The sequence below is a fragment of the Pantoea sp. X-Soil-ISGK-285 genome (assembly GCF_059730815.1).
The window spans coordinates 3,431,344-3,890,362 of the sequence record NZ_AP035938.1; the positions used below are offsets into that span (position 1 = coordinate 3,431,344).

Consider the following 459,019-nt stretch of genomic DNA (forward strand, 5'->3'; position numbering starts at 1 on the left):
GTTTTTACCGAGATATCCGTGCTTTTAATTGCGTCATCATCTACCAGTGCCGCTTTGGCTTTGGCGGTGATGCCGCTGTCATCCATATAACCATCGACTTTTTTCATAGAACTATCGATTTTTGAACCCGCGCTGTCGGCTGTCTGTGACGCTTTCTGCGACATTGATTCGTCAGCCAGTGCGCTGCCGCTGATCAGTGCTGAGCCAATCATGGCGGCCATCAGGGTTTTAGCAATCTTAGTCTTGTTCATCGATATCTTCCTTCTATCAGTTAACTCACCCAAAAACTGTGGGCGCAACAGAGGCACAGGTGCCGCTGCGTTACAGGACGTAAGGACAAGAGAAGTCTCTTCCGCCGTCCGATAGAGTAATCATAGACGGCATTTTGCAATTTGCCTGGCTAACTGGTTGATCACACGTCAAAACAGAAGAAAAACGGGGTTTTTAGGAGGAGTCTGGAAGGAGGAAAACAGGGCCACTCCCAGCTGGAATGGCCCGGAAACAGGCGATTAGTGCTCGCGCGTTTTGCGGAAACGGACGTCGGGGTAACGTTCCTGCGTAATATTAAGATTAACCATGGTTGGCGCGATATAAGTCAAATTATTGCCGCCATCGAGTGCCAGGTTAACTTCGTTTTTACGCTGGAAGTCCTCAAACTTTTTCGCGTCGCTGCATTCAACCCAGCGCGCCGTAGAGACGTTGATCGCTTCGTAGATCGCTTCGACGTTATATTCGCTTTTCAGACGGGCGACCACCACATCGAACTGCAGCACCCCGACCGCACCCACGATCAGATCGTTGTTATGCACGGGACGGAACACCTGTACCGCACCCTCTTCCGACAGCTGAACCAGCCCTTTCAGCAGCTGTTTCTGCTTCAGCGGATCGCGCAGACGAATACGGCGGAACAGCTCTGGCGCGAAGTTCGGAATACCGGTGAACTTCATGTTTTCACCCTGAGTAAAGGTGTCGCCAATCTGAATAGTGCCGTGGTTATGCAGGCCGATGATATCGCCGGGATACGCTTCTTCAACGTGCGAACGGTCGCCCGCCATAAAGGTCAGGGCGTCGGAGATCACCACATCTTTGCCAGTGCGCACCTGACGCAGCTTCATCCCTTTTTCATATTTACCGGACACCACACGCATAAAGGCCACGCGGTCGCGGTGTTTCGGGTCCATGTTGGCCTGGATCTTAAACACGAAGCCGGTGAACTTCTCTTCTTTCGCTTCTACCGTGCGGGTGTCGGTATCACGCGGCATCGGACGCGGTGCCCATGCCACCAGGCCATCCAGCATATGGTCAACGCCAAAGTTACCCAGCGCGGTGCCGAAGAAGACCGGCGACAGCTTGCCGCTCAGGAAGGCTTCCTGCTCAAACTCGTGCGATGCACCCTGTACCAGCTCCAGCTCTTCACGCAGCTGTGCCGCCAGATCGTCACCGACTGCGGTGTCGAGGTCCGGGTTGTTCAGCCCCTTCACGATGCGGACATCCTGAATGGTGTGGCCTTTACCGGTCTGGTAGAGATAGGTCTCATCTTTGTAGAGATGATAAACCCCTTTGAACAGTTTGCCGCAGCCGATAGGCCAGGTGATCGGTGCGCAGGCAATTTTCAGCTCGCTTTCCACCTCATCCAGCACTTCCATCGGGTCGCGGATGTCACGGTCAAGTTTGTTCATAAAGGTCAGGATCGGCGTATCGCGCAGACGGGTAACTTCCATCAGCTTACGGGTACGATCCTCGACGCCTTTAGCGGCATCAATCACCATCAGACAGCAGTCAACCGCGGTCAGCGTACGGTAGGTATCTTCCGAGAAATCTTCGTGACCCGGGGTATCCAGCAGGTTCACCAGGCTATCGCGATAGGGAAACTGCATCACCGAGGTGGTAATGGAGATACCACGCTGTTTCTCCATCTCCATCCAGTCCGACTTAGCGTGCTGGTTAGAGCCACGGCCTTTTACCGTACCGGCGGTCTGGATAGCCTGTCCGAACAGCAACACTTTTTCGGTAATGGTGGTTTTACCGGCATCCGGGTGCGAAATGATCGCGAAGGTGCGGCGGCGTGCCACCTCTTCTAAAAAGGGATTAGACATGGAATTCTTCTCAATAGGCAGCGCAACTTACTGGCGCTGCTGATAAATCACGGTGGCCGGCAGAACCTTACCGGCGGGTAAACGGTGCCAAAAACGATCTTTCATCGTTGGCGGGTCAGCGCGAAGTTACATTGGCGTGAATTCCGGTTACCTGGTCAGCTTTAAGGCGGCATAGCATACAATATTTTGCGCGCGCGGCCTACAGGGAGAGGGGCAGGATTTCAGGGGCGGGGAATCGGGGAACGCTGGATGCCACAACAAAGCGGGACGGGTCTGCGCCCGTCCCGCCGCCATTATCCCAGCACCTTTCTGACGCAGGCTTTGAAGATCTGCACACCAATCTCCAGCGAGTCGAGATCAAAATGCATGTCAGGATGATGCAATCCTGGCGTCAGGTTGGTGCCCAGCCCCCAGAAGCCCGCTTTTACACCCGGACGCTTCACCGGATAGTAGAAAAAGTCCTCGCTGCCTGGCGTGGTCCGGGTTGACAGCGTGCCCTCTTCGCCCAGCACCTCGACGATCGCGGCGCGGATCACCGCCGTCGCCTCATCATCAATCTCGGCGGCGGGCATCTCTTTTAATACGCGGACCTCGGCGCTGGCACCCAGTGCCGCCACGCTGTGAGTAATGGCGCGCGTGACCTGCTCTTTCAGCAGCGTCATCGGCCCGTTCTCCTGCGAACGCAGATCCCAGACTACGCGGGCTTCATCCGGCACTGAGTTGGTGACACCGGCGTCGCACAGGAAGCGGGTCGCTTTGACGCTCCAGGTCAGGCCGGGCGAGAGATGGATGGCGTTGACCGCCTGAACCGCCTGTACGGCAGCATCCAGCGCATTCACCCCAAGGTGCGGACGCGCCGCATGGGCGGGCTGGCCTTTGATGGTCGCTTCCAGCGTGCTGCAGGCTGAGTAGAGCACCGCAGGCACCGCCTGGCCGACCACGCACTCCTCCAGCGGACGCAGATGGAACCCCAGAATCATCTCCACATCATCCAGTGCGCCACCTTCGATCATTGAGAGCGCACCGGCGCCCAGCTCCTCGGCGGGCTGGAACAGGATCTTCAGCCGGCCACGTTTCACCGCGCCCTCCTGCAGCAGAGCCGTCGCCGCCGTCAGCACGACCGAAGAGTGACCGTCGTGACCGCAGGTGTGGCGCGCACACGGCACGCCATCAATGATGTGCCCCAGCGCATCCATGTCCGCGCGCAGTGCCAGCACCGGACCCGGCACACCGCTGTCGATCTCGGCCACAATGCCCGTGGTGTTATTGATATTGCGCGTCACCTTCAGGCCCGCTTTCTCCAGCTGATCGGCGATGTAGGCCGAGGTTTTCACCTCCTGAAAACCCAGCTCCGGAATTTCGTGTAAATAGTGGTAATGCTCTAATACCTCAGACACAGCGTTACTCCTGAATAAACAGACGCATAACAGACATTGCGATCAGCGCGTTGATGATGCTCACCAGCATCAGCAGCGGCCAGTATTTTTTTGGCACATCGGCCACGCCCAGCAGCCGTCCCATATATTGCAGCTGCGATCCCATCAGGAAAATCGCCGGGGCCAGAATCGTGATATCCGCGCCGGTCAGCAGCCCTTTGGTCAGCAGACTCACCGCTACGCCGGTACCCGCCGACGATGAGAGCCAGGCGGTGAGCAGCACCGTAATTGCCTCGCCCGGCAGGCCGAACAGCCCCATCACTGGCGCAAAAACGTGCCCGAGAAACTGCATGATGCCGAGCAGATTGAGCACTTCTGCCAGCACATAGGCCATCACCACATTTGGCATCAGGTTGTGAATGGCAATGTGAAAGCCTTTACGCGCGCCGGTCACAAACACATCAAAGGGATTACTGCTGGTCGTGATTTTATTTTCCATCGGCGAAATCCTTCTTATAAACACTGTTTAACACAGCGCGCGTTATCGCCGCACCGACAAATTTCAGCACGAACATTAATAACAGCGGAATAATAATCGGCAGCGTCATTGAGGCGAATAGCGCGGAGCCGATGGCGAAGTAATTATTGATTAAGCCGGCACCGGAATATTGCCAGGCACTCATCACCACCACCTCTTTTTTACCGATCTGTTTCTGGTCGGCCATCTCTTTGGTTAATGCCGCGCCCGCGTCGGTACTTTGCAGGTCGGTGATTAACGCCAGACCGCAATGGCCCGGCAGCCCCATCAGCGGCTTAAGCAGCGGCGTCAGCAACCGATGCGCCGCGCGAATCGCGCCGTAGTGGGTGAAGATTTCCAGCACGCCCAGCGCCAGCATCACCGTGGGCGTCAGCGACAGCGCAAACAGGAAACCCGCTTTGGCACTGAGTCCGCCTGCGCCAAGAAAGGTGTTGCTGGCGGGATCTTTCATGGTGCCAAAGCTGCCGCCCAGCGTGGTGAAGTCAAAGGCGCCCAGCCATGAAAGACCCTCGACGTTATAAAACAGCCCTGAGAAAAACAGGATGGCAAAAATTAACGCGACATAACTGCCTTTGGTCGCCGTCATTTTTACCGGACTAATAACACTTTCATCTGACATTATTTTCTCCTGATAACCTGGCTTGCCGCCTCTTCCCTGCCGTGGCAAGTTTCAATATATGGAACTGAGTTCTAAGCATGATTTATGCCAGAGCCGATTGGCGCGCGATGATTAATGGCCCTGCTGTCACCTCTGGGCGTTTAATCCACGCCATGCCTGTTATGGCTCTGCGAAATATCTTTTTCTGACGGCAACGTGATATTTCCGGCGCGTCATCAGATGACCGCTATTTCTCCAGCTTCAGCGGCGATTGCACCAGCAGGATAGCGACCGGGCGCACTATCATGGTGCTGAAATTCTGATTTTGTTGCCCGATAAGGAGTGATGCAGAATGAGAATCGCTCGTATTCAATTTGTGAAATAATTCTATTTAAATCAATCAGATAAATTAGCTGTTTTTGCGGAAAAGCCTTCGCTTTACTAACATATTTGATGCATAATTCACCGACTATACCTGTTTATTTAACATCTTCTTAAAAGGACTCGGCCATGCTGACTGCTGAAATGACTGGGCGTTTAAACGACCAGCTGAACCTGGAATTTTTCTCTGCCAATCTTTATCTGCAAATGAGCGCCTGGTGCAGCGACAAAGGCTTTGAGGGTGCCGCTTCCTTCCTGAAGATGCATTCACGCGAAGAGATGCAGCATATGCAGCGTCTGTTTGATTACCTGAGCGATACCGGCGGCATGCCGGTGCTGGGTACCATCGCTGCGCCGCCAGTCTCTTTCACCTCGCTGAATGAAATTCTGCAGCAGGCGCTGGAGCATGAGCAGCTCATCACCAGCAAAATCAATGAACTGGCCCATGCCGCCATGACCACACAGGATTACTCTACCTTCAACTTCCTGCAGTGGTATGTTGCCGAGCAGCATGAAGAAGAGAAGCTGTTCAAAACCGTGCTGGATAAACTGGCGCTGGTCAGCAACAGCGGCAACGGTCTGTTCCTGGTCGATAAAGATCTGGGCCGGATGAGCACCGAGAACCACGCAGAATAATGTTTATCGGCCCCTTTTCGGGGCCGATCTTATTGCCGTCTTGCTGACACCACTGCACCGCTATTCCAGCCGGTAACTCGCGGCTTTCACGCCATTCACCCACAGTTCACGGCTTTCACCCGCAGGCAGTAGCAGCGCGATCTCCCGCCAGGCTGGCTGGTAATCTCCACGTTTTTCCACCGTCAGATTGATACGCGTAGCGCTGCTGCAGAGCGTCCAGCGAAGCCATAGCGCATTACCCTGCTGCCAGCCGTGGCTCTCGCCATCGTCATCAAACATTTCGCCTTGTGTCTGCACGCCTTCGGGGGCAGGCCATAGCTGCCATTGCCGCACCGTGTCGCGCCGCGCATCGGTGGTGCTTTCGCACTCGCCCAGCGGGATCACCGCACCGGCCCGCACAAGCAGCGGCAGCCGATCCAGCGGCGCATCCAGCGTGATAGTCTCACCGCCCGCAAATGCCTTGCCGCTGTGCCAGTCATACCAGCCGCCGCCGTAGCGGGGCAGATAGACTTCACGACTGCGCGCCCCCTGCTCTACTACGCTGGCGACCAGCAGATCGCGCCCCAGCATAAAGTCATCACACTCCTGATAGGTCAGCGGATCCTGCTCATGATCGAGAAAGGTCGGTCGCAGCATCGGCTCATCTTCCACGCTGGCCTGCCACGCCAGGTTATAGAGGTAGGGCATCAGGCGATAGCGCAGCCGGATCGCCTCGCGGATCATCGGTGTGACCTCCGGGTACATCCAGGGCTCGTTTACCGTGTGATCGTCATTCCAGGAGTGAATAGTAAAGCGCGGGTGCATCACGCCGTTCTGAACCCAGCGCACAAACAGCTCGGCATCCGGCTTATCGCCCGAGAAGCCGCCGACATCGTGCCCGACGTTAAACAGCCCGGAGAGGCTCATCCCCAGTCCCATGCGGATGTTGTAGCGCAGGGTTTGCCAGCTGGTGCGGTTATCGCCGCTCCAGGTCTGTACATAGCGCTGCATCCCGGCGCAGCCGGAACGTGAGATCAGATAAGGGCGTTTGTCCGGTGCAAACTGCTGCTGGGCTTCCATTGAGGCGCGCATCATCAGCAACGGCATTACCGGCCGGATATACTTGATGGCGATCGGCTGACCAAAACCGTGACAGCGCGCTTCGCCATCCCACACCTCATATTCGTTGTTGTCATTCCAGGTGGAATCGATGCCCTTTTCCAGCAGCTGCCGGGTGACATTCTCCTGCCACCAGCGCACCGCTTGGGGATGAGTGAAGTCGAGGTGCGAGCCTTCATCGTCCCAGAACACCGACCGCTCTGGACGATCCTGCTCAGAGTCACGAATAAACAGCCCCTGCGCGGCCACTTCCTGATAGCGCGGATGATCCTGCAGCAGGCAGGGCTTGATGTTGGCTGCCAGCTTCATTCCGGCAGTATGAAACGCGTCGCTCAGCGCATTGGGATTCGGGACTTTGTCGTAGTTCCAGTTGAAGACGTAGCGCTTGTTGTTAATCGAGGTGTAACCCGAAGAGAGCTGGAACGAGTCGCAGGGAATTTCATGCTCGCGACACAGACGGATAAAGGATTGCAGCTGCTGTTGTGCGTCGGGCGCGTCGGTGTAGTGCATGGTGGACCCGCTGTAGCCCAGGCTCCACTTCGGCTGAAACAGGGTGCGACCGGTCAGACGCACAAAGGCTTTGGTGACGTCGAGCAGCGTCGGGCCCAGCATCATGTAGTAATCGAGATCGCCCGCCTCGGCGCGGTAGCGACGATAAGGGAGATGGTAGTTATCCAGCTCATTCCCCAGATCGAGCCAGCTGCTGCTCAGGTTGTCATAGAACAGGCCAAAACTGACGCCATCGCGCTGCGTCAGGGTAAACGGAATATGTTTATAGAGCGGATCGGTGCTGGCGGCGTTGTAGCCCATGGCGTCCAGATTTCGCATCTCAAAACGGCGGTTAACGCGGTTCAGGTCGCCACTCTTCTCGCCCAGGCCATAAACCCGATCCTGCGGCTGGCGACGCTGATAGTGCTCGACTCCATCACCGTGCGCATTGAGCAGATAGGCACCGGTGTGACGGTCGGCGACCAGCGGCTGCCAGCTCTCACCATCAAACTGCTCCCAGCTCAGGCAGAGCGGCTGATGCACCGTGACACGCAGCCGTTGCGTGCTGATGCGCAACTGCTGCGCATCGTGTTCAACCTTAAATGCCGGCAGCGTAAAGCCATCCAGCGCCTCACGATCCCGCCCCTGCCAGGGCACGTCGCTGACAGGGGCAATGCTCCAGGTGCGGTTCAGCGCCAGCTCACCGTCGCGCTTCAGCAGCACGCGCATCAGCTTATCCTCCAGCACGTAAAGCCGCAGGAAGTGACGATCTTCGACCTTGAGTTCAACAAAGTGATCGGCCTGCTGATGCAGCGTCCAGTTCTTCAGGGTTTTCATCGCGATATCCTTATGGGTTAGCAGGGCGCTGGCGGCGTTCGGCGACCAGCATCACCAGGAAAACGGCACCAATCAGGTCAAAGAAGCCCATCGCCACAAACAGCGGATTGAAGCCGATGGTATCGGCGGTGACACCGATAATCAGCGAGAAGATAAAGCTGGCGATCCAGGCGCAGGAGCCGCGCATGCCGTTGACCGTGGCCATCTGGCGGCGATCAAAACGCTCCACCACCAGCGCGCTCAGCATGCAGGAGATCACCTGATGGCCGAAGCCACCGACGGAGATCAGGGCGATCGCCAGCCAGGGATCTTTTACCAGCGTCATCAGCGCCAGTGAGACCATCAGCAGTGCGCCGGTCACCGAACTGGCAACAATCGAATTGACGCGGGTGAGACCAAACCAGCGCACATAGATTTTGGTCAGATAGCCGCTGGCAACGCTGCCGAGGTCGGCGGCCAGAAACGGCAGCCAGGCAAACATCACGATCTGCTTGAGATCCATGCCGCGCTCATTGGCCAGATAGAGCGGCACCCAGAAGCTCAGTACCGCCCAGGCCGGTTCGGCCAGAAAAGCCGGGATGGCGATGCCGTAGAATTTCTTCTCTTTACCAATCACTTTCAGCGCGGTGAAGAACGGCAGTTTTTCCCCGATCGCTTCGTTGTCCTGATTAATAAAGGCCCGCTCTTCATCAGAGAGACGAGGATGGCTCTCGGGCGAGTGATATCCCCACCACCAGAGTGCAACCCACAGCAGGCCCAGCCCGCCTGTCAGCAGAAAGGCGCCCTGCCAGCCAAACGTTATGTGCGCGACATAAATAATCGGCGGTGCCAGCATGGCACCAATCGAAAAGCCGACGCCCGCCCAGCCCGCCGCGACCGGACGCTCCTTTTTCGGAAACCAGTCACCGATCGCTTTGGCGTTCGCGGGCGTTGCCGCCGCCTCAGAGGCGCCCATGACAAAGCGCAGCAATGCCAGATGCAGCCAGCTTCCCGCGCCGGCGTGCAGCAGACAGGTCACCGACCAGATCAGCGCACAGATCAGGAAGCCCATCTTCAGTCCGATCACATCGATCAGCCAGCCGCAGATTGGCTGAAACAGGGTATAGGCCAGCTGAAACGCCGCCACCACCCAGGAGTACTGTTCGGTCGTCATGTGCAGACTGTTTTTAAGTTCCGGTGCCAGAATGCCGAGCGAGTTGCGGGTGATGTAGTTGACGGTTACACCCAGCAGGAACATTCCCAGCATCCACCAGCGTAAATTTTTAATCACGCGCACCGTGCGGGATGCACTGATGGGTTTGGTTGTTGATTCGAGGCTCATTGTGCCACTCCTGATTGCCATTGATGACGCACACCGCCTGCTGGCGTACCGCGTGTCCTGTAACGAACTTAGAAAAGTGCGAAACGTGGGTACAGACACTTTTTTGCAACGCTTTTCATGGCAGGCTGAATCCCGGCAGAAAATGGCACTGAAATGCTTATCTGACGCGATTCAGCAGGTTATGAAAAATTTTTCATCAGCAGATTTGAAGGCGATCACAGAATGAAACAAAGGCTGAAAGTAAGCGAGATTGCGGCACTCAGCGGCGTCTCCATCAGTACGGTGTCGCGGGTGCTGGCGGGTAAAGCGAATACCCGGCCCGCCACCCGAGACAAAGTGCTGGCCGTGGCGCAGCAACAGGGCGTGCTTAACAATCTGCACAGTGGTCGCCTGCTGCTGAATAACCTGATGGTTTTTGCCCCGCCGCGCGCCTTTGATGTACGCAGTGACATCTTCTACTACAAAGTGATTCAGGGGATCAGCCAGGCGGTGGAGCCGCATGAGGTGCGGCTGCGCTACTGCCCGCTGGAGGAGGTGGAAAGTGATGCGGCGCTGTTTATCGATAAGATGCAGCAGACCGAAGCGGCACTGCTGATCGGCATTGATGATGAGCATATTCATCAGCTGGCGGCGGAGATGAACAAACCCTGCGTGCTGATTAACGCCCGCGATCGCCGAATGCGCCTGCCTTCGGTCTCGCCCCATCATCAGCTGATCGGTGAATTCTCAGCGCGCTATCTGTTTGAGCAGGGACACCGGCAGATCCTGTCGCTGCATTGCTTACGCCGCTACACCATGGAGCAGCGATTGCAGGGGGTGCGCGACGCCTGGCATGCCATGAACCTGCGGTTTGACAGCCGCCAGCATCTGCTGACCCTGAACAGCTTCAGCAGCAATGAAGCGGCGGAACGGCTGAGTGAATATCTGCGCCACTGCCCTGATGCGCTGCGCCCGACCGCGATTCTCGCCAGCGGTGATTACATTGCGGCGGGCGCCGTCACTGCGCTGGAGCAGGCCGGTCTGCGGGTGCCGCAGGATATTTCGGTGATGAGTATGGATGGCTTTAACCTGGCCGCTATCCACGATATTCCGCTGACCTCGGTGCAGGTGCCGCGTGATGAGCTGGGCGCAGCGGCAGTGAGAATGTTGCAGGAGATGCGACTGAATCCCGGCACGCCCACCGGCAGCCTGCTGCTGAATGGCAGGCTGGTGGTGCGCGAGTCGGTGCGGCGCATTCGCGATAATCTCAGCCATGCGCCGGTCCAGCAGCATGGCCTCTATGATTAACACGGTATGGATTAACACGGTATGGATTAACCCGGCGCGGGTTAACCCAGCGTTTTCAGCCGCAGTTCCGACGGCTGAGGCCGTCCGAACAGGAAGCCCTGGAACAGGGTACAGCCCTCATCGCGCAGCTTAGCGAACTGCTCATCGCTCTCCACCCCTTCGGCGGTAATCTGGATATCCAGACTGCGACTCATGCCGGTGATGGCGCGGATAATCGCCAGCGCCTCGCGGCTGTCACCCATATCATTGATAAAGGATTTGTCGATTTTGATTTTGTCGAACGGGAAAGATCGCAGATAGCTCAGCGACGAATAGCCGGTGCCGAAATCATCCAGCGCAATCTGCACGCCCAGCGCCTTGAGATTTTGCAGGGTACGGATATTACCCAGCGAATCATCCAGCAGCACTGATTCGGTGATCTCAACCTCCAGCCGCGCCGGATCGAGACCCGACTCTTTCAGCGCGCCTTCGACCACCGGCACCAGCGAGCTGTTTTTAAACTGCAGCGGTGAGAGGTTGACCGAGACCGACTGCTCCCCTTCCCAGCTCGCCGCTTCGCGACAGGCTTCGTAGAGTGCAAACGCCCCCAGCATATGAATCAGGCCGGTCTCTTCAGCGATCGGGATGAAGTCGTTGGGCATGATCAGCCCGCGAACCGGATGATGCCAGCGCATCAGCGCCTCATAGCCAATGATGGTACGGTTATCACCGTTGGTGATGGGCTGATAGTAGAGCCGCAGATGCCCGCCGCTAATCGCATCGCGCAGATCGTTTTCTATCAGGCGTCGACTGCGCGCCACATCGTCCATCTCCAGCGTGAAATGCTCATAGCGGTTGCGGCCGTTGCGTTTGGCTTCATACAGCGCCATGTCCGCACAGCGCAGCAGCTGCTCCGGCGTATTGGTGATGGTGGTGCTGAGCGCAATCCCCACGCTGAGCCCGACCGACAGATTATGGCCTTCAACGTTGACGGGCGGGCGAATCGCCTCAATCAGGCGCTGCGCCACAATGCTCGCCTCTTCATTACTGGCCACCGAAGGCAGCACGATGGCGAACTCATCGCCTCCGATACGCGCCAGAGTATCCTGGTCACGCAGCGCGTTACGCAGACGCTTAGCCACACTGCGCAGCAACTCGTCGCCAATCTGGTGGCCCAGCGCATCGTTCACATTTTTAAAGTTATCGAGATCAAGGCAGAGCGCGGCGGTCTGGCGCTGTATCTGACCGGCAGTGCGCAAGGCTTCACTCAGACGCTGGCGGAACAGAATGCGGTTCGGCAGGCTGGTGAGATTGTCGTGGTGCGCCATATGGTGAATACGGGCATCAGCAGCGCGCTGGTCAGTGACATCTTCCACCAGCAGCATCAGGTAGTTACGTCGCGCATCCTGACCGTTAATCGCGGTGGCGCGGGTATGCAGAATGCGTTCGCCGCTGGCGGTCATCAGCAACTGCTCACGTTCATGCATGCCCTCACTGCGCAGCGCAACATCCGCCAGATTATTAAAGTAATCGCTGAGTTCGGGCGACATACATTCATGCGGGCGCTTGTTGACGATCAGCGATTTCGACAGGCCAAACAGCTGCTGAGTGCGGTCGTTAACCAGCAGGATCTCGCGGGTGATCGCATCTTCCACAATCACGCAGGAGGGAATGTTGGCGATGATGTTATCCAGGAATTTAGAGAGCGCGGTTTTCTGGGTGCTCTGGGCTTCAGCCAGATCCCGGGCGCGCAGCACCTGCTGCTCCTGCTCACGGCGTTCCGTGCGGTCGCGGGTGATCTTAGCGAAGCCGACCAGCTTGCCGTCATCATCGTGGATTGCGTCGATGACCACATGCGCCCAGAAGGCGCTGCCATCTTTGCGGTAGCGCCAGCCCTCATCTTCAAAACGGCCGGTCTTAAGCGCGATACCGAGATTCGCTTCCGGGATGCGGTTCAGCCGCTCCTGGGAACTGTAAAACAGCGAGAAGTGCTGACCCACCACTTCATCCGCTTTGTACCCTTTGGCACGCTGCGCACCGGCATTCCAGTTCACCACCACGCCATCGACATCGAGCATATAGATGGCGTAATCGGTGACCCCTTCTACCAGCAGACGGAAACGCTGCTCCTGCTCCCGTTGCTGGCTGCGGACGCGCTGCTGTTCGGTGCAGTCGCGGGTGATTTTAGCGTAGCCCAGCAGCTTGCCCTGATCGTCGCGGATCGTGTCGATCACCACATGCGCCCAGAAGGCGCTGCCATCTTTGCGGTAGCGCCAGCCCTCATCTTCAAAGCGGCCGGTGCGATAAGCAGTTTGCAGGTTCTGCTCCGGGACACGGTTCAGGCGATCCTGGGCGCTGTAGAAGCGGGAAAAATGCTGGCCGACAATCTCTTCCGCCACATAGCCTTTGGCGCGCTGTGCCCCGGCATTCCAGTTCACCACGTTGCCGTCATGATCGAGCATATAGATAGCGTAATCGGTAACGCCCTCCACCAGCAGGCGGAAGCGCATCTCCTGCTCCCGCTCTTTGCGCTGCTGCTCCTGCTGCTGAGTGCAGTCGCGGGTAATACAGGCGTATCCCACCAGCAGACCGGCGTCATTGCGTATCGGGTCGATCGTCTCGTGTGCCCAGAAAGCACTGCCATCTTTGCGATAGCGCCAGCCTTCGCTTTCATGGTGTCCGGCAGTCGCAGCCATATCCAGCCCACGCTGCGGCAGGCCCCGGCGGCGATCTTCTTCGCTATACAAAAGAGCGAAGCTGCAGCCAATCATCTCGTCTGGCGTATAGCCTATCGTGCGCTGAGCACCCTGATTCCAGCTGCCGATGATACCGTCAGGTTTTAGCATAGTGATGGCGTAATCATTCACGCTTTGTACCAGCATGCGATAGATGACCTCAGAGTTATTATCCATTGTGATTAGCCTGCTGCTCTGTAGCCGGATGACGGCTTAGGAATGTTCTTAATAGCGTGCGCAGACTACAGCCGAAAAGAGCTGAGATGACAAGCGCATTAAGAAGATTAATCAGTGTTTATAAGGGGTTTATCGGCAGCGGCGAGTAAATGTTCAATGACTCCGCGGTGGCGGCGCGTCAGGCGACCCGCTCCCAGCGCGAGGAGAGCGAATAACGGTGCTGCCAGCAGAGCATTGCCGGACTTTGGCTCATCAGCTGCTGGCACTCTTGCGGCGCGACAAAAGCCGGGATCACTTTCTGGGCCGCCGTCTGTCTGATCAGCGCCAGCTGATCGTCGAGCGGCGGATGCACATTCCACGGCAGCCAGCGTGCCATGCCGGATTGCAGCATCTCAAAGGCACGGGTGCCGCGGGAAACGTGACTGCTGAAGATCAGACGAAAGTCGGGCTGATGGCTGAGCTGCGCCGCCAGCCCGCTGTCAGCCACCGCATCCGCCGCGACAATCACTGTATTCGGTCGCCAGCGGTCGGGTGTTGCGACGCGCAATAACCGGGCCAGCGCCAGCATCGCCGCGGCGGGCAGGCTGTTGAGCGCCAGCAACTGCGCCACCTCTTCGCGCACCTGGGGACACATCACCACCGGCAGCCCGCGAGCGCTGAGCTGCAGCGCCATCTCAGGGCCGCGCCCGTGCAGCGGCGCGGTGACCACGGCGCCCCCTTGTGCCGCCAGGGCCAGCGCGTCGATCTGCTGCGCCAGTCGCTGATTGCGGTCGCCATAGGAACCATCGGTAATCAACAGCCGTGCGCGTGGCGGGCAATCAAACGGCAACAGCAGCGATTCGCGACTCCAGTCGCCCATATAGGTGATGCCACCCGCAATCGGCAGATGAAACCAGATCGATCCTGGCGAATGCCCGCTGCGACCGGTAAAGAGATTCAGCGGCCCCAGCGCGCACTGGCCGCGCAATGGCAGGATGCGTCGCGCCTGAGCCGGCACGCCAGCCTCGCCCAGCTGCTGCCAGGTGATCTCACTGGCATAGACCGGCGGTGAACCGATGTCGGCCCAGCTATCCAGCGCCGCCGCGTGATCCACATGGGAATGGGTCAGGCAGAGCGCATCGACCTGGCCGATGGCGTCCATTGCGGGCCGGACGCCCGGCTCCGGCCCGGCACCTAAATCCCATAACAGACGGTATCCCTCTATCTCCAGCAGGAAAGCGGCAGGCAGTTTTCCGCCGACGCCGCTGATCACCGTCAGGCTTGCCATGGCAGGACTCCCTGCGGCAGACGGCGCGTCAGTCGTGAGGCCAGTAGCATTAAGCCCAGCACGATCCCAATCATCAGGCATCCGACCGCCGCCGCCAGCGGCGCCGATCCGCCTTCGTCCAGGAAAATAATGGTCGGGCCAAGCGTCTGGGTTTGCGCGGTAACCAGCAGCACTGAAACCTGTATTTCATTCAGCGCGGTGAGGAACACCAGCAACGCACCGGCCAGCACAGAAGGTGCCGCCAGCGGCAGCAGGATGTCAGTCATCCGCCGCATCAGACCCGCGCCGCATAAGCGCGCCGCCTCATCCAGTGACGGTTCGATTTGCGCGAACCCGGCCAGCGTCGGCCTTAACACCAGCGCCAGGAAGTTGGCCAGATAGGCCGCGAGAATAATCCACACCGTTCCGTAAAGAGAAAATTCCAGCAGCGGCAGTGGCCGCAGGAAAAACAGCATCGCCGCCACGCCGGTGACAATGCCGGGCAGCGCATAGGTCAGCTCGCTGGCGAATCCCAGCCCCCGCACCAGCCGGGTACGATGCCAGCTGAGAAAGAAAGCCAGGAACAGTGCCATGACGCTGAGCAGCAGCGCCGTCAGGCCGGTGAGCCACAGGCTGGTAAAGAACGCCTGCCGTATCGCCGGATAGCCCCACAGCGCCTGCTGAAAATTCTCCAGCGTCAGGGTTTGCCAGTTCAGAGCCTGACCGAAACCGCGGGTTAAGGCGGTGGTCAGCAGGGCGCTGAGCGGCAGTAGCAAGGTGATCACCATCCACAGCCAGGCGATGATTTCGCCCGGCAGTCGCGCGCGCCGCAGCGGCTGGTGCCAGGGTCGTGGCGATCCGCTGACCCGGACATCGCGTCGTCCGCCCAGCCAGCCGCTAATCAGCATCCCGGCGAGGGTGATCAGCGCAATCAGCATCGAGTAGACGGCGGTATTGGGCAGCGCACCGGGGCCGAGGGTATTGAGCTGCTGATAAACCAGCGTAATCAGCGTCGGCACCCGCGCCGGAATACCCAGCATCGCCTGGATACCGAAATTCCCGACCGCAGCGACAAACGCCAGCGCCGCCCCGGCGAAGATCGCGGGGCGCGCCAGCGGCAGGATCACCGTGAACAGAATCTGCCGGGGTGATGCGCCGCTGATACGGGCCGCCTCCACCAGTTCGGCGGGGAGTCGACGCAGGCCAGCCCGCACCGTGAGGAACACCAGCGGCGCATTGTGCAGGCCCAGCAGCAGCACCATGCCGGTCGCGGTATAGAGCGGTTGCTGACCGGGTGCCAGCCATGTCCCGCCCAGCGCATTCACCGCTGTGGCCAGCAGACTGCCCGGTGCCAGCGCCTGTATCCAGGCCAGCGCAGTCACCTGCGGCGGGATCATCAGCGGCAGGATAAAGGCAAATACCCAGGCCGCTTTGGCACGCAAATCGGTGAGCGCCACCAGCCAGGCGGCCACCGTTCCCAGCAGCAGCGACAGCAGCGTCGCGCTGATGCCGATCGCCAGGGTATTCAGCGTGGCACTGAGCACCCGCCGGCTGGTCAGCAATCTCAGCAGGCGATCGCTATCCAGTATGCCATCCGGTGCCAGCGCGGTTCCCATCAGCCGGGCAAAGGGTGCCACCGACAGCAGGCCAATCACCAGAACCAGTACGCCCAGCACCAGCGGTTCCGCCCGCCATCTGCGATGCCTGGCGGCCTGGCCTCTTCGCCATTCGTTGCCCAGCACGCTCACGATCAGCCGCCAAACAGTTCAGTAAAGGTTTCGCGGACCTGAGCATCCTCGGCCACCGCCAGGGCCACGTCCGGCGTCAGCAGCGTGATTTGCTCAATCGGCGCAAAGCCACCGGGTGCCGCCACGCGGGCATCGACCGGCCGGTTGCCCTGCTTCGCCACCAGCTGCTGTCCTGCTTCCGAAAGCATGAAATCAACAAAGGCTTTGGCGGCCGGCAGATTATGCGCCGACTTCATGATCGCCACCGGCTCGGTCACATAGGAGACGCCCTCCTGCGGATAGACCAGATCGATGGGCGATCCCTGCTTTTTGGCGCGGATAATATCGGCATCCGTGATCACGCCATACTTATCCATGCCGCTGGCAACCGCTTTCAGCGCCGGTCCATTGCCGCCCTGTGGCGCAATGCCGATGGCGGCCAGTTGCTGATAGAACGCCCAGCCAATCGACGGGGTATGGATATCGGTATGCAGCTTATAGAGCGCCGCACCGGAATAGAGGGGACTGGGGACCGCAATCTGGCCTCTGTTTTCTTCTACTGCCAGCGCTTTCCAGCTACTGACTGGCTTCGCACGCTGGGTGTTATAGGCGATCACCGTGGCGATAATTTTGGTGCCGAAAAAGGTTTTATCCACATCGTAATAGGCAGGCTTCAGGTGGCTGACCGGGGCGGCCGGATATGAATAGAGCTGCCCCTCTTTCTTGAGCGCGCCCAGATTGATCGCGTCGGCCACCAGCAGCACATCGGGTTTGACCTGGCCGCTCATCATCTCCGTGCGCAGCACGTTCATCAGTTGAGTGGTGCCGTTGCGGGTCCACTCCACCTCCACCGCCGGATACGCAGCCTTAAACGCATCGATGGTCTGTTGCGCAATTTCAGGTGCCTGCGACGTGTAAACCACCAGCTTGCCGCCGGGCGCGTCGGCCGCCTGCAACAGGGTTGAGGCCGCGAGGCCCGACAGCAACAACAGCGCGTGAAGCGGAGTACGAAAAGCCGTTTTCATGGTTTCTGAAACCCTTTATGCAGGAAGAATCCAGCCGTCATCGACGGCGACGCCGACGGTGTCATCCACCGCCAGTAATGCAGCATCATTAAGCGTCAGCGACAGGCTGACATCCGGTTGATTAAGCGGTCGAAGGTTGATCTGATGGTAGCCACCGCGAAAGATGATGCGCTCAACGCGGGCGGCAAACTGCCGCTCTCGCTCAGCGGCGAGGTGAAAACTGACGCTGTGGAAGCTGGCTTTGCCGTGCGGCAGCGGGCGCTGGTGAGGCGAGCAGCGCAGCAAAACCCGCAGCCCGCAGAGCGTGGCGGTTGCCTGACCCGGATCGAGCGGCTCAATGTCGCTGACCGGCAGCACCCGCCCCTCATCAATAAAGGTCGCCACCATCTCATTAGCCGGTTCGCGCCACAGGGTCTGCGGGCTGGCGAACTGCATCACTCTGCCGTGTTCGAGCACCACGATGCGGTCGGCCAGTGCCATCGCTTCGCGTTGATCGTGGGTGATATAGAGTAAGGTGGCGCCACTGTGGCGATGGAAGCGGCGGAACTCCTCTTCCATGGTGGCGCGCAGATGGACATCGAGGTTAGCCAGCGGCTCATCCAGCAGCACCAGCGTCGGCCGTGCCACCAGGCAGCGTGCCAGCGCCACGCGCTGGCGCTGACCGCCGGAGAGATCGGCGGGTCGGCGGTCGGCGAAGCGATCCAGCCCGACCAGCGTCAGGGCCTGGGTGGTGCGCAGTTCGCGTTCTGCGCGCGCCACACCGTTCACCTTCAGGCTGTAGCCGACGTTCTCCGCGACCGTCATATGCGGCCACAAAGCGTAGTTCTGGAACACCACGCCGAGCTCGCGGGCTTCCGGCGGCAGGTGCAGCCCGTCTGCGGCAACCTGGCGTTCACCGATGCGGATTTCACCGCTGTCGAGCGTTTCAAAGCCGGCCAGCAGGCGCAGCAGGGTGGTTTTGCCGCAGCCAGAAGGCCCAAGAACGGCGACAAACTCGCCCTGGTTAATCTGTAACGAAATCGCGTCCAGTACCGGCTGCGCGCCGAACGCTTTGCTCAGTCCGGTTAACGATATTGCCGCCATCTTACTCTGCCTTTGCCGTTAACATGCTGGGCAAAACGCTACGACAGTTTGATGACAGCCCGGTGACAGCCAGGCTTACGGGACGCGAAAGCCGGGCTGGCGGAGCGGCATCGGGGCGTGCTCGCCCCGTGGCTTACTGCTGGGCGGTGAGCGCCGCAATCGGCTGCCAGATCTCGGTTAATGCGCCCTCTTTGCCGGTAAAGGGATCCTGCGTCGGCAACGGCACTTTTTTTACCTGCTCCTGGGCCATTTTCAGCTTCGCGGGCTCATCGCGCAGCGTCTCCGGCGACATCCCGTGCGGATAGGCGCCTATCACCATAAAATCTTCGCTGGCGCTGACCTGCCGATGGCCGACACCCGCCGGAATCAGGACTGCATCGCCTGCGCGCAGGGTCACCATCCGGCCACTGTCGCCGCCAAACAGCACTTCCGCCCAGCCTTCAGCGACGCCCAGCAGTTCATGGGTATTAGGATGATAATGGGTATACGGGAAGATCGGATAGCGCCAGGCGGGTGGCCAGCCGTTCTCCTCAAAGGTTTTCTCAAACCACGCGGCGATCTCCTCCTCTTCCGGCACCACGCGCGGCCAGATAATCAGAGGTAACGGGTTATTGGGTACACCGCCCGACGGGCTGGCGAGCATCAGATGCTGAGGATTGTCAGAGGCCCCGGCCGAGAAGGTGCCAGCGGCAAAGGACATCATTAATAGCAGACTGGAGGATGAGGCACGCATACAGGTTCTCCGATGTTTTTCTAAGTGTGGCAAACCCGCGGCACAATGCAATGTGCGCCAGACGACACAATTGAGATAATTGACTGATATTGCTGACTAAAGCCAAATGTGTCGTTAACTATAGGGTCGGAGTGTGCCTGCGCGACGGCGGAAAGCGGTTCTTACTGCGGCAAAGTGTTGCAAAATGTCAGGCGGAAAGTCACACAGGCGCAGCAGCCCGACGCCCCGGTCACTGTCGTATAAACTGTTATATAAAAAAAGCACAGATCTGTTTCTGATATGCTTGACTGTTATCTGTTGTAATAGCTAACAGATGACAGTGAGGTAACAAATGGACGCTATTAAACAAATCCTGATTGACGAGATCGCCCTGCTTAACCGCGAAGAACGTCGCGACAATTTGCCGCGTTTCAGCCTCTCGTTTCTGAAGAACCACCCTGGTCTCTGGGCAGTAATGTACCTCTGCTACGGCCTGTGCGTGGCGCTGATTTTCACCACCGAGATGCTCGGCTGGCCCGCCTTCTGGTTTGCCACCGTGTTTGTGCTGGTGATGAGTGTGCTGATGCTGCTGGATATCAACCCGAAATATCGCTTTGAAGATATCGATGCCCTCGATCTGCGCGTTTGCTACAACGGCGAGTGGTATTACATTCAGCCGGTGCGCGAACAGGCAATCTCACGCATTCTGTCACTGCCTGAGACACCAGAACGCGTGAAGAGCGGCATCCAGCGTCTGCTGACACAAAAAGGGGAAGTGGACTTCTATGATGTCTACTACCTGACCTGGGGCCATCAGGAAGCGGCGCGGGTTTAATCCGCCTGCCCTTCCGCCATCAGCTGACCCAGCTTCACGATTGCCGCCTCGGCCCGACTATCCCACGGCCAGGCGGTATTTAACCTGAAGCAGTGCCTGAACTGCTCACCTGCCGAAAATAGCTGCCCCGGTGCAATACTGATCCCCTGAGCCAGCGCCCGCTGATAGAGCCGGGTCGTATTGATGCTTTCCGGCAGCGTCACCCAGAGAAAATAGCCGCCACGCGCTTCGCTGACCGTGGCCTGCGGCGGCAGCACCTTCATTAACGCCTGGCGCACCATCTGCTGTCGCTTCGCCAGAATCTGCCGCAGCCGCTTCAGATGGGTGTCGTAACGCCGCGTGGCAAGAAAATCGGCCAGCGCCAGCTGCATCGGCGCACTGGTAGAGAGCGTGCTCATCAGTTGCAGCCGCTGAATACGCTGCGCATGCTGCCCCGCCGCGACCCAGCCGACCCGGAATCCTGCCACCAGCGACTTTGAAAATGAGCCGCAGTGCAGCACGTTCCCCTGGCGATCCCAGGCTTTCGCCGGCAGCGGCGGCGCATCACCCGCCCAGAGTTCGGCATAGACATCATCTTCAATCATCGGCACCTGATAACGCGCCAGCAGTGCGACCAGCTGCTGTTTGCGTTCCGGCGTTAAGGTTACGCTCAGCGGATTCTGCAGGGTGGTCATCAGCCAGCAGGCTTTCACCGGCCAGCGCTGCAGTGCCTCCTCCAGCTGGACGAGGTCGATGCCATTTCTGGCGTCGACCGGAATCGCCAGCGCCTTGAGCTTAAGCCGCTCTATCGCCTGCAGCGCGCCATAAAAACTCGGCTGTTCAATCACCACATAATCGCCCGGCTCGGTAAGAGATTGCAGACTGAGGTTCAGCGCCTCCAGCGCCCCGCTGGTGATGACAATTTCATCCGGCGACAGGGTGATGCCCTGACGCGCATAGCGCTGCGCCAGCAGCTGTCGCAGTGTGGCGTTGCCAGGCGGCAGATTGTGCAGCGCATCGGTTGGGGTCAGATGATGAGAGACGTTAGCCAGCGAGCGCATCAGCTGGCGCTGCGGAAAGAGTGCGGGATCGGGAAAGGCGGAGCCAAACGGCACGATGGCCGGATCGCGCGTGGCCTGCAGCACATCAAACACAAAGTCGTTGATATCGACCTGTTCACTGATCGCCACGCTCAGCGGTGCGGGTGCTAAGGCACGCGGTGCAACGTAGTAACCCGACTGTGGACGGGAGACGATCCAGCCCTGACTCTCCAGCAACTCATAGGCATGCAGCACCGTCATCAGGCTGACGCCCTGCTGCGCGACCTGCTGACGCAATGACGGCAGACGGGTGCCCGGCAGCCAGATGCCGGCCTCAATCTGCTGCTGAATCTCATCCATCAATCGCTGGTATTTCGCCACGGGTGACCTCTCCTTGTTTGACCGTGAATAGTCTGACCGCGAGACTTTACCACGCACGGCGACCAATGACAGGCGGCGCGAATCGCTTTATCCGATTGCGCTGATTCTTCACGGCTTCAGGCAGGTCAGATCACAGCGACCTGCGGCGTCAGCGGCTGCCCGGCTTCGGCTTCGGCTTCGGCTTCGGCTTCGGCTTCGGCTTCGGCTTCGGCATTAAGACTCACTTCCGCAATTGCCTCTTCAATTTCTGCCACCACATAATCAGCCAGCTCCGGCACCCGCTCCGGGGGAACCGGCTTGCCCAGCAGATAGCCCTGCAGCGTATTACAGCCCAGGCTGGTCAGGAAGGCCTGCTGCTCAGCGGTTTCAACGCCTTCGGCCACCACTTTCAATTGCAGCGACTGCGCCAGCGCCACTATCGCCGACACGATGGTGGCATCTTCTGTGTGATGCTGCAGCTCGTTCACAAAGGCCCGGTCAATCTTGAGTTCACTGGCCGGTAGCCGTTTCAGATAGAGCAGGCTGGAGTAGCCAGTGCCAAAGTCATCAATTGAAGCTTTCACCCCGAGCTGGGTCAGCTCAGTCAGAATACGCACGCTCTCATCGGGATCGCGCATCGCGGTGGTTTCCGTCACCTCCAGCGTCAGCAGTTCGGCCGGAATCTGATGTTTTTCCAGCGCATCCACCACCGTCTTCACCAGATTCGATTGCTCAAACTGCAACGCCGACAGGTTCACCGCCACCGACCAGTGCGGATGGCCCTGCAGATGCCACTGGCGCAGCTGGCGACAGGCTTCATGAATTACCCAGTTGCCGATATTGACAATCATTCCGGTCTTTTCTGCCATTGGCAGAAATTTATCGGGCGACAGCAGGCCGCGCTGCGGATGCTGCCAGCGCAGCAGCGCCTCAAAACCGAGAATCGGACCGCTCGGCGCGCAATATTTTGGCTGATAGAACAGGCGCAGTTCATCATGATCCAGCGCCTGCCAGAGATCGTTATTCAGCTGAAGCTGGCTCTGGGCCTGAATGTTCATAGAAGGCTGAAAGAAGGTGTAGCCGTTGCGGCCATTATTTTTGGTGTGGTACATCGCCGCATCGGCGTTGAACATCAGTTCGCGCTCATCCACGCCATCGCCGGGATAGACCGCGATGCCAAGACTCAGCGATACCACCAGCTCATAGCGTGAGATATCAAACGGACGATCCACCGCTTTGACCAGCTTATCGGCGATGGCCGCCGCATCATTGGGATCGTCGATCTCCACCAGCAGCACAAACTCATCACCGCCGAGCCGCGCCAGCGTAAAGTAGCCGGTCATCTGCTCGCTCATGCGCTCGGTCACGCCGACCAGCAGACTGTCGCCAATGTGGTGCCCGAACGCGTCGTTGACCGCCTTAAACCCATCGAGGTCCATAAACATCAGGGCAAACTGCCTCTGCTCACGGTTCGCTTTGTTGATCGCCTGCTCCAGTCGATCCTCCAGCAGGATGCGGTTGGGCAGCCGCGTCAGGTTGTCGTGCAGCGCCAGCTGTGCCAGCTCGCGATTGGCTTCAGCCAGCGAACTGGCGAGAATCGAGGTACGCGCCTGCATCCGCGCATCCAGCATCGACACCAGCAAGGTAATGCCCAGAATCGAAATAGTGACCACCGTGACCAGAATCGCCAGCCAGTTGCTGTTGACGCCCTGCCCGGCCGGATGACTGTGGACGGGAAACTCTGCCGCCATCATGCCGGTGTAGTGCATGCCGGCAATAGCACAGCCCATCACCACCGATGCGCCAATGCGCAGCAGGGTGACCCGACTGGTCTGTCCTTCCCGCAGGTTAAACGCCAGCCACAGCGCGGTGCCAGAGGCGGCCAGGGCGATCGCCACCGACAGCGCCACCCAGCCCCATTTCCAGACGATACCGGGGGAGAACATCAGCGCCGCCATGCCGGTGTAGTGCATCGCGACTACGCCGCTGCCGAGGATCAGCGCGCCGCCCGCCAGGCGCGGCAAAGGCAGATCGCCATTGCAGACCAGCCACAGCGCAAATATCGACGCACAAACCGCGATGGCCGCAGAAAAGGCGGTGAGCCCGGCGTTGTAGCTCATGACCATCTCCATGTTCATCGACAGCATGCCGATAAAGTGCATCGCCCAGATGCCGATGCCCATGGAAAAACCGCCGCCGAACAGCCAGACCAGCGCAACTTTGCCGGTTGAATGCACCACCCGTCCCGCCATATCTAAGGCGGTGAACGAAGCCAGCATCGCGACAAGAACGGAGACGATGACGATAAAAGAGTCGTATGAGGTCGCTAACATAGTGCATTCCCGCGAAAGCAGAGCTTGTGGTTGGGCAGAGGGTTTTAAAATTATTCTCTTAGTTATCGGCACAGCCCGGCGGTTAATGAGCCGCGAACCCTGCATCCTTCCACTCATTCTGAGTGATGAAATCTATCGTTGCTGTCAGCGCTATCAGCCGGACAGTGACGCCACCGGCTGTCGCAGTGAGGGAAAACTCAGCGCCTCAACCCGGTCCGCTGGCGTCGGCTTGCCCAGCAGATAGCCCTGCAACGCATCAAAGCCTAAGCTGGTGAGCAAATGCTGCTGCTCTTCAGTCTCCACCCCTTCCGCCACCATGCGCAGATTGAGGCTCTGCGCCAGGGTCAGCATGGCGCTGACTACGGTCGCATCTTCACTGCCGGGCCGCAGACAGTTGATAAAGCTGCGATCAATTTTGAGTTCACTGGCATCCAGATCTTTGAGATGCAGCAGGTTGGCATAACCGATGCCGAAGTTATCAATCGCGACGCTGACACCCGCCTGCTGCAATTCACGAATGCGCTGCTGGCTGAAAGCGGGATCGCGCATGGCAATCGCTTCAGTGATCTCCAGCATCAGCGCGCTGTCTGGCAACTGGTTACGCGCCAGGGTCTGCGTCAGGATAGTCAGCAAATCACGCTGGTGAAACTGCAACGCGGAGAGATTCACCGATACTGTCCAGTCACTGTGGCCCTGGCTGTGCCATATCCTGAGCTGACGGCAGGCCTCCCCGATCACCCAGTTACCCAGCGCAATAATCTGACCAGTTTTTTCGGCGCGCGGCAGAAACAGCTCAGGCGTCAGTAAACCGCGCTGCGGATGCTGCCAGCGCAACAACGCTTCGAATCCCATTAACCTGGTGCCGCCTGAACAGAATTTCGGCTGATAGAATAGCCGCATCTGCTCGCGCTCTATCGCCTCCCACAGATCGTTCGCCAGCTCCAGCTGATGCTGCGTCGCGGCGCTCATGGCTGGTTCAAACAGGCACCAGCCGTTTCGTCCGCTGTGTTTGGTGTGATACATCGCCGCATCAGCATTAAACAATAGCTCCTGCCGGTTGCGACCGTGCAGCGGAAAGATCGCAATGCCCGCGCTGAGTGAAACGTGCAGCACATAGCGGTCAAGTTCAAACGGCGAACTGATAACTTTAACCAGTTTTTGCGCCAGCTGGCGGGCTGCGCTGATATCGCACTCAGCCATCAGCACAAATTCATCGCCTCCCAGACGCACCAGCAGCATCGTGTTGCTGAGCTGGCTACAAAGCCGTTCCGCCACTGCCACCAGCAACCGGTCACCGACGTGATGTCCCCATGTGTCATTGACCGCTTTAAAGCCATCGAGATCCATATAGATCACGGCAAAGCGATGCTCATTAAGCATCGCCTGTTTAATGGCGAGATCGAGCTGCTGCTCCAGCATTACACGATTGGGCAGCGTGGTCAGGTTGTCATGCATCGCCAGCTGACGCAATTCCTGGTTAGCGCGATTGAGGCGGGTCGCCAGACGCGCGGCGCGCAGCTGCGCATCCAGCATCGAACTCAGCAGAGTGATACCCAGAATAGTCAGGGTAATCAGCGTCACCCACACCGCCAGGCCCGCATTACTGACGCCGTGCGGCTGCATCATACTGCTGTGGCTGAACTCTGCTGCCGCCATACCCACATAGTGCATACCGGCGATGGCGATGCCCATGACCAGAGAGGCCAGCCCGCGCATCAGCATCAGATGATGATCGCCCTGGCGCAGATGAAAGGCCAGCCACAGCGCCAGGCCAGAGGCCGCAAACGCAATCAGCACAGAGAGCGCCACCAGCAGCGCATTCCACTCCGGTTGCGGTTCAATCAGCAGGGCATACATACCAAGATAGTGCATGACCACCACACCCGCGCCCAGGATCAGCGTGCCGCGCAGCAGCCGCTGGCGGGTGAGATGCAGGCCACCCACCGTCTGGCCAAAAGCCAGCACAGACGCCAGGATCGCCACCAGCAGCGAGAGGATCGTCAGTCGCGTGTCATAGCGCATCATCATCGGCATCATCATCGCCAGCATCCCGATAAAGTGCATTGCCCAGACGCCAATCCCCATTGCGATGCCGCCCACCAACAGCCAGAACCGGGCGCTCCAGCCACGGGATACCGCTACCCGTCCGGCAGTATCCAGGGCTGTAAAAGAGGCAATGAACACCACGATCAGCGAAACGCAGATCAGGACGCTATCCCAGGTGACAGGCAACATGTGCAACTCCTCACCACCCGCGGAGAAACGGGTGCTGTGTACAGTCTGATAAGTGATCTGAAAACACCCGATGGGTGAAAGTGATTAAATTTCGGTATTTTATGGTCCTGAAGGCCGGGCAAAACGCGCCCGCCGACGCTGGCCATTTATAACCTGCATCTTATTAACCGCCCGCAGAGCAAGCCGGTAAACCGTTATTATGTCTGATTGGTACAGGAACATATCACCGAAGCAGAAAGCATGCCAGATACCGAAAAAACAAAGAATTTTGTTTTATCGCCTCGTCTTCGCGCCTTGCTGTTACTGGGTTATCGGCCGGAGTGACGTTTTGATTAATCAAAAATAAATAGCAAGGCTTCGCGTAACGCTTTAACTGATCTATAGTAAGTAAAACTGATATAAATCAGCATTCTTAAGTCTAAGATTTTTCTTAAGATAGCGGCACTGCCTCCCTTGTTATTTTATTTCCTTTATTTTGGGTTGAATCGTTAATAAACACCGGGTGAAAAAGCACTGACTCTGGATAATCCGTAAGGAAATATTATGAAACTCAAGCTTTTTCTGTTTGCCGCTGCAGGATTAACTGTCGCTATTCCGTCATTAACCCAGGCGGCGACGACCTCGGGAACCATTAATGCCACGTTAACCCTGACCACCGGTTGTCTGGTGAACGGCCAGTCGGCTACGGCGGGCGTTAACTTCGGTACCCTGAACTTTGGTAGCAGCGCAGCCACTTTCGATACCCTGAACGCCACACTGGTCGGTGCGGCTGGTAACGGTATTTTTGTGCGCTGCACCACTGGTCAGGATTACAACGTGGTGGTCACCAGCAGCAATACTGCACCGGCGACCATCTACGGCACCGCCTCTGCATCGCCGCGTTATCTGGTGCTGGGATCGGATAATGCGCAGGGCATCGCCTATACCCTCTACAGTGATGCCTCCTTTACCACGGCGATCGCCAACAATACGCCTATCGCCGCCAGCGGTACCACCGATCCGACGCTGGGGACCAACTACGCCATCTATGGCCGGGTGGTCGGCGGCGGCTTCAATCCCCTGATCCCTGCCGGAACCTATACCGACACGATTAACGTTGCCGTGAACTATTAACTGCTGTCGCAGGTAAATACGGGTGGTTCTCTGGCGATCCTGCCTGACGATCGCATGCGGTCTGCCCCTGCTGACAGGGAGTATCAGCGCCTGGAGTCTGCCAACCAGCACCTTCCAGGTTACCGCGTCGATTGTGGCAGGCTGCGTGATATCCGGTACCAATACCGGCGTCTTTGGCACGCTTAATTTCGGTACGCAGTCTGGCGTGGCGGCGAATACCGTCAACGCCAGCTATCTGCAGAGCACCTCGATTAATCTCGCCTGTACGCCGGGCACCACGCTGAGCATGAGCATTAATCAGGGCAACAATTTCACCACGACCCGTAACCTGAAGCTGCCCAATTTCAGCAACACCGTTCCCTACACGCTCTTTAGCAACGCCAGCCGCACCACGGTGATCCCGGTGAACCAGGCGGTGCCGCTGAGTTATAGCAATGCCAATAATATTACGCTGCCGATCTACGGTCAGCTACAACTGCCCGGCACTGCGCGCGCCGGCGTTTATACCGACACGCTGACCGTCACCCTGAGCTGGTGAGGTGATAGAAAACAAGGATATGATCATGAAGCCACTGCGCGCCCTGTTGCTGCTGCTAAGTTCCACCCTGCTCTCCCCGGCCTTCGCCGCGAATTCGGTCATGATCTGGCCCATCGATCCCGCCATTAATCCTGAAGAGAAAGCCAGCGAACTCTGGCTGGAGAATCGCGGTAACAGCACCACCATGATGCAGATCCGCGTCTTCAGCTGGCAGCAGAACAATGGCCAGGAGCAGTATCAGACTCAGCAGCAGGTAGTCGCCAGCCCGCCAATGGTGCGGATGGAGCCAGGCCAGAAACAGCTGGTCAGGCTGATTAAACAGACGCCGCCTGCGGCCGGTAAAGAGCTGGCCTATCGGGTGGTGCTGGATGAGATCCCGACCCCGCGTAATCCCGGCGAGAATCAGGCCGGGCTGACCTTCCAGATGCGCTATTCGGTGCCGCTGTTTGTTTATGGTACCGGGCTGAACACAGACAGCGCTCGCCCGGCTCTGCGCTGGCAACAGGTCAGCGAGGGCGGCAGGCGCTGGCTCCAGTTAACCAACAGCGGCAGCGGTCACGCCCGGTTGAGCAATGTGGCGATTGGCGGTCGCAAACTGGGCGAAGGCTTATACGGCTATGTGCTGGCTGACAGCTATCACCGCTGGCCGCTCACCTCGCCGGTGAGCGGCGAACTCACCGCAGAGGTTAACAAGAGCCAGTGGCGCAGCGCTGCCCAGAAGTAAGCGCTGAATGAGACCGTTTTCCCTGCATCCCTGCGCGCTGGCCGTGGCCAGCGTTATTTACGCTTTTACGCCGGATCCTGTGCTGGCGGAGACTTACTCATCCCTGCCTCCGCCGCCCAGCCTGCAGACCAGCAGCAACGGTCAGCAATATATGCTGGAGCTGGTGATTAACCAGCAGGAGAACGGCAATATTGTGCCGGCAGAGCAGCGCGACGGTCATTTCTGGATTCGCAGTGGCGATCTGCAGCGTGCCGGCCTGCCAGCGGATAAGCTGGGCCAGCAGACGCAGGTCGATGTCAGCAGCCTGCAACCCATCAAAGTGGAGTATGACGCTGCGCGACAGCGTCTGCTGCTGACCGTACCGCCTGAGTGGCTGCCCGGTCAGGTGATTGGCGAGGCGAAGAACGGACCGCGCTATCCGGGCCGTACCAGCAGCGGCGCGCTGATTAATTATGATCTTTACGCCAGCCGCACGGATAACAGTGGCTCCCGCCTGTCCGCCTGGAACGAACTAAGGCTGTTTGGTGATGCCGGTCATTTCTCCACTAACGGCGTCTGGCAACAGCAGCTGGAAGGCAGTACGACTTATCAGGATGATGGCTATATCCGCTACGACACCTGGTGGAGCAATGAAGATGAGAATGCGGCGGTAAGCTGGCGAGTCGGCGATCTGGTCACCGACTCGCTGGCCTGGAGCAGCAGCGTGCGGCTCGGTGGCATCCGCGTCGGTCGCGACTTCAGCGTCCGTCCCGATCTGGTGACCTATCCGCTGCCCGCCTTTTCCGGTCAGGCCGCCGTGCCTTCCACCGTCGATCTCTTTATCAACGGCTATCGCTCCAGCCAGGCGAACGTGCAGCCTGGCCCCTGGTCGATGACCAATGTGCCATTCGTTAACGGCGCGGGTGATGCCGTGATCACCACCACCGATGCGGTTGGCCGCCGTGTCACCACCACCATGCCGTTTTACGTCTCCAGTAACCTGCTGAAATCGGGGCTGTCGGATTACGCCTTCTCTGCCGGGGCAATCCGCGAAAACTATGGCATAAAGAACTTCGATTATGGTGAGGCAGCGGCCAGCGGCTCTTATCGTTACGGTATGACCGACTGGCTGACGCTGGAGAGCCACGCCGAAGGCAGCGAAACGCTGGCGATGGGCGGGCTGGGTGGTCAGCTGCGCGTCGGCAGCTGGGGCGTGGTCAACGGCGCGGTGGCGCAAAGTCAGCTCGATGGCGAGAGCGGCAGGCAATATAGCTGGGGATATCAGTACAACAACCGCTGGTTCAACATCGGCACTCAACAGACCCAGCGCAGCAGCGACTTCGGCAATCTGGCGCTGGTCGGCAGCCGTGCCGGTAGCCAGGCGGATAGCCGCTACGCACTCTCACGCCGCAGTGCTCAGTACAGCGCCAGCGTCTCGCTGAACCGCTTTGGCAGCGTCGGCGCCGCTTTCATCGACATCACCGACGGTCAGGGCGATCGCACCCGGCTGTGGAACCTCTCATGGAGTAAAAATCTGTGGGGTAACAGCAGTCTGTATGTCTCGGCCAGCCGCGATCAGCAGGAGAAAAGCTGGACCGGTGCAATCTCGCTGGTGATCCCGTTTGGTGAACAGGGCAGCGTTGCCCTCAGCAACGAACGCGACCAGCGTGGCCGCGACAGTCAGCGCGTTTATGCCTCACGCGCCATGCCCAGCGACGGCGGGTTCGCCTGGGATGCCTCTTGGGCGAATCAGAGCGGAGACAGCGGCGATTATCGTCAGGGCAGTCTGCGCTATCGCAACAACCAGATTGATACCTCAGCGGGCTTCTATGGCGATGATGACAACCTCACCCAGTGGGCCGATCTCTCGGGTGCGCTGGTGTTAATGGACAACAGCGTCTTTGCCGCTAACGAGATCAACGACGCCTTTGTGCTGGTGAAGACCAACTATCCCGACGTTAACGTGCGCTACGAGAATCAGTCGATGGGACGCACCAATCAACAGGGCTATCTGCTGGTGCCTGCCATCAGCAGCTACTACCCGGCCAAATATGATATCGACACCCTCGACCTGCCGGCAGATATGACCACGCCACGGGTTGAGCAGCGCTTTGCGGTGAAACGCCAGAGCGGCTATCTGCTCAACTTCCCGGTGGAGAAACTGCGCTCAGCCAGCGTAATCCTGGTCGATGCGCAGGGCCAGCCGCTGCCGGTATCAAGCCTGGTGCAGCGTCCCGATCATCCCACCGAGTATGTCGGCTGGGATGGCATCGTCTGGATGGAAGATCTCACCGCCAGTAACCCGATGCAGGTGGTGACGCCCGATGGCCGCCAGTGCGAAACCGAACTGCGCATCGCCAGCGGTCAGCCGCAGGCGCTGAAAACTTACGGCCCCCTGACCTGTGCGCTGCCCGCCCCTGCAGCAGGCAGCGCCCCCTCTCCCGCTGAATCTTTTACGTCCGGAAACCGACCATGATGAAATCTGTGATACTGGCTGGCCTGCTGCTGTTACTGCCGTCGCTGGGCTACGCCGCCTGCGCCCTGCCCGCATCGACTGCCAGTTTCGGTTCAGTCACAACCTTTGTGGCTAACACCACCGTCAGTTCCACCACCACGAATGCCAACGTCAACTGTGGCGCGGGCGCCGGGCTGTCGCTGCTGGGCAATAACCAGATCACCTTTCAGCTGACGGGCGCGACCAATAGCAACGGCACGCGCGGTACGCTGAAACGCAGCGGTGATACCGGCAGCGATAATGTGCCGGTGCGGCTCTGCACCGACACGGCCTGCGCTACCGAACTGACGATTGGCGGCACGCCATTTGTCTATGGTTCGCAGACCCTGATCAACCTGGCGGGTTTGCTGGGCAGCCTTAACTTCGCCATCCCGGTTTATCTGCGCACCGTTCCCGGTCAGGTGGTCGCCGCCGGGACCTATCAGCTGACGCTGAATATGGCCGTGACTTATCGCATCTGCACCAGCGTTGCGATTGGCAATATCTGTTTAAGCGAGCAGAACGGCAGCGGTGTCATCCCGATTAATATCACCGCCATTCTTACCAATGACTGCACCACCATCACCGCGCCGAATATAAGCTTTGGCAGCGCGCCGCTGGTCGGCAGCTTCTCCGCCGTGTCACAGACCATCAATGTGTTGTGCAGCAAAGGCAGCACCTATACCGTCGGGCTGAGCAATGGCAGTTATCCGGTGGGCAGCGTCAGGAATATGACGAGCGGCGCGAATCGGCTGAGCTATGAAATTTATAAAAGTACCACCAGCAATCGCTGGGGATCGGCAGGCACTGAACGCTGGAGCAGTACCACCTCGACGGCGGTATCCACGGATGGACTGACGCGCGGTTTTAACTACACCGCGCGCATCCTGACCACGCAGAACACGCCGCCAGCCGGAAACTACAGCGACAGCGTGGTGGTCGATTTGTCGTTTTAGAGTGAAGCACTGACCGGCGTGCCGCTGTGACGGGCCTGATACTGCTTCACCATCCGGCCAATCAGCAACGTGCCGATTAACCCACAGACTGCGGCAAAGGTCAGCCAGACGCCCGGCATCGCTTTGTCACCGGTGGCATGGATCAGGTAGCTGGAGATGGCAGGCGTAAAGCCGCCAAACAGCGCCGTCGCCAGGCTGTAAGCCATGGAGAAACCGGCGGCGCGCACCTCCGCAGGCATGATCTCCGCCAGATAGACCACCATCGCACCGTTATAGCTGGCATAGAGAAACGACAGCCAGAGTTCCGCTTCCAGCAGGTGGGCGAAGCTGGCCGATCCCACCAGCCAGTGCAGCACCGGCCAGGTGGTGACAATCATCAGCAGGGTAAAAATGATCAGCAGCGGACGGCGTCCGACGCGGTCCGACAACGCCCCCATCAGCGGCAGCCAGATGAGGTTTGAGACACCGACGCAGAGCGTCACCAGGAACGCCTGCTTGTCACTCATCATCAACACCGTTTTACCAAAGGTCGGGGTAAAGGCGGTGATCATGTAGAACATCACCGTGGTGGTGACCACCATCAGCATCCCCGCCAGCACCAGCGCCCAGTTGCTGGCGACAGACCGCATGATTTCCGTCATGCTCGGATGATGTTTACGTTTGCTGAACGCCTCGGTCTCTTCCAGCATCCGGCGGATATAGAACAGGAACGGCACAATCAGACAGCCGATCACAAACGGGATACGCCAGCCCCACTCCGTCACCGCCTCTTTCGCCAGCAGATGATTCAGCATCAGACCCAGCAGAGCAGCAAAGATCACCGCAATCTGCTGGCTGCCCGACTGCCAGCTGACGAAAAAGCCTTTGCGTCCTTTGGGCGCGACTTCGGCCAGATAGACCGACACGCCACCCAGCTCCACGCCCGCCGAGAAGCCCTGCAACAGCCGTCCCAGCAGGATCAGAATCGGCGCTGCCACGCCCAGGGTGGCGTAGCCCGGCACCAGCGCGATGGTCAGGGTGCCCATCGCCATTAAGCCCAGCGTCAGCAGCAGCCCTTTACGACGACCATGATGGTCGATGTAGGCACCGAGGATGATCGCCCCCAGCGGGCGCATCAGGAAGCCGGCACCAAAGGTCATCAGGGTCAGCATCAGGGAGGCAAACGGGTCATCGCCGGGAAAGAAGGTTTTTGAAATGGCAGTAGCGTAGTAGCCAAACACCATAAAATCGTACATCTCCAGGAAGTTACCACTGGTGACGGTGAAGATGGTTCGGGCGGCACTTTTCGGCGGCTTTTGTAAAGACGGGGTGTGACTCATAACGGCTTCCTGTTGTTTTTTAGCCGTTTTAGCCTGCCTGATGCGGGATTAATGTGACCTGGCTCACCATTGCACTTTACAAACCCATGTACATAAGTAACAACTAATTAACAAGTCAGTTCGAGGAGCATAAGTGATTACCCTGGCCCTGATTTGCCTGATTTTATAGGGCTGGAGAGCAGCCATAAAAAAAGGCGACCTGAACAGTCGCCTTTTTTTTGAACCGGATAACCCGCTATTTCTTCACGGTTTCCATGCCCATCAGACCAATTTTCAGATAGCCCGCCGTGCGCAGCTTATCCATCACGCTCATCAGCGTTTCATAATCGACTGACTTGTCCGCCTGGAAGAAAATGGTGGTCTCTTTATTGCCCTGGGTCTGGTTAGTCAGCACGTTAACCAGCGACTCCGGCGTGACCTGATCGTTACCGACGTAAAGCTGCTTATCCGCTTTAATCGACAGGTAAACCGGCTTTTCCGGACGCGGCTGCGGCGCGCTGGTTGAGGCGGGCAGATTGACGCGTACGTCGACCGTGGCCAGCGGCGCGGCCACCATAAAGATGATCAGCAGAACCAGCATGACGTCGATAAACGGCGTCACGTTGATCTCATGCATTTCACCATCCGTTTCCAGATCGTCGTTTAATCGCATTGCCATAAGAACTTACCCTAAGCGCAGTTTCTGAGCCGTCGCAGGACGCGGAACATCAGTTGCGACGGTGCCCAGATCGATATCACGGCTCTGCAGCAGCATCACCTGAGCGGCGACATCACCCAGTGAGGCTTTGTAGTTGGCGATCATGCGGGCAAAGACGTTGTAGATCACCACCGCCGGAATCGCAGCGATCAGGCCAATCGCGGTTGCCAGCAGCGCTTCGGCGATACCCGGTGCAACAACCGCCAGGTTCGTCGTCTGGGTTTTAGCGATGCCGATAAAGCTGTTCATGATGCCCCATACGGTGCCGAACAGGCCGATAAACGGCGCAACCGAACCGATGGTCGCCAGGAAGCCATTGCCCCGGCCTGCATGGCGGCTGAACGCAGCGACGCGGCGCTCAAGGCGGAAACTGGTGCGATCTTTAATCCCGTTGGTATCTTCCACGCCAGCCGACAGTTCAAGCTCATTCTGCGCATCATTCAGCAGCACCACACTGTGGCTGTGACCGGTAAACGACTGGGCAATGCGGGCGGCGTCATTCAGATTGCGGGCTTCGCCCAGCGCCAGATGCTCGCGCTTCAGGCGGCGCTTAGCGGCGCTGAGTTCGGCGTATTTGCCGAAGAAGATCGCCCAGGTCACCACTGAGGCCAATAACAGGCCAATCATGACCACCTTTACCACGATATCGGCATGTTGATACATGCCCCAAACGGAGAGGTCCGTTTGCATCAAATCACTGGCTACCACGCTGCTTCTCCAACTTCTGATTCAGGGATGCGAGACAAGCGCGAATAATAGCAAAACGACGGCGAATTGATAGTAGTTCTCATTAGTATTTACAAAGCTGATCGCCGCCATTTACCCGCAATTGACCAGGTTTAAACACTTTTGACAAGGATGTTTCGAAAATGTGAAGTTGCATGAAAATTTATTAAAACAACGTTTCAAAATGTGATGGCATTCATTCAATCAGCATTGCCGCATTTTACTGGCGCGCGTTTTCACTATGCTGGCTCCACACGGTTCTCTCCGGTTAGCCCCCGACGCCGGACGCCGTCCTACCTCAGCGGGAGACAAAATAATGAGAATGACGAAAACATGCCTGGCCAGTGCCCTGGCGGCGATGATGATGAGCGCCACCGCCACGGCACAGGTGATCAAAGTGGCTGAAGTCCAGCCTGCCGGTTATCCGACCGTCGTCGCCCTGCAGCACATGGGCGACAAACTCAAACAGGCCACCGATGGACGGCTGGAGATGAAGCTCTTCGCCGGTGGCGTGCTGGGGGACGAAGATCAGACGCTGCAACAGGTGCAGCTGGGCGCAATCGACATGATCCGTGTGTCGCTGGCGCCAGTCACCTCGATCGCCCCGGAAACCAGCGTGCTGACCCTGCCCTACATTTTCCGCGACATTGACCACATGCACAAAGTGCTGGATGGCGAGATAGGCCGCGAGATTGCCGACAAATTCGATAAAGATCCCAACGCCCGCATGGTGTTCCTGGGCTGGACCGATGCCGGTGAGCGCAACATGATCACCAAGAAGCCGCTGGCAAAACCGGAAGATCTGAAAGGCATGAAGATCCGGGTGCAGAACAGCGCCATCTCGCTGGCGACGCTGAAAGCGATGGGCGCGAATCCGGTGGCGATGGGCGTCAGTGAAGTGTTCAGTGCGATGCAGACCGGCGTGGTCGATGGCACCGAGAACAATCCACCGACCTTTGTCGCCCATAACTATATGCCGGTGGCGAAGTACTACACCCTCAGCGGCCACTTTATCCAGCCAGAGATGATCCTGTTTTCAAAACGCGCCTGGGATCGCCTGAAACCTGAGGATCAGGCGCTGCTGAAGAAGCTCGGCAAAGAGGCGCAGGATGAGGAGCGCCAGCTCTGGGCGACCTATACCGAAGAGTCGATCGCCAAAATGAAGGCGGGTGGCGTCACCTTCCAGCAGACCGACCGCGACTACTTCGTCAAAGCGACCCAGCCGGTGCGCGATCAGTTTGGCGGAAAATATCAGGATCTGATGACCCGGATCGCTGAGGTGAAATAACCCTTCTGCGCCACACTGCCGTGTGGCGTGCTTAATCAGGTATCAATTATGGCTGCTTATACACGTCTGATGGATGGGCTCTATCTGCTCTGCATGCTGGTGGCCGCCGTGGCACTGATGATTATGGTGACGGTGATCCCGATCGGGATCTTCGCCCGCTACGTGATGAACGGTGCGCTCTCCTGGCCGGAACCGGTGGCCATTATCTGCATGATCATTTTTACGTTTATTGGCGCACCGGTCGGACTGCGGGCCGGAACGCATATCTGCGTTTCCATGGTCACCGATCGCCTGTCACCCGCCCGACAGCGCCTGATGCTGCGCGTCAGCGATCTGCTGATGATTATCACCTGTCTGGTGATCTTTCAGGCCAGTTACAGCCTGTGCGAAGCGATGTGGGTGCAGACGCTCGCTTCATTACCGGCAGTGACTTACGGCGAGATGTATCTGCCGATTCCGATTGGCGCGATCTTCACCCTGCTGTTTGTTGTTGAGCGATTGCTGACAGGCGATCAGAGCCAGCGGCCGATTGTCACGCTGGGCGGCACCCACTAACGCGGAGCAGAAAAATGGATGCATTGATCTTGATAGGCAGTTTGCTGGTGTTGCTGATGGTGGGTTTTCCGGTCGCCTTTGCGGTGGGGCTGAGCGCCTTTATTGGCGCCTGGTGGATCGATCTGCCGCTGGAAGCGGTGGTGATTCAGGTGACCAACGGCATTAACAAATTTTCGCTGCTGACTATCCCGTTCTTTATTCTCGCGGGTGCGATTATGGCGGAGGGTGGGATTGCCCGGCGGCTGGTCAACTTCGCCTATATCTTTGTCGGCTTTATCCGCGGTGGCCTGTCGCTGGTGAACATTGTCGCTTCCACCTTCTTTGGCGCGATTTCCGGCTCATCGGTGGCGGATACCGCCTCGATAGGCTCGGTGATGATTCCGCAGATGGAGGAGAAAGGCTATCCGCGTGATTTCGCCGCCGCCGTCACCGCCAGCGGCTCAGTGCAGGCGGTGCTGACGCCACCCAGCCACAACTCGGTGATTTACTCGCTGGCGACCGGCGGCATGGTGACCATCTCCTCGCTGTTTGTTGCCGGTATCTTTCCTGGCCTGCTGCTGGGTGGCTGCCTGATGATAATGTGCCTGGGTTTTGCCCATAAACGCGGCTATCCCAAAGGAGAACGTATTCCGTTTCGTCAGGCGCTGAAAATCTTCTTCGACGCGTTCTGGGGCCTGTTTACCGTGGTGATCATTATGGGTGGCATTCTCTCCGGCATCTTTACCGCCTCGGAGTCCGCCGCGATCGCCTGTATCTGGGCCTTTTTCGTCACCATGTTTATCTACCGTGACTTTAAATGGAACCAGCTGCATATCCTGCTGTTCCGCACCATTAAAACCGTCACCATCGTGATGGTGCTGATCGCCTTCGCGGCCGGATTCGGCGCGGTGATGACCTTTATGCAACTGCCGACGATTATCACCGAGGCGTTCACCAGCCTCTCTGATAACAAATATGTGATCCTGATGTGTATCAACATCCTGCTACTGGTGGTGGGAACGCTGATGGATATGGCACCGCTGATCCTGATCATGACGCCGGTGCTGTTGCCGGTCGCCACCGCGCTTGGCGTCGATCCGGTTCACTTTGGCATGATCATGCTGACCAACCTCGGGATCGGCCTGATCACCCCGCCGGTCGGTACGGTACTGTTTGTCGCCAGTGCGGTCAGTAAGCAGAAAATCGAGCAGGTGGTCAGAGCCATGCTGCCGTTTTACGGCATGCTGTTTATCGTGCTGATGCTGATTACCTATATTCCCGCCATCTCCCTCTGGTTACCGCGCCTGATGGGCGTGATGTAGCGTCGGCAAAATCGGGTCCGGTGGCGGACCCGATTTTCATCCTGCGAAGCACTCTGATAATCACCATTGAGTCTCAACCCTGCTGGTCGTTTCGTGGTAACGTGAGGGCTTAGTCAGAAGCGGCAAAGGCGACTCATGACCACCAGAAAAATTGATACCACGCTCGTCAGTGCAGGACGCAGCAAGCGTTATACCCAGGGCTCGGTGAACAGTGTGATTCAACGGGCCTCCTCGCTGGTTTTTGATACGGTCGCGGAGAAGAAACGCGCCACCGCCGGTCGGGCAAAAGGCGAACTCTTTTATGGCCGTCGTGGCACCCTGACGCACTTTGCACTGCAGGATGCGATGACGGAGCTGGAAGGCGGCGCAGGCTGTGTGCTCTACCCCTGCGGCGCGGCTGCCGTGGCGAACGCGATTCTGGCGTTTGTCGAGGCGGGCGACCACGTGCTGATGAGTGGCGCAGTCTATGAACCGACCCAGGATTTCTGTACTAAAATCCTGACTAAGCTGCAGGTTTCAACGGGCTGGTTCGATCACTGCATCGGCAGTGAAATCGGTGAGCTGGTGCAGCCCAATACCCGGGTCGTTTTCCTGGAATCACCGGCCTCTATCACGATGGAAGTTCAGGATATTCCGGCGATTGTGGCGGCGGTTCGCGCCAAAGCGCCCGAGGCGATCATCATGATCGACAACACCTGGGCGGCCGGTATTTTATTTGATGCGCTGGCGCACGGCATCGATATTTCGATTCAGGCGGGCACCAAATATCTGATTGGTCACAGCGATGCGATGATCGGCACGGCGGTCGCCAATGCGCGCTGTATCGATCAGCTGCGCGAGAACTCCTATCTGATGGGTCAGATGGTCGATGCCGACACCGCCTACATGGCGAGCCGGGGGCTGCGCACGCTGGGCACCCGTCTGCGTCAGCATGAAGAGAGCGCGATTCAGGTGGCAGAGTGGCTGGCAGCGCGTCCCGAAGTGGCGCGGGTTAATCACCCGGCGCTGGCGCAGAGCAAAGGTCATCAGTTCTGGCAGCGTGATTTTAACGGCAGCAGCGGCCTGTTCTCTTTTATCCTGCAGGAAAAACTCAGCGCGCCCCAGCTGACGGAATATCTCGATCACTTCCATCATTTCAGCATGGCGTACTCCTGGGGCGGCTATGAATCGCTGATCCTGGCGAATCAGCCGGAAGAGCTGGCCGCGATTCGTCCGGCGGGTGGAGTCGACTTCACCGGTACGCTGGTGCGACTGCATATTGGTCTGGAGCACGTTGACGATCTGCTGGCTGACCTGGACGCCGGTTTTGCGCGCCTGACGCGTTAATAAACTCAGGCAAAAAATAAACAGACGCTAAACAGAAGATGAACCGGGTAGCGGCCACCCGCAGAGTTTGCCGGGCTGCTGCTCATTTATTGTTAAAATTTATCCCAGACCGTTCAGGTCATCAGTGAGGTCGCTGCATTTATTGCGCAGCGCCGCGACCGATTGCCTGAATGCAGACGGATAGTTCCTTGTGACGTGATGGAATAGCAAATGGGTGTTTTACACGAGATTGTCCACGCGCTCTGGCATCAGGATTTTGCCGCGCTGGCAAATCCGGATGTGGTGTGGGTGGTGTACGGCGTGATGTTCCTGACGCTGTTTCTGGAAAATGGGCTGTTACCCGCCTCTTTCCTGCCGGGCGACAGCCTGCTGCTGCTGGCGGGTGCGATGGTGGCAAAAGGGGTGATGGATTTTGTGCCGACGATGGTGATCCTCACCACCGCCGCCAGCCTGGGCTGCTGGCTGAGCTATCTGCAGGGTCGCTGGCTGGGGAATACCCGGCTGGTGAAGAGCTGGCTGATGCATCTGCCCGCGCAGTATCACCAGCGCGCGTGGAATATGTTTAACCGTCACGGCCTGATGGCGCTGCTGGTCGGCCGTTTTCTGGCCTTCATCCGGACGATCCTGCCGACCATGGCGGGCATTGCGGGCTTACAGAACGGTCGCTTTCAACTGTTCAACTGGCTCAGCGGCGTGCTGTGGGTCGGCATCGTCGTGACGTTTGGCTATGGCATCAGCCAGGTGCCGTTCATCAAGCGTCATGAAGATCAGGTGATGGCGATCCTGATGATACTGCCGATGGTGTTGCTGTTTCTCGGGCTGTTCGGCAGCATTCTGGTTATCTGGAAAAAGCGTCGGCAGAAACAGGCCTGACGTCAGCGCGTAGCATCAGGATCCGCCGCCACTCAGGCGGACGGATCCGCTACTGTCTGCCGCACACGATTCACCTCTTCCCCCGGCGTCACGCCAAAATAGCGCTTAAATTCCCGCGAAAACTGTGAGGGACTTTCATAGCCAACCCGCACCGCCGCCGCACTCGCTTTCAGTCCATCGTGCAGCATCAGCAATCGCGCCTGATGCAGGCGATATCGCTTGAGATACTGCAGGGGCGAGGTCTGCGTAACCGCTTTAAAGTTATGATGAAAGGCTGAAACGCTCATGTTTACTTCCGCCGCCAGCGCATCGACGCTGAGGTTTTCCGCATAGTGATTCTCAATCCGTCGCAGGGCACGCGCGATCAGGCTGAATTGCGTCTGTCGGCTCACCAGTGAGAGCAGCGCACCACCAATCGGGCCAGTCAGCACGTAGTAGATAATCTCCCGCACGATGTGCGGCCCCAGCACCCGCGCATCGCGTGGCTGGGTCATCACATCAAGCAGCCGCTCAGCGGCACACAGCATCGGTTCCGTCAGCCACGCCGAGTGGATCCCTGAGGTCTGCGGCTGCGGCTGGAACTGATCGTCATCGCCGATTTCAATCAGCAGATCCTGCAGGCTGGCGGTATCGACATTAAGACACAGCCCGGCAATCGGCACCTCTGGCGAGGCCCAGGTTTCGCACTCCACCGGCAGCGGCACCGTGAGCATCAGGTACTTGCTGGCGTCATACTGAAACACCGTGCTGCCGAGATAGCCGGTTTTGCTGCCCTGAAACAGGATCACAATGCCGGGCTGATACATCATCGGCGTACGGGGACGATATTGATTAGCGTAAATCAGCGACACATTTTCGACCGGACAAAGACGGTCGTGACCATGGGTCATTAATGTGACGACCTGCTGCGCCAGCCGGTGACACAGGGCATCGTGCGCCATAGCGACTCCTTTTACGGGCAAAAAACCAGTGTGCCGTGCGAATGCCTGAATCACCAGCAGCCTGGAGAATCAGGCAAGAAATTTACCGGATCGGGCATGGCGGCAGAACCACTGTTGTTGCCTCAGCTAAGCAGGCTGAGAATTGTTGGCTAGACTTAAGCACAGTGAAATCTCACGGATTAACCGCAACGGAAAGGAGCAACTATGGCAGACCAACCCATTATCAAACTGCGCGATGGCAATATGATGCCGCAACTCGGACTCGGTGTGTGGCAGGCCAGCATTGAAGATGCACGTCATGCGGTGCTGAAAGCGCTGGAGGTCGGCTATCGCTCAATCGATACCGCCGCCGCCTATAAGAATGAAGAGGCGATTGGCCAGGCACTGCAGGAAACTGACGTGCCGCGAGAAGAGATTTTCGTGACCACCAAACTCTGGAACGACGATCAGCAGAACGTTCAGCAGGCGATGGAAACCAGCCTGGAGAAACTGAAACTGGAGCAGGTTGATCTCTATCTGATGCACTGGCCGTGCCCGGAAAAAGACAATTATGTCGATGCCTGGAAGAAGATGATTGAATTGCAGCAGCAGGGGCTGACTAAAAGTATCGGCGTCTGTAACTTCCATGAGGCGCATCTGAAGCGACTGCTGGATGAAACCGGTGTCACGCCGGTGGTGAACCAGATTGAGCTGCACCCGATGCTACAGCAGCGCACGCTGCATGCGTGGAACGCACTGCATCAGATCCAGACAGAATCCTGGAGTCCGCTGGCGCAGGGCGGCAAAGGGGTCTTCGATCAGGAGATAATCAAGTCGCTGGCGAAGAAATATGGCAAGACGCCGGCACAGATCGTAATCCGCTGGCATCTGGATAGCGGCCTGGTGGTGATTCCGAAGTCGGTGACACCAGCCCGCATTGAAGAGAACTTTAAGGTGTTCGACTTCCGTCTGGACAAGCATGAAGTGAGCGATATTGCCAAGCTGGACAGCGGCAATCGTCTGGGGCCGGATCCGGAAACCTTTAACTAAGGCTGGGCGTCACCAGGTGAGCTCACCTTATCTGCCCTGCGGCTGGGGCAGCTAACGATTAACGCGGTCAGGCGGGCTCTCCCTGCCTGACCGCGCTGTTATGCGCTGGGCTGCACCACCAGCTGACCGGCAGTACCGCGGTCGGCCAGTTCCAGCGTCTGACTGTAGTAGACGAACGGGAAGTGATCTGACGAACTTTGCGGGAAGGTGACCATCAGTTCCACGCTGCCATCGACCCACACCGTATCTTTCCAGCCACGATCTTCGCCCATCGGCTGTGCACCATTCACACTTTTAATCAGGAACATCACGCCCTGGATATGCAGCGACTGTGGCCGGTCAGCATGCAGGATCCAGCGCTCAAAGGTGCCCTGCTGTGCCGTGGTGTCAATGCGGCTCATATCCCAGATCGCGCCGTTAATGCCCGGCATGCTGTCACCGATGCGGAATTCACGGGTGCGAACCGCCACGCCATCCAGAATCTGATCGGCCAGCAGCCGCATCGGCAGATTATCCGTCACCAGCGGCAGCAAGCCGGTTGGCCGCAGCGTCAGGATCAGGGTTGACGTCAGAATGGAGGATGGCTCAAAGAAACCGCGCAGCCGATCCATAATGCCCGCCGCCGTACCTGCGGTAATCGACACTTCATCGCCCTGCGACATATCCACCAGCACTTCGCGGCGTTCGCCCGGCGCCAGTGACAGGCGCTGCACCGCCACCGGCGCAGGCAGATAGCCCTGATCGCTGGCGATGACCATAAACGGGCGATTGTCGCTGAGCACCATCTCATAGCGGCGCGCATTCGAGGCGTTCAGCAGACGCAGACGCACCCAGCCGCGTGATACCTCCACAAACGGATTGCGTACGCCATTCACCAGCAGCGTGTCGCCCAGGAAACCACCATCCTGCGGCGGGTCATAGACCGGCGTGGCAAAGTTATCGAGCCGCTTGTCCTGAATGATAATCGGGAAGTCATCGACGCCGTAATGCTTCGGCAACGGCAGCTGCCTGCCAATATCATCTTCCACCAGCCACATCCCCGCCAGTCCGTTATAGATGTGCGGAGCCATGCGGTTCGGCGTGTTGGCGTGATACCAGCAGGTTGAGGCCGCCTGACGAATCGGCAGCACCGGCGACCAGTCGACACCGGCTGACATCATACGCGGCGCGCCACCCATCAGCGCGCCCGGCAACTGCAGGCCGCTGATAGTCATGGAGACCGGCTCGTTCAGACGGTTGCTGTAGATCAGCTTAACGTCGTCGCCGCTGTAAACCCGGACGGTCGGGCCAAGATAGAGGCCATTAATGCCCCACACCGGCACTTTGTTGTTGTCGCCATTAAAAGACCAGTGGCTGCGCTGCATTGTCAGGAACAGCGGCTGGCCGCGACGGGATTCCAGCAACGGCGGAACCGGAAGTGGCGTATCGCCATTAGCTGAAGAAGCGGCACGCGCCGCATGAGGTAGTACACTGGCGCTAAGCGCCGCTCCGGCAGAAAGCTGGATGAACTGACGTCTGCTGAAAGACATAAAACTTCTGACCCTTTACGCGTGGCGCTAGGCGCCGACCCTGTTTTTATTGATCTGTTTTTGCTGTGCTGCGTTCACGGCGGGCGGACGTGCCCCGCCGTGCGGCATCCCTGCAGGATAGTTCGGCGAATGGTTCGCCGGTCAGATATTTCCGTTTTTTTCGCGTTCTGCGACTTCGGCGTTCAGCTCTTCCAGCTTTGCCGCCATCAGTTCGCGACAGTGGGTCGCCAGCTTACGCACCGACGACGACTCGAAAGCCTTTACATCAATCGGTGGCAGCATCTCAACGATTACCAGCCCGTTTTTCCAGCGATTGAGGTTGATCTTGCCATGCGTGTTAGAGACCACAATCGGAATGATCGGCACACCCGCCGCCACAGCGGCGTGAAAGGCACCGGTTTTAAACGGCAGCAGGCCACGACCACGGCTGCGCGTTCCTTCCGGGAACATCCAGATGGAGATGCGCTTACTGTTAAACTCATCTACCAGCTGACCGATCGTGCCGCGTGCTTTTGCACGGTCATCGCGATCGATCAACAGGTTACCGGTCAGCCAGTAGAGCAGGCCAAAAAATGGCACCCACAACAGGCTCTTCTTGCCCACCGTCACCGTACAGGGCTGCACCATTTTAGCCGCGGTGACCATGTCGTAGTTGTTCTGATGGTTCGCGATGTAGATCGCATTACCATAATTCTCAGCACCTTCCGGTCTGCGCAGTTCTACTTTAAGGCCAAACACCGTCGACAGTTTGCCGAACAGATGGCCAAATGTGGCGACATGACGCGGATTGCGCGGTGAAAACAGACACCAGATACAGCCAGATATACAGACTAAGATCGAATAGATGACGACAATAATGGCACGCAGAATCAGTAACATAGTTCCCTCATTGAGCCACGGCTGACGCGGTGTCAGCCGGGTAGTTTACGCTTCGCTATCCGGGCTCGCCGGACGCGCAGGCGCATCCAGTTCAACACGATCAATTTTTTGCAGGCCGCGCGGTAACAGCGTGCCGCGACGTCCGCGATCGGCGCGGAATTTTTGTAGCTCTTCACTGCGCAGCAGCATTTTACGCTTGCCTACGTGCAGCGTGATAGCGCTGCCCGGCGGTAAAATCATCAGCCAGGCCAGTTTGTCCTGACCGGCGGCCGCTTCCGCGGATGGAATCGAGATGATTTTATTGCCCTTGCCTTTCGACATCTGCGGCAGCTCCCCGACCGGGAACATCAGCATCCGTCCCGCCTGGGTGATCGCCAGCAGCATGTCATCTTCATGATGGACGGCCATCGGCGTCATCACACGGGCGTTTTCCGGCAGCGTCAGCAGCGCTTTACCGGCGCGGTTGCGCGACACCAGATCGCTGAAGGTACAGATAAAGCCGTAACCCGCATCAGAGGCCATCAGCAGGCGCTGATCATCCGGCTCCATCAGCACCTGTTCAACTACCGCACCCGGCGGTGGCGTCAGCTTGCCGGTCAGCGGCTCGCCCTGCCCGCGCGCTGAAGGCAGCGACGTCGGATCCAGAGTGTAGCTGCGGCCGGTGGAGTCGATAAAGGCCACCGGCTGATTGCTCTTGCCGCGTGCCGCAGCCAGATAGCTGTCGCCGGCTTTGTAGCTGAGTCCGGCTGGATCGATATCGTGGCCTTTGGCGCTACGCACCCAGCCCATCTGCGACAGCACAATGGTCACCGGTTCAGACGGCACCAGCTCGGTTTCGCTCAGGGCTTTGGCTTCTTCACGCTCACGCAGCGGCGAGCGACGATCGTCGCCGTAGCTGGCGCTGTCAGCCTGTAACTCTTTTTTCAGCAGGGTATTCATCTTGCGTTCAGAGGCCAGCGTGGCCTGCAGCTGATCGCGCTCTTTTTCCAGCTCCGCCTGCTCGCCACGGATCTTCATCTCTTCCAGTTTTGCCAGGTGGCGCAACTTCAGTTCGAGGATCGATTCGGCCTGGGTTTCGCTGATGCCAAAGCGTGACATCAGGACCGGCTTAGGCTCATCCTCAGTACGGATGATCTCGATCACTTCATCGATGTTCAGGAACGCAACCAGCAAACCTTCCAGGATATGCAGGCGGCGCAGCACGCGATCCAGGCGGTGATTCAGACGACGTTTGACCGTATCTCGGCGGAACACTAGCCATTCGGTCAGGATCTCATGCAGGTTTTTCACCGCCGGGCGGTTATCCAGCCCGATCATGTTGAGGTTAACGCGGTAGCTCTTTTCCAGATCGGTGGTGGCGAACAGATGGTTCATCACCTGATCGAGATCGACGCGGTTGGAGCGCGGAACGATCACCAGGCGGGTCGGGTTCTCGTGATCCGATTCATCACGCAGATCCTCCACCATCGGCAGCTTTTTATTGCGCATCTGGTTCGCAATCTGCTCCAGCACGCGCGCGCCCGACACCTGATGCGGCAGCGCGGTAATCACCGCCTCGCCCTCTTCCTTCTTCCAGACTGCACGCTGGCGAATCGAGCCGCGACCGGTCTGATAGATTTTGCGGATCTCGTCACGCGGCGTGATGATCTCCGCCTCTGTAGGATAATCAGGCCCCTGGACAATATCCAGCAGCTGTTCCAGCGTGGTTTTCGGCGAGTCGATCAGTGCGATGGCGGCCTGAGCCACTTCGCGCAGGTTGTGCGGCGGAATATCGGTCGCCATACCCACGGCAATCCCGGTGGTGCCGTTCAGCAGAATATTGGGCAGGCGCGCCGGTAACATCTTCGGCTCCTGCAGCGTGCCATCAAAGTTCGGCTGATAATCGACCGTCCCCTGACCCAGCTCACCCAGCAGCAGCTCGGCATATTTTGACAGGCGGGATTCTGTGTAACGCATCGCCGCGAACGACTTGGGATCATCCGGTGCCCCCCAGTTACCCTGGCCATCGACCAGCGGATAACGGTAGGAGAACGGCTGCGCCATCAGCACCATCGCTTCATAACAGGCGCTGTCGCCGTGCGGATGGTATTTACCCAGCACGTCACCTACGGTACGCGCCGATTTTTTGAATTTTGCGCTGGCGCTAAGTCCCAGTTCGGACATGGCGTAGACGATACGTCGCTGAACCGGCTTTAATCCGTCGCCAATGTAAGGCAGGGCGCGGTCCATGATGACGTACATCGAATAGTTTAAGTACGCATTCTCGGTGAATGTGTGCAGGGCAAGACGCTCTGCACCATCCTGAGTCAGTTCACTCATTAATTTCTCATCCTCACATCGTGGCCCACAACGGCGGGACACCCGGCGGTGGTTTGGCGAGGATAGTACCTTATTCGCTGGTGTTAGTCACAGGGGAAGCGCGGGAGAGCAGGCGTCCCGCCGCGCGATTTTTAAGTGCCGGAGGCACGCCGGATTCAGACCGGCAAGTGTCTGACCTGTCTGTGGAAGTGGCTCAGGGCTTTGCACCCATCCACTGGCGGGCAATGTCACGATATTCGCCAGTGGCGGTGCTGAGATGCAGCCACTGATCGACATAGAGCTTCCAGCTGATATCGTCACGCGGAATCATGTAAGCCTTCTCGCCATACTGCAGCGGTTTGTCGGGATTGATCGCGCAGAGCGTCGGGTAATGCTGCTGCTGAAAACGCGCTTCAGAGGCATCGGTGATCATCACATCCGCCTTGTTGTCCACCAGTTGCCGGAAGATGGTGACGTTATCGTGGAACAGCGTCAGTGAGGCCTTTGGCAGGTGGCTATGCACAAAGGCTTCGTTGGTGCCGCCTGCCGGTTCAATCAGCCGCACGTCAGGCCGGTTGAGCTGTTCGATGGTCTGGAAGCGATCTTTATCGCTGCAGCGCACCAGCGGGATTTTGCCATCCACATCCAGAGGCCGGGCGAACCAGGCGGTCTGCTGGCGTTTCAGCGTGACGGAGACGCCGCCGACGGCGATATCACACAGCTTTGCCAGAAAATCGGGCATCAGGTTTTTCCAGCTGGTTGGCACCCACTCCACTTTCGCGCCGAGCGAGGTAGCCAGCGCGTTCGCCATGCTGATATCCAGCCCTTCATACTGACCATCGGGTCGCAGGTAGCTGTAAGGCTTGTAATCCCCGGTGGTGCAGACCTTAAGCGTTTTAGAACTGAGGATGGTATCGAGATGAGATTGTGCCTGGACAGCACCGGTGGCCAGCAGCAAAGAGAGGACAATTTTTTTCATTTTGCGTTTTTCTATAATTGTTTTCACGGTGAGTTTGCCTGCCGATGGTGCCATAAACCGGCGCATTGTTGCTTCTACAGCAAAAGTGTTGTGATCAACCTCCCATTTTTCTGCGACAGCAGCGCGCGTAAGCTAAGCGCCATATTCAGGAAATGAGGCAAACAATTCATGAGCAAGATTTTAATTATCGATGGCGGCAAAACCTTTGCCCACTCTAAAGGCGAACTGAACCACACGCTGACCGACGTTGCGGCCAGCCAGTTGCGTGACATGGGGCATGAGGTGTCTGTGACCCTGGCTGACAGCGACTACGTGGTCGCCGATGAAGTGCAGAAATATGTCGATAGCGATGTGGTGATTTATCAGATGCCAGGCTGGTGGATGGGCGAGCCGTGGACCGTGAAGCGTTACATCGATGAAGTCTTTACCGAAGGCCACGGCTCGCTCTACGCCAGCGATGGCCGTACCCGTTCTGATGCGGCAAAGAAATATGGTTCCGGCGGTCTGCTGCAGGGCAAAAAATATATGCTGTCGCTGACATGGAATGCGCCACTGCAGGCCTTTACCGATCCGGAGCAGTTCTTTGAAGGCGTCGGCGTCGACGGTCTTTATCTGCACTTCCACAAAGCCAACCAGTTCCTGGGTATGGAAGCGCTGCCGACCTTTATCTGCAACGATGTGATTAAAGCGCCGGACGTGCCACGCGATATTGCCGCTTATCGGACCCATCTTAGTCGCGTTTTTGCGTAAGATGGCTGGGGGACACCCCCTATTTTCCCATGAAAGAGGAATTCGCGAATGTTAACAGTCGTTGCTGAAATTTGTGTCAAACCCGGTCGCCGTCAGGCCGTGCTGGATGCGGTGAAAAAACTGATCCCGCTGGTTTTAGAAGAAGAAGGCTGCCATCAGTATGACGCGCTGCTGGACCATCAGGCGCAGGTGCCGTGGAAACAGAACTCGCCGGACTCCATTTTTATGCTGGAACAGTGGGAAACGCTGCGTCATCTGGAGCAGCATCAGCAGATGCCGCACATGGATGCGCATCGCGCCATCATTAAAGATGATGTGGTGGATGTGAAGATTCTGGTGCTGGAACCCAGCGCCTGATTCGTGCTGAAGGCTTAACCCCTTTTCGGTAAACGGGGTCAGGCTGCTGACAACCTCAAACCTGAGTGCCTCTGGCAGCAATGAATTAGCTCAACGCGAAGGGAACACGGTCAGAAGAGGAAAGCGTCCCGCGCCAGGGATGGCGCGGGTAGAGCGACCAGGGACTGGCTTGAGCGCCTTTCCGATCTGACCGTGTTCCCTGTGCAAGCACAATCTCACAGCGAATCCGGCCAGACTTGCCAGCATCTCCAAACCCCTGCCCTATGACAGGGGTTTTTTATTATGGCAGGAGAGATCATAGTAGCTGACGCCGATCAATCTCGGTGCGGAGAAAATCCAGGAAGCAGCCGATACGCGAAGAGAGCGTGGTGTTGCGGTAATAGACCGCATGCACCGGCAACCGCAGCTCGCGGGTTTCAGCGGGGAGAACCGGCACCAGCCGTCCTGCCGCGCAATCTTCCCGGCTGACAAAGTCGGAGAGGCGTGCGATCCCCTGTCCTGCCAGCGCCAGCTGCCGGATGGTTTCGCCGCTGGAGGCAGAGATTGTGGGCTTAATGCGCATGAAATCGCCATCAGGCTGCCAGATCGGCCAGACGTTGTGCGCCTCAAGATGGCTGAAGCCGATGATTTGATGCTGCGCGAGATCGGCCACGCTCTGCGGGGTGCCCGCTTTCGCCAGATAGGCCGGACTGGCCATCAGCCGGATCGCACTGCTGCCAAGCATCCGGGCACGCAGCGTAGAGTCGCGCAGTTCGCCGATGCGAATGGCAATGTCCGTTTGCTGCTCCAGCAGATCGATCAGGATATCGTCGGTATTCAGTTCAAGCTGGATCAGAGGATAGCGGGCGCGGAAATCGTCCACCAGCGGCACAATCACATGCAGCATAAAAGGGGTGGCGGCGTTTACCCGCAGCCGCCCTGACGGCATCTCGCGCCGCAGGGCTATCTGCTCTTCGGCCTGCTCAACCGAGGCCAGGATCTGTCGCGCATGCTCCAGAAAAACCTGTCCCTCTTCGGTCAGCGCCAGCCGTCGGGTGGTGCGATGCAGCAGGGTGGTCTGCAGCTTGCTCTCCAGCCGGGACAACGCCCGGCTGATGCCCGAACTGGTCTGCGCCAGCTGGGATGCCGCCGCGGTAATGGAACCGCTATCCACCACCGCCACCCAGGCTCGTAACTCTTCCAGGGTAATTTTCACAAGGATTACTGTCTCTGCTCTGAATCTGCCGGGTTCTCCGGGGATGTGCTGGCTGAAGCACAAAGAGAACAGGACGCTTTCGCGTCCTGTTTTTTTACACTTCGATATCGGCCTTGTCGCCTTTTTCCTGCAACCAGTTACGCCGGTCTTCGGAACGTTTCTTCGCCAGCAGCATATCCATCATGCGCAGCGTCTGATCGATATCCTCTTCACTGATGGTCAGCTGTACCAGACGGCGGGTATTCGGATCCAGCGTCGTTTCGCGCAGCTGCAAGGGGTTCATCTCACCCAGCCCTTTAAAGCGCTGAACGTTAGGTTTGCCCTTTTTGCGTTTCAACTGCTCCAGCACGCCCTCTTTCTCATCTTCATCCAGCGCGTAGTAGACCTCTTTTCCGAGATCGATACGGTAGAGCGGCGGCATGGCAACGTAGACGTGTCCGTTTCTGACCAGTGAACGGAAATGTTTCACGAACAGGGCACACAGCAGCGTGGCGATGTGCAGACCATCCGAGTCCGCATCCGCCAGAATGCAGATCTTGCCGTAGCGCAGCTGTGAAAGATCTTCGCTGTCGGGATCGATGCCGATCGCCACGGAAATATCATGCACTTCCTGCGACGCCAGCACCTCATCGGAAGAGACTTCCCAGGTGTTCAGGATCTTGCCCTTAAGCGGCATGATCGCCTGATATTCACGATCGCGCGCCTGCTTGGCCGAGCCGCCTGCCGAGTCCCCTTCGACCAGGAACAGTTCTGTTTTATTCAGATCCTGCGCGGTGCAGTCCGCCAGTTTGCCCGGCAGCGCCGGACCGCTGGTGAGCTTTTTACGCACCACTTTTTTGGCTGCCCGCATACGTCGCTGGGCGCTGGAGATCGCCAGCTCAGCCAGCTGCTCTGCGATCTGGATATTCTGGTTCAGCCACAGGCTGAAGGCATCTTTTACCACGCCAGAGACAAAGGCTGCGCACTGACGTGAAGAGAGGCGCTCTTTGGTCTGCCCGGCGAACTGCGGATCCTGCATCTTCACCGACAGCACATAGGCGCAGCGATCCCAGATATCTTCAGCGGAGAGCTTCACGCCACGCGGCAGAATGTTGCGATATTCGCAGAACTCGCGCATCGCATCCAGCAGCCCCTGACGCAGACCGTTGACGTGAGTCCCGCCCTGCATGGTCGGGATCAGGTTAACGTAGCTTTCAGTTAACAGCTCGCCGCCTTCCGGCAGCCACAACAGCGCCCAGTCAACCGCTTCCACATCGCCAGCAAAGCTGCCGACAAACGGTTTTTCCGGCAGCGTCGGTAAGCCATTCACCGCTTCGCACAGGTAGTCCGTCAGGCCATCTTCGTAGCACCAGGTTTGTTCGGTATTGTTCAGCTTGTCTTTAAAGACAATCTCAACGCCAGGGCAGAGCACCGCTTTGGCTTTCAGCAGATGTGATAAGCGTGACACCGAAAAACGTGGGCTGTCGAAGAAGCTTTCATCGGGCCAGAAATGGACGCGCGTGCCGGTGTTGCGTTTAGCCACCGTGCCGGTAACCGTGAGATCCTGGACTTTGTCGCCATTCTCAAACGCCATGTCATAGATTTCGCCATTACGGCGCACCGTGACTTCGACGCGTTTTGACAGGGCGTTAACCACCGAGATACCAACGCCGTGCAGGCCGCCCGAGAACTGATAGTTTTTATTGGAGAACTTGCCGCCCGCGTGCAGACGACACAGGATCAGCTCGACGGCAGGCACGCCCTCTTCCGGGTGAATATCCACCGGCATGCCGCGACCATCATCAATAACTTCCAGCGACTGGTCAGCGTGCAGAATCACTTCAACCCGCTTCGCGTGGCCGCCCAGCGCCTCATCGACGCTGTTATCAATCACTTCCTGACCCAAATGGTTGGGTCGCGTCGTATCGGTGTACATCCCCGGGCGACGGCGAACAGGCTCAAGGCCAGTCAGGACCTCAATGGCATCCGCGTTATAGTTAGATTGACTCATCGTAAATGTCTGATTAGAAGGGTGAAATGGGGTGCGATTTCCGCATTACTCAGGGATGATTCAGACCGAGAAAGTCCAGAATCTGCGGGAAATGGCGCTCGAATCCAGTAAATGCATGATTTCCGCCCTCTTCTACCGTGTGACGGCACGCGCTGTAATAGTCGAGCGCCTGACGGTAATCGAGAACTTCATCGCCGGTCTGTTGCAGCAGCCAGAGTAAATCGGGCGCTTCCAGCGGTTCAATCTGCATTACTTTCAGATCGTAAATGTGGCGTGACTCTAACACATATTGCTGGCCGGTGTAGGGATTCTGATTTTCGCCCAGGAAATCCGCCAGCAGCTCAAAAGGCCGCACCGCGGGATTGACGACCACAGCAGGCAGCATAAAGCATTGCGACAGCCAGGTGGCGTAATAACCGCCCAGCGACGAGCCCACCAGCCCCAGCGTTTCGCCACTGCGGCTCAGTACCAGATCTTCCAGCATTGCGGCGGCATCGGCCGGAAACGTCGGCAGCTGGGGCACGATCATGTCGATCTCCGGATGCTGCGCCTCTAACCATTGCCGGAACTGCGTCGCCTTAGCCGACTGCGGCGAGCTGTTAAAACCGTGCAGATAGAGTAATACCGCCACGCGTCAGTATCCTTCTGAGTCTAAATCGGGACGAAAAGCGTCGGTGTCGAGCCGGTTAACCTCGGTCTCAAGGCCGCCATCCGGATACAGCGTGAACCAGCGCCAGCCTGGTGCCACGGTGTCGATCGTAAAGCTGGTGCAGTGCGGTTTGAACTGAACGCAGGTTGAAGGGGTGGCCAGCACACGACGACCGTGCCACTCAAGATCCAGCTCCTGGTGAATATGACCACAGACCAGCGTCCGGGCTAACGGGTAATGCTGTAACACCGCATCAAGCTGATGTGAGTTGCGCAGGCTGTGCTGATCGAGCCAGGTACAGCCAGAGGCCAGCGGATGGTGGTGCAGCAGGACCAGTGTATGACGTTGCGGATAGCGGGCCAGCGCGTTATCGAGCCACTCCAGCTGATAATCGCTCAGCATCCCGTGCGGCACACCCGAGACCTGGCTGTCCAGCAACACAATCTGCCACTGCTCACCCACCAGCACCTGCTTGTGGGCATTGATATGAGCGGCTGCCAGCGTGTCGAACATCGCGGGCTGAAAATCATGATTACCGGGCAGCCAGACGCAGGGCCGCGGCAAACGTGAGATGCCCTCAGCAAAATGCTGATAGGCTTCGATAGAGTGATCCTGGGCGAGATCGCCGGTGGCGATAATCAGGTCGTAGTCGCGATGTTGCGCAATAATCGCATCCAGCACCGCTTTATAGCTCGACCAGGTGTTCACCCCAAGCAGCGATTCATGTTTTCCCGCGAACAGGTGGGTATCCGTGATTTGCAAAATCCTGATTTCGGAACCGTTCGCTGCAGGAAGAGTTAGCAGGCTATCCAAAGCGTTTCCTTCGTCTCCACGCCATTTACTGCATTATACGCATCAGCAGACCGGAACTGCCATCGCACCATGTGCCAGGCAGTAGCGCAGCCAGTCTGCGAGAAACTGGTTTATCTGATGTTTTTCATCGCGCTGATGCAATTTTTTATTGGGATAATCATAGCGCGCTTTGAAACGATAGATCTGTTGAGTTGAACACACTTCGGCGACCATCGCATCGTGATAGAGCCTTACCGACATCGAGGGCAGACTCCAGTAACTCACGGCAGGCGCGACCTGGCGGATCTCCACCAGCGTGGTGTAGCGTGTGGACTCCTGGATCGTCAGCTGATAACGGGCGCCACTCACCTGATAGATCACCGATTCTCCCGCCTCATCGTTACGCGGCAGCAGGCGGCGTAACTGGGCGAAATTGGTTTCGCAGAGCCGCATCATTTCGGGAAAGTCAGGGGTATAGCGCTGTTTCATTTTTGTATCCACTCTTCGCGTAGTTTCTCATGGTGCAACGCCAGCCATTGCAGGGCGATGACAGACGCCGCATTGTCAATTATCCCCTCTTCCACCCAGCGGTAAGCCTGTTCGCGGCTCACCACATGGACAAGAATATCCTCATTCTCTTCCTCCAGACCATGGCATCCCTCTGCCTGGCTGGCATCCACTTCCCCAATCAGCACCGACAGACGTTCGCTGGTGCCGCCAGGGCTGGCCAGATAGTTAAGCATGGGCTTAATCCGGCCGACCTCTAATCCTGCTTCTTCAACGGCTTCACGGCGCACGACCTGCTCAACAGATTCACCGGGCTCAATAATGCCGGCGACCATCTCCAGCAGCCAGGGCGAAACACTGCTGTCATAAGCCGGGATGCGGATCTGTTCAATCAGCACCACTTCATCGCGTAAGGGATCATAAGGTAGCAGCACGGCGGCATGTCCGCGCTCAAAAACTTCGCGCTGTACTTCCCCACTCATTTCGCCGTTAAACTGGCGGTGGCGGAAGCGATAACGTACGACGGAAAAAAAACCATCATAGACGGTTTCGCGTGCAATAATTTCTACATCGTTTTTTGTGAAAGTCACAGGGGATTTTTTTTCTTCCGGCATCATCGGGTTCCTTATGCAGATTGAGGTGGAGCGAAAAAAGCCTGTAACCGTGCTCCATGTAAGTGGTTCTTTCTGAATTATTTACGTAAATTAGGGGGAGAAGGCACGTTCAGCCAACTTATCTCACAGTTGCCCTCTGCTAGAATCGGCGATAATTTTTTGGCTTACCCGGCAGCGCACCCACTGCAATTTGCTGCAACAAAAGGAATGCAAATGAAAAAACTGCTCCCATTTTTTATTGGGCTGAGCCTGGGCGGTTTCAGCTTCGCCAGCCAGGCCGAAGACCTGCTTCAGGTTTATCAACAAGCACGTCTGAGCAACCCGGATCTGCGCAGCGCCGCTGCCGATCGCGATTCTGCCTTTGAGAAAATCAACGAAGCGCGTAGCCCATTATTACCCCAGCTCGGCCTGGGTGCAGACTACACCTATAACAACGGCTATCGCGACAGTAGCGGTCTCCATTCCAACACGACCAGCGGCTCGCTGCAATTAACCCAGACTATTTTCGACATGTCGAAATGGCGCGCACTGACCCTGCAGGAAAAAGCTGCCGGTATTCAGGATGTGACCTATCAGGTGGCGCAGCAGGATCTGATTCTGAACACCGCGACCGCCTACTTCAACGTGCTGAAAGCGATTGATACCCTTTCTTACACCGAAGCGCAGAAACAGTCGATCTATCGCGAGCTGGATCAAACCACCCAGCGCTTTAACGTTGGCCTGGTTGCCATTACTGACGTACAGAACGCCCGTGCGCAATATGACAGCGTGCTGGCTAACGAAGTGACCGCGCGTAATAACCTCGATAACAACGTGGAAACGCTGCGTCAGATCACCGGCATGGACTACATGTCGCTGGCGTCGCTGAGCATTGATCGCTTCAGAACCGATAAGCCCGAACCGGTCAGCGCGCTGCTTAAGCAGGCGGAAAGCCGTAACCTGTCGCTGCTCTCTGCGCGTCTGAACCAGGATTTAGCCCGTGAGCAGATCCGCTCAGCTGAAGCTGGCCACATGCCGACGCTGGGTCTGACGGCCTCTACCGGCATGTCGAACAGCAAATATGGCGGCAGCCGTGCGAACCAGAGCCAGGGGTCTACTGACTCCATTACCGGTTCTAACCAGGTGGGTCTGAGCTTCTCACTGCCACTCTATAGCGGCGGCAGCGTCACCTCTCAGGTGAAACAGGCGCAGTACAGCTTCGTCAGCGCCAGTGAATCGCTGGAAAGCGCGCACCGCTCTGCGGTTCAGACAGTCCGCTCATCGTTTAACAACGTGAATGCTTCTATCAGCAGCATCAACGCTTATAAACAGGCCGTGGTCTCTGCGCAAAGCTCTCTGGATGCGTCAGAAGCGGGCTATCAGGTTGGTACGCGTACTATCGTTGATGTGCTGGATGCAACCACCGTGCTCTACAACGCTAAGCAGCAGCTCTCTGATGCGCGCTATAGCTATCTGATTAACCAGCTGAATATCAGCTATGCGCTGGGTACGCTCAATGAGCAGAGCCTGCAGAAACTGAACAGCCAGCTGGGTAAAGAGATCCCGACGTCACCGGAAACGGTAGCACCGGAAAATGCACAGCAGACCGCGCGCGTGGATAGCGGTCCGGCGGCAACCGGCTCTTCTGAGGCAGCGCGTCCTGCGGCTCGCCACAGCAGCGGTAATCCTTTCGGTAATTAATGAGCGGACGGGCTGCTTTGCGGCCCGTCTCTCTGTTGAACGTATAACTAAGTAAAGATCCCTGTTGCATCAGGCCTCCAGCTTCAATTTTACCCCCCCATCCCCTATTCTATGCGCTACCTTTGGGCACAGGATAATCATAATGAAACGCACAAAATCTATTCGCTATGCCGCTTTTCGCAAAAGCTGGCAGGCACGCCATTTAACGCCCGTTGCTATCGCCGTTTCGGCGGTATTTATGCTGGCTGGTTGTGAACAGAACGACGAAACAGTTTCGATGTACCAGAATGCCGATGACTGTTCAAAAGCCAATCCGGGCCAGAGTGCGCAATGTACTACCGCATTCAATGAAGCGAAAAAAGAGGCGGAACGCACCGCGCCAAAATATGCCACGCGTGAAGATTGTGTCGCTGAATTTGGTGAAAACCAGTGTCAGCAGACACCGGCTCAGGCGGGCGTGGGCACCACTAATGCCGAATCGCAGCAGAGTGGCGGCAGCTTCTGGATGCCACTGATGGCAGGTTACATGATGGGTCGCATGATGGGTGGTGGTTCGGGCTTTGCACAGCAACCGCTCTTCTCACCGAAAAATGCCCGCAGCCCGGCCAATGGTCAGTTTGTTGATGCATCAGGCCGTAATTATGGTGCAGCAACATCCGGCAAAAGCATGACCGTGCCGAAAACGGCGCTGGCACCAAAACCGGCTACCACCTCCACCATTACCCGTGGTGGCTTTGGTGAAACCGTCGCGAAGCAGAACAGCATGCAGCGTAGCAGCGCCAGCGGCACTTCCAGCCGCTCAATGGGAGGCTAACGCCCCGATGGAACGCATTGCCATTTCAGAGCGCCCAGGCTGGCGCGAAAAAGCCACCGAGTTCGGTTTTCGTTTTCACACCATGCATGGTGAACCCTACTGGTGTGAAGATGCTTATTATCAGTTCACGCTGGCGCAAATCGAGCATCTGGAAGATGTGACCGCTGAATTACATCAAATGTGCCTGCAGGTGGTGGAAAAAGTGGTTAACAGCGAAGCGCTGCTGGCTAAATTCCGCATTCCTAAACACACCTGGGACTTTGTGCGCGATTCATGGCATCAGCGTCAGCCTTCGCTTTACTCTCGTCTGGATCTCGCCTGGGATGGTAAAGGCGATGTAAAGCTGCTGGAGAACAATGCCGATACGCCGACCTCGCTGTATGAAGCGGCATTTTTCCAGTGGCTGTGGCTGGAGGACCAGCTTAACGCCGGTCAGCTCCCCGCAGGCAGCGATCAGTTTAATAGCCTGCAGGAAAAGCTGATTGAACGCTTCGCCGCGTTACATCAGCAGCACGGCTTCAACTGGCTGCACTTCGCCTGCTGCCGTGACACCGACGAAGATCGCGGCACCGTGCAATATCTTCAGGATTGCGCCACCGAAGCGGGACTGCCGAGTGAGTTTCTCTACATGGATGAAATTGGTCTGGGCGAAAAAGGGGAATTTACCGACGCCCAGGATCAGGTGATTAGCAACCTGTTCAAGCTCTATCCGTGGGAATTCATGCTGCGTGAGATGTTCTCCACCAAGCTGGGCGATGCTGGCGTGCGCTGGCTGGAACCGGCCTGGAAAAGCATTATCTCGAATAAAGCCTTGCTGCCGCTGCTGTGGGAGATGTTTCCGAATCACCCTAACCTGCTGCCCGCCTGGTTCGCGGAAGATGACGTGCCGCACATGGACAAATATGTGGTGAAGCCGCTATTTTCACGTGAAGGTGCCAACATTCGCATCGTGGAAAATGGTCAGGAGATCGCCCGCGTCGATGGGCCGTATGGCGAAGAGGGAATGATCGTCCAGCAGTTCCATCCGCTGCCTAAGTTTGGCGACAGCTATACGCTGATCGGCAGCTGGCTGATTGACGATCAACCGGCCGGTATCGGCCTGCGGGAAGATCGCGACCTGATCACGCAGGATCTTTCCCGTTTCTATCCGCACGCTTTTATCGGTTAATGCACCGCGATAATAACAGGCCAGCTTCTGGCCTGTTTTCTTCTGGCTTCCCTAACCTACCTGAACCGACAACATGCTGATCGCCCCCATCTCCATGCCATCAACCGGAATGCTGATGGCGTCATCCGGCTGACGTGCGCCAAGTACATAGAGCAGCGGCAGATAGTGCTCAGGTGTCGGATTAGAAAGCGCCGCACCAGGATGATCCATAAAGTTAACCAGCGGATGAGAAGCAGCATCGCTCTGCACCGCCAGGTTATCGCGGACGAACTGTTCAAAACTGCTGGCCCATGGATAAACTTCGCTGTTGCCATCCCAGCGCACTTTACGCAGGTTATGTACCACGTTGCCGCTGGCGACAATCATCACACCCTGATCGCGCAGTGCAGCCAGTTTCTGACCCATCTCAAAGTGCCATGCCGCAGGTTTGGTGCCATCAATGCTTAGCTGGACCACCGGAATATCGGCCTCCGGATACATCTTGATCAGCACACCCCAGGAACCATGATCCAGTCCCCACTCGTGATCCAGCGTCACCGCAACGGGCGCTAACTGCTCCACCAGCTGCTGCGCCAGTTCAGGCGATCCTGGTGCCGGATAGCGCGTATCAAACAGCGCCTGCGGAAAGCCCCCAAAATCATGAATGGTCTCAGGCTGTGCCATTGCCGTCACGGCGGTGCCGCGCGTATACCAGTGCGCCGAAACCGCAATAATCGCGCGTGGACGTGGCAGAGTATCGCCCAGGTGACGCCACGCGGCGGTATAGCGATTCTCTTCAAGGGCATTCATCGGGCTGCCGTGACCCAAAAACAGCGCTGGCATTCGTAACTGGCTCATTCGTGATCCCCGGGATCGAGTATTTGATAGCCATTACGATACGCGCATCCGCTGCTTTATCACGCGGATAACCATGATGGTGATCATCAGGAAATTTGAATGAAATTTAACGTGGCAGGTTTAACAGCGCCTTCGACATGAAGGAAAGAGGAGTAGTCAGCGGTCAGGCCGCGCCATTCCGGGCGTCAGGAAGAAAAACAGGCCCAAGAGGGGCCTGTTTATCGCGGCAGCCAGATTAGCTGGCGTGGCGTGTTTCGTGCGTGCGACGCCAGGCGATCAGATCTTCGATGGTCACCACCGGCATGTTGTGCTGACGGGCGAACGCAATCGCTTCTGGCGCATGGGCCATGGTGCCATCGTCGTTGGTCAGTTCGCACAGCACACCTGCGGGCTTAAAGCCGGCCAGGGTGACTAAATCAATAGTCGCTTCGGTATGCCCGCCACGGGTTAATACGCCGCCTTCGCTGGCACGCAGCGGGAAGACATGACCAGGGCGATGCAGATCGGTGGGTTTGGCATTGTCGGCAATGGCGGCGCGGATGGTGGTAATACGATCCTGCGCGGAGACGCCCGTGGTGACGCCTTCTGCGGCCTCAATGGTCACGGTGAAGCCAGTGCCGAAAGAGCTGGTGTTGTTTTCCACCATCATTGGCAGATCGAGCTGCTGGCGACGCGCTTCGGTCAGGCAAAGGCAGACGATGCCGCTGCCGTGACGGATAGTCAGTGCCATCTGTTCAACGGTCATGGTTTCTGCGGCGAAGATCATGTCGCCTTCGTTTTCGCGATTTTCATCGTCGAGTACCATCACACCGCGTCCCTCACGCAGGGCGGCGATAGCACGTTCTACACGCTGTTCAGGCGTGCCAAATTCAGAAAGTAGCGTCTGATTCATGGTAATAAAAACCTTAAAATGTATGGGTTACCAGAATCAGGGCGTGCTTAGGAGTGACGTCAAAAAGACGTGGCAATAACGTGAAGCAGACACAATTGTCCGACAGATGTCGTTACCCTCTCCCATCCGGACTGTAACCGTCGGCCCCGGAATTACACCGGATCTGCTGACCTTTACCTCTCTTTTCATCAAGATAAAGCGCTCGCGGGCTTTCAGCCGAAGCTGATTTACCGCCGGTGGGGAATTGCGCCCCGCCCTGAGAATAAGCACTTTAACTATAACGCCGATCGTTTGAGGCGGCAATCATCAATAGCGCAATTGCTTTTGCATTTCCTGCGTTACCGATTTGAGGTTTATCCTTTTCATTTCTGGCATTACACTTAACACTTATTACGTTGGTAAACACGCTGACACAGCTCCCCGTAACCAGGAAATCATCATGATCGACACGAAAAAAATTGAACAACTTGCCCGTCAGGTTCACGAAGCGATGCCTAAAGGTGTTCGTGAGTTTGGTGATGATGTCGAAAAGAAAATTCGTCAGGTTCTTCAGGCGCAGCTGACCCGGATGGATCTGGTCAACCGTGAGGAGTTTGATGTGCAGACGCAGGTATTACTGCGTACACGTGAGAAGCTGGCGGCGCTGGAGCAGCGTCTGGCGCAGCTGGAAAGTCAGGGGTCATCAGCCGGTACGCCGCCGACGGCAACCGCACCGGTAACGCCTGCTGCCGCGACCACACCATCAGCCGCCGTAGCGACCTCACCTGCAGCCTCGCCGTCACCGGTTGCGGACGTGGTGAAGCCTGTTGCGGACAACAAGCCAGAATAAGCCCTTAAGCGGGAGCCCGGCTCCCGCTTACGCTGCGCTTTAGCTGCCGCGGATGGTTTTGATAATGTTGGTAGTGGAGATACCATCTTCGAAGTTCAGCACCTGAACGTCGCCGCCATTTGCCCACACTTCTTTGCTGCCCGCGATATCTTCCGGCTTGTAATCTCCCCCTTTGACCAGCAAGTCAGGGAGAATGCCCGCAATCAGCCGCTGCGGCGTATCCTCTTCAAATACCACCACCCAGTCGACCGCTTCCAGCGCGCCCAGCACGATCATCCGGTTTTCCTGCGGATTCACCGGACGGCTTTCGCCTTTCAGACGTTTAGTTGACGCATCACTGTTCACCGCGACAATCAGTCGATCGCCGAGCTTGCGGGCATTTGCCAGGTAGGAGACATGACCGGCATGCAGAATGTCGAACACGCCGTTGGTCATTACCACTTTTTCGCCACGGCGGCGGGCCATCTCCACGGCGGCTTTTAACTGCGCTTCGGTCATGATGCCGAAACCCTGTTCCGGGCGGGCATGAATCGCATTTTCCAGCTCAACGGTGCTGACGGTGGACGTACCCAGTTTACCCACCACCACACCCGCAGCCGCGTTGGCCAGGAAACAAGCTTCTTCCAGCGAATCACCGGCCGCTAATGCCGCCGCCAGCACGCCAATCACCGTATCGCCCGCACCGGTCACGTCATAGACTTCCTGTGCCTGGGTGGGCAGATGCAGAGGCGCTTTGCCCGGCTGCAGCAGCGTCATGCCATTTTCTGAACGGGTCACCAGCAGCGCGGAGAGGTCAAAATCGGCGATCAGCTGGGTGCCGCGCGCCACAATTTCCTCTTCGTTTTTACATTTGCCGACCACGGCTTCAAACTCAGAGAGGTTCGGCGTCAGCAGCGTCGCGCCACGGTAGCGCGCAAAATCGGTGCCTTTCGGATCAATTAATACCGGTACGCCCGCTTCGCGCGCCAGAGTAATCATGGTCTGCACGCTGGAGAGCGCGCCTTTGGCGTAATCGGACAGCACCAGCGCACCCGCGGCAGCCAGTGAATCACGCATTTTCTGGTGAATCGGCTCCGGATCGACCTGATCAAAGCCCTCTTCAAAATCGAGGCGGATCAGCTGCTGATTACGGGAAAGCACGCGCAGTTTGGTAATGGTCGGATGGCTTTTGACCGCCACGAAGTCACAATGCACGTTGACGTCTTTCAGCGTGTTACTCAACACACGCGCCGCATCATCTTCGCCAGTCAGGCCAATCAGTCGCGACGCGGCACCGAGTGCTGCAATGTTCATCGCCACGTTTGCCGCGCCGCCAGGGCGCTCTTCAACCGTGTCCACTTTCACCACCGGAACCGGCGCTTCAGGGGAGATACGGCTGGTTGGGCCATACCAGTAACGATCCAACATTACATCGCCAACAACCAGCACTGAGGCTTGGCCGAACGCGGGCAGAGTCACTTTCATTCCAGACACTCCAGACTGCATTAAAAATAGTGCGCGGATGATAGCACAGTTGCGATTTGTGCTATCAGCATCACGCCAGGATAGACGCAGGCGTTATCAGCCAGCGCTGCCAGCTGCTCAGAACCGTCTGCCACTCCGCTGCATAGGCCTCTGGCTCAACGTGGCCGGGCTGTTCCTGCAGGGCGCGATGGTGCAATGCGTCGCGCAGCGTCACATAAGCCTGCGTCAGCGCCTGTGCTTCATCGGCGGGCATTTTATGGTACTTCGCCATCAGCTCGAAAATGCGCACATTGTCAGACCAGCGCGTCAGTTCAGGCTGCTCAGCGGCGTAGCGTAAGACAAGATATTGGGCGATGAATTCAATATCGGTGATGCCGCCCGCGTCGGCTTTAATATCCCAGCGACCTTTATGTTTGTTGCTGAGGTGAGCGCGCATCTTTTCACGCATCTCACGCACTTCCGTTTGCAGCGCTTCCGCGGCACGTGGCAGTGACAGAATCGCCTGACGAATTACGCTGAAACGTTCACCCAGTGCCGCCTCGCCAAAGACGACGCGTGCCCGGACCAGCGCCTGATGCTCCCAGGTCCAGGCTTCACTGCGCTGATACTCTTCAAAGGCCTCAAAGGTACTCACCAGCATGCCCGCCGCGCCCGAAGGACGCAGGCGCGCATCCACTTCGTAGAGAATGCCGGAGGAGGTGCGGGTGCTGAAAAGATGCATGATGCGCTGGGCGAGGCGCAGATAGAACTGACGGCCATCGATGCTGCGCTCCCCTTCTGTCACCGCGTCTGCCGGGCAGTCATGCAGGAACACCAAATCGAGGTCAGAACTGTAACCCAGCTCCCAGCCCCCCAGTTTGCCGTAGCCCAGTACGGCAAAACCGCGTTCATGTTCATTACTCAGATGCGAAGGACGGCCGTAACGCTGCACCATCATATTCCACGCCTGGCGCACCACAGATTCGATAATCGCTTCTGCCAGCCAGGTGAGATGATCGCTGACTTTCATCACCGGCAGCGTTCCGGCGATGTCGGCGGCAGCAATACGCAGATGCTGTGCCTGCTTAAACTGCCGCACCGCTTCCAGCTGCTGCTCTTCGTCCTCGGTAGGGATGCGCAGCAGATATTGTCGCAGCTCATCGCGATAGGCATCGGTGGCGGTTGGCTGATAGAGCGTGGCGGGATCGAGCAGTTCATCCAGCAATAAGGGATGACGCGCCAGCTGGCTGGCTACCATCGGTGAGGCGGCGCACAGGCGAATTAAGTGGCGCAGCGCACCGTGATATTCGGTCAGCAGCTCCAGATAGGTGCTGCGGGTCAATACGCCGATCAGCAGCGGCGTCAGGCGGCCGAGCGTCACCGCCGCATCTTCACGCGGGCAGACTTCGCTCAGCAGACGCGGCATCAGCTGGTCCAGCGCCTGACGGCCACGCGGGCCGATGGTGCGCCGGCTGATATCCTGACGAAACGCCTCCAGCGTCTGGTGCAGCGTAAGCCGCTGCTCGTCACTGAGCTGCGGCACCAGCGGCACCAGTTCGCTATCCTCCAGCTGGTCCTGCCACAGCACCTGAAACTCTGCCAGCTCACGCTGATCGCCAATCTCAGGGGTATCTTCGCCAATCAGCTCGTCGAAGATGGCGCGCACCGCCGCCATCTGGCCGTCGAGCCGGGTCATCAGAGCAGGCCAGTCGGCACAATCCATCGCCCACGCCAGCCGGGCGCGATGCAGTTCATCCTCTGGCAGGGTCTGGGTCTGCTCGTCGCCCAGGCTTTGCAGCAGATTCTCCAGCCGCCGCAGGAACAGGTAGGCAACACGCAACGCATCGACCTGTTCCGCGGGCAGCAGGGCCAGGGTCTTGATCGCCTCCAGCGTCGGCAGCAGTGAACGCAGCTGCAACGAGCGCTCACGCCCGCCGCGAATCAGCTGGAATACCTGCACGATAAATTCGGTTTCACGGATGCCGCCCGCGCCCAGTTTGATATTGTTCTTCAGCCCACGTCGCCGCACTTCGCGGCTGATCATCCCTTTCATGTTACGCAGCGACTGGATCACGCTGAAGTCGATGTAGCGGCGGTAAACGAATGGCCGCAGCATCTGCTGCAGCTCCAGGCTCCAGCGATCGTGGTCATCACCCATCAGCCGCGCCTTGACCATGGCGTAACGCTCCCAGTCGCGTCCCTGCTCCTGGTAATAATCTTCCAGCGCGGCAAAGCTCATCACCAGCGGGCCGCTGTCGCCAAACGGGCGCAGCCGCATATCCACCCGATAGACAAAGCCATCCATGGTGGGTTGGTCCAGCACTTTGATCAGCCGCTGTCCCATGCGGGTAAAGAACTGAGCGTTGTCGAGTTCACGCCGTCCGCCACGCGTTGTGCCGTTTTCCGGCCAGGCAAAGATCAGGTCAATATCAGAAGAAAAATTGAGTTCGCCGCCGCCCAGCTTGCCCATGCCAAGAATCAGCATCGGCTGCGCGTCGCCGTCCGCATTACAGGGCGTACCAAAATCACGACAGCAATCCTGATAAACCCAGTCACGCGCCCGGCTGATCAGCACTTCGGCTAATGCGCTGAGCTGTTGCAGGCTCTGTTCGGTTGTGGCGTGCTGCAGAGACTGCATCCAGGCGACGCGTACCAGCATACGGCGACGAAACAGCCGCAGTTCGCGCATCAGGCTCGCTTCACTGTCGATGCCGCTAAGCGCCTGATTGAGCCACGCAGAGTAGTGTTGCCACTCATCAGGCTGCGGCGGCTGGTCCAGCATCGCCTGCCACCAGTCGGGATGTTGTTGCAGGTTTTCCAGCACAAAATCGCTGAAAGCCAGTCCGGCAGCCTGCTCCGGGCTTAACGAAGCCAGCGGAACCCCAATCTGTCGGGCGGCCTCTTCGGCCTGGTCGCGTAGCAACGCGGGAAGTGCTGACAACATATACTCCCTCCTTGATGGCGTGACGGAATACCCGTTAGCGGCCAGCGCCGCTGGTGAGCCAGAACGGAGGCTGTTTCAGCGCCTGCATCGCCAGCCAGGCTAACCCGGACGTCTGTTTTTCATGAATTGCCGACAGCAGCTGTTGCCACGGGTCGAGCCAGCTGACGACCGCCTCAGACGGATAGAATCCCGCCAGCAGGTGGACGGTAAGCAATTGACGCGCCAGACGGGTAGCTTTGTCCTGATACTCGTTGGGTTGTTTTACCGTGATGAACGTTTCTCTCAGATCGGCGTTGACGCGGCTCAGCATAATGTCGCTGAAGCGTTTATAGGACCCCTGCAGCTTGGCTTCCCCTTTGGCATCGATCCACTGACGCCACTGGGATTCAGCCAGCCAGTGTGTCAGCGCCAGCTGCGTCTCAACCGAGAGGGAAGATAAGCAGAAAGTGGCAGCATCCTGCTCTTCATTCACCAGCGTCTCTTCCAGCGTGGTCAGCTGCTGACGCAGCGCACTGCTGGCTTTACGCGGTACCAGCGCACCAAACAGGCTGAACGCCTGACGCAGCAGATCCAGCGCTTCGCGCACCGCATCCTGGGCCGCCGCATTGCCGCGCAGCCAGACTTCCTCATGATATTGCCAGTGATGAAGTCCTGCCGACATCGCGGCCACCATGCCCTGCTCTACGGTGGCTTTGGCGCCCGCTTTCAGCAGCGGGAAAGGCTGTATCTGGCGCGGCGGATTACCCTGCGCCAGCTGATAGCCGCGGGCGGCTTTGCTCAGGCTGCCCATACGCAGACCGCCCAGCGCCACCAGTTGCTGTGCGAAGGCCAGCAGATCCTGGCGTTCGCCACGTTTCAGCTCCAGCTCGATCTCGCACAGCGGTTCGCTGAGATCACCTGCCGTGACCTCGCCCTGATCAAACGCCACTTCAATTTCACTGTTGCCTGTGGTGATCAGCCAGATTTCGCGCTGGAAATGGGTGGTGAACAGGGGCTGCAAGCGCGGCTGCAGCGCTGCGACATCGGTGCCCTGCGGCCAGATCTCTGCCGGCAGGCGTGCAATGTCCAGAACCGGTTCGCTGAGCTCAACGTTGTATTCCGGACGCTGATGCAGTCCGCCGAGCGTCTGCCCCGCCGCTTTCAGCGTCATTTCATAACGCTGGTCTACGCCGCGGATACGCAATCCCATATCCCAGCGCCGTAGCTGGTTGTCGTCGGTTTCAAAGTAGATGTTGGTCAGCTCGCGAGCAGCCTGATGCTGATGCGGCAGAGTGGAGAGCAGTTCAGCCAGTTTACCGGCCGCCTGTGGAGTTGCAATGAACTTTAGTTCGATTTCGATGGTCATAATTTTTTATTCACTACGCCGCTGGCACTTAAGAGGGTGTTTCCTGCATATTTCAGGCGATTATCAGCAGGTTACTCAAGCTGTCGCCTGGAGGGCAAGGGGTTATCAGGCGAAGATTAATGCACAGAAGCCGCGCTGTCTCTGCTTTCTTTGCTCTTTCGCAGACCTTTTCGCACTCTCATGAGACCAGGATAGTTCTCATTCAGATTTATGCGAGGCCTCTCCAGACTGTGCCGGTAAATTTTTAGTCAGACTAAGCCAAACGAAATCGAATGAAAAAAATTACTCTCGCTGGACTCACTTTGCTGGCCCTTAGCACCCTTGCACCTGCCCATGCCGAAGAAAAACGCTATGTTTCTGATGAACTTTCAACCTGGGTTCGCAGCGGACCGGGCGATCAGTTTCGCCTGCTCGGTAAGCTGAACGCCGGGGAAGAGGTGCAGCTGTTACAGACCAACAATGACACGCATTATGGCCAGATCCGTGATTCGGAAGGCCGTACCACCTGGATTCCCCTGTCGCAGCTCAGTGCTAATCCGAGCCTGCGCACCCGGGTGCCTCAGCTTGAGCAGCAGGTGAAAGATCTGACCGCCAAACTGGATAACATCGACAACAGCTGGAACCAGCGCACGGCTGAGATGCAGAACAAAGTCGCCAGCAGCGACGGCGTTATCAACGGGCTGAAAGGCGAGAATCAGAAGCTGAAAAATGAGCTGATCGTCGCGCAGAAGAAAGTCAGCGCCGCTAACGTTCAGCTGGATGATAAGCAGCGCACCATCATCATGCAGTGGTTTATGTATGGCGGCGGCGTGCTGGGCGTCGGCCTGCTGCTGGGCCTGTTACTGCCGCACATGCTGCCGCGCCGTAAGAAAAGCGATCGCTGGATGAACTGACACCATTTAGCCGGATTTGAGCAGGGGATCGCAGGATCCCCCTTTTGGCATGTCTGCAATCCGGGGAATCTGTGCAACAATAAAATGATATGCACCGCTGATTTCAGGCGCGGGACGCGCCCGGCGTGCAGGTCATTTCTTTTTCTCTGGAGTTTTGCGTGAAGACGTTTCTTGTTGGCGGTGCGGTGCGTGATGCGCTGCTGAATCTGCCGGTTACAGACAAAGATTGGGTGGTGACAGGTTCCACGCCCAAAGCCATGCTTGAGCAGGGCTATCACCAGGTCGGTCGCGATTTTCCCGTTTTCCTGCATCCCGTCAGTCGCGAAGAGTATGCGCTGGCACGTACCGAGCGGAAAAACGGGAAAGGCTACACCGGTTTTGTCACCTGGTCCGCGCCCGACGTGACGCTGGAGCAGGACTTACAGCGCCGCGATCTGACCATCAATGCGATTGCGCAGGATGAAAACGGTGAGCTGGTCGATCCTTATAATGGCCAGCGTGATATTGCCCTGCGCCTGCTGCGTCACGTCTCCGACGCCTTCAGTGAAGATCCGCTGCGGGTACTGCGCGTTGCGCGCTTTGCGGCGCGTTTTGCCCATCTCAACTTTCGTATTGCCCCCGAAACCCAGCTGCTGATGCAGCAGATGGCCGAAAGCGGCGAGCTGTCGAATCTCACTGCTGAGCGGGTGTGGAAAGAGACGGAAAAGGCGCTGAGTTCCCGTAATCCGCAGGTCTATTTTCAGGTCCTGCGCGACTGCGGTGCATTGCAGGTGCTGTTTCCTGAGCTGGATAATCTGTTTGGTATTCCTGCGCCGATTAAGTGGCACCCGGAGATCGACACCGGCGTCCATACGCTGATGACACTGGCGATGGCCGCCGCCCTCTCCAGTGAGATCGAGGTGCGCTTCGCCACGCTGTTCCATGACGTCGGCAAGGCGCTGACGCCGCCTGAGCTGTGGCCCAGCCACCACGGTCATGGCCTGGCGGGCGTTCCGCTGGTCGAGGCGCTGTGCCAGCGACTGCGGGTGCCAAACGCGATTCGCGATCTGGCGCTGATTGTGACCGAATTTCACGACGTGGTGCACACCATTGAACGGCAATCTGCCGCGTCGCTGGTAGCACTGTTTGACCGGATCGATGCCTGGCGTAAGCCACAGCGCGTTGAGCAGATGGCGCTGACCAGTGAAGCGGATGCGCGCGGGCGAGCCGGACTGGAGAGCATGCCTTATCCGCAGGGTGACTATCTGCGTCGTGCTTTTGCGCTGGCGCAGGCGGTGCCGACCAAAGCGGTGGTCGAAGCGGGATTTAAAGGTGCAGAAGTGCGGGAAGAGTTGACGCGACGACGGATTGACGCCGTCGCGCAGGGTCTGGCGATTACGCAGCCTGACTAGCAGGCTGCGTGGGCTTTACATGAAGACCATGTAAACCGCGGCTGCCACAATAAAGCGGTAGATCGCGAACGAGACAAATGAGATGCGTTTGATCAGCTGAAGGAAGGCTTTAATCGCAATCAGCGCCACGATAAACGCCGTGACAAAGCCCACCGCGAACATCGGGAAATCCGCCATCGTCAGGAAGCCGATGCTCTTGTACAAATCCAGTACGGTTGCACCCATCATCATTGGCACTGCCAGGATGAAGGAGAACTCCGACGCAGCATAGCGGCTCACGCCCATCAGCATGCCACCGGAGATGGTTGCACCGGAACGTGAGAAGCCCGGCCACAGCGCTAAGCACTGGAAACAGCCAATCATCAACGCCTGACGATAGGTAATATCATCGACGCCCACCGCTTTCGGCTGTTTCGGCTTAAGGTACTCAGCTGCCAGCAGCAGCACACCACCTACCACCAGGGCGTACATCACGTTGATTGGATTAAACAGCGTTTTGATCTGATCGTGCAGCACCAGACCCACGACCACCGCCGGTACCATACCCAGCAGGATATGGATCAGCGACAGACGGCCAGTGCCGACGCCTTCATGTTTGACTTCGCCAAAGTGGATGCCAATCAGGCCAAACAGACGGCGCCAGAACATCACTACCACAGCCAGAATCGATCCTAACTGGATCACAACTTCAAAGGTCTCGGCTTTTTCACCCTCAAAGCCCAGCAGGTGACCCACTATAATCATGTGCCCGGTGGAAGAGACCGGTAAAAATTCGGTCAGCCCTTCCACAACGCCCAGGATTGCAGCTACCCAAAGCTGATGAATATCTGCCATCAAATGTTTCCTCTATCCGTTTCAAAACCATTAAAAAGGCGGTAGCGCGTGGCTATCGCCTGAAATCATGCCGCTATCAGCCTGAATTAAACCTTAAGGTCTACACCATTTCGCCTGCTGTAACGAAACGGTACACGCTATGACAGACAGTAATTTGGTTTGGTTTCATTGTGATGGCAATCACATCGTATTTATTTAGGAATAGTCCCGCGCTCAATTCGCACGCCAACCTGTGCTGCCTGGGCTACAGCCCCCGGTTTGCTTACCTTTATGCGGACGCCAGGCGAATTGAAACGGTTCATCAACAGATCCGCGATTTCTTCAGCAACCCGTTCAACCAGCGCAAAACGACTGCCGGTAAGATGCGTCAGAATCGCCGAGGAGACATCCGCATAGCTGAGACAATCTTTCACATCGTCGCTGCTGGCCGCCAGACGGTTATCCCAGGCCATTTCGACATCGAGCACCAGCTTCTGCTGTATGCCCTGTTCCCAGTCGTAAACGCCAATAGTGGTGAAGACCGTGAGTTGTTCTATAAATACGATATCCATGATGAGAGTCTCTGTTTTTGGCTAAGCCGGATACCACTTCCGGCTGATTATGCGTATTATCCACGGTTAAAGAGATCAAAACGACCCTAAAGGGAACGGTACGGTGTTATGAGTGCTTTCGCGCTTGGTATGATTATTTTCGCGTATCTTTGCGGTTCGATTTCCAGTGCGATTCTGGTTTGCAAACTCGCTGGCCTGCCCGATCCGCGCACACACGGTTCCGGCAATCCGGGTGCCACCAACGTCCTGCGTCTGGGCGGTAAAACCGCAGCAGCCAGCGTATTAGTGTTTGATGTGCTGAAAGGGATGGTGCCGGTCTGGCTGGCCTATCTGATGCACGTGACTCCGCTCTATCTGGGCCTGACCGCCATCGCCGCCTGTCTGGGTCATATCTATCCGGTATTCTTTCACTTTCGCGGTGGCAAGGGTGTGGCGACGGCATTTGGCGCGATTGCGCCGATTGGCTGGGACTTAACCGGGCTGGTCACCGGCACCTGGCTGTTAACGGTCTTACTCAGCGGCTATTCCTCGCTGGGTGCCATCGTCAGCGCGCTGATCGCGCCTTTTTATGTCTGGTGGTTCAAACCGCAGTTCACCTTCCCGGTTTCTATGCTCTCCTGTCTGATCCTGCTGCGTCATCACGATAATATTCAGCGGCTGTGGCGGGGTCAGGAAGGCAAGATCTGGAAGCGCAAAAAGAAATCTCAGCCATAAAAAAAGCCGGCAAGCCGGCTTTTTTCACATCAGATGGCGGGCAGTTCCGCCAGCGGCCAGCGCGGTCGCACGCTGACGCTTAACTCTCCCCGCGTTCCGCCTTTTAACCGCACCATGCCCGCATACGCGATCATCGCACCGTTATCGGTACAGAACTCCGGGCGGGCGTAGAACACTTCACCGCCGCGCTTTTGCATCATGATCGCCATCTGCTCGCGCAGTGTGCGGTTAGCGCTGACGCCACCGGCAATCACCAGCCGCTTAAAGCCGGTCTGATCCAGCGCACGCTTACATTTGATCGACAGCGTATCTACCACCGCATCTTCAAAGGCGCGGGCGATGTCAGCACGGGTCTGAGCATCATCATCATTGGCGCGGATGGTATTGGCGGCAAAGGTTTTCAGGCCAGAGAAGCTGAAATCCAGGCCCGGACGATCGGTCATCGGACGCGGGAAGGTAAAACGTCCCGCCGTACCCTGCTGCGCCATCTTCGACAGCATTGGTCCGCCCGGATAATCCAGCCCAAGCAGCTTGGCCGTTTTGTCGAACGCTTCACCCGCCGCATCATCGATCGATTCACCCAGCAGCGCATATTCACCAATGCCGGTGACGCTAATCAGCTGCGTATGTCCGCCCGACACCAGGAGTGCAACAAACGGAAATTCCGGCGGATTCTCTTCCAGCATCGGCGCCAGCAGGTGGCCTTCCATATGGTGGACCGGCACGGCGGGGACTTTCCAGGCAAACGCCAGGGCGCGGCCAATGGTGGCACCAACCAGCAGCGCACCGACCAGTCCAGGGCCTGCTGTGTAAGCCACCGCGTCGATCTGCTGCGGCTCCAGACCGGCCTCTTTCAGCGCAGCCTGAATCAACGGCACGGTTTTCCGCACGTGATCACGTGAGGCCAGTTCCGGCACCACACCGCCATAATCGGCGTGCAGTTTTACCTGGCTGTAGAGTTGGTTAGCCAGTAATCCGGCCTCGTCATCATAGATTGCGATGCCGGTTTCATCGCACGACGTTTCAATACCCAGAATTCGCATTGCATCACCTCATTCTTGCGGCGCGCAGTTTATCACAGCAATTGGATGTGCAGCGCGGGCATCCACCGTAAAAAGTCATTTTCTGTCGGCTAAAGAGTGCGCTATACTCCCGCCCCTGGAAAAACCGGCAGCCGCACAGGCAAACGCTCCTGTTGGTTTCAAATTATCCATGGTGCTTTACAAACCAACTTGAGTTGGAGTAAAATGCTGCACCATTTTGAAATGTGCTGGCGCCGCAGTCAGCAGCAAAAACCGAATTTTATCGAGGTGAGAGTTACATGCCGGTAATTAAAGTACGTGAAAACGAGCCATTTGACGTAGCACTGCGTCGCTTCAAGCGTTCATGCGAGAAAGCAGGCGTTCTGGCTGAAGTTCGTCGTCGTGAGTTCTATGAAAAACCGACTACCGAACGTAAGCGCGCTAAAGCGTCAGCAGTTAAGCGTCACGCCAAGAAACTGGCTCGCGAAAACGCACGCCGCACTCGTCTGTACTAAGTCGTTCCGGAGGTCCGCCTCCACCGCGTGATTCACGCAGACAGAGTCAAGTAAAAGGCCGTGCTTTCCGAAAGGAAGCGCGGCTTGTTGCCGTTTATGAGCTGAAAATCTGGGGCGTATGGCTGGACGAATTCCACGCGTATTTATCAACGATTTACTTGCCCGCACGGATATCGTGGATCTTATCGATGCCCGCGTTAAGCTGAAAAAGCAGGGTAAGAATTTCCATGCGTGCTGTCCTTTCCATAATGAAAAAACGCCCTCTTTCACCGTAAACGGCGAAAAGCAGTTCTATCACTGTTTCGGCTGTGGTGCACACGGCAACGCTATCGACTTTTTAATGAACTTTGATCGTCTGGAGTTTGTGGAAAGTATTGAAGAGTTAGCCACTTCCCACGGTTTAGACGTGCCTTACGAAGCAGGCAGCGGGCCCAGCCAGATGGAACGCCATCAGCGCCAGAGCCTGTATCAGCTGATGGAGAACCTGAACGGTTTTTATCAGCAGGGTCTGCAGCAATCCAGTGCGCAGCCAGCACGCGACTATCTTGATCGTCGTGGTCTGAGCGCCGAAATCATCAATCACTTCGCCATAGGTTACGCGCCAGCCGGCTGGGATAACGTTCTCAAGCGTTTTGGTAAGCAATCGGAAGATCGCGAGTCATTGATGGAAGCGGGCATGCTGGTCAGCAATGACAAAGGCCGAACTTATGACCGGTTTCGCGACCGCGTCATGTTTCCGATTCGCGATAAGCGTGGACGCGTCATAGGTTTTGGCGGACGCGTGCTGGGTAACGATACGCCGAAGTATCTGAACTCGCCGGAAACACCTATTTTCCATAAAGGCCGCCAGCTCTATGGCCTTTATGAAGCCGTTAAGAACCATCCTGAACCCGCCCGCCTGTTAGTGGTTGAGGGATACATGGACGTGGTTGCGCTGGCGCAGTACGGGATAGATTATGCCGTCGCGTCATTAGGCACCTCCACCACTGCTGAACACATTCAGTTGCTGTTTCGCAGTACCGACACCGTGATCTGCTGTTACGACGGCGACAGGGCTGGTCGTGAAGCGGCATGGCGTGCACTTGAAACCGCATTGCCTTACATGAATGATGGTCGTCAGCTACGCTTTATGTTTTTACCCGATGGTGAAGACCCGGATACGCTGGTACGCAAAGAGGGTAAAGACGCCTTCGAAGCGAGGATGGAGCAGGCAATGCCGCTCTCTTCGTTTTTATTTGATAGCCTGCTGCCGCAGGTGGATCTGAGCTCACGCGACGGAAAAGCGCGCCTGAGCACGCTGGCTTTACCGCTGATTACGCAGATCCCTGGTGAGACCTTACGTATTTATATGCGTCAGGAACTGGGGAATAAACTGGGTATTCTTGACGACAATCAGCTTGAAAAGCTGATGCCAAAGCTGGCCGCAAGCGGAACGACGCCGGTAGCACCACCGCTGAAGCGTACCACTATGCGCGTGCTGATCGCGTTGCTGATTCAGAGTCCGCAGCTGGCCACCCTGGTGCCTTCGCTTGATGGGCTGTCTGAGTCAAAAATGCCGGGTTTACCGCTATTTATTGAATTAGTGGGCCGTTGTAATGAGAATCCTGGATTGACCACCGGTCAGCTACTAGAGTTATATCGCGGAACAAATTTTAGTCAGACGCTTGAAACACTGGCGATCTGGAACCACATGATAGTAGATGAGGAAGCCGAAGCGGTGTTTCAGGATTCGCTGGCCAGCATCTACGACTCTGCTCTTGAAGAGCGCCTGGAGTTTTTGATTGCGCGTGAACGCACCCAGGGACTGAGCGCCGATGAGCGCCGGGAACTCTGGACTCTCAGTCAGGCGTTTGCCAGAAAGTAACTGTTTTCAGCACGCTGCCCGTTCTGACAGATGAAAGGGCAGATTGCCTGTTTTAGTGCAGCGGACACCCGTTTCGCTACCGTGAACAGTCCGGGACCGAAATAGTCCGCAGTACCAGGTTTAAAGGCCTCTGGCGTAGAGCCGGGTCCTTAGCACACATTTTAAAGGCCGCAGGCGTCGAAGCCAGTCTGGTCACCGCCAGCGCACAGCTTCCGGAGCGTACTGAAGTACGTGAGGAAAGCGAGCACTGCCGGGGAGCAGAATGGCGAGTAAGCCAGGCCCTTAGCACAGAGTTTATACAAGCGGCTTAAGTGCCGATTACTGATGGGCAAAGCCCACGCCGCGACGAAGGCAGCGGCAAGAATTAAATGCCTTTACTGCTATTGTTGGCTCGCTGCCGACCGACACCAATCTAATTTAACAGAAGTGTGGATACCGTCTTATGGAGCAAAACCCGCAGTCACAGCTCAAGCTTCTTGTCACCCGTGGTAAGGAGCAAGGCTATCTGACCTATGCTGAGGTCAATGACCATCTGCCGGAAGATATCGTCGACTCAGATCAGATCGAAGACATCATCCAGATGATTAACGACATGGGTATTCAGGTGGTTGAAGAAGCCCCGGATGCCGACGATCTGATGCTGAACGAAAACAGCTCCGATACTGACGAAGATGCCGCGGAAGCTGCCGCTCAGGTGTTATCCAGCGTTGAATCTGAAATCGGGCGTACCACTGACCCGGTCCGCATGTATATGCGTGAAATGGGTACCGTTGAACTGCTGACGCGCGAAGGCGAAATTGACATCGCTAAGCGTATTGAAGACGGTATTAACCAGGTTCAGTGTTCTGTAGCCGAATACCCTGAAGCGATTACGTATCTTCTGGATCAGTACGACAAAGTTGAAGCAGGCGAATCACGCCTCTCCGATCTGATCACCGGTTTCGTCGATCCTAACGCAGAAGAAGATATCGCCCCAACGGCAACGCACGTGGGCTCTGAACTTTCTGATGCCGATCGTAAGGACGATGAAGAAGAAGATGAGGAGGATGATGACAGCTCCGACGACGATAACTCAATCGATCCGGAACTGGCGCGCGAGAAGTTTTCTGACCTGCGTAAGCAGTATGAAACTACCCGCGCAGTGATTAAAAGCAAAGGTCGCAGTCATGCTGCCGCCGTTGCTGAAATCCAGAACCTCTCTGATGTCTTCAAGCAGTTCCGCCTGGTACCGAAGCAGTTCGATTACCTGGTAGGCAGCATGCGCACCATGATGGAACGCGTCCGTACGCAGGAACGTCTGATCATGAAGCTCTGTATTGAGCTGTGCAAAATGCCGAAGAAAAATTTCATCACGCTGTTTACCGGCAACGAAACCAATGAAACCTGGTTCAAAGCCGCACTGGCCATGAACAAGCCGTGGTCTGAAAAGCTGCTGGAAGTGCAGGATGACGTGACACGTTCCCTGCAAAAACTTGCGCAGGTCGAAGAAGAGACCGGTCTGACCATTGAACAGGTCAAAGACATTAACCGTCGCATGTCGATCGGTGAAGCCAAAGCACGTCGCGCCAAGAAAGAGATGGTGGAAGCTAACCTGCGTCTGGTTATTTCGATTGCCAAGAAATATACCAACCGCGGTCTGCAGTTCCTTGACCTGATTCAGGAAGGTAATATCGGCCTGATGAAAGCGGTAGATAAGTTTGAATATCGCCGTGGTTACAAGTTCTCAACCTATGCGACCTGGTGGATCCGTCAGGCTATCACCCGCTCTATCGCCGACCAGGCGCGTACCATCCGTATTCCGGTGCATATGATTGAGACCATCAACAAGCTCAACCGTATTTCACGCCAGATGCTGCAGGAGATGGGCCGCGAACCCACGCCGGAAGAGCTGGCTGAACGTATGCTGATGCCAGAAGATAAAATCCGCAAGGTGCTGAAAATCGCTAAAGAGCCGATCTCCATGGAGACGCCGATTGGTGATGATGAAGATTCACATCTGGGCGATTTTATCGAAGACACCACGCTGGAGCTGCCGCTGGATTCTGCTACCTCAGAGAGCCTGCGTTCTGCGACCCATGACGTGCTGGCTGGCCTGACCGCGCGCGAAGCGAAAGTGCTGCGCATGCGTTTCGGTATCGATATGAACACTGACCATACGCTGGAAGAAGTGGGCAAACAGTTCGACGTTACGCGTGAGCGTATTCGTCAGATTGAAGCCAAAGCTCTGCGTAAACTGCGCCATCCGAGCCGTTCGGAAGTGCTGCGCAGCTTCCTCGACGATTAAGTCAGACAAAAACCCCGGTTCGCCGGGGTTTTTTATGCCTGCCTGTTACTGCCTCTCCCCTGCCCTGCGCAGATTCATTCGCTCCCCGCATGCAGTTCCACATAGAGCTGACGATACGCCTCTACCATCTCGTCCAGAGATGCGCGATTAAGGCCGCTGGGATTCGGCAACACCCACACCTGCGTTTTCCCCATACATATCGGCTGTTTGCCCCATTCGACTTTGTTCTGCTTAAAAGCACGACGAAACGCATCCTTACCAAGGATAGCCAGCGCAGCCGGCTGGTAATCCAGTACCTTTTCCATCAGCCGTTTACCGCCATCGCGCAGCTCATCAGGCGCTAATTCACTCGCCTGCACCGTGGGCCGCTCAACCAGCATGGTGATGCCGCAGCCGGTCTCCGTTAAGCGCTGCTCCTCTTCCGGCTTCAGTTGCTGCTGGGTGAATCCCGCCAGATGGATGACTTTCCAGAACCGGTTGCCGGGATGCGCGAAGTGGAACCCCTGATGGGCGGTTGACTGACCCGGGTTAATGCCACAGAACAGCACATCAAGACCGGAACTGATGATGTCGCGGATAGCGTGTTCACTCATGCCGCCACCTCCAGCGTACGCTGCTTCAGCGCATCGCGGCTGCGTTGCAGCATCTGGCTGGCCTGCTCAGCATCCGGACAGGCTCGCGCCAGCGCCAGCGCACCAACCATCTCTGCCAGCATGCTGGAGGCCAGCGCTTCCGCATCGGGCAGCCTCAGCTCACGCAATATCTGCGCCAGACCGGCATGCATCGCATTAAAGCCCTGTGCGAAGATCTGCCGTGTCGGCTGTGGAAGATGAGCCACTTCACTCACCAGAGCGGCTAATGGACAGCCCTGTGCCGGCGCATTGCGATGCGCCTCGGAAAGATAGCTATCAATAAAATCTGCCAGCTGCTGCGCTGGCTGGGTCACGGACTCCGCGGGCTTTAAGGTATCGGCTTCAGCAAACATATGCTTCAGCACCTCCTGAACCAGCTCCTCGCGTGAGGTAAAATGCGCATAAAAACCGCCGTGTGTCAGACCGACCCGCTTCATTAGCGCCGCTACACCAATTCCTTCGGTGCCGGTTTCACGCATCACGCGCGCCGCCTCATCAAGGATACGCCGCCGCGTATGCGCTTTGCTGCTCTGCTTCTCCATCTCATCTCCTGCGGTGTCTGCTACGTAGCGTCTGGCTATTATAGTAATTATTACGGTCATCATATTCCAGCTTGACGACAGATATGATGATCGTCATATTGATGGCTATTATGACGATCATCATACGAGGAAAAAGAGATGTCACAATCAGGCACAGCTTTAATCACCGGCGCATCCAGCGGTATCGGTGCGACCTATGCAAAACGACTGGCAGCACGCGGTTATGATTTGATTCTGGTCGCGCGCGATCAGGGCCGGCTCACCACCCTGGCTGACGCACTGGCAAAGCAGCACGATATTCGGGTGACGGTTATGGCGGCTGACTTAACGCACGAGCAGGATCTGCAACGCGTGGAGTCGGAACTCGCGAACAACGCACAGATTACGCTGCTGCTGAACAACGCGGGCATGAACGTTGAGGGTGAGTTTCTGGAGGCGGACATCACACGCATTAACAGCATGCTGGCGTTAAATATTCTGGCACCCACCCGTCTGGCACAGGCGGCTGGCCGGGCTTTTAAAGCGCGCGGAAATGGCATCATTATCAATATCGCGTCTGTGCTGTCGCTGGTGCACGAGATGTTCAACGGCGCTTATAACGCCACTAAGTCTTACGTACTGACTCTGACGCGTGCGATGCAGCGTGAACTTGCAGAGAGCGGTGTGCAGGTACAGGCGGTGTTGCCCGGAGCGACCCGTACGGAAATTTTCGACCGCGCAGGCCAGTCTATTAATGACATCCCGGCTGAAATGCTGATGGACGTTGATGAGATGGTGGACGCCGCGCTTGCCGGACTCGACAGCAAGGAGACGGTAACCATTCCGTCGCTTGAGGATCTGCAGATGTGGCACGACTACGATCAGGCACGTGGCACAATGGTTCCCCACCTTTCACGGAATCAATCAGCATCCCGTTATCGTCAGCGCTGAGTCAGCTATCAGCCATAACGACTGAAGTCCGGTTTCACTAAAGGCGCGGAGAAGCATAATCCGTGCCTGTTTGCGACTTCGGGATCGCGGTTCGCCAGATTTGCTATAGAAATCAGCAGGTAAATCACTGCTGATTATTTCAGCAACCGGTGGCTGAGTGCTGGATTGCCCTGGAGAGATACTTTATAATCCCCGCTCCGCTGGCCCCTTAGCTCAGTGGTTAGAGCAGGCGACTCATAATCGCTTGGTCGCTGGTTCAAGCCCAGCAGGGGCCACCAAATTTAGTCATAAAATACATATATTTAAGCCGCTCATTGAAGCGGTTTTTTTGTATCTGAATTTCTGAGTGGCGGTAAAGTGGCGGTGCATTTTCCTCAACAGCCTTATCATGCCGCTGCTGATTGCTTTAAGCAGGTGGAACAAAACTACTAAACAAAGCAAAAAACCTCAGAAGTATGTAAAGTAACTCGCTTATCAATAGGGAGAAGCTCTGATAGTTTTTTCCAGCCAAATAAAATTACCGTCTGTATCGTAAATCTGCCACAATCCCGGTGTTTGAAATGGTGAATAGTCGATACTCATACCTGTTCACCATCAACGATAGGCTTTATGCCATTTGTATAAATTGTTGGCAGCTTTCAAAGAATTAATCGTATGTTCATAATGGCTGATAAGTGTAGTAGCGATCCGATTCTTCACTTGCTACCAATCTTGTAACAGGGAGCACGTCACTGTAATTCAAGATAATGAATAATATTATCAGGCTAATATAGGTAGGATTCATAAACTGTATAAAATAGAGGGAAAAGTAAATGCATCACATTCTTGAAATACTCTCAAATTTGCTTACCAATTGGCCTGTAACAGCAGGGAGGCGAGAGAAAAAGCCAAGAAAAGACAGAAAGAAGATATCAACTCTTTACTACAAACCTATATGCAAGATCACGACTGATCAAAAAAGTAACGATATACCGCAGAAAGATGAGGCCAACTAAGAAAAACATTTATATTTACAAAATCAGTCTTATTACTTGTAAAAGATTTCAGTGGATATGATTAAGATCATAATAACAGCATCTGCTGCTGACCTCTGCCTGGAAATGACGAGACGTCTTTAGCATTACCAGGCAATGTGATAATTTTGACATCGCCTTATAGAATTTAAAAGTGTAGATATAAAAGGTTTAAAAATGAAAGTTCTGTGGAATACTCCTTCTCATTCAAGTACCTAATGAACACCGGACGAAGATATCAAGCCATTAATGAGTAGTAAGCTCCCAGCAATCCTGCATAAACTTACTGCCATAGCGCGCTATTAATAGCGCTCATATTGATAGCAACCTCTATATAGTCAGGAGTTTTAACTACTTTCCATTTTCCTCTTTAAATTTTTCACCTAACCTTTTTTATTTTTTATAAAAAATGAACACTCTTTTTACTGCATCATATTTTAGTAAAGCCACTCCCTCGCCTTAGCGGAATCAATCAGCATCTGAACAGTCAAAGGCTCAGGTTGATGATGATCGGTGCGCAGATATTTTGGCAAAATAGCGTTCGGCAAAAAAGGGATGCCTGTAGCCGGGAAATAGAGACGAAAATCAAACCGCTTCATATCAATACTAAATAGTTCAGCATACTCTTCAAAAAACTCAAAGGCCTCTTCAGGCAAAACGCAATTTTTACCTGTACTCAGGGATGCATCATCTCGCATTTCCCAAAAGTATTTCTTTATCAGACGATGAACATCTTCAACTTTACTCATAACCAGCCTTATCCTTTTTCACCTGTAATCAGCATATATCGATGAACAACATTGCGGGTAATAATCGAAAGATCATATGCAGTTAACACAGCGCCAATCCAGGGCACCCAACGTCCAACATATGCCCCGACACTTGTTGTATATGCCCATTCACCGCGCAGCATTTTTTTCCATGTAATAGTACGACGTTTTTTCTGAAAACGCTGGCGAATAAGCATTCGGCTTGCGAGAGAAAGCGGTCTGGTTCCACGTGTATTTTTTTGGGGATCCATCTTACTGTAGTCTCAGCTTTCCCGATCAAGCTTCTTCAGAGGATAATTTTATGTTTAACGCCTGTACGGCCTATACATACTTTCTCCATTACGTAAGCGATGCTTTTAACCGAAGCAGTAATAATCTACGTAGCCCATGCATAATTCGTTAATAAAAATCTAACTAATGATATGCATCACTCTGACTTTGTTAGTCAGCTTTATAGTTTTATTGCTTTTTTTACAACCATAAAGAAGGCCATAATCTGTGTCACGGCCTTGTTGTTTGATAGGTTAATTACGGATAAAAACACATACCGATCATGCTTCTCCTTTTAGCTTATCCATCAGGTAAGCAACAAAGTAGGCAAGCATGAAGAACCCGAAGAAACCAACAATTTTCCAAAGCCAACCTTCAAGTAAGAACAAAGAGAAAAATGCAGCAAATGAGAAAATCCCTGTTGAGATGGCTTCAAAAATATTTGCAGTTTGTATACCAATGAACTTACCGAATTTTAGAAGAAATGATTTTGCAGAGCTCATTTTGCATCCTTTCACATATTAATCACTGTCTCTTGATATGAATCAAATAGAATTTGAGTGGCCACTTTAAGAGGAAATCGACCATAGCCAGATTCATTCGAAAAACATTTGAAGAGTCCATCAGAAATCTACTTTGCATCCGCCTTGATGAGACTTAAACCCCTTCAGTCTAACCTTGCACTATGAGAACCTTCAACAATAGCGAAGAAGCAATTCTGACTAACCGCTTAACATCCTCAACTGTAACGTCACGAGTGAATATTTTTTTAGCGATAAATTGGGTCAGTATAAATTGTGAACCCAATCCTTCCCCCAGTCTGCCAGCACCCTATCCCGGTTTACAATCGAGAGCTTGTTTACCTTCAGTATCGAACTTTGGGTAAAAACCGTTAATCACAACAGTAATCAGTTGCCGGATGGGTTCATGTCTGTCTGCAGTGACTTTCATTGATGGGTAATAAAAAATCCGCTGCAATGTTAGTTCCACTCAGCCAGACGTGCGAGCTCGTCATCAGCTGCAATGCTGATATCAACCGCATCCAGCAGCGGTGTGGTGGTCCGGTTTGCTTCATCGGTTACGACGGCCATTCTTTTGAGAGCATGAAGCACTGCATTTTCACCTTCCGGTACCTGGGTTACAGGTTCACCTCTCCTTTCCCTGCTTAACCTCACACTCTTTTACCCACTATTTTCCCTGTAAAAGACGCCACTCATCCTCACTCTGATAACCCGACTGATACCCCGGAGTCACTTTTTAACCCTGCAGAGGGTGTATCAGATTATTTTCATAAACCCGCTATATTTACGGATATGAACAAATGCAGTCCAGACGGGCCAATTGAAATCTGCACAACGTGTGCGCTGAGGTCAGATTCACAATGCTGCAGATTAATTTATTGAACAGAAGAGTATGAATAGATTAGAGGTTTATCATGAAAAGTTCATCAAGTGCTGAACTCTGCTGCCGGGTAATTCATGGAAGAACCATCATGCCGCTGAAGAACGTTGCGTTGTATCAGGTCGAATTTGAAAATGGCAGATTTGCGGTGTTACGCATTAATAACCTTCTGACGCTTCAGGAAGGCGATATTATTTCAAGAGTTAATGAAGTGTGGTCTGCAGGACCAGATATTATTCAACTTTCATCATTCGAATTTCTCGACCAGGGCGAATCACAGCGTTATTTCACCGAGTACGAAAGATAATGCAGAATTATCAGCACATTGAAAAACATGTTACGGATAAATTGCCTCAATGAGGGATAAGGTTAAACAGTATGACTTGCTGCTGCCTGTTGATCGCAACATAAAAAGACGACGGAATTTATATAACATACAATGACTTACAGTGAGGGCATAAGACTGCCTGTCCTTTATTCTTTTTAGCTACAGACTGTCTGGAAAACTTTTTACACACCGGACACTGTGTATTGGTTTCGCTGCTGTGTAGCGCGTCGAAGAGAAAGCTCAACCAGGTCATGTCGTTATCCTCTGAAATGTTGCCATCAGCGTAACACAGTGCAGGTAAATTAATTTTTTTATCTGTCGGCTCTGATGTTAAACAGGGCTAAGGTGAGGAGAAGGCAGCTGTTTATTTTTTTAACTTTATTTTATTGCCATAAGAGAACGCCAGCCGGTTAATCAGGATAGCTACGAATAACGGAAACAGGACTATAATCAATATCATCTACACCTGTTTATCACCTCCAGCCCTTCTTTTGGCTCCTTTTTTGTCATCCTTTCTTTTTTTCCGGATCCAGCTGCTGCGCAAGCGCAAGGAAATGAGTGTGAAAATAAAACTGACGACGTGGTTCAGCCGGGAAAGTGAATTACCCGATGAGCATTTTCCTTTGTTCCCGACTGAAGGTATTTATCAGGCCCACCGGCCAGATATTTTTTCGGCTGAACAAATGGATAACTACGGCGAAAAATTAGCGAAAACGCATAATCTGTCGGGTGGAAAATGGTCCTACCGACTGTTGCAGCAGCTGGCAGATAATGAACTGTCATTGACGCGCAGCGCAGAGATCCTGAGTGAAGGCGATAAGCGCAGCCAGACACCGGCGGCCGTCTGGATACTGGATAATTTTTACATCATTGAAGAGCAGATCCGCCTGGTCCGGCACCTGTTACCGGCAAAATTTGGTAAAGGACTGCCCATGCTGGAGGAGTCGGCTCATTACCTGCGCATCCAGGCTATCGCCGAGGAGATGATTAAGCACAGTGATGGCAGACTGGAAACCAGCGTCCTGCATCCTTTTATCGCTGCCTACCAGCGCGTTACGCCCCTGCTGCTCGGCGAACTGTGGGCCATGCCTGCCATGTTACGGTTTGCGCTTATCAACAATCTGGCCCGGATTGCGGCTGACGTCGCCAGGGTACATCAGGAACGTAATAAAGCGGAGCAGTGGATCAGCGATATCCTCTCCACTGCCGCCGAAGATGCGTCAAAAGTTATTCTGGTCATCGCTGATATGGCCCGCCAGAACCCGCAGGTTTCCGGCGCTTTCGTCGCTGAACTTGAACGGCGCTTAAGTGGCCAGAACAATACTCTGGCGTTAACCTGGGTCGAACAACAGCTGGAAAATACCGGCCGGAAAACCTCGGAAGTCATTGAGCAGTTCAACCGGCAGCTGGCCCTGAGTCAGCTCTCTGTCAGCAACAGTATTACTGGCCTGCGGCAACTCGGCGAAATTGACTGGCAGGCCTTTGTCGAATCCGTCAGCCTGGTTGAGAAAGTCCTGCAGCAGGATCCCACCGGGACATACCCGCTGATGCATTTTGACAGTCGCGATGACTACCGCCACGTGATTGAACGTCTGGCACGGCACAGTCGCTTTGATGAACGTGAAGTCGCCCAGGCTGTGCTGACGCTGGCCAGCCAGCCTGATCTTCCCCTGCGTCAGCAGCATGTCGGCTATTACCTGCTGGATAAAGGATTTCAGCAACTGGAACAGCAGCTTGACGTTAAAGTAAAGTGGCTGAACAGGAGCCGGCAGCATCTGAGCCAGACTCCTTTACTCTCCTGGTTAGGCAGCCTTTTACTGCTGACAACCGCGTTTACCGCCGAGATGCTCTACAGCACCCATCAGGCGGGCATGGCGTCATTACTCTGGTTGCTGGTGCTGCCCGCCATCATTGTCAGCAGCCAGCTAGCCTTGCAGTTGCTGAGCGAGTTAACCACCCGCAGCCGCCATCCCCTTCCCCTGCCCCGACTCGATTATTCTCTGGCGGTACCGGAGCATGACCGCACACTGGTAGTTATCCCCTGTTTACTCAGCAGCAATGAGGGAACAGACGCCCTGTTGCGCTCTCTGGAAATCTGCTATCTCGGTAACGCCTTAGCGAATATCAGTTTTGCGTTACTGACCGACTTTACCGATAGCGCCGAACAGGATCATCATCATGACGCCGCGCTTATCCGTTACGCCGTGCTGAAAACGGAAGCGCTGAATCGGCGCTACAGCGGGGGTAAATCGGACATTGCGCTCTTCTCCCTGTTACACCGTGACCGCACCCATAATATTTCTCAGGGCGTCTGGATGGGGTATGAACGCAAGCGCGGTAAGATCCATGCCCTGAATCGCTGGCTTCAGGGTGAAGAAAACGCCTTCAGCGTCACGGTAGGTGCCACGCAGACGCAGCTGCACAGCGTTAAATATGTGATTACTCTCGACAGCGACACAATACTGCCGCGTGAGACTGCGCATAAGCTGATTGGCGTCATGGCCCACCCACTCAATGCACCGGTGTTCGACGATGTCAAAAATCGAGTAGTTGAAGGCTATGCCATCCTGCAGCCTCGTCTGGCTGAAGAGATACCGGTTAACGGTCAGAGCCGCTATGCCCGGCTGTGCAGCAGCATTCCGGGGAATGATGCTTACTCCTCACTCTCATCCGATATTTATCAGGATCTGTTTGGTGAAGGCTCATTTGTCGGCAAGGGTATTTACGATGTCGCTGCCTTTAGCCGGGCGATACGCAATACCTGTCCGGAAAATCTGGTGCTGAGCCATGACCTGCTTGAGGGGTGCTATGCCCGCTCCGGTGTGGTCAGTAACGTCGTCCTGTATGAACAATATCCGGATAGTTATCTGAGCGATGTTGCCCGACGATTTCGCTGGGTGCGGGGCGACTGGCAGCTCCTTAACTGGCTACGGTTGCAGGTGCGGCAGGAAGATTGCAGTCGTCAAAAGAACCCGCTCAGTGCGCTTTCCCGCTGGAAATTAACAGACAACCTGCGCCGCAGCCTGGTGGCGCCTGCCCTGCTGATGCTGGTGTTTATGCTGTGCACGATAGTACCGAACCCGGCATTCTGGGTCGGATGCATCATGCTCTTTCTGCTGCTTCCGGGACTGCCAGCGTTGGTAATCGACGGGGTGACGAAAAGTAAAAAGCGTGCCTGGCGGCAGCATTTATCCATGCTGGTCACCGATGCCTTTAACCGCCTCTCCCGCGCTGGCCTGGCGCTGGCCATCCTGCCTCACGAGAGTTACTGGTCGCTGAAGGCGATTATCGTAACCTTATGGCGCCTGACTATCAGCCACCGCTTTCTGAACGAGTGGAAAAGCGCTTCATCACAGAAACCTGTCGAGCCTGATGTGCGCCATTTCTACCGCCGCATGTGGATTAATCCGGTAGCAGGCGCGGCTCTGGTATTCCTGACCAGCCTGAGCATGCCGTTGATGACGCATGTCGCACTGGCGCTCGCTTTATTGTGGGCGGTCGCCCCCGCGTTACTGAGCCGCATGAGCCAGCCTGAACGCGCTCAGCCAGGCAGCCTTTCAGCGGAACAGCGCATCTTTTTGCGTCGCACCGCGCGTAGAACCTGGGCCTGGTTTAACGAATTTGCCAGCAGTGATAACAACCATTTGCCGCCGGATAATCTGCAGGAGATTCCGGAGTCGCGGGTGGCCCACCGGACCTCACCGACCAACATTGGCCTGTCGCTGCTGGCAAACCTGACGGCCTGGGATTTTGGTTATATCAGCCAGAATCGGGTCATCAGCCGGACGCTCGACACCCTCGATACCCTTGATCGAATGGAGCATTTCAGAGGACATCTTTATAACTGGTATGACACCCAGACGTTAAAACCGCTGAACCCACGCTACGTCTCAACGGTAGACAGCGGTAATATGGCGGCTCACCTTGTGACCCTTCAGGCTGGCCTGGCGCAGTGGAAATACCAGCCGGTGATGTCTCTCCCCTGTATCCTGGAAGGTCTCTCCGATACCATCTCACTGCTTAAAGACCAACTGAGCGACACCCGCAGCGACATAGTGGAAAAAATCGATGCGCAGCTAAGCCTGATGCAGCGCGCTTCACCCGCCGATTTTCACGCCGGGATGCAGGCTCTGCTGGCATTAAGCGTGGTAGCAGAACAGGCTTATCTTCCGACAACGCGGTTAAACTGGCCGGCGCTTTTCCACCAGCAGCTGGTCGATTTCACTCAGGAGTGGGCCCTCCTTTTCAGCTGGGTTACCCCGGATGCGCCACTGCCTGCCGACATTCCGTCATTGCTGTGGCTCGCTGAGTTGAACCTGAACCGCCCCGGGCTCCCGGAAAAACAGGCAGAGACTGCGATATGGGCCGCCCGCGAACGGATGGCTGCCCTGCTGGAGCTGGACAGCCGCCTCAGCGATCACGCCAGTATGGACTTCCGCTTTCTCTATTATCCGGCCACATCTTTACTCAGCGTGGGCTATAACATGGACAGCGGTCTGCTGGACGCCAGCAAATATGACCTTTTCCCTTCAGAAGTCCGCCTGACGCACTACTTTGCTATCTCCACCAGCCAGCTTCCGGCCAAGAGCTGGTTTGTACTGGGTCGCTTATTTACTCAGCTGAATAACCAGCCCGCCGTGATGTCATGGAGCGGCTCAATGTTTGAATACCTGATGCCGCACCTGGTCATGCCGGTTTACCCCGACACGCTACTGGAAAAGATGGCGTTATCGGCGGTCAGGCAACAGATTGCCTCGGGTAACAGCACCGATACGCCCTGGGGCGTTTCGGAATCGGGTTACGCTGCGTTTGACGTCAATCATAACTACCAGTATCGGGCATTTGGTACGCCGGAACTGGGTCTGAAACGCGGCCTGAATGACAATCATGTTGTTGCGCCCTATGCGACGCTGCTGGCGCTGATGGTGCTGCCGCAGGAGGCGACAGCTAATCTGATAAGACTTAAAAAAATGGGTGCCAGCGGTGACTACGGTTATTACGAAGCGCTGGATTTCACCGCGGACCGACTGGCTCCCGGTCAGCCATTTTCGATCGTCAAATCGTATATGGCCCATCACCAGGCGATGGGATTGCTAGCGCTCTCTCACCAGCTGCTGGATGCGCCCATGGTCGCGCGCTTTATGTCCAGCGCACTGTTTCAGTCGTCGCGTTTGCTGCTGCAGGAAAAAGTGCCTGATGATATTGAGCTCTATACCCCACGCCGCAGTTTTGTCGAAAACAGTGACCCTAAACAGCAGCGCAGCATTCCCGACCAGCGTGAATTCAGTGGTTCAGATCCGCGCCAGCCACAACTTCAGCTGCTTTCCAATGCAGATTATCATCTGATGGTGACGCACGCGGGGACAGGCTACAGCCAGTGGAAGGGGCTGGCACTCACCCGCTGGCGTGCAGATAGCACCAGCAACAACTACGGAACGTTCTGCTACGTTACCGATCAGCAATCCGCCGAAGTGATTGCTCATAGCTATCAGCCGACCTGCTGCGAGCGTCCGCATTATAAAACCCGTTTCAATGATGCCGGGATTGAGTTTGACGCTTCAGGCACCACCTTCAGCATTCACACGCATATCGTGGTCTCCCCGGAAGATGATGTGGAGATCAGACGCATCACGGTCACTAACCGTTCCCGTCAGACCCGCCCGTTCGATATCACCAGCTACACCGAAGTGGTACTGGCGCCAGCAGCCAGCGATATGGCCCACCCTGCGTTCAGTAATCTGTTCGTCCAGACTGAGATCGTTGACAGGCTGGAAGCGATTCTGGCTCACCGTCGGCCACGTGAAGAGAAAGAAGTGACGGCATGGATGTTTCACGCGATGGCGATACATGGCAATACCGGCCGCCAGACCTCTTTTGAAACCGACCGGGCTCGTTTTCTCGGGCGCGGCAGGACGCCAGCCGATGCTCAGGCGCTGATGCCGGGCAGTGAATTAACGGGTCAGCAGGGAGCGGTGTTAGATCCCGTGTTATCAATTCGCCAGTCAGTGACGTTAAAAGCGGGAGAGACCGTCACCATCGATATGCTTTACGGTGTGACACTTCAGCGTGACACCACTATTGCGCTGATTGAGAAGTACCGTAACCACATCAGCGCCGATCGGGTGTTTGAACTGGCGTGGTCCCACAGTCAGGTCGCCTTGCGTCAGTTGAATATCCGCACCGAAGATACCAGCCTGTTTAATCAACTGGCCAGTGCCGTACTGTTTTCCAGTGCCGAAATGCGTGGCGAATCAGACGCGCTGATGCAGAACCGGCTGGGCCAGGAGTCATTGTGGCGTCATGCGATTTCGGGTGATCTGCCGATTCTTTTGGTTCGGATAGAAAACGATAATCAGCTCGACCTGGTCACCACGCTCATTCAGGCGCATCAGTACTGGCGACAAAAAGGGCTGACGGTCGATCTGCTCATCCTGAACAGCGACCAGGGCGGCTACCAGCAGAACCTGTTCAATCAGCTCACGACCCTGATCCCCGCCGGAGATGAACGGCAGCAGGCGGACAAACCTGGCGGCATATTTATCCGCAAAAGCGAAAGTTTTTCCGCTGACGATCTGCAACTGTTGCTGAGCGTTGCGGCGGTCGTGCTGGAAGGCCGGAACGGCAGCCTCGCCGATCAGCTCAGCACGCTGTTAAAACCGGTGCGCACCCCGCCTGCTTTTGCGTTTCCATCGGTCAGTAAGACGCCGCCGCCTGCAGCCGTCACCTTTTCGCCGGAGCGGTTGCAGTTTTTTAATGGCACCGGTGGCTTCAACGAGGACGGTAGCGAATATCACATCATTCTTTCCGGCCAGCAGCAGACGCCTGCGCCGTGGTGCAATGTGCTGGCCAACAGCCAGTTGGGCACCGTCATTTCCGAGAGTGGCCAGGGCTATAGCTGGTATGAAAACGCGCATGAATATCGTCTGACGCCCTGGCACAATGACCCCGTCAGTGACAGCTCTGGCGAAGCGCTTTATCTGCGTGATGAAGAGACGGGTGATGTCTGGTCGCCGACGCCGCTTCCGGTTCGCGGCAAGGGCGATTATCTGACCCGTCATGGCTTCGGTTACAGCACGTTTGAACACACGGAGTATGGCATCAGCAGCACGCTAACGGTGTTCGTGGCAGAGGAGGCGCCGGTCAGACTTTCCCTGCTGACGCTGAGTAACCTCTCTGGCAAAACGCGTAATCTGTCGATTACCGGATACGTCGAATGGGTTCTGGGTGAGCTGGCGAGCCGCTCCGCAAGGCATGTGGTGACCTCCCCTGCCGCTATCGCCACAGGCAGCGCGGTTCTCGCCAGAAACTTTTATAACAGCACGGGCTCTGCGCGGACCGCTTTTTTTGCCGTCACAGGTACCCGGATTGCGTACAGCGGCAACCGGCTTGAGTGTCTGGGTCGTAACGGCACCACACGGCAGCCCGCGATGATGAATGTTCGTGGTCTTTCGGGTAACACCGGGGCAGGAATGGATCCCTGCGCCGCGCTGCAGACGCTGACGACACTGATTGACGGCGACAGCCGCAGCTTTGTTTTTGCCCTTGGCGTCGGGGAAGATGAGAGTGCAGTGACCGCACTAATGCAACAGTTCCTCTCCACCGGGGAAGCTCAGAACGAGCTGACCAGGGTTAAACAGCACTGGCAGCAGTTGCTGACTAAAGTGCAAATCCAGACACCGGCAGCGGAGGTCGATTTACTGGCAAACGGCTGGCTGCTGTACCAGACGCTGGCCAGCCGTTTGCTGGCGCGCAGCGGATATTACCAATCCGGTGGTGCCTTTGGTTTCCGCGATCAGTTACAGGATACGCTGGCGCTGACCCACGCTGCCCCTCAGCGCCTGCGCGATCAGCTGTTGTTGTGTGCATCCCGCCAGTTTATCGAGGGAGATGTACAGCACTGGTGGCATCCGCCTGCTGGCCGTGGCGTCAGAACCCGCTGCTCCGACGACTACCTGTGGTTGCCCTATGCGCTGTGCCGCTATGTGCAGGCAACCGATGATATGGCGCTGCTGTCACAGCCCGTCAGCTACCTTGAAGGTCGCCTGCTGGCAGAGGACGAAGAGTCTGTCTATGAGCTTCCGGGCGTCAGTAAGGTTAATGAACCGCTATGGCAACACTGCGTTCGCGCGATTAACCACGCTCTTAATTACGGTCAGCACGGCCTCCCGCTGATGGGCTCCAGAGACTGGAACGATGGTATGAGTACCGTCGGGATTGCCGGCAAGGGTGAAAGCGTCTGGCTCGGCTTCTTCCTCTATACGGTTCTGGACCGCTTTGCCGCGCTGGCTGTGCGGTTCGGCGATACCGATACCGCCCGCCACTGTCAGGAGCACGCGCAGACGCTCAAGACCGCGCTTAACCATGCGGCCTGGGATGGCGAATGGTATCTGCGCGGCTTTTTTGACAGTGGCCAGACGCTCGGTTCACATGCTGACAGTGAGTGCCGGATAGACGCCATTGCCCAGAGCTGGTCGGTACTCTCTGGCGCAGGCGAGGACGCCAGATGCTGGTCAGCAATGGCGGCGCTTTATCAGCATCTGGTTGATAAGGATAACCGGCTGATTAAATTGCTCACTCCGCCTTTCGATGGCGCAGGGCCAAATCCGGGCTACATTCGCGGTTATTTACCGGGCGTCAGGGAAAATGGCGGTCAGTACACCCATGGGGCTCTGTGGGCGATTATGGCCTTTGCGGCGATGGGTGAAACAGAGCGCGCCTGGTCCCTGCTCTCTATGATTAATCCGGTTAATCATAGTGGCAATCAACAGGATATGGCGATCTACAAAGCAGAGCCTTATGTGATGGCTGCGGATGTGTATGCGGCCGAAGGCCACAGCGGGCGAGGCGGCTGGACCTGGTATACCGGCTCATCAGGCTGGGCCTATCAGCTTATCAGTGAGAGTCTGCTTGGGATAAGCCGGCGCGGCAACGCGCTGTCTGTCCGGCCACAGCTTCCCGCTGACTGGTCAGACATAAAAATTGTCTACCGTGAGGGGGAAGGGAACTACAACATCCGGGTCACTCGCGGTGACAGCACTTATCAGCTGTGGCTGGATGGCAAACGGTGTGACGGTGACGAAATAGCGCTGGAAAGCCATCGCCAGGAACATCAGGTTGAAGTCAGGCTGGGCTCTGCATCAGGTTAAGTTAAACCTGACACCCCGCCTGCATCAGGTTAAAGAGGAGATTCAGTGACCTTTGCGAGCGGGCCGTTGAGCTGCCACCCGCGTCAACACTGGGAGCTGAACGGCAGCGTTCTGGTGAGTGGCGAGGGTTAATCGCCTGCCCACAATTATCTGTCGCCCTGCCCTGTTTTCCCTCGCGAAGCCCATGCTATCTTGTGGTTTTGATTTTTTCAGTGGGCAAAATTGATGACAAAGTTGCGGGTAGGGATCGTGTTTGGCGGGAAATCGGCTGAGCATGAGGTGTCGTTACAGTCGGCCAAAAATATCCTTGAGGCGATCGACAAAACCAGGTTTGACGTGGTGTTGCTGGGCATTGATAAGCAGGGACACTGGCGTCTTAACGATGCTTCAAACTTCTTACTTAACGCTGAAAATCCGGCGCTGATCGCGCTGAATCACGCCGCTGAAGATGTGGCGCTGGTGCCCGGCACAACTCAGCAGCAGATCATCACCCGTCATAACGCCCATCCGCTGTCGCAGATCGACGTTATCTTCCCTATCGTGCACGGTACGCTGGGTGAAGATGGCTCCCTGCAGGGCCTGCTGCGTATGGCCTCGTTACCCTTCGTCGGTTCCGACGTGCTGGGCTCTGCGGTCAGCATGGATAAAGATTTTACCAAACGCCTGCTGCGCGACGCCGGCCTCAACGTCGCGCCGTGGGTGAGCGTCACCCAGGCCCAGCGTGCACAGCTGGACGCCAGCGCAGTGATTGCCCGCTTTGGTCTGCCGCTGTTTATCAAACCCGCCAACCAGGGTTCATCCGTGGGCGTCAGCAAAGTGGATAGCATTGAAGAATTTGATGCCGCGCTGGCGCTGGCCTTCTCCTTTGACCGCAAGGTGCTGATTGAGCAGGGTATCAAAGGCCGCGAGATCGAGTGTGCGGTGCTGGGTAACGATGCCCCTGAAGCCAGCCCCTGCGGTGAAGTGGTGGTGCATGACGCCTTCTACTCGTATGACACCAAATATATCTCCGAGAGCGGTGCGCAGACGGTGGTCCCGGCAGCCATTTCATCGGAAACCAGCGATGCGATTCGTGAGGTCGCCATCAAGGCCTTTACCGCGCTGGAGTGCTTTGGCATGGCGCGCGTCGATGTGTTTTTAACTGACGACGGCGAAATTATCGTCAACGAAGTGAATACCCTGCCGGGCTTCACCAATATCAGCATGTATCCGAAACTGTGGCAGGCAGCCGGACTCAGCTATCAGGACCTGATCAGTCGTCTGATCGACCTGGCGATTGAACGCCACCAGCAGGCCAGTACCCTGAAAAGCAGCGTCAGCTGACACAACCCGGCGGCGTGGCCTTATGCCACGTCGCTGGTGATGGCACGGTAGTTAACCGGTGAGGTCTGATTGCGGCCATTGCGTTTCGACAGATAGAGGTTTTTATCGGCTGCGGAAATCAGCCGGTTGATGACGCGGTGCCACTCCGTCGCCTCACCGGCACTGCCATGCGCCAGCCCCAGACTGACAGTGACAGTGGCCGTACTGCCCTGCAGCCAGAACTTCTCTTTCGCCATCTTCTGCCGGATGCTCTCAGCAAGAAAGTAGAGCTTTTCCGGATTCTGGTCGAACAGCACCACCGCAAACTCTTCGCCGCCAAAACGGCAGATGCGCCCCTCTTTACCCACAACGCGCTGCATACGGCGGGCGATCTCTTCCAGCACGCTGTCACCCGCATCATGACCAAAATTGTCGTTAATCGCTTTGAAGTAGTCGACATCCAGCAGGATCACGCCCGCCCGGCGGTCCGGGAAGATCGGCTCAGCACGCAGACTTTCATAGAGGCCGGAACGCGACAGTAGCCGGGTCAGGAAGTCATAGTTGGCGCGCAGCGCCAGACGCTGGTTGAGCTGGCGAATCGCATCCATGCTCACCGCCACAATCAGCGGGCTGATCGCAATGGTCGCCACGCCCAGCCGTGCCGAGGTCAGATGGGTGATCGGCAGCATATTGTCATCGCCCTGGATATTCATCACGCCGTGCGAAACCAGAATGATTTCGCTAATGCCGGTGAGCAAAATCACCAGACTGGTGAGCGGCATCGGCAGCACGATGGCGCACCAGACCAGCGCCGGAACCGGGAACGTCAGGCTGCCTGCGCCGCCCATCATCGCGCCAATCATCAGCGAAAAAATCACGGCGACAACCGGTGCCAGCTTGCGCATCTGCATAAACTGCCGGGGCGACAGCGACGCCCAGTCGCGCGTCAGCAAAAAGGGCAGCAGCATCAGCCCGGTTGAGAACTGTTCGCTGAACCATTCGCCCCAGGCCGTCACCAGCCCGCTGTTAAAATCGGCCTGCTGCGCCAGCGCCCCCCAGCTGGCGCAGGCCAGTCCGGCCAGCAGACAGGCCGGAAAAATGCGCAGCACGCTGGTTATACGCTCGCTGCCGGAGTCGTGCTGAAGATGTTTTACCAGCAGCGTCACCGCCACCAGCACAAACAGAAGATTCGCCATGTTGAGGGTAAAAGCAGAGAGCGCCCAGCCTGAAAAAACGATGTCGTTAAACACCATCGCAGCAAAGGTAGCCAGGTAATAGCGGGTCTGATGCAGAAAAGGATTCCGGACGATCACGCCAGTGACGATCGCGTTGACCGGCCAGAACAGCGACAGCTCCTGTGGAAAGCGCAGGTGTCCGCCGATAAAGCAAAACAGCAACGTGATTAAAAACAGTGAAAATGCGTTCTTCTTAACGTTGTGCTCTTCAAACAGCTGTATGCGCATACATCCGGACCTTGTCACAGAGAGGCTGGCTGTCCACGCCAGCCTGGACAGGCGCGTGGTGTCAGAATGATTAAATCCTGAATATCCTCAATGTCATCCGGCGATAAAACCTCGTTTCATAGGCTAACTCAGAAAAGTTACCGTTTTGAGGCTAAACCCATCAGATGACAGCAAAAACTGGGGCTCTATTATGCATCGCAAATAAAAAAATCGGATATCCGAGATATCCGATTTTTGCTTTTCAGACGACTTTACCGTTGCGCTAAAGGCTATTTTACGGCAACCGGCCACTGACTCAGGCGAATGCCGCGTTTGTCGGCGTTATCGCCAAAATCTTTCAGTACCGCTTTGACGTCGGGATCGATATATTCCGCATTGTCGTTATCGACGATGACTACGCTGTTCTCCGGGATCTCATCCAGCAATCCCTGCAGCTTTGGATTGTGCATAAAGGTCAGGTTCTGCTGAAAGCGCAGCACGTAGTGGTCGTCATAGCGGGTGAGCTGCAGCGCGTTGCGATGGCTTTTATAGATGCTATAGAGGATCTGCGTGGCGATGCCGATACCAATCCCGACCAGCATGCCCAGCGTAATAATACCGACGATGGTGGCCAGAAACGGCACGTACTGCTGCGCGCCCATCCGGAACTGCTCAATAAACAGTTTGGGTGTCGCCAGCTTGTAGCCGGTATAGAGCAGCACGGCAGCGAGGCTGGCCAGCGGAATGGCGTTCAGCATCTCACTGAACCACATACCGCAAATCAGCAGCAGCACACCGTGAATGAAGATCGACAGTTTGGTCTGCGCGCCCGCACTGACGTTAACCGAACTGCGCACGATCACCGCCGTTATCGGCATCGCGCCAAGAAAACCGGCCGCCAGGTTACCGATGCCCTGCGCGAACATCTCTTTGTTAGGCGATGGCGCGGGCGTCTGAGGACGCAGTTTTTTCAGCGCCTCCTGACTCAGCAGCGTTTCCAGACTGGCGACCAGGGCTAAGGTTACCGCAACGACCCAGACCTGCGGATTCTGCCAGGCCATCCAGTCGGGCGTTTCCAGCTCTGCTACCAGCGCGGAAATGCTGTCAAAAGCGGGCAACGAAATGCGCGCCAGACCGCTGGTCATCTCCGGGAACAGCCGTCCACCCACGACGGTAGCAAGGCAGCCTATCAGCACGGCAATCAGCGGCCCAGGGATCCAGGCCAGCGCTTTGATCCGCTTCACCGGTGCGGTGGTCCAGAGACATAAAATGGCCAGGCCGACACCCGCTACTGCTACCGCAGGCAGCGAGAAGGTCATCTCACCGGTCACCAGTGAAACCAGCTCCGCATCGCCCGCGGCTCCCAGCGCCACCGGGATCTGCTGCATGATCAGCAGCAAACCGATCGCCGCCAGCATCCCTTTGATGACGCTGCCCGGCACCAGCGAAATAAACCGTCCGGCACGCAGCAGGCCAAACAGACATTGCAGTGCTCCGGCGATAATCAGCGCGGTGAGAAAGGCGGAAAAGCTGCCCAGAGACGCCATTGAGGCGACGACGATAGTGACCAGGCCTGCCGCCGGGCCGCTGACGGCAAACCGGGACGGACTCAGTGATGTGACCACCAGGCCGCCAATCACACCGGTCAGCAGACCGGCAAACGGCGGTAATCCGCTGGCCTGTGCGATGCCAAGACAGAGCGGTAAGGCGACCAGAAACACCACCAGACCCGCAGGAATGTCGCGACGCAGGGTATCGAGGTTCATAATGAAGGTTCCTCTGCAGATTGATGAATCAGCTCTTTAAGATGGCCGGAGCGCAGGTCATACACACAACCAAACACCTCCAGTTCCTGGCCCGATTGCCAGATTTGCCGGACCGGTTCAGATTTCACCAGTCTGGCGAATTGCGCCTTAACGTTGGCCTCAACCAGCCGATCGAGCTGTTCACCCGGCTCCGCGTCTGAAGGGGGGCTTTCCGCCAGGCCATGCTGAATATCATGACGCAACGTCTGAATGCGTCTCGCCAGCGCGCTCTCCTGCCCGTCCAGCACGCTGCCCGGCAGATTCTGCGCGGCTTCCACCCCACCGCAGCCATAGTGGCCGCTTAATACAATGCGTTTTACACCGAGAAAGAAGAGCGCGTATTGCAGCACGCTCAGTAAATTGTCATCGTCCTCAATCACCATGTTGGCGATATTACGATGCACAAAGAGTTCGCCAGGATGGGAGCCAGTTAAGACTTCTGCCGGAACGCGACTATCAGAACAACCTATCCAGAGTGAGTGCGGCTTTTGCTGATGAAGGAATTTTTTAAAGTAGTCTGGATTACGCTGGCGGCGCTGTAATGCCCAACTGCGATTTTTCGCTAATAAGGGTTTAAGTGTCGTCACAATCATCTTCTCTCTACTACCGGGATGTCGCATCCTGGCTAACCACAAAGTGTATCGGCTCACAAATAAAGCGTGAGCCGCCAGGTAAATAAGAACTAAGTCACAGAAAAAGGTTATAGCCGCTAACCATTGCCAATGCACGAGCAATATTTCACAGCACTTTAACATCATGCTATTTGTCAATCCGGCGTCAGTAAGAGTCAGGATTAAGTAAATTTAATTAAGCAGAAGAGAAGTGAAATAATTAGCGGTAATCATTTTAAAATCAGTAATATCAATAAATTAAAATATAAAAGATAATAAACTAAAGTTACTGCTGACAAAAAAATACAATCATTAACCAAGGGGATATTCACTGCCATACCAACCGGCCTGCTTTTTACCAGGAATACTCTTAATTAAAAAATTAACCATTAGCACGATCAACCGGCTTAATTGCTGATAGCCAGTCAGATATGCCTGATTTTAGATAAGAATGAAGCAAGAGATAATTAATTTAATTTGCAGCAAAATAGTGACGGGAGAAAGTAAATCAGGACCATGTTTTAACAGAGCCTGACACGGTCAGGCTCTTTTTCTTGACGAATTATTTACCGTTCCAGCTTTGCAGGCGCGATTCCCGCACAGACAGCTGCTGTTCGGGCGTCAGTTTATTGTAGTTTTCCGCCATTCCGCTCTCCCAGTCGCCGTAGAGCGGATTCGGCAGCACGATGAACTGCGTTCCAAACTGCTGATGGTTAAGATTCACAAAATCACGACGCGTCTGATTACCCTGATGCCAGGTCGCGCCACCAAAATCGTTGAGGTTATCGCCAACGTAGAGCACCACGTTATAGCCGGCATTTTTAATGGCATCGAAACGTGCCTGCTTATTGGAGCTGTCAGTATTCAGACGTACCGTTTTATCGCTGACGTTGGGGAAACCGAGCTGCTGCATGTTAGCGACCGTGGCCGCGTAATCTTTCTGATCGCGGTTCGACACATAGAACAGCGTGCCGCCATTCTGTGTGACATGACGCGCAAACTCTATCGCGCCCGGCACCGCTTTCGCCTGCCGCGCCTGTGTCCAGGCTGACCAGGTTTTGCTGCTGAACGGCTGGCCGTTCATCGCCTGCCACGCGCTGTAGGCACTGTTATCCAGCATCGTCTCATCCAGATCGACAATCACCGCTTTGGGTTTGCCAGTCAGCGAGGGGGCCTGATCAAACGCCATACGCGCGGTATTAAATGCCTGCCAGGTCAGCGCCTGATATTCACCAGACTGCTGGAACCAGTTTACCGCCAGCACCGATTGCTGGCCGAGTTGCTGTTGCGCGGTCTGATGTGTCGACGAGGCGCAGCCGGTAAGCAGCAGCGCGACCAGTCCGGATGCAGCCAGTTTTGCGGAGGTTTTCATCATTTCATCCTTAAGGTGAGAAAGGTCTGAGGAGAAGCTTCAAAAATGTAGCAGTTAACGTAAGCTGTGGGCAGCCCAACGCACGCTGTTATAACAGGAGATTCCTATGGCCGTGATCCCGCGCTCGCCATTGCTCGATTCGCTGGAGTGGCTCGAATATGCGTTTCAGCCAGCCGGAGAGCCACCACCCGCTGATGCCGCCTATGGACATCAGCGCCACAGCGCGACCGTGGTCACCGATATTGAGAACATCCCACCCAAAAGCTGCGAGTCTGACGGCGTGATCGGCAGCGGGACGCGCCCGGTGGCGGTCTACACTGCCGACTGCCTGCCAGTGCTGTTCGCCGATCGCCAGCAGCGGATCGTGGCCGCGGTTCATGCCGGACTCAAAGGTACGCTGGCGGGTGTGCTGACCCGCGCGGTTGAAAAACTGTGCGAACAGGGTTGTGAGCCGCAGAACCTGATGGTGGCGATCGGTCCGGCGATGGGCCCCTGCTGTTATGAACTGGCCGAACCGCAGCTGGCGGAGATTGCGCAGAACCCGGCATTGGCCAGCGGGCTGCGCTGGCACCAGAACCAGCCGGTTAATCCTCTGGCGCAACGTCCACAGGCCGCTGCCCGCCAGCAGGGTGTCTGGTTCGATCTGCCTGCGCTGGCAACGCATTTGCTGATAAACGCGGGTGTGCCGGCTGCGCAGATCGATAACGTCAATGTCTGCACCTACTGCATGGCCGAAAGCGGTTCAAGCTACCGCTTCAATACCCACCACAGCAGCGGCTATCACTCCCGCTATTCGTGGATCCGTCGACGTTAATGGGTTTTCTGGCACCGCGCTGACAGCAGTTAGCGTGATCTTAACAGCGACGGGCGCTGACGCCTGTCGCAAAGCTACGCGGGCCACGGATGACGGTCTTAACCTCTTTGCGCAAGGCACGGGCTAGCTCCGCCCACTCTTTGTTACTCACCTCACTCCCCTGCCGTTGTTTATGATTTCACTCACACCCTGACATTCTTTCACTTTTTTTTAACGCAGAAGTGGCTAGAGTGAACTCATCCGACCACTTTACCGTGAGTGACTATCATGTCCGTCAATCCTGACTATCCTGCGCTGTTTACGCCGCTGGACCTTGGCTTTACCCGACTGAAAAACCGCTTTCTGATGGGGTCGATGCACACCGGACTGGAAGAACACCCGGATGGTGCAGCCCGGCTGGCGGCTTTTTACGGCGAGCGGGCGCGTGAAGGCGTCGCGCTGATCGTCACCGGCGGCATCGCCCCCAATGCCCAGGGTGTCACCACCGCGCATGGCGCGATGCTCACCGACGAGACGCAATGTGACTGGCACCGGCAGATCACGGAGGCGGTACATCAGCATCAGGGCAAAATCGCCCTGCAGATCCTGCATACCGGTCGTTACAGCTATCAGCCCGATCTGGTTGCGCCCTCGGCACGCCAGGCGCCGATTAACCCGTTTACGCCACAGGCGATGAGCGAGGCGGCGATTGAACAGACCATTGATGACTTTGCCCGCTGCGCCCGACTGGCACAGCAGGCGGGCTACGATGGCGTGGAGATCATGGGTTCCGAAGGCTACCTGATTAATCAGTTTCTGGTAAAGCACACCAATCAGCGCACCGACCGCTGGGGTGGCGACTTCCGGCAGCGGATGCAGTTCGCGCTGGCGATTACCCGCGCCGTTCGCGCCGCGACCGGTGACGCCTTTATCATCATCTTCCGGTTGTCGATGCTCGACCTGATCGAAGAGGGCAGCACGCTGGAGGAGACGCTGTTGCTGGCGGGCGAACTGGAGCAGTGCGGCGTCACGCTGTTTAATACCGGTATTGGCTGGCACGAGGCGCGCATCCCGACCATCGCCACCTGCGTGCCGCGTGCGGCCTTTGCGTGGGTGACGCAGCGCCTGCGTGAACAGGTGAAGGTACCGGTCATCGCTACTAATCGCATCAACCATCCCGCCGTCGCCGAGCAGCTGTTGCAGTCCGGCTGCGCCGATATGGTGTCGATGGCCCGCCCTTTTCTCGCCGATCCCGCCTTTGTCACTAAAGCCCAGCGCGGTGAACCGGACAGCATCAACACCTGCATTGCCTGTAATCAGGCCTGCCTCGATCAGGTGTTCGCCGGTAAAATTACCTCCTGCCTGGTCAATCCGCGCGCCTGCCATGAGTCGCTGATGCCGGTCATCGCCAGCACCGGCCCGCGCAGGCTGGCCGTAGTGGGTGCCGGTCCGGCCGGCATGGCGTTTGCGCTGCAGGCGGCGCAGCGCGGCCATCAGGTAACCCTCTATGAGGCCGCGGCGGAGATAGGCGGCCAGTTCAATATTGCCCGGCTGATCCCTGGCAAATCGGAGTTCAGCGAAACGCTGCGCTATTTCCGGCATGAGCTGGCAGCCGCAGGCGTGACGGTTCAGACAGGCAGTCGGGTGACGGCGGATCAGTTGAGTGACGCCGATGAAGTGGTGCTGGCGACCGGCATTCAGCCGCGTACGCCCGATATTCCGGGCATCGACCACCCCAGCGTGCTGAGCTATCTGGAGGTGCTGCGCGATAAGCGCCCGGTAGGTAAACGGGTAGCGATTATCGGCGCCGGCGGTATTGGCTTTGATGTGGCGGAGTATCTGTCACAGCCATCCCATGACGAAGATCTGGCGGCGTTTTATGCCGAATGGGGCATCGACCACAGCCTGACGCAGCGTGGCGGTGTGATGAAACCCGAGCCGCCTGCCGCGCTACGGCAAATCTGGCTGCTGCAACGCCGATCGGGAAAACCGGGTGCCGGGCTGGCAAAAACCACCGGCTGGATCCATCGCGCCAGTCTGCAGGCGCAGGGCGTTGAGATGTGGGGCAGCGTTGAGTATCTGGCGATTGATGACAGCGGCCTGCATCTGCGGCGCAACGGCGAAACGCTGTTGCTGGAGGTCGATAACGTGATTATCTGTGCCGGACAGGAGCCGCAGCGCGAACTGGAAGACGCGCTGCGTGCAAAAGGACAGAGGGTGACAGTCATCGGCGGTGCGGATGTGGCGCAGGAGCTGGATGCGCGCCGTGCGATTGCGCAGGCGACGCAGCTGGCATTAACCGTCTGACTAGCGCATTTTCACCGCGCGCAGCACCACGAACTTCTGGTTAGAGGCGATCAGCGTACAGTTACCAAACAGCTTCTTCAGCTTGTGGTGATAATCGAGGTGGCGGTTGCCGACAATACGCAACTCGCCGCCATACTGAAGGCAGCGTTTGGCATCACGGAACATCTGCCATGCCAGGTGATCGGTCACCGCGTGCTGCTGATGGAACGGCGGGTTGCACAGCACCGCGTGCAGCCGATCTGACGGATAGCCGCTCAGCACGTTGTTCACCAGGAACTGACAGCGTGACAAATCCTCAGGACGGTTCACTTCCACGTTAAGCTTGCTGGAAGCGACCGCCATGTAAGACTCATCAAGGAAATGCACCTCGGCCTGCGGGTTCTGCTCCAGCGCCACCAGTCCCACCACGCCGTTACCACAGCCGAGATCGACAATCTCGCCCTCAATGTTTTCCGGCAGATGCTGCACAAAGAGCCGTGCGCCGATATCCAGCGAAGCGCGCGAGAAGACGTTGGCGTAGTTGTGAATCTGATAAGGGGTACCATCCAGCGGCCAGACCAGCGTCGGCGTGGCCTCGCGCAGTGCAGGCTTGCTGAACTGGCTGTAGATCAGACGCGCTTTTTTCCACGCCAGTGAGGTTTTGGTTTCACCAATGATCTGTTCGAACAGCTGCAGGGTAGAGTTATGGATCTCTTTGGCGCGCGCCGCCGCCAGAATCACCGTATCAGGCGTGACAACTTCGCGAATGGCGCGCAGCTGGTGCTCCAGCAGCGCCAGGGTTTTAGGCACCTTGATCAGCACAGCCGCAGGTGAAGCAGGCAGGTCAGCCAGGCTATCAACAAAGTGAACGTCGCTGTCATCCAGCCCATTAAAGGTCAGATTCTGACGGGCGGCCTGCTGGCTCAGCCATGAGTCGCTGACGTGCCAGACGGTACGCGAATTCAGGGCGCAGGTTAAGGCCCCGAAACTGTCGTTGAAGACCAGCACCGGCCCCTCTGGCAGCGCCTGCTGTAACAGATATTCATCAGCCGCATCCCAGGCTTGTAATGGACTTTCGTCACGCATCTGCGGGAAGCGATGCAGGATCAGTGTGCGATCGTTCAGTTCAAGTTGGCTCATGAATTCTCCGGCGTGGTACACTTTGGTTGATTTTCGCCCCAAAATCGGGGGCGCAGTATACTGTCTTTCGCCTGGAATCCCTAATGTCCTCACTGATCTACCTTCAGGGTTATCCTGCCCCCCTTCTTGAGCAGGTTCAGTCGTTGATCGCCCATCAGCGCTTAGGTGCGTTCCTGCAGGAACGTTATCCCGACACCCATGACGTGATGAGTGATAAAGCGCTGTATGACTACACGCAGGCGCTGAAAAATCGCTATATGCGCAATGCGCCGCCGATCAGCAAAGTGATGTGGGATAACAAGATTAAGGTGATGAAGCATGCACTCGGGCTGCACACTGCCATCTCGCGGATTCAGGGCGGTAAGCTTAAGGCGAAAGCGGAAATCCGTATCTCGACCTTTTTCCGCCTCGCGCCAGAGCCGTTTCTGCGGATGATCGTGGTGCATGAGCTGGCACACCTTAAAGAGAAAGATCACGATAAGGCGTTCTACCAGCTCTGCTGCCATATGGAGCCGGATTATCACCAGCTCGAATTTGATGCGCGACTGTGGATGACGGACCAGGCGATGCGCGGCAACGCGGCTTAAAGAAACTCCTGCGCTTTCTGAATCAGGCTGGTTTTGGTCAGCGCCCCCAGAAAGCGCCGTTCCTGCGGATTGTTGAGCACCGGCAACCGCTCCAGCGTCACCGCCGCAAAGGCTTCCCATCCCTCACGCATACTCTGATTCTGATACACCACCGGGAAATCCTGATCCATCACGCACTGCACCGGTGAGTCGAGGGTGATCTCCTGGGCCAGCACCCGGCGCGAAATTTCATGAATCGAGACCACACCGAGGAAAGCGCCCGCGGCGTTGATCACATAAACATAGCGTTCACGCTTCAGGGAGCTGACCGCCAGCGCCTGCCCCACCGACTCCTCCGGCTGCAACGCCGCACCCGCAATAATCAGCTCGGCAATGCGCATATTATCGAAATCATATTTCGCTTCTGAACGGCTGAAGTGATGACTCACGACCGGATAAGTACTGGCGGATTGCAGGCGATAGACCACCATCGACGCCAGCACCGTGGCGATCATCAGCGGAAACAGCAGGCTGCTGTTGAGTGTCATCTCCAGCACCATCAGCATCGCCATCAACGGCGCCTGACTGACCGCCGCCAGCACCGCCGCCATACCAATCGCGGCATAGAGCAGCACATTGCCGAGCGGCAGATGCAGCGCCGCCCCCACCGTCGCGATGATCACCCCCAGCAGCGCGCCAATCAGCAGCGAAGGGGTAAAGAGTCCGCCGACGGCGTTCGACCCTACCGACAGGCTGGTAGCGAGGGTTTTCAGCACCAGCAACAGCAGCAGACCCGGCAGCAGGTAGTGCCCTGCCATTACTTTGACGATCACCTCGTAGCCGTTGCCGAGGATATCAGTGGAGATCAGCGCCAGTAAGCCGACCGCAAAGCCGCCCGCTCCGAGGCGCAGCGGCAGGGAGGCGACCCGGCTGAACAGCACTTTGCTGCGGGCGATGCATTTAATCACGATCCAGCCCGCCAGACCGGCGCACAGACCAATCACCACCGTCATCAGCAGGCTGCTGAGATCCATGGCGAAGTTCGCGTCTGCCAGCGGATAGAGCGCGCTGCGAAAACCCAGCGTCCACATGGTCATCACCGCCGTGGCGGCAGCGATGATCAGGGGGATCAGCCGCTGCAACGCAGAAATGCCGAAGGCGATTTCCGCCACAAAAATCGCCGACGCCAGCGGCGCATGGTAAACCGACGCGAGGCCCGCCGCCGCCGCCATCGCCACCACGTCACTGTTTTTCAGGTTAAGTGAGGCCGGTAACAGGCGACCAATCGCACTGCCGCATAGTGCCGAGAGCTGCACCATCGGCCCCTCTTTACCTATCGACGCGCCGCTGCCGATACTGGCAATCGACGATAAGGCACGGAACAGTGATGTCCGGGTCGGCACCGCATCGAGCCGGGCGTTGATCACTTCAAGGTAATCCGTTTTCACCGTCTGCTGCTGCTCAATGGCAACGGCATAACGCAGAAAATAGCCCGCCAGAACGCCGCACGCCCCCACCAGCAGCGGCCAGAAGATCCACGGCCAGAGATGCAGGGATTCGGTTATTTCGCCACTGCGGGCAAACAGCAGATGGTTGATCAGTTCAATCACGCCGCGGAAAGCCAGCGTCACCAGCGACGCCGCACACCCGACCGGAATGGCGATCAGAAGTGTGGTCCAGTTTAATGCGTGCTTACTTGCTTTCACCTGCGCTCCCTGGTTGGTACATAAACATCATCGCTTCCGCATATTATTGGAATGCGGATCGCAGGATCAATCCCTGCCCGCCCGGCACCATTGCACAGCGTGGGTGAGATGTTACTCTGCCGCTTTACAGCTGCCGGAGAGATGACGTGATTCGTTTTGCCATTGTGGGAACAAACTGGATTACACGCCAGTTTATTGATGCCGCTCATGAAACCGGAGCGATGAAGCTCTGTGCGGTCTATTCACGCAGTCAGCAGCAGGCTGAGGCCTTTATCGCCGATTATCCCTGCAAACAGACCTTTACCTCACTGGAAGCGCTGGCCGCCAGTCCGGAGATCGATGCGGTCTATCTGGCCAGCCCCAACGCACTGCACTGTCAGCAGGCGCTGCTGTTTATGTCGCACGGCAAGCATGTGATTTGCGAAAAACCGCTGGCCTCTAATCTGGCAGAAGTGGAACAAATGATCGCCTGCGCCCGTGAGCATCAGGTGGTGCTGTTTGAGGCGTTTAAAACTGCCAGCCTGCCTAATTTCCTGCGGCTGCAGCAGGCACTGCCTGACGTGGGTAAACTGCGAAAAGCGCTGCTGAATTACTGCCAGTACTCCTCACGTTACCCACGCTATCTCAACGGTGAGAACCCCAATACCTTTGATCCGCGCTGGTCGAATGGCTCAATTATGGATATCGGTTATTACTGTCTGGCCTCGGCGGTGACGCTGTGGGGCGAGCCAGATCGCGTGCAGGCCAGGGCGACTTTGCTTGCGAGCGGCGTGGACGCGCACGGCGTGGTGGTGCTGAGTTACGGTGATTTCGATGTGACGATTCTGCATTCGAAGGTGAGTGATTCCAGCCTCCCCAGCGAGATTCAGGGTGAAGCGGGCGCGCTGGTGATAGAGAAGTTATCGGAGTGCCAGCAGCTGACTTTTGTGCCGCGGGGCGCGGAAAAGCAGACGCTGAGCCAGCCGCAGCATATCAACACCATGCTGTATGAAGCCGCCGCTTTTGCCCGGCTGGTTGAGCAGCGCCAGGTGGACCACCCTTCGCTTGAGGTTTCGCGGATTACTGCATCGCTGCTGACTGAGATACGCCGCCAGACCGGCGTGATCTTCCCGGCCGACCAGGCTGCTATGTAAATATTTCTAAATATGTCTGAGAGGTGTTGCTTCCTGTGCGGCTAAACCGTAACTTACCCTCCTGCAAAGGGGAGTAACTTGTAAGCTGATTGATCGTCATTACGATGCGAAAGCATCCGGTCATCAGGCAACCCGGAATCAATTTCTGTGTTGTAAGTGAGACCTTGCCGGAAGGCGAGGTTTGCTTACACAAAAATAAGCGGCTGACGTCTTCTGACTTCAGCCGTTTTTTTTTATTTTTCGGACAGGATACGAATATGCAAACTGTGGGTACGCCTTTACTGTGGGGCAGCTTTGCGGTTGTGGTGCTTATCATGCTGGCTATCGACCTGCTGTTGCAGGGACGCCGTGGCGCGCAGACCATGTCTTTCAAACAGGCGGCCGTCTGGTCGCTGATCTGGGTTTCAGTCTCACTGCTGTTCAGCGCCGCCTTCTGGTGGTATCTGGAGGGCAGCGCGGGACGTGAAGTCGCTAACACGCAGACGCTCGCCTTCCTGACCGGTTACGTGCTGGAAAAAGCGCTGGCGGTGGATAACGTCTTCGTCTGGCTGATGCTGTTCAGTTACTTCTCTATTCCGGCCAATCTGCAGCGCCGGGTGCTGATCTATGGGGTATTAGGCGCTATCGTGCTGCGTACCATCATGATCTTCGCCGGTAGCTGGCTGGTCACGCAGTTCAGCTGGATCCTCTATGTGTTCGGTGCCTTCCTGCTGTTCACCGGTGTGAAAATGGCGCTGGCGAAAGAGGATGACAGCGCGGTGGGCGAAAAACCTGTGGTGCGCTGGCTGCGTAAGCATCTGCGCATGACTGACGATCTCGACGGCGAGAAGTTCTTCACCCGCAAAAACGGCGTGCTGTTTGCGACGCCACTGCTGCTGGTGCTGATCATGGTAGAAATCAGCGACGTGATCTTTGCGGTCGACAGTATCCCGGCGATCTTCGCCGTGACCACTGACCCGTTTATCGTACTGACCTCAAACCTGTTCGCTATCCTGGGTTTGCGTGCCATGTACTTCCTGCTGGCAAACGTGGCGGAACGGTTCTCGATGCTGAAGTATGGCCTGGCGATTGTGCTGGTGTTCATCGGCTTTAAGATGCTGATTGTCGACATCTACCATATCCCGGTCGGTATCTCGCTGGGTGTGGTCGGTGCCATTCTGGCATCAACCCTGCTGATTAATGCCTGGGTTAACCGCAAAAGAGACCAGAAAAAGCTCGCACCATAATTACCTGCAGGGGCAGCCGATGCCCCTGTTTTATTTTGTGGCAGCCTGTCACGCCATTTCATCCCTCTGTCACACTTCCACTATCCAGCATAATAAAAATCTGACCTGCTCCACAGTGACAGAACTTTCTCTTTTCTCGTCCGATCTTTTCCTTATACTCCGCCGGGCAAACCGTTTTAGCCGATGCAAAACATCGCGTCTGAAACTACATCCGCGACAAAATATAGAAAATATTATGCAGAAAACTCTCTCCGCACGTCTGGGCACGCTGCTCGCCGGAAGCCTGGTGAAGCAAATCATGATTGGGCTGATCGCCGGTGTGGCGCTCGCCTGGATTTCACACGATGCCGCTATCGCGGTCGGTCTGCTGGGTGAACTGTTTGTCAGTGCGCTGAAAGCAGTCGCGCCATTGCTGGTACTGATGCTGGTGATCGCCTCGATTGCCAACCACCAGCAGGGCCAGAAGAGCAATATCCGGCCGATTATTATGCTTTATCTGCTGAGCACCTTTTTCGCGGCGGTGGTCGCGGTGGTCTTCAGCCATCTGATCCCGCAGACGCTGACGCTGGCGGTGGGCACCACGGAAATCACACCACCATCCGGCATTACCGAAGTGCTACGCGGACTGCTGATGAGCATGGTGTCGAATCCAATCACGGCCCTGATGAACGCCAACTACATCGGCATTCTGGTGTGGGCAATTGGTCTCGGGCTGGCGTTCCGTCATAGCAGTGACACTACCCGCGCCTTTCTCAATGATGCCTCTCATGCGGTGACCTGGCTGGTACGCTGCGTGATTCGCTGCGCGCCGATTGGTATTTTCGGTCTGGTGGCCTCGATCCTCGCGTCTACCGGCTTTGGCGCGCTGTGGCAATATGCGCATCTGCTGGCGCTACTGATCGGCTGTATGCTGCTGATGGCGCTGGTGGTGAACCCGCTGCTGGTGTTCTATAAAATCCGTCGCAACCCCTATCCACTGGTCTTCACCTGCCTGCGCGAAAGCGGCGTGACCGCCTTCTTTACCCGCAGTTCTGCCGCCAACATTCCGGTGAATATGGCGCTGGCGAAACGTCTGGATCTGGATGAGGATACCTATTCGGTGTCGATTCCGCTGGGCGCAACCATCAGTATGGCGGGGGCATCGATTACCATTACCGTGCTGACGCTGGCGGCGGTGCATACGCTGGGGATCAGCATTGATGTGCCGACGGCGATTCTGCTGAGTCTGGTGGCATCACTCTGTGCCTGTGGTGCATCTGGCGTGGCGGGCGGTTCGCTGCTGCTGATCCCGGTGGCCTGTAACATGTTCGGCATTCCGAATGATCTGGCAATGCAGGTGGTGGCGGTCGGCTTTATTATCGGCGTCCTGCAGGATTCGGCGGAAACCGCGCTGAACTCCTCAACCGATATTCTGTTTACCGCCGCTGTCTGTCAGGCAGAAGCGGAGCGCGAAACCAGCCGGGCTTAACCTTTCAGATAGCTCAAAAGCTCAAAGAGTGGGTGGCAGAGTCCGAAGAGCAAAGCGTCCCGCGCCAGGGAAGGCGCGGGCCGAGCGAGCAGGGATGCTTTAAGCGACTTTGCGATCGACTCTGCCACCCACGAAGGGCACAGGATTAACCGACGGTAATGACAACATCAGGATCGCCATTGTTTGCCTGACAAACTATAGCGTCACACCGCTTTTGAAAATCGCCAGCTCGCGGAAATCGTTCTTCTCGTTGTTGGTCGGCTGACCGCTGGCAATCGCCACAATGCTGTCGACAAAGTCTTCCAGCATCGCATCCATACTCATTCCCTCGATCAACCGTCCGGCATTAAAGTCGATCCAGTGCGGTTTCTTCTCCGCCAGCGGCGTGTTGGTGGCCAGCTTCACCGTCGGCACAAAACCGCCATAAGGCGTGCCGCGTCCGGTACTGAACAGCACCATGTGACAACCGGCACCTGCCAGCGCACTGGTGGCGACCGCATCATTGCCCGGCGCACTCAGCAGATTCAGCCCAGGCGTTTTTAACCGTTCGCCATACTTCAGCACATCGACCACCTGGCTCTGCCCCGCTTTCTGAGTACAGCCCAGCGACTTCTCCTCCAGCGTGGTGATACCGCCCGCTTTGTTGCCTGGTGACGGGTTTTCGTAGATCGGCTGCTGGTGATCGATAAAATACTGTTTGAAATCGTTGATCATAGCTACCGTTTTGCTGAAGGTCTCCTCGTCGCGACAGCGACTCATCAGAATCCGCTCTGCGCCAAACATTTCCGGCACTTCGGTCAGTACGGTCGTGCCGCCATTGGCGATCATCTGGTCCGAGAAACGTCCCAGCAACGGATTGGCGGTGATGCCAGACAAACCATCTGAACCGCCGCACTCCAGACCAAACTTCAGCTCGCTGAGTTTGCCCGGCTCGCGCTGGTCGTGACGCATTTTTTCATACAATGCGTGCAGCCGCTCCAGCCCGGCTTCCACCTCATCGTCATGCTGCTGGCACACCATAAACTCGACCCGGTCGCTTTCAAACGCGCCGAGGGTATCACGGAAGGCATCAACCTGATTGTTTTCGCAGCCGAGACCAATCACCAGCACCGCGCCAGCATTAGGATGGCGCACCATGTTCTGCAGCATGGTGCGGGTGTTTTCGTGATCCTGCCCCAGCTGCGAACAACCGAAGGTATGGCTGAACAGGAATGCACCATCGATATCTTCTGCCTCCTGCGTCTCTTTCAGGAAACGCTGCAGGATCTGACGCGCAATGCCGTTGACGCAGCCAACGGTCGGCAGGATCCACAGCTCATTGCGGATGCCGACCTCGCCGTTAGCACGACGGTAGATCTGCACCTCACGGTCACCCGGCTGCGGCGGTAGCGTCACAAACTCGGGCTGATACGCATATTGATCCAGATCGCTGAGATTGGTGCGGGCGTTCTGCGAATGGATTAACTCACCGGCGGCCACAGGCTGCGTGGCATGGGCAATCGGCAGCCCATATTTGATCACCAGCTCATCCTGCGCGATAGGCTGCAGGGCAAATTTATGCCCGCGTCCGACCGCCTGTTGCACCGCCACACTCAGTGGTGGCAGCTCTATCGTGGCACCCGCGTCTAAATCACGCAACGCCACGGCGACATTGTCGCGGGGATCAATTTTGATTGCGTCTTGCATAGCGTTATCTCAGTTGGTTCAGCGCCTCACGCATTCCGTGGGCGATGATATTTTGCAGGTGTTGGGTGACAGCCGCAGCCAGTCCGGGCTGACGGGTTAAATCTTCACCCCAGTGTTGCGCGTCGCTGAGTACGCCGTTCACCAGCTGTTGCGGTGACAGCTGATCCGCATCAAGTGCTTTCCAGGCGTCGGCGTAGCGCTGTAACCACTGCGGCTCGTCCTGCAATGGCCAGCTTTTGCCGGCTGACTCGCCGCGATAAAAAGCGATCAGCGCGGCCAGCGCAAAGGTGATGTGTGCCGGCCACTCGCCGGTTTGCAGATGCGCAGCAAGGAGTGGCGTCAGCAGACGGGTGCGGAACTTGGTCATGCCATTAAGGGCAATCGACAGCAGCGCGTGGCGAATAAACGGATTGCGGAAACGACGCTGTACCGCATCGGCAAACGCGTGCAGTTCATCGGCAGGCAGGTCCAGCGTCGGGATCACTTCGTGACGCAGCAGGTTATCCACAAATCCGGCGATAGCCGGATCGGCCATCGCCTCTCCCACGCTCTCAATACCGGCCAGAAACGCGACCGGCACCATTGCAGTGTGCGCGCCATTGAGAATGGCCACTTTCTGCGCTTTATAGGGCGCAATGTCATCCACATGCCGAACCTGCGGCGACAGCGCCGCCAGCTTCAGTTCATTAAACAGCGCCGACGGCCCCTGAATCACAAACTGATAGTAGACTTCGCCCGCCACCAGATAGCGATCTTCATAACCCAGCTCGCGTTGTAGCTGCTCGCTTTCCGCCGGGAAGCCGGTGACGATGCGGTCGACCAGGGTGTTATAGAACGCGCAGTGCTGATGAACCCAGGTTTTAAATTCGGAGGGCAGATGCCACTGATCGGCGTAGCGCAGCACCAGATCGCGCAGCGTGTCGCCGTTATGGTCAATCAGCTCGCACGGCACCACCAGCCAGCCCCGGTCGCTGGCGCCATTGAAGTGGGAATAGCGCGCCCACAGCAGCTGCGTCAGTTTGCCAGGGAAACTGCTGGCAGGCTGATCGGTAAGCTGATCCGTGCCGTCAAAGGCGATGCCCGCTTCGGTGGTATTGGAGAAGACTATGCGCAGATCAGGATTACGGGCCAGCGCCATAAACTCGCCGAACTGCTGCCAGGGCTGGATTTCACGGTTGAGACTGCGGATCAGCCGGGTTTCGCTGACCTGCTCGCCCTGATCGTTCAGCCCGCGGATCAGTGTGGTATAGAGACCATCCTGCTGATTCAGGCTGTCGCTGACTTCACGGTTGCGCGGCCGCACCACCACGATCCCGGCATCGGTGCCCTGATGTTCATTCAGCCAGTCGATCTGCCAGTCAATAAAGGCGCGCAGGAAGTTGCCTTCGCCGAACTGGATCACCCGGTCGCGATAGACGGCGCCCGGAAAGTCGTGACGGTTTAGCCTTTTCATTATCAGGCTCCCAGCTCGATGCCGAAGTAATCGCGGGCATTGTTGAAGCAGATGTTCTGTACCATCTGGCCTAACAGTGCTTCATCGGCTGGCGCTTCACCCTGCTCCACCCAGCGGCCTATCATCTGGCACAGCAGCCGGCGGAAATATTCGTGGCGGGTGTAGGAGAGGAAGCTGCGGCTATCGGTCAGCATGCCGACGAAACGGCTCAGCAGACCAATCTGCGCCAGCTGCGTCATCTGACGCTGCATACCATCCAGCTGATCGTTGAACCACCAGGCTGAACCAAACTGCATCTTGCCCGCCTGACCTTCGCCCTGGAAGTTGCCCGCCATGGTAGCCAGCACTTCGTTGTCGCGCGGGTTCAGGCAGTAGAGAATGGTTTTAGGCAGCGCATTATTAAGATTCTGCGCGCCCAGCAGGCGTGCCAGCGGTTCGGCCAGCGGCTGGTCGTTGATCGAATCGAAGCCGACATCAGGCCCCAGCAGCTGGTACTGGCGCGGATTGGTGTTGCGCAGTGCGCCAATGTGATACTGCTGCACCCAGCCACGGCGGGCATATTCGCTGCCCAGCCAGACCAGCACCGCCGTTTTAAACTGTGCCGTTTCCTGCGGGTTGGGCGCGGCACCGCTGCGGCGACGCGCCAGAATTGCATCCAGCGTGGCGTCATCCGCCTCAGCGTAGCAGACCACATCCAGCGCGTGATCGGAGACTTTACAGCCGTGCGCCGCGAAGTGATCCAGCCGCTGATGCAGTGCGCTGCGCAGATTGTCAAAACGCTGCACGCTGATATCCGTCAGCTGCTCCAGCGTCTCGATCCACGGCAGGAAGGTTTCCGCTTCGATATTAAACGCTTTGTCCGGACGCCAGCTCGGCAGCACTTTAACGCTGAAACTGGCATCGTCTGCCAGCGCGCGGTGATGGCGCAGGTCATCCAGCGGATCGTCAGTGGTGCCCACCATCTTCACCTTCATCTGCTGCATGATGCCGCGCGTGGTAAAGCTATCCTGCGCCAGCAGTTCATTGCAGCGATGCCAGATGCTGTCAGCCGTTTTCTCAGAAAGCAGTGTATCGGTAATACCGAAAGGCCGGCGTAACTCCAGGTGGGTCCAGTGATAGAGCGGGTTGCCGATAGTGTGCGGCACGGTACGCGCCCAGGCGTCAAATTTTTCACGATCGCTGGCGTTACCGGTACAGAACGCCTCAGCCACACCATTGGCGCGCATGGTCCGCCACTTATAGTGATCGCCCTTCAGCCAGATGTCATAAAGGTTGGCGAAGCGATAATTTTCGGCAATCTGCTGCGGCGGCAAGTGGCAGTGATAGTCGAAAATCGGCTGATCCTTTGCATAGTCGTGATAGAGACGACGGGCGAATTCGGTATCCAGCAAAAAATCTTCGGTCATGAAACGTGACATACATGCTTCCTCATCGACTGAACCACGGATGGCCCAAAGTTATCATACCAATTTTAGTCCGTTACGGATTTATTTGCGATCCTGCTCACATAAACGGCGGTAGCTGGCTGCCGTTATGGACGTTTTTGTCGCCCGTATCGCGCTAAATGGCTGTCATTACGCAGGTTTCCAGTATCCCACAGTGCAGAAAGGGTTTTTGTGATGGCTCTCAACTTTTAAAGTTGTATAACAAGTTAGGCTCTCGCCCCATCGTGAGGTCGTTAGCGACTCACAAATGGCAAGGTCATAACAGGGTTGCTCATACAGAACCTGCGGGCGTGAGCAGAGCTGCATCACGTGCTGTCCCGCTCCAGATAACAACAGCGGCAAGACCGCATACAGAACTGGAAGAGGTAGAGGATGCGTAAGATCAAAGGGTTACGCTGGTACATGATTGGACTGGTGACGCTCGGTACGGTGTTGGGGTATCTGACCCGTAACACCATTGCCGTGGCGGCCCCGACATTAATGTCAGAGCTGCATATCACCACGCAGCAGTATTCCTACATAATTGCGGCCTATTCAGCCTGCTACACGCTGATGCAACCGGTGGCAGGTTATGTACTGGATCTGCTCGGCACCAAAGTCGGCTACGCGGTGTTTGCTATTATGTGGGCGATTTTCTGTGCCGCTACGGCGATGGCGGGCAGCTGGGGCGGACTGGCGCTGGCACGTGGCGCAGTCGGTGCGGCTGAAGCGGCGATGATCCCGGCCGGACTGAAAGCGAGCAGCGAATGGTTCCCGGCTAAAGAGCGTTCGGTCGCCGTGGGCTACTTTAACGTGGGTTCGTCTATCGGTGCGATGCTGGCTCCGCCGCTGGTGGTCTGGGCGATCGTGGCGCACAGCTGGCAGATGGCATTTATCATGACCGGCGTGCTGAGCATGGCCTGGGCACTCAGCTGGCTGGTGTTTTATAAGCACCCGAAACAGCAGAAGAAGCTGAGCGATGAAGAGCGCGACTATATTATCTCCGGCCAGGAAGCGCAGCATCAGACCGGCAACACCCGCAAAATGTCAGCACTGGAGATTATCCGTAACCGCCAGTTCTGGGGTATTGCCCTGCCGCGCTTTCTGGCAGAACCGGCCTGGGGAACGTTCAACGCCTGGATTCCGCTGTTTATGTTTAAGGTTTACGGCTTCAATCTGAAAGAGATTGCGATGTTCGCCTGGATGCCGATGCTGTTCGCGGACTTCGGTTGCATACTCGGTGGCTATCTGCCCCCGCTGTTTCAGCGCTGGTTCGGCGTTAACCTGATCGTCTCCCGTAAGATGGTCGTGACGATGGGAGCGGTATTAATGATTGCGCCGGGCACCATCGGCCTGTTCACCAGCCCCTACGTCGCCATTGGTCTGCTGTGCATCGGCGGGTTTGCGCATCAGGCCCTCTCTGGCGCGCTGATCACCCTCTCCTCAGACGTTTTCGGCCGCAATGAAGTTGCCACGGCTAACGGCCTGACCGGCATGGCAGCCTGGACCGCCAGCACCATGTTTGCGCTGGTGGTCGGTGCACTGGCCGATACGCTGGGCTTCAGCCCGCTGTTTGCCGCGCTGGCGGTGTTTGATCTGCTGGGCGCCGTCGTTATCTGGACGGTTCTGAAAAATAAACCCATTTCAGAGCTGAATGCCGAAGCCGTTATTCCGCAGGCCAGCGCCGTTCGCAGTTAATCTGCCGGGCTGGCGCAAGCCAGCCCATTTCCTCGCACCTCCTGAAGTGGTATAACAACTTATCTGTCTGCTACCAGGATTGTGCTATGGACTTCACTGAATCCCGTCGACTTTATCAACAGCTGGCCAGCGAGCTGAAAAGCCGCATTGAAACCGGGATCTATCCGGTGGGTGACAAACTGCCTGCTGAGCGCCTGATTGCCGAAGAGATGGAAGTGAGCCGCACCGTCGTACGTGAAGCGATCATCATGCTGGAAGTTGAAGGCTATGTTGAGGTCCGCAAAGGCTCGGGCATCCACGTCATTGCCAGCCAGCAGCAGAACCGCATCGCCTCCACCAGCAGTCAGCTGGAGTTCGCCACGTTTGGCCCCTTCGAACTGCTCCAGGCTCGTCAGCTGATTGAGAGTAATGTGGCCGAGTTCGCTGCAACGCAGGTAACGCGCCAGGACATTATCGACCTGATGGCGATTCAGGAAAAAGCCCGACAGGAGGATCACTTCCGCGACTCCGAGTGGGATATGCAGTTTCATGTACGTATCGCGCAATCCACCCAGAACAGTGCCTTAGCCGCCATCGTTGAAAAAATGTGGCTGCATCGCCTGCACAATCCCTACTGGCTCAAACTTCACGAACACATCGACCAGCGCAGCATTCTCAGCTGGTGCGACGACCACGATCAGATTCTTAAAGCGCTGATGCGCAAAGATCCCGCCGCCAGCAAACTGGCGATGTGGCAACATCTGGAAAATACTAAACAGATGCTGTTTAACGCGACGGCGGATGATTTTGAATTTAACGTGGATCGATACATGTTTGGTGAGAATCCGGTCATCCTGCCTGATGGGTCCAATAACGCCCGCTAAAAGTGCCTGAAAATGCCCTGAGACGGTCAGTTAATCTGCAATAGTGTCAGGTCATGTAAAGCTCCTTTTTACACGCCGTTTCACAAGGTAAAACTCCTGTTCGCCAGAGAGTTTTCCTGTCTCAGACAGGCGATTTTTGTTACAGTTATCGCCCTTTTATTACCCTTTGCGACTGGGGGTTATAAAGTCGCTGATTTAACAATCAATTCTGGAAGGATCCGGAAAATCCCGCCCAGGCTGCGCTCCTAAAATTTATAACGAAATGCCGGTCTGCGTTTAAGTCCCTGTGGGACATGTTTAACAATGATGTTCAGGAATGAATTGATGGATATTTTGCAATCGTTGCTGCATGCCCTCTGGCAGCAGGACTACGAAACCCTCTCCGATCCCACGCTGGTATGGGCCATTTACGGCGTGCTGTTTATGATTTTGTTTTTAGAAAATGGCCTTCTTCCCGCTGCATTTCTGCCGGGTGACAGTCTGCTGATTCTGGTCGGCGTACTGATTGCCAAAGGCACCATGAGCTTCCCCCTGACGATTCTGGTGTTAACGACCGGTGCCAGTCTTGGCTGCTGGGTGAGCTACTTACAGGGCCGCTGGCTGGGTAACACGCCCACGGTACAGAAATGGCTCTCCCATCTTCCTGCCCAGTATCATCTGCGCGCGCACAGCATGTTCCATCGTCACGGCTTATCTGCCCTGCTGATTGGTCGCTTTATCGCGTTTGTGCGTACTCTGCTGCCTACCATCGCCGGATTGTCAGGCCTCAGCAATGCCCGCTTTCAGTTCTTCAACTGGGTAAGTGCGTTTCTGTGGGTGGTGATTCTGACCGTTATCGGCTTCGCGCTGGGTAAAACCCCGATTTTCCGTCGTTATGAAGATGAGATGATGTTCTTCCTGATGATGCTGCCGCTGGCGCTGCTGGTGTTTGGTCTGGTGGGATCGCTGGTGGTGATATGGCGTAAGCGTCAGGCGAATCAGAACGGGAAAGCCGAGTAATGAAACTGCTGCAGGCTATTCCTAAACGGTGGTTACCGTGGTTGATCGCTGGCGCCTTTGCACTGGTCGCGCTTTGTGTGGTCCCCGGTCTGATGAAGCACGAGACGGTGGTGCAGATTCGGGTTTCCCATGCTGGCGCTACCCTGCCCGATGGTTTTTATCTCTACCAGCAATTAAGTGCGCAGGGTATTCGTATCAAAAGCATTACGCCTGCGGGTGATGCACTGATCATCCATTTTGATAGCGAAGAGCAGAGCCTGGCGGCCCAGAAGGTGTTACGCCGTCTGCTGCCACAGGGCTTTATTGTGGCGCAGCACGATCACTCTCAGCACCTCTCACTGGCGTAATCTCCCGACTCCCCTCTCCTTTTCAGACCGTCGCGCCATCCTGCGGCGGTCTGAAAGGCGCTCTATCTCCCGGTCTTCTTTGAACTTTTTACTATGGGTGTCTATGCTTAAGCGAGAGTCGATTCTTAGCACCCGCAGCCATATGATTACGCGGGTGATGGCGGATCAGGTCGCAATGGAAGGGTCCAGGACCAATGAAATATCAAGTATTACTGGGAGTCGCGCTGTTTTCGCTGTCGGGTTCGCTGCTGGCGGCAGAATCGCTGTGTGAGCAGAAAGAGCAGGATATTCAGCGTGAAATCGGGATGGCGCAGAAGCATAACAACCAGCGCCGGGTTAACGGTCTGGAGCGCGCGCTGACCGAAGTCCGGGCCGATTGCAGCGACAAAAAGCTCGAGGCCGCCCATCTGGAAAGAATTAACGCTCAGAAGCAGAAAGTTGCTGAGCGTGAGCACGCACTCAGGGAAGAGCGTGAAGAGGGCCATGACAAGGAGAAGATTGCTAAGCGACAACAAAAACTGGATGAAGCGCGCCGGGAGCTGAAAAAGTTACAGGCGGAGCCCTATTAATCGGAACTAAACAACTGATGTTAAAGGAGTATTTTATGTCTAAAGACACATCATCGGAACATTTGCGTGCTGAACTGAAAAACCTGGCCGATACCCTGGAAGAGGTGCTGAGCAGCAGCACTGAAAAATCCAAAGGCGAACTGGATAAACTTCGCAATAAAGCGCGTGTGGCGCTGGATAGCTCACGTGAACGTCTGGGCGAATCAAGCGAGCGCATTGCTGCGACCACCCGCGAAGCGGCGCAAAAAGCCGAAGGCTACGTGCGTGAAAATCCATGGCATGGTGTGGGTATCGGTGCAGCGATTGGCGTCGCACTGGGCATGCTCATTTCGCGTCGATAATTATGGCTGACTCACAGCATAACCACGGCCCGGCTAAAGGGGTCATTAACATCGGCCAGCGCATTGTTACCACGCTGGTTGGCATGGTCGAGACACGCGTTCGTCTGGCAGTGGTGGAACTGGAGCACGAGAAAGCTAACCTGATTCAGCTGCTGTTGATGGTTGGCCTGACAATGCTGTTCACTGCATTTGGTCTGATGAGCCTGATGGTTCTGATTATCTGGGCAGTGGATGCGCAGTACCGTCTGATGGCCATTGGCATCACGACCGGCACGCTGCTATTGCTGGCGGTTATTCTGGGGCTCTGGACGCTTCACAAATCACGTCAGTCCACGCTGTTGCGCCACACGCGCAAGGAGCTGGAAACAGACCGGGATTTACTTGAGGACCAGCGCTGATGAGCCGCCGCGAGCGTGAAGAACGCATCCATGAACTGCTTAAGCATGTGCAGCAGCAGCGGCTGGATTTAAGCGCTGCGCGGCGTGACTGGCTGGAAGGCACCGCCCATTACGATCGCGGCTGGTTCACCTTCCTCAGCTTACGCCGCTACCTGGCCATTGGCAGCAGTGCGCTGGCTATCTACTCCGTTCGCAGTCCCAACATGCTGTTACGCTGGGTAAAACGGGGATTCGGCGCCTGGAGTACCTGGCGCATGATCAAGTCCGCTCTGCCACCGCGTTAATTTTGCTAAAAGCCGGTCCTGAAAAGGCCGGCTTTTCTTCATCAGAATTTCTGAAAAACACTGACAGTATATCTCGCTTACAACCTTTCCACTCCGCGACTATCATCTCCAGCTATCAACCCAATGAACGCAATACTGCTTTCAGCGGGCATAAACCTTGCGGGCAGCTTGCCCTGCATCCCTGATAGCGCTGGAGTAAATGATGAAAAAATTCGAAGACGTTGGTTTGTTACTGGCTCGCATCCTGATGCCAATCCTGTTCATTACGGCTGGCTGGGGCAAAATCACCGGTTATGCAGGTACTCAGCAATATATGGAAGCAATGGGCGTCCCGGGCTTTATGCTGCCGCTGGTTATCCTGCTGGAGTTTGGCGGCGGTCTGGCTATCCTGTTTGGTTTCCTGACCCGTTTCACTGCCCTGTTTACTGCAGGCTTCACCATCCTGACCGCGTTTCTGTTCCACAGTAACTTTGCCGAAGGCGTGAACCAGCTGATGTTCATGAAGAACCTCTCTATCGCCGGTGGTTTCCTGGTGTTAGGTCTGGTGGGTCCTGGTGCATACAGCATTGATCGCCTGATCAGCAAAAGAAAAACACAGCCAGCGATTGCGCGCTAATCTCACATAAAGCGTAATGCCACATATACTTAGCAGGGCGGGGACATTTCCCCGCCCTGTTTGCATTGGAGCCATTATGGGACAGTTAATTGACGGTGTCTGGCATGACACCTGGTACGACACCAAATCTACCGGCGGACGCTTCAAGCGTTCAGAGTCGGCTTTCCGCAACTGGGTTACCGCGGATGGCAGTGCTGGCCCGGTGGGTAAAGCGGGATTTGTCGCCGAACGCGACCGCTATCATCTTTATGTCTCGCTGGCCTGCCCCTGGGCGCACCGCACGCTGCTGATGCGTCAGCTGAAGGGCCTTGATAGCATGATCGATGTCTCCGTAGTGCATCCGCTGATGCTGGAGAATGGCTGGACGTTCGATGATAGTTTTCAGGATGCGACCGGCGATAAGCTCTACCAGAATGAGTTCCTCTATCAGCTCTATCTGCACGCCGATCCGCAATACAGTGGCCGCGTAACCGTGCCGGTATTGTGGGACAAGCAGCAGAACACCATCGTCAGCAATGAGTCTGCCGATATCATCCGCATGTTCAACAGTGCGTTTGATGCTGTCGGTGCCCGTGCCGGGGATTATTATCCTGTTGCACTGCACGAAAAGATTGATGAACTGAATAGCTGGATCTACGACACCGTGAACAACGGCGTTTACAAAGCAGGCTTTGCCACTTCTCAGTCCGCTTACGACGAGGCCGTCACTGCGCTGTTCCATTCGCTGTCGCGGCTGGAGCAGATTTTAGGCCAGCATCGCTATCTCACCGGCGATCAATTGACCGAAGCGGATCTGCGGTTATGGACCACGCTGGTGCGATTTGATCCGGTCTATGTGACCCACTTTAAATGCGATCGCCATCGCATTAGTGACTACAGAAACCTGAGTGGTTTCCTGCGTGATATCTATCAGATGCCTGGTATCGCAGAGACGGTTAATCTGCCGCATATTCGTCATCACTACTATTGCAGCCATAAGACCATCAACCCGAACGGCGTCATTTCACTGGGCCCGGCGTTTGACTGGGACGAGCCGCACGGCCGCGGTTAAGCTGCCTGCATATAGCGCAGGGAGCAGATACAATCTGACCGCAATGACAATCTAAACGCGAAGGGAACAGGGTCAGAAGAGGAAAGCGTCCCGCGCCAGGGATGGCGCGGGCCGAGCATGTCAGGGATGACGGATTTTGCGACTTTCCGATCTGACCCTGTTTCCTTTGCAGGCGCGATCTCACCGCTGACCTTCAAACCACCGCGCGTCACAAAGCAAAAACCCCGCCGAAGCGGGGTTTTTGATAAAAAGCCGAAGCTGACCGTTCAGGCAGATTGCTTAAACCACACGTCGCGTATCTGGTTTTGGGGGGAAGAGTCGCTTGATTAGTGCTGGAGATTGGGTCACTGAAGATTGTCAGCGAAAATCTACCTTACTTAGCGTTAGCGAATGTGATTTGCTGTCATGAGATATATAGAAGTAAGGCGTAACATTACCTTCCTTTTCCCATTTTTCAGACCATCCATTATGCTCCACCGCCCTGTAACCTAAGGACGCCAGATAATTTTTAACCTCAACTAAAGGAGCATCCGTGCTGTAAACAATACTACTTTCCTGCGGTTGACTACCATCCTGCGCGGTAAACGTAAAATGATATGATTCAGATGCACGTGGGGCCCTCCTGATATCCCTGTCAGTGTATAGATAATATGCCCATAGATTTGACTGAGTGTAACCTTCATCCCGTTCAGCAACCTTCTGCATACTAAAATCAATCAGCAGGAAAATAATGATAATGACAGCGCCGATTGCAGCGATCCTTTTTAACATTTTCACTCTCTGTTTACTGAAATGCGTTAATGATTCCGGCTTTATCATTAGACCGTCGCACTATGTCATCATTCGGAGTAAATTTATATGGCATAACCTGTTTCATAAATCGCGGAAGCTGACCTTTATAAGGGCGTGGGCAGGTGAATTTTTCTATAGGATCAGGAAATAACAAGGGTAAAAAACCCGTGTTCTTATAACGACTAATCGGTCCATAATGGTCCCATCGGCGTAGGGCTGATTCTTTGCTGGCAATCTTAAGTTCTCCCCAATATACGCGGGGATAATTAACTTTATAGAAACCAAATAAGTCCGATACAAGATCCTCGCCACTGAAACCGCTATCAGTATACCAACTGAACCAGGGCATTGACTGCCAATTTTCAAAAGCGACAGCAGTACTCATCATCATCACCAATGCAATACTCTGCCTTTCTGTGAGAGTTCTCCCTTTTTTTATCTCCCAGACATTAAAGCGACCAGTAGCAAACCGGCTGATCCCCATAGTTTGTTCATAACGCACCCGGTAATAAGAATCGCTGCCAGCTTCACCAGTGGAGAACTGTGCCATAAGTTTACGAACATCATCTCCGCGAGCGTGACCCATATCAAGCCAGCCAAGCACTCCTGAATAAAGAAGCCCATGCCTAATCCCGTTTTCTGAACCAAATCGGGATGAATCCAGGATTTCTCCACGATTGCTCAAATTGGGTACCTCACAAATCCACGAGTCATAATTCCCTCTATTTAATTTCCATTTACCCTGTGAGGAATATTACAAAATTTAACCACAATAACAATAAGCACAAACCACAGGAAAAGCTCTATTTAGTGAATACCAGGTGTACGGTAACCTGCGAAAAATGATGCACCGGTATTAGCTGTACCTGTACTCAGTATCGAATATTTTGCTATATAGGCAATGCTTCGACTTTGTGATGTATATGAAGCTGTAATTGCTGTTGATGTAAATGCAAAAAGTTTTTCATTCTCTGTAGTCGTCTGCCCAGGGACGCTGAGTATGATGCACCAAACTTCGACATTGACCGCTGCCTGCTTATACCCTGCAAAGCAAAACCCCGCCGAAGCGGTAATGCCAGTCAGTTAAGCGACAGGTGATAACGCAGTCTGGTGCCGCTCAGGGGCTGGCGGTCCTCGCGCCGCTGCGCGGTTCCTTCACTTCATTCGCCTGCCTGACGGACCTCCGGGGATGGCACATCCTGTGCCGCCCCGCCTTTCGCCCGCGTCCTGCGGGCTCTCCTGGCAGACTCATTCTGTTCAGCGCTGCGGATTGCCTGCTCCTGATCGCCACCTGCCTGCTCTGAAGCTTCTGGTGCGTACTGTTAAAAAGGGCACGATAGTGAAGGCCTGAGCGCCTCTGCTGCTGAAAGGGCTATCTGCAGCGCTGAGGCGTGACGGTGGGCCAGAAGTCCACGCCGGGAAGCGTGGACAGGTCGGGGCCGGCCAGGGAGGGCCGATCCCCGAACGGTTCGGCGGCACGACGTCAAAGCCGAAGGCACCGCGTGAGCGGCGCGAGGACGGCCCGGCAGCAGCAGCGGTGCGCTGGCCCGCACTGCGGCTCGCTCGCCCACAAAAAAAGCTGCCACGTTTGACCGTGACAACCTCTACAAATCTAATCTTAACTGATCAGCATTACGCCGGAGCGGGGTTTTGGTAAAAAGCCGAAGCTGACCGTTAAGCCGCGTTCTTTTCATAGAAAGCGTCGTGGGCAGGCATTCATCCTGTCACCGCGCGTCACAAAGCAAAAACCCCGCCGAAGCGGGGTTTTTGATAAAAAGTCGAAGCTGACCGTTAAGCCGGGTTCTGTCGTGGACAGTCATTCATCTAGGCCAGCAATCGCTCACTGGCTCAAGCAGCCTACCCGGGTTCAGTACGGGCCGTACCTTGTGAACCCCTATTTGGCCTTGCTCCGGGTGGAGTTTACCGTGCCACGAACTGTTGCCAGTCGCGCGGTGCGCTCTTACCGCACCCTTTCACCCTTACCTGATCCCATTTCTGGGCCATCGGCGGTTTGCTCTCTGTTGCACTGGTCGTAGGCTTGCGCCTCCCAGGCGTTACCTGGCACCCTGCCCTATGGAGCCCGGACTTTCCTCCCCTCTGCCCGTCTCCCCACAAGTGAGGACGACGACAAAGCGGCGACTGTCTGGTCAGCTTCGGCGCGGGATAATAGGACATTCGCCGGCGTTTGTCACGCCTCTTGCTGCTCCAGCGCATACTTATAAAGCGCATTTTTCTTCACGCTGTGGATCTCAGCGGTCAGCGCAGCCGCGCGTTTCAACGGCAGCTCTTTTTGCAGCAGCGCCAGCGTACGCAGCGCATCGGCTGGTAACGCATCTTCATCATCGGTCTTGTACCCTTCGACAATCAGCACCATCTCGCCTTTGCGACGATTCTCATCTTCTTTAACCCACGCCAGCAGCTCGCCGACCGGTGCACCGTAGATCGACTCCCAGGTTTTAGTCAGCTCACGCGCCAGCACCACGTAGCGTTCGGCACCCAGCTCACTCACCATATCCTGCAGGCTGTCGATCAGACGGTGGGTCGACTCATAGAAAATCAGCGTGCGCGGCTCCTGCACCAGCGCCCGCAGGGCGTCGCAACGGCCTTTGGTTTTGGCGGGCAGAAACCCTTCGTAACAGAAACGATCGGATGGCAGCCCTGCAGCACTTAACGCAGCAATGGCAGCACAGGCGCCCGGCAGCGGCACCACACGGATGCCCGCTTCACGGCAGCGACGCACCAGATGGTAGCCCGGATCGTTGATCAGCGGCGTGCCAGCATCAGAAACTAAGGCTATGCTTTGACCCTCCTGCAGCTTCGTCAGCAGCAGTTCAGCCTTGTGCTGCTCGTTGTGGTCATGAAGTGAGAAGAGTCGCGCATTGATGGCGAAATGTTGTAGCAACAGTCCGGTATGACGTGTATCTTCCGCAGCGACCAGATCGACGCTCGAAAGCACCGTCAGCGCCCGCTGGGTGATATCACCCAAATTACCAATCGGGGTTGGAACGATGTAGAGCGTGCTGGCAGAAATCTCTGCCCGATCGAGTTGTTTCATTGTTTCATCCGAATTGCCGATTTAATATTGAGCATCTTGAAAAAAACATCACTGGATACAGTATGCTTCCTTCAAAAGTCGTTCGTCATAAAGCAGGACGCTTTCTGCCTGTCATTCTTGCTGGGCTGATTTTAGCCGCATGTAGCGGTCAGGGGCCGCAAACCTCAACCGTCAATATTCAGGGGCCCGTCACAGCCAGCTCCGCTTACTATCTGCAGCAAGCGCAGCAAAGCAGCGATGATAGCAAGACCGACTGGCAATTACTTGCAATCCGCGCCCTGTTGAAGGAAGGAAAGTATCCTGAGGCGACTCAGCAACTGAGCCAGTTGCCGCAGCAGCTCTCTGAGACGCAGCAACAGGAATCCCTGCTGCTGAAAGCGCAATTGCTGATTGCACAGCAGAAGATCAAAGACGCCGAACCGCTGTTAGCGGCAGTGAAAACCGGCGCACTGTCGCAGGATCAACTGGCGCGTTACTACAGCCTGCAGATCGCCAGCGCACAGGGTCGCCCTTCACTCTCGCTGCTGCGCAACTATATTGCCCAGGAGCCGCTGCTGAAAGGCACCGATCATCAGGGCAATATCGACGCCACCTGGCAGACACTGACCCAGATGTCGCCGCAGGAAGTCAGCAACCTGGTCATCAATGCCGATGAAAATGTGCTGCAGGGCTGGCTGGATCTGCTCGCGGTCTGGCGCGCCAACACGCAGGATGCTGAGATGCTCAAGTCAGGCATCAAAGACTGGCAGACCCGCTATCCGCAGAACCCGGCGGCCAAAACGCTGCCGACGCAGCTGAGCCAGATGCAGAACTACACCAAAGCTTCAACCAGCATTATTGCGCTGCTGCTGCCGCTGAATGGCCAGGCTCAGGTGTTCGCCAACGCGATTCAGAAAGGCTTTAATGATGCGAAGAATGGCATCTCCGCGCCGGTCGCTCAGCCTGCGGCAGCTCAGCCCGCCGCCGCTGATGCAACCGCCAGCACCCAACCCGCTGCCGCTGCTGGTTCTTCCACCGATCCCATCAGCGCGCCGCAGCAGCAACAGCCTGCCGACACGACGCCACAGCCTCAATCACAGCCTGCTGCCGCAGAGCCGGCCAGCAACGCACAGATCAAGGTCTATGACACCAGCAGCCAGCCGATTGAGCAGGTGATGCAGCAGGCACAGCAGGATGGCGCCACCATCGTGGTCGGTCCGCTGCTGAAGAGCAACGTTGAGAAGGTCGCCAACAGCCAGACGCCACTGAATGTGCTGGCGCTCAACGAGCCGGAAAAGATCCAGAACCATCCGAATATTTGCTACTTTGCGCTTTCTCCTGAAGACGAAGCGCGCGATGCGGCGCACCATATATGGGATCAGGGCAAACGCCAGCCGCTGTTGCTGGTTCCGCGCAGCGGACTGGGCGATCGCGTCACCAACGCCTTTGCTCAGGAGTGGCAGACGCTGGGTGGCAGCACCGTGATGCAGCAGCGCTTTGGTTCGACCTCAGAGCTGAAGCAGGGCATTAACAGCGGCGCGGGCATCAGCTTATCCGGTACGCCAGTGAACGCTGCACCTGCCGAGCCGCAGGGTGTTACGATTGCGGGCCTGACTATCCCGGCACCGCAGCAGAACACGCCAGATGTGGTCAGCACCAGCAGCGGCGGCGGCGTCGATGCGGTCTATATCGTTTCAACGCAGGACGAACTGCAGCTGATCAAACCGATGATCACCATGCGCACCGGCAGTCGCAGCAATATCTCGCTCTACGCCAGTTCGCGCAGCGCGCAAGCCGGTGCCGGCCCGGACTTCCGTCTGGAAATGGATGGCCTGCAGTTCAGCGATATTCCGCTGCTCTCCGGCAGCAATCCTGGCCTGATGCAGCAGACATCAAAGTCATTCAATAATGACTATTCGCTGGTGCGTCTCTATGCCATGGGAATGGATGCCTGGACGCTGGCGAATCACTTTAACCAGATGCGTCAGTCACCTGGCTTTACGCTGGACGGCAATACCGGCAAGCTCAGCGCCGACACGGATTGTGTGATCAACAGGAAGTTGACATGGAACCAGTATCGTCGGGGCGAAATCGCACCGGCCAACTAAATCGGCGTCAGACTGGCGCCAGGTATGAAGAAGATGCCCGGCGCTATCTGGAGCAGGCTGGCCTGATATGGGTCGCCAGTAATGTTCACTTTCGCAATGGTGAACTTGACCTGATAATGCGTGACGGGCACTGTTGGGTGTTTGTTGAAGTTCGCTACCGACGCGATGCGCGTTATGGTGGCGCGCTCGCCAGCGTAACCCGGAATAAACAACAAAAGCTGCTGCGCGCTGCCGCTCTCTGGCTGGCGCAACGCGGCGGCAGTTTTGAAACAGTGAATTGCCGTTTCGACATCATCGCCATTACCGGCACGGCGCTCGAGTGGCTGCCGAATGCCTTTAATGCAGACGTTTAGAACCAGGTGGTCGTGTGCAGGACAGAATTAAAGCGTGTTTTACCGAAAGTATTCAAACTCAGATTGCCGCAGCCGAAGCGTTGCCCGATGCCATCTCCCGCGCCGCTATGACGCTGGTGCAGTCGTTACTGAATGGCAATAAAATCCTGAGCTGTGGCAACGGTGCCTCATCCGCCAATGCACAGCACTTCGCCGCCAGCATGATCAACCGTTTCGAGACCGAACGCCCAAGCTTACCGGCGCTGGCGTTGAGCGCCGACAACGTGATGCTGACCGCGATTGGTAATGACCGCCTGCACGATGAAATCTATGCCAAGCAGGTGCGCGCTCTGGGACACGCAGGCGATGTGTTACTGGCTATCTCAACCCGTGGCAACACCCGTGACATCGTTAAGGCCGTGGAAGCGGCGGTAACACGCGATATGACTATCGTTGCGCTTACCGGGTATGATGGCGGAGAGCTCGCCGGACTGCTGGGTCCGCAGGATGTGGAGATCCGCATTCCGTCGCACCGCAGCGCCCGTATTCAGGAGATGCATATGCTCACCGTTAATTGCTTATGCGATCTGATCGATAACACTCTCTTTCCCCATCAGGAATGACCGAAGGAGCACGAATGAAAGCATTGAATGCTATAGCTATTCTGTTAACCGCCATGCTGCTGCAGGGCTGCGTTGCGGTTGTGGCGGGTGGCGCAGCGGTTGCCACTAAAACGGCCACCGATCCACGCTCGGTGGGTACGCAGGTTGATGACAGCACGCTGGAGCTACGCGTGACTAACGCGCTGGCTAAAGATCAGCAGATTAAAACCGATGCCCGCATTATCGCCACGGCCTATCAGGGCAAAGTGTTGCTGACCGGTCAGGCGCCTTCGCAGGAGATCGCCGGTCGTGCCAAACAGATCACCATGGGCGTTGATGGCGCAACCGAGGTCTATAACGAGATCCGTATCGGCCAGAAAGTGACGCTGGGCACCACGTCGTCAGACACCTGGATTACCACCAAAATCCGCTCGCAGCTGCTGGGCAGCGATCAGGTGAAATCCTCCAACGTGAAGGTGACGACGGAGAATGGCGAAGTGTTCCTGCTGGGTCTGGTGACACCGCAGGAAGCGCAGGCAGCGGCTGATGTCGCCAGCCGCGTCAGTGGCGTGAAGCACGTCACCACGGCCTTCACCATGCTGAAGTAGTACGCAAAACGCAAAAAAGGCGGCCATGGCCGCCTTTTTTATTGCCCGATGTTCAGACGGGAATGTCGATGACCAGTGCGCGGGTCGCGGTTTTCGCCGTCAGTTGCAACAGCTTCTCTTCCTGCAAAAAGGCACCATCGCCACAGCCCAGCTTCTCCTGATGATCCGTGCCGGACATCGCTTCCAGCGAACCGTGAATCGACTGCAGATAGGCTCGCGGCCCCTGTAACTGCAGCGAATGCTTTTCGCCTGGTGCCAGCTCGACCTGATGAATCCACACCTGCTGACGCAGTTGCAGACTGTCGTCCATGCCATCCGGCGAGGCGATCAGCTGGGACAACCGGCCATCCGTCAGGGCAATTTTCTGCATCCGCGGATTTTCGCGCTCCGGACAGGCGGCCAGCCAGAGCTGCATGCGTGTCAGCGGTCGATCTTTGCTCAGGTTCATTTCGGTGTAACTCACACCCGGCTGGGCAGAGAGCAGCAGCGCCTCCCCTTCCCGCACGCTGATCGTGTTGCCTTCGCTGTCGCGGTATTCAGCTTCACCCTGCAGCACGATGTTCAGGACATCAACCTGTGGATAGGTGCGCGGCTGAAAAGCGGCACCCGGCGCCAGCACTTCCTGGTTCAGTACGCGCAGCGACGCGTACCCCATCAGTTTGGGATCAAAATAGTGGCCAAAAGAGAAACTGTAGCGCGCCTGTAACCAGCCGAAATCGGCCTGACCACATGCGGACGCACTGCGTGTCGTTATCATTGTTTACCTCCAGCATCCGGTGACGAGGATCGGCCACGGACTATATGCTCCCATGGTAAAAGTCTGGACGCCGGATTGTTAGCCAGTTAATCTGCCGGGCATGTTCAAATTTCCTGACAGAGAACCGGGATGGCTAAAGAGCGTGCGTTAACCCTTGAATCTTTACGCGTTATGGATGCGATTGATCGGCGTGGCAGTTTTGCCGCGGCGGCGGATGAACTGGGGCGCGTTCCTTCCGCCCTCAGCTACACCATGCAAAAGCTGGAAGAGGAGCTGGATGTGGTGCTGTTTGACCGTTCCGGTCACCGTACCAAATTTACTAACGTGGGACGCATGCTGCTGGAGCGTGGCCGGGTGCTGCTGGAAGCAGCCGATAAGCTCACCACCGATGCGGAAGCGCTGGCACGTGGCTGGGAAACCCATCTGACCATCGTCACCGAAGCACTGGTACCTGTTGATGCGCTGTTTCCGCTGGTGACGCGACTGGCCGACAAGGCCAATACGCAATTTTCACTGGTGACGGAAGTGCTGGCAGGTGCGTGGGAACGGCTGGAACAAGGCCGGGCCGATATCGTGATCGCTCCCGATATGCACTTCCGCGCCTCCACCGAGATCAACACCCGCAAGCTCTACACCATGATGAGCGTCTACGTCGCCAGTGCTGACCACCCGATTCATAACGAGCCAGAACCTCAGTCTGAAGTGACGCGGGTGAAATACCGTGGCATTGCGGTCGCAGATACCGCGCGTGAGCGTCCGGTGCTGACCGTGCAGTTACTGGATAAGCAGCAGCGCCTGACCGTGAGCAGCATGGATGACAAGCGCCGTGCGCTGCTGGCTGGCCTGGGCGTGGCGACCATGCCCTATTCGCTGGTGGAGCAGGATATTGCGGAAGGCCGTCTGCGGGTGGTGAGTCCGGAATATACCCGCGAGGTCGATATTATTATGGCGTGGCGGCGTGACAGCATGGGCGAAGCCAAATCCTGGTGCCTGCGTGAGATCCCGCGCCTGCTGGCGAAGAAAAACTAAAGCGCCGATTCAGGGCGAGGGCCAGGAGCGGCTCAGGCAATCCATCGCCACTGCCCTGAAGCGGATGAAATCGGTGCTGTCCCGCAGGCGGGTCATCGCCCTTTCACGCAGGAACGTCACAAACAGATCGTATATCGCCATCGCCTCTTCATATTCACTTTTGCTGATCGCCAGCAGGAAAATGACATAGGCGGTATCGTCTCCCCAGGCGATGCCGTGCGGCGCCAGCACGGTGTAAACCACGGTTTTCTTTGCCAGCAGCCCCAGCGAGTGCGGCAGCGCAATGCCTTCGCCGAGCATGGTGCTGACAATCGCTTCGCGCTCTTCAACCGACGGATAGAACGCCGCATCCACAAATCCCTCCGCCTCCAGTTGATCGCACAGCTGGCGAAACAGTTCAGACTGGGTCATCGGCCTGTCGACAATATGAAAGTGCTGAGCATCAAAAAATTTCGCCAGCATATAGGGCCGGGTACGGTCCACCAGCACCAGCTTGCCAATCTGTTCCAGCTGAAAACCGGTGGGAAACGGCGACATCACCACCACCGGCTTCTCTTTTTCGCTGAGCCGGATGGTGGAGATAACAAAATCTTCGTCGATGCGGTTGCGCGCCTCATACTCGCGCTGGGACAGGCGGGCCGTGACCTGCAACTGCGGATATTTGCGCAGCAGCATCGCCTCAATCATTCGCAGCGTGGAGTTACCGCTGTCGCAGACCAGCAGCACCTGCGGATGACGCTGATAACCGACGTCATAGTGGCGCTCCAGCCCGACACCGATATGCAGCACCAGAAAGCCAATCTCATTCTCGGTGATGACGTAAGGGGTATATTTTCCCCAGCTGGTCACCGCCGCTAAGGTGACATCATAGGCCATGGGATAGTGCTGTTTGATGTTGCTGAGCAGCGGGTTGGGAATATGAATCTGATAGCGCACCCGCGTAATCATGGTTTTGATGTGGGTGAGCAGGTCAGCACGCAGCTGCTGATCGTTTTGCAGATTGAAGTTGTAATGCGTGTTGATAAAGCTGAGCAGATAATCCACCAGCGCGTCGGCGTCATCAGCATTGATGGCGCTGGGAGCAATCGCCTGAATGCGTCGCGCGGCGATATTGACCCGCAGCCAGTTCTCTTCCGCCGGTGAAATCGGTTTGCTGACCAGCGGGCGCATCAGATTAATCAGGTGATGGGCCGCTTCACGCACCTCATCACCAATCTCCTCTGCACCCGGATCGTTAAGCGGATAGCCTTCACTGATGCGCCGCACCGCCACGGCGCAGTAAAGCCGCAGATAGCGTTCACCCTCATCGCTGAGCCGAATGTTGTGCTGAGCAAAACAGCTTTGCAGCAGCGGGCGCAGCGTCTCCAGCATGCCGCTGTTCAGCGCTTCGATAGTGAGCAGCGGGCTCTCGGGCTGCGCCTGATCAATTTGCCATAACAGGTCGGTCAGGCAGGTACGAATTGCCACTTCGCTGCCAAACAGCTTCATGCCGTAATGTGGCTTGCTCTCAATGGTGAGGTGATAGCGCCCCAGCCATTCGCGCACCTCCGCCATATCATTCTGCAGGGTGGCGCGGCTGACAAACCACTCTTCTGCCAGCTCTTCAAGTTTCAGGGAATAAGCGGCGGTAAGAAAGCGGGTCAGCAGGTAGCGAACCCGATCCGGCGAGGTGCGCGGTACCCGCAGCGGCGACGCGGTATGCTGTTGCAGATGCTGAAAGCGCTGAGCATCCTCAATCTTCAGCTGATAGCCCGCGCCGCGATTGAGGACAAACTGCGCGCCATGTTCTGCCAGCAGCGCATTCAGCGCCGTGATATCGGTACGCACGGTGCGTGTCGAGACGGCGAAACGCCGCGCCAGCTCATCCTGAGGCAGCGTTTCGTTTTGCATGGCATCGAACAGTTGCGCAAGGCGCTGATTGGGAAATCTCACAAGCGTTACCTGTTTGCAGACAGAAATAGGGAACATCAGCCTACGGAGATCGTCTCGCAACGTCCATGTTGCGCGATCTGCCTGTTGCAGGCAGATCGTGTTGATCTCTAAGCCAGCAGCGTTTTACAGATGGCCAGCAACTGCTTCACATCTTCAATGCGGGTCTCTCCGCTGGCTTTGTCGATGATCGAACTGTAGACGTGCGGGATCACTTTGCTGACGCCCGACTCCAGCGCTATGCGCACGATCTCACCGAAATTTTCCAGATCGATGCCGCCGGTTGGCTCCAGCCAGAAATCCAGTTTTGCACAGGCTTCCGCCACAGCGCGATACTCATCCACCGCCTGCAGACCGCCCATCGGGAAATATTTTACCGAGCTGCCGCCCATATCCTGCAGCATCGCGATCGCCGTTTCGACGGGCACGATCCCGTCACGCTGTTTTGAGCTGCGCGGTCCGGTGGAGATTTTCACCAGACCTGGCGTGCCGGTGGGCGAGATCAGACCGTTCACTATCGTCTGCGACTGCCCCAGCAGCGCACGGCTGGTGGCGACGCCGGTAAAGACCTGATTCACATGCTGCGGTTGCAGCACTGCCGCGATCTCACTCACCATCTGTGACTGGTTGGGATCGCCCGCACCCAGACCAATCGAGAGCGCATTATCGATCAGCGCGGCATACTCGCGCATATCGGCGATAGCGGCTTCATTGCTGGCGTAGTTTTTCGACAGCACGCCGACCAGCACATGCCCTTCTGCCGCCTGCCAGATAGCGCGTGCATTCTCTTTCGATCCCGCCAGTACGTTAAGGCAGAGACGATCCTGATAGAAATTGGGGGTCAGCGTCATGCGTTTTTCTCTCCGTTTAACAGTGCCTGAATGCGGGTGAAAATAGTGTGCAGTTGATCGGCGCTGACGCTGCGCACGTCCGCCTCAATGATCCCTTCGTTGGCTTTGTAGCCACGGAAGTAGATCGCCACCTCGCCGTTTTTCAGCGCCTGCACCAGATCGCCGGTGCGCTGCTGGATCGCAGCTTCGTCGAACTTGATCTCAGCACGGGCGATGTCGCGTCCGGCGGCGTCCCACACTACCCGGGCCGTCACGCCATTCAGACTGTTGAGCTGTTCAATAAACGGCGTCATTTTTTCTGCCATCTGCGCGCCGCTGATTTTTGGCTGCGTCAGATAGTTTTCAATCGCCTGGGTCAGCCCCAGGATCCCCTCTTTGCCCACTTTCATCGCGCGGCCAATGCCGTTGGTCTGGCGTTTGACCCACTCAACGTAGTGGTGTCGGCCAATCACCAGTCCGCTGGTCGGCCCTTCAATCGCTTTTGCTCCGCTGTAGATCACCAGATCGGCACCCGCCTGGTAGTAGCATTGCAGATCCTCTTCCGCTGCCGCATCGACGATCAGCGGGACGCCGTGCTGGCGCGCAACGGCTGCGGCCTGCGCCACATCGAGATGGCTCTTCTGCACACAGTGGTGCGATTTTACATAGAGGATCGCCGCGGTCTGTGGGGTGATCGCCGCCGCCAGCTGGGCGGGTGAGCACTCGTTGCTGTAACCCGCTTCCACCAGTTGACCGCCACCCAGTGCCACCATGCTGCCGACCGGTGCGCCATAGTTCACGTTGTGCCCTTTCGGCACCACAATCTGGTGCGGGACAGTCAGCGGCGCGGCATGCAGGTTATCCACCAGCCAGTCGTTGTCTTTCACAATCACCGCCGCCACGCTCTGGGCGATACCGGCCGAGGCGCAGGAGACCACCAGCGCGTTCTCCACCTTCAGCAGACCTGCGATATAAGCACCGGTCTTATCCACCAGATCTTTCATTTCGAAGTAGTGATCGAGGCCATATTTCACCGTATCGATCACCTCACTCGATGGCGTAGAGACGCCGAGGATCGTCATACGGCCAGAGGCATTAATCACCGGCTTCAGGCCATACTTTTCATATACCGAGGTCATGCGCTATTCCTTCTTCAGTCGCGATCCACGTACCAGCAACGACGGCCGCCAGCGGGACCAGATGCTTCTCACCTGCGACCTGTTCACCTTCTGAATCGATGAATGGCCGGGTTTCCTCTTTGACGCTAAACACAGTCAGATCGGCGTCGTAGCCGACTTTCACCTGGCCTTTGCGCTGCAGGCGCAGTCCTGCCGCCGCATTGACCGTTACACAGTCAATCACCTGCGGCAGCGTCATACCGACACTGAAAAATTTCGACATCACATGCGCCAGGTTGTGAACCGGTCCGGCCAGACGATTGCGGCAGTAAATGTCAGAGCTGATGGTGTCGGGCAGAATGCCCTGCGCAATCGCCGCGCGGGCGACTTCAAAGCTGAAGCTGGCACTGCCGTGGCCGACATCAAGTTTGACGCCACGCGCGATAGCCTGTTTTACCGCCGCTTTGAGTTCGCCCTGCGGCGTCAGGATACGGTTGGGTTTGCCGTTAAAGCAGTGCGTGATTATGTCGCCCGTGGTGAGCAGATCCGCAATCTGGTCGAGATTGGGCGGATTATTGCCAATGTGAACCATCAGCGGCAGCCCGCCGGTTTCCTGCTGGATTGCCTTCGCTTTAATCAGCGGCTGCACACCATTCTTGCCCACTACGCTGCTGCTGATGCGCGCCTTGAGGCCGACAATAAAATCGGGCAGCCGCGCCACCGCCTGCTGCACCGCCTCGCCATCTATCTGCGTCATGTCAGCCAGCTCATTCTGGGTGACGATACCGGTGCGGGCGATATTGATCAGCGCATAAACCTGGGTCTGTGCCGCGCGTGTCAGCCGGTAAAAGTCATCAATGTGCTCTGCGCCGGTGCTGCCCGCATCGACAACCGTGGTGACGCCATGCGCAACACCAATCGCATCCGCTTCATCATGATAAATTGGTGATTTGGGATAGCAGTGAACGTGGGAGTCGATCCAGCCTGCGCTGAGGTAGTAACGGCCAGCCAGATCGCGCTCGTGCTGCGCGTTACCCTGCACCTTGCCTATGGCGGCGATACGGCCATCCTGCAGCGCAATGTCGACCACCTGCTCATCGCTGAGACGCGCACCGCGAATAATCAAGTCGTACATGGTTTCTCCTTAACGGCAGCCCGCTGCCGGGCTGCCGGTGAGATCAGAGAGCAATCGGAAACAGTGCCCCGAGGATCATCGCGCCGAGGATAGCGCCGCCGGTAATGGGCTTGTTCCAGAGATAGAAGAGCAGCGCGCCCAGCAGCGAACCCAGGCCAATCGGAATAGATGCCGCCATGGCTGACAGGATGATCAGCGGCCCCAGAAAGCGCCCCGAGGCATTACCCGCACCCATCATCACGTCTGCGCCGTAAGTTGAGTCGCTCTGATTGATGGTGAATTTACGCGCCAGAATAATCAGGTAGCCAATCGCCACACCAATTACCAGGCCCGTCGCCAGCGAGGCAGCGAAGTTCGCCACCGGGAAGACAATGCCCGCCCCCAGCAGTAGTGCCGGAACGCCCAGCCCGACGCCGGTCTGAATCGCCCCGCCGATATCCAGAATGCCCACCAGCGAGCCTTCGATGATACGAGCGAACAGGAAGCTGGCACCAAAGGCGGCGACCGCGCCGTAGACGCCGGTCTCCATGCCTGCGCGCAGCATCGACACAAACGCCACTTCGTTGAACGCGCCGATACCATAGAGGTAATACATGTGTGTCCCGGCAAAGACGCCAGAAGAGAGCAGGCCAACAAAGATCGGGAAAGACCAGTCGGCGTACCAGAAGCCTTTATTTTCGTTCATCGCATCGCCTCTTATTTGCCGCTGACTGAGTTATGGATCATGTCGAGCCAGCCGGGAATGCCGAGCTGGAAGGACTGCAGCAGCTTCATATCGAAACCACGGAAGAAGCCGCTCAGCACAAACAGCAGCACGATGGCGGTCATCATGACTTTGGTGACCCGGTTCCAGCCGCTCTCTTCCACGCCTTTACCGATCAGGATACCCAGCACCAGTCCCGGCACGGCGTTGCCCATGATCAGCTGCGCCAGACCGCCAAAAATGGTGGCCCAGAAACCTGACTTTCTGCCCGCGTCGATCGCCGCCAGCCAGAAGATCACCGGCATGACGGTGTTCACCAGCAGGTTAGCGGCGGGCACCAGCACTTTGACTGCCGTGACCTGCAGCGCAGCCGGAACAGCCGAGGCGGTGGAGTTGAGGAAGGCGACCACGATCATGCCGATGATGCCGCAGGCGATGGCCATTTTTTTCGGATCGTGCAGCGTCTCCGCCACATTACGATTCTTCACCATCAAGGCGGCCGCACCCCAGTTTGGAATGATGCGATGATCCACATCCTGAGTGAATGAACCGGCTGCAACCGACGATGCCCAGGCATTGAAAAAGAAGCCAAGACCAAAGGAGAAGTGGGATGCCGGATCGCCCTCGCACGAGTTCAGTTCGCCCAGCGTACGGAAAGCGCCCATGCCCTGAGTGGTTGGCGCGTGGAACATGCGCGCAGCACCCGCACCGACGCCGACCCCTACCAGCCCGCCAATGATCAACGACTTAAACAAAATGATTAAAAACATGTTGTTGTACCTTGTTGTCGTTTTTACCTGCCCAATCGCACGCCGCCGCATCGCCCACACCTGATCATCGCGATGTCGCGACAGCAGAGCATCGGGCAAACGGCTGGCTGGCGTTAACAGGCTCTGTTTTACGATGCCGCCGTGAACGCCACCTGTTCGGTGTCGAAAACGGTGACGCTGACGGTGATCTCCAGCGTGACGCTGAAGCTCCGCCGTTGGCGCGCCAGAAAGAAGAAGAGAAACTTCTCGGTTTTGACGCTCTCCTGCGCGCGCAGCACCCGGACATCCTGAGGTTCAATGCGCAGCAGAATTTTTTGCGTCGCGCGCAGAACCTGGTTCTGCACACGACTCAGGGCATCGGCAAAGGCTTTCGCTTTGGTGTCGCCTTTGCCCTCGACCGTCACCTGGGTAACGTATTGTTCTTTCATAATCAGCTGCCGTGCTTCTTGTTCCAGGCCTGCACCAGCCGCTCGCCTAACTCTTCTTTATCCATAAAGCCGAAGCCCAGCACCGTGGCACCTTCATTAATGGCGGTGACGCCTTCGTCGACAGAACGCATGCCATGTTTTGCTTTGTAGCCATATTTGTTCTGAGCGGTGATAGCACCGGCGCCGCCGCTGCCGCAGAACGAGATGCCGAAATCGGCGTTTTCCGCCTTCATCACGTCACCCAGTTTCATGTCAGCGGCGACACCTGGCACCACGACGGCACGGCCACCCGCTTTTTCGATGCCCGCCGCCACTTTCTGCCCTTTACCTAAACGATCACCAATCACTACTGTTACCATCTTATGTTCCTCTCTGGTTGTTTGATCGCGCGACTTCAATATGCACTGACAGCAGCCAGGCCTCTTCGCGGGGCAGATTGCCAAACAGATCGACGACCTGCTGCGCCAGCGCTAACGTTTCCGGCGGAATATCCTCAAACAGCTCCGCTTCCACTTCCGGCAGCGGCTCACCGCTCAGCGAGCGTGACGCCATGGCACCGACATGCGATTGCAGCATCTGCTGCTGAACCGCATTGGGCTGAATACCCTGCTGCTGATAGATCGCAGCAATCTGCGTCATCACGCTGTCAGCCAGCTGTTGCACTTTCTCAGGTGCCGCTTCATACACCGGGACGCCGTTATTACTCACCTTGCTACTCCTGTTAAACCGGATAATTCGCGTTAAAAACAAATTAGCGGTCATCGCCCCGGCTGTGGAGAGGCAACATTTCCAGCAGCAAGTGGAAATTAAAGTGAAGGTTGTGCGTCAGATCGCAGGCTGCATGCTTAGTGCGACACGCGTCGCAGAATGCATAATTTGATGGATTTAACCGAGAAAAGCGGTGATGTTGTGCGGCGACAAGCCGGAAGCGCTGGGGTTCAGGGTGCGGTGATAAGCAGAAGTGATGGTAAAAAACCGCCGGCCTGGCTGGCCGGCGATCTGATTAACGGAATTTCTTATGGTTGGTATTGCGGATGTCGTCGAACTTCGCTGCTTCGCGTTTCGCCCCGTCCACATTGTTGGCTTTCGCCAGCGCGCTGACCACATCGATCTGCGCGATCAGCGAGTCGATACCGGCATGGAAATCTTTCACCTGTGGGCTGTCAGCCGGCTGGCCTTCCAGCTTATCCGGCGTGCCCTGTCGCGCATCCTGCGCTGCGGCACGCATTTTGGTTAACGCCTGCTGCATCTCCTGAGCATTGTCACTTTTTTTGACGATTTTCAGGTTCGCATTCAGTGTATCCATATCCTGCTCCAGATCCGCCGCATAGAGACTGACGCTGGAGAACAACAGAGAAGCCGACAACATTGCAATCACATGCTTACGCATCATTACTTCCTTTTTATTGTGATGAAAAAAAAGCAGCCAACCGGCTGCTTCAGGAATCCATCTTTATTGTCCCGCTATCTTCATCTCAGGCAGTAAGACTGAACCGCACTGGATATTGCTGCGGGTTTCAATATCGTCACCGATGGTCACCATATTGCGCCACATCTCTTTGAGATTTCCGGCGATAGTCACTTCGCTGACCGGGTACTGAATAACGCCATTCTCGACCCAGAACCCGGCCGCACCGCGTGAGTAATCACCGGTAATGGCGCTGACGCCCTGTCCCATCAGTTCGGTCACCACTAACCCGGTGCCCATCTGCTTCAGCAGGTCGTCAAAGCTGTGGCCCTGGCCCGCAATGCGCCAGTTATGAATGCCGCCAGCGTGACCGGTGCTGGTCAGGCCCAGTTTGCGGGCTGAGTAGCTGGTTAACAGCCAGGTCTGCAGCACGCCATCTTTGATGATGTCGCGCGCCTGGGTACGCACCCCTTCGCTGTCGAATGGCGTGGAGGCGAGCCCTTTCAGCAGATGCGGCTGTTCATTGATGGTGAGCCACTCCGGCAGGATCTGCTGACCCATAGAATCCAGCAGGAAGGTCGATTTACGGTAAACGTTGCCGCCGCTGATCGCGCCAACCAGATGACCAAATAAGCCGGTTGCCACTTCTGAGGCGAAAATCACCGGGGCTTTCATGGTCGGAAGTTTACGCGGTGCCAGACGGGAGAGCGTGCGGCGCGCGCACTCTGCACCGACCCACTCCGGGCTCTTCAAATCTTCAAACGCGCGGCCAATGGTGTAGGCGTAGTCGCGCTCCATATTACCATCCTGCTCGGCAATCACGCTGCTGGAGAGCGAGTGACGGCTTGAGCAGTAGCTCTGCAACATACCGTGGCTGTTGCCAAAGACTTTGATGCCGACGTGGCTGTTGAAGCTGCCACCTTCAGTGTTAGTAATACGCTTGTCGGCGCGCAGTGATGCCTGTTCCGCCTGCGCAGCCAGTTCAATGGCGCGGTCAGCATCAATCTCCCACGGATGGTAGAGATCCAGGTCTGGCGCATCATAGGCCAGCAGCTCTGCGTCGGCCGGACCGGCGAAGGGATCGGGCGAGGTATAGCGCGCAATATCAATCGCCGCCTGCACGGTGCGTTTGATCGCGTCCGGGCTGAGGTCGGTCGATGAGGCGCTGCCTTTACGATTCTGATGATAGACGGTGATGCCCAGCGCACCGTCGCTGTTGAATTCGACGTTTTCCACTTCGCCATAGCGGGTGCTGACCCCGATGCCGGTGGTTTTACTGACTGCCACTTCCGCGCTGTCAGTACTTGCTTTAGCCAGTTCAAGTGCCTGCGCAATGGCCTGCTCCAGTACTTTTCGCTGTTCTGCAACCTGAGTAGATACGTTCATCGACCTGCCGTCTAATCTTATGTGTGAATGATTTGAGTCTATCAGAGTCAGAGAACAATTTCGCAGTCACCCGATAAACTGGTAGGATTAGCCTCTTTTTTTTGGGAGCCAGGAAATGACCAAACAGCCCGATGAGTGGCTCGACGATGTGCCAGATAATGACGAAGAAGAAGATGAAGAGATTATCTGGGTCAGTAAGAGTGAAATTAAACGCGATGCAGAAGAGTTAAAGCGCCTGGGTGCCGAACTGGTTGATCTGGGTAAAAACTCGCTGGATAAAATCCCGCTGGATGAGCGCCTGCGTACCGAAGTTGAACTGGCACAGCGCATCAAGAAAGAGGGTCGCCGTCGTCAGCTGCAGCTGATCGGTAAACTGCTGCGCAGTATTGATGTGGAGCCGATCCGCGTTGCGCTGGATAAGCTCAATAATCGCCATAACCAGCAGGTTGCGCTGTTCCATAAACTGGAAATGCTGCGCGATCGTCTGATTGAACAGGGTGATGAAGCGATGGGCGACGTGATTGCGCTTTATCCCGATGCCGATCGTCAGCAGTTACGCAGCATGATCCGTAACGCGCAGAAAGAGAAAGCGGGCAGCAAGCCGCCGAAGTCTGCCCGTCAGATTTTCCAGTATCTGCGCGAACTGGCCGAAGCGAAGTAACGCCATGGCGGGCAGCCTCGCCCGCCTCCCGGCAGCGCATTCATCGATAGATATAGAGAATACCGGTGCGCAGCCGCAGCTGGCGTTCGCTCGATGTCGCAGAACGACCGATATCGCCAAAGGTGACGTAAGGCACCCAGACGCGATCGTTGCCAAGCGCATAATCGAACTGTAACTCCTGTTCGTAATCATCATGTTTATTGGCAAAGAGTTTCGCATCCGCGTGTTTATACACCAGCTTATAGGTGGTGGTCAGCCGATCGCTTTTATTTCGCAGATAGAGATCAAAACGGTTGGCAGTGCGATGCCGGTCAGTATCGCAATAATCTATACCGCCGGTACGGCATTGATCGTCATGCGCATAATCGGTCAGCTCAAGACGATAAAGGCCACCGAGAGACCAGCGATCATTAAATTTATACCAGGGTGCCACACCAAATTTCCATTCAGTGCGCGAGGAGTTAAATTCTGGCTGAATAAAAGGCGACACTGTCCAGTTTCCCCAGTAATACGACTTCAGAAAGGTCACCTCCACCACATTTAACACGGTGTCGTTATAATATTTGTCTTTTGGATCGGCGCCGCCGGTTTTGAATTTGGTTTCGACGCCGAGAAACATATTGTCCGGCAGCGTGGTGCTCAGACCCAGCTTGTCGTAGTGCGTGCGGTCGCGAAGGCGGTACTCATGCCGGTAATCAACGGTGGCCGTGGCCAGCGCCGCAGCAGAACTGCATAACAACGCGGCGCCCAGAAAAAACGACAATGAATTATTATTTCCCATATGAACATCCTTATCAGTGGTAATCAGAGCAATGAATTATCCGAACTCATTCGTTTAACCCAGAGTTAACTTATATTTAAAACCCTCATCAATATAAGATCGCGCATAAAGAGAACCTGTTATTTATTCCTTTAACTTTAACGCGTTAATTATTATCCCTCAGTCACTACAGGGATGATGCTAGAAATAACCGGCGAGAGCGGCCTTTCTGTTTCAGACACTAATAAGAAAAATATGGCAACGGCAGGAAGAGTGAGCAGATCGAATTCAAAAATATGCGGGATTTATTGAGGGAATAATATTTCCGGAGATAATGCTTTTAAAAAAAGCGCCCGAAACGGGCGCCTGTGACATTATGCCAGCCTGTCCAGCAGCTTCTGGTGGATGCCACCAAACCCGCCGTTGCTCATGACCAGAATCGTGTCGCCTGGCTGAGCGGCTTTGGCCACCATTTCCACCAGGGTATCGATATCCGCGCTCCAGTGCGCAGGCGGAATGCACGCTTCTGCGACATCTGATACCTGCCACGGAATATGGTGCGGCTGGAACAGAAAGACCTCATCAGCACGCGCCAGCGACGGTGCCAGATCGTTCTTGCTGACGCCCATCTTCATGGTATTAGAGCGTGGCTCCAACACAGCCAGGATACGCGCTCTGCCGCCAACTTTGCTACGCAGGGCAGCCAGCGTCGCCAGAATCGCGGTCGGATGGTGGGCGAAGTCATCATAGACTTTGATGCTGTTCACTTCGCCGCGCAGCTCCAGCCGTCGACGCGCATTGATAAAGCTGTTCAGCGCCTGGCCTGCATCTTCCGGCTTCACACCCACATGGCGCGCGGCAGCGATCGCCATCAGCCCGTTGTGCATATTGTGTTCACCCACCAGCGCCCAGTTCACTTCCCCGACTTTTTCGCCGTCGAGCCAGATTTCCCAGTGAGACGCATCGTTGGTGAGCTTCTTCGCCTGCCAGCGCCCGTGCTCGCCCACGTTCTCCTGCTCGCTCCAGCAGCCCATCGCCATCACCTGTTTGAGGTTAGGATCATGTTCCGGCAGCAGGATCTTGCCCTGGCCCGGTACGATCCGCACCAGATGGTGGAACTGCTTCTGGATCGCGCGCAGATCGTCAAAGATATCGGCGTGATCAAACTCAAGATTATTGAGGATCAGCGTACGTGGGCAGTAATGGACAAACTTGGAACGCTTATCGAAAAACGCGCAGTCGTACTCATCCGCCTCAATCACGAAGAATGGACTTTTTCCTAATTTTGCCGAGACATCGAAGTTTCCGGGCACACCACCAATAATAAAGCCTGGCTCAAGGCCGCAGGCCTCGAGAATCCACGCTGCCATGCCGGCTGTGGTGGTTTTGCCGTGGGTTCCCGCGACCGCCAGCACCCAGCGATCGCGCAGCACGAAATCGTGCAGCCACTGCGGGCCAGAGAGGTAAGGAATGTTGCGTTCCAGCACCGCTTCCACGCAAGGATTACCCCGCGTCATCGCGTTGCCGATAATCACCAGGTCAGGCACCGGGTCAAGCTGACTGGCGTCGTAACCTTCTGTTAATTCAATACCTTGCTGTTCAAGCAGAGTACTCATAGGTGGGTAAACGTTGGCGTCTGACCCGGTCACCTGATGACCAAGTGAACGGGCCAGCATCGCCAGACCGCCCATAAAAGTGCCACAAATCCCGAGGATGTGAATGCGCATTACGTGATCCATTACTCAAAAGTTCGGCGCACAGTGTAACGCCGCTCGCAGATGGAAGAAACGGATTAGGACTATGGTTTTTGAAGTTCAATCGGCTAAACTGCGTACGCATCCGTTGGCAGACTGTTACGCGTGCTGCCACTCCATCGAAGATTCAGGGAATGTGTTATGAAAACGTTGGGCGAATTTATCGTCGAGAAGCAGCATGACTTTCCGCACGCTACAGGTGAACTGACAGCGCTGATTTCCGCTATTAAGCTGGGTGCCAAAATCATCCACCGCGATATCAACAAAGCCGGTTTAGTGGATATTCTGGGTGCCAGCGGCGTCGAGAATATTCAGGGTGAGCAGCAGATGAAACTTGATCTGTTTGCCAACGAGAAACTGAAGGCAGCACTGAAAGCACGTGGCATCGTCGCCGGTATCGCTTCTGAGGAAGAAGACGAGTTTGTGATCTTTGAAGGTGAAGAAAACGGTAAATACGTGGTGTTAATGGATCCACTGGATGGTTCTTCTAACATCGACGTTAACGTTTCCGTCGGCACCATTTTCTCTATCTACCGCCGCGTCAGCGAACCGGGTACGCCAGTTGTTGAAGCGGACTTCATGCAGCCAGGCAACAAGCAGGTCGCTGCCGGTTACGTGGTTTACGGCTCCTCCACCATGATGGTTTATACCACCGGTGCAGGCGTGCATGCGTTTACTTACGATCCGTCTCTGGGTGTATTCTGCCTCAGCCACGAACGTATGACCTATCCACCAACGGGTTACACCTACTCCATTAACGAAGGTAACTACATTCGTTTCCCGCAGGGTGTGAAGAAATATCTGAAGTTCTGTCAGGAAGAGGATCTGCCAACGCACCGTCCTTATACCTCACGTTACATCGGATCGCTGGTCGCGGATTTCCATCGTAATCTGCTGAAAGGCGGCATCTACCTCTACCCAAGCACCGCAAGCCATCCTCAGGGTAAGCTGCGTCTGCTGTATGAGTGCAACCCGATGGCGTTCCTGGCAGAGCAGGCGGGCGGTAAAGCCAGCGACGGTCAGAAGCGTATTCTGGATATTCCACCGGTCACGCTGCACCAGCGCTGCCCGTTCTACTGCGGTAACGAGGCGATGGTGAACGACGTTGAGCGTTTCCTGGCCGAGTTCCCGGATTGCCGTCAGGGTTAATCTGGCAGTGGTATAAAAAGTCATATAAAAAGCAAGGGCGCGATTTTCGCGCCCTTGCTGTTTTTACGCCGTCTGCAACCTGAACTGCGCCATGGTTGCCTGAAGCTGATCGGACTGCGCTTCCAGCGACTGGGTTGCGGCGGTGGCCTGCTCAACCAGCGCCGCGTTCTGCTGCGCCGCCGCATCCATCTGTGTTACCGCCAGATTAACCTGCTCAATGCCACGGCTCTGTTCGTCGGAGGCCATCGAGATCTCTTTCATCAGTGCCGTTACACGCATGACCTCACCAGAAATCTCATCCATGGTTTCCCCGGCCCGCGTCGCCATCTCGCTGCCCTCTTTGACCCGCGACTGTGAATCACTAATCAGCGTACGGATCTCTTTCGCCGCGTTAGCGCTGCGCTGTGCCAGCGTGCGCACTTCGTTTGCCACCACCGCAAAGCCACGGCCCTGTTCGCCTGCGCGCGCCGCTTCAACGGCGGCGTTGAGCGCCAGGATATTGGTCTGGAAGGCGATACCATCAATCACGCCAAGAATGTCGCCGATACGATTGGCACTGTCGGTAATCTCATGCATTTTTTCCATCACATAGCAGACCACCTCCGCGCCGCGATCGGCAGTATCAGAGACCGCGTTAGCCAGCTGGTGCGCCTGCTGGGCATTGCTGGCGTTAAGCCGCACGGTTGCCGTGAGCTGCTCCATGCTGGCGGCAGTCTGCTCCAGCGAGGCGGCGGACTCTTCGGTACGCTGCGACAGATTGACGTTGCCCGCGGCCAGTTCACGGCTGCCGATGTCGATCTGCATACTCGCTTCGCGCACCTGACTCACCGAGGTACGCAACGACTGCTGCATCCCGGCGAGCGCATGATTAAGCCGCCCCAGCTCATTGTTGCCCGACGGTGGCAGCGCCTGCGAGAGGTCGCCCGCCGCGACCTGCTCAAGATGGAGAATGGCCAGGTTCAGCGGCTGCAGCAGCATCCTACGCAGCAGTTGCCAGGCGAGCACCAGCAGCAGCAGTGTTAATACCACCGCCACGGCGATCAGGATTTTCATTTTGGTTTCGTTGTAGGCCGCCTGCGCCAGCTGGGCCTGCGTGATCTGATCGGCCAGCTGACTGAAGTCCGTGACGGCCTTGTTATAGCTGGCCGCCAGCGTCGCCAGGTTGCCTTCCAGCAATTGGTAATACTCGTCGGTATATTGCTTATCCAGGGCGTTCATCATTGGTTTGATGCCCTGGTCGAGATAGGCTTTGTAACTGGCCGAAACCGCATCGGCCAGCTTTTTGCCGTGCGCCGTCACCGTTCCGGCGTCTACAAAGCGCTTCAGGCTTTGCTGTGATGAGACCACATCCGCCTGCGACAGTTTTGTTACTGCCGCCCCCTCTTCCAGTAAACCAATTTCAATTTTACGCACCGCCAGCGCGGCGTTAGCGCGGGCCCGCATCAGATCGGCATTGCTCTGGTAAAGACTGTTCAGCTCGATCCCCTGAATGCGGTTGATCACATCCAGCGAGCGATTCCCTTTGTTAATTGCCACGATACCCATAAAACTCACCGCCAACAGCAGCAGTGTCATAAATGCCAGCAATGCCAGCAACCCCGTGCGAAGTGATAACTGTTTCATCCAGATAGTTTCCGTGTATGTGAAAAGGCAAATTTTCCAGCGGCCCTAAAACGGATGAAGTATCGGCAGTAACGGCGCGAAACTTTAACCCTGATTAGTGTTAACAACTTGATCATCACGGGAACATCCATCAAGCTAATCGCCGCTTATCCGTTATCCGGAGAAAAGAATGAAACCAGGATTACTTCTGATGCTGCTGTGCCTCAGCACAGCGGTGCTGGCAGAGGATCTGCCGACAGACGCCTCGCCCGATCGCTGCCTCAATGACGCCTCGACTACCCTTGCCATGAACCAGTGCTACGCTGCGGCCAATCGGGCCTGGGATCAGGAGATGAATAAGCAGTACAACAAACTGATGAAAACCCTCTCCGGCGAACCTAAAAACAAACTGCGTGCCGCGCAACGCGCCTGGATGAGCTACCGCGACAGCTGGCTTGAGGCGAGCCGCAGCCAGCTCAGTTCACAAGGCTCGCTGGGCAGCGTGGCGCTGAGCGCTCAGAGCCTGAGCCTGGTGCGCAATCAGGCACTGATGTTGCAGTCACTTGGTAAAGGCAGCTGTGCTAACCCCGATGACTGCTGATCGATAACCGGTTTTTGCGCTGGCTGAAGTCAGCGCGCTCATTAACCTTCAGGGAGAAACCATGGCTGCTTACGCCTCGACCATCATTCTGATTTGCCTTGCCGTGCTGAGTTATTTCGTTCACAACAACGCAGTCACAATTTCAATTCTGGTGCTGCTGGCGATTAAAATTACCCCGCTGGCTCAGTTCTTCCCCTACGTAGAAAAACAGGGCATTACCTTAGGCATCATTATTCTTACCGTGGCGGTGATGGCCCCGCTGGCAAGCGGCTCACTGCCCGCCTCTGCGCTGATCAAGTCGTTTACTAACTGGAAGTCGATTGTGGCGATTCTGGTGGGGATCTTTGTCGCCTGGCTGGGCGGCCGTGGCGTGAACTTTATGAGCGTCCAGCCTTCGGTGATTGGTGGTCTGCTGATTGGTACGGTGATTGGCGTGGCGTTCTTCCGAGGGGTGCCGGTAGGACCACTGATTGCCGCAGGCATTGTTTCGCTGTTTGTGGCGGCTAAGTAGCGTTTGGGCGCATTCCGAAACGCCAAAAAGGGGGCATACTTTCAGAGTCAGTTGGCTATAATAGCCGACACTCAACATACGACTACTGAAGGAATGCCAGATGAGTTTGAACCAGGTGCCAGCAGGTAAAGACCTGCCAGAAGATATCTACGTTGTCATTGAGATCCCAGCGAATGCTGATCCGATCAAATATGAAGTTGATAAAGAGTCTGGTGCCCTGTTTGTAGACCGTTTCATGTCTACCGCCATGTTCTATCCGTGCAACTACGGCTACATCAACCATACCCTTTCTCTGGATGGTGATCCGGTTGACGTACTGGTTCCGACCCCGTATCCACTGGTTCCAGGCTCAGTGATCCGCTGCCGTCCGGTTGGCGTGCTGAAAATGACCGACGAGTCTGGCGAAGATGCCAAACTGGTTGCCGTTCCGCACACCAAACTCTCTAAAGAGTACGATCACATCAAAGATGTGAACGACCTGCCAGAACTGCTGCGTGCACAGATCACCCACTTCTTTGAGCACTACAAAGATCTGGAAAAAGGCAAATGGGTGAAAGTGGATGGCTGGGATAATGCCGAAGCCGCTAAAGCTGAAATCATCTCCTCTTACGAGCGCGCACAGAAGAAGTAATTCTGCTGCCGGTTTGTGAGTCGAAAAAAAAACACCGTCCGGATGGACGGTGTTTTTGTTCAGGCCTCTGGCTCCTCATCGCGCTTCAGCCAGTCACCACTCATGATGCGCTGGCGTCCTGCCACTGAGCGTTGATAGACATAAAGCCATGCACTGCCAAACGGCGTCTGAGTCAGATAACGTTTGTACTCTCCCCCTTTGGTGCGAAGCGCATCCAGCTCCGCAAGGGTTGAGGCATCAATGCGGTACACCTCACAATGTACCGCTCCATTGCCCTCAATCACGCCGGGATAATGGCCCAGACTGTAAAGCTCAAAGCCTTCAATCTGGTGATCACCCAGCCACTGCGCATTCGTCATCCAGTGACTGTTTCCCTGTTTGCGCCGTAAACTGCCGTAGACAATTATTCGCATTGCTAAAACTCAAACTGATAGAGCAAATCGAGAGCCTGATCCACACCGGACACGGCTTCCAGATAGAGTTTAGGCATCAGGCGGTAACGCAAGGTTAACGTCGCCAGTGAATCAAATATGCCAACACCGTATTTTACCTGCAGACCCGGTAGCACATAGCCGCTGACCTGCACCTGCTGGCTGTCGCCAACACCGGCAGTATCAACAGCGAGATTGCTGACACCGAATGTCTCCCCGATTTTACCCACAACCTGCCCACTTTGTGCAACCCCTAAGCCAACAAGTGCTGAAGTGAGGGCGTTACTGTCGCCGTCGCTGCCCAATCCCTGACCGCGCAGCAGATAGGAAAGCGCTTCCTGTTGCGACATCGCCGGATCGGAGAAGACTTCCGCTTTTGGCTCATCCGCCAGGCCAGTGACGCGCAGACCCGCGGTGACGCCATCTTCGGTGGCATCCGGGTTACGGATGGCTTCCAGGTTGACGTAAGGCTGATCCGGCGGACCGGCAAACTGCAGCTCGCCTTTACGCACGATCAGATCCTGACCATAAGCGTGGAAGCGACCGGACGGAATGTTGATCTGACCGTTCAGGCCGAGTCCTGACTTATCCTGCACCATTTTCAGATCGCCATTCAGCTTCGCTTTCAGGCCAAACGCAGAGAGTCGCACATCGTTGCCGACGTGGATCACCAGATTGCTGTTAATCGGAATCGCGGCGGTTTGCGGTGCAATCGGCTTCAGCTGTTTATCCAGCAACACCTCATCCGACGAGACGCCAGTGGCGCTTTCCGGCACTTCCTGCACCGTGATGCGCGCCCATGGAATATCGACCCGGCCATCAAGGTTAAAGGCCGCTGGCGTCGCTTCAAACACCAGATCCGGCGAGACATCCATGCGCACCATCGGCGGCACGGTCACGCGAACCCGGCTGCCCTGCGCCGCAATGCGCGCACGCCAGTTGTCGAGCTGGCTCCAGTCTGCGTTACCGCTGAGGTTGATATTGCCCTGCCCGGTCTGCACCAGCCCGTTCAGGGTGGAGCTCATGCCGTTAAACACCAGATTCAGGTTGGCACTGGTCAGGTCAACCGGCATAAAGTTGCCATCCACATCCACACCCGTCAGGCCAAGCTGACCAAATACCTGCGGCTGCTGTACGCTGCCGCCCAGGCGCAGGCTGCTGTTCAGGCTGCCTTTGATCTTCTCGCCCTGCATCAGTGCCGGATTGAGCATCGCCAGCGAGACATTGCGGATGTTGACGTTACCGCCCAGCGTGCGACGGTTTTGCGGATCGTCGATCTGCACGTTGCCATCCAGCTGACCGTTATTGGCGATGCGGATCAGCCAGTCGAGCTGGGCGCGCCCGTTTCGCAGCGCGGCATTGAGGTTCAGCGCGTCAAAGGCGATCGGCAGATTGTTGCCCTGCACATCCTGCACCACTTTCACGCCGTTGCCCTTCAGCGCCACGGTACCGGTCGGCAGGCTGCCATCGGCAGTCCAGTTGACGCGCACGTCGCCGCTGAACAGGCCGCTAAGCTGAGTCGCATCCGGCATAAACGACTTCACCATCGCCAGGTCAAAGCGATTCAGCACCACATGCGCCTTGCCTGCCGGGCCCGCTTCAACCGGCTCCGGCACACAAATTTGCGCATTGGGGTTCTGCCAGCAGTGTGGGCCGATGGTGGCCGTCTGGCGGCTGTTCAGATAGTCGATGGCCATGGCGCGGGTCAGACGCCACTCACCGACTGGCGTATCAAAGTGGGTGTCGTTCAGCGACCCTTTCCAGCGCTCCGTCTGGCGATCAAAGCTGCCGTTCAGCGCCAGCTGGCCAGAGACCGGTTTGCCCTGCACATTGAGCTTCAGCTGATGCTGATGCTCATTGCCGTCCGCGTTCAGCGTCAGCAGGCTGATGTTCAGCGCATCCTGCTTCAGCTGCTCGACGCGCAGTTGCAGTTTACCCGCCACCTGCTCGCCGGAACGGACGTCGCCATTCAGGGTGACGCGATTGATCTGCATCTGCTGCCAGCGCAGACCACGGGCATTGAGATCGGCCAGCAGCTGCGGTGCCTTCAGGGTGCCACGCGCTTTTATTGTGCCGTTGATGACGCCGCCCAGACCCGGCAGCGCATTGTCGAGCTGGGGCGCGTCGATGCTGGCATCGAGATCCAGACTGTCGCCCAGCGCCCCTTTAACATCCAGATGGTTGCGTCCCAGTGCCAGCTTAATGCCCGGCACCGTCCACTGGTTGTAGCTGTTACCGGTCAGGGAGCCATCAGCGGTCACGGCGTTCTGTTTCACATTGCCTTTCAGCTGTAGCTGCGGCACGCTCAGTTGCCAGCTGCCGCCATACAAACTGCCGCGGGTGGTGATTTTGCCATCCAGCCGTGCTGGCCAGTCGGGATACTGTTTAGCGGTATTAATTCCCGCCAGCGTCAGCTCACTGCGCCAGCTTATCGCCTTGCTCCAGTCCACCAGCGCGGTGAGATCGATGTTGCCCTGCAGCGCAGCCACGCGCAGGCGGTCGAGGCTGAACTGCTCAACGTTGCCTTTACCCGTCAGCGAGATCGTCGCCGGTGGTACAGATTCACCCTTCACGGCGGTCTGCAGCGACATCACATAGTCGGTGGCTTTGCCTTTGAACTGATAATCCAGGTTATCCGCCTGATACGCTACCGGGCCGGTCAGCGGCCAGCGTAACTGCGGACTGGTCAGCTTCAGTGACAGCGGCAATCCTGCTACCGCCAGCTGGGTCGTGGCGTCCAGCTGCGCATTCACCGGACCGGAGAGGTTCAGCCCCATCTTCAGCTCGTCGCGCATCGCGCCATTAAGTTTCAGCGCGAGCTTTTCGCCTTTAATCGGATCGGTATTCACTGTGCCGTTAAGGGAGAAATCGACCGGCCAGTTATCCGCCAGCGTCGCCTGACCGCTACCCTTCAGGTTGCCGAGGTTCGAGTCCACCTCCAGCGTGCTGAGCTGCATCTGACGATCGGCGGTTCTGGCTTTCAGCAGCAACCGGCTGACGGAAATATCGGTGTCGCCGGTAATGCGCAGCTGTTCACCCAGAATCTGCTGCACCTCAATATCCAGCGGCAGACGGAAATCAGGCATCGCAGGCAGAAGGGGTTGCGCAAACATCGCCTGCAGCGTTTCACCCAGCGGTTTTTCAGCGGGATGTGGCTGCTGGACTTTCGGTTCTACCACCTCGTCATTGACCACTTTCGCCGCTTTCGGCAGCGCAATCAGCAGGCTTTGAATATGGGTCGGATTCAGCGTCAGCGCACGATCCTGCCACTGCAGGCCGGTGGTGAAGTCGAGCAGCGATATTGCGGTATCATCAACTTTGACATTGATATTGTGCAGGCCAAAGTGACGCAGCGTGATGGGGTATGGCGTGCTGAGGTTAGTGTTGCCACTCTCCTCTTCCGGCGCTGGTGCCGCTGGCGTCATTTTCTTGCTGTCGACCACCACGCTGATATCGCGCAGGGAGACATCGTTAACGCACACGGAGGAGTGCAGCAGGCAGTTGAGATCCACCGCCAGATGAATTTGCCCGGCATCGACGCTGACGCCGGGCATTTCGTAACGCAGACCGTTAAGGGTCAGGTTACGCCAGCCCCCATCGACCTGTTTGATTGACAGGCCCGGCACCCAGCGCGACGCACCTTTCAGCACTAAATGCAGCCCAGGCGTGGTACCGATTAAAAATGCCACCCCACCCAACAGCACGACCAGAAAGATCAGAATGCCGATCAGGACCTTTTTCCACAGCTTCATAGTTCTGGCCCCAGCCCTACGTAAAATTGTAATCCATGCTCTTCGTCATCCCCGATGGGTCTGGCGATATCAAATTTGATTGGGCCAACCGGTGAAGACCAGCGCACGCCGACGCCCGCACCGGTTTTGACGTTACTTTGCTTGATGTCGTTAACCGCTTCGCCCGAGTCGACAAACACCGCGCCCCACCATTTCCCGGTGACGTTGTACTGATATTCCAGCGATCCGGTGGCGAGTTTTGACGCACCGGTGAGTTTGCCGTCATCATCGCGCGGTGAAATGTTTTTATATTTGTAGCCACGAATACTGCGGTCACCACCGGCAAAGAAGCGCAGATCCGGCGGCACTTTTTCGAAGTCGTTGGTTTCGATCCAGCCCAGATTGCCGCGCGCCACAAAGCGATGACTGTCGCCAAGGGTACGGATCCAGACGTTTTGCGCCTGCAGGATCAGGAAGTCGACGTCTGAACCCCATGTGGTATCAGAGACGTCTGCCGAATAGCGCTGTGAATCGCCCCATGTCGGCATCAGGCCGCCACGGGAACGGGTACGGTTTACGCTGACGCCGGGATAGAGCAGCATAGTGGTGTTGGTCACGCTGCCCTGAGTAAAGTGATCCAGGCTCCAGCGCAGGTTGACCGCCTTCTGCCAGCCGCTGCTGCTGTCCCAGTTGCGCGACATCGCAAGCGTCGTGGTATCTGCTTTGGTGTCGTTGAGGTCGGTGCGCTTCAGACCGCCGGAGAAGGTGTAGTACTGCTCAAGCGGGCTTTTCAGCAGCGGTACTTTGTAGCTGAGATCGACCTGCTGTTCCGGCGCGGAAACGTAGGCGCTGGCCGCCAGGCTGTGGCCGCTGTCGTTGATCCACGGTTTTTTCCAGGTCCCTTTCAGGCGCGGACCGACGTCTGTGGAATAGCCGACGCCGGTTTCAATGGTGTTTTCGGTGCGGGGTGACATTACTGCGCTCAGCGGCAGCACTTTGGTCTGTCGTCCCTTGCTGAATTCCGGCGCGACCACCACCGAATTAAACCAGCCGGTAGCGGAGAGGCGGCGATTCAGCTCGGCTAAATCGCGGGAGCTGTAGTAGTCCCCCTCTTTAAACGGCACCAGGTTTTGCAGGTACTCTTCGCGAATTTGCGATCCCTGGAAAGTAACGTCGCCGAAGCGATAGCGTTCGCCACTGTCGTAGTCGATATCCCAGAACGCTTCACGCCGCTCAACCGAGACACCAAGCTGGCTTTTTTTAAACGTGCCGTCGAAATAGCCGTTACGCAGTGCGAGATTAGAGAAGCCGCTTTTGAATTTGTCATATTGCCCGTGGTTAAGCTGGCTGCCCACTTCAGGGCGTCCCTGCTTCACCCAGGCTTTGTAATCCGCGTCATTGCGCGCATCGCCTTCGACCACAATCGTGCTGCCGCCGATTTTTACCGGTTCACCAGGCGTTACGTGTGCCACTAATACCGGTCGTCCACCCTGCGCAGGCGCGGGGCGGGATTCGAAATCGATGGTGGGCTCGTAATAACCGAGCGCGCGCAGCCCCTCTTTTATCGCAACAGAAACGCGCGCGCGAAAGCGGCCATCATTAGAGACCTCATCGCTGCCGATGGTGGACAGACGCGCTCTGACATTCTTTTGCAGATCCCCGGATAAGCCGTCTACCTGTAATCGCACTGTCGCCGCCTCAAGGGCGGGCGCGGCAAGCAGCAGGCCAGCCATGCAATAAACATAAAATCGTGGCACCTGTACTCCTGTTAATCATGCCGGCCCCTTTTCCGCGGGGCGCTTATTAATCTTCTTTGCCCGCACTACCGCAACGGCAACATCCTCATCATAGCCGCACTTTACGGCAAACGGCGGAGCAACTCTGACATCTAAGTCAAATAACGGGGCTATTGTCGGTAAATGGGGTGAGCGATACAACTCCTGCGGGTCGGAATGATCAGTCCGATATGACTCACTCAGATAAATCCGAGTCTGTAACCGGCCGCTCTGGCTGCTAATGCGCCCTTAAGCAGCGGTTTGCCCTCTGGCGGCGCAATGAGCGCTCCTGCTATAATCGGCCACCACAGGCATGCCGCCTGTTTTCATTTCTGCCCCGACATGTCGTTTGTTGTCGAACTGGCGCAGACATTTTTGGCACGGATAGCTTTGTTTCACGGATAAACCAACTCTGTTTGCGCTTACCCACGCTGCCCAGGCCAAAAATGACAAGTGGATAACCCTTTGGATCTCATATGTTAGATAGCTTACTTGTCATTCTGTTACTGATCGTAATCAGTGCCTTTTTCTCTCTGTCGGAGATCTCGCTGGCGGCCGCCCGTAAGATCAAACTGAAACTGCTGGCCGATGAAGGCAACGTAAATGCGCAGCGCGTGCTGAAAATGCAGGAAACGCCGGGCATGTTCTTCACCGTGGTGCAGATTGGCCTCAACGCCGTCGCCATCCTGGGGGGTATTGTTGGCGATGCGGCGTTTTCGCCGGTTTTCAGCGGCCTGTTTAACCGGTTTGTCTCGCCGGAACTGGCGGAGCAGCTCAGCTTTATCTGCTCCTTCACCATCGTCACCAGCCTGTTTATCCTGTTTGCTGACTTAACCCCAAAGCGGGTCGGCATGGTCGCACCGGAAACCATCGCGCTGCGCATCATCAACCCGATGCGTTTCTGCCTGCTGATAATGCGTCCGTTGGTGTTTCTGTTTAATGGCCTGGCTAACGTCTTCTTCCGTATTTTCAAGCTGCCGATGGTGCGTAAAGATGACATCACCTCCGACGATATCTACGCGGTGGTTGAAGCGGGTGCGCTGGCTGGCGTGCTGCGTAAGCAGGAGCACGAGCTGATTGAAAACGTGTTTGAGCTGGAGTCACGTACTGTTCCCTCCTCCATGACCTCACGTGAGAATATTGTCTGGTTTGATCTGCACGAAGATGAGACCAGCCTCAAAACCAAAATCGCCCAGCATCCTCACTCGAAGTTTCTGGTCTGCAGCGGCGATATCGACCATATCGTTGGCTATGTCGACTCCAAAGAGCTGCTGCTGCGCGTGCTGGGTAATCAGAGCATGGCGCTGAACAGCGGCCTGCAGATTCGCTCGGCGCTGATCGTGCCGGACACGCTGACCCTCTCTGAAGCACTGGAAAGTTTTAAAACCGCCGGAGAAGATTTCGCGGTGATCATGAACGAATATGCGCTGGTTGTGGGCATTATTACCCTGAATGATGTAATGACCACGCTGATGGGCGATCTGGTTGGCCAGGGTATGGAAGAGCAGATTGTGGCGCGCGATGAGAATTCATGGCTGGTTGAAGGCGGTACGCCGATTGATGACGTGATGCGCGTGCTGGACATTGATGATTTCCCGCAGTCAGGCAACTACGAAACCATCGGCGGCTTTATGATGTATATGTTGCGTAAGATTCCGAAGCGTACCGATTTTGTGAAGTTTGCTGGCTACAAGTTCGAGGTGGTGGATATTGATAGCTATCGCATCGATCAGCTGCTGGTCACCCGCATCGATGAACGACCGCCGGTGCTGAGCATGACAAAAAGCGAAGAAGAGTAGAATGACCAGCAGTCTGGCCCAGCAGGCGTAATTGCTGCAGGCAGTCTGGAAACGGACAGCGCGGAACAACCGGAATGTGACGTAGTCTGTGAGAATTGTTGGCACTGCTCAGGTTCAGAGTGACAAATAAAATGGCCTGACTGGCCAGACACTAAGGGCGCCATCGGCGCCCTTATGATTAGTTGAACTCAAGTTTGAGACGAACGACCTGGCGGTTAATTTCTGACATCACGCTCAGGTGCTGTTTGTCTTTGACGCGCGGGATTAATACTTTCCCTTTGTCGAACTCGAACGCGCCGACGTCCTTGATATACAACCTTCCTTTGAACAGCGTTTTTACATATTTCGCTATTTGTAGCGGATTATAGCGCTGGAAGATCTTCATACTGACTAACTCCTGTACATTTTTAAGCACGCTTCGCCGTTTCCAAATTTGGTTCCAGCCCATGAAGCGCGAATTCGCGATAACTATAGAACACTCAAACCTACTAATGTTCCTAAAAGTGATTTTTTTTACTGAATTGACACATCATTACAGAACACTCTGTTATCAGGCTCACACAACACAGTATAAACCTTCGTTGGTTAAGGAATTGTGGCGGCCATAACAAACCTGACACCTTTCCAGGACAGGCGCATCATCCCTGCTTACTATTGCAGTAAAATGACTAACTGGTCTGATCACTCAAGGAAATAGCAATGCGAATAATTCTGGCAGCTGTAGCGTTGTCTTTACTGATACCGGCAAGCGTGATGGCTCATGACCTCAGGCAGGATATGCGGGTACCGGCCGTTGGCGTGAACGACAAAGGCGAGCTGTTATTGCAGCAGGATAAGTTTAGCTACAAAAACTGGAATAGCGCGCAGCTCGGCGGAAAAGTTCGCGTGGTTCAGCACATCGCGGGTCGCTCATCCGCTAAAGAGATGAATGCCGCATTGATCGAGGCGATTAAGGCCGCGAAGCTGCCGCATGATCGCTATCAGACCACCACCATCGTGAATACAGATGATGCCATTCCCGGTACGGGCATGTTTGTGCGCAGCAGCGTCGAGACTAACAAGCAGCAATATCCGTGGTCGCAGTTTGTTGTCGACAGCAAGGGCAATGTGCAGCATGCCTGGCAGTTACAGCCGGGCGGTTCCGCCATTGTGGTGCTGGATAAGCAGGGTAAGGTGAAATTTGTGAAGGATGGATCGCTGACGCAGGATGAAGTGACAAAAGTGATTAAGCTGGTCACCTCCCTGCTGAAGGATTAATCGCTGAAGCCCCGGTGGGGAGAGCATCGCCCGCCGGGGTTTCAGCCTTCAGCAGGCTGAGCGCTCAGACAGCGTTAAAACAGTGATACGCGGAAGCCAGGATTAAGGAAGGATTCGCGCGGCGCGTAGTCCAGAGTTTTACCCTGCCAGTCGTGCACATGCGCGCCCGCCGCCATCGCCACGGCATGGCCCGCGCCGGTATCCCAGATGTTGGTGGGTCCGAAACGGGGATAGAGCTGGGCTTTTCCTTCTGCCACCAGGCAGAATTTCAGTGAGGATCCGGTCGCGACGGTCTGATGTTCACCTAACTGCTTCAGGTACTCTTTCATCTCATCGTCGTCGCCATGTGAACGGCTCACCACCACCAGCGGAGGACGCGCATCACGGACATGAATCTGTTCACGCTGACCGCCCTCCTCTTTCCACGCTTTGCCGTCTGCAGCGGAGTACATCACGCCCAGCACTGGCGCATAGACCACGCCCATTACCGGCTTGCCCGCTTCGATTAGCGCAATGTTAACGGTGAATTCGCCGTTACGCTTGATGAACTCTTTGGTGCCATCCAGCGGATCGACCAGCCAGTAGCGCTGCCAGTGCTGACGCACCTCCCAGGCTGGCGGATCTTCTTCTGACAGCACGGGGAGATCAGGCGTTAACTTTTTGAGGCCAGCGAGGATCACCTCGTGTGCAGCGATATCCGCGGCGGTCACCGGTGAATCATCCGATTTGTGAGAAACGTCAAGCGGCGCGGCACCGTTATAGACCTGCATAATCGCGTCGCCTGCTTCGCGTGCCAGTTGGCAGATTTGCTCTAACATTTTTCACCTCATTGTGTCTGTCTGCTGCAGGATCAGCTCATCGTCAGATAGTGACATTTTAGCAGTTCCGCCTGAAGAACCCATTTACAGGCACTCCGGCGATTCAATTTATAGATATATCAATATCATAGTTACCCATTTATCGCCACGCCTGTGCCGCTACGCCTCCATCGTTTAAGAATCCGTCGCTGACCGATGCGCTAAAACGTTATACCCATCACGATTTAAAATGACTATCTGTCATGCTTTTACATTATTTTGAGATCCTTATTTATTTTGCAGCAGGAGCAAGCATGTTTAAGCCCGGAATGATGTTACTGGCACTGAGCGTTTCCGTCGCCACCCAGGCGGCGACGGTGGATTTGCGGATACTGGAAACCACCGATCTGCACAGCAATATGATGGATTTCGACTATTACAAAGACACGCCAAGCGAGAAGTTTGGTCTGGTGCGAACCGCCACGCTGATCCACGCCGCACGCCAGGAGGTGAAAAACAGCCTGCTGGTCGATAACGGCGACATCATTCAGGGCAGCCCGCTGGGTGACTACATGGCGGCCAAAGGATTACGTGAGGGCGAGATCCATCCGGTCTACAAGGCGCTCAACACGCTGGATTACAGCGTCGGTAACCTCGGCAATCATGAATTCAATTATGGCCTGCCCTACCTGAAAAAAGCGCTGGCGGGCGCACGCTTTCCCTATGTGAACGCCAACGTGATTGATGTGAAGAGCGGCAAACCGCTGTTTACCCCATACCTCATCAAATCCACTACGGTGGTTGATCGCGAGGGCAAAACGCAGACCCTGAAGATAGGTTATATCGGCTTTGTGCCGCCGCAGATCATGGTGTGGGATAAAGCCAACCTGCAGGGCAAGGTACGCGTCGATGACATCACCGAAACGGCTCGCCGCTACGTGCCTGAGATGCGCGCGCAGGGCGCCGATCTGATTATCGCTATTCCCCACTCCGGCCTGAGCAGCGAGCCGTATCACACGATGGCGGAGAACTCGGTTTACTATCTCAGCCAGGTGGAAGGCATTAACGCCATCCTGTTTGGTCATGCGCATGCGGTCTTCCCCGGCAAGGATTTCGCTGACATCAAGGGCGCAGATATCGCCAACGGCACCCTGAACGGTATTCCGGCGGTAATGCCCGGCATGTGGGGCGATCATCTTGGCGTGGTCGACCTGGTGCTGAACAATGAGGGCGGACGCTGGCAGGTGAGCAGCGGCAAAGCACAGGCGCGGCCAATCTACGATACCGCAGCGAAGAAATCGCTGGCGGCAGAGGATCCGGCGCTGATGAAGGTACTGGCTGACGATCACCGCGCCACGCGGGAGTTTGTGGCGAAGCCCATCGGCAAGTCCGCCGATGTGATGTACAGCTACCTGTCGCTGGTACAGGACGATCCGACGGTACAGATCGTCAATAATGCCCAGCGCACCTACGTGGAGCATTTCATTCAGGGCGATCCGGATCTTGGCCGCCTGCCGGTGCTCTCTGCTGCTGCGCCGTTTAAAGCGGGCGGACGTAAAAACGATCCGGCCAGCTATGTCGAAGTGGAGAAAGGCGCGCTGACCTTCCGTAACGCGGCCGATCTCTATCTCTATCCCAATACCCTGGTGGTCATGAAAGTCACCGGTGCGCAGGTAAAAGAGTGGCTGGAGTGCTCAGCGGGCCAGTTTAATCAGATCGATCCCCACAGCACGAAAACGCAGTCGCTGATCAACTGGGATTTCCGCACCTATAACTTTGATGTGATTGACGGGGTTAATTATCAGATTGATGTGACCCAGCCCGCGCGCTACGACGCAGAGTGTCAGTTGATCCATCCTGAGGCCTCACGTATCCATCAGCTTAGCTGGCAGGGTAAACCCGTCGATCCACAGGCGACCTTCCTGGTGGCGACCAATAACTATCGCGCTTACGGCGGCAAGTTTGCCGGCACCGGAGATAAATACATTGCCTTTGCCTCACCGGATGAGAACCGTTCCGTGGTTGCCGCCTACATCAGCGCGGAAACCAAAGCGCACGGTGAAGTTCAGCCGAAGGCGGACAATAACTGGCGGCTGGCACCGATTACCTCAACCACCCCACTCGACATTCAGTTTGAAACGGCACCGGGTGATAAAGCGACCGGATTTATTAAGCAGCATGCGCAATATCCGCTTCAGCCCAAAGGGACAGATGCGATCGGCTTTGCTCTGTGGCAGGTGAATTTACAGCAGAAATAAGGCGGAAGAAAACGCTGCAACCGGGGGGGTTGCAGCGTCCGGAATTACAGAATTTCCAGCAGTTCGACTTCGAAGATCAGGGTGCTGAATGGTGGGATAGAGGCACCCGCACCGCGCTCGCCATACGCGAGGTTCTGTGGGATCACCAGTTCCCATTTTGAGCCAACCGGCATCAGGGTCAGCGCTTCAATCCAGCCTGGAATTACGCCGCTTACCGGGAATTCCGCCGGTTCGCCACGGGCAACAGAGCTGTCGAATACGCTGCCGTCGATCAGTTTACCGGTGTAGTGAACGCGTACGCGATCCTGACGTGATGGGATTGGACCCTCGCCCTGCGTAATCACGCTGAACTGCAGGCCTGATTCGGTGCTGCTCACGCCTTCACGCTGCGCATGTTCCTGCAGGAACGCCTGACCTTCTGCGGCCATGGCTTCGGTGCGTTCACGACGCACGCCTTCAGCGCGTTCATGCACTTCACGCAGTGCGCGATGAACCACATCAACCGGTACGGCCGGCGAGTTCCCTTCCAGCGCGTCGCGCAGACCCGCGAGCAGTGCTTCTGGTTGCAGACCCTGCAGACCAGATTCCAGCAACTGCTGGCCAACCTGTAAACCAATACCGTAACTTGCTTGTGCTTCGACGCTGTCGAAAGAAGGGGTAGTCATCTTCGTTCCTTTCACTCTCGGATAAATTCGAACGGGCAGCATAGCAGCGCAGGCCGCTGGCGTAAAATGCCCTGCATCGCAGATGACTTTTGCCGGGGAAAGAGAAACAATAGAGCCGTCAATTTTATCAATGCTGGCAGGCACTTCGCGCCGGTATTGCCCATACTATAACTATCGGGGGGGATCACCCCCTCTGTAGCACACGAATAAGAGAGCAAACATGGGCCAGATAGCCCCACGACGCCGCAGGATGCGTGCAAAATATCTTGTATCCCGGCTGCAGACCTGGCTGGCCGCACGCAGGCTAAAGCAGCCTGCCGGAGAGGAGGAACCCCGAATGGCTTCAGACACGTCATCCCGCCTGCCGACATGGCTTCAGCGTATCTGGCATTTTACCGACCACATTCGCTGGATGGACCCGCTGCCTGCGCCGCACCGCCGTGGCATTGTGGCCGCACTGCTGGTGATGCTGGTGGCGTTTCTCTGGCCCGCCAGCACGCTGCGCTATCCGGTCGAGCAGCCGGTCGCACCCCAGACGGAGAAAGAGGTGCCGATGCAGGCGGATATTTATGAGAACAACAGTAGCCGCCAGCCGTCATCCCCACCGTCTCAGCAGACGCCAAAAGCCGATTCTCAGGGTGAGTGGCGCAATCTGACCATCGCTTCCGGTCAGACGCTGGCGCAGCTGTTTCGTGATAATAGTCTGCCGGTCAATGATGTGTTTGCGATGGCGCGGGTGGAAGGCAGCGATCAGCCACTCAGCTCACTGAAAAGCGGTCAGCAGGTGAAAATCCGTCAGGATGCGCAGGGGGCGGTAACAGGTCTGACGGTGGAGGGCGCAAACGGTCCGGTGCTGTTTACACGTCAGCCAGACGGCAGCTTTATTCGCGCGCAGTAACGCGAACAGCGGCGATTGAAAGGCACAAAAACAAAAACGCCGGCACAGGGCCGGCGTTTGTGTCGTGCTCAGTTAATAAAGATTAACCAGCAACTACTTTCACGTTCAGTTTCGCGAATACTTCGCTGTGAACCTGGAAGCTTACTTCATGCTCACCGGTAGTGCGCAGAACGCCGTTCGGCAGACGAACTTCGCTCTTAGCCACTTCAACGCCAGCTGCAGTCACTGCATCAGCGATGTCGCGGGCACCGATTGAACCGAACAGTTTACCTTCATCGCCCGCTTTAGACGTGATGGTTACAGTGCCCAGTTCATTGATTTTCTCAGCGCGTGCAGTTGCTGCAGACTGAACGTCAGCCAGTTTGGCTTCCAGTTCAGCACGGCGTGCTTCGAAGAACTCAACGTTTTTCTTGGTAGCAGGAACAGCTTTGCCCTGCGGTACCAGGAAGTTACGAGCGTAGCCCGCTTTAACGTTAACCTGATCACCCAGGGTGCCAAGGTTTGCTACTTTATCAAGCAGAATAACTTGCATTACCTTATCCTCTTAAAGTCGTTAATGGACAGTTGCCGATTACTGATGACGATCAGTGTACGGCAGCAGAGACAGGTAACGCGCACGCTTGATGCAGCGAGCCAACTGACGCTGGTATTTTGCACGAGTACCGGTGATACGGCTCGGGACAATTTTACCGCTTTCGGTAATGTAGTTTTTCAACGTTGCGATGTCTTTGTAATCGATCTCAACAACGCCTTCCGCGGTGAAACGGCAGAACTTGCGACGACGGAAATAACGTGCCATTAGGCTAGTCTCCAGAATCTATCAATTCAATCTGCTCGGCATGGAACACCACTTTGCTCTGGCCATTTCGTGCCTGATGGCAACTAATGAAACCGTCGAGTGTGAGTTGCGTGCCGACCGTTATATGTTGAGTAATCACCTGATGGGCGCTGCCGCTGATAATAACCGGCATACGACACCAGGCTTGCCGGTGAAACCCGGCCTCCTCCTGCACTGAGCGGTGCTCAAGCACGAACTGACAGTGAGGAATTCCTGACGGGCTAACTCTTCGAACCGGTGTCTTGCACACAGTGCCAGACAGGCGAAGTCGATTAACCGTCACGATGGATTACTCTTCAGAATCCCCAGCATCTGACTCATCAGCGGATTCGTTAGCAAAATCTTCGCGACGATCACGACGCTCATCTTTCGCTTTAACCATCGGCGATGCTTCAGTTACCGCGTTTTTAACGCGCATAACCATGCTACGGATAACGGCGTCGTTGAAGCGGAAGTTCGTTTCCAGCTCATCGATCGCTTCCTGCGGCGCTTCAACGTTCATCAGAACGTAATGCGCTTTGTGCAGTTTATTGATCGGGTAAGCCAGCTGACGGCGGCCCCAGTCTTCCAGACGGTGAATCGTGCCTTCTGCACCAGTGATAGCACCAGTGTAACGCTCGATCATGCCAGGAACCTGTTCGCTCTGGTCAGGATGAACCATAAATACGATTTCGTAATGACGCATCGAAATTGCTCCTTACGGATTATTCAGCCTCCTGTCGGGGTCAACCGCGGCCCATGGAAGCAAGGAACGTTATAGGCTGTGTCCCACAAAGGTTCGTTGTGACGAGCGTTTGTGGGACACAGCCTGAGAATGCGGCTGAAAAATTGACGCGTAATCATACTGGCGGCGACGGCTAAACTCAAGCGCACATTTCAACAAATGCCATCCGGCGTGCCATATACGGTAGCTTTTCGTGCTAATCATGTGAATACAGCGCGTTAAGCGGGAAAGGTTCAAAAAAGCTGATAAAGAGCTTCAGGCGGACGATCTGGCGATAATGTGCACAGTCGCTAAACTTAATGCAGACGTTACGGTTTGGCTTATCGGCGTCTAACAGAGTGTGTTCCCTGAAGTGAGGAGTCGGGCATGAAAACGTTCGTCATCGCCACTTTACTGGGTCTCTTCCTGTCTCCACCCGCTCTTGCCAGCAATGCTGACTGTGCGCAGCAGATAAGAAGTCACAGCAGCGAAGCGGCATCGGGTTATATCTACGTTAATCGGCTGGATGCGCCACAAAAGACCCCGGTCAACGCGCCTGCCAGAGCAGCAGAAAAATCGTCTGCGCACTGGTAAGTGCCGGTAAGTTTACGGGCGGCAGATTCACTCTCCGCCCGTTCATTTTTTATAGCTGCTGTTTAAAAAAGCTGACCAGCGCCGTCAATGCTGATGGCGTGATCTTATGTCCAATCTGTTTTTCAGACAGCGAAGTCAGATGCTTCGCCAGCCCGTTGTCACGCAGCGCCCTCTCCAGCCGGACGCTCTCCGCCCAGGGCACCACCTCATCCGCCTCACCATGCCACAACAGCAGCGGACGGTTTGCCAGTGCCTCCAGCCGGTTGCAGGGATCGTAGTCGGCCAGCGGTGCCATGCGGGCAGCAAACTGCGCTTGCTGCTCAGGCGTGTCGGCGACCAGCGGCGGAAACAGCGACTGACTGAGCTGCATAAAATAGCCCGATCCCATCAGGCAGGCGACGCTCTGAATCTGCGGATAACGCGCCATCGCGCCCAGCGCCGTCATGCCGCCCATCGACGCGCCCGCCACCGCAAAGCGCTCGCCGGCGATCAGATCGTCAGCGCGCAGCGCCGATTCCAGCTGCGGCAGCTCATCAATGTTCTGTTTCAGAATCTCCCAGAAGCGGCCAAGGCGTGCATCGGCATCACCGTGATAGCGCGCGCCGTGCAGATCTGCATCCGGCATCACCGCCCGGAACCCCGCCTGTGCCAGCGCGACTGCGAAGTAGGCGTAGACCTCTTTTGAAGAGGTAAAGCCGTGATAAAACAGCACGGTAGGAAGTGGCTGATGCCGTTGTCCGGCAGGCGTGGCGTGCAGGCATTCGATACCGGCCAGCGTTTCTGTGGTGAGTTCAATCATGGTCTCTCCTGAGAAGGGGCAAGGCGTGCCGATTGAGTGTACGTCTGCGGGTTAATTTACGAAATCCCCTGCTGCGTTTAGTCGCCAGATTTCGGCCTAAACTTTTCCCGCGCTTTGCCGTTGATGTTGTGTCCCCCTAACTTGATCAAAGGTAATTTATGAAGCGTCTCTCTCTCAGCGGCCTGAGTCTTGGAGTTAAGCTGTCTGTACTGACGTCTCTCAGCGTAGCGTTATTGTTGCTGGTTCTGACGCTAACCCAGAGCCACACCGCTTCGCGGCAGCTGGAAAATCTCGCCATCGATGACATGCAAAACCAGGTGCAGGGCATCAGTGAAATGGCCACTATGTTCAACGCCACCCTCACCGAAGAGGTGGCTCACTACACCAGTCTGTTTACCAGTTTCCTGCCTAAGCGTTTTAGCCTGGATGAAGGCTCCCGGGTGCAGGTCGGTGCCTTCTCGACGCCGGTGCTGCGCGCCGGGTTAAAAACGCTGAACCTCGACCAGACCGCGGTAGACGATTTCACCGAACGCACCGCCGCCGTGGCGACCATTTTTGTGCGCGACGGCGATGATTTTATCCGTATTTCCACCTCGCTGAAAAAGCAGGATGGCAGTCGCGCAATCGGTACGCAGCTTGACCGCAACGGCGCCGCCTGGAAAAGCGTCAGTCAGGGCGACGTCTATCAGGGGCTGGCGACGCTGTTCGGCCATCGCTACATCACACAATATCAGCCGGTAAAAGATGAGAGTGGCAAGGTTGTCGCCATCCTGTTTGTCGGCGTTGGCATTGATAAGCAGTATGCGCTGATGCGTGAAAAAATCCTGGCACGCAAGCTGGGTGATAGTGGTCATTTCTTTGTGCTCAACGGCACGCCCGGTAAGACGCAGGGAGAGTATCTGTTCGATCAGCACAACGAAGGAAAACGACCCGCCTGGGATGACGCGACACTCCAGCCGCTGCTGACTCAGCCGCAGGGCATGCTGCAGGCAGAGATCAACGGCGAGCACCAGATTCTGGCCTGGCAGCAGCTGCCGGGCTGGAACTGGGTGATCGCCGGCGAAGTTAACCGTGAAAGCCTGCTCGCCCCGATTACGCATAGCCGTAACCTGTTCCTGATAACCGGACTGATTCTGGTGGTGGTCTTTGCGCTGGGGTTTGTCTGGTACAGCCGTCGGGCGATTACCCGTCCGCTGCAGCAGGTGATCCATCTGGCGGAGCAGTATGCCGCCGGGAATCTGCAGGTCCATATGGATACCCAGCGTCGCGATGAAGTGGGCCAGTTGATCGTTGCGATCAACGGCATTGGCGATGGTCTGGAGAAAATCGTCAGCCAGGTGCGCGGCGCGGCGCAGGAGATCAGCGACGGCACGGACACCATCGCGGCCAGCAGTCATAACATCAGCGAGCAGATCGGGCGTCAGGCCAGCAGCGTGGAGCAGACCTCTGCCAGCATGGAGCAGTTTGGCGCGACGGTTGAACACACCGCAGACAGCCTGCGTCAGGCGATGTCACTGGTGGCCGAAGCCAGCGATATCGTCAGTCACGGCAGCCAGACGGTCGTGCGCTCGGTCAACACCATGTCGGCGATTAAGGTTTCATCACAAAGCATTGCGGATATCACCCACGTGATTGAGTCGATCGCCTTCCAGACCAATATCCTGGCGCTGAATGCCGCCGTTGAAGCGGCACGTGCCGGGGAACAGGGCCGTGGCTTTGCCGTGGTGGCCGCAGAAGTGCGTGCGCTGGCACAGCGTTCTGCGCAGGCCGCTAAAGAGATTGATGGACTGATTGCGACCTCCATCAGCAACGTGGCGGAAGGCCATCAGTTATCTGAGCAGACGCGCGATGCGATGAGCGACATTGTGACCCACATCGAGCAGGTGCAGGCGCTGATGGGCGAGATCAACGTGGCGGCGCAGCAGCAGGCGGCAGGCATCGGCCAGGTTAATCTGGCGATGAACCAGATCAGCCAGGCGACTCACCAGAACAGCGAACTGGTGACACAGGCGGAAAACAGCGCGCAGAACCTGAGTGATAAAGGGCATCACCTGACCCAGCTGGTCAGCGTATTCAGCCTTAAATCCTGACGTCATTCAGGGCGATGGCATACACTTAATGCTTCGTCCTGAAAGAGGGTTTTGCTATGCGTTTCGCTTATTTACTGGTGATAAGCCTGCTGCTGGCAGGCTGTTCCGCGCTTGAGACCACGCCAAAAGCACCGCCCGCGCCGACGCAACAGGCGCAGGAGATTTCACGGGCGCAGAGTGGTGGTTTGCCGAAACTGGGCAATATTACCGTTAATGTGCGCGGCTCACCGGATGATGCCGGGCGGGCCGTGGCCACCCGGGCTAACCAGGCCGGTGCGGCTTACTATCAGATCGTGGCGCTGAGTGAAACGGTAATGCCCGGTCTCTGGTACGCCAGCGCGATTCTTTACGGCGCATCACCTGCCACAGGCACGGGCCAGTAAACGGTCTGTGATTGCTGCCTCAAGGGGGCGGGAGCCACGCCGATCGAGCCACTGCTGGCACCATGCATCCGCCAGCGGCGGTTCGCCATATTTCAGTAGCTGAGCGCCGGTCGCAAGCTGCAGCAGCGTGCGGGTCACCTCGCGCGCCTGCTCTTCGGGGACTTTGCTCATTCGCAGCCGTAACTGACGCCAGCGCGCATCGAAATGACGATTACTCCCTTTCACCGCTTCAAATTCCTGACTCAGCATCTCCGAAACCTCTGCCTGACGGGTGAGCACGCGCAGTACGTCAAGACACATCACGTTGCCCGACCCTTCCCAGATGCTGTTGACCGGTATGTCACGATAGAGGCGCGGCAGCTCGCTCGCTTCGCAGTAGCCGATGCCACCCAGCACTTCCATCGACTCCGCGACGAACGGGGCTCCCGCTTTGCAGATCTGATATTTTGCAGCCGGAGTGAATAAGCGGGCAAACGTGACCTCATGCGGTTTTGCCGGTTGTGACCAGGCGCGCGCCAGCCGCATCAGCAGCGCGGTTTGTCCCTCCAGCTGCAGCGCCTGCTGTGCCAGAACCTGACGCATCAGCGGCTGATCCACCAGGTTTTTCCCCATCACCTGGCGCTGATGTGCATGCCAGAGTGCCACCGAGAATGCACGCCGCATCTGACCATGACTGCCGAGTGCGCAGTCGAAGCGCGTCATACCGCCCATTTTAAGGATCAGCCGCACGCCTTCGCCCTCTTCTCCCAGCAGCCAGCCGGTCGCATCGCGAAACTCCACCTCACAACTGGCATTTGAGCGATTACCCAGCTTATCTTTAAGCTGCTCAAGCTGGATGGCGTTGCGTGACCCGTCAGGCAACAGGCGCGGCAGGAAGAAACAGCTTAATCCGGCGGGCGTCTGCGCCAGCACCAGATGCGCATCGCTCTGCGGCACCGAGAAGAACCATTTGTGGCCGGTCAGCCGGTAGGCTTCACCTGGGCCGCGCGCGCCCAGCGGCTCGGCCCGGGTGGTGCTGGTGAGCAGATCGCTGCCGCCCTGTTTTTCCGTCATGCCCATACCAATCAGCAGACCCCGTTTCTGGTCGCCGGGCTGCGCATGGGTGTCGTAACGATCGCTGAGCAGCGGATCGAGCCAGCCTTCGAACGCGGCGGGCAGATAAGTCTGCAGCAGTGGAATGGCCGCGTGCGTCATGGTCACCGGGCAAAGCGTGCCCGCTTCAACCTGCGCATGCAGAATAAAGCGCGCAGCGCGCGCCACGCTGGCCTGTTCACGTACTGTGGGATGCCAGCTGAGATTATGCAGGCGGCTGGCGCAGACACCCTGCATCAGCAGGTGCCAGGCGGGGTGAAAACGGACTTCATCCATCCGTACGCCGCGGGCGTCGTAGCGCAGCAGTTCAGGTGGCTCCGCGTTGGCGAGCCGACCCAGTTCCAGCGACTCGGCGCTGCCCAGCTGTCGGCCTACCGAAGCCAGCCACTCCCGATCCCATCCGGCGCCTTCGCGTGACAGTGCCTCGCCGAGCGGCGTATCAGACAGGAACAGGTTGCTGTTGCTCAGAGGATGGGGCTGATTAAAAACGGTGTGTGTTGTCCAGGTCATAACCACTCCTCGCGGATGTCACTCAGTAAGTATACCCGTCGTCTTTCAAGCTGCATTTTTGTTGGCTGCGTTCACTCACCCGAATCACTTACTCATGTAAGCTCATCGGGATTCGTTCTCTTGCCGCCTCAATGCAACCCGAAATCCTTTGGGTATATACGAATGACGCGCAGTTATGCCTGGTACAGAAACTAATTTGTGGCGAGGATCACATCGGGGATCAGGCGTTGCGCTGACGCACCGCTTCAAACAGGCAGACACCCGTAGCCACCGAGACATTCAGCGAAGAGACGCTGCCGGCCATCGGAATGCTGATCAGCTCATCGCAATGCTCACGGGTCAGACGACGCATGCCTTCCCCTTCCGCGCCCATCACCAGCGCCATCGGACCGGTCATTTTGCTCTGGAAGACAGTATGGTCAGCTTCACCTGCGGTACCGACAACCCAGATGTTGTACTCCTGCAACAGACGCAGGGTACGTGCCAGGTTGGTGACGCGGATCAACGGCACATTTTCTGCCGCGCCGCTGGCCACTTTTTTGGCCGTTGCATTCAGAGGCGCAGAGCGATCTTTCGGCACGATAATCGCGTGCACACCGGCCGCATCGGCACTGCGCAGGCAGGCACCCAGATTGTGCGGATCGGTGACGCCGTCCAGCACCAGCAGGAAGGGTTTATCCAGGCTCTGCAGCAGATCCGGCAGGTCGCCTTCCTGATACTGACGACCCGGTTTTACCCGCGCCACAATACCCTGATGTACACCGCCTTCAACCTGGCTGTCGAGCCACTTGCGCTCGGCCAGCTGAATCACGATCCCCTGAGCTTCCAGCGCGGCGACCACGGGTTGCAGGCGACGATCGTCGCGGCCTTTGAGGATAAAGACTTCCTGGAAACGTTGTGGATCACGTTCCAGCAGCGCCTGCACGGCATGGATACCAAAAATAATTTCGCTCATCGATCTGCTCAGTGTTTGGAAATGAATGAATGACCGCCCTTTCTCAGTGAGAAAGGGCGGGTGCGCGCATCAGTCAGGCTGCGCCTTTTTTCTGGCGCGCTTCGCCCGGGTGGCGGCGGCGATTTTACGGGTTTTTTCCGAGACGTTTTTACTTTTATTCTCGGTATTTGCAGCGGCGGTCTTGCCCTTGTCACCCCGGAAAGCGGCGTCCGGCTCGAAGTTGGACTTCTTGCTCGCATCACGACGGCGTTTCGCTGGCGCTTTGTCGTCACGCTTCGCCCGGTCGCGTGCGGTTTTGCCTTCACCACGTACCTGACGCTGGCTGGAGATCAGGGCAAAGTCGATTTTACGCTCGTCCATATGGACAGCTTCAACACGCACTTCAACCGTGTCACCCAGACGATAGGTGCGACCGCCCGATTCACCGATCAGACGCTGACCTACCGGGTCAAAACGGTAGTAATCGTTGTCGAGCGTCGAAACGTGGACCAGACCATCAATGAACAGATCGCTTAAGCGTACAAAGAAGCCAAATCCGGTCACGCTGGAAATGACGCCGTTGAAGACGTTGCCAACCTGATCCTGCATGAAGTCACACTTGAGCCAGTCCGCGACGTCACGGGTCGCTTCATCGGCGCGGCGTTCGGTCAGGGAACAGTGCAGGCCCAGTTGCAGCATCTGCGGCATGTCGTAGTGATAGCCGCCGGTTGCTGTCGTCATATCTTTGGCGACGCTGCGATCTCTCGGCATCAGGTATTTAATGGCGCGCTGTACCAGGCCTTTACCTTCGTCCTGCTCTTTTGCCAGCAGATATTTGATGGCGCGATGCAGCGTCAGATCCGGATAACGACGGATTGGCGAGGTAAAGTGCGCATACGACGAGAGCGCCAGACCAAAGTGACCGCGGTTTTCCGGATCGTAAACGGCCTGCTTCATCGAACGCAGCAGCATGGTTTGCAGCATTTCCGCATCAGGACGATCGGCAACCTGCTTCAGCAGCGCCGCATAGTCGATTGGCTGCGGTTTATTGCCGCCAGGCAGGCTCAGTCCCAGCTCGTTGAGCACGGTACGGAAGCTCTTGATGCTTTCGTCGGTCGGGCGATCGTGATCGCGGAACAGCGCCGGTTCCTGATTTTTCTCAACGAAGCGTGCCGAGGCGATGTTCGCCAGGATCATGCACTCTTCGATCAGCTTATGGGCGTCATTACGTGACACGCGCTCAACACGCTCAATACGGCGCTCGGCGTTGAAGATAAACTTCGCCTCTTCCGTTTCAAACGAGATACCGCCGCGCTCTTCACGAGCGGCTTCCAGCGCATGATAGAGGTTGTTAAGCTCTTCAAGGTCTTTAACCAGCGGCGCATACTGCTGGCGCAGCTCTTTGTCGCCCTGCAGAATGTTCCAGACTTTGTTGTAGGTCAGACGCGCATGGGAGTTCATCACCGCTTCGTAGTGCTTGAAGCCGGTCAGTTTACCTTTGGTCGAGATGGTCATCTCGCACACCATACAGAGGCGATCGACCTGCGGGTTAAGCGAACATAAGCCATTCGACAGCACTTCCGGCAGCATCGGCACAACCTGCGACGGGAAGTAGACCGAGGTTCCGCGCTGATGCGCTTCGTCATCCAGTGGGGTGCCAGGACGGACGTAATAGCTGACATCCGCGATAGCTACCCACAGACGCCATCCGCCACCGCGCTTCTTCTCACAGTAAACAGCATCATCAAAGTCACGGGCATCTTCACCATCGATGGTGACCAGCGGCAGCTTACGCAGATCGACGCGGCCTTTTTTGGCCTCTTCCGGGACTTCTTCTTTCAGTTTGCTGACCTGAGCTTCCACTTCCGGCGGCCAGGTGTGCGGGATTTCATGCGTACGCAGCGCCATATCCACGGCCAGGCTGGTACCCATATCATCGCCCAGAATCTCGGCGATTTTACCGATCGCTTTGCTGCGACGGTTCGGACGCTGGACCAGCTCAACCACCACCACGGAACCCATGCGGGCATTCATCGTCTCTTCAGGCGGGATGAGGATGTCAAAACTCAGGCGACTGTCGTCCGGCACTACGAAGCCAGCACCGGCATCGGTAAAGTAACGGCCAACGATCTGATTGTTGCGGGGTTCCTGCACCCGGACCACGCGCGCTTCGCGGCGGCCTTTGCGATCGGCACCCAGCGGCTGCGCCAGGATCACGTCACCGTGCATACAGAATTTCATCTGTTCTGCGGAAAGGTAGAGGTCATCTTTCTGACCTTCTGCCCGCAGGAAGCCGTAGCCATCGCGGTGGCCAATGACTTTACCGCGCAGGAGATCAAGACGTTCTGGCAGGGCATAACACTGACGGCGGGTGAACACCAGCTGACCATCACGCTCCATGGCGCGAAGGCGGCGACGCAGCGCCTCAAGGTGTTCTTCTTCCTGCAGATTCATCTCTTCAGCCAGCTCTTCGCGGCTGGCCGGTTTTTCACGTTTTTCTAACAGAGCCAGAATAAATTCACGGCTCGGAATAGGGTTTTCGTATTTTTCAGCTTCTCTATCCTGAAAAGGATCTTTTGACATAGCGGTTCCTCCGATGTCATTTAATATTTATTTCCACCGGCGATCTGGACAAGATGATCTCATAAAGTGGTGTATTTCCTTCGACCAGATCTGCCAACGTATAGCTATCCAGCTCCTGCAAAAATCGCTGCACCGCGTCATGTAACGCCTGCTTCAGACGACAGGCTGGCGTGATGGAACAGGACGCGCAATCCACTAATTGTAGTGGTTCCATCTTACGTACCACATCGCCAATGACAATCTGACGAGCTGGCATACCCAGACGAATGCCCCCGTTTTTACCACGCGTTGCGGCGACATAGCCCGCCCGGCTCAGCTGATTGATGATTTTGACCATATGATTACGGGACAAACCATAAGTGTTCGTCACTTCCGTAATATTGGTCTGCTGACCTTCCGGCAACGATGCCAGATAAATCAGTGCCCGTAAGCCATAATCAGTAAAACTCGTGAGCTGCACAGTAACCTCAGTGAACCTTCAGGCGCGGCATGACCTTATTCGCCCTGTGATTGATGCCAGGATTAAATCGGATCGCCATTCGATTAGCTACGATGATAAACCAGAGTCTGTCTGGCCGTGCGCTTTTTTAAGCCAGCAGAAGGTTTGACAAGCGAAGGGAGGTTAAGTGGCATCAAAGAATGGAAAAACAAGGGCCGGACAGCGTCCGGCCTGAATGATTACGCGTCGAACGGGTCGCGCAGAATCATTGTTTCACTACGATCAGGGCCGGTTGAGATGATATCAATCGGCACACCCGTTACCTCTTCCACACGCTTGATGTAGTCACGCGCAGCCTGAGGCAAACCTTCCAGCGTCTTGACGCCAAACGTTGTCTCGCTCCAGCCTGGCAGGGTTTCGTAGATCGGCTCAATGCCTTCCCAGTTCTCTGCCGCCAGTGGCGTGGTGGTCACTTCGCGGCCATCAGGCATACGATAAGCCACACAGATCTTCACCTCTTTCAGGCCATCCAGCACGTCCAGCTTGGTCATGCAGAAACCTGACAGGGAGTTGATCTGGACCGCGCGGCGAACCGCTACCGCATCCAGCCAGCCGGTACGACGACGGCGACCGGTGGTCGCACCAAACTCATTACCCTGCGCACAGAGGAATTCGCCGGTTTCATCGAACAGCTCGGTCGGGAACGGGCCTGCGCCAACGCGGGTTGAGTAAGCTTTCACAATACCCAGCACGTAGTCGACATAACGCGGGCCAATGCCTGAACCGGTCGCTACGCCACCTGCGGTGGTGTTGGATGAGGTCACGTACGGATAGGTACCGTGATCGATATCCAGCAGCGTACCCTGCGCCCCTTCAAACATAATCAGATCGCCACGCTTACGCGCGACGTCCAGCAGTTCAGAGACGTCAATGACCATGCCAGTTATGATGTCAGCGACTTCCATCACATCACTCAGCACTTTATCGAAGTCAACTGCCGGCTCTTTGTAGTACTCCACCAGCTGGAAGTTGTAGAAATCGACCACTTCTTTCAGCTTGGCAGCAAAGGTTTCTTTGTTAAACAGGTCGCTGACGCGCAGGGCACGGCGAGCGACTTTATCTTCATAAGCCGGTCCGATGCCACGACCCGTGGTACCAATCGCTTTGGCGCCACGAGCACGTTCACGCGCCATATCCATCGCAACATGATATTGCAGGATCAGCGGACAGGCTTCAGAAATCAGCAGACGTTCACGTACCGGAATCCCGCGCGCTTCCAGGCCTTTCATCTCTTTCATTAAGGCTTCAGGAGAGAGCACTACGCCGTTACCAATGATGCTGGTGACGTTATCGCGCAGAATGCCAGAAGGGATCAGGTGGAGGACGGTTTTTTCACCGTTGATGACAAGCGTGTGGCCCGCATTGTGGCCGCCTTGATAACGCACAACGTAATTCGCGCGCTCAGTCAGAAGGTCTACAATCTTACCTTTACCTTCGTCACCCCATTGGGTGCCCAGTACGACGACGTTCTTACCCATTTCTCAAAATCACCGATTGCTTAAAAAAGGATTCTACCATCTGATCCCGTGGTTTTCAGCACTTTTAGCATACGATTGCGCGCTTTTTTGCCTGAGTTTTGATCACTACAACATGTTGGGGATAATAGCGTTGAAAGGCACAATTTAGCCGGTCTGAACGTCAGCCTCAGAGGTTACCGTGCAGGCTGAGCATGCAGTAAATCACCATGCCAGCAACGACCAGTCCTCCACCAAAGCGGTGCAGCAGACGATCGGGCAACCGCGTCATCGTCAGGATCATGCGTCGCCAGGCGCGCGGCATAAACATCGGTCCCAACCCTTCCAGCACTAACACCAGCGCCAGCGCCATCCAGATGCTTGTTTTCATTCTGATACCCAAAAAAAAGGGCCGACAACATTGTCGGCCCACAGGTTATATCAGTTCTTAGCGTGTCGCGTTAGAGGGCGCCTTCATATATCGGAAGAAGTCGCTATCCGGGCTTAATACCATCACATCCTGATCGCTATTGAAGCTGTTTTCATAGGCACGCAGGCTACGAATAAAGGCATAGAAGTCAGGATCTTTGCTGAACGAATCGGCAAACAATCGCGCCGTTTCCGCATCACCGTCACCGCGTGTAATCAGCGCTTCACGCTGGGCTTCAGCCAGAGTACGGGTAACCTGGTAATCGGCCTGGGCGCGCAGTTTTTCCGCCTCTTCCTGACCCTGTGAACGCTGGCTACGCGCTACCGCTTCACGCTCAGCACGCATACGGTTGAAGATCGCATCAGACACTTCGGTCGGCAGGTTGATCTGCTTGATGCGTACATCCACCACCTGAATACCTAACGCCGCCATACTGTTCGGGTTTGGTGCTGGCTCGCTGCTGTTGGTTTCACGCTCGACACGGGCCGCTGCACTGGCAATCGCGTCATCAGCCGCAGGGGTTGCGATTTCATCATCGTTGCCTGCAGAGCCGGTATTCAGCGCGTCACGCACATCGGTGGTCAGACGACCACGGGAGTCCGTTACGATATCTTTCACATCCAGACGACCCATCTCAGAACGCAAGCGGTCACTGAACTTACGTTTCAGCAGCACTTCCGCCTGAGAGACATCACCGCCACCGGTGGCCAGGTAGTAGCGACTGAAGTCGCTGATACGCCACTTGATGTAGGAGTCCACGATCAGATCTTTCTTCTCTTTGGTGACGAAGCGATCGGCCTGGTTATCCATGGTCTGGATACGCGCATCCAGCGTTTTAACCGTTTCCAGGAATGGAATCTTGAAATGCAGACCCGGCTCGAACACCTGCGGTTTGTTTTCGCCGTCGCGCAGGACTTTACCGAAGCGCAGAACAATGCCTCGCTGCCCTTCCTGCACCACAAACAGGGACGCATAGAGCGCCACCAGCACGACAATGATTAAAAATACTATTGGCTTACGCATCGATTACTCTCTCCCTTCGCGCTGGCTGTCGCTGCGCTGAGCATTTGCCCGACGCTGATCCATGATGTTGTCCGGACTGTATGACGACGTGTCATTGCGGCTGGCACTGCTATCGGAGCGCGCAGGCTGCGAAGAACCGTTCGCGCCTTTCTGACCATTCTGGCCCGATGAAGTCTGACCGCCACGCATCAGTTGATCCAGCGGCAGCACCATCAGGTTATTACTCCGATCGTTAACCAGTACTTTGCGGGTATGGCTCAGCACACGTTCCATGGTCTCGATATAGAGACGCTCTTTGGTGATTTCGGGTGCAGCTTTATACTCAGGCAGGATCTTGGCGAAACGCGCCACCTCACCCTGCGCTTCCAGAACGGTACGCTCTTTGTAAGCGCGTGCCTCTTCCAGAATACGTTGCGCCTGGCCGTTAGCACGAGGCTGAACTTCGTTGGCGTAAGCTTCGGCTTCGCGAACGTACTGCTCGCGGTTTTCGCGTGCGGCAATCGCGTCATCAAATGCAGACTTCACCTCTTCCGGCGGACGTGCAGCCTGGAAGTTGACGTCCAGCACCGCGATCCCCATGTTATAAGGGCGAATCGTCTCGTCGATTTCACGCTGGGTATCGCTACGCACCACGGTACGACCTTCGGTCAGGATGCGGTCCATGGTAGAGCGACCAATCACGCCGCGCAGTGCGCTGTCAGTAGCCTGACGCAGGCTGTCGTCCGCGCTGGTCACAGCATAAAGATAACGTTCCGGATCGGTCACGCGGTACTGCACGTTCATCTCCACGCGTACCACGTTCTCATCCGAAGTCAGCATGACGCCAGAAGCAGCCAGTTCGCGCACCGATTCAACGTTAACCGCACGCACCTGATCAACGAATGTCGGCTTCCAGTTCAGGCCGGGTTCGACCAGATGACTGAATTTACCGAAGCGCGTCACCACGCCACGTTCCGCTTCTTTGATGGTGTAGAAACCGCTTGCAGCCCAGATGACTACAGCAGCAACAGCCACGATACCAACAATTTTGCCACCGCTGCCGGAGCCGCGCTGACCGTTGTCGTTCTGTTTGCCACCGCCCAGTCCACCAAGCTTCTTGCTCAGCTTACGGAAGATATCATCCAGATCAGGAGGCCCGGATTCCCGTCCTCCCTTATTCCCCCCAGAGTTGCCGCCTTGATTATTGCTGCTTCCCCACGGGTCGCGGTCCTGTCCGTTATTTCCGGGCTGATTCCACGCCATGTTTCTACTCCATTTATTGTAATTACGATTTTTACCCTTCAGCTTTCGGATTGCAGCGGTGTTGGCTGCCTTCGCTCACCCCGGTCACTTACCTGCGTAAGCTCCCGGGGTTTCACTCAGTTGCCGCCTTGCTGAAATCCAAAATAGTCGGGTAACGCCAGCGTATTCGGGTCTGCAAAGAAAGTGCGACAATCTTCAATTTTTAAGGTAAATGCGTTTGGGCAACATCAAACAATGTAACTGGTCAGCGACGGTTCCTGCTTACATAAACGCATCCACTCAATAATGGGCATACGTATCTGCAATCCTACACTGCCGTCTTCTTCATTCCACTCTTTCTCAATCGCCTGCAGCTGATAGAAACGGCTGCGAAGTCGCCCCGCTTCCGGTGGCAGACGTAATGCGTGCTGGGCTATTTCACCCGCCAGACGCTCAGACAGCGCCTGCCATAGCAACGGAATGCCTGCGCCTGTCTGGGCGGAAAGCCAGACGCGGATTGGCAGGTTCTCTTCGTTACGATCGATACGTGGTTCGAATCCGTCGAGCATATCGATTTTATTCATCACCAGTAACGTCGGGATTTCGTCCGCTTCAATCTCTTCCAGTACGGCATCGACGGCGGCGATATTTTCCGTGACGCGAAGGTCAGCCCCATCAATCACGTGCATTAACAGCGTCGCCTGACGAGTCTCCTGCAGCGTGGCTTTAAAAGCGGCAACCAGATCGTGAGGAAGATGGCGAATAAAGCCTACCGTGTCCGCCAGTACCACGTCCCCGACATCAGCAACATTCAGACGGCGCAGTGTGGGGTCGAGCGTCGCAAACAGCTGGTCTGCGGCAAAGACATTGGCGGAGGTCATGGCGTTAAAGAGGGTCGACTTGCCGGCGTTGGTGTAACCCACCAGCGAAACCGTTGGCACATCCGCTTTGGCTCGTGACTGACGTCCCTGCTCACGCTGTTTTTCAACTCGCTCAAGACGAGACAAAATCTGACTGATACGGCCGCGCAACAGCCGGCGGTCCGTTTCTAACTGCGTTTCACCCGGGCCACGTAAACCAATCCCGCCTTTCTGGCGTTCAAGGTGGGTCCAGCCGCGCACCAGACGTGTCGCAAGATGGCGCAGCTGTGCCAGCTCAACCTGCAATTTACCTTCGTGGGTACGTGCGCGTTGGGCAAAGATATCCAGAATTAAACCGGTGCGATCAATGACCCGGCATTCGCACAGGCGCTCGAGGTTTCTTTCCTGAGCGGGCGTAAGGGCATGATCGAATAATACGACCGATGCTCCTGTTGTTTTTACCGCATCGGCAATTTCAACGGCCTTTCCTTCACCGACAAAATACTTGGGGTGTGGCGCTTTGCGGCTGCCAGTAACCACTTGCAGCGCCTCAACGCCAGCAGAAGAGACCAGGGTTTCAAACTCCTGCAAATCTTCTACTTCTTTGTCTTGGGAGAACCAGATGTGTACCAGTACGGCCTGCTCACCGGCTTCATAACGGTCAAACAAGCTATAACCTCGCTAAATAAAAGACCAGGACGGAAAACCGCTGTTCTCCGTTCCTGGCTGTACGGTGACGCGTTATTCTGCGTTATCACCGTCTTGTTGTGGCTGTGGCTGCGCAGTTGTGTTGCTGCCGCCATGATGGTAATTGTTGCTGCCGCCACCGGTATTATTGCTATGGTGAGAAACCGGGCGTGAAGGAACAACGGTAGAAATGGCGTGCTTATACACCATCTGACTCACCGTGTTTTTCAACAAAATGACGAACTGATCAAATGACTCAATCTGACCCTGCAACTTAATACCGTTAACCAGATAAATCGAAACCGGAACACGTTCACGACGCAGTGCGTTCAAAAACGGGTCTTGTAAAGATTGCCCCTTAGCCATTCTATCTTTTCCTTATATGCTTGTTGTTTGTTGCAAGTAGAACCTATGGTTCTGAAAAAAACTGCGTAAAAATTTGCGCACGATAACCCATCAATTGTACACAATCACCCATGCTTCGCACTAAGAACCTGTAACACTGTATCACGCGCCAGCCGGGGCTCGTCACTGTCAAGCCAGTGAACATTTTCCCAACCGCGTAACCAGGTCATCTGTCGCTTAGCAAGCTGCCGGGTTGCGCAAATTCCCCGATAAACCATCTCGCTGTAATCGATTTCGCCCGATAAATAAGACCACATCTGACGATAGCCAACACAACGAATGGAAGGCATGTCCGTATGCAAATCACCTCGTGCAAAAAGGGCCCGAGACTCCGCTTCAAATCCTGACGCCAACATCTGCTCAAAACGCAACGCGATGCGCTGGTGCAGCAATTCACGGCTCGCGGGGGCGATGGCAAACTGTTGCACGTCGTAGGGTAACGCTTCACCGGATGTTTTTGTCAGTTCCGTTAAAGTTTTACCCGAAATAAAAAAAACTTCCAGTGCTCGCGAAAGTCTCTGCGGATCATTCGGATGAATACGACTGCCGGCAACCGGGTCGATTTCACACAGCTGGCGGTGTAAAGCTTCCCAGCCTTTTTCACGCGCCGTTTGCTCTATCCGCTGACGAACGTCGGGATCGGCCGAGGGCAACGGCGACAATCCTTCAAGTAACGCCTTGAAGTAGAGCATGGTTCCACCAACAAGCAACGGTATTCGTCCGGCTTCAACGATATCCGCCATTTCTGCTAAAGCATCCCGCCGGAACTCCGCTGCCGAATAGGCTTCAGCGGGATCGCGAATGTCGAGCAGACGATGGGGGGCCACTGCTAACTCCTCAGCCGACGGTTTCGCCGTACCAATATCCATCTGACGATAGATTAAGGCAGAGTCTACGCTGATTAGTTCCACTGGTAACCGCTTACGCAATTCAATTGCTAAAGCGGTCTTGCCAGAAGCCGTGGGTCCCATCAAAAAAATAGCCTTTGGCCGGCCAGCCTGGTTTAATTCACTCATGCTTCAACGCGTTGATCGCGCTCTCAATCTCTATGGGCTGTAATAAGCCTGAAGGTGGCGATTTCAGCAGTTGTGGGCAAAGCCGTTCAAGCTCTGCCAGCAGGTTGATCGCCTGTGAGTGATTCCAGTCGGAGGACTCTGTATCCTGACGCCGCGCCAGCCACTGGGCCAGTTGCGTCGCAGAGATCTCCTGCTGCCGGGCGAGATAGCCTAACAGCTCAGGAATCAAGATTTGTAAATTTTGTGTTCGTAACGGTAAAGGCACCGCGCGTAAGGTCACGTGGTCGCCTTCGGGCTGAAGATCAATACCCATCTGATTGAGCAGGCTGCTCTTTTCTTTTGCGGCCTGCCGTTCATCCAGGGCGATTTTGAGCCGCACCGGAATCAGCAGGGGTTGCGGTTTAAGTCCCTCTTCACCCGGTTCAAGCTGCGCCTGTTTCAGCCAGCGCGCCGCGACCGGCAGCGCCATCAGCATTAACTTCTGATCCTGCTCCAGCAGCGCATAGTGGTTTTGCAACACGGCCAATACCCGGCCAAAGCTCTGGGCATGCGCGGCCAGCGGCGAGGGTTTTTCGGCCGTACACGGTGCCGGTTCACGGTTTTTTGGCGGCGGCGTGGCGCTGACAGGCGTTTTCAGCAACTGCTGATAAACCGCGCCTTCACGCTGACGATACACGTTCTCTTTGTTTTGCCAGGCCGGCGCCGCTGCGGGCGGTGTTTGCCGCGTGGAGGCTGAAGATTGATTCTCGCTGGCGGGGGCTGAAGGCTGCGCAAAATGATTCCCTCCCGCCGCCTGACGGTTTTCCGGCTGCCAGCGCGGTGCGGCTTCTTCTGCCTGCAGCGCAGGCAAAATGGGTGACGCTATCGCCTGTAATGCGCTGACCACGCCCTGATAAATAAAATCATGCACCAGGCGTGACTGATGAAAACGCACTTCATGCTTGGCCGGGTGAACGTTGACATCCACCTGATGCGGATCGATCTCCAGATAGAGCACATAAGCGGGCTGCTGGTCATCCTGGAGCTGGGTCTGGAAAGCCTGGCGGATAGCGTGATTAATCAGCTTGTCGCGCATCATCCGGCCATTGACGTAGCAATATTGTAACTCGGTGACCTGGCGCGAACCGGCGGGATCGGCGACCCAGCCGCGCAGCGAGAGATCATCATGCTGCCAGTCAATTCGCAGCGCATGCTGAATAAACGTGGTGCCGCAGATAGCTGCCAGTCGCCGTTCGCGCTGGCTCTCCTCGCTGACGGCCCGATACTGACGCATCATTTTGCCGTTGTGGCTCAGTGAAAGCGCGACATCAAAACGCGCCAGTGCAATACGACGGATCACTTCATCGATATGACCGAACTCGGTTTTCTCTGTGCGCATAAATTTGCGGCGCGCCGGGGTGTTATAAAACAGATCCAGCACTTCGAGCGTGGTCCCACAGGGATGCGCAGCCGGTTTAACCGTTACCGTCATATCACGCCCTTCCGCATAGGCCTGCCAGGCTTCGGTTTGATCGGCGGTACGTGAGGTTAAGGTCAGGCGGGAGACAGAACTGATACTGGCGAGCGCTTCACCGCGAAAACCCAGGCTCATGATCGCTTCCAGGTCATCCAGTGAGGCGATTTTACTGGTGGCGTGTCGGGCCAGCGCCATCGACAGCTCGCTTTTCACGATGCCGCAGCCGTTGTCACGAATGCGGATAAGCTTTGCGCCCCCCTTTTCAATATCAACGTCAATGCGCGTTGCACCAGCATCCAGGCTGTTCTCCACCAGCTCTTTTACAACCGATGCAGGGCGTTCAACCACTTCACCCGCCGCAATCTGGTTTGCCAGTTGGGGCGGTAAAATTTGTATCGGCATGGTTTTCCTTTTAGCTGGCCGCCCGGCGCAGCGGCCGGGCAAACAATCAGGATGCAGGGATTTTCAGGTTCTGCCCCAACATGACGTTGGTCGATTTCAGATTATTGGTCTGCATTATCGCTTTCGGGCTGACGCCATAATGTGCGGCAATGCCGGTCAGTGAATCACCCACGACCACTTTATGACGCACAATGCCGCGTGGCGTGGCGCGCGTGGTGCGGCTGGCGGCCGCACTGGCCGGCACTTTCAACCGCTGTCCGACCCACACCACATCCCGCTTCAGGGTGTTCATCTCACGCAGGGTCGCCATGCTGACGCCATACTTCGCGGCAATCCCGGAAAGTGTCTCACCGCGCGTTACCGTATGGCGCTGAGTTACGCCGGTATATTGCGTCACCCCGGTCGCCGGGTTGCTGGCGACGTTAACCGCTGGCGACGAGCCCAGCGGCCGGTTTTCCTCCTTTGGGATGGATTGCAGCGGGTGCGCCAGGAAATAAGTGCGCAGACCTTTATAGATCGACTGCGCAATCTTATCCTGGTGTGCGCTACTGCCAAGCAGTCGCTCCTCCGAGGAATTACTGATAAAGCCGGTTTCCACCAGCAAAGAAGGAATATCGGGTGAACGCAGCACGCCAAGACTGGCATGCTCAGGCAGACGTTTATGCAGCGACGTCACGCTGCGCATCTGCTGCAACACTTTCTGGGCGATGTCATAACCGACACGCTGCGAGTGACCGAATTGCAGGTCAAGTACTGCCTGGCTGAGGTAGGGGTCGGCCTGACTGTTAGCCAGCAGGTCACCTGCGCCGCCCAGCAGCTCAGACTGTTTCTCTTTCTGCTCCAGCCAGTTAGCCATCTCGTTATTGGCCCGGCGGTTTGATAATACCCAGACCGATGCACCGGTCGCCGCATGGCTCGGCGCGGCGTCAGCATGAATTGAAACCAGCACGTTGGCGTTGGCTTTACGCGCCACGTCGGAGCGGCCCATAACCGAGATAAAATAGTCGCCATCACGCGTCAGGACGCCTTTGAACATCGGATCGTTATTCAGCAACACCCGCAGTTTACGTGCAATTGCGATCGTGACGTTCTTCTCTTTCAGTCCGCGCTGCCCGATAGCGCCGGGATCCTGACCGCCATGTCCGGCATCAATCGCCACAATCACGGTATCGTTCTGGCTGACGGCCCGGCCAGGACTCACGGTGCTGGCTGTACTGGTCACGGACGTCACCGGATTCGAATTAAAGGGGTTAGCCGCTGCGGCACTCTGGGTGGGCACGCGCGTCGGGGCCGTTACCGGCGCAGGCACACTGCGCGTAACAGCAGGTGGCTTACCGGTAATGGTGAAGACCACGCTGTAGCTGTTGCCATTGCGCTGGGTGACCGCCCGGGTTTTACCCACCTGCGTCAGCTCAAACACCAGCCGCACGCTCTGTTTATCTTTAGGGGTGCTGGTGCGAATTCGCTTTACGATGTTTTCGCCGCTGAAATTTAACGGCAGCCCCTGAACCACGCCGCTCTGGCGCACATCAAGCACCACACGGTCAGGATTGCGCAGCGGGAAGAAGCCATAGACAGGTTGTCCGGCAAAGTTCAGGGTGATGGTTGCCTGGCTGTCGCCATTAGCGACTTTGATATCCGACAGGGTGGCGGCAAACAGGGGTGTACAGACCAGCAGCAACAGTGTCACCAGCGCTATTTTCATCCGTGACATCATGCCTGATCCCTGCCCTGACCAAATTGTTCAAGCCATTGCTGGCCCGACGAGGATTGTGCCGTCAGTTCCGCTTCACGCGCCTCACCCACGTAACGCAGCGTTAGCGTGAGATCGGGCGGCGGCAGAAAACCGGCGCCCTGCTGCGGCCATTCAACCAGGCAGATAGCATCGCCGCTGAAATAGTCGCGGATGCCCATGAATTCAAGCTCTTCAGGATCGGCAAGACGATAGAGGTCGAAGTGATAAAGTGTGCGGTCGTCCAGCGTGTAAGGCTCAACCAGCGTGTAAGTAGGGCTTTTGACGTTGCCCTGATGGCCCAGCGCCTGCAGAAAGCCGCGGCTGAAGGTGGTTTTACCCGCCCCCAGATCGCCATAGAGATAAATCACTGCCGCGCTGCCACAGGCGCGCGCCAGCTGAGCGCCCAAACTGAGCGTAGCCGCCTCATCGGGCAAAGAGATAACACAGGTCTTCATGCTTCTTTATTCATCTCAGGATTAACAAACTGCCACAGCAGATCCAGTAAATCAGTTGCCAGCATACCGCGCGTACCACGTTCCGCAGCGACCGCATCGGCCGCGGCACCATGTGCAACGCAGCCGGCGCAGGCCGCATCAAACAGCGTCAGTTTCTGGCCCACCAGCGAGGCGATGATTCCACTCAGGAGATCGCCCATACCGCCGGAGGCCATACCGGCATTGCCCACGTCAGCAAAGGCCATTTCACCTTGCTCGCTGGCAATCAGCGTACCGGCACCTTTCAGTACCACTACACCACCATAACGCTGCGCCAATGTCTGCGCTGCATGTAAGCGGTCACTCTCAATTTCACTGGTCTCGGTATTCAGCAAACGCGCCGCTTCACCAGGATGCGGCGTAATAATGCGATTCTGACGTTTCTCCGCACTGATTGCCAGCAGGTTAAGTGCATCCGCGTCCCAAAGCATCGGCTTTTCACTGCTCGCTACCCGCTTCAGCGCCCGCTTTCCCCAGTCGCGCTGACCCAGACCGGGCCCTATCGCAATGACATCGGCCCACTCCAGCGCCTCCGTCAGGCGCTCATCGGTCAGTTCATCGACCATAATTTCGGGCCGGGCGGTCAGGATCGGAATAATATTATCTTTGTGAGTAAGTACTCGCACCAACCCACTACCGCTGCGCAACGCCGCTTCGGCCGTCATCCGTACCGCGCCAGCGGTACCGGCATCGCCCCCCACTACCAGCAGCCGGCCGTGACTGCCCTTGTGCGAGGTTGGTTTGCGCGGCTTGAGCCAGCGGGTTAATGCGCTGGCATCATAACGCGCAATGGGAGCCACTTCGCCCGCCAGAAAAGCGGCCAGGCCGAGATCGGCATAGTAAAGCTCTCCAATGTAATCTCGCGCTTTGCCGGTGATCTGGCCCGGTTTAAGAGCAACCACACTCAGCGTATGGCTGGCATTAATTACCTCACCGGGCGCGGTGCCATTGCGGGCTGATAAACCGGAAGGCATATCAATGGCAAGTTTCGGCGCCGCATGAGCGTTCGCCTGCTGGATCAGCGTGGCATAGGGTTCTTCGGGCGCACGATGACTGCCGGTTCCCAGCAGCGCATCCACAATCACATCGATCTGCTCTGGCCAGACCGCATCGGCCGCATGAATTTCACCGCCCGCATCCAGCCACGCGTCCCGTGCACGCTGCGCCTCTTCCGGCAACACTTTTTCACTTTCGCACGCCAGCAGCGTAACGGTTTTGCCCGCCGCCTGTCCCAGTCGCGCCAGCACATAACCATCGCCACCGTTATTGCCGTGACCACACAGAATCAGCCAGTGGCTGGCCTCTGGCCAGTGCGCAGTCAGATGCTCGTAAGCGGCCTGTCCGGCACGCAGCATCAGCTCATACAGCGTAATGCCGAGCGCATCGGCCCCCTGTTGCTCAAGCTGGGCCACAGCCTGCGCAGGCCAGACAGAATATGGTAAACTGCGGCTGTTTTTCTTCGAATCCTGGTTACTCATGTCATACCCTCTCGATCTTCATCAATTCGCACAACAGATTAAACAGTGGGGATTGGATCTCGGCTTTCAGCAGGTCGGCATCACCGATACCGATCTCAGTGCGGAAGAGCCGCGCCTGCAGGCGTGGCTGGATAAGCAGTATCATGGCGAGATGGAGTGGATGGCGCGACACGGCATGATGCGGGCGCGTCCTCATGAACTGCTGCCCGGCACGCTGCGCGTTATCAGCGTTCGCATGAACTACCTTCCGGCCAAAGCCGCCTTTGCCAGCACGTTGAAAAATCCCCAGCTGGGCTATGTCAGCCGTTATGCATTAGGTCGTGATTACCACAAAGTATTGCGCAATCGACTGAAAAAGCTCGGAGAAATGATCCAGCAGCATTGTGGCGAGCTTAATTTTCGCCCGTTTGTGGATTCGGCCCCGCTGCTTGAGCGGCCGCTGGCGGCCAAAGCGGGACTCGGCTGGACCGGCAAACATTCGCTGATACTGAATCGGGAAGCAGGTTCATGGTTTTTCCTCGGCGAACTGCTGATCGATATTCCGCTGCCGGTAGATACACCGCAGCAGGAGCAGTGTGGCCGCTGTGTCGCCTGCATGACCATCTGCCCTACCAGCGCGATCGTTGAGCCCTACATCGTGGATGCCAGGCGCTGTATTTCCTATCTCACCATTGAGCTGGAAGGCGCGATCCCGGAAGAATTTCGCCCGCTGATGGGCAACCGGATATATGGCTGTGATGACTGCCAGCTGATCTGTCCGTGGAATCGCTATGGACAACTCAGTGACGAAAGCGACTTTTCACCGCGAGCGGCGCTACACGCCCCTGAGCTGATCGATCTGTTTCAATGGGATGAAGCGAAGTTTTTACGCATCACTGAAGGCTCAGCGATTCGCCGCATTGGTCATTTACGCTGGCTGCGTAATATTGCAGTGGCGCTGGGTAACGCGCCCTGGTCGCCCGAAATCGTTCAGGTACTGGAACAACGACTCGGTGAAAGTGACCTGCTGGATGAACATATTCTGTGGGCAATCACGCAGCAGCAGCAGAAACGCGAGCAACTCGTGGTTGAAGTGCAACCTGCCCAGCAGAAGCGCCTGGTTCGTGCAGTAGAGAAGGGTTTACCGCGTGATGCGTGATTGAACAGCTTGATCGCGAATTATCGTTTTCCACATGCTGTGAATAAAAATAAAAAGCTGTTGTCATTCAACTGCAACAACGCTGATTTTGCTGTTAAATAACAAATTGAAATATTTTCATAACGATAAATATCAACAACTTATATAAAAGTTGTGTTTATTTAATAATGAGACTATCGCTTCGGTTAACCTGCAAGGTTGTGGATAACTCTGTTCAAAAGCCATTTACAGATCGCCGTAACAGGCGCAGATGATGGGGTGCAGTGCTGTGGATAACCTTCATGAAACAATCAAAATCACGCGACGTAAAACAGTCGGATAACGGACTGAAATGAGGGTGATGTTAAATCTGGAGCGGGAAACGAGACTCGAACTCGCGACCCCGACCTTGGCAAGGTCGTGCTCTACCAACTGAGCTATTCCCGCATAGAAGGGCACTGCTAAATAAAACTGGAGCGGGAAACGAGACTCGAACTCGCGACCCCGACCTTGGCAAGGTCGTGCTCTACCAACTGAGCTATTCCCGCAAAGAGGGTACTGCTTACATTTTAAAACTGGAGCGGGAAACGAGACTCGAACTCGCGACCCCGACCTTGGCAAGGTCGTGCTCTACCAACTGAGCTATTCCCGCGCCTTGTACCGTTAATAAATTCTTCACCGGTACGGGGTGCGCATTATACGAGAAATCGTTGCTGCTGCAAGCGTCTGAAAGCAAAAATTTTCGCTTTCAGCGCGTTTGCTGATTAAATCAGCAACCTGGTGATTTCATGCGCACCCGTCGCCGATTAAAGCTGCAAAAAGTGTTCGCGGTAGTACGCCAGCTCCGCCACGGACTCACGGATATCATCCAGAGCCTGGTGCGTCCCCCCTTTTTTGAAGCCAGGAAGGATATCGGGTTTCCAGCGACGAGCCAGCTCTTTCAGGGTACTGACATCCAGATAACGATAGTGGAAGTACGCTTCCAGCTCAGGCATGTACTTAAACAGGAAACGACGATCCTGCCCGATGCTGTTGCCGCAGATAGGCGAGGTGTTCGCCGGAACCCACTGTTTCAGGAACTCAATGGTCGCCAGCTCTGCTGCGCGATCGTCAATCTGACTCTCCTTCACGCGCGCAACCAGACCGCTGTTGGTATGAGTGCGGACATTCCACTCATCCATCAGCGCCAGCTGCGCATCGGACTGATGAACGGCCATGACCGGCCCTTCCGCCAGAATGTTCAGGTTGGCATCAGTCACCAGGGTCGCAATTTCAATAATGCGATCGTGCGTCGGATCAAGTCCGGTCATCTCAAGATCAATCCAGATCAGATTCTGTTCATTTCCAGTAGCCATGCTGTTTCCTGCGGTTGCTGTAGTCGTCATTTACGATGAATAAGGTGTATCATAGACGTTTTGCCCAGCCGGGCGAAATCTGGCTAACGCTGTGAGGGTGAGTGAGTAAAAATAAACTGTCGAAGGGCCAACAACGCCGCGTAAGCGCTAACCACGATCGCCGTCTCAACCAACGCAGAGAGCGTCCGGAAGCGGATGACAACCTGTTTGGTGAAGCTGCAGATGGGGTCGTTGTCAGCCGTTTTGGCATGCACGCTGATGTTGAGGATAGCGCAGGCGTCGCCCACCGCTGCAATATCCGCCGAACCATTCGTTCGCTGGTCACCGGCGACCGGGTGCTGTGGCGTCCGGCAACCAGCGGCAACAAAGGTATTGTTGAAGCGGTGCATGAGCGCACCAGCGTATTAACCCGCCCCGATTTTTACGACGGCGTGAAGCCGATGGCGGCGAATATCGACCAGATCATCGTCGTCTCCGCAATCCTGCCTGAACTGTCGTTAAACATCATCGACCGCTATCTGGTTGCCAGCGAAACGCTGGATATTGAACCGTTGCTGGTACTGAACAAAACCGATCTGCTGGATGACAAGGCGCGCGCCTTTGTCGATAAGCAGATGGATATCTATCGCAATATTGGCTATCGCGTGGTGATGGTCTCCAGCCGGGCGAAAAACGGCATGGACGACCTGAAAGCGGCGCTGACCGACCGCATCAGTATCTTTGCCGGTCAGTCTGGCGTCGGCAAATCGAGTCTGCTGAATGCCCTGCTCGGCTTCGACAAAGAAGAGCAGGTCGCTATTCTGACTAACGAGGTTTCGGATGGCTCAGGCTTAGGCCAGCACACCACCACCGCATCGCGCCTTTATCACTTCCCGGACGGCGGAGATGTGATCGATTCACCTGGCGTGCGTGAGTTCGGTTTATGGCATCTTGAGCCGGAACAAATTACCCGCGGATTTGTCGAATTCCGCGCATTCCTTGGCGATTGCAAATTCCGCGATTGTAAACATGGCAGCGATCCCGGCTGTGCCATTCGCGAAGCGGTCGAACAGGGCAAAATCAACAGATCCCGTTTTGATAACTACCACCGTATCCTGGAGAGCATGGCGCAGGTAAAAACGCGTAAAAATTTCCCTGATGGTGAAAGTTAATCGGTATAACCGCGTCTGAACGGATAAGCCGGGGCATTTTGCGAGGTGCATTCCAGTCGCGCGTCCAGACCGTGCAGCGTGCCGGAATTCGGGTATAGTCGCCATCTGAACGGGGCGCTGCTACAATCCGCCCCCTTTTTTACAACGTCATAAAATAGCCAGGAGGCTAAGGTGTTTGATCGTTTAAAACTCGGCTTGAATCATATTCTCCCGAAGAAATGGCTGACTGAACTTGCCGGTTGGGGCGCCAGTCGCCGCGGTGGTTGGTTGACCAAACTGGTCATTGACATCTTTGTCTGGTTTTACAAAGTCGACATGGCGGAAGCGCGTAAGCCCGATACCGCCAGCTATCGCACCTTTAATGACTTTTTCGTTCGTCCGCTGAAAGACGATGCGCGTCCGGTGGATGCCGATGCCAATCTCATCGCCCTGCCCGCGGATGGCGCTATCAGCCAGCTCGGCCACATTGATGGCGATCAGATTTTCCAGGCTAAGGGTCATCACTACACCATCGACGCCCTGCTGGCGGGTGATGAGCGGATGGCAGCCCAATTTGTTGATGGCGAGTTCGTCACCACCTATCTGGCGCCCCGTGATTATCACCGCGTCCATATGCCGTGCAACGGCATCCTGCGTGAGATGATTTATGTGCCTGGCGACCTCTACTCCGTCAACCCACTGACCGCGCGTAATATTCCCAACCTGTTCGCCCGTAACGAGCGCGTCATCTGCTACTTCGAAACCGATATCGGGCCGATGGTGCAGATCCTGGTGGGTGCCACCATTGTCGGCAGCATCGAAACCGTCTGGGCTGGCACCATCACGCCACCGCGTGAAGGCGTGATCAAGCGCTGGCACTATCCGGCAGCGGATGATGAAAGCGCCGTGGTGCTGTTGAAAGGCCAGGAAATGGGCCGCTTCAAGCTTGGCTCTACCGTCATCAATCTGTTCGCACCTGGCCGCGTCAAACTGGCTGAAAGCCTGGAAGCAGAAAGCAAAACCCGTCTGGGTCAACCGCTGGCGATTGCGCTGCCGGTCGCGACAGACATTTCCGACGTCATCGTCGATTAAATTGAGTGTCCTCTGTGCGTTCGATTCTCCTCCTGCTGCTGAGCCTGTGGCTCAGCAGCCCGGCCTTCGCGGCCAGCCTTCCTGATGCCAGCCAGCTCAAACAGCAGCTGGAAGAGATAAAATCGGCCAAAAGTTCACCCTCGCAGGCTGAACAGATCCAGACGATTGAAGCCGCCTTAAACTTTCTCTCTGAACGCGATGAATCGCTGGAGCGCGCGGCGCAATATCAGCAGGTTATTGATGATTTTCCGCGTCTGGCGCGCGAACTGCGTCAGCAGATCGCCGCGCTGAGTGAAAGCGGGAAAACCGTGCGCAACAACATGAGCAGCGCCGAGCTGGATCAGGAGATCCTGCAGGTCAGCAGCCAGCTGCTGGAAGAGGGGCGTCAGGCACGGCAGGAGCAGGATCGGGCGCGGGAAATCAGTGATTCGCTGTCGCAACTGCCGCAGCAGCAGACGGAAGCACGCCGGGCGATGACGGAGAGTGAACGCCGTTTGCAGAGCGTCAGCAGCAGTTCGCCACAGGGGCAGCTGCAACTGGCGGCTCGCCAGGCGGAAAGCGCCGCGAATAAAGCGCTGGTCGATGAACTTGAGCTGGCACAGCTCTCTGCCAACAACCGTCAGGAACTGGCGCGGATGCGGGCTGAAGCCCACCAGCGCAAAGCGACTCAGCTCGATAACTATCTTCAGGCGCTGCGCAACCAGCTCAACGATCAGCGGCAACGTGAAGCCGAAGTCGCGCTGGCCCGCACCGAGCAACTGGCAGAAAACAGTGGCGATCTTCCGCCAGAGATCAGCGATCAGTTTCGGGTTAACCGCGAACTCTCGGTTGCCCTGAATCAGCAGGCGCAGCGCATGGATCTGGTAGCGTCGCAGCAGCGACTGGCCACCAACCAGATTATTCAGGTCCGTCAGGCGCTCTCTACCCTGCGTGAACAGTCGCAGTGGCTGGGTGCCTCTAATCTGCTGGGCGAAGCGCTACGGGCGCAGGTCGCACGTCTGCCGGAGATGCCCAAGTCGCAGCAGATTGATAATGAGATGGCACAGCTTCGCGTGCAGCGTCTCAATTATGAAGATCTGCTGGAGCGCCAGGAGGCGCTGCGCAAGGGACGGCAGGCCGATGGTCAGCCCTTCACCGCAGACCAGAAGCGTATTCTTGATGCGCAGCTACGCACTCAGAGGGAACTGCTCAATTCGCTGATCTCCGGCTGTGACACGCTGATTCTGGAGATCACCAAGCTCAAGGTTGGCAACACGCAGTTGCAGGATGCGCTGACGGAAGTCAAAGAGGCGACGCACCGCTATCTGTTCTGGACCGCCGACGTTAACCCGATTGGTTTGAGTTATCCGCTGGATCTGGCCAAAGATCTTTCCCGTCTGCTGTCGCTGGATACGCTGGGTCAGCTCGGCAAAGCGATGGCGATGATGTTTACCAGCCGCAACTCGGTGCTGCCGATTATTGGTGCGTTGCTGCTGGTCGGCTTCAGCATCAGTTCGCGCCGCCACTTCAATGCTTTCCTTGACCGTTCCGCCAGCAAAGTCGGCAAGGTCACGCAGGATCGTTTCCGCCTGACTATCCGTACCCTGTTCTGGTCGATCCTGGTGGCGCTGCCGCTGCCGGTGTTATGGGGTGCGTTGGGTTATGGCCTGCAGAACGCCTGGCCCTACCCTATCGCCGTAGCGATTGGTGATGGCATTACCGCCACGCTGCCGCTGCTGTGGGCGTTTATGATCAGCGCTGCCTTTGCCCGTCCTAACGGCCTGTTCATTGTGCATTTCCGCTGGCCGCAAAATCGGGTGGCGCGCGCCATGCGCTACTACTCGCTGAGCATCGGATTAATTGTGCCGCTGATTATGTTGCTGATCGCCTTTGGTAATCTGGAAGATCGGCAATTCTCCTCATCGCTGGGCCGTCTCTGTTTCATCCTGATCTGCGGGGCAATCAGCATTGTCACCGTCAGCCTGAAGCGTTCCGGGATTCCGCTCTATCTCGATAAAGAGGGAAATGGCGAGAACATGGTGAACCGGATGTTGTGGAACCTGATGATCGCTATGCCGCTGATGGCTGCCCTCGCCTCCGCTGTGGGTTATCTGGCTACCGCGCAGGCGCTACTGGCGCGACTGGAGACCTCTGTCGCCATCTGGTTCCTGCTGCTGGTTATCTATCACATTATCCGGCGCTGGATGCTGATTCAGCGTCGCCGTCTTGGCTTTGATCGCGCCCGTCAGCGCCGTGCCGATATGCTGGCTAACCGTGCGCGCAGTGAAGAAGAGAAGGAGCAAGGCTCTCTGAACACTGATGCGATTGAAATTGAAGAGCCGGTAATTGACCTGGATGCGATCAGTGCGCAGTCGCTGCGGCTGGTACGCTCTATCCTGATGCTTATCGCCCTGGTCTCCGTGATTGTGCTGTGGTCAGAAATCCATTCGGCCTTTGGCTTCCTGGAGAATATTCAGCTGTGGGACGTCAGTACCTCAGTACAGGGCGTAGAGTCGATTCAGCCTATCACCCTGGGGTCAGTGCTGATCGCCATTCTGGTGTTTATTATCACCACCCAGCTGGTGCGCAATATGCCCGCGCTGCTTGAGCTGGCGCTGTTGCAGCATCTTAATCTGACGCCAGGTACGGGTTACGCCATCACCACACTGACCAAATATCTGCTGCTGTTGATTGGCGGGCTGATTGGTTTCTCAATGATTGGTATTGAGTGGTCGAAGCTGCAGTGGCTGGTTGCCGCGCTGGGTGTGGGACTGGGGTTTGGTTTGCAGGAGATTTTTGCCAACTTTATCTCAGGTCTGATTATCCTGTTCGAAAAGCCGATTCGTATCGGCGATACCGTGACAATCCGCGACCTGACCGGCAGTATCACGCGAATTAATACCCGCGCGACCACCATTACCGACTGGGACCGCAAAGAGATCATCGTGCCGAACAAGGCCTTTATCACCGAGCAGTTTATTAACTGGTCGCTGTCCGATTCCGTGACGCGCGTGGTGCTCACCATTCCGGCTCCGGCGAAAGTCAGCAGTGAACAGGTGACCACCATTCTGATCCAGGCGGCTGAGCGCTGCAGCTATGTCCTGGACACGCCGCAACCGGAAGCCTTCCTGGTCGATCTGCAGCAGGGCATTCAGTTATTTGAACTTCGTGTGCATGCTGCTGAGATGGGACACCGTATGCCGCTTCGTCACGAACTGCATCAGTTGATTCTCAGCGGATTTGATCAGCACGGTATTGAGATGCCGTTCCCGCCGTTCCAGATGCGTATGGAAACCCTGGGTAAGAAGCTGCCTGCCAGCAACGGTACACCCGCTGCCCGCGCCTATAAGTCTGGCGGACTGTAATGCAAAACGCCCGGCTGAGCCGGGCGTTTTCATTCTGCTGACACACTCTGATCAGTTTTAATCTTACAGCGGTGCATAAACCTGAAGCGCAGGGAACACGGTCAGAGGAGGAAAGCGTCCCGAGCCAGGGATGGCGCGGGCCGAGCACGTCATGGATGACAGCTTTTGCGTCTTTCCGATCTGACCGTGTTTCCTTCGCGGGCTCAATCTTATAGCAAGACGGGCCTGGATTTGCCAACAAGTAAAACGCCCGGCAAAGCCGGGCGTTTTGCAAGTCTGAGCCGTCAGTTACTGCTTAACGAACTCTTCGCCCTGGGCGATATCTTTCTTCAGCGTATCCAGCATGCCTGACAGCGCCTGCTGTTCGTAAGCGCTGAGGGTACCAATCGGCCTGCGTTCAGCCACACCGTTTTTACCTAGCAGCAGCGGCTGGGAGAAGAAGCGCGCATGTTCACCCTCACCTTCTACGTAAGCACACTCCACCACATTAGCTTCACCCTTCAGCGCGCGTACCAGTGACAAACCGAAACGTGCGGCTGCCTGGCCCATCGACAGCGTGGCAGATCCGCCACCCGCTTTGGCTTCCACCACTTCGGTGCCGGCGTTCTGGATGCGTTTGGTCAGATCAGCCACTTCCTGATCGCTGAAGCTGACGCCTTTAACCTGCGACAGCAGCGGCAGAATGGTTACGCCAGAGTGGCCACCAATGACCGGGACTTCCACCTGGTCAGGCTGCTTGCCTTTCAATGCAGCCACAAAAGTATTAGCGCGAATGATATCCAGCGTGGTCACGCCGAACAGCCGATTTTTGTCGTAAACACCGTGCTTTTTCAGCACTTCTGCCGCAATGGCAACGGTGGTATTGACCGGATTGGTGATGACACCAATCAACGCTTTAGGTGCCGTTGTGGCAACCTGTTCGATCAGATTACGGACGATACCTGCGTTAACGTTAAACAGGTCGGCGCGATCCATACCGGGCTTACGTGCGACACCAGCGGAAATCAGTACCACATCGGCACCCTGTAAGGCAGGCGTGGCGTCTTCTCCACTGAATCCCTGAATAGCCACTGCGGTAGGAATATGGCTGAGATCAACGGCAACACCCGGCGTAACCGGCGCGATGTCATACAGCGAGAGTTCTGAACCTGCGGGAAGCTGGGTTTTGAGCAGAAGTGCGAGCGCCTGGCCTATGCCGCCAGCGGCACCGAGAACGGCAACTTTCATTCTTAACTCCTTATTAAGGTGGGGCAGAGATGGGCCGAAATTCTATCTGTGTCAGACCTTAATCAACTGCTCAGGCGATGATAAATATCCGTTGTTAATTCTACGTGTTTTCACACTTAATCTCCGGATTCAAAAGTTACTTATCATTGCACCTGAATGACCGACAACTTTGCCGTCGTCAGACAGAGAACGGCTACGTGCGTTTTCTGTTACTACACCACCAATAATATAACAACTTTGCAACCTTCGCCTTCCGGGGCTGTGACGCGTGTTTTGGTCTGAGCGGATTTATTTGCTATTATCGCCGCCCGCTAGCCGCCCGGACGCTGCTCATCAATCGAACGATTGCATAAAAATGCATATAAATGCATAATCACCACTCTGCCGCGGGCGGATGCGCGGTTATTCTCTCTATTTATTGGTAACCTATGCGAAACCCATCGAAACAAGACGATCTGGTTAAGGCTTTCAAAGCCTTATTAAAAGAAGAAAAATTCAGTTCCCAGGGCGAAATTGTTCAGGCGCTTCAGGACGAGGGCTTTGAAAATATCAATCAGTCCAAAGTCTCGCGAATGCTGACCAAGTTTGGCGCAGTGCGCACCCGGAATGCCAGGATGGAGATGGTCTATTGCCTGCCCGCTGAGCTGGGTGTGCCGACCACCACCAGCCCGTTAAAAAACCTGGTACTGGATATCGACTACAACGATGCCCTGGTGGTGATTCATACCAGTCCCGGCGCAGCACAGCTGATTGCACGTATGCTGGATTCACTGGGTAAGTCGCACGGGATTCTGGGTACCATCGCGGGCGATGACACAATCTTTATTACCCGCGCGCGTGACTTCACCGTTAAGCAGCTGCACGGTGCCATCCTCACCCTGTTTGAACAGGAACTCTGATCGCGGACTGACGACCGGCCATCATGCGCCAGATCGTCAGTTCGTTCTCTCTGCTCAACCCTTTCCACGACAGTTACCCGCTCTGGATAAGTAATAAGCCTGCTTTTACACGCCCGGCTGTTGGTCAGATCGATAACTCTGCTTCACTTTATGCGCTATTTTACACTGCTTTACATCACTGAACCGGCACCATTGCCCGGATCCAGATCAAACTCCAGCCCGATACACCCCCGACTTTCGCACTAAAAGTTAAAGTGATCTATCTCACTGTTTTTGCGATTAAAAGTGGCTTAAAGGTTACTTTTTATCCTTTTTTTATAACGTTAAGTTATTAAAAGTAGCCATAAGGATAAAGAATCACAAAAAAACATTATTAGCGGGGTATTAATTTCTGACGTTATTAGTTCTATACTTCTTTTCGTGATGCAAATCACACTAAATAAAAAGATAAAAATAGACGACGAGGAAAAATCTATGAACGTAAAAACTACTATTGCTACCCTGAGCATTCTCTCCGCCCTCTCATTTGGTGCTGTTGCAGCAGAATCTATTGATGCGTCACAGGCACAGAATCTGCAGGCTGTCGGCACCATCAGTGTCAGCGGCGTGGCGGGTTCGCCGATGGATATCAAACAGAAACTCAGCGACAAAGCCGATCAGCAGGGCGCAAAAGCCTATCGCGTGATTGAGGCATACAACAACGGCAACTATCACGCTACCGCCGCACTGTATAACTAAGGCGTAACCGATAATGCCATCTGCTCTCTGTCTGACGCGCCCTTTTGCGCTCCGGAGAGCTGAAGCAGAAATTTCAGGAGAGTTGACCATGAAAATGAAATTAGCTATCGCTGCACTGAGTCTGGCATCCCTGTTCTCAGTGGGTGCCAACGCCGCCAGCCTGGTGTCCAATGAACAGGCACAGGGTCTGCAGCCAATGAATCAGACCATCAGCATTGGTGGACGAAATGGCGACCAGACGCATATCCGTCAGGTGCTGTCAGAGAAAGCGGATGCCCAGGGCGCAAGCCACTATCGCATCATCGAAAACAACCAGGATAACACCTGGCATGTCACCGCTGAGCTTTATAAATAATTAACTGTGATGACGCCTGAAGGGCGTCAGAAGATATCGACGACCCGCCTTTACGAGAAACCGCAGGTTGTTGAATGTATTGAGGAGATAATCATGAATATTAAAACAACCATCGCTACAGTCAGTCTGCTTTCCGTTATGGCGTTCGGCGCATCAGCCGCACAGCTGGTCACCGGCGATCAGACGCAGAACCTGCAGCCTGCGGGCACCGTGACCATCAGTGGAACCGCGGGATCGCCAATGGATTACCGCGCTGAGCTTTCTCAGAAAGCGGATGAACAGGGTGCCAGCGCCTATAAAGTTATTGAGGCGCGCACCGGCGATAACTATCACATCACCGCACAGCTTTATAAGTAATTCCTCGTCAGATGTATGACGAACCCTTTGGCCCCGCTCGCCGGGGCCTTTTTTCATCTGACGTTTTATCTGACATTAAAGTGAAGCTGACCTTCCAGCTCCTCTTCCGCTTCATCAAATAACAGAATCAGCGCGCCATAACGCCGTCGCTGTCCCCTGCCCAGATTAACAAACTCAATCTCCAGCGGCAGCGGTAACAGATCGCCCGTCACCACATCCCATAATCCATCCAGATCGCAGATGCGGCGCTCCTCCAGCGCAAATCGCTCGCTGAACTGGCGGAAGAAATGGGCCTGATCGACAATTTCATTAAAATCAAAACGCTCGATTTTCATGCTGACGGCTCCCATGCTCCGTCTGCGGGCGACCTGCGTCGCCCGTTACTGTCCGCTAGCTCAAACCGCCCAGGTGCAGCGCTTTGACCTCCAGATACTCTTCCATGCCGAGTACCGAACCTTCGCGGCCCAGCCCCGACTCTTTCACACCACCAAACGGCGCCAGCTCGGTTGATACGGCACATTCATTAATGCCGATCATGCCGCTTTCCAGCGCGGCTGAAACACGGAACACCCGCTGCAGATTCTGGGTGTAAAAGTATGCGGCAAGGCCGAACGGTGTATCGTTAGCACGACGGATGACGTCATCTTCATCATCAAAGCGGAAACAGGCAGCCACCGGACCAAAGGTCTCCTCCTGCGCGAGCTGCATCCCTTCGTGCGCCTCAGTAATCACAGTGGGCTGCCAGAAGTTGCCACCCAGCGCATGTCGCTCGCCACCCGCCAGTAATTTGCCACCTTTTGCTACCGCATCATTGACGTGCTGCTCAACCTTTTCCACCGCCGATGCCTCAATCAATGGCCCGACAATCACGCCCTCTTCCATGCCGTTGCCCACCTTCAGCTTGTTCACTTCGGCAGCCAGCTGCTGAGTAAAACGATCATAGATAGCATTGTGAATGTAGAAGCGGTTTACGCTGACGCACACCTGGCCCGCATTACGGAATTTGTTGGCAATGGCGCCCTGCACGGCGGCATCAATATCGGCATCGTCAAACACGATATAGGGGGCATTACCCCCCAGCTCCATCGACACTTTTTTCATGGTTTCGGCAGCATTACGCATCAGCAGCTTGCCCACCTGGGTGGAGCCGGTGAACGAGATTTTACGCACCGCTTTGCTGGCCATGATGGCATCGCTGATAGCATGGGTATCACCGGCTACCGCATTCAGTACACCATCAGGCACACCTGCCTCCTTCGCCAGCGCCAGCAGGGCAAAGGCGGAGAGTGGCGTGTTATTGGCAGGTTTAATAATGCCGGTGCAGCCGGCAGCCAGAGCTGGCCCCAGTTTGCGGGTCAGCATCGCCATCGGGAAATTCCACGGCGTAATGGCAGCCACAACGCCAATCGGTTCGCGGGTTGCCAGAATACGGGAGCCGGGTTTAGCTGGCGGAATAATTTCACCATTGGTCCGTTTCGCCTGCTCGGCGAACCACTGAATAAAACTGGCGGCGTATTCAACTTCCCCTTCCGCCTCTTTCAGGGGCTTGCCCTGTTCGGTCGTCATCAGCTGTCCCAGCCAGCGCTTGTTCTCAATGATCAGCTGGTACCAGCGAGTGAGAATTTCAGCGCGCGCTTTTGCAGTCTGCGCCCGCCAGGCGGGAAATGCGCGCTCCGCTGCGGCGATAGCCTGTTCCGTTTCAGCTTTACCCGCTTTTGCCACCTGTGCAATCACCTCACCGGTCGCCGGATTGGTCACGTCAAAGGTAGAGGCCGCCTGATGCCACTGGCCGTCCGCTAAATAGCCGGTCCGGAACAGTTGGCTCTCTTGCAGTGATTTCATTGATTCGCTCCTGTCAGTTTTGCTCTTCCGTCTGGAGAGTATAGTTGGCAAAAGCGACAGATTTTGTGATGGGTGGGGATTGCGCAGGCCGCTGCAGGTCACAGCGGCCAGATTCAGATTTGGATGAGCGTGTTCTGGTACTTATCCAGCATCATAGCCAGTCGTTTTACCGGTTCCGTTACGCTGGCGGGAGCCTCGTAATGGGCCAGTTTTTCCTGATAGACATCCAGCTCTTTAAGCAGACGTTCAAAGTAGTAACGCCGCTTGTCATCGCTGCTGGCGGAGATCACCCGGTCAGCGGTGTAACGCAACTGCCGGTGATAAGCAGAAAGATCGGCATTCACCGGCACTTCTGCGTCGCGTAACCGCTGATGACCGATGATCAGCGTCAGGGCGATGCGATATTTGTTGATATCGCCCGGAAACAGGTTCAGCAGCAGAAACAGTTGCTGATAGAGCGCTGGCAGATGGTTTTCACGCCGGCGCGCCTGATTGGTCGTCATGGCAGAGACAGCCGCATACATAAAGCGGTTCAGCAGCTTGCGGCCGGTACGCGCTTTTGATTTATCACGAATCAGCAGGATCACCATCATCGCCACGAAGCAGCCGATGACCTGGCCCAGAACGTTATCGAGAAAGACGTTAATGTGGAATTCCATCGGATTATCCAGCACCAGAACATTAAGGGTGCCAATCAATGCCCCCAGCGTGCCGAGCTGACGCCGCTGAATGAAGATACCACCGATAAAACCGAGCAGGCCGATTGCGATGCAGAGCAGCAGTGCGCTCTGCTGCGTCGCCGGGAGAACATACATAAAGTAGAGCGCGCCCAGCGGAACCGCGACCGTCATGCCGTAGAGAAAGTCCTTTGCCATCATCAGCGGGTTGGGCATGCGCATCGCCAGCGCGGTGATGACAGCCAGCATGACCATGCAGCCACTGCCAGAGGTCCAGCCGGTATAGAGCCAGAACAGCGAACCCAGCGCGGTCGCCACAAAGGTACGGATACCGTTGATCATCGCATGATGCGTTTCAGCGGAACGCGCCTGGATCACCACTTCGCGCTGCAGAATCTCCTCTTCCAGCGAGGTGATCCGGCTGTTGCTTTTGATCCCTTTCAGCAGCAGCAGATATTCGGTAGCAGTGCCTACCCAGCTGGCCAGCGTGACCGGCGTTGATTTGCCGCTGGCACCAATCACCCGCCGCATCACTTTCATCCGCTTATGCACCTCTTCAACGGTCGAGGCTGGTTTTTCAACCATCAGACGATACTGGGGCGGAATGTAATCAGGACGGGAATTCTGGATCAGAAAGGTTTCGGCTGCCTGTGTAATCAGCGTCAGTGACAGCGTATTGAGCATCTGCAAACGGCGATTGCTGTTCTTCCAGCGTGAGGATTCCATCATCAGCTGGCTGCGCATGCTGTTCAGCGCCGTGGTGCGCCGTACCAGCGCGCTCCAGGCTTTATCGACCTCTTCTTTATCACCGTGAGCGACGCAGAGTTGCAGCAGGTTATAGTGTGCCACCAGCAGCGAATCGACCTCAGCGTCGATCACTTTTTTAATCGAACGGGGTGAGAAAATCATGTCGGCCAGAATGGCGCACAGGATGCCGAGTACGATTTCACTGCAGCGCTCTACCGCATATTGTGGCACCAGCGTCAGACCGCCGCTGGCGTTAGCCGTCACCACAATAATCAGCGCGGTGTAGCCCGCCAGTCCGAGCGCGTAAGAGTTTTCTACCTTGATCAGCGAAGAGAGCCAGACGCAGAGTCCTGCCCAGATGCAGCACAGCAGCAGCATCACGACCGGTGCACGCACGGTGGCAATCATGATGGTCAGCGCGGCGATACAGCCAATAAATGTCCCGATAATACGCAAAACGCCGCGATAGCGCAGCGCCCCGGAATAGGGATCCCCCCCGGCCGCAAACGCGGTACCGCCAGCCACGATACCGGCGGTCATCACCGCCCAGCGCGGCGTTTCAAGGTTAAAGTGAAAACCCACCATCAGCGCTAACACCAGCGCAAAGGTGAGCTTTACCGGGAACCGCAGGAACTCGATCATATCGCCCTCTTAACCAAACTCACGCAGGCGATTAAACAGTCGGACCATCGGTGAAACCTGTTCAGGCTGACGATCGGCCTGACCGGTGATCACCACTGTCGCTGTCGTGCCCGCCGGGAAGCGATTGCCGGGCTGCTGATCAAGCCGGATGCGAACCGGCACACGCTGCGCCAGACGGACCCACTCCAGATTGGAATCTACCGTGGCCATGCCTTTGCTGTCGACCGAGCTGCTGCTGTTGGTGACGCCAGCCGCCACACTGTCTACGGTGCCACGCAACACGATGTTGCTGCCAAGTGGGGTCACTTCTGCGCGGAAGCCCTTCTCCACGCCGTGCAGTTTGGTCTCTTCCAGGTAAGCCAGCACATAGAAAGAGTGCTGCTGAACCAGCGCCACGGCAACCGAACCACGGGTAATAAACTCACCCTGGTAGACATTCAGGTTGGTGACCCAGCCATCGGATGGCGCTTTCACCGTGGTGCGCTCAAGGTCAATCTTCGCCAGATCGCGTGTCGCCACCGATTTCGCCAGCTGGTGCTCGCTGGTTTGCAGATCGTTATTGGATTGCTCGATAGCCTCGCGCGACATGGCGGAGGTGCCCAGCTGGTTACGGCGCCCGGCTTCGCGACGTTTCTCACTGACCAGTGCCTGGTAATATTCAACATCCGCCTGCGCCTGATCGAGCGCTTTTTGATAGCGCGGCCGGTCAACCACAAACAGCGTATCGCCCTTCTTCACCAGCTGGTTGTCGTGTACCGGAACCTCGGTGATCAGGCCGGTGACGTCAGGGGAGATCGCCACCACGTCAGCGGCGAAACGCGCATCACGGGTCCAGGGCGATTCGGTATAGAAGACCCAGGCACGGAAAATAATGACCACTGCGATGATGACCAGCAGGATAGTAATCGCGTAGCGCGCGATTTTTCTTATGAGTGCTTTCACTTAAACCTCAGACTAATAAACGGGAGACAAGGTAAAACACACAGCAGTAAAGCGCTGTATTAAAAAGTGCCGGATGCCAGACAAGATCGTAGATACCGCTCGGCGTAAGCACGCGTTTCACTAACCAGAACAGCATCAGTGAAATAATAAGTTCGATGAAAATGGGCGGAAAAGAGAGCCCAAACATGACAAATACCGGAAGCACACTCATCACAAATCCTTAGTTCGACCTTGCCGGGATACTCATGCCTCTTCAGATGTCGCAGGAAAACCCTCTGAAAGCGTTATCCGAACCGCAGCTGGCTTAATAATAGCGTATCATCGAAGGGTATCAGGCAATGAAGAATCACCGGGAAATACCCCGGCGCGCTTATAATAACGCGCCTGACTATAAGTTTTCTACAGAATGTGATCTAAATCACTTTTAAGTCAGAGTAAATAATGGAACGACTGAAAGGCATGTCTGTCTTCGCTAAAGTGGTCGAACTGGGTTCGTTTACCGCTGCGGCGCGTCAGCTTCATCTGAGCGTCTCATCAATCAGCCAGATCGTCGCGAAACTGGAAGATGCATTGCAGGTTAAACTGCTGAATCGCAGTACCCGCAGTATCGGGCTGACCGAAGCGGGCAAAATCTATTATCAGGGCTGCCGCCGTATGCTGGCCGAAGCGACGCAGGTGCATGAACAGCTTTACGCTTTTAACAATACGCCCATTGGCGTACTGCGAATTGGCAGCTCCTCTACCATGGCGCAGAACGTGTTAGCCGGCATGACCAGCGATATGCTGCGGGAATATCCGGGGCTGAGTGTGAATCTGGTCACCGGCGTTCCGGCCCCGGATCTGATCGCGGATGGTCTGGATCTGGTGATTCGGGTGGGAGCGTTAAAAGATTCCAGCTTATTTTCGCGTCGCCTGGGTGCGATGCCGATGGTGGTGTGCGCCGCAAAAAGCTATCTGGCGCAGCATGGTACGCCGGAGAAGCCGGGTGATATCGATAATTTTTCCTGGCTGGAATATAGCGTACGGCCCGATAACAATTTCGAACTGATTGCGCCGGAAGGATTAGTGACACGCCTGGCACCGCAGGGACGTTTTGTGACCAATGATTCCCTGACGCTGATTCGCTGGCTGAAGTCGGGCAATGGCATCGCCTATGTGCCGATGATGTGGGTGATTGATGAGATCACCGCAGGCGAGATCGATATTCTGTTTCCGCAGTATCAGTCCGATCCGCGCCCGGTCTACGCGCTCTATACCGAGAAGGATAAATTACCGCTTAAGGTGCAGGTCTGTATCGATTATCTGACCGGCTATTTTGAACAGGTGGCTGAACAGTATCAGCAGCATCGTAAAAGCTAACAATAGATTGTTGACAACATCTGTCCCGACCAGCTGTAAGACCCAGCCAGCGAAGGGAACACGGTCAGATCGGAAAGACGCAAAATCCGTCATCCCTGACACGCTCGGCCCGCGCCATCCGTGGCGCGGGACGCTTTCCTCCTCTGCCCGTGTTCCCTGCGCTTTCAGCTATTGCATTGCTGCCAGGTTCATCCGGCTATGGATTTGTCAGCATTCTGACAACCCGCTAGGCGGCGGGTTGTTGGGGTCACATCAGGCGGTGCCGCCGATGGTCAGTTTATCCAGCTTCAGGGTCGGCTGACCGACACCGACCGGCAGGCTCTGCCCCTCTTTACCACAAACGCCGACGCCTTTATCCAGCGCCAGGTCATTACCTACCATCGAGATCTGCTGCATCGCTTCGATGCCGGAACCAATCAGCGTTGCGCCTTTAACCGGTTTGGTGATTTTGCCGTTCTCAATCAGATAAGCCTCTGAGGTTGAGAAGACAAATTTGCCGGAGGTGATATCCACCTGACCGCCACCAAAGTTCGGCGCATAGAGGCCATACTCAACGCTTTCAATAATATCCTGCGGTGATGACTTGCCAGCCAGCATATAGGTGTTGGTCATGCGCGGCATCGGCAGATGCGCGTAGGATTCACGACGTCCGTTACCGGTAGGGCTAACCCCCATCAGTCGCGCATTCAGCTTGTCCTGCATGTAGCCTTTCAGCACACCATTCTCAATCAGCATGTTGTACTGACCGGGAACGCCCTCATCATCTACTGCCAGTGAACCGCGCAGCCCTTCAAGGGTGCCGTCATCCACCACGGTACAGAGGTCAGACGCAACCTGCTGACCAATTTTACCGCTGAACACCGAGGTGCCACGGCGATTGAAGTCGCCTTCCAGACCGTGACCGACCGCTTCATGCAGCAGCACGCCCGGCCAGCCCGCACCCAGTACCACCGGCAACGCACCAGCGGGTGCGGCCACGGCGGAGAGATTCACCAGCGCCATACGCACCGCTTCACGCGCCCAGGCGTCAGCGCGGACTTCGCCATCTTCATCTGCGAGGAAAAACGCATAACCGGTACGCGCACCGCCGCCGCTTGCGCCGCGTTCACGTTTGCCCTGATCTTCCACCTGGACACTAATAGAGAGGCGAACCAGCGGACGGACATCTGCCGCCAGCGTGCCGTCAGTCGCGGCTACCAATACCTGCTCGTAAACGCCGGTCAGGCTGGCATTGACTTCCTGCACGCGCGGATCAGCCGCACGAGCCACTTTATCAACGCGATGCAGCAGGGCAATTTTGTCTTCACGTGTCAGGCTGCTCAGCGGATCGATAGCCTGATAGAGCGAACGGTTCATCACGGCAGAAAGCGTGTGTGCCTTGCCATTTCCCTGTTCGCGTACGATGCTGCGTGCGGCTTCAGAGGAGAGACGCAGTGCATTCAGCGTGATCTGGTCTGCATAGGCGAAGCCGGTTTTCTCCCCGCTGACCGCACGCACGCCCACACCCTGATCGATATGGTAGGAGCCATCTTTAATGATTTTGTCTTCCAGCACCCAGGATTCGTGAAAGCTGGACTGAAAATAGAGATCGGCATAATCCAGACGACGTTCTGAAAGCTGCCCTAACAGGGAAAATAGGTCCTGCTGATTAATGCCGTTAGCAGTCAGTAACTGCTCACTTACCAGGTTCAGAGTCATCGTTTCTCACTCATTATGTGCTCAGATAATCATAGCCTGCGGTAATTCCGGTACGGCGTCAAATTCACTTGTTGTCAGTTTCACGCGGTTTACGCAGCACTTCATTGATTTCCGGTTTATCCAGCGGGCCACTGATGTGATAACGCAGCAGCGATATCTTGTTCCACAGGGGTCCCAGAACTTTACTGGCGGCAAACACCGCCGCGCCAATTACCGGATTGATGGCAAAAGCTGTCGCCACACCGACCGAGGCGGATATTTCCGGCGCAACCACCGCTTCCATGTCGATCTGACGCTTCACCAGGTCGAGATTACCCTGCATCGCAATGTCCGCTTCCAGGCCATCCACCAGCAGATTATCGGTGCGCATCATGCCGTTTTCGATCCAGGCGGTGCCGTTAATCGAGTCGAAGTAGAAAGAATTGGTGAAGGTGTCGCTGAAGTCGAAGCGCAGCTTGCGCAGTAGCGCATCAAAGCTCACCAGCCGCAGAATTTTCCCGGCGGCACCGGTATTCACATCGGCGATCTGGCCTTTGCCAAAGTGGGTCTTCAGGGTACCGCTCAGCGTCTCTGCCGAGGGCTGCCAGGGCGCAGAGCGCCAGTGCAGGTCATACGCAATATCAAATGGCGCATCGCGCAGCGGCGTGTTGACCCCAAACCAGTTGGTCGCGTTATTAATATTCGGGCCTTTCAGCGTGCCCTTCAGCGAAGTGCGCTGGTCGTCCGGGCGGTTAACCCATTCCCCGTTGATTTTCAGCTGTGAACTGCCAGTATCCACTTTTCCGTTAGTAAGCGCTAACGTATCTCCGCGGGGTTGCAGCATCGCGGAGACCTGACCATATTTCTGACCCAGCACCCAGCACTCTTTACAGCGCAACTGTAAAGCGGGCCACTGGCTGAAGTTAATGTTCGTGGCTTTTTGAGGTGGCGCTTTGCCGCCTTTGCCTTCACCGTTATCCCACTGCGGATTGTAGTAAAGGTAATCCAGGTTCACCTGCCACGGTGCTTTCGGGGCCATTGCCAGCGCACCACGCAGCTCTTTAGCCCTGACGCCGACCTGGCCCTTGCCGCCCGCACTCTGAGCCAGTGTCGCTTCAACCTCATGCCATTGCTGACCGGCCAGGGTGACGGCCGGGCTACGAAGCGTGATATTGCCGGGCAGCGTGACGCCACCCGTTTTGAGGCCGCCGCCTGACTCGCTGCCCCCGGATGCTCCCCCTGCGGCCATCATCGCCACCCAGGCCTCGCCATCCAGCGCGGGCAGGTTCAGTACCATGCCGGGATGATCGGGCAGAGCGGGTGTTTTCTGCGCATCATTCAGCCAGATGCCACGATCGACGCGCAGCGTCGGCTCCAGCAACCAGCGGCTGTTAAAGCGATGGTTTGCATCGACGCTGCCACTGAGATCGAAATGGTGCAGGTCGCCACTGGCCTTGATTGCGACTGGCATCGCCTCACCGGCTTTCTTATCGAGCGGTGCAGGTAAGTGACTACTTACTTCTTTTGCATTACCGTTCAGCGTCACGTCATAACGCGCACCGCCATGATGGGGCAGCGTAATATTGACGTCGCCCTGCCACGGCAGATTTCCGCCCAGCTGCTTGCTGACGGCTGCAGGAACCTGGCTGATTTTCGCGGGCTGCCAGTCGCCCTGAAGTTTGACGTTCACGCCAAAGTCGTCCGGATTCTCTTTGGTGCTGAAACGCACGCCCATTGGCTGACCAAACCAGTTCGCACGCAGATCCTCACTGGCCAGATTGCCGTTGTCGTAACGGAAGCGCCCGGAGAGATTGTTAATGGTGGTTTTTAACGGTTTGATAAACAGCGAATTATTGTTCAGGTCCACATTGCCACGGGCGTGAACCTGCTCACCATCCAGCGGGATATCCAGATTCAGGTGGCCGCCGACGCGGCCTTTGATTTCCAGCTGCTCCAGCGCGGCACCCAGTGAAGGTTTCAGCGGAGTCTGCCCGAAATAGTCCGCGATCTGCTGGCCTTCACCACTGATATCACCCTCAATGATCAGTTTTTCTTTCAGGTAGTCGGGGATGACCGCAGTGACGTTGCGCGCGTCCACCTCGCCCAGTTTCGCCACCGGCGCTTTCATCCAGAGACCGTCATTCAGGAAGTTAAGGTCGATATCGAGATTGCTTAACGCTGGCCATTTGGGCTGAAACGCATAGGTTGCCTGGCGAAGCGGCACCCAGACCTGGAACATGCCATCATTATGCTTGAACGGGAACAGCGCCGGATTACCGGCAAACAGCAGTGTGGCGTTGTCCACCTTGCCACCCTTCACTGCCCCACTCAGATAGTGCGTCAGGCTGTTACCCAATAGCGGCACCGGGAAGTAGCGCCAGGCATCGCCCGCATCGGTAAGCCGGATACCGGCCAGAATATCCAGACGAGGCTCACCGCCGCTATTCTGCTGGTAGCTGAAGTCGCCGCGCGCCCAGAGCGAGCGTGCCTCCAGGTCAAGATTTTCGCCTGCCAGCGTGAGGCCATGATCATCATTCAGCCAGCGCAGCGCACCGGTCACCCGCTTAATCTCTAACGGAGCCTGGAACATGTCGCCATAGGGAACGGTCGCCGCCCCCATATCCACACTGACCTGACCATTGCTCAGGCTGCCGCGCGCTTCACCGCTTAAATGGCTGATGCCCGGCAACAGTTTCCAGTGCTGCCAGCTGAAATCACGCCACTTCACCTGTACGCGGGTTTTTTCAGGCTGCTGTAACGGAATATCCAGCGCCAGGCCATCGATGGTGCCCTGTGGCTGCAGCGTCTGCCAGTTTTCAAACAGTGCCGGAGAGAGCGGCGCAAACAGCGGAACGATCGGCGCAATATGACTCAGCACCAGCTGTGTGGCGCGAACGCGCACTTCCGGCTGACCATCCGGTCCCAGCATCTGCTTATCTTCAGGACGCCATAACAGAGAGAAGTGACCGGCGGGCCAGGCGTGGCCGTCGGTGCTGAGCCGGGTTTGTGGCACATTGACCACCCAGCCATTCTGGAAACGTGACAGATGCGCGGTCAGCCCATCGACCTCAATGCGGTGTCGTCCGGTCTCGCCCTGCCAGCTGGCTCCGCCCTTGCGCAGCAGCAGATCACCGGCGTAGATGTCGCCATCGCGCAGGTTAACCCAGGCCGCCAGGCTAAATCGGGCGCTATCCAGCCGGGTATTGTCACGCACCCAACGGCCCAGCCACGGGCGCATATCGACGTCGTCGGCCTGCATCCAGATGCGGCCATCATTGAGTAAACCGTTGCTGTCGTTAAGATCAAGCCGCACCTGGACCACGCCGTGCTGGCCGGTGAAGCTCGACAGGCTGACTTCGCCTTCGGCCCGGTGGCGGTTATCTTCATTGACCCAGGTGAGTCGCGGGATCGCCAGCTCAGCATGCTGACCGGAAGGGGTACGGAAACGGATGGTGCTGTCACGCAGGTCAAAGTGGTCAAACTGACGCAGGAAGAGTTCGTTTATCTGCGCCGGACGGAAGCTGTTTTTCTCTTTGTCGTTATCCAGCAGCGGGCGATTAGTATCGAGGTGCAACTGCCAGAAGGTCAGATCGCGAAACTGCCACCGCCAGTGCAGCAGGGACTGCCAGACGTCGAGAGCCAGATTGATACGTTTGATAGTGAGTTTGCCGTTCTCATGCAGATCGACGCTAAGATCGCGAACCTGCAGGGTTGGGCCAAAATTCTCCCATTTACCCTGTAACTGGCTGGCGTTGACCGGCACGCCGCTGCTGTCGGAGATGTATTGCAGAAGGTTGCTGCGATAGCTGTCGAGATGCGGCATCACCAGACGCAATCCGCTGACCAGCAGCGCGACAATCACGATGATTGCCGCGACCAGCAGTAACAAAATCCTCGGCAACTGCCTCACTCACGCCTCTCCTTGTGTTCCGTAAACGACGGATAGTTGGTTCTCATACCCGACCGTCTCCCGATAAAAGCGTTAAAACGCGCATTTTATCTCAAACAAGGGCGATTTTTCAGCCCGATATCCGAAGAAACCGGTAACCGGGCTGGCGTTACATCATCACTACGTCGAACTGCTCCTGAGTGTAGAGCGCTTCGACATGAACTTTAACCTGCTTGCCGACAAAGATTTCGACTTCAGCCAGTGCATGAGACTCGTCAGTTTTTAACGCCTCACCCACCGTCGGTGAAACATAGACCAGAAAGCGGTCAGAATCATAAGCGTGATGAACCCGGACAATCTCACGCATGATTTCATAGCAGACCGTTTCAACGGTTTTCAGCGTGCCGCGCCCTTTGCAGACCGGGCAATCCTGGCACAAAACGTGCTCAATGCTTTCGCGGGTACGCTTACGCGTCATCTCCACCAGACCCAGCGCCGAGAAACCATTAATACCGGTTTTAACCCGATCTTTACTGAGCGCGCTTTCCAGCGAATGCAATACCCGGCGGCGATGGTCTTCGTTGCTCATATCGATGAAGTCGATAATGATGATGCCACCAAGATTACGCAGTCGCAGCTGACGTGCGATCGCCTGAGTGGCTTCAACATTGGTATTAAAGATCGTCTCATCAAGGTTACGATGGCCGACAAACGCACCGGTGTTGATATCGATGGTGGTCATCGCTTCGGTCTGATCGATAATCAGATATCCGCCTGACTTTAGTTCAACTTTGCGATCCAGCGAGCGCTGAATCTCATTTTCGACGTCAAACAGGTCGAAAATAGGCTGTTTACCGTTGTAGAGCTCCAGCTTACCGGCCATTTCCGGGATATATTCTCCGGTAAACTCCACCAGCATATCGCAGGTCAGGCGGGAGTCGACCCGGATGCGATCCAGCGCCGCGCCCGCAAAATCACGCAGAATACGCTGGGCCAGAGCCAGCTCACCGTAGAGCAGGCAGCGGGTCTGATTGCGCTTTTTACGCTCGCTGACTTTGGTCCAGAGTCGTTTGAGAAAAGCCGCGTCCTGCGCCAGCTCCTCTTCCCCGATGCCTTCTGCGGCGGTACGGATAATAAAGCCGCCCAGATCGTCGCAGTAGTCAGCCACGACCGCTTTAAGCCGATCGCGCTCTTTCTCGCTCTCAATACGCTGAGAGACACCCACATGCGATGCGCCTGGCATAAAGACCAGGTAACGCGAAGGCAGCGTGATGTCAGTGGTCAGCCGGGCACCTTTGGTGCCAAGCGGGTCTTTGACGACCTGAACCACCAGATCCTGTCCCTGCCGCACCAGCTCGGCGATATCCCGCACGATAAAGTTTTTCTTTTCGTCGCCCGCCACACATTCAGTATGCGGCATGATATCTGAGGCGTGCAGAAAGGCCGCTTTCTCCAGACCGATATCAACAAAGGCGGCCTGCATGCCGGGCAGAACACGGCTTACACGGCCTTTATAAATATTGCCAACGATGCCGCGCCGCGCCTCACGCTCAATGTGAATTTCCTGCAGTATGCCGCCGTCAATATAGGCAACACGTGTTTCAGAAGGCGTGACGTTTACCAGTAATTCAGCCGTCATGTTGACCCCTTACGGCACGCAGTGACTCGAAATGGCTGATCAACTCCCCTGTCTCAACCAAGGGTAATCCGACCACTGCATGGTAGCTTCCATTAATTTTGCGGACAAAGTTTCCTCCCCTGCCCTGAATACCGTATGCACCCGCTTTATCCATTGGCTCGCCGGTCGCGATATAGTCGTCGATGTCGGTGGCGGTTAAGGTGCGGAATGTCACATCAGTGATTACGACGCAATCCAGCGCCTGCTGACTGTCGGCCAGCGCTACCGCCGTCATCACCTGATGCGTATGACCAGAGAGTTTACACAGCATCGCGCGGGCATCAGCGGCATCGCGCGGCTTTTCCAGCACTTCGCCATTCAGCACCACAATCGTATCCGCGCCCAGCACCGGCAGATCCTGCGCGGCCAGTTTGACACCCGCCTGCGCTTTATCATTGGCCAGACGGCGGACATAGATTTCCGCCGCTTCGTTCGGCTGACGCTGCTCTTCAACGTCAGTCACGATGCGCTCGAATGTCAGCCCAAGTTGAGTTAACAGCTCACGACGACGCGGTGAACCGGAAGCAAGATAGAGGGTTACCATAAATTTCCTTATTGAACAGCGAACTGACGACGAATTTTTCTCATTAATAAGAATAGCCAGGGCCAGAGAATACCGTCGACGACACTGCTCCAGAAAATTTCAGGTCGGAATGAAACGTTGATTACCAGGAATTCAGCCCAGAAGACAATCACATCCATCGCCAGCGACAGCACCATAACCATTAACGCTTGCTGCCACAACGCTAAGTTGCGGAATAACTGGAACTTAAAGGCAATCAGGTAGGCGATGATACTGAGCGCCAGCGCACGCACGCCGAGTGTGGAACCCGCAATCAGATCCATGATGGCACCCAGCACAAATCCGCTACCGACATTGACCCGATGCGGCAGTGCGAGCACCCAATAGATAAGGATCAACAGTAGCCATGAGGGCCGGAACATATAAATTTCATCCGGCCAGGGCATGATCTGCAGGACAAGCGCAACCAGGAAGGAGAGCCAGATGACCCAACGTCCCTGGCTGCGATATCGACTCAAGGCTGCCCCCCGCGTGAACGCGAGGAGTTGCTTTGTCCACTGCTGCTGGTAGCTGACGGTGCAGGCGGTCCCATCTGTACGGCAGGCGCAGGCGGGCCCATTTCTCCCGCAGGCGGTAAGACCTGCGGCATCATCTGCATCAGACGCTCGTTCGCAACGCGATGAACTTCATCCTGCGGCAGCGGCATATCACCATTGCGATCGGCGCCCCACAGCAGCAGCAGGTAACGCAGACGCTGCAGACCCGCGGTCGGATGAGCCTGAATCACCGTATAGGCGCGTTGGGTATCCACTTTTACCGAAGAAACCACACCCACCGGATAGCCTTCAGGGAATCGGCCACCGATACCTGAAGTTACCAGCACATCGCCGACCCGAATGTCCGTATTACCCGGCAGATGCTCAAGCTGAAGATCTTCAGTACAGCCGTTACCTGCGGCAATGACACGAATATCATTACGCAGCACCTGAATCGGCAGGGCATGTGACGCATCGCAGATGAGCAGAACACGGCTGGTGAGTTGTCCAACAGCAATGACCTGACCGACTACCCCTTTATCACTGATGACCGGCTGGCCTTCATAGACGCCGTTGACGCTGCCTTTGTCGATTACCACCTGGTCGGTGTAAGGATCGGTGCCGGTGGAGATGACCTGTGTCACCATCTTTTGCTCATCCTGACGCAGCGGTGAACCCAGCAGTTCACGCAGGCGTGCGTTTTCCTGCTTATATTGCCCCAGCATTAGCAGGTTACTGTTTTTCAGGAAGAGCTCACGACGTAACGCTTTGTTTTCCTGCTCGAGTTGCTGACGCGACGCCAGCGACTCTGACACGCCATCCAGCAGCTGACGTGGCCCATTGGCCAGGAAGTAAAACGGACTGACCGACGTATCCAGATAGTTGCGTATTTGGGTAAAAGAACCCACACGGCTGTCGGCAATGATAATGGCAATCGCCACGATAACCGCCAGGAATAGACGCAACTGCAGGGAAGGTCCCCTGCTAAAAATCGGCTTCATATAATCTGCGTGATCCTCGACAACAGGAGAGGAAGCGACGGCATAACACCGTGCTTCCCTGGGCTGAACGCACTGCACCGGCACAGATTGCGCCGGTTCACATGCCACTCCCTCGCATGATCATTGCGTTCTTAGCCGGTTGAGGCAATTATTCTTCGCTGAACAAATCGCCGCCATGCATGTCGATCATTTCCAGCGCTTTGCCGCCACCGCGAGCCACACAGGTCAGTGGATCCTCAGCAACCACAACCGGAATGCCCGTCTCTTCCATCAGCAGACGATCCAGGTTGCGCAGTAACGCACCACCGCCGGTCAGCACCATGCCGCGCTCCGAAATATCTGAAGCCAGCTCAGGCGGACACTGCTCAAGGGCAACCATCACCGCGCTAACGATGCCGGTTAATGGCTCCTGCAGCGCTTCCAGAATTTCATTAGAGTTCAGTGTAAAGCCGCGCGGTACACCTTCTGCCAGGTTACGACCACGCACTTCGATCTCACGGACTTCATCACCCGGATAGGCTGAACCGATCTCATGCTTAATACGTTCTGCGGTCGCTTCGCCGATCAGTGAACCGTAGTTACGACGCACATAATTAATAATAGCTTCATCGAAACGATCGCCACCAATACGCACTGACGAGGAGTAGACCACACCGTTCAGCGAGATCACCGCCACTTCTGTGGTACCGCCACCAATATCCACCACCATTGAGCCGGTCGCTTCTGAAACGGGCAGACCCGCACCAATTGCTGCAGCCATCGGCTCTTCAATCAGAAACACTTCTCGCGCGCCTGCGCCCTGAGCGGATTCACGAATCGCGCGGCGTTCAACCTGTGTTGCCCCGACGGGTACGCAGACCAGCACACGCGGGCTGGGACGCATAAAACTGTTGCTGTGAACCTGCTTGATGAAGTGTTGCAGCATCTTTTCAGTCACGAAGAAGTCAGCAATAACGCCATCTTTCATCGGACGAATCGCTGCGATATTGCCTGGCGTACGGCCAAGCATCTGTTTGGCCTCATGACCCACGGCCGCAACACTTTTCGGTGAACCGGCACGATCCTGTCGAATAGCGACGACGGAGGGCTCGTTCAGTACGATGCCCTGTCCTTTCACGTAAATCAGGGTATTCGCGGTACCCAGGTCAATGGACAAGTCGTTGGAAAACATGCCACGAAATTTTTTAAACATACTAAGGGGTAATCCTGCAAGCTGGGGGCGGAAAATAAAATCCGCTTACTTTACCAACCACACGAAGCTGCCACAAGGCGCAAAAACGTTCTGCTTCGGTGAAAAAAGACGCCTGATTGCGTTTAAGTCATCTGAACTGGCGATCCACAACAGCAGAATGGCGACCAGACGCCATCAGCACTGCATTTCACGCTATTTCCCCTCACCCTGTCCGACATAAAATCTAACATTTCCGGCAGTAAGTTCAGAGGTTCAGACGCGGATAAACATTAAAAAAAACCGTAAATTTCCGTCAGTACGACCGCAATTCATTAAATACGGTAACGTTGTGAATACTTCTTCACGTTACTGTTAACCGGAAGCGAGGGAGCAAAAAAGTCGCCCTGCCCACCTGCTACGCCCAACGCGACTAAGGTTTGCCACTCCGCTTTAGTGCGGACACCGGTAGCAAACACCTGAATGCCCGTACATTTACAGACTTCCAGCAGACTCTGCACAAACAGCTGATTTTCAGTCCGTCGCTCAATATTGCGTACCAGACCGGCATCAAGCTTGATCAGTTCCAGCGGCAGCTGTCGTATGTAGGCGCTGCTTACCACGGTTAAACCCGCCTGATTTACCGCAACCCGACAGCCAAAAGCCTTAAGTGCGCGGAAAACTGGCGTTAAACGGTTGATGTGTTGACAAACATCTGCCTCGGCAAGTTCAAATAAAAATCGTTTTCTTTGCGCTTTCGGGCACTGCAGCAGCATGTTCTGCAGCCAGAGGACAAAAGAGCGCTGCAGAAGCGAGGTAATCGTCACCGGGATCACCAGCGTCTCTTCTGGCCAGAGTTCAGAGAGTGCCGCAATGCGAGTCATTAACTGGCGATCCCAGCCATCAGCCATGCCGAGCTGCTGTACCAGGGGCATATATTCTGCGGCCAGCACTTCTTTATCGCCATCGAAGATGCGGGTCAGCATTACCCGGTGCTGTACCTTACCCTCAATATTGACGGTGGGTTTATGATAGAGCCGCGGGCCGCCACGGCTAAGCGTGTTCTCCAGCAGGGTTCGCCAGCGCACACTACCCCGCCCGGCGTCCTGCGGATTTCCGGCACCATTGGTCCAGTTGTTGCCGCCCAGCAGTGCCGCACGTCGGGTAGCCATTTCGGCATTTTCCATCACCTGCGGCACAGTCTGCCCGCTGTGCCAGGCGCTGATACCGATATGAATGAGATCATCACGATTAACCAGCCGCATCGGCGGCAGAGAATCAACAGCATTGATCAGCTGATCCGCAATACTGTTTGCCTCTTTAAGACTGCGATGCGGCAGTAGCACGGCAAAATCACTGCGGAAATAGCGTGCCAGCAGGGCGCCAGGATAGCGCAGCACAAAGGTGGAAAGCATGTTGACGAAATTGAAGAGGTACTCCTCAACCAGCCCCGGCTCCAGCGAATCCTTCAGCGTGTCCAGATCGGGCAGGCGCACCATCATCACCACACCATGGGTGCCGACAGCTTCCTGATCCTCCAGCAGGGTGGCGAGCTGGTTATCAAAGAACAGCCGGTTGTTGAGACCGGTGCGTCCATCCTGCGCAGCAAAGGTGCGGATCAGCGTGTCGATACGCAGACGCTGCTCGCCCGCTTCCTGCAGATCCGCCAGCAACACATCCAGTGCGCGGCTCGCTCTCGGTGGCCACTCATCCGCACCGCGTTTCGGCATTACGCCGCGCTCACCGCTGATAATCGCCTCTGCCCGCACTTCAAGATGCTCCATACCGCGCCACTGACGACTGAGCCAGCGATGCATCAGCAGCAGCACCAGACTCATCACCAGCATGACGGTAAACAGGATGCCCAGCGTAGAGGTGCCGGTAATGGAGCGCAGCCAGGTTTTGGCAGGATCAAGGGTGACGACCCGCAGCTCTAACCCCGTCTGGTGCATCAAAGGCACATCGACCTGGATAAAACGATTAGGTTCGTCTTCCAGCATCTGGTTTTCGTGTCGGGAGAGAGTAAGGAAAGTCTGCCTGCCGTTGTGAAGAGAAATCTGCTCGGCATTCATTATCGGCATCATACGCGTGAGCCAGACATGCAGCTCTGCCGGCGTCTGGGTGAACATCGCCTGATCCACTTCGGTCGCCAGTATCTGCGCCCGATGTTCAACCCGCTGATGACTGAACCAGAAAACACTGAATGCACAGCCTGCCAGCATCAACGACATGGCCAGCAGGCTTAAAAAGGTAATAAACGCAGATAATTTTGTGGTTAATCGCATCCCTGTGCCTGTATTACTGCGGTGATAACCGGATCACCCAACCTTGTACCGTCAGCCTGACGAAAACGCGAGCAAAAATAGCATAATTTGCCGTTGCCGACAGCGCCGGGACGTATGAAGCCGAAGTATATCGTCGGGATATCATCGCTGGCGTTGATCCTGGCACTTTTCGGTGCATTCTCATCGTACCGGCCAGCCAGGAAATTTCACATTTTCAGGGCGAAACTGGCTGATATCAGTAATAGTCATCATGCTGGTTAATGACATCCTGTCTGGAGAAGGCACCATGAAACGCACACCCCGTCTGACCGAAGCCGACGTAACGCCGGAAAGCATTTTTAACATGAAGCGCCGCCAGGTGCTGAAAACGCTGGGACTGAGCGCAGCGGCGATGGGTATGCCGGGCGTGGCGCAAGCCGATATTCTCAGCTGGTTCAAAGGCAACGATCGCCCACCCGCGCCAGCAGGCCGGCCGCTGGACTTTACCAAACCAGCGCAATATCAGGCCGATCTGACCTTAACGCCTGCGGATAAAGTTTCCGGCTATAACAACTTCTATGAGTTCGGGCTGGATAAGGCCGATCCGGCTGCCAATGCCGGTACGCTGAAAACAGAACCCTGGAAACTGACCATTGATGGCGAAGTGGCTAAACCCGTGACCCTGGATATGGATGACATCTTTAAACGGTTTGCCATGGAGCAGCGAATCTATCGCATGCGCTGCGTGGAGGCCTGGTCGATGGTGGTGCCCTGGATAGGCTTTGAGCTGAATAAGCTTATCTCTCTGGCGGAACCCACCAGCAAAGCGCGTTTTGTCGCCTTCCAGACGCTGTACGATCCTGAGCAGATGCCAGGTCAGAAAGATCGCTTTATTGGCGGCGGACTCAATTATCCCTATGTCGAAGGTTTACGTCTGGATGAAGCCATGCATCCGCTGACCATTCTGACCACCGGCGTCTATGGCAAAGCGCTGCCGCCGCAGAATGGCGCGCCGATTCGCCTGACGGTGCCGTGGAAATATGGTTTTAAGGGCATTAAGTCGATTGTCAAAATCACCCTGACCGCAAATCAGCCACCAACGACCTGGAACCAGATCGCCGCAGATGAATATGGTTTTTATGCCAATGTGAATCCGCATGTTAATCATCCACGCTGGTCGCAGGCCACTGAGCGATTTATTGGCCCGGGCGGCAGTCTGAAGGTCGAACGTCAGCCAACGCTGCTGTTTAACGGCTATGCCGAACAGGTTGCGTCGCTCTATCGTGGCCTGGATTTACGGGAGAATTACTAGGTGGTACGCCTGTCGATAAAACAGATCACCTGGCTTAAGGTGATTCTGCATCTGGCGGCCCTGTTGCCGCTGGTTTATCTGGTTCTTGCCGCGATGCAGGGCGGCCTGAGTGCGGATCCGGCAAAAGATATTCAGCATTTTACCGGCCGCATGGCGCTGAAACTGCTGCTGGGTACGCTGCTGGTCTCACCGCTGGCACGTTATGGCAGGCAACCGCTGTTAATCCGCACGCGACGTCTGCTTGGCGTCTGGACGTTTGTCTGGGCTTCTCTTCACCTGCTGAGCTATTACCTGCTGGAGCTGGGCGCTGACAATCTGCGTCTGCTGGGCAGCGAGCTGATTTCCCGTCCCTATCTGACACTGGGGATTATCAGCTGGCTGATATTACTGGCCCTGGCGCTGACGTCGTTTCAGCGCGCTCAGCGCAAGCTCGGTAAGCGCTGGCAAACCCTGCACAACGCGGTTTATCTGGTCGCGATTCTGGTGCCGATTCACTATATCTGGTCAGTGAAAACCTTGTCACCCCAGCCACTTATCTACGCACTACTTGCTGCGATACTGTTAGCCTGGCGTTACAAAAAATTTCTCAAATGGTGGCCTCGCTAGCGCTTCACCCGTTGTTTTCCTCTGCTGTTTTCTGATAAAAGATGTGGCCCGCAGGCCACATCCGATCATCTTCGCAGATAAGACCAGTATTTTGCTGCGAAATGACACGAAACGGATATAATGCCCGGCTTTATTGCTCGTCGGGTCTTCTTTTTCATTCTCAAAGGTGACAAATGAAGATTCGCAAGGTATTTTACGCGATGCCTCAATGATTGCGGGAGATGGCAGCACGATGGCGCATAAATTACATATTCTGCTTTTAAACGGACCCAACCTGAACCTGTTGGGAACGCGTGAACCTGAGAAGTATGGTCATACCACGCTGCGTCAGATCGTTGACGATTTGACACGTCAGGCAGACCAGTTGAATGTGGAATTGAGCCACCTGCAAACCAATGCTGAATTTCAGCTGATTGATCGCATTCATGAGGCCAAAGGCAATGTGGATTACATCATTATTAATCCTGCCGCGTTTACCCATACCAGTGTCGCACTACGTGATGCCCTGCTGGCGGTAGAAATACCGTTTATCGAGGTTCATCTCTCCAACGTGCATGCCCGCGAGCCCTTCCGCCATCACTCCTATCTTTCTGATGTCTCTGCTGGCGTGATCTGTGGGCTTGGCGCTGACGGCTACACATGGGCTTTACAAACGGCAGTAAAACGCCTGTCTCAAACTAATTAATCAAACTGAGTACGGAACCCCACTCATGGATATTCGTAAAATTAAAAAACTGATCGAACTGGTTGAAGAGTCTGGCATTTCAGAGCTGGAAATTTCTGAAGGTGAAGAGTCCGTTCGCATCAGCCGTGCACCTGCAAACGTGGGTTACCCGATGATGCAGCAGACTTACGCTGCGCCGGTTCAACAGCCTGCTCTGGCAACAGCTGTTGCTCCTGTTGCAGCAGTTGCCGAAGCGGCACCGGCTGAAATCAGCGGTCACATCGTGCGTTCACCAATGGTAGGGACCTTCTACCGTACGCCGAGCCCGGATGCGAAAGCCTTTGTGGAAGTCGGCCAGAAAGTGAATGCCGGCGATACCTTGTGCATCGTCGAAGCCATGAAAATGATGAACCAGATCGAAGCTGACAAATCAGGTGTAGTGAAAGCGATCCTGGTTGAAAGCGGTCAGCCGGTCGAATTTGACGAGCCACTGGTTATCATCGAGTAACGGGGCAGATCATGCTGGATAAAATTGTTATTGCTAACCGTGGTGAGATTGCGCTGCGCATTCTGCGTGCCTGTAAAGAACTGGGCATCAAGACTGTTGCGGTACACTCAAGCGCGGATCGTGACCTGAAGCACGTGCTGCTGGCAGACGAAACCGTCTGCATCGGCCCGGCGCAGTCAGTTAAAAGTTACCTCAACATCCCGGCGCTGATCTCTGCTGCAGAGATCACCGGCGCGGTGGCGATTCACCCTGGCTACGGCTTCCTCTCTGAGAATGCCGATTTTGCTGAGCAGGTTGAGCGCTCCGGCTTTATCTTTATCGGTCCGAAAGCAGACACCATTCGCCTGATGGGCGACAAAGTCTCTGCGATTAATGCGATGAAGAAAGCAGGCGTCCCAACCGTACCCGGTTCTGACGGTTCGCTGACCGATGATATGGAAAAAAACCGTGCCTTTGCGAAGCGCATCGGTTATCCGGTCATCATCAAAGCCTCTGGCGGCGGCGGCGGTCGTGGTATGCGCGTTGTGCGCAGCGACAAAGATCTGGAACAATCCATCAACATGACGAAAGCGGAAGCCAAAGCGGCTTTCAGCAACGACATGGTTTACATGGAGAAGTATCTGGAGAATCCGCGCCACATCGAGATTCAGGTTCTGGCTGACGGCCAGGGCAACGCGATCTATCTGGGCGAACGTGACTGCTCTATGCAGCGTCGTCACCAGAAAGTGGTTGAAGAAGCGCCAGGCCCAGGTATTACTGAAGAACAGCGCAGCTTTATCGGCAATCGTTGTGCCAAAGCCTGTATTGAGATTGGCTATCGTGGCGCAGGTACCTTCGAGTTTCTTTACGAAAACGGTGAGTTCTACTTCATTGAGATGAACACCCGTATTCAGGTGGAACATCCGGTGACCGAGATGATCACCGGTGTGGATCTGATCAAAGAGCAGCTGCGCATTGCTGCGGGTCAGCCACTGTCGATCAAACAGGACGAAGTGGTTATTCGCGGACATGCGGTCGAGTGCCGTATTAACGCTGAAGATCCGGTCACCTTCCTGCCAAGTCCGGGTAAAATCACCCGCTTCCATGCGCCAGGCGGTTTTGGCGTGCGCTGGGAGTCGCATATTTACTCAGGCTACACCGTACCGCCGTATTACGACTCCATGATCGGTAAGCTGATCACCTATGGCGAAACGCGCGACGTGGCTATCGCCCGCATGAAGAATGCGCTGGCGGAACTGATCATCGACGGTATCAAAACCAACGTTGAACTGCAGATGAAAATCATGTCCGACGAAAACTTCCAGCACGGTGGAACCAATATCCACTATCTGGAGAAAAAACTCGGCTTGCACGAGAAGTAAACGCAACGCTGAGTCAGTCAGAGGCCGGTTAATCCGGCCTTTTTCTTTTGCCGCTGGCGTTAAGGTTGAATCATGGATGCTCGTTTTATACAGGCACATAAAGAGGCGCGCTGGTCGCTCTACCTCACCCTGCTCTGGCTCGCTGCCTGGGGGCTTTCTGCCTGGCTGGGTGGCAGTGAAATTGGTATCACCGGCCTGCCGCGCTGGTTTGAACTCTCCTGCCTGTTTGCTCCCCTGTTGTTCATATTCCTGTGCTGGATGATGGTGCGGTTAATTTTCCGCGACATGCCGCTGGAGGACACAAATGAACAGTGAAATTATCCTGCCGTTACTGATTTATCTGGTGCTGATTGCCGCGCTGTCGGTGTTTGCCGTGCGCAAAAGGCGCGAGGGTAGCTTCCTCACTGAATATTTCCTTGGCAGCCGCTCCATGGGCGGATTTGTGCTGGCGATGACGCTCACCACCACCTATATCAGCGCCAGCTCGTTTATTGGTGGTCCCGGTGCCGCCTACAAATATGGGCTGGGATGGGTATTGCTGGCGATGGTGCAGGTGCCCGCCGTCTGGCTCTCGCTGGGTGTGCTGGGGAAAAAGTTTGCCATCCTGGCGCGTAAGCATAATGCGGTGACGCTGAATGACATGCTCTACGCCCGCTATCAGAGCCCGCTGCTGATCTGGCTGGCAAGTCTGAGCCTGCTGGTTGCCTTTATCGGTGCCATGACGGTGCAGTTTATTGGCGGCGCGCGGCTGCTCGAAACCGCCGCAGGCATCCCGTATGACACGGGTCTGCTGATTTTTGGCGGCACTATTGCGCTCTACACCGCTTTTGGCGGGTTCCGTGCCAGCGTTCTCAATGACGCCATGCAGGGCATCGTGATGCTGATTGGCACATTTTTGCTGCTGTTCGCGGTGATTCATCAGGCTGGCGGCCTGAGCACGGCCGTGCAGAAACTGCATGACATTGATCCCGCTCTGCTGTCGCCGCAGGGACCGGGTGAGATTATAACGCCGACCTTCCTCAGTTCATTTGTCGTGCTGGTCTGCTTTGGGGTGATTGGCTTGCCGCATACTGCGGTGCGCTGCATCTCTTATAAAGACAGCAAGGCAGTCCATCGGGCCATTATTCTGGGTACCATTGTGGTGGTGATCCTGATGCTGGGAATGCATCTGGCCGGTGCGCTGGGCCGGGCGATACTGCCGAATCTGACCGTGCCGGATAGTGTTATACCCACCCTGATGATCACTGTGCTGCCACCGTTAGCTGCCGGACTGTTTCTGGCAGCCCCCATGGCCGCCATTATGTCGACCATTAATGCCCAGCTGTTACAGGCTTCGGCTACGCTGATCAAAGATCTCTATCTGCGTGTTGCCCCACAGCAGATGGAAAATGAGACGCGGCTGCGGCTGTTATCTGGCACCATTACGTTCGCACTGGGTCTCCTGCTGCTGATTGCGGCCTGGAATCCACCCGATATGATTATCTGGCTCAACCTGCTGGCCTTTGGCGGCCTTGAGGCGGTTTTCCTCTGGCCGCTGGTACTGGGTCTCTACTGGGAACGCGCTAATGCCGCAGGCGCCATCACCGGCATGGTGGTGGGTGGAGGCTGCTACGCTTTTCTGGCGAGCCTGAACCTGCAGATTCTGGGTTTTCATCCCATTGTGCCCTCACTGCTTTTAAGCCTGCTGGCATTTTTAGTGGGCAACCTGTTTGGACGCGCGCCGCAAACGGTCGACGCGCCGCAACATTGACGGAAAGAGAGACGTTATGCCGTGGATTCAAATCAAAATTAATAGCTCAGGTGAACACGCGGAAACGCTGAGCGATGCGCTGATGGACATCGGTGCGGTTTCAGTGACCTTTCAGGATACCAACGACACGCCGGTGTATGAGCCGCTGCCAGGTGAAACCCGCCTGTGGGGCGATACCGATGTTATCGGCCTGTTCGATGCAGAAACTGATATGGCCGCGATTACCGCCGAACTGGCGCAGCATCCGCTGCTGGGTGCAGGTTTTCGTCACCGGATCGAGCAGATCGAAGATAAAGACTGGGAGCGCGAATGGATGGAAAACTTCCATCCGATGCGCTTCGGTGAGCGGCTCTGGATCTGTCCGAGCTGGCGTGATGTGCCGGATCCCGATGCCGTCAACGTGATGCTCGATCCCGGCCTGGCGTTTGGGACCGGCACGCATCCGACCACCTCACTCTGCCTTACCTGGCTTGACGGGCTGGATCTGGTGGGCAAAACGGTGATCGATTTCGGCTGTGGTTCGGGGATCCTGGCGATCGCCGCACTGAAGCTGGGCGCGGCTCAGGCGATCGGGATTGATATCGATCCGCAGGCTATTCAGGCCAGCCGGGATAATGCTGAGCGCAACGGCGTCTCTGATCGCCTGTCGCTCTATCTTCCCCACCAGCAACCCGAAAATCTGCAGGCTGATGTGGTGGTGGCCAATATCCTGGCCGGCCCGCTACGTGAACTGGCCCCGCTGATCAGCGTTCTGCCGAAGTCTGGCGGTCATCTGGGCCTCTCGGGCGTGTTAGAGAGCCAGGCAGAGAGCGTCTGCGAAGCGTATGTCAGCGAGTTCACGCTCGACCCGGTTGCGGTTAAAGAGGAGTGGTGCCGGATTACCGGGATTAAATCCTGAATATAGCGCCTGTCTGCCCCCTCTGATATCGCGCTGCCCGTAACAAAGTGCCTTAACAGAACATTCAGCCAGCCCGTAGCGTAAGTTGCGGGCTTTCCCGATTTGAAATGGATGCTTGTATCGTTAATCACGGCATGTGACGTTTTTTATCTGGCGAATTGACGTACTTTTCTGGAAAAACTTTTGCTCACAATTTCAGCATAAGTTGTTAAATCATTGATATTTAAGCTTAATAAATATGCGCATCGATCATGACCCGGATTTCATTGATCTTTCTTGCTGATTGTTCAAAGTTTGGCCTTTCATCTTCCTGCAAAAATGCGTAATATACGCCGCCTTGCAGACACAGTATGGCCATTCTGACTTCATGCGTATTGGAAACCTCCAGCTGAGAAATCGACTGATTGCAGCACCGATGGCCGGTATTACCGACAGGCCGTTCAGGGCGCTGTGTCACGAAATGGGTGCAGGCATGGCAGTTTCTGAGATGTTGTCTTCAAACCCGGAAGTCTGGGCTAGCGACAAATCTCGATTACGTATGGTTCACAGCGATGAGCCAGGCATTCGCGCCGTGCAAATTGCCGGTTGCGATCCCAGTGAAATGGCGCAAGCTGCACGCATTAATGTTGAGGCTGGTGCACAGGTCATCGACATTAATATGGGATGCCCTGCCAAGAAGGTTAACCGCAAAATGGCGGGTTCAGCCTTGCTGCAATATCCCACCGTGGTGGAGTCAATTCTCTCCGCAGTGGTTAATGCAGTGAATGTGCCGGTTACGCTGAAAATTCGTACTGGCTGGGATCCTGAAAACAGGAACTGTGTCGCGATTGCCCAATTGGCTGAACGCTGCGGTATACAGGCTCTGACGATACATGGTCGCACTCGTGCCTGCCTGTTCAACGGAGAAGCTGAATATGACAGCATTCGGACAGTTAAGCAGAGTGTCTCCATTCCGATTATCGCGAATGGAGACATAACTGACCCGCATAAAGCCAGAGCGGTGCTCGACTATACAGGGGCCGATGCTCTGATGATAGGACGTGCTGCTCAGGGAAGACCGTGGATCTTCCGGGAAATCCAGCATTATCTGGACACTGGGGAGTTGCTTGCCCCGCTGCCGATGGCAGAGGTCAAGCGCTTGCTTGTTTCGCATATACGTGAGCTGCACGACTTTTACGGTTCAGGCAAGGGATACCGTATAGCGCGAAAGCACGTCTCCTGGTATCTGCAGGAGCACGCCCCGAATGACCAGTTTCGGCGCACATTCAACGCCATTGAGGATGCCAGCGAACAGCTGGAGGCGTTGGAGGCATACTTCGAAAATCTTGCGTAACGAAATAAAGAGCTGAAAGAACTATGTTCGAACAACGCGTAAATTCTGACGTACTGACCGTTTCAACCGTTAACTCACAGGATCAGGTAACTCAAAAACCTTTGCGTGATTCGGTTAAACAGGCACTGAAGAACTATTTTGCTCAACTGAATGGTCAGGATGTGAGCGACCTGTATGAGCTGGTTTTGGCTGAAGTCGAGCAGCCTCTGTTGGACATGGTGATGCAGTATACCCGTGGCAATCAGACCCGTGCTGCCCTGATGATGGGTATCAACCGCGGTACGCTGCGTAAGAAATTGAAAAAATACGGCATGAACTGATTTTTAGTTCTGTCTGTAAATCACGCCAGCCTTCGGGCTGGCGTTTTTATTTGTGCGTCGACGCACAAAGCCACGGTAATGATAGTGAAACAGTTTCCGGTAATATGGTAACTGTAGTTGCAATCGCTGGCGTGATATTTCACCCTCTCGCTTTCGCCCGCTGTGATTTGACTTAGTGCCTGCCTTACCCTCACCTCGCTTCACATCCCCGCCACTGCTGGGTATGTGACTTTCTGCGCATTAAAAAGCAACGCAATCTCTTCATACATTTCTGCCTGAGTGAATGCTCACACTGCTCCCACATAGTGAAACTATTTGCACTAAATGTGATCGGGTCGACTCGCATTGCTTCCTTTTGGTGCGCCATATTAGCGGAACTTTCTAAGTGCTTCCGATTATTAACCGTTCTTTCATACGAATTCAGGAACCTGCAAACCTGGCATCAGCTTTGCAGAGTCGTGGATGGCTGACCGCCACAGACAGGAAAAACGCACACTAAAGTGCGCAAACATAACAACATGATCCCGCCACACAGGATGCTTTATGAAAAAGATGATGCTCTCTACGCTGATCGCTGCTGCCTCGCTGGTTGCCGTTGCTCAGCAAGCACACGCAGGCACCACACTGGATGCGATAAAGAAAAAAGGTTTTGTTCAATGTGGTATCAGTGACGGCTTGCCGGGCTTCTCCTATGCAGATGCTGGCGGCAAGTTTACCGGTATCGATGTGGATGTGTGTCGTGCGACGGCTGCCGCTGTGTTTGGTGATGCGACCAAAGTGAAATATACCCCGCTGACCGCGAAAGAGCGTTTTACCGCCCTGCAGTCCGGCGAGGTGGATGTGCTTTCACGTAATACCACCTGGACCTCATCGCGCGATGGCGGCATGGGCTTCCTGTTTGCGGGCGTGAACTATTACGACGGTATCGGCTTCCTGACTCACCAGAAGGCCGGCCTGAAAAGTGCGAAAGAGCTGGATGGTGCCACTGTCTGTATTCAGGCGGGAACCGACACCGAGCTGAACGTAGCGGACTTCTTTAAAGCCAACAAAATGCAATATACGCCTGTGACCTTTGACCGCTCTGATGAATCGGCTAAAGCGCTGGATAGCGGACGTTGCGATACGCTGGCATCTGACCAGTCTCAGCTTTACGCATTACGCATTAAGCTGGGCAAACCGGACGAATTTATTGTTCTGCCCGAAGTGATCTCCAAAGAGCCGCTGGGGCCGTTGGTACGTCGTGGTGATGATGACTGGTTCACCATCGTGAAGTGGTCGCTCTACGCCATGCTGAATGCGGAGGAGATGGGCATCTCCTCGAAGAACGTTGATCAGATGACGGCCAAGCCAACCACACCAGACATGGCACACTTCCTGGGCGCCGAAGGTGATTTTGGTAAGGATCTGAAGCTGGATAACAAGTGGGCCTACAACATCGTCAAGCAGGTGGGTAACTATCAGGAAAGCTTTGACCGTAACGTCGGTAAAGACAGCGCACTGAAGATTGCACGTGGTCAGAATGCGTTGTGGAACCAGGGCGGTATCCAGTACGCACCACCGGTACGTTAACAGACCTCACTAATCGGGCACCCTATTCTGTGGTGCCCTACCCCAGCTTTCGTTACTGAGGTTTCAACATGTCACAACGCCCAACCGTGAAAAGGGATTTTTCATTTGGTAATCCCACGGTTCGCGCCTGGATTTATCAGTTCATCGCCGTCGTCGCGGTGCTTGGTGTGGTGGGTTATCTGGTGCATAACACCATTATTAACCTTGCCAATCGCGGTATTACATCGGGGTTTGGATTTCTTGAGCGCACTGCCGGTTTCGGCATCGTTCAGCATCTGATTGAGTACACTGAGGGAGATACCTACGCGCGCGTGTTTCTGGTCGGATTAACCAACACGCTGCTGGTCTCTACACTCTGTATTGTTTTCGCTTCGATTCTCGGATTCGCGGTCGGTCTTGCCCGCCTTTCTGACAACTGGCTGCTGCGGAAACTCTCGAATATCTATATCGAAACCTTCCGTAATATCCCACCCCTGCTGCAAATCTTCTTCTGGTACTTTGCAGTCTTACGCAATCTGCCGGGCCCACGTCAGGCGCTGAATGCTTTTGACCTGGCATATGTCAGTAATCGCGGACTCTACGTTCCGTGGCCGACCTATGCAGCAGGCAGCTGGCCGTTTGTGATCGCACTGCTTCTGGCCGCGGCTGTGAGCTATGGCCTGTACCGCTTTAACCGTAAACATCAGCTGAAAACCGGTCAGTTACGTCGCACATGGCCCGCTGCCGTTGCGATGCTGATTCTCTTTCCTTTGCTTGCACACCTTGGGTTTGGCCCAGCCACGCACTGGGATGTGCCACAACTGCGCGGTTTCAATTTCCGTGGCGGCTCGGTGATGATACCGGAGCTGGCAGCCCTGACGCTGGCACTGTCGATTTATACGTCGTCGTTTGTTGCTGAAGTGATCCGCTCCGGGATCCAGTCGGTCCCCTATGGTCAGCATGAAGCAGCGCGGTCGCTGGGGCTGCCTAATCCGGTTACGCTGCGCCAGGTGATTATTCCGCAGGCCATGCGCGTCATTATTCCGCCACTAACCAGCCAGTATCTGAACATCGTGAAGAACTCCTCACTCGCCGCCGCTATCGGTTATCCCGATATGGTGTCGCTGTTCGCCGGATCGGTACTGAATCAGACCGGTCAGGCTATCGAGACGATTGCTATCACGATGGGCGTTTACCTGATTATCAGCCTGCTGATATCAATGCTTATGAACTTCTACAACCGCAAAATTGCGCTGGTTGAGCGTTAAGAGAACGGGATAACTATGTCTGTGACTACGCATGAAACGCCCCCCGTCCCGACGACTCTGGTCAGTCGCGCCTGGTTTTGGGCTCGTAAAAACCTGTTTTCCAGCTGGTTTAATACGCTACTGACGCTGTTTTGCATCTGGGTTATCTGGCACGTCATTCCACCCGCGCTGAACTGGCTGGTCTTTCAGGCAAACTGGATCGGCACCACGCGCGCCGATTGCACCAAAGAGGGTGCCTGTTGGGTCTTTATCCATGCTCGTTTCGGCCAGTTCATGTATGGGCTTTACCCGCATGAGTTGCGCTGGCGTATTAACCTGGCGCTGGTGATCGGCCTGCTGTCGATTGTGCCGATGTTCCTGAAGAGCCTGCCGTATCGTGGACGCTACATTGCTGCCTGGGCTGTCATCTATCCGGTGATTGTCTGGTTTCTGCTGTATGGCGGCTATCTGGGGCTGGAACGTGTCGAAACACGTCAATGGGGCGGATTAACGCTGACGCTGATTATTGCGTCAGTGGGTATTGCCGGTGCGCTGCCGCTGGGTATTTTGCTGGCGCTGGGCCGTCGCTCACGCATGCCGGTCGTGCGCACGCTGTCGATTATCTTTATTGAGTTCTGGCGCGGCGTGCCGCTGATTACCGTGCTATTTATGTCATCCGTGATGCTGCCGCTGTTTATGTCTGAAGGCACTAACATCGACAAGCTGGTGCGCGCGCTGGTCGGCGTCATTCTGTTCCAGTCCGCCTATGTGGCAGAGGTGGTTCGCGGTGGCCTGCAGGCACTGCCGAAAGGTCAGTACGAAGCAGCCGAATCTCTGGCGCTGGGCTACTGGAAGACGCAGATGCTGGTTATTCTGCCCCAGGCGCTGAAGCTCACTATTCCCGGCCTGGTCAATACCATCATCGCACTGTTTAAAGATACCAGCCTGGTCATCATCATTGGTCTTTTCGATCTGTTCAGCAGCGTCCAGCAGGCAACGGTCGATCCGACCTGGCTGGGGATGTCGACCGAAGGTTATGTCTTTGCTGCACTGGTCTATTGGATCTTCTGTTTTAGCATGTCGCGCTACAGCCAGTATCTGGAAAAGCGCTTTCACACCGGGCGTACATCGCACTGAGGTTTTACATGACTGACTCTATGACACACTCTTCCGACGCGTTGATGATCTCGCTTGAGAACGTGAATAAATGGTACGGGCAATTCCATGTACTGAAAGACATCAACCTGCAGGTTAAACCCCGTGAACGCATCGTACTGTGCGGACCTTCCGGCTCCGGCAAATCGACGACGATCCGCTGTATCAACCATCTGGAAGAGCATCAGCAGGGCCGCATTGTTGTTGACGGTATCCATCTTAATGATGACGTTCGTAACATTGAGCGCGTGCGCACCGAAGTCGGTATGGTCTTCCAGCACTTCAATCTCTTTCCGCATCTGACCGTACTGCAAAACTGCACGCTGGCACCTTCCTGGGTAAGAAAGATTCCAAAGAAGGAAGCTGATGAGCTGGCCATGCACTATCTGCAACGCGTGCGTATTGCCGAGCATGCACATAAGTTTCCGGGCCAGCTCTCTGGCGGACAGCAGCAGCGTGTCGCCATCGCCCGCTCACTCTGTATGAAGCCCAAAATTATGCTGTTTGATGAGCCCACGTCAGCGCTGGATCCTGAGATGGTTAAAGAGGTGCTGGATACGATGATTGGTCTGGCGGAGGATGGGATGACTATGCTGTGCGTCACCCATGAGATGGGCTTTGCCCGAACGGTGGCTGACCGGGTGATCTTTATGGATCGGGGAGAGATCGTCGAAGTCGCGCCACCGCAGGAGTTTTTTGCGAATCCAAAATCGGAGCGTACCCGGGCGTTTCTATCGCAGGTTATTCACTGATCAGACGTTCAGTTATCTCACTACCCGGCCTGGTGCCGGGTTTTTTTATGGCCTGAACAGCCGCTTTAATATGCTTACTGACCTGTTGCTGTTATGAATAGACAGACAGATACGCTGTGAAGAGGGAGTTTTATCGCGGTTTGCCACAACGAAAAAAGCCCTTCGCATACGCAAAGGGCTCTCTCTTATTTGATGCCTGGCAGTTCCCTACTCTCGCATGGGGAGACCCCACACTACCATCGGCGCTACGGCGTTTCACTTCTGAGTTCGGCATGGGGTCAGGTGGGACCACCGCGCTACAGCCGCCAGGCAAATTCTTTTATTTACCGAACTCGTGTCTTAACTGGTGCTGATACCCAGAGTCGAACTGGGGACCTCACCCTTACCAAGGGTGCGCTCTACCAACTGAGCCATATCAGCACACTAAATTTGAGCCTGGCAGTTCCCTACTCTCGCATGGGGAGACCCCACACTACCATCGGCGCTACGGCGTTTCACTTCTGAGTTCGGCATGGGGTCAGGTGGGACCACCGCGCTAAAGCCGCCAGGCAAATTCTTTGTGCTCTGTCCTGTGTCTTTTGTGCTGATGCTGCGTTGGCCGCCCTCGCGCTACTCCGTCACATACTTCAGTATGCTCCTTCGTATCGCTCGGTTGCCGCCTTGCCTCAGCGCAAAATCCTTCGGACTTCAGTCCGCAGGACACAACTGTATCCGGTTAACAAGCTGAAATTCTGTCTCTCAAAAACGCCTCTGGCGTTGTAAGGTTAAGCCTCACGGGTCATTAGTACCGGTTAGCTCAACGCATCGCTGCGCTTACACACCCGGCCTATCAACGTCGTAGTCTTCAACGTCCCTTCAGGACTCTCAAGGAGTCAGGGAGAACTCATCTCGGGGCAAGTTTCGTGCTTAGATGCTTTCAGCACTTATCTTTTCCGCACTTAGCTACCGGGCAATGCCATTGGCATGACAACCCGAACACCAGTGGTGCGTTCACTCCGGTCCTCTCGTACTAGGAGCAACCCCCCTCAATTCTCCAGCGCCCACGGCAGATAGGGACCGAACTGTCTCACGACGTTCTAAACCCAGCTCGCGTACCACTTTAAACGGCGAACAGCCGTACCCTTGGGACCTACTTCAGCCCCAGGATGTGATGAGCCGACATCGAGGTGCCAAACACCGCCGTCGATATGAACTCTTGGGCGGTATCAGCCTGTTATCCCCGGAGTACCTTTTATCCGTTGAGCGATGGCCCTTCCATTCAGAACCACCGGATCACTATGACCTGCTTTCGCACCTGCTCGAGCCGTCACTCTCGCAGTCAAGCCAGCTTATGCCATTGCACTAACCTCACGATGTCCGACCGTGATTAGCTGACCTTCGTGCTCCTCCGTTACTCTTTAGGAGGAGACCGCCCCAGTCAAACTACCCACCAGACACTGTCCGCAGCCCGGATTACGGGCCTACGTTAGAACATCAAACATTAAAGGGTGGTATTTCAAGGTTGGCTCCACGCAGACTGGCGTCCGCGCTTCAAAGCCTCCCACCTATCCTACACATCAAGGCTCAATGTTCAGTGTCAAGCTGTAGTAAAGGTTCACGGGGTCTTTCCGTCTTGCCGCGGGTACACTGCATCTTCACAGCGAGTTCAATTTCACTGAGTCTCGGGTGGAGACAGCCTGGCCATCATTACGCCATTCGTGCAGGTCGGAACTTACCCGACAAGGAATTTCGCTACCTTAGGACCGTTATAGTTACGGCCGCCGTTTACCGGGGCTTCGATCAAGAGCTTCTCCTTACGGATAACCCCATCAATTAACCTTCCGGCACCGGGCAGGCGTCACACCGTATACGTCCACTTTCGTGTTTGCACAGTGCTGTGTTTTTAATAAACAGTTGCAGCCAGCTGGTATCTTCGACTGGCTTCGGCTCGGGGAGCAGGTCCCTCCACCTACGCGCCAGCGTGCCTTCTCCCGAAGTTACGGCACCATTTTGCCTAGTTCCTTCACCCGAGTTCTCTCAAGCGCCTTGGTATTCTCTACCTGACCACCTGTGTCGGTTTGGGGTACGATTCTGTGTTACCTGATGCTTAGAGGCTTTTCCTGGAAGCTGGGCATTTATCACTTCAGCACCGTAGTGCCTCGTCGTCACGCCTCAGCGTTAACAAGCGTCCGGATTTACCTGGACACTCCGCCTACACGCTTAAACCGGGACAACCGTCGCCCGGCTGATATAGCCTTCTCCGTCCCCCCTTCGCAGTAACACCGAGTACAGGAATATTAACCTGTTTCCCATCGACTACGCCTTTCGGCCTCGCCTTAGGGGTCGACTCACCCTGCTCCGATTAACGTTGAACAGGAACCCTTGGTCTTCCGGCGAGCGGGCTTTTCACCCGCTTTATCGTTACTTATGTCAGCATTCGCACTTCTGATACCTCCAGCATGCCTCACAGCACACCTTCGACGGCTTACAGAACGCTCCCCTACCCAACAACGCATAAGCGTCGCTGCCGCAGCTTCGGTGCATGGTTTAGCCCCGTTACATCTTCCGCGCAGGCCGACTCGACCAGTGAGCTATTACGCTTTCTTTAAATGATGGCTGCTTCTAAGCCAACATCCTGGCTGTCTGTGCCTTCCCACATCGTTTCCCACTTAACCATGACTTTGGGACCTTAGCTGGCGGTCTGGGTTGTTTCCCTCTTCACGACGGACGTTAGCACCCGCCGTGTGTCTCCCGTGATAACATTCTTCGGTATTCGCAGTTTGCATCGGGTTGGTAAGCCGGGATGGCCCCCTAGCCGAAACAGTGCTCTACCCCCGAAGATGAGTTCACGAGGCGCTACCTAAATAGCTTTCGGGGAGAACCAGCTATCTCCCGGTTTGATTGGCCTTTCACCCCCAGCCACAGGTCATCCGCTAATTTTTCAACATTAGTCGGTTCGGTCCTCCAGTTAGTGTTACCCAACCTTCAACCTGCCCATGGCTAGATCACCGGGTTTCGGGTCTATACCCTGCAACTTAACGCCCAGTTAAGACTCGGTTTCCCTGCGGCTCCCCTATACGGTTAACCTTGCTACAGAATATAAGTCGCTGACCCATTATACAAAAGGTACGCAGTCACCCCCATAAAGAAGGCTCCCACTGCTTGTACGTACACGGTTTCAGGTTCTGTTTCACTCCCCTCGCCGGGGTTCTTTTCGCCTTTCCCTCACGGTACTGGTTCACTATCGGTCAGTCAGGAGTATTTAGCCTTGGAGGATGGTCCCCCCATATTCAGACAGGATACCACGTGTCCCGCCTTACTCATCGAGCTCACAGCATGTGTGCTTTTGTGTACGGGAGTATCACCCTGTACCCTGCGACTTTCCAGACGCTTCCACTAACACACAAACTGATTCAGGCTCTGGGCTGCTCCCCGTTCGCTCGCCGCTACTGGGGGAATCTCGGTTGATTTCTTTTCCTCGGGGTACTTAGATGTTTCAGTTCCCCCGGTTCGCCTTGCAGCACTATGTATTCATGCTGCAATGATGCACAGAGTGCACCGGGTTTCCCCATTCGGACATCGACGGCTGTAGCGGTTCATATCACCTTACCGTCGCTTTACGCAGATTAGCACGTCCTTCATCGCCTCTGACTGCCTGGGCATCCACCGTGTACGCTTAGTCGCTTAACCTCACAACCCACAGGCGTTTTACAACGCTGCGAATTGCAAGCATTTGAGAGACTCGAACGCATCGCCAAGTCATTCCTTAATTACGGAGGAATGACGCGCTGCGTCGTTTCAATTTTCAGCTTGTTCCGGATTGTTAAAGAGCAAATATCTCAAACGCGGCCCGGCTGCTTACGCAACCAAATCGGTTTTGAGATACTGTATGGAGACACCTTTCACCTGTCACCAAGCAGGTGGCGTCCCCTAGGGGATTCGAACCCCTGTTGCCGCCGTGAAAGGGCGGAGTCCTAACCGCTAGACGAAGGGGACACAAAAGTGTCACGACTTCGCAGCCGTCCTGCTCATTACTTTTTATCAGACAATCTGTGTGGACACTGCGCGGGAAGGTATCTTCAGGTAAGGAGGTGATCCAACCGCAGGTTCCCCTACGGTTACCTTGTTACGACTTCACCCCAGTCATGAATCACAAAGTGGTAAGCGCCCTCCCGAAGGTTAAGCTACCTACTTCTTTTGCAACCCACTCCCATGGTGTGACGGGCGGTGTGTACAAGGCCCGGGAACGTATTCACCGTGGCATTCTGATCCACGATTACTAGCGATTCCGACTTCACGGAGTCGAGTTGCAGACTCCGATCCGGACTACGACGCACTTTGTGAGGTCCGCTTGCTCTCGCGAGGTCGCTTCTCTTTGTATGCGCCATTGTAGCACGTGTGTAGCCCTACTCGTAAGGGCCATGATGACTTGACGTCATCCCCACCTTCCTCCGGTTTATCACCGGCAGTCTCCTTTGAGTTCCCGACCGAATCGCTGGCAACAAAGGATAAGGGTTGCGCTCGTTGCGGGACTTAACCCAACATTTCACAACACGAGCTGACGACAGCCATGCAGCACCTGTCTCACGGTTCCCGAAGGCACTAAGGCATCTCTGCCAAATTCCGTGGATGTCAAGAGTAGGTAAGGTTCTTCGCGTTGCATCGAATTAAACCACATGCTCCACCGCTTGTGCGGGCCCCCGTCAATTCATTTGAGTTTTAACCTTGCGGCCGTACTCCCCAGGCGGTCGACTTAACGCGTTAGCTCCGGAAGCCACTCCTCAAGGGAACAACCTCCAAGTCGACATCGTTTACGGCGTGGACTACCAGGGTATCTAATCCTGTTTGCTCCCCACGCTTTCGCACCTGAGCGTCAGTCTTTGTCCAGGGGGCCGCCTTCGCCACCGGTATTCCTCCAGATCTCTACGCATTTCACCGCTACACCTGGAATTCTACCCCCCTCTACAAGACTCAAGCCTGCCAGTTTCAAATGCAGTTCCCAGGTTAAGCCCGGGGATTTCACATCTGACTTAACAGACCGCCTGCGTGCGCTTTACGCCCAGTAATTCCGATTAACGCTTGCACCCTCCGTATTACCGCGGCTGCTGGCACGGAGTTAGCCGGTGCTTCTTCTGCGGGTAACGTCAATCGACGCGGTTATTAACCGCATCGCCTTCCTCCCCGCTGAAAGTACTTTACAACCCGAAGGCCTTCTTCATACACGCGGCATGGCTGCATCAGGCTTGCGCCCATTGTGCAATATTCCCCACTGCTGCCTCCCGTAGGAGTCTGGACCGTGTCTCAGTTCCAGTGTGGCTGGTCATCCTCTCAGACCAGCTAGGGATCGTCGCCTAGGTGGGCCATTACCCCGCCTACTAGCTAATCCCATCTGGGTTCATCCGATAGTGAGAGGCCCGAAGGTCCCCCTCTTTGGTCTTGCGACGTTATGCGGTATTAGCCACCGTTTCCAGTGGTTATCCCCCTCTATCGGGCAGATCCCCAGACATTACTCACCCGTCCGCCACTCGTCACCCGAGAGCAAGCTCTCTGTGCTACCGTCCGACTTGCATGTGTTAGGCCTGCCGCCAGCGTTCAATCTGAGCCATGATCAAACTCTTCAATTTAAGTTTGATTTGCTTAAACAAGTTAAGCGGTGCTCATCTGTAAAACGTCATAATGAATTTCATTATGTGTTCACTCGTGAGGCTTGATATTTTTTTACGTCCGGAGACGCTGATATCAATCCTGCGAGTGCCCACACAGATTGTCTGATAAATTGTTAAAGAGCAGTGCGAACAGTGCGTTAGCGTCCTGTCGCGAGGTGGCGTATATTACGCTTTCCTCCTGCAGAGTCAACCTCTATTTCAGAAGTTTTTCTCCGGCGGCGCAGTCTCCTGTGCCTCTCAACCCGCTTCCCGTTGCCGGTGTTCCGTGTCGATGGAGGCGCATTATAGGGATCCCGTTTCAGAGCACAACCCTTTTTTTGGATCTTTTATCTGAACGGTTATAAATGATCCAGATTGATGAGATCGCCAGCGATCCAGGCCAGAATTGGCTTGTCAGCTGCCTGAAATCGCATCAGGCTGCATTGAAAACAGAACAAAGGAGAACATGATGGCTTCCGCCCTACGTCCATATAAAGCCCTTTTCCCGCAAACTGGCCAGCGCGTTATGGTCGATCCAAGCAGTGTTGTGGTCGGTGATGTCATAATGGGGGACGACGTGAGCATCTGGCCGCTGGTTGCGATCAGGGGTGATGTGAATCAGGTCCGCATTGGTGCCCGTACTAATGTACAGGACGGCAGCGTTCTGCACGTTACGCATAAATCAGCGTCTAACCCGCAAGGCTTCCCTCTTATTATTGGCGAGGATGTCACGGTCGGGCATAAAGCGATGTTGCACGGCTGTACCATTGGCGATCGCGTGCTGGTCGGAATGGGATCGATTCTGCTTGATGGCGTAATAGTAGAAGAAGAGGTAATGATTGGTGCCGGAAGTCTGGTGCCGCCAGGTAAAAGACTGGAGAGCGGCTATCTCTATCTGGGTAGTCCGGTCAGGCAGATCAGGCCGCTGAATGACAATGAGAAGGAAGGTTTACGCTATTCCGCTAATAATTATGTCGCCTGGAAAGATGATTACCTGGCGGGAGATAACCAGATCCAGCCCTGAGCATCAATATTATCCTGACGGATAGCCGCTTCGGCCTCATCTTCCAGATCCCAGCGATGGTGCTGAAACAGCGCCATCGCCTCCCCTTCACCAAAACGTGAGGCCAGCGACTTCCCGCTGATTGCACAGGTCAGCCGCATGCCGTTGACCAGCACCGGGAAACAGACCGCGTTCAGTTCAGCATTATAGGTTTCATCATCAGGAAACTGTATCGCCTGATTCATGGCTGCATGGCCTGTTTAAGCTGGGTAATCACCGGTGCGATTTCCGGCATCACACCGTGCCACAGATAGAAGGCATGAGCAGCCTGCCCCACCAGCATGCCCAAACCATCTGCCAGATGAGCCGTGCCCTGCGCCTGACACCAGCGCAGGAAAGGCGTCAGCCCGCTTTGATAAAACATGTCATAACAGCGCACATCAGCATGAATGACTGCTGCAGGTAAAGGAGGGGTTTCGCCATTCACGCCGCTTGAGGTCGCATTAATGATCAGATCAAAGTGCTGATCTGCCAGCTGCTCAAAACCACATGCGCGGATAGTGCCGCTCGCTGCAAACAGGCCAGCCAGCTCTTCCGCCCGCGCGGCGGTACGGTTAACAACAGTGAGTGTCACGCCTGCTGAGAGAAGCGGCAGAATGACCCCACGTGCAGCACCGCCCGCCCCCACCAGCAATACCTTGTCACCAGAGTTGATCATCTTCAGCCGTTCAAGATCGCTTAACAGCCCGATACCATCCGTGTTGTCACCCAGGATCTGCCCATCGCTGAGTTTTTTCACCGTGTTTACCGCGCCGGACAGGGCTGCACGTTCGCTGAGCTGATCGGCAAATTCCCATGCCTGCTGTTTAAAAGGTAACGTCACGTTGGCACCACGACCTCCCTGTTCGAAAAAGGCAGAGAGCGCCTGAGGAAAACCATCAATCGGGGCACAAATCCGACCATAGCGATGTTCAACGCCCGTCTGTTCAGCAAAAGCCTGATGGATCAGCGGAGATTTACTGTGGTTGATCGGATTACCGAAAACGGCGAATTGATCCATGAATTAGCCCTGACGTATAAGTTCGCCGCTGATGACATCGCGGATTTCAGAGGGATTGAGCCGCCCACCTGTTTTTCCCGACAGAACCGGGAACTGCTCACCAAACTGCTGCTTCACTTCTTCAGCCGTTCGGCAGGGAGGCAGGCCTGACAGATTTGCACTGGTTGAGACCAGCGGTTTACCAAATGCGCGGCAAAGGGCCTGCACATCAGGATGGTCACTGACGCGAATGGCCAGTGAATCAAACTGTCCGGTAAGCCAGCGAGGCGTTTGTGGCGGAACGGGTACGACAAAGGTCACCGGGCCGGGCCAGCATGCAAACATCCGCTCACGCTGGATCACAGACAGTTCCCGAGCGGAGATGTAAGGTTCCAGCTGGGTGTAATCAGCCGCAATCAGGATAAGCCCCTTTTCTACCGGACGCTGTTTCAGTGCCAGTAAAGCCATGACGGCAGATTCACTGTCAGGGTCACAGCCCAGACCAAATACGGCTTCAGTAGGATAGGCGATGACCGCCTGTCGATTCAGCTGCTCTAGGCAGGTTTCAAGTGAATCGGCGAGGTGTTGATTTTCCATGGTCTATGAATTCTCTTCAGCAATGGCTTTGCCACAACTTTTACTGGCGCAAAAGCGTTTGATCCCTTGGGCCGTCTTTTTTTCAACTAATAGCGGATACTGGCAATAAGGACAGATTCCGGCAATGGGTGTCAGATTCACAACAAACTGGCAGGCTGGATAGCGATCGCAGGAGTGAAACGTTTTGCCGTAACGGGAGCGCCGCTGAACTAACCGGCCTTCATGGCACTGTGGACAGGCCAGCGAGGTTTCATCTGGTTTGTCGATGGTTTCGGTGTATCCGCATTCCGGATAGAGGCTACAGCCAATGAACATGCCAAATCGCCCCTGCCGCAACACTTTATCCGCACCGCATTCGGGACAGGCGTGGCCTTCCAGCACTTTGACCACATGACCATCGGCCTGACCCTTTAAGGGTCGAATGTAGTCGCATGCCGGGTAGTTCGCGCAGCCCAGAAAAGGACCGTGTTTACCGGAGCGGATAACCAGTTCTGCCCCGCAAGCGGGGCAGGGATCCTGTTTACGCACGGTGAAGAGTGCAGCTTTACTCATAGCGATCAATGCATGAAAGGAAATTTAATGCAGCATACCTTCATTGGCGTCGAATAGCAGTTCTTCCATCTGCTGATAGGCATTTTCACATCCGGGAATGTTGAACAACACCATCAGTACCACCCATTTGAGATCCTCCAGGTCAAACTCAGAGGTATCCAGCGCCATAATGCGTTCGATGACCATTTCACGCGTTTCCAGGTTCAGCACCTGAATCTGCTCCAGGAACAGCAGGAAACCACGGCTGTCAGCATCTAAACGTTTGCTCTCTTCATCGGTATAAATACGCATGGAGAGCGGATCATTTGTCAGTAAAATTGGCGCAACCAGTCCTTCCTGATAGTCAGCCAATCTTTCTAACCAGTTCAGCGCACTGTAAATATCTTCACGATGGAACCCGGCATCCGTCAGGTCGTCTGTCAATCTGTCCTGATCAACACCCATTTCTGCTTCGTTGTGGATATATGTCTCAAACAAATACATCAGTACGTCGAACATGGCATGCCCTCCTCAATCGGACATAGCCGCCGGGTACAGCTGCGATCCATCCTGCTAACTCCAGTTCCAGCAACTGAGCTGAGATAACTGGCACAGATTGGCCGGCACGTTCAGCGACAACGTCAACAGGTGTAACATCATCACCTACGTTAGCCAACACATCAGCAAATGGCAATGGAGCATCGTCACTCACCTCAGAATAAATTTCATCGGCCGGTGTCATCGGCAGCCAGTTAAGTGCACTTGCCAGATCTTCCACGATGTTATGGGGATGGGCCACCAGCAGCGCCCCCTGCTGAATCAGCCAGTTTACGCCTTCGCTTAACGGGTTACCGAGCGCGCCAGGTAAGGCATAGACATTACGATTTTGCTCCAGCCCATACCGCGCCGTTACCAGGGAACCACTCTTCAGCGAGGCTTCTACCACCAGCACCCCATGGCTCAGGCCGCTGATAATACGATTACGGCGCGGAAAATTAAGTGGATGCGGCAGGGTCGTCAGCGGAAACTCAGAAACTACCGCACCACCCTGTTCAACGATCTCTGCGGCAAGATGGGCATGATTGCTGGGATAGAGCCGCTGCAAACCACTACCTAACACGGCCACCGTTTTACCGCCTACGTTGAGTGCTGCCTGATGCGCAACACCATCAATACCCCTTGCCAGTCCGCTGGTAATGGTCAGACCGCTGAGGCTTAAGTGCTGGGTAAACCAGTCGCACCAGTAGCGGCCATAGTGTGAACAGTTTCGGCTGCCCACCACCGCTAACTGTGGTGTGCTGATAAGCGCAGGATCGCCATCAATATAGAGCAGCGGCGGAAAGCGGTTGGTTTCTTTAAGACGGGCAGGATAGGCCGCGTCCAGAGCAGTCACCAGATGATGAGCCGGACTCTGATCCAGCCAGGAATAGACTTCTGTGAGATTATTTTCATTAAAATCATCATATTGCTGGCACTGGCTCTCATCTAAGCCAAGCCGGATAAGCTGCTCCCTGTCTGTCTGTCCGGCACCTATTTGCTGCGCCACATCAACCCAGCGTTTTCCTGTCATTCCAGTGACGGCGGCCAGCCGTACAGACTGCGCTATTTTGTCCATCTTCAGCTCCCTGATCGCCCTTGCTTCCTGCCGCAGAATGCTGTCAATCAGGCCTCGAAAAGTCTACAATATAAGGTAGTAATCTTTTCTTAACCGAATACAGATCTGGATATTTATGTCAGTTTTGCAGGTATTACATTTCCCTGACGAGCGTCTTCGCAAAGTTGCTGCGCCCGTTAAAGAAGTTAACGCAGACATTCAGCGTATCGTTGATGATATGTTCGAGACGATGTATGCCGAAGAAGGTATCGGTCTTGCGGCTACGCAGGTCGATATTCATCAGCGCATTATCGTGATTGACGTCTCTGAAAGTCGTGAAGAGCGTTTAGTGCTGATTAACCCTGAGCTGCTGGAAAAAAGTGGTGAAACCGGCATTGAAGAGGGTTGCCTCTCTATTCCGGAACAGCGCGCATTTGTTCCGCGTGCCGAGCGGGTAAAGGTCCGTGCACTGGATCGCGAGGGTAAAAGTTTCGAACTGGAAGCCAGCGAGTTACTGGCCATCTGTATCCAGCATGAGATCGATCATCTGGAAGGCAAACTGTTTATCGATTATCTGTCGCCTTTAAAGCGGCAACGGATCAAAAATAAATTAGAGAAACTGGCGCGTCAGAACGCGCAGGCTTCCTGAGATCTTAATAAGGGATAAACGTGTCTGCCCCGCTAAAAATCATCTTTGCTGGCACACCTGACTTTGCAGCGCGTCATCTTGACGCGCTGCTTGCTTCTGAACATCAGGTTATCGCCGTATTCACCCAACCCGACCGTCCTGCTGGTCGCGGTAACAAATTAACGCCAGGCCCGGTCAAAACGCTGGCGATGGCACATGACATTCCGGTTTATCAGCCTAAGTCACTGCGACCTGAAGAAAATCAGCAACTGGTTGCTGACCTCAAGGCCGATGTGATGGTGGTTGTGGCCTACGGATTAATTCTGCCCAAGGCCGTGCTTGATATGCCACGTCTGGGATGCATCAATGTCCATGGCTCACTGCTGCCACGCTGGCGTGGAGCTGCGCCTATTCAACGTGCGCTCTGGGCTGGCGACAGCGAAACCGGCGTGACCATCATGCAGATGGACGTGGGACTGGATACCGGCGATATGCTGCATAAGCTGGCCTGTCCGATTACTGCCCAGGATACCAGTGCCACGCTGTATGACAAGCTGGCACAGCTTGGCCCACAGGGGCTGCTGGATACGCTGACATTACTGACCACTCAGCAGGCTACACCTGAAAAACAGGATGAAACGCTGGCCAACTATGCTGAGAAACTCAGTAAAGAGGAGGCACGTCTTGACTGGACACTCTCTGCAGAACAGCTTGAGCGTTGTATTCGCGCTTTTAACCCGTGGCCGATGAGCTTTTTCACCATTGAAGATCAGCCGGTTAAAGTCTGGCAGGCAAGCGTTCTGCCCCACTGCGATCGTGCGCCTGGTGAAATTATCCATGCTGACAAGCATGGCATCCAGGTGGCGACGGCTCAGGGCGTACTGAACCTGCTCCAGTTGCAGCCCGCCGGTAAAAAACCGATGTCGGCTCAGGATCTTCTCAACTCGCGCCGGGAATGGTTTGAACCTGGAACCCTTCTGGACTGACTCTCAGGCCCGGTCCCTCACCGGGCCTTTTGTTTGATGACAAAACCCTATGACTAAATCTATCAACCTGCGTAGCCTCTCGGCTCAACTTATTGAGCGTGTGGTCGACAAGGGCGAATCCCTGAATACGGCACTGCCAGCCGCCCAGAAAAAGCTCTCTGACAAAGATAGCGCGTTAGTGCAGGAGATCTGTTTTGGCGTATTGCGCACATTACCGCAGCTGGAAGCGCTCATTGGCAAACTGATGGAGCGTCCACTTACCGGCAAACAGCGGGTTCTGCACTATCTGATCATGGTCGGGCTTTATCAGCTGGAATATACCCGAGTGCCCGCCCATGCCGCACTGGCAGAAACCGTCGCGGGCGCCGAAGTACTGAAGCGCACCAGTATGAAAGGCTTATTAAATGGCGTATTACGCCAGTTTCAGCGGCAGCGGGAAGAGCTGCTCGCCACTGTTCAGGATGGCCCGCAGCGCTATCTGCATCCGGGATGGCTGCTAAAGCGTTTGCAGCATGCCTGGCCGGAACAATGGCAACAGATTGTCGAAGCAAATAATCTGCGTCCGCCGATGTGGCTGCGGGTTAATCGCCAGCACCACGATCGTGACACGTGGCTGGCAATGCTGGCCGAAAGCGGCAGGAATGCACAGCCTGCTGTCGATGTGCCGGATGCGCTGCGGCTTGACGCCCCTGCCCCGGTCAGCCAGCTACCAGGCTTTGATCAGGGTTGGGTTACCGTGCAGGATTTATCTGCTCAGCGCTGTGCCTTGCTGCTTGAGCCCCAAAACGGCGAACAGATTCTGGATTTATGCGCTGCGCCCGGCGGTAAAACGACCCATATCCTTGAAATCGCGCCTCAGGCCGAAGTTATGGCCGTCGACGTGGATGCGCAGCGTCTTAAACGCGTAAATGAGAATCTGCAACGACTGGGTATGAAAGCAGACGTGAAACAGGGTGATGGACGAACGCCGCAACAGTGGTGCGGCGATCGTCAGTTTGACCGTATTCTGCTGGATGCGCCCTGCTCTGCTACCGGTGTGATCCGACGCCATCCCGATATTAAGTGGCTGCGTCGCGATCGGGATATCGCCGAGCTGGCAAAGCTTCAGGGTGAAATTCTTGATGCTATCTGGCTGCACCTGAAACCTGGCGGTACACTGATTTATGCCACCTGTTCCATCCTGCCTGAAGAGAATCATCAACAGATAGATGCTTTCCTGCAGCGCCAGCATGATGCGCAGGCAGAGCCCCTCAGAGATGCGCCCGCGAACGGCTTACAGGTATTCCCGGAAGCCGAGGGCGGAGATGGTTTCTTCTACGCTAAGCTGATAAAAAAATCGGGTACAAACTGAAATGAGTATTGATAAGCGATGAAAATAATCATTCTGGGCGCAGGACAGGTTGGCGGAACCCTGGCAGAAAATCTGGTGGGTGAAAACAACGATATCACGGTGGTTGATACCGACTCTTCACGCCTGCGTCACCTGCAGGATAAGTTCGATCTTCGCGTCGTGCAGGGTCATGGTTCTCATCCACGAATTTTACGTGAGGCGGGTGCGGAAGATGCCGACATGCTGGTTGCCGTAACCAACTCCGATGAAACCAACATGATTGCCTGTCAGATTGCTTATTCGCTTTTCAATACGCCGAATCGTATCGCCCGTATTCGCGCGGCCGATTATCTGCGTGATGCGGACAAATTATTTATTCCTGAAGCGGTGCCTATCGATCACCTAATCTCGCCTGAACAGCTGGTGATCGACAATATCTATCGTTTAATCCAGTACCCTGGCGCATTGCAGGTCGTCAACTTTGCTGAAGGCAAAGTCAGCCTCGCCGTGGTGAAAGCTTATTATGGCGGGCCACTGGTAGGAAATCCGCTATCGATCATGCGTGAGCATATGCCACACATTGATACCCGCGTAGCCGCTATATTTCGTCAGGATCGCCCCATTCGCCCGCAGGGTTCAACCATCGTAGAAGCGGGTGATGAAGTCTTTTTCATTGCAGCCAGTCAGAACATTCGTGCGGTAATGAGTGAAATGCAGCGGCTGGAGAAACCTTATAAACGGATTATGCTGGTAGGTGGCGGTAATATCGGTTTCGGCCTGGCACAAAAACTTGAGAAAAATTACAGCGTGAAGCTGATTGAACGTAACCCCCAGCGCGCAGCAGAACTGGCAGAGCATCTTCACGACACAGTCGTCTTTTATGGCGATGCGTCAGATCAGGAACTTCTCGCTGAAGAACATGTTGATCAGGTTGATCTCTTTATCGCCGTCACCAACGATGATGAAGCCAATATTATGTCAGCCATGCTGGCAAAAAAGATGGGGGCGAAGAAGGTTATGGTGCTGATTCAGCGCCGCGCCTACGTCGATCTGGTACAAGGCAGCGTTATCGATATCGCTATTTCACCTCAGCAGGCCACGATTTCTGCCCTGCTGGGTCATGTGCGCAAAGCGGATATCGTGGGCGTTTCATCGCTACGACGCGGTATTGCAGAAGCGATCGAAGCGATAGCGCACGGAGACGAATCAACTTCACGCGTGGTCGGCCGCTCCATTGATGATATCAAACTACCGCCAGGCACCATTATTGGCGCAGTGGTTCGTGGAGACGATGTGATGATTGCCAATGATAACCTGCGAATTGAACAAGGTGATCATGTCATCATGTTCCTGACCGACAAGAAGTTTGTATCAGATGTGGAACGTCTCTTCCAGCCGAGTCCATTTTTCCTGTAAATGCCGCGTTTACAGGCGAACAGAACACAAGGAACGCAAAACTGCCGCTTAATTCGCTGTGTTGATGGCAAAACCAGTAGGGTTTGTTAGACTTTATGGCATTGGCTTGGGCAAGGAGATAAGTATGAGTTTAATCAAAGAGTTTCGCGATTTCGCAATGCGCGGCAATGTGATGGATTTAGCCGTCGGTGTCATCATCGGTGCTGCATTCGGTAAAATTGTTTCATCGTTAGTCGCCAACATCATTATGCCGCCTTTAGGCTTACTGATTGGTGGTGTCGATTTTAAATCATTCGCCTGGGTACTTAAGCCTGCAGTTGGTGATGCTCCAGCCGTTGTAATGCAGTACGGTATCTTCCTTCAGACCATCTTCGATTTTGTCATCATCGCTTTCGCAATCTTTATGGCGATCAAGTTAATGAATCGTCTGTACAAGAAAAAGGAAGTAGAGAAGCCAGTGGCTAAACCGTCAAACGAAGAAGTTCTGCTGACTGAAATCCGCGACCTGCTGAAACAGCAGAATACCCGGGTCTAGTTAATAAGCCGCCGCACAGGCGGTTTTTTTAACCGTAAAAGCAGAAGGGCAGTGATAAGACGCTTTCTTATCACTGCCCTCCCATCCAGTCCCCTTGCCATGTTTCTCTTTCCGCTTGAAACTACCTTTACCCTTTTGCTTCTGCTCGATGCGTTGCCGAAATAGCGGGTCGTGTAACAGAGCCTGAATCGCGTTATCGCGGATTTGCCCTTTGGTGTGCTGATATTTACTCATGACGCCTCCTGTTGAGATGGTCTGATACTCTATTCCTTTGCAGCAAAATAACAATATGCTTATTTGCTCGAAGCCTCTCCCCGCTCCAGCGCCTCAAGAATTGAGCACGAAATGCTACTGTGACTGTCACCACAACAGGCATCGGAAAGGTGTCGCAGGGAACGCTGCATCGTTTCTAACTCTGCGATCATCTGAGCAACTTCACTCAGCCGTTTTTCAACGATCGCTTTTGATTCCTGACAGGTGTGATGCGCAGGATCAACCCGGATCGAAAGTAGCTCTCTGATCGCTTCCAGACTGAAACCCAGTTTACGACCATAACGAATAAATTTCAGACGCTGAAGATCGCCCTCGCTGTAAAGGCGAAAGCCACCTTCCGTACGACCATCATGATCCATCATCTGCTGCTTTTCATAAAAACGGATAGTGTCTGGCGTCACCTCCGCAAGCTTAGCTAACTGACCGATGCGAAACATTTACTCTTCCTCGCGGAAACGATGCTGAATAGCAGTGGAATAACTGCCATGGAGAAAATCGGTACTAATACCCGCCTGGCGTAATCTTAGCTCCAGCACCTGAAGCCGATGGCAATGATCCTGATAATTTTGATCCGCAGGATCGAGGTTGCGAATAAGATCGTTAACTTCCATGGCTTCACGTCTGAGCTCAAGCTCCGGCGGCAGAAAGCCCGAATTTTTCAGTAAACGGTAGCCCGCTCTTAACTCAGGCGGAACATGACTGTCATCATCCAGCTGCAGCGGCTTACCAGAGCCGGGAAGATTACTCAGCTCGCCTTTTTCCAGCGCCGCTTTAATGTGCTGTTCAGCAAGTTCATCAACCAGCCACATAGTTGGCTCCTTTGAACATGAAAAGAGTAAGTTCTAAGGTAGTAAATTTCTGGCAATAAAAAACCCGCCGAAGCGGGTTTTTTACGTTGCTACAGATTACTCTGCGGCTGCTTCTGCTTGAGCTTCTGGACGATCAACCAGCTCGATGTAAGCCATCGGAGCGTTGTCACCAGCACGGAAGCCACACTTCAGAATACGAGTGTAACCACCGGCACGGCTCGCGAAACGCGGGCCCAGCTCATTAAACAGTTTTGCCACGATCTCGTTATCACGAGTACGGGCGAATGCCAGACGACGATTAGCTACGCTGTCGGTCTTGGCAAGAGTAATCAGCGGCTCAACTACGCGACGCAGTTCTTTGGCTTTCGGCAGAGTCGTTTTGATGATCTCATGACGAACCAGAGAACCGGCCATGTTGCGGAACATAGCCTGACGATGGCTGCTGTTGCGGTTCAGTTGACGACCACTCTTACGATGGCGCATGACCTTATCCTTCTCAGTGAAACCTTAACCTGTGATCTGATTATTCATCAGCAATGCTTGCTGGCGGCCAGTTCTCGAGGCGCATGCCCAGAGAAAGACCACGCGAAGCCAGCACATCTTTAATCTCGGTAAGAGATTTTTTACCAAGGTTAGGCGTTTTAAGCAGCTCAACCTCGGTACGCTGTACCAGATCACCGATGTAGTGGATAGCTTCTGCCTTAAGGCAGTTAGCAGAGCGGACAGTCAATTCCAGATCGTCAACAGGGCGCAGCAGGATCGGATCGAATTCTGGTTTCTCTTCTTTAACTTCCGGCTGACGTACATCACGTAAGTCAACGAAAGCTTCAAGTTGTTCTGCCAGAATGGTTGCCGCACGACGAATCGCCTCTTCAGGATCGATTGTGCCGTTGGTTTCCATTTCGATGACCAGCTTGTCCAGGTCGGTGCGCTGCTCTACACGCGCTGCTTCAACATTGTAGGCGATACGGTCTACAGGGCTGTAGCAAGCGTCAACTAACAGGCGGCCGATTGGGCGCTCATCTTCTTCCGAATGAATTCGGGCAGAAGCCGGCACATAGCCACGACCACGCTGAACTTTGATACGCATGCTGATAGCAGCGTTCTCATCGGTCAGATGGCAAATGACATGCTGAGGCTTGACGATTTCGACATCACCATCATGGGTAATGTCGGCTGCAGTCACAGGGCCAATGCCAGATTTATTCAAGGTCAGAATAACTTCATCTTTCCCCTGAACTCTTACCGCCAGCCCTTTCAGGTTGAGCAGGATTTCCAGGATATCTTCCTGTACTCCCTCTTTGGTGCTGTACTCATGAAGTACACCATCAATTTCAACCTCGGTCACCGCGCAACCCGGCATGGATGAAAGCAGAATACGGCGCAGTGCGTTACCAAGAGTATGGCCAAAGCCACGCTCTAAAGGCTCAAGGGTCACCTTGGCGTGCGTCGAACTCACTTGCTCGATATCTACCAGGCGCGGTTTTAGAAACTCTGTCACAGAACCCTGCATTGTGTCCTCTCTTTGGTACTAAGCCTTACTTGGAGTAAAGCTCGACGATCAGGTGTTCGTTAATGTCCGCAGACAGATCAGTACGTTCAGGAATACGCTTGAACACACCTTCCATCTTAGTCGCATCAACTTCCAGCCAGGTTGGCTTTTCACGCTGCTCAGCCAGCTCCAGAGCGGCCTTCACGCGAGATTGCTTTTTGGCTTTCTCACGGATGCTAACGACATCATTCGGAGATACCTGATAAGAAGCGATGTTAACAACGCGGCCATTTACCAGAACAGACTTATGGCTAACCAGCTGACGTGCTTCTGCACGAGTGGCACCAAAGCCCATACGATAAACTACGTTGTCCAGACGACCTTCCAGCAGAGCCAACAGGTTTTCACCGGTGTTGCCTTTCAGACGAGCTGCTTCTTTATAATAGTTACGGAACTGACGCTCCAGCACGCCGTAGATACGACGAACTTTTTGCTTTTCACGTAACTGACCGCCGTAATCAGACAGACGCGGTTTACGCGCACCATGCTGACCAGGGGCTTGTTCAATCTTACACTTGGAATCAATCGCGCGAACGCCAGACTTAAGGAATAAGTCAGTGCCCTCACGACGGCTCAGCTTGAGCTTAGGACCCAAATATCTTGCCATTTTCTTTCTCCAACTATCCTAAAAAAACGGGCGTTATACGCGACGTTTTTTCGGCGGACGACAACCGTTATGAGGGATCGGAGTCACATCAGTAATATTAGTGATGCGGAAACCAGCGGCGTTCAAAGCACGAATCGTAGATTCGCGACCTGGACCCGGACCCTTTACCATAACTTCCAGGTTCTTAATTCCGTAATCTTTTACCGCTTCTGCACAGCGCTCTGCAGCGACCTGAGCAGCAAACGGAGTGGATTTACGTGAACCGCGGAAACCGGAACCACCGGCGGTTGCCCAACCCAGTGCGTTACCCTGACGATCAGTAATGGTAACGATGGTGTTGTTAAAAGAAGCATGGACATGAGCCACGCCATCTGAGACTTGTTTTCTTACACGCTTACGTGCACGAACTGGTGCCTTTGCCATTATTTACTCACCCCGATTATTTCTTGATCGGTTTACGCGGACCCTTACGGGTACGTGCGTTGGTCTTAGTACGCTGACCGCGAACCGGAAGACCACGACGATGGCGCAAACCACGGTAGCAACCAAGGTCCATAAGACGCTTGATGCTCAGGGTGATTTCACGGCGCAGATCACCTTCTACAACGAATTTCGCAACTGCATCACGCAGCTGATCAATTTGTTCTTCAGACAGCTCACTGATCTTAACATTTTCAGCAATACCCGTTGAAGCGCAGATGGCTTTAGAACGAGTTTTACCGATACCGAAGATCGAAGTTAATGCGATAACGGTATGTTTTTGATCAGGAATGTTAATGCCTGCTATACGGGCCACTATGCACTCCTATAATTAAACAAGCACGTCCCATGCTGAAAAGCCCGTTTTCAGGATACTCAAATGGAAACGCACTGACATACAAAAGATTGGCTGGCTAATCTAGCCAGCTCAACCCGACTTTGCAAGAAAAATATGTGACAAAATCAGCCTTGGCGCTGTTTATGCTTTGGCTCGGCGCTGCAGATCACACGGACGACACCGTCGCGACGAATGATTTTGCAGTTACGACATAATCTCTTGACGGAAGCACGAACTTTCATTTTTACTCTCCGTAACTTCTCAACCAACTGAATTAACGGCCGTAGCCTTTCAGGTTAGCTTTCTTCAGTGCCGACTCGTACTGACTTGACATCATCAGAGTTTGCACTTGAGCCATAAAGTCCATGATGACGACAACTACGATAAGCAGTGAAGTACCGCCAAAGTAGAAGGGAACCTTCATCGCATCACGCATGAACTCCGGGATAAGGCAGATAAACGTAATGTAGAGAGCGCCGATTAAGGTCAATCGCGTCATTACTTTATCAATATACTTCGCCGTTTGCTCTCCCGGACGAATTCCCGGTACGAATGCACCAGACTTCTTCAGGTTATCTGCTGTTTCACGTGGGTTGAAAACCAACGCCGTATAGAAGAAACAGAAGAAGATGATTGCAGTCGCATAGAGTAGCACATAAAGCGGCTGTCCTGGCTGCAAATACAGCGAAATTGTTGTCAGCCAGTTCCAACCGGTACCGCCCCCAAACCACGATGCAATCGTTGCCGGGAACAGAATAATGCTGGAAGCAAAAATGGCTGGAATGACGCCTGCCATGTTCACTTTCAACGGTAAATGTGTGCTCTGTGCAGCGTAAACGCGACGACCTTGCTGACGTTTTGCGTAGTTCACCACAATGCGGCGTTGACCACGTTCAACAAAGATAACAAAGAAGGTCACTGCGAATACGAGTACTGCAACCAACAGCAACAGAAGGAAGTGCAGGTCGCCTTGCCGCGCTTGCTCGATGGTATGGCCAATGGCCGGCGGGAGACCCGCAACGATACCTGCGAAGATAATGATCGAAATACCGTTACCGATACCACGTTCAGTAATCTGTTCGCCCAGCCACATCAGGAACATCGTTCCTGAGACCAGACTCACAACAGCGGTAAAGTAGAAAGCAAAGCCTGGATTCATTACCAGGCCTTGCATCCCTGGCATATTCGGCAGACCGGTAGCAATACCGATCGACTGAAATATGGCCAATACCAACGTACCGTATCGGGTGTACTGGCTAATCTTACGACGGCCAGCCTCCCCTTCTTTCTTAATTTCCGCTAACGCTGGATGAACCACCGTTAATAACTGGATGATAATCGATGCCGAAATATACGGCATGATGCCCAGTGCGAAAATAGAAGCACGGCTCAGAGCACCACCAGAGAACATGTTAAACATTTCAATGATGGTGCCACGCTGTTGCTCAAGCAGTTTGGCAAGTACAGTGGCATCAATACCAGGGATTGGAATAAAAGAGCCAATACGGAAGACAATGAGTGCGCCGATTACAAACAGCAGTCTGCGTTTCAGCTCACCAAAGCCACCCTTGGCACTTTGAAAATCTAATCCCGGTTGTTTAGCCATCTGCTACTTATTCCTCGATTTTACCGCCAGCAGCTTCGATTGCAGCACGTGCACCTTTGGTGACACGCAGACCGCGAACCGTTACCGGTGTAGAAACTTCACCAGACAGAATTACTTTAACGAATTCAATCTGAACACCGACAATGTTGGCTGCTTTCAGCGCGTTCAGGTCGACGATACCGCCTTCAACTTTCGCCAGATCAGACAGACGAATCTCTGTAGTGATCATTGCTTTGCGAGAGGTGAAACCGAACTTCGGCAGACGACGGTACAGAGGCATCTGACCACCTTCGAAACCGCGACGTACGCCACCGCCAGAACGTGAGTTCTGACCTTTGTGACCACGACCACCGGTTTTTCCGAGGCCAGAACCGATACCACGACCCAGACGCTTGGTAGCGTGCTTAGACCCTTCGGCCGGAGACAGAGTATTTAAACGCATCTCTTACTCCTCCACTTTAACCATATAGGAAACCGCGTTAACCATACCGCGTACTGCAGGCGTGTCTTCACGCTCAACGGTGTGGCCAATACGACGCAGACCCAGGCCAACCAGAGTGGCTTTATGCTTAGGCAAGCGGCCGATTGAACTACGGGTTTGAGTGATTTTAATAGTCTTAGCCATCGTGATTACCCCAGAATTTCTTCAACGGATTTACCACGCTTAGCAGCGACCATTTCCGGAGATTTCATATTGCCCAGGCCGTCGATAGTTGCACGAACCACGTTAATCGGGTTAGTAGAACCATAGGCTTTTGCCAGTACGTTATGAACTCCAGCGACTTCCAGAACGGCGCGCATTGCACCACCGGCAATAATACCGGTACCTTCTGAAGCCGGCTGCATGAACACGCGGGAACCCGTGTGTGCACCTTTAACTGGGTGCTGCAGGGTGCCGTTGGTCAGCGCGACGTTAACCATGTTGCGACGGGCTTTCTCCATCGCTTTCTGGATCGCTGCTGGAACTTCACGCGCTTTACCGTAACCAAAACCTACGCGACCATTACCATCGCCTACCACAGTCAGTGCTGTGAAGGAGAAGATACGACCACCTTTAACAGTTTTAGAAACACGGTTTACCGCGATCAGTTTTTCCTGCAGTTCGCCAGCTTGTTTCTCGATGTGTGCCATCTTAGACCTCTACCTTAGAACTGAAGGCCAGCTTCACGGGCAGCATCTGCCAGTGCCTGGACGCGACCATGATATTGGAAACCGGAACGGTCGAAAGAAACACCAGTGATGCCTTTTTCGATTGCGCGTTCTGCGATAGCTTTACCTACTGCAGCTGCGGCTTCTTTATTACCGGTATACTTCAGTTGTTCAGTGATAGCTTTTTCTACAGTAGAAGCAGCGACCAGAACTTCGGAACCGTTCGGGGCGATTACCTGTGCGTAAATATGACGCGGGGTACGATGTACCACCAGGCGAGTAGCACCCAGCTCTTTGAGCTTGCGACGTGCACGGGTCGCACGACGGATACGAGCAGATTTCTTATCCATAGTGTTACCTTACTTCTTCTTAGCCTCTTTGGTACGCACGACTTCGTCGGCGTAACGGACACCCTTGCCTTTATAAGGCTCAGGACGACGGTAGGCGCGCAAGTCCGCTGCAACCTGACCAATCAGCTGTTTATCAGCGCCTTTCAGCACGATCTCAGTCTGAGTTGGACATTCTGCAGTGATACCCGCGGGCAGCTGGTGATCGACTGGATGAGAAAAGCCCAGAGACAGGTTAACCACGTCGCCTTTAACGGCTGCACGATAACCTACACCAACCAGCTGCAGCTTCTTAGTGAAGCCTTCGGTAACACCGATTACCATTGCGTTCAGCAGCGCGCGAGAAGTACCCGCCTGCGCCCAGCCGTCAACGAAACCTTCGCGCGGAGCGAAAGTCAGAGCGTTGTCAGCATGCTTAACTTCAACAGCATCATTGATAGTACGAGTCAGCTCGCCGTTTTTACCTTTAATCGAAATTACCTGACCGTTGAGTTTTACCTCTACGCCGGCAGGAACAACGACAGGTGCTTTAGCAACACGAGACATATGTATCCTCCGATTACGCTACGTAGCAGATAATTTCGCCACCAAGACCTGCCTGGCGCGCTGCACGATCAGTCATGACACCTTTAGATGTAGAAACTACAGCGATGCCCATACCAGCCATTACCTTTGGCAGCTCATCTTTTTTCTTATAGATGCGCAGACCAGGACGGCTTACTCGCTGAATGCTTTCTACAACAGCTTTACCCTGGAAATACTTGAGAGTAAGTTCCAGTTCCAGCTTGATGTCGCCTTCGATTTTGAAATCTTCAATATATCCTTCTTCCTTCAGAACGTTGGCAATTGCCAATTTCAGCTTGGAGGAAGGCATGGTGACCGCAACTTTGTTTGCGGCCTGACCGTTACGGATACGGGTCAGCATATCCGCGATCGGATCTTGCATGCTCATCTGTGTTACTCCCGTGATTCAATTGGTGACAATTACCAGCTAGCCTTTTTCAGGCCCGGGATTTCACCGCGCATGGCGGCTTCGCGGACCTTGATACGGCTCAACCCAAACTTCCGCAGGAAACCGTGCGGACGACCTGTTTGACGGCAGCGGTTACGCTGACGCGAAGGGCTGGAATCACGCGGCAGACTCTGCAGCTTCAGAACAGCATCCCAACGATCTTCGTCGGAAGCGTTCACATCAGAGATGATCGCTTTCAGTTCAGCGCGTTTAGCGAAGAATTTGTCTGCTAATTTTGCACGCTTAACTTCGCGTGCTTTCATAGATTGCTTAGCCATTAAGTAACCCTACCTTACTTACGGAACGGGAAGTCAAAGGCAGCCAGCAGAGCACGGCCTTCATCATCAGATTTCGCAGTAGTGGTAATGGTGATATCCAAACCACGAACGCGATCGACTTTGTCGTAGTCGATTTCTGGGAAGATGATCTGCTCACGTACACCCATGCTGTAGTTGCCACGACCATCGAATGACTTAGCGGACAAGCCACGGAAGTCACGGATACGTGGAACAGCAATGGTGACCAGACGCTCAAAGAACTCCCACATGCGCTCGCCACGCAGAGTTACTTTACAGCCGATCGGATAGCCCTGACGGATTTTGAAGCCTGCAACTGATTTGCGTGCTTTGGTGACCAGCGGTTTTTGACCGGAGATTGCTGCCAGGTCAGCTGCTGCGTTATCCAGCAGTTTCTTGTCAGCGATCGCTTCACCAACACCCATGTTCAGGGTGATCTTCTCGACCCGAGGGACTTGCATGACAGAATTGTAGCCAAACTCTGTCATGAGTTTCTGGACTACTTCGTCTTTGTAGTAATCATGCAGTTTCGCCATCGTACTACTCCAAATTACTTGATAGTTTCGCTGTTAGACTTGAAGAAACGGACTTTTTTGCCGTCTTCGAATCTAAAGCCTACACGGTCAGCCTTACCAGTTGCCGCGTTGAACAGTGCAACGTTAGAAACCTGAATAGCAGCTTCTTTTTCAACGATGCCACCTGGTTGGTTCAGAGCCGGAACCGGCTTCTGATGTTTCTTCACCAGGTTGATACCTTCAACGATGACCTTACCAGAAGACAGGACATTCTTAACTTTACCGCGCTTACCTTTATCTTTACCGGTTAACACGATAACTTCGTCGTTACGACGGATTTTAGCTGCCATTGTTCGCTCCTTAGAGTACTTCTGGTGCCAGAGAGATAATTTTCATGAACTTTTCAGTACGAAGTTCACGAGTTACCGGCCCAAAAATACGCGTACCGATAGGCTGCTCACTGTTATTGTTCAGAATAACGCATGCATTACCATCGAAGCGAATGACAGAACCGTCCGGGCGACGAACACCCTTCCTGGTGCGCACCACTACCGCCTTCAGGACATCACCTTTTTTGACTTTACCACGCGGAATTGCTTCCTTGATGGTAACTTTGATGATGTCACCGACGCCTGCGTAGCGACGGTGCGAGCCACCCAGAACCTTGATACACATTACGCGACGTGCACCGGAGTTGTCGGCGACGTTCAGCATAGTCTGTTCTTGGATCATTTTAGTGCTCCGCTAATGTCAACTACTACTTCGGGACCTAAACCTCAGGTCGTTAGAAAGCCCCATAATTGAGGGCGCGGCATTGTAACACCGGTTCTCACAGATGGGTAGAAAAAATAAACGGCTCTCAATCGAGCCGCTGATTTCCCCTGATGACAGGGAGGGCGTATTCTAGGGAATAGTGCGAACAGTAGCAAATGTAATCTGCCTTATTTTTCGTCGCCTCCCAAATAAAGTGCCCTTCTGACTCAACCAGCCAGTTTCCTGGCCAGTTGGTTATGCTGACGCAACACGGCTGGCAGTTCAATTCCGGCCACTTGTCCGTCCCGTACCCGGACTTTTCCGTTAATGATGCTATAGGCAACCTGTCCCGGATTACAGAACACCAGGGCGGCTACAGGATCGTGCCCTGCCCCGGCAAGTCCAATTCGATTCAGGTCAAAAATGGCCAGATCGGCCATCATGCCCGGCGCAATGGTGCCCACATCATCGCGGTTTAGTACCTTTGCTCCACCCAGCGTCGCCAGTTCCAGTGCCTGACGTGCCGTCATCGCATCCGGGCCGAAGCCAACGCGTTGCAGAAGCATCGCCTGACGAACTTCGGCCATCATGTCTGAGCTGTCATTGGAGGCTGAGCCATCCACACCCATACCCACGTGTACGCCGGCATCACACATATGGCGTATCGGCGCAATACCGGAACCGAGACGCATGTTCGAGCAGGGACAGTGCGCGACGCCGGTACCGGTACGTGCAAAGAGTTCTATGCCATGCTGATCCAGTTTGACGCAGTGTGCATGCCAGACATCCGGTCCTACCCAGCCGAGGTCTTCAACATACTGTGCTGGCGTCATATTGAATTTTTCACGGCTATAACGAATATCGCTGTCGTTCTCCGCCAGATGGGTATGCATAGAGACATTGAAGCTGCGTGCCATCGCTGCGGATTGCTTCATCAGCTCACGGCTGACTGAAAACGGCGAACATGGCGCAACCACGATGCGTAACATCGAACCGTGGCTGTCATCATGGTAGCGCTCAATCACACGCTGCGTATCTTTAAGAATGGCGGCTTCATCCTCTACCAGCGCATCGGGTGGTAAGCCACCCAGGGACTTACCGACGCTCATGCTGCCCCGGCTCGCATGGAAACGCATGCCCATTAAGGCTGCAGCCTCAATACTGTCGTCAAGCTTACAGCCATTCGGGTAGACGTAGAGATGGTCACTGGTAGTGGTGCAGCCGGAGAGCATTAACTCGGCCATGGAGATCTGTGTTGAGATATGAATCATCTCAGGCGTCAGATTCTGCCACAGTGGATAGAGGTGGGTCAGCCAGTTAAAGAGCTCGCCGTTTTGCACTGCAGGAATAGCGCGGGTCAGGCTCTGATACATGTGGTGATGCGTATTGATCAGGCCAGGGATGACAATATGTCCTCGCAGATCGATGATCTCATCCGCGCTATCAGGTAACGAGCGTGCTTCCCCGACTGCAAGGATCTTATTTCCTTTTATCAGAATAGAGGCGTTACCTATTTCCCGACGGTCAGCATCCATGCAGACCACACATTCAGCATTCTTCAGTAACAGAGTTCGTTCCATGCTATTGCCTGTGGGTAGTGGTTGTGTGTTACCCGATAATAGCGGCAAGCTTTTGGCAGAGCTAATCGCAGGTAACGCAGCTAACAGTGGCAATTTTAACAGTGACCGGCGTAAGCGGTCATGACTCTCCATTTTCACGGCACATTTCCTTGTACAGTTATGATAACCCCGGCGTTTATAGCCTGGCGTTTTCAGGCCACCTCGCCTGAAGAGAGGCAGCTTAATCCCTGCAAGCCCCTGAATTTGTGAGCACCATCAAATCCGTATTGCCACGGGCACAAATGGATCAAGCCCGAATCGCAGGCAAAAAAAAACCCCCTGCCGAAGCAGAGGGTTTCCTCAGAAAAAACGATTCTTATTACAGAACAGCTTTCTCGATTACGCGAACCAGGGTCCAGGATTTAGTCTTGGACAGTGGACGGCATTCGCGGATTTCTACCACGTCACCAATTCCACATTCATTGTTCTCGTCATGGATGTGCAGCTTGGTCGTACGTTTAATGAATTTGCCGTAGATCGGGTGTTTCACGAAACGTTCGATAGCAACAACTGCAGATTTCTGCATTTTGTCACTTACTACACGACCCTGCAGAGTACGGATTTTATCGGTCATTACGAACCCGCCTTCTCAGTCAGTAAAGTCTTAACGCGTGCAACATCACGGCGAACCTGTTTCAGCAGATGAGTCTGCTGCAGTTGGCCAGATGCTGCCTGCATGCGCAGGTTAAATTGCTCACGCAGCAGATTAAGCAGCTCAGTGTTCAGCTCTTCAACGCTTTTTTCACGCAGCTCAGTTGCTTTCATTACATCACCGTCTTAGTTACAAAGGTGGTTTTGATAGGCAGTTTTGCTGCTGCCAGCTTGAATGCTTCACGGGCCAGCTCTTCTGGTACGCCGTCCATTTCATACAGGACTTTACCAGGCTGGATCAGGGCAACCCAATACTCTACGTTACCCTTACCTTTACCCATACGCACTTCCAGCGGCTTCTCGGTGATCGGTTTGTCCGGGAATACTCGGATCCAGATCTTACCTTGACGCTTAACTGCACGGGTCATAGCACGACGTGCTGCTTCGATCTGACGAGCAGTCAGACGACCACGGCCAACAGCTTTCAGACCGAAAGTACCGAAGCTGACATCCGTACCCGCAGCCAGACCGCGGTTACGGCCTTTGTGCACTTTACGGAATTTCGTACGCTTTGGTTGTAACATCAGCGACTCTCCTTACTTACGGCCTTTACGCTGCTGCTTTTTAGGTTGAGCAGCCGGTTCCGGTTGTTCAACAGCAGCCATACCACCCAGGATCTCACCTTTGAAGATCCATACCTTAACGCCGATTACACCATAAGTGGTGTGCGCTTCAGAGGTGTTGTAGTCAATGTCAGCACGCAGTGTGTGCAATGGCACGCGACCTTCACGATACCATTCGGTACGTGCGATCTCGGCGCCACCCAGACGGCCGCTAACTTCGACTTTAATACCCTTCGCGCCAAGACGCATGGCGTTCTGAACTGCACGCTTCATAGCACGACGGAACATCACACGACGCTCCAGCTGTGAAGTGATGCTGTCAGCTACCAGTTTCGCGTCCAGTTCCGGCTTGCGGACTTCGGCGATATTAATCTGTGCAGGAACGCCAGCGATATTCGCGACGACCGTGCGCAGTTTTTCTACATCTTCGCCTTTCTTACCGATAACGATGCCCGGACGAGCGGTGTGAATAGTCACACGGATGCTCTTCGCTGGACGCTCGATAACGATACGAGAGACAGATGCTTTAGCCAGTTCTTTAGTCAAAAACTGACGTACTTTAAAATCGCTGTCCAGGTTGTCAGCGAATTCTTTGGTGTTCGCAAACCAGGTAGAGTTCCATGGTTTTACAATACCCAGGCGAATACCATTAGGATGTACTTTCTGACCCATTGCTAGTCTCCAGAGTCTCAGCGATCGGACACAACCACAGTAATGTGGCTGGTGCGCTTCAGGATGCGATCTGCACGACCTTTGGCACGCGGCATAATGCGTTTCATGGTCGGACCTTCATCAACGAAAATTTTCGTGATTTTCAGATCGTCGATATCAGCGCCATCGTTGTGTTCGGCGTTAGCAATGGCAGATTCCAGAACTTTTTTGACCAGTACAGCCGCTTTCTTATTGGTGTAGGTCAAAATGTCCAGTGCCTGCGACACTTTCTTACCGCGAATCAGGTCAGCAACAAGGCGAACCTTCTGAGCAGAAGAACGAGCGTGGCGATGTTGAGCTAAAGTTTCCATCTCTTCCTCCTACTTATTTCTTCTTGGCTTTTTTATCAGCCGCGTGACCGCGATAAGTACGTGTCGGCGCGAATTCACCCAGTTTGTGACCAACCATTTCGTCGGAAACAAAGACAGGAACGTGCTGACGACCATTATGGACAGCGATGGTCAAACCGATCATGTTAGGAAAGATCGTTGAACGACGGGACCAAGTGCGCAAAGGCTTCTTGTCACCGCTTTCCACCGCTTTCTCTACCTTCTTCAGCAAGTGCAGGTCAATAAAAGGACCTTTCTTGAGAGAACGTGGCATGGCTTATCCTCTAATATTATTTGCTACGGCGACGTACGATAAACTTATCGGTACGCTTGTTGCTACGGGTCTTCTTACCTTTGGTCTGAACGCCCCACGGAGTTACCGGGTGCTTACCAAAGTTACGACCTTCACCACCACCGTGCGGGTGATCAACTGGGTTCATCGCGGTACCACGAACGGTAGGACGAACACCACGCCAACGGGCTGCACCAGCTTTACCCAGAACGCGCAGCATATGCTCAGCGTTGCCGACTTCGCCCAGTGTTGCGCGGCAGTCAGACTCGACTTTACGCATTTCACCTGAACGCAGACGCAGGGTAACGTAAGAACCTTCACGCGCAACGATCTGCACGTAAGCACCGGCTGAGCGAGCAATCTGACCGCCTTTGCCTGGTTTCATTTCTACGTTATGCACGGTTGAACCCACCGGGATGTTACGCATCGGCAGAGTGTTACCTGCTTTAATCGCAGCATCAACGCCAGATTGGATCTGGTCGCCGGCTTTCAGGCCTTTAGGGGCCAGGATGTAACGGCGCTCGCCGTCTTTGTACAGAACCAGTGCGATGTTCGCAGAGCGGTTCGGATCGTACTCAAGACGTTCAACAACTGCCGGGATACCGTCTTTGTTGCGTTTGAAGTCAACAATACGATAAGCCTGCTTGTGACCACCACCGATATGACGGGTAGTGATACGACCATTGTTGTTACGGCCACCGGATTTGCTGTTTTTTTCTACCAGCGGGGCAAATGGTTTGCCCTTGTGCAGCTCCGCGTTTACCACTTTAACTACATGGCGACGACCCGGAGATGTCGGTTTACATTTAACAACTGCCATTGTCTTTCTCCTCCGACTTACTCAGCGCCGCCAGCGAAGTCCAGATTCTGGCCTTCTTTCAGGGTGACGTAAGCTTTTTTCCAGTCGCTACGACGACCGATACGCTGTCCTTGACGCTTAACTTTGCCCTTAACTACCAGGGTGTTTACGTCTTTAACTTCTACTTCGAACAGTTTCTCAACAGCAGCAACGATCTCTGCTTTGGTCGCGTCATTAGCAACTTTGAGAACGATGGTATTGGTTTTTTCCATCGCGCTAGATGCTTTTTCAGATACGTGCGGCGCGCGCAGTACTTTCAGCAGACGTTCTTCACGGATCATGCCAGCATCTCCTCAACTTGCTTAACTGCATCAGCAGTCATAACGACTTTGTCGAAGGCGATCAGGCTAACTGGGTCGATACCGGATGCATCACGTACGTCAACCTTGTACAGGTTGCGCGCAGCCAGGAACAGATTCTCATCCAGTTCACCGGTGATGATCAGCACGTCTTCCAGAGCCATGTCTTTCAGTTTCTGTACCAGCAGCTTGGTTTTCGGTGCTTCTACAGCAAATGATTCGACAACGATCAGACGATCTTGACGTACCAGTTCGGACAGGATGCTTTTCAGCGCGCCGCGGTACATCTTTTTGTTAACTTTTTGACTGTGGTCCTGCGGCTTCGCAGCAAAGGTCACACCACCTGAACGCCAGATTGGGCTCTTTACAGAACCTGCACGTGCACGGCCGGTGCCTTTTTGACGCCATGGCTTTTTGCCTGAACCGGTTACTTCGGCGCGAGTTTTCTGCGCGCGAGTACCCTGGCGGGCGCCAGATGCGTAAGCAACAACAACCTGGTGAACCAGCGCTTCGTTGAAATCACGACCGAAGGTAGTTTCGGAAACAGTCAGCGCGCTCTGCGCGTCTTTCAATACTAATTCCATTGCTATCCCCTTACGCCTTCACAGCTGGTTTAACGATCAGGTCGCTACCGGTAGCACCGGGAACTGCACCTTTAACCAGCAGCAGGTTGCGCTCAGCGTCAACACGTACTACGTCCAGACTCTGAACGGTTACGCGCTCATTACCCAGCTGACCTGCCATTTTCTTGCCTTTGAACACTTTGCCCGGAGTCTGGTTCTGACCGATAGAACCCGGAACGCGGTGAGACAAGGAGTTACCGTGAGTAGCGTCCTGGGTACGGAAGTTCCAGCGCTTAACGGTACCGGCGAAACCTTTACCTTTAGAGGTACCGGTTACGTCAACTTTCTTAACTTCAGCGAAAATCTCAACGCTGATGCTCTGACCTACAGAGTATTCTTCACCTTCAGCGGTGCGGAATTCCCACAGGCCACGGCCAGCTTCAACGCCAGCTTTAGCAAAATGACCAGCTTCAGGTTTGGTCACACGGTTTGCTTTTTTAGCACCGGTGGTAACCTGAATTGCCTGGTAACCATCGTTTTTCAGGCCTTTGACCTGAGTAACGCGGTTCGCTTCAACTTCGATTACGGTGACGGGGATAGAAACGCCATCTTCAGTGAAGATGCGGGTCATGCCCACTTTTTTACCGACTAAACCAATCATTGTTTCAACCTCTCAATCGCTCGATGACCTGATTAACCCAGGCTGATCTGCACGTCAACACCGGCAGCCAGATCCAGACGCATCAGAGCATCAACGGTTTTTTCAGTTGGCTCAACGATGTCTACCAGACGCTTGTGAGTGCGGATTTCGTACTGATCACGCGCATCTTTGTTAACGTGCGGAGAGATCAGAACAGTAAAACGCTCTTTGCGGGTTGGCAGCGGGATTGGACCACGAACCTGCGCACCAGTGCGCTTGGCGGTCTCAACGATTTCCGCGGTTGATTGATCGATCAGACGATGATCAAACGCTTTAAGACGGATACGGATTCTTTGGTTCTGCATGAGACCAGAGCTCCAAACTTTTTATAGACGAAAAAAATTACTACTCGAGCCCATTACGATTGATGGGAGAGTGTAATCGTTCAGCATATAACTCCACAATTGGGAGTATTGTCAGGCGGCCTAAATTTCAGCCGTCTGCGATTCTGCTCGAATCGCGCCTGCAATATCTGCAGGCCCGCACATTATACGTAAATCTGTTCAGGAAGCAACCCGTGTTGAGGTTTTACCCATTAAATTGTGGCCGGTTCGTGAAGCGTGCGTCGCATTGCACTGCCGTATCGCTGATAAATCAGTTATTCAGTTGTGAGTCTGTTTCCGCCCTTCTTCATTCATAGGTGACACAGAACCCGTTGCCCACGAGAGTGCATCTAACCTTTCGTCCGGAGCATAATCATGTCGCCCACTCTGATAACTCACATTGCTGCACTCGCAGGCGGAGGTGCATTGGGAAGCTTTCTTTCGCTGACCAGCCAGCGCTTCACCCCCGCCCTCTCACCCGCTCAATGGTTTGCCCTACTCTGCTTTCCGGGTTCGCACTGTAATCATTGCCAGCAGCGCCTGCTGTGGCGAGATGCGCTGCCGTTAGTCAGCTGGCCTGGCTTAAAAGGACGGTGTCGCTTCTGTCATCGCGCGTTCGGCGCAGAAAGCGTTGTCATTGAATGGCTGTTCGCCCTTCTGTGCCTGCTGGTGCTGCAGAGTTTTGACCACTCTGCGGAGGCTGTTTTTATTATTACGGCCTCCGGCCTCTTGCTGCTCGTGGCTGCCATCGATCGCCGCCACTTCTGTATACCTGATCCGCTCAATTATCTGCTGCTCTGGTCCGGATTACTTCATGCCACGCTGTCCGGAACCGAAACAACGGCGATATGGGGTGTTGTGGCGGGCTACTGTGCGTTGTGGCTGCTCGCCTGGAGCTATCGGCAGATGCGGGGGTACGAGGGATTAGGTTATGGCGATATCAAGCTCTTCGCAGCGTTAGGTGCCTGCTGTGGCTGGCAGGCATTACCCTGGATTGCGTTGGGTGCCACCGTTATGGCGCTGACGTCGATCGTGATGCTGCAATTGCGGGGTTTTATTCAGGGGGACAGCCCGCTGCCGTTTGGCCCTTTCCTGGCCATTGCGGGCTGGGTAGCGATAGTACTGCAGACCCGATTCACTCTTGTTTGATTTGAGCCTGCAGATAGTTCTGGATGCCCATCTTCTGAATTAACTCAAGTTCCGTCTCAATCCAGTCGATGTGATGTTCCTCATCAGCCAGGATTTCAATCATCATGTCACGGCTGACATAGTCATGCACTTTGTCAGCATAGGAGATAGCTTCACGAAGGTCTTTCGCGCCCTCCAGCTCCAGATTCAGGTCTGAACTCAGCATCTCTTCAACATCTTCACCGATACGGAGCCGTCCCAGATCCTGAAGATTTGGAATCCCTTCAAGGAAAAGAATACGCTCAATATATTTATCGGCATGTTTCATCTCATCGATTGATTCATGGTATTCCACATCATTGAGGCGCGTCAGACCCCAGTTTTTGAACATGCGCGCATGAAGAAAGTACTGATTGATAGCAACCAGTTCATTTCCAAGCAGTTTGTTGAGATGACTGATAACTTTGATATCGCCCTTCATTGTTAACCCTCCGCGTCTGGTTTATTAGAGCGTAGATGCGGTTAAAAAGAAGTCAAAAAAACGCGACAGATATTGTGGGTATTCACGCACCGATCGTCGGTCAGGCTATCTCTTTGTAGAGTGGTGCATGCTGCATCTCTTCATCCATAATTTCACGCGCAGCACGAATGCATTTGCCGCATTGCTTGCCGACCGGCACAAGCTGGCGCAGTTGCTGAATAGATTTTGGCTGATAGCGACGCACGACTTCACGAAGGGTTTTATCACTGATGGCATTACACAGGCAGACGTACATTGATTCATCACTCGGGTACATTTTCTGTACACAGTGTAAATGCGAATCGTTTTTATTTCAAACCCACCCTTTGCAGGGTTATGGCGTTTTCAGAGCAAAAAAAAAGAGCACCGAAGTGCTCTTTTTACTGTGTTGCAGTGGCCATTTACACAGCCACAGCAGATATCACAATTAAGCGATAACTTTAGCAACAACACCCGCGCCAACGGTACGGCCGCCTTCGCGGATTGCGAAGCGCAGACCTTCGTCCATTGCGATTGGGTGGATCAGGGTAACAACCATTTTGATGTTGTCGCCTGGCATGACCATTTCAACGCCTTCTGGCAGCTCTACTGAACCGGTTACGTCAGTTGTACGGAAGTAGAACTGTGGACGATAGCCTTTGAAGAACGGAGTATGGCGACCACCTTCGTCTTTAGACAGAACGTAAACTTCTGACTCGAACTGGGTGTGCGGCTTGATTGAGCCTGGCTTAGCCAGAACCTGGCCACGCTGGATGTCTTCACGCTTGATACCGCGCAGCAGAACACCACAGTTTTCGCCTGCCTGACCCTGGTCCAGCAGCTTACGGAACATTTCAACACCGGTACAGGTTGATTTCACAGTATCTTTGATACCCACGATTTCAACTTCGTCGCCGACTTTAACGATGCCGCGCTCAACACGACCGGTAACAACGGTACCACGGCCAGAGATTGAGAATACGTCTTCGATTGGCAGCAGGAACGGCATGTCGATCGCACGCTGTGGCTCTGGGATGTAGTTGTCCAGATGCTCAGCCAGTTCGATGATTTTCGCTTCCCACTCTGGGTTGCCTTCCAGCGCTTTCAGAGCAGAACCACGAACGATTGGAGTGTCGTCGCCTGGGAAGTCATATGCTGACAGCAGGTCACGAACTTCCATCTCTACCAGTTCCAGCAGCTCTTCATCATCAACCATGTCACACTTGTTCAGGAACACGATGATGTAAGGAACGCCAACCTGACGACCCAGCAGGATGTGCTCACGGGTCTGTGGCATTGGGCCATCAGTCGCAGCAACAACCAGGATCGCGCCGTCCATCTGCGCAGCACCGGTGATCATGTTTTTCACATAGTCGGCGTGGCCTGGGCAGTCAACGTGCGCATAGTGGCGAGTCGGGGTTTCATACTCAACGTGTGAAGTGTTGATGGTGATACCACGTGCTTTCTCTTCTGGTGCGTTATCGATCTGATCGAATGCACGAGCCTGGCCGCCGTAAGTTTTAGACAGTACGGTGGTGATAGCTGCAGTCAGGGTGGTTTTACCGTGGTCGACGTGACCGATGGTGCCCACGTTTACGTGCAGTTTGTTACGCTGAAATTGCTCTTTCGCCATGGCGATAATTCCTTACGTTGTGCCTTCACCATCTGGGTGAAGGCATCAGTTCAAATTTAAACCGTAGCTTATTTGCTACGAGCTTCAATAACGGCCTGCGCTACGTTGTTTGGCGCATCGTCATACTTCAGGAACTCCATGGAGTAAGAAGCACGACCTTTGGTCAGAGAACGCAGCTGAGTTGCGTATCCGAACATCTCAGACAACGGAACTTCAGCGTGAATCTGAACGCCAGTAGCGTTAGATTCCTGCCCTTTGAGCATACCACGACGACGGCTAAGGTCACCGATGACATCACCCGTGTTCTCTTCTGGCGTTTCAACTTCAACCTTCATGATAGGCTCAAGCAGAACAGGTGTCGCTTGTTTAAAGCCTTGTTTGAAGGCAAGAGACGCGGCCAGTTTAAACGCCAGTTCTGAGGAGTCGACATCGTGGTAAGAACCGAAGTGCAGACGCACGCCCAGATCCACAACCGGGTAACCAGCCAGAGGGCCTGATTTCAGCTGCTCCTGGATACCTTTGTCAACCGCAGGGATGTATTCACCAGGAATCACACCACCTTTGATGTCGTTGACAAATTCGTAGCCTTTCGGGTTCGAACCTGGCTCCAGTGGGTACATGTCGATAACAACATGACCATACTGACCACGACCACCAGACTGCTTGGCGTGTTTACCTTCAACATCGGTAACTTTGTTGCGAATCGCTTCACGGTAAGCAACCTGTGGTTTACCCACGTTTGCTTCAACGTTGAACTCACGCTTCATACGGTCAACGATGATGTCGAGGTGCAATTCACCCATACCGGCGATGATGGTCTGGTTAGATTCTTCATCAGTCCATACGCGGAATGATGGGTCTTCTTTTGCCAGACGGCCCAGAGCCAGACCCATTTTTTCCTGGTCAGCTTTGGTTTTTGGCTCAACGGCGATAGAGATTACCGGCTCCGGGAACTCCATGCGCTCAAGGATGATGACGTTATCTGGGTCACACAGGGTGTCACCAGTGGTCACATCTTTCAGGCCGATCGCAGCTGCGATATCACCCGCACGAACTTCTTTAATCTCTTCACGCTTGTTAGCGTGCATCTGAACGATACGGCCCAGACGCTCACGGTTTGACTTAACCGGGTTGAACACGGTGTCACCCGTGTTAACAACACCAGAGTAAACGCGGAAGAAGGTTAAGTTACCCACGAACGGGTCGGTAGCGATTTTGAACGCCAGTGCAGCAAACGGCTCGTTGTCATCAGAGTGACGAACAGCCGGCGTGTCTTTACCGTCGTCCAGCATACCGTTGATCGCGGTAACGTCAGTCGGTGCTGGCAGATATTCAACAACTGCATCCAGCATCGCCTGAACACCTTTGTTCTTAAATGCAGAACCACAGGTTACCAGGATAATTTCGTTGTTCAGAACACGCTTACGCAGAGATGTTTTGATCTCTTCTTCAGTCAGTTCTTCACCACCGAAGAATTTCTCCATCAGCTCATCAGAGCCTTCAGCAGCGGCTTCAACCAGCTTCGCATGCCATTCTTCAGCCAGTTCCTGCATATCAGCTGGGATATCTTCGTAGACGAAGGTTACACCCTGGTCTGCGTCGTTCCAGTTGATTGCTTTCATTTTCACCAGGTCAACAACACCGGTGAATTTCTCTTCTGCGCCGATAGCCAGCTGCAGAGGAACTGGAGTTGCGCCCAGACGAACTTCCATCTGTTTAACAACTTTCAGGAAGTTAGCACCCATGCGGTCCATTTTGTTAACGAACGCAATGCGTGGAACTTTATATTTGTTAGCCTGACGCCATACGGTCTCAGACTGTGGCTGAACGCCACCAACTGCACAGTAAACCATTACCGCGCCATCAAGCACACGCATAGAACGCTCAACTTCGATGGTGAAGTCAACGTGTCCTGGGGTGTCGATAATGTTTACGTGGTGTGGTTCAAACTGCTTGGCCATACCAGACCAGTAACAGGTGGTCGCAGCGGAGGTGATGGTAATACCACGTTCCTGTTCCTGCTCCATCCAGTCCATGGTTGCTGCGCCGTCATGTACTTCACCGATTTTGTGGTTTACACCGGTGTAGAACAGAACGCGTTCGGTAGTGGTAGTCTTACCGGCGTCGATGTGCGCACTGATACCGATATTACGGTAGCGGGCAATGGGTGTTTTACGAGCCATTTGATTCCTCTGATTCTCGGACGTTCAAGGTAAGTCGACCCCAGCGGGTTGGCTGATTGAGCGCCCGCTGGTTTAACAACTACGTGGTGATTACCAACGGTAGTGTGCGAACGCCTTGTTGGCTTCTGCCATGCGGTGAACGTCTTCACGTTTCTTAACTGCTGTACCTTTGTTCTCTGCAGCATCAGAAAGTTCGTTCGCCAGGCGAAGAGCCATTGATTTATCACCGCGTTTACGAGCAGCATCTACGATCCAGCGCATTGCCAGAGCATTACGACGAACCGGACGGACTTCTACTGGTACCTGATAAGTAGAACCACCAACGCGACGTGACTTAACTTCGACAGTCGGACGCACGTTTTCCAGAGCTACTTCAAAAGATTCCAGCGCGTTTTTACCTGAACGCTGAGCCAGGGTCTCAAGCGCGGTATAAACGATTGATTCTGCAGTAGATTTTTTACCATCTACCATCAGGATATTTACAAATTTGGCCAGCAGCTCTGATCCGAACTTAGGATCTGGCAGAATTTTACGCTGACCAATGACGCGACGACGTGGCATGGAAATACTCCGTTGTTAATTCAGGATTGTCCAAAACTCTATGAGTTTATTTTGACATTTAATTTAAAACGTTTGGCCTTACTTAACGGAGAACCATTAAGCCTTTGGCTTCTTCACGCCGTACTTGGAGCGAGCCTGCTTACGGTCTTTAACACCTGAGCAGTCAAGCGCGCCACGAACGGTGTGGTAACGCACACCTGGCAGGTCTTTTACACGACCGCCACGGATCAGGATCACGGAGTGTTCCTGCAGGTTATGACCTTCACCACCAATGTAGGAGGTAACTTCAAAACCGTTGGTCAAACGCACACGGCAGACTTTACGCAGTGCGGAGTTTGGTTTCTTAGGAGTGGTGGTGTACACACGAGTACAAACGCCACGTTTTTGCGGGCAAGCTTCCAGCGCCGGCACGTTGCTCTTTGCAACTTTGCGGACGCGTGGTTTGCGAACCAGCTGGTTAACTGTTGCCATTAAATAGCTCCTGGATTTGCTTTTGCTTCGTAAACACGTAATAAATCGCCTCGTAGAATTACGAGGAGGCAGAATTTTAGGGCTGAGTCAAAGGGGTGTCAAGAAATAACCAGGTTTTAGCCGATTACCAGACCATTTGTTGCTGATGCCTGATCGTTAGCGTGACAAACCCAGTATAGTCTACTGACTGCACACGGGTCGAAATTTGTCCAGCGAGACCGCGAGCCTGGACATCTTCGTCCAGCACCCAGAGCGTCGCTTCGCTCTCTGACAGTCGCATCAATGCGTGGCTGCCAGCTAAAGCGGCCAGCACGCCATCCTGCAACAGCAGCAGGTCATCACCCGCACCCGCCATTAAAAGCAGGCTCTCAAGGTCACAGTGTGCCGGTGAGTGCAGTAACGTATGCAGCATTAACGTCTCTTAAAAAGTAAGAATGCGATCGTAGCTGGCCAGCGTCTGTCGCAGTGCCGGCGCGTCCAGTAGCGTAACATCCAGCAACCGGTCAGCGTCAACCTCTAATCCACGCGCTATCAGCGATGTCCGGCAGAGATAGCAGTGTTCAATCTCATATAGTGCCAGCACGCCAAAGGTCGCGGCATAGTGACGGCTCTTAATCGTCTCAGGTTGCTGGTGCAGATTAAGCTGCAGCACGCCATCACCGATAAAAAACAGGCCGATATCCTCACTGAGCGCGCCCGTGGCCAGCGCGGCATCCAGCCCCTCACGTCCTGCGCTGCTGCCGTGCGGCGCCCGGGTAAAGACAAACGCGACCCGATTCATCAGAACTGCACCATGCGTTCACAGCTCAGCGCCGCTTCCGCCAGCGCGCCCAGCCCGCTCAGGGTAAAGCCCGGCTGCAGGTTACTGCCCGCCAGCTGGAGTCGTGCCGCTTCCTGCTGGTCGCTGACGCCACGACGCAGCGCGGCCGCCACACAAATATTCAGTGCCACACCCTGCTCCTGATGCAATGTCTGCCATGCGCGCACCAGATCAAACTCATCACTGGCGGGCGACGTCAGTTGGTTAGCGTTCAGCACCCCTTCGCGATAGAAGAAAACACTGTCAAGCTGATGGCCTGCCGTCAGCAGTGCGCAGGCAAACAGCCAGGCACTGGTCGCCTGTTGCGTACCGTAAGCCGGGCCGGTGACCAGCAGGGTGTAACGCATTACCGCTCCTGCCCCTGGAAGTCGCCATTTTTAAACTGACGGATATAGAGATAGACGGTGTGTTTGGAAATATTCAGCCGATCGGCCACCTGGTTGATGGCATCCTTGATGTCGAAGATCCCCTTCTCATACAGGTTCAGCACAATCTGACGATTCTTGGCGTTATTCGATACATTACGGTCAGCACTCACCTCTTCAATGGTGAACTCCAGCGTCTGCATCACCAGATCGTCTACCGAACTGGCGAAGTTGACGTTGGAGTCAACCTGCTGCATCTCGGGCGGCATAAAGGTCGACATGATCTGTGAGAATGGCACATCAAGGTTCATGTTGATGCAGAGCAAGCCAATGACCCGCTGCTGACGGTTACGAATCGCAATCGTGACTGATTTCATCAGCACGCCGCTTTTGGCACGTGTGAAGTAGGCACGGGAGACATTACTGTCCGCACCATGCATATCATGCAGCATACGCAAGGCTAAATCGGTAATAGGCGAACCGACTTTACGTCCAGTGTGTTCACCATTAGCGATACGCACTGCCGAACACTTAAGATCTTCAAGCGAATGCAGGACAATTTCACAATGCGAACCGATCAACATCGCCAGGCCATCCACGACAGCCTCGTACGATTTCAGAATATCGTAATCACTTTGTTCGAACGGGCGCTGCTCCAGAAGATCGAAGTCGCTCAGTTCACCCGGATTGAATGGATTAGACATTGAAGAGTATCACCCTGAATGGCTGGAGCCTGTCACAGCGGCTTATGGGCAGACTCAATATTGGGATAATTAGGCAGGCATTAGTCTGGCAAATGTCGTCGGCTTATGCCAGAGGTTTGTCGTGAAGCCGAAATGAAACCGCCGCCCGGAGGCGGCGGTCAGCAGATTACTGCGCTTTTTCTGCAGCAGCAGGCGCTGGAGCCTGTGCTTTTTCATCTGCCTTTGGCGCTGGTTTGATATCAAGCAGCTCGACATCAAACACCAGGGTGGAGTTAGCCGGGATGCCCGGAACGCCATTTTTGCCGTAAGCCAGATTTGGTGGGATCACCAGCTTGATCTTGCCGCCTTTCTTCACGTGCTTCAGACCTTCAGTCCAGCCCGGGATGACACCATCCAGACGGAATGAGAGTGGCTCGCCACGGGTATAAGAGTTGTCGAATTCAGTACCGTCAATCAGCGTCCCTTTGTAGTTTACCACTACAGTGTCGCTGTCTTTAGGTGCGTCGCCGGTACCCTCTTTCTCAACTTTATACAGCAGGCCGCTTTCGGTTTTCTTCACGCCGCTCTCTTTAGCAAATTTGGTTGCGTAAGCTTCGCCCTTTTCAGAGTTCTCTTTCGCATCTTTTTCCATTTTCGCTGAGGCTGCGCCTTTCACGCGGCCTTCAAAGGATTGCAGCGTCTGCTCAATCTCTTCATCAGAGAGTTTGCTCTTGCCACCAAATGCATCCTGAACACCAGCGATCAGCTGCTGCTTATCCAGTTTGATGCCCAGTTTTTCCTGCTCCTTCAGGGAGTTGTCCATGTAGCGACCCAGCGAAGCACCCAGCGCGTAGGCAGACTGCTGGTCTTCATCTTTGAAGGCAGCATTTTTCGGTGCCTGAGGCGCAGACTGTGGCGCGGCGGCTGGTGCAGCCTGTGGCGCCGCAGCGGTATCTGCCGCCATTGCCAGCGGAGCATTCAGCGCAACAGCCATGGTGGTAGCTAACAATGTGACTTTAAACAGTGATTTCATCCATTCTCCAAAACCGAAGCGTCTAACCTCGGGAAACATTGCGGACTTCAGGGTCCACACTATAACTTTACGTGGCAGTGTCGAACACTCCCACAATGTAATTACCCGGTTAACCTCCGACCTTTATAACATCGGGAAGTTTCATCAGAGATGATGCCGCGCTGCCTTTTTTCAAGCGCAACGCCTCCGGGCGTGAAAAAAACAGGTGATTCCTGGCATTCAGATCGTAGAATCACGCCCCGAGTCGCACCTTAACAGAGGAACAGGTCATGCAACAATCTGAGTGGGAACAGCGTCTGGAGACGCTGGAGAGCAAACTGGCCTTTCAGGAGATGACTATCGATCAGCTGAACAGCGCGGTCGTTCAGCACGAGCTGGAGATGAATAAGATGCGTGAGCAGATGCGCATTTTAACCGACAAGCTCAAAGCGAATGCGCCATCGATCGTCGCCTCACAATCTGAAGAGACGCCACCACCGCACTACTGATCGCGGGCTATCTGGCCCCGGCTTACCCGGGCAGAACCAGAATACGCGACAAAAGAAAGGCCACCCGAGGGTGGCCTTGAAAGGTCTGTTGAGACTTAGTGGCTGCAGCCGCAGCCGCCAGTGCCACAACCGCCTTTACCCTGATCATGGTCGTGGTCGTGATCATGGCCGTGATCGTGGTCATGATGATGGCCATCTGCACCGTGAACGTGGCCATGAGCCAGTTCTTCCGGCGTGGCTTCGCGGATAGCAACCACTTCAACGTTGAAGTTCAGGTTCTGACCCGCCAGCATGTGGTTACCATCAACCACGACGTGATCATCTTCCACTTCGGTGATTTCTACCGGTACCGGGCCCTGATCGGTTTCTGCCAGGAAGCGCATGCCAACCTGCAGTTCGTCAACGCCCATGAAGACGTCTTTAGGAACGCGCTGCACCAGGTTATCGTCATACTGACCGTAGGCATCGTTTGCCGGGATATGCACGTCAAACTTGTCGCCGGCAATGTGGTTTTCCAGCGCATTTTCCAGACCAGAAATCAGGGAACCATGACCGTGCAGGTAGTCTAACGGTGCACTCACCGGTGACTCGTCAACTAACACGCCGTCTTCTGTACGTACCTGATAGGCCAGGCTTACCACCAGGTCTTTTGCTACTTTCATGATATCTCCTAACCGTTGAGAGCTGAGATCCCGTCTCATTGGTCTATTCTTTCGTGCAATAACACCAACCAGAAAGGTTCGGGGCTGAGTACAAGAGGGTTTTCACTTTCTCTTGCGACTACAGCGTTAATGGCGACAATTGTAACGGAATTCAATCCCGCTGTAAGTCCAGGCGTAAAAAAAGCTGCGCCATTCCGCTACTCAGGATGAAAAATACCGATAACCTGCTCATTAGTGCGAACCTGATCGCGCGCCTGCTTATCGGCCTCACGCATCTGGTGACCACACTTCACGCACTCCACCACATCGACATTATTTTCACGCCACATTGCCAGCGTGTCCTTCTCCTGGCAGTGCGGGCATGTCGCACCAGCAATAAAACGTTTACGCATTAGCTTCTGCCTGTTTAAAGAGGTTATTCATCATCGTCCCAGCCGTCGATCTGCCGCTTTTCGCGCTGCATTTCGCGCTGGAAGATATCTTCCAGTTCACGCCGCGCTTCACGGACGCGCGAAGCCTGCGCGCTTTCAGAGAGATTGGGCATCAGCTCGCGCAGCATCCGCATATCAAGATGGCGGAAATACTGCTGGGCGCGGTGCGCCTGATGCGGATGCATCCCCAGCGTCATCAGCGTTTTACGTCCCAGCTCCAGCGCACTGGAGAAGGTCTCACGCGAGAACTGCGTGACGCCCGCCTGAAGCAGTTCATGCGCTTCTACACGGCCCCGGGCGCGCGCCTGAATCTGCAACTGCGGAAAATGCTGCTGGCACAGATGTACAATCGTCATCACATCTTCGGGCTCGTTACAGGTGATCACAATCGCCTGAGCGCTGGCCGCACCGGCGGCCCGCAGCAACTCCAGTTCGGTGGCGTCGCCGTAATAGACCTTATAGCCATATTTCCGCATCAGACTGACTGCACTGATATCGCGCTCAAGCACGGTGATGCGTTTGTTATTCGCCATCAGCAAACGCCCCACGACCTGCCCGAAGCGACCAAAGCCCACCACAATCACCTGCGGCTGATCGTCTTCGACAAAGTGTTTCTCTGCCTCGTCATCCGGCTCATTGAAGCGGCGTGCCAGCAGACGATCGATTCCCTTCATCAACAGCGGCGTGGTCATCATCGACAGGGTTACCGTCACCAGCAGCATCGGCAGTTGATCGCCAGAGAACAGCTTTGCCGAGGAGGCCGCGGAAAAGAGCACAAAGGCGAACTCGCCCCCCTGACTCAGTACGCCAGCGAACTGCTGCCGCTCAGAGCTGCGCAAGCCATAAATGCGCGCCAGCAGATAGAGCACCAGCGTTTTCACCGCCACCAGCGTCACGACACCCAGCAGGATGGTCACAATATGGGTATAGAGCACACCGAGGTTGAGCGCCATGCCAACCGAAATAAAGAACAGGCCCAGCAGTAAACCTTTAAACGGGTCGATGGCGACTTCCAGCTCATGCCGGTACTCGCTCTCCGCCAGCAGGATCCCGGCAATAAAGGTCCCCAGCGCCATCGACAGACCCAGCGCATCCATAAACAGCGCGGAGCCCAGCACCAGCAGCAGCGAAGCGGCGGTAAAGACTTCGCGCACGCCCGACGCAGCGATGTAACGGAAGATAGGCCGCAGCAGATAGCGTCCGCCTACCAGCATGCCGGCAAACGCCAGTACTTTCATGCCGACCTTCATCCAGTCGATATGACCGCTGTCGGTTCCGGCCAGCAGCGGGATCAGCGCCAGGGCTGGGATCACCGCGATATCCTGAAACAGCAACACCGAAAAGCCCAGTTGCCCCGCTTCGCTGCGGTTCATGCCTTTATCCATCATCAGCTGCAGGGCCATAGCGGTCGAGGACATCGCCAGACCAATCCCGCCAATGATCGCCGCCTGCCAGCTAAAGTTGGTCAGCCATAATAAGCCGCCCAGAATCGCCGCTGAGAAGATCACCTGCGCCGCGCCGACGCCAAAAATGGAGCGGCGCAGCGCCCACAGCTTTGCCGGGTTCAGCTCCAGCCCGATAATAAACATCAGGAACACCACGCCGAGCTCAGAGAAGTGCAGAATCTCGTCGACGTCGCTGATAAAGCCTAATCCCCACGGGCCGATAGCGATACCCGCCACCAGATAGCCCAGAACTGCACCAATACCGAGGCGCGCCGCCACCGGTACAATCAATACCGCCGCGACCAGATAAATCACCCCGGCGGTCAGCAGCGTTTGCCCTTCCATCTATACTCCTCCATTCGGCAGCGGTGCCGCCAGCCAGTCGCCATAGGCGCGGGCGTAATTTTTCATTAATTCAGGACTCTGACGACGCGCCCAGTAGACGATCATCGGCGGCATCCAGTGCATACGGCACATCTGCGCGGTCAGCTCAAAAGGACGCATAATGTCATTGAGCGAATAGCGGTTCAGACCCTGATGTCTGAAGGCACTTTCCGGTTCTCCGGTGGTGACGACACTGCGCCAGTACTTTCCTTCCAGCGCATTGCCATCCACGCCATTGGCGAAACCGCGCGACAGAACCCTGTCCAGCCACTCTTTCAGCAGCGCCGGACAGCTATAGGTATAGAGCGGATGCTGAAAAATGATGACATCATGTTCACGCAGCAGCTGTTGTTCATGGTGAATATCGATAAAAAAATCCGGATAGGTTGCGTACAGATCGTGCACGGTAACGTGTTCCAGTGCCTGAGCCGGCTGCAGCAGAATCCGATTGGCGATCGAATCCTGTGATTCCGGATGAGCATAAAGCAGCAAAACCCTGGGTGGCTGCGACATCCTTTCCCTCCAAAGCGTCGTCATTGGTGCGGTTTTCCGCTACCATGCACGACGCAGCAAAATCTCATTATGTTGCCAGTAAATTAACATATTCTGACGATACGGCGCTTACATGATTGTCTTCTCAGCCTTACAAATTCGCCGCGGCATCCGCGTCCTGCTCGACAATGCCACCGCCACCATTAATCCCGGCCAGAAGGTCGGGCTGGTGGGTAAAAACGGCTGTGGAAAATCCACGCTGCTGTCGCTGTTAAAAGGTGAAATCACCAGCGATGCCGGTACCGTCACTTTCCCCACTCACTGGGCGCTGGCCTGGGTGAATCAGGAAACCCCTGCGCTGGATAAAGCCGCGCTGGAGTACGTGATTGATGGCGATCGCCAGTTTCGCCAGCTTGAGGCAGAACTGGCGGACGCCAATCTGCGTGACGATGGCAATGCCATCGCGCTGCTGCATGGCAAGCTGGACGCGGTGCAGGCGTGGAGCATCCATGCGCGCGCCTCAAGCCTGCTGCATGGTCTGGGCTTCAGTCAGGAACAGCTGCAACGCCCGGTCAGCGACTTCTCGGGTGGCTGGCGCATGCGCCTCAACCTGGCACAGGCGCTGATTTGTCGTTCCGATCTGCTGCTGCTGGATGAACCGACCAACCACCTCGATCTCGATGCGGTGATCTGGCTGGAGCGCTGGCTGAAGAGTTATGAAGGCACGCTGATTCTGATTTCGCACGATCGTGACTTCCTCGATCCCGTCATCGACAAAATTATTCATATCGAACAGGAGTCGATGTTCGAATATACCGGCAACTACAGCTCCTTTGAGCGGCAGCGCGTCGCCAAACTGGCTCAGCAGCAGTCGCTGTATGAGAGCCAGCAGGAGAAAGTGGCGCACCTGCACAGCTACATTGATCGCTTCCGTGCCCAGGCCACCAAGGCGAAGCAGGCGCAGAGCCGCATCAAGATGCTGGAGCGCATGGAGATGATTGCGCCCGCCCATGTCGATAACCCATTCAGCTTCACTTTCCGCAAGCCGGAGAACCTGCCTAATCCACTGATGAAGATGGAGAAGGTCACCGCGGGTTATGGCGATCGTATTATTCTCGACGCCATCAAGCTCAACCTGGTCCCCGGCTCGCGCATCGGCCTGCTGGGACGTAACGGTGCCGGTAAATCAACCCTGATTAAGCTGCTGGCGGGTGAGCTGGAGGCGATGGACGGCAAGATGGGTCTGGCGAAAGGGATCAAGCTCGGTTACTTCGCCCAGCATCAGCTGGAGTACCTGCGGGCCGATGAGTCACCGCTGCAGCATCTGTCGCGTATTGCGCCTGAGGTGCTGGAACAGCAGCTGCGCGACTATCTGGGCGGCTTCGATTTCCGCGGCGATAAAGTCACTGAAATCACTGAGCGCTTCTCCGGCGGAGAGAAAGCGCGACTGGTGCTGGCGCTGATTGTCTGGCAGCGCCCTAACCTGCTGCTGCTGGATGAACCCACCAACCATCTCGATCTCGATATGCGCCAGGCGCTGACCGAAGCGTTGATCGACTTCGAAGGTGCGCTGGTCGTGGTATCGCACGACCGACATCTGCTGCGCGCGACCACCGACGATCTCTATCTGGTGCATGATGGCAAAGTGGATGTGTTTGAAGGCGATCTCGAAGATTATCAGAAGTGGCTGAGCGATCTGCAGAAGCAGCAGGCGCAACAGGATGCCGCGCCGAAGCAGGATAACGGCAACAGTGCCCAGGCGCGTAAAGACCAGAAGCGTCGTGATGCTGAACTGCGCACCCAGACGCAGCCGCTGCGCAAAGAGATAGAGAAGCTGGAAAAGCAGATGAGCAAATGGCAGAGCCAGCTGGCCGAAGCCGAAGCTCAGCTCTCAGACAGCGCTATCTATGAACAGAGCCGTAAAGCGGACCTGACCACCGCGCTGCAGCGTCAGGCGGAGAGCAAATCTGCGCTGGAAGAGGTGGAGATGGCGTGGCTGGAAGCGCAGGAACAGCTCGAACAGATTATGGCCTCATAAAAAAATCTCCCCGCTCGCGGGGAGATTCTCTTTTAACGGGGTTTATCGCCCAGCACCGTTGCCCGCTGCATGATGCGCCGGGCAGGATAGTAATCAGCATTGGCATAATGCTGCGTGACCCGATTATCCCAGATAGCCAGATCGTCTGGCTGCCAGCGCCAGCGCACCTGAAACTCCGGTTTGGTGGCGTGCGCAAACAGAAAGCCCAGCACCGCATCACTCTCTTTCTCGCTTAAATCGACGATCCGCGTGGTAAAGCCCTCATTCACAAACAGCGCTTTTTTGCCGCTGACCGGATGGGTGCGGATGACCGGATGCTGCACCGGCGGATGTTTTGCTACCGCCTGCTGCCAGCGCTGATGCTCCTCCTCCGTTTTGCGGTACTTATACTCCTGGAATGACTTTTTGAAATCATGCTCGGCATGGAGACCTGCCAGCAGCTGCTTAAAGGGTTCAGAGAGCGCTTCGTAAGCCGCAATGCCGCTGGTCCAGAGCGTGTCACCCCCCGACTCCGGTAACACCTTCGAGGCCAGCAAGGCGATCGCTGGTGGCGTATCAATAAAGGTGACATCGGTATGCCAGTTGTCATTATCTGGCGGATTATCCTGATGGGTATCCAGCACGATAATCTCCTCGACGCCTTCCGCATGCGGATAGACCGGATGGATGTGCAGATCGCCAAAGCGGATTGCCAGCGCGCGGTGCTGTTCCGGCGTTATTTTCTGGTCACGCAGAAACAGCACCTGATGACGAAGCAGGCCATGATAAAGCTGCTCAAACTGAGCATCACTCAATGGGCGAGACACATCCAGGTTTGAGACCTGCGCGCCAATGTACGGGCCAAGCGGGGTAAAACTGAGACGTTCGTTCATGATTGTTCTCCACTCCAGGGCGTCAGACGGCGCTGCAACGCGCGGAGCCCGAGTTCTAAGCTAAAAGCAATAAAGGCGATTACCGCGATACCCGCCAGCACCACATCGGTGGCGAGGAATTCTCCTGCTGACTGCACCATAAAACCCAGCCCCCGCGTGGCGGCAATCAGCTCAGCGGCCACCAGCGTTGACCAGCCAACCCCCAGACCGATGCGCAGACCGGTGAGGATCTCCGGCAACGCGCCTGGCAGAATCACCCAGCGCAGCAGTTGCCAGCGATTAGCCCCAAGCGAGCGAGCCGCACGCAGTCGGACCTGCTGCGTGTTACGCACGCCGGCCAGGGTGGAGAGCGTCACCGGCGCGAAAATCGCCAGATAGATCAGCAGGATTTTCGAGGTCTCTCCAATGCCGAACCAGATCACCATCAATGGCAGATAGGCGAGTGGCGGAATCGGGCGATAGAGTTCAATCAGAGGATCGAGCAACCCGCGAGCGACCGGGCTGAGGCCCATCAGGATCCCTACAGGAATACCGATGGCGGCAGCGGCAGTCAGCGCAATCAGCATTCGTGTCAGGCTGGCGGCCAGATGCTGCCACAGCGTGGCATCCATAAAGCCCTGCGCGCTGGCAATCAGCAGCAGCTTGCTTAACACCTGCTGCGGCGACGGCAGGAACAGCGGGGCAATCAGGCCCAGCGCGGTCACGCCCCACCAGAGCAGCAACAGCAGAGAGAGACTCAGCATGCTCAGCGTAAAGGCGGTTGAAAACGGCCAGCGCAAACGACGGCGCACCGGCAGAGACTTGTCATTGATGAGTGCACTCATGCAAACGCCTCCCGCTGATCAAAGACCCGGCTCAGCACATACTCGCGCTGGGCGATAAACTGCGGATCGGATTTGATACTGCGGCACGACTCCCCTGCGGCAAAGCGCTGGCCAAAGCCAGGACGCAGCCGCTCAACGATGCGGCCCGGTCCTGGCGACAGCAGAATCAGTTCGCTGGCCAGGAAAATCGCCTCTTCTATGTCGTGCGTAATCAACAGAATCTGTTTACCGCTGTCGCGCCATAGCGTCAGCAGCAGGGTTTGCATCTGCTCTCGGGTAAAGGCATCCAGTGCGCCGAAAGGCTCATCCAGCAACAGCAGTTGTGGATCGGTAGCCAGCGCGCGCGCAATGCCCACCCGCTGACGCTGACCGCCGGACAACTGCCAGATGGCGCGCTTTTCCGCGCCCTCCAGCCCCACCTGCCTGATTAACCGGCGGGCAATCGTGTCGCGATCCGGGCGTGACATCCCCGCCAGCTGCAGGCCAAAGGCGACGTTATCCAGCACATTGCGCCACGGCAGTAATCCTTCATGCTGAAACACCACGCCGCGCTCCGCACCAGGCCCGGTCACCGGCTGGTTATCCAGCGTGATGCTGCCCGACTCCACCGGCAGGAAACCGGCAACCAGATTGAGCAGTGTGGTTTTGCCGCAGCCGGAGGGGCCGAGCACCACCAGCAGTTCATGGCTATCCAGCTGCAGATTGATATCCTGCAACACCGGCTGTCCGGCATAACGGGCATTAAGGTGAGCGATGCGCAGCATAGTGCCTCCTTAAGGTTTAACTAATGGCTCGACGAAACGGGAGGTCACATAGCTGCTGTAGTCGTTATCCGCCTGCGGCACCCGGCCCTGTGCTTTCAGAAACTGCGCGGTATCGACGATCGCTTTATTGACCGGTTTGCCCAGTTGCTCAACCTGCTGCTGCGCCGTGAGGTAGGTATTGCCCTTCACCAGACCGGGCACCTGTGCTTCCGGCACACCGCTGAGGCGAGAGAGTTTGCCGAGGTTATCGGACTGCTTCAGCCAGCTGTCGGGGCTGTTCAGGTAGGCCTGCTGCGCGTCAAGCGCGCTGCGGGCAAAAGCAGTCACGATCTCCGGATGCTGCTGAGCAAAATCTTTGCGTACGACCCAGACATCCAGCGTCGGCGATCCCCAGCTTCCCACTTCCGCAGAGTCGGTTAACACCTTGCCCTCTTTTTCCAGCTCATTAACCGCCGGTGCCCAGACGTAAGCGCCATCAATGTCGCCACGCTGCCAGGCAGCAATAATCGCTGGCGGCTGCAGATTGACCAGCTGTACCTGTGACGGTTTGATGCCCCAGTGTTTCAGCGCAGCCAGCAGGCTGTAGTGGGTGGTAGAGATGAACGGCACCGCGATGCGTTTGCCAATTAAATCTTTGGGCGTAGTGATGTTCTTCTTCACCACCAGCGCTTCAGAGTTGCCCAGCTGAGAGGCGAGTAAAAAGGCTTCAATCGGCAGCTTCTGCGCCGCCGCGACCGCTAACGGGCTGGAACCGATATTGCCAATCTGGACGTCACCGGACGCCATCGCACGTAATACCCCGGCGCCGCTGTCAAATTTGCGCCAGTCAACGCTGGCCCCGCTTTCTTTCGCAAAGCTGTTGTCAGCCTGCGCCACTTTCGCCGGCTCAGCCGAGGTCTGGTAAGCCACGGTGACATTGACCGCATCAGCCCGAAACGCCAGCAGCGCCAGCGCTGCGGCTAAAAAAGTTAAACGTGTTGCTGCCATAATCACTACCCCACCGTTTTTATAGTGGAGGCAGTGTCTCTGCGCGCTATAGTTTCATAAAGGAATTAAAAATTATCCCTAATAGAAATAAGTTCTTAGATCACTATCTGCAAAACTAAGTCAAAAATCGCAAATGCTGAAAATAGCTAAAGTAAGCAAAAATGTCAGGCGCTCACATTGTCCCTGTGCTATTCATATGCGTTCCCAATTATTGCCTGTTAAGGTTTCTGAATCCGATGTCGATCGAGAAAGTCGCTCAGCTGGCTGGCGTCTCCAAAGCCACGGTATCGCGGGTTCTCAACGCGCATCCCGGCGTGAAGCCCGATACGCGTGAGAAAGTTCTGGCGGCAATCTCTGCCTGCGACTATCAGCCCAACTTACTGGCGCGTCAGCTGCGTACGTCGCAAAGCAACATGCTGCTGGTGCTGATCTCGGATATCACCAATCCCTTCTGTTCACGCGTGGTTCAGGGCATCGAGGCCGAAGCGGAACTGCACGGCTATCACATCCTGCTCTGTAACTCCGCCTCGCAGCTCCAGCGTGAAGCCGCTTATCTCTCCCTGCTGACCGGAAAAGTGGTCGATGGCGTGATTACGATGGATGCGGCCTCCGGTTTACAGGATTTGCAGGCGCTCATTGCCGGGGCGCCCTGGGTGCAGTGCTGCGAATTTGATCCGGATATCCCCGCCTCCTCGGTCAGCATTGATCACCTTGAAGCCGCGCGCGACACCGTCCATTACCTTGCCGGTAAAGGGCGTAAACGCATCGGGCTGATCAATGGCGACATGCGTTACCTTTACTCACATCATCGTGAAAAGGGCTACCGGCAGGCGATTGAGGAGCTGGGGTATGCGTGGTCCGGCGTCTCCTACACTTACGAAATCTCCTGTGAGGCGGGCAGTCAGGGGCTGAGGGAGTTGATGGCGCTGCCGGAACCGCCGGATGCGGTGTTTGCGGTTTCAGATGTGCTGGCGGTAGGCGTGGTGCATGCGGCGCTGGAAGCGGGTCTGCGCGTGCCGGAAGATCTGGCGGTGGTCGGGTTTGATGGCGTGTCGTTTACCCGCAGCCTGAATCCGCCGCTGACGACCATCGAGCAGCCGATGAACCAGCTGGGCGCGCGTAGCGTGCAATTGCTGCTGCAGAAGATCCGCAATCCTAATGCGCCAGTCATCCGCGAGGTGCTGCCCTGGACGCGCGTTGAACGCGCATCCAGCTAATTTAGTGCCAGATTAACAGCACGCAGGCGGCGGTCAGCAGCCCCATGGCGAGGTTAAAAATTTTCCAGGCGCGACGGCTGCGCAGAATGCGGCCGATCATCGCACCAAATCCCATCCAGATAACACCCGATACCAGATTAACCAGAAACATGCCGATGCTTATCGCCATCACTGAATGGCGATATGCGTCACCGGCCAGGCTGAAACTGGCGACCGCGCCCAGCGCCATCAGCCAGGCCTTGGGATTGATCAACTGCAACAATCCGCCCTGCCAGAAGGGCATCGGCGCATCCGGCGCCTGATCGGTTTCCAGCTTCTCATAACTGGCGGTAGCGATTTTCCATGCCAGCCAGAGCAGATAGAGGCTACCGGCGATTTTCAGCACCAGGTGCAGCGAAGGATAGAGCAGGATCAGCCCGCCGACGCCAAAGGCCACCATCAGCAGCATCACCTGCATTCCGATCATGATGCCAATCATCAGCGGAATGGTGCGCATAAAGCCAAAATTAGCGCCCGAGGCGGTGAGTAACATATTATTAGGCCCGGGCGTAATGGCCGCGACCCAAAGAAATCCCAACATTGATAAGAAAAGACTCAGTTCCATGGCAATCGGGTACTCCTTACCCTGCAAGAAAAAACTTATCGAAGCTAACAGTGTGATATGGAACAGACAAGCTTTTACCACATGAAATTTACCGGACCGGAAAACGAGCACTTCACGCCTCCTGAGAGTCTGCGTAATGCGCACCTGCAGACCCTGCTGCCGCGCCTGCTACGTCGTCGTATCGCGGGCGATCCCCACTGGCAACGTCTCGACCTGCCGGATGGCGACTTCGTCGATCTCGCCTGGAGTGAAGATCCGCAGTTCGCGCAGCATAAACCGCGCGTGGTGCTGTTTCATGGGCTGGAGGGCAGTTTTCATAGCCCCTATATTCATGGCCTGATGGCGATCTGCCGCGCGCGCGACTGGCTGGCGGTGGTGATGCATTTTCGCGGCTGCAGCGGCGAACCGAATCGGCTCAACCGCATCTATCACTCTGGCGAAACCGAAGATGCCCGCTTTTTTCTGCACTGGCTGCGCTCCCGCTGGGGCCGCGTACCCACCGCGGCGGTGGGTTTCTCGCTGGGCGGTAACATGCTGGGCTGCCTGCTGGGCCAGCAGGGCGCAGCCGCTGAGGTAGACGCGGGCGTCATTGTCTCCGCTCCGCTGCTGCTGGAGCCCTGTAGCGTAAAACTGGAACGCGGCTTCTCACGCGTCTATCAATACTATTTGCTGGCGCAGCTCAAGAAAAATGCCCGCCGCAAACTGCACGCCTGGCCGGATACGCTGCCGGTCAATCTGGCGCAGCTGAAAGCGCTACGTCGACTGCGCGACTTTGATGATGCCATTACCGCCCGCGCCCACGGTTTTCTGGATGCGGCCGATTACTATCATCGTGCCAGCGCCATGCCCTGGCTGAAGCACGCAGAGAAACCGCTGCTGATCATTCACGCCAAAGATGATCCTTTTATGAGTGATGAGGTGATCCCGCACAGCAGCCAATTATCTGCCACTATTACTTATCAACTGACACCACACGGCGGCCATGTAGGTTTTGTTGGTGGGACATTACGCCAGCCTGAAATGTGGCTGGAACAGCGTATCCCCCAGTGGATCGCCCCTTTTCTGGATAACTGATCTCGTGATTATTCCCTGGCAACAGGTCTCACCTGAGACCCTTGAAAATCTGATTGAAACCTTTGTGCTGCGCGAAGGCACGGACTATGGCGAGCAGGAACGCAGCCTGATCGACAAGGTGGCCGATGTGCGACGTCAGCTGGAAACGGGTGAAGTGGTACTGGTGTGGTCGGAACTGCACGAATCGGTCAATATCATGCCGCGCAAAGAATTTCGTGGCTGATGCACCCAACGGCATTTCGTGTTAACAATGCCTATTGCCCGACCTCACAGGGAGCTTTTCTATGTCTGCACGTCATCCCATTATCGCGGTGACTGGTTCCAGCGGCGCAGGGACCACCACCACCAGCGTGGCGTTTCGCAAAATCTTTCAGCAGCTCGATCTTCATGCGGCGGAGCTGGAAGGTGACAGTTTTCACCGCTTTACCCGCCCTGAAATGGATATGGCGATTCGTAAGGCGCGCGATTTAGGACGTCATGTCAGCTACTTCGGCCCGGAAGCCAATGACTTTGGCCTGCTGGAGCAGAGCTTTAAAGAGTATGGTCAGAGCGGACAGGGCCAGTCGCGTAAATATCTGCATACCTATGATGAAGCAGTGCCGTGGAATCAGGTGCCCGGCACCTTTACGCCGTGGCAACCGCTGCCGCAGAACACCGATATTCTCTTCTACGAAGGGCTGCACGGCGGCGTGGTAACGGCGCAGCACAACGTAGCAGAACAGGTTGATCTGCTGGTTGGCGTGGTGCCGATTGTGAACCTGGAGTGGATTCAGAAGCTGGTGCGCGACACCGGCGAGCGCGGCCATTCACGTGAAGCGGTCATGGATTCGGTGGTGCGCTCGATGGAAGATTACATCAACTTCATCACACCACAGTTCTCACGCACTCACCTCAACTTTCAGCGCGTCCCGACCGTCGATACCTCAAACCCGTTCGCTGCCCGCGCTATTCCGTCACTGGATGAGAGCTTTGTGGTGATCCACTTCCAGGCGCTGGAAGATATCGACCTCCCCTACCTGCTGGCGATGCTGCAGGGCTCGTTTATCTCGCACATCAATACGCTGGTGGTGCCTGGCGGCAAAATGGGTCTGGCGATGGAGTTGATCATGGGTCCGCTGGTGAAGCGGCTGATGGAAGGCAAACGAATAGAGTAAGAGGCCAAAAGGGCCTTTCCAGACTAATGCCAATGCCAATGCCAATGCCAATGCCAATGCCAATGCCAATGCCAATGCCAATGCAGGATGAATCTGACAGCAGCGAAAAAGCTTAACACGCAGGGAACCGGGTCAGAAGAGGAAAGCGTCCCGCGCCAGGGACGGCGCGGGCCGAGCGGCCAGGGATTGGCTTAAGCGACTTTCCGATCTGACCCGGTTCCCAGCGCAGGCACAGTCTGACAGCGGACCGACACAAACCGCTCTGACCCTGTTCAATACGCAGGCACAGTATCAAAGCGGATTCCCGGCCCAGGCACAGTCCTAAAGCAACCTGCATCAGATACTGGAAGTGAAGTTAGCAGGTCTGCAATAACCCCTGCGGCTACTACAGCTCAATCACTTCATAGCTATGCGTAATGTTGACGCCTTTACCCAGCATGATGGCCACAGAGCAATATTTTTCAGCAGAAAGATCCACAGCGCGTGAGACCGCTTTATCCTGGAGGGCTTTGCCACTCACGATAAAATGCAGGTTGATGTGCGTAAAGATTCGCGGCGCCTCTTCACGACGTTCTGAGGTCAGTTTTACTTCACAATCAGCCACATCGTTTCGGCCTTTTTGCAGAATTGATACCACGTCAATCGCGCTGCATCCGCCCGCCGCCATCAGCACCATCTCCATTGGGCTGGGCGCTTTATCACCCGAATTTCCATCCATCAGTATCTGATGGCCGGATGAGGATTCTCCGAGGAATGTCAGCCCTTCTACCCATTTCACTCTTGCCTGCATGATTTTTGCTCCGGAATACGCTGTTTTGTCGCCAGAGTACGCTTTCGCCTGGTAAACAGCAATCCAGAGAAATCCGCCCGTAGCTGAAGCGAGACAACAGAAGACAGTCGGCAAAAGCTGTGCTACAAACAGTGCTGAAAATATTTTTCGTCACCCGATGACGAAGCCGGGAAGGATGATGCGCACTGCGCCTGATGCGGCCCGAATAATTTCCTGAAATGGAAACGCTTGAAGCTTTCACCGCCTGACAGGGAAAACTGCCCCCTGTATTTTGGGCACGATTACAACAGAGGATAATAGCGAATGGTTCTCGGCAAACCGCAAACAGACCCTACACTCGAATGGTTCCTGTCCCATTGCCATATTCACAAGTATCCATCCAAAAGTACGCTGATTCACCAAGGTGAAAAAGCAGAAACGCTTTACTACATCGTGAAAGGTTCCGTTGCGGTTCTGATTAAAGATGAAGAAGGCAAAGAGATGATTCTTTCCTACCTGAATCAGGGCGATTTTATTGGTGAACTTGGCCTGTTCGAAGAAGGCCAGGAGCGCAGCGCCTGGGTACGTGCGAAAAGCGCGTGCGAAGTGGCGGAAATTTCTTACAAGAAATTCCGTCAGCTGATCCAGGTTAACCCTGACATCCTGATGCGACTCTCATCGCAGATGGCGCGTCGCCTGCAGGTGACGTCTGAAAAAGTGGGTAACCTCGCTTTCCTCGACGTAACCGGACGCATTGCACAGACCCTGCTCAACCTGGCGAAGCAGCCAGATGCCATGACGCATCCCGACGGCATGCAAATTAAAATCACTCGTCAGGAAATTGGCCAGATTGTTGGTTGTTCACGTGAAACCGTGGGCCGTATTTTGAAGATGCTGGAAGATCAGAACCTGATCTCCGCACACGGCAAAACCATCGTCGTTTACGGCACCCGCTAATTCCTGTCACCCACGGCGTGATGGCAACATCACGCCGTTATTGTTTGTGTTGGGCCGATGTGGCGTCGAATTATTTACCATCCTGAAGTTAACTACGCCTTGCGGCAAACGCTGGTGCTCTGTCTGCCGGTGGCGCTGGGCTGGCTGGCTGGCGACCTGCAAAAAGGTCTGCTGTTCTCATTAGTGCCCGCCTGCTGCAACATCGCCGGTCTGGATACCCCGCATAAACGCTTCTTCAAACGCCTGATTGTTGGCGGCAGCCTGTTTGCCCTCGGCAGCTTTCTGATGCAGTGGCTCACCCTGCATGCTATTCCGCTGCCGCTGATCCTGTTTGCTATGCCCTTATTGCTCGGCGTTACCGGGGAGATCAGCCCGCTGCATGGCCGTCTGCTGCCCGGCACCCTGATTGCCGCCATCTTTACCCTGAGCCTGATTGGCCGCATGCCAATCTATGTTCCCCCGCTGCTCTATATCGGCGGCACGCTATGGTACGGGCTCTTTAACTGGTTCTGGTTCTGGCTGTGGAAAGAGCAGCCGATGCGCGAAAGCCTGAGCCTGATCTACCGCGAGCTGGCTAACTACTGCGACGCAAAATATACCCTGCTGACGCAGCTGACCGATCCGGAAAAGGCGCTGCCGCCGCTGCTGGCTCGTCAGCAGAAAGTGGTCGATCTGATTAACACCTGTTATCAGCAGATGCATATGCTGTCGGCAAGCCGCGATCACAGCCATAAACGGCTGACGCGCGCCTTTCAGGTGGCGCTGGATCTGCAGGAACATATCTCGGTCAGCCTGCATCGGCCGGAAGAGGTGCAGAAGCTGGTCGAACAGAGCCACGCCGAAGCGGTGATCCGCTGGAATGCCAAAACCATCTCGGCCCGGTTGCGGGTGCTGGCGGATAACATTCTCTATCACCAGCTACCCGATCGCTTTGCGATGGATAAACAGCTCGGCGCGCTGGAGAAAATCGCCCATCAGCATCCCGACAATCCGGTGGGTAACTTCTGCCTTTACCACTTCAACCGCATCGCGCGGGTTCTGCGCACCCAGAAACCCCTTTATCAGCGCGATCTGATGGCTGACCGCCAGCGCCGTCTGCCGCTGTTACCGGCGCTGCGCAGTTATCTCTCGTTCCGCTCATCGGCCCTGCGCACTGCCGGCCGCTTTGCGGTGATGCTGATGCTGGGCAGCGCGCTGGCTCTGTTCTTCAACATCCCCAAACCCTACTGGATCCTGATGACCATCATGTTCGTCAGCCAGAACGGCTACAGCGCTACCCGTGTCCGCATTCAGCACCGGGCGCTGGGCACTTTTGCCGGTCTGGTGATCGCGGCTGCCACGCTGCGCATGGCGGTGCCAGAGTCGCTGGTACTGCTGATCATGCTGGCGATTACCTTTATCAGCTATCGCTTTACCCGCCAGTTCTATGGCTGGTCGATGATTGGCTTTACGGTCACGGCGGTTTACTCGCTGCAATTGCTGTCGCTGAATGGCGCGCAGTTTCTGCTGCCACGTCTCATGGATACGCTGATGGGTTGTCTGATCGCCTTTGGCGGGATGCTGTGGCTGTGGCCGCAGTGGCAGAGCGGCTTACTGCGGCAGAACGCCCATGACGCACTGGAAACCTATCAGGATGCGCTACAGCTGTTGCTGGGTGACGAACAGTCACCAGAGAAACTGGCTTATCAGCGGGTGAAGGTCAATCAGGCACACAATGCGCTGTTTAACTCACTGAATCAGGCGATGCAGGAACCCGCGTTCAACTCCCGCTATCTGAGTGATATGCGGCTCTGGGTCACGCACAGTCAGTTTATCGTCGAGCATATCAACGCCATGACGATTCTGGCGCGGGAGCACACCATGCTCACTGCCTCGCTGGCTGAGCGTTACCTGCAATCCTGTGAAATCGCGCTGCAGCGGTGTCAGCAGCGGCTGGAATATGATGGTGAAAGCTCACAGGTTAACCTGCTGGATGAGCTGGAGAACATCAGTGAGGGACCGATCACGGTGGTGGAGCAGCATGTGCGGCGCATTCTCGATCATCTGAGCGTGATGTACACCATCTCATCGCTGGCGTGGAACCAGCGGCCGCAACATGGCCGCTGGCTGATCAGACGCTTACGTAAAAACTAAGCTAGCCGTTGAGCACGTTGCCGACGGCCGTGGCGAAGCGGCTCATGCCCTCTTCGATGTCGGCAGGCTCAATGATCAGTGACGGGGCAAAACGCATCACGTCGGTGCCGGCAACCAGCACCATCACGCCTTCTGCGGCCGCGGCATTCAGGATGTCGCGTGCTTTACCGGCATGCTGCGGTTTCAGCGCCGCGCCAATCAGCAGACCCTTGCCGCGAATATCGCTGAAGAGATCATACTTCGCATCGATGGCCTGCAGCGCCGTGACAAAGTGCTGACGACGTGTCTCAACGCCTGCCAGCACCTCCGGCGTATTGATAATATCGAGCGCAGTTTCGGCGATGGCGCAGGCGAGTGGATTGCCGCCATAGGTGGTGCCATGCACGCCCGGCGCCATGGTCGAGGCGATCTCGTTAGTGGTCAGCATGGCGCTGACCGGGAAACCGCCGCCCAGCGCTTTGGCTGAGGTCAGAATATCGGGCTGGATGCCATAATGCTCATAGGCGAATAGCTTGCCGCTGCGCCCCATGCCGCTCTGCACTTCATCCAGCACCAGCAGCGCCTGGTGCTGATCGCAAAGCTCACGCAGTCCCTGCATAAATTCCTGCGTTGCGGGCACGACGCCGCCCTCACCCTGAATCGGTTCAACCACAATGGCGCAGGTATGATCGTCAATGACCGCTTTTACTGCGTTCAGATCATTGAACGGCACATGGACGATATCCGCCGGTTTAGGCCCGAACCCATCAGAATATTTTGGCTGTCCGCCGACCGTGACGGTAAACAGCGTCCGGCCATGAAAGGCGTTATGAAAGGCGATAATCTTACTTTTGAATGGGCTGTGACGTTTGCAGGCGTAGTAGCGCGCCAGCTTAAAGGCGGCCTCGTTGGCTTCGGCCCCGGAGTTAGCGAAGAAGACCCGCTCGGCAAAGGTCGCCTGAATTAACTTACTGGCAAGACGCAGCGCCGGTTCGTTGGTGAAGACGTTGCTGGTGTGCCACAGCGTCTCGCCCTGACTTTTCAGCGTCTCCACCAGCGCAGGATGGCAGTGTCCAAGTGCGGTGACGGCGATACCACCTGAGAAATCGATATACTCTTTGCCCTGCTGATCCCATACACGACTGCCCTTGCCTTTTACCGGCACGAACTGCGCAGGTGCATAAACAGGCAAAATAACGTTATCGAACGTCTCCCGCGTGACCGCAATTTTTTCCGCTGCCATAGATGACCCCATTTAGATGACTGATGTGCAACTTTGAAATAATAATCACAAAATATGCATAAAAAATCACTCAAAGGCAACTTATTGCTCAAGGAAATTGCGCAGCAGCTGATGTCCCTGCTCGCTGAGAATGCTTTCGGGATGGAACTGCACGCCTTCCAGCGCCAGGGTTTTATGGCGGAATCCCATAATTTCGTCAGGCTCGCCGTCACGCACCGTCCAGGCAGTCACCTCGAAGGCATCTGGCAGGGAGTCGCGCTGTACAATCAGCGAATGGTAGCGGGTCACGGTTAGTGGATTATTCAGAGTGCGGAACACGCCCTGTCCGGTGTGCTGAATCGCAGAGGTTTTGCCGTGCATCACCTGACGCGCGCGCACGACCTGCGCGCCATACGCCTGCGCAATTGCCTGATGGCCCAGGCAGACGCCCAGCACAGGCAGCTGACCGGCGAAATGCCGGATCGCCGCCAGCGAAATGCCTGACTCCGACGGCGTGCAGGGACCAGGGGAGATTACCAGATGAGTCAGCGGTAACGCCGCCATCTGCTCCAGCGTGATGGCATCATTGCGCACCACCTGAACCTGCGCGCCCAGCTCGCAGAAATATTGATAAAGATTCCAGGTAAAGGAGTCGTAATTGTCGATAAGCAGCAGCATGGCCAGTCCAGAATAATTACCCGCGCCGCTATTCTACGCGGTTAAGCCGCCTCGCTCACCACTTTCGCAAATACCTGCTCCAGCAAAGTCAGGTCTCCGGCCACACCAGCCTGATTCGCCGCTTTCCAGCTTTCAGCGTCAGTCTCTTCCCAGGAGAGCAGATAACCGGCATGCAGCGCCAGCTGTTCAAAGAAAATCCGCTGCGCCCGACCGTTGCCGTGGCGGAAAGGATGCAACATATTGATTTCGCAGTAGTAGTGGGCAACACGCTCAATAAACGCGTCACGTGGCAGGTCAGCAAGGCCCTTCTCCTCCTCCAGCGCGGCCATCAGGGCGTTACCTTCCTTTTCGATATATTCGAAATGACAGAACGGCGTCTCATCGCGCCAGATATCGATAGTGCGCAGTTCACCAGCCCAGCTGTAGACGTCCTGAAACAGCGTACGGTGGATCTGGCGCAGGTAAGGCAGTCCAGGATTACGTGGGCCCAGCTCCAGCGTGGCGGCACGCGCCGCACTAAAACTCAGCTCCGCCTTACGCAGCTGCGCGGCATCGTGAATATCGGGCAGGTTTTTCAGCACATTGTCATGCTGCCACAGGTAGGGATCCTGGCTGACGGCGGTATTAGAGTCCATATTGCCTCCTCAGTGACGCCAGACGTGCGGCCGCATCATCGCTGTTTACGCTGGTTTCATTTGGCGAGAAGCCTTCCAGCCGACAGCTGGCCTGATAGCTGGCGCTACGCCGCTGTCGCCACAGGGTGACCTTCTGTTTTTCGGTGAGTTTGTTCGCCATGCCGCCTCCTGCTCAGGTTTTTGCCCTAAGTATAAGAGCAAATTCTGGCTTTGCCGGATGCGGCAGGCGGTCGCCATCCGCAGATGGCGACGAACGGACTTAAGGCAGGACTTTGGCGGAGAGGATAACTACCGGTTTGGATGGAACATTCTGGTAAGGACCCACATCTTTGGTCGGTACCTGAGAAATTTTTTCAACCACATCCTGACCTTTCACAATCTTACCAAATACGGCATAGCCAAAATCGCGCTGTCCGTGATCGAGGAATGCATTATCCGCGACGTTGAGGAAGAACTGGCTGGTCGCACTGTCTTTATCGGCGGTTCGCGCCATGGAAATCGTGCCACGCAGGTTACGCAGGCCGTTATCCGCTTCATTCTTGATCGGCGCGTTGGTCTGCTTCTGCTGCATGTCCGTAGTGAAGCCCCCACCCTGCACCATAAAGCCCGGGATCACGCGGTGAAAAATGGTGTTGTTGTAAAAACCGTTGTTGACGTAATCAACGAAGTTTTTCACAGAAACCGGCGCTTTCTGGTTATTCAGTTCGAGTTCGATATTGCCGGCGGAGGTGGTGAGCAGAACGTGGGTGTCACCTTTTGCAGCCAGCGCCTGGGCGGAAACGGAAGAGAGCGCTAACAGGGTGATGGCCGCTGTTAAAGTACGTTTAAACATGAAAGATTCCTTACCTGGGAGAGCGGGCACAAAAACGTGATTGATTGTAAAGAGACTCTATTCCAGGAGCCAGCGTTTTACCTATATTTACGCTGTGGCAGCAAATGGGGGGAGCAAACGTTAAACCCCGGCAATTACGTGATTAAAATCACACAACACATGAAATATGGATCTCTGGTTTCACTGGTTGTTTATTAAGATCACGGTTCCGTTTACACTTTCTGACACTTTTTGGCACCCGGTTCTCAACAGGTTCAGAACATGACAAACCGTAATCGTATTGGCCTCACCTGGATAAGCTTCTTCTCCTACGCGCTTACCGGCGCGCTGGTGATTGTTACCGGCATGGTAATGGGCGATATCGCAAAAGATTTCCAGATCCCCATCTCCAGCATGAGTAATACCTTCACCTTCCTCAACAGCGGCATCCTGGCGGCGGTTTTCCTGAACGCCTGGCTGATGGTGATTGTGCCACTGAAGCGTCAGCTGATTTTCGGCTTCGTCCTGATGGTACTGGCGATAATCGGGTTGATGACCAGCCGCGATCTGACCGTCTTCTCGCTCTGTATGTTTGTGCTGGGCGTGGTCAGCGGCATTACTATGTCGATCGGCACCTTCCTGATCACCCATATGTATGAAGGCCGCCAGCGCGGTTCGCGCCTGCTGTTTACCGACTCCTTCTTCAGCATGGCGGGCACGCTGTTTCCGGTGCTGGCGGGGATTCTGCTGGCGCGTCAGCTGCCGTGGTACTGGGTCTACGTCTGCATCGGCTTTATCTACGTCGCGATCTTCATCATGACGCTGTTTGTCGAGTTCCCGGTGCTGCGTAAGCCCGAAAACAGCCCGACAGTTGAGAAAGAAAAATGGGGTGTGGGCGTGCTGCTGCTGGCAGTGGCGGCGCTCTGCTACATTCTGGGCCAGCTTGGCTTTATCTCCTGGGTGCCGGAATATGCCACTAAAGTCATGGGCATGAATATTAATGATGCCGGACAACTGGTGGGCAGCTTCTGGACCGCTTATATGGTGGGGATGTGGGCCTTCAGCTTCCTGCTGCGCTTCTTCGATCTGCAACGCATTCTGATGGTGCTGGCGGGACTGGCTACCGTGCTGATGTACTGGTTCGTCAGCAGCCAGGATGCCAGCATGCTGAAGTGGATCATTATGGTGTTGGGCTTCAGCTCCAGCGCGATTTACACCACTATCATCACGCTCGGTTCGCTGCAGACCAAAGTGGCGTCACCGAAGCTGGTGAACTTCATTCTGACCTGCGGTACCGTCGGCACCATGCTGACCTTCGTGGTGACCGCGCCGATTGTTGAGAAGAGCGGCGTGCACACGGCGCTGGCCACCGCTAACGGCCTCTACGCGGTGGTGTTTGTGATGTGTGTCCTGCTGGGGCTGGTCACTAAACATCGCTCGCACGGTCACGTTACGCATTAATCATTCAGGGCGGCGATTGATCGCCGCCCTGCTTTAACGCCGGAAGTCTATCCGCTCCCGCTCCCGCCAGTAAATCTCGCTTTCTGCGGGCTTTGTCTCTGCCACCACAGTGCCGCGACGCAGCGAGTAGCGCACCGGAACCTGTCTTCTTACTGCATCAAAACCACTCTCTGCCGGCAGAATAATCAGGCTGGCATCGTTGCCGGTCTGAATGCCATAGCCTGACAGCTGCAGCGTCTTCGCGCTGTTATGCGTAATCAGATCCAGACCCGCATCAATCTGCTCATAGCCCATCAACTGACAGACGTGTAAGCCCATATGCAGCACCTGCAGCATGCTGGCGGTGCCCAGCGGATACCAGGGATCGAACACATCGTCGTGGCCGAAACAGACGTTAATCTCCGCCTCCAGCATCTCTTTCACCCGCGTAATGCCGCGCCGCTTAGGGTAGGTATCAAAGCGGCCCTGCAGGTGAATATTGACCAGCGGATTCGCGACAAAATTAATGCCCGACAGCTTAAGCAGTCGAAACAGTCGTGAGGTATACGCGCCATTATAAGAGTGCATCGCGGTGGTATGACTGGCCGTCACGCGCGCGCCGTTGCCATCGCGATGCGCCAGCGCCGCCACGGTTTCCACAAAGCGCGACTGTTCATCATCGATCTCATCGCAGTGAACATCGATCAGCCGATCGTAGCGGTTAGCCAGCGCAAAGGTTTTATGCAGCGACTCAACGCCATATTCACGGGTGAATTCGTAATGCGGGATCGCGCCGACCACATCCGCGCCCAGCCGCAATGCCTCCTCCAGCAATGCTTCACCGTTGGGATAAGAGAGAATACCCTCCTGGGGAAAAGCAACAATCTGGATAGTGATCCACGGCGCCATCTCCGCCTTCAACTCCAGCATCGCTTTAAGCGCCGTCAGTGACGGGTCAGAAACGTCAACATGAGTACGGACAAACTGAATGCCGTTGGCAATCTGCCACTTCAGCGTCTGCATCGCCCGCCGCTTAACATCTTCATGACTGAGCATGGCTTTGCGTTCAGCCCAGCGCTCAATGCCTTCAAACAGCGTACCGGACTGGTTCCAGGCGGGTTCGCCAGCGGTCTGAGTCGTATCCAGATGAATATGCGGCTCAATAAAAGGCGCGCAGGCTAAGCCACCCTCGCCGTCCAGCGATTCATCCGCCGGTGAAGCGTGCTGCGGCTGGGCTGAGAGCCGGGCAATTTTGCCATCGGCGATGGCGATCTGCCATAACCCATCCCGCCAGGGTAAACGCACGTTATTGATCCACTTAGGTGACATCATTGCCGACTCCTTTTCCGGTTTTGTGTTTTAAAACTAACACGATTCAGGTGACCCGCCGCAAGCCCGAATAATCAGCGGGTTATCCGCACCAGAAAAAATTATTTCAAATCAACCATATACCTCTTAATAGGTATATGGCGTCGTGGTTGATGTATATCAATAAGTGCCGGAAACGGCGCGCTATTGTAGCCGCAGATATCGCAAATTTGAGGCAAAAATGAGCAAGCACAATGTCGTCGTTATCGGTAACGGCATGGTCGGCCACCGCTTCATAGAAGAATTACTAGAGAAAGCGGAACCTGACCAGTTTTCGCTGACCGTCTTTTGTGAAGAACCCCGCGTCGCCTATGATCGTGTCCACCTGTCCGCCTACTTTTCCCATCACACCGCTGAAGAATTGTCGCTGGTTCGTGAAGGCTATTACGACAAACATCAGGTCAATCTGCTGCTGGGCGAACGCGCCATCACCATTAACCGTGATGAGAAGCTCATCCACTCCAGTACCGGTCGCGCGGTGCATTACGATACGCTGATTTTTGCCACCGGCTCTTATCCGTGGATCCCGCCAATTAACGGTGCCGAAGGCAGCGACTGCTTTGTCTATCGCACCATCGAAGATCTCAACGCCATCGAAGCCTGTTCGCGCCGCAGCAAACGCGGCGCGGTGATTGGCGGCGGCCTGCTGGGGCTGGAAGCGGCGGGCGCACTGAAAAATCTGGGCATTGAAACCCACGTCATTGAATTTGCGCCGGTGCTGATGGCGGAGCAGTTAGATCAGCAAGGCGGTGAGCAGCTTCGTCGCAAGATTGAGCAGATGGGTGTACGGGTCCACACCGGTAAAAACACCCAACAGATTGTGCATCACGAGCACGGCGGCAAAACGCTGCAGTTTGCTGATGGCAGCGCGCTGGAGGTCGATTTCATCGTCTTCTCCACCGGCATTCGCCCGCAGGACAAACTGGCGAAGCAGTGTGGATTAGCACTGGGGCCGCGCGGCGGCATCGCCATTGATGACCAGTGCCGGACCAGCGATCCCACTATCTACGCTATCGGTGAGTGCGTTGCCTGGCAGAATCGTGTCTATGGCCTGGTGGCGCCGGGATACAAAATGGCCCAGGTCGCCAGCGACCATCTGCTGGGCCGCGACAATGCGTTTACCGGCGCGGACATGAGCGCCAAACTGAAGCTGCTGGGTGTTGATGTTGGCGGCATTGGCGATGCGCGCGGCACCACGCCAGGCGCTCGCAGCGTGGTCTGGCTGGATGAGAGCAAATCGATCTACAAGCGCCTGATTATCAGCGAAGATCAGAAAACCCTGCTGGGTGCCGTCCTGGTGGGCGACACCAGCGACTATGGCAACCTGCTGCAGCTGGTGCTGAATGGTATTCCGCTGCCTGCTAATCCGGAAGCACTGATTCTGCCAGCCGGCAGCGGGGATAAACCGGCCATCGGCGTCGATTCTCTGCCTGATACCGCACAAATCTGCTCCTGTTTTGACGTCAGTAAAGGCGACATCATTAAGGCGGTTCAGGGTGGCTGTCATACCGTGGCAGCACTGAAAAGCAGCACCCGTGCCGGCACCGGTTGCGGCGGCTGTATCCCACTGATCACCCAGGTTCTCAACAGTGAACTCAGCCGTCAGGGCATTGAGGTCAATAACCATCTTTGCGCCCACTTCGCCTGGTCACGCCAGGAGCTTTATCACCTGATTCAGGTAGAGGAGATTAAAACCTTTGACGAACTGCTGGCCCGCTATGGTCAGGGTTACGGCTGTGAAGTGTGCAAGCCGGTGGTTGGCTCACTGCTCGCCTCCTGCTGGAATGAGTATGTGCTCAAGCCCCAGCACGCGCCGTTGCAGGACAGCAACGACCTCTACCTTGGCAACATCCAGAAAGATGGCACCTACTCGGTGATCCCGCGCTCGCCCGGCGGTGAAATCACACCCCAGGGACTGAAAGTGATTGGCGAGATCGCCGAGCGCTATCAGCTCTACACCAAAATTACCGGCTCTCAGCGCATCGGTCTGTTTGGCGCGCAGAAAGACGATCTGCCCGCTATCTGGTCACAGCTGATCGACGCCGGATTTGAAACCGGCCAGGCCTACGCCAAGGCGCTGCGGATGGCGAAAACCTGCGTTGGCAGCGCCTGGTGCCGTTATGGCGTGGGTGACAGCCTCGGCTTCGGCGTGATGCTGGAGAACCGCTACAAAGGCATCCGTACGCCGCACAAGATGAAGTTTGGCGTCTCTGGCTGCACCCGTGAATGTGCAGAAGCACAGGGCAAAGATGTCGGTATTATCGCGACGGAAAAAGGGTGGAACCTCTACGTCTGCGGCAACGGCGGCATGAAGCCGCGCCATGGCGATCTGCTGGCGGCCGATCTCGATCAGCAGACGCTGATCACCTATCTCGACCGTTTCATGATGTTCTATATCCGCACCGCCGACAAACTGCAGCGCACCTCGCTGTGGCTGGAGAGTCTGGAAGGCGGCATCGACTATCTGCGCAAGGTGATTGTGGATGACAAACTTGGCCTCAACGGCCAGATGGAGCAGCAGCTGGCCGCACTGCGCGCCAGCGTCAGCTGTGAATGGAAAGCGACGCTGGAAGATAAGGATCACCTGACGCGCTTTGCCCACTTTATCAACTCGCCGCAACGCGATCCTGGCGTGCAGCGGGTCGCGGAGCGCGACCAGCACCGCCCGGCACGCGCCGATGAACGCATTGCCGTGACCCTGATTGAGGAGACCGAATCATGAGCCAGTGGAATCCGGTGTGCCCGCTGACGCAGATCCTGCCCGCCACGGGCGTCTGCGCGCTGGTCAAAGGCCAGCAGGTTGCTATCTTCCGTCCCCGCAACGATGAGCAGCTCTATGCCATCAGCAATATCGATCCCTTTGCCGATGCCAGCGTGCTGTCACGCGGCATTATTGCTGAACATCAGGATGCGCTCTGGGTTGCCAGCCCGCTGAAAAAGCAGCGTTTCCGTCTTAGCGATGGCTACTGCATGGAGGATGAAACGCGCTCCGTGGCGGCCTGGCCGGTGCGGGTCAATGCCGGACAGGTTGAAGTCTGCCTGTAACTCCCGTCAACAGCCCGCCTCCGCGGGCTTTTTTAAGGACGTCTGATGGACTACTTCCCCTTGTTCTGCCGCCTGCAGGGCCGACGCTGCCTGCTGGTCGGCGCAGGTGACGTGGCTGAGCGGAAAGCCCGCCTGCTGCTGGAGGCCGGCGCCGAACTGCTGGTCGGAGCCCTTGATTTCTCCCCCGCCTTCCGGCAATGGGCGCAGCAGGAAACCGTCACGCTGCTGCCAGGGACGTTTGATCCGCACTGGCTCACCGGCTGCTGGCTGGTGGTCGCCGCAACCAGCGACGATGCGGTTAATCAGCAGGTGGCTGAAGCCGCCGAAAAACAGCAGATCTTCTGCAATCTGGTGGATGCGCCGCAGCAGGCCAGCGCCATTATGCCGTCGATTATCGATCGTTCCCCGCTGATGGTCGCCGTCTCTTCCGGTGGACGCGCGCCGGTACTGGCGCGCCTGTTGCGGGAGAAGCTGGAGGCGATGCTGCCGCAACACCTTGGCCAGCTGGCGCAGCTGGCAGGCACCCTGCGCGCGCGGGTTAAACAGCAATTCAGCTCTGTCAGTGCCCGCCGCTACTTCTGGGAGCGCTTCTTTAACAGCGAGCGGCTGGCCCAGACGCTCGCCAACGGCGACAGTGAACGCGCGGAGCAGATTACCCACCAGCTCTTTAACGCTGACCTTCGCCAACAGGGTGAAGTGGCGCTGGTGGGTGCCGGTCCGGGTGATGCCGGATTACTGACCCTGAAAGGCTTACAGCTGATCCAGCAGGCAGATGTCATCGTTTATGACCGGCTGGTTTCCGATGAGATCCTGAATCTGGTGCGCCGCGATGCTGAACGCATTTTTGTCGGGAAACGCGCCGGACATCACTGCGTGCCGCAGGATGAGATCAACCAGCTGCTCTGCGAACAGGCGCAGCGGGGAAAACGCGTAGTGCGGCTGAAAGGCGGCGATCCCTTTATCTTTGGTCGCGGCGGTGAAGAGCTGGAAGCGCTGGCGCAGCGGCAGATTCCGTTCAGTGTGGTGCCGGGGATCACCGCCGCATCGGGCTGTGCGGCCTACAGCGGTATTCCCCTGACCCACCGCGATCATGCGCAGAGCGTCAGACTGGTTACCGGACATCTGCAGAAAGAGGGCACGCTCGCCTGGCAGACGCTGGCGGCGGAACAGCAGACGCTGGTCTTTTATATGGGGCTCACGCAGGCCGGCGAGATTCAGCAGCAGCTGATAAAGCACGGTATGCGCAGCGATATGCCGGTGGCGCTGGTGGAAAACGGCACCACGACGCGTCAACGCGTGGTCACCGGGACACTGAGCGAGCTGGAAGCGTTAGCCGGTCAGGTAACCAGTCCCAGCCTGATGATCATCGGCAGCGTGGTAAGTCTGCGTGGCAGTCTGCGCTGGTTCTGAGCCTGGCAAATAAAAACGGCGGGCACAATGCCCGCCGTCCTGGTTGTCTGCTCAGCCATTACGGCATCGCGACAAAGCCTACCGCCTGATACACCTTCTTCAGCGTTTCCTGCGCCTGTGCGCGTGCTTTGGCCGCGCCATCACGCATCACCTGCTCCAGCAGTGCTTCATCGTTGCGGAAGCTGTGATAACGCTCCTGCAGCTCAGAGAGCATACCCGACACAGCATCGGCTACTGCGCCCTTCAGGTGACCATACATCTTGCCTTCGAACTCCTGCTCCAGCTCGGCGATGGTTTTACCGGTCACGCCCGACAGAATATCCAGCAGGTTAGAGACGCCCGCTTTCTCTTTGATGTCGTAGCGCACCACTGGCGGCTCTTCAGAATCGGTGACGGCGCGTTTAATCTTCTTCACGACCGCTTTCGGATCTTCCAGCAGGCCGATCACGTTATTGCGGTTATCGTCAGACTTGGACATCTTCTTCGTCGGTTCCAGCAGCGACATCACGCGCGCGCCAGACTTCGGAATCAACGGCTCTGGTACTTTGAAGATATCGCCATAAATCGCATTGAAGCGATGCGCGATATCGCGGCTCAGCTCCAGATGCTGCTTCTGATCTTCACCCACCGGCACCTGATGGGTCTGATAGAGCAGAATGTCAGCCGCCATCAGCACCGGATAGTCGAACAGACCGGCGTTAATGTTCTCTTCGTAACGCGCTGATTTATCCTTGAACTGCGTCATGCGGCTCAGTTCACCGAAGTAGGCATAGCAGTTCAGGATCCAGCTCAGCTGCGTGTGCTCTGGCACATGCGACTGAACAAAGATGGTGCTTTTTTGCGGGTCGATACCACAGGCCAGATAGAGCGCCAGCGTGTCCAGCGTCGCTTTACGCAGTGCAACAGGATCCTGACGCACGGTGATCGCGTGCAGATCAACGATGCAATAAATGCAGTGGAAATCATCCTGCATCTGCACCCACTGACGCAGCGCTCCCATATAGTTGCCAATGGTCAGTTCGCCGGACGGCTGTGCGCCGCTGAAAACGATGGGTTTCATACTTATGTCCTGATATTTACAGCCCCAGAGCGGGCAAAAGTTCGTCGAAAGAGTCGAGGGTTAAATCGGGCTGGCTGGTGGCAATCGGCTCGCCATAGTTATAGCCAAAGGTCATGCCGATATTGGGTACGCCCGCCGCCTGTGCCGCCTGGATATCATTGCGTGAGTCGCCGACAAACAGCAACTCATTCGGCAACACACCAAAGGTGCCCAGCACCATAAAAATTGCCGCAGGATGCGGTTTTTTAACCGGCACATCGTCGCCACCGATAATCAGCGAAAACGCATCAGCAATGCCAAGCGACTCCAGCAGCGGTGCCACAAACGGCGTCGGCTTGTTGGTGACTATCGCCATCGGCAGCCCGGCGGCCTTTAAGGCGGCCAGCGTCTTCTTTACCTGTGGAAACAGCGTACTGCCCGCATCCACGGTATCGGCATAATGCCGGTCAAACAGTGCCCGCGCATCACGCTGCTCTTCCGGCTGCGGCTCACGGCCCAGCGCGAAGGTCAGCGCGCGGGCCATCATGATATCCGCGCCGTTGCCAATCCAGGTTGAGACACGCTCAAGGCCCGCCTGCGGCAGACGGAGATCGTTCAGCGTGCGGTCAATCGCATCGGCCAGGCCGGGTGCGCTATCCACCAGTGTCCCATCAAGATCAAACGCCAGCGCACGAATATCAGTGAAATGAGCCATTGGCCTTCTCCAGTTCGTTGCGCATATCGTCGATCACTTTTTTATAGTCAGGGTGACCGAAGATCGCGGAACCGGCGACAAACATGTCGGCACCGGCGGCAGCGATCTGGCCAATGTTGTCGATCTTCACGCCGCCATCCACTTCAAGGCGAATGCTGTAACCGCTCTGATCGATACGCCTGCGCGCTTCACGCAGTTTATCCAGTGTGCCAGGAATAAATGACTGACCTCCAAAGCCAGGGTTCACTGACATCAGCAGAATGATATCCAGCTTATCCATGACGTAATCGAGGTAGCTCAGCGGGGTCGCCGGGTTAAACACCAGACCCGCTTTGCAGCCATGCTCTTTGATGATTTGCAGGGTGCGGTCAACGTGTTCGCTGGCTTCGGGATGAAAGGTGATGTAGGTGGCACCCGCTTTGGCGAAATCAGGGATTAGCGCATCTACCGGCTTCACCATCAGATGCACATCGATGGGGGCAGTGATGCCATAGTCGCGCAGTGCTTTCAGCACCATCGGACCCATGGTCAGATTAGGCACGTAGTGGTTGTCCATCACGTCGAAGTGAACCACGTCACCTCCGGCCGCCAGCGCTTTGGCTGTGTCTTCGCCCAGGCGAGCAAAGTCCGCCGAAAGGATTGAAGGGGCCAGCAAATATTGTTTCATCCGATTCTCCCACTGTTGTGCGCCAGCACGCAGGCTGGCGTAATGCGTTGGTCGCGGACGAAACAGACTAGCTATAAAGTGCCAGCAGTTCGTCGACCTTGGTGCGACCCGTTATGCTTCGGCTGATAGAACGCCGGGCTTTGACCACATGTAACTCTGCATCCTGATACCATAAACGCGTCAGTGCAGTGTCGTGGTTAGAAATCAGTACCGGAATCCGGTCCTCCGACGAAGCCAGCTTTGCCGCTAACGCCGCCAGGTTCTCCTGCTCACGCAGGCTGAAGCTGTTGGTGTGATAAGCCGTGAAATTGGCCGTTGCCGACAGCGGCGCATAAGGCGGATCGCAATAGACTACCGAGCCTTTACCGGCATTGGTCAGGGTAACATCGTACGATTCACAGACAAACGTCGCTTTTTGCGCACGCTCGGCAAACCATAACAGTTCTGCTTCCGGAAAGTAGGGTTTGCGATAGCGGCCAAACGGCACGTTGAACTCGCCACGCAGATTATAGCGACAGAGGCCGTTGTAACAGTGACGGTTCAGATAGAGGAACAACAGCGCGCGCAGGTAGGCGTCGGTGCTGGTGTTAAATTCGGTGCGACGCTGGTAATAACAGATCTCGTTGTTACTTTCCGGCGTAAACAGCAGCTGCGCGTCACGGATGAAATCCGCCGTGCGCGTTTTAACAATGTTATAGAGATTAATCAGGTCACTGTTGATATCAGCCAGATGGTAGCGATCAAATTCAGTGTTCAGAAACACCGAACCCGCGCCAACAAAGGGTTCTACCAGACAGTCGCCTTGCGGCAGATGGCGATGGATCTCTTCTACTAAGGGAAATTTTCCCCCTGCCCATTTCAGGAAAGCGCGATTTTTTTTCATGCTGTCGTGGTTATTACATCTTATTGTGAGGCTGTGGCTGGACCGACAGCAGATCTGCGCTTAAAACGGGGCCAGAAACTGGCCCCACATCCGCTATTGGCTGGCTTCTTTCTTCACCTGGCTTACTGGTTTAACCCACGGGTTCTTCGCACGCACTTCGGCAGGCAGTGAGGCTACCGCGCGTTTGGCATCAGCCGGTGTGGCATAGGAACCACTCACCAGCACGTACCACGACTGACCGTTACGGGTGGTTTTGTAGACGTGATACCCACTCAGATTCTGCTGCTTAGCCCAGGCATTCAGGCTTTCCGCCTTCGATGCACCGCTCAGCTGCAGGGTATAGCTGCCGCCTGGCAATGATTTGCTGGCTGAACTGCTGCCTGCCGCCGCAGTGGCCGGAGCAGAAGGGGCTGGCGTACGTGCTGGCGTGGTATGTGTTTTGCTGTCACGGGTTGCAGGCTTCGAAGCAGTTTTATGCGATGAATCGTGCGCCGGACGGGCAGAAGCGTTTGATTTGTTTGGCGTCTGACGGCCTGCAGGGGCCGTAACCGGATTCGCAGCCGTTCCGGCATTGCCGCTGACCGTGGCAGGCGCCGTTGGCAGTGAACTGCCACCCTGCGTGCCCATCGCGGCGCTGTCGACCTGCTGCTGCTGATTACTCAGCGCGCTGTTGAGATCGCCCGGCAGCGTGACACGCTGCTGATTCGCTGGCGTCTCAACAGGGGCTGCCTGCGTAGGCGTTGAAGCCACAGGCGGCATTGAGACGTCGCGCTGCGGGTCAGACGCAGCATTACCGCTGGTCGCCGCGTTATTTTCGCTGGTAGCTGGCGTGGTCTGCCCGCCGGTTGGCGTCGTCTGTCCACCTGACATGGAAGAGGAGCCGGCCAGGTCGATATTCTTCTCACTGCCGGAACCGCCGCCAGCGGCAGGCGTGTTGCCCGCAGTCGCAGGTTTTTTCTCATCCGGGCCATTCAGCGCCGAACCAATACCCAGTACCAGTAACAGCAGAACCAGGATCCCGACACCCATCATGATGCGCTGGCGCGAAACCGGTATTTTGGCTGCGGGAGACGACTTACGAGGGCGCGAGGGACGGCGATCGCTGGCGTCAGGTTTTAACTCATCTTCCGGTTTAAACTCATCCATTTTGCCTCCTCCGTAAAGCGGCATTCCGCACTGCGCACCCTGCGCGCCGCGTCACCACTCAACTGCTTAATCTCAGGATTGCTGACAATCATTAATTGCAGCCAGCACCATATCATGTGCCACGCCACCACGCACTTCAGAGCGGCCAATCGACAGCGGGAGTACCAGCCGCAATTCGCCCGCCAGAACTTTCTTATCGCGCATCATGTGCGGCAGATACATCTCCGCACTCATCGCCTCCGGCCCATGTACCGGCAAACCGGCACGCAGGAACAGGGCAATAATGCGGTCCGTCTCCTGCGCCTGGAACTGCCCCAGGCGTTCAGCCGTGCGTGCCGCCATCACCATGCCCGCTGCAATCGCTTCACCGTGCAGCCAGTTGCCATAGCCCATGTGTGCTTCAATCGCATGACCAAAAGTATGGCCCAGATTCAGCAACGCCCGCTGACCGTTTTCACGTTCATCGGCGGCCACGACTTCGGCTTTCAGTTCACAGCAGCGACGAATGCAGTACGCCAGCGCCTGTTCATCCAGCGCCAGCAGGGCATCAAGATTCTGCTCCAGCCACTGGAAAAACGCACCGTCGAGGATGATGCCGTACTTAATCACTTCCGCCAGACCCGACGCCAGTTCGCGCGCGGGCAACGTCTGCAGACAGGCAGTATCAATCACCACCGACGCGGGTTGATAAAACGCGCCGATCATGTTTTTGCCCAGCGGATGGTTAACGGCCGTTTTGCCGCCAACCGAAGAGTCGACCTGCGACAGTAAGGTGGTCGGTACCTGAATAAAGCGTACGCCACGCTGATAACTGGCCGCAGCAAAACCGGTAAGATCGCCAATGACGCCGCCGCCTAAGGCGATAAGCGTCGTATCACGACCGTGCGGCTTTTGCAGGAGCGCGGTAAAAACCTGATCCATCACGGCCAGCGTCTTATATTGCTCGCCGTCGGGTAAGATCACCTGATCCACTTTTACACCTGCCGCCGTCAGCAGCGCCGTCAGCTGGTCAAGATAAAGCGGAGCCAGCGTCTGGTTTGTCACCACCATGGCGTTTTCGCCCGCGGTTAGCGGCCAAAAAGAAGCCGGATCGTTAAACAGTCCGGCAGCGATAGTGATGGGGTAACTGCGTTCCCCCAGTGAGACGGTGATCTTCTCCATGATGCCCGATACCTGTTAAGGAGCCTTCGAACGTTGGATCAACTTTTTTCCAACATGTGGATAATCTGATTCGCCACCACTTTCGCACTCTGATCATCTGTGCGAATGGTTACATCGGCGATCTCTTCGTAGAGCGGGTTACGTTCGCCAGCCAGCGCTTCGAGCACTTCACGCGGCGGTGAATCCACCTGCAGCAACGGACGTTTTTTGTCACGTTGGGTGCGCGCCAGTTGCTTCTCGATGGTGGTTTCAAGATAAACCACAACACCGCGGGCGGAGAGACGATTACGCGTTTCCCGGGATTTGACGGAACCACCGCCTGTCGCCAGGACGATGCCTTGCTTCTCGGTCAGTTCGTTAATGATTTTTTCTTCGCGATCGCGAAAGCCAGCTTCGCCTTCGACATCAAAAACCCAGCCCACATCCGCTCCGGTGCGTCGCTCAATTTCCTGATCGGAATCGAAGAACTCCATGTTGAGTTGCTGAGCCAACTGACGGCCAATAGTGCTTTTGCCGGCACCCATCGGCCCAACCAGAAAGATATTGCGTTTCTCTGCCATTTTGTCGGTATTACTAAGAATTCGTTAATGATACCCCGCGTTCAGCATTTGCTGGCGGGACAGGAACTGAGACCTCATGAGCGTTAGCAAGAGTCAGATGAAAAATTATCTCAACACTCAAGGCTGTTTGGCAACCGATTATATTGCCTTCAGCACATCCATTTCTGAATTGGCCTGTGTTCGCGAAACTGTAACGCGCCAGCGCTGCGTCTTTACAACGCTGCGTACAGAGGAGTTTTCTGATCTGTTTGCCGGGATTTACCCAGCATAGACGGTTACACCGTATTGAAAATCGCTAAACCTTGTAAGCTAATTCCTCTCCTGCGTCAACGCAGATGGCCTTAAGGGACGCATTTTCCGTTTTATCCAGCCGTAAGCGCTGCTTCCCTGACCAATCGCGGCGTAATGAAGATCACCAGCTCTCTTTTTTTGCGCTGATCAGATTGCTGGCGAAACAACCCGCCAATCAGCGGCACATTTCCCAGCAGCGGCACCTGATTCTGTCCGCGGGTGCGCTGCTGCTGAAAGATACCGCCTAACGCCAGTGTTTGCCCGTCACTGACCGTGACCTGGGTCTCAATTTCCTGTTTATCGATGGATAATATGTCGCTATCGCCGGTTCTGATGCTGCGACCCGGCATATTCTGACTGATATGGATCTTCAGCTGGATGCGGCCATTGCCGGAAATCGTCGGTGTCACCTCCATACCCAGCACCGCTTCTTTAAACTCAATACTGGTGGCACCGCTGTTTCCTGCCGACACTTCATAAGGAATTTCTGTGCCCTGCTTAATCGAGGCGGTCTGCTGATGTGAGGTAAAGAGGCGCGGACTGGCGATGATTTCAATCTGGTTCTCCTGCTCCAGCGCACTTAACTCCAGATCCAGAAGCTGCCCTCCGATGCGCGCCAGCGCCATTCCCACGCTGATGCCGGGTGAACTCACCGCCAGCGGAACATCCAGCCGGGGATGATGCAGGATATCTGTTACGGCGGCGTCCCCCGCCTGCAATCCCCACTTCACGCCCAGCTCCTGCAGATGCTCCTCGCTGATAGTGACGATGTGGGCTGACAGTTCAATCTGTTCCAGTGGCAGATCCAGCGCCCGTATCCAGCGCTCCGTCTCTTTTAAAGCCGCCGCACTATCGCGCAGTAACAATGCGTTGGTGCGTTTGTCGACCGTCACGCTACCGCGCGGCGTCATCAGCGACTGACGCTCACTCAGCAGGCTGGCATACACCTCGCTGGCGCTGGCATAACGCAATATCACAGCGCGCTGTTGCAAAGGAACCTGCTGCAACTGCGACTGCTGCTCAGCCTCACGTGCCTGCTGCTGAGCCTGCTGCCAGCTTTCCGGATAGACCAGCAGGACATTATCCTGTTCAACCAGCGTCAGCTTTGCCATGCGCGCCACCAGGTTGAGCGCCTGATGCCAGGGCAGGTTATCCAGCCGCAGCGATAACGAACCTTCAACCTCTGGCGCAATCATCAGATTGATCTGCTGATAGTCAGCCAGCGCCTGCAAAATACGCTCTACCGGGGCGTTATCAAAAGTCAGACTGAGAGGTTCCTCATCAGCGGCGTGAACCGGCGGCAGGCAGCTTAGTAGCAGCAGCAGGGTAGCTATCCTTATCATGCGATCGTCCTTTTAAATAAAATGCGGTCTGCTGTGCGTTGCAGCTATTAGGCACCGCTAAGGTGAGGTTGCGGCGGGTCATACCCGCCAGTTGCCAGGGTGCGAATGGAAATGGCTTGCCGGTGCGGGCCGTAATACTCTCTCCCTGCGGGGTCAGCAGCCAGGCATGGAAATGCGCCTCCCGGCCAATGATCCCCTGCAGACGCCAGCCGGTGAGCGGTTCCACTGTCGCCTCACAGACGGAACCGGCTACAGGCCGGAACGGATCGCGCGCCAGCACGCCGCCACAGCACAACAGTAAAATCAGCAGACTATGGCGCATCGTCAGGTTCCAGCCAGAGTTGAGCCACCAGGTACTGCGGCTGCGCCAGCAGCTGGAAATGCACCGGAAACGGTGCGGAGGCCTGGGCCAGCTCGGCAAAAAGCGACTGGAACGCCGGCCACTGCAGATGCAGCGTCAGCATGCGTGAGGGGGCGTCCGGCTGCCACTCTTCCAGCTGGCTACGGCGTGCCGCCAGGATCTCTTCCACTGCACGGCCCGATGCAGATGCTGATCTCGCGATCTGTATCGACTGCAGCTGCGCCTGCAACTGTGCATTATCGGGGTTCTGACGCCACTGGTGCTGGCGCAGCTGCAGAGTGCGGGTCAACTGCAACAGCGTATGCTGTTCAGCAATGAGCGCCTGCTGCTGTGGCCGTAACCACAGGATCCAGGAGAGCAGCAGCAGACCGGATAAGAGTGCGGCGAGCAAGCCATAGCGCGCAATAGCGGCCATCTGCCACCAGCGATCCCACCATTCACTCACTGTTCACCTCCTGCATCTCTGCCCGCAGTGAAAACCGATAATGGCCATCAGCCTGACGCTTAACCCCGCCCTGCTTCACCAGACCAAACAGGGCCACAGTGGTTAATTGCTGGCGGAACTGTCGGACTGCCGCCATATCCTGTGCCCGCCCCTCCAGTGTCAGACGGTTGTCGCGCTTCTCCAGCCGGGTCAGCCAGGCGGTGTCGGGCAGCAACGCGGGTAAATCGAGCCAGAACTGCTGCCAGGCGGCCAGTTGTGCAGCCTGCTGGCGATACTTCGCCTGCTGTTTTTGCACGACCGCGAGCTGCTCCAGTAACTGCTTCTGTTGCGCTAACTGCTGCCCCAGGCTTTCCAGCGCCTGCTGCTGCGTCCTGCTCGCCTGCGCCACCTGCTGACGCGTCTGCTGTATCCGCCAGGTTTGCTGCATCACCACCAGTAACAGCGCGCCAGTCGCCAGTGACAGCACGACCAGGCTCTGTCGCCGCTGCTGTTGCCGACGGCGCTGCCGCCAGGGCAGCAGATTAACCGCGACCATCACTCATCTCCGTCGCGCAGCGCCAGCCCGGCCGCCAGCGCAAAAGCGCCCGGATTCTCCGGCAAAGGTGGCTGCTTATAACGAAACAGATCAAAAGGGGAAAACGCGCTAACGTCTGCGGGCAACGGCGCCTGCTTTGCAGTACACCAGGCGACAGAACGCGCCCCGGGAAAGGCCTGCCGTTGCAGTGCCTCCAGCGTGGCGGCTTCGCCTGTGTCAGCAGCGGTGTGCGCATCGCTCCAGAGCCAGCGGTTATCCTGCTGCAGAACCAGCACCGCGTCGTCCTGCAGCGCTGCCTGGCGGGCTAACCGCTTCAGCGCCTCGGTGGTCAGTTCGAACACCTGCGGCTTTAAACCCGCCTGCAACAGGGGTGCCGCCCACTGATCGATAATCTCCAGCCGCGCTGCCGTGACGCAGAGCTGCCCGCTCTGCACATCCAGCCGGTAATCCAGCGCCAGCGCAGTGGGCTCCAGCGGAAAGAGACGGCGCGCGGCCGCCTGCACGTAGTGCCCCAGCGCTGGCTCCTTCAGCGACTGCGCAGGCAGGGGAAGCTGGCGCTGCAGCACCAGCTGGGCTGGCAGTCCGACCCGCAGCGAATAACGGCGTGGCAACCGCTGACGCCAGGCCGTTAAGGCCGCCAGTAATTCAGGCGAAGATTGCAGCACGCCGTTTCTTAACGTATCTTGCGGCAGCCGCTGCTGCCACCAGTGGCGTAGCTGCCAGCCATCACGACGAGGCTGGAGGGCCAGGGCGCAAATCTGCCTATTCTGAATATCCAGCCCAATTTGCCAGGTATGAAAAGCCATACGCGCGATCTCCTTATCGTCCGGGAAAATGGACATATCAAAGCGTCTGGCTTGCCTTTATACTACCGCGCGGTTGTTTATAAACTGCTCAAACGACAACAGATGGGAAATTCCAGGTGAAGTTCGTAAAGTATTTATTGATCCTTGCAGTGTGTTGCATCCTGTTGGGAGCTGGCTCGATTTATGGTTTATACAAATACATAGAGCCACAGCTGCCCGACGTAAACACGCTGAAAGATGTGCGTCTGCAAACCCCTATGCAGGTTTACAGCGCCGATGGCGATCTGATCGCCCAGTATGGCGAAATGCGCCGTATTCCTTTGACTCTGCAGCAAGTGCCACCTGTGATGGTGAAAGCGTTTATTGCGACCGAAGATAGCCGTTTTTATGAGCACCATGGTGTTGATCCGGTGGGTATTTTCCGTGCGGCCAGCGTTGCGCTGGTCTCCGGTCACGCCTCGCAGGGTGCCAGTACTATCACTCAGCAACTGGCCCGTAACTTCTTCCTGAGCCCGGAACGCACCCTGATGCGTAAAATAAAGGAAGCGTTCCTGGCGATCCGCATTGAGCAGTTGCTGAACAAAGATGAAATCCTTGAGCTCTACCTGAATAAGATCTACCTCGGCTACCGTGCTTATGGCGTTGGCGCAGCCTCACAGGTCTATTTTGGTAAGCCGGTTGACCAGCTGTCGCTGAGTGAGATGGCGATGATTGCCGGTCTGCCGAAAGCCCCTTCCACCTTTAACCCGCTTTACTCGCCGAGTCGTGCCCTGTCGCGCCGCAACGTGGTGCTGGCGCGTATGCTGGATCAGCATTACATCACGCAGCAGCAGTATGACGAGGCGCGTAATACGCCGCTGGTCGCGAAGTATCACGGCCCGGAAATCGCTTTCTCTGCCCCCTATCTCAGCGAGATGGTGCGTCAGGAGATGGTGAAACGCTACGGTGAGAATGCCTACACCGACGGTTACAAGGTCTACACCACCGTGACCCGTCGCCTGCAGGAAGCCGCGCAGACCTCCGTTCGCAATAACGTCATGGCCTACGATATGCGTCATGGCTATCGCGGCCCGACCAGCGTGCTGTGGAAAGTGGGTGAACCGGCCTGGGATCAGACCAGGATTGAGAAAGCGCTGAAGACGCTGCCGGTCTATGGTCCGCTCAATCCGGCAGTCGTAACGGAAGCGCGCAGCGATGAAGCGACGGTGATGCTGAAAGATGGCAGCAATGTGTCGCTGGCATTAGCCGGTGTGCGCTGGGCGCGTCCTTATAAGTCTGACACCGTGCAGGGCCCGACGCCGAAAAGCGTGACGCAGGTATTGCAGGCAGGCCAGCAGATCTGGGTGCGCAAAGTGGGTGATGAGTGGTGGCTGGGCCAGGTGCCGGATGTGAACTCGGCGCTGGTCTCGCTGGATCCGAATGATGGTGCGGTGCGCGCGCTGGTAGGCGGCTTTGCCTTTAACCAGAGCATGTTTAACCGTGCGACCCAGGCGCTGCGTCAGGTCGGCTCTAACATCAAGCCTTTCCTCTATACCGCCGCAATGGATCGCGGGCTGACGCTCGCCTCAATCCTTAACGATGTGCCGATTTCACGCTGGGATGCGGGTGCGGGTGCTGACTGGCGTCCCAAGAACTCACCGCCAACTTACGATGGTCCGATTCGTCTGCGTCAGGGTTTAGGCCAGTCGAAAAACGTGGTGATGGTGCGTGCGATGCGTGCGATGGGCGTGGATTACGCCGCTGAGTATCTGCAGCGCTTTGGTTTCCCGGCGCAGAACATTGTTCATACTGAATCGCTGGCATTAGGTGCGGCCTCGTTTACCCCGTTACAGGTGGTGCGCGGCTACTCCGTGATGGCGAATGGCGGCTTCCTGGTCGATCCTTACTTCATCACCCGGATTGAGAACGAACAGGGCGGCCTCGTATTTGAAGAGAAACCGAAGATCGCCTGCCCGCAGTGCAATCTGCCGGTGATCTATGGCGAGACCAAAAAAGCGCTGGCCCTGAATGAAGAGAGCGTCGAGAACGTTGCTGCCTCAAATAACAACCAGAATCAGGCCGTTCCTCAGCCTGAACTGGAGCAGGTTCCCGCTCAGGCACAACAGGGTGAGCAGCAATATGCACCCCACGTGATCAACACCCCGCTCACCTTCCTGATCAAGAGCGCGCTGAACAGTAACATCTTTGGCGAACCGGGCTGGATGGGAACAGGCTGGCGTGCCGGGCGTGACCTTAAGCGTAATGATATCGGCGGTAAAACCGGTACCACTAACAGCTCGAAAGATGCCTGGTTCTCGGGTTACGGCCCTGGCGTGGTCACCTCAGTCTGGATCGGCTTTGATGATGCGCGCCGCAATCTGGGCCGCAGCACGCTCTCCGGCGCCATTCCCGATCAGATTTCGGGCTATGAAGGCGGTGCTAAGAGCGCACAACCGGCATGGGATGAGTACATGAAGAGTGCGCTGGATGGCGTACCGGTGCAGCCGTTAACACCGCCGGATGGCGTGGTCACGGTGACGATCGATCGCAGCACCGGCAAGCTGGCAAATGGAGGGGGTAACACCCGTCAGGAGTACTTCATCAATGGCACCCAGCCAACCGAATATTCGGTTCATGATGTGGGTACCACCATTATGGATAACGGTGAGAGTCACGAGCTGTTCTGATGTGACCCACGAAACCGCACTGTAAAAAAGGCCGACGTCAGTCGGCCTTTTTTATTCAGTCACAGATGATATTCAGTAACTCCGCCGTCCCTGCTTCACCAGCCATTCGCGCGCCATAAACAGCGCACTGACATTACGTGCCTCGCGGAAATCGGGTTCATCCAGCAGCGACATCATATCGCTCAGCGGCCAGCGGTGGACAATCAGCGGCTCCGGCTCATCGCCTTCCAGCTTTTCAGCGTAAAGACCTTCCGCCACCACAATGTTCATTTTGCTGGAAAAGTAGGAGGGCGCCATGGTGAGTTTGCCCAGCGTTGTCAGTTGGTCAGCACCAAAACCGACCTCTTCTTTCAGTTCGCGAACTGCCGCTTCATTCACGTTTTCACCTGAATCGATCAGCCCCTTGGGGAAACCAAGCTCATAGGTTTCCAGTCCGACGGCATACTCCTGAATCAGGATCAGATGGTCATCAATAATCGGCACAATCATCACCGCTTCACGTTCTGAGGGCTTCATCCGCTCATAAACGCGATGCGCACCATTGCTGAAAGTCAGATCGACCGATTCAATGGTGAATAACCGTGAACGTGCCACGGCGGTGATATTGAGGATGTCAGGTTTTTTTGGAATTTTCATATCAGCCTCAAATTATTTTGCGCCGGCTATCTGGAGCGAATTAGCATACCTAACCACAGGCAATTGTGCGACAGTCAGACAATCACGTTATCGTTACACAGATTACATCGATTGAATAACAGCCTTTGGTTATCAGTTAAGACTAAATTTGCATTAGTCAATATGCTGCGATAAGTTTCAGATAATACCGATATTTAATCCAGTCTGAGCCGGTTACCATTCGGACAAGGCAGGGTTTAACAAATGCTAATCAGATATACGCTGGCACTATTTCATCGGGTGTCTGACTCCTCAGGGTTATATAATCTTCCGGAATGCCTCTTTTATAGTGAGCATAACCGAAAGCGAAAGTTTAAAGTGAAGGCAGCATTTTGGCTGAATTGAGCAGAGCATGAGCACAATCTTGATGATCCTGGCCATAGTGCTGACCTGTTCAATCCTGGCAGGCATTGGGTTCTGGTACGCTATGCGGCATCGTCCGCCGTTGGCGAAACCTCTGCCATTTATCAGTCCGCCCTGCCGTAAACTCTCTGCTCAGGAGCGTGAGGCGGTTGATAAGTATGTCGCCGCGCTGGAAAAGCAGCCCCGTACCACGGTGACGACCGATAAGCGCAGCGCGTCCGAACGACTGACGCTGACGGCACAAAGCAACAATGTCTACCCCGTTACCCGTGCGATTACCCGCTACGGACTCTCCACGGACGATCCCCATAAATGGCGCTACTACCTTGATGAAGTTGAAGTTCATCTGCCGCCGCTGTGGGAGCAGTACATCGCCGACGAAAACTACGTTGAGTTAATCCGCACCCAATCTATTCCGCTGGTGATCTCGCTGAACGGCCACTCGCTGGTGGATTACGCCGTGGATCAGCAATCGCTGCCGACGCTGATGCGTCCGGTGTCGACCAACGCCTCTATCCGCAAAGCGGAAACGGAAAACGTCGAACTGCTGCAGGTGCGCAAAGAGACGCCGGAAGAGTATCGTCTGTCGCGGCCAGATGGTACGCGTGAAGCGGTGATCATCTCTCTTGCCTTCTTACTCTTCTTCTTCAGCCTGTTAGTCCCCGCAACGCTGATGATCTGGCTGGTGCTGACGGGTGCAGTCATGATTGCCGCCAGCCTGTGGCTGCTCTACCGCATTCCGGGTGAGCGCGGCCTGCGTGACATACACTGCCTGCGCGGCGCGCCAAAGCGCTGGGGCCTGTTCAGCGAATCGAACCAGGAGCAGAGCAATATCACACTGGGGATTATTGACCTCGCCTATCCACCACACTGGCAGCCTTATGTCGCGCACGATCTCGGACAGGTGACGGATGTGGAGATCTACCTTAACCGTCAGGTGGTGCGTCAGGGTCGCTTCCTGTCGCTGCAGGATGAAGTCAAAAACTTCCCTATTCAGCGCTGGCGGAAAAACGTGGTGCTGGCCTGTGGTTCACTGATGGTGCTGACCATGCTGGTCACCTGGATCCCGCTCGGCATGCCGATCAAGCTCAGTCTGGCCTGGGCCAGGGGCACCGACAGCCTGGAGGTCAGCAGCGTCGATAAACTCAGCAGCGTGCCCCTGAATATTGGCGACAACCTCAAAGTGAGCGGTACCGGCATGTGTTCGGTGCCGGACAACTATCAGAGCAACCGAAGTTACGCCTTCATGCCGTTCGACTGCTCGGCGGTCTACTGGAATAACGCCACGCCGTTGCCGCAGCCACAATCGGACATTATTGATAAAGCCGCTGCTCTGCTGGAGACCACCACAAAGCAGCTGCATCCGGAAACCAATACCGATCCTAAACTGAATCCGCAGCTGGCCTCCGCGATTCAGAAGTCCGGCATGATCCTGCTGGATGACTTCTCCGATCTGGTGATGAAAACGCAGGATCTCTGTAATCAGCCACAGGATTGTATGCGCCTGAAAAATGCGCTGGTGAACCTGGGCAATGCTAAAGACTGGGAAGCGCTGATGCGTCGCGCAGATTCCGGCCAGCTAAACGGCATGAATGTGCTGCTGCGGCCGGTCAGTGCTGAAGCCCTGGAAAACCTGGTCAATACCGCCACCTCGACCTTCTTTTTCCGCGAAACCCGTCGTGCAGCGGAAAATCTTAACAGCCCGCCGCCAGGGGGTTTTCTGATCGTCAGCGACGAGGGTCGCCAGCTGGTGAATCAGCCTCAGCCAACCGTGTCGCTGTTTGATCTCGATCCGCCCTCTCAGTGGCGCGAACTGCAACGTATCTCCGCCATGCTGCTGCATACACCTTTCAGCGCCAGCGGCATCATCACCAGCATTTCAACGGATGCCAACGGCACGCGTCATATCGTGCTGCATAATGAACCGGATGCCATGGCGCAATGGCGCTATCTCGGCACCGTATTGCTGCTGCTGGTGCTGTTAACCTGCTGTGTGATCAATGGGTTACTGGCGCTGCGCCGTATGCACCTTAATCGCCAGCGCATGATCGATATCCAGCACTATTACGACAAGTGCTTCAATCATAACCTCGGCACTTTGCAGAGCGTGCGCCCGATATTCTGAGCCCTGCCCTTCTGTGCTACCCTGTCGCCCGGTTTTTTTACAGGGTGAAACATCCGCATGCTCAACTGGTCTGAGATTGATACCGTGCTGCTCGACATGGATGGCACGCTGCTGGATTTGGCGTTTGATCGCCACTTCTGGCTGGAGCATGTGCCTGAACAACTCAGTCAGCAACGCGGCATCACCCGGGCGGAAGCCGAAGCGATCATCGCGGAAAAGTATCAGGCCGTCGCCCATACGCTAAACTGGTATTGTCTGGATTACTGGGCAGAAGCGCTGGCGCTGGACATCCGTGCCATGACCTGGGCGATGCGCAGCCGCATTGCGCTGCGTGACGATACGCTGCCTTTTTTGCAGGCTCTGCGCCGCGCGGGCAAGTCCACTATCCTGCTGACCAACGCGCATCCTTACAATCTGGACGTCAAACTGGCGCAGACAGGTTTAGCGCCGCACCTTGATTTATTACTTTCCACCCATACCTTTGGGTATCCGAAAGAAGACCAACGTTTATGGCAGGCGGTACAACAGCACACCGGCTTTTCTGCGCCGCGCACGCTGTTTATCGATGATAGCGAAGTGATTCTGGATGCTGCGGCGTCATGGGGCATCGGCGAGTGCTTAGGCGTAAAGAACCCCGATTCGGGTCGTCCTGAGCAAATCTTTCAGCGTCATCGCGCCACCGGCGACTACCGGACGCTGATCTGAGTCAGGAGCAGCAATGAAGAAAGAGAAAAGCAGCGAAGAGGTACGCCTCGACAAATGGCTGTGGGCCGCGCGCTTTTACAAAACCCGGGCGATTGCGCGGGAGATGATTGAAGGCGGCAAAGTGCATTACAACGGCCAGCGCAGCAAACCCGGCAAGGTGGTAGAGCTGAATGCGGAACTGACACTGCGTCAGGGCAACGATGAACGCACCGTGGTGGTGGCGGACATCAGCGCTCAGCGCCGTCCCGCCAGCGAGGCCCAGCAGCTCTATCGCGAAACCGATGCCAGCATTGAAAAACGCGAAAAAATGGCGCAGGCGCGCAAAATGAATGCGCTGACTATGCCCCATCCCGATCGGCGACCTGACAAAAAAGAGCGTCGCGATTTGATGAAGTTTAAATTATCGGGCGATGAATAACGTCGTCTTAGCTGACGCGCCATCGCCCCGTACCAGTGAGAGAAAAAATATGTCAGCCCAGGATCAACTGCACCGTTATCTGTTTGAAAATGCCGCCGTGCGCGGCGAGCTGGTGAACGTCTCTGACACCTGGCGTGAAACCGTAAAGAACCATGACTATCCGGCACCGGTTAAAACGCTGCTGGGTGAGATGCTGGTCGCCACCAGCCTGCTGACTGCCACGCTGAAGTTTGATGGCGAAATCACCGTGCAATTGCAGGGTGACGGTCCGCTGTCGCTGGCGGTGATCAACGGCAACAACAACCAGGAACTGCGCGGCGTAGCGCGTATCAAAGGCGACATCCCGGACGACAGTACCCTGAAAAGCATGGTGGGCAATGGCTATCTGGTGATCACCATTTCCCCTGAAAAGGGCGAACGTTATCAGGGAGTGGTGGGACTGGAAGGTGAAACTCTGGCGGAGTGCCTGGAAGATTACTTCATGCGCTCAGAGCAGTTGCCAACGCGGCTGTTTATCCGCACCAGCGACAAAGGCGCCGCGGGTATTCTGCTGCAGGTGATGCCTGCGCAGGATACGGAGAAAGAGGTTTTCGACCATCTGGCAACGCTGACCGAAACCATTAAAACGGAAGAGCTGATCGATCTGCCTGCGAATGAAGCGCTGTGGCGTCTCTACCATCAGGAAGAGGTCACCCTCTACGATCCGCAGCCGGTGATCTACAAATGCACCTGCTCGCGTGAGCGCTGTGGCGAAGTACTGACCACGCTGCCGCAGGAAGAGGTTGATGAGATCATCGCGGAAGATGGCAAAATCGACATGCACTGCGACTATTGCGGCTCAAACTACGTGTTTGACGCCGTCGATATCGCCGGTATTCGCAGCCACTCCCTTGAGAATAATAACCAGCTTCACTGATTTATCGGGCGGCTTCTGCCGCCCCTTCCCCGCCGCCCATGCCTATCCCCATAATTTTTCAGACAAATTATCTTTTTTTACTTTCATAACATCTTTTAAACGTTCGAAACATAGCCTTAACGCGCCCTGAGTCGCATTTTTAGATCACTGCCCTTTTTCCCTTAACGCAGAAGAGTAAACTGCGCGCGATCGTGCAAACGCCCGGAAGTCAGAGGCAGATGCCCTGAATTGCCCGGTGATCTTTGCAGGCTGTCGTGACGAAGCGCAGTCGACTGTCAGTGATTTGCCGCACCCGATACAACAGCCGGTGGCACGATCCCAACCTATCTCTGCTTTGCAGAACAGACACCGATTTAAGGAGCAGTAAAATGCGCGTTAACGGCCTGACCTCGCAAGACCTTGCCGCTTTGGGCATCGTGGATACCACGGAAGTGGTTTACAACCCTGATTACGACACGCTTTTTCAGGAAGAGACGCGCCCGGACCTCGAAGGTTTTGCTCGTGGCACCCTGACGCAGAGCGGCGCGATTGCAGTAGACACCGGGATTTTCACCGGGCGATCGCCAAAGGATAAGTACATTGTGCGTGACGACACCACGCGCGATACCCTGTGGTGGAACGACCAGGGCACCGGCAAAAACGACAATCAGCCCCTGTCGCAGGAGACCTGGAACGCGCTGAAAAGCTGCGTCACCCGCCAGCTTTCCGGCAAGCGCCTGTTTGTGGTGGATGCGTTCTGTGGTGCCAATGCCGATTCCCGTCTGAGCGTACGTTTTGTCACCGAAGTGGCCTGGCAGGCACACTTCGTGAAGAACATGTTCATCCAGCCTGACGACGCTGAACTGGCCGAATTCACTCCCGACTTTGTGGTGATGAACGGCGCCAAATGCACCAATCCAGACTGGCAGGCGCAGGGTCTTCACTCTGAAAACTTTGTCGCCTTCAATCTGACTGAACGCATGCAGCTGATTGGCGGAACCTGGTACGGCGGCGAGATGAAGAAAGGTCTGTTCGCCATCATGAACTACCTGCTGCCGCTGAAAGGCATCGCCTCGATGCACTGCTCTGCAAACGTGGGTAAAGCGGGCGATGTGGCGGTCTTCTTTGGCCTCTCGGGCACCGGTAAAACCACACTCTCTACCGATCCTGACCGCCAGCTGATCGGCGATGATGAGCACGGCTGGGACGATGATGGCGTGTTTAACTTCGAGGGCGGCTGTTACGCCAAAACCATCAACCTCTCTGAGCAGGCTGAGCCGGAGATCTACCGCGCCATTCGCCGCAATGCGCTGCTGGAAAATGTGGTAGTTCGCGAAGATGGCAGCGTCGATTATGACGACGGCAGCAAAACCGAAAACACCCGCGTCTCCTATCCGATCAATCACATCGACAATATCGTGCAGCCGGTCTCAAAAGCGGGCCACGCGAAGAAAGTGATTTTCCTGACCGCCGATGCGTTTGGCGTGCTGCCACCGGTTTCACGTCTGACACCGGAGCAGACGCAGTATCATTTCCTGTCAGGTTTCACCGCCAAACTGGCGGGGACCGAGCGTGGCGTCACTGAGCCGACCCCCACCTTCTCCGCCTGTTTCGGCGCGGCGTTCCTGATGCTGCATCCGACGCAGTATGCGGAAGTGCTGGTGAAACGGATGGAGGCGTCAGGTGCGCAGGCTTATCTGGTCAATACCGGCTGGAACGGCAGCGGCAAACGCATCTCACTGAAGAATACCCGCGCCATTATCAATGCCATTCTGGCGGGTGAGCTGGATGATGCGCCGATGGAAACGCTGCCGATCTTTAATCTGCAGATGCCGGTTACGCTGGGCGAACTGGATAGTGATACGCTCGATCCGCGTCGTAGCTGGGAGAGTGAGGAGAAGTGGACCGCCGCCGCCGAAGGTCTGGCGCAGCGCTTTATTGATAACTTCGACAAGTACACGGATAACGCCGCAGGTGCTGCGCTGGTGAAAGCTGGCCCGCAACGCTAAAAGAAGCGGCGCGGCAATGAAACTGCCGCGCCGTTTTTATCATCCCGACACGCTGTTACTGCCGTTGTTGTGGCTCAGCGCCATGCTTTCCACTAACGGCAACCAGGCACGAATGCGTAAACCGCCGCGTTCGCTCTCGCCAATCTCCAGCGAGCCCTGATGGGCATCAATAATACGCTGCACGATCGCCAGGCCCAGACCGGTACCGCTGGTGCTGCGGGCGCTGTCGCCGCGCACAAAGGGCTGGAACAGATGCGCCAGCTGATCCGGCTTAATGCCAGGTCCATCATCTTCCACCTGGAACCAGGCACGATGCAGTTCCCGCCCGCTGCTGACCCTGATCCAGCCATTACCGTATCGCGCGGCATTGACCACCAGGTTAGCCAGTGCCCGTTTAATCGACAGTGGGTTGATATCCAGCATTAACTCTTCCGGCATCACCGCATTTTCGATCTCACGTTCATAGCCGCTTTCAGCGGCCACCACTTCGCCCAGCACACTGTTAAGGTCGGCGCGCTCAGTCTGCATCTCCTGACCGGTACGCAGGTAGTCGATGAACTGTTCGATAATGGCGTTGCACTCTTCGATATCTTTATTAATCGATTCGGCCAGGTAGCCATCCTGCTCGCTCATCATCTCGGTGGCGAGACGAATACGGGTCAGCGGCGTTCGCAAATCATGGCTGACGCCCGCCATTAACAGCGTGCGGTCATCCGCCAGCTGCTTCACCCCGGCCGCCATCTGGTTAAAGGCGCGGGTCACCGATCGCACTTCTGACGCGCCATACTCGCGCAGCGGCGGCGGAATAATCCCGCGCCCGACCTGCAGAGCGGCGTGCTCCAGATCTACCAGCGGGCGGTTCTGGATGCGGATAAACAGCCAGGCACCGCCAATCGCCAGCAGCATAATCGCCAGGGTGTAGCGGAACAGCGGCGAGAAGTCGCCCTGATGAATCTCAGTCAGCGGCACCCGCACCCAGATATCGGGCGACAGCCAGGTTTTCAGCCAGACGACGGGCGAGTTTTTGTTAACCTCAACCCGCACATCGGTGGGACCGCCAAGCTGCTGGCCCATCTGCTCGCTCAGGAATTCATAGTGCTGCGCCCATCGCAATCCGCTCTCCTCTGCTGCTGCATTGGTGTAGAGCGAGATCCCCAGTTCGCGGTAGATTTCCCGGCGAAACGCCGGTGGCACTTCAAGCTGCGTGCCATCTTCCAGCTGCAACCGGTCGGTCATCAGCATACGAACTTCGTAAGCGAGCACCTTATTGAACTGTTGCAGGCTGGGAAGAATGGCGAAGTTCAGCACCACCAGATAGGTCGTTACCAGGCTGACAAACAGCAGGGTAACGATCAGCAGCAGGGTGCGGGCAAACGAACTGCGAGGCGAGAAGCGCAGTCGCTTCATGCTTTACTGCCGTCCGGCACAAAGACGTAGCCCAGACCCCAGACGGTCTGGATATAACGCGGATGCGCAGGATCCTCTTCCACCATGCGACGCAGGCGGGAGATCTGGACGTCAATCGAACGTTCCATGGCGCTGTATTCACGGCCACGCGCCAGGTTCATCAGCTTATCGCGAGACAGCGGCTCACGCGGATGGCTGACCAGTGCTTTCAGCACCGCAAACTCACCGCTGGTCAGTGGCATCGGCTCATCTTCACGGAACATCTCGCGGGTGCCGAGGTTAAGTTTGAACTTACCAAAGGCGATGATCGCCTCTTCCTGCGAAGGCGCGCCTGGCAGTTCATTGGCCTGACGGCGCAGCACCGCACGGATGCGCGCCAGCAGCTCACGCGGGTTAAAGGGTTTAGGAATATAGTCGTCAGCGCCGATCTCCAGCCCCACGATACGATCCACCTCTTCGCCCTTGGCGGTCACCATAATAATCGGCATCGGGTTGCTCTGACTGCGCAGACGACGGCAGATAGAGAGACCATCCTCGCCCGGCAACATCAGGTCGAGCACCATCAGATGAAAGGATTCACGGGTTAACAGACGATCCATCTGCTCGGCGTTAGCGACACTGCGCACCTGAAAGCCCTGCTCGGTGAGATAGCGTTCAAGCAGTGCACGCAGACGCATATCATCATCGACGACCAGAATTTTGTAGTTCTCTTGCATTTTCAACTCCCAAAGGCGCTATTGCCTGAGCCAACATTGTTAAAAAAAGATGCCTTATAGTGACAGTCATTAATGGTTTATATTCTAGCCAAAATTGTTACAAAGCATATTAAACAGGAGCTTATATTTGATTTAAGGCCATTTCGGGTCAGTTTTAACGCGTCTGGCGCTGCCCGGCCCCTGTTACGGCAAATCTGAAAAAACGGCTCTGTTTCTCTGAATCGCTGGCGTCAGAAGCGGGCCAGTTTTTATTCGATGAACGAATTCAGCAAGTTAGCAGACAATTTGACTTAATGATCAGCCATCACTGTGGATAAGCTCCAGATAATCTACCTCAACAGCAGTCAGGCAGCATAATATTCCAGCAAACCTGCGTAACGCCCCACTCTCCTCTCGGATTAGTTTCAGCGGTGCCACCAGCAAGACCAGTTGAAATTAAAGTCCGTTAAATCAATCAGTAAAGCCAACTTTTCGCCTTCTCCGTTTTCAACCAGACTGCTCAGGCAACATTCGATGTCTCAACGGGGATTACACACAATGAAAAAAACAATTTTACTGCTGAGCGCGCTGGCATTAAGCAGCGTCACTCCAGCTTATGCTGCCACAGCCACCGGTGAAGCAGCTGGCGCAGCGGCAACCACCACAGCACAAGGTAACTCTAACGCCATCGGTGTTGGCGCAGTCGCAGCCCTGCTGGGCGTTGCGCTGGCCACCATGGGCGGCGGCGGCGGTGACGGTCACAGCACCGGTACATCGACCACCACGGCGACTCACGCCGGTAAATAAGTATCACGACTTCTTTTACAGCTTCAGATTACTGGCTTCAGATTGTTGTTCAGCACCAACCCTTTCGCCGCCGGGGAAGTCAACGTGGGTTTTTAGCCTTTAAAAACCCTTTCCCCGCCCTTTTTTGCCGCGCCCCCTTTGTCTTACACTGTTCCTCTTTGGATCTCTCTGGCCGGTATAGCATGAAAACCCGACTCATTACCCGCGAAGGCTTCGATAAGCTGAAAGCAGAACTCGACTATCTCTGGCGTGAAGAGCGACCGGAAGTGACAAAAAAAGTCACCTGGGCTGCCAGTCTTGGCGATCGCAGTGAAAATGCCGATTATCAGTACAACAAAAAACGGCTGCGTGAAATCGACCGTCGCGTTCGCTATCTGACCAAAAGTCTTGAACAGCTGCGTATCGTTGACTATTCACCCCAGCAGGATGGCAAAGTCTTCTTTGGCGCCTGGGTGGAAATTGAAAACGATGAGGGCGACCTCAAACGCTTCCGCATTGTGGGCTACGATGAGATTTTTGGCCGCAAAGATTACATCTCCATCGACTCGCCCATGGCGCGGGCGCTGCTGAAAAAAGAGGTCGGCGATGCCGCCACCGTCGAGACGCCAGTGGGGCCGGCACTGTGGTATATCAACGCGATTGACTACCCGCAATAACCCTTCAGATTATCGCTGAAAGCCGCCCGCGTCTCTGGCAATTTTAACCATCAATCCGTATAACTGTCGGCTATTTCTCAACCCGGAAAGCAAGACAATCCTGATGATGAAAGTTCTGAGCCAGATAATTGCCAGTGAGCTCCAGGCGCGTCCAGAGCAAGTTGACGCCGCCGTTCGCCTGCTGGATGAAGGGAATACCGTGCCGTTTATCGCACGCTATCGTAAAGAGGTCACCGGCGGGCTGGATGATACCCAGTTGCGCCAGCTGGAAACCCGCCTCAGCTATCTGCGTGAACTTGAAGAGCGACGCCAGTCGATTCTGAAGTCGATTGACGATCAGGGGAAACTCACTGACGACCTCGCCCGCGCGATCAACACCACCCTCAGCAAAACCGAGCTTGAAGACCTCTACCTGCCCTACAAACAGAAACGCCGGACGCGTGGACAGATCGCTATCGAAGCGGGTCTGGAGCCGCTGGCGGAGACGCTGTGGCAGGAGCCGTCTCACATTCCTGAGCAGCTTGCCGAACAGTATGTCGATGCCGACAAAGGCGTCGCCGACGTCCGTGCCGCGCTGGATGGTGCCCGCTACATTCTGATGGAGCGTTTCGCTGAAGATGCCGCGCTGCTGGCGAAGGTGCGTAATTACCTGTGGAAAAATGCCCATCTGGTGTCACGCGTGGTGGAAGGCAAAGAGGAAGCGGGCGCGAAGTTCCGCGACTACTTTGATCACCATGAAGCGCTGAGCGGCGTGCCGTCGCACCGTGCGCTGGCGATGCTGCGTGGCCGCAACGAAGGCGTGCTGCAACTGTCGCTGAATGCCGATCCACAGTTTGATGAAGCACCGCGTGAAAGCCACGGCGAAACGCTGATTGCTGAGCACCTGAACCTGCGCCTGAATAACGCTCCTGCCGACAGCTGGCGTAAAGCGGTGGTGAGCTGGACGTGGCGCATCAAGGTGATGCTGCATCTGGAAACGGAGCTGATGGGCACGGTGCGCGAACGCGCAGAAGATGAAGCGATTAACGTCTTTGCCCGCAACCTGCACGATCTGCTGATGGCCGCTCCCGCCGGTATGCGCGCCACCATGGGGCTGGACCCAGGCCTGCGCACCGGTGTCAAAGTGGCGGTGGTCGATGCCACCGGCAAGGTCGTCGCGACCGATACCGTCTATCCGCATACCGGCCAGACCGCGAAAGCCGCAGCCGCCGTAGCCGCACTCTGCATTAAGCATCAGGTTGAGCTGGTGGCGATTGGCAACGGCACTGCTTCACGTGAAACTGAGCGCTTCTTCCTGGATCTGCAGCAGCAGTTCCCGCAGGTCACGGCGCAAAAAGTGATTGTCAGTGAAGCTGGCGCATCTGTCTATTCGGCCTCAGAACTGGCGGCGCTGGAGTTCCCGGATCTCGATGTTTCGCTGCGCGGCGCGGTGTCGATTGCCCGACGTTTGCAGGATCCGCTGGCTGAGCTGGTGAAAATCGACCCGAAATCGATCGGTGTGGGTCAGTATCAGCATGACGTCAGTCAGAGCCAGCTGGCGAAGAAACTCGACGCGGTAGTGGAAGATTGCGTGAATGCCGTCGGCGTTGACCTCAACACCGCCTCGGTGCCGCTGCTGACCCGCGTGGCGGGCCTGACGCGCATGATGGCGCAGAATATTGTCGGCTGGCGTGATGAGCATGGCCGCTTCCAGAACCGTCAGCAGTTGCTGAAAGTGAGCCGTCTTGGGCCAAAAGCCTTTGAGCAGTGTGCGGGCTTCCTGCGCATCAACCATGGCGATAACCCGCTGGATGCCTCGACTGTGCATCCGGAAGCCTACCCGGTGGTGGAGCGCATCCTGGCCGCCACCGAGCAGGCACTGAGCGATCTGATGGGCAACGCAGGCAGCCTGCGTAATCTCAGCGCCCGCGATTTCATTGATGAACGTTTTGGTCTGCCGACCGTCACCGACATCATGAAAGAGCTTGAGAAGCCGGGCCGCGATCCGCGTCCTGAGTTTAAAACTGCACAGTTCGCTGAAGGCGTAGAGACGCTGAACGATCTGACGCCGGGCATGATCCTCGAAGGTGCCGTCACTAACGTGACCAACTTCGGTGCATTTGTGGATATCGGCGTGCATCAGGATGGCCTGGTGCATATCTCTTCGCTCTCCGATCGCTTCGTGGAAGATCCGCATCAGCTGGTGAAAGCGGGCGATATCGTTAAAGTGAAAGTGATGGAGGTCGATCTCCAGCGCAAGCGTATTGCCCTGACCATGCGTCTTGATGAGCAGCCAGGCGAAGGCAATGCCCGTGGTGGCGCGAAAAACGCTGCTCCGCGCGAGGAGAAACGTCAGAACACCGCGAAAGGTCGTCCGCGTCCGGTCAGCTCGTCAGCAGGTAACAGTGCGATGGGTGATGCGCTGGCTGCGGCTTTCGGTAAAAAACGCTAAGCTTTTCAGGGGGCCACTGCCTGGCCCCCACTTCACACCCTTCTCCCCGGTTGAAAATCCCCGCCATCGCGCTACGCTAAAAAGACGCCTGTCATAAAAACAACACCTGCTGTGGCACCCAATTCACGATGGAAACGATCACCGATCTGATTGATAAGATTTATGCTGGCACATTTCCGGAGGCGACCTTTGCGCGCCTGCTGGCTGACATCGCCACCGCCCGCGAGGCCATTAAGCTGCCGCGCAAGGCACACTGGGATGAGCAGGATGTGGTGCTGATCACCTATGCCGATCAGTTTCGCGAAGCCGATAAACCCACGCTCAGCACCTTTTCCCGGTTCTATCAGCAGCACCTGCAATCCACGTTTCCGCTGGTTCACCTGCTGCCCTTTTTCCCCTGGTCGTCCGATGACGGCTTTTCGGTGATTGATTATCATCAGGTCGATCCGCTGTACGGCGACTGGCAGGATATTGCGCGGCTGCATCAGGAAACCCGGCTGATGTTCGATTTTGTCTGCAACCATATGTCGGCACACAGCGCCTGGTTCAGCCACTTCCTGGCGCAGGATCCCGGCTGGGACGATTTCTTTATCAGTATGCCGCCCGCCACCGATCTCAGCGCCGTGACGCGTCCGCGCACCTCGCCGCTGCTGACGCCGTTTAAAATGGCGGATGGCGAAACCCGCTTTATCTGGACCACTTTCAGCGCTGACCAGATCGACCTCAACTTTGCCAATCCTGAGGTGCTGCTGCGCATGGTCAATGTGCTGCTCGACTACCTTAAACGCGGCGCTGACTATGTGCGTCTTGATGCGGTCGGCTATATGTGGAAAACGCCCGGCACGCGCTGTATTCATCTGGAAAAGACCCATCAGCTGGTGAAGCTGTTTCGCGCTATTGCCGACCAGGTTGCGCCAGGCACGGTGATTATCACCGAGACTAACGTGCCGCATCAGGACAACATCAGCTATCTGGGCAACGGGCACGATGAGGCGCAGATGGTCTATCAGTTTTCGCTGCCGCCGCTGGTGCTGCATGCGATTCACACCGGCTCGGCGCGCGCACTGCGGCAGTGGGCGAGCGCTCTGGATCTCAGCAGCAACGACACCACCTTTTTCAACTTTCTGGCGTCACACGACGGCATCGGCCTTAATCCGGCGCGCGGCATTTTGTCTGAAGTGGAGATTGTGGCGCTGGTGCGCGATCTGGCGCTGGAAGGCGCGCTGGTCTCCTATAAAAACAACCCTGACGGCACCACCAGCCCCTATGAAATCAACGTCACCTATCTGGATGCGCTCAACCGTGAAGATGACGATGACGCCACGCGGCTGAAACGTTTTTTGCTGGCCCATGCGATTCTGCTGGTCTTTCCCGGCGTGCCTGCCATCTATATCCAGAGCATTCTGGGTGGTCGTAACCATTACGATGGCGTGCGCGCCGCCGGACACAACCGGGCGATTAATCGGCAGAAGTATGATTTACAGCAGATAGAAGCGGATCTGGCGGGCGGTAACTGGCTGCGCCAGCAGGTCTATACGCGGCTCGGCCAGCTGATTCAGCTGCGTCGTCGTCAGCCTGCGTTTCACCCGGATAATCCGATGACGCTTTATGAGAGCGAAAACGCCGTGCTGGTGCTCAGACGTCATCAGCCAGAAAGCGGCGACGGGCTGCTGTGCGTGTTTAATCTCAGTGGACGGTCAGTGGAGACGCAATTGCCGGTGGCGCATACGTTGCAGGATGTGGTGAGCGGAGAGAAAATTGATGGCACCCAGCCGGTTAAGCTGGATGCCTGGCAGTTCATGTGGCTACGTTAATTACTTGTAGACTTCAGCCGTTGCGCTGAATTTACCGTGTTCGCGGCCTGCGATCACGCGGTAGTATTTACCGCCCTTTTCGTCAGCGAGCTTCGACAACACTTTCTTAGCATCCATTGGCGAGGTGGTTTCCGCCGTGGTGTTAACGTTGCCGATCTTTTGCAGGTTCATTGTTTTAACTTCTTCCTGGGTGACTTCTTTCGCTGCCATCGCAGAAAATGAAATCGCGCCCATCATCATTGAAGCCACAACCCATTTAAAAACCTTCATTATGTTTACCCTCATTCATGATCCATTGTGAGATGTAAGCAGCCGCTAAACGCGTAAGGCAGTATGGAACGGCATAGTCATTTCCATGACTAATCACATAAAATTGCAACGGCCTCGCTCACAGAGAGAAGTATTGCTGCTGTCTGCGATTTTGCCAGTTCAAAGCGTCATTATCACGGCAGATTACTGATAAAATTAACAATATGCTGGCAAAAGCGCTCAGGATGGGAAATAAAAGGCGCATGTGCGGCTTTTTCGATAACCACTGAGGGCGATGCTGGCAACATTTCATCAATCTCCGCCGCAATCCGGCGCGGCACCAGTCCATCTAACGCGCCATAGAGTCGCAGGAACGGCAGCGTAATCTGCGGTAACGCGTCGCGCAGATCGACCTGGCGCAGAATATCCAGTCCGCCATCCAGCACCGCCACCTCCGGCATCGGCTGCGACAGCACCACCTCTTTCAGCTGCCGCGCATCGGCGCGAGCCGTTTCGGTACCCAGCGTCTGCAGCGCCAGAAAGCGCTCCACCGTGCGCTGGAAATCGTTGCTGAGCATCTGCTGAAAGTTCTGCAGCGTCTCCGGTTTAATGCCGGGCCAGCTCTCTGTGGCGGTGAAACAGGGCGACGAGGCAACGGTGATCAGTGCAGCCAGTTTTTCTGGCGCACTCAGCGCCAGCTGCGTGGCCACCAGTCCGCCCAGCGACCAGCCCACCACAATCGCCTGTGGTGGCAGCGAAGGCAGCAATTGCGCTGCCATCTGCTCCAGCGTCAGCGCACCGAAATGCTGGCTGCGGCCATAGCCGGGCAGATCGACCAGATGCAGGCGATAGTGCGCGCTGAGTCGCGGAATGATGCTTTGCCAGACTTCGGCATTCAGTCCCCATCCGTGCAGCAGCACAAGATCGCGTTTTCCTTCTCCGCAGGTGTGCCAGTAGAGCGACGTCATCAGTTACTATCCCGAAAATGATAAGGAGGTCGCTATGCTAGCAATGCCCGCCCTGTGTTGGCTATGCCGGATGCCGTTGCGGATAGCCCGGCATGGCATCTGCAGCTTATGTCTGCGCGGATTACCGCCGTTACCGCTGCTCTGTCCACGCTGCGGATTGCCGGCAGGTTCAGCAAAGGTCGCCTGCGGCCGCTGCCAGCTTAAACCGCCCGCCTGGCAGGCGCTGGTCTGCGTCAATGACTATTGTCCGCCGTTCAGCCAGTGGGTTAACCAGCTTAAATTTTCTCACATAACCGCACTCAGGGTGATGCTGGCGCGGCTGCTTTTGCTAAGCTGGCTTAATGTTTACCGGCGTGGCAGTGTGCCGCGTCCCGATCTGCTGCTGCCGGTTCCGCTGCATCGGCGACGACGCTGGCAGCGTGGCTTTAATCAGACGGTACTGCTGGCCGCACCGCTGGCGCACTGGCTGGGATGTGAATGGCGCGAAGGTCTTTCCCGCAAGCGCGGGGGCGCATTACAGCATCAGCTCAGCGCCCGCCAGCGCCGCACCAACTTACGGGGTGCTTTCTGCCTTGAAATGGTGGTGCAGGGACGCCATATCGCTCTGCTGGATGACGTCATTACCACCGGCAGTACGGTAGATGAAATCAGCCGCCTGTTAATGGCCCAGGGTGCCGCCAGCGTGCAGGTCTGGTGCCTGTGCCGTACCTTGTAGAGCGTCTTTGATGGGCGTATTATAACCAACTAAATTAGTCAACTATTGAGCAATCGACATGATCCGAATTACTGACTCTGCCCAGGAACATTTTTCTAAACTGCTATCCAAACAAGAAGATGGCACCCAGATTCGCGTATTCGTGATTAACCCGGGTACGCCAACAGCCGAGTGTGGCGTCTCTTACTGTCCGCCCGATGCCGTTGAAGCTACTGACACCGAACTGAAGTTCGAAAAGCTCTCTGCTTACGTTGATGAACTGAGCAAGCCGTATCTGGAAGATGCTGAAATTGACTTCGTTACCGACAATCTTGGTTCGCAGCTGACGCTGAAAGCGCCGAATGCCAAAATGCGTAAAGTCTCTGATGATGCGCCAATGGTTGAGCGCGTTGAGTATCTGCTTCAGGCGCAGATCAACCCACAGCTGGCCGGCCATGGCGGTCGCGTGTCGCTGATGGAGATCACCGATGAGGGCTACGCCATTCTGCAGTTTGGCGGCGGCTGTAACGGCTGTTCGATGATCGACGTGACCCTGAAAGATGGTATCGAGAAAGAGCTGCTGGCCGCCTTCCCGGAACTCAAAGGCGTGCGGGATATTACTGAGCATCAGCGCGGTGAACACTCGTTCTACTGATGATTAAGCGCGGCAGCATGGCTGCCGCGCTTCTGTTATTGCTCTTTCTGTCCTGACTGACGCTGCTGGCTGACCACCTTCAGCAGTGCATTCACTTCCTTGTCCGCAAAGATCTCCTCCAGCGTTTTGCTCAGCTTGCGTCGCCAGTTAGGGTACTGCTCCACCGTGCCCGGGACGTTGACCGGCGTGGTCATGCCAAGCCAGTCCTCAGGCTGCAGGCCAAGCAGCGCACTGTCGGTATCCGCCAGGAAGCGATGTATTGCCCGATTCAGCGCAGGCGTCATGGTGAGCTTCTCTGCCTTCTTCTGGCTGCGTGCCGGTAAGGCGCCCGCCAGATGCAGCGCATCCAGCAGCGCCTGCTTCTGCGCGGCGCGCTGCTGATGTAACGCTTTCACCGCATCGCCCGGATAGAGGCCAATCTTCTCACCCAGCGCCAGGTCGCCCTGCTCCCAGAAACCGGTCAGCGTAGGCAGATCATGCGTACTGGCGCTGGCGATCGACTGGCGCGGATAGTCCTGCGGCGCGCGATAGCGCTCATCCTTCTCCTGCTCAAACCAGAGCACCTTCCATGAAAAGACGCCACTTTTACGCAGCAGGCTGACAATCTCCTGGGGCACAGTGCCAAGGTCTTCACCAATCACCATGCAGCGCAGCCGGTGGCTCTCCAGCGCCAGGATGCCCAGCAGATCGTTGACCGGATAGGCCACATAGGCGCCTTTATCCGCCGTCTCCCCGGCAGGCACCCACCACAGACGCAGCAGTGACATCACATGGTCGATGCGCAACGCGCCGCAGTCGCGCATATTGGCGCGCAGCATGTCGATAAATGGCTGGTAGCCGCGCGCCTTCATGACATGCGGATCCATCGGCGGTAAGCCCCAGTTTTGTCCCAGCGGACCGAGGCGGTCAGGCGGCGCACCCACCGAGGCCTTGAGGCGGTAAAGCTCCGGGTCGTGCCAGGTTTCCGCGCTGCCTTCCGCCACGCCCACTGCCAGGTCACGATAGAGTCCGACGCTCATGCCCAGCGCCTGACTGTGCGTCCAGCAGCCAGAGAACTGCCGCTGCGCCAGCCATTGCAGCCACTGCCAGAAAGCGATCTCCTCTTCATGCTGTGCACACCACTGCTGCACCTCCGGCAACTGGCTGTTGCGCCACCCTTCCGGCCACGCAGGCCAGCCGCCCTGCTGCGCCTTATCTGCCCGCCGCTCCAGCTGTATGCCGTCGTAGGCGGCCTGATAACGCAGGCTGTCGCCGCCTTCACGCACAAAGGCCGCCCAGGATTGATGCTCTTCGCTCTGGCTGTCTCGCGTCTGAAAGTGTGCCCAGGCGTGCCGCAGCGCAGCGAGCTTAAGCGCCATTACGGCCTCGTAGTCAACCAGCTCCGCCTCACGCGCTTTGGTCAGCGCCTTCCGGGTTCTGGCGCTTTTCCACCACTTCTGTGCCGCCGCGCTTTGCTGAAAATCGGCCACCTGACTGACGTCGATATAGATTACGTTCAGCCAGCGGCGCGACGACGGGCTGTACGGACTGGCGAAACCGGCGCTGGCGGGATAGAGCGCATGCAGCGGATTCAGCCCGACGAAATCGCCACCGCGTTCAGCCAGTTGCACCAGCAACTGGTCGAGATCGCCGAAGTCGCCGATGCCCCAGTTCTGTTCAGAGCGCACGGTGTAGAGCTGCACCAGCGCACCCCAGCGTTTTTCCCCCGCTTCCAGCGCCGGAGGCAGATAGCAGCGGCGCGGCGCGACGATAATCCGCGTCTGCCAGCTTTTTTTGCCCTTACTGAGTGTGAGCTGGTGGTACCCCTGCGCCAGCGGGCCAGGCAGTGTAAAAGGCTCACTGGCGGTTAACTCGCCGCTGTGCTGTTTGCTGTTTTCAGTCTGCAACTGCCAGCGGTAAACGCCGCTGCCCTGTGGCGTCAGCTGTCGCTTGCCACTGCCGCTGAACACCGCGACCGGCGGCAGCGGCGATTTTTTTGCGTCCTGCGGATCATCCATCACCGCCAGCAGCGCCTGCAGGGTCTCATCGCTGATCGCCTCTTTCTCGCCATTGACGTTGATGTAGTCCAGTGAAATTCCCGCGGCACGGGCGGCCTGACCGAGTGAATGTTGCTTCATTGCTGCTCCTTAGCGCGGTGCCTGCCAGATACGTTGCTGATAGTCACGAATTGACCGGTCCGAACTGAACATGCCGGTTCGTGCCGTATTGAGGATGGCGGCGCGGGTCCAGCCTTCCGGGTCGCGCCACAGGGCTTCCACCCGTTGCTGCGCCTCGATATAGGCCTGGAAATCGGCCAGCACCAGCCAGGGATCGCCATGTTTCGTCAGGCTCTCCAGCATCAGGTCAAACGCATGTTTATCCCCGTTGCTGAATTTGCCCTTCTCCAGCGATTTCAGTAGATCGTCCAGCGGCTTGTTCTGCTTACGCACCTTTTTCGGGTTATAGCCTTTCGCCTTAAGCGCTTTGACCTCATCCACGGTGTGACCGAAGATAAAGATATTCTCCTCACCCACCTGTTCGGCAATCTCGACATTGGCGCCATCCAGCGTGCCAATCGTCAGCGCACCGTTCAATGCCAGCTTCATGTTGCCGGTGCCGGAGGCTTCATACCCGGCGGTGGAGATCTGCTCTGAGAGATCGGCCGCCGGGATCATCAGTTCGGCCACGGTGATGCGGTAGTCCGGGATAAACACCACTTTAAGTCGGTCGCCGACCCGTGGATCGTTGTTCACCACCTCCGCCACCTTGTTAATGGCGTAAATGATATTTTTGGCGAGGTAATAACCCGGCGCGGCTTTGGCCCCGAACAGGAACACCCGTGGCGTAAAGGTGACATCCTCCGGGTTATGACAGATTTTCTGATAGCAGTAGAGGATATGCAGCAGGCTGAGGTGCTGGCGCTTGTACTCATGCAGCCGTTTGATCTGCACATCGAACAGCGCGGCCGGGTTCACGATAATCCCCGTGTGGCGGGCGATATACTCCGTAAGCTGCGCTTTGTTCTGCTGTTTGATGCTGCGATAGCGCTGACGAAACGCCTGATCGTCGGCATACGCCTCCAGACCGCTTAACGCCTCAAGGTTATTGGCCCACTCGGTTTTCAGCGTCTCATCAATCAGCCCGGCCAGCGCCGGATTACACTGCTTCAGCCAGCGGCGCGGCGTGATGCCGTTGGTGACGTTGTGGAATTTCTGCGGCCAGAGCTGGTGATATTCCGGGAAAAGATCGCTGACCACCAGGCTTGAGTGCAGCGCCGCCACACCGTTGACCGCAAACCCGCTGACGACGCAGAGATTCGCCATCCGCACCTGACCGTCAGCGACCACCGCCAGCTTGTGCCACATCGCTTTGTCATCCGGCCAGCGCTGCTTCACCTGCTTTTTCAGCCGCTGGTTGATCTCTTTGATGATCAGCATATGGCGCGGCAGCAGACTGCGCATCAGCTTCTCATCCCAGCGCTCCAGCGCCTCCGGCATCAGCGTGTGGTTGGTATAGGCAAACAACCGGCTGGTGATCTGCCACGCCTCATCCCAGCTCAGCTGATGCTCATCCAGCAACACGCGCAGCATCTCCGGGATGGCGATGGTGGGATGTGTATCGTTGAGCTGAATCACTTCGAAGTCAGGCAGGCTGTGAATGCTGCGTCCCGCCAGATGGTGACGACGCAGGATATCCGCCACCGCACAGGCGCACTGGAAATATTGCTGCATCAGGCGCAGCCGCTTGCCGGCCTGATGGTTGTCATTGGGATAGAGCACTTTGGTCAGTTTTGCCGCCTCGATGCCCGGCTGCTCCGCCTGCAGAAAATTGCCGTCGTTAAACGCCGTAAGATCAAACGGATGTGCACTCACTGCCTGCCACAGACGCAGCGGCAGCGTCACGCCGTTGCGGTAGCCGGTCACCGGCAAATCCCAGGCCTCGCCGCGCAGCGTAAAATCGGGCAGCCAGCGTACACCGCCGTTTTCCTGCTTTTCTACCCGGCCACCCATCGCGACTTCCACATCCAGCGCCGCGTTGTGGCGGAACCAGGGATAGCGCTCACGTTGCCAGTCATCGGGCGCTTCAATCTGCTGACCATCATCGAAAGACTGGCGGAACAGGCCGTACTGGTAGTTCAGTCCGTGGCCGGTGGCGGACTGCCCCACCGTTGCCATCGAATCCATGTAGCAGGCGGCCAGTCGTCCCAGCCCGCCGTTGCCCAGCGCCGGATCGACCTCCTGCTCCAGCAGTTCCGTTAAATCGAACTCGTGCTCAGCCAGCGCCGCTTTGACGTCGTTATACCAGCCGAGATTGAGCAGGTTGTTGCCGGTCAGACGGCCAATCAGAAACTCCATCGAGAGGTAATTAACGTGACGCTGCTGCACAGCCGGACGCGGTGCCGGTTGTGCGTCCAGTAGCTCCGCCAGCGCCGCGCTGACCGCCTGCCACGCCTGGTGCGGGGTCATCTGCTGGGCGGAACGGAGACTTAACTGTTGCCACTGGCGGGTAAAGGCGGCATTAAAACGGGCTTTATTAAATTTTTGCTGCGGCATATCACTCCCTTCTGTTACGCAATGAGGTGAAGCAAAAATAGAAAGCGCACGGGCTGGCAACCGGGTGCCAGCAACCGTTAAGTAAAGACGGGAGTGAGGAAAAAAGCGACAGCAATCAAAGAAAAACGCCAGCCGGGAGGCTGGCGTGGCAGGAATCAGCAGAGTTCGAGGTGAACCTCATGCTGCTCAATCACCTTCATTACGCTGGCAGGCGGCGTTTTGTCCGTGTAGAGGTAGTCAAGCAGACTCATGTTGCCGAGGTTGACCATGGCGTTACGGCCAAACTTCGAGTGATCCACCACCAGCATCACGCAGCGTGAATTTTCGATGATGGCGCGCTTGGTGCGGACTTCGTGATAGTCAAACTCCAGCAGCGAACCATCCATATCGATGCCGCTGATCCCCAGAATGCCGTAGTCGAGCCGGAACTGAGAAATGAAGTCGAGCGTCGCTTCACCCATTACCGCGCCATCACGGGTCCGCACTTCACCGCCCGCGATAATGACCCGGAAATCGGGTTTATCCATCAGCAGCATGGCGACGTTAAGGTTATTGGTGACCACGCGCAAATCGCTGTGGTTGAGCAGCGCATGCGCCACCGCTTCCGGCGTGGTGCCGATATCGATAAACAGCGTGGCACCATCCGGGATCTGGCTGGCCACGCGCTGGGCAATCCGCGCTTTTTCCGCTGACCACATCATTTTACGGTCGTGCCAGGCGGTATTCTCAGAGCTGGAGGGAAGCGCCGCGCCGCCGTGGTGACGCTGAATTTTGTTCTGATCGGCCAGATCGTTGAGATCGCGACGAATGGTTTGCGGGCTGACCTCAAAATGATCCACCAGCTCCTCAGTACTGACATATCCCTGACGACGGACTAAATCGATAATCGCGTCATGACGTTGCGTCTGCTTCACGTTCCTCTCCTGTTAACCCGCATAATCCTGTCTAACGACGCGTGACTTTACGCGTATCCACCAGCGCCATCGCCAGTCCGACCACCAGACCGGCGACGTGCGCCGCGTTGGCAATAGCCAGACCAAAGACGCCAAACCAGCCAATCACCAGCCAGACCAGCGCAAAACCGATCAATCCCCGTTCAAGATAGACGCCGCTGTCGGGATCGCGCTCCCCGCGCAGCCAGCAGTAACCCATCAGGGCATAGACCACGCCCGACAGGCCACCAAACCAGATGCCGCTGAACTTCGCCTGCAGCCAGCCGCTGAGCAGAGCCGAAATCAGCAGGATGACAAAGAGTTTGCCGCTGCCAAGTCGCTTCTCAACCGCGCCGCCCAGATACCACCACCACATCAGATTAAACAGAATGTGCAGCAGTGAAAAGTGCAGCAGCGCATGGCTGAACCAGCGCCAGACCTGAAGATGCTGATCGGCATCCGGCCAGGAGAGCCAGGCCATCACGGTGCGATCGCCCATGACCTGCATCAGAATAAATATCGCGATACAGAGCACCATCAGCGTCATGGTCAGCGGACCGGCACGCTCACGGATATTCGCCCAGATATTGCTGCGCTCATAGCGCAGGCCACTGTCGGTTTTTCCGCTGTGCCAGCTGGCGGCCTGATAACGCGGATGGTTAGGGTCGTGCAAAAACTGCTGAAGTTCGTTTTCGACCAGTGAAATCTTGCTCTCATCATCCAGCATGATGACGTAGTGATTTTCATGCTCAATACGCAGCGTGATGCTCCGCGTCGCCATGTAGTCAACAAAGGCCTGCGCCATGCGGGGCTGATTAAATTGAGTAATGCGCATCAGTAACTCTCCATGTGACGAGCGGCAATCTATTCGCTGCCGAGGGCAACCTGCTGAGGAAAGGCAGCACGCCAGGCATCAAAGCCGCCATCAATGCTGTACGCCGCGCTGAAGCCCTGTCCCAGCAGATATTGTGCCGCGCTTTTGCTGCTGTTGCCGTGATAGCACATCACCAGCACCGGCAGGCTGTGATCGGCACCACTGACAAAATCGCTGAGGTTGGTGTTGGTCAGATGCAACGCACCGGCCGCATGACCCAGGGCATAACTTTGCGGATCGCGGATATCTACCAGCAGCGCACCCTGCGCCAGACGCGCCTGCGCCTGCTGCACATCAATACATTCGAACGTTTCCATGGGATCTCTCATAACAGCGTCACAATAGCGCGTAGTGTAACCCGAGAATCCACGCCGATAACCTGACAATCGTTACGGCTATCGGTTTTTTTGGTGGGCAGAATGTTAGCTATATCACGCAAAAATGTTTTTACCTGGTTAAAAGCTGGCGTCAATGTTGGTTTGCGATTATGATTATGCTCGAAAACGAACATTAGTGAACTATTCCGAACATCGGAGGAGATGACGTGGAAACCAAAGACCTGATCGTGATCGGCGGCGGCATCAACGGTGCCGGCATTGCAGCAGACGCTGCAGGACGCGGACTGTCGGTGTTAATGCTGGAGGCGCGGGATCTGGCTTGCGCGACCTCCTCTGCCAGCTCAAAACTGATTCACGGCGGCTTGCGCTACCTTGAACATTACGAATTCCGTCTGGTCAGTGAAGCACTGGCCGAGCGTGAAGTGCTGCTGAAAATGGCTCCGCATCTGGCGTTCCCGATGCGCTTCCGTCTGCCGCACCGTCCGCATCTGCGTCCGGCGTGGATGATTCGCACCGGCCTGTTTATGTATGACCATCTTGGCAAGCGTACCAGTCTGCCAGGCAGTAAAAGTTTGCGATTTGGCGCGGATTCGGCCCTGAAGCCGGAAATTACGCGCGGATTCGAATATTCTGACTGCTGGGTCGATGATGCCCGCATGGTGGTACTGAACGCACAGGAAGTCGTGAAGCGTGGCGGCGAAGTCCGTACCCGCACCCGCGTGACCCGTGCCTGGCGTGAAGGCGGCCTGTGGAAGGTCGAAGCGGAAGATGTCGACAGCGGTAAAACCTTTACCTGGCAGGCGAAAGGCCTGGTCAATGCTGCCGGCCCGTGGGTCAAACAGCTGTTCGACGACAGCCTGAAGCTGAAATCGCCTTACGGTATTCGCCTGATCAAGGGCAGCCACATCGTGGTGCCACGCGTCCATACCGAAAAGCAGGCTTACATTCTGCAGAACGAAGATAACCGCATCGTGTTTGTCATCCCGTGGATGGATGAGTTCTCTATCATCGGTACCACCGACGTCGAGTACAAAGGCGATCCGAAAAACGTCAATATTGATGACAGCGAGACCGACTACCTGCTGAAAGTGTTCAACGGACACTTTAAAAAGCAGCTGACCGCTGACGATATCGTCTGGTCCTATTCCGGTGTCCGTCCGCTGTGTGATGACGAATCCGATTCGCCACAGGCGATCACCCGTGATTACACCCTGGATGTGCGCGACGATAATGGTCAGGCTCCGCTGCTGTCGGTATTTGGCGGCAAGCTGACCACCTACCGTAAGCTGGCAGAACATGCGCTGGAGAAACTGGCGAAGTACTATCCGAACGCGGGTCCGGCATGGACGAAGAACTGCGTGTTGCCAGGCGGAAATATCTCTGGCACCCGTGAAGATTATGCGGCCAGCCTGCGTCGTCGCTATCCGTTCATCAGTGAAAATATGGCGCGCCACTTCTCGCGCACCTACGGCAGCAGCACTGAAACCCTGCTGGCTGGCGCGAAAAGCCTGGACGATCTGGGCGAGAACTTCGGTCACGAGTTTTACGAAGCAGAATTACGCTACCTGGTGCAGCATGAGTGGGTTCGTGAGCTGGATGATGCTATCTGGCGTCGTACCAAACAGGGCATGTGGCTGACCAAAGAGCAGCAGGCGCGAGTCACCGAGTGGCTGGCAGCGAAAGCTAAACCCGCCCTGTCGCTGGCATCATAAACTGTCAGTAACTAACTAAAGAATCAGAAAGCAGGCTTCGGCCTGCTTTTTTTATGTCTGCGATAGCGGGTCGGTGAATCCGGTTGCTGATCCAACAGGTAGCTCTTTTCAGCGTGTAGCAGAGTTTATTTTTGTACGACGTACTTTTTATTAAAAATGTCAGGCTCACACCATTCTTAATACAGAAATCCGTTTATGCGATCACATTTTTGGTCAGCGCCTAAACTCAACTCTTTCTGCTTCGCATATCAAAACGTTCACATCCTATTGTTACTGTAAATATAACGTTCAGGCTTTTTGCTTAATTGAACGACGTCATCAGAAAGCACAAACTTTCCTCAGTAAAAACGAAACAACCGTTATTTTAATCAGGAGGTTGAAATGAACACAGGCCAAACGCCTGCCCGGGAATGGAACACGCGCCGCAGTGAAAAAGCGCGTCGTCTGGCATCCTTCCCTGTTGATGGCAAAGTCATTCCTACTGAAAGAGCTGTAGAAGCATTTGAAAAACTGATTGCACCGGGCGACCGGGTGGTACTGGAAGGGAATAACCAGAAGCAGGCCGATTTTTTGTCACGCACCCTGGCTGAGGTTAATCCGGCGATAGTACACGACCTGCATATGATTATGCCGAGCGTGGGTCGCAGTGAGCATCTGGATATTTTCGAAAAAGGCATTGCGCGTAAACTCGACTTCTCTTTTTCCGGTCCGCAAAGTCTGCGTATTTCTCAGTTGTTAGAAGATGGTCAGCTGGAAATAGGCGCAATCCACACCTATATCGAACTCTATTCCCGCCTTTATGTCGATCTGAGTCCAAACGTCGCGCTGATTGCCGGTTATAAAGCTGACCGCAAAGGCAACCTTTACACCGGCCCGAGTACTGAAGATACGCCTGCCCTGGTGGAAGCCGCCGCGTTCCGTGACGGTATCGTGATTGCCCAGGTAAATGAGCTGGTCGATGACGAGACCGACCTGCCCCGCGTCGATATTCCTGGCTCCTGGATCGATTACATCGTCGTAGCCGATAAACCTTTCTTTATCGAACCGCTGTTTACCCGCGATCCGCGCCTGATTAAGCAGGAACATATCCTGATGGCGATGATGGCGATTAAAGGCATTTATGCCGAACATCAGGTGCAGTCACTTAACCACGGTATCGGTTTTAATACCGCCGCGATCGAACTGCTGCTGCCTACCTACGGCGAACAACTCGGCCTGAAAGGCAAAATCTGTAAGCACTGGACCCTTAACCCGCATCCGACGCTGATCCCGGCGATTGAGAGCGGCTGGGTTGAAAGCGTGCACTGCTTCGGTGGCGAACTGGGCATGGAAGAGTACATTCGCGCCCGTCCCGATATCTTCTTCACCGGCAGCGACGGCTCTATGCGCTCTAACCGCGCCTTCTGTCAGCTGGCAGGTCAGTATGCGGTGGATATGTTTATCGGCGCCACCCTGCAGGTCGATGGCCTGGCAAACTCCTCAACCGTGACCCGCGGTCGCCTTTCCGGGTTCGGCGGTGCGCCTAACATGGGCCACGATCCGCACGGCCGACGTCATGCCACGCCTGCATGGCTCAATATGATCACCGAACCGGACCCGATGCAGCGCGGTAAAAAGCTGGTGGTTCAGATGGTGGAAACCTTCCAGGCCGGTGCCAAACCGACCTTTGTTGAAACGCTAGATGCCGTTGAAGTGGCGAAATCGACCGGTATGCCGCTGGCACCCGTGATGATCTATGGCGATGACGTCACCCACGTGCTGACCGAAGAGGGTATTGCCTATCTCTATCGCGCGGAAAGCCTTGAAGAGCGCCGTGCAATGGTCGCTGCGGTAGCCGGCATCACCGATATCGGCCTTGGCGTCGATGCGGCGCGCGTGGCGGCCCTGCGTAAAAGCGGCAAAGTGGTCTATCCGGAAGATATGGGCATTCGTCGTTCAGATGCGACCCGCTCGCTGCTCGCCGCCAGCAGCGTCTCTGACCTGGTGGAATGGTCGGGTGGTCTTTATAACCCACCGGCAAAATTCCGGAGCTGGTAATGAAACTTCTGTCGCAGACTCAAACCGAGGCGCAGGCCAGCCAGCTGGCGACGATTGCGCGCGATTGTCTGACCGATGAAGCGCGGCTAAGCCCCAAGCCGGGTCTGGTAGACAGTCGGGGAAACGGCGCGCATCAGGACCTGACGCTGGCGCTGATGGAGCGTTCCGCTCACAGCCTTGTGCCGACCTTTCTGGCGCTGGCCCGTCACAGCTGGCTGCGCCCTGCTGATATTGCCCTGCGCGAAACGGTGGGTCGGCTGGGCCGTGACGGTGAACAGCAGATGATGGCGGCAACCGGCGGCGTCAACACCCATCGGGGTGCGATCTGGGCGCTGGGACTGCTGGTCAGTGCTGCAGCCATGCACGGTGGCGCGGCCAGTGCCGACCAGCTGACCCGCACCGCAGCCGCGCTGGCCAGCCTGCCGGACCGCGCCGCGCCAAAACTGTTCAGCAAAGGGTTAAAAGCGACGCACCGCTATCAGGTGCCCGGCGCACGCGAAGAGGCGCAACAGGCGTTTCCTCACGTGATGAAGCTGGCGCTGCCACAACTGATGACCAGTCGTGCAACGGGTGCCAGTGAAAATGAAGCCCGCCTTGATGCGCTAATGGCGATCATGACCTCGCTCAGCGATACCTGCGTGCTGTCACGGGCCGGTATGACCGGACTGAAAGCGATGCAGCAGGGAGCACGCGCCGTGCTGCTGTCTGGCGGCTGTCGCACAGCAGGCGGCCAGAAGGCGCTGGCGCAGCTCGATCAGCGCATGCTGTCGCTCAACGCTTCGCCTGGCGGGGCCGCCGATTTGCTGGCCGCGACGCTGTTCATTGATCGGGTCTGTTCACCTGAACATTCTTATTTCTAGAGGCCATTATGGAACACATCACATTATCTTTACCTGCTAACCGCTCACTCAGCGGTAAAGCTCTGGCAGGGGTCGTTGGTTCCGGTGATATGGAAGTGCTGTACACCGCAACTGAAGGACAAACGCTTAGCATTGATATCACCACCTCACTGGATAACAGCGACGCCCGCTGGAAGGCGCTGTTTGACCGCCTGAATTTAACCAACGGTCTGCCTGCCGGAAAGCTGATTATTCACGATTTCGGCGCGACACCCGGCGTGGCGCGTATCCGTATTGAACAGGTTTTTGAGGAGGTGAGCCATGCGTAACGATGCCAGTTTTATTGAATTACGCGCCCGTGAGCGCGCCCGTGCACTGCTGGACGACGGCAGCTATCGCGAACTGCTGGATCCTTTCGAAGGCATCATGTCGCCGTGGCTGGCCCCGCAGGGTGTGGTGCCGCAGTCAGATGACGGCATGGTGGTGGCACGCGGCACGCTGAACGGTCAGCCTGCGGTCGTTATCGCCATTGAAGGCACCTTCCAGGGTGGCAGCATGGGCGAAGTCTCCGGTGCCAAAATGGCGGCGGCGCTGGAACTGGCAGCCGAAGACAACCGCAACGGAATACCCACTCAGGCGGTGCTCTGCCTGGAAACCGGCGGCGTGCGTTTACAGGAAGCAAATCTGGGGCTGGCGGCGATTGCCGATATTCATGCCGCGATTGTCGATCTGCGCCGCTATACCCCGGTTATCGGCATTATTGCCGGTACCGTCGGCTGCTTTGGCGGGATGTCCATCGCCGCTGCGCTGTGCAGCTACCTGATTGTGACGCGTGAAGCGCGCCTGGGGCTGAACGGTCCACAGGTGATTGAGCAGGAAGCGGGCATTGAAGAGTATGACTCGCGCGATCGTCCGTTTATCTGGAGCATGACCGGCGGTGAAATCCGCTACGCCAGCGGCCTGGTCGATGCGCTGGTCGGTGATGGCGTCAATGCGGTTAAGAGTGCGATGAATGACTTCATCGCCAAAGGCGTTCCGGCGCAGCACCGCAGCGATAAATATGCCGATTTCCTGCCACGTCTGACGCAGTTCGACACCCGTCAGCAGGCGGACACGGCGCAGATTAAACAGCTTTTCGCCCGGGAGGATAAATAATGACCCAGACAAACAGCCGCGGTGCAATCTGGCTGGAAAAACTTGCACCTGATGCGCAGCGCCTCAGCGGCCTGTGCACCTCTGTCCAGGTGGCGGACGGCGAACTTAATGGCGAAAGCGTGCGCTTTATCGCCGTGGTGCCCGATGCACAAAACCACTATCCGCGTGCCGCGCAGGGCGAAGTCGGTCTGCTGGAAGGCTGGACGCTGGCGAAAGTGGTGAATGAAACGCTGGAAGAGGACAAGAACAGCGACGTGAAACGCCCGATTGTGGCGGTGATCGACGTGCCGAGTCAGGCCTATGGCCGTCGCGAAGAGGCGTTCGGTATTCATCAGGCGCTGGCGGGGGCTGCGGGCGCTTATGCCAAAGCACGCCTTGCGGGTCATCCGGTGATTGGGCTGATTGTTGGCAAAGCGATGTCTGGTGCCTTCCTGGCGCACGGTTATCAGGCCAACCGCCTGATTGCGCTCAACGATCAGGGTGTGCTGGTGCACGCGATGGGTAAAGAGTCCGCCGCGCGTATCACGCTGCGTTCGGTGGAGGCGCTGGAGAAACTGGCGGCGACCATTCCGCCGATGGCCTATGACGTGAATAACTTCGCCACGCTGGGTCTGCTCTCCGATCTGCTGAACGTGGCCAATCCCGATGCGCCTTCTGACGCCGATGTGGCGATGGTCGAGATCGCGTTGCAGAAAGCCATTAGCGATGCGCGTCAGGATCCGAGCCTGAAAAACCGGCTGGGCGCATCCAATCGCCACAGCTCCTCCCTGGTTCGCGAGCGGATGCGCGCAACCTGGTAATTAAATAAAAAAATAAACCTGCCGAAACCGGTCTGACGGGGCGCATTGCTAAGTGCGCCCCGGGGCAGTGGCCGTGTTCAGAATTATAAACATCGCTGTTAACAGAAAATTCTTTCTTAAATACAGGTGATTTATGATTTATATAATTGTTCATGCCCTTGCTCCGATTTTTGTCATCATGCTTCTGGGTTTCTGGGCCGGTAAGGCCGGAATGGTCAACAACAAAGACGTCTCTCTGCTGAATATTTTCGTCATGGATTTTGCGCTGCCCGCCGCGCTGTTCAGTGCCACGGTACAAACGCCCTGGCCGGGCATCGTGGCGCAATGGCCGCTGATTGTGGTTATTACCGGCGCAATGTGGATTACCTATGGAGCTGTCTATTTCGCGGCTACAAAAGTTTTCAAAAAGTCACCGCAGGATGCGGCTGTGCTGACACTGACTGTGGCGCTGCCAAATTACGCCGCGCTGGGCCTGCCCATTCTGGCCAGCGTACTGGGTGAAAATGGCGCCACCTTGCTCTCGGTAGCGGTCTCCATCGCCTGTGGTTCAGTGCTGCTTACACCGCTTTGCCTGCTGATTCTGGAACGTGAAAAAGCGTTTGCCGACGGCACCGAACACGGTTCAACCCTGACCATGCTGCCGATTCTGATGTGGCGTTCAGTGAAAAAACCGATCGTACTGGGACCGTTGATTGGCGTGGTGTTATCAGCGCTGGGCGTTAAAATGCCTGATCTGGTGCTGGCTGCCATCAAACCGCTGGGTCTGGCTGCTACCGCCGCTGCACTCTTCCTGACCGGTGTCATCCTGTCGGCACGCAAACTGAAACTCAACGCGGTGGTGGGCGTCGGCACGGTAACTAAACTGCTGATTCAGCCCTTTATCGCCTGGGGTCTGGTACTTGCATTGGGTCTCAGCGGTCCGGTGGCAATTACCGCCATTCTGATGATTGCGCTCTCCGCCGGTTTCTTCGGGGTGGTGTTTGGCAACCGCTTTGGCGTGCAGTCGCCGGATGCAGAGGCTGTGCTGCTGCTCAGCTCTATTCTCTGTATTTTGTCATTACCGCTGTTCATTACGCTGACATCAGGAATGTAATATGAGCTCTGTACCGCGCCCCCACGATCTGCTCTGGCTGCGAGACGGCAACGCCTTAGCCGCCATCAGTGAGAGCTGGGTCAGTCAGTTCTGGCATCCCGGCCTTCCGGTCGTGGTGCGGCGCGACAGAAGCGAAACCGGGCTGATACCGGTGGGTGTGCGCGGCGAGCGCCGCGAACAGCGCGCCGCCGGATGGGTCAATGCAGCGGACATCGTTCGCGTTGTCACACCGGAGATGCTGGCGGCGCGTGCGCAGTTGCTTGCCTCGCCGTTCACCGCTTATGCGCCGGTCGGCGCGGCGATTGCCCTCAGTGAGCACGACTGGCCGTGGCGCTGGGGCATTACCGGCAGTACCGGTTACGCACTGGCAACTCAGCAACCCACGCTGCATGCCGCCAGCGATCTTGATTTAGTTATTCGCGCGCCAGAGCCGCTGGCGCGCGATGCGCTGCAACGCTGGCAGGCGCAAACCGACACGCTGGCCTGTCGGGTCGATACGCAGATAGAAACGCCGTCCGGCGCGTTTGCCCTCAGCGAATGGCTGCGTGAAGGCCGCGCGCTGGTTAAAACCGTTACCGGGCCGATACTGACCGCTTCACCCTGGAGCAGGGAGCTACAATGAAAATACTCTTTACCTTTCCCGGCCAGGGCACTCAGCGTGCCGGGATGTTACAGCACCTTCCCGACGGCGACGCCCTGTTAAACAGCGTGCGTGCAGTTCTGGGCGACGAGACTGACCAGCTCGACAGTGCCGATGCACTGCGCCACACGCGCGCCGTGCAGCTCAGTCTGCTGATTTGCGGTGTCGCCTGGGCGCGCGAGCTGATTCGCCGTGGGGTGAAACCCGATATCGTCAGCGGTCTGTCGATTGGCGCGTTTCCTGCTGCGGTGATTTCCGGCGCGCTGGATTTCAGTGATGCTCTGCGGCTGGTGGCACTGCGCGGCGATCTGATGGAGCAGGCTTATCCAGAGGGATATGGCCTGACCGCCATCACCGGCCTGACGCTGAGTCGTCTGGAGAAACTGCTGCCCGGCAGCAACACCTATATCGCCAACCTGAATGCGGAAACGCAGATTGTGATTGCTGGCCGCGACGAGGATATGGCGGTAGTCGCGCAGAAAGCGCTGGATGCCGGTGCCAGCAAAGCGATTAAACTCGCGGTGAGCGTGCCGTCGCACTGCGCGCTGCTGGATAAGCCCGCCTCAGAACTGGCGCGCGCGTTCGGGTCCGTCAGCCTTTCCCGTCCCCATTGCGCTTACCTCAGCGGTTCAACCGGACGCGTGATTTGGGAGCCGGAGAAGATTGCCGACGATCTTGCCTTTAATATGGCGCGTACGGTGCAGTGGAATGATGCGATGGTTTCAGCCAATCAGCGCGATGCCCGACTGGCGATTGAGATGCCGCCTGGCAATGTGCTGACCGGCCTGACGCTTCAGGCAGGCTGGCAGGGCGACGCGATTTGTCTGGAGCGCAACAGCGTTGAGGTTGCACTCCATCTGGTTAAACGGCTAAGTCAGTAAGGCTGCGGGCGTACATCCGCCCTTCTGCCGCCAGTGCCAGCAGGTCATTATCCCGTTCGCGGCGATGTGAGTAGACAATCGAGATCTGCTGACGCATCTGGTAAGGCTCAGCGAGCGTCAGCAGCTGAATGTTGTTTTCATACACCTTCTTCATCCGTCCCGGGATCAGTGCCAGGCCGACGCCCGCCTGCACCAGGCTTATCATCGAGAAGATGTCATTCACCTGGGTGACCATGCGCGGTTCAAATCCGGCTATCTGGAACGCCTCCTGCGAACCGGCATAGGTTGCAAACCCTTCAGCCAGGGAGACAAAATCACGGTCGGCATAATCACGCAGATCCACCGGACCGGCTCCGTCCCGCATCTCCCCGGCCGGTGTGGCCAGAAAGATCCTGTCTTCAAACAGCGGAATCACATCAAAATGCGCGTCGCTGAGTTCGCCGTCATCGGTGGCGATCAGAATCGCATCCAGCGCATCATCTTCCAGCATATTCAGCAGCATTTGATTGGAACCCATGGTCAGATCGAGCTCCAGCGTGGGCCGACGCAGCTTCATGCCCATGATCAGCCGGGGAATGGTCTCCAGCGTCAGGGAGTAGAGCGTGCCAAGTCGCAGACGCCCTCCGCCGATGCCTGCGACTTTGCGCGCCTCTTCAATGCCTTTGCCCATCAGGGTGGTCACATCGCGACAATAGTCCAGCAGTGTCCAGGCGGCAGGCAGCGGCACCAGGTTGCGGCCCTTGTGGATAAACAGCGGGCAGTCGATGCCCTCTTCCAGCGTATGCAGTGCGCGATGTACGCTGACGCTGCTCAGCGCCAGCGCTTCCGCCGTACGGGCGATATTGCCCTTGCTCATAAACATCATGAAGACGCTGAGTTTACGGAAGGTAATTTCCTGGTTGATGTTGTCACTCATTGCTGCTGTTGCCTGTAGGGTCATTTTGCTTTCCCGCATAGTAGCGATTCTCAGCCAGGGTGTAATGATCTGGCTCGCACAAGAGGCACTTACGGAGGCAGAGGCGATAAGAGGCTGAACCTTCTGAAAGAGGAGCGGGATAGACGGTGAGCAAAGAGAGCACAGGAGAGTGCGGCCGATCCCTCGGCCGCAAAGAAAGTCAGAAACCTGACTGCACGCGCCTTACAACCTTACTGGCGAGATATTCCAGATCTCATCAGCGTACTCCTGAATCGTACGGTCCGACGAGAAGTAGCCCATTCCGGCGATGTTTTTAGCCGCGCGGCGTTGCCACTCATCCGGTTTACGGTAGAGCGCATCCACTTTATCCTGGGTATCCACATAGCTGCGATAATCCGCCAGCAACTGGTAGTGATCGCCGAAGTTGACCAGTGAATCGAACAGATTGCGGTAGCGGCCCGGATCCTGCGGACTGAACAGACCGGAAGCAATCTGAGTCAGCACCTGATGCAGCTCTTCATCCTTTTCATAATAGTCACGCGGGTTATAGCCCCCTTTACGCAGGGCTTCGACCTGCGGCGTGGTATTACCGAAAATGAAGATGTTCTCTTCACCGACGTGATCCAGCATTTCAACGTTGGCCCCATCCAGCGTTCCGATGGTCAGCGCGCCATTCAGCGCAAACTTCATATTACTGGTGCCGGACGCTTCCGTCCCTGCGGTAGAGATCTGCTCAGAGAGATCGGCCGCCGGAATAATGATCTGCGCCAGGCTCACGCTGTAGTTCGGGATGAAGACCACTTTAAGTTTGTTCTTCACCTGCGGATCGTTGTTGATCACATTGGCGACATCGTTGATCAGATGAATGATGTGCTTGGCAACGTAGTAAGCCGATGCCGCTTTACCGGCAAAGATATTGACGCGTGGCACCCAATCCGCCTGGGGATCGGCCTTGATACGGTTGTATCGGGTGATCACATGCAGCACGTTGAGCAACTGGCGTTTGTACTCGTGAATGCGCTTGATCTGCACATCAAACAGCGCGTTCGGGTCGAGCACCACGTCCAGATTCTTCGCCACCCAGTCGGCCAGCCGACGCTTGTTCTGATACTTAGCGACCGCCACTTTTTCGATAAACGCCGGATAGTCGATCTGCGCCTTAAGCTCGCCCAGCTGGCTGAGATCGGTGCGCCAGTTGCGGCCAATCTCCTCATCCAGCACCTCTGACAGCGCCGGGTTCGCCAGCGCCAGCCAGCGGCGCGGCGTAACGCCATTGGTTTTGTTACAGAAGCGACCAGGGAACAGACGGGAGAAATCGGCAAACAGCGACTGTACCATCAGGTTGGAGTGCAGCTCCGAAACGCCGTTTACTTTGTGGCTGACCACCACCGCCAGCCAGCCCATGCGTATCCGGCGGCCATCGTTTTCGTCGATGATCGAAATGCGCGACAGCAGATCCAGGTCATCGGGATAGTGATCCTGAATGGTCTTAAGGAAGAAGTCGTTAATTTCAAAAATAATGCTGAGGTGACGCGGCAGGATCTTGCCGATCATATCAACCGGCCAGGTTTCCAGCGCTTCGGTCATCAGCGTATGGTTGGTGTAGGAGAAGACCTGACAGCAGACGTCAAAAGCGTTGTCCCAGCTGAATTTATGATCGTCGATCAGCAGGCGCATCAGTTCGGGGATCGCCAGCACCGGATGGGTATCATTCAGGTGAATAGCGATTTTATCCGCCAGGTTGTCCCAGGTCTGATGCATCCGCCAGTGACGATTCAGAATGTCCTGCACCGTCGCGGAGACCAGGAAATATTCCTGACGCAGGCGCAGCTCGCGGCCTGAGTAGGTCGAATCATCCGGATAGAGCACGCGCGACACGTTCTCGGAGTGGTTTTTATCTTCCACCGCCGCAAAGTAGTCGCCCTGGTTGAACTTGCCGAGGTTGATTTCGTTGCTGGCCTGCGCGCCCCACAGCCGTAAGGTGTTGGTAGCGTCGGTGTCAAAGCCCGGAATGATCTGGTCATAGGCCATCGCCAGGATCTCTTCGGTCTCCAGCCAGCGCACTTTCGCGCCTTCGTGCTGGACGCGGCCACCAAAGCGCACTTTGTAACGGGTATTGAAACGCTGGAATTCCCACGGATTACCATATTCAAGCCAGTAATCCGGCGACTCTTTCTGCTCACCTTCCACAATGTTCTGTTTGAACATGCCGTAATCATACCGGATGCCATAGCCACGGCCCGGCATGCCCAGCGTCGCCAGCGAGTCGAGGAAACAGGCCGCCAGGCGACCCAGACCACCGTTGCCCAGCCCCGGATCGTTTTCTTCTTCCATCAGCTCGGCCAGATCCAGTCCCATCTCATCCAGCGCCTGGTTGAGATCGTCATAAATCCCCATCGCCAGCAGCGCATTGCCCAGCGTGCGGCCCATCAGGAACTCCATCGACAGGTAATAGACCTGCCGGACATCCTGAGAAAGCTGAGCACGGCTGGAACGCAGCCAGCGCTCCACCATCCGGTCGCGCACCGCCAGCAGCGAGGCGTTAAGCCACTCATGCTTATTGGCGATAGAGGGATCTTTGCCGATGGTAAACATCAATTTATAGGCAATCGAATGCTTTAAGGCATCAACCGTCAACGTTGGTGAGGCGTAAGTGAAAGGTGCATTCATATCCAGTTTTCCCAATCCGTTACATCAAACGTTGGTAGAGATCACGGTAGGCTTGTGCTGCCACCTGCCAGCTAAAGTCCATCGCCATTGCCTGGCGCTGAACATAGCGCCAGAGCGAAGGACGGGACCACAACACAAACGCGCGCCGGATGGCCCGAAGCAGTGACCAGGCGTTGGCATCTTCAAAACTGAATCCACTGGCGATACCGTCGGCCAGATTCTCCAGTGAGCTGTCATTCACGGTATCGGCCAGCCCGCCGGTGCGGCGTACTAACGGCAACGTACCATACTTGAGGCCATAAAGTTGTGTCAGACCGCAGGGCTCAAAGCGACTCGGCACCACAATCACGTCCGCGCCGCCGACAATGCGGTGTGAGAACGCTTCGTGATAGCCGATCTGCACGCCGACGCTGCCCGGATGCTCTGCCGCCGCCGCCAGGAAGCCCTGCTGCAGTTCAGCATCGCCCTGGCCCAGCAGCACCAGTTGACCGCCCTGCGCCAGCAAGCCGGGCAGCGCCTCCAGCACCAGGTCCAGCCCTTTCTGTTTGGTCAGACGGCTGATCACGCAGAACACCGGCGCTTTATCATCCACCTTCAGTCCCATCGCCACCTGCAGCTGACGTTTGTTCTCCGCTTTCGCTTCCAGCGTGTCGCGGTTATAACGCGCGCTGAGCAGCAGATCGTGCGCCGGATCCCAGATAGAGGGATCAACGCCGTTGAGAATGCCGCTGAGACGGCCTTCACGCATCCGCTGTGCCAGCAGGGTTTCCATGCCGTAAGCATATTCGGCAGAAGTAATTTCATGGGCGTAAGTCGGGCTGACCGCCGTGATATGGTCGGCGTAAAAAAGTCCCGCTTTCAGGAAGGAGATCTGACCGAAGAACTCCAGCCCGTGCATGTTAAAGAACGACCATGGCAGGCCAATCTCTTCCATGTGGTGCGCCATGAACAGCCCCTGATACGCCAGGTTGTGCACGGTGAAGACCGATTTAGCCGGACGACCACGCGCTTCCAGATAGGCGCAGGTCAGGCCTGCATGCCAGTCATGGGCATGCACAATATCGGGACGCCACATCGCGTCCATGCCGCACGCCAGTTCACAGCCAACCCAGCCCAGCAGCGCAAAGCGCAGATAGTTGTCGACATACGCAAACTGCGATTCGTCATGGTAGGGACTACCGGGACGATCGTAGAGGCCGGGAGCATCAATCAAGTAGATTCCCACACCGTTAAATTCACCAAATAGCAGACGTACATGACCGGCAAATGTTTCTCGCTCTGTCACGACCTGGAGATCAGGTATGCCTTTGCGCAATGCGGGAAAAGCGGGCAGTAGTACCCGCGTATCCGTGCCGCCCGCAATTTGTGCCTGAGGTAATGCCCCGACTACATCAGCCAGTCCGCCCGTTTTTAGCAGCGGGAAAAGTTCCGAACAGACATGTAAAACCTGCATCCTCGACCTCATTAAGTTATCCGACACGCTCCGCGTGCCGATTGCGTAAGTTTCGCTTATCGCTTACAGCCCCGCTTTGGCCAGCCTGGCCAGCATGGCGCGGGTTACCAGTACGATGCCTTCATCCGAACGGTGAAACCGGCGACTGTCTTCATCCGGGTTTTCGCCAATGACCATGCCTTCCGGTAACTCGCAGGCACGATCAATGACGCAGCGACGCAGACGACACGATCGGCCCACTACCACATCAGGCAGCAGTACAGTTGAATCTATATTGCAAAAAGAGTTAACGCGTACCCGCGGGAACAGCACCGAATTGACCACCACTGAACCGGAGATGATGCAGCCCCCCGAGACCAGCGAGTTCATGGTCATCCCGTGACTGCCGGAACGATCCTGAACAAATTTGGCCGGCGGCAGCGGCTCCATGTGGGTACGAATCGGCCAGGTGACGTCATACATATCGAGTTCAGGCATCACCGATGCCAGGTCGAGATTGGCGCGCCAGTAGGCTTCCAGCGTCCCGACGTCGCGCCAGTAAGGCGGCGCATTGTCATCGTTCTGTACGCAGGAGAGCGCAAAGGAGTGCGCATAGCCTTCGCCGCTTGCCACGATTTTCGGCAGGATATCTTTGCCGAAGTCGTGGTTAGAGCCTGGCGTCTGCAGATCCTCTTCCAGCAGTTCATAGAGATAGTCTGCATTGAAAACGTAGATCCCCATGCTGGCGAGCGCCTGGGTGTCATCACCCGGCATGGTGGGCGGTTTCGCGGGTTTCTCCACGAAATCGATCACCATGTTCTCTTCGTCCACCGCCATCACGCCAAACGCCGTGGCTTCATGCACCGGCACCGGTAAACAGGCGATGGTACATTTCGCCTCGTTGACCACGTGATCCAGCAGCATGCGTGAGTAATCCATCTTATAAATGTGGTCCCCGGCGAGGATCACGATGTACTGCGCCTGATAGCGGCGAATCACATCAAGGTTTTGCGTCACGGCATCGGCCGTCCCGCGATACCACTGTTCGGTCGAAAATCGCTGCTGCGCTGGCAGCAAATCGACAAACTCATTCATCTCTTCATTGAAGATCGACCAGCCACGCTGGATGTGCTGAGTCAGGGTATGAGACTGATACTGAGTAATCACGCCAATCCGTCGGATACCGGAGTTGACGCAGTTGGAGAGGGCAAAGTCGATAATGCGGAACTTGCCGCCGAAATGCACCGCCGGTTTGGCACGTTTGGCCGTTAAATCGACCAGGCGCGTGCCGCGTCCGCCGGCGAGGATCAGAGCAACCGTCTGTGTAGGGAGCTGGCGGGCCAGCATCAGGTGATCTGTTCTATCTAACTTAACCATGTCTGACTCCTTATGATTGCTTTTGGAACACGCACACACCGTGTGCGGGACCATGCCAGACAGTTAGCAGGATGGGGTTGTCGTCCCCGGCGAAAGGAGGAAGGGCGCGCCATTCTCCGTCTGGTAACACGATGTCATTCACCGTATCCGTGGCGTTTATTGTTATTAACCAGCGGCCGGACAGCAGGATCTGCAATCTGTGCATCCCCTGTGCCCATTCATCGTGTTGCAGTGGCTGGCCACCGGCATTGAGCCACTGCACATTGCCGTCACCGTCCTGCCACCAGCGATCTGCGGTCAGCGCCGGAATGCGCTGGCGCAGCTCGATCAGTGCAGCGGTGAATCCGACTAATCCCTTCTCATCCGCCTGCCAGTCAAGCCAGCTCAGGGCGTTATCCTGACAGTAGGCGTTGTTATTGCCGCGCTGGGTGTGGCCGCGCTCATCGCCTGCCAGCAGCATCGGCGTGCCCTGTGACAGCAGCAGCGTCGTCAGCAGTGCCCGCACGCTGCGACGGCGACGTTCAATCACGTCGAAGCTGACGTTCAGCCCCTCTTTGCCGTGGTTGTGGCTGTAGTTATCGCCGTGACCATCACGGTTATCTTCCCCGTTCGCTTCGTTGTGTTTACGTTCGAAGCTCACCACATCCCACAGCGTAAAGCCGTCGTGGGCGGTGATCAGGTTAACCGTGGCGTGTGGCGACCGGTCATCATGCTGGTAGAGATCGCTGGAGGCGGCAAAGCGACGGACGAACTCGCCGTTGCTTATGTCGCCGTGCAGCCAGTAACGTCGCGCGGTGTCGCGAAACTGATCGTTCCATTCGGCAAACGGCGGCGGAAAACGACCAACCTGATAGCCGTCAGGGCCGATATCCCAGGGTTCAGCAATCAGCTTGACCTGAGAGAGCAGCGGACAGGCGCGTATCGCCGCAAAAAATGGCGCATCCCGCTGGTAATCCGGTGTGCGGCCCAGCACTGGCGCGAGGTCAAAGCGGAAGCCGTCGACGTGGCAGACCCGCACCCAGTAGCGCAGCGCCTCTAAAGCCCACGTCATCACCTGAGGATGATGAATATTCAGCGTGTTGCCGCAGCCGGTCCAGTTCTGATAATCGCCCTGCTCATCGAGCCAGTAGTAGCTGGCGTTGTCGATGCCGCGCATGGAGATCGTCGGGCCAATCTCATCGAGTTCAGCGGTGTGGTTGAACACCACATCCAGCAGCACTTCGATACCCGCGGCGTGCAGGTTTTTGACCGCCTGCTGAAACTCCTGCAACGGCGTCACGTCCGGCTGACCGGAGGCGTAACGGGGATCCACCGCCCAGAGCGCAAAGGGGTTATAGCCCCAGTAGTTGCTGAGGCCGAGCTGCAGCAGTCGCGGCTCGCTGGCGAAGTGCGCCACCGGCAGTAGCTCAAGGGTGGTAATCCCCAGACTGCGCAGGTAATTCACCATAACAGGATGACCGAGCGCCGCGTAAGTCCCGCGCAGCGTTTCCGGAATTTCCGGATGCTGCTGCGTCAGGCCGCGCACGTGGGCTTCGTAAATCACCGTGTTACCCCAGGGAATACCCGGTGCGACGTCGTCCTGCCAGTCAAAATCCTCCGCGACTACCCGTGACTTCGGCGCAATCGCCGCGTTGTCATGCGGATCGGGCTGCGCCTCGCCGCCATGAAACAGCGGGTCATCCGGTACATCGCCCTCAACCGCGCGGGCGCAGGGATCAACCAACAGCTTCGCCGGATTAAAACGGTGTCCCTGCTGCGGCGCCCAGGGACCATGCACCCGGTAGCCGTAGCGCTGTCCCGGTTTTAATGCCGGAACATAACCATGCCAGATATCCCCGCTGCGGCCAGGCAGGTCAAGACGCTGTTCTGCGCCCTGCTCATCAAACAGGCAGAGCTCTACGCGCCCGGCATGCTGTGAGAACAGGGTGAAGTTAACGCCTTTGCCATCGTAACTGGCACCCAGCGGTTCGGGATCTCCGGCAGTGATGGTCATTCAGCCTCCCGCACCAGCCATACCGTTGCCAGCGGCGGCAGATTGAGGCTCAGCGACTGCGGTCGCCCGTGGCTCTCCTGCTCATCGGTATGCACCCGATGGTTGCGCACGTCGCTGCCGTGATACTCATGCTGATCGGTGTTCAGCACTTCACGCCAGTAGCCAGGCTGGTTAACGCCAAAGCGATAGCCCGGACGCGGCACCGGCGTAAAGTTACTGACGACGATCACTTCGTTGCCTTCACGGTCACGACGGACAAAGGCGAAGACGGAGTGTTCCGCATCGTTTACCACCAGCCACTCAAAGCCTGCCGGATCGAAGTCGAGCTGATGCAGCGGCGTGTAGTACTGATAGGTGTGGTTGAGATCGCGCACCAGACGGTGAACGCCGTGGTGCCAGTTGTCGTCCCCTTCCAGCAGATGCCAGTCGAGGCTGACATCGTGGTTCCACTCGCGACCCTGGGCAAATTCGTTGCCCATAAACAGCAGTTTCTTGCCGGGGAAGCCCCACATCCAGCCGTAGTAAGCACGCAGGTTGGCGAACTTCTGCCATGCATCGCCCGGCATACGATCGAGAATCGAGCGCTTACCGTGCACCACTTCGTCATGCGACAGCGGCAGCACAAAGTTTTCGGTGTAGTTGTACATCATGCCGAAGCTCATCAGATCGTGATGGTGCTTACGGTAGATGGGATCGACCTTCATGTAGTCGAGGGTGTCGTGCATCCAGCCCAGATTCCATTTGAACCAGAAGCCCAGCCCGCCGTCTTCGGTGGGACGCGTCACGCCAGGGTAGTCTGTCGACTCTTCGGCCATGGTCACCGAACCGGATGCCACGGTGCCGAGCGTACGGTTGGTGTGACGCAGAAACTCAATCGCTTCCAGGTTTTCACGGCCGCCGTACTGATTCGGCACCCATTCCCCTTCGCTGCGGCTGTAGTCGCGGTAGATCATCGACGCCACTGCATCCACACGCAGGCCATCAATGCCAAAGCGCTCCGTCCAGTAGAGCGCATTGCCCGACAGGTAGTTGCTCACTTCCCGGCGACCAAAGTTGTAGATCAGGGTATTCCAGTCCTGGTGAAAGCCTTCACGCGGGTCGCTGTGCTCATAGAGCTCGGTGCCGTCGTACCTTGCCAGACCGAAATCGTCGCTGGGGAAGTGGCCCGGCACCCAGTCGAGCAGCACGTTGAGGCCCGCCTCATGGGCGGCGTCAATGAAGGCGCGGAACTCGTCACGGGTACCAAAACGTCGGGTCGGCGCATACATGCCCAGCGGCTGATAGCCCCAGCTGCCATCAAACGGATGTTCGTTGATCGGCAGCAGTTCGATATGGGTAAAGCCCATCTCTTTGACGTAGGGCACCAGCTGTTCAGCCAGCTCTTTATAGCTCAGCCAGAAGTTGTTGTCGGTGTGACGACGCCAGGAGCCCAGATGCACTTCATAGATGGAGATCGGCGCGTCAAAAGCGTTGGCTGCCTTGCGCTCTGCTTTCATCTCAACAGGCTCTGGCAGACCACAGATCATCGACGCAGTTTGCGGACGCATCTGCGCCTCAAAGGCGTACGGGTCCGCTTTGATGCGCAGTTCCCCATTGGCGTCGATGATTTCATACTTGTAGAGCTGGCCGTTGACCGCGCCCGGTACAAACAGCTCCCAGATGCCCAGCTCCTGACGCAGACGCATCGGATGACGGCGGCCATCCCAGAAGTTGAAATCGCCAACCACTGACACGCGACGGGCGTTGGGTGCCCAGACGCAGAAGCGGGTGCCGAAGACGCCATCAATGACGTCACCGTGCGCGCCCAGCGTCTCATAAGGGCGCAGGTGCGTCCCTTCTGCCAGCAGCCACAGATCCATCTCCTGCAGCAGCGGACCAAAGCGATAGGCATCGTCTACCAGGTTTTGCTGGCCGTGCCAGTTCACCGCCAGCTGATAGCGGAACGGGTTTTTGCGGCGTGGAATAACGCCACTGAAGAAGCCACGTGCATCTTCACACACCAGCTGAGCCAGTTTGCGCCCGGTGGAGGTTTCAATGACCCACACTTCAAGCGCTTCGGGAAGCAATGCCCTGACTTCAAGGCCTTGCTGAGTTCGGTGCATCCCTAGTAACGAAAAAGGGTCGGCATAATTACCCGCAAACAGGGCATTGATCGCATCGCGATCGGGAAGCTCTGACATGACTTTCTTCCTGTGATAATTGGCAGCCGAAATGAACGCGACACAGCCTGTCGCGGTTCACCTGCGCTGCTCTTCATTGAGCCATACGTACAACGACAAAGAAGTCAGGCCATTCCGTGGGAAAAGTGTTTTTGCCGTGTACCACAACCATTTAATCCGGAAAGCACAAGAGTTACCTGTGGCACATCATGGTTAAATCATAGCTTGGTCACGGCACTTGCCATGGACTAAAGCAAAATAATCTTTACCGACCGGCAAAAAAGGGAAGTTGATCACTGAGTAAGCGAAACGGCAGATTGTTTCGTGTACGACAAAAACAAAAAAGGCCGGATAAATCCGGCCTTTGGCGATGTTTTCTGTTTAGCTGGTTAACAACCGCAGCATGCGACGTAGCGGTTCGGCTGCGCCCCATAACAGCTGGTCGCCCACCGTGAAGGCGGAGAGATATTCCGGCCCCATATTCAGTTTACGCAACCGGCCAACCGGCGTGGTCAGCGTACCGGTGACAGCGGCAGGCGTCAGTTCACGCATCGTCAGTTCGCGGTCATTCGGCACCACTTTGACCCACTCATTGTGAGAGGCCAGCAGCTGCTCAATTTCAGCCAGCGGCAGGTCGCGTTTCAGCTTCAGCGTAAAGGCCTGGCTGTGGCAGCGCAGTGCCCCGACGCGCACGCACAATCCATCCACCGGAATGACGTTACGGGTGGCGAGGATCTTGTTGGTCTCAGCCTGGCCTTTCCACTCTTCGCGGCTCTGACCGTTTTCCAGCTGTTTGTCGATCCACGGGATCAGGCTGCCCGCCAGCGGCACACCGAAGTTATCGGTCGGCAGAGTGCCGGAACGGGTGAAGTCGGTCACGCTACGCTCGATGTCGAGGATGGCGGAGGCCGGGTTCTGCAGCGCAGGCGCAACGTGATCGTGCAGCATGCCCATCTGGGTCAGTAGTTCACGCATGTGGCGCGCGCCGCCGCCAGAGGCCGCCTGATAGGTGGCAACCGAAGCCCACTCCACCAGGTCCTGAGCAAACAGGCCGCCCAGCGACATCAGCATCAGGCTGACGGTACAGTTACCGCCGACAAAGGTTTTGATCCCACTGTCGATGCCCTGGCGAATCACCGCATGGTTGACCGGATCGAGGATGATGATGGCATCATCTTTCATGCGCAGCGTGGAGGCCGCATCAATCCAGTATCCCTGCCAGCCGCTGGCGCGCAGCTTTGGATAGACGTCACTGGTGTAGTCGCCGCCCTGGCAGGTAATAATGATATCCAGCGCCCGCAGCGCCTCAATATCAAACGCATCCTGCAGTGTGCCCTGCTGTTTGCCCGCAAATGCGGGTGCCGCCTGACCATGCTGCGACGTCGAGAAGAAGACCGGATTGATTGCATCAAAATCACGCTCTTCACTCATGCGGGACATCAGCACAGAGCCGACCATACCGCGCCAACCAACAAAACCTACATTCTTCATGTCGTGTCCGTCTAAGGCAGTTACACCTGCTTTTCATTTCAGAGGAGAGAGCGGCGTGCTATTTTCACGCCGCTCTGCGTAATAATAAGATTTACCTGTGTCCCTTCACTCTACAAAATGCAGGCCGGGTAGCAAGTGAATTAATTCGATTACGCTAACTTTTTCAGCAGCGTAACTAATAACTCCGCTTTTTCGTGAACAACATGGCGTAAAACCGATGACTGAAATGATTTCAGCGACAATATTATTGTTGTTAATTATGGATCCGCTGGGCAATCTGCCGATTTTTATGTCGGTTTTAAAGCATCTGGAGCCGAAACGGCGGCGAGTGGTGCTGATCCGTGAAATGTTGATTGCCCTGATCATCATGCTGCTGTTCCTGTTTACCGGCGAACGCATCCTGGCATTTTTGAATCTGCGTACTGAAACGGTGTCGATTTCCGGCGGGATCATCCTGTTTCTTATCGCCATTAAAATGATTTTCCCGTCGGCGGAAAGCAGCAGTTCTGGTTTACCGGCGGGTGAAGAGCCCTTCCTGGTGCCGCTGGCGATCCCACTGGTAGCCGGGCCATCGCTGCTGGCGACGCTGATGCTGCTGTCGCATCAATATCCGCATCAGATGTCGCACCTGGTCGGCGCGCTGCTGATCGCATGGGGCGTGACGGTGGGTATTCTGCTGATGTCAGGTCTGTTCCTGCGGCTGCTGGGCGATAAAGGCGTGAATGCGCTGGAGCGGCTGATGGGATTAATACTGATTATGCTGGCAACTCAGATGTTCCTGGACGGCATTCGGGCTTATCTGAAGTTATAAGCGCACCTTTGTCCTTTTGCCCTGACAGGCTGGCAGGCAGCCGCATTAATTCAGCCTGTTTATCACAAAGTTACGGCATTGAAATGAACAATATTATTTATATAATGCTGTAAAAAAGGAGATATCTATGGCGGGCAGTATCGAAAATTATGCCGGGACAGGCGTCTTTATTTTCGTTGAGCGGCTTTACAGCAGGGATGCGCCGAACTGGCACGGTGTTGGCGCCTCCATGGTGCAGATTCACAAAATGGTTTACCAACTTTATCATAAGCAAGATGTTTATCTGGAAGGCAAGAAGATCGAACCCGACAGCGCGACGGTTTGGCAGCGTTTAAAAATCCTGTTTGGCGCGGATTTGGTGCAGAAAAATGCAGCCGATAACAGTACCTGCTTTTCTCTCGACTATGCAGGTTCCCGCTTTGTCACTACGCCTTTCTCAGGCATTGATTCAAAAAAAATCCCGGATTTTTTGACCAGAGAATATACCCTGCCTGGCCGCAACGTGCTGGCCTTTGGCAGCGATCCCTTTCCGCATGTCAGCCTTTATGGCCGTTCAGATGCCCGCTTTGTGATGGCGGAGGGTGGTAAAGGTGACCCGACCGCCGCCGCGAAATACGATGCAAAAAGTAAACAGCTGGTGATGGTGGACCCCGGAAAAGAGCTGCCGCAGCTGATGCAGCGTCTGAAAACCCGGAGGGAAATGCAATGAGGTTGTTATTACCCTTTTTTTTCGGTGCGCTCTATCTGATAACAGGTTACTTCTCCCTTCAGGAAGTGCTGCAGTATGCCAACGGCGGCCATTCAGGAGTGATCACCGATATGCGCAGTTATCTGGTTGCCCCGCTACTCTGCGCGTTGCTCTGGCTGCTGGTTTATCTGGTAGCCTGGTGGGGTTTCAGAAAAATTGCCTTTCTGTCCGCGGCTAAAGAAACAGCCTTTCAGGCACTATTCTTTCTGGCAAATATACTCTGTTTGGCTGGACTGACCGTATTATCCGTCTCGGGCCGGAAAGCGGCATTGAATGACGTGCAGCTGATACAAGTTGACGTCACTGATTTTGCCTGGGTTTACTTACTTGCCGCCGCCATTACGCTGGTTGTTTTTGCTGTGATAAGAAGAAAATGGGCATGAACAGGCTGCTGCAGATTATCAAAAGCTGTCTGCTGAGCACGTTTAACTATGAGGGGCGTGAAGGAAGGACGAGCTATTTTATTTTCCTGCTGTTTCAGCTGGTCTGGTTCTGCAGTTATCTGCAATGGTTTACCGGGCCACAACATGAAATAGGCTTAATCGCGCTGCTGCTGTTTATTTTGCCTGTTTTTTCCTGTGGGGTGAGGAGAATAAATGACTCTGGCTATTCACGCGGCATCATTGTTCTTTTGGTAGTGGCGCCTTATCTGCTGTTCCCTTTTTTACTCTTCCCCCGCTCGCGGGAAAAAAACCTGACGGGCCGATAGCCCGTCGGGTTGGTCAGGAAAGCAGTTCGAAAGCAATCATACCTACGATAGCCCCGGTAGTGCCGAGAATAGTTTCCATCAGTGTCCAGGTCTTCAGCGTTTCCGCTTCGCTGGCCCCGGTGAAGCGACCAAACAGCCAGAACCCAGCATCGTTTACATGGCTGATAATGATTGAGCCACCGCCGATGCAGATCGACAGCGCCGCCAGCTGAGCGCCGCTGTAGTGCAGCGGTTCAATCACCGGCATGATTAAGCCCACCGTGGTCAGACAGGCGACCGTTGCCGATCCCTGAATCACCCGCACCGCACCTGACAGGATAAAGCAGGCCAGCGCAATCGGCAGTCCTGCGCCGGTCAGCGCATTGCCTAGCACCGGACCCACGCCGGAGTCCACCAGCACCTGCTTAAACACGCCGCCCGCGCCAATCACCAGCAGGATAATCCCGGCCGGTTGCAGCGCGCTGCCACACACCTGCATTACCCGCTCTTTATCCATACCCTGACGGTAAGCCAGGCCATAAATCGCCACCAGCAGCGCCAGCAGGATTGCGGTGAAAGGATGGCCGATAAATTCCAGCCACTCATACAGGGTGGTGCCTTCGGTCGTGAAGCGTGCGCCGATGGTTTTCAGGCCAACCAGCACCAGCGGAAACAGAATCAGTGAGAGGCTGAAGCCAAACGACGGCAGCTTGCTCTCATCGACATCCGGTTGATGATCTTCCGGCGGCGCGCTGAACGAGACGTGGTTGCCAATGAAGTTGCCAAACAGTGGCCCGGCAATCAGCATGCCCGGGATCGCCGCACAGAGACCCAGCAGGATCATCCAGCCAAAGTCTGCGTGCATCTGCGAGGCCAGCAGCATCGGGGCCGGTCCGGGCAGCAGAAACGCCGCCGCTGCGGCCACACCAGCAAACAGCGGGATCACCAGCTTCACCAGATTGCCGCCGGTACGCCGTGCCACCGCAAAAGCGATGCTGATCAACAGCACGACTGCCACCTCAAAAAAGAGCGGCAGCGCGCAGATCAGACCGGCAATGCCCATCGCATAATGGGCACGGCTCTGACCAAAGGTTTTCAGCATCCGGATGGCGATCTGATCAACTGCGCCGGTTTCATGCAGGATTTTGCCGAACATCGCGCCCAGCGCGACCACAATCGCGAGGAAGCCGAGCGTGCCGCCCATCCCCTTCTGCATGGTTTCAGCGATTTGATTCAGTGGCATGCCGGAGAACAGCCCGGCACCGATGGACACTAACATCAATGCGACGAAGGCGTGCATACGGGCCTTCATCACCAGGAAAAGCAGCAGCAGGACGGAGCCTGCTGCGGTCAAAACGAGTGTTGCGGTATTCATCTCTAACCCTGGCTGATAGCGTCCTGGATAGTCGCAACCGTAGCTGCCACCACATCGTCCAGTGAATGCGCGATATCCACCACCAGTACATCCGGCTCATCGCTGCCTGGCTCTTCCAGCGTCGCAAACTGCGTCACCAGCATCTGCGGCTTGAAGAAGTGGCCTTTACGCGCTTTCAGGCGGGCTTCGATGGTGTCGAAATCGCCTTTCAGGTAGACGAAACGCAGGTTGTCATTTCCCTGACGCAGGATGTCGCGATAACTTTTCTTCAGGGCTGAACAGACAATCACGGAAATCGCCTGGGTGCGCTGCATGGCAAACGCGGCGTCGTTCAGTGCCTGTAACCACGGCTGGCGATCGCTGTCATCCAGCGGATGACCATCGGCCATCTTCAGGATGTTGGCGCGGGGGTGGAGAAAATCACCGTCAAGAAAGGCTGTATTCAGCTGGTGAGAGACCTGATTGGCGACGGCAGACTTTCCGCTGCCTGAAACGCCCATCAGGATAAAAACGTGATGCGACGGGGATTGCGTTGTCATTTTTCTGCTCCGGCAGGTGAGAATTTGCCAATGTTACCGATAACAATGTCGTTTCTCATTCTCCTGGCCGCTTAACAGCCTGGCAACCTTTTTACCAGGAAATGCATGAAAGTGTGAGCTGACTCATAAAAACGCCACAATCAGATGCTGCCACCTTCACTGATCTCAAAACCGACATCCAGCGGCTGGCAGGTGCTGGTTTCTCCGGCAATGCGCGCCAGCAGCAGCGCCGCGGCTTCGCGCCCCATGCGGTCGCGTGGCGTCAGCACTGTCGCCAGTTGTGGCGTGACAACCTGACTGATGTCATGGCCGTGGAAACCGGCTATCGCCATCTGAGAGGGCACCTGCAATCCCTGACGCTGGCACTCAAACATCGCGCCGACCGCCAGATCATCATTGGTACAGAACAGGCTATCTGTTTCAGGATAGAGACGTTGCGCCTCACGCAGCAGATCACAACCGGCGCTGAATGAAGAGGCATCTTCCATCATCACACTGCGTGGCGTCAGCCCCGCTTCGCGCATCGCGATTTCGTAACCGCGCTGCTTCTGCAGCGTACGTTCATCCAGGCGTGCGCCGAGGTAGACGGTATGACGATGACCTTTGCTGAGGATTGCCTGCGTCATCTGCCGGGCCGCTTCAACGTTATCAAAGCCTACCGCCATATCCAGGCAGGGCGTGACGCTGTCCATCACCTCAATCACCGGGATACCGGCCACTTCCAGCATGCGCAGCGTGCCTGGTGTATGAGTGCGTTCGGTGAGGATAACCCCATCAATGTTCCAGCCCAGCAGCGAGCGCAGTTGCAGCTCCTCTTTTTGCGGGTTGTAACCAAAGTGGGCGACCAGCGTCTGATAGTTGGCTTCGTCGGTGACGGCTTCGATGCCGCGCAATACGTCAGCAAAAACCTGGTTTGTGAGTGACGGCAGCAGTACGCCAATGGCGCGGCTGGTGGCGTTAGAAAGCATATCGGGGGCGCGATTGGGGATATAACCCAGCTCATCCAGTGCCACCGCAATCTTATCCCGCAGGGCAACGGAGACCTGCTCTGGATTACGCAGGTAACGGCTGACGGTCATTTTAGTAATGCCGACGCGATCGGCAACGTCCTGTAATACCGGTCTTTTCTTCTTCATCGTAGCGCCTGGGATCGCCCTTAAAGCTAAAGTACGATGAGTCTATCACTTTTCTGTCACAAAATTGCCAACCGGGCGCGACGATGCGCGCCCGTTATCTGCTTAGACCGGTGGCAGATCAAACAGCAGGACTTCTGCAGCCGAGCTGGCTTCAATGGTCAGCGCGCTTTCGTCCCAGATCGCCAGGGCGTCGCTGGTGGTGATCGCGTTGCCGTTAACGGTAACATCACCTTTCACCACCTGAATCCAGATACGACGTCCCGCATCAATCGCGACATTGTCCTGTTCGCCGGCAGCCATTACCCAGCGCGATAAGGTCATGTCCTGAAAGACTTTCAGCGATCCTTCACGGGCATCCGGGCTTAACACCAGCTGACGTCCCTGCACATCCGGGAAGCGGCGCTGATCGTAGCGTGGCTCGATACCGGTACGCTCAGGAATGATCCAGATCTGATAAAGGTGCAGCGGCTCGCTTTCGCTGGCGTTGTACTCAGAGTGACGTACGCCGGTGCCGGCGCTCATGATCTGGAACTCCCCTGCCGGGATCTGCTCTTTGTTGCCCATGCTGTCCTGATGCTCAACCGTACCGGAGAGCACGTAGGTCAGGATTTCCATATCCTTGTGAGGATGGGTACCAAATCCCTGACCGCCATCAATCACATCTTCATTGATGACCCGCAGCGCGGAGAAACCCATAAAGTTCGCATCGTGATAGCTGGCGAAAGAGAATGTGTGCCAGCTATCCAGCCAGCCATGGTTTGCGTGACCGCGTTCTTCAGCTTTGCGTACATAGATCATGTTCAAATCTCCTCAATGTTTTTTATAGTCTGTCCCTGAGGGGGTCTGATTGATAGCTGAAAAACTTCACGCCTCTGTTCAAAATAGTTGAATGAGCATTGAGCAGTGGCTGAAAAGCACTGAAGAAGGGCAGGCAAAAAAAAAGCCAGCGGATAAGCTGGCTAAATAATACTGGAAGCAATGTGAGCAATGTCGTGCTTTCTCAGGCTGTCGGGCGACCTCCCGAGAACGCATGACAATAATAATCATTATCATTCGCGTCTGTAAAGTCATTTTCACATTTTTTACCCTGATTAACGCGGTGAATACCTTGATGTTTAAAGGGTTTTAATGGGCTAAAGGAGAAACCATGAGTGAAATAGTTGTCCGCCACGTCACGCCTGAAGATGCTGCTGCACTGCACAGGATCTACGGTCAGCCAGATACCCAGGCCAGCACACTCCATTTGCCCCACTCATCACTCCAGATGTGGCATACCCGTCTCGCGACGCCTCAGCCCCATGCGCATCTGCTGGTGGCCTGTATCGATGATGTCGTCGTCGGTCAGTGTGCGCTGCATGTGGAAGAGCGCGCCAGACGCCGTCATGTCGCCTCACTGGGTATGGGCGTGGATGAACGCTATCGTCAGCGTGGCGTCGGAACCGCACTCATGCGTGAAATGGTCGCGTTGTGCGACAACTGGCTACAGGTGAGCCGAATGGAACTGACAGTATTCGTCGATAATGGCCCGGCTATCGCCCTTTATCAGCGTTTCGGTTTTGAGATTGAGGGAACGGCTAAAGGCTTCGCAATGCGGCACGGTGAACTGATCGACGCGCATTATATGGCGCGGGTTAAAGCCTGACGTGTGGAAGCAGAAAGAGCACCGAAGGCGCCCTTTCTGCTGATAAACACTGACAAGGTTCGCTGTCAGCTAGCGCCTGCGCAGGAAACAGGGTCAGATCGGAAAGACGCAAAAGCCGTCATCCATGACATGCTCGGCCCGCGCCGTCCTGCCGCGGGACGCTTTCCTATTCTGACCCAGTTCCCTGCGCGTTAAGCTTATTTATTGCTGTCAGATTCACCCGGGTTTGAGTTTGTCAGCAGTTTTAAATCTCAATAACCCGCACTCAAATCATCGATGCTCCGCGGATCGGAAGCGCCATAGAGCATGCCATCCGGCCCGATCATGATGCTCTGCGTACTGCCCATCGACGGCAGTACCTTCACATGCTGACCTTTGGTTTCCAGCAGACGCAGCGTATCGGGACTGAAGCCCTTCTCCACCCGCAGCTGATCCGGCAGCCACTGATGATGGAAGCGCGGCGCATTAGTGGCTTCCGCCACGTTCATCCCGAAATCGATGCTGTTAACCACCATCTGCAACACCGTGGTGATAATGCGGCTGCCGCCAGGACTGCCGGTCACCAGCCATGTTTTGCCCTCTTTGGCGACGATGGTCGGCGACATCGATGACAACGGACGTTTCGCCGGTTGCACCGCATTCGCTTCCCCGCCGACCAGCCCGTAGACATTGGGCGTGCCTGGCTTGGCTGAGAAGTCATCCATCTCGTTATTCATCAGGATGCCGCTGTTGCCCGCCACAATTCCGCTGCCGAAATAGGTGTTAAGCGTATAAGTCACCGCGACCGCATTCCCCTGCTTATCCACCACCGAGAAATGGGTAGTCTGATTGCTTTCATAAGGTTCGAGCTTGCCCGGTTTGATCTCGCTGGAGGGCCGCGCCTTCGCCACATCGATCTGCTGCGCCAGGGTTTTGGCATAGGCTTTACTGGTCAGCGCCTGCCACGGCACCTTCACGAAATCGGGATCGCCGAGATATTCCGAACGGTCCGCGTAGGCATATTTCTCCGCTTCCGCCATCACCTGCATGGCATCAGCACTGCCAAAGCCCATCTTCGCCAGATCGAAGTTCTCCAGGATATTCAGAATCTGCACGATGTGGATGCCACCGGATGACGGCGGCGGCATTGAGAAGACTTCATAGCCACGGTATGTCCCGCTAATTGGCTTACGCTCGACCGCACGATAGGCCGCCAGGTCAGCTTTGTTGATCAGCCCGCCATGCTGCGCCATCTCTCCGGCGATCTCATCCGCGATTTCACCTTTGTAAAAGGCATCCGGCCCCTGACGGGCAATCAGTTGCAGGCTGTGAGCGAGGTTCTTCTGCACCAGCCTATCGCCCTTCTGCCACGGCGTACCGTCCGGTTTGTAGAAGATCGCTTTGCTGTTGGGATGGGTGATCAGCACTTCTTTGCCGTAGGTCTTCAGGTCATCCGCCAGCGCGTCGTTGACCGGAATACCGTCACGCGCCAGTTTGATCGCCGGTGCCAGCAGCGTGCTCAGCGGCAGAGTGCCATATTTCTGCGCAGCCAGCGCCAGTCCGGCTACGGTGCCCGGCGTGCCTGAGGCGAGATGTGATGTCAGCGAGAGCTTGCTGTCGGCGTTGCCCTGCTTATCCAGGAACATGTCACGCGACGCGTGTCCCGGTGCCATCTCACGGAAATCGATAGCCGTGGCGCGGCCAGAGGCAGTGCGCAGCAGCATAAAACCGCCGCCGCCGAGGTTGCCCGCCTGCGGATGGGTCACGGCCAGCGCAAAGCCTACCGCCACCGCGGCATCCACCGCATTGCCGCCCTGACGCAGGATCTCCACGCCAACCTGCGTCGCCATCGCATCCACTGACGCTACCATGCCGTGCTGCGCTTTTACCGGGTGAAAAGTGTCACTGTCCACACCGTAGGAGACCGGAGGAGCCTGCGTTGGCGCGGCGTTAGCGCCTGCCACTACGGTGAAACTCATCACCAGCGACCAGCTAAGCTGACGCACTGTTTGCTGCATTTTCATCCTGCCACCATCCCATATTGTTATTTACATTTTTTTATCATTTCTGCAAGTGCCTACAAATACAGCAAAATAACCGGGGTTAAGTCAAATCAGGAATAGATCGGAAAGTAAGGTCTGTGATATCGGGTAAACTTATGGCTACGACCCTGATATCGGTGTACGCCGTTGTGCACCCAAAACCCTGTCGCTTTAAGGAAGGAGGAGTGATGAAAAAGTGGATGATTATTCTGGCCGCTCTGCTGCCTTTCGCCAGTCAGGCGAACACGCTGAACAGCACTAACGATCCGAATAAACCTGGCTATAACCCCAGCCAGCAGCGGATGCAGTCGCAGATGCAGACCCAGCAGCAGCAGCAACAGCTGAAGCTGCGCCAGGATCAGCAGCGTCAGACGCAGGACACGCAGCGTAAAATGCAGGAGCAGCGGAACAGCGCCCAGCAGCGGGTGATTACCACGCAGCCGGGCCAGCAGAATCAGAATCAGAATCTAAACCAGAACTAACTAAAATCGGGGCCGATGATGTCGATGGCGTCAGTACAGATGGCATCGACGCCCCATTTCAGCAATTCCCGCGCCCGATCCGGGCTGTTCACGGTGTAAACCAGAATCTTCAGGCCTGCGGCTTTCAGTTCGGCGACCCGCTCAGCGGTCAGCACCTTATGATTAAGATGAATTGAGACACACGCCAGCGCAGCTGTTTTCTCCTGCCACTGCGGGTCCCAGCTGTGCGACAGCAGGCCACGCGGCAACTGCGGCTCTGCCTTCATCGCGGCTTCCAGCGCTTCAAAAGAGAACGAAGAGAGCAACGGTGCGACCTGATCCTGCCACAGTATCGCGGCAGCCTGTGCCACGGCGCGTCCGGTTTCAGCATCGCTGCCGGTGGTCGGTTTGATTTCGATGTTCGCCATCATCTGATGCTGACGGCAGCGTGCCGCCACCTGATCCAGCCGCGCCAGCTTTTCACCGGTAAACGCGTTGCTAAACCAGCTGCCCGCATCAAGCTGCGACAGCTTCTCCCACGGCAGCTGACCCGCCACGCCCCAGCCGTTGCTGGTGCGATCGAGCGTGTCGTCATGCAGCAGGAAGATCTGCGCATCGGCCGATAATTTGGCATCAAATTCAATCATCTGATGACCATATTTCGCGCCGGTGTCGATCGCCGCCAGCGTATTTTCCGGTGCCAGTTTACCGCCGCCGCGATGGGCGACGATGCGGGGATAGGGCCAGTGTTGTGTGCTCATTCCAGACGCTTTCCATGAGTTGAATCGAAGAAGTGTAACGCATCTGACGGCAGATGCAGCCACAGCGTACTGCCTGGCTGCGGGCGTTCACTGTGGGCTAAGCGTACCACCAGTGGCGTGTCACCGATGCGGCCATGTGCCAGATTATCAGCCCCCAGCATCTCCAGCGTGTCGACCCGCAGCGGCACGCCGCCCTGCTCGCGGCTACTGAGCCGGATGTGCTCTGGCCGGATGCCCAGCACCACCGGTCGGTTAGCCCATTTCGCTTTTGTATCGCTGAGCGGCAGGGCGTGCGAGGCGTCGAGGTCAAAGCGTGATCCATCGCTGCTGAACTGCCCTTTCAGCAGATTCATGGCGGGCGCGCCAATAAACGAGGCAACAAACTGGCTGGCGGGACGCTCATACACCTCGACTGGTGTGCCGAGCTGCTCGACCACCCCTTTGTTCATCACCATCACCCGCTGCGCCAGCGTCATCGCCTCCACCTGATCGTGGGTAACATAGAGGCTGGTGGTCTGTAAGCGGCGATGCAGCTGCTGCAGTTCCAGCCGCATCTGCACCCGCAGACGGGCATCAAGGTTGGAGAGCGGCTCATCAAACAGAAAAACTGCCGGTTCACGCACGATCGCGCGGCCCATCGCCACGCGCTGCCGCTGTCCGCCGGAGAGTTCGCGAGGCCGACGCATCAGCAGATGATCCAGTTCCAGACTGCGCGCCGCGTCGAGCACCCGCTGGCGGACCTGCTCTTTGCCCATGCCACGGATTTTCAGGCCATAGGCCATGTTCTCATCCACCGACATATGGGGATAGAGCGCGTAGTTCTGGAACACCATTGCAATCCCGCGATCTTTTGGCTCTTCCTGAGTAACGCGCCGGTCGTCGATATAGATATCGCCGGAGCTGACGCGCTCCAGTCCGGCCACCATGCGCAGCAGGGTCGATTTACCGCAGCCGGATGGCCCGACCATCACCATAAATTCGCCGTCATTGATGGTGACATTCAGCGGCTGGATGATCTGATTTTTGCCATCGTAGGATTTGGTTACTGCCTGAAGGGTTACGCCTGCCATCTTATTTCTCACTCTCAACCAGACCGCGCACAAAGGCACGCTGCATGACTAACACCACCACCAATGGTGGGATCAGGGTTAATAACATTGCCGCCATCACTTCGTTCCACTGGGTCGGTGAGCCGCTGGTGGAGATCATGCTTTTGATCCCCGCCACCGCCGTGCCGAGGCTGGCGTCATTGATGATCAGCAGCGGCCAGAGGTACTGGTTCCAGCCGTAGATAAAGGTGATCACAAACAGCGCCGCCAGATTGGTTTTCGACAGCGGCAGAACAATGTCGATAAAGAAGCGCATCGCGCTGGCACCATCGATGCGTGCCGCCTCCACCAGCTCATCCGGCAGCGACATAAAGAACTGGCGGAACAGGAAAGTGGCGGTCGCCGAAGCCATCAGCGGCAGGGTTAATCCGCTGTAGCTGTCGAGCAGGTTGAGATCGGCAATCACCTGCACCGTCGGGAAGATACGCACCTCAACCGGCAGCATCAGGGTGATGAAGATCAGCCAGAAAAAGAGCGTGCGCAGCGGAAAGCGAAACCAGACCAGCGCAAACGCTGACAGCATCGACACCGTGATTTTGCCGAAGGTGATGCCCAGCGCCATGATCATGCTGTTGAGCAGCATCAGGCCAAACGCCGGCCCGTTGCCGTTGACGCCATGCGTCCAGATGCGCGAGATGTTCTCCCACAGGTGCGTGCCGGGCACCAGCGTCATCGGCACATGATAGACCGCTTCGTTATCCAGCGTCGCCGCCACAAAGGCAACATAGAGTGGAAACAGGATGGTGAGCACGCCCAGCACCAGCACGAAGTGGCTGAAGAGATCCAGCCCGCGTCGATTCTCAATCATTGGTATTGCACCTTACGTTCAACAAAGCGGAACTGGAGCACCGTCAGCCCGATGACCAGCAGCATCAGCACCACCGACTGCGCAGCGGACGAGGAGAGATCCAGACCGGTAAAGCCTTCGCGATAGATTTTGTAGATCAGCGTGGTGGTCGCCTGCACCGGCCCGCCGCCGGTGGCGGCATCGATCACCGGGAAGGTATCGAAGAAGGCGTAGATCAGATTCACCACCAGCAGGAAGAAGCTGACCGGCGTAATCAGCGGCAGCGAGAGGTTGAAGAAGCGACGCACCGGTCCGGCACCGTCAATGGCGGCGGCTTCCACCAGCGATTTGGGGATCGATTGCAGTGCGGCTAAGAAGAACAGGAAGTTGTAGCTCATCTGCTGCCAGATTGATGCCAGCACAATCAGGAACATCGCCTGACCGCTGTTTTGCGCATAGTTCCAGTTGTAGCCGATGTGGTTCAGCAGATAGCTGAACAGGCCCAGGCCCGGATTAAACAGGAACATCCACAGTACCGCGGCCACGACAGGCGCAACGGCGTAGGGCAGCAGCAACAGCGTCTGATAGAGACGGCGCAGCCGCACCACATAATCCACCAGCGCCGCCAGCAGCAGCGAGAAGACCATGCCGAACACCGTGACCATGCCGCTGAATTTTATGGTGGTCCAGAACGAATCCAGATAGTAAGGATCGGCAAACAGGCGTCTGAAATTTTCCAGCCCGACAAAGCTGCTGGAGATGCCAAAGGGATCGAGGCTTTGCAGCGAGTACCACAGCGCTTCACCGGCAGGCCAGAGAAAGAAGATGGCGGTAATCAGCAGTTGCGGCAGCACCAGAAGATAGGGCAACAGACTGGTGCGAAAGACCGGACGAGATGAAGACATGGCATACCTGGCGTCAGAGAGAGGGGCCAGCCTGAGCTGGCCCGCAAGGAGAGATTACTTCACCTGCTGCTGGAAGCGGCGCAGCAACTCATTACCGCGTTTCACTGCGTTATCCATCGCGTTCTGCGGCGACTGCTTGCCGGTCCAGACGCTTTCCAGCTCTTCGTCGATCACGGTACGAATCTGCGGCATATTGCCCAGACGCATGCCTTTAGTGAACGGCAGTGGCGGTTTGTTCATCATCTGTCGGGTGGCGATATCCGCACCCGGATTCTTATCGTAGAAGCCCTGCTGTTTAGTCAGCTCGTAGGCGGCGGTGGTAATCGGCAGATAGCCGGTTTTCTGGTGCCATTCCGCGGCGATTTCTGGTTTAGCGAGGAACTGCATAAACTCAGCCACGCCTTTGTAGGTTGTCGCATCTTTGCCTTTCATCACCCACAGGCTGGCACCGCCGATCAGGGCGTTCTGCGGCGCATTCGGCACTGTCTCGTCATACGGCATCATGCCAACACCGAAGTTGAATTTGGCGTAATGACGGATATCAGCCAGCGAACCGGATGAGGCGGTGGTGATGCCGCAGTCGCCGTTGTAGAACTTGGCGGTGGACTCATCTTTGCGGCCAAAATAGGTGAAGTCCCCTTTCTTGTTCATCGCTTCCAGCAGCTCGATATGACGAACCAGTACCGGCTTGTTGAACTCCAGCACCGCATCAAGTCCGTCAAACCCGTTGTTTTTGGTCGCTACCGGCAGAGCGTGCCAGGCGCTGAAGTTTTCAATCTGGATCCAGCCCTGCCAGCCGCTGGCGTAGCCACAGCTCATGCCCGATTTGCGCAGGGCAGCGGCATCCATCGCCAGCTCCTGCCAGGTTTTCGGTGGTTGATCCGGGTTCAGACCCGCTTTTTTAAAGGCATCTTTGTTGTAGTAGAGCACTGGCGTCGAGCTATTGAACGGCTGAGAGATCAGCTGACCTTTGCTGTCGCTGTAGTAGCCCGCCACCGTTGGCACGAACTGCTTTTCATCAAAGGGGATACCGGCGTCTTTGAAGACCTGATGCACCGGCACAATCGCCTGCGAGGCCATCATGGTCGCCGTACCGACTTCATAAACCTGCAGCACCGCAGGGGCTTTGCCACTGCGCACTGCCGCAATCCCTGCTGCCAGGCTCTGCTCGTAGTTACCTTTGTAGGTCGGAACAATTTTGTAATCGGGATGCGTCTGGTTAAAACGCTGTGCCAGCGAATCCACTTCTTTGCCTAGCTCGCCTTCCATAGAGTGCCAGAAAGGGATCTCAGTGGCGGCCATGGCATGGCTGCTGAGCGTCAGACCGAGCAGCACGCTCATCAGGCTACGACGAAAGGTAACGACGGACATAGAATTTTCCTGTGCAGGTAAATACGCGTGAAATCACGGATTTCTGTTTCGCGAAGTAACATGACACGGGGAAATGAAGGATTAATAACAGAAAGATGACAGCCGGGTGACAGACCGGTATGCGCAAAAGAGGAGTCTGGCAGCGCAGCGGTAACGCGTCACTGCTGCCAGGTTTTGGTTACATAATTTGCAGAGCGGCTGGGCAGTAAAAAAGCCCGCAGCGGGTTTTCACTTCACCAAACTTAAAGACTGATGGCGATACACCCCTCACCAATTTCAAAAGGCCGTTGGCGGCAACACCCACACCGATGCTCAAGGCCGTCGGCGGCGCAGGCAGGTTGCGGGCGGACAGCGCGCAGTCACCGGAGCGTACACGTAGTACGTGAGGATGGCGAGCACTGCCCAACCACAACCTGACCAGTAAGCCAGGCCTGTGTACCAAAGCGCGCAGCCACCGGAGCGTAAACATATACGTGAGGATGGCGAGCACTGCCCAACCACAACCTGGCAAGCAAGCCAGGCCTCTGAATATTAAGCTCCGAGGTACGCGCTGCGGACGGCTTCGTTGGAAAGAAGTGCTGAACCTGTGTCTTCGAGCACCACATGCCCGTTCTCCAGCACATAGCCCCTATCCGCCAGCTTCAGCGCCTGATTCGCATTCTGCTCCACCAGGAAAATAGTCATCCCCTCGCTGCGCAGCTGCTCAATGGTGTCGAAGATTTGCTGAATAATGATCGGTGCCAGTCCCAGCGACGGTTCGTCCAGCAACAGCAGGCGCGGCTGGCTCATCAGCGCACGGCCAATCGCCAGCATCTGCTGTTCGCCGCCCGACATCGTCCCGGCGCGCTGGATTTTACGCTCCTCCAGACGCGGGAAGAGTTCATAAACGCGCTTGATCCGCGTCAGATAGTCCGGACGGCTGGCAAAAAAGCCCCCCATCGCCAGGTTCTCTTCTACCGTCATGCGCGAAAAGACCCGCCGGCCTTCCGGCACGATGGCGATCGCTTCACGCATAATGCGCGAGGTTTGCCAGTCGGTGATGGTTTTGCCATCAAAGGTAATGGTGCCCTGCGTCGCGCGCGGTTCGCCGCACAGCGTACCCAGCAGCGTGGTTTTTCCGGCACCGTTAGCGCCAATCAGGGTGACGATTTCGCCCTGATTGATATAGAGGCTGACGTTGTGCAGCGCCTGAATTTTGCCGTAGTGGGCGCTGACGTTCTCAATGGTTAACATCGCATTTGCCATCTCAGGCCTCTCCTAAATAGGCACGAATGACATCCGGGTTATTACGAATCTCTTCCGGCGTTCCGTTAGCCAGCGGCGTTCCCTGATTGACCACATAAATACGGTCAGAAATCCCCATCACCAGCTTCATATCATGTTCAATCAGCAGCACCGACACCTTGTGTTCACCACGCAGCTCCGCAATCAGCGCGTCCAGCTCGTGCGTCTCTTTGGGATTAAGGCCCGCCGCCGGTTCATCCAGCATCAGGATTTCCGGGCGCGTCACCATACAGCGCGCAATCTCCAGCCGACGCTGCTGACCATAGGCCAGATTGCCCGCCTGACGGTTAGCCAGATCCAGCAGCCCCACCCGCTCCAGCCAGATCGCCGCACGATCCAGCGCCTCGCTCTCACTGCGGCGAAACGCCGGGGTTTTCAGCAGACCGGAAAATACACCACTTTTCAGATGCTGATGTTGCGCCACCAGCAGATTCTCAATGACCGTCATCTCACGGAACAGACGCACATGCTGGAACGTCCGCACGATGCCCATCCGCGCAATCTTCTGGCCCGGCACCCCTTCCAGATGCTGCTCACGCAATGTGATCGTCCCGCCGGTTGGCTTGTAAAAGCCGGTCAGGCAGTTGAACACGGTGGTTTTACCGGCACCGTTGGGACCAATCAGCGAAACGATCTCCTGCGGACGCAGCTCCAGCGCCACATTGTTCACGGCTAACAGACCGCCGAAGCGCATCATCAGGCCTTCAACGGCTAATAAAGGCTGAATCATGCCTGCTCTCCTTGTTTACCGGTTCTGAGCTTCAGATGCGGACGCTTCATCGGCAACAGGCCCTGCGGACGCCAGATCATCATCAGCACCATCAGGCCACCCAGCACCAGCATGCTGTACTCATTGAGATCGCGCATCAGCTCGCGTGACACCACCAGCAGAATGGCGGCCAGAATCACCGCAAACTGCGAACCCATCCCGCCCAGCACCACAATCGCCAGCACAAAGGCGGATTCGACAAAGGTAAAGGATTCCGGGCTGACAAAGCCCTGACGTGCCGCGAACAGGCTGCCGGCAAAACCGGCAAACGCGGCACTGATGGTAAAGGCGGTCAGCTTGATGCGGGTCGGGCTGAGGCCCAGTGAACGACAGGCAATCTCATCCTCACGCAGGGCTTCCCAGGCTCGGCCCAGCGGCATCCGCAGCAGCCGGTTGATCACAAACAACGTCAGCACCACCAGCAGCAGCGCCACCAGGTAGAGGAAGATAATGCGGTCGCTGGGATCGTACTTCAGCCCAAAGAAGTTATGGAAGGTATCCCAGCCGCCTTCCCGCGGCGTACGACCAAACTCCAGACCAAACAGCGTCGGTTTCGGGATCTGGCTGATGCCGTTCGGCCCGCCGGTCAGGGCGGTATTGTTCAGCAGCAGAATACGCACGATCTCACCGAAGCCCAGCGTCACTATCGCCAGATAGTCGCCGCGCAGTCGCAGCACCGGGAAGCCCAGCAGCAGACCAAACAGCGCGGCAACTATGCCGGAGAGCGGCAGGCACTGCCAGAAGCCGAGACCGTAATAGTGGTTCAGCAGCGCAAAGGTGTAGGCACCGATGGCGTAAAAGCCGCCATAACCCAGCACCAGCAGGCCAGAGAGGCCGACCACCACGTTTAAGCCCAGGCCGAGCATCACGTAGATCAGCGTCATGGTGGCGATATCCACGGTGCCGCGTGACACCAGGAATGGCCAGGCAACGGCGGCGATAATCAGCACCGCCATCACCAGCTTCTGCTTCGGCGTCGAGCCATCCAGACCCGGTAACACCAGCGCCGGACCGGAAATTTTCTTCAGGCCGCTTTGCCATACCGGACGCAGCAGCTGAAACAGAAACACCACCGCACAGCCTGTGGCGATCCAGTTCCAGCGCACGCTACCGGCGTTCTGCACCACCAGATTAGTGCCGTCCAGATTCAGGCGCAGCCCCATAAAGAAGGTGGCGAGCACCAGCAGCATCACCGAGGAGATCAGGGCATTGATAAAGGAAGTCTTCATACTTTTTCGACCTCCGGGCGACCCAGAATCCCGGTCGGCATCACCAGTAGCACCACAATCAGCAGGGCAAACGAGACCACATCTTTATATTCTGTGCTGAGATAGGCCGAGGTCAGCGCCTCGGCGATGCCCAGCACCAGGCCGCCAATCATCGCGCCCGGAATACTGCCAATCCCGCCCAGCACAGCGGCGGTGAACGCCTTCATACCTGCCATAAAGCCGATGAAGGGGTTGATTGAACCGTAGAACTGTCCCAGCAATACGCCCGCCACCGCGGCCATCGCGGCACCGATAACAAATGTCAGCGAGATCACGCGGTCCGTGTTTATTCCCAGCAGGCTGGCCATTTTCAGGTCTTCTGCGCAGGCGCGGCAGGCGCGGCCCATGCGTGAGTAGCGGATAAAGGTGGTCAGCGCCAGCATCGCCAGGAACGTCACCACCCAGATCACTATCTGCATGGTAGAAATCGTGGCGGCAAAGCCGTTGCTCTCGCCTACCGTCCACTGTCCGGTAATCAGACTCGGCAGCGCCAGGTCGCGTGAACCCTGCGTCAGGCTGACGTAGTTTTGCAGGAATATCGACATCCCGATGGCGGAGATCAGCGCAATCAGGCGCTTGGACGAGCGCACAGGCCGGTAGGCGACGCGCTCAATGCTCCAGCCGTAGGCGCTGGAGATAATTACCGCCATCACAAAGCCGGCCGCAATCATCAGCCAGGTGGTGTCGATGCCCATCATCATCAGGGCGGCAATCACGATAAAGGAGACATAGCTACCGATCATGTAGACCTCGCCGTGGGCGAAGTTGATCATGCCGATAATGCCGTAAACCATGGTGTAACCGATGGCGATCAGCGCGTAGGTGCTGCCCAGGGTCACACCGTTAAACATCTGCTGAATAAAATAGAGAAACTGCTCGGACATACCTTGACCCTTACTTAACCGATCGTGGGCGATCGGGGTACAAAAAACGCCTGGCAGACCAGCACCAGGCGTTCGTGTCGCTGGTCAGGGGAAACCGGTTAACCGGTCTTCCGCTCACCACAAAACAGCCTGGTTTACTTCACAGCAGTCGAGGTGCCATCGGCATGCCATTTAAAGACGCCGAATTCAAAGCCCTTAAGGTCACCCTTCTCATCCCAGTTCAGGTTGCCCATCACGGTTGGCACCGCGGCACCTTCCTTGAGGTTTTTCACGATAGCGTCCGGCTCAGCGCTCTTGCTGCGCTCCATGCCGGTTGCCAGCGACTGCAGTGCGGCATAGGTGGTCCAGACGAACGGTCCGGTCGGATCCAGTTTCTTCGCTTTCAGCGCTTCCACGATCGGTTTGTTGGTTTCAACCTGGTCGTAGCGTTTTGGCAGGGTCACCAGCATGCCTTCAGAAGCGGCACCGGCGATGTTCGACAGCGAGGCGTTACCCACGCCTTCCGGTCCCATAAACTGGGTTTTCAGGCCCGCAGCACGTGCCTGACGCACGATCTGGCCCATTTCCGGGTAGTAACCGCCGAAATAGACGAAATCGACGTTCTCTTTCTTGAAGCGCGCGACCAGCGTAGAGAAATCTTTATCGCCAGCGGTGATACCTTCAAACATCACGATATTAGCGCCCTGCTTTTTCAGGCTCTCCTGTACGGAGCGCGCCAGGCCTTCGCCATACTGCTGTTTGTCATGCACTACGGCGATGCGCTGCGGTTTAAGCTCGCTCATCACATATTTCGCGGCGGTCGGACCCTGATCGGAGTCGAGACCGGTGGTGCGCATAATCAGTTTATAGCCGCGGGAAGTCAGGTCAGGGGCGGTCGCCGCCGGGGTAATCATCAGCACGCCTTCATCTTCATAGATGTCAGAAGCGGGCTGGGTGGATGAAGAGCAGAGATGACCGATCACGTAGCGGATGCCGTCGTTAATCACCTTGTTCGCTACCGCAACCGCCTGTTTCGGGTCACAGGCGTCGTCATATTTCACCGCAACCAGTTTGTTGCCGTTAACACCGCCTTTGGCGTTGATATCTTCAATTGCCTGAGTCGCACCGGCGAACTGCATGTCGCCGTACTGCGCCACCGGGCCAGACATTGCGCCGACAATCGCCACTTTGATATCTTCAGCCAGCGCCGCATGGCTCATCGCCAGTGCTACACATCCCGCCAGTAATGCGCGACCTTTCATTTTCATCCTGACTACCCCATTTGTTTTGTCGTGTATGTTGTGAGTGTTTGTGCTGTCAGATAAAGTCGAAAACTGATTAAGCATGAATGACTTAGCGTACTTTTCTGACATTATTTATTAATAAGGCTTTATTTTTCAGGTTATTAAACAGGAAGTTTCTTCTGTAAATCAACTGACATATTCAGAATTGACTGAGTGAAACAGCATAATACACTGGAGGCAACGGCCGGTTTTTCACCGCTTTGCCAGCGCGTTATGCTGGATTGATCGCACGCTCTCCCTGTTTACAACTATCATCCTGGCATCCCGACCATCTTTTGACCTGTTTTATTGATGAAAATGTGGTAGCACTCTGGTTGTACATTTTCGCTGCACTTTCCCCTGTTACAGAGGTTTTTGTTATGAAGCTCACTATCCAGCGTTTAACCACGCTGACCGCGCAGGACCGCATCGATCTTGGCAAAGTCTGGCCGGATCTGGAGATTGAACAACTGGAGCAGCAGCTGGATGAGCGCCATCGTCTCTATGCTGCCCGTTTTAACGACCGGCTACTGGCGGGTTTGCAGCTGGAAATCGCCGGGATCCACGGCAAAATTCACCGGCTGTCGGTGCGCGATGTCACCCGGCGACGCGGGGTGGGACAATATTTACTGGAGGAGACGATCAGGCAGAATGGGTCGATAGCGGACTGGTGGATTGCCGATGATGGCAGTGACGATCAGCAGGTGCGGGCAGCCTTTATGCAGGCGTGTGGCTTCAGGGCGCAGAGTGACGGCTGGATAATGGCGGTAGAATAGTCAGGCGCAGAAAAACAAAAAGGGCGACATAAAGTCGCCCCTTAAGATGTCGAAGTGCGTTACGCTTCGATCGCCATACGCAGTTTCTTCATGGCGTTCTTTTCCAGCTGCCGGACACGTTCGGCTGACACGCCGTACTGATCGGCCAGCTCCTGCAGCGTGGTTTTATTGTCTTCGTCCAGCCAGCGGGCGCGAATAATGTGCTGACTACGCTCATCCAGACCTTCCATCGCATAGCTCAGCTTGTCAGCCGCATGCGCATCCCAGTTATCCTCTTCAATGCCGTCAGCAAAGTCAGAGGTTTTATCCTGAAGATAAAGCACGGGCGCCATAGATCGGCCTTCGCTGCTCTCGTCGTCGGCAGACATATCAAAGGTCATATCCTGCGCGGCCATACGCGATTCCATTTCACGCACATCTTTGCTGCTTACGCCCAGCTCACGCGCAACCATCTCGACTTCGTCCTGATTGAACCAGCCCAGACGCTGCTTGGTTTTACGCAGGTTAAAGAACAGCTTACGCTGTGCTTTGGTGGTCGCGACTTTCACGATACGCCAGTTACGCAGCACGTATTCGTGAATCTCCGCTTTAATCCAGTGCACGGCAAACGAAACCAGACGCACGCCCACTTCTGGGTTGAAGCGACGTACCGCTTTCATCAGGCCGATATTGCCTTCCTGGACCAGGTCAGCCTGTGGCAGACCGTAGCCGGAGTAATTACGAGCGATATGAACTACAAAGCGTAGGTGAGACAGGATCAGCGTCTTTGCCGCATCCAGATCGCCCTGGTAATGCAGCCGTTCAGCCAACGCTTTTTCCTCTTCTGCCGAGAGCATCGGCCAGGTATTAGCAGCCCGGACGTAAGACTCCAGGTTGCCAAGAGGAGCAATAGCTAAAGTTTGCATTTCTTTGGTCATTCAAACCCTCACAAATTCAGTGGAATTGCCGCACATTTCCCTGCGCAGACGATACATTACGTCAACGTCGCGCGAAATCCGAAAGCAATCTGTGCTACTTAGAGTGGTAAAGTTATCCACAAGTTCAATTATAGCGGTGAATATTTTACACACAGATGACAGGAAGGGAAGAGGGGAAATATCCTCTGCACCCACCATCGGTAGCAGAGGACCATTATAACAAAAAAATGTTGCAGGCGTTTACTGCGGCGTAAATCGACGTAAATGTTGTACCGTGGCCAGCCACGCAGCCACCCAGCCGATGATCGCCGCAATCAGTAACAGCAGCAGCGCCTCATCCCAGGAGAAGCCTTCCAGCGAGAAGGTGGTACCAAATACCGTCGCTACACTGGCAACAACGGACTGCAGACGCAGCACCAGCACTTCCGACAGCAGCAGCGACAGCACCGCCCCGCTGAAGCCCAGCAGCGCCCCGCCATAGAGGAATGGACGCAGGATAAAGCCGTCAGTGGCGCCAATCAGCTTCTGCACGTTAATGGTGTCGCGTCGGGCAAAGATGCTGAGCCGGACGCTGTTACCGATCACCAGGAACACAGCCACGATCATCAGCACGCCAATCATTGAGGCGATCTGCCCCACCAGCCCGGTCAGCGCCGCCAGCCGCGCAAACCAGCTATCATCCATCCGCACTTCATCCACGCCCTGCACTTTGGTCACCCGATCGCGCAGGCTTTGCATGGTGTCTGAGTTCTGGAAATTGAGCTTAGGTGTAATGATGGCCACCGCAGGCAGCGGATTCTGCTCCAGCATATCCATTGCGCCGCCAAAGCCTGACCAGTTGCGGAACTCGTTCAGCGCCTCTTCCCGCGTCAGGTAGTTGACGTTATCCACGCCTTCGACCTGCTTGAGCTGCGCCACCACGTTTTCTGCCGCCGTGTCATCCAGCGTTTTGGAGAGATAAACGGTTAACTGCGGCGCAGGATACCACTGCGTTGCCGCCTGGCTGACGTTTTTCCACACCATGTAGCAGACGCTGGGCAGCGTCAGTGAAATGGCGATGACCATCACCGTCAGCAGGGTTGCCAGCGGCTGACGCCACATATCAGAAAGCGTACCGCGCAGCGCATAGCGCCACTGCTCCTGCCAGCCGCCTTTCAGCGCTTTGCTCTTCGACTGCTGCTTCGCTTTCGGCGCAGCCGGACGTTTAATGCGTTTATTGACCATCGTGGCCTCCGTGCAGACGTCCCTGATTCAGCGTCATCATCCGGTAGTTGCGTCGGGCGATAAGACCGCTGTCATGCGTCGCCATCAGGACGGTGACGCCGACGCGGTTAAACTCTTCGAACAGGCGCAGAATATCTTCTGACAGCGCGTCGTCAAGGTTACCGGTCGGTTCATCGGCCAGCAGCACGGCTGGCTTGTTCACCACCGCACGGGCGATGCCCACACGCTGCTGTTCACCGCCAGAAAGCTGAATCGGATAACTTTTCGCTTTGTCGAGCAGACCCACTTTATCCAGTGCTGCCGAAACGCGACGACGAATGTCTTCGCCGCTGGCACCGGAGATAATCAGCGGGATCGCCACATTTTCATAAACCGAACGATCCATCAGCAGGTGGTGATCCTGGAAAATCATGCCGATCTGACGACGCAGGAAAGGCACCTCGCTGTTACGCAGGCGGGAAATGTCATGGCCGCTGAACCAGATTTTTCCGGCACTCGGGCGCTCAATGCCACAAATCAGCTTCAGCAAGGTACTTTTACCGGCACCGGAGTGGCCGGTCAGAAACGCCATTTCGCCGGGACGCAGACGGAAATCTACCCCCTGCAGCGCCTGACGTCCGCCGAGATATGCCTTACTGACCTCTTCAAAGCGAATCATCCTAATTAGTCCTCTCGGGCAAACAGTGCCTCAATAAAATCTTCCGCCTTAAACGGCCGTAAATCTTCAATGCCTTCACCGACACCAATGTAGCGAATCGGAATACCGAACTGATCGGCCACCGAGAAGATCACGCCGCCTTTGGCGGTGCCATCCAGCTTGGTGAGCGCAATCCCGGTCACGCCAACGGCTTCATTAAACAGTCGGGCCTGGCTGACCGCATTCTGTCCGGTGCTGGCATCCAGCGTCAGCATCACTTCGTGTGGCGCTGAATCATCCAGTTTCTTCATCACGCGGGTGATTTTTTTCAGCTCTTCCATCAGGTGCGATTTGTTCTGCAGACGACCCGCGGTATCGGCAATCAGCACGTCAACGCCACGCGATTTAGCCGCCTGAATAGCATCGAAGATCACCGAAGCGGAATCTGCACCGGTGTGCTGAGCAATCACCGGAATGTTATTGCGCTGGCCCCACACCTGCAGCTGCTCAACAGCCGCGGCGCGGAAGGTATCACCAGCCGCTAACATCACGGATTTGCCTTCAGCCTGATACTGGCGCGCCAGTTTACCGATGGTGGTGGTTTTACCTACACCATTGACGCCAACCATCAGGATCACAAACGGCGTTTTGCCTGAGACGTCCAGTGGCGCATCCACTTTCGCCAGAATCGAGGCCATCTCCGCTTTCAGCAGGCCGAAGAGCGCTTCCGCGTCACGCAGTTGCTTGCGGTTTGCCTGCTGGGTCAGATGCGTGATGATGCGGCGAGTGGTATCCACACCCACATCCGCAATCAGCAGCTGCTCTTCCAGCTCGTCAAACAGCTCATCATCAATCTTTTTGCCACGGAACAGGCTGATAAAACCGGAACCGAGGTTCTGACGGGTTTTCACCAGGCTGCGCTTCAGGCGGGCAAAGAAGCCCTCTTTGCTGGGACGCTCCTGCTCCTGCACGATGAGTGGCGCGGCGGCCAGCGGGAGATCGCTGACGGTATCGGATAATGTCTCTGCCGGTTCCGCGTCGGTGACTTCGGCTTCGCCCAGTGCCAGTGCGGTCAGCTCTTCCTCGGTCAGCGGCGCTTCGGCTTCGCTGTGCGGGGTTTCAACGATCCCGGCGTCATCCAGCGCCAGCGCGGTCAGCTCTTCTTCGCTTAACGGCGCGTCCGCTTCGCTGTCCGGGGTTTCAACGATCGGGGCGTCGCCCAGTGCCAGCGCGGTCAGCTCTTCTTCGCTTAATGCCGCGTCCGCTTCGCTGTGCGGGGTTTCAACGATCGGGGCGTCGCCCAGTGCCAGCGCGGTCAGCTCTTCTTCGCTTAACGGCGCATCTGCCGGAGCCTCGTCAGCGATCGGCGTGACCACGTCGTCGGCGTCAATAACCGGCGTCGCGTCATGTTCAGGTGCGGCGATTTCCAGTAGCGCTTCAGGATCGGCCTCAATCGGCGCAGCTTCATCCAGCACCATGGGTGCTGACTCATGCGGCGCTGCCGCGGTGACTTCCGCCTCACGCTGCTGCCCGGCCACCGTTTCGGTGATAACGACAGTCTCTTCCGCTTGCGCTTCAGCCTGGCTTAATGCCGGGGCGGCCTGTTCTGCCTGCTGCTCTGCGGGTTCTGCGACCTCTTGTGTCTGCTCCTCCGCGACAGGTTGTTTCTCTTCCTCTTTGCCAAATCCCAGCCAGGAAAAAAAGCCACGTTTTTTCTCTTTTGCCATTGTGTGACGACACTCCTCGATGGCTTTGTCCCGGTCGCGCGTGGTTTCCAGGGGTAAATCAATGAAAGTTGGTCAGCGCCAGACCGGCGTAAACCACAGAATAATGCATGACTTCAGCAACTCAGTAGTCTAACACTTTCCAGCCAGCTCACCACAGCACCCTTTTTTAACGTTTCTTCTCACCGATTCGCCCGTTAAACTACGCAACAAATTATGACGAGTTGTGAGCAAGATGAATAAAAACCCCCGCAGTACAGGCGGTGCCGGGCAGATTCGCATCATTGGCGGCCAGTGGCGCGGACGCAAACTGCCGGTGCCGGACAGCGCCGGACTGCGCCCGACCACCGATCGGGTACGTGAGACGCTGTTTAACTGGCTGGCCCCGGTGCTGCCAGAAGCGCGCTGCCTCGACTGCTTTGCCGGTAGCGGCGCATTAGGACTGGAAGCCCTGTCGCGTTACGCGGGATCGGCGACGCTGCTGGAGCTGGAACGGCCGGTGGCGCAGCAGCTGACAAAAAATCTGCAGACGTTGCGCGCCAGTAATGGCACCGTGATTCAGACCAATGCGTTAAACTGGCTGGCACAGCCAGGTGAACCCTTTGATGTGGTGTTTATCGATCCGCCGTTTCGTCAGGGATTGCTGGAACAGACGTTACAGTTGCTGGAGCAGAATCACTGGCTGGCCGATCAGGCGCTGATTTACGTCGAAAGTGAAGTGGAAAATGGCGCACCGCCGGTGCCGCCAGAGTGGGATCTTTATCGCGAGAAAATAGCCGGACAAGTGGCTTATCGTTTGTATCAACGTCAACAGGAGACGCAGGATGTTACTTAATTTGGGGCGTCTGTTGATGCTATGCGTGTGGGGATTTTTACTGGCTAACCTGGTTCATCCCTACCCGAAACCGCTGACTTATTTTATCAACGTTGCGCTGATTTTCATGATCCTGATGCATGGCCTGCAGCTGGTGTTACTGCGCACCACGCAGACCAAAGATGCGCCGCCGATTGACCGCGTCACCCAGGCCAAAGTGTTTCTGTTCGGGGTATTCGAACTGGTCGCCTGGCAGAAGAAAAACTTCCCACGCAAGAAATAATTCCGGGCGGGCGCACTGCCCGCCGGTTACTGCCGGGGTGTGAAGCTGATAAAGCGCGTGCCCTGCATCTTCAGCTCGCCTCTGGCGCCCTTGTCCAGCTGATGATATTCCGCCTCTTTAAGCTGCACTTTGATGTCGCTGGCACCGTTAAGCGGGTGAAACAGCACCTCGTAGCGCATCTCTTCCCCGGCGATCACTTCCCGCTGCCGTGAACGGCGATTGGGTGCAGGAAATTCACGTTTGGTTTTGACCTCAACCTGCAGAGAACGCTCGGGTGAAGCGTCATTCACCGCCACTTCCCGGCGTTGCTTAATAAACTGACGGGTCGCCAGCACGGCGATAATCGCCAGAACGATGATAAAGATTAGCGGCGGTTTGCTCATAGCGTTCTTGTGCCTGCAGGATGATTAATCAGGCGGCAAAGCATACAACCAGAGTTGCCTGATTGTCACATCTCAGAGGCTTAACCTAAACTGAAAGGGATATTTTGGGATCTTTCACCATTTTGAACAAAAAAGGGAGAAACAATGCTCTGGTCTTTCCTCGCTGTACTTTTCTCCGGCTGGCTCTATGTCGACGCCACCTATCGCGGCCCGCAATGGCAACGCTGGTTATTTAAGCCGGTCACGCTGCTGCTGCTTGTCGGGCTGGCCTGGCAGGCACCGGTGCTACAGACTACGGACTACCTGATTCTGGCCGGTCTGGTCGCGACGCTGGTCGGTGATGCGTTAACGCTGCTGCCGCGTCAGCAGATGCTCTATGCCATCGGGGCTTTCTTCCTGTCGCACCTGCTTTATACCCTCTGCTTCGCCGCCAGCATGACCATGACCTTCTTCTGGCCAATTCCGCTGACGCTGCTCATCATCGGTGCCGCCCTGATTGGCGTCATCTGGAGCCGACTGGAAGATCTGCGCTGGCCTGTCTGCACCTTTATCGGCATGACGCTGGTGATGACCTGGATAGCGACCGAGCAGTACTTCTTCCGCCCGACCGATTACAGCTTCTCGATCATGGTGGGTGCCGGTCTGCTGCTGCTGGCAAACGCCGTCTGGTTTATCTCTCACTATCGTCGCCGCTTTACCGCCGACAGCGCGATTGTCGCCGCCTGCTACTTCGCCGGTCACTTTATGATCGTGCGCTCGTTGTGGGTCGTCTGAAAAAATAGCCTTGACTCTGGAGTTCACTCCAGAGTGTAGGATAAAGGATGGGCTGCGTTGCTCATCCCACTATTCTTACACTCTGGAGGTCATATGCATCAACATCACGCCTGTGGCTGCGGCAAACCCCGTGCCAGTCACGCCGCAGCAAAACCGCTGTGCCAGGTTCGCCAGGCCCGCCCCCTCTCCCTTTCTATTCACGCCGCGACGCCTGTACCTGCCGAGACGGCAGGCTGTTGCTGTGACAGTCACTGCAGCCCTGGCAACGACGCCGACACCGCTGAGGAAAGCGACCGGCGAGGTGCCGACAGTTATCCCTTTAGCTGGCAGGTCAGCGGGATGGATTGCCCGTCGTGTGCCCGCACCATTGAAACCGCTGTCCGTCAGGTAAGTGGCGTGACCGACGCCCGTGTCTTGTTCAGCAGCGAGAAACTGGTGGTCAATGCTGACCAGGATGTACAAAACGCCGTTGAAAAGGCGGTGAAAAAAGCCGGGTTCCAGCTCGCAACCCCATCAGCCACGTCGGCCACATCCCCCGCTACGCCGGGCTGGCAGCATAACCGAATGCTGATTTTGCTGGCGCTGCTGGTGCTTGCCAGTAGCATTCTCAGCCAGTTCGCGCCCGCCTGGGGCGATCGGCTGTTTGTGCTGACCACGCTGGTCGGCCTGGTCCCGGTGGCGCGCGGTGCCTGGCAGCGTCTGCGCAGCGGATCGCCTTTTACTATTGAGACATTAATGACGCTGGCGTCAGCTGGCGCACTGATTATTGGCGCACACGCTGAAGCCGCGATGGTGCTGGTGTTGTTTCAGCTGGGCGAACAGCTGGAAAGCTATGCCGCTTCCAGGGCGCGCAGCGGCGTTACCAGCCTGATGGCGTTGCGGCCTGAATCGGCGATCCGTCTTGAACAGGGCAAACGTACTGAGGTACCGCTCGCAGCGCTGCAACCCGGCGATGTGATTGAAGTCGCGGCGGGCAGCCGCTTGCCGGTCGATGGCAGCTTAATCAGCCCGCTTGCCAGTTTCGATGAGAGCGCGCTGACCGGTGAATCACTGCCGGTAACGCGGGCCAGCGGCGAAAAAATCCTCGCCGGTGCTACCAGCGTTGATCGCCTGGTGATGCTGGAAGTGGTGTCGAAGCCGGGTGAAAGCGCGATCGACCGTATCCTGCAGCTGATTGAAGAAGCGGAAACGCATCGTGCGCCGGTCGAACGCTTTATCGACCAGTTCAGCCGTATTTACACGCCGCTGGTCATGCTGCTCTCGCTGCTGGTGATGGTGGTGCCGCCACTGCTCGGCGCAGGCGACTGGCAGCCGTGGATCTACAAAGGGCTGACACTGCTGTTGATTGGCTGCCCCTGTGCGCTGGTGATCTCCACGCCTGCCGCCATTACCTCCGGGCTGGCTGCGGCGGCGCGACAGGGCGCACTGATCAAAGGCGGTGCGGCGCTGGAGCGGCTGAGTTCGGTGCGCAGAATGGCGTTTGATAAAACCGGTACCCTGACGCTGGGCAAGCCACAGCTGACGCAGATCCTGCGCTTTGGCACGGCCAGCGAGTCAGAGATGCTGGCGCTGAGCGCCGCTGCGGAACAGGGTGCCACCCATCCGCTGGCCAGCGCTATCGTGGCGGCCGCGCAGGCGCGTGATCTGGTGATTCCTGACGCGCAGGATCAGCAGGTGCAGGCGGGGCGCGGCATCAGCGCGAAAGTCGCTGGCCAGCAGATTCAGCTGCTGACGCCCGGCCATGCGCCCGGTCTGACGCCGCAGCAAAATGCGCAGATAGCGCTACAGGAAGCTGAAGGTGAAACTCTGGTGGTGCTGATGCGCGATGGCGAAGTGCTGTGTGCGCTGGCTCTGCGCGATCAGCTGCGCGACGACGCCGTCGAGGCGTTAAAGGCGCTGAAAAAGCTGGGTATTGAGAGCCTGATGCTGACCGGCGACAATCCGCGCGCTGCGGCGACCATTGCCCGCCAGCTCGATATTGATTATCGCGCCAGTCTGCTGCCCGCCGATAAAGTCGCGGCGATCCGCGAACTGAGTCAGCAACAGCCGCTGGCGATGGTCGGGGATGGCATTAACGACGCGCCAGCAATGAAAGCGGCAACGCTGGGCATTGCGATGGGCAGCGGCACCGATGTGGCACTGGAAGCGGCCGATGCTGCCCTTACGCGTAATCAGCTCAGCAATCTGGCTCCGATGATTGCGCTGGCACGCCGGACACGGCGTATCATCCGCCAGAATATCGGTATTGCGCTGGGGCTGAAGGCGATTTTCCTGGTCACAACCCTGCTGGGTCTGACCGGACTCTGGCTGGCGGTGCTGGCAGATTCGGGTGCGACCGCGCTGGTCACCGCCAACGCGCTGCGGTTACTGCGTCGCCGCGCCTGAGCAGGCGGCTTCTGATCTGAAGAGTGAGGTTAACGGCGGCCTGTACGGCTGTCGTCAACCCGCCATGCCTTTGCGGATCAGAAACTGATAGGGCAGCGTGTCGGTTTGCTGCGCCAGCAAGCCATGTTCCATAAAGCGGCAGAAGCCGGGAATATCGCGCGTGGTGGCCGGATCATCGGCGATGATCAGCAACGTCTCGCCATCCTGCAGGCTGCGTACGGTTTTGCGCACCATCATCACCGGCTCCGGGCAACGCAGGCCACGGGCATCCAGCTGATGGTCGGCAGAGGAAAAAGCATCGCTCATAATCAACTCGGTTCAGGTAAGGGGCGCTCATTCTAGCGCGTGCTGGCGGTGAAGCAAGGCGATAACGATTGCGCTAAAATTAACCATTGCATAAAAAGCACAACGCGGTAAGATGCCGCCGCTTTTTGCTCATAAAACTGCCAGGCGCTGCCCGAACGGCGTCCCGCAATGGGTTCCCTCACCCCAACATTAAAAAGGTTGAATATGCTCGCATTTTCTTCACGTCAGCGCATGCATGCGCTTTTCTGGTTATCACTGTTTCATCTGCTGGTGATCACTTCGAGTAACTATCTGGTTCAGCTGCCCATTTCAGTGTTTGGCTTCCACACCACCTGGGGTGCATTCAGCTTCCCGTTTATCTTCCTGGCGACCGATCTCACCGTGCGTATTTTTGGCGCACCACTGGCCCGACGCATTATTCTGGCCGTGATGATCCCGGCACTGTTTATCTCTTACAGTGTCTCGGCGCTGTTCTATCAGGGTGAATGGCAGGGCTGGCAGGCACTGGAAGTGATGAATCTGTTTGTTGCCCGTATCGCCTGCGCCAGCTTTATGGCTTACGCGCTGGGTCAGATCCTCGACGTTCACGTGTTCAACCGTCTGCGTCGCCTGCCACAGTGGTGGATTGCGCCGGGCTGCGCCATGTTCCTGGGGAATATCAGCGATACGCTGGCCTTCTTCTTTATCGCCTTCTATAAAAGCCCCGATGCGTTTATGGCGCAGCACTGGGTTGAGATTGCCCTGGTGGATTACAGCTTCAAAGTGCTGATCTGCATGGTCTTCTTCCTGCCCGCCTACGGCGTGCTGCTCAACGCGGCGCTGAAACGTCTGGCTGAACGCCAGACCGCCCGCCAGGTCAATTTCGGCTAAGTGCCCATACGGTTTCCACTACTATCCGCTAAGATCTTCTGACAATCATCAGGTTGCGTTTGCAACCTGATTCCTGTTGTATTAATGCCTGACTGGAAACTTAAAAAGGGATTCTGATGCGCAACCTGGTGAAATATGTAGGAATGGGTTTACTGGTACTCGGCTTAGCAGCCTGTGACCAGAAGAAAGATGAAGCGGCGAATGACAACGGCGTCAGCGCCAGTCAGTCGGCGCAAACCGTCACGCTGATGGATGGCAAACTGAGCTTCTCGCTGCCACCAGGCATGTCCGATAAAAGCGGTAAACTGGGTTCGCAGACCACTAACATGCACGTTTATGCTGATGAAACCGGTGCCCGCGCCATTATTGTGATTGCCGGCGACCCGACCAATGATGGTCTGGATGTGCTGTCGCAGCGTATGGAACAGCAGCAGCGTAACCGCGATCCGCAGTTGCAGGTGGTGTCGAACAAATCTGTGACGCTGAAAGATCAGCCCGCACAGCAGCTGGATACGGTGATTTCTGCCAACAACCAGACCTCATGGTCTTCAGTGGTTCTGGCGAAAGTGGATGGCAAACTGGTGACGCTGCAGATTACGCTGCCAGGTGATAATCAGCAGCAGGCGCAGAGCGATGCTGACAACATCGTGAAAAGCATTACGCTGAAGTAAAACAAAAGGCTGGCTTCCCTGCACGGGGAAGCCAGCCTTCGTTCAGAAGGGCTTTTTATAAACCTGCATTCTCGCGAATATATTTCCGCGCTTTCACCGCATATTCAAACGGATTGGCCAGTGCCGGATCCTGCTCCGCTTCAACCACCATCCAGCCTTTATAGCCGTAATCATCCAGGATTTTGAACACCGGTCTGAAGTCGATCACGCCATCGCCCGGTACGGTAAAGGTGCCCTTTTTCACTCCTTCCAGGAACGAAAGATGGTTCTCACGCACCTCGGCGACCACCTCATCACGCACATCCTTAAGATGCACGTGGAAGATGCGCGGCAGATATTTCTCCAGTACCGCCAGCATCTTCTGCTGGGAGCCTTCGGAGTAGTAGACGTGGCCGGTGTCATAGAGCAAACCGACCTGCTCGTCGGTCATCTCCATAAACCGGTCAATCTCTTCAGTGGTCTGAATGCCGGTGCCCATGTGGTGATGCAGCGTCACGCGCATCCCCTTCTCCGCCGCGATGCGGGCCAGTTCGTTGTAGCCTTCCGCGGTTAACTGCCACTCTTCATCGCTGAAAATGGCTTTCTCTTCAAACACCGCAAGCGTGGTGCCCTGAATACTTTTACTCTGTTCAGAACAGCCAATCACCCGCGCGCCCATCGCATGCAGGAAGTTCATATGCTCGATGAACTGTTCGATAGTTTTCTGTTTGTCGCCGTTGGCGAAAAAGGTGCTGAACCAGGCGTTGCAGATTTCGATGCCGCGAATGTCGAGCATCGGTTTCAGGATCGCCGGATCGCGAGGATATTTGCTGCCTACTTCGCTGCCGGTAAAGCCAGCCAGCGCCATCTCACTGACGGTTTGCTGGAAGGTATTCTCACTGCCGAGATCCGGCATGTCATCGTTGGTCCAGCCGATCGGGGCGATCGCCAGTTTTACATTCTCTTTGTTCATTATCTTATTCCCAGGCGGAGAGCGGCCATGCCGCATAGACAGCTAAATCAGTTATAGAAAGCAGGACGCGGCGGCATCTCTACCGGCTCAATCGCACCACTGTTCTGCGCTTTAATGCAGGCATCGGCGGCGACTGAGGCGGCAAAGCCATCCCAGGCAGAAGGACCGGTCAACTGGCCCGCTTTGATGTCGTTGATAAACGCCTGCAGCTCAACGTCATACGCCTCGATAAAGCGATCTTTCCAGTCCACCAGAATGGTGTTCGACAGGCGGGCCTCTTTGCGCAGCTGCACCGAAGAGGGCTCTGGCAGGCGCGCAATCCCCTCTTCACCCACCACTTCACACTGAATGTCATAGCCGTAAGCGCAGTTAACGAAGATCTCGACGTCAATGCGAACCCCTTTCTGGGTTTCGAACAGCACGATCTGCGGATCTTTCAGCTGACTGTGTGACTTCGAGGTAACGCGCGGGAAGACTACCTGCACCGTTTTATAGTCATCGTTTGTCAGCCAGCGCAGCACATCCAGCTCGTGGATCAGGGTGTTGGTGATCGCCATCGGCGTGGTGTAGTTCTCCGGCACGGTCGGGTTGCGGTGCGCACAGTGCAGCATCAGCGGCTCACCGATATCGCCATCGGTAATTACTTTTTTCAGTGCACGGTAGCCCGCATCGTAAGGACGCATAAAGCCGACCTGCACCAGGCGTTTACCCGCCTGAATCTCTGCATCCACGACCCGGCGGCAGCCCTCGGCGCTCATCGCCAGCGGCTTTTCACAGAACACCGGTTTACCGGCGGCAATCGCCGCTAAGGTGAACTCTTCATGGGTCGGATCCCATGAGGTGACCAGCACCGCATCAACATCCGGAGACTGAATCACGTCGTGTCCATTTTCGAATACCTCCGCCTCAATATTCAGGCGTTGCAGTGCGGCACGCGCGCCTTCGACATTAATGTCAGAGACGGCAACCACCTGTGCACCCTGCAGCACATGGCTGCAGCGGCGAATATGTTCCTGACCAATTGCACCTGTACCGATGACGCCAAGTTTCAAAGTCATAATTACACCTGTGTAGGGTTCGTACGGAGAAGAGCAAAACGGGCCGCGGCACGGCCCTGAAATTAATATTTTCGTGCCTGATCCAGATGGCTGTTGAGCTTGTCCGCCACCGCCTGAGAACGTTCGGTCTTCGAGGCCTGCGCCACGCCGACGTGCCACCAGCTGAAATATTTGTGGATCATGGTTTTTGGCAGCACTTTGATGTCGATAAGGGTGGAAACCGTCTGGGTACGGGCATCTTCCAGCGCCGCTTTGAGCTGCTCCAGCGTGGTCACACGATAGGTTTTACAGCCATAACCGGCGGCGATAGCGGCGAAATCGACCGGAATAAAGCCGCCGTCCAGCTTGCCGCCTTCCGCATTACGGAACCGGAACTCGGTGGTAAAGCTGTCCATGCCGTGTTCCATCTGCAGGTTATTGATGCAGCCGTTGGTCATGTTATCCAGCAGCACTACGTTGATCTTCGCCCCTTCCTGAATCGAGGTGACCAGCTCTGAGTGCAGCATCATAAAGGAGCCATCACCGACCAGCGCATAGACCTCGCGCTGCGGCTGCGCCAGCTTCACACCCAGCGCGGCATTCACTTCATAACCCATGCAGGAGTAGCCATATTCAACGTGATAGGCGTTGTAATCTTTGGTGCGCCAGACGCGCTGCAGGTCGCCCGGCAGACTGCCCGCCGCTGCCACTACCACTGCGTCTTTCGGCAGTTGCTCATTTAAGGTGCCGAGCACGCTGCTTTGCGTCAGTAGCGACTGGGTCAGGCGGTTAAACTCAGCGAACACTGCTTCGCGGTCGAGATGATCCGCAATCTCCGGCACAAAGTCGCCATCGTGATATTCCACCTGGTAGACGCGCTGCGTCTCTTTCAGCAGCTGGCTCTGCGCCTGCTCAATCTGGTTGCCCCAGTCGTTGCTGTAGTGCTGCGAGGCCAGACCGGCGGTGAGCGCGGTCAGCCCTTCGCGGGCATCGGCCAGCAGCTGCACGCCATCGAGCTTGTAGCTGTCAAAGTTACTGACGTTGATGTTCAGGAAGCTGACATCGGGATGCTGGAAAATCCATTTCGACGCGGTGGTGAAGTCGGTGTAGCGGGTGCCGATGCCGATCACTAAATCGGCCTCTTTCGCCAGCAGGTTAGCCGCCAGACAGCCGGTTTCGCCCACGCCGCCGACATTCAGCGGATGGTCAGAGACCAGCGTGCCTTTGCCCGCCTGCGTCTCCGCAAAGGGAATCTGATAGCGCTCGGCAAACTGGCGCAGCGCCTCGCCCGCTTCGGAGTATTTCACTCCGCCGCCGCAGATAATCATCGGCTTGCGCTTACGGTTAATCAGCGTCAGGGCATCTGCCAGCTGCGCCGCCACCGGCAGGCGGCGATCCAGACGGTGCACCCGTTTCTGGAAGAAGTAGTCCGGGTAATCCCAGGCTTCGCCCTGCACATCCTGCGGCAGCGACAGCGTGACCGCGCCGGTTTCTGCCGGATCGGTCAGTACACGCATGGCGTTGATACAGGCGGACATCAGCTGTTCCGGGCGGCTGACGCGATCCCAGTATTTGCTGACGGCGCGGAAGGCATCGTTGGTGCTGATGCTGAGATCGTAGCTCTGCTCAATCTGTTGCAGCACCGGATCGGGCTGACGGGTGGCGAAGACGTCGCCTGGCAGCAGCAGCAGAGGAATGCGGTTGGCGGTCGCGGTCGCCGCGGCGGTGATCATATTGGCCGCACCAGGCCCCACAGACGAACTGCAGGCGATAATCTGGCGGCGCAGCGACTGGCGCGCAAAGCCGGTGGCTGCATGAGCCATGCCCTGCTCATTACGGCCCTGGTAGACCACCAGATCGCCGCTATCCTGTTCCAGCGCCTGGCCCAGCCCCAGCACGTTGCCATGTCCGAAAATGGCGAAGATGCCTTTTACGAACTTCGTCTCAACGCCATCAACATCAATGAATTGATTATCAAGAAATTTAACCAGCGCCTGTGCCGTGGTCAGTCTGATAGTGCCCATATTCTTCCTTACATGCTGGTGGACCCCGACTTCCGCGACAGCACGCCAGGCGTTGTCATCGGCGGAAAAGGCGACCTGAATAACTGAAACGTGAGGCGATTATAAACAAATATATTTTTCATAAAACACGATTACAGAAGAAACATTTCATTTTGCGAGTGAGATCAAATTTAATGACGGCAACAGGTCTGGCGGGCGATTGCAGTGGGGAAATCTGGAACGTTTAACAGAGAGTGGTGCCTGATGAAAAAATTCATTTCAATGCAGCAGCTTGCCTGACTGGCGTGCGGATTCCTGCGATCCCCTTCACAACCCTGACATACCGCACATCACGCTGGCAGAGTTCGCGCAGGCGGGCGGCAATCAGGAGTTTTACCTGGTTCACAAAATTGCGATGGATATTTCATTTCGTATTGAATATGGAATTTTTATTCCTCATACTCCCCTCATAGCCAGTCAGACACCTACAGACCCGGAAGCAGAGCGTAACTGGTGTCGGTCTTCACGCCCGCCAGCGCTGCTAATCACAGAAGGAAACCACAGGTATGAGTACACAACAGAAACCGCTTGATGTGATTTGTATCGGGCGCATCGCCGTTGATTTTTATGGCCAGCAAATCGGGGCGCGACTGGAAGATGTCACCTCCTTTGCTAAATATCTGGGCGGCTCGTCGGGCAACGTCGCCTATGGCACCGCGATTCAGGGGCTGAAATCGGCGATGCTGGCGCGGGTGGGAGATGAGCATAATGGTCGCTTTCTGCGTGAAGAGTTGCAGCGCGTAGGCTGTAACACCGATGCGCTAATCACCGATCCGCAGCGTCTGACCGGACTGGTGATCCTCGGCATCAAAGATGAAGAGACTTTTCCGCTGATTTTCTACCGCGATAACTGCGCCGATATGGGCCTGGTTCCGGACGATATCGATGAAGCCTTTATTACCTCTGCGCGCGCCGTCGCGGTTACCGGCACCCACTTATCCCATCCTCAGACCCGCGAAGCGGTGCTGAAAGCGCTGGATATTGCCCGCCGCAACGGCCTGCGCACGGCGCTGGATATCGATTACCGTCCGGTGTTGTGGGGACTGACCTCTCTGGGCGACGGTGAAACACGTTTCATTGAGTCGTCACAGGTCACGCAGCAGTTACAGGAAGTGGTGCACTATTTCGATTTGATCGTCGGCACCGAAGAGGAGTTTCATATTGCCGGTGGCAGCACCGACACCCTGACCGCGCTGAAAAACGTGCGTCAGGCGAGTCAGGCGACGCTGGTCTGCAAACGTGGACCGCTGGGTTGCGTGGTGTTTGAAGGCGAGATCCCGGATAGCTGGGAACAGACTGAGCTGCACACGGGCGTACGCGTCGAGGTTCTCAACGTGCTGGGCGCGGGCGATGCCTTTATGTCTGGCCTGCTGCGCGGCTGGCTGAATGATGAGGGCTGGACTCAGGCGTGCCGTTACGCCAACGCCTGCGGAGCGCTGGTAGTATCACGCCACGGTTGTGCGCCCGCCATGCCAACCAAAGCGGAGCTGGATGATTTCCTGAGTCGCGACAAAGAGGTGAAGCGTCCCGATCTCGACAGCCGTCTGAACCATCTGCACCGCGTGACTACCCGCAAGCAGCAGTGGCCGGAGCTGAATGTCTTCGCCTTTGACCACCGCAAACAGCTGGCGGATATGGCGCAGGAAGCGGGCGTGGACGAGAGCCGCATTCCGGAACTGAAACTGCTGCTGCTGGAAGCCGCTCAGCAGGCTGCCAGAGAGGCAGGATTAGAGAATAAAAGCGGGATTCTGGCGGATACGACCTACGGTCAGAAGGCGCTGAACGCCATTACCGGTAAGAACTGGTGGATTGGCCGCCCGATTGAGCTGCCGAGCTCGCGTCCGCTGCGCCTGGAGCATGGCAACATCGGCTCGCAGCTGATCGACTGGCCTGCCGAACACGTGGTGAAATGTCTGGTCTTCTATCATCCGCATGACAGTGCTGAACTGCGTAAAGAGCAGGATGAGCTGGTGCTCGACGTCTGGAACGGCTGTAACAAAAGCGGTCATGAGCTGCTGCTGGAAGTGATTCTGCCTGACAACAACCCGGATAAGAACGAAGCGTATTACTTTGATATGTTGAGCCATTTCTACAGTCTGGGCATCCAGCCTGACTGGTGGAAACTGCCACCGCTGTCGGCGGAAAGCTGGCAGGCGATCAGCGGTCTGATTGAGCAGCAGGATCCCCACTGTCGCGGCATTCTGTTACTCGGTCTGGATGCGCCCGAAGAGAAGCTTAAAGCGGGCTTCGCCGCGGCGGCCAAAGCGCCCTGGGTGAAAGGTTTTGCGGTAGGCCGCACGATCTTTGGTCAGCCTTCCCGCCAGTGGTTACAGGGGGAGCTGGACGATCAGGCGCTGATTGAGACGGTTAAAGGCAACTATCTGCGACTGATTGAGTACTGGCGCGCTGCCCGCGCCTGATTTGCTGCTCTGTCAAAAAGCCGCTTTTAGACCGTGCAGCCACAGGGAACACGGTCAGATCGGAAAGACGCAAAAGCTGCCATCCATGGCATGCTCGGCCCGCACCATCCTTGGTGCGGGACGCTTTCCTCTTCTGACCGTGTTCCCTGCTCGTTTAGCTAATGTGTTGCTGCCAGACCCGATTTTTCAGCAATCTGCAGCCATTCCAATCTGAATGGTGAAAGACTGCATACTTCCATCCCTGCTGGCATTTCATCCCGGCTTTCATCCTGACATTGCCCGCGAAAAGTCACGCATCGGGCGCTAAAGCTAATCTGTGAACCATTTCATAAAGCCATGAAATAAACCGCGTCGTTGACGCAAAGAAATGAAATTTTCCATCCATCTGATACTATAGCGCTCATTATGCAGCCATTATTCTAATTATACGGGCAGAAGTGATGAACAATAATCCCACCCAACTTTCTCTCTTGCAGGACGATATTCGTCGCCGCTACGAAACGCTGAGCAAGCGTCTTAAACAGGTTGCGCGCTACATCCTTGATAACAGTAACAGTATTGCTTTCGATACCGTCGCCTCGATTGCTCAGCAGGCCGATGTGCCACCGTCGACGCTGATCCGCTTTGCGAATGCTTTTGGCTTCAGCGGCTTCAACGAAATGAAACAGGTTTTTCGTCAGCATCTGATGGAGGAGACGGTCAACTATACCGAGCGCGCTCGCCTGTTTCGTCAGACTTCAACGGACGACAGCGCCAGTGCGCCTGAAAGTCCGGCGGAAATCCTCAACGTCTTTACCATGGTTAACAGCCAGGCGCTGCAGCAGCTGGCGATGCAGGTTAATCCTGAGCAGCTGAACAAAGCGGTGAAACTGCTGAATGAGGCTGAGAATATCTATGTTATCGGCCTGCGCCGCTCTTTCAGCGTCGCCTCCTACCTGGTCTACGCGCTGCGTCATCTTGAGCGCCGCGCTTTCCTGATTGATGGCCTGGGCGGGATGTTTACCGAGCAGCTCAGCCTGGTAAACCCGAAAGATGTGGTGATTGCGATCAGCTACTCGCCTTATGCACGTGAAGCGGTCGAGGTGGTTGAAATGGGTGCCAAACGCGGTGCGCATCAGATTGCCATTACCGACAGTCAGGTCAGTCCGCTGGCCGCCTTCAGCGATGTCTGCTTTGTGGTACGTGAAGCGCAGGTCGATGGCTTCCGTTCGCAGGTCGCTTCACTCTGCCTGGCACAGACGCTGGCGGTTTCGCTGGCACTGAACAACGCAAAGACCAGCTGAGTCCCACACATAAAAAAGGGCAGCGCGACAGGCTGCCCTTTTTACTGATATGAACGCGGATTATAAACCGTGATTGCTGCTTATTTTTCAGCGAAGACTTACGCTTTCCGTGGATAGCTGTCGCTGTTCACCCAGGCGTGATCTTTCTCCCAGGTAAATTTCCACAGCCGCACCGGCCCCGCCATCACGTTCAGATAGTAGTTATTGTATCCCGCCAGCGTCGCTACCGGATGATAGCCGCGCGGTACCATCACCACGTCGCGATTATAGGGTGCCATACAGACATCCAGGGAACGGTCGTCGGTGTAAACGCGCTGCATGGCAAAGCCAGGTTCCGGATCGAAACGGTGATAGTAGGTCTCTTCCAGGTAGGTTTCGTTTTCACTCTCCTCCTGGTCGTGCTTGTGGCTGGGATAAGAGCTGGTATCGCCCTCGTTGGTATAGACTTCCACCACCAGCAGGCTATCAGCCGGTTCATTGTCAGGCAGGATATTGTGAACCAGGCGCTGGTTGCGCCCTTTTCCGCGATGCTCAACACCAACATCGGCTGGTGCAATCAGGCGCGCAGGCAGATTCCCCTGACCGGGCGCATTACAGACCGCCAGCTCAAGATCGCTGTCAGCGTAAACCTCTACTTCATCATCATGCGGCACATAAACGGAATAAGGCGGAACGCGCTCAAAAGGCGACATGCGCTGACCGATACCGGGAAAATCAGCATGGCGGGTTTTTACCGAGGCCAGCCCGGCCACCAGCACCAGACACAGCTCTTTGTCACCACTACTGAGGCGCAGGGTTTCCCCTTTCTTCAGCAAATAGGCATCAAATCCCACATAACGCCAGCCGGCGCGCTCAGGCGTCACATGCTGAATACGACCCTGCGCGTCAGGGGCTTGTGCTTTCGACAGTAAAGACATCCTGATACTCCTCTCTGTCACGATTGACGCTGCGGTGGGCTCGCGGGCGCGGTGCCAGCGAACAAAGCGACCGGCAGATTATCCTGCCGGTCGCGCACCGGGATCAGCGTTGAAATGAATCAGCCTAAGGTTGGCATACTGAATTCAGACACGGTCTGCTGACCGGATGGCCAGCGTACGGTGGCCGTTTTCATGCGGGTATAGAAACGCACGCCATCCGGCCCATGAACATTGAGCGCGCCAAACACTGAACGCTTCCAGCCGCCGAAGCTGTGGAACGCCATCGGCACCGGAACCGGCACGTTGACACCGACCATACCCGCTTCAACGTTCTGCACAAACTCACGTGCGGTGTGACCGTTGCTGGTGAAAATCGCGCTGCCGTTGCCGAATTCATGGCTGTTAACCAGTTGCAGCGCACTGTCGTAGTCCGGCGCGCGCATGATGCTCAGCACCGGCCCAAAAATCTCTTCACGCCAGATCACCATCTCAGAGGTGACATGATCAAACAGCGTGCCGCCGACGTAGTAACCTTCGGCGTGACCCGCAACCTGCACGTTACGACCATCGACCACCAGCTTCGCGCCTTCCTGCTCGCCTTTGTCGATGTAGCCCAGCACTTTCTTCTGGTGCGCCGCCGAAACGACCGGTCCCATCTCATTTTCATCAGCGCCCTGATTAATGCCAGGGCCGATGCGCAGCGCGTTCACCAGCGGAGTCAGACGGGCGATCAGCTTGTCGGCGGTATCATCGCCCACGGCGACCACAACCGGCAGCGCCATGCAGCGTTCACCAGCAGAGCCAAACGCACCGCCCATGATGGCGTTGACGGTGGCATCCAGATCGGCATCCGGCATAACGATAGCGTGGTTTTTCGCCGCGCCAAACGCCTGTACCCGCTTGCCGTGGGCGCTGGCGGTTTTATAGATATGCTCAGCCACGCCAGAAGAACCGACGAAGCTCACCGCGGCAATACGCGGATCTTTATAGAGTTGCTCAGCATCTTCATTGGAACTGTGTACGACGTTGAATACGCCATCGGGCAGGCCCGCTTCGGTCAGCAGTTCAGCCATACGCACTGCCGCGGAAGGATCCAGCGCCGGTGGCTTCAGCACAAAGGTGTTACCGCAGGCCAGGGCTATCGGGAACATCCACAGCGGTACCATCGCCGGGAAGTTAAACGGCGTAATGCCCGCCACGACGCCGACCGGTTGCATCAGCGAGTAGCTGTCAACGCCGCTGCCGACGTTCGGGGAATATTCGCCTTTGAGCAGATGGGGGATCCCGCAGGCAAACTCAATCACTTCGATGCCACGCGTCAGTTCACCCAGCGCATCAGACCAGACTTTGCCGTGCTCAGAGACAATCAGCGCCGCCAGCTCATCACGGTGCTGCTCCATCAGGGCTTTAAAGTTGAACAGAACGCGGGCGCGACGCAGCGGCGAGGTTTTCGACCAGGCAGCAAAAGCGTCATGCGCGACACCAATCGCCTGGGCCACTTCATCAGCGGTACTTTGCGTCAGTTCACGTACCACTTTGCCGGTTGCCGGATCGTAAACAGGAATGGTTTCGTTGCTGGCGCTGAAAGTGGTTTTACCGCCAATAAAGTTACCTATGATTGTCATGATGTTGCCTCTTTAGATGGTTAAGTTCCCTGCAGACGGACCATGCGACCTGCCACACTGCCTGACCAGGCAAACCTGAAAGCGTGCTATGAAGCTATTACAGTGGAACAAATTTTTCAAATGGTTCTTTTTGGAAAATTTGATTTTAGCGGCACAGATCGCATTTTTCCCGCCACTTAGTCTCTCGCGGCATCACGATGACGGGAGGCCACTAATAGCGGTCAGCCTTAGCGTAGCAGGGTAATAGCCGGGGAGTGGTTTGGGCGTTTTACTGCGAAGTCGATCCAGCCTTTATGCATCGGGCTGAAACGGAATATGAAATTAATGCGAGGCTGATCTAATAATTTGCGTTTCATTATTCACTATTAATGAAATAAATGTTCTCTTTGGTCGCATCATCCTCCTGTCCCGGAGTCAGTGCATGGCCATCGATCCAACCCGTTTCTGTATCAACCGCAAAATTGCGCCCCGGCTCTCGCTGGAGGCATTTTTTCAGCTGGTTCAGCGTCTGGGGCTGAGCAAGGTTGAACTGCGTAATGACATGCCGGGCGGCAGCGTCACTGACGATCTCAGCACCGATCAGCTGCGCGCTCTGACCGACAGGTATCATATTGATATCATCACCATTAATGCGCTCTATCCGTTTAACCGCATTGATGACGCGCTACTGGCCCGGGCCGAAGCACTGTTACAGACAGCACAACAGATTGGTGCAAAGGCGCTGGTCATGTGTCCGCTGAATGAGGGGATAGCCGTGTCGCCTCAGCAAACCCAGGCGGCGATGCAGCAGCTGGCCCCGCGTTTTGCCCACTATGGCATTCAGGGGCTGGTGGAGCCGCTGGGTTTTCCGGTCAGCTCGCTGCGTTCGGCGGTACAAGCGCAGCAATTGATCGCCGCGGCGGACGTGCCCTTTAAGTTATTGCTGGATACCTTTCACCATCATCTCTATGAGCAGGCTGAGCAGGAGTTTCCAGCCGGCATTGATGTTAACCAGATTGGTCTGGTGCACCTTTCGGGCGTGGAAGATCGCCGTCCGACCGCCGAACTGACCGATGAAGAACGCATCATGCTGAGTGATAACGATGTACTGAAGAGCGTGGTGCAGGTGAAGCGGCTGGAGATGCTTGGCTATAAGGGCGTTTATGCCTTTGAGCCTTTCTCCAGTCAGCTCAGCAACTGGACCCCTGCGGAGGTTGAACGCCAGATCCGCAACAGTATTGAACTGCTGCAAGCCTGAATCCTGTTCTGCGCTTTGCGCGCACCATTAATCGGTTTATCTGTGTCTGAAAAGACGTTCTGGCCCGCTGCTGGGCCATTTTTTTTATCCTGAAGAATCGTCTGCTGCCGGCAACACCGCCTGACGCCGCTGCATGCGCAGCGTGCAGAAAAAAGCGACGCAGACCAGCAGCGCCGTGAGCAGGTAGACGCGTGAGACACCCGCATAAGTCATGATGAATCCGGCAAGTGGCCCGGTTATCCCCAGCGACAGATCCATAAAGGCGGTGTAGGTCGCCAGCGCGCTGCCCTGATTCTGCTGCGGCACCACTTTTACCGCCACCACGCCCAGCGCCGGGAATACCAGCGAGAACCCGGCACCGGTCAGAAATGCGCCTGCTTTTGCCATCCAGGGATCACCCGCTGCGGCCACCAGAAACAGCCCGGCGGCTTCAACCGCCAGGCAGATGCTGGCGACCCGCAGACCGCCGTGGCGGTTAATCGCATTCGGGAACAGCAGGCGCGCGCCGACGAAAGCGCCGCTGAACAGGGAGAGCGCAAAGGCGGCCCCTTCCCAGCCTTTATCCTGATAGAACAGGGTAATAAAGGTGGCGATGACACCGAAACCCGCCGAACCCATCGCCAGAATCGCACCAAAACCGGCGATTTTCCCCAGCACCGCACGAAACGGCAGGGGTCTGGCCCGGCTGGCTTTTACGGCCGGACGCGGCACCGCGCAGACGATGCCTACCACGCAGATAGCAACAATGACCAGCGACAGCCACAGCAGGCCACCCGCCCGGAATATCACCACGCCGAGCGGCGCGCCAATCGCCATCGCGCCATAAGTGACAATGCCGTTCCAGGAGATAACCCGGCCAATGTGCAGCGAACCCACCCGCGCCACACCCCACAACGAGGTGCCGGTGCCGGTAAAACTCTGGCCCACGCCCAGAATCAAGCGGCCCACGCAGAGCAGCGTCAGGCTTAACAGCGGTGACTCGATGAGCGCCGCCAGCAAAATACATAACCCGCTGATCAGACAGCCCACCAGGCCGGTCACCACCACTTTCTTTGGCCCCCAGAGATCGGCATAGCGTCCGGCGTGTGGGCGGCTCAGCAGCGTCGCCACATATTGCAGGCTGATTACCAGGCCCGCCCAGAATGCGCTGAAGCCCAGCTGGTCATGCACCCATCCTGGCAATACCGCCAGCGGCAGACCGATAGTGAGATAGCTGGCAAAGTTGTAGGCCACGATAGAGAGGATCAGCAGAGAGATGTGCAGGTTTCCGGATGGGGTGTTCGGTTCCGCGGCAGGCTGTTCAGGCATGAGTCCTCGCGCTCGTATTTGGCTGAATGATAAGGTTTATCCTTTAACTATACCCGCTTTCGCCACTGGCGCATCTTAATGACACGGCTATCGGGCGGCTGCCCCTGCCCGGACGTGCAGCAGAAAGCCGGGTAAAAACCGGAACAATGGGGAGTTGCTGCTCTGCCGCGATAGCTGAGTGCTGTGGCGCTGATTACATCACCCACCTGCCACCGCGCTTTACCGTTTCTCTGATAAATCAGATTGTTAATTTTGTTTCAGCTACACTTTCAACAGCCAAATTACGTTACGAGAGAGAGAATGAGCGAGCTGCAACGGGAAAAGATCGGACAAAATATTCTGATAAAACTGGCGATGCTGGTCATTATCCTCGCCGGGGTTCGGGCAGCGTCAGACATTCTGGTCCCGCTTCTGCTGGCGGCGTTCTTTGCCATTGTGCTTAATCCACTGGTGACGATGCTGATGCGGCGTGGCTTCCGCCGTGGACTGGCGATTGGGCTGGTGATCACGGTGATCTTCTGCGCACTCGTGCTGCTGGGTGCCATTATTGCCAGCTCAATGAGCGAGTTTTCCGATCTCTATCCGCAACTGCGCGCCACCATGGAGCAGAAAATGACGGTACTGCAACATCTGGCGGCGGGCTTTCATCTTAATATTTCAACCGATGCGCTGGTACAGCGTTTCGATCCTAATACCATGATGAACCTGGCTACCGTGGCGCTGAGCGGCTTTTCCGGCGCGATGACCAATACCGTGCTGCTGGTGCTGACCGTGGTCTTTATGCTGTTTGAGGTCCATCACCTGCCCTATAAAATGCGCAACGCGCTGGTGAATCCGAAAATTCGCATCGCCGGATTGCATAAAGCGCTGAAAGGCGTCACGCACTATCTGGCGCTGAAAACCCTGGTGAGTCTGATAACCGGCATCGCGGTCTGGCTGAGTCTCTATCTGCTGGATGTGAAGTTTGCGCTGTTATGGGGTGTCGTGGCGTTTATCCTCAACTTTATTCCCAATATCGGCCCGATTATCGCCGGTATCCCGCCCTTCCTGCAGGCGTTGTTACTGAACAGCCTGTTTGATGCCGCGATGGTGGCGGCGCTGTTTACCGCGATTCATATGGTGTTTGGCAATATGCTGGAGCCGCGCCTGATGGGCCGCGGTCTTGGCTTATCGACACTGGTAGTGTTTCTGTCGCTGGTGTTCTGGGGCTGGCTGCTCGGTCCGGTCGGCATGCTGCTCTCGGTGCCGCTCACCAGCATTACTAAAATTCTGATGGAAACCACGCCAGGCGGCAGCCGTCTGGCGATTATGCTGGGCACCGGACGACCCAAGCGGGCGCGGGCATTAACCAAGTAGCCGCTGCTGCACGTGCTGGAGATGGCTCTCCATCGCCTGACGGGCTGCTGCTTCATCGCCCGCCACAATCGCATTGGCGATCTGCTGATGGTCAGCGTTCATCTCCTGCGCGAAGCTGTTATCGGCATAATGGCGCTCCAGTCGCTGCACATGCGGGCTGTGGCGCCAGTTCCATAACTGCTCCAGCAGGTCGCGTAATACATCATTGCCGCTCATCTCACTGATCAGCAGATGGAAGCGCTTGTCCTGCTCCAGAAAGGCCGCGTCGTTTTCATTGTACTGCTGCAGTTCAGCGGTCAGCGCCAGCAATGCTGCCCGCTGAACGGTAGTGCCGTTACGTGCGGCAAATCCTGCCAGCATCCCTTCAAAGGCTTCACGCGCCTGCAACAGATCCTGCAGACTGCAGGTTTCGCTCTCCTGCGGAACCGCGGCTTGCGGCAGCGGCTGGGCGACGTAAACGCCGTTGCCCGTGCGGATATCGACCCAGCCGGTCATCTCCAGCGCAATCAATGCTTCACGCACTGATGAACGACTGACACCCAGCTGTTTTGCCAGCTCACGCTCCGGTGGCAGTAAACCACCTGCCACAAAGTCACCGCGCGTGATACCGGCCATGATGACGTTGGCGATCTGACGGTACAGGCGCTCGGTTTTTATTACTGGCAGCGTCATCACCCTCTCCTCTGATTGCACGTAAAAGCGATCTCTTCACCGATGCAGTTTGTCATGCTGCGATCCGGATCACGGCCCTGTTTTTTCCACTATCATACTCTTGGTCCAGCGGCCTGACCACTGGGCCACATCACAGTTGAGGAGTAAAAATGGAACATACATGGCGATGGTACGGCCCCAACGACCCGGTCTCACTGGATGATGCGCGTCAGGCGGGCGCGACCGGCATTGTGACGGCGCTGCACCATATCCCTAACGGCGAGGTGTGGCCGGTTGAGGAGATTAAAGCGCGTCAGGCACTGCTGGCGGAAAAAGGTCTGGTCTGGTCGGTGGTGGAGAGCATCCCGGTCCATGAGGCGATTAAAACCCAGCGTGGTGACTACCTTCGCTATATCGCCAATTATCAGCAGTCGATACGCAATCTGGCCGCCTGCGGCATTGATACCGTCTGCTACAACTTCATGCCGGTGCTGGACTGGACCCGAACCGACCTCGCCTGGACGCTGCCGGATGGCGCAAAAGCGCTGCGCTTCGACGCCGACGCTTTCGCGGCCTTCGAGCTTTATCTGTTGCAGCGTCCGGGAGCGGAACAGGATTACAGCCCAGCCGAGCAGCAGGCCGCCGCTCAGCGCTTTGCCGCCATGAGCGCAGAAGAGAAAAGCACCCTGGTGCGCAATATTATCGCCGGTCTGCCTGGCGCCGAAGAGGGTTACACCCTGGAGCAGTTTCAGGCGCAGCTGACGCAGTATGACGGCATCGACAAAGCGAAACTGCGCGAGCATATGGCGACCTTCCTGCGCGCCATCGTGCCGGTTGCGGAGGAAACGGGCGTTAAACTGGCGGTGCATCCGGATGACCCACCACGTCCTATTCTGGGCCTGCCACGCATTATTTCTACCCAGGAAGATATGCAGTGGCTGAAAGAAACCGTGGACAGTCTGCACAACGGTTTCTGTTTCTGTACCGGCTCCTATGGCGTGCGTGCCGACAATGCGTTGGTAGAGATGGCGGAAACCTATGCCGACCGCATTAACTTTATCCATCTGCGCGCCACAAAACGCGAGGCAAACCCGGCCAGCTTCCATGAAGCGGCGCATCTGGCGGGCGACGTCGATATGGTCGGCGTGATCAAGGTTATTCTGGCGGAAGAGCAGCGCCGCCGTCGGGCGGGCAACCTGCGGGCGATTCCCATGCGTCCCGATCACGGCCATCAGATGCTGGACGACCTGCATAAGCGCACCAATCCCGGTTATTCCGCCATTGGCCGCCTGAAAGGCCTTGCCGAACTGCGCGGCGTTGAAGTAGCGCTGAAACAGATCTATTTTGCCAATTAAATAAAACGTCCTGCCCTGCGCCCGCCCTGTGACGGGCCAGGGTCTCTCCTGGCCGCTGCGGCGGATCGGCCTTTTGCCCTGCCTGCCTCCCGTTTTCATTTGATTGTTTTGCTGCATAGCAACGAAAACCAAACAACCTGTCAAAAAATGCAATGTCTGGTCGATAATTGACCTTAGTCAGTTCTCCTGATCGCAAAAACGCTAATCTGCACCGCCCGGAGAGATGCTATGCTGCGCCACTGATCAGCACCTCCGCATAACACCAATAATACTCAGAGGATTCAGCGGTGCCGCTACTGAAACGAAAACGCGACTACGCCAGGCTGGTGATTATTATTTCCGGCGTGCTGCCTCTGATTATTGGCATTTTTTTCACCGCCCTGGATGCGCGCCACACCGTGCATCAGCAGCAGGTCACCGCGGCGAATACGCTGTTATCTCAGGCTGAAAGAATGAGCGACAGCGCCTGGGATATGATTACCGTGCTGCGCCAGTTTCATCATCAGCCCTGCAGCCAGATTGAAAACCAGTTGCAGCGCATTGGCTCGCTAAACCCCTATTTTCGTGCGATCGGTAAAATGGAGCAGGATCACATCGCCTGCTCGTCGGTGTATGGTTCACGCCCAGGCCTGCTGAAAGAGATGATCATGCGCGACGCGCCGGTTACCGGAAAAGCCTGGTGGAGTCTGTCCATTGCCGGGACATCGGGCGTACCGAATCGTCCGGCCGTGATTTTTATGCGCGATCTGCCCGATGGCGAGGGATTCTGGGCAGTGATTGATGGCCAGTATCTGATCGATTTTATGCGCGCGATCAGCAGCAGCCATCTCTATCATTTCAGCATGACGTTCAGCGGCGGCGCGCCGATCTCGTTTGGCAATCCGCACATCGCCGCGTCCAGCTGGTTTGAACCCATGATTTATCAGGCTATCTCCCATCGCTATCCGCTCTCTGTCACCCTCATTGCCTCACCCTCTGAACTGATCTCGGCCTGGCGTCAGGTGATGTTTATCATCATGCCGATGGCCGCTATCTTCTCTATTCTGCTGATGATGCTGATGGCGAACTGGCTGAAACGGCGTATTTCATGGCGCGATGAGATTCGCCGGGCCATCACCAGCGGCCAGTTCAGGGCGCACTATCAGCCGGTCTATGACAACCGGCTGCAACGCTGCAGCGGTGCTGAAGCCCTGCTGCGCTGGACAACGCCCGACGGTAAAGGCGTGCGGCCAGATATTTTTATCGGCGCAGCAGAAGCGGAAGGCATGATTGTGCCGCTGACCCGCCATCTGCTCGATTTAATTGCAGAGGATGTGCAGGCGTGGCAGGTTGAGCCCCATTTCCACCTGGCCATTAACGTGGCGGCGGATCATCTGCAGCATCCTGACTTTGTCGACGATATGCTGCAGTTTGCCGAACGGATCAAAGATAAGCAGTTCCTGATTACCCTTGAGCTGACCGAACGCAGCCTGATCAAAGATGGCGCTGAGGTGGCTCGCAAGCTGGAGCAGTTACGTGGTTGCGGAATGAAGGTCGCGATTGATGATTTTGGGACCGGTCACTGTTCGCTGAGCTATTTACAGACCTTCACGATAGATTATCTGAAAATCGATCGCGGCTTTATCAACGCGATTGAATCTCTGGAAGGCAGAACGCCGGTGCTGGACGCCATTATCCAGCTCAGCCATGAGCTTGAGCTGGAAGTGCTGGGAGAAGGCGTTGAGACCGCGTTACAGTTCAGCTATCTGCAACGGCGCGGCGTGGTCTTTATCCAGGGCTATTATTATGCCCGCCCGATGGACAACACGGCGCTGGTTGCCTGGCTGACCGATCGGGGCGAACAGCCGATTGAGCGGGAGCTGGCTCTTCAGACCCGGCAGGAACCCGACGTCTGAACCAGAGCAGATTGCAGCTGAACCGCCAGTCGAGCAACATTCACTCATCTTTCTGCTCTCCGCCCTGTGATGCAAAGCGGATAACCGCTTCCGGTGCCAGCATGGCCCGTAACTTCCCTCTCTTTGACCCTGTTTTGCTGAAAAAAACGGCGGTCGTCACGCTCAGTGATAATTTTTCTGCGGTTGCAAACAGCTCTATTTGTTGTAAAAACAGGCCGGATGTAGCCCAAACATGACAGATATCACACAAAAACGGTATACTCTGTCGCTGTTCGCAATAATCACAACAGTAATTATTGTGTCTGCCGGCGCATAAACAGTGCTTATTTACGGCTATGCTTAAATTTCTCAACGCAGCGGTCTGAACGACTCACACCCGGCTCGCGCCGTTGAGGACTTTCGTGTTCCAATACAGGGTAATTCTATGAAATTGCGTAGGAAGCGTGTAAAACCAATTGGGATCGATGATGTGACTATCATCGATGATACCCGTTTACGTAAAGCCATCACCGCGGCCTCTCTGGGCAACGCGATGGAGTGGTTCGACTTCGGTGTTTATGGCTTTGTGGCCTATGCGCTGGGTAAGGTCTTTTTCCCGGACGTTTCGCCGGGCGTTCAGATGATAGCGGCGCTCGCCACTTTCTCTGTTCCTTTCCTGATTCGCCCGCTGGGTGGACTGTTCTTCGGTATGCTGGGCGACAAATATGGTCGTCAGAAAATCCTCTCCATCACCATCATCATCATGTCGGTCAGTACTTTCTGTATCGGCCTGATACCGTCCTACGCCTCCATCGGCATCTGGGCACCTATTCTGCTGCTGTTAGCGAAGATGGCTCAGGGCTTCTCGGTGGGCGGTGAATATACCGGTGCCTCAATCTTTGTGGCCGAATATTCGCCTGACCGTAAACGCGGCTTTATGGGAAGCTGGCTCGACTTTGGTTCGATTGCGGGCTTCGTGCTCGGTGCGGGCCTGGTGGTGCTGATTTCCTCCATTATCGGAGAAGAGAGTTTCCTTGAGTGGGGCTGGCGTCTGCCGTTCTTCGTCGCGCTGCCGCTGGGAATTATCGGTCTTTACCTGCGTCATGCGCTGGAAGAGACCCCGGCATTCCAGCAGCACGTGGACAAACTGGAACAGGGCGACCGCGAAGGCCTGCAGGATGGTCCACAGGTATCGTTTAAAGAGATTGCGACCAAACACTGGCGCAGCCTGCTCTCCTGTGTCGGCCTGGTTATCGCCACTAACGTCACCTACTACATGTTGCTGACGTACATGCCGAGCTACCTGTCACATAACCTGCACTACAGCGAAGACCACGGTGTGATGATTATCATCGCCATCATGATCGGTATGCTGTTTGTCCAGCCAATGATCGGCATGATGAGTGACCGTTTCGGCCGTCGTCCGTTTGTCATCATCGGCAGTATCGCCCTGATGATCTTCGCGATTCCTGCCTTTATGATGATCAACAGTGGCGTACTCGGACTGATTTTTGGTGGTCTGCTGCTGCTGGCAGTGATCCTCAACGCCTTTACTGGCGTGATGGCCTCTTCACTGCCTGCGATGTTCCCGACGCACATCCGCTACAGTGCGCTGGCGAGTGCGTTTAACATCTCGGTACTGGTTGCCGGTCTGACGCCAACGCTGGCTGCCTGGCTGGTAGAAACGACCAATAACCTCTACATGCCAGCCTACTATCTGATGGTGGTGGCAGTGATTGGTCTGATTACCGGTCTGTACATGAAAGAAACTGCCAATAAGCCCCTGAAAGGCGCGACACCGGCGGCTTCTGATATGGAAGAAGCGCGCGAAATCCTGCAGGAACATCACGATAACATCGAGCACAAAATCGAAGATATCGACGAAGAGATCTCCCGTCTGGAAGCGAAACGTAAAAACCTGGTGCAGCAGCATCCGGATATCAACGAGTAACCGTTCTGCTCTCCCGCCGCCCGGCGGGAGAGTTCTTTTCCCCCTCTCTTACCGCACACAAACCTTCATCCCTCGCGGGCAAAGGGAGTAAACTGTTGTCACTTTTTTCACCTGCGTAAGAATGAAAATGTCTGATTATTCCCTTATCCAGCGCCCAAGAAGATTGCGCGCCAGCGCCTCAATGCGTGAAATGTTCCAGGAGTCCTCACTGAGCCTGAACGATCTGGCTCTGCCCATCTTTGTTGAAGAAGAAGTCGACGATTACAAAGCGATTCAGGCGATGCCTGGCGTGATGCGTATTCCGGAAAAACGTCTCGCCTATGAAATTGAGCGCATCGCCAAAGCGGGTATCCGCTCGGTGATGACCTTCGGTATTTCGCACCATACCGATGCCACCGGCAGCGATGCCTGGAACGAGAACGGTCTGGTGGCACGTATGTCCCGCATCTGCAAAGATACCGTGCCAGAAATGATCGTGATGTCTGACACCTGCTTCTGTGAATACACCAGCCACGGCCACTGTGGCGTGTTGTGTGATCACGGCGTCGATAACGATGCAACCCTGGAAAACCTGGGTAAGCAGGCCGTCGTTGCCGCCGCAGCCGGTGCGGATTTCATCGCCCCGTCAGCGGCGATGGATGGTCAGGTTGAGGCGATTCGCCGGGCACTGGACGCGGCGGGCTTCACTCAGACCGCCATCATGTCCTACTCCACCAAATTCGCCTCCTCGTTTTACGGCCCGTTCCGTGAAGCGGCCGGAACGGCGCTGAAAGGCGACCGTAAAACCTACCAGATGAACCCGATGAACCGCCGTGAAGCGATCCGTGAATCGCTGCTCGACGCGGCGCAGGGCGCGGATTCACTGATGGTGAAACCGGCAGGTGCTTATCTGGATATCCTGCGCGATATCCGTGAACGTACCGAATTGCCGCTGGCGGCTTATCAGGTGAGTGGTGAATACGCGATGATCAAGTTTGCCGCTCAGGCTGGTGCCATTGATGAACGCAATGTGGTGCTGGAAAGCCTGGGTGCGATTAAACGCGCCGGTGCAGACCTGATTTTCAGCTATTTCGCCCTTGATCTCGCCGAACAAAAAGTGCTCTGATCCCCTCCTTATAAAGAGCGTGATGGCTATGTCACGCTCTTCTTCTTCGCCGTAAGGCAAACACCAGAACCTGGCTTGAGCTAAAAAAATAAAGGGCTCTGTGATGAAAGCACCTGAAATCGCTGCCGACGAGGCACAACGTTTATCGCAGTTGCGTGCGCTGAACATAATGAACACCCCAGCGGAAGAACGATTTGATCGTTTAACCCGTCTGGCGCGCCGCCTGTATGACGTTCCTATCGCGTTAGTCAGCCTGCTGGAAGCTGACCATCAGTGGTTTAAATCCGCTCAGGGCTATGAACCCGCAGGATCGCCCCGCGACATCTCCTTTTGCGGTCATGCCATCCTGCAGGATGAGATCATGATCGTTGAAGATGCCACAGAAGATGAACGTTTTTATGATAATCCGCTGGTTACCGGCGAACCGCATATCCGCTTTTATGCCGGCTGTCCGCTGCGGGCACCGGGCGGCGCTAAAATGGGTACCCTCTGTATCATTGGTCGTGAACCGCGTCAGTTTAATGAAGAGGATCAGGCCACGATGCGCGACCTGGCCGCCATGGCCGAAGCGGAACTGGTCGCCTTTCAGACTGCCACCTGTGATGAACTGACGCAGATCACCAATCGTCGCGGCTTTATGACGCTGGGACAGATGGTGCTGAACGAGTGCCGGCTGAAAAACCGGCCCGCCTGCCTGACCTTTCTCGATCTCGACAAATTTAAGCAGATTAATGACACGCTGGGCCACCGCGAAGGCGACCGGGCGCTGATGGACTTTGCCGATGCGATGAAAGTGGTGTTTAAGCATTCGGATCTGTTTGCCCGTCTGGGTGGCGATGAGTTTGTGGTGCTGTTTAATGGTCTGCAGCAGCAGCAGAGCGAAGCGCTGCTCCTGCAGTTTGACCGTTATCTGCAACAGCAATCAGTCAGTCTGAACCGCCGTTACCGCCTGCAATTCTCGTCCGGCGTCGTGGAGTTTGACGCGGCGCATCCACAATCGCTGGAGCAGTTGCTGCACGACAGCGATGAGCAGATGTACCTCAGTAAAAAGCAGAAACGCGTGGCGATCTAAGGTCAGGCGCCGCAGCGCCTGACGGTTCAGGGACGCGCCAGATCGTCGAGCAGCGTCTGGTTAAATTTTGCCGGCTCTTCCATTTGCGGCGCGTGTCCCATACCGGGGAATTCGATTAAGCGCGCCCCCGGAATGCGTTTTGCGACCTCTTTCCCCAGTACCGCGTAATCACCCAGCCGGGCTTTCACCTCTGCCGGGGCGATATCACTGCCGATGGCAGTCGTGTCTGAGGTGCCGATCATCAGCGTGGTGGGCACTTTCAGGTCGCCGAATTCATAAAATACGGGCTGAGTGAAGATCATGTCGTAGATTAAGGCGGAGTTCCACGCCACCTTCTGGTGCCCTGGCCCACTGTTGAGTCCGGCCAGCATATCAACCCACTTGTCATATTCGGGTTTCCAGCGACCGACATAGTAGGTCTGCTGCTCATACTTCTTAATGCCCTCTGCGCTGAGTTTGAGTTCGCGCTGATACCACTGATCCACGGATCGCCACGGTGCGCCTTTGGCTTTCCAGTCCTCCAGCCCGATCGGGTTAACCAGCACCAGCTTCTGTGTCTGTTCCGGGTACATCAGCGCATAACGTGTTGCCAGCATTCCGCCAGTGGAGTGACCCATAATCACCGCCTTCTTCACACCCAGCCGGGCGAGCAGCTGATGGGTGTTATCTGCCAGCTGCTGAAAACTGTACTGGTAACTGGCTGGCTTAGTGGAGCTGCAGAAGCCAATCTGGTCGGGCGCGATAACGCGATATCCCTGCTGACTGAGTGCGCGAATGGTCTCTTCCCAGGTCGCGCCACAGAAGTTTTTACCGTGCATCAGCACCACGGTTTCGCCGTTGGCCCGTTGCGCCGGTTTCACATCCATATAGCCCATACTCAGCGATTGCTGCTGGGATTTAAAATCAAAATGCTGCAACGGATAGGGGTATTGAAATCCTTCCAGCTGTTCGCCATACACACCAGCGGCACTGGCCGGTGCATGAGCAAATAACGCCAGCGAGGTGAGCAAGGCGGCAAGCGGTTTTTTCAGCGCGTATGTCGGGCTCATCCGGGGGGTTCTCCAGGTTAAAGGTGAGCCGTAAGCCTGGCATGTCGCAGCCAAAAATCTATTGATGTGCCGTGCTATAGCCGTGATTACAGAGATTCCGGCAAGGTAAACCGTGAGTCTGGCTGCGGACTCACGGCTCATTTTGATTATTGTCCCGCGGAACCACTTATTCATTCACCTACAATTACCAACAGATTAATCACAATTCATCTTTTTTATTAATAACACCCCCTCAAATGAATATCTTCAGAGATAACGATTAAAATCCTGAAAAATCTTTACGCAAAGAATAAGCACATTAAGATAAATATTTTAGAATCTTCTTAAATCAAACAGGGGGTTCTATGAACGAAAATAAATATAACGAAAGCGTGATCGTCTCTATCACTGAGTGGATTAATAATAATCTGGATCAACGTTTAAGCGTTGATGATATTGCAGAAAAGGCGGGTTACTCTAAGTGGTATTTACAGAAACTTTTTGCCCGTTATCATAATGAAACCCTGGCGCGATATATTCGTAAGAAAAAGCTTAACGCCAGTGTTCATGATTTAAAAAACAGCCGCACGCCCATCATCAGCCTGGCGCTGAAATACCATTTTGAAAGCCAGCAATCTTTTACCCGATCTTTTAAGCAGATTATGGGTTGCACGCCGAGCGTCTGCCGTAAACGTCTGATGAAGGACGAGGCAAAGCAGCAGCTGGCCGACGTTGATGATCCCTGTGCGCTGTGCAGTTACGGTCGGGCGGAAAGCATAAAGCAGAGCTGTGGCGTAACAGTCCGGCCTGTTACGCGCTCAGCGCGCGGATATGCGCCATCAGACGCTTTCCGCGAAATAGGTTAATCAGGATTCATCCGGCTGATAATATTGCACACCAATCTGAATACGCTCACGTCCCTGGGTGACGCGATGACGATTGGTGTCGCGCAGTGAATAGACACAGCCACAATATTCCTGCTGATAGAAACTCTCGCGCTTGCTGATTTCAATCATGCGCGACGACCCACCACCTTTACGCCAGTTAAACTCCCAGTACATCAGATCCGGATACGCCGCCGCTGCGCGGACTCCGCAGCTGTTAATCTGCTTCATATCTTTCCAGCGCGAAATACCCAGGCAACTGGTCATCACCGGGAAACCGTTCTCATGGGCATAGAGTGCCGTACGTTCAAAGCGCATATCAAAGCACATGGTGCAGCGTTCACCCCGTTCCGGTGACCACTCCAGGCCGCGCGCCCGCTCAAACCAGTTATCCCGGTCATAGTCCGCATCAATAAACGGCACACCAAATTTTTCGGCAAAGCGAATATTCTCCTCTTTACGCAGCTCATACTCTTTGAGCGGATGAATATTCGGGTTGTAGAAATAGATCGTGTATTCAATGCCGGATGCCAGCATCGCTTCCATCACCTCACCCGAGCAGGGTGCGCAACAGGAGTGCAGCAGGACTTTTTTATGGCCGCCCGGCAGAGGCAGCGGCTGACGCTGGAAAGGTTCAGACATAAGCACCTTCAATCAATAGCAGTAAAGCGGCAGTGTAATGCCGCAGGCGGGCAGTTGCAAAACCTGACCTGACGCGCACTGTTTTGCGTAATCGTGCCCCGGCCGCGGTTTCCCTCTCCTGAACCAACCCGCTGATCTCTGATGCTTTCTTATCGCAGCAATGCTGTGTGGCACCGGTGATAGCCGGAAGTGTGATCGCCCCCACACTGGCATCGACTATGTTTACATAACATTAACAATCTTGACACTGACCCCCCGCAAGGAGACTCGCATGGTCGCGGCAAAAAAATCGGGAAATCAACAGAACCGCTTTACCTGGTTCGTCTGTTTTATGGCTGCGCTGTCCGGCCTGCTGTTTGGTCTGGATATCGGCGTCATTGCAGGTGCCTTGCCGTTTCTGGCGAAGGATTTGCAGATCACTAACCATCAGCAGGAGTGGGTAGTGAGTTCGATGATGTTTGGCGCGGCGCTGGGCGCACTAGCGGCGGGCTGGATGTCATCAAAGCTGGGACGCAAGAAAAGTATGCTGGCGGGCGCGACGCTGTTTGTCATTGGCTCGCTGTGGTCAGCCTTCTCACCGGATGTGGAGTCGCTGGTCTGTGCCCGCGTGATGCTGGGTCTGGCGGTGGGGATCGCCTCTTACACCGCGCCACTCTATCTGGCGGAGATTGCGCCTGAACGTATTCGTGGCTCAATGATTTCGATGTACCAGCTGATGCTGACCACTGGCATTGTCGTGGCCTATCTCTCCGACACCGCGTTCAGCTACAGCGGTAACTGGCGCGGGATGCTCGGCGTGATCGCCATTCCGGCGGTGATCCTGTTTATCGGCGTGCTGTTTCTGCCCAACAGTCCGCGCTGGCTGGCGGCGCACGGACGCTTTAACGAGGCGCAGCGGGTGCTGGATCGGCTGCGTAACAGCAGCGAACAGGCCCGGGAGGAACTGGAAGAGATCCGGGAAAGCCTGCAGGTGAAGCAGCGCGGCTGGTCGCTGTTCCGTTCTAATGGCAATTTCCGCCGCGCGGTGTGGCTGGGTATGCTGCTACAGGTTATGCAGCAGTTTACCGGCATGAATGTGGTGATGTATTACGCGCCTAAAATCTTCAACATCGCCGGCTTCTCCAGCACCAGTGAGCAGATGTGGGGCACGGTGATTGTCGGGCTGGTTAATATGCTGGCCACGCTGATTGCGATCTTCTTTGTCGATCGCTGGGGTCGCAAGCCGATGCTCACCACCAGTTTTCTGGTGATGGCGGTTGGCATGGGCGTGCTGGGAACGCTGTTGCACATCGGCGTTGAGACAGATTTCCGCAAATACTTTGCTGTCGCGATGCTGCTGATGTTTATCGTCGGCTTTGCGATGGCGGCCGGGCCGGTGATCTGGCTGCTCTGTTCAGAGATTCAGCCGCTGAAAGGGCGTGATTTCGGCATTACCGCCTCCACCACCACTAACTGGGTCGGCAATATGATTGTTGGCGCCACCTTCCTGACCATGCTGGATCAACTGGGTAATGCCAACACCTTCTGGTTCTACGGCGCGCTCAACCTGGTGTTTATCGTGCTGACGCTGATGCTGGTACCGGAGACCAAACATGTGACGCTGGAGCACATTGAACGCAATCTGATGAAGGGTAAAGCGCTGCGTGACATCGGGGCGTAACCGCCCCGCTTCAGCCTACCACTGCAGTTGCTGGCCGGCGTAATCGACATAGTGATGACCACCGCGACCGCGCCACTGGATCAGCTGCTGGACGATACCGGCGGCACTCTCTTCTGCCGTCAGGGGCGCACTCTCGCCGCCCATATCCGTTTTCACCCAGCCGGGATGCAGCGTCAGCAGCGTCCCGCTCTGCGCTTCCACTGCCGGAGTCAGCGTGCGGCTCAGCATATTCAGTGCGGCTTTGCTTGCCGAGTAAATCGGCATCTGCGCCTCCGGATTTTCATTCAGGCTGCCGAGCTGAGATGAGGTCAGCGCCAGCACGCCTTCCTGTTTCAGCAGCGGCAACAGGATCTCTGCGCTGCGAACCGGGGCTATCGCATTGGTCAGGAACAGTTGCGCCAGCACCTGATCGTCACTCTGCGACACCTTCTGGTGCGCAGGCCCGGAAATCCCGGCGTTAATCAGAATCGCATCGAACGACTTGCCACTGAGCTGGCTGGCAAACTGTTGAACCGCTGATGAGTGGGTCATATCCAGCGAATGCCAGTGAATGTCTGGCCGGTTACCCTGCTCCGGGATGCCACTGCGATGCGTGGCCGTGACCTGCCAGCCCTCATCGGCAAAGGCCTGCGCCACCGCCAGACCGATACCGCGTGAAGCACCAATAATCAGAACATCTTTTTGCTGAGCCATATTCATTCCTCGTTGATTGTCTCGTCACAAGCTTAACGGTAAATCGGCCCAGGCAGCGGCCAGTTGTGCTTTTTAGCCAGACGACCGCACTGCAGGTAAAACCCCACGGCGTAGCGCTGTTGATGGTTTTCCATCATTAAATCGCTTTATCTTTTACTTTTAACCGGTTAGAAGAGATAAACAGTCTGGCAGGCAGCAGTCAATTTGCCATTTTCGCATGGAGTCTGAATGAAAAAGCTCACCTTAGAGGTGGTGGCAAAAATGGCAGGCGTCGGGATTGCGACGGTCGATCGGGTGCTGAATGAGCGCGGCGGCGTCTCCCTGGAGACCAGCCGTAAAGTCCTGAAAGCCGCACGCGAAGTGGGGCTGAAGCGTCTGCTGCCAGAGGAGTACCAGCATCCGTGGCAGATTGAGGTGTTCCTCAGCAATAACGGCTCATCCTTTTTTCAACAGCTCACCACCCATTTCAGCGAGGTCGCCAGTCAGCTTGGCTATCGCCGCCTGAAACTACACAAAACCCTGGTGGCCGAAGCGCAGCCTGAGCAGCTGGCGCAAAGCATTATCGCCCGCAGCAGCACCCGCGACGGCATCATTGTTTTTGCGCATGACTCGCCGCCCATCTATCGGGCACTGGCGCTGTGCCGCAGCCGCAATGTGCCGGTGATCACCATCGTCACCGATCTGCCCGATGCCGACCGCTTGTGTCATGTTGGTATCGACCAGTATCAGGCGGGACGCACAGCCGGACTGCTGATGAGTAAGACAGTGAATCAGCCCGGCGACATTATGATGGTCAGTGGCCGTTTTGATTACCGCGCCCATCGTCAGCGCATCGCGGGATTTCGTGAGGCCATGGAGCAGCGCGCGCCGCAGCGTCATCTGCGTGAAGTGCTGTCGGGTCAGGATCAGCGGGAAACCATTCGCAGTGAACTGGCTCGCCATCTGCGTCCGTCGCAGGCGATTGCAGGGGTCTATAACACCGGGATGGGGAATAGTGATGTCAGCGACACCCTGCGCGCCCACCAGTTGCTGGGTAAATGCACCTACATCACCCATGAGCTTTATGATGTCACCCGCCAGCTACTGCTGAACGATGAAGTGGCTTTTACCCTGGATCAGCATGCTCAGCAGCATGCCCGTTTAGCGATTGATCTGATGCTGAGTCATCTCGAAACCGGCTATCAGCCGGATGTCTATCAGGCGGGCAAAGTGGCCTTTCGGCTGTTTACGGCGGAAAATATGGTGTGAGGTGGAATCTGTTTCCCCTGATGAAGCGCTGTCATTAAGGGAAACAGATCGGGCTCGATTAACCCGCGGCATCCCGGCTTTTATCGTCCGGGCTGTCCGCATCGCCATTACCCTGGCTCTTCTCCACTTCCTGCGGATGTCCCATCGAAAGCGCAGCCGCACTGGCCGGGTCGAACAGCGACAGACTCTCAATCTGGTCAACCATGATCACTTTACGGAACGACATCGCATCTTTGGGTTTCGAGTCGAGCGTGATGTCGTGCTCGGCGTACCACTTGCTGTAGTTATGTTCCACCGCCAGCTTCAGCGTCTTGCTGTCGCGATATCCGCTCAGCATCGGGATCAGCACGATATTTTTGGTGCTCTCATATTCAAAAGTCGAAGCATGAATCATGCCGATGTAAATGCGGCGCGACTTCATTGTAATCCACGCCAGTTCGCCCTCTTCCATGCACTGAAATAACAGTTGCTCCACACCATTAGAGCGTGACAGCTGCTGATAGAGGTCTTTACGACCGGAGACGTTCAGTCGTGCACTGCCTGCCCAGTTTGAGCGGTAAAGGCAGAGAAGAATGGCAAAGGTGAGCATGATCACCACGGGAGCCTGGATGCCCAGGAAACTCCAGTTCATAAACTCCACCTGCCACTTCAGGTGGACGCCGGGGATCATCTGGACGGCGTTGGCGATGCCGGAGATACAGAGCAGCACCAGCCAGATGATACCGGTCGCAAACACACCCTGCAGGACGAAAATACAACCGTAAAGCGCGACCAGGAAATAGACATCCCAGCCCGACGAACGACGGATTTTAAAGCGGCTGTTCAAATCACGGCTGGTGTACCAGTAACCACTGACCATCAACACCATAAATATTGCGGTACCCACCTCACACTCCCTTTAACGTATTCACGTGGCGGGCAAAATCTTCATGGACTTCCTCGCTCAGCGTGTTGACCGAGATATTGCCGTTTTCATCAATAATGATGCGCTCACCTTCAGCGATCGAGTCGTTGATATCCTGACGGGTCATGATCTGCAGAAACTTATCCGGACTGGCAAAGACCGACTTAACAAATTTAAACATAGCGATCCACTTGTTGGCCTTAAAATTGAAGTATGTGACCGAATCCACACTCTCGCCTGTTTAATTTCGGGTGAAATTTCTTAAAATCAATTAATTAGCGAAGCGGTAGTCACCTTGCCCATGCCGTTTTCCGCTGAAATCTTCAACGTAACCAGCAGCATGGCGTAGCAGCATCGTATTTTTACCGTGCAGGTCTGCAACGACGTCACATCGCCTCTCTGCCAGGAAGCGCTAAGCTCATTGGTTAGCCGCTTTCTGTCACCCTGTCTGAAACGCATCGAGGAATGTTTGCATGAAACTACGAACACTGGGCCGTACCGGTCAGCGCGTCTCCGAAATTGGCTTTGGCGCATGGGCCATTGGCGGAACCTGGGGGGAAGTGAGCATGGAGGATGCCAAAGCCGCGCTGAATGCTGCGCTGGATGCGGGCATTACCTTTATTGATACCGCCGATGTCTATGGCGATGGCCGTTCCGAAAAAATCATCGCAGAGGTGCTGAATCAGCGCGGCGGTGAACGTCCGTTTGTCGCCACCAAGCTGGGGCGTCGCCTCTCGCCACATGTGGCTGAAGGTTACAATGCTGAAAACCTCAACGCCTTTATTGACCGTTCACGCGAGAACCTGCAAACCGACACGCTGGATTTAGTGCAGCTGCATTGCCCGCCGACCGAGGTCTACTACAACCCGGACGTCTTTGCGGTGATGGATGAGATGGTCGCTGCCGGAAAAATCCGTCACTACGGTGTCTCCGTTGAGAAAGTTGAAGAAGGTCTGAAGGCGCTGGAGTTTCCAAACGTCTCGTCAATTCAGCTGATCTACAACATTTTCCGCCAGCGTCCGGCTGAACTGCTGCTGCGTGAAGCGAAACGCCGTGATGTGGCGATCATCGCCCGTGTACCGCTGGCGTCGGGCCTGCTGACCGGCAAAATGCGTGCCGACAGCGTATTTGCCGCTGACGATCACCGCGCCTTTAACCGTAATGGCGAAGCGTTCGATAAGGGCGAGACCTTTTCCGGCGTGCCTTATGAGGTGGCGCTGGAGGCGGTTGAAGAGATTCGCCGCTTTGTCACTGGCGACACCACCATGGCGATGTTTGCCCTGCGCTGGATCCTGATGAACGAAGATGTCAGCGTGGTGATCCCTGGCGCGAAAAACCGCGAACAGGCTGAAGCCAATGCCCGCGCCAGCGATGTCGATGCGCTCTCTGCAGATACCATGGCGGCGCTGAAGCAGATCTATCAGGAGAAGATCGCGCCTCATGTGCATCAGCGCTGGTAAGCGCCTTACAACGCCTGGGCGCAGGCCCAGGCGGAACTCCACGCCCACTGGAAGTTATAGCCGCCCAGCCAGCCGGTGACATCAGCCACTTCACCAATAAAGTAAAGTCCCGGTACCGCGCGCGCCTCCATCGTTTTCGAGGAGAGCTGTGTGGTATCCACACCGCCCAGCGTCACTTCAGCAGTTCGATATCCCTCGGTGCCGTTTGGCTGAATGCGCCAGGCGTGCAGCGTCTGCGCCAGCTCGGTTTGCTGTTTGCTGTTGAGCTGCTTCAGGGTGATATCCGGCACCACCTTCAGCGCCTGTAATACTTCCACCAGACGCTTCGGCAGGATTTTCGCCAGGCTGTTCTTCAGGCTGAGATTCGGGTGTGCTTCACGCTGCGCCGTCAGAAACGCCTCAAGCGGCGTGGCAGGCGACAGATCGATGGTGACGAATTCTCCGGGTAGCCAGTAGCTGGAGATTTGTAACACCGCCGGGCCGGAGAGGCCGCGGTGGGTAAACAGCATCGCCTCTTTGAAGCGGGTGCCATCCTGCGCATCGATAGTGGTCTCCAGCGCGACGCCTGACAGCGTCTGCAACTGCTCCAGCAGCGGCTTGTGCAGGGTAAAGGGCACCAGCGCCGCCCGCGTCGGAAAGACGCTCAGCCCGAACTGCTCCGCTATTTTATAGCCAAACGGCGTGGCGCCCAGGCCTGGCATCGACAGACCGCCGCTGGCGATGACCAGCTTCTCCGCCTGAACCGTGCTGCCGTTAAGTTGCAGAGTATAGCCGCTTTCATCGCGCGCCACGCTGAGCACTTCACTGCGCAGCCGCAGGGTGACATTGCCCTTGTCACATTCGGCCAGCAGCAGATCGACAATCTGCTGGGCGGAGTCGTCGCAGAAGAGCTGGCCCAGGGTTTTCTCATGCCAGGCGATGCCGTGGCGATTAACCAGATCGATAAAATCCCACTGGGTATAACGCGCCAGCGCCGATTTACAGAAATGAGGATTGTGCGACAGATACGCCGCCGGTTCGGTGTAGAGATTGGTGAAGTTGCAGCGGCCACCGCCAGACATCAGAATTTTACGTCCCGGCTTTTTGCCGTTATCCAGCAGTAACACGCGGCGTCCCCGCTGCCCGGCCTGGGCGGCGCAGAACAGCCCTGCGGCACCGGCACCAATGATGATAACGTCAAACTGTTCCACTACGACTCGCTCACTTAACTGGAAAGGCGCAGATTGTAGTGATCTGCTCACTGAGACGCCAGCGTCAAAAAAATGCCGCAAATGTGTCATATTGTATCTGTCTAATATCTAACCCTTTTTCTCTGAGTTACCCTTACGCCTTACATCGAAAGGTTAAATTAGCGCTATATTTTCCTTTCCCATACAGCACGTTGTCGCGGATAATGCGCCGCGTTCATGTCCTCCAAAAATGGCGTAACGTTTATGCTACATCTGTTTGCTGGTCTAGACCTCAGTACTAGCCTGTTATTGGTTCTTGCCCTGCTGTTTGTATTGTTTTACGAAGCGATCAACGGTTTCCACGACACGGCCAACGCAGTTGCGACGGTCATCTATACGCGTGCCATGCGTGCCCAGCTTGCTGTGGTCATGGCGGGTGTATTTAACTTCCTTGGCGTGCTGCTCGGTGGATTGAGTGTCGCTTACGCTATTGTTCATATGCTTCCCACCGATCTGTTGTTAAACGTTGGATCGGCTCACGGTCTCGCCATGGTGTTTTCTATGCTGCTGGCGGCGATTATCTGGAACCTCGGCACCTGGTATCTCGGTCTGCCAGCCTCCAGCTCCCATACGCTGATCGGCGCCATTATCGGTATCGGTCTGACCAACGCCCTGATGAGCGGAACCTCGGTGGTTGATGCGCTCAACATCCCGAAAGTGCTGAACATCTTCCTTTCTCTGATCCTGTCGCCGATTGTCGGCCTGGTGATGGCGGGCGGCTTAATCTTTATACTGCGTCGCTACTGGAGCAATACCAAAAAGCGTGCGCGTATTCATATGACGCCTGCTGACCGTGAGAAGATCGACGGCAAGAAAAAGCCGCCGTTCTGGACCCGTATCGCCCTGATTGTTTCGGCAATTGGCGTGAGTTACTCCCACGGTGCGAATGACGGTCAGAAAGGGATCGGCCTGATCATGCTGGTTCTGATTGGCGTGGCACCTGCTGGTTTCGTGGTAAATATGAATGCCTCCGGTTACGACATCACGCGAACCCGCGATGCAGTCAATCACCTGGAGCAGTATTATCAGCAGCATAACGCCTCGCTGACCCACATCATCCAGATGGCACCGCCTAAGCTGCCCACGCCGGAAGAAGTACCAGCAACCAGCCCGCAGGAGTTCCATTGTGACAGCGCGCGCGCATTACAGGCGGTACAGGGTGCGCAGGTGTTGCTGAATAACCTGCAGAGCTACGATCAGCTGACGGTTGATCAGCGCGGTCAGATGCGTCGTCTGCTGCTGTGTATCTCCGATACCGCCGATAAAGCGGCTCGTCTGCAGGAAACCTCGCCAGATGACAAACGCTTCCTCAATAAGCTGAAAAGCGACCTGCTTGGCACCATCGAGTATGCGCCTATCTGGATTATTGTGGCCGTCGCGCTGGCGCTGGGCATCGGCACCATGATTGGCTGGCGTCGTGTTGCCACCACCATTGGTGAGAAGATTGGTAAAAAAGGCATGACCTATGCGCAAGGAATGTCAGCACAGGTGACAGCAGCGCTGTCGATTGGTGTCGCCAGCTATACCGGCATGCCCGTCTCCACCACGCATATCCTCTCTTCATCGGTTGCCGGTACCATGCTGGTCGACGGTGGCGGGCTACAGAGCCGGACCATCAAGAACATCGCCATGGCGTGGATCTTCACCCTGCCGGTCTGTATTCTGCTGTCAGGTTCGCTCTACTGGATTGCCTTAAAACTGGTGTGATGCCAGCAAAAAAAAGGGCGACGCAAGTCGCCCTTTTTTAATGCCAGATCGCCAGCGCCACCAGACTGATGACCACCAGTCCGCACAGCGCACTGGTCAGCATAAACTGCCCCCGCACCCGCTCGCAGCGCCGAATAAACTCATCGTCATGATGATCGAGATAGCGCTTTGCCCAGATATAAGTGACCAGCCGCACCTGCTTGCTCGGCTGGCCATGAGAGGTGAAAAAACCCGCCCCATCGACATACTGATACAGCAGCGGATCACAACCGCGTAAGACCGCCAGCAGAGCGCGCAGGGATGAAAAATAGCGCGCCATATTCACGATACACACCACGCAAAGCGCCCAAAAAAGCGCAATAGTGCTGATCATATTCTCCCCCTCCCGGCTGGAATCGCAGCAACAGGCCCAGCGTCAGACACTGAGTCCACCTGCAGAAATAACCAGCCACTGAATCACCGGACTGCGAAAGTTTTTCGACCCCCTGAGCGGTTGCGAATCGGACCGCCTTTTTTCAGTGTAGGAGAAATCTTTACATTTTTTCCAACGATGATTTTCGTTCAGCGCGAGTAAATCTGGCATAGCCTTGATCTTATTCATAAGCCAGGCGGCAACGGCAGCATTTACAGTGGGAGAAGGCTATACTGAGGACATAACAACATCATCACCTGCAATGCAGGTAGACACTTTGGTGGCGCTCATCGCCCGCTCGCGCAAGGGATTTCGCTAAGCTGTGACGCGGCAGGAACACCGGATGCCATCCTTAACCTCGTGAAAGGAGTTTTATCATGGCTTATAAACATATCCTGATTGCAGTAGACCTTTCTCCCGAAAGCCAGTTGCTGGTGGATAAGGCCGTCTCGCTGGCTCGTCCGTACGATGCCAGAATTTCCCTGATTCACGTTGATGTCAATTACTCCGACCTCTACACCGGCCTGATTGATGTCAACTTAGGGGATATGCAGAAGCGTATCTCTGAAGAGACGCATGCGGCGCTGAAAGGGTTGTCAGATGCGGCGGGCTACCCGATCAGTGAGACGCTGAGCGGCAGTGGCGACCTCGGCCAGGTACTGGTTGACGCGATCAAAAAATATGACGTTGACCTTGTAGTATGTGGTCATCATCAGGATTTCTGGAGCAAGCTGATGTCCTCAGCCCGTCAGCTGATCAACACCGTGCATATCGACATGCTGATTGTGCCGCTGCGCGATGAAGACGAGGCGTAATTTCGCCGTATAAATGATTAAAGCCGGCGCAGAGCCGGCTTTTTTATGCTTTAAAGCGGTGGGTAAATATCAAAGCGATGGCTTTTGGTTACCACGGCCGCCTGCGTCACAATACCCGCCAGCGGCGGTGCATAGTCTGGCCGTTTAACCACGATGCGTTTCTTCGCCAGCCGACGAGCGGGTTCCAGTAATGCGTCAGCATCTTCATCCGGCCCCACCAGCGACTGAAACACCCGCATCTCCTTTTTCACCAGCGCACTTTTCTGGCGATGGGGATACATCGGATCGAGATAGACCACATCCGGCGGCGGCGTGATATCCCCCAGCGCCTGCGCGCTGGCCGCATGAATCAGCGTCAGCCGATCGCGCAGCCAGGGGCCAATTTCCGCATCCTGATACCCGCGCTGCAATCCATCTTCCAGCAGCGCAGCGACAACCGGATGACGCTCCAGCATTCGCACCCGGCAGCCCAGCGCCGCCAGTACAAACGCATCTCGTCCCAGCCCGGCGGTGGCATCGACCACATCCGGCAGATAACCGCCTTTGATGCCGACCGCTTTGGCGACGGCTTCGCCGCGTCCACCGCCGAAGCGACGGCGATGGGCCATCGCGCCAGTGACGAAATCAACAAAAATGCCGCCCAGCTTTGGCTCATCACGCTTGCGCAATTCAAGGTGCGTCGGGGTCTGCACCAGCGCCAGCAGTGCGTCTTCATCGTGCTCCAGCTGCCAGCGCTGCGCTAAACGTGATAAGGCGCCGTCTCCGGCGCCTGATTCATCGAGCAAACAGATTTTCACGAACCGACTTATCCCTGAATGCCGTAATGTTCCAGCATCGCATCGAGCTTCGGTTCACGGCCACGGAAGCGTTTGAACAGTTCCATCGGCTCTTCAGAACCGCCACGGGTCAGGATGTTATCCAGGAAGGACTGACCGGTTTCACGGTTGAAGATGCCCTCTTCCTCGAAGCGGGAGTAAGCATCCGCCGCCAGCACGTCTGCCCACAGATAGCTGTAGTAACCCGCCGCATAGCCACCGGCAAAGATGTGGCTGAAGGCATGCGGGAAACGGCCCCATTCCGGACCCGGAACCACGGCCACGCGGCTTTTCACTTCGCGCAGGGTTTCCAGAATCTGTGCACCTTTCTCCGGATTAAACTCGGTGTGCAGGCGGAAATCGAACAGGCCGAACTCCAGCTGACGCAGGATAAACAGCGCAGCCTGATAGTTCTTCGCCGCCAGCATTTTATCCAGCAGCTCTTTCGGCAGCGGTTCGCCGGTTTCAAAGTGGCCCGAGATAAAGGCCAGCGCATCCGGTTCCCAGCACCAGTTCTCCATGAACTGGCTTGGCAGTTCGACTGCATCCCATGGCACACCGCTGATACCGGAGACGCCAGGCGCTTCGATACGGGTCAGCATGTGATGCAGGCCGTGACCAAACTCATGGAACAGGGTGATCACTTCGTCATGGGTGAACAGCGCAGGTTTGCCTTTCACCGGACGGTTAAAGTTACAGGTCAGGTAGGCAACCGGCTTCTGCAGGCTGCCATCGGCTTTACGCATCTGGCCGACGCAGTCATCCATCCAGGCACCGCCACGTTTATGTTCGCGGGCGTAGAGATCGAGATAGAAGCTGCCGCGCAGTTCGCCGGTTTCATCGAACAGATCGAAGAACTTCACGTCAGGATGATAAACCTCAACGTCGTTACGCTGCTTCGCCGTGATGCCGTAAATGCGTTTCACCACTTCAAACAGACCGGCGACCGCACGCTCTTCCGGGAAGTAAGGGCGCAGTTGCTCATCGCTGATGGTGTAGAGATGCTGCTTCTGCTTTTCACCGTAATAGGTGAGATCCCACGGATTAAGCTCGGTCACGCCGTGCTCTTTACGGGCAAAGGCGCGCAGCTGCTCCAGCTCTTTTTCACCCTGCGGACGGGCGCGTTCCGCAAGGTCATTAAGGAAGTCGATTACCTGGGACGGGCTTTGCGCCATTTTGGTCGCCAGCGATTTATCGGCGTAGGAGTCGAAGCCCAGCAGCTGTGCCAGCTCGTGACGCAGCGCCAGCTCTTCCGCCATGATTGGGCCGTTATCCCACTTACCGGCGTTCGGACCCTGATCGGAGGCGCGCGTCGCATAGGCGCGATACATCTCTTCACGCAGCGCAGCGTTGTCGCAGTAGGTCATGACCGGCAGATAGCTTGGGATATCCAGCGTCAGCAGCCAGCCTTCCTGCTCTTTGGCTTCAGCCTGTGCTTTCGCCGCCGCCATCGCGCTCTCCGGCATACCGGCCAGCTCGCTTTCATCGGTAATCAGCTTGCTCCAGCCCATGGTGGCATCGAGCACGTTGTTGCTGTAAGCCGAGCCCAGCTCAGAGAGGCGCGCGGCGATTTCGCCGTAGCGCTGCTGTTTATCTTTTGGCAGGCCGATGCCGGAGAGTTCGAAATCACGCAGGGCATTATCGACCGCTTTCTTCTGCGCCAGATCCAGTGCAGCGTACTGATCGCCCTCTTTCAGGTTGCGATACGCCTGATAGAGCCCTTCATGCTGACCAACCCAGGTGCTGTATTCAGAGAGCAGCGGCAGCGTCTGCTCATAGGCTTCACGCAGCTCCGGGCTGTTTTTCACCGCATTAAGGTGGCTGACCGGTGAGAAGATACGGCTCAGGCGATCGTCAGTTTCCGCCAGCGGCTGAACCAGATTATCCCAGGTATACGGCGCACCCTGCGCCACGACTTTTTCGACTTCTGCGCGACAGTGGCTCAGCACTTCCGTCACGGCAGGCACCACATGTTCAGGCTTAATGGCAGAAAAAGGGGGTAGCGTAAAAGATGTCAGTAGCGGATTGGTCATAGCGCAGTCCTTTATAGATGTATGGGGCGCAGCGGGTCGCGCAACGCAATCTAAGTAACATGCGGCTTAGTGTAGCGAAAATCAATGGCAGCCAGGATGAGGTGGGGAAGAAACGCGCGAATAGCAGCACGGAAGATGCACGCTTTTATCTCATGCACGTAATGCTGGCTGGCGCGTCGGGGAGGATTTGCGGTCGCTTTCCGTGACTGCGTGCCGGGAACCACACGCCCCGCCCTGAGCGGCTCGCGGTAATCCCGATTTGTTATCACGCTTCTGGCCCATCAACAGGTCATCCCTGATATAATCGCGGATTCTCATGCTTTTCCTGCGTCGGTTGCTGTGCGTCGTTCTGTGGGTAATACGTGAGGTAATAATTGGTATAAATTGATTTTCCATCAATTAAAACCTTATACATTCAACAGGATAAACAATGCTGAGTTATCGCCATAGCTTCCATGCTGGCAACCACGCCGACGTGCTGAAGCACACCGTTCTGAGCCTGATCATCACGGCGCTGAAAGAGAAAGAGAAACCGTTTTTCTACCTGGATACCCATGCGGGAGCAGGCCGCTATCAGCTTAGCGGCGAGCACGCCGAGCGTACCGGTGAATATCTGGAAGGCATCTCACGTATCTGGCAGCAGCCCGATGCGCCGGAATTGCTGCAACCCTATTTTGATGCGATTCGTGCGCTGAACCGTAGCGGGACGTTGCGTTATTATCCCGGTTCGCCGCTGATTGCCCGCCATCTGCTGCGTGAAGATGACAAACTGCAACTCACTGAGTTGCACTCCAGCGACTATCCGCTGCTGCGTAACGAATTCAGCAAAGACAACCGTGCCCGCGTCGATCGTGCCGACGGTTATCAGCAGTTAAAATCGAAACTGCCACCGCCGTCACGTCGCGGTCTGGTGCTGATCGATCCGCCGTATGAGATGAAAAGCGACTACCAGGCAGTGGTGAAAGGGATTCAGGAAGGCCATAAACGTTTTGGCACCGGCGTCTTTGCGTTGTGGTATCCGGTGGTTTTACGCCAGCAGATCAAACATATGCTGCGCGACCTGGAAGCGACCGGCATTCGCAATATTCTGCAGATCGAACTGGCGGCCCGTCCGGACAGCGATCAGCGCGGCATGACCGCCTCCGGCATGATCGTGATTAACCCGCCGTGGAAGCTGGCCCAGCAGATGAATACCCTGCTGCCGTGGCTGCACCAGAAACTGGTTCCGACGGGTACCGGCCACTACGCGGTTAACCAGATCGTACCCGAATAACTCTCTTTGTCTTCTACGCCGCTCACTACCGGTGCTGCGGCGTTGTACCAGGTCTTTACCATGTGGATCATACTGGCTGGCGCGCTGGCCGCGCTGCAACCGGCCCGACGGCTGGCATTATTATTACTGGCGCTCGCCACACTGCTGGGTTTTTATCAGGACGTGTTAGCGTGGCCGGTGCTCCTGCTGTTTACCGGCACCGCCGCTGTGGTGGCATTCCGTATTTATGACCGTGACCATCATCGACGACAAATAGTGACCGAAGCGCTGCTGGTGCTGATCGCCATCGGGTTGCTCCTCCATCTTTTTCCAGGCTTTAATAATCCCCTTAAGGCAGAGGATGTGCAGGCCGGACCGCACAGCGTGCCTTTCAGCTTCGGGTTTAACTTCGATAAAGCGCTTATTCCTTTTGTACTGCTGGCCTGCCTGCCGACGCTGTTTCGCGCGCCTGCCACGCCACCACGCTATCGACTACCCGCCGCACTGGCACTGATCGCCGCCATTCCGCTGCTGCTGTACTGCGCGGTATTATTGGGCGGATTAGCGTTTGAGCAACATACGCCGGACTGGCTGGGCCCATTTATGCTCGCCAACCTGTTCTTTGTTTCGCTGGCGGAAGAGGCCCTGTTTCGTGGCTATCTGCAGCAGCGATTAAAGCAGGTAGTGGGCGGCATCCCGGCGCTGTTACTGAGCGCGCTGCTGTTTGGTCTGGTGCATCTGAGCGGCGGCCTGTTGCTGGTGATCTTCGCCACCCTGGCCGGGCTGTTATATGGGCTGGCGTGGCACTGGAGCGGCCGCTTATGGCTGGCGACCGCCCTGCATTTTGGCCTTAACCTGACCCATCTGCTGTTTTTCACTTATCCCGCACTGCATCATTAGAGGTTAAAAACCGCCAGATCCCAGGCCAGCTCGGTGCAGGGAAAAATCGTCTGGCACTCCGCCAGCAGGCGGTTCATGTCTTTTGCCAGATAGCGTGAACTGAAATGGGTGGCGATCAGCCGTTTTGCTCCGGCGCGTTTTGCCACTTCGGCGGCCTGCATTGTGGTGGAGTGCCCGCGCCCGTTGGCTTTTTCCACCATCGCGGCCTCCAGCGTGGTTTCATGCACCATCACATCAACATTGGCCGCCAGTTGCAGCGCGACCTCAGTAGGTGCCGTATCGCCAAAGATGGCCAGCGTTTTGCCGGGTGTCGCGGGGCCAAGATAGTCAGCACCGTTGATTACCCGCCCATCTTCCAGCGTCACGCATTCACCCTGCTTCAGCTGCTGAAACCACGGGCCGCGTGGCACCCCTTCCGCTTTCAGCCGGGCGGCATCCAGCAGGCCGGGTTTGTCATGCTGTTCAATGCGATAGCCAAAACACTCCACCGGATGGCTCAGCGGCCAGGCGCTGATACGAAACTCACCGTCGTCCAGCGTCCAGCCCGCCTCAATCTCAACAATGGTCAGCGGGTAGTCGGTGTAGGAGCCGCTGATCGACAGCGCCGTCTCAACAAAGGTTTTTAATCCCCTGGGGCCATAGACCGTCATCGGTGTGGTCAGCCCGGCCATTGACCGGCTGGTGAGTAATCCCGGCAGCCCGAAAATATGATCGCCATGCAGATGGGTGATAAAAATCTTATCCAGCTTGCCCGGTTTGAGGCTGGAGCGCATAAACTGTAATTGTGTGCCTTCCCCGCAGTCGAACAGCCAGGTTTCACCACTCAGCGCGCGGGTAAAAGCAATAGACGTGACGTTACGTTGCAGGCTGGGAGCACCGCCGCCGGTGCCGAGAAAAGTAAGGTGCATGGTATGCTTCCCTGTAAGCGAGTGAAAAAACAGAACCCTATTACAATCATAGGCGCAAACTTTGCGTCATTTCGACCCGCAGCGTTACACTCAACCCCAATTTTTTATGCAACCGGATGGATACTTCAATGACCCGACATTTCGACTATCTCGCCATTGGCGGCGGCAGTGGCGGCATCGCCTCAATTAACCGTGCGGCTATGTATGGCCAGAAATGTGCCCTGATTGAAGCGAAAGAGCTGGGCGGCACCTGCGTGAACGTGGGCTGCGTGCCGAAGAAAATCATGTGGCATGCCGCGCAAATCGCCGAAGCGATCCATCTCTACGGACCGGATTATGGCTTCGACACCACCGTGAATCGCTTCGACTGGGCCACACTGGTGAAAAACCGCAGCGCCTACATTGATCGCATCCACAACTCCTATGACAACGTGCTGGGTAAAAACAAAGTCGAAGTGATCAAAGGCTTTGCCCGCTTTGTCGATGCGCACAGCGTTGAAGTCAACGGCGAGATTATCACGGCTAACCATATTCTGATCGCTACCGGCGGTCGTCCGGTCCACCCTTCTATTCCGGGTGCAGAGTACGGCATTGATTCCGATGGTTTCTTTGAGCTGGACGCGCTGCCAAAACGCACAGCCGTCATCGGCGCAGGCTACATCGCGGTTGAGCTGGCTGGCGTAGTTAACGCACTGGGTTCAGAAACGCATCTGTTCGTCCGTAAACACGCGCCGCTGCGCAGCTTCGATCCGCTGCTTACCGAAACGCTGGTCGAAGTGATGAACAGCGAAGGCCCGGCGTTGCACACCGAATCTATTCCAAAAGCTGTGATTAAAAACGGCGATGGTAGCCTGACGCTGCAGCTGGAAAACGGCAGCGAATATACCGTGGATTGCCTGGTCTGGGCGATTGGCCGCGAGCCCGCCAACGATACCCTGAATATTGACGCCGCTGGCGTCGCGCTGGACGACAAAGGCTACATCAAAGTCGATAAATTCCAGAACACCAATGTGTCAGGCATCTACGCCGTGGGCGACAACACCGGTGCGGTTGAGCTGACGCCGGTTGCGGTCGCGGCGGGCCGTCGTCTCTCTGAGCGTCTGTTTAACAACAAACCGGACGAGCATCTGGATTACAGCAATATTCCGACGGTGGTGTTCAGTCATCCGCCGATTGGTACCGTGGGACTGACCGAACCGCAGGCACGGGAACAGTATGGCGACGACCAGGTGAAGGTTTATAAATCGTCATTTACCGCCATGTACACTGCGGTAACCCAGCATCGTCAGCCGTGTCGCATGAAGCTGGTCTGTGTGGGTGCAGATGAGAAGATTGTCGGCATTCACGGTATCGGATTCGGCATGGATGAGATGCTGCAGGGCTTCGCTGTGGCGCTGAAAATGGGTGCCACTAAAAAGGACTTCGATAACACCGTGGCGATCCATCCGACCGCCTCCGAAGAGTTCGTGACGATGCGTTAATTCCCCGAACAGAATACTATTGCGAAAAACTGGTCATCAGGGCCAGTTTTTTCCTGCAACTGCGCTCAACGAAAATTAATGCGCCCGCTGACGCGAAATGTAAAACCTGCGTTTCTCTTCATATTTTCAACACCCAGCAAGAGCCAGGCTGATTAACAGCGAAAAAACCGAACCGACAGTAATTAAATCCATTTATATATGAAATTATTTAATGACTACCGATTATATTCACAGGCCCGGCGTCCATTTCCACAGGATTACCGTTAGTGAATTTATCGCTGTGCTTAATGAATGCCTGAAGTGATACGACTGCTAAATAACCTCTCCACGCTGTCGCTTTTGAGGAGATAGCCTTTCTTCGAAACTCTCAGGATCACATCATCACTTAAACCCAGAAAAAAGAGCTTCGACTTTAAATTAGACATAACCTGCCAGACCCGCTGCGTAGAAGAACTCAGTCCATGTTTATCCCAGACGTTCTCCATCAGTTCCGAATCCGTGACAACATCAATAGTGGCATTTTCAAAAAGATACTCTAATACGTGCGACATGGTTTTTCTCAGGATGATATCTTCACCATACCCATTCAGACAAATTAGTCGCTTTGTCTTGTGTAAATAAACCACGTTCTCTTCAATAAGATAGCCAATAAAATTTACTTCATTACCCGGTAGCATGATGTTCTCCAGAACAATGATGAAAACAAGATAATAACTTTTATTCAGGTATTTAAAAAACATCCCTTCATTATTTGTACATCACTTTTTAATCAGCCCTGGCCACGCCTTTCCATTGTTCCTGGTCTGTAATAGCGATGCCTCGATGATCGTCATGCATATAACCCTTTGTTGTGTGTTAAAATCCTGGCTATCCACCTCGCCACATCGTTAATAAAAAGTAATAATAAATAAGTCTGTTCTGGCGGAGAAGCAGACTGACCTTAATACTCATCCGACAGAGTGCAATAAGATGTTGTTGCTTATTATCGCCGGCAAGAAAACTTAAATATTTCTTAGTTAAATCAGAAACCACCGATAAACTGACCAGGATGGATTGCTGTCTGATTTGCCTCATCTTATGCGTAGCCGTTATGAAATCATCTAACGTTAACGAAGACAATAAAGTGGGATTTTTATTTTAGTTCAAAACTTACGGGTTTTATCACGGCCATCTGTAGCAGAATCAGCCAAAATAAAGCTTAAAAGAAGAATCGCTTTGGATTGAAAGACGATTGCGTCATCCGAACACGCCCGCTTCAACGCTTTCATTAGTTTTTTTATAATCCATAAGACCTGATATTTCTGGCCAATTTTTGATCTGTATCAACTGGCAATATATCGGTGGAAAAAGCAAAGTAATGGCGGAAAAACAGAAGCAAAAGATATGAGATAGGAATGTTCTTTGCCCGGGAATTAATCAGATCCGTTTGTTTATTAAGATAATTATTAAAGCGTCCTTATTTAGCTATTTTGTACCCTACTAACGGCAAGAGATTGTCATCTTATTGTATATAGAGTCAGAAATAAGCGTGAGTGCCCCTTAGCTCCGTTCCCCCTCGTTAACGTGATAAATAAGAATGAGTTATTAATGCGCCCTGACCTGACAGCATAGTCCACTGATATCAATATTGAGGGGCTGGGTCTGGCTCTGGATTGGGAGATTTAAGATGGCAGAGGGCGCAGCATTAACCGGGACCGGGACAAAGGGTCACCTTCGATCTGGTGACCTTGCGCCAGGCAGGGTGAGAACGGATCCCCCGGTGCAGTCGTGCACCGCGCCAGTGCAACTCAGCTCACGCGATCCAGCCAGCGAACATAAGCCTGATCCCATAGCGCCGCTGGCGTGCCCGCCTTGCCAAGGCCAAAGCCATGCCCGCCTTTGCTGATCTGAATCAGCTCAACCGGCACACGATTACGGCGACAGGTGTCGCGCATCAGCTCGGTGTTAAACGGATTTGAGGTGTGATCGTCCTCGGCCTGCGCCAGAAACGTCGGCGGATATTGCCGGGTTACGTAGTTCTGCACTGACCAGTTCGCCTCATCCTGCGGCGTGGCATTTTTGCCGACCATCATCAGATGGGTATTGGTGTGCTGATAAGGCGCTTCCAGAGTGATAACCGGATAGATCAGACCCACGCTGTCGACTTTGGGCACCACTTCATCCAGCGGATCGATGGCCGGATAGGATTCAAAGTCCGGACGCGCCGCCGCCAGCCCCAGCAGATGCCCACCCGCTGAGAAGCCCAGCACATGTACCTTGCGCTCAAAGGATCGCACCAGCCGGATGGCGCGTTGCGCATCCTGCAGCGGTGCCAGCCGCCCCGCCTGCCACTTCTCATGCGGCAGCCGGTAGCTGAGCACATAGGCGGTATAGCCATTGGCATTGAGCCAGCGCGCGACCGGCCAGGCTTCGCGTCCCATGCCGATCCAGCGATAACCGCCACCCGCTGCAATTAATACCGCTTCGCCATTGGGATTTTCCGGTTTAAAGCGCTGAATCGCCGGGCTGACGATATTTGACCAGGAACCGGTGCTGTTAATATGCAACTGGCCCGATGGGCCGCCGCCGCCGGGCGGATCGTCCGGCCAGAGGGGAATAATGTCATCGCGGGCAAATATTTTGCCGGTGGTCATGGAGAGCCCGAGCGCTCCCGTGCCGAGAATAAAGCGTCGACGCGTAATCATAATGCCTGTTATGTGATACCAGAAGAGTGAGCAAACCGTTGCGGCAGGCTGCAGTAGAATCAACAGATGCAAGTCGGGTGCCATGGCTGGCGATTATGTACGCAATGGCCCCTGAAAAGCCATAAAAAAACGCGCCCGCCAGGCGTAATGCTGATCAGTTAAGATTAGATTTGTAAAGGCTGTCACGGTCAAACGTGGCAGCTTTTTCCGGGCGAGCGAGCCGCAGTGCGGGCCAGAGCACCTCTGCTGCTGCCGGGCCGTCCTCGCGCCGCTCACGCGGTACCTTCGGCTTTGACGTCGTGCCGACGAACCGTTCGGGGATCGGCCCTCCCTGGCCGGCCCCGAACTGTCCACGCTTCCCGGCGTGGACTTCTGGCCCACCGTCACGCCTCAGCGCTGCGGATAACCCTTTCAGCAGCAGAGGCGCTCAGGCCTCCACTCTCGTGCCCTTTTTAACAATGCACACTGAAGTTTCAGAGCAGGCCGGTGGCGATCAGGAGCAGGCAATCCGCAGCGCTGAACAGAATGAGTCTGCCAGGAGAGCCCGCAGGACGCGGGCGAAAGGCGGGGCGGCACAGGATGTGCCATCCCCGGCGGTCCGTCAGGCAGGCGAATGAAGTGAAGGAACCGCGCAGCGGCGCGAGGACCGCCAGCCCCTGAGCGGCACCAGACTGCGTTATCACCTGTCGCTTAACTGGCTGGCATTAGCCCGGCAGGCGCGTTTTTATTTAATCCGATGCGGTTAATCTTCCTGCTGGAACTGCGCCATCACGGCCTGCTCACACTGCTGTTCGTTAACGCGCAGTTTGGCACGCTCATCATCACCCAGCTGCAGCCAGGCACTGGCCACTTCACGCGCGGACTCTTCATCAAATTCGGGCTGATTCATCGCCGACGACGACTGACTGCGCGCCACGGTCGATTTCATCTGTTCGACATACTGATCCGCACTGGCCACCTTTTTCTCGCCGCTGACAATGTGGCACAGCTGACTGGCATAAACATTCTGCTCAGTGTCAGCCTCGTCCGCCGCCAGCGCGCTGCCGGTGGCGAGGATGCTCAGCAGCACTATCTGAGTTACTTTCATTCTTAACTCCTGTTAGTTCGGGTTAAACCTTACGCTGAAGGGCTTCAAGGCGTTTCTGACGCCAGTTCAGCAGCGGCGACACGGTGGTGCCGTGGACCACCACGCTGCAGACCACCAGCGTTAACGCCATATTGGTCATAATTTCCATCTGCGGGCCTTGCATGCCGTGCGTCCAGGCATAGGCGATGTAGTTCAGACTGCCAATCCCGCGGATGCCCAGCCAGCCAATCAGCAGACGCTGCCCCAGCGGCAGTCCGGCGCGCAGCGTCACCAGCCAGACGGCCAATGGCCGCACCACCACAAACAGCACCAGGCCGATCAGCACGCCGTAGATGTTCCAGTGTTGCGCCAGCGTCACGCCCAGCACCACCATCATGCCAGCCGCCAGTAAACGTTCAATAGTATCGCCAAAAGAGAGGGCGTCGCCTACTACAAACCCTATCGACTTCACCATATTGTTGTCGCCCTGATGCGCCAGGCGTTTGTTAGGGTTCACCAGTGCTTCAGAGGGCAGCACGCGCTCGTCGTCAGAGAGATCGTCCGGCTGATGGCGACGGAATACGCCCATCTCAGCACGGCGTAATCCCAGCCCGGCGGCGAAGGCAGCCAGGAAGCCGGAGGCACCCAGCCACTCCACCAGTGAATAACTCAGCGCAATCAGCGCCAGCGCCAGGAAATCATTGGGCGCCACATCGCCATTGGCATTGCGTAGTCGGGTCGCCAGCAGGCCAATCAACTGCCCCAGCACGAAACCGATGATCAGACCGCCGCCAATTGCCCAGAGCACCTCGACCGCACCCCAGTGCCCCAGCATCGCCACGCTCAGGCTTTCGCCATTAAACAGCAGCAGCGCCAGCATCAGCAACGGCAGCGCGGAACCATCATTCATACCCGCTTCGCTGGAGATTGCCACGCGCAGCGAGTCATCATCCTGCGCATCGTTGACCGAGATTAAGCTCGCCAGCACCGGATCGGTTGGCGCGACAATGGCACCAAACGCCAGTGCAATCGGCCAGTCTAATCCCACCAGGAAGTGCGACAGCAGGGTCATCGCGGCCACGGTCAGCAGCATGGCGGGAAAAGCCAGTTTCAGCCCGGTGTGCCAGCAGTTATTTTGCAGCGGCTGACGCAGCTTGAGGCCGGTGATGAACAACGAGGCAGCCATGGTGATTTCAGTGATGTGCGCCACGGCTTCGGAATGGGTAACAATATCGATGTGGATAACATCAAATCCCCACGGGCCGCACAGCATGCCCGCGATAAGGAACAGACCAAATGAGGTGACTGGCCCCCGGTGAATCCAACCGGAAGCCAGCGACATCAGCAGCAGAAGGCCGCCCGTCGCTGCTGTCCAGGCTAAAAAGTTCATAACACTCCAGATTATTTCGGGTTTATGAATAAGCCTGGCACATTTTTTGACGGGCGAGGTGTCAGTTTTTCAGGTGTCGACTGGCGAAGCGGACCGCCAGCGCGGCTGCACCGGCTAAGGTCGAGAGCGCAACCACGCCATTCCAGCCCCAGTGTGCCAGCGCCAGACTTCCCAGCGCCGCACCGGTGGCCATACCGATAAACACCACGGTAAACAGCAGCGCATTCAGGCGACTGCGTGCTTCCGGCGCCAGGCCATAGACCAGCGTCTGATGCGCCACCAGGGTGGCCTGCACCCCTAAATCGAAGCCGATGGTGCAGAGGACAATCAGCGCCAGCTGGGCTGGCATTGGCAGCAGCGGCAGCAGAAACATCAGCGCAAAGGAGATTGTCACCAGCGCGGCGCCAGCCTGCGTGACCCTTGCCGGACCGATGCGGTCAGCAAAACTGCCCGCCAGCGGTGCCGCCATGGCACCCGCCGCACCGGCTAAACCAAATGCCCCGGCCACGGCACTGTCCAGATGAAAGCGGTCGCTGAGCATTAACGCCAGAGTCGACCAGAAGGCGCTAAAGCCCACTGACAACAGCCCCTGAGCCAGTGCGGCACGACGCAGCGTCTGATGGTGACGCCACAGGTGAACCAGCGACAGCAACAGGCGCGGATAGCTCACCGAGGTGCCTGGCGCGAAACGCGGCAGTACCCGCCACAGCGTGAGCGTAATCAGCAGCACCGCCAGCGCGGCAATCATATACATGGTGCGCCAGCCGAAATACTCTGCCACCACCCCGCTGACCACCCGCGACAGCAGGATGCCCACCAGCAGCCCGGTCATCACCGTGCCGACTGTTTTACCCCGGCTGCGTTCCGGCGCCAGCGCCGCCGAAGCGGGCACAATATCCTGCGCCACGGTGGCGGTCAGGCCGGTGATAAAACTGGCAATCAGCAACGCGCTGAGTCCACCGGAAAAACCACACAGCAGCAGCGCCGCCACCAGCATTAAGCCTTTGATAAAGATAATGGTGCGCCGGTCATGACGATCGCCCAGCGGAGCCAGCAGCAGGATGCCCAGCGCATAGCCGGCCTGGGTCAGCATCGGCACCATGCCGACCGCGCCGATGCCAGCGTTAAACTGCTTGCTGATGATATCCAGCATCGGCTGGCTGTAGTAAATCGACGCGACGCTGAGTCCGGCACCGGCGGCCAGGGTAAACACCAGCGGCGCAGAGAGCGGTTCATTTTGAGTCTGGGTCTGTATGGCTGACATGCTGTAATCCTCATCATTTCGTCCTGCCATTAAAGCGCATTGCGGTTATACGCGGTAGACTGACATCAGGCAAAACCGTTATACATGGTGCGTATGAACAATCCTAACAGCAGCGATCGCATCGATCTGATGCAGACTTTTATCCGTATTGTGGAGAGCGGCAGCTTATCCGCCGCCGCCGCGCAGCTCGGCACGACACAACCCACCGTCAGCCGCCGACTGCAGAGCCTGGAGCAGCGGCTGGGCCTCAAGCTTATCCTGCGCACCACCCATGCGCTGAAGCTTACCGATGATGGCGAGCGCTGCTACGCCCAGGCGCGGCAGCTGCTGGCGACCTGGCATGCGCTGGAAGATGAGCTGACCGGGGCCAGCGATGACCCGGTCGGTACGCTGCGGGTTCGCGCCCCACACGCCTTTGGTCAGGATCAGCTGATCGCCCCGCTGGTGGACTATCTGCACCGCTACCCCCGGCTCAATATTGAGTGGATGCTGAATGACCGCACGCCCGACTTTATGGCAGAGAATGTGGACTGCGCCATTCAGGTCGGTGCGCCAACCGATCCTTCGGTGGTGGCGATACTGCTGGCAGAAGTGCCACGTATTGTGGTGGCCGCCCCGCACCTGCTGGCGCAGCAGCCGCCGATAGAGCGGGTTGAACAGCTGCGCGACCTGCCGTGGCTGGCACTGACCAGTTTTTACCGTAACGAAGTGGTGTTGCAGAAGATTGACGACGGCCAGCCGGTAAACCTGGCGATTACGCCCCGGCTGAGCAGCGACAGTTTATATGCGGTGCGCAAAGCGGCACTGGCTGGGATGGGAGCCGCGATCGTCTCCTCATGGGCAGTGCAGGAAGATCTGGCGGATGGCAGCCTGGTTCAGCTGATGCCCGCGTGGCAGGCACCGCCGCTGCCGGTGTGGCTGACCTATCCCTGGGCGAGTTACTACCCGGCCAGGCTGCAACACTTTTTTGCCATGATCAAAGAGGTGATGCCGCAGCTGGCGGGCACGCGTCCGGCCTCACAGCCAGCGGGTCGTTCAGGGGGAGCAGAGCGGAAAGGGTAAAGCAGGCGCCCGCCTCAGCGGGCCGCCAGAGAGGTTACTTCGGTTTTTTATCGCTGCGCGACATCTGATCCAGCCAGCCCATCACAAAGGCGGAGAGCACAAAGGTCAGGTGGATAATCACGTACCACATCAGCTTGTCGTTTTCGACGTTGCGCGCTTCCATAAACACCCGCAGCAGGTGAATCGAGGAGATGGCGACAATGGAGGCGGCGACTTTGTTTTTCAGCGAGCCGGAGTCCATCTTGCCCAGCCAGCTCAGCTTCTCTTTATCTTCGTCGATATCGAGCTTAGAGATGAAGTTCTCATAACCTGACAACATCACCATCACCAGCAGGCCGCCAACCAGCGTCATATCCACCAGCGACAGCAGCAGCAGGATCAGATCGTTTTCCGCAATGCTGAAAATGTTGGGCAGCAGGTGGAAAATTTCCTGGAAAAATTTAATGGTCAGCGCCAGCAATCCCAGCGAAAGTCCAATGTAAACCGGGGCCAGCAACCAGCGCGATGCATACATCAGGTTTTCGGTAAAACGTTCCATACAATCCCACGAATAATCAAACAGGTCCGGGAGTATAACCGATCAACTGTGAAGTTATTTCAGCCCTTCGTCAGAAATTTCAGGGACCGGCGGCAGCGGCAGCGAGAGACGAAATGCCGCGCCACCTTCGGCCCTGTTCTCTGCCCAGATCTGACCGCCGTGGCTCTCGATAATGGTTTTACAGATTGCCAGACCCAGCCCGACGCCCGGCACCGCCGACTCTTTGTCGCCCCGCCAGAATTTATCGAATATCCGGCTTAAATCGTCTTCGGCAATGCCCGGTCCGCTATCCCAGACCGAGATCTCCAGCCGTGATGCCGCACGCCAGGCGCGAATGCCGCGTGGTGCGCTGTTACCGGCATACTTCAGGCTGTTCTCAATCAGGTTGGTGAAGACCCGCTCCAGCAGCGTGCTGTCGCCTTTGATCAGCACAATGTCGTCCGGCAGATCGAGCCGGACCTCATGCCCTTTCAGCGACGGTGCCATGCTGCTCAGCGCCCCGCCGACCACCTCTTCCAGCGCCAGCCACTCCTCACGCAGATTGAGGCCGCCCGACTGAATGCGCGCCATATCCAGCATGTTGCTCACCAGCCGGATGGTGCTCAGCGTCTGCTCGCGGATCTGACTGGCCTGCGGCACATATTTTGAGTTATCGCTGGCCAGGTCGAGCATCAGCATTTCCGCCTGACCAAACAGCACGGTCAGTGGGGTGCGCAGGTCGTGGGACAGCGCCGACAGCAGCGCATTGCGCAGCTGTTCACGCTCCGCCGAGAGCCGGGACGCCGCCTCGCTATGCGACAGCGCCATTCGCTCCAGTGCGTTAGCAATCAGCACCGTAAAGGTTTCCACCAGCCGCTGCTGCTCGGGGATCATCAGCTGACGCAGGTTCTGCGGCTCCACCACCAGCAAACCCCGGCAGTGCGCGCCACTTTTCAGCGGCAGGATCTGATAAGGCACCGCCGGTAAGGTATCAGTGCCCGCACCCGCAGGCTGGCCTTTGCTGTAACTCCATTTAGCAATCGCGCGATCCGGCTCGCTGGCTGGTAACGCATCGCCCACCGGTTGCAGTTCGCCCTGCTCATCCGGCAGCAGCAGCAGGCAGCGCGCCTGTAACGTGGCATCCAGCACCCGCTGGCTGGTGGCGGCGATATCCTGCGGCGTTAACGCACTGCCCAGCGATTTCGCCATCTCATAGAGCTGGCGCGCCCGCTGCTCGCGGTAGCGCGCCACCCGCGCCTGATAACGCACGCCTGCCGTGAGATTGCCGACGATTACGCCTACCGCCAGCATCACGCCAAAGGTGACCAGATATTGCAGATCGGAGACCGCCACCGTGCCGGTGGGGGCAACAAAGAAGAGGTCAAAGGCGACGATATTCATCACCGTGGCGATCACCGACGGCCAGCGACCATAGCGCAGCGCCACGATCACCACCGCCAGCAGATAGATCATTACGCAGTTGGCGGGATCGAAACCGATCAGTACCGACTGTCCGGCGGCGGTTACAAGGATACAGAGCACCAGCGCCATCATTACGCCGCGCAGCTGAATACGCCATTTTTCGCTGGTGACGCGGCCATCCGGCAGCGGATGCGGCGCATCCTTCAGCGGCTCATCCAGCGCCACCACCAGCAGATCGAGATCCGGCCCCAGCTGGCCGAGCCGTTCGGCAAAGCTGTCACGCCGCCAGCGCCGCAGCGGGCGACGACCGGTGACAATTTTGCCCAGATTGTGCGCGCGGGCGTAACCCAGTACCGCTTCGGCTTCATCGGGTTCAGAGAGGGTCGCGGTTTCCGCGCCCAGCTCCTGCGCCAGTTGTAACGTACGCAGAATCGCCCGTCGCCGCGCTTCCGGCAGCCGGTGCAGCCGGGGCGTTTCGACATAGACCGCATGCCATTCACTGCCAAGCCGCGCCGCCAGTCGGGCGGCGGTGCGCACCAGCTTTTCACTGCCGCTGTCGTCGCCAATGCAGAGCAGAATGGCGTCGCGGGTGTGCCAGACGCGCTCCCGTCCCTGCTGATCGCGCCAGGCACGCATCTGATCATCCACCCGATCGGCGGTACGACGCAGGGCCAGCTCACGCAGGGCGAACAGGTTACCTTTGCGGAAAAAGTTTTCGATGGCGCGTTCCGCGCGGTCGCCAATATAGACTTTGCCCTCTTTCAGCCGCTGCCGCAGATCGTCGGGCGGCAGATCGACCAGCACCACTTCGTCGGCGCTGTCGAAAAAGGGATCGGGCACGGTTTCGCGCACCTGAATGCCGGTGACGCCGCCCACCACATCATTGAGGCTCTCAAGATGCTGTACGTTGACGGTGGTCAGTACATCGATGCCCGCTTCCAGCAGCTCCTCAATATCCTGCCAGCGCTTGGGATGGCGCGAGCCCTGCACGTTGGTGTGCGCCAGCTCATCCATCAGGATCACCGCCGGATGGCGAGCCAGCGCGGCATCGAGATCAAACTCCGCATGACGCGAGCGGCCGGTTGCGCGACGCGGCAGCAGAGTTAACCCTGTCAGCAGCTGCGCGGTTTCCGGCCGGTCATGGGTCTCTACCACGCCGATTAAGACATCCAGACCCTGCGCGCGCAGCCGCTGTGCCTCCTGCAGCATGGCATAGGTTTTACCCACGCCCGCACAGGCACCAAAGTAAATTTTCAGCTGCCCGCGATGAGTCTCGCGGTTAGCCTGCAGCAGCGCGTCGGGATCGGGACGCTGGGGTTCGTGGTTCATCGCTTCCTTAGAGCCTATGCCAGTAGGCGTAATTGTTGCAGACAGTCTGGACACGGACAGCGCGGAACAACCGGAGCGTACACGTAGTACGTGAGGATTGTGAGCACTGCCCAGGTTCAGACTGACAAATAAAATAGCCTAATGGGATAGGCTCTTAACACCATTACAGTTCGTTGAGCGCCATATTCAGCTGCAACACGTTGAGGGTCGGGGTGCCGAGGAATGGCAGCAGCGGACGATGCGTCATCTTATCAATCAGCGCCTCGACCTGCGGCAACGGCAACTGGCGGCTGGCGGCGATACGCGGTGCCTGCCAAAGGGCGGCCTGTGGCGAAATATCCGGGTCCAGCCCGCTGGCTGAAGCGGTGACCAGTTCAACCGGGACGGCGGCAGGTGCCTGCGGATTCGCGGCCCGCAGCGCAGCGACGCGATCGGCTACCGCTTTGTCCAGCGCCGGGTTGCTGGCGGCCAGATTGCTGCCCCCTGAGGCCAGCGGATTATAAGGTTTATCACCACTGGCTGAAGGGCGGCCCCAGAAGTAGTTGGGCTGGGTAAAGTTCTGGCCAACCAGCGCCGACCCGCGCGCCACGCCATCCTCCTCCAGCAGCGAGCCGCTGGACTGGGACGGAAACAGCCACTGCGCCAGACCGGTGGTGAGCAAAGGATAAACCACGCCGGTAACAAGCGTAAGCAGCAACAACAGTAAAATTGCCGGACGTAACTGACTCATTTTTCTCTCCTCAGGCCATGCCTGAAAACACTAACAGCAGATCGATCGCTTTGATGCCGACAAACGGCACCAGCAGGCCACCCAGACCGTAAATCAGCAGGTTGCGGCGCAGCAGCGCAGCGGCGCTCAGTGGGCGGTAGCTGACGCCTTTCAGGGCCAGCGGGATCAGGAAGACAATCACCAGAGCGTTAAAGATCACCGCCGACAGAATCGCACTGGCTGGCGAGTGCAGGTGCATCACGTTAAGCATGTTGAGCTGCGGATAGGTCGCCGCAAACGCCGCCGGAATGATGGCGAAATATTTCGCCACGTCGTTGGCGATACTGAAGGTGGTCAGCGAACCGCGCGTCATCAGCATCTGTTTACCAATGTGCACCACTTCCAGCAGCTTGGTCGGGTTCGAGTCGAGATCGACCATGTTGCCCGCCTCTTTCGCCGCCTGGGTACCGGAGTTCATCGCTACCGCCACATCCGCCTGCGCCAGTGCAGGCGCATCGTTGGTGCCGTCGCCGGTCATCGCCACTAAACGTCCTTCCGCCTGATACTGGCGGATCAGCGCCAGCTTGGCTTCCGGCGTGGCCTCTGACAGGAAGTCATCCACGCCCGCTTCAGCGGCAATCGCTGCGGCCGTCAGCGGGTTATCGCCGGTGATCATCACCGTTTTGATACCCATTTTGCGCAGTTCGGCAAAGCGCTCTTTGATGCCGCCTTTGACGATATCTTTCAGCGCCACCACGCCCAGCACGTTCGCGCCCTCTGACACCACCAGCGGCGTGCCGCCACTGCGTGCCACCTCTTCCACCTGCGCATTGACCTCGGCCGGGAAACGGCCATGGTTCGCTTCGATGTGGCGACGTACCGCATCGACCGCGCCTTTGCGGATCAGTCGATCCTGCACGTTCACGCCGCTCATGCGGGTCTGCGCAGAGAACGGAATAAAGCTGGCACCCATGCTGCTGAGATCGCGCTCACGCAGATTAAATCGCTGTTTTGCCAGCACCACGATGCTGCGCCCTTCCGGCGTCTCATCGGCCAGCGAGGCGAGCTGTGCGGCGTCGGCCAGTTGCTCTTCGCTGACGCCCGGCGCGGGCAGGAACTGGGTCGCCTGACGGTTACCCAGCGTGATGGTGCCGGTTTTGTCCAGCATCAGCACATCCACATCGCCCGCAGCTTCCACCGCACGTCCACTGGTCGCAATGACGTTAGCACCCAGCATCCGGCTCATCCCCGCCACGCCAATCGCCGACAGTAAGCCGCCGATGGTGGTCGGGATCAGACAGACCAGCAGCGCCACCAGCACCGTGATGCTGACCGGCGTTCCGCCCCATGCCGAGAACGGCCAGAGTGTCACGGTCGCCAGCAGGAACACGATGGTCAGTGACACCAGCAGGATGGTCAGGGCGATCTCATTCGGGGTTTTACGGCGTTTCGCGCCTTCCACCATGGCGATCATCCGGTCAAGGAAGGTTTCGCCCGGGTTGGCGCTACAGGTGATCACCAGCCAGTCAGAGAGAATGCGGGTCCCGCCGGTAACGGAGGCGAAGTCACCGCCCGACTCGCGGATCACCGGAGCGGACTCACCGGTAATGGCGCTTTCATCCACCGAGGCACCGCCCTCCATCACTTCACCGTCGCAGGGGATGATGTCGCCCGCTTCCACCAGCACGGCATCGCCTTTACGCAGCTCATCGGCACTGACCTGCTGCCACTCGGCGCCATAGCGCGCCGCTGAGAGTTTTTTGGCAAAGCTGGTCTTTTTCACCCCTTTCAGGCTGCTGGCCTGAGCCTTACTGCGCCCTTCTGCCAGCGCCTCCGCCAGGTTGGCGAACAGCACGGTGAACCAGAGCCAGACCGCAATCGCCCCGGTAAAGCTGGCGCTGCCGCTGATCCGGCCGGTCAGCATCGCCAGCGCCAGCAGCGAGGTCAGAATGCTGCCGAGGTAGACCACAAACATCACCGGGTTACGGAACTGCACCCGGGGATCGAGCTTTTTCACTGCATCCCAGGCCGAGGTACGCAGCAATGCTGCGTCAAATAACGCCTGTTGTTGACGACTCATGAGGATTGTCCCTGAACAAGTTGCAGATGCTCAGCCACCGGGCCCAGCGCCAGAGCAGGAATAAAGGTCAGTGCACCCACCAGCAGCACCGTACCGATCAGCAGTCCGATAAACAGCGGACCGTGGGTTGGCAGCGTGCCGTTACCCACCGGCTGCACTTTTTTCACCGCCATCGCACCGGCAATCGCCATCACCGGAATGATGATGCCGAAGCGGCCCAGCAGCATGCAGGCAGCCAGTAACAGGTTCCAGAACGGCGTGTTAGCACTCAGGCCGGCAAAGGCGCTGCCGTTGTTGTTGGCCGCCGAGGAGACCGCGTAGAGCACTTCGCTGAAGCCGTGAATGCCGGGATTGGCCATGGCACTGCGTCCGGCGTCGGTCATCATCGCCAGTGCAGTACCGATCAGCACCAGCGCCGGTGTGACCAGAATCGCCAGCGCGGTCATCTTCATCTCCCAGACGTCGATTTTTTTACCCAGGAATTCCGGAGTACGACCGATCATCAGCCCGGCGATAAACACCGCCAGCAGCACAAACAGCAGCATGCCGTAGAGACCGGCACCGACGCCGCCAAACACCACTTCGCCCAGTTGCATCAGCCACATCGGCACCATGCCACCCAGCGCAGTAAAGGAGTCGTGCATGGCATTCACCGCACCGCAGGAGGCGGCAGTGGTGATAACCGCGAACAGGCTGCTGTTAAGAATGCCAAAGCGCGTCTCTTTACCTTCCATGTTGATGGCGCTGTCAGCACCCAGCTGGAGGAAGTGCGGGTTGCCCTGCAGTTCGGCCCACATGACGACCGAGACCGCCGCCACAAACATCAGCGTCATCGCCCACAGCAGCATGTGGCCCTGACGACGGTCACGCACGCTTTCGCCAAACGCGAAGCAGAGCGCCGCCGGGATCAGGAAGATGCTCAGCATCTGCACCAGGTTAGTCAGCACCGTCGGGTTTTCAAATGGATGGGAGGAGTTGGCGTTAAAGAAGCCGCCACCGTTGGTGCCCAGCATTTTGATCGCTTCCTGCGACGCCACCGGCCCCATCGCCAGCGTCTGCTGCACGCCTTCCAGCGTGGAGAAACTGTGATAAGGCGCGAAGTTCTGGATGCTGCCCTGGCTGACAAAGAAGAGCGCCATCAGCAGGCTGATGGGCAGTAAGACATAGAGCGTGATGCGCGTCAGGTCGCGCCAGGCGTTACCCAGGGTCGCAGAGCTGCGATTAGCAAAGCCACGGATTAGCGCAAACGCCACGGCGATACCGGTCGCGGCTGAGAGGAAATTCTGCACCGTCAGGCCCACCATCTGACTGAAATAACTCAGGGTGCTTTCGCCGCTGTAGGATTGCCAGTTGGTGTTGGTGACGAAGCTCACGGCGGTGTTCAGCGCCAGATGCCAGCTCAGGCCAGGCAGCTGCTGCGGATTCAGCGGCAGCGCGCCCTGCATCAGCAATATTGCCAGCAGCACCACGAAACCCAGCGCATTAAACAGCAGAATCGCCAGCAGGTAGTGCGGCCAGCGCATGTCCGATTGTTGCGCGCCCAGCAGTCGCCACAGCGGCGCTTCCAGGCGGGCAAACACCGGCTTGTCAGCCACTAACGACGCCAGACCCCGTCCGAGCGGCTGCGCCAGCACCATCAGCAGCAGCAGATAAAATGCGATGAGTAAAAAAGCATTGGCCGCCATCAGAAGGCCTCCGCATTTAACAGGGCATAGATCAGATAGCCCAGTAACAACACCACCAGCACAATGCCGGTTATTACGCCCACGCTCACAGGAACCTCCAGAGGATTGGATTTATGGCTTAGCTTGCGCGGAGGCGTATAAAGAAGGGGTTAAAATGCAGCGGGCGGGCGTAAAAATAGTGTAAAAATGGCGAAAAGTCAGGCGACTTCCAGCGCCCAGATACGATTGAGATCGACTTTACCCCACAGCGTGCTGTCCTCTGCGCCCACAATGCTGTCGGTGCAGAAGCTGTCGCCAAGGTCGAGCTCTTCCGGTTTCACTTCACGCTGGGCGTGCAGCGACCAGAAGACATGCACGCAGGGACGCATCAGCGATTTTTCGCCCGCTTTCACCACCAGCGCCACCCGGCCGGAGGCCAGACGCACCAGCGATCCCACCGGATAGATGCCGATGGTCCGTACGAAGGTGTGCAGCAAGCCAGGGTCGAAATGGCCGCGCCAGCTCAGCATCTGGTGCATCGCCTCGGCGGGTGTCCAGCCGTTGCGATAGGAGCGGGTCGAAGTGACGGCATCATAGACATCGCACACCGCCGCCATGCGGGCGTAGAGCGAAATCGCCTCGCCTTTCAGGCGGTGCGGATAGCCGCTGCCATCATATTTCTCATGATGATGCAGGGTGATATCGAGCAGATCGTCATCGGCGTCGGCTTCTATCAGCATCTGCGCACCGACCACCGGATGCTCACGCATCACCCTGAACTCCTCTTCAGTCAGCTTGCCCGCTTTGTTCAGGATCGCCAGCGGCACAGCCGCTTTGCCGACATCATGCAGTAAACCGCCCATGCCCACCCGACGCAGCTCCTGCTCATCCAGCCCGAGTTTTTTACCCAGCGCAATCATCAGCCCGCAGACCGCCATGGAGTGCAGGTAGGTGTAGTCATCATGATTTTTCAGTCGCGCCACGCTCAGCATGGCGGAGGGTTCACGCGTGATCGATCCGGCGATTTCATCCACCAGATCCATCATATAATCGAGCTTCAGGCCGTTACCCAGCCGCGCTTCGTTGAACATCGCCAGCACTTTCGGTTTGCCCTGCAAAAAGATCTGCTGTGCCTGATCCAGTTCCTGGAAAAACGGGGTGCGGCCAATGGTTCTCTTCGCGACCGTGGAGGCGATCGGCGCCTGCACCGATCGATCGAGGTCGATCCAGAGCTGGCGGATCCCTTCAGTGCGAAGCATGGCGATTTGTCGGGGATCGGTGATCAGCATCTCATTATGAATGCGCTGGTCTTTTATCCACCAGACCTCCAGCTTGTGGATAAACATCCCTGGGCGCAATTCATCAATGGTAATCAGCTTTATCACGCTATCACTCTTTAATATCAGCGGGTGGTAAGGTGATATCGGCAGCCGGACAAATTTTCTTCAGGCTGTTTTGTGCGAAGGTGAGGGTCTGGTGAGTGGTCAGAGGAGAGGCGTCCTGCCTCGCCCCCGTTTCAGCAGGGAGTTAAGACGCCGCGGTGGTTACACTACCCGGGTCAGCACCGGCTCACCACGGGCAAACGCCAGCATATTCTCAAAGACCAGGTCAGCCATCGCCGCCATGGTTTCGCGGGTGCTGCTGGCGATATGCGGCGTGATCACCACATTGTCGCGCTGGCGCAGTGCGTCAGGCACCTGCGGCTCCTGTTCAAACACATCAAGCCCGGCACCGGCGATCTGCCCGGTTTCCAGCGCATCCACCAGCGCCTGCTGATCCACCACGCTGCCGCGCGCAATGTTAATCAGATAGCCCTGCGGTCCCAGCGCCTGCAGCACTTCCGCATTGATAATGTGGCGCGTCGCGGCACCGCCCGGCAGGGTCAGCACCAGGAAATCGGCCTGCTGCGCCAGCGCCACCAGGCTCTCATGACGGGTGTAGGGCACATCGGGGCGTGAACGCGGATTGTAATAGTGAATCGCCATATCAAACGCCTGCGCGCGCCTTGCCACCGCCTGACCGATATTGCCCAGCCCGACGATACCGCACACCTTGCCACCGATTTTGCTGCTCAGCGGAAAGCGGCCCTGCGTCCAGTGACCGGCGCGTGTGAAGCGATCGGCCTCGCTGATGCGGCGCGCCACATCCAGCAGCAGCGCCATCCCCAGATCGGCGACGCAATCATTGAGCACCTCCGGCGTGTTGGTCACCACAATGCCGCGCGACCGGGCGGCTTCCGTATCAATGCTGTCATAACCGACGCCGTTACTGCAGATCGCTTTCAGGTTTGGCAGCGCGGCGATCAGCGCGGCCGGTGCGCCCATCACCGCGTTGCCGCTGGTGACCAGCATGTCGATATCTGCGCCCTGCTCAGCCAGAAAGGCTGCCTCATCTTCCGCCTCCCACAGCCGGAACGCGGTGAACGTCTTTTCAATGTTCTCTATCAGCTGCGGTGGCAGGAATTTCCCTCTGATCAGCACCTTACATTGCTTTAATGCCATCTTCTTTCTCCTGATTGTTATAGGATGCCGGGCGATCGCTCTCTTCACCGACGCGTTCAATCGGTCCCATCACCAGCAGGAACAGCAGCGCCGCTACCACGCAGTGTGCCGCCACAAACGCCAGCCCGATGCTGTAGCTGCCGGTCAGACCGACGATGATGCCGAACAGCAGCGGCGTGGTGAAACCGGCAATATTGCCGATGCCGTTAAAAATGGAGCCGGCCAGGCCCACCGCCTCTTTAGGTGCGGTGTCGCTGATCACCGTCCAGGTGCCTGCACCGGCCGCTATACCTTTACCGAAAAAGGCGAAGGACATAATGGCGATAATGCCGCCGTTACCGGGAATAATCGCCGCCAGCACCAGGCTGGACGCCATCAGCATGCCGACGATATAGGGCGTTTTACGCGCCCAGGAGACGCTCCAGCCCCGGGCGATTAACTTGTCTGACAGGTAGCCGCCGCTGATCCCGCCCAGAAAACCAAACAGCGCCGGAGCCACGGTGGCGAAGCCCGCCTCCATGATGTTCATGCCGCGCGCCTGCACCAGATAGATCGGAAACCAGGTAATAAAGAAGTAGCTGAGCGCGATGATGCAGTACTGACCGAGATAGGCGCACCAGAGCATGCGATTAGTGAGCAGCTTTCTGAACATCGCTTTACTGACCGGTGGCCGCGCTTTCAGCGTCTGCGCCGAGTCGATATCCACCAGCGCACCACCGTCAACGATGTGGCGCAGTTCACTCTCTGACACGCCAGGGTGATTGCGCGGCTCCCGCATCCAGGCAGCCCAGACAAACACCGCCAGCAGGCCGATGCCGCCCAGCACAAAGAACGGCCACTCCCAGCCAAAGCGCGACACCAGCCAGCCTGACAACGGCGAGAAGATGGCGACGGCAAAATATTGCGCCGAGCTGAACAGCGATGAAGCCCGTCCCCGCTCTGCGCCAGGGAACCACATAATCACCACGCGCGCATTGGCGGGAAAGCTGGGTGCCTCGATCAATCCCAGCATAAAGCGCAGACCAAACATCAGCATCAGCGCGCCGGTCATGCCGCTGGAGAACTCACCAACGAATCCCATCGCCAGCGTCGAGACTGACCAGAGCGCCAGCGTGACGCCATACACTTTTTTAGCCCCGAAGCGGTCAAGAAACAGCCCGCCGGGGATCTGACCGATAACGTAGGCCCAGCTGAAGGCAGAGAGGATCAATCCCAGCTGGATCGCTGACAGGCCGAACTCCTCTTTGATTGCCGATCCGGAGATCGAGAGGATCGAACGGTCGGCATAAGCCACGACCGACAGAAAGAGGATCAGGCAGAGGATCCAGATGCGCACATGAGACGTCCGGTGAGTCGTTTGGTCTTTAAGCATGAGCTGAATTCCTTAAAAAGCGGCAGGTTGCGCCACGAGGTTTTTTTCAGGAATAACGCTGAGATTTCCCGCTTAAGGAAATATAGATAGGAGGCTAACGATGGATCATTGTGCGGATGTTGAGATCGTCAGGCCCGATTCAACGGTTTTCTGACAACCACCACAAAGGCCAGTGCGATGCTGCACAAAAGCGCAAAAAGCCGCGGCTGCCTGCCGCAGAGTGTGCGCCACGTCGAGGATTTCATCGGTGCTGGCAGCTATGACGCGGCGATTTTACGGCAAAGTGTGGCGGCGCTAGCAAGAGTGAAAAGGGCCGGTTGTCAAACCCGGCGACTGTTCATAAGCTGCAAATGATAATCTTTGTCCATTTTTATAATAAATGAAAAATCCATTCCACTCAGTTAACCTCGGGAGTCTGCAATGAAAAAACGTGCATGGGCAATACTCTGTCTGCTCTCTCTTTCCACGTCGGCGCTGGCAGAGAAAATTGGCGTCTCAATGGCCTATTTCGACCAGAACTTTCTGACCATTATCCGCCAGTCGATCGAGAAAGAGGCCAAAGCGCGTCAGCTGGATGCGCAGTTCGAAGATGCACGCGGCGACGTGGGCCGTCAGACCGATCAGGTGCAGAGTTTTATCAGTTCCGGGGTGGACGCGATTATCGTCGATCCGGTCGACTCCGCCAGCACCCCTGCCCTGACCAGACTGGCGCAGCAGGCTCACATTCCGCTGGTCTACGTTAACCGCACACCGGGCGATAAAACCCTGCCGCCGGGCGTGGTGTTTGTCGGCTCTGACGAACGCGAATCGGGCACGTTGCAGATGGAAGCGCTGGCGAAGCAGGCGGGTTATCGTGGCAAAGTCGCCATTATCATCGGTAACCTCAGCGATGCGGGTGCGCTGCAGCGCACCAAAGATGTGGAGCAGGTGGTGGCAAAGTATCCCGACATGAAAGTAGTGCTGAAGCAGACCGCAAACTATTCGCGTAATGAGGGCATGGATTTAATGCTCAACTGGCTGTCGAACGGGGAAGAGATCGATATTGTCGCCGCCAACAACGACGAAATGGCGATTGGCGCAACCATGGCGATTGCCCAGGCGAAACCGAAGAAAACCATTCTGGTGGGCGGCATTGATGCCACGCCGGATGGCCTGAAAGCCCTGGCAAGCGGCAAACTGGCCGTCACCGTGTTCCAGGATGCCGTGGGTCAGGGCAAAAAATCGGTCGAGGTGGCGCAGCAGATGATCAAAGGGAAAAAAGTCGATTCCCACCAATGGATCCCGTTTGAACTGGTGACGCAGCAGAACATGCAGCAATACAGCAATAAAAATCCGTAATGAAAAGCGGAGCGGCAGCGCTGCCGCTCCGGTTATCACTTCTCGTGCAGCAGTTTCGCCATCATCACCACATCGCGCAGCTGACCGTCGCGCAGGGCGGCCTGCCGCATCACCCCTTCACGCTCAAAGCCCAGCCGCTCATAGAGCCGCAGCGCCCGTTCGTTGTCGTGAAACACCTCCAGCTCCATACGCGTAATCCCCAGCCAGTTACGGGAATAGTCGAGCGCGGTGCGGATCAGGCGCTCACCGACGCCGCGACCGGCGTAATCGGGATGCACACCCAGCCCAAAGCTGATGCAGTGGCGGGTGCGCGGCTTGTTATCCACAAACAGCGTCAGCTCACCGGCCAGCACGCCCTCGATCTCCGCGACAAAGGCGATAAACCCCTCAGCATCCATTCTGGCGATTTTTTTCTCCCAGGTGGCAACGCTGGGAAACGGCAGCTGCAGCGTCCAGGGATAGACATCGGGATGACTGTAGAGTCGCTGATAGGCGGCGGCATCCTGCGGTTCCCGTGCCCGAATAATGATTTCCATATTTTCTCCTTTTAGCCGAACGGGGTTCATGCACTAAGCTGTAGCTCTTTACCGGACGGAAAGAGTATCGCTATGTTGTATCGCCGTTTTGAGCGTTTTATCAATATTTTTCATGACGCGCCCACCGACTCGCCCCCCTCAACGGTCTGGTCGTTTTACCTCTACTATCTGCGGCAGGTCTGGCCGAGTTTCGCGGCACTGCTGGTAGTGGGACTGGCGTCAGCCCTGATTGAAGTGTCGCTGTTCAGCTATCTGAGCCGCATTATCGATATGGTCAATCACTCCACGCCCGCCAGCCTGTTTCGGGATAACTGGCCGATACTGCTGTGGATGGGGGCGGTGGCGCTGATTCTGCGGCCGATTTTTATCGCCCTGCACGACATGCTGGTGCATCAAAGCATCAGCCCGAGCATGACCAGCATGATCCGCTGGCAGAATCACAACTACGTGCTGCGCCAGAGCCTCAATTTCTTCCAGAACGATTTCGCGGGTCGCATCGCCCAGCGCATTATGCTGACCGGCAGTTCACTGCGCGATTCCGCGGTGCAGCTGGTGGATGCCATCTGGCACGTGCTGATCTACGCGGTGACTTCACTGGTGCTGTTTGCCGGTGCCGACTGGCGGCTGATGATCCCGCTGATTCTGTGGATGGTGGCCTACAGCGCCTCGCTGCGTTTCTTTGTGCCGCGCGTTAAAGCGCGTTCGGTGGTCTCCTCAGAGTCGCGATCTAAACTGATGGGCACCATTGTCGATGGTTATACCAACATCGCCACCATCAAGCTGTTCGCTCACAGCGATCTGGAACGGCAGTATGCGCGTGAGGCGATTCAGGAGCAGACCGAAAAAACCCAGAACGCCGGTCGCATGGTCACCAGCATGGATCTGACCCTGTCGGCGCTGAACGGCCTGCTGATTGTCTCGACCTCCGGGCTGGCGCTGTGGTTATGGAGCCAGTCGCTGATTAGCGTCGGGGCGATTGCACTGGCGACAGGTCTGGTGATCCGCCTGGTGAATATGTCCGGCTGGATCATGTGGGTGGTCAACGGCATTTTCGAAAATATTGGTACGGTACAGGATGGCCTGAAAACCATTGCGCAGCCGCTGAGCGTGCAGGATGCGCCGCAGGCGAAGCAGCTTAAGGTGACGCGCGGCAACATCCGCTTTGAGGATGTGCGCTTCGATTATGGCGGTGGCCGTCAGGTGATTAACGGCTTTAATCTTGACATCAAACCTGGTGAGAAGATTGGGCTGATTGGTCCCTCGGGCGCCGGTAAATCGACGCTGGTGAACCTGCTGCTGCGCCTCTATGACCTGAACGCAGGGCGGATTGTGATCGACGATCAGGATATCGCCGCCGTGACGCAGGAGAGCCTGCGCAGCCAGATTGGCATGATCACCCAGGACACCTCGCTGCTGCACCGCTCAATCCGTGAAAACCTGCTGTATGGTCGTCCCGACGCCAGCGAAGAGGAGCTGCAGCTTGCGATTCACCGCGCCCGCGCCGATGAGTTTATCCCGCTGCTCTCCGACTCGCTGGGTCGCACCGGGCTGGATGCGCACGTGGGCGAGCGCGGCGTGAAACTGTCGGGCGGTCAGCGTCAGCGTGTGGCGATAGCCCGCGTGCTGCTGAAGGATGCGCCGGTTCTGATCATGGATGAGGCCACCTCGGCGCTCGACTCCGAAGTGGAAGCGGCGATTCAGGAGAGCCTGGAGTCACTGATGCAGGGCAAAACCGTTATCGCCATCGCGCACCGCCTGTCGACCATCGCGAAGATGGATCGGCTGGTGGTGCTGGATAAAGGCGGCATTGCCGAGATGGGCAGCCATCACGAGCTGCTGGCGCAAAACGGCCTCTATGCCCGCTTGTGGCAGCATCAGACCGGCGGTTTTGTCGGCATCGATTAATCGCCGCGTCGATAGGGTAAGGCGTCGCGTGCTTCTTCCGCCCAGCCGCGCACGCCTTCCCGCTCCTGCACCAGAAAATCTGCCACGGCATCGCGCAGGCCGGGATGCAGCAGATAGTGCCAGGAGTGGGTAATCTGCGGCTCGAAGCCGCGCACCAGCTTGTGCTCGCCCTGTGCGCCAGCATCAAACCGCGTCAGCCCCTCATCAAGGGCCAAATCCATTCCCTGATAGAAACAGGTTTCGAAGTGCAGCCGGTCAAACTCCGCCAGACAGCCCCAGTAGCGGCCATAGAGCGCATTGCTGTCCCGCAGATAAAACGCCATGGCGGCCGGTTGCTGCTGTAAACGGGCGATCACCACCACAATATTCTGCGGCATGCGTTCCGCCAGCAGGCTGAAAAAGTCACGCGTCAGATAGGGACGCTGACCGCGCACCGCATAGGTGTTGGCGTAACAGGTATAGACAAAATCCCACTGATCTTCGCGCAGCTGGTAGCCCAGGTAGCGGTCAAACTCAAAGCCGCTCTGCATCACCTGCTCACGCTCTTTACGCAGCTGTTTGCGCTTGCGCGACATCAGCGAATCCAGGAAATCCTGAAAATCGCGGTAGCCACGGTTATGCCAGTGATACTGACAGCCGAGCCGGGAGAGCCAGTCGGGCTGATCGGCCAGCAACTGGTTAGCCTGCGCATCGGTAAAGTTGATATGTGCCCCGCTTAAGCCCTGCTGTAACAGGCTCTCAGGCAGGGCCGACAGCAGTTGCGCCGCGGCAGCAGTTTCACCCAGCAGGCGCGCGCCGCTGACCGGGCTGAAGGGGATCGCGCCCAGCCATTTCGGGTAGTAGCGGATCCCGGCGCGCTGGCTGGCATCCGCCCAGGCGTGATCAAAGACGTACTCGCCCTGTGAATGGCGTTTGCGGTAGCCTGGCAGCGCGGCGCGGGTCACCCCCTCCTCCCGCCACAGCAGATGATCGGGCTGCCAGCCCGCCTCTAACCGCACGCTGCCGCTCTGTTCTAACGTGAGCAGAAAGGCGTGACGCAAAAAGGGCTGGTCATCAGGCAACAGCGCATCCCACTCGGCGGCCGGGATCTCCGCCAGTGACGTCAGGTGAATCAGCGACATGAATTACTCCAGAGAACGTCGGGCAGAGAGTCAGTCAAGCAGGTTTTCCGCGTCAGCGAAAGGGTTAAGGCACGCAAAGTGAAGGCTGCATCAGCGGAGCACAGCTTCTATACTGCGACTTTATCTCCACAGGACACCGCCATGGATCGACTCGATTGTGACCGGATGTTTGTCACGGTGCTGGAAACCGGCAGCTTTTCTGCGGCGGCGTTGCGTCTCGGCACCAGCAGCAGTCAGGCTTCCAAGCTGGTTTCAAAGCTGGAGCAGCGGCTCGGCGTCCAGCTGTTTAAACGCAGCACGCGCGCCCTGTCACCCACCGATGTCGGGCGCAGCTATTATGAGCGGGTCAAAAATCTGCTCGATGCGTTTGAGACGCTGGATGCCAGCGTGCGTGAAAGCGCCACCACGCCCACCGGCAGGCTGCAAATCAGCGCCCCCGGCTCCTTTGGTACTGTGGTGTTGTCTGAGGTGCTGGTGGCGTTTGCCCGGCGCTATCCGCTGATTGAACTGGATGTCAGCTTTTCAGACCGGTCCGTCAACATCGTCGATGAAGGCTTTGATATGGCGATCCGTATCGGCACCCTCAGCGACAGCAGCCTGGTCGCGCGCAAGCTGGGTGAGGTGCATGTGCGCATCGCCGCCTCGCCGGTCTATCTTGAGCAGTTTGGCACGCCGCAGCACTGGCGCGAGATGCCCCAGCATCAGTGCATCATCGACACCAATTTTCGCGATCCCTGGCACTGGCCGTTTGCCGGCGGCGACGGCAGCAGCGAGATTGTCACCGTACCGGTCCGCGGGCGTCTGCGCTTCGCCAACACCGAAGCCTGCCTGCAGGCCGCGATGGCCGGACTGGGCATTGCGCGGCTGCCCGGTTTTATCGCGGCTCCCGCGCTGCAACGCGGTGAGATTGTCCGGCTGCTGGAGAATTTTGACACGCCACCACTTGGCCTGTTTGCGGTTTATCCGCCCGCCCGTCATCTGGCACACCGGGCGCGCCTGCTTATCGACTTCCTGGTGAGTCACTTTACCCGTTTTCCGCCCGCGTAATTTCTTCCAGAATGGAAGAAATGATTGTCTTTATTACCGGATTATCAGCCGTTTAGTCATCAGTTAAGCTGCTTCTCACATTACAGAGGAGTCGCGCGATGTTAGTAGAAGGCAAATGGAGTAGTGACTGGCACCCGGTGCAGTCGACCGATAAACAGGGCGGATTTGTCCGTCAGACGTCCGGTTTCCGGCATTTTATCAGCAGCGATGGCTCCACTGAATTTGCGGCAGAAGCAGATCGCTACCATCTTTATGTGGCGCTGATCTGTCCATGGGCGTCGCGCGCGTTAATTGCCCGCAAGCTCAAAGGGCTGGAGTCGCTGATTAGCGTGACGGTGGTTGAACCGCAGCTCGGTGCCCAGGGCTGGCGCTTTGGCAATTTTCCCGGCGCACAGCAGGACCCGCTGAATCACGCGCAGTACCTGCATGAAATCTATACCCGCGTCGCGCCCGATTACACGGGCCGGGCCACCGTGCCGGTCTTGTGGGACAAGAAAACCGGCACCATTGTCAGCAACGAGTCCGCTGACATTGTGCGTATGTTCAACAGCGGCTTTGGCGATCTGGCCGATAACCGCATCGACCTCTATCCCGCCGCGCTGCGCCCGGAGATTGATGCGCTGAATGAGAGCCTCTATCCGCGTCTGAATAATGGTGTCTATCGCGCCGGGTTCGCGACGACATCAATCAGCTATCAGCAGGCCTTTAACGACGTCTTCAGCCAGCTCGACGAACTGGAAGCCCTGCTCAGCGATGGTCGCACCTTCCTGCTGGGTGAACGGCTGACTGAAACCGATATTCGCCTGTTCGTCACCCTGATTCGCTTTGACGTCGCCTATCATGGCCTGTTCAAATGCAACCTGCGCCGGATACGCGACTATACGCTGCTGAATCGCTATCTTAAGAGCATGCTGTCAGTCTCCGGCGTGCGTGAGACGGTCAGCATCGATCATATCAAACAGGGCTACTACTCGATCAAGGCACTGAACCCGAACGGGATCGTTCCGGCAGGCCCGGATCTGAGTGAGTACGGTCTTTAAAGGAGCAATAATGGCAAAAGCACTGGTAATTTTTCTGCATGGCGTAGGCAGTAACGGCGACGATCTGGCACCGATTGGCCGTCACTGGGCGACGCTGTTGCCGGATGTGATTTTTGCCTCACCCAATGCGCCCGAACGTTTTGCCGCCGGTTTTGGCTGGCAGTGGTTCAGCCTGGAGGAGGTGACGCCAGAGAACCGGCCAGGTCGGGTACGGGCCGCGCGGGCGGCGTTTGACGCGACCCTCAGCGACGTTATCGCACAGCACGGCTTCGCCGACCGCTGGCAGGATGTGGTGCTGGTCGGCTTTTCACAGGGGTCGATCATGGCGCTGGATGCGCTGGCATCTGGCCGTTATCCGCTGGCGGGCGTGGTCGCCTTTTCGGGTCGTCTGGCGGTTGACGGTGAACTGACGCCACAGCCTTATCTGCCCGCGCTGCTGATCCACGGCCAGGCCGATGAGGTGATTCCGTGGCAGGAGAGCGAATCTGCCGCAGCACGACTCAGGGCCGCATTGGTGCCGGTAGAAGCGCGATTTGAACCCGCCACCGGCCACACCATCTCCGCTCAGGGTGCCATGCATGCCGCCGCGTTTATCGCGCAGTGCTTACAGGATTAACCCCAGCAGCGCTTTAATGCCTGCCAGGCATGACGGGCAGCAACCTCAGGCGGCAGGCGTTTCAGCGCATCATTAAAGACTTCAATGCCCACCGGTCCCTGATAGCCCGCGCTTTTGAGCTTATCGACAAAGCGTTCAATGTCGATAATGCCATCGCCGGGCAGCAGACGCTGATGCTTTGCCATCGCCATCAGGCTCTGCTTATCCTGCGCGGGAACGGCGGCCATGTCACACAGCTGTACTTCATAAATGCGATCGGCTGGAATGCCGTCCAGCTGTGAGGCGTCGCCGCCCAGCGCGCAGATATGGAACAGATCGACCACCAGCCCGATATTGGGCTGATCGAGCCGCTGCAATCGCTGCCACGCCAGCGGCAGCGTGTTATCCACGCTGCACCAGGCCATCGGCTCATACATAATGCGCATGTTGTAGCGCGCAGCTTCAGAGGCCATCCAGCGCAGGTCATCATCAATCTGGTCGGCGCAGCAATCCTCACGGGTGCTGGCCGGCGCCTGAATGGTGTCGCAGCCCAGCGCCTGGGCAATCTGAATAAACTGGCGCAGCTCTTCGCGCTTCTGTCCGCGCAACGCACTGGGTGCCCCGGTGAAATCGCGCAGCACCTGGAGATTGGTAAAGCCAGGTCCCTGCCGGGCAGCGATCTCAGCCAGTGCCGCCGCGCCGCCCTCGTACGCCTCGACATCCTCGCGCCAGATCTCCACCTGATCGAAACCGGCGTCACGCGCCGCCTGAAGTTTCTGGCCGGGTTCACCGTTTAACAGCACCAGGTTAAGGAATGTGGGGTTAGTTCGCATTGCTCGGCTCCTTAATCGTCCGGAATAATCGGTGACGTTCAGCTTCTGCGCCCGTTCATGCAGGATGGTCGGGCGTAAAACCTGAAACAGTATCTACCTCTTAAGGAGTATGACAAGCGCCGCTTCGCCGGATCAGCCCAGCATCGTGACCAGTGCGAAACCGGCAAACGCCATCAGCAGCGAACCGATCACATGCACCAGCGCGCTGGTCATCGCCCAGAAATAGTTCCCTGATTGTAGCAACCCCATTAATTCCGCCGTAAAAGAGGAGAAGGTGGTCAGCCCGCCGCACAGTCCGGTGACGATCAGCAGTTTCCAGAATGGGTCGAGGTCGGGATGGCGAACAAACCAGGCCATCGCGCCGCCGATCACCAGACCGCCGATCAGATTCACCAGCAGCGTGCCCGGCGGCAGATTGGGAAAGAGCGCATTAAAGCGCATCGCAAAGAGCCAGCGCAGTACACAGCCGGCAGAGCCGCCGATCATCACAGCCAATAACGGTTTCAACATGTCTTGCTCCTGATTGCAGATTGACGCCGGGCTGAGGGGGAAAGGCAGAGATAAACTGCGCCTGACACCTCAGCTCCCGCGAAAGGATTGAGTGTCAGGCGTCATCAGCCGGTGTAAAGCCCACCGGCGGTTGGGAAAGGTGGCACGCCATCACCTTGAGCCGGTGATAATACGACGCCCGTTTCAGGCTGGCAACAGTGAGGTCATGGCGGCTGAAAACCTTGACGCGCACGCCACAGACGGAGTAATGCTGATGGTTTACAGCCTGTTGCGGAGACCCTATGCGTACCCTGATTTTTGATACCGATATCGGCGTGGATGACGCCTTTGCACTGGCCTATGCGGCGCGGACGCAGCATCTGCTGGGGATTACCACGGTCTTCGGCAACGTGGCAGTGGGTCAGGCGGTGAAAAACGCCCGACTGTTTTGCGGGAAAATGGCGATTAACGCGGAGGTCTATCGCGGCTGTTCACGACCGCTGGCGCTGCCACCCTCTGCGCCTGCCAGACTGCACGGTGAAGATGGGCTGGGCGATGCGTTTGATAATGCCTGCAGCGATCAGGCGCCGGGCGCGGTGCAGTTTATTATCGACAGCGTGCGGGCGCAGCCGCATCAGATCACCCTGGTGGCGATTGGTCCGCTGACCAATATCGCCACGGCCATTAATCAGGCGCCGGATATTATTCCGCTGGTAAAAGAGCTGGTGATCATGGGCGGCGCATTTGGCACCGACGGGCACAGTGGCAACGTGACGCCCTTCAGCGAATTTAATATCTGGAAAGATCCGCATGCTGCCGATCAGGTGCTCGCCTCGGCGCTGAACGTGGTGGTGATCCCGCTGGATGTCACACACAAGGTGCTGATCAGCGGCGATGAGGTTCAGCGTCTGAATCAGCCGGTGCTGAGTGCGATCTGTCGCCCTTACCTGGCTTACAGTCTGGAGAAAGAGGGATTCGAGGGTATGGCGCTGCACGACACCCTGGCGGTGGCGTGGCTCACTCTGCCACAGGCGTTTACCCTGACCGAAAGCCCGCTGCGGGTGATCACGGAGGGCATCGCCTGCGGTCAGACGGTGCGTAAGCTGAGCGCGCTGGCATCCCGCCAGGATCCCTTTAACGGCCTGCCCGCCCAGCATGTCGCACTTGGCGTGGATGCTGACGCGGTGCGGGCGCACTTCTTTCAGACCCTCACCGCGCCCTGAACCACGCGAACCGACTGGCCGCGTTACCGGTCGAAATGAATCACGCCTTTGATCAGCTCGCGGTTGTTGATGATTTGCGCCTCAAAGGTTTCATCCAGCGTGGAGAAGGCCAGATGGTGATTCAGCATCATTTCGGCGCGCAGCTGGCCGCTGGCCATCAGCGAACGCACCCGATCGAAATCTTCACGGGTGGCGTTGCGGCTGCCCATCAGGGTGGTCTCTTTTTTATGGAATTCACTGTCCGGGATCACCAGATCGCCTTTGTGCAGGCCGACATAAACGATAGTGCCGCCGTGTCGCATCAGGTTGACCGCATTGTTCATCGCCGCCGGGCTGCCGGTGGCGTCGATCACCTTCAGCGCCAGACGGCCACCAAACTCCTCGCGCAGCGCGCTGTAAAACGCTTCATCAGCCGGATTCAGTGCCGCCAGGCCGAGCTGGTCAGCAACATGCTGGCGACGAAATTCGCTGGTATCCGCCACCACCACCTGCGCGCCGCTGGCGGCGGCGATAGCGGCAACACCCAGCCCAATCGGTCCGGCACCCACCACCAGCACCTGCTCATTCGCCACAATTGCGGCACGACGCACTGCATGGGCGCTGATGGCAAACGGCTCAATCAGCGCAG

General features: G+C 56.1%; 430 protein-coding genes, 6 tRNA genes, 4 rRNA genes, 1 other RNA gene, 1 pseudogene and 2 riboswitches (2 of these 444 running past the window's edge). Of the genes and pseudogenes, 167 read left to right on the plus strand and 275 right to left on the minus strand.

Annotated features, from left to right (window positions below; genetic code table 11):
- The 5 genes from osmY to AC6I8B_RS16205 form a co-directional block, all read right to left on the minus strand.
- Positions 1-251, minus strand: the beginning of a protein-coding gene (gene osmY, locus AC6I8B_RS16185; protein ID WP_010671097.1) for a molecular chaperone OsmY. The gene continues 364 nt to the left of window position 1, outside the view; only the first 251 of its 615 coding nucleotides appear in the window; its start codon is at positions 249-251; the stop codon falls past the left edge of the window.
- Positions 252-509: 258 nt separating this feature from the next.
- Positions 510-2,096, minus strand: a complete 1,587-nt coding sequence (prfC, locus tag AC6I8B_RS16190; protein WP_010671098.1) for a peptide chain release factor 3 — start codon at positions 2,094-2,096, stop codon at positions 510-512.
- A gap of 293 nt (positions 2,097-2,389) precedes the next feature.
- Positions 2,390-3,493 carry a M20 peptidase aminoacylase family protein gene (locus tag AC6I8B_RS16195; RefSeq protein WP_425048229.1) on the minus strand — a complete coding sequence of 368 codons (1,104 nt, stop codon included), beginning with the start codon at positions 3,491-3,493 and terminating at the stop codon, positions 2,390-2,392.
- 4 nt (positions 3,494-3,497) lie between these two features.
- Positions 3,498-3,971, minus strand: a complete 474-nt coding sequence (locus AC6I8B_RS16200) for a YjiG family protein (protein ID WP_010248980.1) — start codon at positions 3,969-3,971, stop codon at positions 3,498-3,500.
- Positions 3,961-4,629 (minus strand): nucleoside recognition domain-containing protein, encoded by a 669-nt coding sequence (locus tag AC6I8B_RS16205; protein ID WP_033772583.1) that lies wholly within the window; start codon positions 4,627-4,629, stop codon positions 3,961-3,963. Before AC6I8B_RS16205 ends, AC6I8B_RS16200 begins: the two co-directional genes overlap by 11 nt.
- A gap of 489 nt (positions 4,630-5,118) precedes the next feature.
- Here AC6I8B_RS16205 and ftnA point away from each other — a divergent pair, with 489 nt between their 5' ends.
- The gene (gene ftnA, locus AC6I8B_RS16210; RefSeq protein ID WP_069025374.1) at positions 5,119-5,625 is read left to right on the plus strand and encodes a non-heme ferritin; all 507 of its coding nucleotides are present in this window, start codon (positions 5,119-5,121) and stop codon (positions 5,623-5,625) included.
- Between the two features lie 60 nt (positions 5,626-5,685).
- Here the strand turns inward: ftnA and AC6I8B_RS16215 are convergent, their stop codons facing one another.
- Both AC6I8B_RS16215 and AC6I8B_RS16220 read right to left on the minus strand, forming a co-directional pair.
- Positions 5,686-8,049 carry a glycoside hydrolase family 31 protein gene (locus AC6I8B_RS16215; RefSeq protein WP_497817522.1) on the minus strand — a complete coding sequence of 788 codons (2,364 nt, stop codon included), beginning with the start codon at positions 8,047-8,049 and terminating at the stop codon, positions 5,686-5,688.
- A gap of 10 nt (positions 8,050-8,059) precedes the next feature.
- A complete protein-coding gene (locus tag AC6I8B_RS16220; RefSeq protein ID WP_010248988.1) occupies positions 8,060-9,370 on the minus strand; it encodes an MFS transporter in 1,311 nt (436 codons plus the stop codon).
- On the opposite strand from AC6I8B_RS16220, the gene AC6I8B_RS16225 reads away from it, so the two are divergent.
- Together AC6I8B_RS16225 and AC6I8B_RS16230 are read left to right on the plus strand one after the other, a co-directional pair.
- Positions 9,342-9,596 carry a hypothetical protein gene (locus tag AC6I8B_RS16225; protein ID WP_157353686.1) on the plus strand — a complete coding sequence of 85 codons (255 nt, stop codon included), beginning with the start codon at positions 9,342-9,344 and terminating at the stop codon, positions 9,594-9,596. The two genes, AC6I8B_RS16220 and AC6I8B_RS16225, sit on opposite strands and share 29 nt — an antisense overlap.
- Positions 9,593-10,657, plus strand: coding sequence for a LacI family DNA-binding transcriptional regulator (locus AC6I8B_RS16230; protein ID WP_010248992.1), 1,065 nt, complete (start codon positions 9,593-9,595; stop codon positions 10,655-10,657). The genes AC6I8B_RS16225 and AC6I8B_RS16230 overlap by 4 nt, the downstream gene beginning before the upstream one ends.
- 41 nt (positions 10,658-10,698) lie before the next feature.
- On the opposite strand, the gene AC6I8B_RS16235 is transcribed toward AC6I8B_RS16230, so the two are convergent.
- The 6 genes from AC6I8B_RS16235 to AC6I8B_RS16260 form a co-directional block, all read right to left on the minus strand.
- Entirely contained in the window at positions 10,699-13,548 is a 2,850-nt protein-coding gene (locus AC6I8B_RS16235) for a sensor domain-containing protein (RefSeq protein ID WP_033772588.1), read from the minus strand.
- Between the two features lie 178 nt (positions 13,549-13,726).
- Entirely contained in the window at positions 13,727-14,815 is a 1,089-nt protein-coding gene (locus AC6I8B_RS16240; RefSeq protein WP_157353688.1) for an MBL fold metallo-hydrolase, read from the minus strand.
- Positions 14,803-16,542 (minus strand): ABC transporter permease, encoded by a 1,740-nt coding sequence (locus AC6I8B_RS16245; protein ID WP_332837999.1) that lies wholly within the window; start codon positions 16,540-16,542, stop codon positions 14,803-14,805. The genes AC6I8B_RS16240 and AC6I8B_RS16245 overlap by 13 nt, the downstream gene beginning before the upstream one ends.
- Positions 16,543-16,544: 2 nt before the next feature.
- The gene (locus AC6I8B_RS16250; RefSeq protein ID WP_157353690.1) at positions 16,545-17,546 is read right to left on the minus strand and encodes an ABC transporter substrate-binding protein; all 1,002 of its coding nucleotides are present in this window, start codon (positions 17,544-17,546) and stop codon (positions 16,545-16,547) included.
- Between the two features lie 15 nt (positions 17,547-17,561).
- On the minus strand, positions 17,562-18,629 hold the full coding sequence (locus AC6I8B_RS16255; RefSeq protein WP_157353692.1) for an ABC transporter ATP-binding protein: 1,068 nt from the start codon (positions 18,627-18,629) through the stop codon (positions 17,562-17,564).
- A 133-nt stretch (positions 18,630-18,762) separates the two neighbouring features.
- Entirely contained in the window at positions 18,763-19,362 is a 600-nt protein-coding gene (locus tag AC6I8B_RS16260; RefSeq protein ID WP_010249001.1) for a cupin domain-containing protein, read from the minus strand.
- A gap of 331 nt (positions 19,363-19,693) precedes the next feature.
- Between AC6I8B_RS16260 and AC6I8B_RS16265 the strand changes: the two genes are divergently transcribed.
- A complete protein-coding gene (locus AC6I8B_RS16265) occupies positions 19,694-20,176 on the plus strand; it encodes a YlaC family protein (protein WP_010249002.1) in 483 nt (160 codons plus the stop codon).
- Here AC6I8B_RS16265 and AC6I8B_RS16270 read toward each other — a convergent pair.
- The 3 genes from AC6I8B_RS16270 to AC6I8B_RS16280 form a co-directional block, all read right to left on the minus strand.
- Entirely contained in the window at positions 20,173-21,576 is a 1,404-nt protein-coding gene (locus tag AC6I8B_RS16270; protein WP_010249003.1) for an aminotransferase-like domain-containing protein, read from the minus strand. The genes AC6I8B_RS16265 and AC6I8B_RS16270 overlap by 4 nt on opposite strands.
- Positions 21,577-21,701: 125 nt before the next feature.
- Positions 21,702-23,888 carry a putative bifunctional diguanylate cyclase/phosphodiesterase gene (locus tag AC6I8B_RS16275; RefSeq protein ID WP_497817523.1) on the minus strand — a complete coding sequence of 729 codons (2,187 nt, stop codon included), beginning with the start codon at positions 23,886-23,888 and terminating at the stop codon, positions 21,702-21,704.
- Positions 23,889-24,041: 153 nt separating this feature from the next.
- Entirely contained in the window at positions 24,042-26,123 is a 2,082-nt protein-coding gene (locus AC6I8B_RS16280) for a putative bifunctional diguanylate cyclase/phosphodiesterase (RefSeq protein WP_497817524.1), read from the minus strand.
- A gap of 543 nt (positions 26,124-26,666) precedes the next feature.
- Between AC6I8B_RS16280 and AC6I8B_RS16285 the strand changes: the two genes are divergently transcribed.
- Genes AC6I8B_RS16285 through AC6I8B_RS16305 form a run of 5 tightly spaced genes read left to right on the plus strand, consistent with a single transcriptional unit; the run spans position 26,667 to position 31,927 of the window.
- Positions 26,667-27,236, plus strand: a complete 570-nt coding sequence (locus tag AC6I8B_RS16285) for a spore coat protein U domain-containing protein (protein WP_010249006.1) — start codon at positions 26,667-26,669, stop codon at positions 27,234-27,236.
- 43 nt (positions 27,237-27,279) lie between these two features.
- Positions 27,280-27,774, plus strand: a complete 495-nt coding sequence (locus tag AC6I8B_RS16290; RefSeq protein WP_154210535.1) for a Csu type fimbrial protein — start codon at positions 27,280-27,282, stop codon at positions 27,772-27,774.
- A gap of 25 nt (positions 27,775-27,799) precedes the next feature.
- Positions 27,800-28,498 (plus strand): fimbrial biogenesis chaperone, encoded by a 699-nt coding sequence (locus AC6I8B_RS16295; protein ID WP_010671112.1) that lies wholly within the window; start codon positions 27,800-27,802, stop codon positions 28,496-28,498.
- Positions 28,499-28,505: 7 nt separating this feature from the next.
- Positions 28,506-30,953 (plus strand): fimbria/pilus outer membrane usher protein, encoded by a 2,448-nt coding sequence (locus AC6I8B_RS16300; RefSeq protein ID WP_497817525.1) that lies wholly within the window; start codon positions 28,506-28,508, stop codon positions 30,951-30,953.
- The gene (locus AC6I8B_RS16305) at positions 30,950-31,927 is read left to right on the plus strand and encodes a Csu type fimbrial protein (protein ID WP_497817526.1); all 978 of its coding nucleotides are present in this window, start codon (positions 30,950-30,952) and stop codon (positions 31,925-31,927) included. Before AC6I8B_RS16300 ends, AC6I8B_RS16305 begins: the two co-directional genes overlap by 4 nt.
- Here AC6I8B_RS16305 and AC6I8B_RS16310 read toward each other — a convergent pair.
- The 3 genes from AC6I8B_RS16310 to exbB all read right to left on the minus strand — a co-directional run bounded on the left by AC6I8B_RS16310 (position 31,924) and on the right by exbB (position 34,633).
- On the minus strand, positions 31,924-33,246 hold the full coding sequence (locus AC6I8B_RS16310) for an MFS transporter (RefSeq protein ID WP_061703105.1): 1,323 nt from the start codon (positions 33,244-33,246) through the stop codon (positions 31,924-31,926). The two genes, AC6I8B_RS16305 and AC6I8B_RS16310, sit on opposite strands and share 4 nt — an antisense overlap.
- A gap of 235 nt (positions 33,247-33,481) precedes the next feature.
- The gene (gene exbD, locus AC6I8B_RS16315; protein WP_010249013.1) at positions 33,482-33,904 is read right to left on the minus strand and encodes a TonB system transport protein ExbD; all 423 of its coding nucleotides are present in this window, start codon (positions 33,902-33,904) and stop codon (positions 33,482-33,484) included.
- A 6-nt stretch (positions 33,905-33,910) separates the two neighbouring features.
- Positions 33,911-34,633 carry a tol-pal system-associated acyl-CoA thioesterase gene (gene exbB / locus AC6I8B_RS16320; RefSeq protein ID WP_022623877.1) on the minus strand — a complete coding sequence of 241 codons (723 nt, stop codon included), beginning with the start codon at positions 34,631-34,633 and terminating at the stop codon, positions 33,911-33,913.
- Between the two features lie 352 nt (positions 34,634-34,985).
- Between exbB and AC6I8B_RS16325 the strand changes: the two genes are divergently transcribed.
- From AC6I8B_RS16325 to AC6I8B_RS16345, 5 genes are all read left to right on the plus strand, one after another.
- On the plus strand, positions 34,986-35,957 hold the full coding sequence (locus tag AC6I8B_RS16325) for a TRAP transporter substrate-binding protein (protein WP_010249015.1): 972 nt from the start codon (positions 34,986-34,988) through the stop codon (positions 35,955-35,957).
- A 48-nt stretch (positions 35,958-36,005) separates the two neighbouring features.
- Entirely contained in the window at positions 36,006-36,512 is a 507-nt protein-coding gene (locus tag AC6I8B_RS16330) for a TRAP transporter small permease (RefSeq protein WP_010249016.1), read from the plus strand.
- A gap of 14 nt (positions 36,513-36,526) precedes the next feature.
- A complete protein-coding gene (locus AC6I8B_RS16335) occupies positions 36,527-37,813 on the plus strand; it encodes a TRAP transporter large permease (RefSeq protein WP_497817527.1) in 1,287 nt (428 codons plus the stop codon).
- Positions 37,814-37,948: 135 nt separating this feature from the next.
- The gene (gene metC, locus AC6I8B_RS16340; protein ID WP_157353697.1) at positions 37,949-39,139 is read left to right on the plus strand and encodes a cystathionine beta-lyase; all 1,191 of its coding nucleotides are present in this window, start codon (positions 37,949-37,951) and stop codon (positions 39,137-39,139) included.
- A 210-nt stretch (positions 39,140-39,349) separates the two neighbouring features.
- Positions 39,350-40,012, plus strand: a complete 663-nt coding sequence (locus AC6I8B_RS16345; protein ID WP_010249020.1) for a DedA family protein — start codon at positions 39,350-39,352, stop codon at positions 40,010-40,012.
- A gap of 32 nt (positions 40,013-40,044) precedes the next feature.
- Here AC6I8B_RS16345 and AC6I8B_RS16350 read toward each other — a convergent pair whose 3' ends face one another.
- The gene (locus AC6I8B_RS16350) at positions 40,045-40,953 is read right to left on the minus strand and encodes an AraC family transcriptional regulator (RefSeq protein WP_010249021.1); all 909 of its coding nucleotides are present in this window, start codon (positions 40,951-40,953) and stop codon (positions 40,045-40,047) included.
- Positions 40,954-41,157: 204 nt separating this feature from the next.
- On the opposite strand from AC6I8B_RS16350, the gene dkgA reads away from it, so the two are divergent.
- A complete protein-coding gene (dkgA, locus tag AC6I8B_RS16355; RefSeq protein WP_010249022.1) occupies positions 41,158-41,982 on the plus strand; it encodes a 2,5-didehydrogluconate reductase DkgA in 825 nt (274 codons plus the stop codon).
- 98 nt (positions 41,983-42,080) lie between these two features.
- On the opposite strand, the gene ftsP is transcribed toward dkgA, so the two are convergent.
- The 4 genes from ftsP to AC6I8B_RS16375 all read right to left on the minus strand — a co-directional run bounded on the left by ftsP (position 42,081) and on the right by AC6I8B_RS16375 (position 47,721).
- Entirely contained in the window at positions 42,081-43,511 is a 1,431-nt protein-coding gene (gene ftsP, locus AC6I8B_RS16360; RefSeq protein WP_010249023.1) for a cell division protein FtsP, read from the minus strand.
- 141 nt (positions 43,512-43,652) lie between these two features.
- Positions 43,653-44,390, minus strand: coding sequence for a 1-acylglycerol-3-phosphate O-acyltransferase (locus AC6I8B_RS16365; RefSeq protein ID WP_010671121.1), 738 nt, complete (start codon positions 44,388-44,390; stop codon positions 43,653-43,655).
- Between the two features lie 45 nt (positions 44,391-44,435).
- The gene (gene parC / locus AC6I8B_RS16370; protein WP_010671122.1) at positions 44,436-46,709 is read right to left on the minus strand and encodes a DNA topoisomerase IV subunit A; all 2,274 of its coding nucleotides are present in this window, start codon (positions 46,707-46,709) and stop codon (positions 44,436-44,438) included.
- Between the two features lie 193 nt (positions 46,710-46,902).
- A complete protein-coding gene (locus AC6I8B_RS16375) occupies positions 46,903-47,721 on the minus strand; it encodes a transporter substrate-binding domain-containing protein (protein WP_497817528.1) in 819 nt (272 codons plus the stop codon).
- 114 nt (positions 47,722-47,835) lie between these two features.
- On the opposite strand from AC6I8B_RS16375, the gene AC6I8B_RS16380 reads away from it, so the two are divergent.
- Both AC6I8B_RS16380 and AC6I8B_RS16385 read left to right on the plus strand, forming a co-directional pair.
- Positions 47,836-48,417, plus strand: a complete 582-nt coding sequence (locus AC6I8B_RS16380; RefSeq protein WP_010249028.1) for an NAD(P)H-dependent oxidoreductase — start codon at positions 47,836-47,838, stop codon at positions 48,415-48,417.
- A 48-nt stretch (positions 48,418-48,465) separates the two neighbouring features.
- Positions 48,466-48,774, plus strand: coding sequence for a putative quinol monooxygenase (locus tag AC6I8B_RS16385; RefSeq protein WP_010249029.1), 309 nt, complete (start codon positions 48,466-48,468; stop codon positions 48,772-48,774).
- A gap of 295 nt (positions 48,775-49,069) precedes the next feature.
- On the opposite strand, the gene AC6I8B_RS16390 is transcribed toward AC6I8B_RS16385, so the two are convergent.
- The 6 genes from AC6I8B_RS16390 to nudF form a co-directional block, all read right to left on the minus strand.
- Positions 49,070-49,969, minus strand: a complete 900-nt coding sequence (locus tag AC6I8B_RS16390; RefSeq protein WP_010671124.1) for a LysR substrate-binding domain-containing protein — start codon at positions 49,967-49,969, stop codon at positions 49,070-49,072.
- A 94-nt stretch (positions 49,970-50,063) separates the two neighbouring features.
- Positions 50,064-51,959, minus strand: a complete 1,896-nt coding sequence (parE, locus tag AC6I8B_RS16395) for a DNA topoisomerase IV subunit B (protein WP_010249031.1) — start codon at positions 51,957-51,959, stop codon at positions 50,064-50,066.
- 49 nt (positions 51,960-52,008) lie between these two features.
- Positions 52,009-52,590, minus strand: coding sequence for an esterase YqiA (gene yqiA / locus AC6I8B_RS16400; protein ID WP_332838003.1), 582 nt, complete (start codon positions 52,588-52,590; stop codon positions 52,009-52,011).
- A 3-nt stretch (positions 52,591-52,593) separates the two neighbouring features.
- Entirely contained in the window at positions 52,594-53,421 is an 828-nt protein-coding gene (gene cpdA / locus AC6I8B_RS16405; RefSeq protein ID WP_022623882.1) for a 3',5'-cyclic-AMP phosphodiesterase, read from the minus strand.
- Positions 53,422-53,463: 42 nt separating this feature from the next.
- Positions 53,464-53,889, minus strand: coding sequence for a DUF1249 family protein (locus tag AC6I8B_RS16410; RefSeq protein ID WP_008925735.1), 426 nt, complete (start codon positions 53,887-53,889; stop codon positions 53,464-53,466).
- Complete coding sequence (gene nudF, locus AC6I8B_RS16415; RefSeq protein ID WP_033758832.1) at positions 53,886-54,521, minus strand: ADP-ribose diphosphatase; 636 nt, start codon at positions 54,519-54,521, stop codon at positions 53,886-53,888. Before nudF ends, AC6I8B_RS16410 begins: the two co-directional genes overlap by 4 nt.
- A gap of 213 nt (positions 54,522-54,734) precedes the next feature.
- Between nudF and tolC the strand changes: the two genes are divergently transcribed.
- From tolC to AC6I8B_RS16430, 3 genes are all read left to right on the plus strand, one after another.
- Complete coding sequence (tolC, locus tag AC6I8B_RS16420) at positions 54,735-56,201, plus strand: outer membrane channel protein TolC (RefSeq protein WP_010249035.1); 1,467 nt, start codon at positions 54,735-54,737, stop codon at positions 56,199-56,201.
- Between the two features lie 142 nt (positions 56,202-56,343).
- On the plus strand, positions 56,344-57,015 hold the full coding sequence (locus AC6I8B_RS16425; protein ID WP_010249037.1) for a DUF1190 family protein: 672 nt from the start codon (positions 56,344-56,346) through the stop codon (positions 57,013-57,015).
- A gap of 7 nt (positions 57,016-57,022) precedes the next feature.
- Entirely contained in the window at positions 57,023-58,183 is a 1,161-nt protein-coding gene (locus AC6I8B_RS16430) for a glutathionylspermidine synthase family protein (protein ID WP_033769850.1), read from the plus strand.
- Positions 58,184-58,234: 51 nt separating this feature from the next.
- Here the strand turns inward: AC6I8B_RS16430 and ygiD are convergent, their stop codons facing one another.
- Positions 58,235-59,020, minus strand: a complete 786-nt coding sequence (gene ygiD, locus AC6I8B_RS16435; protein ID WP_010249041.1) for a 4,5-DOPA-extradiol-dioxygenase — start codon at positions 59,018-59,020, stop codon at positions 58,235-58,237.
- Between the two features lie 235 nt (positions 59,021-59,255).
- Positions 59,256-59,912 carry a 3,4-dihydroxy-2-butanone-4-phosphate synthase gene (ribB, locus tag AC6I8B_RS16440; protein WP_157353699.1) on the minus strand — a complete coding sequence of 219 codons (657 nt, stop codon included), beginning with the start codon at positions 59,910-59,912 and terminating at the stop codon, positions 59,256-59,258.
- 110 nt (positions 59,913-60,022) lie between these two features.
- A riboswitch (FMN riboswitch) is annotated at positions 60,023-60,180 on the minus strand.
- Between the two features lie 171 nt (positions 60,181-60,351).
- On the opposite strand from ribB, the gene ubiK reads away from it, so the two are divergent.
- Positions 60,352-60,741 (plus strand): ubiquinone biosynthesis accessory factor UbiK, encoded by a 390-nt coding sequence (ubiK, locus tag AC6I8B_RS16445; protein ID WP_010249045.1) that lies wholly within the window; start codon positions 60,352-60,354, stop codon positions 60,739-60,741.
- Positions 60,742-60,780: 39 nt separating this feature from the next.
- On the opposite strand, the gene hldE is transcribed toward ubiK, so the two are convergent.
- The 3 genes from hldE to AC6I8B_RS16460 form a co-directional block, all read right to left on the minus strand.
- A complete protein-coding gene (gene hldE / locus AC6I8B_RS16450; protein ID WP_010249049.1) occupies positions 60,781-62,205 on the minus strand; it encodes a bifunctional D-glycero-beta-D-manno-heptose-7-phosphate kinase/D-glycero-beta-D-manno-heptose 1-phosphate adenylyltransferase HldE in 1,425 nt (474 codons plus the stop codon).
- Between the two features lie 70 nt (positions 62,206-62,275).
- Positions 62,276-65,128: a bifunctional [glutamate--ammonia ligase]-adenylyl-L-tyrosine phosphorylase/[glutamate--ammonia-ligase] adenylyltransferase gene (glnE, locus tag AC6I8B_RS16455; protein WP_157353701.1), complete on the minus strand. Its 2,853-nt coding sequence runs from the start codon at positions 65,126-65,128 to the stop codon at positions 62,276-62,278.
- Between the two features lie 34 nt (positions 65,129-65,162).
- On the minus strand, positions 65,163-66,473 hold the full coding sequence (locus AC6I8B_RS16460; protein ID WP_010671132.1) for a CYTH domain-containing protein: 1,311 nt from the start codon (positions 66,471-66,473) through the stop codon (positions 65,163-65,165).
- A gap of 272 nt (positions 66,474-66,745) precedes the next feature.
- Between AC6I8B_RS16460 and AC6I8B_RS16465 the strand changes: the two genes are divergently transcribed.
- Together AC6I8B_RS16465 and AC6I8B_RS16470 are read left to right on the plus strand one after the other, a co-directional pair.
- The gene (locus tag AC6I8B_RS16465; RefSeq protein ID WP_010671133.1) at positions 66,746-67,366 is read left to right on the plus strand and encodes a TIGR04211 family SH3 domain-containing protein; all 621 of its coding nucleotides are present in this window, start codon (positions 66,746-66,748) and stop codon (positions 67,364-67,366) included.
- Positions 67,367-67,524: 158 nt separating this feature from the next.
- Positions 67,525-68,757, plus strand: coding sequence for a multifunctional CCA addition/repair protein (locus tag AC6I8B_RS16470; RefSeq protein ID WP_331842802.1), 1,233 nt, complete (start codon positions 67,525-67,527; stop codon positions 68,755-68,757).
- 15 nt (positions 68,758-68,772) lie between these two features.
- Here AC6I8B_RS16470 and bacA read toward each other — a convergent pair whose 3' ends face one another.
- Together bacA and folB are read right to left on the minus strand one after the other, a co-directional pair.
- Entirely contained in the window at positions 68,773-69,591 is an 819-nt protein-coding gene (bacA, locus tag AC6I8B_RS16475) for an undecaprenyl-diphosphate phosphatase (protein WP_010671134.1), read from the minus strand.
- A gap of 191 nt (positions 69,592-69,782) precedes the next feature.
- Positions 69,783-70,142, minus strand: a complete 360-nt coding sequence (gene folB, locus AC6I8B_RS16480) for a bifunctional dihydroneopterin aldolase/7,8-dihydroneopterin epimerase (RefSeq protein ID WP_010249061.1) — start codon at positions 70,140-70,142, stop codon at positions 69,783-69,785.
- A 108-nt stretch (positions 70,143-70,250) separates the two neighbouring features.
- Here folB and plsY point away from each other — a divergent pair, with 108 nt between their 5' ends.
- On the plus strand, positions 70,251-70,856 hold the full coding sequence (plsY, locus tag AC6I8B_RS16485; protein WP_010249063.1) for a glycerol-3-phosphate 1-O-acyltransferase PlsY: 606 nt from the start codon (positions 70,251-70,253) through the stop codon (positions 70,854-70,856).
- A 29-nt stretch (positions 70,857-70,885) separates the two neighbouring features.
- Here the strand turns inward: plsY and tsaD are convergent, their stop codons facing one another.
- Positions 70,886-71,899, minus strand: a complete 1,014-nt coding sequence (tsaD, locus tag AC6I8B_RS16490) for a tRNA (adenosine(37)-N6)-threonylcarbamoyltransferase complex transferase subunit TsaD (protein WP_010249066.1) — start codon at positions 71,897-71,899, stop codon at positions 70,886-70,888.
- Positions 71,900-72,177: 278 nt separating this feature from the next.
- Here tsaD and rpsU point away from each other — a divergent pair, with 278 nt between their 5' ends.
- The 3 genes from rpsU (at position 72,178) to rpoD (ending at position 76,541) form a co-directional block, all read left to right on the plus strand.
- Entirely contained in the window at positions 72,178-72,393 is a 216-nt protein-coding gene (gene rpsU / locus AC6I8B_RS16495) for a 30S ribosomal protein S21 (protein WP_001144069.1), read from the plus strand.
- Positions 72,394-72,511: 118 nt separating this feature from the next.
- Complete coding sequence (dnaG, locus tag AC6I8B_RS16500; protein ID WP_010699748.1) at positions 72,512-74,257, plus strand: DNA primase; 1,746 nt, start codon at positions 72,512-72,514, stop codon at positions 74,255-74,257.
- 442 nt (positions 74,258-74,699) lie between these two features.
- Positions 74,700-76,541 carry an RNA polymerase sigma factor RpoD gene (gene rpoD / locus AC6I8B_RS16505; protein ID WP_010678531.1) on the plus strand — a complete coding sequence of 614 codons (1,842 nt, stop codon included), beginning with the start codon at positions 74,700-74,702 and terminating at the stop codon, positions 76,539-76,541.
- A gap of 74 nt (positions 76,542-76,615) precedes the next feature.
- Here rpoD and mug read toward each other — a convergent pair whose 3' ends face one another.
- Together mug and AC6I8B_RS16515 are read right to left on the minus strand one after the other, a co-directional pair.
- Complete coding sequence (gene mug, locus AC6I8B_RS16510) at positions 76,616-77,134, minus strand: G/U mismatch-specific DNA glycosylase (protein WP_033769837.1); 519 nt, start codon at positions 77,132-77,134, stop codon at positions 76,616-76,618.
- A complete protein-coding gene (locus AC6I8B_RS16515; protein WP_157353703.1) occupies positions 77,131-77,715 on the minus strand; it encodes a TetR/AcrR family transcriptional regulator in 585 nt (194 codons plus the stop codon). Before AC6I8B_RS16515 ends, mug begins: the two co-directional genes overlap by 4 nt.
- A 138-nt stretch (positions 77,716-77,853) precedes the next feature.
- Here AC6I8B_RS16515 and AC6I8B_RS16520 point away from each other — a divergent pair, with 138 nt between their 5' ends.
- Positions 77,854-78,645: an SDR family NAD(P)-dependent oxidoreductase gene (locus tag AC6I8B_RS16520; protein WP_157353705.1), complete on the plus strand. Its 792-nt coding sequence runs from the start codon at positions 77,854-77,856 to the stop codon at positions 78,643-78,645.
- Positions 78,646-78,847: 202 nt separating this feature from the next.
- A tRNA-Ile gene (locus AC6I8B_RS16525) sits at positions 78,848-78,923 on the plus strand.
- 1,172 nt (positions 78,924-80,095) lie between these two features.
- Here the strand turns inward: AC6I8B_RS16525 and AC6I8B_RS16530 are convergent.
- The 4 genes and pseudogenes from AC6I8B_RS16530 to AC6I8B_RS16545 all read right to left on the minus strand — a co-directional run bounded on the left by AC6I8B_RS16530 (position 80,096) and on the right by AC6I8B_RS16545 (position 81,789).
- Positions 80,096-80,407 carry a DUF1493 family protein gene (locus tag AC6I8B_RS16530; RefSeq protein WP_157353763.1) on the minus strand — a complete coding sequence of 104 codons (312 nt, stop codon included), beginning with the start codon at positions 80,405-80,407 and terminating at the stop codon, positions 80,096-80,098.
- Positions 80,408-80,415: 8 nt separating this feature from the next.
- Positions 80,416-80,667: pseudogene (locus AC6I8B_RS16535) on the minus strand (STM2901 family protein); the annotation flags it as partial.
- 312 nt (positions 80,668-80,979) lie between these two features.
- Positions 80,980-81,201 (minus strand): hypothetical protein, encoded by a 222-nt coding sequence (locus AC6I8B_RS16540; RefSeq protein ID WP_010699764.1) that lies wholly within the window; start codon positions 81,199-81,201, stop codon positions 80,980-80,982.
- 477 nt (positions 81,202-81,678) lie between these two features.
- Positions 81,679-81,789 (minus strand): tail fiber assembly protein, encoded by a 111-nt coding sequence (locus AC6I8B_RS16545; protein WP_157353765.1) that lies wholly within the window; start codon positions 81,787-81,789, stop codon positions 81,679-81,681.
- Between the two features lie 344 nt (positions 81,790-82,133).
- Here AC6I8B_RS16545 and AC6I8B_RS16550 point away from each other — a divergent pair, with 344 nt between their 5' ends.
- Positions 82,134-82,406 carry a hypothetical protein gene (locus AC6I8B_RS16550; RefSeq protein ID WP_232526492.1) on the plus strand — a complete coding sequence of 91 codons (273 nt, stop codon included), beginning with the start codon at positions 82,134-82,136 and terminating at the stop codon, positions 82,404-82,406.
- A gap of 118 nt (positions 82,407-82,524) precedes the next feature.
- Here AC6I8B_RS16550 and AC6I8B_RS16555 read toward each other — a convergent pair whose 3' ends face one another.
- A complete protein-coding gene (locus AC6I8B_RS16555) occupies positions 82,525-82,680 on the minus strand; it encodes a YnfU family zinc-binding protein (RefSeq protein WP_216844881.1) in 156 nt (51 codons plus the stop codon).
- A 307-nt stretch (positions 82,681-82,987) separates the two neighbouring features.
- Between AC6I8B_RS16555 and AC6I8B_RS16560 the strand changes: the two genes are divergently transcribed.
- Both AC6I8B_RS16560 and ddlA read left to right on the plus strand, forming a co-directional pair.
- Positions 82,988-91,573 carry a GH36-type glycosyl hydrolase domain-containing protein gene (locus AC6I8B_RS16560; RefSeq protein WP_497817529.1) on the plus strand — a complete coding sequence of 2,862 codons (8,586 nt, stop codon included), beginning with the start codon at positions 82,988-82,990 and terminating at the stop codon, positions 91,571-91,573.
- Between the two features lie 225 nt (positions 91,574-91,798).
- Entirely contained in the window at positions 91,799-92,896 is a 1,098-nt protein-coding gene (ddlA, locus tag AC6I8B_RS16565) for a D-alanine--D-alanine ligase (protein ID WP_111534648.1), read from the plus strand.
- 20 nt (positions 92,897-92,916) lie between these two features.
- On the opposite strand, the gene AC6I8B_RS16570 is transcribed toward ddlA, so the two are convergent.
- The 4 genes from AC6I8B_RS16570 to AC6I8B_RS16585 form a co-directional block, all read right to left on the minus strand.
- The gene (locus AC6I8B_RS16570; RefSeq protein ID WP_022623912.1) at positions 92,917-94,338 is read right to left on the minus strand and encodes a GGDEF domain-containing protein; all 1,422 of its coding nucleotides are present in this window, start codon (positions 94,336-94,338) and stop codon (positions 92,917-92,919) included.
- Between the two features lie 269 nt (positions 94,339-94,607).
- Positions 94,608-96,083, minus strand: coding sequence for a SulP family inorganic anion transporter (locus AC6I8B_RS16575; RefSeq protein ID WP_010256584.1), 1,476 nt, complete (start codon positions 96,081-96,083; stop codon positions 94,608-94,610).
- Positions 96,080-96,715, minus strand: a complete 636-nt coding sequence (locus AC6I8B_RS16580) for a carbonic anhydrase (RefSeq protein ID WP_029519418.1) — start codon at positions 96,713-96,715, stop codon at positions 96,080-96,082. The genes AC6I8B_RS16575 and AC6I8B_RS16580 overlap by 4 nt, the downstream gene beginning before the upstream one ends.
- A 580-nt stretch (positions 96,716-97,295) precedes the next feature.
- On the minus strand, positions 97,296-98,105 hold the full coding sequence (locus AC6I8B_RS16585) for a 5'-nucleotidase, lipoprotein e(P4) family (RefSeq protein WP_497817743.1): 810 nt from the start codon (positions 98,103-98,105) through the stop codon (positions 97,296-97,298).
- Positions 98,106-98,211: 106 nt separating this feature from the next.
- On the opposite strand from AC6I8B_RS16585, the gene AC6I8B_RS16590 reads away from it, so the two are divergent.
- Both AC6I8B_RS16590 and AC6I8B_RS16595 read left to right on the plus strand, forming a co-directional pair.
- Complete coding sequence (locus AC6I8B_RS16590) at positions 98,212-98,919, plus strand: purine nucleoside phosphorylase YfiH/LACC1 family protein (RefSeq protein WP_157353769.1); 708 nt, start codon at positions 98,212-98,214, stop codon at positions 98,917-98,919.
- A 267-nt stretch (positions 98,920-99,186) separates the two neighbouring features.
- Positions 99,187-101,205 (plus strand): NADPH-dependent 2,4-dienoyl-CoA reductase, encoded by a 2,019-nt coding sequence (locus AC6I8B_RS16595; protein ID WP_157353771.1) that lies wholly within the window; start codon positions 99,187-99,189, stop codon positions 101,203-101,205.
- Here the strand turns inward: AC6I8B_RS16595 and rlmG are convergent, their stop codons facing one another.
- Positions 101,206-102,324: a 23S rRNA (guanine(1835)-N(2))-methyltransferase RlmG gene (gene rlmG, locus AC6I8B_RS16600; protein WP_033780655.1), complete on the minus strand. Its 1,119-nt coding sequence runs from the start codon at positions 102,322-102,324 to the stop codon at positions 101,206-101,208.
- Between the two features lie 83 nt (positions 102,325-102,407).
- Here rlmG and AC6I8B_RS16605 point away from each other — a divergent pair, with 83 nt between their 5' ends.
- Positions 102,408-102,911 carry a M48 metallopeptidase family protein gene (locus AC6I8B_RS16605; RefSeq protein WP_010256568.1) on the plus strand — a complete coding sequence of 168 codons (504 nt, stop codon included), beginning with the start codon at positions 102,408-102,410 and terminating at the stop codon, positions 102,909-102,911.
- Here the strand turns inward: AC6I8B_RS16605 and AC6I8B_RS16610 are convergent.
- Positions 102,908-104,596, minus strand: a complete 1,689-nt coding sequence (locus AC6I8B_RS16610) for a chloride channel protein (RefSeq protein ID WP_332838020.1) — start codon at positions 104,594-104,596, stop codon at positions 102,908-102,910. The two genes, AC6I8B_RS16605 and AC6I8B_RS16610, sit on opposite strands and share 4 nt — an antisense overlap.
- 146 nt (positions 104,597-104,742) lie before the next feature.
- On the opposite strand from AC6I8B_RS16610, the gene AC6I8B_RS16615 reads away from it, so the two are divergent.
- The 3 genes from AC6I8B_RS16615 to sstT all read left to right on the plus strand — a co-directional run bounded on the left by AC6I8B_RS16615 (position 104,743) and on the right by sstT (position 108,423).
- Positions 104,743-105,729 (plus strand): Gfo/Idh/MocA family protein, encoded by a 987-nt coding sequence (locus AC6I8B_RS16615; RefSeq protein WP_089414889.1) that lies wholly within the window; start codon positions 104,743-104,745, stop codon positions 105,727-105,729.
- A 257-nt stretch (positions 105,730-105,986) separates the two neighbouring features.
- On the plus strand, positions 105,987-106,955 hold the full coding sequence (locus AC6I8B_RS16620) for a TerC family protein (protein ID WP_010256559.1): 969 nt from the start codon (positions 105,987-105,989) through the stop codon (positions 106,953-106,955).
- 235 nt (positions 106,956-107,190) lie between these two features.
- Complete coding sequence (gene sstT, locus AC6I8B_RS16625; protein ID WP_010256557.1) at positions 107,191-108,423, plus strand: serine/threonine transporter SstT; 1,233 nt, start codon at positions 107,191-107,193, stop codon at positions 108,421-108,423.
- Between the two features lie 195 nt (positions 108,424-108,618).
- Here sstT and AC6I8B_RS16630 read toward each other — a convergent pair whose 3' ends face one another.
- From AC6I8B_RS16630 to uxaC, 3 genes are read right to left on the minus strand one after another with little or no spacing between them, the layout of a single operon-like run.
- Positions 108,619-110,109, minus strand: a complete 1,491-nt coding sequence (locus tag AC6I8B_RS16630) for a UxaA family hydrolase (protein ID WP_033769824.1) — start codon at positions 110,107-110,109, stop codon at positions 108,619-108,621.
- A gap of 4 nt (positions 110,110-110,113) precedes the next feature.
- On the minus strand, positions 110,114-111,562 hold the full coding sequence (locus AC6I8B_RS16635; RefSeq protein WP_157353773.1) for a tagaturonate reductase: 1,449 nt from the start codon (positions 111,560-111,562) through the stop codon (positions 110,114-110,116).
- A 2-nt stretch (positions 111,563-111,564) separates the two neighbouring features.
- Positions 111,565-112,980, minus strand: a complete 1,416-nt coding sequence (gene uxaC, locus AC6I8B_RS16640) for a glucuronate isomerase (RefSeq protein ID WP_157353775.1) — start codon at positions 112,978-112,980, stop codon at positions 111,565-111,567.
- 399 nt (positions 112,981-113,379) lie between these two features.
- On the opposite strand from uxaC, the gene AC6I8B_RS16645 reads away from it, so the two are divergent.
- The 10 genes from AC6I8B_RS16645 (at position 113,380) to AC6I8B_RS16690 (ending at position 120,152) form a co-directional block, all read left to right on the plus strand.
- Complete coding sequence (locus AC6I8B_RS16645; protein ID WP_010699779.1) at positions 113,380-114,684, plus strand: MFS transporter; 1,305 nt, start codon at positions 113,380-113,382, stop codon at positions 114,682-114,684.
- Positions 114,685-114,770: 86 nt separating this feature from the next.
- On the plus strand, positions 114,771-115,547 hold the full coding sequence (gene exuR, locus AC6I8B_RS16650) for a transcriptional regulator ExuR (RefSeq protein WP_022623920.1): 777 nt from the start codon (positions 114,771-114,773) through the stop codon (positions 115,545-115,547).
- A 324-nt stretch (positions 115,548-115,871) separates the two neighbouring features.
- Complete coding sequence (locus AC6I8B_RS16655) at positions 115,872-116,546, plus strand: DedA family protein (protein ID WP_010699781.1); 675 nt, start codon at positions 115,872-115,874, stop codon at positions 116,544-116,546.
- Positions 116,546-116,893, plus strand: coding sequence for an EnvZ/OmpR regulon moderator MzrA (gene mzrA / locus AC6I8B_RS16660; RefSeq protein WP_031590949.1), 348 nt, complete (start codon positions 116,546-116,548; stop codon positions 116,891-116,893). Before AC6I8B_RS16655 ends, mzrA begins: the two co-directional genes overlap by 1 nt.
- Positions 116,894-117,087: 194 nt before the next feature.
- On the plus strand, positions 117,088-117,462 hold the full coding sequence (locus tag AC6I8B_RS16665) for a DUF1090 domain-containing protein (RefSeq protein WP_010256536.1): 375 nt from the start codon (positions 117,088-117,090) through the stop codon (positions 117,460-117,462).
- Between the two features lie 35 nt (positions 117,463-117,497).
- Positions 117,498-117,803 carry an ElaB/YgaM/YqjD family protein gene (locus AC6I8B_RS16670; protein WP_010256532.1) on the plus strand — a complete coding sequence of 102 codons (306 nt, stop codon included), beginning with the start codon at positions 117,498-117,500 and terminating at the stop codon, positions 117,801-117,803.
- A gap of 2 nt (positions 117,804-117,805) precedes the next feature.
- A complete protein-coding gene (locus tag AC6I8B_RS16675; RefSeq protein ID WP_010256529.1) occupies positions 117,806-118,201 on the plus strand; it encodes a phage holin family protein in 396 nt (131 codons plus the stop codon).
- Entirely contained in the window at positions 118,201-118,485 is a 285-nt protein-coding gene (locus AC6I8B_RS16680; protein WP_010256526.1) for a YqjK-like family protein, read from the plus strand. The genes AC6I8B_RS16675 and AC6I8B_RS16680 overlap by 1 nt, the downstream gene beginning before the upstream one ends.
- A 202-nt stretch (positions 118,486-118,687) precedes the next feature.
- On the plus strand, positions 118,688-119,101 hold the full coding sequence (locus AC6I8B_RS16685) for a DoxX family protein (RefSeq protein WP_010256522.1): 414 nt from the start codon (positions 118,688-118,690) through the stop codon (positions 119,099-119,101).
- Between the two features lie 76 nt (positions 119,102-119,177).
- Positions 119,178-120,152, plus strand: coding sequence for a glutathione S-transferase family protein (locus AC6I8B_RS16690; protein WP_010256519.1), 975 nt, complete (start codon positions 119,178-119,180; stop codon positions 120,150-120,152).
- 357 nt (positions 120,153-120,509) lie between these two features.
- Here AC6I8B_RS16690 and AC6I8B_RS16695 read toward each other — a convergent pair whose 3' ends face one another.
- From AC6I8B_RS16695 to rsmI, 4 genes are all read right to left on the minus strand, one after another.
- On the minus strand, positions 120,510-120,923 hold the full coding sequence (locus AC6I8B_RS16695) for a hypothetical protein (RefSeq protein ID WP_232526493.1): 414 nt from the start codon (positions 120,921-120,923) through the stop codon (positions 120,510-120,512).
- Between the two features lie 13 nt (positions 120,924-120,936).
- A complete protein-coding gene (locus AC6I8B_RS16700) occupies positions 120,937-121,629 on the minus strand; it encodes a hypothetical protein (RefSeq protein WP_010699784.1) in 693 nt (230 codons plus the stop codon).
- 1,091 nt (positions 121,630-122,720) lie between these two features.
- Positions 122,721-123,099, minus strand: an RNA gene (gene rnpB / locus AC6I8B_RS16705) — RNase P RNA component class A.
- A gap of 33 nt (positions 123,100-123,132) precedes the next feature.
- Positions 123,133-123,999: a 16S rRNA (cytidine(1402)-2'-O)-methyltransferase gene (gene rsmI, locus AC6I8B_RS16710; protein WP_010256516.1), complete on the minus strand. Its 867-nt coding sequence runs from the start codon at positions 123,997-123,999 to the stop codon at positions 123,133-123,135.
- Between the two features lie 62 nt (positions 124,000-124,061).
- Between rsmI and AC6I8B_RS16715 the strand changes: the two genes are divergently transcribed.
- Genes AC6I8B_RS16715 through dolP form a run of 4 tightly spaced genes read left to right on the plus strand, consistent with a single transcriptional unit; the run spans position 124,062 to position 127,628 of the window.
- On the plus strand, positions 124,062-126,086 hold the full coding sequence (locus AC6I8B_RS16715) for a penicillin-binding protein activator (protein ID WP_111534652.1): 2,025 nt from the start codon (positions 124,062-124,064) through the stop codon (positions 126,084-126,086).
- Entirely contained in the window at positions 126,044-126,439 is a 396-nt protein-coding gene (locus tag AC6I8B_RS16720; RefSeq protein WP_010699787.1) for a YraN family protein, read from the plus strand. The genes AC6I8B_RS16715 and AC6I8B_RS16720 overlap by 43 nt, the downstream gene beginning before the upstream one ends.
- 14 nt (positions 126,440-126,453) lie before the next feature.
- Positions 126,454-127,041 carry a DnaA initiator-associating protein DiaA gene (diaA, locus tag AC6I8B_RS16725; RefSeq protein ID WP_010256507.1) on the plus strand — a complete coding sequence of 196 codons (588 nt, stop codon included), beginning with the start codon at positions 126,454-126,456 and terminating at the stop codon, positions 127,039-127,041.
- A 14-nt stretch (positions 127,042-127,055) separates the two neighbouring features.
- Complete coding sequence (gene dolP / locus AC6I8B_RS16730; protein ID WP_010256504.1) at positions 127,056-127,628, plus strand: division/outer membrane stress-associated lipid-binding lipoprotein; 573 nt, start codon at positions 127,056-127,058, stop codon at positions 127,626-127,628.
- Positions 127,629-127,680: 52 nt separating this feature from the next.
- On the opposite strand, the gene AC6I8B_RS16735 is transcribed toward dolP, so the two are convergent.
- On the minus strand, positions 127,681-128,385 hold the full coding sequence (locus tag AC6I8B_RS16735; protein ID WP_060681136.1) for a pirin family protein: 705 nt from the start codon (positions 128,383-128,385) through the stop codon (positions 127,681-127,683).
- Between the two features lie 129 nt (positions 128,386-128,514).
- Here AC6I8B_RS16735 and AC6I8B_RS16740 point away from each other — a divergent pair, with 129 nt between their 5' ends.
- Positions 128,515-129,414 carry a LysR family transcriptional regulator gene (locus AC6I8B_RS16740; protein WP_010256496.1) on the plus strand — a complete coding sequence of 300 codons (900 nt, stop codon included), beginning with the start codon at positions 128,515-128,517 and terminating at the stop codon, positions 129,412-129,414.
- 9 nt (positions 129,415-129,423) lie between these two features.
- Here AC6I8B_RS16740 and AC6I8B_RS16745 read toward each other — a convergent pair whose 3' ends face one another.
- The 11 genes from AC6I8B_RS16745 to pmbA form a co-directional block, all read right to left on the minus strand.
- Positions 129,424-131,346, minus strand: coding sequence for a BglG family transcription antiterminator (locus AC6I8B_RS16745; protein ID WP_033772698.1), 1,923 nt, complete (start codon positions 131,344-131,346; stop codon positions 129,424-129,426).
- Between the two features lie 107 nt (positions 131,347-131,453).
- Positions 131,454-132,194 carry a 2-dehydro-3-deoxy-phosphogluconate aldolase gene (gene dagF, locus AC6I8B_RS16750; RefSeq protein ID WP_033772700.1) on the minus strand — a complete coding sequence of 247 codons (741 nt, stop codon included), beginning with the start codon at positions 132,192-132,194 and terminating at the stop codon, positions 131,454-131,456.
- Positions 132,191-133,312 (minus strand): DgaE family pyridoxal phosphate-dependent ammonia lyase, encoded by a 1,122-nt coding sequence (locus tag AC6I8B_RS16755; RefSeq protein ID WP_191920366.1) that lies wholly within the window; start codon positions 133,310-133,312, stop codon positions 132,191-132,193. Before AC6I8B_RS16755 ends, dagF begins: the two co-directional genes overlap by 4 nt.
- Positions 133,296-134,426, minus strand: coding sequence for an amidohydrolase/deacetylase family metallohydrolase (locus AC6I8B_RS16760; protein WP_497817530.1), 1,131 nt, complete (start codon positions 134,424-134,426; stop codon positions 133,296-133,298). The genes AC6I8B_RS16755 and AC6I8B_RS16760 overlap by 17 nt, the downstream gene beginning before the upstream one ends.
- Before the next feature lie 43 nt (positions 134,427-134,469).
- Entirely contained in the window at positions 134,470-135,111 is a 642-nt protein-coding gene (locus AC6I8B_RS16765) for a DUF4310 family protein (protein WP_010256482.1), read from the minus strand.
- An 11-nt stretch (positions 135,112-135,122) separates the two neighbouring features.
- Complete coding sequence (locus AC6I8B_RS16770) at positions 135,123-135,899, minus strand: DUF4311 domain-containing protein (RefSeq protein WP_010256480.1); 777 nt, start codon at positions 135,897-135,899, stop codon at positions 135,123-135,125.
- A gap of 128 nt (positions 135,900-136,027) precedes the next feature.
- The gene (locus AC6I8B_RS16775; protein WP_010256479.1) at positions 136,028-136,327 is read right to left on the minus strand and encodes a DUF4312 family protein; all 300 of its coding nucleotides are present in this window, start codon (positions 136,325-136,327) and stop codon (positions 136,028-136,030) included.
- Positions 136,328-136,329: 2 nt separating this feature from the next.
- A complete protein-coding gene (locus tag AC6I8B_RS16780) occupies positions 136,330-136,686 on the minus strand; it encodes an SFCGS family glycine-rich protein (RefSeq protein WP_010256477.1) in 357 nt (118 codons plus the stop codon).
- Position 136,687: 1 nt separating this feature from the next.
- Entirely contained in the window at positions 136,688-137,035 is a 348-nt protein-coding gene (locus tag AC6I8B_RS16785; RefSeq protein WP_022623928.1) for a glycine dehydrogenase, read from the minus strand.
- A 295-nt stretch (positions 137,036-137,330) separates the two neighbouring features.
- A complete protein-coding gene (gene cybC, locus AC6I8B_RS16790; RefSeq protein ID WP_010256473.1) occupies positions 137,331-137,717 on the minus strand; it encodes a cytochrome b562 in 387 nt (128 codons plus the stop codon).
- Between the two features lie 63 nt (positions 137,718-137,780).
- The gene (gene pmbA / locus AC6I8B_RS16795; protein ID WP_010256470.1) at positions 137,781-139,121 is read right to left on the minus strand and encodes a metalloprotease PmbA; all 1,341 of its coding nucleotides are present in this window, start codon (positions 139,119-139,121) and stop codon (positions 137,781-137,783) included.
- Positions 139,122-139,236: 115 nt separating this feature from the next.
- Between pmbA and yjgA the strand changes: the two genes are divergently transcribed.
- Entirely contained in the window at positions 139,237-139,782 is a 546-nt protein-coding gene (gene yjgA, locus AC6I8B_RS16800; RefSeq protein ID WP_010256467.1) for a ribosome biogenesis factor YjgA, read from the plus strand.
- A gap of 40 nt (positions 139,783-139,822) precedes the next feature.
- On the opposite strand, the gene AC6I8B_RS16805 is transcribed toward yjgA, so the two are convergent.
- Positions 139,823-140,563, minus strand: coding sequence for an oligogalacturonate-specific porin KdgM family protein (locus AC6I8B_RS16805; protein ID WP_033772707.1), 741 nt, complete (start codon positions 140,561-140,563; stop codon positions 139,823-139,825).
- A 353-nt stretch (positions 140,564-140,916) separates the two neighbouring features.
- Positions 140,917-142,269 carry a UDP-N-acetylmuramate:L-alanyl-gamma-D-glutamyl-meso-diaminopimelate ligase gene (gene mpl / locus AC6I8B_RS16810; protein WP_010256463.1) on the minus strand — a complete coding sequence of 451 codons (1,353 nt, stop codon included), beginning with the start codon at positions 142,267-142,269 and terminating at the stop codon, positions 140,917-140,919.
- A 168-nt stretch (positions 142,270-142,437) separates the two neighbouring features.
- Between mpl and fbp the strand changes: the two genes are divergently transcribed.
- Complete coding sequence (gene fbp / locus AC6I8B_RS16815) at positions 142,438-143,445, plus strand: class 1 fructose-bisphosphatase (RefSeq protein WP_010256459.1); 1,008 nt, start codon at positions 142,438-142,440, stop codon at positions 143,443-143,445.
- A 63-nt stretch (positions 143,446-143,508) separates the two neighbouring features.
- Here the strand turns inward: fbp and AC6I8B_RS16820 are convergent, their stop codons facing one another.
- Positions 143,509-145,068 carry a methyl-accepting chemotaxis protein gene (locus AC6I8B_RS16820; protein ID WP_010256457.1) on the minus strand — a complete coding sequence of 520 codons (1,560 nt, stop codon included), beginning with the start codon at positions 145,066-145,068 and terminating at the stop codon, positions 143,509-143,511.
- A gap of 169 nt (positions 145,069-145,237) precedes the next feature.
- Between AC6I8B_RS16820 and AC6I8B_RS16825 the strand changes: the two genes are divergently transcribed.
- The 3 genes from AC6I8B_RS16825 to ppa all read left to right on the plus strand — a co-directional run bounded on the left by AC6I8B_RS16825 (position 145,238) and on the right by ppa (position 146,790).
- Positions 145,238-145,648 (plus strand): lysozyme inhibitor LprI family protein, encoded by a 411-nt coding sequence (locus AC6I8B_RS16825; protein ID WP_029519419.1) that lies wholly within the window; start codon positions 145,238-145,240, stop codon positions 145,646-145,648.
- A 61-nt stretch (positions 145,649-145,709) separates the two neighbouring features.
- A complete protein-coding gene (locus AC6I8B_RS16830) occupies positions 145,710-146,159 on the plus strand; it encodes a DUF441 domain-containing protein (protein ID WP_497816406.1) in 450 nt (149 codons plus the stop codon).
- Positions 146,160-146,259: 100 nt separating this feature from the next.
- Positions 146,260-146,790: an inorganic diphosphatase gene (ppa, locus tag AC6I8B_RS16835; RefSeq protein WP_003855519.1), complete on the plus strand. Its 531-nt coding sequence runs from the start codon at positions 146,260-146,262 to the stop codon at positions 146,788-146,790.
- Between the two features lie 59 nt (positions 146,791-146,849).
- Here ppa and AC6I8B_RS16840 read toward each other — a convergent pair whose 3' ends face one another.
- Genes AC6I8B_RS16840 through tamA form a run of 3 tightly spaced genes read right to left on the minus strand, consistent with a single transcriptional unit; the run spans position 146,850 to position 152,685 of the window.
- Positions 146,850-147,203 (minus strand): gamma-glutamylcyclotransferase family protein, encoded by a 354-nt coding sequence (locus AC6I8B_RS16840; protein WP_010256451.1) that lies wholly within the window; start codon positions 147,201-147,203, stop codon positions 146,850-146,852.
- Positions 147,204-147,205: 2 nt separating this feature from the next.
- Positions 147,206-150,973 carry an autotransporter assembly complex protein TamB gene (tamB, locus tag AC6I8B_RS16845; protein ID WP_497816407.1) on the minus strand — a complete coding sequence of 1,256 codons (3,768 nt, stop codon included), beginning with the start codon at positions 150,971-150,973 and terminating at the stop codon, positions 147,206-147,208.
- Positions 150,970-152,685, minus strand: coding sequence for an autotransporter assembly complex protein TamA (gene tamA / locus AC6I8B_RS16850; RefSeq protein ID WP_154210861.1), 1,716 nt, complete (start codon positions 152,683-152,685; stop codon positions 150,970-150,972). Before tamA ends, tamB begins: the two co-directional genes overlap by 4 nt.
- Positions 152,686-153,203: 518 nt before the next feature.
- Between tamA and paeA the strand changes: the two genes are divergently transcribed.
- A complete protein-coding gene (gene paeA, locus AC6I8B_RS16855; protein WP_010256442.1) occupies positions 153,204-154,526 on the plus strand; it encodes a polyamine export protein PaeA in 1,323 nt (440 codons plus the stop codon).
- 178 nt (positions 154,527-154,704) lie between these two features.
- Here paeA and AC6I8B_RS16860 read toward each other — a convergent pair whose 3' ends face one another.
- Complete coding sequence (locus AC6I8B_RS16860; RefSeq protein ID WP_003855513.1) at positions 154,705-154,911, minus strand: DUF1107 domain-containing protein; 207 nt, start codon at positions 154,909-154,911, stop codon at positions 154,705-154,707.
- A gap of 314 nt (positions 154,912-155,225) precedes the next feature.
- Between AC6I8B_RS16860 and AC6I8B_RS16865 the strand changes: the two genes are divergently transcribed.
- On the plus strand, positions 155,226-155,783 hold the full coding sequence (locus tag AC6I8B_RS16865) for a YtfJ family protein (RefSeq protein ID WP_497816408.1): 558 nt from the start codon (positions 155,226-155,228) through the stop codon (positions 155,781-155,783).
- Between the two features lie 74 nt (positions 155,784-155,857).
- On the opposite strand, the gene cysQ is transcribed toward AC6I8B_RS16865, so the two are convergent.
- Entirely contained in the window at positions 155,858-156,601 is a 744-nt protein-coding gene (cysQ, locus tag AC6I8B_RS16870; RefSeq protein ID WP_010256437.1) for a 3'(2'),5'-bisphosphate nucleotidase CysQ, read from the minus strand.
- Positions 156,602-156,894: 293 nt separating this feature from the next.
- Here cysQ and AC6I8B_RS16875 point away from each other — a divergent pair, with 293 nt between their 5' ends.
- Positions 156,895-158,838, plus strand: coding sequence for a bifunctional 2',3'-cyclic-nucleotide 2'-phosphodiesterase/3'-nucleotidase (locus tag AC6I8B_RS16875; protein WP_497816409.1), 1,944 nt, complete (start codon positions 156,895-156,897; stop codon positions 158,836-158,838).
- A 44-nt stretch (positions 158,839-158,882) separates the two neighbouring features.
- Here the strand turns inward: AC6I8B_RS16875 and bamJ are convergent, their stop codons facing one another.
- Entirely contained in the window at positions 158,883-159,503 is a 621-nt protein-coding gene (gene bamJ / locus AC6I8B_RS16880) for a BamJ family beta-barrel-assembly machinery protein (protein ID WP_010256433.1), read from the minus strand.
- Between the two features lie 220 nt (positions 159,504-159,723).
- On the opposite strand from bamJ, the gene AC6I8B_RS16885 reads away from it, so the two are divergent.
- On the plus strand, positions 159,724-160,401 hold the full coding sequence (locus tag AC6I8B_RS16885) for a LysM-like peptidoglycan-binding domain-containing protein (RefSeq protein WP_163640161.1): 678 nt from the start codon (positions 159,724-159,726) through the stop codon (positions 160,399-160,401).
- Positions 160,402-160,483: 82 nt separating this feature from the next.
- Here the strand turns inward: AC6I8B_RS16885 and rplI are convergent, their stop codons facing one another.
- From rplI to rpsF, 4 genes are read right to left on the minus strand one after another with little or no spacing between them, the layout of a single operon-like run.
- Complete coding sequence (gene rplI / locus AC6I8B_RS16890; RefSeq protein ID WP_010256429.1) at positions 160,484-160,933, minus strand: 50S ribosomal protein L9; 450 nt, start codon at positions 160,931-160,933, stop codon at positions 160,484-160,486.
- A gap of 39 nt (positions 160,934-160,972) precedes the next feature.
- Positions 160,973-161,200, minus strand: coding sequence for a 30S ribosomal protein S18 (rpsR, locus tag AC6I8B_RS16895; RefSeq protein WP_002210155.1), 228 nt, complete (start codon positions 161,198-161,200; stop codon positions 160,973-160,975).
- 4 nt (positions 161,201-161,204) lie between these two features.
- Complete coding sequence (priB, locus tag AC6I8B_RS16900) at positions 161,205-161,522, minus strand: primosomal replication protein N (protein WP_010256154.1); 318 nt, start codon at positions 161,520-161,522, stop codon at positions 161,205-161,207.
- A gap of 6 nt (positions 161,523-161,528) precedes the next feature.
- Positions 161,529-161,924, minus strand: coding sequence for a 30S ribosomal protein S6 (rpsF, locus tag AC6I8B_RS16905; protein ID WP_003855334.1), 396 nt, complete (start codon positions 161,922-161,924; stop codon positions 161,529-161,531).
- Positions 161,925-162,329: 405 nt separating this feature from the next.
- Between rpsF and AC6I8B_RS16910 the strand changes: the two genes are divergently transcribed.
- Positions 162,330-162,536 (plus strand): hypothetical protein, encoded by a 207-nt coding sequence (locus AC6I8B_RS16910; protein WP_157353790.1) that lies wholly within the window; start codon positions 162,330-162,332, stop codon positions 162,534-162,536.
- Between the two features lie 49 nt (positions 162,537-162,585).
- Here the strand turns inward: AC6I8B_RS16910 and yjfP are convergent, their stop codons facing one another.
- Positions 162,586-163,335 (minus strand): esterase, encoded by a 750-nt coding sequence (yjfP, locus tag AC6I8B_RS16915; protein WP_033780634.1) that lies wholly within the window; start codon positions 163,333-163,335, stop codon positions 162,586-162,588.
- 158 nt (positions 163,336-163,493) lie between these two features.
- Between yjfP and AC6I8B_RS16920 the strand changes: the two genes are divergently transcribed.
- Together AC6I8B_RS16920 and bsmA are read left to right on the plus strand one after the other, a co-directional pair.
- Positions 163,494-165,425 carry a methyl-accepting chemotaxis protein gene (locus AC6I8B_RS16920; RefSeq protein ID WP_022623933.1) on the plus strand — a complete coding sequence of 644 codons (1,932 nt, stop codon included), beginning with the start codon at positions 163,494-163,496 and terminating at the stop codon, positions 165,423-165,425.
- A gap of 56 nt (positions 165,426-165,481) precedes the next feature.
- Complete coding sequence (gene bsmA / locus AC6I8B_RS16925; protein ID WP_033758911.1) at positions 165,482-165,808, plus strand: biofilm peroxide resistance protein BsmA; 327 nt, start codon at positions 165,482-165,484, stop codon at positions 165,806-165,808.
- Here the strand turns inward: bsmA and AC6I8B_RS16930 are convergent.
- From AC6I8B_RS16930 to nnr, 15 genes are all read right to left on the minus strand, one after another.
- Positions 165,782-167,410 (minus strand): isovaleryl-CoA dehydrogenase, encoded by a 1,629-nt coding sequence (locus tag AC6I8B_RS16930; RefSeq protein WP_033780633.1) that lies wholly within the window; start codon positions 167,408-167,410, stop codon positions 165,782-165,784. The genes bsmA and AC6I8B_RS16930 overlap by 27 nt on opposite strands.
- Before the next feature lie 220 nt (positions 167,411-167,630).
- The gene (gene rlmB / locus AC6I8B_RS16935) at positions 167,631-168,365 is read right to left on the minus strand and encodes a 23S rRNA (guanosine(2251)-2'-O)-methyltransferase RlmB (protein WP_003855328.1); all 735 of its coding nucleotides are present in this window, start codon (positions 168,363-168,365) and stop codon (positions 167,631-167,633) included.
- A gap of 69 nt (positions 168,366-168,434) precedes the next feature.
- Positions 168,435-170,927 (minus strand): ribonuclease R, encoded by a 2,493-nt coding sequence (gene rnr, locus AC6I8B_RS16940; RefSeq protein ID WP_157353792.1) that lies wholly within the window; start codon positions 170,925-170,927, stop codon positions 168,435-168,437.
- 16 nt (positions 170,928-170,943) lie between these two features.
- Entirely contained in the window at positions 170,944-171,387 is a 444-nt protein-coding gene (nsrR, locus tag AC6I8B_RS16945; RefSeq protein ID WP_010256130.1) for a nitric oxide-sensing transcriptional repressor NsrR, read from the minus strand.
- A 218-nt stretch (positions 171,388-171,605) separates the two neighbouring features.
- Positions 171,606-172,904 carry an adenylosuccinate synthase gene (locus tag AC6I8B_RS16950; RefSeq protein WP_157353794.1) on the minus strand — a complete coding sequence of 433 codons (1,299 nt, stop codon included), beginning with the start codon at positions 172,902-172,904 and terminating at the stop codon, positions 171,606-171,608.
- 166 nt (positions 172,905-173,070) lie between these two features.
- Positions 173,071-173,271, minus strand: coding sequence for a DUF2065 domain-containing protein (locus AC6I8B_RS16955; protein ID WP_010256126.1), 201 nt, complete (start codon positions 173,269-173,271; stop codon positions 173,071-173,073).
- A 57-nt stretch (positions 173,272-173,328) separates the two neighbouring features.
- Entirely contained in the window at positions 173,329-174,333 is a 1,005-nt protein-coding gene (gene hflC / locus AC6I8B_RS16960) for a protease modulator HflC (RefSeq protein WP_010256123.1), read from the minus strand.
- A 3-nt stretch (positions 174,334-174,336) separates the two neighbouring features.
- Entirely contained in the window at positions 174,337-175,575 is a 1,239-nt protein-coding gene (gene hflK, locus AC6I8B_RS16965) for an FtsH protease activity modulator HflK (protein ID WP_033785558.1), read from the minus strand.
- A gap of 227 nt (positions 175,576-175,802) precedes the next feature.
- Complete coding sequence (gene hflX, locus AC6I8B_RS16970; RefSeq protein ID WP_010256119.1) at positions 175,803-177,083, minus strand: ribosome rescue GTPase HflX; 1,281 nt, start codon at positions 177,081-177,083, stop codon at positions 175,803-175,805.
- 72 nt (positions 177,084-177,155) lie between these two features.
- Positions 177,156-177,467, minus strand: coding sequence for an RNA chaperone Hfq (gene hfq / locus AC6I8B_RS16975; protein WP_010256116.1), 312 nt, complete (start codon positions 177,465-177,467; stop codon positions 177,156-177,158).
- Positions 177,468-177,571: 104 nt separating this feature from the next.
- Entirely contained in the window at positions 177,572-178,522 is a 951-nt protein-coding gene (gene miaA, locus AC6I8B_RS16980; protein ID WP_010256112.1) for a tRNA (adenosine(37)-N6)-dimethylallyltransferase MiaA, read from the minus strand.
- Positions 178,515-180,380, minus strand: coding sequence for a DNA mismatch repair endonuclease MutL (gene mutL / locus AC6I8B_RS16985; RefSeq protein WP_157353796.1), 1,866 nt, complete (start codon positions 180,378-180,380; stop codon positions 178,515-178,517). The genes miaA and mutL overlap by 8 nt, the downstream gene beginning before the upstream one ends.
- Positions 180,381-180,426: 46 nt before the next feature.
- Positions 180,427-182,097: an N-acetylmuramoyl-L-alanine amidase AmiB gene (gene amiB, locus AC6I8B_RS16990; RefSeq protein WP_157353798.1), complete on the minus strand. Its 1,671-nt coding sequence runs from the start codon at positions 182,095-182,097 to the stop codon at positions 180,427-180,429.
- A complete protein-coding gene (gene tsaE / locus AC6I8B_RS16995) occupies positions 182,094-182,570 on the minus strand; it encodes a tRNA (adenosine(37)-N6)-threonylcarbamoyltransferase complex ATPase subunit type 1 TsaE (RefSeq protein ID WP_010256103.1) in 477 nt (158 codons plus the stop codon). Before tsaE ends, amiB begins: the two co-directional genes overlap by 4 nt.
- Complete coding sequence (nnr, locus tag AC6I8B_RS17000; RefSeq protein ID WP_157353800.1) at positions 182,567-184,087, minus strand: bifunctional ADP-dependent NAD(P)H-hydrate dehydratase/NAD(P)H-hydrate epimerase; 1,521 nt, start codon at positions 184,085-184,087, stop codon at positions 182,567-182,569. Before nnr ends, tsaE begins: the two co-directional genes overlap by 4 nt.
- Here nnr and queG point away from each other — a divergent pair.
- Positions 184,086-185,225 carry a tRNA epoxyqueuosine(34) reductase QueG gene (gene queG / locus AC6I8B_RS17005; RefSeq protein WP_157353802.1) on the plus strand — a complete coding sequence of 380 codons (1,140 nt, stop codon included), beginning with the start codon at positions 184,086-184,088 and terminating at the stop codon, positions 185,223-185,225. The genes nnr and queG overlap by 2 nt on opposite strands.
- A gap of 350 nt (positions 185,226-185,575) precedes the next feature.
- Here queG and AC6I8B_RS17010 read toward each other — a convergent pair.
- The 4 genes from AC6I8B_RS17010 to orn all read right to left on the minus strand — a co-directional run bounded on the left by AC6I8B_RS17010 (position 185,576) and on the right by orn (position 186,559).
- A tRNA-Gly gene (locus AC6I8B_RS17010) sits at positions 185,576-185,651 on the minus strand.
- 25 nt (positions 185,652-185,676) lie between these two features.
- A tRNA-Gly gene (locus AC6I8B_RS17015) sits at positions 185,677-185,752 on the minus strand.
- Between the two features lie 28 nt (positions 185,753-185,780).
- Positions 185,781-185,856 (minus strand) — tRNA-Gly (locus AC6I8B_RS17020).
- A 154-nt stretch (positions 185,857-186,010) separates the two neighbouring features.
- Positions 186,011-186,559: an oligoribonuclease gene (orn, locus tag AC6I8B_RS17025; RefSeq protein WP_010256094.1), complete on the minus strand. Its 549-nt coding sequence runs from the start codon at positions 186,557-186,559 to the stop codon at positions 186,011-186,013.
- A gap of 101 nt (positions 186,560-186,660) precedes the next feature.
- Here orn and rsgA point away from each other — a divergent pair, with 101 nt between their 5' ends.
- The 3 genes from rsgA (at position 186,661) to mscM (ending at position 192,125) form a co-directional block, all read left to right on the plus strand.
- Positions 186,661-187,710 carry a small ribosomal subunit biogenesis GTPase RsgA gene (gene rsgA, locus AC6I8B_RS17030; protein ID WP_010256092.1) on the plus strand — a complete coding sequence of 350 codons (1,050 nt, stop codon included), beginning with the start codon at positions 186,661-186,663 and terminating at the stop codon, positions 187,708-187,710.
- A 171-nt stretch (positions 187,711-187,881) separates the two neighbouring features.
- The gene (asd, locus tag AC6I8B_RS17035) at positions 187,882-188,781 is read left to right on the plus strand and encodes an archaetidylserine decarboxylase (RefSeq protein WP_010256089.1); all 900 of its coding nucleotides are present in this window, start codon (positions 187,882-187,884) and stop codon (positions 188,779-188,781) included.
- 14 nt (positions 188,782-188,795) lie between these two features.
- The gene (gene mscM / locus AC6I8B_RS17040) at positions 188,796-192,125 is read left to right on the plus strand and encodes a miniconductance mechanosensitive channel MscM (protein ID WP_033759094.1); all 3,330 of its coding nucleotides are present in this window, start codon (positions 188,796-188,798) and stop codon (positions 192,123-192,125) included.
- A 288-nt stretch (positions 192,126-192,413) separates the two neighbouring features.
- On the opposite strand, the gene mdh is transcribed toward mscM, so the two are convergent.
- Positions 192,414-193,352, minus strand: a complete 939-nt coding sequence (gene mdh / locus AC6I8B_RS17045; RefSeq protein WP_010699812.1) for a malate dehydrogenase — start codon at positions 193,350-193,352, stop codon at positions 192,414-192,416.
- 428 nt (positions 193,353-193,780) lie between these two features.
- On the opposite strand from mdh, the gene argR reads away from it, so the two are divergent.
- The 4 genes from argR to yhcN (AC6I8B_RS17065) all read left to right on the plus strand — a co-directional run bounded on the left by argR (position 193,781) and on the right by yhcN (AC6I8B_RS17065) (position 195,701).
- Positions 193,781-194,251, plus strand: coding sequence for a transcriptional regulator ArgR (gene argR, locus AC6I8B_RS17050; RefSeq protein WP_010256080.1), 471 nt, complete (start codon positions 193,781-193,783; stop codon positions 194,249-194,251).
- Positions 194,252-194,725: 474 nt separating this feature from the next.
- Positions 194,726-194,989, plus strand: coding sequence for a peroxide/acid stress response protein YhcN (gene yhcN / locus AC6I8B_RS17055; RefSeq protein WP_022623941.1), 264 nt, complete (start codon positions 194,726-194,728; stop codon positions 194,987-194,989).
- A gap of 88 nt (positions 194,990-195,077) precedes the next feature.
- Positions 195,078-195,344 (plus strand): YdgH/BhsA/McbA-like domain containing protein, encoded by a 267-nt coding sequence (locus AC6I8B_RS17060; RefSeq protein WP_010256074.1) that lies wholly within the window; start codon positions 195,078-195,080, stop codon positions 195,342-195,344.
- Between the two features lie 93 nt (positions 195,345-195,437).
- Positions 195,438-195,701, plus strand: coding sequence for a peroxide/acid stress response protein YhcN (gene yhcN / locus AC6I8B_RS17065; RefSeq protein ID WP_010256072.1), 264 nt, complete (start codon positions 195,438-195,440; stop codon positions 195,699-195,701).
- 65 nt (positions 195,702-195,766) lie between these two features.
- Here yhcN (AC6I8B_RS17065) and AC6I8B_RS17070 read toward each other — a convergent pair whose 3' ends face one another.
- From AC6I8B_RS17070 to aaeX, 5 genes are all read right to left on the minus strand, one after another.
- On the minus strand, positions 195,767-196,036 hold the full coding sequence (locus AC6I8B_RS17070; protein WP_010256069.1) for a barstar family protein: 270 nt from the start codon (positions 196,034-196,036) through the stop codon (positions 195,767-195,769).
- Between the two features lie 55 nt (positions 196,037-196,091).
- Positions 196,092-197,543 (minus strand): NAD-dependent succinate-semialdehyde dehydrogenase, encoded by a 1,452-nt coding sequence (locus AC6I8B_RS17075; protein ID WP_157353804.1) that lies wholly within the window; start codon positions 197,541-197,543, stop codon positions 196,092-196,094.
- Between the two features lie 113 nt (positions 197,544-197,656).
- Positions 197,657-199,609, minus strand: coding sequence for a p-hydroxybenzoic acid efflux pump subunit AaeB (gene aaeB, locus AC6I8B_RS17080; RefSeq protein ID WP_010256064.1), 1,953 nt, complete (start codon positions 199,607-199,609; stop codon positions 197,657-197,659).
- 9 nt (positions 199,610-199,618) lie between these two features.
- Positions 199,619-200,551: a p-hydroxybenzoic acid efflux pump subunit AaeA gene (aaeA, locus tag AC6I8B_RS17085; RefSeq protein WP_010256061.1), complete on the minus strand. Its 933-nt coding sequence runs from the start codon at positions 200,549-200,551 to the stop codon at positions 199,619-199,621.
- Positions 200,552-200,558: 7 nt separating this feature from the next.
- The gene (gene aaeX / locus AC6I8B_RS17090) at positions 200,559-200,762 is read right to left on the minus strand and encodes a p-hydroxybenzoic acid efflux pump operon protein AaeX (protein ID WP_010256058.1); all 204 of its coding nucleotides are present in this window, start codon (positions 200,760-200,762) and stop codon (positions 200,559-200,561) included.
- 230 nt (positions 200,763-200,992) lie between these two features.
- On the opposite strand from aaeX, the gene aaeR reads away from it, so the two are divergent.
- Positions 200,993-201,910 carry an HTH-type transcriptional activator AaeR gene (aaeR, locus tag AC6I8B_RS17095; RefSeq protein WP_010256055.1) on the plus strand — a complete coding sequence of 306 codons (918 nt, stop codon included), beginning with the start codon at positions 200,993-200,995 and terminating at the stop codon, positions 201,908-201,910.
- Between the two features lie 252 nt (positions 201,911-202,162).
- Here the strand turns inward: aaeR and tldD are convergent, their stop codons facing one another.
- The 8 genes from tldD to csrD all read right to left on the minus strand — a co-directional run bounded on the left by tldD (position 202,163) and on the right by csrD (position 214,667).
- Entirely contained in the window at positions 202,163-203,608 is a 1,446-nt protein-coding gene (gene tldD / locus AC6I8B_RS17100) for a metalloprotease TldD (RefSeq protein ID WP_010699816.1), read from the minus strand.
- Between the two features lie 64 nt (positions 203,609-203,672).
- On the minus strand, positions 203,673-207,497 hold the full coding sequence (gene yhdP, locus AC6I8B_RS17105) for an AsmA2 domain-containing protein YhdP (protein WP_332838023.1): 3,825 nt from the start codon (positions 207,495-207,497) through the stop codon (positions 203,673-203,675).
- Positions 207,498-207,645: 148 nt separating this feature from the next.
- On the minus strand, positions 207,646-209,115 hold the full coding sequence (gene rng / locus AC6I8B_RS17110) for a ribonuclease G (protein WP_003855268.1): 1,470 nt from the start codon (positions 209,113-209,115) through the stop codon (positions 207,646-207,648).
- The gene (locus AC6I8B_RS17115; RefSeq protein ID WP_010699818.1) at positions 209,105-209,698 is read right to left on the minus strand and encodes a Maf family protein; all 594 of its coding nucleotides are present in this window, start codon (positions 209,696-209,698) and stop codon (positions 209,105-209,107) included. Before AC6I8B_RS17115 ends, rng begins: the two co-directional genes overlap by 11 nt.
- 8 nt (positions 209,699-209,706) lie before the next feature.
- The gene (gene mreD / locus AC6I8B_RS17120; protein ID WP_010256045.1) at positions 209,707-210,195 is read right to left on the minus strand and encodes a rod shape-determining protein MreD; all 489 of its coding nucleotides are present in this window, start codon (positions 210,193-210,195) and stop codon (positions 209,707-209,709) included.
- A complete protein-coding gene (mreC, locus tag AC6I8B_RS17125; protein WP_010256043.1) occupies positions 210,192-211,214 on the minus strand; it encodes a rod shape-determining protein MreC in 1,023 nt (340 codons plus the stop codon). Before mreC ends, mreD begins: the two co-directional genes overlap by 4 nt.
- A 148-nt stretch (positions 211,215-211,362) precedes the next feature.
- The gene (gene mreB, locus AC6I8B_RS17130) at positions 211,363-212,406 is read right to left on the minus strand and encodes a rod shape-determining protein MreB (protein WP_004385136.1); all 1,044 of its coding nucleotides are present in this window, start codon (positions 212,404-212,406) and stop codon (positions 211,363-211,365) included.
- Between the two features lie 311 nt (positions 212,407-212,717).
- Positions 212,718-214,667 carry an RNase E specificity factor CsrD gene (gene csrD, locus AC6I8B_RS17135; protein WP_010699819.1) on the minus strand — a complete coding sequence of 650 codons (1,950 nt, stop codon included), beginning with the start codon at positions 214,665-214,667 and terminating at the stop codon, positions 212,718-212,720.
- Between the two features lie 286 nt (positions 214,668-214,953).
- On the opposite strand from csrD, the gene msrP reads away from it, so the two are divergent.
- The 14 genes from msrP (at position 214,954) to AC6I8B_RS17205 (ending at position 228,100) form a co-directional block, all read left to right on the plus strand.
- On the plus strand, positions 214,954-215,958 hold the full coding sequence (gene msrP / locus AC6I8B_RS17140) for a protein-methionine-sulfoxide reductase catalytic subunit MsrP (protein WP_010256016.1): 1,005 nt from the start codon (positions 214,954-214,956) through the stop codon (positions 215,956-215,958).
- Positions 215,959-216,564 (plus strand): protein-methionine-sulfoxide reductase heme-binding subunit MsrQ, encoded by a 606-nt coding sequence (gene msrQ, locus AC6I8B_RS17145; protein ID WP_022623945.1) that lies wholly within the window; start codon positions 215,959-215,961, stop codon positions 216,562-216,564. It abuts the gene before it with no gap.
- A gap of 232 nt (positions 216,565-216,796) precedes the next feature.
- A complete protein-coding gene (gene aroQ / locus AC6I8B_RS17150; protein WP_010256011.1) occupies positions 216,797-217,249 on the plus strand; it encodes a type II 3-dehydroquinate dehydratase in 453 nt (150 codons plus the stop codon).
- Positions 217,250-217,274: 25 nt separating this feature from the next.
- Positions 217,275-217,736, plus strand: coding sequence for an acetyl-CoA carboxylase biotin carboxyl carrier protein (accB, locus tag AC6I8B_RS17155; protein ID WP_010256009.1), 462 nt, complete (start codon positions 217,275-217,277; stop codon positions 217,734-217,736).
- Positions 217,737-217,747: 11 nt separating this feature from the next.
- On the plus strand, positions 217,748-219,097 hold the full coding sequence (gene accC / locus AC6I8B_RS17160; protein WP_010256007.1) for an acetyl-CoA carboxylase biotin carboxylase subunit: 1,350 nt from the start codon (positions 217,748-217,750) through the stop codon (positions 219,095-219,097).
- A gap of 72 nt (positions 219,098-219,169) precedes the next feature.
- Positions 219,170-219,412: a YhdT family protein gene (locus AC6I8B_RS17165; protein ID WP_010256005.1), complete on the plus strand. Its 243-nt coding sequence runs from the start codon at positions 219,170-219,172 to the stop codon at positions 219,410-219,412.
- Entirely contained in the window at positions 219,402-220,847 is a 1,446-nt protein-coding gene (gene panF, locus AC6I8B_RS17170; protein WP_010256003.1) for a sodium/pantothenate symporter, read from the plus strand. Before AC6I8B_RS17165 ends, panF begins: the two co-directional genes overlap by 11 nt.
- A gap of 16 nt (positions 220,848-220,863) precedes the next feature.
- Positions 220,864-221,745, plus strand: coding sequence for a 50S ribosomal protein L11 methyltransferase (prmA, locus tag AC6I8B_RS17175; RefSeq protein ID WP_010699821.1), 882 nt, complete (start codon positions 220,864-220,866; stop codon positions 221,743-221,745).
- 367 nt (positions 221,746-222,112) lie between these two features.
- The gene (gene dusB, locus AC6I8B_RS17180) at positions 222,113-223,078 is read left to right on the plus strand and encodes a tRNA dihydrouridine synthase DusB (protein ID WP_008925814.1); all 966 of its coding nucleotides are present in this window, start codon (positions 222,113-222,115) and stop codon (positions 223,076-223,078) included.
- A gap of 23 nt (positions 223,079-223,101) precedes the next feature.
- A complete protein-coding gene (gene fis, locus AC6I8B_RS17185; RefSeq protein WP_003855228.1) occupies positions 223,102-223,398 on the plus strand; it encodes a DNA-binding transcriptional regulator Fis in 297 nt (98 codons plus the stop codon).
- A 543-nt stretch (positions 223,399-223,941) separates the two neighbouring features.
- Positions 223,942-224,967, plus strand: a complete 1,026-nt coding sequence (locus AC6I8B_RS17190; protein ID WP_010255984.1) for an amino acid ABC transporter substrate-binding protein — start codon at positions 223,942-223,944, stop codon at positions 224,965-224,967.
- A gap of 68 nt (positions 224,968-225,035) precedes the next feature.
- Complete coding sequence (locus AC6I8B_RS17195) at positions 225,036-226,214, plus strand: amino acid ABC transporter permease (RefSeq protein ID WP_157353806.1); 1,179 nt, start codon at positions 225,036-225,038, stop codon at positions 226,212-226,214.
- 15 nt (positions 226,215-226,229) lie between these two features.
- Positions 226,230-227,330 carry an amino acid ABC transporter permease gene (locus tag AC6I8B_RS17200; RefSeq protein WP_010255980.1) on the plus strand — a complete coding sequence of 367 codons (1,101 nt, stop codon included), beginning with the start codon at positions 226,230-226,232 and terminating at the stop codon, positions 227,328-227,330.
- Positions 227,331-227,338: 8 nt separating this feature from the next.
- A complete protein-coding gene (locus AC6I8B_RS17205) occupies positions 227,339-228,100 on the plus strand; it encodes an amino acid ABC transporter ATP-binding protein (protein WP_010699823.1) in 762 nt (253 codons plus the stop codon).
- Between the two features lie 194 nt (positions 228,101-228,294).
- On the opposite strand, the gene rrf (AC6I8B_RS17210) is transcribed toward AC6I8B_RS17205, so the two are convergent.
- The 6 genes from rrf (AC6I8B_RS17210) to AC6I8B_RS17235 all read right to left on the minus strand — a co-directional run bounded on the left by rrf (AC6I8B_RS17210) (position 228,295) and on the right by AC6I8B_RS17235 (position 233,703).
- Positions 228,295-228,410 (minus strand): 5S ribosomal RNA (rrf, locus tag AC6I8B_RS17210).
- A gap of 34 nt (positions 228,411-228,444) precedes the next feature.
- Positions 228,445-228,520, minus strand: a tRNA-Thr gene (locus AC6I8B_RS17215).
- 13 nt (positions 228,521-228,533) lie between these two features.
- Positions 228,534-228,649 (minus strand): 5S ribosomal RNA (gene rrf / locus AC6I8B_RS17220).
- Between the two features lie 211 nt (positions 228,650-228,860).
- Positions 228,861-231,769: ribosomal RNA gene (locus tag AC6I8B_RS17225) — 23S ribosomal RNA — on the minus strand.
- Between the two features lie 231 nt (positions 231,770-232,000).
- Positions 232,001-232,075 (minus strand) — tRNA-Glu (locus tag AC6I8B_RS17230).
- 88 nt (positions 232,076-232,163) lie between these two features.
- A 16S ribosomal RNA gene (locus AC6I8B_RS17235) occupies positions 232,164-233,703 on the minus strand.
- The 16S, 23S and 5S rRNA genes sit together here with 2 tRNA genes alongside, the layout of an rRNA operon.
- Before the next feature lie 490 nt (positions 233,704-234,193).
- Here AC6I8B_RS17235 and AC6I8B_RS17240 point away from each other — a divergent pair.
- Positions 234,194-234,748 (plus strand): gamma carbonic anhydrase family protein, encoded by a 555-nt coding sequence (locus AC6I8B_RS17240; RefSeq protein WP_157353990.1) that lies wholly within the window; start codon positions 234,194-234,196, stop codon positions 234,746-234,748.
- Here AC6I8B_RS17240 and AC6I8B_RS17245 read toward each other — a convergent pair.
- Genes AC6I8B_RS17245 through dprA form a run of 6 tightly spaced genes read right to left on the minus strand, consistent with a single transcriptional unit; the run spans position 234,715 to position 238,509 of the window.
- Complete coding sequence (locus tag AC6I8B_RS17245) at positions 234,715-234,972, minus strand: DUF1488 family protein (protein WP_033772956.1); 258 nt, start codon at positions 234,970-234,972, stop codon at positions 234,715-234,717. The two genes, AC6I8B_RS17240 and AC6I8B_RS17245, sit on opposite strands and share 34 nt — an antisense overlap.
- On the minus strand, positions 234,969-235,787 hold the full coding sequence (gene aroE, locus AC6I8B_RS17250) for a shikimate dehydrogenase (RefSeq protein ID WP_157353844.1): 819 nt from the start codon (positions 235,785-235,787) through the stop codon (positions 234,969-234,971). The genes AC6I8B_RS17245 and aroE overlap by 4 nt, the downstream gene beginning before the upstream one ends.
- Positions 235,788-235,790: 3 nt before the next feature.
- Complete coding sequence (gene tsaC, locus AC6I8B_RS17255) at positions 235,791-236,363, minus strand: L-threonylcarbamoyladenylate synthase type 1 TsaC (RefSeq protein WP_010252735.1); 573 nt, start codon at positions 236,361-236,363, stop codon at positions 235,791-235,793.
- A 3-nt stretch (positions 236,364-236,366) separates the two neighbouring features.
- Complete coding sequence (locus AC6I8B_RS17260) at positions 236,367-236,915, minus strand: DNA topoisomerase family protein (protein ID WP_064691125.1); 549 nt, start codon at positions 236,913-236,915, stop codon at positions 236,367-236,369.
- A gap of 24 nt (positions 236,916-236,939) precedes the next feature.
- Complete coding sequence (gene smg / locus AC6I8B_RS17265; protein ID WP_010252741.1) at positions 236,940-237,413, minus strand: DUF494 family protein Smg; 474 nt, start codon at positions 237,411-237,413, stop codon at positions 236,940-236,942.
- Positions 237,385-238,509 (minus strand): DNA-protecting protein DprA, encoded by a 1,125-nt coding sequence (dprA, locus tag AC6I8B_RS17270; protein WP_157353846.1) that lies wholly within the window; start codon positions 238,507-238,509, stop codon positions 237,385-237,387. Before dprA ends, smg begins: the two co-directional genes overlap by 29 nt.
- 115 nt (positions 238,510-238,624) lie before the next feature.
- On the opposite strand from dprA, the gene def reads away from it, so the two are divergent.
- From def to mscL, 5 genes are all read left to right on the plus strand, one after another.
- Positions 238,625-239,137 (plus strand): peptide deformylase, encoded by a 513-nt coding sequence (gene def / locus AC6I8B_RS17275; RefSeq protein WP_010252747.1) that lies wholly within the window; start codon positions 238,625-238,627, stop codon positions 239,135-239,137.
- A 20-nt stretch (positions 239,138-239,157) separates the two neighbouring features.
- Complete coding sequence (gene fmt, locus AC6I8B_RS17280) at positions 239,158-240,102, plus strand: methionyl-tRNA formyltransferase (RefSeq protein ID WP_033772966.1); 945 nt, start codon at positions 239,158-239,160, stop codon at positions 240,100-240,102.
- A gap of 49 nt (positions 240,103-240,151) precedes the next feature.
- The gene (gene rsmB, locus AC6I8B_RS17285; protein ID WP_022625143.1) at positions 240,152-241,453 is read left to right on the plus strand and encodes a 16S rRNA (cytosine(967)-C(5))-methyltransferase RsmB; all 1,302 of its coding nucleotides are present in this window, start codon (positions 240,152-240,154) and stop codon (positions 241,451-241,453) included.
- Between the two features lie 18 nt (positions 241,454-241,471).
- The gene (gene trkA / locus AC6I8B_RS17290) at positions 241,472-242,848 is read left to right on the plus strand and encodes a Trk system potassium transporter TrkA (protein ID WP_010252756.1); all 1,377 of its coding nucleotides are present in this window, start codon (positions 241,472-241,474) and stop codon (positions 242,846-242,848) included.
- Positions 242,849-242,972: 124 nt separating this feature from the next.
- Positions 242,973-243,383, plus strand: a complete 411-nt coding sequence (gene mscL / locus AC6I8B_RS17295) for a large-conductance mechanosensitive channel protein MscL (RefSeq protein ID WP_022625142.1) — start codon at positions 242,973-242,975, stop codon at positions 243,381-243,383.
- Here mscL and AC6I8B_RS17300 read toward each other — a convergent pair whose 3' ends face one another.
- From AC6I8B_RS17300 to rpsJ, 32 genes are all read right to left on the minus strand, one after another.
- Positions 243,384-243,617 (minus strand): alternative ribosome-rescue factor A, encoded by a 234-nt coding sequence (locus AC6I8B_RS17300; protein WP_010252762.1) that lies wholly within the window; start codon positions 243,615-243,617, stop codon positions 243,384-243,386.
- A gap of 59 nt (positions 243,618-243,676) precedes the next feature.
- A complete protein-coding gene (gene zntR / locus AC6I8B_RS17305; RefSeq protein ID WP_010252765.1) occupies positions 243,677-244,093 on the minus strand; it encodes a Zn(2+)-responsive transcriptional regulator in 417 nt (138 codons plus the stop codon).
- Positions 244,094-244,465, minus strand: a complete 372-nt coding sequence (locus AC6I8B_RS17310) for a DnaJ family domain-containing protein (RefSeq protein ID WP_052272166.1) — start codon at positions 244,463-244,465, stop codon at positions 244,094-244,096. It lies immediately after the preceding gene.
- 96 nt (positions 244,466-244,561) lie between these two features.
- A complete protein-coding gene (gene rplQ, locus AC6I8B_RS17315; protein WP_003850180.1) occupies positions 244,562-244,948 on the minus strand; it encodes a 50S ribosomal protein L17 in 387 nt (128 codons plus the stop codon).
- Positions 244,949-244,988: 40 nt separating this feature from the next.
- Positions 244,989-245,978 (minus strand): DNA-directed RNA polymerase subunit alpha, encoded by a 990-nt coding sequence (locus tag AC6I8B_RS17320; RefSeq protein WP_003850179.1) that lies wholly within the window; start codon positions 245,976-245,978, stop codon positions 244,989-244,991.
- Between the two features lie 25 nt (positions 245,979-246,003).
- The gene (rpsD, locus tag AC6I8B_RS17325; protein ID WP_008927131.1) at positions 246,004-246,624 is read right to left on the minus strand and encodes a 30S ribosomal protein S4; all 621 of its coding nucleotides are present in this window, start codon (positions 246,622-246,624) and stop codon (positions 246,004-246,006) included.
- A 33-nt stretch (positions 246,625-246,657) separates the two neighbouring features.
- A complete protein-coding gene (gene rpsK / locus AC6I8B_RS17330; RefSeq protein ID WP_004160563.1) occupies positions 246,658-247,047 on the minus strand; it encodes a 30S ribosomal protein S11 in 390 nt (129 codons plus the stop codon).
- Between the two features lie 16 nt (positions 247,048-247,063).
- Positions 247,064-247,420 (minus strand): 30S ribosomal protein S13, encoded by a 357-nt coding sequence (gene rpsM, locus AC6I8B_RS17335; RefSeq protein WP_003850176.1) that lies wholly within the window; start codon positions 247,418-247,420, stop codon positions 247,064-247,066.
- Between the two features lie 146 nt (positions 247,421-247,566).
- Positions 247,567-247,683, minus strand: a complete 117-nt coding sequence (gene rpmJ / locus AC6I8B_RS17340) for a 50S ribosomal protein L36 (RefSeq protein WP_010252805.1) — start codon at positions 247,681-247,683, stop codon at positions 247,567-247,569.
- Positions 247,684-247,715: 32 nt separating this feature from the next.
- Positions 247,716-249,047, minus strand: a complete 1,332-nt coding sequence (gene secY / locus AC6I8B_RS17345; RefSeq protein ID WP_003850175.1) for a preprotein translocase subunit SecY — start codon at positions 249,045-249,047, stop codon at positions 247,716-247,718.
- Between the two features lie 7 nt (positions 249,048-249,054).
- Entirely contained in the window at positions 249,055-249,489 is a 435-nt protein-coding gene (rplO, locus tag AC6I8B_RS17350; RefSeq protein ID WP_003850168.1) for a 50S ribosomal protein L15, read from the minus strand.
- A gap of 3 nt (positions 249,490-249,492) precedes the next feature.
- Positions 249,493-249,672, minus strand: a complete 180-nt coding sequence (gene rpmD / locus AC6I8B_RS17355) for a 50S ribosomal protein L30 (RefSeq protein WP_003850166.1) — start codon at positions 249,670-249,672, stop codon at positions 249,493-249,495.
- Between the two features lie 5 nt (positions 249,673-249,677).
- Positions 249,678-250,178 carry a 30S ribosomal protein S5 gene (rpsE, locus tag AC6I8B_RS17360; RefSeq protein ID WP_003850164.1) on the minus strand — a complete coding sequence of 167 codons (501 nt, stop codon included), beginning with the start codon at positions 250,176-250,178 and terminating at the stop codon, positions 249,678-249,680.
- A 14-nt stretch (positions 250,179-250,192) separates the two neighbouring features.
- Entirely contained in the window at positions 250,193-250,546 is a 354-nt protein-coding gene (rplR, locus tag AC6I8B_RS17365) for a 50S ribosomal protein L18 (RefSeq protein WP_003850163.1), read from the minus strand.
- Positions 250,547-250,555: 9 nt separating this feature from the next.
- On the minus strand, positions 250,556-251,089 hold the full coding sequence (gene rplF, locus AC6I8B_RS17370) for a 50S ribosomal protein L6 (protein WP_003850161.1): 534 nt from the start codon (positions 251,087-251,089) through the stop codon (positions 250,556-250,558).
- A gap of 13 nt (positions 251,090-251,102) precedes the next feature.
- Entirely contained in the window at positions 251,103-251,495 is a 393-nt protein-coding gene (rpsH, locus tag AC6I8B_RS17375) for a 30S ribosomal protein S8 (RefSeq protein ID WP_003850158.1), read from the minus strand.
- 32 nt (positions 251,496-251,527) lie between these two features.
- A complete protein-coding gene (gene rpsN / locus AC6I8B_RS17380) occupies positions 251,528-251,833 on the minus strand; it encodes a 30S ribosomal protein S14 (protein ID WP_008927132.1) in 306 nt (101 codons plus the stop codon).
- Positions 251,834-251,847: 14 nt separating this feature from the next.
- On the minus strand, positions 251,848-252,387 hold the full coding sequence (gene rplE, locus AC6I8B_RS17385; protein WP_003850155.1) for a 50S ribosomal protein L5: 540 nt from the start codon (positions 252,385-252,387) through the stop codon (positions 251,848-251,850).
- A gap of 14 nt (positions 252,388-252,401) precedes the next feature.
- Positions 252,402-252,716, minus strand: a complete 315-nt coding sequence (gene rplX / locus AC6I8B_RS17390; protein WP_003850150.1) for a 50S ribosomal protein L24 — start codon at positions 252,714-252,716, stop codon at positions 252,402-252,404.
- A gap of 10 nt (positions 252,717-252,726) precedes the next feature.
- Positions 252,727-253,098 (minus strand): 50S ribosomal protein L14, encoded by a 372-nt coding sequence (gene rplN, locus AC6I8B_RS17395; protein WP_006120590.1) that lies wholly within the window; start codon positions 253,096-253,098, stop codon positions 252,727-252,729.
- A gap of 248 nt (positions 253,099-253,346) precedes the next feature.
- Positions 253,347-254,699: an 8-oxoguanine deaminase gene (locus AC6I8B_RS17400; protein WP_033772970.1), complete on the minus strand. Its 1,353-nt coding sequence runs from the start codon at positions 254,697-254,699 to the stop codon at positions 253,347-253,349.
- Positions 254,700-255,057: 358 nt separating this feature from the next.
- Positions 255,058-255,312, minus strand: coding sequence for a 30S ribosomal protein S17 (rpsQ, locus tag AC6I8B_RS17405; protein ID WP_003850147.1), 255 nt, complete (start codon positions 255,310-255,312; stop codon positions 255,058-255,060).
- On the minus strand, positions 255,312-255,503 hold the full coding sequence (rpmC, locus tag AC6I8B_RS17410; RefSeq protein ID WP_003850146.1) for a 50S ribosomal protein L29: 192 nt from the start codon (positions 255,501-255,503) through the stop codon (positions 255,312-255,314). The genes rpsQ and rpmC overlap by 1 nt, the downstream gene beginning before the upstream one ends.
- Complete coding sequence (gene rplP / locus AC6I8B_RS17415; protein ID WP_008927134.1) at positions 255,503-255,913, minus strand: 50S ribosomal protein L16; 411 nt, start codon at positions 255,911-255,913, stop codon at positions 255,503-255,505. Before rplP ends, rpmC begins: the two co-directional genes overlap by 1 nt.
- A gap of 12 nt (positions 255,914-255,925) precedes the next feature.
- Positions 255,926-256,624 (minus strand): 30S ribosomal protein S3, encoded by a 699-nt coding sequence (gene rpsC / locus AC6I8B_RS17420; protein ID WP_009087585.1) that lies wholly within the window; start codon positions 256,622-256,624, stop codon positions 255,926-255,928.
- 17 nt (positions 256,625-256,641) lie between these two features.
- A complete protein-coding gene (rplV, locus tag AC6I8B_RS17425) occupies positions 256,642-256,974 on the minus strand; it encodes a 50S ribosomal protein L22 (RefSeq protein ID WP_008927136.1) in 333 nt (110 codons plus the stop codon).
- A gap of 13 nt (positions 256,975-256,987) precedes the next feature.
- Entirely contained in the window at positions 256,988-257,266 is a 279-nt protein-coding gene (gene rpsS / locus AC6I8B_RS17430; protein WP_001138115.1) for a 30S ribosomal protein S19, read from the minus strand.
- Positions 257,267-257,282: 16 nt separating this feature from the next.
- A complete protein-coding gene (gene rplB, locus AC6I8B_RS17435; protein ID WP_008927137.1) occupies positions 257,283-258,104 on the minus strand; it encodes a 50S ribosomal protein L2 in 822 nt (273 codons plus the stop codon).
- Positions 258,105-258,121: 17 nt separating this feature from the next.
- Entirely contained in the window at positions 258,122-258,424 is a 303-nt protein-coding gene (rplW, locus tag AC6I8B_RS17440; RefSeq protein ID WP_003850708.1) for a 50S ribosomal protein L23, read from the minus strand.
- A complete protein-coding gene (gene rplD, locus AC6I8B_RS17445; protein WP_003850711.1) occupies positions 258,421-259,026 on the minus strand; it encodes a 50S ribosomal protein L4 in 606 nt (201 codons plus the stop codon). Before rplD ends, rplW begins: the two co-directional genes overlap by 4 nt.
- A gap of 10 nt (positions 259,027-259,036) precedes the next feature.
- Positions 259,037-259,666 carry a 50S ribosomal protein L3 gene (rplC, locus tag AC6I8B_RS17450; protein ID WP_497817531.1) on the minus strand — a complete coding sequence of 210 codons (630 nt, stop codon included), beginning with the start codon at positions 259,664-259,666 and terminating at the stop codon, positions 259,037-259,039.
- A gap of 32 nt (positions 259,667-259,698) precedes the next feature.
- The gene (rpsJ, locus tag AC6I8B_RS17455) at positions 259,699-260,010 is read right to left on the minus strand and encodes a 30S ribosomal protein S10 (RefSeq protein ID WP_001181005.1); all 312 of its coding nucleotides are present in this window, start codon (positions 260,008-260,010) and stop codon (positions 259,699-259,701) included.
- A 393-nt stretch (positions 260,011-260,403) separates the two neighbouring features.
- Between rpsJ and AC6I8B_RS17460 the strand changes: the two genes are divergently transcribed.
- Entirely contained in the window at positions 260,404-261,177 is a 774-nt protein-coding gene (locus AC6I8B_RS17460) for a prepilin peptidase (protein WP_033772971.1), read from the plus strand.
- On the opposite strand, the gene bfr is transcribed toward AC6I8B_RS17460, so the two are convergent.
- From bfr to fkpA, 11 genes are all read right to left on the minus strand, one after another.
- Positions 261,164-261,637, minus strand: coding sequence for a bacterioferritin (gene bfr, locus AC6I8B_RS17465; protein WP_010253012.1), 474 nt, complete (start codon positions 261,635-261,637; stop codon positions 261,164-261,166). The two genes, AC6I8B_RS17460 and bfr, sit on opposite strands and share 14 nt — an antisense overlap.
- Before the next feature lie 100 nt (positions 261,638-261,737).
- Positions 261,738-261,932: a bacterioferritin-associated ferredoxin gene (bfd, locus tag AC6I8B_RS17470; RefSeq protein ID WP_010671585.1), complete on the minus strand. Its 195-nt coding sequence runs from the start codon at positions 261,930-261,932 to the stop codon at positions 261,738-261,740.
- A gap of 171 nt (positions 261,933-262,103) precedes the next feature.
- A complete protein-coding gene (gene tuf / locus AC6I8B_RS17475) occupies positions 262,104-263,288 on the minus strand; it encodes an elongation factor Tu (RefSeq protein ID WP_010253018.1) in 1,185 nt (394 codons plus the stop codon).
- Between the two features lie 68 nt (positions 263,289-263,356).
- A complete protein-coding gene (gene fusA, locus AC6I8B_RS17480) occupies positions 263,357-265,471 on the minus strand; it encodes an elongation factor G (protein WP_010253020.1) in 2,115 nt (704 codons plus the stop codon).
- Between the two features lie 90 nt (positions 265,472-265,561).
- On the minus strand, positions 265,562-266,032 hold the full coding sequence (gene rpsG / locus AC6I8B_RS17485) for a 30S ribosomal protein S7 (RefSeq protein WP_003852909.1): 471 nt from the start codon (positions 266,030-266,032) through the stop codon (positions 265,562-265,564).
- A 96-nt stretch (positions 266,033-266,128) separates the two neighbouring features.
- A complete protein-coding gene (rpsL, locus tag AC6I8B_RS17490) occupies positions 266,129-266,503 on the minus strand; it encodes a 30S ribosomal protein S12 (protein WP_003852912.1) in 375 nt (124 codons plus the stop codon).
- A gap of 124 nt (positions 266,504-266,627) precedes the next feature.
- The gene (gene tusB / locus AC6I8B_RS17495) at positions 266,628-266,915 is read right to left on the minus strand and encodes a sulfurtransferase complex subunit TusB (RefSeq protein WP_010253026.1); all 288 of its coding nucleotides are present in this window, start codon (positions 266,913-266,915) and stop codon (positions 266,628-266,630) included.
- A gap of 9 nt (positions 266,916-266,924) precedes the next feature.
- Positions 266,925-267,284 carry a sulfurtransferase complex subunit TusC gene (gene tusC, locus AC6I8B_RS17500; RefSeq protein ID WP_010253027.1) on the minus strand — a complete coding sequence of 120 codons (360 nt, stop codon included), beginning with the start codon at positions 267,282-267,284 and terminating at the stop codon, positions 266,925-266,927.
- Positions 267,284-267,670: a sulfurtransferase complex subunit TusD gene (gene tusD / locus AC6I8B_RS17505; RefSeq protein WP_010671584.1), complete on the minus strand. Its 387-nt coding sequence runs from the start codon at positions 267,668-267,670 to the stop codon at positions 267,284-267,286. The genes tusC and tusD overlap by 1 nt, the downstream gene beginning before the upstream one ends.
- Positions 267,670-268,392, minus strand: coding sequence for a helix-turn-helix transcriptional regulator (locus AC6I8B_RS17510; protein WP_010253029.1), 723 nt, complete (start codon positions 268,390-268,392; stop codon positions 267,670-267,672). The genes tusD and AC6I8B_RS17510 overlap by 1 nt, the downstream gene beginning before the upstream one ends.
- Positions 268,393-268,558: 166 nt before the next feature.
- Positions 268,559-269,404: an FKBP-type peptidyl-prolyl cis-trans isomerase gene (gene fkpA, locus AC6I8B_RS17515; RefSeq protein ID WP_010253030.1), complete on the minus strand. Its 846-nt coding sequence runs from the start codon at positions 269,402-269,404 to the stop codon at positions 268,559-268,561.
- A gap of 269 nt (positions 269,405-269,673) precedes the next feature.
- On the opposite strand from fkpA, the gene AC6I8B_RS17520 reads away from it, so the two are divergent.
- Positions 269,674-269,892 (plus strand): SlyX family protein, encoded by a 219-nt coding sequence (locus AC6I8B_RS17520; RefSeq protein ID WP_010253031.1) that lies wholly within the window; start codon positions 269,674-269,676, stop codon positions 269,890-269,892.
- Between the two features lie 95 nt (positions 269,893-269,987).
- Here the strand turns inward: AC6I8B_RS17520 and slyD are convergent, their stop codons facing one another.
- The 4 genes from slyD to kefG form a co-directional block, all read right to left on the minus strand.
- Entirely contained in the window at positions 269,988-270,554 is a 567-nt protein-coding gene (gene slyD / locus AC6I8B_RS17525) for a peptidylprolyl isomerase (protein WP_010671583.1), read from the minus strand.
- Positions 270,555-270,751: 197 nt separating this feature from the next.
- Positions 270,752-270,946, minus strand: coding sequence for a YheV family putative zinc ribbon protein (locus AC6I8B_RS17530; RefSeq protein WP_010253033.1), 195 nt, complete (start codon positions 270,944-270,946; stop codon positions 270,752-270,754).
- Between the two features lie 23 nt (positions 270,947-270,969).
- On the minus strand, positions 270,970-272,775 hold the full coding sequence (kefB, locus tag AC6I8B_RS17535) for a glutathione-regulated potassium-efflux system protein KefB (RefSeq protein WP_010253035.1): 1,806 nt from the start codon (positions 272,773-272,775) through the stop codon (positions 270,970-270,972).
- Positions 272,776-273,327, minus strand: a complete 552-nt coding sequence (gene kefG, locus AC6I8B_RS17540; RefSeq protein ID WP_010253037.1) for a glutathione-regulated potassium-efflux system ancillary protein KefG — start codon at positions 273,325-273,327, stop codon at positions 272,776-272,778.
- A 112-nt stretch (positions 273,328-273,439) separates the two neighbouring features.
- Here kefG and AC6I8B_RS17545 point away from each other — a divergent pair, with 112 nt between their 5' ends.
- A complete protein-coding gene (locus AC6I8B_RS17545; protein WP_010671582.1) occupies positions 273,440-275,344 on the plus strand; it encodes an ABC transporter ATP-binding protein in 1,905 nt (634 codons plus the stop codon).
- A gap of 32 nt (positions 275,345-275,376) precedes the next feature.
- Here the strand turns inward: AC6I8B_RS17545 and tauD are convergent, their stop codons facing one another.
- From tauD to tauA, 4 genes are read right to left on the minus strand one after another with little or no spacing between them, the layout of a single operon-like run.
- On the minus strand, positions 275,377-276,216 hold the full coding sequence (gene tauD / locus AC6I8B_RS17550) for a taurine dioxygenase (protein ID WP_010253043.1): 840 nt from the start codon (positions 276,214-276,216) through the stop codon (positions 275,377-275,379).
- On the minus strand, positions 276,213-277,040 hold the full coding sequence (tauC, locus tag AC6I8B_RS17555) for a taurine ABC transporter permease TauC (protein ID WP_010253046.1): 828 nt from the start codon (positions 277,038-277,040) through the stop codon (positions 276,213-276,215). The genes tauD and tauC overlap by 4 nt, the downstream gene beginning before the upstream one ends.
- Complete coding sequence (gene tauB / locus AC6I8B_RS17560) at positions 277,037-277,804, minus strand: taurine ABC transporter ATP-binding subunit (protein WP_010253049.1); 768 nt, start codon at positions 277,802-277,804, stop codon at positions 277,037-277,039. Before tauB ends, tauC begins: the two co-directional genes overlap by 4 nt.
- Before the next feature lie 9 nt (positions 277,805-277,813).
- Positions 277,814-278,791: a taurine ABC transporter substrate-binding protein gene (gene tauA, locus AC6I8B_RS17565; RefSeq protein ID WP_157353851.1), complete on the minus strand. Its 978-nt coding sequence runs from the start codon at positions 278,789-278,791 to the stop codon at positions 277,814-277,816.
- A gap of 236 nt (positions 278,792-279,027) precedes the next feature.
- Between tauA and AC6I8B_RS17570 the strand changes: the two genes are divergently transcribed.
- A complete protein-coding gene (locus tag AC6I8B_RS17570; protein ID WP_010253055.1) occupies positions 279,028-280,008 on the plus strand; it encodes a LacI family DNA-binding transcriptional regulator in 981 nt (326 codons plus the stop codon).
- Between the two features lies 1 nt (position 280,009).
- On the opposite strand, the gene AC6I8B_RS17575 is transcribed toward AC6I8B_RS17570, so the two are convergent.
- Positions 280,010-280,612, minus strand: coding sequence for a LysE family translocator (locus AC6I8B_RS17575; RefSeq protein WP_010671578.1), 603 nt, complete (start codon positions 280,610-280,612; stop codon positions 280,010-280,012).
- Positions 280,613-280,669: 57 nt separating this feature from the next.
- Here AC6I8B_RS17575 and AC6I8B_RS17580 point away from each other — a divergent pair, with 57 nt between their 5' ends.
- From AC6I8B_RS17580 to AC6I8B_RS17590, 3 genes are all read left to right on the plus strand, one after another.
- A complete protein-coding gene (locus tag AC6I8B_RS17580) occupies positions 280,670-281,686 on the plus strand; it encodes a hydrolase (RefSeq protein WP_157353854.1) in 1,017 nt (338 codons plus the stop codon).
- Positions 281,687-281,690: 4 nt separating this feature from the next.
- Complete coding sequence (locus tag AC6I8B_RS17585; protein WP_010253066.1) at positions 281,691-281,909, plus strand: YheU family protein; 219 nt, start codon at positions 281,691-281,693, stop codon at positions 281,907-281,909.
- Between the two features lie 61 nt (positions 281,910-281,970).
- Positions 281,971-282,840, plus strand: a complete 870-nt coding sequence (locus AC6I8B_RS17590; protein ID WP_010253068.1) for a phosphoribulokinase — start codon at positions 281,971-281,973, stop codon at positions 282,838-282,840.
- Positions 282,841-283,225: 385 nt separating this feature from the next.
- Here the strand turns inward: AC6I8B_RS17590 and AC6I8B_RS17595 are convergent, their stop codons facing one another.
- Entirely contained in the window at positions 283,226-283,630 is a 405-nt protein-coding gene (locus AC6I8B_RS17595; RefSeq protein ID WP_010253071.1) for an OsmC family protein, read from the minus strand.
- Positions 283,631-283,933: 303 nt separating this feature from the next.
- On the opposite strand from AC6I8B_RS17595, the gene crp reads away from it, so the two are divergent.
- Positions 283,934-284,566, plus strand: coding sequence for a cAMP-activated global transcriptional regulator CRP (gene crp / locus AC6I8B_RS17600; RefSeq protein ID WP_003852956.1), 633 nt, complete (start codon positions 283,934-283,936; stop codon positions 284,564-284,566).
- A gap of 57 nt (positions 284,567-284,623) precedes the next feature.
- A complete protein-coding gene (locus AC6I8B_RS17605) occupies positions 284,624-286,699 on the plus strand; it encodes a YccS/YhfK family putative transporter (protein ID WP_033785676.1) in 2,076 nt (691 codons plus the stop codon).
- A gap of 1 nt (position 286,700) precedes the next feature.
- Here the strand turns inward: AC6I8B_RS17605 and argD are convergent, their stop codons facing one another.
- From argD to ppiA, 5 genes are all read right to left on the minus strand, one after another.
- On the minus strand, positions 286,701-287,921 hold the full coding sequence (gene argD, locus AC6I8B_RS17610) for a bifunctional acetylornithine/succinyldiaminopimelate transaminase (protein ID WP_022624054.1): 1,221 nt from the start codon (positions 287,919-287,921) through the stop codon (positions 286,701-286,703).
- A gap of 81 nt (positions 287,922-288,002) precedes the next feature.
- The gene (locus AC6I8B_RS17615; RefSeq protein WP_033758980.1) at positions 288,003-288,578 is read right to left on the minus strand and encodes an aminodeoxychorismate/anthranilate synthase component II; all 576 of its coding nucleotides are present in this window, start codon (positions 288,576-288,578) and stop codon (positions 288,003-288,005) included.
- A gap of 41 nt (positions 288,579-288,619) precedes the next feature.
- Complete coding sequence (locus tag AC6I8B_RS17620) at positions 288,620-289,213, minus strand: putative adenosine monophosphate-protein transferase Fic (RefSeq protein ID WP_022624052.1); 594 nt, start codon at positions 289,211-289,213, stop codon at positions 288,620-288,622.
- Entirely contained in the window at positions 289,203-289,373 is a 171-nt protein-coding gene (locus tag AC6I8B_RS17625) for a YhfG family protein (RefSeq protein ID WP_010253095.1), read from the minus strand. The genes AC6I8B_RS17620 and AC6I8B_RS17625 overlap by 11 nt, the downstream gene beginning before the upstream one ends.
- 99 nt (positions 289,374-289,472) lie before the next feature.
- A complete protein-coding gene (gene ppiA / locus AC6I8B_RS17630) occupies positions 289,473-290,045 on the minus strand; it encodes a peptidylprolyl isomerase A (protein WP_003852970.1) in 573 nt (190 codons plus the stop codon).
- A gap of 261 nt (positions 290,046-290,306) precedes the next feature.
- Between ppiA and tsgA the strand changes: the two genes are divergently transcribed.
- The gene (tsgA, locus tag AC6I8B_RS17635; protein ID WP_031593897.1) at positions 290,307-291,485 is read left to right on the plus strand and encodes an MFS transporter TsgA; all 1,179 of its coding nucleotides are present in this window, start codon (positions 290,307-290,309) and stop codon (positions 291,483-291,485) included.
- Positions 291,486-291,518: 33 nt separating this feature from the next.
- Here tsgA and AC6I8B_RS17640 read toward each other — a convergent pair whose 3' ends face one another.
- On the minus strand, positions 291,519-292,796 hold the full coding sequence (locus AC6I8B_RS17640; protein ID WP_029519456.1) for a cytosine deaminase: 1,278 nt from the start codon (positions 292,794-292,796) through the stop codon (positions 291,519-291,521).
- A gap of 217 nt (positions 292,797-293,013) precedes the next feature.
- On the opposite strand from AC6I8B_RS17640, the gene nirB reads away from it, so the two are divergent.
- The 3 genes from nirB to cysG are packed head-to-tail and all read left to right on the plus strand — an operon-like array spanning position 293,014 to position 297,287.
- On the plus strand, positions 293,014-295,554 hold the full coding sequence (nirB, locus tag AC6I8B_RS17645; protein WP_157353860.1) for a nitrite reductase large subunit NirB: 2,541 nt from the start codon (positions 293,014-293,016) through the stop codon (positions 295,552-295,554).
- Positions 295,551-295,877, plus strand: a complete 327-nt coding sequence (gene nirD / locus AC6I8B_RS17650; protein ID WP_010253107.1) for a nitrite reductase small subunit NirD — start codon at positions 295,551-295,553, stop codon at positions 295,875-295,877. The genes nirB and nirD overlap by 4 nt, the downstream gene beginning before the upstream one ends.
- A gap of 45 nt (positions 295,878-295,922) precedes the next feature.
- Positions 295,923-297,287 carry a siroheme synthase CysG gene (cysG, locus tag AC6I8B_RS17655; protein ID WP_497816417.1) on the plus strand — a complete coding sequence of 455 codons (1,365 nt, stop codon included), beginning with the start codon at positions 295,923-295,925 and terminating at the stop codon, positions 297,285-297,287.
- Between the two features lie 58 nt (positions 297,288-297,345).
- Here the strand turns inward: cysG and trpS are convergent, their stop codons facing one another.
- From trpS to aroK, 7 genes are all read right to left on the minus strand, one after another.
- Positions 297,346-298,347, minus strand: a complete 1,002-nt coding sequence (gene trpS / locus AC6I8B_RS17660) for a tryptophan--tRNA ligase (RefSeq protein WP_010253111.1) — start codon at positions 298,345-298,347, stop codon at positions 297,346-297,348.
- Positions 298,348-298,363: 16 nt separating this feature from the next.
- Complete coding sequence (locus AC6I8B_RS17665; protein ID WP_132499656.1) at positions 298,364-299,041, minus strand: phosphoglycolate phosphatase; 678 nt, start codon at positions 299,039-299,041, stop codon at positions 298,364-298,366.
- On the minus strand, positions 299,025-299,708 hold the full coding sequence (rpe, locus tag AC6I8B_RS17670) for a ribulose-phosphate 3-epimerase (protein ID WP_010253116.1): 684 nt from the start codon (positions 299,706-299,708) through the stop codon (positions 299,025-299,027). Before rpe ends, AC6I8B_RS17665 begins: the two co-directional genes overlap by 17 nt.
- 67 nt (positions 299,709-299,775) lie before the next feature.
- Positions 299,776-300,591, minus strand: coding sequence for an adenine-specific DNA-methyltransferase (gene dam / locus AC6I8B_RS17675; protein ID WP_010671570.1), 816 nt, complete (start codon positions 300,589-300,591; stop codon positions 299,776-299,778).
- Between the two features lie 93 nt (positions 300,592-300,684).
- A complete protein-coding gene (locus tag AC6I8B_RS17680) occupies positions 300,685-301,737 on the minus strand; it encodes an SPOR domain-containing protein (RefSeq protein ID WP_022624046.1) in 1,053 nt (350 codons plus the stop codon).
- Between the two features lie 72 nt (positions 301,738-301,809).
- Entirely contained in the window at positions 301,810-302,898 is a 1,089-nt protein-coding gene (gene aroB / locus AC6I8B_RS17685; RefSeq protein ID WP_010253124.1) for a 3-dehydroquinate synthase, read from the minus strand.
- Between the two features lie 38 nt (positions 302,899-302,936).
- Positions 302,937-303,458, minus strand: a complete 522-nt coding sequence (aroK, locus tag AC6I8B_RS17690) for a shikimate kinase AroK (RefSeq protein WP_003852989.1) — start codon at positions 303,456-303,458, stop codon at positions 302,937-302,939.
- 97 nt (positions 303,459-303,555) lie between these two features.
- Between aroK and AC6I8B_RS17695 the strand changes: the two genes are divergently transcribed.
- Complete coding sequence (locus AC6I8B_RS17695; RefSeq protein ID WP_223265993.1) at positions 303,556-303,729, plus strand: hypothetical protein; 174 nt, start codon at positions 303,556-303,558, stop codon at positions 303,727-303,729.
- A 91-nt stretch (positions 303,730-303,820) separates the two neighbouring features.
- Here AC6I8B_RS17695 and hofQ read toward each other — a convergent pair whose 3' ends face one another.
- Genes hofQ through pilM form a run of 5 tightly spaced genes read right to left on the minus strand, consistent with a single transcriptional unit; the run spans position 303,821 to position 307,239 of the window.
- Positions 303,821-305,092, minus strand: a complete 1,272-nt coding sequence (gene hofQ, locus AC6I8B_RS17700; RefSeq protein ID WP_404562568.1) for a DNA uptake porin HofQ — start codon at positions 305,090-305,092, stop codon at positions 303,821-303,823.
- On the minus strand, positions 305,031-305,414 hold the full coding sequence (locus tag AC6I8B_RS17705) for a DNA utilization family protein (protein WP_207254319.1): 384 nt from the start codon (positions 305,412-305,414) through the stop codon (positions 305,031-305,033). Before AC6I8B_RS17705 ends, hofQ begins: the two co-directional genes overlap by 62 nt.
- On the minus strand, positions 305,404-305,898 hold the full coding sequence (locus AC6I8B_RS17710; protein WP_207254318.1) for a HofO family protein: 495 nt from the start codon (positions 305,896-305,898) through the stop codon (positions 305,404-305,406). The genes AC6I8B_RS17705 and AC6I8B_RS17710 overlap by 11 nt, the downstream gene beginning before the upstream one ends.
- Complete coding sequence (locus AC6I8B_RS17715; protein WP_111534728.1) at positions 305,891-306,433, minus strand: PilN domain-containing protein; 543 nt, start codon at positions 306,431-306,433, stop codon at positions 305,891-305,893. The genes AC6I8B_RS17710 and AC6I8B_RS17715 overlap by 8 nt, the downstream gene beginning before the upstream one ends.
- The gene (pilM, locus tag AC6I8B_RS17720; RefSeq protein ID WP_476098310.1) at positions 306,433-307,239 is read right to left on the minus strand and encodes a type IV pilus biogenesis protein PilM; all 807 of its coding nucleotides are present in this window, start codon (positions 307,237-307,239) and stop codon (positions 306,433-306,435) included. The genes AC6I8B_RS17715 and pilM overlap by 1 nt, the downstream gene beginning before the upstream one ends.
- 116 nt (positions 307,240-307,355) lie before the next feature.
- Between pilM and mrcA the strand changes: the two genes are divergently transcribed.
- Positions 307,356-309,905: a peptidoglycan glycosyltransferase/peptidoglycan DD-transpeptidase MrcA gene (gene mrcA / locus AC6I8B_RS17725; protein ID WP_033773014.1), complete on the plus strand. Its 2,550-nt coding sequence runs from the start codon at positions 307,356-307,358 to the stop codon at positions 309,903-309,905.
- Positions 309,906-309,977: 72 nt separating this feature from the next.
- Here the strand turns inward: mrcA and nudE are convergent, their stop codons facing one another.
- Positions 309,978-310,541 carry an ADP compounds hydrolase NudE gene (nudE, locus tag AC6I8B_RS17730; protein ID WP_497816418.1) on the minus strand — a complete coding sequence of 188 codons (564 nt, stop codon included), beginning with the start codon at positions 310,539-310,541 and terminating at the stop codon, positions 309,978-309,980.
- A gap of 391 nt (positions 310,542-310,932) precedes the next feature.
- Here nudE and AC6I8B_RS17735 point away from each other — a divergent pair, with 391 nt between their 5' ends.
- The 5 genes from AC6I8B_RS17735 to pckA all read left to right on the plus strand — a co-directional run bounded on the left by AC6I8B_RS17735 (position 310,933) and on the right by pckA (position 317,095).
- Entirely contained in the window at positions 310,933-313,068 is a 2,136-nt protein-coding gene (locus AC6I8B_RS17735) for an intracellular growth attenuator family protein (RefSeq protein ID WP_157353877.1), read from the plus strand.
- 57 nt (positions 313,069-313,125) lie between these two features.
- Positions 313,126-313,773: a GMP/IMP nucleotidase gene (gene yrfG, locus AC6I8B_RS17740; protein WP_022624036.1), complete on the plus strand. Its 648-nt coding sequence runs from the start codon at positions 313,126-313,128 to the stop codon at positions 313,771-313,773.
- 13 nt (positions 313,774-313,786) lie between these two features.
- Positions 313,787-314,191 carry a ribosome-associated heat shock protein Hsp15 gene (gene hslR, locus AC6I8B_RS17745; protein WP_010253159.1) on the plus strand — a complete coding sequence of 135 codons (405 nt, stop codon included), beginning with the start codon at positions 313,787-313,789 and terminating at the stop codon, positions 314,189-314,191.
- A 49-nt stretch (positions 314,192-314,240) separates the two neighbouring features.
- Positions 314,241-315,107 (plus strand): Hsp33 family molecular chaperone HslO, encoded by an 867-nt coding sequence (hslO, locus tag AC6I8B_RS17750; RefSeq protein ID WP_010671560.1) that lies wholly within the window; start codon positions 314,241-314,243, stop codon positions 315,105-315,107.
- A 368-nt stretch (positions 315,108-315,475) separates the two neighbouring features.
- Complete coding sequence (gene pckA / locus AC6I8B_RS17755; protein WP_010253165.1) at positions 315,476-317,095, plus strand: phosphoenolpyruvate carboxykinase (ATP); 1,620 nt, start codon at positions 315,476-315,478, stop codon at positions 317,093-317,095.
- 39 nt (positions 317,096-317,134) lie between these two features.
- Here pckA and envZ read toward each other — a convergent pair whose 3' ends face one another.
- Both envZ and ompR read right to left on the minus strand, forming a co-directional pair.
- Positions 317,135-318,502 (minus strand): two-component system sensor histidine kinase EnvZ, encoded by a 1,368-nt coding sequence (gene envZ, locus AC6I8B_RS17760; protein WP_010253168.1) that lies wholly within the window; start codon positions 318,500-318,502, stop codon positions 317,135-317,137.
- Positions 318,499-319,218, minus strand: coding sequence for an osmolarity response regulator transcription factor OmpR (ompR, locus tag AC6I8B_RS17765; RefSeq protein ID WP_003853014.1), 720 nt, complete (start codon positions 319,216-319,218; stop codon positions 318,499-318,501). Before ompR ends, envZ begins: the two co-directional genes overlap by 4 nt.
- Before the next feature lie 537 nt (positions 319,219-319,755).
- On the opposite strand from ompR, the gene yjbE reads away from it, so the two are divergent.
- From yjbE to AC6I8B_RS17785, 4 genes are all read left to right on the plus strand, one after another.
- Positions 319,756-320,004, plus strand: coding sequence for an exopolysaccharide production protein YjbE (gene yjbE / locus AC6I8B_RS17770; protein WP_010253177.1), 249 nt, complete (start codon positions 319,756-319,758; stop codon positions 320,002-320,004).
- A gap of 182 nt (positions 320,005-320,186) precedes the next feature.
- Positions 320,187-320,660 (plus strand): transcription elongation factor GreB, encoded by a 474-nt coding sequence (greB, locus tag AC6I8B_RS17775; RefSeq protein ID WP_010253180.1) that lies wholly within the window; start codon positions 320,187-320,189, stop codon positions 320,658-320,660.
- Between the two features lie 103 nt (positions 320,661-320,763).
- Entirely contained in the window at positions 320,764-323,091 is a 2,328-nt protein-coding gene (locus AC6I8B_RS17780; protein ID WP_157353880.1) for a Tex family protein, read from the plus strand.
- Positions 323,092-323,219: 128 nt separating this feature from the next.
- Positions 323,220-324,905 carry an alpha-amylase family glycosyl hydrolase gene (locus AC6I8B_RS17785; protein WP_157353883.1) on the plus strand — a complete coding sequence of 562 codons (1,686 nt, stop codon included), beginning with the start codon at positions 323,220-323,222 and terminating at the stop codon, positions 324,903-324,905.
- Here the strand turns inward: AC6I8B_RS17785 and AC6I8B_RS17790 are convergent, their stop codons facing one another.
- Both AC6I8B_RS17790 and bioH read right to left on the minus strand, forming a co-directional pair.
- The gene (locus AC6I8B_RS17790; RefSeq protein ID WP_010671554.1) at positions 324,906-325,175 is read right to left on the minus strand and encodes a YdgH/BhsA/McbA-like domain containing protein; all 270 of its coding nucleotides are present in this window, start codon (positions 325,173-325,175) and stop codon (positions 324,906-324,908) included.
- A gap of 173 nt (positions 325,176-325,348) precedes the next feature.
- The gene (gene bioH, locus AC6I8B_RS17795; protein WP_157353886.1) at positions 325,349-326,122 is read right to left on the minus strand and encodes a pimeloyl-ACP methyl ester esterase BioH; all 774 of its coding nucleotides are present in this window, start codon (positions 326,120-326,122) and stop codon (positions 325,349-325,351) included.
- 34 nt (positions 326,123-326,156) lie between these two features.
- Here bioH and gntX point away from each other — a divergent pair, with 34 nt between their 5' ends.
- Positions 326,157-326,837 (plus strand): DNA utilization protein GntX, encoded by a 681-nt coding sequence (gntX, locus tag AC6I8B_RS17800; RefSeq protein ID WP_022624032.1) that lies wholly within the window; start codon positions 326,157-326,159, stop codon positions 326,835-326,837.
- Positions 326,838-326,895: 58 nt separating this feature from the next.
- A complete protein-coding gene (gene nfuA, locus AC6I8B_RS17805) occupies positions 326,896-327,471 on the plus strand; it encodes a Fe-S biogenesis protein NfuA (RefSeq protein WP_010253194.1) in 576 nt (191 codons plus the stop codon).
- A gap of 35 nt (positions 327,472-327,506) precedes the next feature.
- Here nfuA and malQ read toward each other — a convergent pair whose 3' ends face one another.
- The 5 genes from malQ to glpE form a co-directional block, all read right to left on the minus strand.
- On the minus strand, positions 327,507-329,588 hold the full coding sequence (malQ, locus tag AC6I8B_RS17810; protein ID WP_157353890.1) for a 4-alpha-glucanotransferase: 2,082 nt from the start codon (positions 329,586-329,588) through the stop codon (positions 327,507-327,509).
- A 9-nt stretch (positions 329,589-329,597) separates the two neighbouring features.
- The gene (gene malP, locus AC6I8B_RS17815) at positions 329,598-332,003 is read right to left on the minus strand and encodes a maltodextrin phosphorylase (protein WP_064691040.1); all 2,406 of its coding nucleotides are present in this window, start codon (positions 332,001-332,003) and stop codon (positions 329,598-329,600) included.
- A gap of 155 nt (positions 332,004-332,158) precedes the next feature.
- Positions 332,159-332,917 (minus strand): DeoR/GlpR family transcriptional regulator, encoded by a 759-nt coding sequence (locus tag AC6I8B_RS17820; protein ID WP_010253201.1) that lies wholly within the window; start codon positions 332,915-332,917, stop codon positions 332,159-332,161.
- A gap of 31 nt (positions 332,918-332,948) precedes the next feature.
- Complete coding sequence (gene glpG, locus AC6I8B_RS17825) at positions 332,949-333,770, minus strand: rhomboid family intramembrane serine protease GlpG (RefSeq protein WP_157353893.1); 822 nt, start codon at positions 333,768-333,770, stop codon at positions 332,949-332,951.
- A 29-nt stretch (positions 333,771-333,799) separates the two neighbouring features.
- On the minus strand, positions 333,800-334,126 hold the full coding sequence (gene glpE, locus AC6I8B_RS17830) for a thiosulfate sulfurtransferase GlpE (RefSeq protein WP_033759026.1): 327 nt from the start codon (positions 334,124-334,126) through the stop codon (positions 333,800-333,802).
- Between the two features lie 227 nt (positions 334,127-334,353).
- Between glpE and glpD the strand changes: the two genes are divergently transcribed.
- From glpD to mdcH, 9 genes are all read left to right on the plus strand, one after another.
- The gene (gene glpD, locus AC6I8B_RS17835) at positions 334,354-335,859 is read left to right on the plus strand and encodes a glycerol-3-phosphate dehydrogenase (RefSeq protein WP_010671548.1); all 1,506 of its coding nucleotides are present in this window, start codon (positions 334,354-334,356) and stop codon (positions 335,857-335,859) included.
- A gap of 381 nt (positions 335,860-336,240) precedes the next feature.
- The gene (mdcA, locus tag AC6I8B_RS17840; protein WP_010253213.1) at positions 336,241-337,896 is read left to right on the plus strand and encodes a malonate decarboxylase subunit alpha; all 1,656 of its coding nucleotides are present in this window, start codon (positions 336,241-336,243) and stop codon (positions 337,894-337,896) included.
- Positions 337,896-338,756, plus strand: coding sequence for a triphosphoribosyl-dephospho-CoA synthase (locus tag AC6I8B_RS17845; protein ID WP_045139556.1), 861 nt, complete (start codon positions 337,896-337,898; stop codon positions 338,754-338,756). The genes mdcA and AC6I8B_RS17845 overlap by 1 nt, the downstream gene beginning before the upstream one ends.
- A gap of 8 nt (positions 338,757-338,764) precedes the next feature.
- Positions 338,765-339,064 carry a malonate decarboxylase acyl carrier protein gene (mdcC, locus tag AC6I8B_RS17850; protein ID WP_010253220.1) on the plus strand — a complete coding sequence of 100 codons (300 nt, stop codon included), beginning with the start codon at positions 338,765-338,767 and terminating at the stop codon, positions 339,062-339,064.
- Positions 339,057-339,890 (plus strand): biotin-independent malonate decarboxylase subunit beta, encoded by an 834-nt coding sequence (locus AC6I8B_RS17855; RefSeq protein ID WP_010253223.1) that lies wholly within the window; start codon positions 339,057-339,059, stop codon positions 339,888-339,890. Before mdcC ends, AC6I8B_RS17855 begins: the two co-directional genes overlap by 8 nt.
- Positions 339,890-340,690 (plus strand): biotin-independent malonate decarboxylase subunit gamma, encoded by an 801-nt coding sequence (gene mdcE, locus AC6I8B_RS17860; protein ID WP_157353895.1) that lies wholly within the window; start codon positions 339,890-339,892, stop codon positions 340,688-340,690. Before AC6I8B_RS17855 ends, mdcE begins: the two co-directional genes overlap by 1 nt.
- A 133-nt stretch (positions 340,691-340,823) precedes the next feature.
- On the plus strand, positions 340,824-341,783 hold the full coding sequence (locus AC6I8B_RS17865) for an AEC family transporter (RefSeq protein ID WP_497817532.1): 960 nt from the start codon (positions 340,824-340,826) through the stop codon (positions 341,781-341,783).
- Position 341,784: 1 nt separating this feature from the next.
- Positions 341,785-342,405, plus strand: coding sequence for a malonate decarboxylase holo-ACP synthase (locus AC6I8B_RS17870; RefSeq protein ID WP_010671544.1), 621 nt, complete (start codon positions 341,785-341,787; stop codon positions 342,403-342,405).
- A complete protein-coding gene (gene mdcH / locus AC6I8B_RS17875) occupies positions 342,402-343,304 on the plus strand; it encodes a malonate decarboxylase subunit epsilon (RefSeq protein ID WP_157353898.1) in 903 nt (300 codons plus the stop codon). Before AC6I8B_RS17870 ends, mdcH begins: the two co-directional genes overlap by 4 nt.
- Here mdcH and AC6I8B_RS17880 read toward each other — a convergent pair.
- From AC6I8B_RS17880 to asd (AC6I8B_RS17910), 7 genes are all read right to left on the minus strand, one after another.
- Positions 343,285-344,220 (minus strand): LysR family transcriptional regulator, encoded by a 936-nt coding sequence (locus AC6I8B_RS17880; protein WP_157354000.1) that lies wholly within the window; start codon positions 344,218-344,220, stop codon positions 343,285-343,287. The two genes, mdcH and AC6I8B_RS17880, sit on opposite strands and share 20 nt — an antisense overlap.
- A gap of 222 nt (positions 344,221-344,442) precedes the next feature.
- Positions 344,443-346,890, minus strand: a complete 2,448-nt coding sequence (glgP, locus tag AC6I8B_RS17885; RefSeq protein ID WP_010253240.1) for a glycogen phosphorylase — start codon at positions 346,888-346,890, stop codon at positions 344,443-344,445.
- A 19-nt stretch (positions 346,891-346,909) separates the two neighbouring features.
- A complete protein-coding gene (gene glgA, locus AC6I8B_RS17890; RefSeq protein ID WP_010253243.1) occupies positions 346,910-348,343 on the minus strand; it encodes a glycogen synthase GlgA in 1,434 nt (477 codons plus the stop codon).
- Positions 348,344-348,406: 63 nt separating this feature from the next.
- Positions 348,407-349,699, minus strand: coding sequence for a glucose-1-phosphate adenylyltransferase (gene glgC / locus AC6I8B_RS17895; RefSeq protein WP_010253246.1), 1,293 nt, complete (start codon positions 349,697-349,699; stop codon positions 348,407-348,409).
- A gap of 10 nt (positions 349,700-349,709) precedes the next feature.
- Entirely contained in the window at positions 349,710-351,692 is a 1,983-nt protein-coding gene (gene glgX / locus AC6I8B_RS17900) for a glycogen debranching protein GlgX (RefSeq protein ID WP_157353901.1), read from the minus strand.
- Complete coding sequence (gene glgB / locus AC6I8B_RS17905; RefSeq protein ID WP_010253252.1) at positions 351,689-353,872, minus strand: 1,4-alpha-glucan branching enzyme; 2,184 nt, start codon at positions 353,870-353,872, stop codon at positions 351,689-351,691. The genes glgX and glgB overlap by 4 nt, the downstream gene beginning before the upstream one ends.
- 360 nt (positions 353,873-354,232) lie before the next feature.
- Positions 354,233-355,342, minus strand: a complete 1,110-nt coding sequence (gene asd, locus AC6I8B_RS17910; RefSeq protein ID WP_010671542.1) for an aspartate-semialdehyde dehydrogenase — start codon at positions 355,340-355,342, stop codon at positions 354,233-354,235.
- A 217-nt stretch (positions 355,343-355,559) separates the two neighbouring features.
- On the opposite strand from asd (AC6I8B_RS17910), the gene AC6I8B_RS17915 reads away from it, so the two are divergent.
- The 4 genes from AC6I8B_RS17915 to AC6I8B_RS17930 all read left to right on the plus strand — a co-directional run bounded on the left by AC6I8B_RS17915 (position 355,560) and on the right by AC6I8B_RS17930 (position 357,610).
- Complete coding sequence (locus AC6I8B_RS17915) at positions 355,560-356,153, plus strand: YhgN family NAAT transporter (RefSeq protein WP_003853054.1); 594 nt, start codon at positions 355,560-355,562, stop codon at positions 356,151-356,153.
- A gap of 229 nt (positions 356,154-356,382) precedes the next feature.
- Positions 356,383-356,862 (plus strand): hypothetical protein, encoded by a 480-nt coding sequence (locus tag AC6I8B_RS17920; protein WP_232526499.1) that lies wholly within the window; start codon positions 356,383-356,385, stop codon positions 356,860-356,862.
- A complete protein-coding gene (locus AC6I8B_RS17925) occupies positions 356,859-357,284 on the plus strand; it encodes a hypothetical protein (protein ID WP_157353906.1) in 426 nt (141 codons plus the stop codon). The genes AC6I8B_RS17920 and AC6I8B_RS17925 overlap by 4 nt, the downstream gene beginning before the upstream one ends.
- On the plus strand, positions 357,281-357,610 hold the full coding sequence (locus tag AC6I8B_RS17930) for a DUF805 domain-containing protein (protein WP_081113823.1): 330 nt from the start codon (positions 357,281-357,283) through the stop codon (positions 357,608-357,610). Before AC6I8B_RS17925 ends, AC6I8B_RS17930 begins: the two co-directional genes overlap by 4 nt.
- A 13-nt stretch (positions 357,611-357,623) precedes the next feature.
- On the opposite strand, the gene gntU is transcribed toward AC6I8B_RS17930, so the two are convergent.
- From gntU to AC6I8B_RS17950, 4 genes are all read right to left on the minus strand, one after another.
- A complete protein-coding gene (gene gntU, locus AC6I8B_RS17935) occupies positions 357,624-358,964 on the minus strand; it encodes a gluconate transporter (protein WP_010671538.1) in 1,341 nt (446 codons plus the stop codon).
- Between the two features lie 2 nt (positions 358,965-358,966).
- Complete coding sequence (gene gntK, locus AC6I8B_RS17940; protein WP_157353909.1) at positions 358,967-359,503, minus strand: gluconokinase; 537 nt, start codon at positions 359,501-359,503, stop codon at positions 358,967-358,969.
- A gap of 140 nt (positions 359,504-359,643) precedes the next feature.
- Complete coding sequence (gene gntR, locus AC6I8B_RS17945) at positions 359,644-360,639, minus strand: gluconate operon transcriptional repressor GntR (RefSeq protein ID WP_010253274.1); 996 nt, start codon at positions 360,637-360,639, stop codon at positions 359,644-359,646.
- Positions 360,640-360,741: 102 nt separating this feature from the next.
- Positions 360,742-361,437, minus strand: coding sequence for a pirin family protein (locus AC6I8B_RS17950; RefSeq protein ID WP_010671535.1), 696 nt, complete (start codon positions 361,435-361,437; stop codon positions 360,742-360,744).
- 349 nt (positions 361,438-361,786) lie between these two features.
- Between AC6I8B_RS17950 and AC6I8B_RS17955 the strand changes: the two genes are divergently transcribed.
- A complete protein-coding gene (locus AC6I8B_RS17955) occupies positions 361,787-362,281 on the plus strand; it encodes a GNAT family N-acetyltransferase (RefSeq protein ID WP_033768045.1) in 495 nt (164 codons plus the stop codon).
- Positions 362,282-362,532: 251 nt separating this feature from the next.
- Here the strand turns inward: AC6I8B_RS17955 and ggt are convergent, their stop codons facing one another.
- Entirely contained in the window at positions 362,533-364,284 is a 1,752-nt protein-coding gene (gene ggt / locus AC6I8B_RS17960) for a gamma-glutamyltransferase (RefSeq protein WP_061704360.1), read from the minus strand.
- 206 nt (positions 364,285-364,490) lie between these two features.
- On the opposite strand from ggt, the gene AC6I8B_RS17965 reads away from it, so the two are divergent.
- A complete protein-coding gene (locus AC6I8B_RS17965) occupies positions 364,491-364,784 on the plus strand; it encodes a DUF2756 domain-containing protein (protein WP_010253283.1) in 294 nt (97 codons plus the stop codon).
- Here AC6I8B_RS17965 and ugpQ read toward each other — a convergent pair.
- The 10 genes from ugpQ to AC6I8B_RS18015 form a co-directional block, all read right to left on the minus strand.
- Positions 364,781-365,524 carry a glycerophosphodiester phosphodiesterase gene (ugpQ, locus tag AC6I8B_RS17970; RefSeq protein WP_497817533.1) on the minus strand — a complete coding sequence of 248 codons (744 nt, stop codon included), beginning with the start codon at positions 365,522-365,524 and terminating at the stop codon, positions 364,781-364,783. The genes AC6I8B_RS17965 and ugpQ overlap by 4 nt on opposite strands.
- Entirely contained in the window at positions 365,521-366,594 is a 1,074-nt protein-coding gene (locus AC6I8B_RS17975; protein WP_497817534.1) for a sn-glycerol-3-phosphate import ATP-binding protein UgpC, read from the minus strand. Before AC6I8B_RS17975 ends, ugpQ begins: the two co-directional genes overlap by 4 nt.
- Before the next feature lies 1 nt (position 366,595).
- The gene (gene ugpE, locus AC6I8B_RS17980) at positions 366,596-367,441 is read right to left on the minus strand and encodes a sn-glycerol-3-phosphate ABC transporter permease UgpE (RefSeq protein WP_157353916.1); all 846 of its coding nucleotides are present in this window, start codon (positions 367,439-367,441) and stop codon (positions 366,596-366,598) included.
- Positions 367,438-368,325 (minus strand): sn-glycerol-3-phosphate ABC transporter permease UgpA, encoded by an 888-nt coding sequence (gene ugpA, locus AC6I8B_RS17985; protein WP_157353919.1) that lies wholly within the window; start codon positions 368,323-368,325, stop codon positions 367,438-367,440. The genes ugpE and ugpA overlap by 4 nt, the downstream gene beginning before the upstream one ends.
- 54 nt (positions 368,326-368,379) lie before the next feature.
- The gene (gene ugpB / locus AC6I8B_RS17990; protein ID WP_045139548.1) at positions 368,380-369,696 is read right to left on the minus strand and encodes a sn-glycerol-3-phosphate ABC transporter substrate-binding protein UgpB; all 1,317 of its coding nucleotides are present in this window, start codon (positions 369,694-369,696) and stop codon (positions 368,380-368,382) included.
- A 531-nt stretch (positions 369,697-370,227) separates the two neighbouring features.
- On the minus strand, positions 370,228-370,941 hold the full coding sequence (gene livF / locus AC6I8B_RS17995; RefSeq protein WP_029519452.1) for a high-affinity branched-chain amino acid ABC transporter ATP-binding protein LivF: 714 nt from the start codon (positions 370,939-370,941) through the stop codon (positions 370,228-370,230).
- Position 370,942: 1 nt separating this feature from the next.
- Positions 370,943-371,710, minus strand: coding sequence for a high-affinity branched-chain amino acid ABC transporter ATP-binding protein LivG (gene livG, locus AC6I8B_RS18000; RefSeq protein WP_157353922.1), 768 nt, complete (start codon positions 371,708-371,710; stop codon positions 370,943-370,945).
- Positions 371,707-372,978: a high-affinity branched-chain amino acid ABC transporter permease LivM gene (locus AC6I8B_RS18005; RefSeq protein WP_010253305.1), complete on the minus strand. Its 1,272-nt coding sequence runs from the start codon at positions 372,976-372,978 to the stop codon at positions 371,707-371,709. The genes livG and AC6I8B_RS18005 overlap by 4 nt, the downstream gene beginning before the upstream one ends.
- The gene (gene livH, locus AC6I8B_RS18010) at positions 372,975-373,901 is read right to left on the minus strand and encodes a high-affinity branched-chain amino acid ABC transporter permease LivH (protein WP_009087789.1); all 927 of its coding nucleotides are present in this window, start codon (positions 373,899-373,901) and stop codon (positions 372,975-372,977) included. Before livH ends, AC6I8B_RS18005 begins: the two co-directional genes overlap by 4 nt.
- Before the next feature lie 134 nt (positions 373,902-374,035).
- Entirely contained in the window at positions 374,036-375,148 is a 1,113-nt protein-coding gene (locus AC6I8B_RS18015; RefSeq protein ID WP_010253311.1) for a branched-chain amino acid ABC transporter substrate-binding protein, read from the minus strand.
- Between the two features lie 395 nt (positions 375,149-375,543).
- Between AC6I8B_RS18015 and panM the strand changes: the two genes are divergently transcribed.
- On the plus strand, positions 375,544-375,939 hold the full coding sequence (gene panM, locus AC6I8B_RS18020) for an aspartate 1-decarboxylase autocleavage activator PanM (protein WP_033759053.1): 396 nt from the start codon (positions 375,544-375,546) through the stop codon (positions 375,937-375,939).
- Positions 375,940-375,998: 59 nt separating this feature from the next.
- Here the strand turns inward: panM and rpoH are convergent, their stop codons facing one another.
- The 4 genes from rpoH to ftsY form a co-directional block, all read right to left on the minus strand.
- On the minus strand, positions 375,999-376,856 hold the full coding sequence (gene rpoH / locus AC6I8B_RS18025) for an RNA polymerase sigma factor RpoH (RefSeq protein ID WP_010253314.1): 858 nt from the start codon (positions 376,854-376,856) through the stop codon (positions 375,999-376,001).
- 240 nt (positions 376,857-377,096) lie between these two features.
- Positions 377,097-378,080 (minus strand): permease-like cell division protein FtsX, encoded by a 984-nt coding sequence (gene ftsX / locus AC6I8B_RS18030; RefSeq protein ID WP_010253316.1) that lies wholly within the window; start codon positions 378,078-378,080, stop codon positions 377,097-377,099.
- Positions 378,070-378,738 (minus strand): cell division ATP-binding protein FtsE, encoded by a 669-nt coding sequence (gene ftsE / locus AC6I8B_RS18035; RefSeq protein ID WP_010253318.1) that lies wholly within the window; start codon positions 378,736-378,738, stop codon positions 378,070-378,072. Before ftsE ends, ftsX begins: the two co-directional genes overlap by 11 nt.
- Before the next feature lie 5 nt (positions 378,739-378,743).
- Positions 378,744-380,444, minus strand: coding sequence for a signal recognition particle-docking protein FtsY (ftsY, locus tag AC6I8B_RS18040; RefSeq protein ID WP_157353925.1), 1,701 nt, complete (start codon positions 380,442-380,444; stop codon positions 378,744-378,746).
- 232 nt (positions 380,445-380,676) lie between these two features.
- On the opposite strand from ftsY, the gene rsmD reads away from it, so the two are divergent.
- Positions 380,677-381,276, plus strand: coding sequence for a 16S rRNA (guanine(966)-N(2))-methyltransferase (gene rsmD, locus AC6I8B_RS18045; protein WP_010671526.1), 600 nt, complete (start codon positions 380,677-380,679; stop codon positions 381,274-381,276).
- Positions 381,266-381,538 carry a DUF1145 family protein gene (locus tag AC6I8B_RS18050; protein ID WP_003852192.1) on the plus strand — a complete coding sequence of 91 codons (273 nt, stop codon included), beginning with the start codon at positions 381,266-381,268 and terminating at the stop codon, positions 381,536-381,538. Before rsmD ends, AC6I8B_RS18050 begins: the two co-directional genes overlap by 11 nt.
- A 26-nt stretch (positions 381,539-381,564) precedes the next feature.
- On the opposite strand, the gene AC6I8B_RS18055 is transcribed toward AC6I8B_RS18050, so the two are convergent.
- The gene (locus tag AC6I8B_RS18055; RefSeq protein WP_033759060.1) at positions 381,565-381,921 is read right to left on the minus strand and encodes a DUF2500 domain-containing protein; all 357 of its coding nucleotides are present in this window, start codon (positions 381,919-381,921) and stop codon (positions 381,565-381,567) included.
- Between the two features lie 144 nt (positions 381,922-382,065).
- On the opposite strand from AC6I8B_RS18055, the gene AC6I8B_RS18060 reads away from it, so the two are divergent.
- Both AC6I8B_RS18060 and AC6I8B_RS18065 read left to right on the plus strand, forming a co-directional pair.
- Entirely contained in the window at positions 382,066-382,695 is a 630-nt protein-coding gene (locus tag AC6I8B_RS18060; protein ID WP_086906610.1) for a lysoplasmalogenase, read from the plus strand.
- Between the two features lie 93 nt (positions 382,696-382,788).
- Positions 382,789-385,080, plus strand: coding sequence for a zinc/cadmium/mercury/lead-transporting ATPase (locus AC6I8B_RS18065; RefSeq protein ID WP_157353928.1), 2,292 nt, complete (start codon positions 382,789-382,791; stop codon positions 385,078-385,080).
- A 54-nt stretch (positions 385,081-385,134) separates the two neighbouring features.
- On the opposite strand, the gene tusA is transcribed toward AC6I8B_RS18065, so the two are convergent.
- The gene (gene tusA, locus AC6I8B_RS18070; RefSeq protein ID WP_010253330.1) at positions 385,135-385,386 is read right to left on the minus strand and encodes a sulfurtransferase TusA; all 252 of its coding nucleotides are present in this window, start codon (positions 385,384-385,386) and stop codon (positions 385,135-385,137) included.
- Positions 385,387-385,590: 204 nt separating this feature from the next.
- Between tusA and AC6I8B_RS18075 the strand changes: the two genes are divergently transcribed.
- Both AC6I8B_RS18075 and AC6I8B_RS18080 read left to right on the plus strand, forming a co-directional pair.
- Positions 385,591-386,256, plus strand: a complete 666-nt coding sequence (locus AC6I8B_RS18075; RefSeq protein WP_010253331.1) for a 7-cyano-7-deazaguanine/7-aminomethyl-7-deazaguanine transporter — start codon at positions 385,591-385,593, stop codon at positions 386,254-386,256.
- A gap of 116 nt (positions 386,257-386,372) precedes the next feature.
- The gene (locus AC6I8B_RS18080) at positions 386,373-386,927 is read left to right on the plus strand and encodes a DcrB family lipoprotein (protein WP_010253333.1); all 555 of its coding nucleotides are present in this window, start codon (positions 386,373-386,375) and stop codon (positions 386,925-386,927) included.
- A 55-nt stretch (positions 386,928-386,982) separates the two neighbouring features.
- Here the strand turns inward: AC6I8B_RS18080 and iolE are convergent, their stop codons facing one another.
- From iolE to iolD, 3 genes are all read right to left on the minus strand, one after another.
- Positions 386,983-387,879, minus strand: coding sequence for a myo-inosose-2 dehydratase (gene iolE / locus AC6I8B_RS18085; RefSeq protein WP_157353930.1), 897 nt, complete (start codon positions 387,877-387,879; stop codon positions 386,983-386,985).
- A gap of 47 nt (positions 387,880-387,926) precedes the next feature.
- Positions 387,927-388,937, minus strand: coding sequence for a bifunctional inositol 2-dehydrogenase/D-chiro-inositol 1-dehydrogenase (gene iolG / locus AC6I8B_RS18090; protein WP_010253336.1), 1,011 nt, complete (start codon positions 388,935-388,937; stop codon positions 387,927-387,929).
- Positions 388,938-388,999: 62 nt separating this feature from the next.
- Positions 389,000-390,940 (minus strand): 3D-(3,5/4)-trihydroxycyclohexane-1,2-dione acylhydrolase (decyclizing), encoded by a 1,941-nt coding sequence (gene iolD / locus AC6I8B_RS18095; protein ID WP_010253337.1) that lies wholly within the window; start codon positions 390,938-390,940, stop codon positions 389,000-389,002.
- A 545-nt stretch (positions 390,941-391,485) separates the two neighbouring features.
- Here iolD and AC6I8B_RS18100 point away from each other — a divergent pair.
- Complete coding sequence (locus tag AC6I8B_RS18100) at positions 391,486-393,399, plus strand: bifunctional 5-dehydro-2-deoxygluconokinase/5-dehydro-2-deoxyphosphogluconate aldolase (RefSeq protein ID WP_064704118.1); 1,914 nt, start codon at positions 391,486-391,488, stop codon at positions 393,397-393,399.
- Between the two features lie 440 nt (positions 393,400-393,839).
- A complete protein-coding gene (locus AC6I8B_RS18105) occupies positions 393,840-394,682 on the plus strand; it encodes a MurR/RpiR family transcriptional regulator (protein ID WP_010253340.1) in 843 nt (280 codons plus the stop codon).
- Positions 394,683-394,780: 98 nt separating this feature from the next.
- On the opposite strand, the gene iolB is transcribed toward AC6I8B_RS18105, so the two are convergent.
- Both iolB and AC6I8B_RS18115 read right to left on the minus strand, forming a co-directional pair.
- Positions 394,781-395,599, minus strand: coding sequence for a 5-deoxy-glucuronate isomerase (gene iolB, locus AC6I8B_RS18110; protein WP_010671521.1), 819 nt, complete (start codon positions 395,597-395,599; stop codon positions 394,781-394,783).
- Between the two features lie 119 nt (positions 395,600-395,718).
- Positions 395,719-397,224, minus strand: coding sequence for a CoA-acylating methylmalonate-semialdehyde dehydrogenase (locus AC6I8B_RS18115; protein WP_010253344.1), 1,506 nt, complete (start codon positions 397,222-397,224; stop codon positions 395,719-395,721).
- A 421-nt stretch (positions 397,225-397,645) separates the two neighbouring features.
- Between AC6I8B_RS18115 and AC6I8B_RS18120 the strand changes: the two genes are divergently transcribed.
- On the plus strand, positions 397,646-398,461 hold the full coding sequence (locus tag AC6I8B_RS18120) for a TIM barrel protein (RefSeq protein ID WP_033759068.1): 816 nt from the start codon (positions 397,646-397,648) through the stop codon (positions 398,459-398,461).
- An 84-nt stretch (positions 398,462-398,545) separates the two neighbouring features.
- Here AC6I8B_RS18120 and AC6I8B_RS18125 read toward each other — a convergent pair whose 3' ends face one another.
- Positions 398,546-399,769: an MFS transporter gene (locus tag AC6I8B_RS18125; RefSeq protein WP_033785697.1), complete on the minus strand. Its 1,224-nt coding sequence runs from the start codon at positions 399,767-399,769 to the stop codon at positions 398,546-398,548.
- A 300-nt stretch (positions 399,770-400,069) separates the two neighbouring features.
- On the opposite strand from AC6I8B_RS18125, the gene AC6I8B_RS18130 reads away from it, so the two are divergent.
- A complete protein-coding gene (locus tag AC6I8B_RS18130) occupies positions 400,070-401,125 on the plus strand; it encodes an AI-2E family transporter (RefSeq protein WP_010253354.1) in 1,056 nt (351 codons plus the stop codon).
- Here the strand turns inward: AC6I8B_RS18130 and AC6I8B_RS18135 are convergent.
- A complete protein-coding gene (locus AC6I8B_RS18135) occupies positions 401,114-401,797 on the minus strand; it encodes a FadR/GntR family transcriptional regulator (RefSeq protein WP_497817535.1) in 684 nt (227 codons plus the stop codon). The two genes, AC6I8B_RS18130 and AC6I8B_RS18135, sit on opposite strands and share 12 nt — an antisense overlap.
- Positions 401,798-401,946: 149 nt before the next feature.
- Between AC6I8B_RS18135 and uxuA the strand changes: the two genes are divergently transcribed.
- The 5 genes from uxuA to AC6I8B_RS18160 all read left to right on the plus strand — a co-directional run bounded on the left by uxuA (position 401,947) and on the right by AC6I8B_RS18160 (position 409,133).
- A complete protein-coding gene (uxuA, locus tag AC6I8B_RS18140; protein ID WP_157353933.1) occupies positions 401,947-403,131 on the plus strand; it encodes a mannonate dehydratase in 1,185 nt (394 codons plus the stop codon).
- Between the two features lie 287 nt (positions 403,132-403,418).
- Positions 403,419-405,026, plus strand: coding sequence for an EAL domain-containing protein (locus AC6I8B_RS18145; RefSeq protein WP_332838045.1), 1,608 nt, complete (start codon positions 403,419-403,421; stop codon positions 405,024-405,026).
- 424 nt (positions 405,027-405,450) lie between these two features.
- Positions 405,451-406,956, plus strand: coding sequence for a glycine betaine/L-proline transporter ProP (gene proP / locus AC6I8B_RS18150; protein WP_010253365.1), 1,506 nt, complete (start codon positions 405,451-405,453; stop codon positions 406,954-406,956).
- Positions 406,957-407,083: 127 nt separating this feature from the next.
- Positions 407,084-408,061: a porphobilinogen synthase gene (gene hemB, locus AC6I8B_RS18155; RefSeq protein WP_010671515.1), complete on the plus strand. Its 978-nt coding sequence runs from the start codon at positions 407,084-407,086 to the stop codon at positions 408,059-408,061.
- Positions 408,062-408,164: 103 nt separating this feature from the next.
- A complete protein-coding gene (locus AC6I8B_RS18160) occupies positions 408,165-409,133 on the plus strand; it encodes a GGDEF domain-containing protein (RefSeq protein ID WP_033780954.1) in 969 nt (322 codons plus the stop codon).
- 26 nt (positions 409,134-409,159) lie between these two features.
- Here AC6I8B_RS18160 and AC6I8B_RS18165 read toward each other — a convergent pair whose 3' ends face one another.
- Positions 409,160-410,182 (minus strand): alpha/beta fold hydrolase, encoded by a 1,023-nt coding sequence (locus AC6I8B_RS18165; protein ID WP_167423582.1) that lies wholly within the window; start codon positions 410,180-410,182, stop codon positions 409,160-409,162.
- 344 nt (positions 410,183-410,526) lie between these two features.
- Between AC6I8B_RS18165 and AC6I8B_RS18170 the strand changes: the two genes are divergently transcribed.
- Positions 410,527-411,027: a helix-turn-helix domain-containing protein gene (locus AC6I8B_RS18170; protein WP_022623998.1), complete on the plus strand. Its 501-nt coding sequence runs from the start codon at positions 410,527-410,529 to the stop codon at positions 411,025-411,027.
- Here AC6I8B_RS18170 and AC6I8B_RS18175 read toward each other — a convergent pair whose 3' ends face one another.
- Entirely contained in the window at positions 411,028-411,687 is a 660-nt protein-coding gene (locus AC6I8B_RS18175; RefSeq protein WP_157353936.1) for an epoxyqueuosine reductase QueH, read from the minus strand.
- 271 nt (positions 411,688-411,958) lie between these two features.
- Between AC6I8B_RS18175 and AC6I8B_RS18180 the strand changes: the two genes are divergently transcribed.
- Positions 411,959-413,347 carry a sugar porter family MFS transporter gene (locus AC6I8B_RS18180; RefSeq protein ID WP_010253379.1) on the plus strand — a complete coding sequence of 463 codons (1,389 nt, stop codon included), beginning with the start codon at positions 411,959-411,961 and terminating at the stop codon, positions 413,345-413,347.
- A gap of 15 nt (positions 413,348-413,362) precedes the next feature.
- On the opposite strand, the gene AC6I8B_RS18185 is transcribed toward AC6I8B_RS18180, so the two are convergent.
- Positions 413,363-414,040 carry an SDR family oxidoreductase gene (locus AC6I8B_RS18185; RefSeq protein ID WP_157353939.1) on the minus strand — a complete coding sequence of 226 codons (678 nt, stop codon included), beginning with the start codon at positions 414,038-414,040 and terminating at the stop codon, positions 413,363-413,365.
- A gap of 228 nt (positions 414,041-414,268) precedes the next feature.
- On the opposite strand from AC6I8B_RS18185, the gene AC6I8B_RS18190 reads away from it, so the two are divergent.
- Entirely contained in the window at positions 414,269-415,288 is a 1,020-nt protein-coding gene (locus AC6I8B_RS18190; protein WP_033773085.1) for a LacI family DNA-binding transcriptional regulator, read from the plus strand.
- 58 nt (positions 415,289-415,346) lie between these two features.
- Here AC6I8B_RS18190 and AC6I8B_RS18195 read toward each other — a convergent pair whose 3' ends face one another.
- Both AC6I8B_RS18195 and AC6I8B_RS18200 read right to left on the minus strand, forming a co-directional pair.
- Positions 415,347-416,174, minus strand: a complete 828-nt coding sequence (locus AC6I8B_RS18195; protein WP_497817536.1) for a hypothetical protein — start codon at positions 416,172-416,174, stop codon at positions 415,347-415,349.
- 1 nt (position 416,175) lies between these two features.
- Positions 416,176-416,373 (minus strand): hypothetical protein, encoded by a 198-nt coding sequence (locus AC6I8B_RS18200; protein ID WP_010253388.1) that lies wholly within the window; start codon positions 416,371-416,373, stop codon positions 416,176-416,178.
- Between the two features lie 292 nt (positions 416,374-416,665).
- Here AC6I8B_RS18200 and AC6I8B_RS18205 point away from each other — a divergent pair, with 292 nt between their 5' ends.
- Positions 416,666-417,652 carry an aldo/keto reductase gene (locus tag AC6I8B_RS18205; RefSeq protein WP_157353941.1) on the plus strand — a complete coding sequence of 329 codons (987 nt, stop codon included), beginning with the start codon at positions 416,666-416,668 and terminating at the stop codon, positions 417,650-417,652.
- A 5-nt stretch (positions 417,653-417,657) separates the two neighbouring features.
- On the opposite strand, the gene AC6I8B_RS18210 is transcribed toward AC6I8B_RS18205, so the two are convergent.
- Positions 417,658-418,842 carry a BaiN/RdsA family NAD(P)/FAD-dependent oxidoreductase gene (locus AC6I8B_RS18210; RefSeq protein ID WP_010671506.1) on the minus strand — a complete coding sequence of 395 codons (1,185 nt, stop codon included), beginning with the start codon at positions 418,840-418,842 and terminating at the stop codon, positions 417,658-417,660.
- Positions 418,843-419,085: 243 nt separating this feature from the next.
- On the opposite strand from AC6I8B_RS18210, the gene pitA reads away from it, so the two are divergent.
- Entirely contained in the window at positions 419,086-420,588 is a 1,503-nt protein-coding gene (gene pitA, locus AC6I8B_RS18215; RefSeq protein WP_010253391.1) for an inorganic phosphate transporter PitA, read from the plus strand.
- 37 nt (positions 420,589-420,625) lie between these two features.
- On the opposite strand, the gene uspB is transcribed toward pitA, so the two are convergent.
- Positions 420,626-420,961 (minus strand): universal stress protein UspB, encoded by a 336-nt coding sequence (gene uspB / locus AC6I8B_RS18220; protein WP_010253393.1) that lies wholly within the window; start codon positions 420,959-420,961, stop codon positions 420,626-420,628.
- A gap of 416 nt (positions 420,962-421,377) precedes the next feature.
- Here uspB and uspA point away from each other — a divergent pair, with 416 nt between their 5' ends.
- A complete protein-coding gene (uspA, locus tag AC6I8B_RS18225) occupies positions 421,378-421,815 on the plus strand; it encodes a universal stress protein UspA (RefSeq protein ID WP_003852123.1) in 438 nt (145 codons plus the stop codon).
- A gap of 50 nt (positions 421,816-421,865) precedes the next feature.
- Here the strand turns inward: uspA and rsmJ are convergent, their stop codons facing one another.
- The 3 genes from rsmJ to AC6I8B_RS18240 form a co-directional block, all read right to left on the minus strand.
- Positions 421,866-422,612, minus strand: coding sequence for a 16S rRNA (guanine(1516)-N(2))-methyltransferase RsmJ (gene rsmJ / locus AC6I8B_RS18230; protein ID WP_010253398.1), 747 nt, complete (start codon positions 422,610-422,612; stop codon positions 421,866-421,868).
- Positions 422,613-422,620: 8 nt separating this feature from the next.
- Entirely contained in the window at positions 422,621-424,663 is a 2,043-nt protein-coding gene (gene prlC, locus AC6I8B_RS18235) for an oligopeptidase A (protein ID WP_157353946.1), read from the minus strand.
- A gap of 150 nt (positions 424,664-424,813) precedes the next feature.
- Entirely contained in the window at positions 424,814-424,981 is a 168-nt protein-coding gene (locus AC6I8B_RS18240; protein ID WP_156311573.1) for a hypothetical protein, read from the minus strand.
- A gap of 112 nt (positions 424,982-425,093) precedes the next feature.
- Between AC6I8B_RS18240 and AC6I8B_RS18245 the strand changes: the two genes are divergently transcribed.
- Both AC6I8B_RS18245 and AC6I8B_RS18250 read left to right on the plus strand, forming a co-directional pair.
- Positions 425,094-425,936, plus strand: coding sequence for a 23S rRNA (adenine(2030)-N(6))-methyltransferase RlmJ (locus AC6I8B_RS18245; RefSeq protein WP_008926315.1), 843 nt, complete (start codon positions 425,094-425,096; stop codon positions 425,934-425,936).
- Positions 425,937-425,996: 60 nt separating this feature from the next.
- Positions 425,997-426,815: a CPBP family intramembrane glutamic endopeptidase gene (locus AC6I8B_RS18250; protein WP_157354009.1), complete on the plus strand. Its 819-nt coding sequence runs from the start codon at positions 425,997-425,999 to the stop codon at positions 426,813-426,815.
- Here the strand turns inward: AC6I8B_RS18250 and rnz are convergent.
- The gene (gene rnz / locus AC6I8B_RS18255; protein ID WP_157353949.1) at positions 426,812-427,723 is read right to left on the minus strand and encodes a ribonuclease Z; all 912 of its coding nucleotides are present in this window, start codon (positions 427,721-427,723) and stop codon (positions 426,812-426,814) included. The genes AC6I8B_RS18250 and rnz overlap by 4 nt on opposite strands.
- Positions 427,724-427,851: 128 nt before the next feature.
- Here rnz and gorA point away from each other — a divergent pair, with 128 nt between their 5' ends.
- Positions 427,852-429,204 carry a glutathione-disulfide reductase gene (gene gorA / locus AC6I8B_RS18260; protein WP_045139536.1) on the plus strand — a complete coding sequence of 451 codons (1,353 nt, stop codon included), beginning with the start codon at positions 427,852-427,854 and terminating at the stop codon, positions 429,202-429,204.
- 284 nt (positions 429,205-429,488) lie between these two features.
- Here the strand turns inward: gorA and AC6I8B_RS18265 are convergent, their stop codons facing one another.
- The 5 genes from AC6I8B_RS18265 to AC6I8B_RS18285 all read right to left on the minus strand — a co-directional run bounded on the left by AC6I8B_RS18265 (position 429,489) and on the right by AC6I8B_RS18285 (position 435,608).
- Entirely contained in the window at positions 429,489-429,881 is a 393-nt protein-coding gene (locus AC6I8B_RS18265; RefSeq protein WP_232526500.1) for a winged helix-turn-helix domain-containing protein, read from the minus strand.
- Between the two features lie 1,110 nt (positions 429,882-430,991).
- Complete coding sequence (locus tag AC6I8B_RS18270; RefSeq protein WP_022623984.1) at positions 430,992-431,888, minus strand: alpha/beta hydrolase; 897 nt, start codon at positions 431,886-431,888, stop codon at positions 430,992-430,994.
- A gap of 742 nt (positions 431,889-432,630) precedes the next feature.
- A complete protein-coding gene (locus tag AC6I8B_RS18275; protein WP_010253423.1) occupies positions 432,631-432,975 on the minus strand; it encodes a hypothetical protein in 345 nt (114 codons plus the stop codon).
- A 22-nt stretch (positions 432,976-432,997) separates the two neighbouring features.
- Positions 432,998-434,344: a cation:proton antiporter gene (locus AC6I8B_RS18280; protein ID WP_157353952.1), complete on the minus strand. Its 1,347-nt coding sequence runs from the start codon at positions 434,342-434,344 to the stop codon at positions 432,998-433,000.
- A gap of 61 nt (positions 434,345-434,405) precedes the next feature.
- The gene (locus AC6I8B_RS18285; RefSeq protein WP_010253427.1) at positions 434,406-435,608 is read right to left on the minus strand and encodes an MFS transporter; all 1,203 of its coding nucleotides are present in this window, start codon (positions 435,606-435,608) and stop codon (positions 434,406-434,408) included.
- A gap of 93 nt (positions 435,609-435,701) precedes the next feature.
- Here AC6I8B_RS18285 and AC6I8B_RS18290 point away from each other — a divergent pair, with 93 nt between their 5' ends.
- Positions 435,702-436,670: a LysR family transcriptional regulator gene (locus AC6I8B_RS18290; RefSeq protein ID WP_010671498.1), complete on the plus strand. Its 969-nt coding sequence runs from the start codon at positions 435,702-435,704 to the stop codon at positions 436,668-436,670.
- A 34-nt stretch (positions 436,671-436,704) separates the two neighbouring features.
- Here the strand turns inward: AC6I8B_RS18290 and AC6I8B_RS18295 are convergent, their stop codons facing one another.
- The 9 genes from AC6I8B_RS18295 to AC6I8B_RS18335 form a co-directional block, all read right to left on the minus strand.
- Positions 436,705-437,208, minus strand: a complete 504-nt coding sequence (locus tag AC6I8B_RS18295; RefSeq protein ID WP_010253431.1) for a TIGR00645 family protein — start codon at positions 437,206-437,208, stop codon at positions 436,705-436,707.
- A gap of 54 nt (positions 437,209-437,262) precedes the next feature.
- Entirely contained in the window at positions 437,263-439,938 is a 2,676-nt protein-coding gene (gene kdpD, locus AC6I8B_RS18300) for a two-component system sensor histidine kinase KdpD (protein ID WP_010671497.1), read from the minus strand.
- A gap of 163 nt (positions 439,939-440,101) precedes the next feature.
- The gene (gene kdpC / locus AC6I8B_RS18305) at positions 440,102-440,668 is read right to left on the minus strand and encodes a potassium-transporting ATPase subunit KdpC (RefSeq protein ID WP_157353955.1); all 567 of its coding nucleotides are present in this window, start codon (positions 440,666-440,668) and stop codon (positions 440,102-440,104) included.
- Between the two features lie 10 nt (positions 440,669-440,678).
- A complete protein-coding gene (gene kdpB / locus AC6I8B_RS18310) occupies positions 440,679-442,727 on the minus strand; it encodes a potassium-transporting ATPase subunit KdpB (protein ID WP_010671495.1) in 2,049 nt (682 codons plus the stop codon).
- Positions 442,724-444,412: a potassium-transporting ATPase subunit KdpA gene (gene kdpA, locus AC6I8B_RS18315; protein WP_157353957.1), complete on the minus strand. Its 1,689-nt coding sequence runs from the start codon at positions 444,410-444,412 to the stop codon at positions 442,724-442,726. The genes kdpB and kdpA overlap by 4 nt, the downstream gene beginning before the upstream one ends.
- Positions 444,412-444,501 (minus strand): K(+)-transporting ATPase subunit F, encoded by a 90-nt coding sequence (kdpF, locus tag AC6I8B_RS18320; protein WP_010253443.1) that lies wholly within the window; start codon positions 444,499-444,501, stop codon positions 444,412-444,414. The genes kdpA and kdpF overlap by 1 nt, the downstream gene beginning before the upstream one ends.
- 108 nt (positions 444,502-444,609) lie before the next feature.
- On the minus strand, positions 444,610-445,776 hold the full coding sequence (locus AC6I8B_RS18325) for an HD-GYP domain-containing protein (RefSeq protein ID WP_332838048.1): 1,167 nt from the start codon (positions 445,774-445,776) through the stop codon (positions 444,610-444,612).
- Positions 445,777-445,935: 159 nt separating this feature from the next.
- Positions 445,936-446,892, minus strand: a complete 957-nt coding sequence (locus AC6I8B_RS18330; protein ID WP_022623978.1) for a 2-hydroxyacid dehydrogenase — start codon at positions 446,890-446,892, stop codon at positions 445,936-445,938.
- Positions 446,873-448,264, minus strand: a complete 1,392-nt coding sequence (locus AC6I8B_RS18335) for an MFS transporter (protein WP_033759126.1) — start codon at positions 448,262-448,264, stop codon at positions 446,873-446,875. Before AC6I8B_RS18335 ends, AC6I8B_RS18330 begins: the two co-directional genes overlap by 20 nt.
- 420 nt (positions 448,265-448,684) lie before the next feature.
- Here AC6I8B_RS18335 and AC6I8B_RS18340 point away from each other — a divergent pair, with 420 nt between their 5' ends.
- Positions 448,685-449,602, plus strand: coding sequence for a sugar ABC transporter substrate-binding protein (locus AC6I8B_RS18340; protein ID WP_022623976.1), 918 nt, complete (start codon positions 448,685-448,687; stop codon positions 449,600-449,602).
- 35 nt (positions 449,603-449,637) lie between these two features.
- Here AC6I8B_RS18340 and AC6I8B_RS18345 read toward each other — a convergent pair whose 3' ends face one another.
- On the minus strand, positions 449,638-450,138 hold the full coding sequence (locus tag AC6I8B_RS18345; RefSeq protein ID WP_010253457.1) for a GNAT family N-acetyltransferase: 501 nt from the start codon (positions 450,136-450,138) through the stop codon (positions 449,638-449,640).
- Positions 450,139-450,210: 72 nt separating this feature from the next.
- On the opposite strand from AC6I8B_RS18345, the gene AC6I8B_RS18350 reads away from it, so the two are divergent.
- On the plus strand, positions 450,211-452,043 hold the full coding sequence (locus AC6I8B_RS18350; protein ID WP_033759129.1) for an ABC transporter ATP-binding protein: 1,833 nt from the start codon (positions 450,211-450,213) through the stop codon (positions 452,041-452,043).
- Here the strand turns inward: AC6I8B_RS18350 and AC6I8B_RS18355 are convergent.
- The gene (locus tag AC6I8B_RS18355) at positions 452,040-453,164 is read right to left on the minus strand and encodes a GNAT family N-acetyltransferase (protein ID WP_010253462.1); all 1,125 of its coding nucleotides are present in this window, start codon (positions 453,162-453,164) and stop codon (positions 452,040-452,042) included. The two genes, AC6I8B_RS18350 and AC6I8B_RS18355, sit on opposite strands and share 4 nt — an antisense overlap.
- 141 nt (positions 453,165-453,305) lie before the next feature.
- Here AC6I8B_RS18355 and AC6I8B_RS18360 point away from each other — a divergent pair, with 141 nt between their 5' ends.
- The 3 genes from AC6I8B_RS18360 (at position 453,306) to AC6I8B_RS18370 (ending at position 455,867) form a co-directional block, all read left to right on the plus strand.
- Entirely contained in the window at positions 453,306-454,211 is a 906-nt protein-coding gene (locus tag AC6I8B_RS18360) for a LysR family transcriptional regulator (RefSeq protein ID WP_157353959.1), read from the plus strand.
- Positions 454,212-454,309: 98 nt separating this feature from the next.
- Positions 454,310-455,251 (plus strand): glutathione S-transferase family protein, encoded by a 942-nt coding sequence (locus AC6I8B_RS18365; protein WP_010671487.1) that lies wholly within the window; start codon positions 454,310-454,312, stop codon positions 455,249-455,251.
- Between the two features lie 10 nt (positions 455,252-455,261).
- A complete protein-coding gene (locus AC6I8B_RS18370) occupies positions 455,262-455,867 on the plus strand; it encodes an alpha/beta hydrolase (protein ID WP_157353961.1) in 606 nt (201 codons plus the stop codon).
- Here AC6I8B_RS18370 and AC6I8B_RS18375 read toward each other — a convergent pair.
- Both AC6I8B_RS18375 and crcB read right to left on the minus strand, forming a co-directional pair.
- The gene (locus AC6I8B_RS18375; RefSeq protein WP_157353964.1) at positions 455,864-456,679 is read right to left on the minus strand and encodes a sugar phosphate isomerase/epimerase family protein; all 816 of its coding nucleotides are present in this window, start codon (positions 456,677-456,679) and stop codon (positions 455,864-455,866) included. The two genes, AC6I8B_RS18370 and AC6I8B_RS18375, sit on opposite strands and share 4 nt — an antisense overlap.
- 132 nt (positions 456,680-456,811) lie before the next feature.
- Positions 456,812-457,189: a fluoride efflux transporter CrcB gene (gene crcB / locus AC6I8B_RS18380; protein ID WP_033773110.1), complete on the minus strand. Its 378-nt coding sequence runs from the start codon at positions 457,187-457,189 to the stop codon at positions 456,812-456,814.
- 88 nt (positions 457,190-457,277) lie between these two features.
- Positions 457,278-457,353: riboswitch (Fluoride riboswitch) on the minus strand.
- 117 nt (positions 457,354-457,470) lie between these two features.
- Here crcB and AC6I8B_RS18385 point away from each other — a divergent pair.
- The gene (locus tag AC6I8B_RS18385; RefSeq protein ID WP_157353966.1) at positions 457,471-458,391 is read left to right on the plus strand and encodes a nucleoside hydrolase; all 921 of its coding nucleotides are present in this window, start codon (positions 457,471-457,473) and stop codon (positions 458,389-458,391) included.
- Positions 458,392-458,414: 23 nt separating this feature from the next.
- Here the strand turns inward: AC6I8B_RS18385 and AC6I8B_RS18390 are convergent, their stop codons facing one another.
- Positions 458,415-459,019, minus strand: partial view of a zinc-binding alcohol dehydrogenase family protein gene (locus AC6I8B_RS18390; RefSeq protein WP_157353969.1) — the 3' portion only. Its footprint extends 424 nt past the window's final position; only the last 605 of its 1,029 coding nucleotides appear in the window; its start codon lies beyond the right edge, outside the window — the gene reads right to left on this strand; it ends in the stop codon at positions 458,415-458,417.

Coding starts and splice junctions, on each gene's coding strand:
- prfC (WP_010671098.1), bottom strand. CDS start 2,096: ATGTCTAATCCCTTTTTAGAAGAGGTGGCACGCCGCCGCACCTTCGCG.
- AC6I8B_RS16200 (WP_010248980.1), bottom strand. CDS start 3,971: ATGGAAAATAAAATCACGACCAGCAGTAATCCCTTTGATGTGTTTGTG.
- AC6I8B_RS16205 (WP_033772583.1), bottom strand. CDS start 4,629: ATGTCAGATGAAAGTGTTATTAGTCCGGTAAAAATGACGGCGACCAAA.
- ftnA (WP_069025374.1), top strand. CDS start 5,119: ATGCTGACTGCTGAAATGACTGGGCGTTTAAACGACCAGCTGAACCTG.
- AC6I8B_RS16215 (WP_497817522.1), bottom strand. CDS start 8,049: ATGAAAACCCTGAAGAACTGGACGCTGCATCAGCAGGCCGATCACTTT.
- AC6I8B_RS16225 (WP_157353686.1), top strand. CDS start 9,342: ATGGGTTTGGTTGTTGATTCGAGGCTCATTGTGCCACTCCTGATTGCC.
- AC6I8B_RS16220 (WP_010248988.1), bottom strand. CDS start 9,370: ATGAGCCTCGAATCAACAACCAAACCCATCAGTGCATCCCGCACGGTG.
- AC6I8B_RS16230 (WP_010248992.1), top strand. CDS start 9,593: ATGAAACAAAGGCTGAAAGTAAGCGAGATTGCGGCACTCAGCGGCGTC.
- AC6I8B_RS16235 (WP_033772588.1), bottom strand. CDS start 13,548: ATGGATAATAACTCTGAGGTCATCTATCGCATGCTGGTACAAAGCGTG.
- AC6I8B_RS16240 (WP_157353688.1), bottom strand. CDS start 14,815: ATGGCAAGCCTGACGGTGATCAGCGGCGTCGGCGGAAAACTGCCTGCC.
- AC6I8B_RS16250 (WP_157353690.1), bottom strand. CDS start 17,546: ATGAAAACGGCTTTTCGTACTCCGCTTCACGCGCTGTTGTTGCTGTCG.
- AC6I8B_RS16255 (WP_157353692.1), bottom strand. CDS start 18,629: ATGGCGGCAATATCGTTAACCGGACTGAGCAAAGCGTTCGGCGCGCAG.
- AC6I8B_RS16260 (WP_010249001.1), bottom strand. CDS start 19,362: ATGCGTGCCTCATCCTCCAGTCTGCTATTAATGATGTCCTTTGCCGCT.
- AC6I8B_RS16265 (WP_010249002.1), top strand. CDS start 19,694: ATGGACGCTATTAAACAAATCCTGATTGACGAGATCGCCCTGCTTAAC.
- AC6I8B_RS16275 (WP_497817523.1), bottom strand. CDS start 23,888: ATGTTAGCGACCTCATACGACTCTTTTATCGTCATCGTCTCCGTTCTT.
- AC6I8B_RS16280 (WP_497817524.1), bottom strand. CDS start 26,123: ATGTTGCCTGTCACCTGGGATAGCGTCCTGATCTGCGTTTCGCTGATC.
- AC6I8B_RS16285 (WP_010249006.1), top strand. CDS start 26,667: ATGAAACTCAAGCTTTTTCTGTTTGCCGCTGCAGGATTAACTGTCGCT.
- AC6I8B_RS16295 (WP_010671112.1), top strand. CDS start 27,800: ATGAAGCCACTGCGCGCCCTGTTGCTGCTGCTAAGTTCCACCCTGCTC.
- AC6I8B_RS16300 (WP_497817525.1), top strand. CDS start 28,506: ATGAGACCGTTTTCCCTGCATCCCTGCGCGCTGGCCGTGGCCAGCGTT.
- AC6I8B_RS16305 (WP_497817526.1), top strand. CDS start 30,950: ATGATGAAATCTGTGATACTGGCTGGCCTGCTGCTGTTACTGCCGTCG.
- AC6I8B_RS16310 (WP_061703105.1), bottom strand. CDS start 33,246: ATGAGTCACACCCCGTCTTTACAAAAGCCGCCGAAAAGTGCCGCCCGA.
- exbD (WP_010249013.1), bottom strand. CDS start 33,904: ATGGCAATGCGATTAAACGACGATCTGGAAACGGATGGTGAAATGCAT.
- exbB (WP_022623877.1), bottom strand. CDS start 34,633: ATGCAAACGGACCTCTCCGTTTGGGGCATGTATCAACATGCCGATATC.
- AC6I8B_RS16325 (WP_010249015.1), top strand. CDS start 34,986: ATGAGAATGACGAAAACATGCCTGGCCAGTGCCCTGGCGGCGATGATG.
- AC6I8B_RS16330 (WP_010249016.1), top strand. CDS start 36,006: ATGGCTGCTTATACACGTCTGATGGATGGGCTCTATCTGCTCTGCATG.
- AC6I8B_RS16335 (WP_497817527.1), top strand. CDS start 36,527: ATGGATGCATTGATCTTGATAGGCAGTTTGCTGGTGTTGCTGATGGTG.
- metC (WP_157353697.1), top strand. CDS start 37,949: ATGACCACCAGAAAAATTGATACCACGCTCGTCAGTGCAGGACGCAGC.
- AC6I8B_RS16345 (WP_010249020.1), top strand. CDS start 39,350: ATGGGTGTTTTACACGAGATTGTCCACGCGCTCTGGCATCAGGATTTT.
- AC6I8B_RS16350 (WP_010249021.1), bottom strand. CDS start 40,953: ATGGCGCACGATGCCCTGTGTCACCGGCTGGCGCAGCAGGTCGTCACA.
- dkgA (WP_010249022.1), top strand. CDS start 41,158: ATGGCAGACCAACCCATTATCAAACTGCGCGATGGCAATATGATGCCG.
- ftsP (WP_010249023.1), bottom strand. CDS start 43,511: ATGTCTTTCAGCAGACGTCAGTTCATCCAGCTTTCTGCCGGAGCGGCG.
- AC6I8B_RS16365 (WP_010671121.1), bottom strand. CDS start 44,390: ATGTTACTGATTCTGCGTGCCATTATTGTCGTCATCTATTCGATCTTA.
- parC (WP_010671122.1), bottom strand. CDS start 46,709: ATGAGTGAACTGACTCAGGATGGTGCAGAGCGTCTTGCCCTGCACACA.
- AC6I8B_RS16375 (WP_497817528.1), bottom strand. CDS start 47,721: ATGGCACCATCGGCAGGCAAACTCACCGTGAAAACAATTATAGAAAAA.
- AC6I8B_RS16380 (WP_010249028.1), top strand. CDS start 47,836: ATGAGCAAGATTTTAATTATCGATGGCGGCAAAACCTTTGCCCACTCT.
- AC6I8B_RS16385 (WP_010249029.1), top strand. CDS start 48,466: ATGTTAACAGTCGTTGCTGAAATTTGTGTCAAACCCGGTCGCCGTCAG.
- parE (WP_010249031.1), bottom strand. CDS start 51,959: ATGAGTCAATCTAACTATAACGCGGATGCCATTGAGGTCCTGACTGGC.
- AC6I8B_RS16410 (WP_008925735.1), bottom strand. CDS start 53,889: ATGAAACAGCGCTATACCCCTGACTTTCCCGAAATGATGCGGCTCTGC.
- nudF (WP_033758832.1), bottom strand. CDS start 54,521: ATGCCGGAAGAAAAAAAATCCCCTGTGACTTTCACAAAAAACGATGTA.
- tolC (WP_010249035.1), top strand. CDS start 54,735: ATGAAAAAACTGCTCCCATTTTTTATTGGGCTGAGCCTGGGCGGTTTC.
- AC6I8B_RS16425 (WP_010249037.1), top strand. CDS start 56,344: ATGAAACGCACAAAATCTATTCGCTATGCCGCTTTTCGCAAAAGCTGG.
- AC6I8B_RS16430 (WP_033769850.1), top strand. CDS start 57,023: ATGGAACGCATTGCCATTTCAGAGCGCCCAGGCTGGCGCGAAAAAGCC.
- ygiD (WP_010249041.1), bottom strand. CDS start 59,020: ATGAGCCAGTTACGAATGCCAGCGCTGTTTTTGGGTCACGGCAGCCCG.
- ribB (WP_157353699.1), bottom strand. CDS start 59,912: ATGAATCAGACGCTACTTTCTGAATTTGGCACGCCTGAACAGCGTGTA.
- ubiK (WP_010249045.1), top strand. CDS start 60,352: ATGATCGACACGAAAAAAATTGAACAACTTGCCCGTCAGGTTCACGAA.
- hldE (WP_010249049.1), bottom strand. CDS start 62,205: ATGAAAGTGACTCTGCCCGCGTTCGGCCAAGCCTCAGTGCTGGTTGTT.
- glnE (WP_157353701.1), bottom strand. CDS start 65,128: ATGTTGTCAGCACTTCCCGCGTTGCTACGCGACCAGGCCGAAGAGGCC.
- AC6I8B_RS16460 (WP_010671132.1), bottom strand. CDS start 66,473: ATGACCATCGAAATCGAACTAAAGTTCATTGCAACTCCACAGGCGGCC.
- AC6I8B_RS16465 (WP_010671133.1), top strand. CDS start 66,746: ATGAAAAAAATTACTCTCGCTGGACTCACTTTGCTGGCCCTTAGCACC.
- bacA (WP_010671134.1), bottom strand. CDS start 69,591: ATGGCAGATATTCATCAGCTTTGGGTAGCTGCAATCCTGGGCGTTGTG.
- folB (WP_010249061.1), bottom strand. CDS start 70,142: ATGGATATCGTATTTATAGAACAACTCACGGTCTTCACCACTATTGGC.
- plsY (WP_010249063.1), top strand. CDS start 70,251: ATGAGTGCTTTCGCGCTTGGTATGATTATTTTCGCGTATCTTTGCGGT.
- tsaD (WP_010249066.1), bottom strand. CDS start 71,899: ATGCGAATTCTGGGTATTGAAACGTCGTGCGATGAAACCGGCATCGCA.
- rpsU (WP_001144069.1), top strand. CDS start 72,178: ATGCCGGTAATTAAAGTACGTGAAAACGAGCCATTTGACGTAGCACTG.
- dnaG (WP_010699748.1), top strand. CDS start 72,512: ATGGCTGGACGAATTCCACGCGTATTTATCAACGATTTACTTGCCCGC.
- rpoD (WP_010678531.1), top strand. CDS start 74,700: ATGGAGCAAAACCCGCAGTCACAGCTCAAGCTTCTTGTCACCCGTGGT.
- mug (WP_033769837.1), bottom strand. CDS start 77,134: ATGAGTGAACACGCTATCCGCGACATCATCAGTTCCGGTCTTGATGTG.
- AC6I8B_RS16515 (WP_157353703.1), bottom strand. CDS start 77,715: ATGGAGAAGCAGAGCAGCAAAGCGCATACGCGGCGGCGTATCCTTGAT.
- AC6I8B_RS16520 (WP_157353705.1), top strand. CDS start 77,854: ATGTCACAATCAGGCACAGCTTTAATCACCGGCGCATCCAGCGGTATC.
- AC6I8B_RS16530 (WP_157353763.1), bottom strand. CDS start 80,407: ATGAGTAAAGTTGAAGATGTTCATCGTCTGATAAAGAAATACTTTTGG.
- AC6I8B_RS16540 (WP_010699764.1), bottom strand. CDS start 81,201: ATGAGCTCTGCAAAATCATTTCTTCTAAAATTCGGTAAGTTCATTGGT.
- AC6I8B_RS16545 (WP_157353765.1), bottom strand. CDS start 81,789: ATGGCCGTCGTAACCGATGAAGCAAACCGGACCACCACACCGCTGCTG.
- AC6I8B_RS16550 (WP_232526492.1), top strand. CDS start 82,134: ATGAAAAGTTCATCAAGTGCTGAACTCTGCTGCCGGGTAATTCATGGA.
- AC6I8B_RS16555 (WP_216844881.1), bottom strand. CDS start 82,680: ATGACCTGGTTGAGCTTTCTCTTCGACGCGCTACACAGCAGCGAAACC.
- ddlA (WP_111534648.1), top strand. CDS start 91,799: ATGACAAAGTTGCGGGTAGGGATCGTGTTTGGCGGGAAATCGGCTGAG.
- AC6I8B_RS16570 (WP_022623912.1), bottom strand. CDS start 94,338: ATGCGCATACAGCTGTTTGAAGAGCACAACGTTAAGAAGAACGCATTT.
- AC6I8B_RS16575 (WP_010256584.1), bottom strand. CDS start 96,083: ATGAACCTCGATACCCTGCGTCGCGACATTCCTGCGGGTCTGGTGGTG.
- AC6I8B_RS16580 (WP_029519418.1), bottom strand. CDS start 96,715: ATGATTGTGACGACACTTAAACCCTTATTAGCGAAAAATCGCAGTTGG.
- AC6I8B_RS16585 (WP_497817743.1), bottom strand. CDS start 98,105: ATGAAAACCTCCGCAAAACTGGCTGCATCCGGACTGGTCGCGCTGCTG.
- AC6I8B_RS16590 (WP_157353769.1), top strand. CDS start 98,212: ATGGCCGTGATCCCGCGCTCGCCATTGCTCGATTCGCTGGAGTGGCTC.
- AC6I8B_RS16595 (WP_157353771.1), top strand. CDS start 99,187: ATGTCCGTCAATCCTGACTATCCTGCGCTGTTTACGCCGCTGGACCTT.
- rlmG (WP_033780655.1), bottom strand. CDS start 102,324: ATGAGCCAACTTGAACTGAACGATCGCACACTGATCCTGCATCGCTTC.
- AC6I8B_RS16605 (WP_010256568.1), top strand. CDS start 102,408: ATGTCCTCACTGATCTACCTTCAGGGTTATCCTGCCCCCCTTCTTGAG.
- AC6I8B_RS16620 (WP_010256559.1), top strand. CDS start 105,987: ATGCAAACTGTGGGTACGCCTTTACTGTGGGGCAGCTTTGCGGTTGTG.
- sstT (WP_010256557.1), top strand. CDS start 107,191: ATGCAGAAAACTCTCTCCGCACGTCTGGGCACGCTGCTCGCCGGAAGC.
- AC6I8B_RS16630 (WP_033769824.1), bottom strand. CDS start 110,109: ATGCAAGACGCAATCAAAATTGATCCCCGCGACAATGTCGCCGTGGCG.
- AC6I8B_RS16635 (WP_157353773.1), bottom strand. CDS start 111,562: ATGAAAAGGCTAAACCGTCACGACTTTCCGGGCGCCGTCTATCGCGAC.
- uxaC (WP_157353775.1), bottom strand. CDS start 112,980: ATGTCACGTTTCATGACCGAAGATTTTTTGCTGGATACCGAATTCGCC.
- AC6I8B_RS16645 (WP_010699779.1), top strand. CDS start 113,380: ATGCGTAAGATCAAAGGGTTACGCTGGTACATGATTGGACTGGTGACG.
- exuR (WP_022623920.1), top strand. CDS start 114,771: ATGGACTTCACTGAATCCCGTCGACTTTATCAACAGCTGGCCAGCGAG.
- AC6I8B_RS16655 (WP_010699781.1), top strand. CDS start 115,872: ATGGATATTTTGCAATCGTTGCTGCATGCCCTCTGGCAGCAGGACTAC.
- mzrA (WP_031590949.1), top strand. CDS start 116,546: ATGAAACTGCTGCAGGCTATTCCTAAACGGTGGTTACCGTGGTTGATC.
- AC6I8B_RS16665 (WP_010256536.1), top strand. CDS start 117,088: ATGAAATATCAAGTATTACTGGGAGTCGCGCTGTTTTCGCTGTCGGGT.
- AC6I8B_RS16670 (WP_010256532.1), top strand. CDS start 117,498: ATGTCTAAAGACACATCATCGGAACATTTGCGTGCTGAACTGAAAAAC.
- AC6I8B_RS16675 (WP_010256529.1), top strand. CDS start 117,806: ATGGCTGACTCACAGCATAACCACGGCCCGGCTAAAGGGGTCATTAAC.
- AC6I8B_RS16680 (WP_010256526.1), top strand. CDS start 118,201: ATGAGCCGCCGCGAGCGTGAAGAACGCATCCATGAACTGCTTAAGCAT.
- AC6I8B_RS16685 (WP_010256522.1), top strand. CDS start 118,688: ATGAAAAAATTCGAAGACGTTGGTTTGTTACTGGCTCGCATCCTGATG.
- AC6I8B_RS16690 (WP_010256519.1), top strand. CDS start 119,178: ATGGGACAGTTAATTGACGGTGTCTGGCATGACACCTGGTACGACACC.
- AC6I8B_RS16695 (WP_232526493.1), bottom strand. CDS start 120,923: ATGTTAAAAAGGATCGCTGCAATCGGCGCTGTCATTATCATTATTTTC.
- rsmI (WP_010256516.1), bottom strand. CDS start 123,999: ATGAAACAACTCGATCGGGCAGAGATTTCTGCCAGCACGCTCTACATC.
- AC6I8B_RS16715 (WP_111534652.1), top strand. CDS start 124,062: ATGCTTCCTTCAAAAGTCGTTCGTCATAAAGCAGGACGCTTTCTGCCT.
- AC6I8B_RS16720 (WP_010699787.1), top strand. CDS start 126,044: ATGGAACCAGTATCGTCGGGGCGAAATCGCACCGGCCAACTAAATCGG.
- dolP (WP_010256504.1), top strand. CDS start 127,056: ATGAAAGCATTGAATGCTATAGCTATTCTGTTAACCGCCATGCTGCTG.
- AC6I8B_RS16735 (WP_060681136.1), bottom strand. CDS start 128,385: ATGATAACGACACGCAGTGCGTCCGCATGTGGTCAGGCCGATTTCGGC.
- AC6I8B_RS16740 (WP_010256496.1), top strand. CDS start 128,515: ATGGCTAAAGAGCGTGCGTTAACCCTTGAATCTTTACGCGTTATGGAT.
- dagF (WP_033772700.1), bottom strand. CDS start 132,194: ATGACGCTGACCCCCAATTTCTATCAGGATCGTCTCTGCCTTAACGTA.
- AC6I8B_RS16755 (WP_191920366.1), bottom strand. CDS start 133,312: ATGACCTCGGTATATGAAAAGTATGGCCTGAAGCCGGTGATTAATGCC.
- AC6I8B_RS16760 (WP_497817530.1), bottom strand. CDS start 134,426: ATGTACGACTTGATTATTCGCGGTGCGCGTCTCAGCGATGAGCAGGTG.
- AC6I8B_RS16765 (WP_010256482.1), bottom strand. CDS start 135,111: ATGAACGAAAATAAAGGCTTCTGGTACGCCGACTGGTCTTTCCCGATC.
- AC6I8B_RS16770 (WP_010256480.1), bottom strand. CDS start 135,899: ATGTTTTTAATCATTTTGTTTAAGTCGTTGATCATTGGCGGGCTGGTA.
- AC6I8B_RS16775 (WP_010256479.1), bottom strand. CDS start 136,327: ATGAAAGAACAATACGTTACCCAGGTGACGGTCGAGGGCAAAGGCGAC.
- AC6I8B_RS16780 (WP_010256477.1), bottom strand. CDS start 136,686: ATGGTAACAGTAGTGATTGGTGATCGTTTAGGTAAAGGGCAGAAAGTG.
- cybC (WP_010256473.1), bottom strand. CDS start 137,717: ATGCGTAAGCATGTGATTGCAATGTTGTCGGCTTCTCTGTTGTTCTCC.
- pmbA (WP_010256470.1), bottom strand. CDS start 139,121: ATGAACGTATCTACTCAGGTTGCAGAACAGCGAAAAGTACTGGAGCAG.
- yjgA (WP_010256467.1), top strand. CDS start 139,237: ATGACCAAACAGCCCGATGAGTGGCTCGACGATGTGCCAGATAATGAC.
- AC6I8B_RS16805 (WP_033772707.1), bottom strand. CDS start 140,563: ATGGGAAATAATAATTCATTGTCGTTTTTTCTGGGCGCCGCGTTGTTA.
- mpl (WP_010256463.1), bottom strand. CDS start 142,269: ATGCGCATTCACATCCTCGGGATTTGTGGCACTTTTATGGGCGGTCTG.
- fbp (WP_010256459.1), top strand. CDS start 142,438: ATGAAAACGTTGGGCGAATTTATCGTCGAGAAGCAGCATGACTTTCCG.
- AC6I8B_RS16820 (WP_010256457.1), bottom strand. CDS start 145,068: ATGAAACAGTTATCACTTCGCACGGGGTTGCTGGCATTGCTGGCATTT.
- AC6I8B_RS16825 (WP_029519419.1), top strand. CDS start 145,238: ATGAAACCAGGATTACTTCTGATGCTGCTGTGCCTCAGCACAGCGGTG.
- AC6I8B_RS16830 (WP_497816406.1), top strand. CDS start 145,710: ATGGCTGCTTACGCCTCGACCATCATTCTGATTTGCCTTGCCGTGCTG.
- ppa (WP_003855519.1), top strand. CDS start 146,260: ATGAGTTTGAACCAGGTGCCAGCAGGTAAAGACCTGCCAGAAGATATC.
- AC6I8B_RS16840 (WP_010256451.1), bottom strand. CDS start 147,203: ATGCGAATAATTGTCTACGGCAGTTTACGGCGCAAACAGGGAAACAGT.
- tamB (WP_497816407.1), bottom strand. CDS start 150,973: ATGAAGCTGTGGAAAAAGGTCCTGATCGGCATTCTGATCTTTCTGGTC.
- tamA (WP_154210861.1), bottom strand. CDS start 152,685: ATGGCTGGCCTGCTGCTTGCCGCGCCCGCCCTTGAGGCGGCGACAGTG.
- paeA (WP_010256442.1), top strand. CDS start 153,204: ATGTTAGATAGCTTACTTGTCATTCTGTTACTGATCGTAATCAGTGCC.
- AC6I8B_RS16860 (WP_003855513.1), bottom strand. CDS start 154,911: ATGAAGATCTTCCAGCGCTATAATCCGCTACAAATAGCGAAATATGTA.
- AC6I8B_RS16865 (WP_497816408.1), top strand. CDS start 155,226: ATGCGAATAATTCTGGCAGCTGTAGCGTTGTCTTTACTGATACCGGCA.
- cysQ (WP_010256437.1), bottom strand. CDS start 156,601: ATGTTAGAGCAAATCTGCCAACTGGCACGCGAAGCAGGCGACGCGATT.
- AC6I8B_RS16875 (WP_497816409.1), top strand. CDS start 156,895: ATGTTTAAGCCCGGAATGATGTTACTGGCACTGAGCGTTTCCGTCGCC.
- bamJ (WP_010256433.1), bottom strand. CDS start 159,503: ATGACTACCCCTTCTTTCGACAGCGTCGAAGCACAAGCAAGTTACGGT.
- AC6I8B_RS16885 (WP_163640161.1), top strand. CDS start 159,724: ATGGGCCAGATAGCCCCACGACGCCGCAGGATGCGTGCAAAATATCTT.
- rplI (WP_010256429.1), bottom strand. CDS start 160,933: ATGCAAGTTATTCTGCTTGATAAAGTAGCAAACCTTGGCACCCTGGGT.
- rpsR (WP_002210155.1), bottom strand. CDS start 161,200: ATGGCACGTTATTTCCGTCGTCGCAAGTTCTGCCGTTTCACCGCGGAA.
- rpsF (WP_003855334.1), bottom strand. CDS start 161,924: ATGCGTCATTACGAAATCGTATTTATGGTTCATCCTGACCAGAGCGAA.
- AC6I8B_RS16910 (WP_157353790.1), top strand. CDS start 162,330: ATGAAAACGTTCGTCATCGCCACTTTACTGGGTCTCTTCCTGTCTCCA.
- yjfP (WP_033780634.1), bottom strand. CDS start 163,335: ATGATTGAACTCACCACAGAAACGCTGGCCGGTATCGAATGCCTGCAC.
- AC6I8B_RS16920 (WP_022623933.1), top strand. CDS start 163,494: ATGAAGCGTCTCTCTCTCAGCGGCCTGAGTCTTGGAGTTAAGCTGTCT.
- bsmA (WP_033758911.1), top strand. CDS start 165,482: ATGCGTTTCGCTTATTTACTGGTGATAAGCCTGCTGCTGGCAGGCTGT.
- AC6I8B_RS16930 (WP_033780633.1), bottom strand. CDS start 167,410: ATGACCTGGACAACACACACCGTTTTTAATCAGCCCCATCCTCTGAGC.
- rlmB (WP_003855328.1), bottom strand. CDS start 168,365: ATGAGCGAAATTATTTTTGGTATCCATGCCGTGCAGGCGCTGCTGGAA.
- rnr (WP_157353792.1), bottom strand. CDS start 170,927: ATGTCAAAAGATCCTTTTCAGGATAGAGAAGCTGAAAAATACGAAAAC.
- AC6I8B_RS16950 (WP_157353794.1), bottom strand. CDS start 172,904: ATGGGTAAGAACGTCGTCGTACTGGGCACCCAATGGGGTGACGAAGGT.
- AC6I8B_RS16955 (WP_010256126.1), bottom strand. CDS start 173,271: ATGAAAACAAGCATCTGGATGGCGCTGGCGCTGGTGTTAGTGCTGGAA.
- hflC (WP_010256123.1), bottom strand. CDS start 174,333: ATGCGTAAGCCAATAGTATTTTTAATCATTGTCGTGCTGGTGGCGCTC.
- hflK (WP_033785558.1), bottom strand. CDS start 175,575: ATGGCGTGGAATCAGCCCGGAAATAACGGACAGGACCGCGACCCGTGG.
- hfq (WP_010256116.1), bottom strand. CDS start 177,467: ATGGCTAAGGGGCAATCTTTACAAGACCCGTTTTTGAACGCACTGCGT.
- miaA (WP_010256112.1), bottom strand. CDS start 178,522: ATGAGTGAATTAAACCAGGCTGGCCGGCCAAAGGCTATTTTTTTGATG.
- mutL (WP_157353796.1), bottom strand. CDS start 180,380: ATGCCGATACAAATTTTACCGCCCCAACTGGCAAACCAGATTGCGGCG.
- amiB (WP_157353798.1), bottom strand. CDS start 182,097: ATGATGTCACGGATGAAAATAGCGCTGGTGACACTGTTGCTGCTGGTC.
- tsaE (WP_010256103.1), bottom strand. CDS start 182,570: ATGAAGACCTGTGTTATCTCTTTGCCCGATGAGGCGGCTACGCTCAGT.
- queG (WP_157353802.1), top strand. CDS start 184,086: ATGTCATACCCTCTCGATCTTCATCAATTCGCACAACAGATTAAACAG.
- nnr (WP_157353800.1), bottom strand. CDS start 184,087: ATGAGTAACCAGGATTCGAAGAAAAACAGCCGCAGTTTACCATATTCT.
- orn (WP_010256094.1), bottom strand. CDS start 186,559: ATGGCTACTGGAAATGAACAGAATCTGATCTGGATTGATCTTGAGATG.
- mdh (WP_010699812.1), bottom strand. CDS start 193,352: ATGAAAGTTGCCGTTCTCGGTGCCGCTGGCGGCATAGGCCAGGCGCTC.
- argR (WP_010256080.1), top strand. CDS start 193,781: ATGCGAAACCCATCGAAACAAGACGATCTGGTTAAGGCTTTCAAAGCC.
- yhcN (WP_022623941.1), top strand. CDS start 194,726: ATGAACGTAAAAACTACTATTGCTACCCTGAGCATTCTCTCCGCCCTC.
- AC6I8B_RS17060 (WP_010256074.1), top strand. CDS start 195,078: ATGAAAATGAAATTAGCTATCGCTGCACTGAGTCTGGCATCCCTGTTC.
- yhcN (WP_010256072.1), top strand. CDS start 195,438: ATGAATATTAAAACAACCATCGCTACAGTCAGTCTGCTTTCCGTTATG.
- AC6I8B_RS17070 (WP_010256069.1), bottom strand. CDS start 196,036: ATGAAAATCGAGCGTTTTGATTTTAATGAAATTGTCGATCAGGCCCAT.
- AC6I8B_RS17075 (WP_157353804.1), bottom strand. CDS start 197,543: ATGAAATCACTGCAAGAGAGCCAACTGTTCCGGACCGGCTATTTAGCG.
- aaeB (WP_010256064.1), bottom strand. CDS start 199,609: ATGATCGAGTTCCTGCGGTTCCCGGTAAAGCTCACCTTTGCGCTGGTG.
- aaeX (WP_010256058.1), bottom strand. CDS start 200,762: ATGAGTGTGCTTCCGGTATTTGTCATGTTTGGGCTCTCTTTTCCGCCC.
- aaeR (WP_010256055.1), top strand. CDS start 200,993: ATGGAACGACTGAAAGGCATGTCTGTCTTCGCTAAAGTGGTCGAACTG.
- tldD (WP_010699816.1), bottom strand. CDS start 203,608: ATGACTCTGAACCTGGTAAGTGAGCAGTTACTGACTGCTAACGGCATT.
- rng (WP_003855268.1), bottom strand. CDS start 209,115: ATGACGGCTGAATTACTGGTAAACGTCACGCCTTCTGAAACACGTGTT.
- AC6I8B_RS17115 (WP_010699818.1), bottom strand. CDS start 209,698: ATGGTAACCCTCTATCTTGCTTCCGGTTCACCGCGTCGTCGTGAGCTG.
- mreC (WP_010256043.1), bottom strand. CDS start 211,214: ATGAAGCCGATTTTTAGCAGGGGACCTTCCCTGCAGTTGCGTCTATTC.
- mreB (WP_004385136.1), bottom strand. CDS start 212,406: ATGTTTAAAAAATTTCGTGGCATGTTTTCCAACGACTTGTCCATTGAC.
- csrD (WP_010699819.1), bottom strand. CDS start 214,667: ATGCGATTAACCACAAAATTATCTGCGTTTATTACCTTTTTAAGCCTG.
- msrP (WP_010256016.1), top strand. CDS start 214,954: ATGAAACGCACACCCCGTCTGACCGAAGCCGACGTAACGCCGGAAAGC.
- aroQ (WP_010256011.1), top strand. CDS start 216,797: ATGGCGCATAAATTACATATTCTGCTTTTAAACGGACCCAACCTGAAC.
- accB (WP_010256009.1), top strand. CDS start 217,275: ATGGATATTCGTAAAATTAAAAAACTGATCGAACTGGTTGAAGAGTCT.
- accC (WP_010256007.1), top strand. CDS start 217,748: ATGCTGGATAAAATTGTTATTGCTAACCGTGGTGAGATTGCGCTGCGC.
- AC6I8B_RS17165 (WP_010256005.1), top strand. CDS start 219,170: ATGGATGCTCGTTTTATACAGGCACATAAAGAGGCGCGCTGGTCGCTC.
- panF (WP_010256003.1), top strand. CDS start 219,402: ATGAACAGTGAAATTATCCTGCCGTTACTGATTTATCTGGTGCTGATT.
- prmA (WP_010699821.1), top strand. CDS start 220,864: ATGCCGTGGATTCAAATCAAAATTAATAGCTCAGGTGAACACGCGGAA.
- dusB (WP_008925814.1), top strand. CDS start 222,113: ATGCGTATTGGAAACCTCCAGCTGAGAAATCGACTGATTGCAGCACCG.
- fis (WP_003855228.1), top strand. CDS start 223,102: ATGTTCGAACAACGCGTAAATTCTGACGTACTGACCGTTTCAACCGTT.
- AC6I8B_RS17190 (WP_010255984.1), top strand. CDS start 223,942: ATGAAAAAGATGATGCTCTCTACGCTGATCGCTGCTGCCTCGCTGGTT.
- AC6I8B_RS17195 (WP_157353806.1), top strand. CDS start 225,036: ATGTCACAACGCCCAACCGTGAAAAGGGATTTTTCATTTGGTAATCCC.
- AC6I8B_RS17200 (WP_010255980.1), top strand. CDS start 226,230: ATGTCTGTGACTACGCATGAAACGCCCCCCGTCCCGACGACTCTGGTC.
- AC6I8B_RS17205 (WP_010699823.1), top strand. CDS start 227,339: ATGACTGACTCTATGACACACTCTTCCGACGCGTTGATGATCTCGCTT.
- AC6I8B_RS17240 (WP_157353990.1), top strand. CDS start 234,194: ATGGCTTCCGCCCTACGTCCATATAAAGCCCTTTTCCCGCAAACTGGC.
- AC6I8B_RS17245 (WP_033772956.1), bottom strand. CDS start 234,972: ATGAATCAGGCGATACAGTTTCCTGATGATGAAACCTATAATGCTGAA.
- aroE (WP_157353844.1), bottom strand. CDS start 235,787: ATGGATCAATTCGCCGTTTTCGGTAATCCGATCAACCACAGTAAATCT.
- tsaC (WP_010252735.1), bottom strand. CDS start 236,363: ATGGAAAATCAACACCTCGCCGATTCACTTGAAACCTGCCTAGAGCAG.
- AC6I8B_RS17260 (WP_064691125.1), bottom strand. CDS start 236,915: ATGAGTAAAGCTGCACTCTTCACCGTGCGTAAACAGGATCCCTGCCCC.
- smg (WP_010252741.1), bottom strand. CDS start 237,413: ATGTTCGACGTACTGATGTATTTGTTTGAGACATATATCCACAACGAA.
- dprA (WP_157353846.1), bottom strand. CDS start 238,509: ATGGACAAAATAGCGCAGTCTGTACGGCTGGCCGCCGTCACTGGAATG.
- def (WP_010252747.1), top strand. CDS start 238,625: ATGTCAGTTTTGCAGGTATTACATTTCCCTGACGAGCGTCTTCGCAAA.
- rsmB (WP_022625143.1), top strand. CDS start 240,152: ATGACTAAATCTATCAACCTGCGTAGCCTCTCGGCTCAACTTATTGAG.
- trkA (WP_010252756.1), top strand. CDS start 241,472: ATGAAAATAATCATTCTGGGCGCAGGACAGGTTGGCGGAACCCTGGCA.
- mscL (WP_022625142.1), top strand. CDS start 242,973: ATGAGTTTAATCAAAGAGTTTCGCGATTTCGCAATGCGCGGCAATGTG.
- AC6I8B_RS17300 (WP_010252762.1), bottom strand. CDS start 243,617: ATGAGTAAATATCAGCACACCAAAGGGCAAATCCGCGATAACGCGATT.
- zntR (WP_010252765.1), bottom strand. CDS start 244,093: ATGTTTCGCATCGGTCAGTTAGCTAAGCTTGCGGAGGTGACGCCAGAC.
- AC6I8B_RS17310 (WP_052272166.1), bottom strand. CDS start 244,465: ATGTGGCTGGTTGATGAACTTGCTGAACAGCACATTAAAGCGGCGCTG.
- rplQ (WP_003850180.1), bottom strand. CDS start 244,948: ATGCGCCATCGTAAGAGTGGTCGTCAACTGAACCGCAACAGCAGCCAT.
- AC6I8B_RS17320 (WP_003850179.1), bottom strand. CDS start 245,978: ATGCAGGGTTCTGTGACAGAGTTTCTAAAACCGCGCCTGGTAGATATC.
- rpsD (WP_008927131.1), bottom strand. CDS start 246,624: ATGGCAAGATATTTGGGTCCTAAGCTCAAGCTGAGCCGTCGTGAGGGC.
- rpsK (WP_004160563.1), bottom strand. CDS start 247,047: ATGGCAAAGGCACCAGTTCGTGCACGTAAGCGTGTAAGAAAACAAGTC.
- rpmJ (WP_010252805.1), bottom strand. CDS start 247,683: ATGAAAGTTCGTGCTTCCGTCAAGAGATTATGTCGTAACTGCAAAATC.
- secY (WP_003850175.1), bottom strand. CDS start 249,047: ATGGCTAAACAACCGGGATTAGATTTTCAAAGTGCCAAGGGTGGCTTT.
- rplO (WP_003850168.1), bottom strand. CDS start 249,489: ATGCGTTTAAATACTCTGTCTCCGGCCGAAGGGTCTAAGCACGCTACC.
- rpmD (WP_003850166.1), bottom strand. CDS start 249,672: ATGGCTAAGACTATTAAAATCACTCAAACCCGTAGTTCAATCGGCCGC.
- rpsE (WP_003850164.1), bottom strand. CDS start 250,178: ATGGCACACATCGAGAAACAAGCTGGCGAACTGCAGGAAAAACTGATC.
- rplR (WP_003850163.1), bottom strand. CDS start 250,546: ATGGATAAGAAATCTGCTCGTATCCGTCGTGCGACCCGTGCACGTCGC.
- rplF (WP_003850161.1), bottom strand. CDS start 251,089: ATGTCTCGTGTTGCTAAAGCACCTGTCGTTGTTCCTGCCGGCGTAGAG.
- rpsH (WP_003850158.1), bottom strand. CDS start 251,495: ATGAGCATGCAAGATCCGATCGCGGATATGCTGACCCGTATCCGTAAC.
- rpsN (WP_008927132.1), bottom strand. CDS start 251,833: ATGGCTAAGCAATCTATGAAAGCACGCGAAGTTAAGCGTGCAAAATTA.
- rplE (WP_003850155.1), bottom strand. CDS start 252,387: ATGGCGAAACTGCATGATTACTACAAAGACGAAGTAGTCCAGAAACTC.
- rplX (WP_003850150.1), bottom strand. CDS start 252,716: ATGGCAGCTAAAATCCGTCGTAACGACGAAGTTATCGTGTTAACCGGT.
- rplN (WP_006120590.1), bottom strand. CDS start 253,098: ATGATCCAAGAACAGACTATGCTGAACGTCGCCGACAACTCCGGTGCA.
- AC6I8B_RS17400 (WP_033772970.1), bottom strand. CDS start 254,699: ATGGAACGAACTCTGTTACTGAAGAATGCTGAATGTGTGGTCTGCATG.
- rpsQ (WP_003850147.1), bottom strand. CDS start 255,312: ATGACCGATAAAATCCGTACTCTGCAGGGTCGTGTAGTAAGTGACAAA.
- rpmC (WP_003850146.1), bottom strand. CDS start 255,503: ATGAAAGCAACTGAGCTGCGTGAAAAAAGCGTTGAAGAGCTGAACACT.
- rplP (WP_008927134.1), bottom strand. CDS start 255,913: ATGTTACAACCAAAGCGTACGAAATTCCGTAAAGTGCACAAAGGCCGT.
- rpsC (WP_009087585.1), bottom strand. CDS start 256,624: ATGGGTCAGAAAGTACATCCTAATGGTATTCGCCTGGGTATTGTAAAA.
- rplV (WP_008927136.1), bottom strand. CDS start 256,974: ATGGAAACTTTAGCTCAACATCGCCACGCTCGTTCTTCTGCTCAGAAG.
- rpsS (WP_001138115.1), bottom strand. CDS start 257,266: ATGCCACGTTCTCTCAAGAAAGGTCCTTTTATTGACCTGCACTTGCTG.
- rplB (WP_008927137.1), bottom strand. CDS start 258,104: ATGGCAGTTGTTAAATGTAAACCGACATCTCCGGGTCGTCGCCATGTA.
- rplW (WP_003850708.1), bottom strand. CDS start 258,424: ATGATCCGTGAAGAACGTCTGCTGAAAGTACTGCGCGCGCCGCACGTA.
- rplD (WP_003850711.1), bottom strand. CDS start 259,026: ATGGAATTAGTATTGAAAGACGCGCAGAGCGCGCTGACTGTTTCCGAA.
- rplC (WP_497817531.1), bottom strand. CDS start 259,666: ATGATTGGTTTAGTCGGTAAAAAAGTGGGCATGACCCGCATCTTCACT.
- rpsJ (WP_001181005.1), bottom strand. CDS start 260,010: ATGCAGAACCAAAGAATCCGTATCCGTCTTAAAGCGTTTGATCATCGT.
- AC6I8B_RS17460 (WP_033772971.1), top strand. CDS start 260,404: ATGTCGCCCACTCTGATAACTCACATTGCTGCACTCGCAGGCGGAGGT.
- bfr (WP_010253012.1), bottom strand. CDS start 261,637: ATGAAGGGCGATATCAAAGTTATCAGTCATCTCAACAAACTGCTTGGA.
- bfd (WP_010671585.1), bottom strand. CDS start 261,932: ATGTACGTCTGCCTGTGTAATGCCATCAGTGATAAAACCCTTCGTGAA.
- tuf (WP_010253018.1), bottom strand. CDS start 263,288: ATGGCGAAAGAGCAATTTCAGCGTAACAAACTGCACGTAAACGTGGGC.
- fusA (WP_010253020.1), bottom strand. CDS start 265,471: ATGGCTCGTAAAACACCCATTGCCCGCTACCGTAATATCGGTATCAGT.
- rpsG (WP_003852909.1), bottom strand. CDS start 266,032: ATGCCACGTCGTCGCGTCATTGGTCAGCGTAAAATTCTGCCAGATCCT.
- rpsL (WP_003852912.1), bottom strand. CDS start 266,503: ATGGCAACAGTTAACCAGCTGGTTCGCAAACCACGCGTCCGCAAAGTT.
- tusB (WP_010253026.1), bottom strand. CDS start 266,915: ATGCTGCATACGTTACTGCACTCACCGGCACACTGTGACCTTGAGAGC.
- tusC (WP_010253027.1), bottom strand. CDS start 267,284: ATGAATCGGGTCGCGTTTGTCTTTACCCGGGCGCCGCACGGCAGCAGC.
- tusD (WP_010671584.1), bottom strand. CDS start 267,670: ATGCGTTACACCCTGCTGGTCACCGGCCCGGCTTACGGTACGCAACAG.
- AC6I8B_RS17510 (WP_010253029.1), bottom strand. CDS start 268,392: ATGTCTAATCCATTCAATCCGGGTGAACTGAGCGACTTCGATCTTCTG.
- fkpA (WP_010253030.1), bottom strand. CDS start 269,404: ATGAAATCACTGTTTAAAGTCACATTGTTAGCTACCACCATGGCTGTT.
- AC6I8B_RS17520 (WP_010253031.1), top strand. CDS start 269,674: ATGCAACAATCTGAGTGGGAACAGCGTCTGGAGACGCTGGAGAGCAAA.
- slyD (WP_010671583.1), bottom strand. CDS start 270,554: ATGAAAGTAGCAAAAGACCTGGTGGTAAGCCTGGCCTATCAGGTACGT.
- AC6I8B_RS17530 (WP_010253033.1), bottom strand. CDS start 270,946: ATGCGTAAACGTTTTATTGCTGGTGCGACATGCCCGCACTGCCAGGAG.
- kefB (WP_010253035.1), bottom strand. CDS start 272,775: ATGGAAGGGCAAACGCTGCTGACCGCCGGGGTGATTTATCTGGTCGCG.
- kefG (WP_010253037.1), bottom strand. CDS start 273,327: ATGTCGCAGCCACCCAGGGTTTTGCTGCTTTATGCTCATCCGGAATCA.
- AC6I8B_RS17545 (WP_010671582.1), top strand. CDS start 273,440: ATGATTGTCTTCTCAGCCTTACAAATTCGCCGCGGCATCCGCGTCCTG.
- tauD (WP_010253043.1), bottom strand. CDS start 276,216: ATGAACGAACGTCTCAGTTTTACCCCGCTTGGCCCGTACATTGGCGCG.
- tauC (WP_010253046.1), bottom strand. CDS start 277,040: ATGAGTGCACTCATCAATGACAAGTCTCTGCCGGTGCGCCGTCGTTTG.
- tauB (WP_010253049.1), bottom strand. CDS start 277,804: ATGCTGCGCATCGCTCACCTTAATGCCCGTTATGCCGGACAGCCGGTG.
- tauA (WP_157353851.1), bottom strand. CDS start 278,791: ATGGCAGCAACACGTTTAACTTTTTTAGCCGCAGCGCTGGCGCTGCTG.
- AC6I8B_RS17570 (WP_010253055.1), top strand. CDS start 279,028: ATGTCGATCGAGAAAGTCGCTCAGCTGGCTGGCGTCTCCAAAGCCACG.
- AC6I8B_RS17575 (WP_010671578.1), bottom strand. CDS start 280,612: ATGGAACTGAGTCTTTTCTTATCAATGTTGGGATTTCTTTGGGTCGCG.
- AC6I8B_RS17580 (WP_157353854.1), top strand. CDS start 280,670: ATGGAACAGACAAGCTTTTACCACATGAAATTTACCGGACCGGAAAAC.
- AC6I8B_RS17590 (WP_010253068.1), top strand. CDS start 281,971: ATGTCTGCACGTCATCCCATTATCGCGGTGACTGGTTCCAGCGGCGCA.
- AC6I8B_RS17595 (WP_010253071.1), bottom strand. CDS start 283,630: ATGCAGGCAAGAGTGAAATGGGTAGAAGGGCTGACATTCCTCGGAGAA.
- crp (WP_003852956.1), top strand. CDS start 283,934: ATGGTTCTCGGCAAACCGCAAACAGACCCTACACTCGAATGGTTCCTG.
- AC6I8B_RS17605 (WP_033785676.1), top strand. CDS start 284,624: ATGTGGCGTCGAATTATTTACCATCCTGAAGTTAACTACGCCTTGCGG.
- argD (WP_022624054.1), bottom strand. CDS start 287,921: ATGGCAGCGGAAAAAATTGCGGTCACGCGGGAGACGTTCGATAACGTT.
- AC6I8B_RS17615 (WP_033758980.1), bottom strand. CDS start 288,578: ATGCTGCTGCTTATCGACAATTACGACTCCTTTACCTGGAATCTTTAT.
- AC6I8B_RS17620 (WP_022624052.1), bottom strand. CDS start 289,213: ATGGACTCTAATACCGCCGTCAGCCAGGATCCCTACCTGTGGCAGCAT.
- AC6I8B_RS17625 (WP_010253095.1), bottom strand. CDS start 289,373: ATGGCGAACAAACTCACCGAAAAACAGAAGGTCACCCTGTGGCGACAG.
- ppiA (WP_003852970.1), bottom strand. CDS start 290,045: ATGTTTAAACGTACTTTAACAGCGGCCATCACCCTGTTAGCGCTCTCT.
- tsgA (WP_031593897.1), top strand. CDS start 290,307: ATGACAAACCGTAATCGTATTGGCCTCACCTGGATAAGCTTCTTCTCC.
- AC6I8B_RS17640 (WP_029519456.1), bottom strand. CDS start 292,796: ATGATGTCACCTAAGTGGATCAATAACGTGCGTTTACCCTGGCGGGAT.
- nirB (WP_157353860.1), top strand. CDS start 293,014: ATGAGCAAGCACAATGTCGTCGTTATCGGTAACGGCATGGTCGGCCAC.
- nirD (WP_010253107.1), top strand. CDS start 295,551: ATGAGCCAGTGGAATCCGGTGTGCCCGCTGACGCAGATCCTGCCCGCC.
- cysG (WP_497816417.1), top strand. CDS start 295,923: ATGGACTACTTCCCCTTGTTCTGCCGCCTGCAGGGCCGACGCTGCCTG.
- trpS (WP_010253111.1), bottom strand. CDS start 298,347: ATGAAACCCATCGTTTTCAGCGGCGCACAGCCGTCCGGCGAACTGACC.
- AC6I8B_RS17665 (WP_132499656.1), bottom strand. CDS start 299,041: ATGGCTCATTTCACTGATATTCGTGCGCTGGCGTTTGATCTTGATGGG.
- rpe (WP_010253116.1), bottom strand. CDS start 299,708: ATGAAACAATATTTGCTGGCCCCTTCAATCCTTTCGGCGGACTTTGCT.
- dam (WP_010671570.1), bottom strand. CDS start 300,591: ATGAAAAAAAATCGCGCTTTCCTGAAATGGGCAGGGGGAAAATTTCCC.
- AC6I8B_RS17680 (WP_022624046.1), bottom strand. CDS start 301,737: ATGGATGAGTTTAAACCGGAAGATGAGTTAAAACCTGACGCCAGCGAT.
- aroB (WP_010253124.1), bottom strand. CDS start 302,898: ATGGAGAAGATCACCGTCTCACTGGGGGAACGCAGTTACCCCATCACT.
- aroK (WP_003852989.1), bottom strand. CDS start 303,458: ATGGCAGAGAAACGCAATATCTTTCTGGTTGGGCCGATGGGTGCCGGC.
- AC6I8B_RS17695 (WP_223265993.1), top strand. CDS start 303,556: ATGAAAAATTATCTCAACACTCAAGGCTGTTTGGCAACCGATTATATT.
- hofQ (WP_404562568.1), bottom strand. CDS start 305,092: ATGATAAGGATAGCTACCCTGCTGCTGCTACTAAGCTGCCTGCCGCCG.
- AC6I8B_RS17705 (WP_207254319.1), bottom strand. CDS start 305,414: ATGCGCCATAGTCTGCTGATTTTACTGTTGTGCTGTGGCGGCGTGCTG.
- AC6I8B_RS17715 (WP_111534728.1), bottom strand. CDS start 306,433: ATGGTCGCGGTTAATCTGCTGCCCTGGCGGCAGCGCCGTCGGCAACAG.
- pilM (WP_476098310.1), bottom strand. CDS start 307,239: ATGGCTTTTCATACCTGGCAAATTGGGCTGGATATTCAGAATAGGCAG.
- nudE (WP_497816418.1), bottom strand. CDS start 310,541: ATGAAAATTCCAAAAAAACCTGACATCCTCAATATCACCGCCGTGGCA.
- AC6I8B_RS17735 (WP_157353877.1), top strand. CDS start 310,933: ATGAGCACAATCTTGATGATCCTGGCCATAGTGCTGACCTGTTCAATC.
- yrfG (WP_022624036.1), top strand. CDS start 313,126: ATGCTCAACTGGTCTGAGATTGATACCGTGCTGCTCGACATGGATGGC.
- hslR (WP_010253159.1), top strand. CDS start 313,787: ATGAAGAAAGAGAAAAGCAGCGAAGAGGTACGCCTCGACAAATGGCTG.
- hslO (WP_010671560.1), top strand. CDS start 314,241: ATGTCAGCCCAGGATCAACTGCACCGTTATCTGTTTGAAAATGCCGCC.
- pckA (WP_010253165.1), top strand. CDS start 315,476: ATGCGCGTTAACGGCCTGACCTCGCAAGACCTTGCCGCTTTGGGCATC.
- envZ (WP_010253168.1), bottom strand. CDS start 318,502: ATGAAGCGACTGCGCTTCTCGCCTCGCAGTTCGTTTGCCCGCACCCTG.
- ompR (WP_003853014.1), bottom strand. CDS start 319,218: ATGCAAGAGAACTACAAAATTCTGGTCGTCGATGATGATATGCGTCTG.
- yjbE (WP_010253177.1), top strand. CDS start 319,756: ATGAAAAAAACAATTTTACTGCTGAGCGCGCTGGCATTAAGCAGCGTC.
- greB (WP_010253180.1), top strand. CDS start 320,187: ATGAAAACCCGACTCATTACCCGCGAAGGCTTCGATAAGCTGAAAGCA.
- AC6I8B_RS17780 (WP_157353880.1), top strand. CDS start 320,764: ATGATGAAAGTTCTGAGCCAGATAATTGCCAGTGAGCTCCAGGCGCGT.
- AC6I8B_RS17785 (WP_157353883.1), top strand. CDS start 323,220: ATGGAAACGATCACCGATCTGATTGATAAGATTTATGCTGGCACATTT.
- AC6I8B_RS17790 (WP_010671554.1), bottom strand. CDS start 325,175: ATGAAGGTTTTTAAATGGGTTGTGGCTTCAATGATGATGGGCGCGATT.
- bioH (WP_157353886.1), bottom strand. CDS start 326,122: ATGACGTCGCTCTACTGGCACACCTGCGGAGAAGGAAAACGCGATCTT.
- gntX (WP_022624032.1), top strand. CDS start 326,157: ATGCTAGCAATGCCCGCCCTGTGTTGGCTATGCCGGATGCCGTTGCGG.
- nfuA (WP_010253194.1), top strand. CDS start 326,896: ATGATCCGAATTACTGACTCTGCCCAGGAACATTTTTCTAAACTGCTA.
- malQ (WP_157353890.1), bottom strand. CDS start 329,588: ATGAAGCAACATTCACTCGGTCAGGCCGCCCGTGCCGCGGGAATTTCA.
- malP (WP_064691040.1), bottom strand. CDS start 332,003: ATGCCGCAGCAAAAATTTAATAAAGCCCGTTTTAATGCCGCCTTTACC.
- glpG (WP_157353893.1), bottom strand. CDS start 333,770: ATGCGCATTACTCAATTTAATCAGCCCCGCATGGCGCAGGCCTTTGTT.
- glpE (WP_033759026.1), bottom strand. CDS start 334,126: ATGGAAACGTTCGAATGTATTGATGTGCAGCAGGCGCAGGCGCGTCTG.
- mdcA (WP_010253213.1), top strand. CDS start 336,241: ATGAACACAGGCCAAACGCCTGCCCGGGAATGGAACACGCGCCGCAGT.
- AC6I8B_RS17845 (WP_045139556.1), top strand. CDS start 337,896: ATGAAACTTCTGTCGCAGACTCAAACCGAGGCGCAGGCCAGCCAGCTG.
- mdcC (WP_010253220.1), top strand. CDS start 338,765: ATGGAACACATCACATTATCTTTACCTGCTAACCGCTCACTCAGCGGT.
- AC6I8B_RS17855 (WP_010253223.1), top strand. CDS start 339,057: ATGCGTAACGATGCCAGTTTTATTGAATTACGCGCCCGTGAGCGCGCC.
- mdcE (WP_157353895.1), top strand. CDS start 339,890: ATGACCCAGACAAACAGCCGCGGTGCAATCTGGCTGGAAAAACTTGCA.
- AC6I8B_RS17865 (WP_497817532.1), top strand. CDS start 340,824: ATGATTTATATAATTGTTCATGCCCTTGCTCCGATTTTTGTCATCATG.
- AC6I8B_RS17870 (WP_010671544.1), top strand. CDS start 341,785: ATGAGCTCTGTACCGCGCCCCCACGATCTGCTCTGGCTGCGAGACGGC.
- mdcH (WP_157353898.1), top strand. CDS start 342,402: ATGAAAATACTCTTTACCTTTCCCGGCCAGGGCACTCAGCGTGCCGGG.
- AC6I8B_RS17880 (WP_157354000.1), bottom strand. CDS start 344,220: ATGAGTGACAACATCAACCAGGAAATTACCTTCCGTAAACTCAGCGTC.
- glgP (WP_010253240.1), bottom strand. CDS start 346,890: ATGAATGCACCTTTCACTTACGCCTCACCAACGTTGACGGTTGATGCC.
- glgA (WP_010253243.1), bottom strand. CDS start 348,343: ATGCAGGTTTTACATGTCTGTTCGGAACTTTTCCCGCTGCTAAAAACG.
- glgC (WP_010253246.1), bottom strand. CDS start 349,699: ATGGTTAAGTTAGATAGAACAGATCACCTGATGCTGGCCCGCCAGCTC.
- glgX (WP_157353901.1), bottom strand. CDS start 351,692: ATGACCATCACTGCCGGAGATCCCGAACCGCTGGGTGCCAGTTACGAT.
- glgB (WP_010253252.1), bottom strand. CDS start 353,872: ATGTCAGAGCTTCCCGATCGCGATGCGATCAATGCCCTGTTTGCGGGT.
- asd (WP_010671542.1), bottom strand. CDS start 355,342: ATGAAGAATGTAGGTTTTGTTGGTTGGCGCGGTATGGTCGGCTCTGTG.
- AC6I8B_RS17915 (WP_003853054.1), top strand. CDS start 355,560: ATGACTGAAATGATTTCAGCGACAATATTATTGTTGTTAATTATGGAT.
- AC6I8B_RS17920 (WP_232526499.1), top strand. CDS start 356,383: ATGGTGCAGATTCACAAAATGGTTTACCAACTTTATCATAAGCAAGAT.
- AC6I8B_RS17925 (WP_157353906.1), top strand. CDS start 356,859: ATGAGGTTGTTATTACCCTTTTTTTTCGGTGCGCTCTATCTGATAACA.
- AC6I8B_RS17930 (WP_081113823.1), top strand. CDS start 357,281: ATGAACAGGCTGCTGCAGATTATCAAAAGCTGTCTGCTGAGCACGTTT.
- gntU (WP_010671538.1), bottom strand. CDS start 358,964: ATGAATACCGCAACACTCGTTTTGACCGCAGCAGGCTCCGTCCTGCTG.
- gntK (WP_157353909.1), bottom strand. CDS start 359,503: ATGACAACGCAATCCCCGTCGCATCACGTTTTTATCCTGATGGGCGTT.
- gntR (WP_010253274.1), bottom strand. CDS start 360,639: ATGAAGAAGAAAAGACCGGTATTACAGGACGTTGCCGATCGCGTCGGC.
- AC6I8B_RS17950 (WP_010671535.1), bottom strand. CDS start 361,437: ATGATCTATGTACGCAAAGCTGAAGAACGCGGTCACGCAAACCATGGC.
- AC6I8B_RS17955 (WP_033768045.1), top strand. CDS start 361,787: ATGAGTGAAATAGTTGTCCGCCACGTCACGCCTGAAGATGCTGCTGCA.
- ggt (WP_061704360.1), bottom strand. CDS start 364,284: ATGAAAATGCAGCAAACAGTGCGTCAGCTTAGCTGGTCGCTGGTGATG.
- AC6I8B_RS17965 (WP_010253283.1), top strand. CDS start 364,491: ATGAAAAAGTGGATGATTATTCTGGCCGCTCTGCTGCCTTTCGCCAGT.
- ugpQ (WP_497817533.1), bottom strand. CDS start 365,524: ATGAGCACACAACACTGGCCCTATCCCCGCATCGTCGCCCATCGCGGC.
- AC6I8B_RS17975 (WP_497817534.1), bottom strand. CDS start 366,594: ATGGCAGGCGTAACCCTTCAGGCAGTAACCAAATCCTACGATGGCAAA.
- ugpE (WP_157353916.1), bottom strand. CDS start 367,441: ATGATTGAGAATCGACGCGGGCTGGATCTCTTCAGCCACTTCGTGCTG.
- ugpA (WP_157353919.1), bottom strand. CDS start 368,325: ATGTCTTCATCTCGTCCGGTCTTTCGCACCAGTCTGTTGCCCTATCTT.
- ugpB (WP_045139548.1), bottom strand. CDS start 369,696: ATGTCCGTCGTTACCTTTCGTCGTAGCCTGATGAGCGTGCTGCTCGGT.
- livF (WP_029519452.1), bottom strand. CDS start 370,941: ATGGCAAATGCGATGTTAACCATTGAGAACGTCAGCGCCCACTACGGC.
- livG (WP_157353922.1), bottom strand. CDS start 371,710: ATGATTCAGCCTTTATTAGCCGTTGAAGGCCTGATGATGCGCTTCGGC.
- AC6I8B_RS18005 (WP_010253305.1), bottom strand. CDS start 372,978: ATGAAGACTTCCTTTATCAATGCCCTGATCTCCTCGGTGATGCTGCTG.
- livH (WP_009087789.1), bottom strand. CDS start 373,901: ATGTCCGAGCAGTTTCTCTATTTTATTCAGCAGATGTTTAACGGTGTG.
- AC6I8B_RS18015 (WP_010253311.1), bottom strand. CDS start 375,148: ATGAAAATGAAAGGTCGCGCATTACTGGCGGGATGTGTAGCACTGGCG.
- panM (WP_033759053.1), top strand. CDS start 375,544: ATGAAGCTCACTATCCAGCGTTTAACCACGCTGACCGCGCAGGACCGC.
- rpoH (WP_010253314.1), bottom strand. CDS start 376,856: ATGACCAAAGAAATGCAAACTTTAGCTATTGCTCCTCTTGGCAACCTG.
- ftsX (WP_010253316.1), bottom strand. CDS start 378,080: ATGGTCAATAAACGCATTAAACGTCCGGCTGCGCCGAAAGCGAAGCAG.
- ftsE (WP_010253318.1), bottom strand. CDS start 378,738: ATGATTCGCTTTGAAGAGGTCAGTAAGGCATATCTCGGCGGACGTCAG.
- ftsY (WP_157353925.1), bottom strand. CDS start 380,444: ATGGCAAAAGAGAAAAAACGTGGCTTTTTTTCCTGGCTGGGATTTGGC.
- rsmD (WP_010671526.1), top strand. CDS start 380,677: ATGAATAAAAACCCCCGCAGTACAGGCGGTGCCGGGCAGATTCGCATC.
- AC6I8B_RS18050 (WP_003852192.1), top strand. CDS start 381,266: ATGTTACTTAATTTGGGGCGTCTGTTGATGCTATGCGTGTGGGGATTT.
- AC6I8B_RS18055 (WP_033759060.1), bottom strand. CDS start 381,921: ATGAGCAAACCGCCGCTAATCTTTATCATCGTTCTGGCGATTATCGCC.
- AC6I8B_RS18060 (WP_086906610.1), top strand. CDS start 382,066: ATGCTCTGGTCTTTCCTCGCTGTACTTTTCTCCGGCTGGCTCTATGTC.
- AC6I8B_RS18065 (WP_157353928.1), top strand. CDS start 382,789: ATGCATCAACATCACGCCTGTGGCTGCGGCAAACCCCGTGCCAGTCAC.
- tusA (WP_010253330.1), bottom strand. CDS start 385,386: ATGAGCGATGCTTTTTCCTCTGCCGACCATCAGCTGGATGCCCGTGGC.
- AC6I8B_RS18075 (WP_010253331.1), top strand. CDS start 385,591: ATGCTCGCATTTTCTTCACGTCAGCGCATGCATGCGCTTTTCTGGTTA.
- AC6I8B_RS18080 (WP_010253333.1), top strand. CDS start 386,373: ATGCGCAACCTGGTGAAATATGTAGGAATGGGTTTACTGGTACTCGGC.
- iolE (WP_157353930.1), bottom strand. CDS start 387,879: ATGAACAAAGAGAATGTAAAACTGGCGATCGCCCCGATCGGCTGGACC.
- iolG (WP_010253336.1), bottom strand. CDS start 388,937: ATGACTTTGAAACTTGGCGTCATCGGTACAGGTGCAATTGGTCAGGAA.
- iolD (WP_010253337.1), bottom strand. CDS start 390,940: ATGGGCACTATCAGACTGACCACGGCACAGGCGCTGGTTAAATTTCTT.
- AC6I8B_RS18100 (WP_064704118.1), top strand. CDS start 391,486: ATGAGTACACAACAGAAACCGCTTGATGTGATTTGTATCGGGCGCATC.
- AC6I8B_RS18105 (WP_010253340.1), top strand. CDS start 393,840: ATGAACAATAATCCCACCCAACTTTCTCTCTTGCAGGACGATATTCGT.
- iolB (WP_010671521.1), bottom strand. CDS start 395,599: ATGTCTTTACTGTCGAAAGCACAAGCCCCTGACGCGCAGGGTCGTATT.
- AC6I8B_RS18115 (WP_010253344.1), bottom strand. CDS start 397,224: ATGACAATCATAGGTAACTTTATTGGCGGTAAAACCACTTTCAGCGCC.
- AC6I8B_RS18120 (WP_033759068.1), top strand. CDS start 397,646: ATGGCCATCGATCCAACCCGTTTCTGTATCAACCGCAAAATTGCGCCC.
- AC6I8B_RS18125 (WP_033785697.1), bottom strand. CDS start 399,769: ATGCCTGAACAGCCTGCCGCGGAACCGAACACCCCATCCGGAAACCTG.
- AC6I8B_RS18130 (WP_010253354.1), top strand. CDS start 400,070: ATGAGCGAGCTGCAACGGGAAAAGATCGGACAAAATATTCTGATAAAA.
- AC6I8B_RS18135 (WP_497817535.1), bottom strand. CDS start 401,797: ATGACGCTGCCAGTAATAAAAACCGAGCGCCTGTACCGTCAGATCGCC.
- uxuA (WP_157353933.1), top strand. CDS start 401,947: ATGGAACATACATGGCGATGGTACGGCCCCAACGACCCGGTCTCACTG.
- proP (WP_010253365.1), top strand. CDS start 405,451: ATGAAATTGCGTAGGAAGCGTGTAAAACCAATTGGGATCGATGATGTG.
- hemB (WP_010671515.1), top strand. CDS start 407,084: ATGTCTGATTATTCCCTTATCCAGCGCCCAAGAAGATTGCGCGCCAGC.
- AC6I8B_RS18160 (WP_033780954.1), top strand. CDS start 408,165: ATGAAAGCACCTGAAATCGCTGCCGACGAGGCACAACGTTTATCGCAG.
- AC6I8B_RS18165 (WP_167423582.1), bottom strand. CDS start 410,182: ATGAGCCCGACATACGCGCTGAAAAAACCGCTTGCCGCCTTGCTCACC.
- AC6I8B_RS18170 (WP_022623998.1), top strand. CDS start 410,527: ATGAACGAAAATAAATATAACGAAAGCGTGATCGTCTCTATCACTGAG.
- AC6I8B_RS18175 (WP_157353936.1), bottom strand. CDS start 411,687: ATGTCTGAACCTTTCCAGCGTCAGCCGCTGCCTCTGCCGGGCGGCCAT.
- AC6I8B_RS18180 (WP_010253379.1), top strand. CDS start 411,959: ATGGTCGCGGCAAAAAAATCGGGAAATCAACAGAACCGCTTTACCTGG.
- AC6I8B_RS18185 (WP_157353939.1), bottom strand. CDS start 414,040: ATGGCTCAGCAAAAAGATGTTCTGATTATTGGTGCTTCACGCGGTATC.
- AC6I8B_RS18190 (WP_033773085.1), top strand. CDS start 414,269: ATGAAAAAGCTCACCTTAGAGGTGGTGGCAAAAATGGCAGGCGTCGGG.
- AC6I8B_RS18200 (WP_010253388.1), bottom strand. CDS start 416,373: ATGTTTAAATTTGTTAAGTCGGTCTTTGCCAGTCCGGATAAGTTTCTG.
- AC6I8B_RS18205 (WP_157353941.1), top strand. CDS start 416,666: ATGAAACTACGAACACTGGGCCGTACCGGTCAGCGCGTCTCCGAAATT.
- pitA (WP_010253391.1), top strand. CDS start 419,086: ATGCTACATCTGTTTGCTGGTCTAGACCTCAGTACTAGCCTGTTATTG.
- uspB (WP_010253393.1), bottom strand. CDS start 420,961: ATGATCAGCACTATTGCGCTTTTTTGGGCGCTTTGCGTGGTGTGTATC.
- uspA (WP_003852123.1), top strand. CDS start 421,378: ATGGCTTATAAACATATCCTGATTGCAGTAGACCTTTCTCCCGAAAGC.
- prlC (WP_157353946.1), bottom strand. CDS start 424,663: ATGACCAATCCGCTACTGACATCTTTTACGCTACCCCCTTTTTCTGCC.
- AC6I8B_RS18240 (WP_156311573.1), bottom strand. CDS start 424,981: ATGAGAATCCGCGATTATATCAGGGATGACCTGTTGATGGGCCAGAAG.
- AC6I8B_RS18245 (WP_008926315.1), top strand. CDS start 425,094: ATGCTGAGTTATCGCCATAGCTTCCATGCTGGCAACCACGCCGACGTG.
- AC6I8B_RS18250 (WP_157354009.1), top strand. CDS start 425,997: ATGTGGATCATACTGGCTGGCGCGCTGGCCGCGCTGCAACCGGCCCGA.
- rnz (WP_157353949.1), bottom strand. CDS start 427,723: ATGCACCTTACTTTTCTCGGCACCGGCGGCGGTGCTCCCAGCCTGCAA.
- gorA (WP_045139536.1), top strand. CDS start 427,852: ATGACCCGACATTTCGACTATCTCGCCATTGGCGGCGGCAGTGGCGGC.
- AC6I8B_RS18265 (WP_232526500.1), bottom strand. CDS start 429,881: ATGCTACCGGGTAATGAAGTAAATTTTATTGGCTATCTTATTGAAGAG.
- AC6I8B_RS18270 (WP_022623984.1), bottom strand. CDS start 431,888: ATGATTACGCGTCGACGCTTTATTCTCGGCACGGGAGCGCTCGGGCTC.
- AC6I8B_RS18275 (WP_010253423.1), bottom strand. CDS start 432,975: ATGAAAGTAACTCAGATAGTGCTGCTGAGCATCCTCGCCACCGGCAGC.
- AC6I8B_RS18280 (WP_157353952.1), bottom strand. CDS start 434,344: ATGAACTTTTTAGCCTGGACAGCAGCGACGGGCGGCCTTCTGCTGCTG.
- AC6I8B_RS18285 (WP_010253427.1), bottom strand. CDS start 435,608: ATGTCAGCCATACAGACCCAGACTCAAAATGAACCGCTCTCTGCGCCG.
- AC6I8B_RS18290 (WP_010671498.1), top strand. CDS start 435,702: ATGAACAATCCTAACAGCAGCGATCGCATCGATCTGATGCAGACTTTT.
- AC6I8B_RS18295 (WP_010253431.1), bottom strand. CDS start 437,208: ATGGAACGTTTTACCGAAAACCTGATGTATGCATCGCGCTGGTTGCTG.
- kdpD (WP_010671497.1), bottom strand. CDS start 439,938: ATGAACCACGAACCCCAGCGTCCCGATCCCGACGCGCTGCTGCAGGCT.
- kdpC (WP_157353955.1), bottom strand. CDS start 440,668: ATGAGTCAGTTACGTCCGGCAATTTTACTGTTGTTGCTGCTTACGCTT.
- kdpB (WP_010671495.1), bottom strand. CDS start 442,727: ATGAGTCGTCAACAACAGGCGTTATTTGACGCAGCATTGCTGCGTACC.
- kdpA (WP_157353957.1), bottom strand. CDS start 444,412: ATGGCGGCCAATGCTTTTTTACTCATCGCATTTTATCTGCTGCTGCTG.
- AC6I8B_RS18330 (WP_022623978.1), bottom strand. CDS start 446,892: ATGGCATTAAAGCAATGTAAGGTGCTGATCAGAGGGAAATTCCTGCCA.
- AC6I8B_RS18335 (WP_033759126.1), bottom strand. CDS start 448,264: ATGCTTAAAGACCAAACGACTCACCGGACGTCTCATGTGCGCATCTGG.
- AC6I8B_RS18340 (WP_022623976.1), top strand. CDS start 448,685: ATGAAAAAACGTGCATGGGCAATACTCTGTCTGCTCTCTCTTTCCACG.
- AC6I8B_RS18345 (WP_010253457.1), bottom strand. CDS start 450,138: ATGGAAATCATTATTCGGGCACGGGAACCGCAGGATGCCGCCGCCTAT.
- AC6I8B_RS18350 (WP_033759129.1), top strand. CDS start 450,211: ATGTTGTATCGCCGTTTTGAGCGTTTTATCAATATTTTTCATGACGCG.
- AC6I8B_RS18355 (WP_010253462.1), bottom strand. CDS start 453,164: ATGTCGCTGATTCACCTGACGTCACTGGCGGAGATCCCGGCCGCCGAG.
- AC6I8B_RS18360 (WP_157353959.1), top strand. CDS start 453,306: ATGGATCGACTCGATTGTGACCGGATGTTTGTCACGGTGCTGGAAACC.
- AC6I8B_RS18365 (WP_010671487.1), top strand. CDS start 454,310: ATGTTAGTAGAAGGCAAATGGAGTAGTGACTGGCACCCGGTGCAGTCG.
- AC6I8B_RS18370 (WP_157353961.1), top strand. CDS start 455,262: ATGGCAAAAGCACTGGTAATTTTTCTGCATGGCGTAGGCAGTAACGGC.
- AC6I8B_RS18375 (WP_157353964.1), bottom strand. CDS start 456,679: ATGCGAACTAACCCCACATTCCTTAACCTGGTGCTGTTAAACGGTGAA.
- crcB (WP_033773110.1), bottom strand. CDS start 457,189: ATGTTGAAACCGTTATTGGCTGTGATGATCGGCGGCTCTGCCGGCTGT.
- AC6I8B_RS18385 (WP_157353966.1), top strand. CDS start 457,471: ATGCGTACCCTGATTTTTGATACCGATATCGGCGTGGATGACGCCTTT.